Source organism: Micromonospora olivasterospora (assembly GCF_007830265.1).
Classification (GTDB): domain Bacteria; phylum Actinomycetota; class Actinomycetes; order Mycobacteriales; family Micromonosporaceae; genus Micromonospora; species Micromonospora olivasterospora.
On record NZ_VLKE01000001.1, the window covers coordinates 4,868,756 to 5,330,128 of the forward strand.

The 461,373-nt window shown below is 72.9% G+C and carries 360 protein-coding genes, 1 tRNA gene, 3 rRNA genes, 41 pseudogenes and 1 riboswitch (1 of these 406 running past the window's edge); of the genes and pseudogenes, 241 read left to right on the top strand and 164 right to left on the bottom strand.

What is annotated here, in order from left to right; all coding sequences use genetic code 11:
• Positions 1-135 precede the first annotated feature (135 nt).
• Positions 136-372 (bottom strand): annotated as a pseudogene (locus JD77_RS22500) (IS5/IS1182 family transposase); the annotation flags it as partial.
• A 133-nt stretch (positions 373-505) separates the two neighbouring features.
• Between JD77_RS22500 and JD77_RS22505 the strand changes: the two are divergent.
• Both JD77_RS22505 and JD77_RS22510 read left to right on the top strand, forming a co-directional pair.
• Entirely contained in the window at positions 506-6,373 is a 5,868-nt protein-coding gene (locus JD77_RS22505) for a hypothetical protein (protein ID WP_145776059.1), read from the top strand.
• Positions 6,374-6,470: 97 nt separating this feature from the next.
• Positions 6,471-11,510: a hypothetical protein gene (locus tag JD77_RS22510; RefSeq protein ID WP_145776060.1), complete on the top strand. Its 5,040-nt coding sequence runs from the start codon at positions 6,471-6,473 to the stop codon at positions 11,508-11,510.
• Between the two features lie 979 nt (positions 11,511-12,489).
• Here JD77_RS22510 and JD77_RS22515 read toward each other — a convergent pair.
• Entirely contained in the window at positions 12,490-12,822 is a 333-nt protein-coding gene (locus JD77_RS22515) for a hypothetical protein (RefSeq protein WP_145776061.1), read from the bottom strand.
• 134 nt (positions 12,823-12,956) lie between these two features.
• Here JD77_RS22515 and JD77_RS22520 point away from each other — a divergent pair, with 134 nt between their 5' ends.
• The gene (locus tag JD77_RS22520) at positions 12,957-26,912 is read left to right on the top strand and encodes a hypothetical protein (RefSeq protein WP_145776062.1); all 13,956 of its coding nucleotides are present in this window, start codon (positions 12,957-12,959) and stop codon (positions 26,910-26,912) included.
• 112 nt (positions 26,913-27,024) lie between these two features.
• Positions 27,025-27,462: pseudogene (locus tag JD77_RS22525) on the top strand (MATE family efflux transporter); the annotation flags it as partial.
• Positions 27,463-27,591: 129 nt separating this feature from the next.
• Here the strand turns inward: JD77_RS22525 and JD77_RS22530 are convergent.
• Complete coding sequence (locus JD77_RS22530; RefSeq protein ID WP_145776063.1) at positions 27,592-28,773, bottom strand: CaiB/BaiF CoA transferase family protein; 1,182 nt, start codon at positions 28,771-28,773, stop codon at positions 27,592-27,594.
• Between the two features lie 79 nt (positions 28,774-28,852).
• Here JD77_RS22530 and JD77_RS22535 point away from each other — a divergent pair, with 79 nt between their 5' ends.
• From JD77_RS22535 to JD77_RS22565, 7 genes are all read left to right on the top strand, one after another.
• Complete coding sequence (locus JD77_RS22535) at positions 28,853-30,028, top strand: glycosyltransferase family 4 protein (protein WP_145776064.1); 1,176 nt, start codon at positions 28,853-28,855, stop codon at positions 30,026-30,028.
• Positions 30,029-30,031: 3 nt separating this feature from the next.
• Positions 30,032-31,126 (top strand): glycosyltransferase family 9 protein, encoded by a 1,095-nt coding sequence (locus JD77_RS22540; protein WP_211372632.1) that lies wholly within the window; start codon positions 30,032-30,034, stop codon positions 31,124-31,126.
• A 137-nt stretch (positions 31,127-31,263) separates the two neighbouring features.
• Positions 31,264-32,274 (top strand): TerC/Alx family metal homeostasis membrane protein, encoded by a 1,011-nt coding sequence (locus JD77_RS22545; protein ID WP_145776065.1) that lies wholly within the window; start codon positions 31,264-31,266, stop codon positions 32,272-32,274.
• Positions 32,275-32,329: 55 nt separating this feature from the next.
• Positions 32,330-32,929 (top strand): sulfite oxidase-like oxidoreductase, encoded by a 600-nt coding sequence (locus JD77_RS22550; RefSeq protein ID WP_145776066.1) that lies wholly within the window; start codon positions 32,330-32,332, stop codon positions 32,927-32,929.
• 64 nt (positions 32,930-32,993) lie between these two features.
• Positions 32,994-33,728: a ferredoxin reductase gene (locus tag JD77_RS22555; protein WP_145776067.1), complete on the top strand. Its 735-nt coding sequence runs from the start codon at positions 32,994-32,996 to the stop codon at positions 33,726-33,728.
• 10 nt (positions 33,729-33,738) lie between these two features.
• Entirely contained in the window at positions 33,739-34,032 is a 294-nt protein-coding gene (locus tag JD77_RS22560; protein ID WP_145776068.1) for a DUF6510 family protein, read from the top strand.
• A gap of 146 nt (positions 34,033-34,178) precedes the next feature.
• On the top strand, positions 34,179-34,700 hold the full coding sequence (locus JD77_RS22565; protein WP_246140842.1) for a GNAT family N-acetyltransferase: 522 nt from the start codon (positions 34,179-34,181) through the stop codon (positions 34,698-34,700).
• Between the two features lie 346 nt (positions 34,701-35,046).
• On the opposite strand, the gene JD77_RS32935 is transcribed toward JD77_RS22565, so the two are convergent.
• On the bottom strand, positions 35,047-35,253 hold the full coding sequence (locus tag JD77_RS32935) for a nucleotidyl transferase family protein (protein WP_211372633.1): 207 nt from the start codon (positions 35,251-35,253) through the stop codon (positions 35,047-35,049).
• A gap of 301 nt (positions 35,254-35,554) precedes the next feature.
• Between JD77_RS32935 and JD77_RS22580 the strand changes: the two genes are divergently transcribed.
• The 7 genes from JD77_RS22580 to JD77_RS22610 all read left to right on the top strand — a co-directional run bounded on the left by JD77_RS22580 (position 35,555) and on the right by JD77_RS22610 (position 43,029).
• Entirely contained in the window at positions 35,555-36,370 is an 816-nt protein-coding gene (locus JD77_RS22580) for a helix-turn-helix domain-containing protein (RefSeq protein ID WP_145776070.1), read from the top strand.
• The gene (locus tag JD77_RS22585; protein ID WP_145777724.1) at positions 36,367-36,561 is read left to right on the top strand and encodes a DUF397 domain-containing protein; all 195 of its coding nucleotides are present in this window, start codon (positions 36,367-36,369) and stop codon (positions 36,559-36,561) included. The genes JD77_RS22580 and JD77_RS22585 overlap by 4 nt, the downstream gene beginning before the upstream one ends.
• A gap of 149 nt (positions 36,562-36,710) precedes the next feature.
• Complete coding sequence (locus JD77_RS22590) at positions 36,711-37,754, top strand: transposase domain-containing protein (RefSeq protein ID WP_170286513.1); 1,044 nt, start codon at positions 36,711-36,713, stop codon at positions 37,752-37,754.
• A gap of 26 nt (positions 37,755-37,780) precedes the next feature.
• Positions 37,781-38,158 (top strand): hypothetical protein, encoded by a 378-nt coding sequence (locus tag JD77_RS22595; RefSeq protein WP_145776072.1) that lies wholly within the window; start codon positions 37,781-37,783, stop codon positions 38,156-38,158.
• 54 nt (positions 38,159-38,212) lie between these two features.
• Positions 38,213-39,895, top strand: coding sequence for an ISAzo13 family transposase (locus JD77_RS22600; RefSeq protein WP_145774681.1), 1,683 nt, complete (start codon positions 38,213-38,215; stop codon positions 39,893-39,895).
• 541 nt (positions 39,896-40,436) lie between these two features.
• The gene (locus JD77_RS22605) at positions 40,437-41,843 is read left to right on the top strand and encodes an IS4 family transposase (protein WP_145776073.1); all 1,407 of its coding nucleotides are present in this window, start codon (positions 40,437-40,439) and stop codon (positions 41,841-41,843) included.
• Positions 41,844-41,874: 31 nt separating this feature from the next.
• Positions 41,875-43,029, top strand: a complete 1,155-nt coding sequence (locus JD77_RS22610) for an ISAs1 family transposase (protein WP_246140843.1) — start codon at positions 41,875-41,877, stop codon at positions 43,027-43,029.
• Between the two features lie 13 nt (positions 43,030-43,042).
• Here JD77_RS22610 and JD77_RS32940 read toward each other — a convergent pair whose 3' ends face one another.
• On the bottom strand, positions 43,043-43,534 hold the full coding sequence (locus JD77_RS32940) for a hypothetical protein (protein ID WP_211372634.1): 492 nt from the start codon (positions 43,532-43,534) through the stop codon (positions 43,043-43,045).
• Between the two features lie 358 nt (positions 43,535-43,892).
• Here JD77_RS32940 and JD77_RS22620 point away from each other — a divergent pair, with 358 nt between their 5' ends.
• From JD77_RS22620 to JD77_RS22645, 6 genes are all read left to right on the top strand, one after another.
• The gene (locus JD77_RS22620) at positions 43,893-44,372 is read left to right on the top strand and encodes a DUF2975 domain-containing protein (RefSeq protein ID WP_145776075.1); all 480 of its coding nucleotides are present in this window, start codon (positions 43,893-43,895) and stop codon (positions 44,370-44,372) included.
• Positions 44,372-44,605, top strand: a complete 234-nt coding sequence (locus JD77_RS22625; protein ID WP_145776076.1) for a helix-turn-helix domain-containing protein — start codon at positions 44,372-44,374, stop codon at positions 44,603-44,605. The genes JD77_RS22620 and JD77_RS22625 overlap by 1 nt, the downstream gene beginning before the upstream one ends.
• A gap of 96 nt (positions 44,606-44,701) precedes the next feature.
• The gene (locus tag JD77_RS22630) at positions 44,702-45,712 is read left to right on the top strand and encodes a hypothetical protein (RefSeq protein WP_145776077.1); all 1,011 of its coding nucleotides are present in this window, start codon (positions 44,702-44,704) and stop codon (positions 45,710-45,712) included.
• The gene (locus JD77_RS22635) at positions 45,709-46,704 is read left to right on the top strand and encodes an ABC transporter ATP-binding protein (protein WP_246140846.1); all 996 of its coding nucleotides are present in this window, start codon (positions 45,709-45,711) and stop codon (positions 46,702-46,704) included. The genes JD77_RS22630 and JD77_RS22635 overlap by 4 nt, the downstream gene beginning before the upstream one ends.
• A complete protein-coding gene (locus JD77_RS22640; protein WP_145776078.1) occupies positions 46,701-47,549 on the top strand; it encodes an ABC transporter permease in 849 nt (282 codons plus the stop codon). The genes JD77_RS22635 and JD77_RS22640 overlap by 4 nt, the downstream gene beginning before the upstream one ends.
• A gap of 279 nt (positions 47,550-47,828) precedes the next feature.
• Positions 47,829-49,127, top strand: a complete 1,299-nt coding sequence (locus tag JD77_RS22645) for an NAD(P)/FAD-dependent oxidoreductase (protein WP_145776079.1) — start codon at positions 47,829-47,831, stop codon at positions 49,125-49,127.
• Between the two features lie 218 nt (positions 49,128-49,345).
• Here the strand turns inward: JD77_RS22645 and JD77_RS22650 are convergent, their stop codons facing one another.
• From JD77_RS22650 to JD77_RS22665, 4 genes and pseudogenes are all read right to left on the bottom strand, one after another.
• Positions 49,346-50,491, bottom strand: a complete 1,146-nt coding sequence (locus tag JD77_RS22650; RefSeq protein WP_145776080.1) for an AI-2E family transporter — start codon at positions 50,489-50,491, stop codon at positions 49,346-49,348.
• 146 nt (positions 50,492-50,637) lie between these two features.
• Complete coding sequence (locus JD77_RS22655) at positions 50,638-51,444, bottom strand: spermidine synthase (protein WP_145776081.1); 807 nt, start codon at positions 51,442-51,444, stop codon at positions 50,638-50,640.
• Between the two features lie 138 nt (positions 51,445-51,582).
• A complete protein-coding gene (locus JD77_RS22660; RefSeq protein WP_145773015.1) occupies positions 51,583-52,905 on the bottom strand; it encodes an IS110 family RNA-guided transposase in 1,323 nt (440 codons plus the stop codon).
• 325 nt (positions 52,906-53,230) lie between these two features.
• Positions 53,231-53,871 (bottom strand): annotated as a pseudogene (locus JD77_RS22665) (DUF2267 domain-containing protein); the annotation flags it as partial.
• A 234-nt stretch (positions 53,872-54,105) separates the two neighbouring features.
• On the opposite strand from JD77_RS22665, the gene JD77_RS22670 reads away from it, so the two are divergent.
• Positions 54,106-54,423 carry a hypothetical protein gene (locus JD77_RS22670; RefSeq protein WP_145776082.1) on the top strand — a complete coding sequence of 106 codons (318 nt, stop codon included), beginning with the start codon at positions 54,106-54,108 and terminating at the stop codon, positions 54,421-54,423.
• Between the two features lie 138 nt (positions 54,424-54,561).
• Here the strand turns inward: JD77_RS22670 and JD77_RS22675 are convergent, their stop codons facing one another.
• Positions 54,562-54,960, bottom strand: coding sequence for an STAS domain-containing protein (locus JD77_RS22675; RefSeq protein ID WP_246140848.1), 399 nt, complete (start codon positions 54,958-54,960; stop codon positions 54,562-54,564).
• 715 nt (positions 54,961-55,675) lie between these two features.
• Here JD77_RS22675 and JD77_RS22685 point away from each other — a divergent pair.
• From JD77_RS22685 to JD77_RS22695, 3 genes and pseudogenes are all read left to right on the top strand, one after another.
• Positions 55,676-56,023 (top strand): STAS domain-containing protein, encoded by a 348-nt coding sequence (locus JD77_RS22685; protein WP_145776085.1) that lies wholly within the window; start codon positions 55,676-55,678, stop codon positions 56,021-56,023.
• A gap of 69 nt (positions 56,024-56,092) precedes the next feature.
• Positions 56,093-56,539, top strand: coding sequence for a response regulator (locus tag JD77_RS22690; protein ID WP_145776086.1), 447 nt, complete (start codon positions 56,093-56,095; stop codon positions 56,537-56,539).
• 156 nt (positions 56,540-56,695) lie between these two features.
• A pseudogene (locus tag JD77_RS22695) lies at positions 56,696-57,169 on the top strand (ATPase); the annotation flags it as partial.
• 76 nt (positions 57,170-57,245) lie between these two features.
• Here the strand turns inward: JD77_RS22695 and JD77_RS22700 are convergent.
• Entirely contained in the window at positions 57,246-58,094 is an 849-nt protein-coding gene (locus tag JD77_RS22700; RefSeq protein WP_145776087.1) for a hypothetical protein, read from the bottom strand.
• A 362-nt stretch (positions 58,095-58,456) separates the two neighbouring features.
• Between JD77_RS22700 and JD77_RS22705 the strand changes: the two genes are divergently transcribed.
• Positions 58,457-59,401, top strand: a complete 945-nt coding sequence (locus tag JD77_RS22705; RefSeq protein WP_246140851.1) for an endonuclease/exonuclease/phosphatase family protein — start codon at positions 58,457-58,459, stop codon at positions 59,399-59,401.
• Between the two features lie 115 nt (positions 59,402-59,516).
• Here the strand turns inward: JD77_RS22705 and JD77_RS22710 are convergent, their stop codons facing one another.
• A complete protein-coding gene (locus JD77_RS22710; protein ID WP_145776089.1) occupies positions 59,517-59,942 on the bottom strand; it encodes an OsmC family protein in 426 nt (141 codons plus the stop codon).
• 125 nt (positions 59,943-60,067) lie between these two features.
• A complete protein-coding gene (locus JD77_RS22715; RefSeq protein ID WP_145776090.1) occupies positions 60,068-61,027 on the bottom strand; it encodes a serine/threonine-protein kinase in 960 nt (319 codons plus the stop codon).
• A gap of 152 nt (positions 61,028-61,179) precedes the next feature.
• Between JD77_RS22715 and JD77_RS22720 the strand changes: the two genes are divergently transcribed.
• The 4 genes and pseudogenes from JD77_RS22720 to JD77_RS22735 all read left to right on the top strand — a co-directional run bounded on the left by JD77_RS22720 (position 61,180) and on the right by JD77_RS22735 (position 64,384).
• A complete protein-coding gene (locus JD77_RS22720) occupies positions 61,180-61,413 on the top strand; it encodes a hypothetical protein (protein WP_145776091.1) in 234 nt (77 codons plus the stop codon).
• Positions 61,414-61,507: 94 nt separating this feature from the next.
• Positions 61,508-62,248 (top strand): response regulator transcription factor, encoded by a 741-nt coding sequence (locus JD77_RS22725; RefSeq protein ID WP_145777726.1) that lies wholly within the window; start codon positions 61,508-61,510, stop codon positions 62,246-62,248.
• Positions 62,226-63,712: pseudogene (locus JD77_RS22730) on the top strand (sensor histidine kinase). Before JD77_RS22725 ends, JD77_RS22730 begins: the two are co-directional and overlap by 23 nt.
• Positions 63,713-63,943: 231 nt before the next feature.
• On the top strand, positions 63,944-64,384 hold the full coding sequence (locus JD77_RS22735; RefSeq protein ID WP_342799689.1) for a DUF6597 domain-containing transcriptional factor: 441 nt from the start codon (positions 63,944-63,946) through the stop codon (positions 64,382-64,384).
• Between the two features lie 124 nt (positions 64,385-64,508).
• On the opposite strand, the gene JD77_RS22740 is transcribed toward JD77_RS22735, so the two are convergent.
• Positions 64,509-64,907, bottom strand: a complete 399-nt coding sequence (locus JD77_RS22740) for a VOC family protein (protein WP_145776092.1) — start codon at positions 64,905-64,907, stop codon at positions 64,509-64,511.
• A gap of 197 nt (positions 64,908-65,104) precedes the next feature.
• On the opposite strand from JD77_RS22740, the gene JD77_RS32420 reads away from it, so the two are divergent.
• The 4 genes and pseudogenes from JD77_RS32420 to JD77_RS22755 all read left to right on the top strand — a co-directional run bounded on the left by JD77_RS32420 (position 65,105) and on the right by JD77_RS22755 (position 70,246).
• Positions 65,105-65,254 (top strand): hypothetical protein, encoded by a 150-nt coding sequence (locus tag JD77_RS32420; RefSeq protein ID WP_170286514.1) that lies wholly within the window; start codon positions 65,105-65,107, stop codon positions 65,252-65,254.
• Between the two features lie 13 nt (positions 65,255-65,267).
• Positions 65,268-66,698 (top strand): class I SAM-dependent methyltransferase, encoded by a 1,431-nt coding sequence (locus JD77_RS22745; RefSeq protein WP_145776093.1) that lies wholly within the window; start codon positions 65,268-65,270, stop codon positions 66,696-66,698.
• A 54-nt stretch (positions 66,699-66,752) separates the two neighbouring features.
• Positions 66,753-68,729, top strand: a pseudogene (locus JD77_RS22750) (sulfatase-like hydrolase/transferase); the annotation flags it as partial.
• A 233-nt stretch (positions 68,730-68,962) separates the two neighbouring features.
• Positions 68,963-70,246 (top strand): citrate synthase, encoded by a 1,284-nt coding sequence (locus JD77_RS22755; protein WP_145776095.1) that lies wholly within the window; start codon positions 68,963-68,965, stop codon positions 70,244-70,246.
• A gap of 84 nt (positions 70,247-70,330) precedes the next feature.
• On the opposite strand, the gene JD77_RS22760 is transcribed toward JD77_RS22755, so the two are convergent.
• Both JD77_RS22760 and JD77_RS35595 read right to left on the bottom strand, forming a co-directional pair.
• Positions 70,331-71,446, bottom strand: coding sequence for a glycosyltransferase family 4 protein (locus JD77_RS22760; RefSeq protein ID WP_425463596.1), 1,116 nt, complete (start codon positions 71,444-71,446; stop codon positions 70,331-70,333).
• 17 nt (positions 71,447-71,463) lie between these two features.
• A pseudogene (locus tag JD77_RS35595) lies at positions 71,464-71,910 on the bottom strand (glycogen/starch synthase); the annotation flags it as partial.
• Between the two features lie 131 nt (positions 71,911-72,041).
• Here JD77_RS35595 and glgX point away from each other — a divergent pair.
• The 4 genes from glgX to bla all read left to right on the top strand — a co-directional run bounded on the left by glgX (position 72,042) and on the right by bla (position 79,292).
• A complete protein-coding gene (glgX, locus tag JD77_RS22765; RefSeq protein WP_145776096.1) occupies positions 72,042-74,159 on the top strand; it encodes a glycogen debranching protein GlgX in 2,118 nt (705 codons plus the stop codon).
• Between the two features lie 2 nt (positions 74,160-74,161).
• On the top strand, positions 74,162-76,486 hold the full coding sequence (gene treY, locus JD77_RS22770) for a malto-oligosyltrehalose synthase (RefSeq protein WP_145776097.1): 2,325 nt from the start codon (positions 74,162-74,164) through the stop codon (positions 76,484-76,486).
• A complete protein-coding gene (gene treZ / locus JD77_RS22775) occupies positions 76,483-78,216 on the top strand; it encodes a malto-oligosyltrehalose trehalohydrolase (protein WP_145776098.1) in 1,734 nt (577 codons plus the stop codon). Before treY ends, treZ begins: the two co-directional genes overlap by 4 nt.
• Before the next feature lie 125 nt (positions 78,217-78,341).
• Positions 78,342-79,292, top strand: coding sequence for a class A beta-lactamase (gene bla / locus JD77_RS22780; protein ID WP_145776099.1), 951 nt, complete (start codon positions 78,342-78,344; stop codon positions 79,290-79,292).
• Here bla and JD77_RS22785 read toward each other — a convergent pair.
• From JD77_RS22785 to JD77_RS22820, 7 genes and pseudogenes are all read right to left on the bottom strand, one after another.
• A pseudogene (locus JD77_RS22785) lies at positions 79,292-79,944 on the bottom strand (IS630 family transposase); the annotation flags it as partial. The gene bla and the pseudogene JD77_RS22785 overlap by 1 nt on opposite strands.
• A 157-nt stretch (positions 79,945-80,101) precedes the next feature.
• Entirely contained in the window at positions 80,102-80,986 is an 885-nt protein-coding gene (locus JD77_RS22790) for a ribokinase (protein ID WP_145776100.1), read from the bottom strand.
• On the bottom strand, positions 80,983-82,473 hold the full coding sequence (locus tag JD77_RS22795) for a helix-turn-helix domain-containing protein (protein ID WP_484213888.1): 1,491 nt from the start codon (positions 82,471-82,473) through the stop codon (positions 80,983-80,985). The genes JD77_RS22790 and JD77_RS22795 overlap by 4 nt, the downstream gene beginning before the upstream one ends.
• A 582-nt stretch (positions 82,474-83,055) precedes the next feature.
• On the bottom strand, positions 83,056-83,448 hold the full coding sequence (locus JD77_RS22800) for a hypothetical protein (RefSeq protein ID WP_145776102.1): 393 nt from the start codon (positions 83,446-83,448) through the stop codon (positions 83,056-83,058).
• Positions 83,449-83,484: 36 nt separating this feature from the next.
• On the bottom strand, positions 83,485-84,087 hold the full coding sequence (locus tag JD77_RS22805) for a hypothetical protein (protein WP_145776103.1): 603 nt from the start codon (positions 84,085-84,087) through the stop codon (positions 83,485-83,487).
• A 292-nt stretch (positions 84,088-84,379) separates the two neighbouring features.
• Positions 84,380-85,642: an IS701 family transposase gene (locus JD77_RS22815; RefSeq protein WP_246140856.1), complete on the bottom strand. Its 1,263-nt coding sequence runs from the start codon at positions 85,640-85,642 to the stop codon at positions 84,380-84,382.
• Positions 85,643-85,831: 189 nt separating this feature from the next.
• Positions 85,832-87,309, bottom strand: a pseudogene (locus JD77_RS22820) (glutamate-cysteine ligase family protein).
• A 183-nt stretch (positions 87,310-87,492) separates the two neighbouring features.
• On the opposite strand from JD77_RS22820, the gene JD77_RS22825 reads away from it, so the two are divergent.
• Positions 87,493-87,831, top strand: a complete 339-nt coding sequence (locus JD77_RS22825; protein WP_145776104.1) for a DUF3817 domain-containing protein — start codon at positions 87,493-87,495, stop codon at positions 87,829-87,831.
• 2 nt (positions 87,832-87,833) lie between these two features.
• On the opposite strand, the gene JD77_RS22830 is transcribed toward JD77_RS22825, so the two are convergent.
• Both JD77_RS22830 and JD77_RS22835 read right to left on the bottom strand, forming a co-directional pair.
• Entirely contained in the window at positions 87,834-88,694 is an 861-nt protein-coding gene (locus tag JD77_RS22830) for an alpha/beta fold hydrolase (RefSeq protein ID WP_145776105.1), read from the bottom strand.
• A gap of 58 nt (positions 88,695-88,752) precedes the next feature.
• Positions 88,753-89,298 carry a hypothetical protein gene (locus JD77_RS22835; protein WP_387228674.1) on the bottom strand — a complete coding sequence of 182 codons (546 nt, stop codon included), beginning with the start codon at positions 89,296-89,298 and terminating at the stop codon, positions 88,753-88,755.
• Between the two features lie 139 nt (positions 89,299-89,437).
• On the opposite strand from JD77_RS22835, the gene JD77_RS22840 reads away from it, so the two are divergent.
• The 3 genes from JD77_RS22840 to JD77_RS22850 all read left to right on the top strand — a co-directional run bounded on the left by JD77_RS22840 (position 89,438) and on the right by JD77_RS22850 (position 93,345).
• Positions 89,438-90,574 (top strand): baeRF2 domain-containing protein, encoded by a 1,137-nt coding sequence (locus tag JD77_RS22840; RefSeq protein ID WP_145776106.1) that lies wholly within the window; start codon positions 89,438-89,440, stop codon positions 90,572-90,574.
• Positions 90,575-90,788: 214 nt separating this feature from the next.
• On the top strand, positions 90,789-92,192 hold the full coding sequence (locus tag JD77_RS22845; RefSeq protein ID WP_145776107.1) for a hypothetical protein: 1,404 nt from the start codon (positions 90,789-90,791) through the stop codon (positions 92,190-92,192).
• 265 nt (positions 92,193-92,457) lie between these two features.
• Positions 92,458-93,345, top strand: a complete 888-nt coding sequence (locus JD77_RS22850; RefSeq protein ID WP_145776108.1) for a SigB/SigF/SigG family RNA polymerase sigma factor — start codon at positions 92,458-92,460, stop codon at positions 93,343-93,345.
• Between the two features lie 103 nt (positions 93,346-93,448).
• Here JD77_RS22850 and JD77_RS33975 read toward each other — a convergent pair whose 3' ends face one another.
• The 5 genes from JD77_RS33975 to JD77_RS22870 all read right to left on the bottom strand — a co-directional run bounded on the left by JD77_RS33975 (position 93,449) and on the right by JD77_RS22870 (position 97,317).
• Positions 93,449-93,793, bottom strand: coding sequence for an ATP-binding protein (locus JD77_RS33975; RefSeq protein ID WP_246140857.1), 345 nt, complete (start codon positions 93,791-93,793; stop codon positions 93,449-93,451).
• Positions 93,790-94,176 (bottom strand): STAS domain-containing protein, encoded by a 387-nt coding sequence (locus JD77_RS33980; RefSeq protein WP_246140858.1) that lies wholly within the window; start codon positions 94,174-94,176, stop codon positions 93,790-93,792. The genes JD77_RS33975 and JD77_RS33980 overlap by 4 nt, the downstream gene beginning before the upstream one ends.
• A 305-nt stretch (positions 94,177-94,481) precedes the next feature.
• The gene (locus tag JD77_RS22860; RefSeq protein WP_145777730.1) at positions 94,482-94,928 is read right to left on the bottom strand and encodes a DUF4383 domain-containing protein; all 447 of its coding nucleotides are present in this window, start codon (positions 94,926-94,928) and stop codon (positions 94,482-94,484) included.
• A 205-nt stretch (positions 94,929-95,133) separates the two neighbouring features.
• Positions 95,134-96,291: a glycosyltransferase gene (locus tag JD77_RS22865; RefSeq protein WP_145776109.1), complete on the bottom strand. Its 1,158-nt coding sequence runs from the start codon at positions 96,289-96,291 to the stop codon at positions 95,134-95,136.
• Between the two features lie 42 nt (positions 96,292-96,333).
• Positions 96,334-97,317, bottom strand: coding sequence for a glucosyl-3-phosphoglycerate synthase (locus JD77_RS22870; RefSeq protein ID WP_246141333.1), 984 nt, complete (start codon positions 97,315-97,317; stop codon positions 96,334-96,336).
• 219 nt (positions 97,318-97,536) lie between these two features.
• On the opposite strand from JD77_RS22870, the gene JD77_RS22875 reads away from it, so the two are divergent.
• The 6 genes from JD77_RS22875 to JD77_RS22900 all read left to right on the top strand — a co-directional run bounded on the left by JD77_RS22875 (position 97,537) and on the right by JD77_RS22900 (position 104,178).
• Positions 97,537-98,568, top strand: a complete 1,032-nt coding sequence (locus JD77_RS22875; protein WP_145776111.1) for a Gfo/Idh/MocA family protein — start codon at positions 97,537-97,539, stop codon at positions 98,566-98,568.
• Positions 98,561-99,649, top strand: coding sequence for a zinc-binding dehydrogenase (locus tag JD77_RS22880; RefSeq protein ID WP_145776112.1), 1,089 nt, complete (start codon positions 98,561-98,563; stop codon positions 99,647-99,649). Before JD77_RS22875 ends, JD77_RS22880 begins: the two co-directional genes overlap by 8 nt.
• Positions 99,650-99,713: 64 nt before the next feature.
• Positions 99,714-102,008: an accessory Sec system translocase SecA2 gene (secA2, locus tag JD77_RS22885; protein ID WP_145776113.1), complete on the top strand. Its 2,295-nt coding sequence runs from the start codon at positions 99,714-99,716 to the stop codon at positions 102,006-102,008.
• 220 nt (positions 102,009-102,228) lie between these two features.
• Positions 102,229-102,969 (top strand): GAF and ANTAR domain-containing protein, encoded by a 741-nt coding sequence (locus JD77_RS22890; protein WP_246140860.1) that lies wholly within the window; start codon positions 102,229-102,231, stop codon positions 102,967-102,969.
• 118 nt (positions 102,970-103,087) lie between these two features.
• Positions 103,088-103,573 (top strand): DUF2231 domain-containing protein, encoded by a 486-nt coding sequence (locus JD77_RS22895; RefSeq protein WP_145776115.1) that lies wholly within the window; start codon positions 103,088-103,090, stop codon positions 103,571-103,573.
• A complete protein-coding gene (locus tag JD77_RS22900; protein ID WP_246140861.1) occupies positions 103,570-104,178 on the top strand; it encodes a class I SAM-dependent methyltransferase in 609 nt (202 codons plus the stop codon). The genes JD77_RS22895 and JD77_RS22900 overlap by 4 nt, the downstream gene beginning before the upstream one ends.
• Before the next feature lie 20 nt (positions 104,179-104,198).
• Here JD77_RS22900 and JD77_RS22905 read toward each other — a convergent pair whose 3' ends face one another.
• Positions 104,199-105,149, bottom strand: coding sequence for a DUF3500 domain-containing protein (locus JD77_RS22905; RefSeq protein ID WP_170286515.1), 951 nt, complete (start codon positions 105,147-105,149; stop codon positions 104,199-104,201).
• A gap of 95 nt (positions 105,150-105,244) precedes the next feature.
• Between JD77_RS22905 and JD77_RS22910 the strand changes: the two genes are divergently transcribed.
• The 9 genes from JD77_RS22910 to JD77_RS22955 all read left to right on the top strand — a co-directional run bounded on the left by JD77_RS22910 (position 105,245) and on the right by JD77_RS22955 (position 111,336).
• On the top strand, positions 105,245-105,622 hold the full coding sequence (locus JD77_RS22910; RefSeq protein WP_145776116.1) for a cupin domain-containing protein: 378 nt from the start codon (positions 105,245-105,247) through the stop codon (positions 105,620-105,622).
• A 155-nt stretch (positions 105,623-105,777) separates the two neighbouring features.
• Positions 105,778-106,239: a cysteine dioxygenase gene (locus JD77_RS22915; RefSeq protein WP_145776117.1), complete on the top strand. Its 462-nt coding sequence runs from the start codon at positions 105,778-105,780 to the stop codon at positions 106,237-106,239.
• Between the two features lie 65 nt (positions 106,240-106,304).
• On the top strand, positions 106,305-106,802 hold the full coding sequence (locus tag JD77_RS22920) for a rhodanese-like domain-containing protein (protein ID WP_145776118.1): 498 nt from the start codon (positions 106,305-106,307) through the stop codon (positions 106,800-106,802).
• Positions 106,803-106,854: 52 nt separating this feature from the next.
• Positions 106,855-107,547, top strand: coding sequence for a winged helix-turn-helix domain-containing protein (locus tag JD77_RS22925; protein ID WP_145776119.1), 693 nt, complete (start codon positions 106,855-106,857; stop codon positions 107,545-107,547).
• A 310-nt stretch (positions 107,548-107,857) separates the two neighbouring features.
• Positions 107,858-108,448, top strand: a complete 591-nt coding sequence (locus tag JD77_RS22930) for a winged helix-turn-helix domain-containing protein (RefSeq protein WP_145776120.1) — start codon at positions 107,858-107,860, stop codon at positions 108,446-108,448.
• 17 nt (positions 108,449-108,465) lie between these two features.
• Positions 108,466-109,104 (top strand): nucleoside/nucleotide kinase family protein, encoded by a 639-nt coding sequence (locus JD77_RS22935; RefSeq protein ID WP_145776121.1) that lies wholly within the window; start codon positions 108,466-108,468, stop codon positions 109,102-109,104.
• 205 nt (positions 109,105-109,309) lie between these two features.
• Positions 109,310-109,708, top strand: coding sequence for a TraR/DksA family transcriptional regulator (locus JD77_RS22940; RefSeq protein ID WP_145776122.1), 399 nt, complete (start codon positions 109,310-109,312; stop codon positions 109,706-109,708).
• 44 nt (positions 109,709-109,752) lie between these two features.
• Positions 109,753-110,640 carry a DUF72 domain-containing protein gene (locus JD77_RS22945; protein WP_145776123.1) on the top strand — a complete coding sequence of 296 codons (888 nt, stop codon included), beginning with the start codon at positions 109,753-109,755 and terminating at the stop codon, positions 110,638-110,640.
• Positions 110,641-110,907: 267 nt separating this feature from the next.
• Positions 110,908-111,336: a DUF2267 domain-containing protein gene (locus JD77_RS22955; protein WP_145776125.1), complete on the top strand. Its 429-nt coding sequence runs from the start codon at positions 110,908-110,910 to the stop codon at positions 111,334-111,336.
• Between the two features lie 117 nt (positions 111,337-111,453).
• Here JD77_RS22955 and JD77_RS34835 read toward each other — a convergent pair.
• Positions 111,454-111,807, bottom strand: a pseudogene (locus tag JD77_RS34835) (DUF72 domain-containing protein); the annotation flags it as partial.
• A 3-nt stretch (positions 111,808-111,810) separates the two neighbouring features.
• Between JD77_RS34835 and JD77_RS35225 the strand changes: the two are divergent.
• Both JD77_RS35225 and JD77_RS22970 read left to right on the top strand, forming a co-directional pair.
• Positions 111,811-112,099 (top strand): annotated as a pseudogene (locus tag JD77_RS35225) (hypothetical protein).
• Between the two features lie 9 nt (positions 112,100-112,108).
• A complete protein-coding gene (locus tag JD77_RS22970) occupies positions 112,109-113,386 on the top strand; it encodes a cupin domain-containing protein (protein ID WP_145776126.1) in 1,278 nt (425 codons plus the stop codon).
• 13 nt (positions 113,387-113,399) lie between these two features.
• Here JD77_RS22970 and JD77_RS22975 read toward each other — a convergent pair whose 3' ends face one another.
• The 5 genes from JD77_RS22975 to JD77_RS22995 all read right to left on the bottom strand — a co-directional run bounded on the left by JD77_RS22975 (position 113,400) and on the right by JD77_RS22995 (position 118,827).
• Positions 113,400-114,065, bottom strand: coding sequence for a hypothetical protein (locus JD77_RS22975; RefSeq protein ID WP_145776127.1), 666 nt, complete (start codon positions 114,063-114,065; stop codon positions 113,400-113,402).
• Positions 114,062-116,746, bottom strand: a complete 2,685-nt coding sequence (locus JD77_RS22980; RefSeq protein WP_145776128.1) for an FtsK/SpoIIIE domain-containing protein — start codon at positions 116,744-116,746, stop codon at positions 114,062-114,064. Before JD77_RS22980 ends, JD77_RS22975 begins: the two co-directional genes overlap by 4 nt.
• Positions 116,739-117,731: a hypothetical protein gene (locus JD77_RS22985; protein WP_145776129.1), complete on the bottom strand. Its 993-nt coding sequence runs from the start codon at positions 117,729-117,731 to the stop codon at positions 116,739-116,741. The genes JD77_RS22980 and JD77_RS22985 overlap by 8 nt, the downstream gene beginning before the upstream one ends.
• Before the next feature lie 8 nt (positions 117,732-117,739).
• A complete protein-coding gene (locus JD77_RS22990; protein ID WP_145776130.1) occupies positions 117,740-118,000 on the bottom strand; it encodes a hypothetical protein in 261 nt (86 codons plus the stop codon).
• Between the two features lie 443 nt (positions 118,001-118,443).
• Positions 118,444-118,827 carry a hypothetical protein gene (locus JD77_RS22995; protein WP_145776131.1) on the bottom strand — a complete coding sequence of 128 codons (384 nt, stop codon included), beginning with the start codon at positions 118,825-118,827 and terminating at the stop codon, positions 118,444-118,446.
• 416 nt (positions 118,828-119,243) lie between these two features.
• Here JD77_RS22995 and JD77_RS23000 point away from each other — a divergent pair, with 416 nt between their 5' ends.
• From JD77_RS23000 to JD77_RS23005, 3 genes are read left to right on the top strand one after another with little or no spacing between them, the layout of a single operon-like run.
• The gene (locus tag JD77_RS23000; protein WP_145776132.1) at positions 119,244-121,799 is read left to right on the top strand and encodes an ATP-dependent Clp protease ATP-binding subunit; all 2,556 of its coding nucleotides are present in this window, start codon (positions 119,244-119,246) and stop codon (positions 121,797-121,799) included.
• A gap of 17 nt (positions 121,800-121,816) precedes the next feature.
• Positions 121,817-121,993: a hypothetical protein gene (locus tag JD77_RS32425; RefSeq protein ID WP_170286516.1), complete on the top strand. Its 177-nt coding sequence runs from the start codon at positions 121,817-121,819 to the stop codon at positions 121,991-121,993.
• Entirely contained in the window at positions 121,993-122,343 is a 351-nt protein-coding gene (locus JD77_RS23005) for a DUF3140 domain-containing protein (RefSeq protein WP_145776133.1), read from the top strand. The genes JD77_RS32425 and JD77_RS23005 overlap by 1 nt, the downstream gene beginning before the upstream one ends.
• 81 nt (positions 122,344-122,424) lie before the next feature.
• Here JD77_RS23005 and JD77_RS23010 read toward each other — a convergent pair whose 3' ends face one another.
• Positions 122,425-122,661 carry a hypothetical protein gene (locus JD77_RS23010; RefSeq protein ID WP_145776134.1) on the bottom strand — a complete coding sequence of 79 codons (237 nt, stop codon included), beginning with the start codon at positions 122,659-122,661 and terminating at the stop codon, positions 122,425-122,427.
• Between the two features lie 947 nt (positions 122,662-123,608).
• Between JD77_RS23010 and JD77_RS23015 the strand changes: the two genes are divergently transcribed.
• The 3 genes from JD77_RS23015 to JD77_RS23025 are packed head-to-tail and all read left to right on the top strand — an operon-like array spanning position 123,609 to position 127,185.
• Positions 123,609-124,451, top strand: coding sequence for a transposase family protein (locus JD77_RS23015; protein WP_425463574.1), 843 nt, complete (start codon positions 123,609-123,611; stop codon positions 124,449-124,451).
• Positions 124,452-124,474: 23 nt separating this feature from the next.
• Positions 124,475-125,143 carry an ABC transporter ATP-binding protein gene (locus tag JD77_RS23020; protein WP_145776135.1) on the top strand — a complete coding sequence of 223 codons (669 nt, stop codon included), beginning with the start codon at positions 124,475-124,477 and terminating at the stop codon, positions 125,141-125,143.
• Positions 125,140-127,185, top strand: a complete 2,046-nt coding sequence (locus JD77_RS23025; RefSeq protein ID WP_145776136.1) for an FtsX-like permease family protein — start codon at positions 125,140-125,142, stop codon at positions 127,183-127,185. Before JD77_RS23020 ends, JD77_RS23025 begins: the two co-directional genes overlap by 4 nt.
• Here JD77_RS23025 and JD77_RS23030 read toward each other — a convergent pair.
• Positions 127,104-128,357, bottom strand: a complete 1,254-nt coding sequence (locus JD77_RS23030) for an ISL3 family transposase (protein ID WP_145776137.1) — start codon at positions 128,355-128,357, stop codon at positions 127,104-127,106. The genes JD77_RS23025 and JD77_RS23030 overlap by 82 nt on opposite strands.
• A gap of 150 nt (positions 128,358-128,507) precedes the next feature.
• On the opposite strand from JD77_RS23030, the gene JD77_RS23035 reads away from it, so the two are divergent.
• Together JD77_RS23035 and lepB are read left to right on the top strand one after the other, a co-directional pair.
• Complete coding sequence (locus tag JD77_RS23035) at positions 128,508-128,819, top strand: hypothetical protein (protein ID WP_145776138.1); 312 nt, start codon at positions 128,508-128,510, stop codon at positions 128,817-128,819.
• Positions 128,820-128,833: 14 nt separating this feature from the next.
• Positions 128,834-129,526 carry a signal peptidase I gene (lepB, locus tag JD77_RS23040; RefSeq protein WP_170286517.1) on the top strand — a complete coding sequence of 231 codons (693 nt, stop codon included), beginning with the start codon at positions 128,834-128,836 and terminating at the stop codon, positions 129,524-129,526.
• Between the two features lie 82 nt (positions 129,527-129,608).
• Here lepB and JD77_RS23045 read toward each other — a convergent pair.
• From JD77_RS23045 to JD77_RS23055, 3 genes and pseudogenes are all read right to left on the bottom strand, one after another.
• Positions 129,609-130,564, bottom strand: a pseudogene (locus tag JD77_RS23045) (LysR family transcriptional regulator).
• A gap of 90 nt (positions 130,565-130,654) precedes the next feature.
• Complete coding sequence (locus JD77_RS23050; protein WP_145776140.1) at positions 130,655-131,269, bottom strand: hemerythrin domain-containing protein; 615 nt, start codon at positions 131,267-131,269, stop codon at positions 130,655-130,657.
• 177 nt (positions 131,270-131,446) lie between these two features.
• Positions 131,447-132,652, bottom strand: a complete 1,206-nt coding sequence (locus JD77_RS23055) for an RNA-guided endonuclease InsQ/TnpB family protein (protein ID WP_145776141.1) — start codon at positions 132,650-132,652, stop codon at positions 131,447-131,449.
• Between the two features lie 144 nt (positions 132,653-132,796).
• On the opposite strand from JD77_RS23055, the gene JD77_RS23060 reads away from it, so the two are divergent.
• Both JD77_RS23060 and JD77_RS23065 read left to right on the top strand, forming a co-directional pair.
• Entirely contained in the window at positions 132,797-134,125 is a 1,329-nt protein-coding gene (locus JD77_RS23060; protein WP_145776142.1) for a M20/M25/M40 family metallo-hydrolase, read from the top strand.
• 56 nt (positions 134,126-134,181) lie between these two features.
• Positions 134,182-134,850 (top strand): hypothetical protein, encoded by a 669-nt coding sequence (locus JD77_RS23065; RefSeq protein ID WP_145776143.1) that lies wholly within the window; start codon positions 134,182-134,184, stop codon positions 134,848-134,850.
• A 79-nt stretch (positions 134,851-134,929) separates the two neighbouring features.
• Here JD77_RS23065 and JD77_RS23070 read toward each other — a convergent pair whose 3' ends face one another.
• Both JD77_RS23070 and JD77_RS23075 read right to left on the bottom strand, forming a co-directional pair.
• A complete protein-coding gene (locus JD77_RS23070; protein WP_036378156.1) occupies positions 134,930-135,121 on the bottom strand; it encodes a DUF5703 family protein in 192 nt (63 codons plus the stop codon).
• Between the two features lie 81 nt (positions 135,122-135,202).
• Positions 135,203-136,173, bottom strand: a pseudogene (locus JD77_RS23075) (aldo/keto reductase).
• A 198-nt stretch (positions 136,174-136,371) separates the two neighbouring features.
• On the opposite strand from JD77_RS23075, the gene JD77_RS23080 reads away from it, so the two are divergent.
• Together JD77_RS23080 and JD77_RS23085 are read left to right on the top strand one after the other, a co-directional pair.
• Positions 136,372-137,424, top strand: a complete 1,053-nt coding sequence (locus JD77_RS23080; RefSeq protein ID WP_145776144.1) for an LLM class F420-dependent oxidoreductase — start codon at positions 136,372-136,374, stop codon at positions 137,422-137,424.
• A complete protein-coding gene (locus JD77_RS23085; RefSeq protein ID WP_145776145.1) occupies positions 137,421-138,257 on the top strand; it encodes an undecaprenyl-diphosphate phosphatase in 837 nt (278 codons plus the stop codon). The genes JD77_RS23080 and JD77_RS23085 overlap by 4 nt, the downstream gene beginning before the upstream one ends.
• Positions 138,258-138,327: 70 nt before the next feature.
• On the opposite strand, the gene JD77_RS23090 is transcribed toward JD77_RS23085, so the two are convergent.
• Positions 138,328-138,927, bottom strand: coding sequence for a hypothetical protein (locus JD77_RS23090; protein ID WP_145776146.1), 600 nt, complete (start codon positions 138,925-138,927; stop codon positions 138,328-138,330).
• A 537-nt stretch (positions 138,928-139,464) separates the two neighbouring features.
• Here JD77_RS23090 and JD77_RS23095 point away from each other — a divergent pair.
• The 4 genes and pseudogenes from JD77_RS23095 to mshC form a co-directional block, all read left to right on the top strand.
• Positions 139,465-140,166, top strand: a pseudogene (locus JD77_RS23095) (histidine phosphatase family protein); the annotation flags it as partial.
• A gap of 132 nt (positions 140,167-140,298) precedes the next feature.
• A complete protein-coding gene (locus JD77_RS23100; RefSeq protein WP_145777734.1) occupies positions 140,299-140,877 on the top strand; it encodes a DUF3090 domain-containing protein in 579 nt (192 codons plus the stop codon).
• On the top strand, positions 140,874-141,692 hold the full coding sequence (locus JD77_RS23105; RefSeq protein WP_145776147.1) for an SCO1664 family protein: 819 nt from the start codon (positions 140,874-140,876) through the stop codon (positions 141,690-141,692). Before JD77_RS23100 ends, JD77_RS23105 begins: the two co-directional genes overlap by 4 nt.
• Positions 141,693-141,780: 88 nt before the next feature.
• Positions 141,781-143,019: a cysteine--1-D-myo-inosityl 2-amino-2-deoxy-alpha-D-glucopyranoside ligase gene (gene mshC / locus JD77_RS23110; RefSeq protein ID WP_145776148.1), complete on the top strand. Its 1,239-nt coding sequence runs from the start codon at positions 141,781-141,783 to the stop codon at positions 143,017-143,019.
• 35 nt (positions 143,020-143,054) lie between these two features.
• On the opposite strand, the gene JD77_RS23115 is transcribed toward mshC, so the two are convergent.
• Together JD77_RS23115 and JD77_RS23120 are read right to left on the bottom strand one after the other, a co-directional pair.
• Positions 143,055-143,846, bottom strand: coding sequence for a GntR family transcriptional regulator (locus JD77_RS23115; protein WP_145776149.1), 792 nt, complete (start codon positions 143,844-143,846; stop codon positions 143,055-143,057).
• Positions 143,847-143,982: 136 nt separating this feature from the next.
• Positions 143,983-144,852: a PAC2 family protein gene (locus JD77_RS23120; RefSeq protein WP_145776150.1), complete on the bottom strand. Its 870-nt coding sequence runs from the start codon at positions 144,850-144,852 to the stop codon at positions 143,983-143,985.
• 246 nt (positions 144,853-145,098) lie between these two features.
• Between JD77_RS23120 and metH the strand changes: the two genes are divergently transcribed.
• The 4 genes and pseudogenes from metH (at position 145,099) to JD77_RS23145 (ending at position 150,504) form a co-directional block, all read left to right on the top strand.
• Positions 145,099-148,614: a methionine synthase gene (metH, locus tag JD77_RS23125; protein ID WP_145776151.1), complete on the top strand. Its 3,516-nt coding sequence runs from the start codon at positions 145,099-145,101 to the stop codon at positions 148,612-148,614.
• A gap of 82 nt (positions 148,615-148,696) precedes the next feature.
• Positions 148,697-148,960: pseudogene (locus JD77_RS23130) on the top strand (hypothetical protein); the annotation flags it as partial.
• A 136-nt stretch (positions 148,961-149,096) separates the two neighbouring features.
• Positions 149,097-149,717, top strand: a complete 621-nt coding sequence (locus JD77_RS23140; protein WP_211372636.1) for a DUF4291 domain-containing protein — start codon at positions 149,097-149,099, stop codon at positions 149,715-149,717.
• Positions 149,710-150,504, top strand: coding sequence for an aminoglycoside adenylyltransferase family protein (locus tag JD77_RS23145; RefSeq protein ID WP_145776152.1), 795 nt, complete (start codon positions 149,710-149,712; stop codon positions 150,502-150,504). Before JD77_RS23140 ends, JD77_RS23145 begins: the two co-directional genes overlap by 8 nt.
• Before the next feature lie 122 nt (positions 150,505-150,626).
• Here the strand turns inward: JD77_RS23145 and JD77_RS32945 are convergent, their stop codons facing one another.
• Together JD77_RS32945 and JD77_RS35600 are read right to left on the bottom strand one after the other, a co-directional pair.
• Positions 150,627-150,857, bottom strand: coding sequence for a hypothetical protein (locus JD77_RS32945; RefSeq protein WP_211372889.1), 231 nt, complete (start codon positions 150,855-150,857; stop codon positions 150,627-150,629).
• Positions 150,858-150,988: 131 nt separating this feature from the next.
• A pseudogene (locus JD77_RS35600) lies at positions 150,989-151,189 on the bottom strand (galactosyltransferase-related protein); the annotation flags it as partial.
• Between the two features lie 372 nt (positions 151,190-151,561).
• Between JD77_RS35600 and JD77_RS23155 the strand changes: the two are divergent.
• From JD77_RS23155 to JD77_RS23170, 4 genes are all read left to right on the top strand, one after another.
• On the top strand, positions 151,562-152,668 hold the full coding sequence (locus JD77_RS23155) for a calcium:cation antiporter (protein WP_145776153.1): 1,107 nt from the start codon (positions 151,562-151,564) through the stop codon (positions 152,666-152,668).
• Positions 152,669-152,812: 144 nt separating this feature from the next.
• The gene (locus JD77_RS23160) at positions 152,813-153,592 is read left to right on the top strand and encodes a neutral zinc metallopeptidase (RefSeq protein ID WP_145776154.1); all 780 of its coding nucleotides are present in this window, start codon (positions 152,813-152,815) and stop codon (positions 153,590-153,592) included.
• 166 nt (positions 153,593-153,758) lie between these two features.
• Positions 153,759-153,938 carry a hypothetical protein gene (locus JD77_RS23165; RefSeq protein ID WP_145776155.1) on the top strand — a complete coding sequence of 60 codons (180 nt, stop codon included), beginning with the start codon at positions 153,759-153,761 and terminating at the stop codon, positions 153,936-153,938.
• A 147-nt stretch (positions 153,939-154,085) separates the two neighbouring features.
• Positions 154,086-154,733: an HAD family hydrolase gene (locus JD77_RS23170; protein WP_145776156.1), complete on the top strand. Its 648-nt coding sequence runs from the start codon at positions 154,086-154,088 to the stop codon at positions 154,731-154,733.
• 66 nt (positions 154,734-154,799) lie between these two features.
• On the opposite strand, the gene JD77_RS23175 is transcribed toward JD77_RS23170, so the two are convergent.
• From JD77_RS23175 to JD77_RS23195, 5 genes are all read right to left on the bottom strand, one after another.
• On the bottom strand, positions 154,800-157,358 hold the full coding sequence (locus tag JD77_RS23175; RefSeq protein WP_145776157.1) for an ABC transporter permease: 2,559 nt from the start codon (positions 157,356-157,358) through the stop codon (positions 154,800-154,802).
• On the bottom strand, positions 157,358-158,122 hold the full coding sequence (locus JD77_RS23180) for an ABC transporter ATP-binding protein (RefSeq protein WP_145777736.1): 765 nt from the start codon (positions 158,120-158,122) through the stop codon (positions 157,358-157,360). Before JD77_RS23180 ends, JD77_RS23175 begins: the two co-directional genes overlap by 1 nt.
• Before the next feature lie 338 nt (positions 158,123-158,460).
• Positions 158,461-159,147, bottom strand: coding sequence for a response regulator (locus tag JD77_RS23185; protein ID WP_145777737.1), 687 nt, complete (start codon positions 159,145-159,147; stop codon positions 158,461-158,463).
• A gap of 59 nt (positions 159,148-159,206) precedes the next feature.
• Complete coding sequence (locus JD77_RS23190; RefSeq protein ID WP_145776158.1) at positions 159,207-160,403, bottom strand: sensor histidine kinase; 1,197 nt, start codon at positions 160,401-160,403, stop codon at positions 159,207-159,209.
• 76 nt (positions 160,404-160,479) lie between these two features.
• A complete protein-coding gene (locus JD77_RS23195) occupies positions 160,480-161,397 on the bottom strand; it encodes a RecB family exonuclease (RefSeq protein WP_145776159.1) in 918 nt (305 codons plus the stop codon).
• A 154-nt stretch (positions 161,398-161,551) separates the two neighbouring features.
• Here JD77_RS23195 and JD77_RS23200 point away from each other — a divergent pair, with 154 nt between their 5' ends.
• The 4 genes from JD77_RS23200 to JD77_RS23210 all read left to right on the top strand — a co-directional run bounded on the left by JD77_RS23200 (position 161,552) and on the right by JD77_RS23210 (position 164,473).
• Complete coding sequence (locus tag JD77_RS23200; protein WP_387228122.1) at positions 161,552-162,643, top strand: M50 family metallopeptidase; 1,092 nt, start codon at positions 161,552-161,554, stop codon at positions 162,641-162,643.
• Positions 162,644-162,677: 34 nt separating this feature from the next.
• Positions 162,678-163,643: a tRNA (adenine-N1)-methyltransferase gene (locus JD77_RS23205; RefSeq protein WP_145776161.1), complete on the top strand. Its 966-nt coding sequence runs from the start codon at positions 162,678-162,680 to the stop codon at positions 163,641-163,643.
• A 114-nt stretch (positions 163,644-163,757) separates the two neighbouring features.
• On the top strand, positions 163,758-163,901 hold the full coding sequence (locus JD77_RS32430; RefSeq protein ID WP_170286518.1) for a hypothetical protein: 144 nt from the start codon (positions 163,758-163,760) through the stop codon (positions 163,899-163,901).
• Positions 163,898-164,473 carry a hypothetical protein gene (locus JD77_RS23210; RefSeq protein ID WP_145776162.1) on the top strand — a complete coding sequence of 192 codons (576 nt, stop codon included), beginning with the start codon at positions 163,898-163,900 and terminating at the stop codon, positions 164,471-164,473. Before JD77_RS32430 ends, JD77_RS23210 begins: the two co-directional genes overlap by 4 nt.
• 112 nt (positions 164,474-164,585) lie before the next feature.
• On the opposite strand, the gene JD77_RS23215 is transcribed toward JD77_RS23210, so the two are convergent.
• Positions 164,586-164,879 carry a ferredoxin gene (locus tag JD77_RS23215; RefSeq protein WP_145777738.1) on the bottom strand — a complete coding sequence of 98 codons (294 nt, stop codon included), beginning with the start codon at positions 164,877-164,879 and terminating at the stop codon, positions 164,586-164,588.
• A 176-nt stretch (positions 164,880-165,055) separates the two neighbouring features.
• On the opposite strand from JD77_RS23215, the gene arc reads away from it, so the two are divergent.
• The 9 genes and pseudogenes from arc (at position 165,056) to JD77_RS23260 (ending at position 173,746) form a co-directional block, all read left to right on the top strand.
• Complete coding sequence (gene arc, locus JD77_RS23220; RefSeq protein ID WP_145776163.1) at positions 165,056-166,837, top strand: proteasome ATPase; 1,782 nt, start codon at positions 165,056-165,058, stop codon at positions 166,835-166,837.
• A 167-nt stretch (positions 166,838-167,004) separates the two neighbouring features.
• On the top strand, positions 167,005-168,522 hold the full coding sequence (gene dop / locus JD77_RS23225; RefSeq protein ID WP_145776164.1) for a depupylase/deamidase Dop: 1,518 nt from the start codon (positions 167,005-167,007) through the stop codon (positions 168,520-168,522).
• 106 nt (positions 168,523-168,628) lie between these two features.
• Complete coding sequence (locus tag JD77_RS23230) at positions 168,629-168,844, top strand: ubiquitin-like protein Pup (RefSeq protein WP_145776165.1); 216 nt, start codon at positions 168,629-168,631, stop codon at positions 168,842-168,844.
• A 187-nt stretch (positions 168,845-169,031) separates the two neighbouring features.
• Entirely contained in the window at positions 169,032-169,553 is a 522-nt protein-coding gene (locus JD77_RS23235; protein WP_246140864.1) for an endonuclease VII domain-containing protein, read from the top strand.
• The gene (gene prcB, locus JD77_RS23240; protein WP_211372637.1) at positions 169,472-170,311 is read left to right on the top strand and encodes a proteasome subunit beta; all 840 of its coding nucleotides are present in this window, start codon (positions 169,472-169,474) and stop codon (positions 170,309-170,311) included. The genes JD77_RS23235 and prcB overlap by 82 nt, the downstream gene beginning before the upstream one ends.
• 61 nt (positions 170,312-170,372) lie before the next feature.
• Positions 170,373-171,184 (top strand): annotated as a pseudogene (gene prcA, locus JD77_RS23245) (proteasome subunit alpha).
• Positions 171,185-171,389: 205 nt separating this feature from the next.
• The gene (gene pafA, locus JD77_RS23250; protein ID WP_145776168.1) at positions 171,390-172,748 is read left to right on the top strand and encodes a Pup--protein ligase; all 1,359 of its coding nucleotides are present in this window, start codon (positions 171,390-171,392) and stop codon (positions 172,746-172,748) included.
• 66 nt (positions 172,749-172,814) lie between these two features.
• The gene (locus JD77_RS23255) at positions 172,815-173,006 is read left to right on the top strand and encodes a hypothetical protein (protein WP_145776169.1); all 192 of its coding nucleotides are present in this window, start codon (positions 172,815-172,817) and stop codon (positions 173,004-173,006) included.
• A gap of 191 nt (positions 173,007-173,197) precedes the next feature.
• Positions 173,198-173,746: a carboxymuconolactone decarboxylase family protein gene (locus JD77_RS23260; protein WP_145776170.1), complete on the top strand. Its 549-nt coding sequence runs from the start codon at positions 173,198-173,200 to the stop codon at positions 173,744-173,746.
• Between the two features lie 127 nt (positions 173,747-173,873).
• Here the strand turns inward: JD77_RS23260 and JD77_RS23265 are convergent, their stop codons facing one another.
• Positions 173,874-174,959: a DUF3866 family protein gene (locus JD77_RS23265; RefSeq protein WP_145776171.1), complete on the bottom strand. Its 1,086-nt coding sequence runs from the start codon at positions 174,957-174,959 to the stop codon at positions 173,874-173,876.
• Positions 174,960-174,991: 32 nt separating this feature from the next.
• Complete coding sequence (locus JD77_RS23270; RefSeq protein WP_145776172.1) at positions 174,992-175,969, bottom strand: cation diffusion facilitator family transporter; 978 nt, start codon at positions 175,967-175,969, stop codon at positions 174,992-174,994.
• A gap of 167 nt (positions 175,970-176,136) precedes the next feature.
• Between JD77_RS23270 and JD77_RS23275 the strand changes: the two genes are divergently transcribed.
• The 6 genes from JD77_RS23275 to JD77_RS23300 all read left to right on the top strand — a co-directional run bounded on the left by JD77_RS23275 (position 176,137) and on the right by JD77_RS23300 (position 181,026).
• Positions 176,137-177,135 carry a helix-turn-helix transcriptional regulator gene (locus JD77_RS23275; protein WP_145776173.1) on the top strand — a complete coding sequence of 333 codons (999 nt, stop codon included), beginning with the start codon at positions 176,137-176,139 and terminating at the stop codon, positions 177,133-177,135.
• The gene (locus JD77_RS23280; RefSeq protein WP_145776174.1) at positions 177,132-178,190 is read left to right on the top strand and encodes a helix-turn-helix transcriptional regulator; all 1,059 of its coding nucleotides are present in this window, start codon (positions 177,132-177,134) and stop codon (positions 178,188-178,190) included. Before JD77_RS23275 ends, JD77_RS23280 begins: the two co-directional genes overlap by 4 nt.
• Positions 178,191-178,200: 10 nt before the next feature.
• A complete protein-coding gene (locus JD77_RS23285) occupies positions 178,201-178,449 on the top strand; it encodes a hypothetical protein (RefSeq protein ID WP_145776175.1) in 249 nt (82 codons plus the stop codon).
• A gap of 218 nt (positions 178,450-178,667) precedes the next feature.
• Positions 178,668-178,994 carry a Sec-independent protein translocase subunit TatA gene (gene tatA, locus JD77_RS23290; RefSeq protein ID WP_145776176.1) on the top strand — a complete coding sequence of 109 codons (327 nt, stop codon included), beginning with the start codon at positions 178,668-178,670 and terminating at the stop codon, positions 178,992-178,994.
• 18 nt (positions 178,995-179,012) lie between these two features.
• Complete coding sequence (gene tatC, locus JD77_RS23295) at positions 179,013-179,948, top strand: twin-arginine translocase subunit TatC (RefSeq protein WP_145776177.1); 936 nt, start codon at positions 179,013-179,015, stop codon at positions 179,946-179,948.
• A 130-nt stretch (positions 179,949-180,078) separates the two neighbouring features.
• The gene (locus JD77_RS23300) at positions 180,079-181,026 is read left to right on the top strand and encodes a diacylglycerol kinase family protein (RefSeq protein ID WP_145776178.1); all 948 of its coding nucleotides are present in this window, start codon (positions 180,079-180,081) and stop codon (positions 181,024-181,026) included.
• Between the two features lie 239 nt (positions 181,027-181,265).
• On the opposite strand, the gene JD77_RS23305 is transcribed toward JD77_RS23300, so the two are convergent.
• From JD77_RS23305 to JD77_RS34840, 8 genes are all read right to left on the bottom strand, one after another.
• Complete coding sequence (locus JD77_RS23305; RefSeq protein ID WP_145776179.1) at positions 181,266-182,666, bottom strand: GH1 family beta-glucosidase; 1,401 nt, start codon at positions 182,664-182,666, stop codon at positions 181,266-181,268.
• 82 nt (positions 182,667-182,748) lie between these two features.
• Positions 182,749-183,759 carry an ABC transporter ATP-binding protein gene (locus JD77_RS23310; protein WP_145776180.1) on the bottom strand — a complete coding sequence of 337 codons (1,011 nt, stop codon included), beginning with the start codon at positions 183,757-183,759 and terminating at the stop codon, positions 182,749-182,751.
• Positions 183,756-184,862 (bottom strand): ABC transporter permease, encoded by a 1,107-nt coding sequence (locus tag JD77_RS23315; RefSeq protein ID WP_145776181.1) that lies wholly within the window; start codon positions 184,860-184,862, stop codon positions 183,756-183,758. Before JD77_RS23315 ends, JD77_RS23310 begins: the two co-directional genes overlap by 4 nt.
• A gap of 3 nt (positions 184,863-184,865) precedes the next feature.
• Positions 184,866-185,846 carry an ABC transporter permease gene (locus JD77_RS23320; RefSeq protein WP_145776182.1) on the bottom strand — a complete coding sequence of 327 codons (981 nt, stop codon included), beginning with the start codon at positions 185,844-185,846 and terminating at the stop codon, positions 184,866-184,868.
• Complete coding sequence (locus JD77_RS23325) at positions 185,843-186,955, bottom strand: ABC transporter ATP-binding protein (RefSeq protein WP_145776183.1); 1,113 nt, start codon at positions 186,953-186,955, stop codon at positions 185,843-185,845. Before JD77_RS23325 ends, JD77_RS23320 begins: the two co-directional genes overlap by 4 nt.
• Positions 186,956-187,039: 84 nt before the next feature.
• On the bottom strand, positions 187,040-188,722 hold the full coding sequence (locus JD77_RS23330; RefSeq protein WP_145776184.1) for an ABC transporter substrate-binding protein: 1,683 nt from the start codon (positions 188,720-188,722) through the stop codon (positions 187,040-187,042).
• Between the two features lie 78 nt (positions 188,723-188,800).
• Complete coding sequence (locus tag JD77_RS23335; RefSeq protein WP_145776185.1) at positions 188,801-189,052, bottom strand: type 1 periplasmic-binding domain-containing protein; 252 nt, start codon at positions 189,050-189,052, stop codon at positions 188,801-188,803.
• Positions 189,046-189,177, bottom strand: a complete 132-nt coding sequence (locus JD77_RS34840; RefSeq protein ID WP_281292114.1) for a hypothetical protein — start codon at positions 189,175-189,177, stop codon at positions 189,046-189,048. Before JD77_RS34840 ends, JD77_RS23335 begins: the two co-directional genes overlap by 7 nt.
• A 647-nt stretch (positions 189,178-189,824) precedes the next feature.
• Between JD77_RS34840 and JD77_RS23340 the strand changes: the two genes are divergently transcribed.
• The 3 genes from JD77_RS23340 (at position 189,825) to rrf (ending at position 195,022) form a co-directional block, all read left to right on the top strand.
• A 16S ribosomal RNA gene (locus JD77_RS23340) occupies positions 189,825-191,340 on the top strand.
• Between the two features lie 368 nt (positions 191,341-191,708).
• Positions 191,709-194,820, top strand: a 23S ribosomal RNA gene (locus JD77_RS23345).
• 85 nt (positions 194,821-194,905) lie between these two features.
• Positions 194,906-195,022, top strand: a 5S ribosomal RNA gene (gene rrf, locus JD77_RS23350).
• Together the 16S, 23S and 5S rRNA genes form the textbook arrangement of a ribosomal RNA operon.
• A 111-nt stretch (positions 195,023-195,133) precedes the next feature.
• On the opposite strand, the gene JD77_RS23355 is transcribed toward rrf, so the two are convergent.
• Positions 195,134-195,754: an L-threonylcarbamoyladenylate synthase gene (locus JD77_RS23355; protein ID WP_145776186.1), complete on the bottom strand. Its 621-nt coding sequence runs from the start codon at positions 195,752-195,754 to the stop codon at positions 195,134-195,136.
• A gap of 84 nt (positions 195,755-195,838) precedes the next feature.
• Here JD77_RS23355 and JD77_RS23360 point away from each other — a divergent pair, with 84 nt between their 5' ends.
• Positions 195,839-196,234 carry a hypothetical protein gene (locus tag JD77_RS23360; protein ID WP_145776187.1) on the top strand — a complete coding sequence of 132 codons (396 nt, stop codon included), beginning with the start codon at positions 195,839-195,841 and terminating at the stop codon, positions 196,232-196,234.
• Between the two features lie 60 nt (positions 196,235-196,294).
• Here JD77_RS23360 and JD77_RS23365 read toward each other — a convergent pair whose 3' ends face one another.
• Positions 196,295-196,552, bottom strand: coding sequence for a hypothetical protein (locus JD77_RS23365; RefSeq protein WP_145776188.1), 258 nt, complete (start codon positions 196,550-196,552; stop codon positions 196,295-196,297).
• On the opposite strand from JD77_RS23365, the gene JD77_RS23370 reads away from it, so the two are divergent.
• The 4 genes from JD77_RS23370 (at position 196,515) to JD77_RS32435 (ending at position 201,497) form a co-directional block, all read left to right on the top strand.
• Entirely contained in the window at positions 196,515-197,657 is a 1,143-nt protein-coding gene (locus JD77_RS23370; protein WP_145776189.1) for a hypothetical protein, read from the top strand. The genes JD77_RS23365 and JD77_RS23370 overlap by 38 nt on opposite strands.
• A gap of 102 nt (positions 197,658-197,759) precedes the next feature.
• Positions 197,760-198,554, top strand: coding sequence for a serine protease (locus tag JD77_RS23375; RefSeq protein ID WP_145776190.1), 795 nt, complete (start codon positions 197,760-197,762; stop codon positions 198,552-198,554).
• Positions 198,555-198,740: 186 nt separating this feature from the next.
• Positions 198,741-200,279, top strand: coding sequence for a hypothetical protein (locus JD77_RS23380; RefSeq protein ID WP_145776191.1), 1,539 nt, complete (start codon positions 198,741-198,743; stop codon positions 200,277-200,279).
• A gap of 186 nt (positions 200,280-200,465) precedes the next feature.
• Positions 200,466-201,497, top strand: a complete 1,032-nt coding sequence (locus JD77_RS32435) for a hypothetical protein (RefSeq protein ID WP_170286519.1) — start codon at positions 200,466-200,468, stop codon at positions 201,495-201,497.
• Between the two features lie 67 nt (positions 201,498-201,564).
• Here the strand turns inward: JD77_RS32435 and JD77_RS23390 are convergent, their stop codons facing one another.
• The 3 genes from JD77_RS23390 to JD77_RS23400 are packed head-to-tail and all read right to left on the bottom strand — an operon-like array spanning position 201,565 to position 204,008.
• Positions 201,565-202,029 carry a hypothetical protein gene (locus JD77_RS23390; protein ID WP_145776192.1) on the bottom strand — a complete coding sequence of 155 codons (465 nt, stop codon included), beginning with the start codon at positions 202,027-202,029 and terminating at the stop codon, positions 201,565-201,567.
• A complete protein-coding gene (locus tag JD77_RS23395) occupies positions 202,004-202,639 on the bottom strand; it encodes an RNA polymerase sigma factor (RefSeq protein WP_145776193.1) in 636 nt (211 codons plus the stop codon). Before JD77_RS23395 ends, JD77_RS23390 begins: the two co-directional genes overlap by 26 nt.
• Positions 202,640-202,694: 55 nt before the next feature.
• On the bottom strand, positions 202,695-204,008 hold the full coding sequence (locus JD77_RS23400; RefSeq protein ID WP_211372638.1) for a S8/S53 family peptidase: 1,314 nt from the start codon (positions 204,006-204,008) through the stop codon (positions 202,695-202,697).
• Between the two features lie 442 nt (positions 204,009-204,450).
• Between JD77_RS23400 and JD77_RS23405 the strand changes: the two genes are divergently transcribed.
• Positions 204,451-206,808, top strand: a complete 2,358-nt coding sequence (locus tag JD77_RS23405) for a CHAT domain-containing protein (protein WP_145776194.1) — start codon at positions 204,451-204,453, stop codon at positions 206,806-206,808.
• A gap of 84 nt (positions 206,809-206,892) precedes the next feature.
• Here the strand turns inward: JD77_RS23405 and JD77_RS23410 are convergent, their stop codons facing one another.
• On the bottom strand, positions 206,893-207,198 hold the full coding sequence (locus JD77_RS23410) for a TraR/DksA family transcriptional regulator (protein WP_145776195.1): 306 nt from the start codon (positions 207,196-207,198) through the stop codon (positions 206,893-206,895).
• 374 nt (positions 207,199-207,572) lie between these two features.
• Between JD77_RS23410 and JD77_RS23415 the strand changes: the two genes are divergently transcribed.
• Positions 207,573-208,508 (top strand): ion transporter, encoded by a 936-nt coding sequence (locus JD77_RS23415; protein ID WP_145776196.1) that lies wholly within the window; start codon positions 207,573-207,575, stop codon positions 208,506-208,508.
• Between the two features lie 243 nt (positions 208,509-208,751).
• Here JD77_RS23415 and JD77_RS23420 read toward each other — a convergent pair whose 3' ends face one another.
• Both JD77_RS23420 and JD77_RS23425 read right to left on the bottom strand, forming a co-directional pair.
• Positions 208,752-209,303 (bottom strand): RICIN domain-containing protein, encoded by a 552-nt coding sequence (locus JD77_RS23420; protein ID WP_170286520.1) that lies wholly within the window; start codon positions 209,301-209,303, stop codon positions 208,752-208,754.
• Positions 209,304-209,535: 232 nt separating this feature from the next.
• Positions 209,536-210,363 (bottom strand): DUF72 domain-containing protein, encoded by an 828-nt coding sequence (locus tag JD77_RS23425; protein ID WP_211372841.1) that lies wholly within the window; start codon positions 210,361-210,363, stop codon positions 209,536-209,538.
• A 148-nt stretch (positions 210,364-210,511) separates the two neighbouring features.
• Between JD77_RS23425 and JD77_RS23430 the strand changes: the two genes are divergently transcribed.
• On the top strand, positions 210,512-211,033 hold the full coding sequence (locus tag JD77_RS23430; RefSeq protein WP_145776199.1) for a hypothetical protein: 522 nt from the start codon (positions 210,512-210,514) through the stop codon (positions 211,031-211,033).
• Positions 211,034-211,099: 66 nt separating this feature from the next.
• Positions 211,100-212,233, top strand: coding sequence for an IS701 family transposase (locus JD77_RS23435; RefSeq protein WP_145777740.1), 1,134 nt, complete (start codon positions 211,100-211,102; stop codon positions 212,231-212,233).
• A 273-nt stretch (positions 212,234-212,506) separates the two neighbouring features.
• On the opposite strand, the gene JD77_RS32440 is transcribed toward JD77_RS23435, so the two are convergent.
• On the bottom strand, positions 212,507-212,680 hold the full coding sequence (locus JD77_RS32440; protein ID WP_170286314.1) for a hypothetical protein: 174 nt from the start codon (positions 212,678-212,680) through the stop codon (positions 212,507-212,509).
• 644 nt (positions 212,681-213,324) lie between these two features.
• Between JD77_RS32440 and JD77_RS23445 the strand changes: the two genes are divergently transcribed.
• The 5 genes from JD77_RS23445 to JD77_RS23460 are packed head-to-tail and all read left to right on the top strand — an operon-like array spanning position 213,325 to position 225,413.
• Entirely contained in the window at positions 213,325-214,335 is a 1,011-nt protein-coding gene (locus tag JD77_RS23445; RefSeq protein ID WP_145776200.1) for a hypothetical protein, read from the top strand.
• The gene (locus JD77_RS32445; RefSeq protein ID WP_170286521.1) at positions 214,332-224,195 is read left to right on the top strand and encodes a hypothetical protein; all 9,864 of its coding nucleotides are present in this window, start codon (positions 214,332-214,334) and stop codon (positions 224,193-224,195) included. The genes JD77_RS23445 and JD77_RS32445 overlap by 4 nt, the downstream gene beginning before the upstream one ends.
• Positions 224,090-224,746 carry a helix-turn-helix domain-containing protein gene (locus JD77_RS23450; RefSeq protein WP_145776201.1) on the top strand — a complete coding sequence of 219 codons (657 nt, stop codon included), beginning with the start codon at positions 224,090-224,092 and terminating at the stop codon, positions 224,744-224,746. The genes JD77_RS32445 and JD77_RS23450 overlap by 106 nt, the downstream gene beginning before the upstream one ends.
• A 10-nt stretch (positions 224,747-224,756) precedes the next feature.
• Positions 224,757-225,251, top strand: a complete 495-nt coding sequence (locus tag JD77_RS23455; protein WP_145776202.1) for a trypsin-like serine peptidase — start codon at positions 224,757-224,759, stop codon at positions 225,249-225,251.
• Between the two features lie 6 nt (positions 225,252-225,257).
• Positions 225,258-225,413: an RICIN domain-containing protein gene (locus tag JD77_RS23460; RefSeq protein ID WP_145776203.1), complete on the top strand. Its 156-nt coding sequence runs from the start codon at positions 225,258-225,260 to the stop codon at positions 225,411-225,413.
• A gap of 186 nt (positions 225,414-225,599) precedes the next feature.
• Here the strand turns inward: JD77_RS23460 and JD77_RS23465 are convergent, their stop codons facing one another.
• From JD77_RS23465 to JD77_RS33990, 3 genes are all read right to left on the bottom strand, one after another.
• Entirely contained in the window at positions 225,600-226,988 is a 1,389-nt protein-coding gene (locus tag JD77_RS23465; protein WP_145776204.1) for an IS1380 family transposase, read from the bottom strand.
• A gap of 120 nt (positions 226,989-227,108) precedes the next feature.
• Positions 227,109-228,935 (bottom strand): AMP-dependent synthetase/ligase, encoded by a 1,827-nt coding sequence (locus JD77_RS23470; RefSeq protein ID WP_145776205.1) that lies wholly within the window; start codon positions 228,933-228,935, stop codon positions 227,109-227,111.
• A 259-nt stretch (positions 228,936-229,194) separates the two neighbouring features.
• Entirely contained in the window at positions 229,195-230,259 is a 1,065-nt protein-coding gene (locus JD77_RS33990; RefSeq protein ID WP_246140866.1) for a hypothetical protein, read from the bottom strand.
• Between the two features lie 219 nt (positions 230,260-230,478).
• Between JD77_RS33990 and JD77_RS32950 the strand changes: the two genes are divergently transcribed.
• The 3 genes from JD77_RS32950 to JD77_RS32955 all read left to right on the top strand — a co-directional run bounded on the left by JD77_RS32950 (position 230,479) and on the right by JD77_RS32955 (position 231,863).
• Complete coding sequence (locus JD77_RS32950) at positions 230,479-230,811, top strand: hypothetical protein (RefSeq protein WP_211372639.1); 333 nt, start codon at positions 230,479-230,481, stop codon at positions 230,809-230,811.
• Positions 230,792-231,169 (top strand): nuclear transport factor 2 family protein, encoded by a 378-nt coding sequence (locus JD77_RS23485; RefSeq protein WP_145776206.1) that lies wholly within the window; start codon positions 230,792-230,794, stop codon positions 231,167-231,169. Before JD77_RS32950 ends, JD77_RS23485 begins: the two co-directional genes overlap by 20 nt.
• A gap of 547 nt (positions 231,170-231,716) precedes the next feature.
• On the top strand, positions 231,717-231,863 hold the full coding sequence (locus tag JD77_RS32955; protein ID WP_211372640.1) for a hypothetical protein: 147 nt from the start codon (positions 231,717-231,719) through the stop codon (positions 231,861-231,863).
• 94 nt (positions 231,864-231,957) lie between these two features.
• Here the strand turns inward: JD77_RS32955 and JD77_RS23495 are convergent, their stop codons facing one another.
• Together JD77_RS23495 and JD77_RS23500 are read right to left on the bottom strand one after the other, a co-directional pair.
• A complete protein-coding gene (locus JD77_RS23495; protein WP_145776207.1) occupies positions 231,958-232,362 on the bottom strand; it encodes a hypothetical protein in 405 nt (134 codons plus the stop codon).
• A 30-nt stretch (positions 232,363-232,392) separates the two neighbouring features.
• The gene (locus JD77_RS23500) at positions 232,393-232,803 is read right to left on the bottom strand and encodes a hypothetical protein (protein WP_145776208.1); all 411 of its coding nucleotides are present in this window, start codon (positions 232,801-232,803) and stop codon (positions 232,393-232,395) included.
• 444 nt (positions 232,804-233,247) lie between these two features.
• On the opposite strand from JD77_RS23500, the pseudogene JD77_RS23505 reads away from it, so the two are divergent.
• Both JD77_RS23505 and JD77_RS23510 read left to right on the top strand, forming a co-directional pair.
• Positions 233,248-233,493: pseudogene (locus JD77_RS23505) on the top strand (nucleotidyltransferase domain-containing protein); the annotation flags it as partial.
• 518 nt (positions 233,494-234,011) lie between these two features.
• Positions 234,012-237,056 carry an Ig-like domain-containing protein gene (locus JD77_RS23510; RefSeq protein ID WP_246140868.1) on the top strand — a complete coding sequence of 1,015 codons (3,045 nt, stop codon included), beginning with the start codon at positions 234,012-234,014 and terminating at the stop codon, positions 237,054-237,056.
• Positions 237,057-237,130: 74 nt separating this feature from the next.
• Here the strand turns inward: JD77_RS23510 and JD77_RS23515 are convergent, their stop codons facing one another.
• The 3 genes from JD77_RS23515 to JD77_RS23525 form a co-directional block, all read right to left on the bottom strand.
• On the bottom strand, positions 237,131-237,727 hold the full coding sequence (locus JD77_RS23515; RefSeq protein WP_342799661.1) for a M6 family metallopeptidase: 597 nt from the start codon (positions 237,725-237,727) through the stop codon (positions 237,131-237,133).
• A gap of 27 nt (positions 237,728-237,754) precedes the next feature.
• On the bottom strand, positions 237,755-238,090 hold the full coding sequence (locus JD77_RS23520; protein WP_145776210.1) for a hypothetical protein: 336 nt from the start codon (positions 238,088-238,090) through the stop codon (positions 237,755-237,757).
• A gap of 299 nt (positions 238,091-238,389) precedes the next feature.
• The gene (locus JD77_RS23525) at positions 238,390-238,908 is read right to left on the bottom strand and encodes a transposase family protein (RefSeq protein ID WP_145776211.1); all 519 of its coding nucleotides are present in this window, start codon (positions 238,906-238,908) and stop codon (positions 238,390-238,392) included.
• 257 nt (positions 238,909-239,165) lie between these two features.
• Between JD77_RS23525 and JD77_RS23530 the strand changes: the two genes are divergently transcribed.
• The 3 genes from JD77_RS23530 (at position 239,166) to JD77_RS33995 (ending at position 247,594) form a co-directional block, all read left to right on the top strand.
• On the top strand, positions 239,166-246,662 hold the full coding sequence (locus JD77_RS23530) for a helix-turn-helix domain-containing protein (RefSeq protein WP_145776212.1): 7,497 nt from the start codon (positions 239,166-239,168) through the stop codon (positions 246,660-246,662).
• Between the two features lie 121 nt (positions 246,663-246,783).
• The gene (locus JD77_RS23535) at positions 246,784-247,323 is read left to right on the top strand and encodes a transposase family protein (protein ID WP_211372641.1); all 540 of its coding nucleotides are present in this window, start codon (positions 246,784-246,786) and stop codon (positions 247,321-247,323) included.
• Positions 247,211-247,594 carry a transposase gene (locus tag JD77_RS33995; RefSeq protein WP_246141336.1) on the top strand — a complete coding sequence of 128 codons (384 nt, stop codon included), beginning with the start codon at positions 247,211-247,213 and terminating at the stop codon, positions 247,592-247,594. The genes JD77_RS23535 and JD77_RS33995 overlap by 113 nt, the downstream gene beginning before the upstream one ends.
• Here JD77_RS33995 and JD77_RS35605 read toward each other — a convergent pair.
• The 3 genes and pseudogenes from JD77_RS35605 to JD77_RS23555 form a co-directional block, all read right to left on the bottom strand.
• Positions 247,516-247,748, bottom strand: a pseudogene (locus JD77_RS35605) (DUF397 domain-containing protein). The gene JD77_RS33995 and the pseudogene JD77_RS35605 sit on opposite strands and share 79 nt — an antisense overlap.
• A gap of 71 nt (positions 247,749-247,819) precedes the next feature.
• Complete coding sequence (locus tag JD77_RS23550; RefSeq protein ID WP_145776214.1) at positions 247,820-248,020, bottom strand: DUF397 domain-containing protein; 201 nt, start codon at positions 248,018-248,020, stop codon at positions 247,820-247,822.
• A complete protein-coding gene (locus JD77_RS23555) occupies positions 248,011-248,778 on the bottom strand; it encodes a DUF5753 domain-containing protein (RefSeq protein WP_145776215.1) in 768 nt (255 codons plus the stop codon). The genes JD77_RS23550 and JD77_RS23555 overlap by 10 nt, the downstream gene beginning before the upstream one ends.
• A gap of 560 nt (positions 248,779-249,338) precedes the next feature.
• Between JD77_RS23555 and JD77_RS23560 the strand changes: the two genes are divergently transcribed.
• The gene (locus tag JD77_RS23560; protein ID WP_145776216.1) at positions 249,339-249,587 is read left to right on the top strand and encodes a flavin reductase; all 249 of its coding nucleotides are present in this window, start codon (positions 249,339-249,341) and stop codon (positions 249,585-249,587) included.
• 299 nt (positions 249,588-249,886) lie between these two features.
• Here the strand turns inward: JD77_RS23560 and JD77_RS23565 are convergent, their stop codons facing one another.
• Genes JD77_RS23565 through JD77_RS23580 form a run of 4 tightly spaced genes read right to left on the bottom strand, consistent with a single transcriptional unit; the run spans position 249,887 to position 254,418 of the window.
• On the bottom strand, positions 249,887-250,549 hold the full coding sequence (locus tag JD77_RS23565; RefSeq protein ID WP_145776217.1) for a TcmI family type II polyketide cyclase: 663 nt from the start codon (positions 250,547-250,549) through the stop codon (positions 249,887-249,889).
• A 49-nt stretch (positions 250,550-250,598) separates the two neighbouring features.
• A complete protein-coding gene (locus JD77_RS23570; RefSeq protein ID WP_145776218.1) occupies positions 250,599-251,822 on the bottom strand; it encodes a cytochrome P450 family protein in 1,224 nt (407 codons plus the stop codon).
• Positions 251,819-252,133, bottom strand: coding sequence for a putative quinol monooxygenase (locus JD77_RS23575; protein WP_145776219.1), 315 nt, complete (start codon positions 252,131-252,133; stop codon positions 251,819-251,821). Before JD77_RS23575 ends, JD77_RS23570 begins: the two co-directional genes overlap by 4 nt.
• Positions 252,130-254,418, bottom strand: coding sequence for an FAD-dependent oxidoreductase (locus JD77_RS23580; protein WP_145776220.1), 2,289 nt, complete (start codon positions 254,416-254,418; stop codon positions 252,130-252,132). The genes JD77_RS23575 and JD77_RS23580 overlap by 4 nt, the downstream gene beginning before the upstream one ends.
• Before the next feature lie 385 nt (positions 254,419-254,803).
• Here JD77_RS23580 and JD77_RS23585 point away from each other — a divergent pair, with 385 nt between their 5' ends.
• Positions 254,804-255,241: a hypothetical protein gene (locus JD77_RS23585; protein ID WP_246140873.1), complete on the top strand. Its 438-nt coding sequence runs from the start codon at positions 254,804-254,806 to the stop codon at positions 255,239-255,241.
• A 216-nt stretch (positions 255,242-255,457) separates the two neighbouring features.
• The gene (locus JD77_RS23590; RefSeq protein ID WP_246140610.1) at positions 255,458-256,801 is read left to right on the top strand and encodes an IS701 family transposase; all 1,344 of its coding nucleotides are present in this window, start codon (positions 255,458-255,460) and stop codon (positions 256,799-256,801) included.
• A gap of 51 nt (positions 256,802-256,852) precedes the next feature.
• On the opposite strand, the gene JD77_RS23595 is transcribed toward JD77_RS23590, so the two are convergent.
• The 12 genes from JD77_RS23595 to idi form a co-directional block, all read right to left on the bottom strand.
• Positions 256,853-257,767, bottom strand: a complete 915-nt coding sequence (locus tag JD77_RS23595) for an IS982 family transposase (protein ID WP_145775322.1) — start codon at positions 257,765-257,767, stop codon at positions 256,853-256,855.
• A gap of 105 nt (positions 257,768-257,872) precedes the next feature.
• On the bottom strand, positions 257,873-258,469 hold the full coding sequence (locus tag JD77_RS23600) for a pyridoxamine 5'-phosphate oxidase family protein (protein ID WP_145776222.1): 597 nt from the start codon (positions 258,467-258,469) through the stop codon (positions 257,873-257,875).
• Between the two features lie 173 nt (positions 258,470-258,642).
• A complete protein-coding gene (locus tag JD77_RS23605; RefSeq protein WP_145776223.1) occupies positions 258,643-259,944 on the bottom strand; it encodes an FAD-binding oxidoreductase in 1,302 nt (433 codons plus the stop codon).
• Positions 259,944-260,750: a hypothetical protein gene (locus tag JD77_RS23610; RefSeq protein WP_145776224.1), complete on the bottom strand. Its 807-nt coding sequence runs from the start codon at positions 260,748-260,750 to the stop codon at positions 259,944-259,946. The genes JD77_RS23605 and JD77_RS23610 overlap by 1 nt, the downstream gene beginning before the upstream one ends.
• A complete protein-coding gene (locus tag JD77_RS23615) occupies positions 260,737-261,552 on the bottom strand; it encodes a class 1 isoprenoid biosynthesis enzyme (RefSeq protein WP_145776225.1) in 816 nt (271 codons plus the stop codon). Before JD77_RS23615 ends, JD77_RS23610 begins: the two co-directional genes overlap by 14 nt.
• Positions 261,537-262,808 carry a glycosyltransferase family protein gene (locus JD77_RS23620; RefSeq protein WP_145776226.1) on the bottom strand — a complete coding sequence of 424 codons (1,272 nt, stop codon included), beginning with the start codon at positions 262,806-262,808 and terminating at the stop codon, positions 261,537-261,539. The genes JD77_RS23615 and JD77_RS23620 overlap by 16 nt, the downstream gene beginning before the upstream one ends.
• Before the next feature lie 28 nt (positions 262,809-262,836).
• On the bottom strand, positions 262,837-264,972 hold the full coding sequence (locus tag JD77_RS23625) for a geranylgeranylglyceryl/heptaprenylglyceryl phosphate synthase (protein WP_145776227.1): 2,136 nt from the start codon (positions 264,970-264,972) through the stop codon (positions 262,837-262,839).
• Positions 264,942-265,778 (bottom strand): radical SAM/SPASM domain-containing protein, encoded by an 837-nt coding sequence (locus JD77_RS23630; RefSeq protein ID WP_145776228.1) that lies wholly within the window; start codon positions 265,776-265,778, stop codon positions 264,942-264,944. The genes JD77_RS23625 and JD77_RS23630 overlap by 31 nt, the downstream gene beginning before the upstream one ends.
• Positions 265,775-266,971: a glycosyltransferase gene (locus JD77_RS23635; RefSeq protein WP_145776229.1), complete on the bottom strand. Its 1,197-nt coding sequence runs from the start codon at positions 266,969-266,971 to the stop codon at positions 265,775-265,777. The genes JD77_RS23630 and JD77_RS23635 overlap by 4 nt, the downstream gene beginning before the upstream one ends.
• 17 nt (positions 266,972-266,988) lie before the next feature.
• Entirely contained in the window at positions 266,989-268,761 is a 1,773-nt protein-coding gene (locus tag JD77_RS23640) for an ATP-binding cassette domain-containing protein (RefSeq protein ID WP_145776230.1), read from the bottom strand.
• Position 268,762: 1 nt separating this feature from the next.
• Positions 268,763-270,502 (bottom strand): ABC transporter ATP-binding protein, encoded by a 1,740-nt coding sequence (locus tag JD77_RS23645; protein WP_145776231.1) that lies wholly within the window; start codon positions 270,500-270,502, stop codon positions 268,763-268,765.
• Between the two features lie 4 nt (positions 270,503-270,506).
• Positions 270,507-271,094: an isopentenyl-diphosphate Delta-isomerase gene (gene idi, locus JD77_RS23650; RefSeq protein WP_145776232.1), complete on the bottom strand. Its 588-nt coding sequence runs from the start codon at positions 271,092-271,094 to the stop codon at positions 270,507-270,509.
• 323 nt (positions 271,095-271,417) lie between these two features.
• Between idi and JD77_RS23655 the strand changes: the two genes are divergently transcribed.
• Positions 271,418-272,503 carry a polyprenyl synthetase family protein gene (locus tag JD77_RS23655; protein ID WP_145776233.1) on the top strand — a complete coding sequence of 362 codons (1,086 nt, stop codon included), beginning with the start codon at positions 271,418-271,420 and terminating at the stop codon, positions 272,501-272,503.
• A gap of 44 nt (positions 272,504-272,547) precedes the next feature.
• The gene (locus tag JD77_RS23660; RefSeq protein WP_211372642.1) at positions 272,548-273,492 is read left to right on the top strand and encodes an NAD-dependent epimerase/dehydratase family protein; all 945 of its coding nucleotides are present in this window, start codon (positions 272,548-272,550) and stop codon (positions 273,490-273,492) included.
• Positions 273,493-273,760: 268 nt separating this feature from the next.
• On the opposite strand, the gene JD77_RS23665 is transcribed toward JD77_RS23660, so the two are convergent.
• Positions 273,761-274,471: a hypothetical protein gene (locus tag JD77_RS23665; RefSeq protein ID WP_145776234.1), complete on the bottom strand. Its 711-nt coding sequence runs from the start codon at positions 274,469-274,471 to the stop codon at positions 273,761-273,763.
• Positions 274,468-275,148, bottom strand: coding sequence for an ATP-binding cassette domain-containing protein (locus tag JD77_RS23670; RefSeq protein ID WP_145776235.1), 681 nt, complete (start codon positions 275,146-275,148; stop codon positions 274,468-274,470). The genes JD77_RS23665 and JD77_RS23670 overlap by 4 nt, the downstream gene beginning before the upstream one ends.
• Positions 275,149-275,409: 261 nt before the next feature.
• Here JD77_RS23670 and JD77_RS35610 point away from each other — a divergent pair.
• Positions 275,410-275,547, top strand: a pseudogene (locus tag JD77_RS35610) (IS982 family transposase); the annotation flags it as partial.
• Between the two features lie 88 nt (positions 275,548-275,635).
• Here the strand turns inward: JD77_RS35610 and JD77_RS23680 are convergent.
• The 3 genes and pseudogenes from JD77_RS23680 to JD77_RS23690 form a co-directional block, all read right to left on the bottom strand.
• A pseudogene (locus tag JD77_RS23680) lies at positions 275,636-276,232 on the bottom strand (M14 family zinc carboxypeptidase); the annotation flags it as partial.
• A gap of 148 nt (positions 276,233-276,380) precedes the next feature.
• Positions 276,381-277,589 (bottom strand): S8 family peptidase, encoded by a 1,209-nt coding sequence (locus JD77_RS23685; protein ID WP_145776237.1) that lies wholly within the window; start codon positions 277,587-277,589, stop codon positions 276,381-276,383.
• A gap of 70 nt (positions 277,590-277,659) precedes the next feature.
• A complete protein-coding gene (locus JD77_RS23690; protein WP_145776238.1) occupies positions 277,660-278,895 on the bottom strand; it encodes a S8 family peptidase in 1,236 nt (411 codons plus the stop codon).
• Between the two features lie 157 nt (positions 278,896-279,052).
• Between JD77_RS23690 and JD77_RS32450 the strand changes: the two genes are divergently transcribed.
• The 3 genes from JD77_RS32450 to JD77_RS23705 all read left to right on the top strand — a co-directional run bounded on the left by JD77_RS32450 (position 279,053) and on the right by JD77_RS23705 (position 280,827).
• Positions 279,053-279,292 carry an aldo-keto reductase family protein gene (locus tag JD77_RS32450; protein WP_170286522.1) on the top strand — a complete coding sequence of 80 codons (240 nt, stop codon included), beginning with the start codon at positions 279,053-279,055 and terminating at the stop codon, positions 279,290-279,292.
• A gap of 338 nt (positions 279,293-279,630) precedes the next feature.
• Complete coding sequence (locus JD77_RS23700) at positions 279,631-280,290, top strand: TMEM175 family protein (protein ID WP_145776239.1); 660 nt, start codon at positions 279,631-279,633, stop codon at positions 280,288-280,290.
• Between the two features lie 87 nt (positions 280,291-280,377).
• Positions 280,378-280,827: a VOC family protein gene (locus tag JD77_RS23705; protein WP_145776240.1), complete on the top strand. Its 450-nt coding sequence runs from the start codon at positions 280,378-280,380 to the stop codon at positions 280,825-280,827.
• Positions 280,828-281,018: 191 nt separating this feature from the next.
• Here the strand turns inward: JD77_RS23705 and JD77_RS34005 are convergent.
• Positions 281,019-281,297 (bottom strand): annotated as a pseudogene (locus tag JD77_RS34005) (IS21 family transposase); the annotation flags it as partial.
• Between the two features lie 121 nt (positions 281,298-281,418).
• Positions 281,419-281,661 (bottom strand): annotated as a pseudogene (locus JD77_RS35615) (glycosyltransferase 87 family protein); the annotation flags it as partial.
• Positions 281,662-281,693: 32 nt separating this feature from the next.
• Between JD77_RS35615 and JD77_RS23720 the strand changes: the two are divergent.
• Positions 281,694-281,954 carry a hypothetical protein gene (locus tag JD77_RS23720; RefSeq protein WP_145776241.1) on the top strand — a complete coding sequence of 87 codons (261 nt, stop codon included), beginning with the start codon at positions 281,694-281,696 and terminating at the stop codon, positions 281,952-281,954.
• A gap of 7 nt (positions 281,955-281,961) precedes the next feature.
• On the opposite strand, the gene JD77_RS23725 is transcribed toward JD77_RS23720, so the two are convergent.
• The gene (locus tag JD77_RS23725) at positions 281,962-282,429 is read right to left on the bottom strand and encodes an SRPBCC family protein (RefSeq protein ID WP_145776242.1); all 468 of its coding nucleotides are present in this window, start codon (positions 282,427-282,429) and stop codon (positions 281,962-281,964) included.
• A 214-nt stretch (positions 282,430-282,643) separates the two neighbouring features.
• Here JD77_RS23725 and JD77_RS23730 point away from each other — a divergent pair, with 214 nt between their 5' ends.
• The 6 genes from JD77_RS23730 (at position 282,644) to JD77_RS23755 (ending at position 287,642) form a co-directional block, all read left to right on the top strand.
• Positions 282,644-283,090, top strand: coding sequence for a phage holin family protein (locus JD77_RS23730; RefSeq protein ID WP_170286523.1), 447 nt, complete (start codon positions 282,644-282,646; stop codon positions 283,088-283,090).
• A gap of 203 nt (positions 283,091-283,293) precedes the next feature.
• Positions 283,294-284,031, top strand: coding sequence for a hypothetical protein (locus tag JD77_RS23735; RefSeq protein ID WP_145776244.1), 738 nt, complete (start codon positions 283,294-283,296; stop codon positions 284,029-284,031).
• A gap of 93 nt (positions 284,032-284,124) precedes the next feature.
• A complete protein-coding gene (locus tag JD77_RS23740; RefSeq protein ID WP_246140875.1) occupies positions 284,125-284,754 on the top strand; it encodes a GNAT family N-acetyltransferase in 630 nt (209 codons plus the stop codon).
• A gap of 169 nt (positions 284,755-284,923) precedes the next feature.
• On the top strand, positions 284,924-285,688 hold the full coding sequence (locus tag JD77_RS23745; protein WP_145776245.1) for an SIR2 family NAD-dependent protein deacylase: 765 nt from the start codon (positions 284,924-284,926) through the stop codon (positions 285,686-285,688).
• A 224-nt stretch (positions 285,689-285,912) separates the two neighbouring features.
• On the top strand, positions 285,913-286,611 hold the full coding sequence (locus JD77_RS23750; protein WP_170286524.1) for a bacteriorhodopsin: 699 nt from the start codon (positions 285,913-285,915) through the stop codon (positions 286,609-286,611).
• 137 nt (positions 286,612-286,748) lie between these two features.
• Positions 286,749-287,642, top strand: a complete 894-nt coding sequence (locus tag JD77_RS23755; protein ID WP_170286525.1) for a Brp/Blh family beta-carotene 15,15'-dioxygenase — start codon at positions 286,749-286,751, stop codon at positions 287,640-287,642.
• A 221-nt stretch (positions 287,643-287,863) separates the two neighbouring features.
• Here the strand turns inward: JD77_RS23755 and JD77_RS35230 are convergent, their stop codons facing one another.
• Together JD77_RS35230 and JD77_RS23775 are read right to left on the bottom strand one after the other, a co-directional pair.
• Positions 287,864-288,289, bottom strand: coding sequence for a hypothetical protein (locus JD77_RS35230; protein ID WP_387229065.1), 426 nt, complete (start codon positions 288,287-288,289; stop codon positions 287,864-287,866).
• A 264-nt stretch (positions 288,290-288,553) separates the two neighbouring features.
• Entirely contained in the window at positions 288,554-289,243 is a 690-nt protein-coding gene (locus tag JD77_RS23775; RefSeq protein WP_211372644.1) for an ATP-binding cassette domain-containing protein, read from the bottom strand.
• Between the two features lie 235 nt (positions 289,244-289,478).
• Between JD77_RS23775 and JD77_RS23780 the strand changes: the two genes are divergently transcribed.
• From JD77_RS23780 to istA, 6 genes and pseudogenes are all read left to right on the top strand, one after another.
• Complete coding sequence (locus tag JD77_RS23780; protein WP_145777744.1) at positions 289,479-290,831, top strand: IS110 family RNA-guided transposase; 1,353 nt, start codon at positions 289,479-289,481, stop codon at positions 290,829-290,831.
• A gap of 463 nt (positions 290,832-291,294) precedes the next feature.
• Positions 291,295-304,404: a winged helix-turn-helix domain-containing protein gene (locus tag JD77_RS23785; protein WP_145776247.1), complete on the top strand. Its 13,110-nt coding sequence runs from the start codon at positions 291,295-291,297 to the stop codon at positions 304,402-304,404.
• Positions 304,395-306,068 (top strand): helix-turn-helix domain-containing protein, encoded by a 1,674-nt coding sequence (locus JD77_RS32455; protein WP_170286526.1) that lies wholly within the window; start codon positions 304,395-304,397, stop codon positions 306,066-306,068. Before JD77_RS23785 ends, JD77_RS32455 begins: the two co-directional genes overlap by 10 nt.
• 492 nt (positions 306,069-306,560) lie before the next feature.
• Positions 306,561-307,573: pseudogene (locus JD77_RS23795) on the top strand (IS630 family transposase).
• Between the two features lie 269 nt (positions 307,574-307,842).
• Positions 307,843-307,998, top strand: a complete 156-nt coding sequence (locus tag JD77_RS32460; RefSeq protein ID WP_170286527.1) for a hypothetical protein — start codon at positions 307,843-307,845, stop codon at positions 307,996-307,998.
• Positions 307,999-308,101: 103 nt separating this feature from the next.
• Entirely contained in the window at positions 308,102-308,893 is a 792-nt protein-coding gene (gene istA, locus JD77_RS23800; RefSeq protein WP_246140622.1) for an IS21 family transposase, read from the top strand.
• On the opposite strand, the gene JD77_RS23805 is transcribed toward istA, so the two are convergent.
• On the bottom strand, positions 308,882-310,288 hold the full coding sequence (locus JD77_RS23805) for an IS4 family transposase (RefSeq protein ID WP_145773096.1): 1,407 nt from the start codon (positions 310,286-310,288) through the stop codon (positions 308,882-308,884). The two genes, istA and JD77_RS23805, sit on opposite strands and share 12 nt — an antisense overlap.
• Before the next feature lie 113 nt (positions 310,289-310,401).
• On the opposite strand from JD77_RS23805, the gene JD77_RS23810 reads away from it, so the two are divergent.
• From JD77_RS23810 to JD77_RS23820, 3 genes are read left to right on the top strand one after another with little or no spacing between them, the layout of a single operon-like run.
• Positions 310,402-311,067, top strand: a complete 666-nt coding sequence (locus JD77_RS23810) for a Mu transposase domain-containing protein (protein WP_246140623.1) — start codon at positions 310,402-310,404, stop codon at positions 311,065-311,067.
• On the top strand, positions 311,064-311,825 hold the full coding sequence (gene istB / locus JD77_RS23815) for an IS21-like element helper ATPase IstB (RefSeq protein WP_013289162.1): 762 nt from the start codon (positions 311,064-311,066) through the stop codon (positions 311,823-311,825). The genes JD77_RS23810 and istB overlap by 4 nt, the downstream gene beginning before the upstream one ends.
• Positions 311,825-312,085, top strand: coding sequence for a hypothetical protein (locus tag JD77_RS23820; protein WP_145774161.1), 261 nt, complete (start codon positions 311,825-311,827; stop codon positions 312,083-312,085). The genes istB and JD77_RS23820 overlap by 1 nt, the downstream gene beginning before the upstream one ends.
• Before the next feature lie 112 nt (positions 312,086-312,197).
• Here the strand turns inward: JD77_RS23820 and JD77_RS23825 are convergent, their stop codons facing one another.
• Positions 312,198-313,037, bottom strand: a complete 840-nt coding sequence (locus JD77_RS23825; protein WP_145776249.1) for a hypothetical protein — start codon at positions 313,035-313,037, stop codon at positions 312,198-312,200.
• A gap of 147 nt (positions 313,038-313,184) precedes the next feature.
• On the opposite strand from JD77_RS23825, the gene JD77_RS23830 reads away from it, so the two are divergent.
• Entirely contained in the window at positions 313,185-314,291 is a 1,107-nt protein-coding gene (locus JD77_RS23830; RefSeq protein WP_145776250.1) for a PIN domain-containing protein, read from the top strand.
• Between the two features lie 76 nt (positions 314,292-314,367).
• Here JD77_RS23830 and JD77_RS23835 read toward each other — a convergent pair whose 3' ends face one another.
• Positions 314,368-314,979 (bottom strand): helix-turn-helix domain-containing protein, encoded by a 612-nt coding sequence (locus JD77_RS23835; protein WP_145776251.1) that lies wholly within the window; start codon positions 314,977-314,979, stop codon positions 314,368-314,370.
• A 56-nt stretch (positions 314,980-315,035) separates the two neighbouring features.
• Between JD77_RS23835 and JD77_RS23840 the strand changes: the two genes are divergently transcribed.
• From JD77_RS23840 to JD77_RS23860, 5 genes are all read left to right on the top strand, one after another.
• The gene (locus tag JD77_RS23840; RefSeq protein ID WP_387229350.1) at positions 315,036-316,040 is read left to right on the top strand and encodes an NAD(P)/FAD-dependent oxidoreductase; all 1,005 of its coding nucleotides are present in this window, start codon (positions 315,036-315,038) and stop codon (positions 316,038-316,040) included.
• A gap of 93 nt (positions 316,041-316,133) precedes the next feature.
• A complete protein-coding gene (locus tag JD77_RS23845) occupies positions 316,134-316,613 on the top strand; it encodes a cupin domain-containing protein (protein ID WP_145776252.1) in 480 nt (159 codons plus the stop codon).
• Positions 316,614-316,708: 95 nt separating this feature from the next.
• Positions 316,709-316,975, top strand: a complete 267-nt coding sequence (locus JD77_RS23850) for a hypothetical protein (protein WP_145776253.1) — start codon at positions 316,709-316,711, stop codon at positions 316,973-316,975.
• A 20-nt stretch (positions 316,976-316,995) separates the two neighbouring features.
• The gene (locus JD77_RS23855; RefSeq protein WP_145776254.1) at positions 316,996-317,511 is read left to right on the top strand and encodes a hypothetical protein; all 516 of its coding nucleotides are present in this window, start codon (positions 316,996-316,998) and stop codon (positions 317,509-317,511) included.
• Between the two features lie 223 nt (positions 317,512-317,734).
• Positions 317,735-318,409, top strand: a complete 675-nt coding sequence (locus tag JD77_RS23860; protein WP_145776255.1) for a DUF305 domain-containing protein — start codon at positions 317,735-317,737, stop codon at positions 318,407-318,409.
• 81 nt (positions 318,410-318,490) lie between these two features.
• Here the strand turns inward: JD77_RS23860 and JD77_RS23865 are convergent, their stop codons facing one another.
• Positions 318,491-320,257 (bottom strand): LVIVD repeat-containing protein, encoded by a 1,767-nt coding sequence (locus JD77_RS23865; RefSeq protein ID WP_170286528.1) that lies wholly within the window; start codon positions 320,255-320,257, stop codon positions 318,491-318,493.
• A 244-nt stretch (positions 320,258-320,501) separates the two neighbouring features.
• Positions 320,502-321,539: pseudogene (locus JD77_RS23870) on the bottom strand (glutamate synthase-related protein); the annotation flags it as partial.
• Between the two features lie 92 nt (positions 321,540-321,631).
• On the opposite strand from JD77_RS23870, the gene JD77_RS23875 reads away from it, so the two are divergent.
• Positions 321,632-322,849 carry an RNA-guided endonuclease InsQ/TnpB family protein gene (locus JD77_RS23875; protein WP_211372646.1) on the top strand — a complete coding sequence of 406 codons (1,218 nt, stop codon included), beginning with the start codon at positions 321,632-321,634 and terminating at the stop codon, positions 322,847-322,849.
• 97 nt (positions 322,850-322,946) lie between these two features.
• A complete protein-coding gene (locus JD77_RS32970) occupies positions 322,947-323,105 on the top strand; it encodes a hypothetical protein (protein WP_211372647.1) in 159 nt (52 codons plus the stop codon).
• Between the two features lie 486 nt (positions 323,106-323,591).
• Here the strand turns inward: JD77_RS32970 and JD77_RS23885 are convergent, their stop codons facing one another.
• A complete protein-coding gene (locus tag JD77_RS23885) occupies positions 323,592-324,272 on the bottom strand; it encodes a TetR/AcrR family transcriptional regulator (protein ID WP_145776256.1) in 681 nt (226 codons plus the stop codon).
• A 103-nt stretch (positions 324,273-324,375) separates the two neighbouring features.
• Here JD77_RS23885 and JD77_RS23890 point away from each other — a divergent pair, with 103 nt between their 5' ends.
• Entirely contained in the window at positions 324,376-325,338 is a 963-nt protein-coding gene (locus tag JD77_RS23890; protein ID WP_145776257.1) for an NAD(P)-dependent alcohol dehydrogenase, read from the top strand.
• 16 nt (positions 325,339-325,354) lie between these two features.
• On the opposite strand, the pseudogene JD77_RS23895 reads toward JD77_RS23890, so the two are convergent.
• Positions 325,355-326,069, bottom strand: a pseudogene (locus JD77_RS23895) (transposase family protein); the annotation flags it as partial.
• A 481-nt stretch (positions 326,070-326,550) separates the two neighbouring features.
• Here JD77_RS23895 and JD77_RS23900 point away from each other — a divergent pair.
• Both JD77_RS23900 and JD77_RS23905 read left to right on the top strand, forming a co-directional pair.
• A complete protein-coding gene (locus JD77_RS23900) occupies positions 326,551-333,438 on the top strand; it encodes a hypothetical protein (RefSeq protein ID WP_145776258.1) in 6,888 nt (2,295 codons plus the stop codon).
• Positions 333,439-333,619: 181 nt separating this feature from the next.
• Positions 333,620-334,069 carry a hypothetical protein gene (locus tag JD77_RS23905; RefSeq protein ID WP_145776259.1) on the top strand — a complete coding sequence of 150 codons (450 nt, stop codon included), beginning with the start codon at positions 333,620-333,622 and terminating at the stop codon, positions 334,067-334,069.
• Between the two features lie 50 nt (positions 334,070-334,119).
• On the opposite strand, the gene JD77_RS34845 is transcribed toward JD77_RS23905, so the two are convergent.
• The 6 genes from JD77_RS34845 to JD77_RS23935 form a co-directional block, all read right to left on the bottom strand.
• Positions 334,120-334,245 carry a hypothetical protein gene (locus JD77_RS34845; protein ID WP_281292115.1) on the bottom strand — a complete coding sequence of 42 codons (126 nt, stop codon included), beginning with the start codon at positions 334,243-334,245 and terminating at the stop codon, positions 334,120-334,122.
• A gap of 241 nt (positions 334,246-334,486) precedes the next feature.
• Positions 334,487-335,368, bottom strand: a complete 882-nt coding sequence (gene rfbA / locus JD77_RS23915; protein ID WP_145776260.1) for a glucose-1-phosphate thymidylyltransferase RfbA — start codon at positions 335,366-335,368, stop codon at positions 334,487-334,489.
• A 51-nt stretch (positions 335,369-335,419) separates the two neighbouring features.
• Complete coding sequence (locus JD77_RS23920) at positions 335,420-336,997, bottom strand: MFS transporter (RefSeq protein ID WP_145776261.1); 1,578 nt, start codon at positions 336,995-336,997, stop codon at positions 335,420-335,422.
• A 228-nt stretch (positions 336,998-337,225) separates the two neighbouring features.
• Positions 337,226-338,713 carry a S8 family peptidase gene (locus JD77_RS23925; protein ID WP_145776262.1) on the bottom strand — a complete coding sequence of 496 codons (1,488 nt, stop codon included), beginning with the start codon at positions 338,711-338,713 and terminating at the stop codon, positions 337,226-337,228.
• A 144-nt stretch (positions 338,714-338,857) separates the two neighbouring features.
• Positions 338,858-339,727, bottom strand: coding sequence for an NAD(P)H-hydrate dehydratase (locus tag JD77_RS23930; protein WP_145776263.1), 870 nt, complete (start codon positions 339,725-339,727; stop codon positions 338,858-338,860).
• Entirely contained in the window at positions 339,711-340,442 is a 732-nt protein-coding gene (locus JD77_RS23935; RefSeq protein WP_145776264.1) for a histidine phosphatase family protein, read from the bottom strand. The genes JD77_RS23930 and JD77_RS23935 overlap by 17 nt, the downstream gene beginning before the upstream one ends.
• A 176-nt stretch (positions 340,443-340,618) precedes the next feature.
• On the opposite strand from JD77_RS23935, the gene JD77_RS23940 reads away from it, so the two are divergent.
• From JD77_RS23940 to JD77_RS23945, 3 genes are all read left to right on the top strand, one after another.
• The gene (locus tag JD77_RS23940) at positions 340,619-340,849 is read left to right on the top strand and encodes a hypothetical protein (protein WP_145777748.1); all 231 of its coding nucleotides are present in this window, start codon (positions 340,619-340,621) and stop codon (positions 340,847-340,849) included.
• 943 nt (positions 340,850-341,792) lie between these two features.
• The gene (locus JD77_RS32465) at positions 341,793-341,930 is read left to right on the top strand and encodes a hypothetical protein (protein WP_170286529.1); all 138 of its coding nucleotides are present in this window, start codon (positions 341,793-341,795) and stop codon (positions 341,928-341,930) included.
• Between the two features lie 64 nt (positions 341,931-341,994).
• Positions 341,995-342,963: a DNA polymerase domain-containing protein gene (locus JD77_RS23945; protein WP_145776265.1), complete on the top strand. Its 969-nt coding sequence runs from the start codon at positions 341,995-341,997 to the stop codon at positions 342,961-342,963.
• A gap of 18 nt (positions 342,964-342,981) precedes the next feature.
• Here JD77_RS23945 and JD77_RS23950 read toward each other — a convergent pair whose 3' ends face one another.
• Positions 342,982-343,416 carry an Lrp/AsnC family transcriptional regulator gene (locus JD77_RS23950; protein ID WP_211372843.1) on the bottom strand — a complete coding sequence of 145 codons (435 nt, stop codon included), beginning with the start codon at positions 343,414-343,416 and terminating at the stop codon, positions 342,982-342,984.
• A 144-nt stretch (positions 343,417-343,560) separates the two neighbouring features.
• Here JD77_RS23950 and pdhA point away from each other — a divergent pair, with 144 nt between their 5' ends.
• The 6 genes from pdhA to JD77_RS23980 all read left to right on the top strand — a co-directional run bounded on the left by pdhA (position 343,561) and on the right by JD77_RS23980 (position 351,244).
• A complete protein-coding gene (gene pdhA, locus JD77_RS23955; protein WP_170286650.1) occupies positions 343,561-344,787 on the top strand; it encodes a pyruvate dehydrogenase (acetyl-transferring) E1 component subunit alpha in 1,227 nt (408 codons plus the stop codon).
• Positions 344,787-345,791, top strand: coding sequence for an alpha-ketoacid dehydrogenase subunit beta (locus JD77_RS23960; protein WP_145776268.1), 1,005 nt, complete (start codon positions 344,787-344,789; stop codon positions 345,789-345,791). The genes pdhA and JD77_RS23960 overlap by 1 nt, the downstream gene beginning before the upstream one ends.
• Entirely contained in the window at positions 345,788-347,134 is a 1,347-nt protein-coding gene (locus JD77_RS23965; protein ID WP_387228469.1) for a dihydrolipoamide acetyltransferase family protein, read from the top strand. The genes JD77_RS23960 and JD77_RS23965 overlap by 4 nt, the downstream gene beginning before the upstream one ends.
• Positions 347,135-347,472: 338 nt before the next feature.
• On the top strand, positions 347,473-349,152 hold the full coding sequence (locus JD77_RS23970) for a right-handed parallel beta-helix repeat-containing protein (RefSeq protein ID WP_145776269.1): 1,680 nt from the start codon (positions 347,473-347,475) through the stop codon (positions 349,150-349,152).
• Between the two features lie 169 nt (positions 349,153-349,321).
• On the top strand, positions 349,322-350,587 hold the full coding sequence (locus JD77_RS23975) for a L,D-transpeptidase (RefSeq protein ID WP_145776270.1): 1,266 nt from the start codon (positions 349,322-349,324) through the stop codon (positions 350,585-350,587).
• A gap of 192 nt (positions 350,588-350,779) precedes the next feature.
• Entirely contained in the window at positions 350,780-351,244 is a 465-nt protein-coding gene (locus tag JD77_RS23980; RefSeq protein WP_145776271.1) for an STAS domain-containing protein, read from the top strand.
• A gap of 73 nt (positions 351,245-351,317) precedes the next feature.
• On the opposite strand, the gene JD77_RS23985 is transcribed toward JD77_RS23980, so the two are convergent.
• The 3 genes from JD77_RS23985 to JD77_RS23995 all read right to left on the bottom strand — a co-directional run bounded on the left by JD77_RS23985 (position 351,318) and on the right by JD77_RS23995 (position 353,651).
• Entirely contained in the window at positions 351,318-351,686 is a 369-nt protein-coding gene (locus JD77_RS23985) for an FKBP-type peptidyl-prolyl cis-trans isomerase (RefSeq protein ID WP_145776272.1), read from the bottom strand.
• Between the two features lie 101 nt (positions 351,687-351,787).
• The gene (locus tag JD77_RS23990; protein ID WP_145776273.1) at positions 351,788-352,516 is read right to left on the bottom strand and encodes a helical backbone metal receptor; all 729 of its coding nucleotides are present in this window, start codon (positions 352,514-352,516) and stop codon (positions 351,788-351,790) included.
• A gap of 10 nt (positions 352,517-352,526) precedes the next feature.
• The gene (locus JD77_RS23995; RefSeq protein ID WP_145776274.1) at positions 352,527-353,651 is read right to left on the bottom strand and encodes a DICT sensory domain-containing protein; all 1,125 of its coding nucleotides are present in this window, start codon (positions 353,649-353,651) and stop codon (positions 352,527-352,529) included.
• Between the two features lie 142 nt (positions 353,652-353,793).
• Here JD77_RS23995 and JD77_RS24000 point away from each other — a divergent pair, with 142 nt between their 5' ends.
• Positions 353,794-354,684 carry a DUF2726 domain-containing protein gene (locus JD77_RS24000; protein WP_145776275.1) on the top strand — a complete coding sequence of 297 codons (891 nt, stop codon included), beginning with the start codon at positions 353,794-353,796 and terminating at the stop codon, positions 354,682-354,684.
• Between the two features lie 465 nt (positions 354,685-355,149).
• Here JD77_RS24000 and JD77_RS24005 read toward each other — a convergent pair whose 3' ends face one another.
• Positions 355,150-355,497, bottom strand: a complete 348-nt coding sequence (locus tag JD77_RS24005) for a histone-like nucleoid-structuring protein Lsr2 (RefSeq protein WP_145776276.1) — start codon at positions 355,495-355,497, stop codon at positions 355,150-355,152.
• A gap of 268 nt (positions 355,498-355,765) precedes the next feature.
• On the opposite strand from JD77_RS24005, the gene lon reads away from it, so the two are divergent.
• Entirely contained in the window at positions 355,766-358,102 is a 2,337-nt protein-coding gene (gene lon, locus JD77_RS24010; protein WP_145776277.1) for an endopeptidase La, read from the top strand.
• A 95-nt stretch (positions 358,103-358,197) separates the two neighbouring features.
• On the opposite strand, the gene JD77_RS24015 is transcribed toward lon, so the two are convergent.
• Complete coding sequence (locus JD77_RS24015; protein WP_145776278.1) at positions 358,198-359,979, bottom strand: DEAD/DEAH box helicase; 1,782 nt, start codon at positions 359,977-359,979, stop codon at positions 358,198-358,200.
• A gap of 297 nt (positions 359,980-360,276) precedes the next feature.
• Entirely contained in the window at positions 360,277-361,221 is a 945-nt protein-coding gene (locus tag JD77_RS24020) for a DUF1349 domain-containing protein (RefSeq protein WP_246140882.1), read from the bottom strand.
• 490 nt (positions 361,222-361,711) lie between these two features.
• On the opposite strand from JD77_RS24020, the gene JD77_RS24025 reads away from it, so the two are divergent.
• The 8 genes and pseudogenes from JD77_RS24025 (at position 361,712) to JD77_RS24060 (ending at position 370,662) form a co-directional block, all read left to right on the top strand.
• Complete coding sequence (locus tag JD77_RS24025; RefSeq protein ID WP_145776279.1) at positions 361,712-362,677, top strand: hypothetical protein; 966 nt, start codon at positions 361,712-361,714, stop codon at positions 362,675-362,677.
• Between the two features lie 3 nt (positions 362,678-362,680).
• A pseudogene (locus tag JD77_RS24030) lies at positions 362,681-363,429 on the top strand (asparagine synthetase B family protein); the annotation flags it as partial.
• Between the two features lie 136 nt (positions 363,430-363,565).
• Positions 363,566-364,093: a PfkB family carbohydrate kinase gene (locus tag JD77_RS24035; RefSeq protein WP_145776280.1), complete on the top strand. Its 528-nt coding sequence runs from the start codon at positions 363,566-363,568 to the stop codon at positions 364,091-364,093.
• 118 nt (positions 364,094-364,211) lie between these two features.
• Positions 364,212-365,228 (top strand): linear amide C-N hydrolase, encoded by a 1,017-nt coding sequence (locus JD77_RS24040; RefSeq protein ID WP_145776281.1) that lies wholly within the window; start codon positions 364,212-364,214, stop codon positions 365,226-365,228.
• 79 nt (positions 365,229-365,307) lie between these two features.
• Positions 365,308-366,555, top strand: a complete 1,248-nt coding sequence (locus tag JD77_RS24045) for a sensor histidine kinase (protein WP_145776282.1) — start codon at positions 365,308-365,310, stop codon at positions 366,553-366,555.
• A 28-nt stretch (positions 366,556-366,583) separates the two neighbouring features.
• Positions 366,584-367,248, top strand: a pseudogene (locus tag JD77_RS24050) (response regulator).
• A 148-nt stretch (positions 367,249-367,396) separates the two neighbouring features.
• Positions 367,397-368,185, top strand: a complete 789-nt coding sequence (locus JD77_RS24055; RefSeq protein WP_145776283.1) for an ABC transporter ATP-binding protein — start codon at positions 367,397-367,399, stop codon at positions 368,183-368,185.
• Positions 368,182-370,662: an ABC transporter permease gene (locus JD77_RS24060; protein WP_145776284.1), complete on the top strand. Its 2,481-nt coding sequence runs from the start codon at positions 368,182-368,184 to the stop codon at positions 370,660-370,662. Before JD77_RS24055 ends, JD77_RS24060 begins: the two co-directional genes overlap by 4 nt.
• Positions 370,663-370,714: 52 nt before the next feature.
• Here JD77_RS24060 and JD77_RS24065 read toward each other — a convergent pair whose 3' ends face one another.
• Together JD77_RS24065 and JD77_RS24070 are read right to left on the bottom strand one after the other, a co-directional pair.
• Positions 370,715-371,977 (bottom strand): nucleotide sugar dehydrogenase, encoded by a 1,263-nt coding sequence (locus JD77_RS24065; RefSeq protein WP_145776285.1) that lies wholly within the window; start codon positions 371,975-371,977, stop codon positions 370,715-370,717.
• Between the two features lie 97 nt (positions 371,978-372,074).
• On the bottom strand, positions 372,075-373,463 hold the full coding sequence (locus JD77_RS24070) for a serine/threonine-protein kinase (protein WP_211372649.1): 1,389 nt from the start codon (positions 373,461-373,463) through the stop codon (positions 372,075-372,077).
• A gap of 525 nt (positions 373,464-373,988) precedes the next feature.
• On the opposite strand from JD77_RS24070, the gene JD77_RS24075 reads away from it, so the two are divergent.
• Complete coding sequence (locus JD77_RS24075) at positions 373,989-374,621, top strand: RNA polymerase sigma factor (protein WP_145776287.1); 633 nt, start codon at positions 373,989-373,991, stop codon at positions 374,619-374,621.
• Positions 374,622-374,639: 18 nt separating this feature from the next.
• On the opposite strand, the gene JD77_RS24080 is transcribed toward JD77_RS24075, so the two are convergent.
• On the bottom strand, positions 374,640-375,926 hold the full coding sequence (locus JD77_RS24080) for an RNA-guided endonuclease InsQ/TnpB family protein (RefSeq protein ID WP_342799662.1): 1,287 nt from the start codon (positions 375,924-375,926) through the stop codon (positions 374,640-374,642).
• A gap of 574 nt (positions 375,927-376,500) precedes the next feature.
• On the opposite strand from JD77_RS24080, the gene JD77_RS24085 reads away from it, so the two are divergent.
• The 7 genes from JD77_RS24085 (at position 376,501) to JD77_RS24115 (ending at position 382,450) form a co-directional block, all read left to right on the top strand.
• Positions 376,501-376,707: a hypothetical protein gene (locus JD77_RS24085; protein WP_145776289.1), complete on the top strand. Its 207-nt coding sequence runs from the start codon at positions 376,501-376,503 to the stop codon at positions 376,705-376,707.
• A gap of 137 nt (positions 376,708-376,844) precedes the next feature.
• Positions 376,845-378,080, top strand: coding sequence for an ergothioneine biosynthesis glutamate--cysteine ligase EgtA (gene egtA / locus JD77_RS24090; RefSeq protein ID WP_145776290.1), 1,236 nt, complete (start codon positions 376,845-376,847; stop codon positions 378,078-378,080).
• Positions 378,077-379,408, top strand: a complete 1,332-nt coding sequence (gene egtB / locus JD77_RS24095; RefSeq protein ID WP_145776291.1) for an ergothioneine biosynthesis protein EgtB — start codon at positions 378,077-378,079, stop codon at positions 379,406-379,408. The genes egtA and egtB overlap by 4 nt, the downstream gene beginning before the upstream one ends.
• Before the next feature lie 34 nt (positions 379,409-379,442).
• A complete protein-coding gene (gene egtC / locus JD77_RS24100) occupies positions 379,443-380,192 on the top strand; it encodes an ergothioneine biosynthesis protein EgtC (protein ID WP_145776292.1) in 750 nt (249 codons plus the stop codon).
• A 49-nt stretch (positions 380,193-380,241) separates the two neighbouring features.
• Positions 380,242-381,234, top strand: coding sequence for an L-histidine N(alpha)-methyltransferase (egtD, locus tag JD77_RS24105; protein ID WP_145776293.1), 993 nt, complete (start codon positions 380,242-380,244; stop codon positions 381,232-381,234).
• 268 nt (positions 381,235-381,502) lie between these two features.
• Positions 381,503-382,090: a TMEM165/GDT1 family protein gene (locus JD77_RS24110; RefSeq protein ID WP_145776294.1), complete on the top strand. Its 588-nt coding sequence runs from the start codon at positions 381,503-381,505 to the stop codon at positions 382,088-382,090.
• A 147-nt stretch (positions 382,091-382,237) separates the two neighbouring features.
• Positions 382,238-382,450, top strand: coding sequence for a hypothetical protein (locus JD77_RS24115; protein ID WP_145777750.1), 213 nt, complete (start codon positions 382,238-382,240; stop codon positions 382,448-382,450).
• A 58-nt stretch (positions 382,451-382,508) separates the two neighbouring features.
• Here JD77_RS24115 and nhaA read toward each other — a convergent pair whose 3' ends face one another.
• Complete coding sequence (nhaA, locus tag JD77_RS24120) at positions 382,509-383,834, bottom strand: Na+/H+ antiporter NhaA (RefSeq protein ID WP_145776295.1); 1,326 nt, start codon at positions 383,832-383,834, stop codon at positions 382,509-382,511.
• Between the two features lie 370 nt (positions 383,835-384,204).
• Between nhaA and JD77_RS24125 the strand changes: the two genes are divergently transcribed.
• Positions 384,205-385,674, top strand: a complete 1,470-nt coding sequence (locus JD77_RS24125) for a tyrosine-protein kinase domain-containing protein (RefSeq protein ID WP_145776296.1) — start codon at positions 384,205-384,207, stop codon at positions 385,672-385,674.
• On the opposite strand, the gene JD77_RS24130 is transcribed toward JD77_RS24125, so the two are convergent.
• Positions 385,655-386,218: an arsenate reductase/protein-tyrosine-phosphatase family protein gene (locus tag JD77_RS24130; protein ID WP_145776297.1), complete on the bottom strand. Its 564-nt coding sequence runs from the start codon at positions 386,216-386,218 to the stop codon at positions 385,655-385,657. The genes JD77_RS24125 and JD77_RS24130 overlap by 20 nt on opposite strands.
• Before the next feature lie 192 nt (positions 386,219-386,410).
• On the opposite strand from JD77_RS24130, the gene JD77_RS24135 reads away from it, so the two are divergent.
• From JD77_RS24135 to JD77_RS24145, 3 genes are all read left to right on the top strand, one after another.
• The gene (locus JD77_RS24135) at positions 386,411-387,658 is read left to right on the top strand and encodes a glycosyltransferase family 4 protein (RefSeq protein ID WP_145776298.1); all 1,248 of its coding nucleotides are present in this window, start codon (positions 386,411-386,413) and stop codon (positions 387,656-387,658) included.
• Between the two features lie 87 nt (positions 387,659-387,745).
• A complete protein-coding gene (locus JD77_RS24140) occupies positions 387,746-389,527 on the top strand; it encodes a DUF4012 domain-containing protein (protein ID WP_246140886.1) in 1,782 nt (593 codons plus the stop codon).
• A 13-nt stretch (positions 389,528-389,540) separates the two neighbouring features.
• Complete coding sequence (locus JD77_RS24145; RefSeq protein WP_145776300.1) at positions 389,541-390,191, top strand: hypothetical protein; 651 nt, start codon at positions 389,541-389,543, stop codon at positions 390,189-390,191.
• 156 nt (positions 390,192-390,347) lie between these two features.
• Here the strand turns inward: JD77_RS24145 and JD77_RS24150 are convergent, their stop codons facing one another.
• The gene (locus JD77_RS24150) at positions 390,348-391,781 is read right to left on the bottom strand and encodes an MFS transporter (protein ID WP_145776301.1); all 1,434 of its coding nucleotides are present in this window, start codon (positions 391,779-391,781) and stop codon (positions 390,348-390,350) included.
• An 81-nt stretch (positions 391,782-391,862) separates the two neighbouring features.
• Entirely contained in the window at positions 391,863-392,099 is a 237-nt protein-coding gene (locus JD77_RS24155) for a hypothetical protein (RefSeq protein ID WP_145776302.1), read from the bottom strand.
• Positions 392,100-392,225: 126 nt separating this feature from the next.
• Between JD77_RS24155 and JD77_RS24160 the strand changes: the two are divergent.
• The 5 genes and pseudogenes from JD77_RS24160 to JD77_RS24180 form a co-directional block, all read left to right on the top strand.
• Positions 392,226-392,303, top strand: a pseudogene (locus tag JD77_RS24160) (hypothetical protein); the annotation flags it as partial.
• Between the two features lie 13 nt (positions 392,304-392,316).
• Positions 392,317-392,685, top strand: coding sequence for a hypothetical protein (locus JD77_RS24165; protein WP_170286315.1), 369 nt, complete (start codon positions 392,317-392,319; stop codon positions 392,683-392,685).
• A gap of 113 nt (positions 392,686-392,798) precedes the next feature.
• Entirely contained in the window at positions 392,799-393,287 is a 489-nt protein-coding gene (locus tag JD77_RS24170) for a glycine-rich domain-containing protein (RefSeq protein WP_145776304.1), read from the top strand.
• A 20-nt stretch (positions 393,288-393,307) separates the two neighbouring features.
• Positions 393,308-394,075: a phosphotransferase gene (locus JD77_RS24175; protein ID WP_145776305.1), complete on the top strand. Its 768-nt coding sequence runs from the start codon at positions 393,308-393,310 to the stop codon at positions 394,073-394,075.
• A 79-nt stretch (positions 394,076-394,154) separates the two neighbouring features.
• Positions 394,155-394,592: pseudogene (locus JD77_RS24180) on the top strand (geranylgeranyl reductase family protein); the annotation flags it as partial.
• A 64-nt stretch (positions 394,593-394,656) separates the two neighbouring features.
• On the opposite strand, the gene JD77_RS24185 reads toward JD77_RS24180, so the two are convergent.
• The 3 genes from JD77_RS24185 to JD77_RS24195 all read right to left on the bottom strand — a co-directional run bounded on the left by JD77_RS24185 (position 394,657) and on the right by JD77_RS24195 (position 397,614).
• Positions 394,657-396,450 carry a bifunctional metallophosphatase/5'-nucleotidase gene (locus JD77_RS24185; protein WP_145776306.1) on the bottom strand — a complete coding sequence of 598 codons (1,794 nt, stop codon included), beginning with the start codon at positions 396,448-396,450 and terminating at the stop codon, positions 394,657-394,659.
• A gap of 163 nt (positions 396,451-396,613) precedes the next feature.
• Positions 396,614-397,276 carry a nucleotidyl transferase AbiEii/AbiGii toxin family protein gene (locus tag JD77_RS24190; protein ID WP_145776307.1) on the bottom strand — a complete coding sequence of 221 codons (663 nt, stop codon included), beginning with the start codon at positions 397,274-397,276 and terminating at the stop codon, positions 396,614-396,616.
• The gene (locus JD77_RS24195) at positions 397,273-397,614 is read right to left on the bottom strand and encodes a hypothetical protein (protein ID WP_145776308.1); all 342 of its coding nucleotides are present in this window, start codon (positions 397,612-397,614) and stop codon (positions 397,273-397,275) included. The genes JD77_RS24190 and JD77_RS24195 overlap by 4 nt, the downstream gene beginning before the upstream one ends.
• Positions 397,615-397,905: 291 nt before the next feature.
• On the opposite strand from JD77_RS24195, the gene JD77_RS24205 reads away from it, so the two are divergent.
• The 8 genes and pseudogenes from JD77_RS24205 to JD77_RS24240 all read left to right on the top strand — a co-directional run bounded on the left by JD77_RS24205 (position 397,906) and on the right by JD77_RS24240 (position 405,263).
• Positions 397,906-398,328 carry a protein-tyrosine phosphatase family protein gene (locus tag JD77_RS24205; RefSeq protein WP_387227785.1) on the top strand — a complete coding sequence of 141 codons (423 nt, stop codon included), beginning with the start codon at positions 397,906-397,908 and terminating at the stop codon, positions 398,326-398,328.
• Positions 398,329-398,981: 653 nt separating this feature from the next.
• Complete coding sequence (locus JD77_RS24210; protein WP_211372651.1) at positions 398,982-400,070, top strand: D-alanyl-D-alanine carboxypeptidase family protein; 1,089 nt, start codon at positions 398,982-398,984, stop codon at positions 400,068-400,070.
• A gap of 133 nt (positions 400,071-400,203) precedes the next feature.
• Complete coding sequence (locus tag JD77_RS24215; RefSeq protein ID WP_145776311.1) at positions 400,204-401,397, top strand: MGDG synthase family glycosyltransferase; 1,194 nt, start codon at positions 400,204-400,206, stop codon at positions 401,395-401,397.
• 141 nt (positions 401,398-401,538) lie between these two features.
• A complete protein-coding gene (locus tag JD77_RS24220; RefSeq protein ID WP_246140888.1) occupies positions 401,539-402,144 on the top strand; it encodes a polysaccharide deacetylase family protein in 606 nt (201 codons plus the stop codon).
• Between the two features lie 56 nt (positions 402,145-402,200).
• Positions 402,201-402,899, top strand: a pseudogene (locus JD77_RS34015) (DMT family transporter); the annotation flags it as partial.
• Positions 402,900-403,233: 334 nt separating this feature from the next.
• Positions 403,234-403,674 (top strand): annotated as a pseudogene (locus JD77_RS24225) (peptidylprolyl isomerase); the annotation flags it as partial.
• A 140-nt stretch (positions 403,675-403,814) separates the two neighbouring features.
• The gene (locus JD77_RS24235) at positions 403,815-404,642 is read left to right on the top strand and encodes a M15 family metallopeptidase (RefSeq protein WP_145776312.1); all 828 of its coding nucleotides are present in this window, start codon (positions 403,815-403,817) and stop codon (positions 404,640-404,642) included.
• 114 nt (positions 404,643-404,756) lie between these two features.
• Complete coding sequence (locus tag JD77_RS24240; protein ID WP_145776313.1) at positions 404,757-405,263, top strand: DinB family protein; 507 nt, start codon at positions 404,757-404,759, stop codon at positions 405,261-405,263.
• Positions 405,264-405,303: 40 nt separating this feature from the next.
• Here JD77_RS24240 and JD77_RS24245 read toward each other — a convergent pair.
• Positions 405,304-406,013: pseudogene (locus JD77_RS24245) on the bottom strand (alpha/beta hydrolase).
• A 151-nt stretch (positions 406,014-406,164) separates the two neighbouring features.
• Here JD77_RS24245 and JD77_RS24250 point away from each other — a divergent pair.
• The 3 genes from JD77_RS24250 to JD77_RS24260 all read left to right on the top strand — a co-directional run bounded on the left by JD77_RS24250 (position 406,165) and on the right by JD77_RS24260 (position 408,266).
• The gene (locus tag JD77_RS24250) at positions 406,165-406,557 is read left to right on the top strand and encodes a hypothetical protein (RefSeq protein WP_145776314.1); all 393 of its coding nucleotides are present in this window, start codon (positions 406,165-406,167) and stop codon (positions 406,555-406,557) included.
• A 403-nt stretch (positions 406,558-406,960) separates the two neighbouring features.
• Positions 406,961-407,034: transfer RNA gene (locus tag JD77_RS24255), tRNA-Gly, on the top strand.
• Between the two features lie 32 nt (positions 407,035-407,066).
• Positions 407,067-408,266 (top strand): RtcB family protein, encoded by a 1,200-nt coding sequence (locus JD77_RS24260; RefSeq protein ID WP_145776315.1) that lies wholly within the window; start codon positions 407,067-407,069, stop codon positions 408,264-408,266.
• Positions 408,267-408,309: 43 nt separating this feature from the next.
• Here JD77_RS24260 and smpB read toward each other — a convergent pair whose 3' ends face one another.
• Positions 408,310-408,798: an SsrA-binding protein SmpB gene (gene smpB, locus JD77_RS24265; protein WP_145776316.1), complete on the bottom strand. Its 489-nt coding sequence runs from the start codon at positions 408,796-408,798 to the stop codon at positions 408,310-408,312.
• 100 nt (positions 408,799-408,898) lie between these two features.
• On the opposite strand from smpB, the gene JD77_RS24270 reads away from it, so the two are divergent.
• From JD77_RS24270 to JD77_RS34025, 6 genes are all read left to right on the top strand, one after another.
• Complete coding sequence (locus tag JD77_RS24270; RefSeq protein ID WP_145776317.1) at positions 408,899-409,441, top strand: RNA 2'-phosphotransferase; 543 nt, start codon at positions 408,899-408,901, stop codon at positions 409,439-409,441.
• A gap of 319 nt (positions 409,442-409,760) precedes the next feature.
• Positions 409,761-410,174, top strand: a complete 414-nt coding sequence (locus JD77_RS24275) for a type II toxin-antitoxin system Phd/YefM family antitoxin (RefSeq protein WP_145776318.1) — start codon at positions 409,761-409,763, stop codon at positions 410,172-410,174.
• A gap of 128 nt (positions 410,175-410,302) precedes the next feature.
• On the top strand, positions 410,303-412,216 hold the full coding sequence (htpG, locus tag JD77_RS24280; protein ID WP_145776319.1) for a molecular chaperone HtpG: 1,914 nt from the start codon (positions 410,303-410,305) through the stop codon (positions 412,214-412,216).
• 456 nt (positions 412,217-412,672) lie between these two features.
• Positions 412,673-412,844, top strand: a riboswitch (cyclic di-AMP (ydaO/yuaA leader).
• On the top strand, positions 412,842-413,489 hold the full coding sequence (locus JD77_RS24285) for a LysM peptidoglycan-binding domain-containing protein (protein WP_145776320.1): 648 nt from the start codon (positions 412,842-412,844) through the stop codon (positions 413,487-413,489). Its footprint overlaps the riboswitch before it by 3 nt.
• A gap of 130 nt (positions 413,490-413,619) precedes the next feature.
• Positions 413,620-414,057 carry a diacylglycerol/lipid kinase family protein gene (locus JD77_RS34020; protein WP_246140889.1) on the top strand — a complete coding sequence of 146 codons (438 nt, stop codon included), beginning with the start codon at positions 413,620-413,622 and terminating at the stop codon, positions 414,055-414,057.
• Positions 413,985-414,545 (top strand): diacylglycerol/lipid kinase family protein, encoded by a 561-nt coding sequence (locus tag JD77_RS34025; RefSeq protein ID WP_246140892.1) that lies wholly within the window; start codon positions 413,985-413,987, stop codon positions 414,543-414,545. The genes JD77_RS34020 and JD77_RS34025 overlap by 73 nt, the downstream gene beginning before the upstream one ends.
• A 3-nt stretch (positions 414,546-414,548) precedes the next feature.
• Here the strand turns inward: JD77_RS34025 and JD77_RS34030 are convergent.
• Positions 414,549-414,998, bottom strand: a pseudogene (locus tag JD77_RS34030) (AMP-dependent synthetase); the annotation flags it as partial.
• Here JD77_RS34030 and JD77_RS32470 point away from each other — a divergent pair.
• Positions 414,999-415,382, top strand: a pseudogene (locus JD77_RS32470) (ABC transporter permease subunit); the annotation flags it as partial.
• Positions 415,383-415,395: 13 nt separating this feature from the next.
• Positions 415,396-416,013, top strand: a pseudogene (locus JD77_RS32975) (ABC transporter ATP-binding protein); the annotation flags it as partial.
• 12 nt (positions 416,014-416,025) lie between these two features.
• On the opposite strand, the gene JD77_RS24300 reads toward JD77_RS32975, so the two are convergent.
• The 3 genes from JD77_RS24300 to JD77_RS24310 are packed head-to-tail and all read right to left on the bottom strand — an operon-like array spanning position 416,026 to position 417,247.
• Positions 416,026-416,301: a BON domain-containing protein gene (locus tag JD77_RS24300; protein ID WP_387227799.1), complete on the bottom strand. Its 276-nt coding sequence runs from the start codon at positions 416,299-416,301 to the stop codon at positions 416,026-416,028.
• A gap of 53 nt (positions 416,302-416,354) precedes the next feature.
• Complete coding sequence (locus JD77_RS24305; RefSeq protein ID WP_145776322.1) at positions 416,355-416,930, bottom strand: STAS domain-containing protein; 576 nt, start codon at positions 416,928-416,930, stop codon at positions 416,355-416,357.
• Positions 416,927-417,247, bottom strand: a complete 321-nt coding sequence (locus tag JD77_RS24310; protein ID WP_145776323.1) for a GlsB/YeaQ/YmgE family stress response membrane protein — start codon at positions 417,245-417,247, stop codon at positions 416,927-416,929. Before JD77_RS24310 ends, JD77_RS24305 begins: the two co-directional genes overlap by 4 nt.
• Positions 417,248-417,470: 223 nt before the next feature.
• Here JD77_RS24310 and JD77_RS24315 point away from each other — a divergent pair, with 223 nt between their 5' ends.
• The 4 genes and pseudogenes from JD77_RS24315 (at position 417,471) to JD77_RS24330 (ending at position 420,558) form a co-directional block, all read left to right on the top strand.
• Positions 417,471-418,157 (top strand): response regulator transcription factor, encoded by a 687-nt coding sequence (locus tag JD77_RS24315; protein ID WP_145776324.1) that lies wholly within the window; start codon positions 417,471-417,473, stop codon positions 418,155-418,157.
• A 92-nt stretch (positions 418,158-418,249) separates the two neighbouring features.
• A pseudogene (locus JD77_RS24320) lies at positions 418,250-419,535 on the top strand (sensor histidine kinase).
• Positions 419,536-419,609: 74 nt separating this feature from the next.
• Positions 419,610-420,158 (top strand): GerMN domain-containing protein, encoded by a 549-nt coding sequence (locus JD77_RS24325; protein ID WP_145777753.1) that lies wholly within the window; start codon positions 419,610-419,612, stop codon positions 420,156-420,158.
• Between the two features lie 64 nt (positions 420,159-420,222).
• Positions 420,223-420,558 carry a YnfA family protein gene (locus JD77_RS24330; RefSeq protein ID WP_145776325.1) on the top strand — a complete coding sequence of 112 codons (336 nt, stop codon included), beginning with the start codon at positions 420,223-420,225 and terminating at the stop codon, positions 420,556-420,558.
• Positions 420,559-420,571: 13 nt separating this feature from the next.
• Here JD77_RS24330 and kynU read toward each other — a convergent pair whose 3' ends face one another.
• Positions 420,572-421,834: a kynureninase gene (gene kynU / locus JD77_RS24335; RefSeq protein ID WP_145776326.1), complete on the bottom strand. Its 1,263-nt coding sequence runs from the start codon at positions 421,832-421,834 to the stop codon at positions 420,572-420,574.
• A gap of 422 nt (positions 421,835-422,256) precedes the next feature.
• Between kynU and JD77_RS34035 the strand changes: the two genes are divergently transcribed.
• Positions 422,257-422,598 carry a 3-oxoacyl-[acyl-carrier-protein] synthase III C-terminal domain-containing protein gene (locus tag JD77_RS34035; protein WP_145776327.1) on the top strand — a complete coding sequence of 114 codons (342 nt, stop codon included), beginning with the start codon at positions 422,257-422,259 and terminating at the stop codon, positions 422,596-422,598.
• A gap of 328 nt (positions 422,599-422,926) precedes the next feature.
• On the opposite strand, the gene JD77_RS24345 is transcribed toward JD77_RS34035, so the two are convergent.
• Positions 422,927-424,201, bottom strand: a complete 1,275-nt coding sequence (locus JD77_RS24345) for an alpha/beta hydrolase (protein ID WP_145776328.1) — start codon at positions 424,199-424,201, stop codon at positions 422,927-422,929.
• 370 nt (positions 424,202-424,571) lie between these two features.
• Here JD77_RS24345 and JD77_RS32985 point away from each other — a divergent pair, with 370 nt between their 5' ends.
• The 11 genes and pseudogenes from JD77_RS32985 to JD77_RS34050 form a co-directional block, all read left to right on the top strand.
• Positions 424,572-425,351: a helix-turn-helix transcriptional regulator gene (locus JD77_RS32985; protein ID WP_246140893.1), complete on the top strand. Its 780-nt coding sequence runs from the start codon at positions 424,572-424,574 to the stop codon at positions 425,349-425,351.
• Positions 425,351-426,253: a branched-chain amino acid transaminase gene (locus JD77_RS24355; protein ID WP_145776329.1), complete on the top strand. Its 903-nt coding sequence runs from the start codon at positions 425,351-425,353 to the stop codon at positions 426,251-426,253. The genes JD77_RS32985 and JD77_RS24355 overlap by 1 nt, the downstream gene beginning before the upstream one ends.
• Positions 426,250-429,159, top strand: coding sequence for an acyl-CoA dehydrogenase family protein (locus tag JD77_RS24360; RefSeq protein ID WP_170286530.1), 2,910 nt, complete (start codon positions 426,250-426,252; stop codon positions 429,157-429,159). The genes JD77_RS24355 and JD77_RS24360 overlap by 4 nt, the downstream gene beginning before the upstream one ends.
• A gap of 103 nt (positions 429,160-429,262) precedes the next feature.
• Positions 429,263-429,691 carry a hypothetical protein gene (locus JD77_RS24365; protein ID WP_145776331.1) on the top strand — a complete coding sequence of 143 codons (429 nt, stop codon included), beginning with the start codon at positions 429,263-429,265 and terminating at the stop codon, positions 429,689-429,691.
• Positions 429,688-430,176 (top strand): annotated as a pseudogene (locus JD77_RS34040) (acyl-CoA dehydrogenase family protein); the annotation flags it as partial. The gene JD77_RS24365 and the pseudogene JD77_RS34040, both read left to right, overlap by 4 nt.
• 103 nt (positions 430,177-430,279) lie before the next feature.
• Positions 430,280-430,537 (top strand): acyl-CoA dehydrogenase family protein, encoded by a 258-nt coding sequence (locus JD77_RS34045; protein ID WP_246141339.1) that lies wholly within the window; start codon positions 430,280-430,282, stop codon positions 430,535-430,537.
• A 3-nt stretch (positions 430,538-430,540) separates the two neighbouring features.
• On the top strand, positions 430,541-431,275 hold the full coding sequence (locus JD77_RS24375) for a thioesterase II family protein (RefSeq protein WP_145776332.1): 735 nt from the start codon (positions 430,541-430,543) through the stop codon (positions 431,273-431,275).
• A complete protein-coding gene (locus JD77_RS24380) occupies positions 431,275-431,733 on the top strand; it encodes a class I SAM-dependent methyltransferase (protein ID WP_145776333.1) in 459 nt (152 codons plus the stop codon). Before JD77_RS24375 ends, JD77_RS24380 begins: the two co-directional genes overlap by 1 nt.
• A 166-nt stretch (positions 431,734-431,899) precedes the next feature.
• Positions 431,900-432,949, top strand: a complete 1,050-nt coding sequence (locus tag JD77_RS24385) for an FAD-dependent monooxygenase (RefSeq protein WP_145776334.1) — start codon at positions 431,900-431,902, stop codon at positions 432,947-432,949.
• Positions 432,950-433,002: 53 nt separating this feature from the next.
• A pseudogene (locus JD77_RS24390) lies at positions 433,003-433,224 on the top strand (methyltransferase domain-containing protein); the annotation flags it as partial.
• A gap of 148 nt (positions 433,225-433,372) precedes the next feature.
• Positions 433,373-433,780: pseudogene (locus JD77_RS34050) on the top strand (aminotransferase class I/II-fold pyridoxal phosphate-dependent enzyme); the annotation flags it as partial.
• 257 nt (positions 433,781-434,037) lie between these two features.
• Here the strand turns inward: JD77_RS34050 and JD77_RS24400 are convergent.
• Entirely contained in the window at positions 434,038-435,300 is a 1,263-nt protein-coding gene (locus tag JD77_RS24400) for an aminotransferase class I/II-fold pyridoxal phosphate-dependent enzyme (RefSeq protein ID WP_170286531.1), read from the bottom strand.
• Positions 435,301-435,459: 159 nt separating this feature from the next.
• Between JD77_RS24400 and JD77_RS24405 the strand changes: the two genes are divergently transcribed.
• Together JD77_RS24405 and JD77_RS24410 are read left to right on the top strand one after the other, a co-directional pair.
• Complete coding sequence (locus JD77_RS24405; RefSeq protein ID WP_145776338.1) at positions 435,460-435,840, top strand: hypothetical protein; 381 nt, start codon at positions 435,460-435,462, stop codon at positions 435,838-435,840.
• A gap of 15 nt (positions 435,841-435,855) precedes the next feature.
• Entirely contained in the window at positions 435,856-437,259 is a 1,404-nt protein-coding gene (locus JD77_RS24410; protein ID WP_145776339.1) for a hypothetical protein, read from the top strand.
• 14 nt (positions 437,260-437,273) lie between these two features.
• Here the strand turns inward: JD77_RS24410 and JD77_RS24415 are convergent, their stop codons facing one another.
• Both JD77_RS24415 and JD77_RS24420 read right to left on the bottom strand, forming a co-directional pair.
• Complete coding sequence (locus JD77_RS24415; protein WP_170286532.1) at positions 437,274-438,098, bottom strand: STM4011 family radical SAM protein; 825 nt, start codon at positions 438,096-438,098, stop codon at positions 437,274-437,276.
• Between the two features lie 59 nt (positions 438,099-438,157).
• On the bottom strand, positions 438,158-439,510 hold the full coding sequence (locus tag JD77_RS24420) for a coiled-coil domain-containing protein (RefSeq protein WP_170286533.1): 1,353 nt from the start codon (positions 439,508-439,510) through the stop codon (positions 438,158-438,160).
• A gap of 275 nt (positions 439,511-439,785) precedes the next feature.
• Here JD77_RS24420 and JD77_RS24425 point away from each other — a divergent pair, with 275 nt between their 5' ends.
• A complete protein-coding gene (locus JD77_RS24425; protein WP_246140894.1) occupies positions 439,786-440,478 on the top strand; it encodes a M14 family zinc carboxypeptidase in 693 nt (230 codons plus the stop codon).
• Between the two features lie 74 nt (positions 440,479-440,552).
• On the opposite strand, the gene JD77_RS24430 is transcribed toward JD77_RS24425, so the two are convergent.
• The 4 genes and pseudogenes from JD77_RS24430 to JD77_RS35875 form a co-directional block, all read right to left on the bottom strand.
• Complete coding sequence (locus JD77_RS24430) at positions 440,553-441,209, bottom strand: class I SAM-dependent methyltransferase (protein ID WP_145776341.1); 657 nt, start codon at positions 441,207-441,209, stop codon at positions 440,553-440,555.
• Positions 441,210-441,383: 174 nt separating this feature from the next.
• Positions 441,384-443,579 carry a catalase/peroxidase HPI gene (gene katG, locus JD77_RS24435; RefSeq protein WP_145776342.1) on the bottom strand — a complete coding sequence of 732 codons (2,196 nt, stop codon included), beginning with the start codon at positions 443,577-443,579 and terminating at the stop codon, positions 441,384-441,386.
• On the bottom strand, positions 443,572-444,084 hold the full coding sequence (locus JD77_RS24440; protein WP_281292186.1) for a Fur family transcriptional regulator: 513 nt from the start codon (positions 444,082-444,084) through the stop codon (positions 443,572-443,574). Before JD77_RS24440 ends, katG begins: the two co-directional genes overlap by 8 nt.
• A gap of 168 nt (positions 444,085-444,252) precedes the next feature.
• Positions 444,253-445,107 (bottom strand): annotated as a pseudogene (locus JD77_RS35875) (DUF8189 domain-containing protein); the annotation flags it as partial.
• A gap of 165 nt (positions 445,108-445,272) precedes the next feature.
• On the opposite strand from JD77_RS35875, the gene JD77_RS32480 reads away from it, so the two are divergent.
• Positions 445,273-445,437 (top strand): hypothetical protein, encoded by a 165-nt coding sequence (locus tag JD77_RS32480; RefSeq protein WP_211372653.1) that lies wholly within the window; start codon positions 445,273-445,275, stop codon positions 445,435-445,437.
• 43 nt (positions 445,438-445,480) lie between these two features.
• Here JD77_RS32480 and JD77_RS24445 read toward each other — a convergent pair whose 3' ends face one another.
• From JD77_RS24445 to JD77_RS24480, 8 genes are all read right to left on the bottom strand, one after another.
• The gene (locus JD77_RS24445) at positions 445,481-446,308 is read right to left on the bottom strand and encodes an SDR family oxidoreductase (protein ID WP_145776343.1); all 828 of its coding nucleotides are present in this window, start codon (positions 446,306-446,308) and stop codon (positions 445,481-445,483) included.
• A 453-nt stretch (positions 446,309-446,761) separates the two neighbouring features.
• The gene (locus tag JD77_RS24450) at positions 446,762-450,163 is read right to left on the bottom strand and encodes a DUF3892 domain-containing protein (RefSeq protein ID WP_145776344.1); all 3,402 of its coding nucleotides are present in this window, start codon (positions 450,161-450,163) and stop codon (positions 446,762-446,764) included.
• 94 nt (positions 450,164-450,257) lie between these two features.
• Positions 450,258-451,292: a hypothetical protein gene (locus tag JD77_RS24455; RefSeq protein WP_145776345.1), complete on the bottom strand. Its 1,035-nt coding sequence runs from the start codon at positions 451,290-451,292 to the stop codon at positions 450,258-450,260.
• Positions 451,289-452,359, bottom strand: coding sequence for a hypothetical protein (locus JD77_RS24460; protein WP_145776346.1), 1,071 nt, complete (start codon positions 452,357-452,359; stop codon positions 451,289-451,291). The genes JD77_RS24455 and JD77_RS24460 overlap by 4 nt, the downstream gene beginning before the upstream one ends.
• 253 nt (positions 452,360-452,612) lie before the next feature.
• On the bottom strand, positions 452,613-454,061 hold the full coding sequence (locus JD77_RS24465; protein ID WP_145776347.1) for a hypothetical protein: 1,449 nt from the start codon (positions 454,059-454,061) through the stop codon (positions 452,613-452,615).
• The gene (locus tag JD77_RS24470) at positions 454,037-458,470 is read right to left on the bottom strand and encodes a DUF6603 domain-containing protein (protein ID WP_145776348.1); all 4,434 of its coding nucleotides are present in this window, start codon (positions 458,468-458,470) and stop codon (positions 454,037-454,039) included. Before JD77_RS24470 ends, JD77_RS24465 begins: the two co-directional genes overlap by 25 nt.
• Positions 458,428-460,428: an alpha/beta hydrolase family protein gene (locus tag JD77_RS24475; RefSeq protein WP_145776349.1), complete on the bottom strand. Its 2,001-nt coding sequence runs from the start codon at positions 460,426-460,428 to the stop codon at positions 458,428-458,430. The genes JD77_RS24470 and JD77_RS24475 overlap by 43 nt, the downstream gene beginning before the upstream one ends.
• A protein-coding gene (locus tag JD77_RS24480; protein ID WP_145776350.1) for a hypothetical protein crosses the window boundary here: on the bottom strand, positions 460,401-461,373 show its 3' portion. Its footprint extends 170 nt past the window's final position; only the last 973 of its 1,143 coding nucleotides appear in the window; its start codon lies off the right edge, out of view — the gene reads right to left on this strand; the stop codon is at positions 460,401-460,403. Before JD77_RS24480 ends, JD77_RS24475 begins: the two co-directional genes overlap by 28 nt.

Consider the following 461,373-nt stretch of genomic DNA (forward strand, 5'->3'; position numbering starts at 1 on the left):
GCCGAGATGCGTGTCATGAGTGAAGAGGTGCCCTTCAGCGAGGATGCCCTGGCGCAGCGGGTGGAGTTGCTGGGGGCAGCATCGTGCTCGGCATCTTCGGTCAACTGGCTGAGCGGTCGCGCAGGCGGGTGGCCTTCATGGTCGGCGGGTGGGGCGGGTGTCCCACCGGTACAAGAACCATGCCTGACGGATGAGGCTACGGATGGTGACGATGGCATCGGCGAGGTTGAAGTGAGCGTTGGCCACGTCTTCTTTGCGTTCGTGGCAGCGTTGTAGCGGGTTGAGGGCGTTGTGTCGGGCGTTCGTGCGCTCGGTGTGCCACCGCCGGGTGGCCTGGACCGGGGCTTTGACGCCCTTGTGGGCGATCTCGCCGGTCGGCCTGCCGGCGGTGAGCAGGGCCTCCGTCACCGTCGGGGTCGCCACGGAGGAGACCGGCACTGATGTGGTCCCGGATATGAGCGGCGGTCAGCGCGGCTGATCCGGGGCAGGAAGGGAGCGTTGCGCGATGGGCGCCACCGGTCCGACCCTTGAGCTCAGCGAGAGCTGGTTGCAGGCTTTGGAAGCGTTCACCGGGATGAGGATGTCCCGGGCGAAGCTGCCGTTGTTGCGGGATGACATCGGCACGCTGGAAACGCTGGAGCATCGGGTGCGTACGGTGCTGGGTCCGTTGCTGGAGCAGACGATCAGGGCGGTCCGGCAGGCGGGGGAGGGTGAGGCCTTCGACCGGTTCGTGGCGCAGACCGCTCCGTTTGTGAAGAAGATGGCCGAGACGGCCGACCTGATGCTCGCCGTGGTCGATGCGGAGAAGAAGTTCTTCGTGGAGACGGAGGTCGGCAAGCGTACGGCGTTGGCCATGTTCAACTTCATGATTGCCGAGTTCGCTGTCGCCGCGGCGATGTGGTTCTGGAACCCGGTGGGGGCGGCGGCGCACATCGCCCAGACGCGGACGATCATTCAGGCGATCCTGCGTTCGGCGTTGGTGCGGTCGGCGGCGAGCGGCACGGCGATGCAGATGTTGTTCATGCCGGGTTCTGCGCTGCTGGCCGAGGTGTCGATGATGACCGACGGTCTGCAGCCGGGGGTGAACTGGTCGACGGTCGGTAAGCAGGCGGCGTACGCGGGGGCGGTGGCGTTCCTCGGCACGGTGGGCGGGCCGGCGTTGGGCAAGGTCGCTGGCGTCGTCGCCGGCGCGGTCGGCAAGCTCGCCGTGTCGGACACCACCAAGCATCTGCTGACCGATGTGCTGACGCGGCCGGTGACGGAGACCCTCGGGGAGGGGCTCTTCGGTATCGGTGCCAGCTTGATCGTCGATCAGAAGTGGGACCCCACTAATCTTGGTGCGGACCTTCTGTCCGGGGCGATTTCGGGGGCAGGCGGGGCGGCCGCGAGCGGGCTCGGGCTCGTCTTGAGCCGCGCCGTGATGCAGCCCCGGGTGCAGGTGCCTCACCTCGCGTTCACGCCGGACGGTAAGCCGGTCCTGCCGGTGGGGCCGACACCGGTGGGTGGGGACACGTCCACCGGGTACCAGGCTGGCATCGACGACCCGAAGCCTGCGGGTGCCGGCGCCCAGGCCCCGCCGCCCCCGCCCGTGCCGCTGCTGCCGGCTTCGAACCTGCCCACGCCGGCGCTGGACCTGCCCGCGCCGAAGCTGGATCTGTCGGTGCCGTCGTGGGCGGTGTCGAACCTGTCGATGCCGGCTGCGCCGGTGCCGGCGTGGGTCGCGGCAGCGGGTGGGCCGGTGGTGGAGCAGTGGCATGGGTTCCAGCAGGATCTGGCGGACCGCTATGGCGGGTTGTTGGCCGGGACGGGGCAGGCGCGGCAGTTCCTGGCCGGGCTGCCCGTGCCGGTCGAGCGGGTGTTCACCGAGTGGGCCGACGCCCGGCAGGGTGATCCGGCCGTGCCCGTTTTCCTGTCTCAGGTCGGTCTGCCCGCCACCGCCCTGACCGGCCAGTTCCTGTTCGGTGTCCGGGACCGGGCGGTGGCCCGGGTCACGGAAACCCTCGCGGGGTCGATTCCGGCGGGCGGGCAGATCCCGGCGGCGGTACGCCCGGAGCAGGTTGTCGCCGCGCTGCCGGGGGAGTTCGACCGGCAGGCGTTGCGCTCGATCGCGCACCTGGCCGTCCAGCACCACCTCGACCAGTACTTCACCACGGGCGCACCGGCGACCGTCCCCCTGCCAGGCGGCGTCGTCCCGCCAGGGGACGTCGTCCCGCCAGGGGGCGCTGGCGTGCCGGGGGGTCCCGGGGCGCCGCCGCCGTCGGAGGTCGTGCGCGCCGCGGTCGAGCGGGACGTGCGGGCCCACGTGGACCGGAGCCTCGACGCGATCCTCGGCGCCACCCCCCTACCGACCGCACCACTGACGGCACCACTGACCGTGCCGCCCGCCGTGCCGTCGGCTGTGGTGGTCAGGCCCGACGCCGCGCAGGTGAGCGCCGTGGCGGACGTGGTCCGGCAGGCGGTCACCGACCTGCCCGCCCGTGTCACGGCCGCGACCATTCCCGACATCACCGCACCGCACGCCATCCCGTTCCCGGCGGACGCCCCGGCAAACTGGCGTACCGACGCGCCGGCAGTGTCGGTGACTCCCGAGCAGCACACCGTAGCAGCGACCAGGCAGGCAGAAACCCAGTTCACCGCCCTGGCCCGCAAGTACGGCGTCGTCGATCCGGCCAGCCACGACACCCTCGCCGGATCCTTCCAACGGGACTGGGTCGACGGATACCACCAGGTACTCGCCCAGGCCACCGGCAACGCCACGCCCGCCACCCCCAGCGTGCCGGGCACGTCCGGGGCGCCGGCCACGCCCAGCGCGCCGGGTGCGCCGGGCACGTCCAGCGCGCCGGGTGCGCCGGGCACTCCGGATGCGGCCGGTGCCCGTACTACGGTGCCGGGTGGTGTTGCCCCCCGCACCGACGGCACGCCGAACCACGACCACACCAGCGACACCTTTACGGTCAGTGACCTATCCGTCTCCGATGGCGACATTTTCAGCCGCGATGGCAGGCCCGACGACACCTTTACGGTCAGTGACCTCTCCTCACTGGACGAGCCGATCAGCCGCGATGGCAGGTCCGACGACACCTTTACGGTCAGCGACCTGTCCGTCTCCGGTGACGACATGTTCAGCCGCGATGGCAGGCCCGACGACACCTTCACGGTCAGTGACCTCTCCTCACTGGACGAGCCGATCAGTCGCGACCCCGCCAAGCCCGACAGCGGGGACAGGGATCCGTTCAGTGCCGTGTCCTGGTGGGGCGGCTCGGTCGGTGGTGACCCGGCCGGACGCGGCGAGCCGGCCAGCGCGGCACCGGAACCGGCGGTCGCGGCGACCGGGCCGGCCGCGGCGGCCGAGTCCGCGCGGCGGGTCGCCGACTGGATCGATCAGACACCGGTGGGCCCCGACAACAGCCGCGACCCGTGGTGGTGGTGCGTCCAGGCCACTCTCGACGCCTTCAGAGCCGAATACAAACGGCTCGGCAACCGGGCAGTATCCGACGACCGGATCCTCGGACCCGACGGCCGACTCGCACCCACCACGAGCTGGGAACAACTCCTGGACATCCTCGACGCGACACCCGAACGCGTCGCCCACCCCGACGGCTGGCCCGACGGAGTCGCACCGGAAGACGTACTCGCCGCGCTCAGGGCGGCACCGGGCTCGATGGTCGTGGTCAAAGCCGCGCCACCCAACGAGCCACAACACGTGTTCGCCCTCCACAGCCAACCACAACCATCCGGACCACCGACGATCAAGGTGCGCGACGGCCTGGTGCCCGGCGCCGAGGACCGACCCGAACCATCCGATCCGGTACGCGACCCGTGGTTGCGGCACCTGTTCGCATCGAGCACCCGACTCGCCGCGTTCGACAACACCGGACGACCCACCACCATCACCAACCTCCTTCCCGACCGCACCACCGCACACCCGCAGCCCACCACCACGACCAGCATCGACCCCAACGCCATCCTGCTCGCCTCCACCACCCCACCCCGCGCCCCGTCCCAAGCCATGCAGGCAGACACCACCTTCCCCGAGCCGGCCGACTCCCCCTGGCAGCCGTCCGACCGGCCGGCTGGGCCGCCCGAGTCGGGCTTCGGGTCGTCGGACCCGGTCTCCGCGTTCGTGCCGGAAACCCCTGCGGCGGTTGAGCAGTCGGCCGTACCCCCGCAGCAGGTCGCCGTCCCGTATTCGCCTGCGCCGGTGACGCTGCCTGCGCCGTCTGCGTCTCGGTCGCCGGAGGTGGTGTTTTCTGAGCTTGTTGATTTGAAGTCGGAGTTGGCGGCTCTTGATTTTCAGCTCAGTCGTGGGGCGGAGGGGCTTGAGGCTGCTCGTGATGAGGTGCGGGCAGCGTATGAGGAAAACCTGCGTCTGTTGTTGGGTGATGCGGAGTGGGCGCCGCGGGTGCATCACTGGCGTGGGGGTGGGTTCGATGAGGCGGTGCGGGCGAGTGTGGATGGGCTTCGCCGCGAGTTGACGGAGGGGGTTGGCGGTTCGCTGGTTGGGTTGTTGGATGATTCTTGGCTGGCCACGGTGGTTCAGCTGGGGGTGGGCAGGGTCGCGTCGGGGGATGGGTCGAATCGTCTTGACGCGTTTTTGCCGTTGGTTCGTGAGTATGTGGATGGTGGGGTCGAGTCGGTTACCGCTGATCATGTGGCGGTGCTTGACGGTTATGTGGGGCGGTTGAACGCGGCGAAGCGGTCGGTGGATCGTGATGGGTTGTTGTGGGCGGCGGGTTTCCGCACTCTTGGCAGGGTGTTGGGGGAGGACGCCGGTCCGGGGGTGGGTTCTGCGGCGGGGGTGAAGACTCCTGACCAGTTTGTTGACGAGTATGTGTCGGGGTTGCGGGGTCCGGTGGGGGTGGGGGAGGCGCCGTCGTCGTATGTGCCGTGGGCGGAGCGGGTGTTGGAGGTGCGGTGGCTGGCGCGGCAGGCGGGGTTGACGGTTACGGGTTTGGATGATGCGCGGGTTCTGGACACGGTGGTGCAGTTGGCGCACCGGCAGTATCGGAAGGATTTCCGGGGTGCGCGGCCGTTGGGGCCGTTGGGTGTGCCGGCTTTGCGTCGTGTGGTCGAGGTGAAGTTGGGGGTTGGTGATTCGGCGCCGTTGTCGATGGATGTGTTGCGGTTGGTGGCGGACAAGTCGGGGGCGCGGCGGAAGTGGGAGCAGTCGCACGCGTTCCAGGCGTGGGCGCGTCGTCAGGTTCAGCGTTCGTTCGGTAGGTCGGAGTTCGCGGGTGGTGGTGCGCGTTGGCATTGGTTGGATGGTGGTTATCGCCAGGTGGTGACGCTGTTCCAGCGTAGGGCGGAGAAGTGGGAGGGGATGGCGGATTCGCCGGCGGAACGGCGGAGGGAGCAGTCGCGGGTCCGGGAGTTGTTGGACACCACCGGTTCTGGTCGGAAGGTTCCTGACGGGCAGATCGAGAAATTGGTGCGGGTGCGCCGTAAGTATTTCGCGGATTATCGGAACCGGTGGTTCACGGAGGATTCCGGGTTCGCTGATTACCGGTGGATGACGCAGCAGTTCCTGGATGACACCCGGACGGATGCGCGGAACATTGAGCGGTTGGCGGCGATGTTGGCGGCTCCGTCGCCGGAGGTGGTGGGGTGGCGGCCGTCTGCCGATGGTAGGGGGCCGACCAGTTTCCGTGATTTCCTGAACAGTCAGCGGCTGCCGTCGTGGGTGTCTCTGCGCCGGGATGGAAACGGGCGGCTGGGGCCGGAGGCGGAAACATATGTGCGGCCCTGGGTGGAGGGGCTGCGGGATGAGGTGGCCCTCGACGGCTATCTGCACGACGCGGTGACGGTGGCGCAGTTGTCGGGGGGCCTGGTCGATGCGGTGACCGTCCGGAGGTGGTGGCGGGAATCGAGCGCGGGGGTCGGTGCGCCGGTCAAGACCGAGTCGGCGCCTGCGCCGGTCAAGACCGAGTCGGCGCCTGCGCCGGTGGTCGTGGAGGGCTCGCGGCCGGTGTCGTTGGCGGAGTCGGACGGGTACCAGTCTGCGACGCCGGACGGGCGGGGGCGGGAGTCTGAGGCGCCGGCTGTGGAGGCTGACGCGTCGGTCAGGGCTCGGGTGAGGGCTGAGGTGGAGGCGGGTTTCCGGGCGGCGGAGGCTGCGGCGGGTGCGGTCGCCAACGCGGTCGGGGCGCGGCGGGTTCTGCCGCCCGGGCCGTCGGGGGCCCGGCGGGTTCTGCCGCCCGGGGTGTCGGGGTGCGGCGGGTTCGGCTGTCCGGGTGGTCGGTGGTGTGGCGGGTTCGGTGGCCCGGTTGGTCGGGGGCAGGGCGGCTGTCGCCGCTTACAAGGCGGCCCGGGACAGGGTGCACTACGAGCGCACGTTGATCGGGTTGGCGACGGCGGGTTGGAAGTCGCGGGCTGATCATCAGGGGGCGGTGTCGTATCGGCCGTCGTTGCCGGGTCACACGCCGCAGGAGATCGCCGAGCGTAGTCAGTTGATCACGTCGTTCCATAATGTGTTGGATATTTCGTCGTTCGTGCCGGATGTGGCGGGTTGGTTGAATCGGATCACGCCGGCGTCGAAGGGTTCGTTCAGTGCGGGGGTGGTGGAGGCGAAGCTGAAGTCGTCGTTGGGGAAGGCGTTCGATGAGGGGATCGCGCTGGAGACGGCTGATGGTTCGTTTGGTGTCCGGTTGTGGCCGGTGCCGGTGGGTAAGCCGGTCAGCGGTGCGGGGAACTGGGTGAAGCGGGGTAAGGGCGGGAGCACTCTTGCGGCGGGTAAGGCGGAGTTGCGGTGGTTCGCTTACCGGGAGGCGGGTGGCTCTCGGTTTGACGGGAGTTTGTTCCTTGGTGAGGTGTTGGGGGGTTATCAGGCTGGCGTGGGGGTGAAGGGCGAGGTCGGCGGCCAGGTGTTGCACTCGCGTCAGTGGGGTTCCCGGTCGTTCGTGTCGAACAATCCGGCGCGGTACCAGTTCCTGCGGATGAAGGAGGACGGTGGCCGGGTCGAGGTGGATGTGGCGTGGGTGGCCCGGGTGCAGGACCGTGCGACCGGCAGGTGGCGGGACTTCACGTTCACCACCGCCGGGGGGGATGTCCGCCGTGACACGGTGCCGTATCTGGTGGCGCAGGCGTTGTTGCCGCATGACGAGACGCTGCGGAACAATGGCGGCCCGTCGGACCCGGCGGCCACCGGTCCGGATGCGCATCCGCATCTGGTGGACCCGGACTATCTGGTGCCCAAACAGATCAGCGACCGTTCCGAGTTTCCGCTGGAGAAGCTTGACTTCGCGGTCACCAGGTTGGATCTGGTCGCGCGGGTGATGACCGTGTTGCGTCAGCAGTTGTCGCCGGACGATTTCGCCTTCTGGGGGCCGGTCGTGGAGGGCAAGCTGAACAACACTGATCTGGCGATCAAGTTGGACAAGCTGCGGTACTCGGGCGACGACATTCAGCGGATGTTCCGCATCAACGAGGTGCGTGGCGGCCGGAGTCTGAACCTCACGTTGACTGATGCGCAGATCACCTCGGTGGTCAAGCGCAGCGAGGTCGACATGAGTAACGAGCTGCGGTTCGACGACATTCGGGGAAACATCGCGCGGAGTATGGCCGGCGCGGATCGGGGGCGGCGGGCCGGTGGCGGGTTCTTCGGCCAGATCAAGATTCCCCGTGGTCTTCGCTTCGGGTTCGGGGTACGTCATCGGTGGCATCGGGGCCAGGAGGCGGGCCGTAATCACCGGGCTCTGATCACGTCGTCGAAGCGGCTCGGTGGTCTGCTGCAGGCCGTCGGTTTCGATTTCGCCCCGAAGCTCAACGTGGAGGCGACCAGCAACGGTGAGGTGACGTCCAGGATCGACAACGTGGTGGTGGACGGCGGTTCCGCCGACGCGTTGCTGGCCGCCGTGGACGTGTACCACCTGCGCCGCGCCGATGGGCAGCGGTTGTTCGTTGCCAACCCGAAACTGGTCGAGCGTATGCAGGCCGAGGTGGCGAAGCCTGACGCGGGTAGTGAGAAGAAGCGGACCCTCAGCCAGCGGATGGTCGCGTTGCTGGACGCGATGGGCGCGCCCGCGCCGCGCGTCGCGGACGGGGTGGTGGAACCGGCGAAGGATCGCCGCCGCCAGCAGTGGTGGCGTCCCGGCGCGGGTCTGGGCATGGATCACGTCGAGAAGATCGACGGTAACCGGGCGATCTACAACCGGGTCGTTCCGCGCCTGGTGGATTTGGGTTACCTGCCGGCGGCCGCGCGGGGGGAGCAGGGGCAGACCCCGTTCCAGGCGTTGGCGCAGGTGGCGGGCCCTACCGGCGCGGGTATCAACAAACCGGACCAGGCCCACCGGAACTGGGTCCGGTTGGTCGACGAGTTGGCCGACGACAATTTGCTGTCGCGTCGTGTCGACCTGTTCGGCGCGGGTGGGAGCCGGCCCGGTGTGACGATCGAGTTGCCGCATCCGGATGCGCCCACAGACCCCAGCCGGACTCTGCTCGGCGGTCTGTCCGCCGAGGTGACCGGCAGCCGGTTCGTCGAGATGACGCCGTACGAGATCCAGGTCGCGGTGACCGACATGGACATCATCTACGCGCGTAACGTCACCGGTGGCCTGACGAACGTCGACGGCGTCGGCCGGGATCCCGGGGCTCCGAATCCGGTTCCTGCGGGCGCGACGGCGCGTAGGACCACGTACCCGTCGGCGAAGCAGGGCCGGAACCTGTCCAGCTACCTGACCGCCGACACCGACGGGCAGAAGCTGCCGGCGGCGCGGTACAGGGCTGACCTGCGGTTGCACCTGTTCGGGCTCATCGGCGACGGCGAGCCCATGCAGTGGGGCAGCGTCAAGGGCTCGGCGGACGTGCTGCAACCCGACGTCCTGGCCGACCCGCCGCCGGTCGACGGCACGCCGCTGCCACCGCTGCCGGAGACCGACGAGACCGCCCTGCTCGGTGCGCCCGTCTCCCTCCCCGAGGGCACGCCGTCGGTGGCGGATGAGACCGCGCTGGTGGCCGGTCCGCCGCAGGATGGCACGCCGTCGCCGCGGACGCCTTCCGCGCTGGCCACCGAGGGTATTCAGATCTATGCGATCGCTGACCCTACCGGTTTTGCGGAGTTGTCCGCTGGTCTGGTGGCGACGGGCCGGGTGGGGGCGGCCAATGTGTGGAAGGCGTTCACTCCGTCGTTGTTCACGTCGTTGGTGTTGCGGTCGTTGTTCGGCGCGGGCACGTTGCCGGTGGGTCCGGTGACGATCGGGTTGCAGACGAGGTTGCTGGGCAGGCCGCGGGTCGACAAGTTCTGGTTCCCGTACAACCAGCAGGTTCAGGAGGGCCAGGACGGCGCGGAACAGGGCAGGATGGCCCTGGTCTACAACGACGTCATCGTCAGGGGCGGGCTGGGTCTCGACAGTGAGGCGGCCAGGTGGCTTCCGGACCGTGACGGGTGGACCGTCGGCGTCACCGGCACCGGCCGGTTCACCGTCGGCTCCGGCCAGGAGCACTCCCGGGTGGACACGCTCGGTAACTATCGCGCCGGATACCAGGACAACAAGTTCGTGTGGGTCCGCTCCGAGGTGGAGTTCACGGTCCCGGTGCCGGGTGGGCCCCCGGTCGTCCACACCGGTGAGGTTTTCGTCAACGTGCGGGTCACCGACGTGCAGCGGCACCGGGCGAAGTTCGACGACCCGTACCGTCTTGTTCCCGCCGGTGAGCCCGCCGACTCGTCGGCGCCGTTGTGGGGCATGTCGCCGCTGCCTCCGGCCAGCCTGACCGACAACCACAGTTTCTCCACGATGTGGATCGGGCAGCACACCAGCGCGGACAGCGCCTCCGGTCACGGCCCGCTGATCGCCGACCTGACCGCGAAAGCGGCCCAGCTCGGCGGTGACGATCTGGCCAACAAGGTCGCATCGCTGCCCACCTGGACCGAAGCGAGTGTGGCGCAGCTGCGCGACGGCGGTAAGGGCTGGCTGATCGAAAGCGGTGGCCGCCGCTTCTACGTGCTGATCGAGGCCCGGCCGATCGGGAAGGCGGAAAACCCGCAGGACGGCCCCACCGGTTTGAAGGTCTACCGACGCGACAACGAGGCGAACCTGAAGGCCCGCCGGGAGATAGACGGGTTCGGCTACACCGCCGCGGTCGCCGCCGGCGGTCAAGGCGTCGTACCCGACGCGGTGGTCCTGCGCGGGGGAGCCTCCTCCGGGAAATACCAGCGCAACGACGTCATCGACGGCGTGGGCGGCAACGACCTCCGGATGGAAGGAGCCCGACTCAACAAGACCGCCCAGTTCGACCAGGACGTCGTCTTCGAATACATCATCGAGGAAATCAAGTCCGAGCGTGGCGGCACCTTCGGTGCGCTACGCGGCGTCGAGGCGGTCTCCGGCGAGGTCGTGGAGAACAAAGCGGTGGCCGTGCCGCTGGAAACACTACGGCTGCGTAACCAGCCACCCGTCGGCCTCAACATCCCGCTGACCACCCGCCCGCTGGACATGTGGGACCGCGTCGCCGGCGCCTACGGCGTCAAAGCGATCTTCGACGCGGTGGACTCGACCGGCCTGCTGACCAAACAGCACGCCTACCACGTCCACCCGTCCGCCACCCAACTCACCAACGACAAACTGGCCAAGAACATCGGCCCGATGATGACCGAGCACGGGAAACAGTTCACGTCCCTGGTCTCCGGAAACGCCGCCTACGACAACGTCGACATCACCGTCCGCGCGGAACTCAACCCGAGCCTGCAGGTCTCCACCGTCTCGAAGGCCGAGCTGGAGAAATACGACCACGAAACCGTCCTGATGCAGCAGGCGAACCAGGCGATCCAACGGAAAACCCACACCCTCACCGGCGGCGCGAGCATCCCCGCCGACCCCTCCGGTGCCACCCGCGGCAACATCGACGCCACCGGCGCCTACGCGCAAGTCGGGATCACCCGCACCGACGTCACCGCCTCCACCGAGGTCCGTAACTGGAACCGGGGAGACAACCAGGTCTACCTCATCTACATCCCCGTCACCTACGACATCACCGTCCGCAAGGGCGACAAAACCGTAACCGTCACCGCGTACGGCGCGACCGAAATCACCACCACCAAAGACAACGCCCTGAAATTCGGCATCCCCGAAACCGTCCTCACCGACGCCGACAACCACGCCACCCTCCTCCGCGAACTCACCGACCCCGCCCCCAAAGTCCGCGACCGCGCCGACGACCGCGCCCTGAAATGGATCACCCAGCACCTACCCGGCGAACCCACCACCGCCCCCACCGCCCCCACGATTCCCCGCCACGACACCGACACCCCACAGACACGAGCCGGCCGCACCCGGCGACTCCTCGCCCCCACCCTGCCCCCCGGATGGACCACCACCGGACCACTGACCCAACGCCCACCCACCCTGCGACCCGGCACCCGACTGTGGATCGCCCGACCCCTCGGCGCCGCCGCCGCACGCATCGACACCGACGGCACCTACCGGCTCCTGGACCCACTCACCCCGGCCCCACCGAACGCCCCCTCACCCCCGCACAGTTCCACGACGTCCTCGACCACGCCCACGCCATCACCCTGATCGAACCCGACGTACTCACCAGCTGGCTCCTGCACCACGACAACTGGACCGCCGCACAACAATTCACCCAGGACAACCTCACCGCCCTACAGGCCGACACCACCGCGGAACAACTCGCCACCCGGACCAGCTCCACCGACCCGACGGCCCCGCTGCACCGGGCCCTCCTCGACACCATCCGCACCGGCCAACACACCACCGCCTACCAATACCTCCAATCCCCCGACCCGGCAGCCCGCCACCACGTGATCACCCAAGCCGTCGCCGCCGTCAACCCCGACAACCCGGCCACCCCCGCCGGCCTACGCGCACTGGCCGACCTCATCACCGCCGACCCGGGCCCCACACCAGACGCGGACCCGCACACCACCACCGACTCCACCGTCCTGCGCGCCGTGGCCGCCGTCCTCGACCCCGCCACCACCATGCTGGACACCTACCGGGCCATCGCCTCCACCCGGCACACCGACCACCGCCACAACTGGCAGCCCACCCTGCACACCCTCACCAACCGGCTGCCCGACACCACAGCCGCCGACATGCGCGCCCTCACCGACGGCATCAACGCCCGCACCGACCGCCGCCACGTCAACGAACTGCTCGACAACCTCACCGCCGAACAAACCGAAAACCTCCACACCGCGATCACCGCCTCCACCGCCAACTCCGCCGCCGACCTCGCCCGCGCCTGGCAAAACGTCACCACCCCCGACGGACTCATCCCCGCACTACCCAAACCCGCCGGCTCCTGGGCCGGCACCGTCACCACCACAACCACCCCACCCCCGCCCGCGCCCCGCCCGCACACGTCATCCACCACCCCACACCACCCGCCCCCGACACCCTCGACCAGTGGCTGACCATCACCGACCCGACCGAATCCCACCACTACCTCGACACCCACCAACACGACCTCCTCACCGACGACACCTACCGGCGACTCCACACCCGAGAAACCCCCAGCGCACCCCACCACGCCCTACTCACCCTCGCCCAATACGGCCATATCAACGACGCCTATCAATACCTCCACGCCGACACCCCCCACGCCGACACCCCCGCTACCAGCGCCCCCACCAACCGGCAACAACACCTCACCCGCCTGCTCACCCGCCCCGAACTCGCAGACCCCACCGCCGTCAAAGCCCTCGCCGACCTCGCCTACCACCACCCCGACCCCACACCCGGCGCCGACGCCGACGCCGACATCCTCCACCTCACCGCCGGCATCCTCGACGACCAACCTGTCAACATCGACCTCGCCGCGCTCACCGACGCCCACCACAACCTCACCCCCGACCAACGCAAACACTGGGCAGACACCCTCAACACCCTCGCCACCAACACCACCACCCCGCCCACCAAACCGCCCTCCACACCCTCGCCAACCACCTCCGCCCCACGATCGAGATCGACGCGCAGGGGGACAGGGATCCGTTCAGTGCCGTGTCCTCGTCGGCCGGCTCGGTCGGTGGTGACCCGGTCGGACGCGGCGAGCCGGCCAGCGCGGCACCGGAACCGGCGGTCGCGGCGACCGGGCCGGCCGCGGCGGCCGAGTCCGCGCGGCGGGTCGCCGACTGGATCGATCAGACACCGGTGGCCCCCGACAACAGCCGCGACCCGTGGTGGTGGTGCGTCCAGGCCACCCTCGACGCCTTCAGAGCCGAATACAAACGGCTCGGCAACCGGGCAGTATCCGACGACCGGATCCTCGGACCCGACGGCCGACTCGCACCCACCACGAGCTGGGAACAACTCCTGGACATCCTCGACGCGACACCCGAACGCGTCGCCCACCCCGACGGCTGGCCCGACGGAGTCGCACCGGAAGACGTACTCGCCGCGCTCAGGGCGGCACCGGGCTCGATGGTCGTGGTCAAAGCCGCGCCACCCAACGAGCCACAACACGTGTTCGCCCTCCACAGCCAACCACAACCATCCGGACCACCGACGATCAAGGTGCGCGACGGCCTGGTGCCCGGCGCCCAGGACCGACCCGAACCATCCGATCCGGTACGCGACCCGTGGTTGCGGCACCTGTTCGCATCGAGCACCCGACTCGCCGCGTTCGACAACACCGGACGACCCACCACCATCACCAACCTCCTTCCCGACCGCACCACCGCACACCCGCAGCCCACCACCACGACCAGCATCGACCCCAACGCCATCCTGCTCGCCTCCACCACCCCACCCCGCGGCCCGTCCCAAGCCATGCAGGCAGACACCACCTCCCCCGAGCCGGCCGACTCCCCCTGGCAGCCGTTTCTGCCGGAGGAGACTGGCGACGCGGCTGGCACCGGCCCGGCGTTTTTTGATCCGGAATTCCAGGATCTGAACGCCCTGGATCTGAACACACCGGCGAACCCTGTGGACTGGGAGCCGGGGGGTGTCGAACCGGTCGAGTCGGACCTGCTGGCAGGAGGGGATTCACCGACGTCCGACATGGACGGGGAGACCCCAAAGGCTGCCGACCCGGTCGACCCTGCGGATCCGCTGGCGGGGGTGGACTCGCCGGCGTCGGAGTCTGGCGTCGATTGGCTGACGGGTGTCGACCTGAACAACCCCTGGGATCCGGTAGCGGGGTTGTCTGGCGATTGGGGGACGGAATTCGGCCCGTTCGACTTTTGGGATCCGCTGGTGGGGGCGGATTCGCCGGCAGCGGTGTCTGACGTCGATCGGCTCGCGGAAGCCGAACAGGTCGAGTCGGACCTGCTGGCAGGGGTTGATTCACCGACGTCCGAGGACGGTGGGACGCCGGGGGGTGCGGACCCGGTCGACCCCCCGGCTCCGCTGGCGGGGGTGGATTCGCCGGCAGCGGAGTCTGACACCGGCTGGTTGGCGGATGTTGACCTGGACGAGAGCTTGCGGTTGCTGGCAGAGCTAGATTCGGCGTTTGATTTCGGGACTCTGCCGGAGAACCCCGGACCAATCGGGCCGGACCCGGGGTCGAGTGGGGTGCCTGCGGTCGGTGGGTTCGGCGGTACCCGGCAGAAGCGGAAGCGGACGGTGGCTTCGGCGATCGCGCAGTTGTCGGCTGTGGGAACCCGTGGTGAGGCGGATGGAGTCCGCGATGTTGCGGCGGAGTTCGTGGAGTGGACGCGCGGGGTGCTCGGGGTCGATCTCGCGAATCACTCTTCGAAGCCGAACGGCTTCTACGACGCGGTGGTGCTTCGCTTCGGGAAGCAGTTGATGAACGCGGGGGTCGAGCGCAGCAGTTCTGGACTGCGCGCGTGGGCGGCCCGCGAGTTGGCCGCTGACCTCCGTCGGGGTGGCGAGTCGAAGTTCAGCAAGTTGCTTCCCTATCCGGAGGTCATGTCCGAGCAGCGACGGGAGGACCTGCACCGGCAATGGATCAATAAGATCGCGAACAATCAGAGCCGCGATTACGACGTTGCGCATGTGGTTCCGCACATCATCGCTTCGATGTTGTCCCAGTCGATGCGGATCCACCATCCATTCGGTGCCCCGTACGACATCGGCCCGACGCCCGATGATGGTGTCATCCCGTATCCGGTCGCCTTCTACAAGGGCGCTTACTACCTCGGTCAGTTACCTGACCCAGCCGATGTCGAACGCGCTGGCCGTATCGCTGATGGCTTCCCTTGGGCAGTGATATCCGAAGACCGGCAGCAGCAACTCAATCAACTGTTCGACGAAACACGCGTTCTGCTGCGGAAGGGGATCGAGGGGGTGGAGAACAGCCCCTATCCGACCAGCTCCAAGCACTGGCCCATCCTGCGGGAAACCTTCCAACGTCGACTCGCGGCCATCCGTAAAGACCACGACTCTCCTTACAGCAAGAAGGCGCGGGAACTCGCCGAATACGGCCGGTACCTCGCGGCCATCCGTAAAGACCACGACTTTCCTCACAGTAAGAAGGCGCGGGAACTCGCCGAATACGGCCGACACCTCAAGGGCCTCGGTGCGGAGCACCTCTGGGAGGAAAAGACGACGGATTTCGGTGGCCACTTTACGCTCGAGCTCAGTGTCCTTCAGGTAGCAAAGGGGAAGTCGCAGTTGCGCGTGTGGCCGGGCGGCGTCGAGAAGGTTCTCCTCAATGTCGACCGACTGGCCATACTGGGCGATCGGGTTCCTGTTCATTTCGGGGTGACCGGCGAAGAAGGCGTCGGTTTTGCGGAATTCCGGTACACCGACGCGACCAACGGCACCGACAGGATCTTCTACCGGAGATTCCCGCACGATCTCAGTGACCGTAACCTGTTCGACTTGCGGGAGAAAGCAGCCGGCCGCGTGTGGGACCTTCACCACCGGCCGCTGTCGAGCGACTACTACCAGGTCACGTTGCCTCTACGTGAGGGCAAAAGGTTGGCCGGTCTCTTCGGCGACCGCAGCGGCAATAACAGCGCCAGATCGTTCGTGGTCCCGCAGGTCCCGGTGGTCGGCGGACTTCCGCCTGTCCTCCCCGCCGAGCTGAACGGTCGTCTTCTGCTCGGGTATTCCGAGGAGGGTCGACCCACTGCGATCGTGGAAGCGCCGGCCGAGAAGAACGTCAAAGGACTGCCCCTTTACCTGGAAACGGACAAGCCCGTCCTCGTCGTGGACGACATCAAGCGGCTGCGCAAGAAGGCGCTGTGGGAACCGGAGAATCGGTGGGTTCTTTCCGAGCAAGTGTCTTTCGATGTCGTGTTGCAGCCGGGGGCGCGGAGCGGCCGTGGGCCATTGCCGACTCGCGCTGCGGCCGGTCCGCTGTCCATCGAGGTCGGCCGTCGTGGTCCGGGCAGGACGTTGGCCGGGGCGGAGGTGGATCTGTCTCCGGGGACGTCGGTCACCCTGTCGGTAGGGAAGTGGCCGGAGCAGGAGCAGGTCGGGGCGGATGTCGCCGGCAGCGTTCCCGTCGTGGTCGGTGCGCCGTTGGTCGACGGGTCCGGAGTCGTCTACCGGCTCTTTGACACGGGTGTGGACAACGAGCGCTTCGACGACCTGAAACGCGAGATCACCGAGGCGCTGAGAAACCCGGGGTCGGTTGCGGCGATGCCGGCCGGGGGATCCGACGATGCAGCGAAGAACTGGCGGCAGGAAGCGGCCTCGGCGATCGAACAGTTGTCGGCCGCGGGCAACCGCGACGAGCAGAATTTCGTGCGGTGGACGCGCGAGGTGTTCGGCATCGATCTCACGGAGGGTGGAGCGAAGCCGGAAAACTTCTACGACTCGATGTTCCGGACCTTCAGACAGCGGTTCGAGGAGTTGAAGATCGAACGCAAGGAACTGCACGGGTGGATGGCCAGCAGCCTGGCCGCGGACCTCCGTCTGGGTGACGCGTCGGAGTTCAGGAAGTTGCTTCCGTATCCGGAGGTCATGTCCGAGCAGCGACGAGAGGAGCTGCACCAGAACTGGATCGACAAAATCGCGAACAGCCAAAGCGGTGATCACGACGTCGCGCATGTGGTTGTCCATATCCTGGCCCGGACGATGTCCCAGCCGATGCGCATCTACCAACCGTTCGGCGTCCCGAAAAACATCGGCCCGGAGTCCGGGGCCAACAAGCTGCCGATCGTCTCCTACAAGGGCGCCTACTACCTCGGCCGGCCTTCTGTTCGAGGGGATGCCGACATCGCCGCCAGCATCGCCAGGGGTCCCGAGCAGACGTCAACATCGGACGACGAGAAGCAGCGACTGGATCGACTGTTCGACCAGGCGCACGGTCTGCTGCTGGAGCGAATCAGCGAGGCGGAACGGAACCCTCATCCGGGCACCAGACACTGGCCCGCCCTGCGGGAAGCATTCCAGCGTAAGCTCGCGGTCATCCGTGGAACCGACGTCGCCGGGATCTCGGCCGCCGAAGTCCGCCCCGAATCGCCCCAACAGCAGGCCGACATCCTGGCGGAAAGTCGTCGGTACCTCTCGAACATCCTCCGGCCCAGCAGCTGGGAAGACGCGGACCCAAGGCCCCAAGGGGGTTGGTTCACCCAGTACCTCAACGTCAGCTCCGACGGCCAGCAAACGACGGTTTCGGTCGAACTGGGCGGCAAGCGCCTTCGTCTCCAGAGACTCAACAACGTCTCCATCGCGGGCGACCGGATCGCTGTCGATTTCGGGATGGACAGCGAAGAGGGGTTCGCTGTTGCCAGGATCCCGTACACCGCGACCGACGGAAGCGAAAGGTTCGCCTACAGGGAATTCCCTACCAGGCTCACTGCGGCGGATCTGGAAGTTGTGTGGGATAAGGCGGCGGCGGACCGGCGGCGGAAAGTCGACTCGGCGATCGCGCAGTTGTCGGCCCGGGAAACCGGCAGGGAGTTGGCGGCATTCGAGCAGTGGGCTGATGCGGTTTTCCACATCGATCGCGCGGAGGGCGACGCGGGGCCGCTCGACGTCTTCTACGGGACGGTGTTGAAAGCCCATGGGGAGCGGTTGGCGCAGGCGGGCGTCACCACCGTGGCTGAACTGGGCGCGCTGGTGGCCCGCCACCTGGACGCCGACCTCCGCAAGGGCGAGGAGTCGACGTTCAGGGCACTTCTCCCGTATCCGGAGAACATGTCCGAGCAGCGACGGGAGACCCTGCACCAGCACCTGCTCAACAAACTCGTACACCGCCAGCCCGGCTACCCCGACGTCGTGCACGTGGTTCCCCACATCGTGGCCTGGGGGTTGGGTCTGCCGATTGAGATCCACCACCCGTTCGGTGCCCCGTACGTCATCGGTCCGCCGTCCGGTGACGGTGAGATTCCGCAACCAGTCGTCTGGTTGGACGGCGCCTACCACCTCGGCCAGGCCCGTGACCCACACGATGCCCGCATCGCCGAGGGTTTCCCGTCGCCGGCAGCCTATACCGAACTGCGCCGACTGGATGTCGTGTTCGACGAGGCGCTCGACCTGCTGAAAACCGAAGTCGACACGGCGGAACAGAACACGGCGATCCGCCACTGGCCGCTCCTGCGGGACACATTCCACCGGAACCTCGCGGCCATCCGTCAACGCCCCAGCTCCCCCCGCAGGCACGCCGACGTACTCGAAGAACACCGCCGATACGTCGACGCCCTCCGCGAAAAGAGCACGTGGGAAGACGAGAACCGTTGGAACCTGCAGGACCCGTTCACCGTCCCCGGCCGCGCCGAGGACACCCCGGGTCGGCCATCTCTTCTGTCTCTTCGCGCCCGGCGTGACGGCGACGACATGCTCCTCGGATATGTCGATCGAGTCACCATCCCGGGCGACAGGGTCGCTGTCGATTTCGGGATTGCTGACGGCGAAGGTGTCGGCATCGCCAGAATCCCGTACACCGCGCCCGACGGCACCGAGAGGTTCGTCTACAAGGAGATCGCCCGCAGGTTGACCGACAGCGAGCTGGCCGAACTGTGGAGCACGGCAGCCGGCCCGGTGTGGGAGACCGTCGACCGGTGGACGTTCGGCACTCTCTACCACATCACAGCGCCGGTGAGCGAAAGCGGAATATTTGACATCACCTTCGGCGACCAGAGAGTCACGATCCCACCGGTCGAGGTGGCCGACGGACTTCCGCCGGTCATCGCCGCCGAACTGAAGGAGGCGCGTTTCCGGCTCGGGTACGGCATGGATAGTCGCCCCCTGGCGGTCCTGGAAGCACCGGCCGGAAGGAACGGCACCGCAGCGCCCCTGTACCTGGAACTGTCCTCGCCGGCCCCCACCGCCCACGACATCGAGCGGCTGCGCTCGATGGCGCTGTGGGAATCAGCCGAGCCAGGGGCGCTCCTCGACGAAGTATCCATCGATCTCGTCATGCAGCCGGACAGGCGCACGCCCGACCCGCTGCCGCTCACGCTCGGCGGTGACAACCCGGGCCGGACGCTGGACGGGCAGGAGGTGGATCTTTCCCCTGGGACAGAGGTCACCCTGCGGGTCGGCCGATTTCTCCGGCGGGCGGAGTCGACCGTCGTCACGAGCATCTTCGCCGCCGTCAAGGCGCCGTTGGCCGACCGGTCCGGAAACGCCTACCGGCTCATCGACACGAACCTGTCGAACGAGTGGTTCGACGGGTTCAAGACGCAGTGGGAGACGACCGGTAGCAGCAAACGCCCAGCCGCGCCGGAATGGCCGGCGGGGCCACACGAGAAGCGCCCGCGTACCGGGGGCGGGCTGGCTCACGCCGCCGGTTATCGGACCACTGCCGTGGAGTCCGCGGCGGAAGGGCTGCGCCACATTCCCGCCACCATTACTCGGCAGGACGTGGTTGGCTTCCGGCCCGTCAACAACGGTCCCAATCTCCGTGCGTGGTTGGCGGGCAGGAACCTCCCAGCCGGAGTTGACCTGCCCAACGAGGGGAAGCCGGCTAAGGAGACGCTGAGGGAGTGGGTGGACGACTGGGCCAGGTCGCTGAATGGTCAGCGTGACCCCGACGACCACCCCTACCTCGTCTCTTCGGTGGCTCGTTGGTCCGGTGGCCTTATCCCCCTGGCTTCGGTCTGGCGTTTGTGGGGAAAGATGCCGCAGGTGGACGGGGGTGGGTCGCAGCCGGGTCCTGTCCAGTTGACCGAGGACCAGGGGGATCTGTTGAAGAAGATGGTCGACTTCGAGCGCCGCGAGGGCGGCCCAAGCAACCTCCGTGAGTTCCTGGAGAAGGAGAATCTTCCGGCGGGGATTTCCCTGAAGAAAGGTCGCGGCGTCCTGAACGAGCAGACGTTGTACTTGATAGACGTGTGGGCCCGAATGATGAGGGACAAGTTCGTCGCCCGCGACCGCTCCGGTACGCTGGACAAGCTGTACGGCGACATCGCCACGCTGTCCGGCGGCCTCATCAGCAAGAAGAAGGTGCGCCTAGCGTTGAGTGCGACCGCGGGCGGGTCACAGCCGGATGCCGCGGGCATGGGTGGGATCGACGCGTCGGATGCGGCGGTTTCCGAGGGATCAACTGTCGGTGCTGGTGCTGGGGCTCCTGTCGTGGGACCGGACCAGTCGGCACCGGGGACACTATCGACGGAAGAGTTCCAAGTATTGGTCCACCTGGCGGCGGGCCTGACCAATAAGCAAATCACGACGCTGATGGCGCCCCGAAGCGAACCTATGGTAGCCAAAATCGTGCGCAGGCTGCGAAATTCGCTGGGCGTAGGCTCTCGGCAGGAGGCCGTGACCAGGGCTCGCCAGCTCGGACTGCTGGGCGACAGTGCCGTGCGGGGCGGGGCCAGCGCGGCGACTTCCGGGGGGTCAACTGTCGGTGATGGTGCTGGGCCGGCTTCCGTCGTGGTGTCGGGCCAGCCCGCATCTGAGGCGATCCTGGCGCCGACTCAGAGCAGCGCGCTTCATCGCGGGGCGGCGGGCCGGACAACGGACGCCGACGTCGTCGGGCCGGAGACCGGGCGGCTGTCGCAGCCGGCTTCGCCGGGCTCGGCGAGGGCGATCGAGATTGACGCGGAGCTGTGGCGGCGGAGGCGTGGTGTGAATCCGTTCGATGGCATGGGTGGGTCGGGGCGGCTGTTTGGTGAGTTGGTCGCGGTGCGGTTCGCGCTGATTCCGGGGGATGAGAAGTGGGTCATTCAGCGGCGGCTGTATGTGCAGGGCTCGGACGCTGCGGTGCAGCAGGTGCAGGAGGCCACTCTGGCGGGTGTTGCCGCGTTGAACGAGAGCGAGCCGACGTTGCCGGAGGTCGAAAAGCGGCTGTGGTGGGAAGTGGAGTTCGTGGCCAAACCCGAGCTGGCTCATCAGGAGGTCATGGTCGGTGCTCCGGGTAGCGTGACTGACCAGCGCCATTGGGCGGCGGGTGAAGAGCCTGGGGTGTACGTGCATGAGGTGGTGCACGGGGCGGGTGTGCTTGACAGGAAAGATTCGTCGCTGATGGGCCAACACCGGCATGGTGCTGACTGGCGTTTGTCCAACGAAGATCTGCAGGACATCGTGGACATCCTCAAGCCTCATTACGCGGGTGTGGTGGGCAGCTCCGGTCCTGCGGAACGGCCGCAGGGCGCGGCCAGTGCGGCGCAGGGGCCGGCCTCCGTGCAGCAGGTTTGGAGAGATGGTCACGCCGTGCCACCAGGATTCCCCGGTTACGGGTCGGGGGTTTCTGACGCGCCGTTGAATCCCGGCGGTGGTGAGCCACCGATCGGCGCCGGACGGGTTGTTGCGATGGAGGTGGACGCCGAACCGCGGACGCCGGGGCCACCGCCGGTGACGATGGCCCCGGTCCCGCCCGAGATCGTGATCTCCCCGGCGTGGGATGACGTCTTCCAGCAGGTGCTGGAAAGCGCGGGGGGCCAGGTGGCGGAGACGCTCGGTCTGCCGACGGCGGGGATTGATGATGTCCGCCACTATCTGGCCGCCCAGCTTGGCCTGATCGTCCAGCGTACGGATTTCCGGAAGCGTCACGGTTTGCCTGATCTCTCCTTGGAGAGGCTGCAGCAGGCGTTGGATTCCAGGGGGAGCTCTGTGCCCGGCCTGACGCATGTCTTGCCGCACCTGGTCTCGGAGGCGTTCGGGATCAATTTCGCGGTGTCCGGCAGCGAGACCGTCAGGCACGATCAGGGTGTCGGCGCCGGTCGGGGGCTCCCGCACCGGCATGCGGGCTGGGGGCCGGCGGCAGCGCACAGCGGGTCCGACTCCGGTCAGTTCGGCTCCGAGCCGATGGTCCGGGATACAGGTGATCGGGCAGGACTCCCCGCTGAGGTGGCGGACGAGTCGACGGCGGGGGACCCGTCGCAGCTGACCGACGGGTACACCATAACGGTCACGCTCGGCCCAATGGGGCGGCTGCCGGTCGAGGTGGACGGCAAGAGTCCGTCTTTCGGTGTGGAGCTTACGAACAGGAATGCGACGCTCGTGCTCGGTTACCGCGCGGACGGGCCGCATGCGCGTAAACCGGCCGCGTTGATCATGATCGAGGGAGAGTGGGACAGCAACTCGTACTGGCAGTGGCTCGACCCGGCCCCCACCGAGAAGGACCTGGGCAGGCTGCGGAACTACGAGCCCCGGACCGTGGGTGCGGACGGGTGGAGGACGGAACCCCTGCCGCCGCTGGACGGGTACGATAAATGGGTCAGGCTCAGCGATGCCGGGCGGCTGACGTCCGGTCTGAACGACAAGAGGCCGCGCCTCGGTCCGGCCGCTAAGAACAGAAGAGCGAGGCTCCGGGTCGGTTTCGACACGGACCGGCCGGATGAGCGTGAGCTGGTCGCGTTGATCGAGGTCGAGAGCCTGGATGACCGGCCCGGCGGCCCGTTCTGGAAGTGGCTGGCCGTGGTGCCTACCGAGAAGGACCTGGAGAAGCTGAAGCCCGAGGCCGAGCAACGTGGGCCCGATCGGCCGCGCCCTTTGCCGGGCGAGTGGACGCAGGGGGACCCGCCGCAGCCAACCGACGGGCACATCAAAAAGGTCTGGCTCGACTGGCAAGCGAGATTCAGCCTGAACGGCGAAAGGGTGTCTTTCGGTAGGCGCGCCGGGGGCCAGGAGGCGACGCTCTGGCTCGGTAAGTCGCATGACGGTGAGCCGGCCGCGTGGCTCAAGGTCGAGAGGCTAAAGCGCCGAGAGAGTGGCCCGTTCTGGCGGTGGTTGCACCCGGTGCCCACCGAAGCCGACCTGAGGAGGCTGGAGACCTATGAGCCCGGGCCGAACTGGACGGAGGGGAACCCTCCGCAGCTGACCGGCGGGTCCAGCCCCAACCCGGCGGTGGCATCCGTCAAGTTCGATGGGCGAGGGCGGCTGAAGTTCAGTGTGGGCGGCAAGAGGCTGTCTATCGGTAGGGACTTTGCGCACGAGGAGGTGACGCTCGCGCTCGGTTACCGCACGGACGGGCCGCATGCGGGTAAGCCGGCCGCGTGGGTCAAGGTCGAGAGCCTGAAGGGCGGGAAGGGTGGCCCGTTCTGGCGGTGGCTGGACGTGGTGCCCACCGAAGACGACCTCGCCAGCCTGAGGTCCTACGGGCCCCGGCGCCGGCCGGGGTCCTACGGGCCCCGGCTGGCGCCCGTAGGGCCCTGGCAGGCGTGGACGCCGGGGGACCCGTGGGACCCGCCGCAGCTGACCGGCGGGTACAGCAAAACGTTCGAGCTCTCGAGCGGGCGGCTGCCGGTCGAGGTGGGCGGCAAGAGGCAGTATGTCGGTGTGGAGTATCGGAAGGCGACGGTCTGGTTCGGTTACCTCCCGCCCGGGCCGCATGAGGGTGAGCCGGCCGCGTTGGTCGAGGTCGGGAGCCTGGACGACGGGGAGGGCGGCCCCTTCCGGCGGTGGCTGGACCCGGCCCCCACCCAAGAGGACCTGGGCAGGCTGAAGGACTACGAGCCCAGGACTGTGTATGGGGACTTCTGGAGGGATGAGGACCCGCCGCCGGTGACCGGCTGGGACACCAAAACGGTCAAGCTCGGCCCGGAAGGGCGGCTGCCGTTCAAAGTGGACGGCAAGAGGCCAATTTTCAGTGCGGCTGGGGGCCGGGAGATGACGATCAGGTTCGGTCCCCTCCCGCCCGGGCCGCATGAGGGTGAGCCGGCCGCGTTCATCGAGGTCGAGGGCCTGGACGACCGGCACGGCGGCCCGTTCTGGCAGTGGCTGTCAGTGGTCCGCACCCCGGCCGACCTGGAGACGCTGCGGACCTACGAGCCCCGGGGCGTGCATGCGGGCGAGTGGACGGAGGGGAAGCTGCCGCAGCTGACCGGCGGGTACACCATAACGATCAATCTCGGCCGGGACGGGGAGGTGCCGTTCAAGCTGAACGGCAAGAGGGGGGTTTTCGGTGCGGGTACGGCCAATGCGGGCCGGGAGGCGACGGTCTGGTTGGGTCGTACGGACGGGTCGCCTGAGGGTGAGCCGGCCGCGCGGATCGAGGTCGAGAGCCTAGAGGGCTGGGAGGGCGGCCCGTTCTGGCGGTGGCTGAACGTGGCCCCCACCGAGAACGACCTGGTCAGGCTGCGGAAAAAATACAAGAGGCGGACCGTGAATGCGGGCGGGGGGACGGCGGGGGACCCGCCGCTGCTGACCGGTGGGTCCAGCGACAACGCCGCGGCGGTGGCACCCGCGTCAACCGGATCCGTGGGCGTGGCATACCGGGCGGCGCAGGACGACGCGGTAGCTGTCCCCGGCTCCAACACGGACGACGCGATCCCACCGGTCGCCGGGTCGTGGGCCCGTCCGGTGGTCGGGATTCCGTCGCAGGGCCAGCAGCGGCCAGGGGTGGCGAGCGCGCAGGTCGACCGGGGGCAACCGGCAGTGCGGACTCCGATGGCCGCCCCCGCGCCGCAGCCGCAGCCGCTGGAGGGTTGGCCGCAGGCGGCGGCCGGGCAGGCTGGCGCTACGCAGAGACCAGCCAACGCGTTCTGGGATGTGGCGGTGGACAGGTCGTCGTTGGTGTCTGTCCAGCGGCCGGCCGTCGCGTCGGTGGCCGGCCCGGATCCGATGTTGCCGGTGCCGGCTGACGGGTACTGCGTGCTGTACGCCTTCATCGCCACCGATCCGATCTGGGTGCGTGACGTGCTGTACCCGCACCTTTCCGTGGACTTGGTCCAGTTCCTGTCCGATCCCGGTCGGGTGCGTACCAGCGTGGTGGGGCTGGTCGGGTCGGAGGTGCCCCGGGAGTCCCCGCTCGCGCGGGTGAGCGCGCTGTTGCAGGGCCACGTCCGGGGGTACCTGGACAGCAACGCCGGGCGGTTGCCCACCGATGTGACCAGGCAGCGGATCAACTTCCGCGAAGAGCGTGTGCGGCAGGTGGCGGCCCTGAACGACCACCAGCAGGTGCTGGATTGGTTGCGTTACCTTGACAGCCCTTACGTCACCGAAGCCGGCATGCTGCCTGCGGCCGTGATCGCGCACCGGTACCAGGCGGTGCGTGCCGCGGCGATGCTGTCCGGCGGGCCGCTGGGCCTCGGCGAGCCGACGGACGCACCGCAGCGGCAACTGGACTTCCTCACGCAGCACGGCCAGGGCTTCCCGGTGGACGTCCTGGAACCCGGCACGGCCCGTGACTTCTTGGTCGTCGTGTTGAGCGAGTCCGACCGTCAGCTCGACCCCGACGAGTTGGACGTGGTCCGAGCGGCGGTGGACAACTGGAAACAGCAGTGGGGCGCCCCGGTCGGGGAGTTTCTACCCCCCCTGCTGGCCTACGCCACCGGCAGCCGGGTCACCATCTGGCGGGAATCCGGGTGGGGGGCGCCACCGATGATGAGCGACGAGTACGGTCCGGCCGCCGGCCGGCCGGTCGACCTGTACCACGTCGCGGCCGACCCGCACACTCCGACCATCGTCAACCACTACAACGCCGCCGCGGTCCATGACGGTCGACAGGGCGCCGGGGCTTTCCCTGCGACGTCCGCGCCGGTCGACCCCCCGGCGTGGCAGGCGCAGGTCGGTCAGGGGCAGCCGGCAGCGCAGACCCCGTCGCCTCCCCAACTGACGGCCACCCTCGGGTCGGGGCCCGACCCCGACCAACCGGACCCGGAACCGCGCACCACACCACTAGAGCGGCGTCACCTCGATAAGGTACGGACCGAGATTATCTGGGCCACGCCCGAGGAAGTGTCAGCCGAACAAGACGTTGTGCTGATGCGAGAGATCACAGACAGCGTCCAACCAGTCCCGGGAATGGACGACGCCTTTCCCTGGCGTGACGATGACGACCCGCGCGGACGGGTCTATGCGCCCTTCGCCGACGAGAACGGCCAGGTGCACCCCGTCGTCCGCGCCAACGCCGACCGCATCACCGCCAGCATGGACTCGGGCAAACAGACCTTGAAGAACATCGCCAACAACCCGGAAGACCCCCGGCTACCCCGCGTACCGGACGAGGAGTGGGAGCGCCTGTGGCCCCTGCTCGATCAGATGGTCGCAGCGGAGGTGCGCCGACTGGTCCTCGGCGAATCATTGGAAAACCCGCGAGTCAAAGTCCTTCCCATGACCAAAGACCACCTGAAGGATCACGAACGCGGACACGACAAACTCGAAGGCAGGTTGGGATTGGTCCTGGACGACGCCTTCGTGCGGCGGTTCCTCATGGAAATGCTCGGCCCGTACCTCGGCGCCGTATTCGAAGATCAGCAACGAGAAGCAGTCTGGAAACAAACCTACCGGCTGTACCCATCCTATACGATGAACGTCGAAACCTCCCGCCCTCTCGCCGATAGCCGTCGGTCTCGCGGTCGGCGACTTGTGCCTCCACGACATCGCAAGCGCGACATTTTCATGAGCGCCGAAGGCTTCGCAAACTCCATTGCTTTCGCCAACACCGCACTCAAACCCGGCACCATAGAACCCGACATTTACCGCACCAACTCCGTGTACCTGCAATTCACCGTCAGGGTCCCCGACAAAAACAACAGAATCCGCCGACAAGAAATCATGTTCCTATTCGGTATGAACAACCTGTTCGACCTCACTATCAATCCCCATCGTATCGTCATCGCCGACTACGGCCCTTTCTACTCCAGCGCGAAAGACGCGGAGAAGAATTTCCCACCCATCAAACAAGAGCCCGACACCACACCCCCACCGACCTGACAGGGCCCCGGCGTGCAGCCACCACATCGATGATCCGAGTGCGACCGTGATGCGCGGGTAAGTGGCGCAGAATATTGCGATCCTTACGCGTGTCGTGTCGGGATCGGCGGCGATGAGCCAGTCCACCCTCGCCCAGCCCACGGTCGCGCCGCCCCGGCGGATCGCCGCGCTCGCCCTGCCGGCCCTCGTGGTGCTCGCCGCCGAGCCGCTCTACGTCCTGGTCGACACCGCCGTGGTCGGGCACCTGGGCCGGGTGCCGCTGGCCGCACTCGCCGTCGGCGGCACGGTGCTGACCCTCACCGCCTGGCTGGGCGGCGTGCTGGCGTACGGGATCACGGGGCGGGCGGCCCGCCGGTTCGGCTCCGGCGACCGGGCCGCGGCGGTGGCCGAGGGCGTGCAGGCGTCCTGGCTCGCGTTCGGGGTCGGGGTGCTCGCCGCGATCGGCACGCAGGTCGCCGCCGGCCCGCTGGCGGGTACCCTCGGCGGGTCGGGCGAGGTGGCCGGCGCGGCCGCGCAGTGGCTGCGCGTCGCGGCGCTCGGCGTAGCCGGGTGATCCACCAGCAGCTCGTGCTCAGCCGCGACCTGCTCGTCCGGGGCCTCGCCTTCCAGGCCACTGCCGCCACCACCGTGCGCCGGAGGTCGACGGCGGGACCCGGCCCGAAGGGGCGGCGCGGCGAGATCAGGCCACCGCCCCCGCGGCGCGCAGGGCGGCGATCCGGTCGGCCGGGAAGCCCGCCTCGGCCAGCACCTCGTCGGTGTGCTCGCCGGGGTGCGGCGGCGGCCGGCGCAGCGCCGTCGGGGTGCCGGAGAACCGGGGCGCGGGGGCCGGCTGGGTCGCCCCGGCGTGCTCCGCGAACACCCCCCGGGCCGCCAGGTGCGGGTGCCGCGGGGCCTCCGTCCAGTCCAGCACGGGCGCGACGCAGGCGTCCGAGGAGCCGAGCAGCGCCGTCCACTCGTCGCGGGTACGGGTGCGGAACAGTCGCCCCCACGCCTCGCGCAGCGCCGGCCAGTTCGCCGGGTCGTCGCGGTCTGGCGCCTCGTCGCCGGGCAGCGGGAAGCCCGTACGCCGCACCAGTTCGGCGTAGAAGCGGGGCTCCAGCGCGCCGACGGCGAGGTGCCGGCCGTCGGCGCACTCGTACGTGTCGTAGAACGGCGCGCCGCCGTCGAGCAGGTTCACGCCGCGCGGGTCCTGCCACATGCCGGTCCGGCGCAGCGTGTGGATCATCGTGGACAGCACGGCCACACCGTCCACGATGGCCGCGTCGACGACCTGGCCCCGGGCCCCGCCGGCGACGGCGTACAGGGCGGAGACGACGCCCAGGGCGAGCATCATCCCGCCGCCGCCGAAGTCGCCGAGCAGGTTCAGGGGCGGCACCGGGCGCTCCCCGGCGCGGCCGATGCCGTGCAACGCCCCGGTCAGCGCGATGTAGTCGATGTCGTGGCCGGCGTACGGGGCGTTCGGGCCGTCCTGCCCCCAGCCGGTCATCCGCCCGTACACCAGGCGGGGGTTGACCGCCAGGCAGTCGGCGGGGCCCAGGCCGAGCCGCTCGGTGACCCCGGGGCGGAAGCCCTCGACCAGCGCGTCCGCGCCGGCGACCAGGGCCAGCACCACCTCCCGGCCACCCGCCGACTTCAGGTCCACCGCCACCGAGCGGCGGCCCCGGTTCAGCAGGTCGGGGTGCGGCGTGCCGAACACCGTCGGGTCCACGTCGGTCGCCCGGTCGACCCGCACCACGTCGGCGCCCAGGTCCGCCAGCATCATCGCCGCGAACGGGCCGGGCCCGATGCCGGCCAGCTCGACCACCCGTACGCCGGCGAGGGGCCCCACGCCGACGCCCGCCTGGATCTCGCGTTCGCTCATCGGTACACCGTAGGCGGCGCGCGTTTGCCTCGTAAGGCCCCGGGAACCCGCCCGCGACAGCGCGAGGCGAGGGGGTGGCGTGGCCGACGAGCGCCCGATCCGGGTGGCCCTGCTGCACGGCCCCGGCCGGCCCGACGCCGACGGGGTCAGCGACTACGTGGCGCGGCTGGCCCGGGCCCTGGCCGAGGTGGGCGTCGACGCCACCGCCGTCGGCGTGTGCCCGGACGGCGGGACGTCGCCGGCCCGGTGGTGGGCGGCCTGCGGCCGGGCGGCCAGGCAGGCCCGCCGGCTGCGGCCCGACCTGGTGCACGTGCAGTTCGCCCCGGCGGCGTACCGGTTCTCCCGCGTGCCCGGCCTGCTGCCGCTGCGGCTGCCCCGGGGCGTCCCGCTGGTCACCACCCTGCACGAGTACGGCTCGTGGGCGGCCCCCGGCTGGCTGCCCGGCCCCCTGTGGTCGATCGTGGAACGCGGCGGCCGGTGGTGCCGGGAGACCGGCCGCCTCGTGCCGGGCAGCGGCGCCGTCGTCGTCACGAACCCGGCCCACGCCGCCGCCGTACGCGCCCGCGCCGGCCGGGAGCCCGTGCACGTGCCCATCGCCCCGAACGTCACCGACCGGCCCGGGGCGGCCACCGAGGGGCTGCGGCTGCGCGCCGAGCTGGGGCTGGCCGAGGGCGCGCCGCTGCTGGCGTTCTTCGGCTTCGTCCATCCCGTGAAGGGGCTGCGGCACCTGATCGAGGCGCTGCCCGAGCTGCGCCGGACGCACCCCGACCTGCGCCTGCTGGTCGTCGGCGGGTTCACCTCCCAGGCGCTGCCGGAGGCGGAGGCGGCGGCGTACCGGGCCGAGCTGACCGGGCTGGCCCGCCGCTGCGGGGTGGCCGACCGGGTCACCTTCACCGGGCACCTGCCGGCCGAGCGGGTCTCCGCCGCCCTGCACGCCGCCGACGTGGTGGTGCTGCCGTTCACCGCCGGGGTGAACACGAAGAGCGGGGCGCTGCTGGCCGCCCTGGCCCACGGCGTCCCGACCGCGGTGACCGTGCCCGACGGGGACGACGAGCTGGCCGGCAGCGGCGCGGTGGCGGTCATCCGGGCCCGCCGGGACAGCGCCGCGATCGTCGCCGCGCTGCGGCGGCTGCTGGCCGACCCGGTGCTGCGCCGGCGGCTGGCCGAGCGGGGTCGCGCGTTCGCCGCCGCGTACTCCTGGCCGCGCGTGGCCGCCGCGCACCGGGACCTGTACGCGGGGCTGCTGAGGGGGTGACCGGTGGCGCGGACGTACGGCGAGATCCTGGTGGTGGACCTGCTCGGCGGGATCGGCGACCTGCTGATGCTGCTGCCCGCCGTGCACGGACTGGCCCGGCGCAACCCCGGGGCGCGGCTGCGGGTGCTCACCCACGAGCCCGGCGCGGAGCTGGTCCGGGCGGACCCGGCGGTGACGCGCGTCCGCACGCCCCGGCACGGCCGCGCCGGCGCGGAGCGGGAGGCGGTCCTCGACGCCCTCGCCGCCGCCCCGCCGGACCTGGCCGTCACCACCACCCGGTACGACGGCATCCCCGACCTGCTGGAGGCCACCGGTGCGCGCTGCGTCACCGACCTGTGGCGCCGGCCCCCGCCCGACCAGCCGGTGGGGGAGCGCTACCTGGCGATCCTGCACGCCGAGGGGCTGCTCGACGGGGTGGACCTGACCGCCCGGCCGCGCGTGCACCTGCCGGCGGCGGCGCGGGCGGCCGGGGAGCGGGCGGTGGCCCGCCTGGTCGGCGAGCCGCCCGCGCCCCCGGTGGTGCTGGTCACCGACGCGGGGATGGCGGTGAAGCGCTGGCCGGCCGGGCGGTGGCGGGAGTTGGCCGACGCGCTGACCGGGCTCGGCCATCCGGTGCTCGCCGTCGGCGCGGACCCGGTCGACCCGGTGGCGGTGCCGCTGCCCCGGGGCGACCTGCCGACCCTCGCCGGCCAGTTCGCGGCCGTCGCCCGGCGCGGCGGCGTGGTGGTGGGGCCGGACACCGGGCCCGTCCGGCTGGCCGCCGCGGCGGGGGTGCCGACGGTGGGCCTGTTCGGCCCCACCGACGCCCGCCGGTACGGCATGGCGAGGGCTTCCGGCGCTGCCGTGGCCGGCTCGCCGGCCGCCGGCGTCGACCTCCAGGGGCTGGCGGACTGTCCGCACCGGCTGCCCACCGCGATCACCGAGCAGCCCTGCTGGTGGCAGGCTTGCTGCCCGCTGGACCCCTCCGGTCCGGCGTGCCTGGCAGACCTGCGTGTCGCCGACGTCCTCGCGGCGACCCGGGCAGCGGCCGGTCGCGGCACCGCCACCGCCCGTGACGGCCGGGGTGCCGGCTTGGCGGGCCGGTGGCGAGTGTCCTAGCCTTGGCGCACGAGGGGAGTACTTCCCACGAACCATTCCGGTCAGTACGGCGCGCCCGGAGCGTGCCCCGGGTGGTTGCCCACGGGATGCGTGGGTGAAGGAGACCTCGAACATGACACGGTGTTCGAGGGGGCCCCATGACCGAATTGTCGTATCTGTCTGCCGCCGAGCTGTCGTCGGTGGGCACGCCAACTCTCTGGGCAGTGACCATCGCGGGCGTGCTCGCCCTGCTGGTCCTGGACTTCCTGGTGACCCGCCGGCCGCACGAGGTCTCGCTCAGGGAGGCCCTCGGCTGGTCGGCGTTCTACGTGGCGCTGCCGCTGGCCTTCGGCGCCTGGGTGTGGAACCGGTACGGCTCCGCGCAGGGCCTGGAGTACCTGACCGGTTACCTGGTGGAGAAGTCGCTCTCCGTCGACAACCTGTTCGTCTTCATGCTGCTGCTGGCCGCCTTCGCGGTGCCGGCCGTGCTCGCCCAGCGGGTGCTGCTCTACGGCATCGCCGGCGCGCTGGTGCTGCGGGCCGTCTTCATCGCCCTCGGCGCGGCGGCGCTGAAGACGCTCGACTTCGCGTTCCTGCTGTTCGGCCTCATCCTCGTCGCCACCGCGGTCAAGCTGCTCCGCGACGCCGTCTCCGGCCACGAGCAGGAGGTCGACATCAACCGGATGCGGTCGGTGCGCCTGCTGCGCCGGTTCATGCCGGTCGTCGACGAGTACCACAGCACGAGGATGATTGTGCGGCAGGGCGGCCGCCGGGCGCTCACCCCGTTCGCCCTGGTGGTGGTCGCGGTGCTCGCCACCGACGTGGTCTTCGCCGTGGACTCGGTGCCGGCGGTCTACGGCATCACCGAGGACCCGTACCTGGTCTTCGCCACCAACGCGTTCGCCCTGCTGGGCCTGCGCGCGCTCTACTTCGTGCTGCACGCCGCGCTGAGCCGCCTCGTGCACCTCAGCTACGGCCTGGCGATCATCCTCGCGTTCATCGGCGTGAAGCTCGGGCTGCACTGGGCGCACGGCAGCTGGCCGGGCGTGCCGCAGATCCCGACGCTCGCCTCGCTCGGGGTCATCATCGGCGTGCTCGTCGTCGTCACGCTCACCAGCCTGCGCGCCACCCGGGAGGCCGCGGCGCCGGCCACCACCGAAGGCCACTGACGCCCCGTCCGGGGAACCGGGGCGCCGGGCGCGGCCCGGGTGGTACGACTGACGGGTGGGAATCGTCACGCCGGGCTTCCAGGGCCGGCCCCGTTCGGCGGAGCCGGCCCTGCCGCCGGGGCAGTATCTGACCGAGGACTTCCCGGTGCTCTCGGCCGGCCCGACGCCGAAGGTGCCGCTGGACACGTGGGAGTTCGTCATCACCACCGAGACCGGCGAGGAGGTCCGCTGGTCCTGGGCGGAGTTCACCGCCCTGCCGCAGGAGACGCCGACGGTCGACATCCACTGCGTGACCCGCTGGTCGAAGCGGCAGACGGACTGGCAGGGCGTCTCGCTGGACGTCCTGCTCGACGGCGTGGACACCGAGGCGACCTACGCCCTCGCCCACTCGTACGGCGGGTACACCACCAACCTGCCGCTGGCCGACCTGCGCGGCGGGCGGGCGTGGGTGGCCCACCGGTACTCCGGCCGGGACCTGCCGCCGGAGCACGGCGGGCCGGCCCGGCTGCTGGTGCCCCACCTGTACTTCTGGAAGTCCGCGAAGTGGGTGCGCGGCATCCGGCTGAAGACGATGGACGAGCCCGGCTTCTGGGAGACGGCGGGCTACCACGACTACGGTGACCCGTGGCGCGAGCAGCGGTACGCGGGCGACTGACCGCCGGCCGACGCCGGGCGCGCAGCGCGGGGCGCGGGGCGACCGCGCGGCGCGGGGCGGCCGGGTGAGCGCCGCGTTGACCTGGCGGGTGGCCCGGCTCGTCGAGCGCCGGGTGGAGACCCCCACCGCGCAGACGCTGGTCCTCGACGCGCCGGGCTGGCCGGGGCACCTGCCCGGCCAGCACCTCGACGTCCGGCTGACCGCCGAAGACGGTTACCAGGCCGCCCGGTCGTACTCCCTCGCCGCGCCCGCCGAGGGGGACCGGATCGCGCTGACCGTGCAGCGGGTGCCCGACGGCGAGGTGTCGCCGTACCTGATCGACGTGTACGCCCCCGGCGACCCGGTGGAGGTGCGCGGGCCGGTCGGCGGCTGGTTCGTCTGGCGGCCGGAGCAGGACACCCCGGTGCTGCTGGCCGCCGGCGGGTCGGGCGTGGTGCCGCTGATGGCGATGGTCCGGGCCCGCCGCGCGGCCGGCAGCCGGGCGCCGTTCCGGCTGCTGTACTCGGTGCGCACCCCGGACGACGTGTTCTACGCCGAGGAACTGCGCCGCCGCGCCCGCGACGACGAGGGCCTGGACATCGCGTACGTGTACACGCGCCGGGCCCCGCAGGGGTGGGACGGCGAGCCGCACCGGGTCGGCCCGGCGGATGTGACCGCCACCGGCTGGCCACCCGAGAACCAGCCGCTCTGCTACGTCTGCGGGCCGACCGGATTCGTGGAGTCGGTGGCGGACCTGCTGGTCGGCCTCGGCCACCAGCCCGCGCGCGTCCGCACCGAACGATTCGGCCCGACCGGTTGAGGGAGACTCGATGAGCGACATGTCCTACCTGGACGGGAACGTGCTGGACGGCCCCCTGCGGGAGCTGTTCGCCGTCGACCTGAGCGCCGCCACCGGGCGGTGCGAGTCCTGCGGCACCACCGGCCCGATGGCCGGGATGCGGGTCTACCCGCACGCCCCGGGACTGGTCGCCCGCTGCCCGGCCTGCACGAACGTGATGCTGCGGCTCGTCCGCGCCCCCGACCGCGCCTGGCTGGACCTGCGGGGCGCGACGTTCCTCCAGGTCCCGATGCCGGCGGACGAGCCGTACCCGCGCCCACTCTGAACACTCGGCACGCCGCGCGCCCCTCTGCCGGTGCCCTCCCGCGATCTTGCACTTCCGGCCCCGACAAACGTCACAAATCACCCATATCGAGGGCCGAAACTGCAAGATCGCGTATGGGGGGTGGCGTCCACGGTCAGAGTGACCCCGTGAGATGCCTGCGTACGGCCGGTGCGGCGGCCATCCGGCGGCCCCGACCCGCCGACGAGGTCGAGTTCATCGCCGCCGCCCGGCGCAGCCACGACCTGCACCACCCGTGGCTGGCCGCCCCGGACACCCCCGAGGCGTACGCCGCGTACCTGCGCAAGATCCGCCGCCGCGACCACGCCGGCTACCTGATCTGCGACCGGGCCACCGGGGCGATCGCCGGGTACGCCAACATCAGCGGCATCCTGCTCGGCGCGCTGCGCGGCGGGTACCTCGGCTATGCCGCGTTCCTGCCGTACAGCGGCACCGGGCACGCCTCGGCCGGCGTCGGCCTGGTGGTCGAGCACGCGTTCACCGCGCTGGGCCTGCACCGGCTGGAGGCGAACATCCAGCCGGGCAACGAGCCGTCCCGGCGGGTGGCCCGCAAGCTCGGGTTCCGGCTGGAGGGCTACTCGCCCGACTACCTGTTCATCGACGGGGCGTGGCGGGACCACGAGCGCTGGGCGATCACCGCTCCGGCCTGATCACCCGGGTAGGTGAGCGGGGCCCGGTACCGCTGGTCGCCGACGGCAGTGCCGGGGGCTCCGCCCGTTCTCGGGTGGGAGTGGGAAACTCCTTGAGCGGTCGGTCAACGGTGTGCCGGGCCTGGTGGCCCAGCGCGCCGGTGTCGTCGTGACGGTCGCCTCGTTGGACGCCGCGGACGGGCGGGTCACCCCGGATCTGGGCGGTCCGCAAACCGGAAAAGCTCCGGCTGTGGGCGCGGGAGGGCAAGCTACCGGACGCGGAGTGATCCAGGCACCTCAAAGATCATTTCGTCGGGAGTTCTTGGGGCTCCAACGTCAATTGATCTTGACGCGGCGGTCACAAAAGCTATCCAACCGGCGGACCGACGAGGGGTTCGCCAATGTCCGGCAGTCCATGGCTGCGTGGACGAAGGTCACTTCCCAGCGTGCGCACCGCGGTCGAGGACATCGCGGCCAGTTCGGGCTGCGCAGGCAGAAATACCGTGGGGACACCCAGCGACTGGTTCATCGCGGCGAGCCGGTACTCGGTCCGAAGGTCGGTGGTGTTACGCACGCCGCGGACGATCACACCTACCTCCTGGCGACGGCAGTAGGTGGAGGTCAACCCGCTCCAGGTCGCAATTCGCCGGATCGTGGACGTGGGCGGTACGTCACAGCGCCGTGGGTGCGGTGCCGTGGGCCCCGGCGTAGACCCCGCCCAGCTTTCCTCGGCGTGGAGCGGGTCCGCATGCGTGACAGTCTGCTTAGGACGCCGCTACTGTCGGAACGCGCGCGCCGCATCCGTGCAGGTCGGAAGGGCGGATGGGCGCTCCTGAAAGTCTCGCCGGCAACATTGAGCAGGAATTGGGGAATTGATGGCGACCGCCAGCGACTACGTGCTCAACGAACTTCGGCTGCTCCGAGCGTCGCTCGGACTGAGTCAGGAGGAGTTCGGCCGGACCATCGGCTACTCCGGCTCCCACGTGAGCTCGGTGGAGACGGGTGGACGCCCGCCGACGAAGGAGTACATGGAGGCCGTCGACCGGGCGCACGATCCCGCGTACCAGCCGGGCCGGGAGGGCCGGTTCATGCGGATGCTGCGCGACCTGGCCAAGCTGGACGTGGCGCCGACCTGGCTGCGCGAGTGGATCGAGTTGGAGCGCGACGGGACCCTGCTGCGCTGGTACGAGCCGGCGTTCCTGCCGGGCCTGCTGCAGACCGAGGCGTACGCCCGAGCGATCCTGGCGCACAGCCTGCTCCTCCCCGCGGAGGTGGAGCAGCGGGTGGCGTCGCGGCTGGAGCGGCAGCAGATCCTGACCCGGGAGTCTCCCGTGCCGCTGGTCGCCGTGCTCGACGTCATGGTGCTGCGCCGGCCGATCAACGGGCACCCCGGGGTGATGGCCGAGCAGCTCGAGCACCTCGCCAAGATGGCCGAACTGCCGCACGTCCATGTCCTTGTGGTCCCCGAGGACGCAGGAATCTATCTTGGTCTACAGGGAGCCTTCATCCTGGCGACCCTGACCGACGGGGCGGTGGTCGCCCACCTCGACCACCAGGTCAAGGCGCAGGTGGTGGACGGGGTGGACGACCTTGCTACCCTCCAGCGGACGTGGGAAGTGGTCAGAGGTGAAGCCCTCTCGCGCAGGCAGTCACTCGAACTGATCAAGGAAGCGGCGCAGACATGGACATGACCGGTGCCAGGTGGCACAAGTCGACTCGCTCGGGGACCAACGGCGGCTCGTGCGTAGAGGTGGCCGACAACCTGCCCGGCGTCGTGCTCGTGCGCGACACGAAGGACCGGGACGGCGGCACGCTCCGGTTCGACCCGAAGCCGTGGCAGGCGTTCGTCGACCTGGCGAAGCAGATCGGCCCCGTCGGCTGACACCTGCCGGACGCGGCCAAGGCCCAAGGCCGGGTAGTTAGGCGGCGGGCGTGGCTGTCAAGCCGATGGGCCCGGGGGCGGTAAAAGCAACGGAACTCCGGTAGAACTGGCGGTCGACCAAGATCCACCGTTTCTGCCCGGGAGTTCCGTTGCCGGATCATTCTGCCCTGTCCCGCACTGTGGCCGCCATCACCCGCACTGTCCGGGTCGCGGCGGGAGTGTTCGCCCCGGGCCATCTCGGGGAACTCACCTCGATCGTGCCCTTTGAACTCGTCGATGCGGTGCTGGCCGAGACCGGTACGGTGCAGGCAAGACTACGGAACCTGCCGTCCCGGGTCGGGGTGTACTTCGTGCTGGCGATGTGCCTGTTCCCGGAGGTCGGCTACCGGCGGGTCTGGGCCAAGATGATCGCCGGGCTGGTGGGGCTGGTCGTGGTCGTCCCATCGGGTAAAGGGCTACGTGACCTGCGCCGCCGCGTCGGTCCCGCTCCGGTGAAGGCCCTCTTCGAGGTCCTCGCCGGGCCTCTCGCGCAGCCACACACTCCCGGGGTGCGGTTCGGCCGCTATCGCACGGTGTCCTTCGACGGTTGTACCTCCCAACGCACCGCCGACACCGCCCGCAACCGTGCCTGGCTCGGCAAACGCACCGGAAACGGCTACCCGGCGGTGGAGTTGATGACGCTGGTCGAGACCGGCACCCGCGGCATGCTCGGTGCGGTGTTCGGACCGACCGCCGAGGGCGAGACCAGCTACGCCAGCAAACTGCTGCATCTGCTGGATGCCGGCATGCTCGTGCTGTGGGACAAGGGCTTCGACTCCAACATGTTCCTGACCGCGGTCGCCGGCACCGGCGCCCAATTCCTGGGCCGGCTGCGCGGCAACCGCCGCCTGCCGGTCCTGGCCCGCCTCGACGACGGCTCATACCTGAGCGTCCTCAACCACGTCCCCGTCCGGGTCATCGACGCCACCGTCACCGTCACCTGCGCCGACGCCACCACCTACACCGGCGTCTACCGCCTCGTCACCTCCCTGCGCGACCCCCGCCGGCACCCGGCCACCGCCTGGTCGAGCTCTATCACCAGCGCTGGGAACACGAATCGGCGTACTACGCCCTGCGCCACACCATCCTGCACGGACGAATCCTGCGCTCCGGCGACCCGACCGGCATCCAGCAGGAACTGTGGGCACTGCTGACCGTCTACCAGGCGCTGCGCACCGCGATGGTCCACGCCACCGAAACCCGGCCCGGGACCGACCCCGACCGGGCCAGCTTCACCATCGCCCTGCACACCGCCCGGGAACAACTCACCAACGCCGCCGACGTCCTGCCCGAGAACACCGACCTCACCGGCGCTATCGGCCGCGCCGTCCTCGCTGAACTCCTCCCACCACGCCGAGCACGCACCAGCACCCGCCGCGTCAAATCACCACTGTCCCGCTACGCCAAACACCCACCCGGCAGACCCACCACCAACCAGAAGATCACCAACCTCGCCATCACCATCCACGACGACACCACCGAACCACTCCCACCACCCACACCATCCCCACCCCGCAAACCCCGCAAACCCCGCTTGACAGCAGCCGCAACGCCCTAAGGGTCTGCCGAGAAATAAGTAGAGGTTTTCCTGTCCGGCCGTGTTGGATGTGGTATGGCCGTGACGGTGGAAACCGAACAAATGCTGGCGGCGAAGTTCGAAGCGATCTTTCCGCATCTGGATGAGCGGCAGCGTCGCCTGCTGATGGGCGCTGAGGCGCGGGCGTTGGGGCACGGCGGGATCCGGGCGGTGGCCCGGGCTGCCGGGGTCGCCGAGAACACGGTCTCTCGCGGCGTGTCCGACTTGGACGCGGGCGATCCCCCTTTGGGTAGGGCACGCCGCCTGGGCGGAGGCCGCAGAAGCCTGTCCGAGACGGATCCGCGGTTGCGCCCGGCGTTGCTGGCTCTGGTCGAGCCGGACGAGCGGGGCGATCCGATGTCGCCTCTGCGGTGGACGACCAAGTCGACCCGCACCCTCGCCGCGGAGTTGACCCGTCAGGGCCACCCGGTGGGCGCCGACACCGTGGCCGACCTGCTGCGGTCCGACGGGTTCAGCCTGCAGGCCAACGCCAAGACCATCGAGGGTAAGCAGCATCCGGACCGCGACGCGCAGTTCCGCTACATCAACGACCAGGTCAGAGACCATCAGGACACCGGTGACCCGGTCGTCAGCGTGGACACCAAGAAGAAGGAACTGGTCGGCCCGTTCGCCAACGCCGGCCGCCAGTGGCGGCCGGCCGGTGAACCGGTCGCTACCCGCACTCACGACTTCCCCGACAGCGAGCTGGGCAAGGCGGTGCCTTACGGCATCTACGACCTGGCCGCCAACACCGGCTGGGTCAACGTCGGCACCGACCACGACACCGCCGCGTTCGCCGTGGAGTCGATCCGCCGTTGGTGGAACAGCATCGGCTCCAGCGACTATCCGCACGCCAGGCGGCTGCTGATCACCGCGGACGCGGGTGGCTCCAACGGCTACCGCACCCGCGCCTGGAAAGCGGAACTGGCCGCCCTCGCCGTGCAGACAGGGCTGGACATCACCGTGTGCCACTTCCCACCCGGCACCTCAAAGTGGAACAAGGTCGAACACCGGCTGTTCTCCCACATCACCATGAACTGGCGGGGCCGGCCGCTGACCAGCCATGACGTGATCGTGCAGAGCATCGCCGCCACCACGACCCGCACCGGCCTACGCGTACACGCCGCCCTCGACACCAACACCTACGACACCGGCGTACGCCTCAGCGACCGACAACACGACGCGCTACCGCTGAGCCGCCACGACTGGCACGGTGAGTGGAACTACACCCTGCACCCCGAGGAATACGAACAGGTCAACAACGCCCCCGACCCGTTCGACCAGCCCAGCCCCGACCTGGCCTGGCTAGCGCATCCGGCCCTGACCGGACTACCCCCCGACGAGTGGGACGCACTGATCACCACCCTGATGACACTGCACGACCAGCAGCGGGAAACACGCCTGAACAAGCGACGCGGTCACCGTCCCCGACTGACCGCGCCCGGCACCGGCCGCCGCCCCGTCCTCACCCTCGCCGACCGGCTCATCGCCGCCATCCTGCACCACCGACTCGCCCTGTCCCAGGTCGCCGTCGCCGCCCTGTTCAGCGTCCGACCCGAAACAATCAACAGGCGGATACGCGAGACCCGGCAACTCCTGCAACAGGCGGGACACAGCATCCAACCCGGCCCACAGCGACTCGCCACCCTAAACGACCTCTACACCCTCGCCACCACAGAAGGCATCACCACCCCGCCAGAGCCCAAAGCCGCGTGTTGATGATCTGCAGCCCCTAACTACCCGGCCTTGGGCCAAGGCCCCAGCGCGGCGTTCCCCGGCCGCCGGGCACGGTGATGGCGAAGGCCCCCAGCGCGGCGTTCCCCGGCCGCCGGGCGCGGTGATCAAGAGCTTTGCGTCAGAGTCGATCTCTGATCTGACACAAAGCTCTTGATCACCGGTTGGAGTGGTCGGCACCGCCTACCCCACCGGCACGGGCCGTTGTCACCAGTTCCAGATGGTCGGTTCGCCGAGCTGGCCAGGGCCCCGGCAAGGTGGCGGTATGACCGTTGTGGGCGTTTGGGTGCGGACGCTCCGGATCATGGTGGTATAGAGACGGGCGTGGCCTTTCGATGATCATCCAGGTGTCGAGTCTGGGAAGATCAAAGAGGACCACGCCCGTTGAGATCATCATCGCTGATTGACGTCAACGCCGTTGCGTTTGGCGATCGGCGGATGAGTCAAGGGGGACTTTGAAGACGCGAACGGGACTTCTGATAGATCAACTTGTGTCGAGCAAGAAGATCATGCCTCAGGAGTCCCGTTGCAGGAGAAGTCTGTCATCACCCGGTCGATCGAGGTAGCCGGGGGTGTGCACGCGCCCGGACATCTGGGCGAGTTGACCCAGATCATCGACTTCGACCTGGTCGACGCGGTGCTGGAAGAAACCGGGACACGCGAGAAGCGGCTGCGGCTGCTGCCGTCTCGGGTCGTGGTGTACTTCGTCCTCGCACTCGCCCTGCTCGACCGCTGTTCCTACCGAGCGACGTGGGGGAAGCTGACCGCGGCCCTGGCCGGCTTGTGCCTGACGCGGCCGAGTATCTCCTCACTGTCACGCGCTCGCCGCCGGGTCGGAGTAGCGCCGCTACGGCGCCTGTTCGAGACCCTGGCCGGTGCCGTCGGTCTGCTCGGCCAGCCCGGCGTGTTCTACCGGGGCCTGCGTACCGTGGCCATCGACGGCACCCACCTGCACGTGCCCGACGAGGAACGGGTCACCTGGCGCTACCCCAAACGCGTAGGAGACAAGCTGGAGTTCGGCTACCCGCTGCTACGGCTGCTCGTGGTGATCGAGTGTGGGACCCGCGCCCTGCTCGCCGCGGCCTTCGGCCCCGAAACAGAAGGCGAACTGGCTTACGCGCGGCGGCTTCTGGGCGTCCTGGACCGCACGATGCTGCTGCTGGCCGACGCCGGCTTCGACGCCGCGGAATTCCTGCGCGACGTCGGCGCCACCGGCGCGCAGTTCCTGGTCCGCTCATCCGCCCGCCGCTGCCCGACCATCCAGCGTCGCCTACCCGACGGCTCCTACCTGGCCCGCATCGGCTACGGCAGCCTACCCGCTCTCATCCTGGTGCGGGTCATCGAAGCGCAGGTCACCGTCACACTGGCCGACGGCAGCCTGCGGCGCGAGCAGTGGCGGCTGATCACCAGCCTGACAGACCACACCCGCTACCCCGCCCACGAACTCGTGGACCTCTACCACGAACGCTGGCAGGCCGAAACCACGTATTTCTCGATCAAAGCGACCATGCTCGACGGCCGCGTCCTGCGCTCCCGCAGCATCCCCGGGATCGAGCAGGAGGTGTACGCCCTGCTCACCGCCTACCAGGCCCTCATCCGCGCGGCAGCAGACGCCACCTGCACCCAGCCCGGCCTGGACATGGACCGGATCAGCTTCACCATCCTCATCGACGCCGCCGCCGACACGATCACCACCGCCAGCGGAATCCTTCCCGGCAGCTCAACCGACCTCCTCGGCACGATAGGCCACGCCGCGCTGGCCGACCTCCTACCCGCCTGGCGCCGCCCTCGAATCAAGGCCCGCTCCCGCAAGAACCCGACCAGCAAGTACAGCCCGAACGCCGGACAGCACCCCGCAACCACGCAGACCTACACCTTCCACGCCGACATCACAATCTTCGAAAAGGGGCTTGCCTCCCGCTCACGGCGCTAAACGCAACGGTGTTGTGATTGACGTGTTGGCCGTGCACGCGGACCGCCTGGACGAGTCGTTGCCGGCGCAGCGCCGGTCGAGCCTGGTCGCGGCGTTGAGTGCGGTGCCGGACCGGCGAGATCCCCGCGGTGTCGTCCATGCGTTGCCTGGGGTCCTGGCCACGGCGGTCGCGGCGGTGCTGACCGGTGCCCGTTCCGCAGCGGCGGTCGCGGAGTGGGCCGCTGACGCGCCGCAGCAGGTCCTTGCTGAACTGGGCGTGTTCCGGGATCCGTTCACCGGGCTGTATCGGGCTCCGGACGAGTCCACGTTCCGGCGGGTCCTGGCCGGTGTCGATGCTGACGCCCTGGACGACACGGTCGGCCGGTGGGTCCTCGCGTGCCGGCCGGCGGCGGACACCGAGCGGCGGGTGTACAGCGTGGACGGCAAGACCTTGCGAGGCAGCGGCCCGGCCGGCGCCCAGGTGCATCTGCTCGCGGTGCTGGACCAGCACACCGGGACGGTCCTGGGTCAGGTCGACGTCGACGGCAAGACAAACGAGTTGACCCGCTTCCGGCCGCTGCTGGGCCCGCTTGACCTGACCGCGGTGGTCATCACCGCCGACGCCATGCACACCCAACGCGAGCATGCCCGCTGGCTGATCGACGACAAGAAGGCCGCCTACGTCTTCACCGTGAAGAAGAACCAGCCGCGCCTGTATCGCCAGCTCAAGACCCTGCCCTGGGCGAAGGTCCCGATCCAGGACGAGACCAGCACCCGCGGGCACGGTCGCTACGACATCCGCCGCCTGCAGGCAGTCACCTGCACCGGGCCACTCGCCCTGGACTTCCCGCACGCCACCCAAGCACTACGGATCCGTCGCCGACGACTGAGCCTGACCACCGGCCGCTGGTCCACCGTCACCGTCTACGCGATCACCAACCTGAGCGCCGCCCAGGCCGGTCCCGCCGACCTAGCCGACTGGCTGCGTGGGCACTGGGCCATCGAAACTCTGCACCACATCCGCGACACCACCTACGCCGAGGACGCCAGCCGCCTGCGCACCGGCAACTCACCCCGCGTCATGGCCACTTTGCGCAACACCGCGATCAGTCTGCTCCGACTGGCTGGCGTCACCGCCATCGCCGCAGCCCTACGCCACAACAGCCGAAACCCGCACCGGCCACTCCAACTACTCGGGATCACCTGAAACGGTCATATAGCTACCTTGCCCGAGCCCTGCCGAGCTGGCCGAGGGTGGGGCCGAGGCTCGGCGTGGCCTCGGTCCGCAGGATCCGGCCGTCCCTGTCGAGGACGTTCAGCTTGGTGACCTGACGGGGATCCACGCGCACCCCGCTCACCCCGGCCTCCAGGCTTCCACTGGCGATCGCCCGTCCCTTACCGTCGAGCAACTCGGCGCGGGCCGCCGACTCCGGCCCGAGGACCAGCACCCCGCGTGTCTCGCCTGGCACGGAGACGGCTACCAGGTGGGGGCGCCCCGATGGCGGTCTGGTGGTTGACCGATGTCCGGGGACCGTCTGCCGCGGTGGATCGGGAGAGGCGTCGGTCGCGAGTAATGCGGCGCAGCCGCGTCGGGCGAGCAGGAGTTCACCAGGACGGCCACCGGCGTGCCGTGACCCGGTCAGCAGGTACGTCGTCCGCAGTAGATCCCCGTAGCGGAGCTCGACGAACTCGCGGAAGCCGTCATCCGTCACGTACACCCTCCAGCCCCGTCTGGGCATCAATCGACGAGAGGATTGACCCTGGGCGGGCGGAAGGGTTGACCGACGGCGGAAACGACCGGCGGGTCGGTGCGCGGCAGGGGCCGGCCGGTGCTGAGGCGATCAAGAGCTTTGCGTCAGATCGGAGATCGACTCCGACGCAAAGCTCTTGATCACGGGTCGGGGTCGGCGCGCCGGCGCGGGTCGGGGTCGGCGCCCCGGCGCGGGGCGGGGTCGGTCCTCTCTGGACCGCTGGTTCATGGAACGGTGAGTGCCTCCGGCCGGCGGGCCGGCCCCGCGGAAGATCGGTGAACCGATTGACATTCGATAGGTGCCAAGCGATAGTCGATACATGGTCGCAGAGCATCGGGCGGTTGCGCCGCTCAGGGTCTTTCTCGTGTTGCTGTTCGGGGTCCTGGTCGTGTTCCAGACCTTCTCGCTCCCCGGGCAGTTCGCGCACATGGCGAAGGAGTCTCCGGACCTCGCGTACCTGAGGTGGCCGGCGACCGCCGTCTCCGTGTTCTTCGTCCTGTGCGTCCAGGCGGTGATCGTGTGCACCTGGAAGCTGCTCACCCTGGTCAAGGACGACCGCATCTTCACCCAGGCGTCCCTGGGATGGGTGGACGCGATCGTGTGGGCCGTCGCCGCCGCGTGGGTGGTCCTCCTGGGCGTGTTTCTGTACGTCGGCTTCCACGCGGACGACCCCGGGCTGCCGCTCCTGCTGTTCCTGATGTTGGTCGGTGTCGCTGTGCTGGGGCTGTTGATGGTGGTGATGCGGGCGCTGCTGCGGCAGGCCACCACGCTGCGCACCGACATGGAAGCGGTGATCTGATGCCCATCGTCGTCCGCATCGACGTCGAGCTGGCCAAACGCAAGATGAGCGTCGGCGAGTTCGCCGAGCGGGTCGGGCTGACGCCCGCGAACGTCGCGGTGCTGAAGAACGGTCGCGCCAAGGCCGTCCGCTTCAGCACGCTGGAGGCCATGTGCCGGGTGCTCGACTGCCAGCCCGGTGACCTGCTCGAGTGGGTCGAAGGCGAACCTCGCGGTGAGGAGAAACCCGAATGACGTACCTGCTCGCCGCCGCTTCCGAACTCTCCCGGCGGCAGCGTGGGCACCACGTGCGACGCGCCGGGTCCGCCCTGCGTAAGGAGTTGATCCGTCATGCGTCATCCGACTGACGACACGCTGCACCGGCTTCTGGACGAGCCGGCCGGCGTCGCCGACGCCGACCGCGAGCACGTAGCGGGTTGCCAGGTGTGCCTGTCCGGTCTGGCGGCCGCCCAGGAGGACACCAGGGTCGCCGTGGCCGGACCCCGGCGACGGCCCGGCCGCGCGCCCCGGTGGCACGCGGCGCTGCGCAGCCCGCTGGTCGCCGCCCTCGGCGTCGTCGCCCTGCTGAGCGGGGCCAGCGCCGCGGCCGCCGCCGACTGGCTGCAGGTCTTCCGCACCGAGCGGATCGCCCCGGTCACGGTCACCCGGGCCGACCTGGTCGCGTTGCCCGACCTCTCCGCGTACGGCACGATCGAGGTGACCCAGGAGCCCAACGTGCGCGAGGTCGCCGACGCCGCCACCGCGGCGAAGGTCACCGGTCTCACCGTCCCACGGGTGAGCGCGCTGCCCCGCGGCGTGACGGGCGAACCCACCTACCAGGCCGGCGGCGCGGTGAGCGCCGTGTTCACCTTCTCGGCGGAGAAGGCGGCAAAGGCCGCCGCGGCGTCCGGCAAGACCCTGCCCGCCCCGCCTACGGGCCTCGACGGCAGCCAGTTCCGGTTGAGCGCCGGCCCCGGGCTCGCCGCGGTCTGGTCGGAGGCCCGCGGCGTACCGGCCCTGGTCGTGGCCCGGGCGGTCGCGCCCACCGCGTACTCCTCGGGCGTACCGTTCGCGGCGGCGCGCGACTACCTGCTGTCGCTGCCCGGGCTGCCCGAGCACGTCGCGTCGCAGCTGCGCGACTTCTCGGGCGACGGGCGGACGCTGCCCCTGCCCGTGCGGGCGGAGCTGCTGACGAGCGCCCCCGCGGAGGTCGGCGGGGTGCCGGCCACGGTGCTCACCACCCGGGACGGCGCGATGGCCGGCGTGGTCTGGGTGGACGGCGGCGTCGTCACCGCGGTGGCCGGCTCGCTGAGCGCCGACGAGGTGCTGTCGGTGGCCCGCGGACTGCGGTGGGGCCGGTGACCAGCAGCCCCACCGCCCAGCAGGGCGGTTCCTCGCGCGACGCCGCGCAGCGGCTGCTCGCCGAGCTGCCCCCGTCCCCGGCGGTGTGGTGCTCGGGCCTGCGCAAGCGGTACCGGCGGCAGACCGCCGTCGACGAGGTCTCCTTCACCGTCGGCCGGGGCGAGGTGGTGGGCCTGCTCGGCCCGAACGGGGCCGGCAAGACCAGCGTCATCAAGATCCTGCTCGGCCTCGTCCGGCCAGACGAGGGAGAGGTGCTGCTGCTCGGGCGGCCCGCGCGGGATCCCCGCGCCCGGGCCCGCGTCGGCTACCTGCCAGAGCTCTTCCGGTACCAGCCGTGGCTCACCGCGGCCGAGGTGCTGGCCCTGCACGCCCGGCTCGCGGGCGCCGCGGTCCCGGCCGGGGAACGGCGCGAGTGCCTGGCCCTGGTCGGCCTCGCCGACCGGGCCGGGGACAGGGTCGGCGGCTTCTCCAAGGGGATGCAGCAGCGGCTCGGGTTGGCCGTCGCGCTGGTGGCCCGCCCGGAGTTCGTCGTTCTGGACGAGCCGACGAGCGCCCTGGACCCGATCGGCCGGGCCGACGTGCGGGACCTGCTGCTCTCCCTCAAGGAACGGCGGGTCGCCGTCCTGCTCAACTCGCACCTGATCGGCGAGGTCGAGCGGGTCTGCGACCGGGTCGTCATCCTCGACAAGGGCCGGGTCGCCGCCTCCGGCACCCTCCCGGAGCTGCTCGGGCGGCGCGAGCTGCGGCTGCGGCTCGACGGGGTGACGCCGGAGGCGGAGGCCCGACTGGCCGCCGCCGGTCAGTTCACCAGCAGCGGGGACTCGTTCACCGTCGCGCTGCCCGTCGACCCGGACCCGGCCACCGTGCCGGACCTCGTGGCCGACCTGGTCGGCCTCGGGGTGCGCGTACACGCCGTCGAGCCCGGGCGGATCAGCCTCGAGGAACGGCTGCTGGACATCCTGCGTACCGGATCGGAAGGTGACCGGCGATGACCGTCCGGACCGTACTCACCGTCGCCGCGCTCACCCTCCAGGAGGCCGCGCGCCGGCGGGTGCTGCGCGCGCTCGCCGTACTGACGGTCGTGCTGCTGGCGCTCAGCGCCTGGGGTTTCTCCCGGATCGACGCCGAGTTCGGCGGGCTCACCAGCGGCGAGGCCCGCATCGCGTCCGCCACCGTGCTCAACCTCGTGATGTTCGGCCTGAGCCTGATCGCCGCGCTCGGCACGGCGTTCCTCGCCGGCCCCACGGTGGCCGGCGACATCGAGTCCGGGACGGCGCTGGCGATCCTGGCGCGCCCGGTCCGCCGCTGGGCGGTGCTGCTCGGCAAGTGGCTGGGGCTGGTGGCCTTCGGCGGCGGCTTCGTGGCCCTGGCCGGCCTCGCCCAGCTGCTCATCGTCCGGGTGACCGTGGGCTACTGGCCGCCGGCGCCGGCGACCGGCCTGGCGCTGCTCGCGGTGCAGGCCATGGTCCTGCTCACCCTGGGCCTGCTGCTGTCCACCGCCATCTCGCCGATGGCGTCGGGCGTCGTGGCCGTCGGCCTCTTCGGCGCCACCTGGATCGCGGGCGTGGTCGGCTCGGTCGGCGAGGCCCTCGGCAACGAGAGCGTGGCCCGGGTGGGCACGATCTCCCGGATGCTGCTGCCGACGGACGGCCTGTGGCGCGGGGCGATGAACGCGTTCCAGGATCCGGGCCTGCTGGCGCAGCTCGGTCCCGGCTTACAGGCGCACCCGTTCCTGAACCATGCCTCGCTCACCGTCACCTACCTCGCCTGGGCCGCCCTCTGGCTCGCCGTGGTGCTCGGGCTCGCGGCCATGGCGTTCCACCGCCGAGACCTGTGACCCGCCGCCCCGCCGCAGCCACCGTGGCTGCGGCGGGGACAGATTCACGGAAGGGTGCCCTCGATGCACGGACGGGCACCCCTTCCGTGAATCTGCGCGGCGGCGGCGGACGCGGACAGGAAGGAGCGGCGGCTGGACCTGGTGGGCCGCCGCCCGCGCCGTCGTGTGATGCCATCAGGGCATCGTCGCCCCACGCAATGACGCTCATCCATGTAAAGTGTTCCGGTTTCCCCCGGGTCGGTACGTTTGTCCCCGGCGGCGGCGGGAACCGCAGCAGGCATGACGAAACCTCGTGTGGTGATCGTGGGGGCCGGGTTCGCCGGTTACCACGCGGCGAAGACCTTGAGCCGGATCGCCCGGGACCGGGCCGAGATCGTGCTGCTGAACTCGACCGACTACTTCCTCTACCTCCCGCTGCTGCCCGAGGTGGCCGCCGGAGTGGTCGAGCCCGGCCGGATCTCCGTGCCGCTCAGCGGCACCCTGAACGGCATCCGGGTCGTGGTCGGCGAGGCCGACCGGGTGGACCTGCAGAACCGCTGGGTGGGCTACACCAATCCCGAGGGCGACGCCGGCCGGCTCGCGTACGACCGGCTCGTGCTCTCCGTCGGCAGCGTCAACAAGCTGCTGCCCATCCCGGGCGTGACCGAGTACGCCCACGGGTTCCGCGGCCTGCCGGAGGCGCTCTACGTGCACGACCACGTGGTCCGCCAGATGGAGTTGGCCGAGCTGGCCGAGGACCCGGCCGAGCGGCGGGCGCGGACCACGTTCGTGGTGGTCGGCGCGGGCTACACGGGCACCGAGGTGGCCGCGCACGGGCAGTTGTTCACCGACCGGCTGGTCGCCCAGCGCCCCCACCTGGACGTCCGCCCGCGCTGGATGCTGCTCGACGTGGCGCACAGGGTGCTGCCCGAGATGGACCAGCGGATGTCGGACACGGCTGACCGGGTGCTGCGCCGGCGGGGCGTCGACGTGCGGATGGGCACGTCGGTGGCCGAGGCCACCCCGGACGGGGTGAAACTGACCGACGGGGAGTACGTGCCGACGTGCACCCTGGTCTGGTGCGTCGGCGTGCGCCCCGACCCGTTCGTCGCCCAGCTGGGCCTGCGTACCGAGAAGGGGCGCCTGGTGGTCGACGAGTACCTGACCGTCCCCGGCTACCCCGAGGTGTACGCCTGCGGCGACGCCGCCGCGGTGCCCGACCCGAACAATCCGGGGAGGATCTGCGCGATGACGGCGCAGCACGCACAGCGCCAGGGCAAGCTGGCCGCCCACAACATCGCCGCCTCGTACGGGCAGGGCCGGCGCAGGCCGTACCGGCACCGCGAACTGGGCTGGGTGGTCGACCTCGGCGGCAAGGACGCCGCCGCGAACCCGCTGAAGGTGTCGCTGTCCGGGCTGCCCGCCAAGGCCGTCACGCGCGGCTACCACCTGCTCGCCATGCCGTCGAACCGGGCCCGGATCGGCGCGGACTGGCTGCTCGACGCCGCCCTGTCCCGCCCGGCCGTGCAGCTCGGCCTGGTGCCCGCGAACGCCGTACCCCTGGAGAGCTCGTCGCCGGAGGTCGCCCGGTATTCCTGATGCCCGGCGACCTCCGGGGGCGGGCACTTGACGGCCGGGGGTCCCCGTCGCCGCCTCCCCGTCGCCGCCTCCCCGTCGCCGCCTCCCCGTCGGCGCCTTCCCGGCGCCGCCTTCCCGGCGCGGTCGGCGGGCCGCGAACTCGGCCGCCGCCGCCCGGGGCCCCACGTCCGCCGCCGCGCCGGAGCTCGGCGCCGAGTTCGGCCGTCGGCTGCCGCCGGTCAGCGGGATCCTCCGGTCTTCCTCCCGAGCCGGGAGCCCGTCTTCCCCCGGAACGGCAGACGGTCACGGAAGCGCCGTCGCGCGGCGTCGCGCGGCGTCGGGGGCGGCGGCCGACGGTCCGGCGGGAGGAACTCGCGCAGCAGTAGTTGGACGACGCCCGCGGCGGGGACGGCCAGCAGCGCGCCCAGCAGCCCGGCCAGCTCCGCGGCCAGCAGGATGCTCACCACGACGCTCAGCGGGCTGAGCTGGACCGCCCGGGACATGATCACCGGCCCCAGCAGGTGGTTCTCCACCTGCTGGTAGACCGCGAAGAAGACCAGCACGACGATCCCGGCGGTGGGGGAGTGCAGGAAGCCGGCGAGCACCGCGATGACCGCGCCGACGGTCGCCCCGACCAGCGGGATCAGGTCGGTGAGGGCCACCAGCAGGGCGATCACCCCGGCGAACGGCACCCCGGTCAGGGTCAGCACCACGAAGGTCAGCACCCCGACGATCACGCTGATCAGCAGGTTGCCGCCGAGGTAACCCGTGACGACCCGCGACACGCCCCGGCCGATGCGCCGCAACCGCTCCGCGTGCTGGTCGCCGGCCAGGCGCAACCCCGCGGTGGTGATCCGGGGCGCCTGCAACACCATCAGGTACGACACCACGATCACCGTCGCGACCCCGGCCCCGGTCTCCACCGCGCTGCGGAAGAAGCCGTACGCCGGCTCCCCGACCCGCCCGCCGAACTGGCTCAGCTGCGCCGAGTGAGCGGCCACGAACTGACGCAGCCGCAGCCGGTTCAGCAGCTCGCCGATCCGCCCCTGCCCGGTCCGGGCCTCCCGCAGCAGCTCCGGGGCGTGCGCGGCGAACCGGGTCACCTCGCCGACCAGTGGCAGGACGATCCCCGCGAGCGCCGCCGCCAGCAGGACGAACACGACGACGAACACCAGCAGGGTGGCCAGCGCGCGCCGCCGTACCAGCCGGCGCTGCACCGCGTCGACCAACGGCTTCAACGCGACGGCGAAGAACGCCGCGACGATGATCCAGCTCAACACGCGCTGGGTGGCCCAGACCAGGGCGAGCACCACGACGGTTGCCAGCACCACACCGATGACCACTGCCGCCCGGCGGGCCGTGATCCGGTCGTCGGCGTTCCTCATCCGGCGCGGCTACCCGGTGGCAGCCGCCGGAAACCGCCCCGTCGGCGCCGCCTCGCCGCCTCGCCGCTTCGCCGCTCCGTCCCTCCTCGCCTCCTCGCCGCCTCGCCGTCGCGCCGGCGGCGAGACGGGGATGAGAACCGGAGGCGTCAGGAGGGGGCCGTTCCTCGCGCCACGCCGAGGGAGGCGTCGGTGCCGGGCCGGGCGCCGGCGACGAACGCGTCGAGGGCCGCCCCGTGCAGCACCTGACCGGGAACCGGGTCCCGGGCCGCCCGCGCGGCGAGCCGGCCGACCGGCAGCCGGCCCGCCCGGTGGGCGGCGGCGAGCACCACGTTGCCGTAGCGGCGCCCACGCAGCATCCGGCGGTCGGCGACCAGGCAGACCTCGGCGAACATGGCCCGCAGGGTGGCCACCCGGGCGCGGGTGAACACCAGCGGCGGCAGGTCGGTGACGTTGACCAGGGCGATCCCGTCCGGGCGCAGCACCCGGGCCACCTCGGCGGCGAACTCGACGCTGGCGACGTGCCCCGGCATCCGGGCCGCCCGGTAGACGTCGGCCAGGACCAGGTCGTACCCGGCGGGCGGGGCGGCCGTCACCGCGTCCCGCGCGTCGGCGACCTCGACGCGTACGCCGGGCGGCGGCGGGGGCAACTCGCGACGCACCAGGTCGACCACGTCGGCGTCCCGCTCCACCACGAGCTGGGCCGAGCCGGGCCGGGTCGCCCCGACGTACCGGGGCAGCGTCAGCGCGCCCCCGCCGAGGTGCAGGGCGTCCACCGGGGCGCCGGGCGGCGCGGCGAGGTCGACCAGGGCGGCCATCCGGCGGACGTACTCGAAGTGCAGGTGCCGGGGGTCGGCCACGTCGACGTACGACTGGGCGACCCCGTCGGCGAGCAGCGTGCGCCCGCTCGGCCGGCCCGGGTCGCCCACGAGCTCCAACCCGTCGACGGAATGCATGCCGGGCACGCTACCGCGACTCCCCGACCCCACCCCTACCGCGATCTGACCGGTAAATGACCTGTACCACGACGGGTTTTGGGCGCGGTGGGCTGGCCCGGTGTTGATGGCCAGCCCGGGCGGGGTGGGGGTGTGGGGTCAGGTTGTCGGTTGCAGGGTGACGGTGTGGCCGAGGGCTTCGAGTTGCCGGACCAGGCTGTTGATCTTCCGGGTGGTGTTGATACGGCGTTCGTGGAAGTCGGCGCCGAGATCGTGGTAACGGGCGGTTGGGTCGTTGAGCAGGTGCCAGATGATCACGAGGATGGAGCGGGCGACGGCGACCTTGGCCTTGCCTTTGCCTCGACGTGTGACCAGACGCCGGTAGCGTTCGGACAGGAACGTTCCCTTGCCGCGGGCGACGGTGGCTGCGGCCATACCGAGGGCGCCTTTGAGGTACGGATTGCCTTTGCCTGTCTTGCCCGCGGTGAGGCTGGTACCGGACTGGATGGTGCGCGGACACAGCTTCGCCCAGGACACCAGGTGCGCCGCGGTGGGGAACCGTGTCATGTCCAGACCGATCTCGGCGATGATCAGTTGCGCGGACTCGGTGCTGATGCCCGGGATCTCGGCCAGGCGCCGCCGGGCGTCTGGCGCCGGGGTGTCGCCGTCGCCGCCGCCCGGCTGGGAGGGTGGGTCGATGTCGTCGAGTATCTGCCCGATCCGTGTGGTGAGTTTCGCGATCTCGGTGTCGAGGCGGTCGATCTGGTCGAGCAGGATCCGGGCCAACTCGCCGTGATGGTCGTCGAAGCGGCCGGTGAGTGCCTCGATGAGGGCGTTGCGTTTGCGGCGCAGCGCTCCGTGGGCCAGCGAGGCGAGGGTCGCCGGATCACGTTGACCGGCGATCAACGCCTCAACCATGTCCCGCGTCGACACCGTCCGCAGGGTGGAGGCCACCGACGACACCTTGATCAGGGCGTCTTCAAGCAGTTTCTCCAACCTCGACCAGTAGCGGGTCCGGTCCCGGACCAGATCCACCCGCATCCGGGTGTAGTCACGCAACACCCGCACCGGAGCCGCAGGCACGAACGAGGGCCGCAACAGGCCCTTCTCGGTGAGCTTGGCCAACCACACCGCGTCCAGCTTGTCGGTCTTCGGCCGCCCGGGCACGTTCTTGACGTCACGGGCGTTGACCAACTGCACGTCCAACCCGGCTGCCTCGAACAGGTAGAACCAGATCCGCCAGTAGTCCGACGTGCTTTCCACGGTGACCTTCTCCACCCCCGCCGCCACCAGATCGGCGGCAAGGTCACTGACCGCGTTCGTGGTCGCCGTCACCTGCCACACCCGGCTCACCCGCCGCCCACCCGCGGCGGGTAGCCGGGTACACACCATCCCCGACTCCTTGGCCACATCGACCGCACACACCCGCTCCCAGACCTTCTCGCTGTCAGCGTCCGGGATCTCTTCGGGTAACCCGCGCATCCGCCCGCGTCCCTCCTCACCGTGATCGACCAGTGGGTAGGTCGCCCGGGGGCCTCGGTCGGGAACCGAAAATCTGACCGGCGTGCTCGAAGCAACAGTGCGTGACCCACAAGAGTCCGGGCCCCGGCGCCAGACTTGCAGACGGCCTCAACTAGACCAAGATCGATCGGCGTCGGCGGGCGACCTGTCCACCATTTTCACGCCTGCGAGGCGTCCCGAAAAGACCGGGTGACTTGCAGTTTCGGCCCCGACAGATCCGACAAAAGCCGCGAACGAGGGGCGCAAAGTGCAAGATCGCGGGGGCTGGTGGGTCGGGTCAGCCGGCGAGCAGGTCGCGCAAGCCGTCCGGTACGTGCAGCGAGGCGATCAGGTCGCCGTCGCGGTCGGCCAGCGCGGCGAGCGTCGCCGCCGCCTGATACCGGGCCTGCTCCGGGGTACGGCCACAGAGCCGGGCCACCTCGGCGAGGAAGCCGGGCAGGTCCTGGTGGCGCTGGACGCCGTCGGCCGGGACCACGTCGTGGAGCTTGAACGGCACCGCCTCCAGCAGTCGCTGCCGCTCGGCCCGCTCCAGCGCCCAGGCGAGGGTGAGCACCGTGGCCTCGGCCGCCACCTTCGCGGTCCGGAAGTCGACCCCGGCGCGCCGGCCGACGTCGTCGACCAGCCCCCGGTAGCCCGTGTCCACCGTGCCCGGCGCGCCGCCGACCGAGCGGCCCGGGCGTGGCTGGGCCGGGCCGGGCTGCGTCACGGACGGCGTGGGGGGCGGCGGCGGCTTCGGCCCGCCCTCGACGGTGGCCGGCTTGTGCCGTCCGGCCGGCGGGGGCCCGCCCGCTTGCCCCGGTCCAGGTGGGCGAGTTGCTTGGTGGCGCTCAGGCTGGCGCCGGTCTCGCTGGCCCGCAGGCCGCGCTCGCGGGCCTGTCGGGCGAGGGCCCGGCGGCGTTGGTTGTCGCCCTCCATCTGCTTGCGCATCGGCACACCTCTTCCTTCTCCGATCCGCTGTCTCCCGTCGCCTTCCCGCCGCCGGCCGGGCGAAACGGGTGCCGCCCGGGCCGGCGGCGGCCATCGGGCGGATCTCGCCGGGCGGCGGCGACCCTCGGGCGGGGCCGGAGAGTCATCCGGGCGGGGTGAGGGGGCTCACCCCGCCCGGTCCCACGATCGAGCTGGACCGGAAGACTTCCGACGCACGCGGAAGGGAAGGTCGTCATGAAGAGGATCGTCGAGATCGTGCCCGCCCGACCCGGCTGGTACGCCCGCTGGCGGCTCGCGCCCGACGCGACCCGGTGCTACCCGGTGAGCCTCTGGGCGCTGACGGAGGAAGCCGACGGCACCGGCCGCGAGGTGATCGGGGTGGACTGCATCGGGCAGTGGCCCGGAGCGGACGACAACGAGGCGGGTGGAGAGTTCGTTCGTTACCTGTTCCAGACGCCCGATTCCGGACCGCCGGACGACGCCGAACCCCTGCCGGGCGCGGGTGACCTGCGTACCGCCGGTCCCCGCCTGCAACCGGTGACCGCCACCTAGGCCATCCTCCCCGGCCCCCGGCCCCTGGTCCCAGGGTCGGGGGCCACCCCCTCCCGCCGGGGGGCGTCAGGCGATGTCGCGCGCCTGGCGGCGCTGCTCGGCCACGCGGCCAGGTTCCAGCCCCGGCTGACCCGGGCCTCAGGCGGACGCCGTCGGCGGGTGCAGCCGGCGATCCGCCGCGGACGTTGCGTCGGGCAGGGGGCGGGTGATCAGCCGGGCGATGCCGGTCAGCGCGAGGATGCTGTCCAGGAACCGGGGGGTCGAGCGCAGCCGGACGGTGCTGCCGCACCGCTGCCCCTCGCGCCACGCGTGCACGATCATCGACAACCCGGTGCTGTCGATGAAATGCAGGCCGGCGAAGTCGAACACCAGCACCTGCGGGTGTTCCGCGAGCCGCCTGTCCACCTCCTCGCGCAGCGGCGCGGCGGTGGTGAAGGTCAGATCGCCACCGACCCGGATGACGGGCGCGCGCGGCTCGGCCAGGTCGACGGACAGGGTCAGCGGCGCCGCCTCGGGCTTCCTCCAATGAGGTACCACTGTCACGCCTTTCCGCAGGCTGCCGGTCGGGCAGGAGTCGTTCCGGATCGTAGCAACGCCGCCCCCGCTCCACCGGACAGGCGGGCCGGTCGGGACGGCGGAGAGGTGGCGGTGCCGGCGTACCGGCGTAGGGTGGGCGGAGAGACTGGGATCGCATGCGCCCTTCGGGTGGCCCGCGAAGGCGGGCGGGTGTCGACGAGGAGTGGGGCTCAGCTGGTGACTGTTGCCGACGTCGGGGGCTGGGACTACCCGGGCGACGGACGGATCTCCACGCCGAGTGTCGTACGAGCTCCGGCGTGCTCCGCCGACGCGCCCGGGCCCCCCGTGTCGCGGCCGCCGGCGCCCGACCGTGGCCCGTCCGACGTGGACTGGTCGGAGGTGGTCGGGCATTTTCGCGAGGGCCCTGCGACTGGCTCGCCCACGGCGACCACGACGACATCGCCGTGCTCGCGCTTCGCGCGGTTCCGCCGCACGGCCGGCCGCGCCGGCACCTGCACGCGGTGCCGGCGCCGGTCGGCGTCAACGACGGGACGGAGTGGCGGCCATGGGCGTGAGTCGAGGAACCTCCCGGGGCCGCCGGGTTCCTGGCCGAGGGGCACGCGGCGCTCGCCGAGCGGCCGGGTACCCCGCCCCGGCGACCGCGCCCGGTCCGGGCGCCATGTCTATACTTGCTCCACTGCAAGCGTCCGCCTGCGGTGGAGCGGGAGGGACCACGTTGACGTTCACCGTCACGTACGCCCAGCGCGCCGGCGTCGGGGCGTGCCTGCGGCTGGCCGGCGAGCTCGACATGAGCAGCGCTCCCGAGCTGAACGCCGCGCTCGACCGGCTCACCGACGAGGGGGAACGCCACCTGCTGGTCGACCTGAGCGAGCTGACCTTCTGCGACTCGACCGGCATCGCCGCGTTCGTCCGGGGCGACAACCGGGCGACGGCCCGGGGCGGCTGGCTGCGGGTCACCGGTGCCACCGGCCGGGTCGAGCGGGTGCTGCGGATCACCGGCCTGGCCGACGTGCTGGGCTACGAGCCCGACACGGGCCACCCGGCGTCGCAGGCCACCCCCTGATCCGTTAGATTCCCGCCCGGCGGGTGATCGTCAGGTCCCGTCCGCCCCGATCCGAGGTAGGTATTTCCCATGGGTGAAGGCATCCCCGGACCCGTTCGCATCCTCGTGGTGGACGACGACCCCGGCGACGTTCTCATGATCGAGGAGGCCCTCGCGGACTCCGACATCGACAAGGTCATCGACGTGGTCGGCGATGGCCAGGAGGCGATGGAGTTCCTGCGCCGCCGGGGCCGGCACACCGACGCCCAGCGCCCCGACGTGATCCTGCTCGACCTGAACATGCCCCGGATGGACGGCCGGCAGGTGCTCGGCGAGGTCAAGCAGGACGAGGAACTGCGCACCATCCCGATCGTGGTGCTGACCACCTCCAACGCCGACACCGACGTGGTGGGCAGCTACACCCTCCAGGCCAACGCGTACGTGACCAAGCCGATCGACCTGGACGACTTCAACGACGTGGTGCGGCGGATCGACGAGTTCTTCGGTCGCGTCGTGGTGCTGCCCAGGCGGGCCTGACGCCGGCCTCGCGCGCCGCGCCACCCGTCCCGGCGTACCCGGTGCGGGCGCGGCCGCGCGGATGCTGAACATTTTTCCCGAACCGCCTCGGCGGTCGCCGGCGCCGTCGAGGATCGGCGGTGGGGAAGGAAACATCGGCTGCCTGGGGGCGACAGTATGAGGTTCTCCGTCGTTGAGTTCGGCTACGACCGGGGGCAGGTCGACTCCTGCCTCGAGGAGCTGGGAGTCCGGTTGACGAGGCTCGCGGCGCGGGCGGAGAGCCTCGCCGGCGCCGGCCGGGCGTGGGATGAGATCCGGCAGGAGGCGACCCACCTCTGCGACGTGGTCGAGCTCCGGCGCGGCGCGGGCGAGCGGGCGGAGCTGGGCGAGATCGAGCGGGAGGCCGCCGAGATCCTGGCCCAGGCGCGGTTCGAGCTCGAGGCGGCCCGCGAGGAGGCCCGCCAGGTCCGCGAGCGGGTGTACGCCGAGGCGGTGCGGGCCCGCCGGGCCTTCGAGGCCGCCCTCGCGGCCCGCCGGCGCCGGGAGGACCGGGTGGACGAGATCCTCGCCGGGCCGGCGGGCGCGCCGGTGCCCGCCGACACCCCGACCGCCGCGGCGGCCGTACCGCCGGCCGGGTCCCGACGACCCGGGCCGCGGCGGGCGCCGCCGACGCCGAGCCGCCGAGCGAGCGGGGCACCCGGGTCGCCTGAGCCGGCGGGGGGACGGCTCAGGTCAGCGTCTCGACCACCGTGGTCGCCCGGTCCTCGTGCTGGGCGTAGGCGTCCGGGAACGCGGAGATCTGCACGGCCTGGGCCGCCTGGGTGACGCTCATGTCCTCCCAGCCGGGGACCTCGAGCAGCGCCTCGTAGAACACCCGCGCGGCGTACGTCGGGCGCATCAGGTCGCGGACGGTGCCCCAGCCGCTGCTGGGGCGCTGTTGGAACAGCCCGACGGAGTCGTGGTCCCAGCCGACGGCCTGGTGCGGGTAGCCCTGCGACTCGGGCAGCACGCCGCTGGCGTAGTTGAGCAGGGTGCTCTCCTGCATCGCGGTGGCGATCGCCACCACCAGCCCGCGGCGGGGCACCTTCATGCCCACCCCGACGTCCACGATGATCTTGGCGTTGTCCATCTGGAGCTGGTTCAGCCCGGCGACCGGCTTCGGCCGGCTCGGCTTGGGCTTCGGCCTGGGTTTCGGCTTCGGCTTCGCCGTGGCGCTGGGCGTCGCCGTCGGGCTGGGGGAGACGGTCACCGGTGCGGCCGGGGAGCGGTCCAGGGACCGGGAGGCCCGCTGCTCGGCCTCGGCGGCGGCCGCTGCCCGGTCGGCCAGGGCCTCGCGCATCGGCTGCCGGGGCTCGTCGGCCGGCCGCGTGCCGGCGAACGCGGCGACGCCGAGGCAGCAGCACACGCCGGTGGCGAGGGCGGCGCGTACCGGCGTCGACGCGAGCAGCGCCCGGCTGCGGCGGGGTGGATCGGCGCGGTGTCGCCCGGTCCCCCGTACGGCGGAGGTGGCATCGGTCGAACGGTCACCCGGTGTCGTGCCGGTCTGCTTCTGGTCAGCGGAGTCGTCGGGGCGCACCCGGCGAGGCTAGACAACCCTGGGCGACCTGCGGACGGGGTGGTTGGTGGCATGCGCCACATTTTGCGGGGTTCCACCCGGTCATTTCCGTCCCTCGGGCAGCATTGTCCCCTCCTTCGTGGATCCCCTATTCCCGTCATTTCTGTTTCGCCCGGCCAGAACCGGATCATCCGCCCGGTGGCGCTACGGTCGGCGCCCGTCATGATCGATTCATTCGTTCAGATGGTGATCGAATACCGGATCGGATGATGCGGTGTGGGCCGCCGGTCCGGGCGGCGCGACCCCGGCCGGATCACGGCGGCGTCAGCCGCTGCCCCGGATCCCCGGGGTCCACCCGCCGCCGGTCGGTACGATCGGCGGCGGTGACCAAGAGCACGACCGACGAGGCGGCCGGCAGCGCCCGCCTCCGTGGCCGGCGCGGCCTGCTGCTGACCGTGCTCGCGGTCCTGCTCGCCGCCGTGCTGGCCGGGCACCGGGCCGTGCCCAACCTGCGTGGCCTGGGCAGCCTGCTCGACAGCGTCACGCCGCTGCTCGGCCTGGCCGTGCCGGTCCTCGCGGTCGCCGGGCTGCTGCGCCGCTCGCGGCTGGCGCTGCTGGCCGTCCTGCTCCCGGCGACGGTGTGGGCGGTGCTCTACGGCCGGGCCCTGCTCCCGCCGGCCGGCGGCTCCGGCCCGGTCACGCTCCGGGTCGCCAGCCAGAACCTGCGCGCCGGCAACCCGGACCCGGCGGCGACGGTGGACAGCCTCGCGGCCGGGGGCGCCGACCTGATCGCGCTCCAGGAGGTCGACGGCGACGACCGGGTGGCCGGGGCCCTGCGCGAGCGGTACCCGCACCACGCCGCGGTCACCACCGTCGCGCTGTGGAGCCGGTACCCCGTGCGGGAGTACGCGGGCGTGGACACCGGGCTGGGCTGGACGCGTGCCCTCCGGGCCGTCGTCGCCACGCCCGACGGCGACCTGGTGGTCTACGTGGCGCACCTGGGGTCGGCCCGGGCCGGGCACACCGCCACCCGGGACGAGACGGTGCGGGAGCTCGCCGCGGCCGTACGGGCGGACGCCGCCCCGCGCCTGGTGGTGCTCGGCGACCTCAACACCGCCACCACCGACCGGGTCTTCGCGCCGCTGGCCCGGCTACTGCGCGACGCCCAGGCCGACGCCGGGCAGGGCTTCGGCTTCACCTGGCCGGCCGGGCTGCCGGTGACCCGCCCCGACCACGTGCTCTACCGGGGGCTCACCCCGACCTCGGCCGGGGTGGTACGCACCCCGGCCAGCGACCACCGGGCCGTGGTGGCGAGCTTCCGCTGGTGAGCGCCGCCCCGGCCGGCTCGGGCCGGCGCCGGCGGGGCCACGGGGCGCAGCGGCGACAGGCGGCGGCCCGGCCGTACGGTGCCGGGCGGCACGCGGCGGACCGCGGCCCCCGCGGTCAGCGGCGACCCACCTCGGCCGGCGTGACCGTGAGCCGGTGCCGGGTGTTGTCGCCGCTGGAGAACGGCCAGAGGCGGTCGGCGTGCTCGACCAGCTCCGCGAGCTGCTGCCGGGTCAGCCCGGCCGAGGAGATGGAGGCGTGCACGTCGGCCCGGTAGCGGCCGTCGTCGTCGCGGCCCAGCCGGGCCTCGGCCCGGACCTGGACGGTGTGCGCCTCGTCCGTGATCTCCCCGGCCGCCTCCACCGCCGCGTGGTGCAGGCAGGACGCGAACGCCGCGGCCAGCAGCTGCTCGGGCGTCAGGCCCGTGCAGTGCGGCGCCAGCGGGGACGCCAGGGCGGTCGACAGCCCCCCGTCGTCGGTACGGACGTGACCGCCCTCGGCCGTCGCGGTGGCCTCGTGCAGCCAGGAACTCGGATCCGGCATCGCGTTCCCCCCTCAGTCACCCGCCCGGCTACCCGACCCGGAGCCGGCGAAACCGCGGCCGTCCGGGGCCGGCCGGGAGGCGATCGGCCGGGTCCGCCACGCGGTCGGGCGGGGTGCCGGCGGCGTCAGGACGCCCGCCGCCGAGCCGGGTCGGCCGGGGCCTCGCCGGGCGCCGCCGCCTGCGTCGCCTCGGCCGCCGCCTGCGCGGTCCACGGGGACACCCGCTCGCGGCGTTGCCGGGGCGGCGCCACGGCCAGCATCGGCACGTACACCCGGGCGTCCACCGCCTCGGCCAGCAGCAGGGCGGCCATCAGGCTGGCGGGCCGGCGCGCCGGGTCGTCGGCCATCAGCTGCCGGCACAGCTGCGCGACCTCCGGCGGCAGGCCGTCGATGGTGGGCAGCGGCTCCGGCGGCTGCCGGCGGCGCGCCCCGAGCAGTTGGGTCGTGCTGTCCGCCGGGTACGGCAGCCGGCCGACCAGGCAGTAGTAGAGCAGCACGCCGAGGGCGTACATGTCGGCGGCCGGGGTCGCCGGCCGCCGCTCGAACTGCTCCGGAGCCAGGTACGCCGGGGTGCCCACCACCATGCCGTCCGGCATCCCGTCGTCGGCGCCGGCCGGGGTGGCGATGCCGAAGTCCAGCACCTTCACCCCGGTCGGGGTGAGCATCACGTTGGCCGGCTTCACGTCGCGGTGCACGATGCCGTGGGCGTGCGCGGCGGCCAGGGCCGCGGCGACCTCGGCGCACACCCGCACCGCGATCCGCCAGTCCAGCGGCCCGGAGCGCAGGTGCACGGCCAGCGTCTCGCCCTCGGCCAGCTCCATCACGATGAACGGCACCGCCTGCCCGGGCAGCGCCGCGGCGGTGCCGAAGTCGTGCACGCTGGCCACGTTCGGGTGCACCAGGCGGGCCGCCGAGCGGGCCTCGGCCCGGATCCGCTCCACCGAGCCGTCCTCGTCGCGGCCGGGGGTGATGAGCTTCACGGCGACGGGCCGGTCCAGCACCGTGTCGTGGGCCCGCCAGACCTCCGACGTCCCACCGACCCCGACGCGCTGTTCGAGCTCGTACCGCCCGTCCAGCGTCCTCATCGACCGCTCCTCGCCTCGCCTGCCGCCTTCCGCCCCGTACCCGGCCCCTCAACAGGGCAAACCGACCCGGTCCGCGCCCCCCGCCGGCCCGGCCCGTGCGGTAGCGTCCGTCGGAAGGGGGCGATCCCGGCCGACGGCGGGACGGAGGGGCGATGGCCGAGGTGACCGTACGCTTCGTCGGCGGACCGGCCCACGACCTGGTGCGGGAGGTGCCGGCCGGGCCGGACGGGGCGCCGCCGTCGCGGTGGGTGCTGCGCCACCCGGCCGGCTCCGCGGCGCCGGCCGGCGCCCAGGCCGACCATCTCTACGAGCGTGACCGGCGGGACGCCAGCGGCACCTGGACGATGCGCTTCCTCCGCACCGATCCGCTCGGCATGACCGAGTGACCCGCCCGGCCGGGCCCGACCCCGCGCGCACAGCTGGTACACAGGGTCTGCCGAGGTGGCGCACAGGCCGCCGTCCCACGATGGGGGCATGGTCATGGAGGGACAGGCCGCGCAGGGCCGCATCGAGCTGCGGCGACCGGACGGCGAGCCGGTCCGGGTGCTGGTGGTCGACGACGAGCCGACGCTGGCCGACCTGCTCTCGATGGCCCTGCGCTACGAGGGCTGGCAGGTCCGCACGGCGGGCACCGGGACGACGGCCCTCAACACCGCCCGGCAGTTCCAGCCCGACGCCGTGGTGCTCGACGTGATGCTGCCCGACCTGGACGGCTTCCAGGTGCTGCGCCGGCTGCGCGAGCACAGCCCCACCGTGCCCGTGCTCTTCCTCACCGCCCGTGACGCGGTGGAGGAGCGGATCGCCGGGCTCACCGTGGGCGGCGACGACTACGTCACCAAGCCGTTCAGCCTGGAGGAGGTCATCGCCCGGCTGCGGGCGCTGCTGCGCCGCTCCGGGTTCGCGGTCGCCGCCCGCGAGGAGGCGGTGCTTACGGTCGGTGACCTCCGCCTGGACGAGGACAGCCACGAGGTGCGCCGGGGCGGGCAGTCGATCACCCTCACCGCGACCGAGTTCGAGCTGCTGCGCTACCTGATGCGCAATCCCCGGCGGGTGCTGAGCAAGGCCCAGATCCTCGACCACGTCTGGAACTACGACTTCGGCGGGCAGGCCAACGTCGTCGAGCTGTACATCTCGTACCTGCGCAAGAAGATCGACGTGGGGCGGCCGCCGATGATCCACACGTTGCGGGGCGCGGGGTATGTCCTCAAGCCGGCGGACTGACCGGCTGCGTCGCTGGCTGGCCGGCCGCTCGCTGCGTACCCGGCTGGTGGCCGCCGTGGTGGCGCTGCTCGCGCTGGTCACCGTCGCGATCGGCGGGCTGACCACCGTGGCCCTGCGGCACTTCCTGGTCGGCCGGGTCGACGCACAGCTCACCGCCGGCGACCGGCTCGATCGCTGGCGCGGCGACCGGCCGCGCGGCGCGCCCCTGCCGTCCCGCGACATCGAGCCGCCGCCCGGATACCCGCCCGGGTCGATCGCCGTGCGGCTGGTCGACGGCCGGGTCGACGAGGCGCGGATCCGCACCTCGACCGGCCCGACCGAGGCCCTCGCGACCGACACCGCCGCCCCGCTGGCCCGGCTGCCCGCGGACGGCCAGCCCCGCACGGTGGACCTCGACGCGCAGGGCGACTACCGGGCCGTGGCCCGTCCGGCGGCCGACGGCGCGGTGCTGGTCTTCGCGCTGCCGCTGAACGAGGTGGAGGAGACCCTCTGGGCGGTGGTGCTCGCCCAGGCCGGGGTCGCCGGCGCCGGCCTGCTCGTCGCCGGCGCCCTGGGCGCGCTGATCATCCAGGCCACGCTGCGCCCGCTGCGCCGCGTCGCCGCCACCGCCACCCGGGTCACCGAGCTGCCCCTGGACCGGGGCGAGGTGGCCCTGTCGGTGCGGGTGCCGGCCGCCGACACCGACCCGCGCACCGAGGTCGGCCAGGTCGGCGGCGCGCTCAACCGGATGCTCGGGCACGTCGCCGCCGCGCTCGCCGCCCGCCAGGCCAGCGAGACCCGGGTACGCCAGTTCGTCGCCGACGCCAGCCACGAGCTGCGTACGCCGCTGGCCGCGATCCGCGGGTACGCCGAGGTGGCCCGGCGCGGCCGCGACCGGGTCCCGCCCGACGTGGCGCACGCGCTGCGCCGGGTGGAGTCGGAGAGCACCCGGATGACCAGCCTCGTCGACGACCTGCTGCTGCTCGCCCGGCTGGACTCCGGCCGCCCCCTCGCCGTGGAGCCGGTGGACCTGACCGCCCTCGTCGTCGACGCGGTCAGCGACGCGCACGTCGCCGGCCCCGAGCACCGCTGGCAGCTCGACCTGCCCGAGGCGGAACTGGTCGTGCCGGGCGACGCCGCCCGGCTGCACCAGGTGGTGGCGAACCTGCTGGCCAACGCGCGGGTGCACACCCCGCCGGGGACGACGGTCACCACCCGGCTCGCGGCCGTGCCCGGCGGGGTCGCGCTCAGCGTCGCCGACGGCGGCCCCGGCATCCCCGCCGAGCTGCAGGGCGAGGTCTTCGAGCGGTTCGCCCGCGGGGACAGCTCCCGCTCGCGGGCGCACGGCAGTACGGGCCTCGGGCTGGCCATCGTGGCGGCCGTGGTGGAGGCGCACCACGGCCGGGTCGAGGTGACGAGCCGGCCGGCCGGACGGTGTTCACGGTGCGGCTGCCGGCGGCCACGGAGCCCACAGGTACCCGGTGATCATGGGGTTGGCGGCGGTACCGCGCCTCGCGGCGGCCGTCAACTCCATGATCGTCGGGGGCGCCGCGTTCGGGGGCGCCGCGTTCGGGGCGCCGCGTTCGGGGCCGCGGGGGCAGGGGGCGCCGAGCTCGGGGCGGGGCAGGGTGGGGCCGTGTACCGGGAGTGGGCCAGCCGCGCGGTCGGCGGGCGGTCGGGTGGGAGAGCGTCAGCGCCGGCGCCGGGCCCGTCCGGGTGCTGCCCGACGGGTGCGTCGACCTGCTCTGGTCGAGCCGGCATGGGCTGCTCGTCGCTGGCCCGGACCGCACGGCGCACCTGTCGACGAGCGTGCCGGGCGAGCGCTGGGTGGGCCTGCGGCTGCCGCCCGGCACCGGGCCGGCCGTGCTCGGGGTGCCCGCGCACGAGCTGCGCGACCTGCGGGTACCGCTGGCCGACCTGTGGGGGCCGGCGGCCGCCGCGCCGGCCGAGCGGATCGGCGACGGCCGGGTCGCCGACGTCCTGGAGTCGCTGGCGCGGGACCGGCTGCGCGCGGTCGGCGGAGCCGACCCGCTCGGCGCGCGTGTGACCGCCCGGCTGGCGGCCGGGGCGCCGGTCGGCCCCTGCCCCGCCCGGCCCGGAGTGCCCCCTGGGGGCGGTCGATCAAGAGCTTTCTGTCTGCCGGGCGCCCGATCCTGACGCAAACCTCTTGATCGACGGCGTCGGCGGCCGGGCGGGGCGGGGCGCGGGCGGGGCGGGGCGCGGGCGGGGGCGGGGTGGGCGCGGGGATGGGGACGGGGCGGGGCGGGGGCGGGGCGGGCGGTCAGGTGGCGGGTAGCGGGGCGAACAGGTCCACGCCGTTGCCCTCCGGATCGTGCAGGACCGCGTACCGCTGGCCCCAGAACGCGTCCCACGGCGCGCGGTGGCCGTGGAACCCGGCATCTGTGAGCTCGGCCCAGCGGCGGTCCACCTCCGCCGGATCGGCGCAGCGGAAGGCCAGGTTGACCCGGGGGCTGCCGGTGGGCGGGGCCCAGCCCGGGTCGAAGGTGCGGACCGTTTCGACCGTGTCCCAGGCCAGTCGTACGCCCCCGTCGAGGGTGACCTCCACGTGCTGTTCGGCCTCGGCGCCCGCTGGGATGTCCAGGCCGAGCCGCCGGTAGCAGTCGAGGGTGCGGGCCAGGTCGACGACCGCCATGCCGATCAGGTCGAAGCGAGGTGTCATGCCCGGACCGTACGGCGGGGCCCGCCGGGGCGTCTTGAACGAAACGGACGCGGACCGGGTGATCCGTGTGGCCCACGCGGGAGGGCCGGGCGGCGTACGGTGGCAAAGAGACAAGTCCGGCGTTCCTGTGCGAAACGCCCCAGCGTGACGCGCCCGGGTGGCCGGTCCCACACGACGGCGAGGGGAAGGAAACGGCCGTGATGCACCTGGCCTACCTGGACGCGGGATCCGGCAGCCTGATCGTGCAGGCGGTGGTCGGCGGGGCGGCCGGCGCGGCGGTGGCCGCCAAGCTCTACTGGCGCCGGCTGACGGCCCGGTTCCGCCGGCAGCCCACCGACCGGCCCTGACCGGGCGCGCCGGATGACCGTCCCCGACATTGACGTCCGGGTCGAACCGGGCTCGTTCCGCGACCCCGACAACCGGGTCTTCTACACCGATGGCGAGGTGCTGCGGGGCCTGCGCGCCCGGGCGGCCGAGCAGTGGCAGGCGTTGGCCGCCAGCGCCTTCTTCCCGCCCCTGCTCGCCACGGGTAAGGTGTGCGGCACCGAGCCGGTCGAGCCGGCCGCGTTTCCCGCCCCGGACGGCACGCTGTGGGCGGCCGTGCTGCGCCACGAACGTATCCCGTTCGTCTCCCACCCGTACGAGTGGTCGTTCGGCATGCTGCGGGACGCGGCGCTGCTGCACCTGGAGATCCTGCGCGCGGCGCTGCCGGCCGGCTTCACCACCAAGGACGGGTCGGCCTACAACCTGCAGTGGCGCGGCGCCCGGCCGGTGTTCATCGACGTCGGCTCGTTCGAGCCCGCCCGCGACGGCGAGCCGTGGGCCGGGTACCGGCAGTTCTGCCAGACGATGCTCTATCCGCTGCTGCTCACCGCGCACCTGGGCGTGGACTTCCAGCCCCTGCTGCGTGCCCAGGTCGACGGCATCCCGCCCGAGCAGATGCGCCGGCTGTTCGGCGGTGCCCGCCGGCTGCTGCCCGGTGTGCCCACCCACGTGCACCTGCACGGGGCGATGCAGCGGCGGCACGCCGCCGCGACCGCCAGCGACGTCCGGGCCCAGTTGCGCACGGCCGGGTACTCCCGGGAGCTGACCCTGGCCGCCGTGCGCCGCATCGAGCGGCTGGTCCGTCGGCTGCGGCCCCGCGCCGCCCGCACCCACTGGGCCGACTACCAGCGCACCTGCACCTACTCCGGCCGCGACCGGGCGACCAAGGAACGGTTCGTCGAGGCGGCGCTGACCGCCGGCCCGCGTCCCGGCCTGGTGCTCGACCTCGGCGCCAACGACGGCTGGTACGCCCGGATGGCCGCCCGGCACGCCCGCTACGTCGTCGCCGTCGAGCAGGACCCGGCCGTGGTCGACGAGTTGTACGCGACGCTTCGCGGCACGCACGAGCGGCGGGTGTTGCCACTGGTGATGGACCTGGCCGACCCGTCGCCCGGCGGCGGCTGGCGCGGGGTCGAGCGGGCCGGCTTCGCCGCCCGGGCGCGCGCCGACCTGGTGCTGGCCCTGGCGGTGGTCCACCACCTGGCGATCGGGCGCAACGTGCCGCTGGCCGAGGTGGTCGACCAGTTCGCCACCGCCTGCGCGCCGGGCGGCCGGCTGGTGGTCGAGTTCGTCCACCCCGACGATCCGATGGCCCAGCGCCTGCTGGCCAACAAGCCGGCCGGTCTCTTCGGCGACTACCGCCCGGAGGAGTTCGCGCGGCTGCTCGCCGCCCGGTGCCGGATCGAGCGGCGGGTCGAGCTGCCCTGCGGCACCCGGACGCTGTACCAGGCGGTGGTGGGTGGCTGAGCTGACCCTCGCGCCCCCGGCGCCGCCGGCCGCCGGGTCCGCCCCGGCCCGCCCTGGTGGCGGGCCGAGCTGCCCCGGCTGCTGGAGATCGTCGCGCTGGTCGGGCTGGTCGTCACCCAGCCGGTGCTCGACGTGCTCGGCCGCAGCCCCGACTTCTTCCTGTTCCACCGGGCCACCCAGGCCGAGATCCTGGCGCTGGTGGCGCTGGTCGCCCTGGCGCCGACCCTGCCGCTCGCCCTGCTCGGCGCGGCGAGTCGGCTGGCCGGGCGGGTCGTCCGGGCGGCGGTGCACACCGGGTTGGTGGGCCTGCTGTTCGCCGCCCTCGCCGTCCAGGCGGGGCGCCAGGCGACGCCGCTGCGGGGCGTACCGCTGCTGGTGGCGGCGGGGGTGGTCGGGGCGGTCGGCGCGGCGGCGCATCGTCGGTGGCGCGGGCCGGGCCGGGTGCTGCGGGTGGCCGCGGCCGGGCCGCTGGTCTTCGTGGCGTTGTTCCTGTTCGCCTCCCCGGCATCGGCGGTGGTGCTGCCGCGCGGGGACGCCGGCGCGGGCGGGGTGGCGGGGCCGGGGGAGCACCCGCCGGTGGTCATGCTGATCCTCGACGAGCTGCCGCTGGTCTCCCTCCTCGGCCCGGACGGCCGGATCGACGCGACCCGTTACCCGCACTTCGCGGAGCTGGCCGCGGGCTCCACCTGGTACCGCAACGCGACCGGGGTCAGCGGCTGGACGCCGTACGCGCTGCCGGCCATGCTCACCGGCCGGTACCCCGCGCGGCCCGTCGCGCCGCACTACTCGCAGTACCCCGACAACCTGTTCACCGCCCTCGGCGGCCTGTACGACGTCCACGCCGAGGAGAGCATCACCCGGCTCTGCCCGCCCAGCCGCTGCGACCAGCCGGCCAGTCCGGCGCAGGGGCTCGGCACCCTGGTCCGGGAGAGCGGCAGGCTGCTGCGCCAGCTCGCCGCCCCGGTGGACAGCCGGATCGACCCGGAGGAGTCCTACCGCGAGCTGACCGCCGCCGAGGCCGGCCTGGACGCCGCCGAGCCGACGCCGGCCGACCCGAAGTTCCGCTGGGCCAACCTGAACGACAACCAGCCGGCCCGGTTCACCACGTTCCTCGCCGGGCTGCGCCCGAGCGACCGGCCCGCCCTGCACTTCCTGCACCTGCTGATGCCGCACCCGCCGTGGGCGTACCTGCCGTCCGGGGCCCGGTACGACGCCCCGCAGGACCTGCCGAACGACGGGGACGGCTGGGTGGAGCTGGCCCGGCAGCGGCACCTGGCGCAGCTCGCCTACACCGACCGGCTGATCGGCGAGACGCTGCGCACCATGCGCGCCACCGGCCTGTACGACAGGGCCCTGCTGGTGGTCACCGCCGACCACGGGGTCAGCTTCGCCAAGGGCTTCCAGGGTCGGGGGATGGACGCCATCCGGGCGGCGGCCGGGGAGGTGGCCTGGGTGCCGATGTTCGTCAAGGAACCGGGCCAACGGGCCGGCCGGGTCGACGACCGCAACTGGGAGCACGTCGACCTGCTGCCCACCGTCGCCGACGCCGCCGGGGTGCGCATTCCCTGGCACGTCGACGGGCGCTCCGCCCGGCAGCCCCCGCGTGAGCGCGCCGACAAGCGGTTCTACGACCGCCCCGGCGAGCCGGTCGCCTTCCCGGGCGGGGTGCCCGCCCCGCCGCCGGCGCCGCGGCCGCCCGCGCTGGTCGGCGCGGCCGTGGGGGAGCGGCCGGGCGGCGGCACCGCCCGGGTGGCCGACCTCGCCGCGTTCCGCGCCGTCGATCCGGCGAGCGGCGAGCTGCCCGCCCTGGTCTGGGGCACGGTCCCGCCGGACGTCCCCGACGGCACGCTGCTCGCCGTGGCGGTCAACGGCCGGGTCGGGGCCGTCGTGCCGGTGGTGCCGCGCGACCCCGGCGGCCGCCGCTTCGCCGCGCTGCTGACCGACGACTCCCTGTTCCGTGCCGGTGACAACCGGCTGGACGTCTACCGGGTCGCCGCCGGCGGCGAGCTGCGCCACCTGAGTCTTTCCTGAGAGTTTCGGCTGGTGGTGGGCTGCTGACGCCTCGTACGCGACCCGGAACCCTTTGTAGTGGTTCGCCCCGTTTCCTCGCCTCGTCCGGCCGGCGTGGTTTCCCCAGGTGCTGGTCGGGAATCGGGTGACGCATACCTCACCGCCGAACCACGGCGGGCGGTGTCCCCGCAACCGTGTTTACGGTGAAGCGAAGGCAATTTCAAAGTAGATCTGCCGGCGAAGCGAGGAACCACATGACGGAAGTCAAGCTCGATCACCCCGGTGGGCAGCTTTCGATGCCGGTGCAGGCGGCGGTCGAGGGCCCCGGCGGGATCGTGGTGGGCAAGCTGCTGAAGGAAACCGGGATGACCACGTACGACCCCGGTTTCGTCAACACCGCGGCCTGCTCGTCCGGGATCACCTACATCGACGGTGACGCGGGCATCCTGCGGTACCGGGGTTACCCGATCGAGCAACTGGCGGAGAAGTCCTCCTTCCTGGAGGTCTCCTACCTGCTGATCTACGGCGAGCTGCCGAGCCAGCAGCAGCTGACCGAGTTCAGCGAGCGGATCCGGCGGCACTCGCTGCTGCACGAGGAGATGCGCCGCTTCTTCGACGGCTTCCCCCGCGACGCCCACCCGATGGCCGTGCTCTCCTCGGCCGTCAGCGCCATCTCCACCTTCTACCAGGACAGCCTGGACCCGTTCGACTCGGAGCACGTCGAGATGTCGACGGTCCGCCTCATGGCGAAGGTGCCGACCATCGCGTCGTACGCCTACAAGAAGTCGATCGGCCAGCCGCTGCTGTACCCGGACAACTCCCTCGGGTACGTCGAGAACTTCCTGCGGATGACGTTCGGCGTGCCGGCGGAGCCGTACGAGGTCGACCCGGTGATGGCCCGGGTGCTGGACATGCTGTTCATCCTGCACGCCGACCACGAGCAGAACTGCTCCACGTCCACCGTGCGGCTGGTCGGCTCCAGCAACGCCAACCTCTTCGCCTCGGTGTCGGCCGGCGTCAACGCGCTGTTCGGGCCGCTGCACGGCGGCGCCAACCAGGCCGTGCTGGAGATGCTGGAGCGCATCCAGGCCGACGGCGGCGACGTCCGCGCCTTCGTCCAGAAGGTGAAGGACCGGCAGGAGGGCGTGAAGCTGATGGGCTTCGGCCACCGGGTCTACAAGAACTACGACCCGCGCGCCGCCATCGTCAAGCAGGCCGCCCAGGACGTGCTCGGCCGGATGGCCAAGCCCGACCCGCTGCTGGACCTCGCGACGCAGCTCGAGGAGATCGCCCTGGCGGACGACTTCTTCGTCTCCCGCCGGCTCTACCCGAACGTGGACTTCTACACCGGCCTGATCTACAAGGCCATGGGCTTCCCGACGAAGATGTTCACCGTGCTCTTCGCCCTCGGCCGGTTGCCCGGCTGGATCGCCCAGTGGCGCGAGATGCTCAACGACCCGGAGACCAAGATCGGCCGCCCGCGGCAGGTCTACACCGGGTCCCCCGAGCGGGCGTACGTTCCGGCCGCCGAGCGCTGACCGCAGCTTCCACGACGACGGCGGGCCGCCCACCCCGTGCGGGGTGGGCGGCCCGTTCGCGTGTCCCGCCCGGTCGGCCCTTCCTCACCGCAGGCCCGCGGCGGCCAGCAGGTTGCCCTCGGCGATCCGCGGCGCGGCGTGGCCGTCGGCCATCCGCCGGGCGGCCCGCTCGGCGGTGAACGCCGGCGTCGTCGCGATCGCCGCCGCGTACCCCGCTGCGGTGCGCTGCGCGATCGACGCCCAGCCGTACCGCTGGTGCACCAGCGCGCGGGCCCGCCGGGCCAGCGCGCGGGCGCGGTCGGTGTCCGACAGCAGCGCGTGCACCGCCTCGGCCAGCCCGTCCGGGTCCTGCGGCGCGAACGTCATCCCGGTGACGCCCGGCTCCACGATCTCGGCGAGCCCGCCGGTGGCGGCGACGGCCAGGGGCGCGCCGGCCGCCGCGCCCTCCAGGGCCACCATGCCGAACGGCTCGTAGATGCTCGGCACCGCGAAGCAGTCCGAGGCGGCCATCACCGCGGGCAGGTCGGTGCCGCCGAGGAAACCCGGCATGCTGACCGCGCCGCCGAGGCCGAGCCGGCGCACGTCGGCCTCCAGCTCCGGCTTGTACGGCCCGTCGCCGACGATCACCGCGCGCAGCCCCGGGTGCCGCTCGCGCAGCCGGGGCAGCCCGGCGAGCAGGTGCTGCACCCCCTTCTCGTAGACCAGCCGGCCGGCGAACGTGACGAGGGGACCGTCGCCGGCGAACCGGGCCCGGGCGGAGGTCACCGCCGCGGCCGGGACGCGCCAGCGTTGCGACTCCACGCCGTTGGGCACCACGTCGACCCGTGCCGTCGGCACGCCGAACAGCGCCGTCACCTCGTCGCGCATGTAGCCGGAGCAGACGATCACCCGGTTGGACTCGGTGCTGAGCCAGTGTTCGACGCCGTGGATGGTGCGGTTCATCTCGTCGGGGAGCCAGCCCTGGTGTCGGCCGGCTTCGGTGGCGTGGATGGTGGTGACGAGGGGGAGGTCGAGGTGGTCGCGCAGGGTGATGGCGGTGTGGGCGACGAGCCAGTCGTGGGCGTGGATGACGTCGTAGGTGTCGGCTTCGGTGGCGCGGAGGGCGGTGCGGGTGAGGGTGTGGTTGAAGGCCATGGTCCAGGCGAGGAGGCTGGGGGTGGCGAGGGGGAAGGCGACGGGGTCTTCGGGGGCGCGGAGGATGCGGACGCCGTCGGCGTATTCCTCGAGGGGTGCGCCGGGGCGTGGCGGGTGATGACGGTGACGTGGTGGCCGGCGGCGGCGAGGGCGACGGAGAGGGCGTGGACGTGGCGGCCGAGGCCGCCGACGAGCACCGGCGGGTACTCCCAGGACAGCATCAGGATGCGCTGGGGCCCCGGCGCCGGGCCGGAGCCGGCGGGCTGCGGGATCGAGGGCCGCGAGGTGGGTACCGGCCGGCAGGCCCGGTCGGTGGCGGTGGCGGTGGGCTCGCCGGACCGCGGGGTGCTCACATCAAACTCCGTCCATGCAGGGTGGGGCGCGCCGACAGCAGCGGCGGCGGTAACGGGAAACGGTGGGGACGACCGAGGGCCGGGTGGGCCGGGCGCGGACGCCCGCATCAAGGAAAGGGCATCCGGGGCGGAAACGCATCTCGAGGGAGCCGCCCGTGGCCGAAGACACCCGAACATCCGATCGGGGTCAGGTGGGCGGATCTGGTGATGGTCCGAACGGGTGGATTGGGCCGACGGTCGGCTGGGCAATAGCGGCGTGCGCGCCGGCGGCCCCCGTCCGGGCGCTCCTCATCGCGCGAAGGAGCAACATGCAGGTCTGGCCGGGCGAGCGGTATCCCCTCGGGGCGACCTACGACGGGATGGGCACCAACTTCGCGATCTTCTCACAGGTGGCCGAGCGGGTCGAGCTGTGCCTGTTCGACGGCGGGGACGCCGCCGCCGAGCGCCGGATCGAGCTGCGCGAGGTCGACGCCTACGTCTGGCACGCGTACCTGCCGGGCGTCGAGCCGGGGCAGCGGTACGGCTACCGCGTGCACGGCCCGTACGCCCCGGCCGAGGGGCTGCGCTGCAACCCGCACAAGCTGCTGCTCGACCCGTACGCGAAGGCGGTCGACGGGGACGTCGAGTGGCATCCGGCCGTCTACGACTACGACCTGGGCGACCCGGACCGGATGTCGGAGATCGACTCGGCCCCGTACGTGCCGAGGTCCGTCGTGGTGAACCCGTACTTCGACTGGGGCAACGACCGGCCGCCGCGCACCCCGTACCACCACTCGGTGATCTACGAGGCGCACGTGCGCGGCCTGACCATGCGCCACCCCGGCATCCCCGAGGAGTTGCGCGGCACGTACGCGGCCATCGCCTCGCCGCCGATGATCGAGCACCTGACCCGGCTCGGGGTCACCGCGATCGAGCTGATGCCGGTGCACCAGTTCGTGCACGACCACCGGCTGGCCGACCTGGGGCTGCGCAACTACTGGGGCTACAACTCGATCGGCTTCTTCGCCCCGCACCACGGCTACTCCGCCACCGGCCGCCTCGGCCAGCAGGTGCAGGAGTTCCGCGGCATGGTACGGGCGCTGCACGCCGCCGGCATCGAGGTCATCCTCGACGTGGTCTACAACCACACCGCCGAGGGCAACCACCTCGGCCCGACGCTCAGCTTCAAGGGGGTCGACAACCCCAGCTACTACCGGCTCTCCGAGGACGACCGGCGCTGCTTCGTCGACTACACCGGCACCGGCAACAGCCTCAACGTGCGCAGCCCGCACTCGCTTCAGCTGATCATGGACTCGCTGCGCTACTGGGTGCAGGAGATGCACGTCGACGGGTTCCGCTTCGACCTCGCCGCGACCCTGGCCCGCGAGTTCTACGAGGTCGACCGCCTCTCCACGTTCTTCGAGGTGGTCCAGCAGGACCCGGTGGTCAGCCAGGTGAAGCTGATCGCCGAGCCGTGGGACGTCGGGCCCGGCGGCTACCAGGTGGGCAACTTCCCGCCGATGTGGACCGAGTGGAACGGCAAGTACCGCGACACCGTGCGGGACTTCTGGCGCGGCGAGCCCGCCACCCTCGCCGAGTTCGCCTCCCGGATCTCCGGCTCCGCCGACCTCTACCAGGACGACGGCCGCCGCCCCTTCCACAGCATCAACTTCGTCACCTGCCACGACGGCTTCACGCTGACCGACCTGGTGTCGTACGACGACAAGCACAACGAGGCCAACGGCGAGGAGAACCGGGACGGCGAGAGCCACAACCGGTCGTGGAACTGCGGCGTCGAGGGGGAGACCGACGACCCCGGCGTGCTGGCCCTGCGGGCGCGGCAGCGGCGCAACTTCCTGGCCACCCTGCTGCTGTCCCAGGGCGTGCCGATGATCGGCCACGGCGACGAGTTGGGCCGCACCCAGCGCGGCAACAACAACGCCTACTGCCAGGACAGCGAGCTGGCCTGGGTCGACTGGGCGCGGACCGACGAGTCGCTGCTGGAGTTCGTCCGGCGGCTGGTCGCGTTCCGCAGCCGGCACCAGGTGTTCCGCCGCCGCCGGTTCTTCACCGGCCTGCCGGTGGGCGGCCGGGCGGCCGGCTCGGGCCTGCCCGACCTGGCCTGGTACACCCCGGACGGCCGGGAGATGACCGGCGAGGACTGGGGCAACGACTTCGGCCGTTCGGTGGCGCTGTTCGTCAACGGCGACGGCATCCGCGAGCGCGGCCCGTACGGCCAGCGCCACCGGGACGACTCGTTCCTGCTCTGCTTCAACGCCCACGACGCGGCGCTGGAGTTCACCCTGCCCGGGGAGGAGTTCGGCCGGCGGTGGGAGCTGGTGATCAGCACCGCCGATCCCGACCCGGAGAAACCGACCCTCGTCGAGGCGGGCGGCAGCATCCACGTCCCGGACCGCTCCCTGGTGGTCCTGGAGAGGACGGCCTGACCATGCCCTCCGGCGCCCGCCCCGCCGAGCCGGCCCCGCCGGTCGGCGCCACGTACCGCGTGCAGGTCCGCCCCGGGTTCGACCTGGCCGCCTCCGCCGACCTGGCCGGCTACCTCGCCGACCTCGGCGTCACCCACCTCTACAGCGCGCCGCTGCTCACCGCCGCCCCCGGCTCCGAGCACGGCTACGACGTGGTCGACCACCGGGCGGTCAACCCCGAGCTGGGCGGCGAGCCCGGCCGCCGCCGGCTGGTCGCCGCGCTGCGCGCCGCCGGCCTCGGCCTGGTCGTCGACATCGTGCCCAACCACGCCGGCGTCGCCCGGCCGGCCGCCAACCCCGCCTGGTGGGACGTGCTGCGCCGGGGCCGCGCCTCGGCGCACGCGGGCTGGTTCGACATCGACTGGGACCGGGGCCGGCTGCTGCTGCCCGTGCTCGCCGACACCCCGGACGCCCTCGACGACCTCACGATCGTCGACGGGGAGCTGCGCTACCACGAGCACCGCTTCCCGATCGCCGACGGCACCGGCGACGGCGGCCCCCGCGAGGTGCACGACCGGCAGCACTACGAGCTGGTCTCCTGGCGGCGCGGCGACCGCGAGCTGACGTACCGCCGGTTCTTCGCCATCTCCGACCTGGCCGGGCTGCGGGTGGAGGACCCGCAGGTCTTCGCCGCCACCCACGCGGAGGTGCTGCGCTGGGCGGCGGCCGGCGAGGTCGACGGCATCCGCGTCGACCACCCCGACGGGCTGCGCGACCCCGCCGGCTACCTGGCCCGGCTGCGCGCGGCCGCCCCCGGCGCCTGGCTCGTCGTCGAGAAGATCCTGGAGTACGGCGAGGACCTACCGGACTGGCCGGTGGACGGCACCACCGGCTACGAGGCCCTCGCCGCGGTGAGCGGGCTCTTCGTCGACCCCAACGCGGAGGCGGACTTCACCGCGCTGGACGCGACGCTGACCGGGCGGCGCACCTCCTGGCCGGACCTCACCCACGACACCAAGCTGGCGGCGGCCACCCGGCTGCTCGCCGCCGAGCTGACCCGGCTGGCCGCCCTCGCCCCCGAGGTGGACCCGGCCGCGGCCCGCGCCGCGCTCGCCGAGCTGGCCGCCTGCTTCCCCGTCTACCGGAGCTACCCGCCGCACGAGGACGGTCACCTCGCCGCCGCCCGCGCCGAGGCCGGCCGGCGCCGCCCCGACCTGGCCGCCGCCCTCGACGCCCTCACCCGGCGGCTGCGCGACCCGCGCGACGAGCTGGCCTGGCGGTTTCCGCAGCTGTCCGGCGCGGTGATGGCCAAGGGCGTCGAGGACACCGCCTACTACCGGTGGAGCCGGTTCGTGGCGCTCAACGAGGTCGGCGGCAGCCCCGCCCACTTCGGCACCCCGCCGGCCGAGTTCCACCGGTTCGCCGCCACCCGGGCGGCCCGCTGGCCGGCGGCGATGACCACCCTGTCCACCCACGACACCAAGCGCGGCGAGGACGTGCGGGCCCGGCTCGCCGTCCTGGCCGAGCTGCCGCGGCGTTGGGCGGAGCTGGTGGCCCGGTGGACGGCGGCGGCGCCGCTGCCCGACCCGGCCTTCGCCCACCTGCTCTGGCAGACCGCCGTCGGCGCCTGGCCGATCGAACGCGAGCGGCTGCACGCGTACGTCGAGAAGGCCGCCCGCGAGGCGTCCGTTGCCACGAGCTGGGTCGACCCCGACCCCGGCTTCGAGGGGGCGCTGCACGCCGTGGTCGACCGCCTGTACGACGACGCCGCGCTGCACGCCGAGCTGACCGCGTTCGCCGCCGAGATCACCCCGCCCGGCTGGTCCAACTCCCTCAGCCAGAAGCTCGTCCAGCTCGCCATGCCCGGGGTGCCCGACACCTACCAGGGCACCGAGCTGTGGGACAACTCCCTGGTCGACCCGGACAACCGCCGCCCGGTCGACTTCGCCGTACGCCGGGACCTGCTGGCCCGGCTCGACGCCGGCTGGCGGCCGTCGGTGGACGCCACGGGCGCGGCGAAGCTGCTCGTGGTCTCCCGCACCCTGCGGCTGCGGCGGACCCGCCCGGAGCTGTTCGCCGGCTACCGGCCGGTGCCGGCGCGGGGGCCGGCCGCCCCGCACGCCGTCGCCTTCGACCGGGGCGGGGCGCTCGCCGTGGCCACCCGGCTGCCGCTGGGGCTGGCCCGCGCCGGCGGCTGGCGCGACACCGTCCTGTCACTTCCCGGCAACGAGGTTGCTGACGTGTTCACCGGACGGGTCTACAGTGGCGGTGAGCTGCTGCTTTCCGACCTCCTGGCCACCTTCCCCGTCGCGCTGCTGGCGCCCGCCGAGTCCGTGGAGGCACGATGACCGAGTTCACGGTGTGGGCGCCCGAAGCCGCCCGCGTCCGGCTGCGCCTGCCCGGCGGGCGCGACCGCGAGATGATCTCCGTGCCGGGCGGCTGGTGGCGGGCGGAGGTGCCCGGCGCGGGCCCCGGCACCGACTACGCCTTCGTCCTCGACGACTCCGACCGGGCGCTGCCCGATCCCCGTTCGGCCTGGCAGCCGGCGGGGGTGCACGGCCCGAGCCGGCTCTACGACCACGGCGCCTTCGACTGGACCGACGCCGCCTGGACCGGCCGCCAGCTGCCCGGCAGCGTCCTGTACGAGCTGCACGTCGGCACGTTCACCCCGGAGGGCACCTTCGACGCGGCGATCGACCGCCTCGACCACCTCGTCGACCTCGGCGTCGACATGGTCGAGCTGCTGCCGGTCAACGCCTTCAACGGCGAGCACAACTGGGGCTACGACGGCGTCTGCTGGTACGCCCCGCACGAGCCGTACGGCGGGCCCGACGGGCTGAAGCGCCTCGTCGACGCGGCCCACGCCAAGGGCCTGGGGGTGATCCTCGACGTCGTCTACAACCATTTCGGGCCCTCCGGGGCCTACGCGCCGACGTTCGGCCCCTACCTCAGCGAGCGGAGCAACCCCTGGGGCCGGGCGGTCAACCTCGACGGCCCGCAGTCGGACGAGGTGCGCCGCTACGTCGTCGACAGCGTGCGGATGTGGCTGCGCGACTACCACGTCGACGGCCTGCGGCTGGACGCCGTCCACGCGATGCCGGACACTCGGGCCACCCACCTGCTGGAGGAGCTGGCGATCGAGGTGGAGTCGCTGTCGACCCACCTGGGCCGGCCGCTGTCGCTGATCGCCGAGTCCGACCTCAACGACCCCCGGCTGATCACCCCCCGCGAGGCCGGCGGGTACGGCCTGCACGCCCAGTGGAACGACGACGCCCACCACGCCCTGCACACCCTGCTCACCGGGGAGCGGCAGGGCTACTACGGCGACTTCGGCTCGCTGGAGAGCCTGGCCGACGTGCTCACCGGCGGCTACTTCCACGCCGGCACCTGGTCCAGCTTCCGCAACCGCAGCCACGGCCGCCCGGTCGACCGGCAGCGGGTGCCGGGGCACCGCTTCGTGGCGTACCTGCAGAACCACGACCAGGTCGGCAACCGGGCCGCCGGCGACCGGCTCTCCGCCACGCTGTCCCCGGGGCTGCTGCGGGTGGGGGCGACGCTGCTGCTCACCGCCCCGTTCACGCCGATGCTGTTCATGGGCGAGGAGTGGGCGGCCAGCACCCCCTGGCAGTTCTTCACCAGCCACCCCGAGCCGGAGCTGGCGACGGCGGTGGCCGCCGGCCGGCGGCGTGAGTTCGCCGCCCACGGCTGGCCGGCGGGGAAGGTGCCGGACCCGCAGGACCGGCAGACGTTCCTGCGTTCCCGGCTCGACTGGGCCGAGCTGGACAAGCCCGAACACCGCCGGACGTACGACTTCTACCGGCGGCTGATCGCGCTGCGCAAGAGCCGGCCGGACCTGTCCGACCCCCGGCTGCACGCCGTCGACGTCCGCCACGGCGACCAGTTCCTGCTCGTGCGGCGGGGCGAGTGCCTCGTGGTGGCGAACCTCGCCGGCAAGCCCCAGCGGGTCAACCTGCCCGGGGTGGTGCGCAGCGTGCTGCTGACCACCGGCACCGGGGTCACGGTGATGCGCGACGGACTGGAGTTGCCGGCGGAGACGGCCGCCGTCGTCGCCCTCTGACGGGGGCGGCGTCCCCCCCGTCCGCCTGTTCGGGGTCATCCGCCCCGTGGTGTCGCCGGTGTGCGCGTACGGTGACCCTGTCGACACGCTTCCGCTGGGAGCGTTTCACGGAGGGAACCACGGGGATGACGTTCTCTGTCCGGCGCCGCGCCGCCTCGGCCTGCGCCGCCCTGGCGCTCGCCGCGCCCGCCGCCTGCACGTCCACCGACACCCCGACCCCGTCGGCTCCCGCGCCACCGGCCTCCACCGCCGACGCGTCCGGGGGCCCGGCCGCGACGGGCTCGCCGGACCCGGGCTTCGGCCGCCTGGAGGCCCGCTTCGGCGCCCGGCTCGGCGTGTACGCCGTGGACACGGGATCGGGCCGCACCGTCGCGTACCGCCCCGACGAGCGCTTCGCCTACGCCTCCACGATCAAGGCCCTCGCCGCCGCGGCCGTGCTGGACGAGACGTCGTCGGCGCAGCTCGACGAGGTCGTGCGCTACAAGATGAGCGACCTGGTGCCGTACTCGCCGGTCACCGGCAAGCACGTCGCGGACGGCATGACGCTGCGCGCGCTGGCCGACGCGGCGGTGCGGTACAGCGACAACACCGCCGGCAACCTGCTGCTGGCCCGGCTCGGCGGGCCGGAGGGGCTGGAGCGGGCGCTGCGCGGCATCGGCGACCGGGTCACCGAGGTCGCGCGTGTCGAGCCCGACCTCAACGCGGCCACCCCGGGCGACGTCCGGGACACCAGCACGGCGCGGGCCCTGGCGACGGACCTGCGGGCGTACGCGCTCGGCGACGCCCTCTCCGCGGAGGACCGCGCCGTGCTGGTGGACTGGCTCAAGGGCAACGCGACCGGGGCGACGTTGATCCGGGCCGGGGTGCCCGCCGGGTGGGAGGTCGCCGACAAGAGCGGCACCGGGGGGTACGGCACCCGCAACGACATCGCCGTCGTGTGGCCGACCGGCGGCGACCCGATCGTGCTCGCCGTGCTGTCCCGGCGGGACGACAAGGACGCCTCGTACGACGACGCGCTGATCGCGCAGGCGGCGAAGGTGGCGGTCGCCGAGTTGCGCGGCGAGCGGGTCTCCTAGCTAGTGGTGCCGTGGCGGACGTAGTCGTGGGTCACCCGGCCCGGGACACCGGGCATCATCGGCAGCATCGGCGCGGTCCGATCCGGGGCCTGGATCTGCGACTTCTCGTCCACGGCGAGGACCATGGCGGCCTCCGGCGGGTCCAGGTACAACCCGACGATGTCGCGGACCTTGTCGATGAACAGCGGGTCGGTCGACTGCTTCCAACTCTGAACCTGGTGCGGTTTGAGGCCGAACGCCCGCCAGATCCGCGACACCGCGGTCTGGTTCAGCCCCACCGCCGCGGCCATCGACCGGGTCGACCAATGACTGTCCTGATTGGGTGGCGGCTCTTCGAGGGTCTTCGTGATCACCGCCTCGACCTGGGCGTCGCCGATCTTCCGTGGCGCGCGCCCGGACGCGGTTCGTCGCGCAGCCCGTCCACCCGATCGGCCACGAACCGCTTACGCCACTTGCCGACCGTCGGTAGCGACACAGCAAGCCGACGCGACACCTCGCTGTTGGACAGGCCCTCCGCGCAGGCGAGAACGATCCGCGCCCGCACCGCCAACGCCTGCGCCGTCTTCGGCCGCCGCGCCAGCCCCCGTAGCGCCTCCCGTTCCTCGGCGGTCAACTCCAGCGGCGCCAGCTTCGGACCACGGCCATCATCCATACTTACAATCTGATCGGCATCGCCGTGATCATGTACACGCCGCGGCAATAATCGCATTTTTCGGCATGGGCGCCGGTCGGCGTGCTCCCGCCGCGGGCCATGCTGACAGCGCTGGCACGGCCCGCTCACGTGCGCTTCGACGGGCTAGCTCTTTGGCTTACGAGGCCTGAGCGCCAGCGTGCCGTACAGCTTGGGCCCCGACGTGGACGGCGGTGGTAACGACGTCAGGCAGTGGGATGCCTCGTGCCAGGTCGAGGGCGAGGGAGCCGAGGAAGGCGTCACCGGCTCCGGTGGTGTCGACCACCGATACGGCCGGTGCCGGCACTGACCCGGCCCCGTGGGAGTCGATGTAGGCGGCGCCGTGCCCTCCGGCGGTGACCACGACGGTACTGGGTCCGAGTTGCCGTAGCTCGGCGGCTGCGGTGAGCGGGTCGTCGGTGGTTGTGTTTAGGATGGCAGCGGCCTCGTGTTGGTTGACCACCAGAACGTCGAGGTGCCGCAGCAGGGCGTTGTCGAGCTCCCGGTGGGGTACGAGGTTGCCGATGATGATCGGGGCGGGCCGTCGGTTTAGCAGCGCGGTGACCGGTTGGGGTGGCAGGTCGAGCTGAACAACTACGGCTTGTGCATCGAGGCCGTCGGTGGCGCGCCGGATGTCGTCGGTGGTGAGTTCCGTCGCGGGTGATAGGGCAAGCGTGATGTAGCTTTCGCCGTCGGGCGTGACTTCGATGATCGCCGCCCCGGTGGTCGTCTGTGGGAGGAGCGTGACGTGGCGGGTGTCGACGCCCGCGCCGGTCAGCGCCGCCGCGACCTGGTGACCCCAGCTGTCGTCGCCGACGTTGGCGATGAGACAGGAGCGTCCTCCGCGGCGGGCTGCGGCGATGGCTTGGTTGAGGCTCTTGCCGCCGGGACTGGCCGTTAAGGACGAGGCGAAGCTAGTGCGTCCCGGGCTGGCTCGACGGGGGACTTGGACGGTCAGGTCGATGTTGGCCCGCCCGACGAAGGCGACGTCAACGACGCCGTTGGGATCTCTCTGGTTGGTCATGTTGGCTGCGGGGACGCGGCGAGCGCGGCGCGCAGGTCCGCCACGCCGGACTCCGTGGGGAACACGGCCGTGAGCTGGCTGCCGACGGCAGTGACTTCACGCGTAGTGCGCGCCGACCGGGTGAGGCGGCCCAGTTCGAGAGCTGCGAGGGCAGCGGCAGCGGCGCGCCCGGGCTCACCAGCAGCGGCGTACGCGGCAGCAGTTCGTGCCAGGTACAAGCCCCGCTCCCGCCGGTAGGAATCCGGCCACGCGTCGAGAGCCCGGTTGAAGCACCCGACAGCGGCGCGTGGGCGCCCCAGCCGGTGCCACCCGTCGCCTTCCTGCGCCCATACGTATGCAGTGGTGCAGAAAGAGCCGAGGCTGCCGCCGTCATCGACGGCACCCGCGACAAGGTGATGCGCGTCGTCGACCGCAGCTTGGAATCCGGCGGTGTTACCCGCGATGGCGTGGCCGTGCGCGCTTTGCAGCGCCACGAACGCCCGGACCTGGCCCCGGCCGTTGCCGCTGCACCCGGCCGCGCGGGCGAGTCCGAGCACCCGGTCCCGGTCGGTGGCCTCGGCCGCGCGTTGCGCCATACGGGCGAACACGTAAGTGGTGAACTCCGCGTCGCCAGCTTCCTGCGCCATGGTCAGCGCCTGCGCGAGCCACCAGTCACCAGCGACGCGGTCACCCAGGTCGTCGCTGAGCCAGCCAGCGAACTCTGCCCACCGTTCCTCGGTGCGCAGGAACGCGTCGTGCAGGTCGCCCCGGGCGGCTGCACGGAAACCAGCGATGTGGCCGATTTGCTGCCGAGCCGTCGGCAGGATCGCCGCAGCGCCAACACGGTTGTCAGATTCGACGAGAACGGACCGCAGCATCGCAAAGTGCTCGACGAGCGCAGGATCGACGTAAGCCGTGTCCGCCCCGAGCGCAGCATCCACACCAACAAACGGCGCCACCAGGCTGCCAGACACCGCCTGCAATAGCGCGCGGCGGCCGAGCCGAACCTGCCGCGCTCGTCCCTCGATCACCACCGTCACGATAGTCGTGTCGTCAGCTGCGGCTTCAGGCAACCAAGCAGCCCGGTCATGGGCCACGTCGCTTGACGTAGCCCCCCGCCCCGAAACTAACGCATGGTCAGCTGAGTCTGCCGGTGCATGCGACAGCGTTTCGCTTTCCGCCACCGAGGTGAGAGCACCGTTCCGTCGGGGGCTGTAGAGGCCGAGCCTTTCATCGCTTTCGACGCCGAAGACCCTACGTAAGGCAGCTCGGCGCTGCGCACTCGGCCAGCGGTGTTCCCCTCGTTCCAGCTTGCCCACCCACCGGAAGTCAACGTAATGCGCAGCGACGTCGCGGCCAGGGAAGGCTCGCGCCAACTCGGCGTTGACCGCATCTGCCAGCTCGGCGCGGGACAAGGACTGCCCCGGCCTGTTAGGCGACGGCGTGCGAGCGCGGGCATTTCTCAGCTGGGCGTTCGGCGTGATCACCGTTTCCGCGTGGCGAGCCACGCAATCCTCCTCTTTGCAAGAATGCCATCACATGTTGGGTTGCGATCTGTAGGTTGTGCGTTCAGCATGGCCTTGACGCTGGCAAGCCGCCACCCTTCTTTTGGTTGCCGGAGCGGCTGGACATCGCATAGCTGTACCCGACCCGAGCGGCGGGTGAGGCAGCAGCGCGGTAGGTCCGAGCCGACGGCGAAGCATTGTTGGTGGCCGTTGCTCACGATGTCTCCTGGCGGTAGGTGAGGCCAGAATCCTGATGCTCTACGAGCTGGCGCGATTACTGTGGGCTCGCGACACTTCGGGGGAGGGCGCTCGGTGGTGGAACTTCGCGTCGAGCCGGCGGTGCTGGCCAGGGCAGCACGGTTGCCAATGAACTGCGCGACGAGCTGCGAAAGAGTGCGGCCGACCTGGTAGGCGAGACCGATGCCGCAGCGGCGGAACTTGGTGGATGGCAGACGCGGTCGGCGCTCGAGCAGTTTCGATGGTCATGGTCGGAAGGCCTGGCGGGGTGGACGGGCCGTGCGTGTCGTGTAGCGGATGTGTGACGACGGCGACCCCGCCCGTTCGGGGTCGCCGTCTGGTCACCGCCTACCCGGGGGACTGGGTGAGGTCGATGGTCCGGGTCAGGTCGAGCGGACGGGCGGTGACGGTCAGCGGGGCGGCCGGGTCGGTCCGGACCGGGCCGCCGTGGCGTTGGAAGCTGGCCGTCCACCGCTGGAAGCCCCGACCGCCGGACCGCATGACGTCCTTCGCCGGCACCGGCTCGCCGTCGCGGCCGGTGGCGGTGATGACCACCGTGTCGATGCCGGGGTCCTTCCATGCCCCTTCCTGGAGGGCCCCGGTCTGCTCTTCGTCGATCACCTCGACCACCAGCGACAGCCCATTCGGCCCGTCGACCACACCCCAGTGCAGCAGGGCGATGCCGGCGACCCGGCCGAGCAGGGCCGGCGGGGCGAGCAGCCGCGGTGTGGGAATCTGCATGGCGGTCACCCTATCCATCCACCGGCCCTGGCCTGGTCACATCGAGCAGGACAGCACCGGCTCGTAGGTGCCCACCGCCCCGCCGATGTAGACGCCTCGGGCGTAGACGTCGACGGTGTTGCGGTACTTACGGCGGTCAAGGTTGTCGCAGCCGAGACCGCCGTAGGCCGACGCCACCCGTTGGCTGCGCCAACCGGAGTCGATGGACCCCTCCTCCTGGAAGACGACGCACCACCAGTCGGAGCAGGTCGACTCCAGCGTGACGATGATCCGATGCGGCCAGTCCCGGTAGTTGTCGCAGGTCTGCTCGCCGCCGAAGTCCAGCGTCCAGGTCGAGATCATGCGCGGCCCGGTGAAGTTGCCGGTGCAGTACGAGATCGGGTAGGCCAAGGTGCCGGCCCCGCCGGGCTTCTGGGCCTGCTGTACCTGCCAGCGGCCGTCCTCGTTGACGATCAGTTTCAGGCCGGCCTTCTGCGCCTCCGGGCTGGTAGTGGCCGTGTAGGTCACCTTCGGCTGGGTGCCCTGGTCGGCGGGGACGGCGGGTTCGGGCGTGGCGGCCTGCGCGGGGGCCGCGACGACGAGGCTGGCGCCGGCCAGGACGACGGCTGCGGCGAGCCGGAGGAGAAGCGGGGTGCGCACGTGTGGTGCCTCCTTCTTCAGGGATGGGTTGGCTCTCGAGCGGCCGGGTGTGCCGTACGAAGCCTCACCGAGTACGCCTTACACGCTCACTTATCGTGAACAAGGGAGGAATACCGACTTGCGGTCCGACTTCGCTGTCGCCCCGTGTCGCATCCCGCCACGGATGCCTGGCAGGTGGATGATCTAGTAGTGCTTTGTTAGGTTGTGTCGTCGAATGGGCGGTTGCAGGTGTGGCAAGCGCCGGCCATGACGACGAGCAGTTGTTGTAGCTCGCGTACTACGGCGTAGAGGGTCAGGCCGGCGCATCCGCTTCTGGGTCCAGGCGTAGCAGGGTGCAGAAGGCTTGGGCGAGCACGGTGAGGGTGACGTGGCGATGCCAGCCGGTGAAGCTGCGGCCTTCGAAGTGGTCGATGCCCAGGCCTGCCTTGAGTTCGCGGTAGTCGTGTTCGACCCGCCAGCGGATCTTTCCGAGTCGGACCAGTGTCTTGAGTGATGTGCGTGGCTGCATGTTGGACAGCCAGTACTTGACTGGCTCGTCGGCGCCGGGTGGCCATTCGGCGATCAACCAGTATTCGGGCAGGCTGCCGTCGCCGCCGCGGGGGATGTCCCGGTTCGCGGGGCGGATGCGTAGCCGTAGGAAGTGCGAACGCATCGCCGCGGTCGGGTTCGTTGTGCTGCGCCGGCTGCCGCGCCGCCAGGTGACCTGCCGTGCGGTGCCGCGGCCCGCGGCCAGGACCAGGTCCTTGAGGGTGACCGGCGGGTCGGGGTAGGCCGGGCGGGGTGGGCGGCCCCGTCCGGAGTAGGCCGCGGTGACCGGGACCGCGTCGGCGGGGTGGGCGGTGGCGGTCGGGTCGACCTGGACCACGTAGCGCAGGCCACGTTCGGCCAGGCCGAGCCGGAACAGGGTGCAGTCGCCGTAGCCGGAGTCCGCGGCCACCGGCAGTCTCGGCAGCCCCCACAGGTCGATCATCTGGTCGAGCATGTCCAGCGCGAGGCGCCATTTCTCCCGGTGCCGCACATCGTCGGGCAGGCGGGCCCGGCCCCGCCGAGCCCGCACCGCCGCGGCCCGGTCGGGATCGGCGACCATGGTGTCGTCCCACGATCGCGGACAGAACAACCGCCAGTTCGCGGCCACCGACGCGGTGTCGGTGACCGCCTGGACGCTTACCCCGATCTGACAGTTGCCGGTCTTGCCCAGGGTGCCCGAGTACTGGCGGGCCACACACGGCGAGGCGGTGCCGTCCTTCGGGAAGCCCGAGTCGTCGATCACGTACGCGGCCGGGTCGATCGCGTCGACCGCCCACCGTGCCACGTTCGCCCGCACCGCCGTGTAGTCCCACGTCGAGGACGTGATGAACTGCTGCAACTGCTGATGATCGACGCCGAGGCGTTCCGCCATCGGCTGCATCGACTTCCGCGCCCCATCGGTGAGCAGGCCACGCATGTACAACTCGCCCTTGACCCGCTGATCCGAACGCCGAACCGCACCATCCAACATCGCCGCGGTGAACTCGACCAGCCGCGGACGCACCTTCTCGACCTGCTCCGGAGTCACACCACCAAGCCAAACACCAACCACAATCGGCAGCTACGCGACACGCCGCGAACGTAACAAAGCACTACTAGGAACGCTTTTGGAGTGCGTCTATGGGCTGGTGGACATGCACCCTTCGTTCGCCTGTCTGTGGAGATGCCCCGCCTGCGCGCTTCCTGCCTGGTTGACCCGGACCGTCGGCTGTGCCCGTCAGGGGATCGGCCACTCGTGCACGGGGCGGTTGCTGTGCATGAGGGCGACGTAGTGCCGCACCACCTCGCGCAGCGCCTCGGGCCGGTCCAGGTGGTCGGCCGACTCCAGCCGGTGCAGGGTCTCCACCTGCCAGGTCGCGCCGTTGCGGCCGGTCAGGCAGCGGTGCTCGACGATGCCGAGCAGTCGGTCCCGCTCGGCCGGGTCCAGGCCCCAACGGTCCAGTCCGTGGTGGGCCAGCGGCAGCAGCCGGCGCAGCACCAGTTCGGTGACCGGCAGGTATCCCAGGCCCGGCCAGAACACCTGGGCGTCGATGCCGTACCGGGCGCAGCTGGTGAAGTTCTCCTCGGCGGCGCTGAACGACATCTGCGACCACAGCGGCCGGTCCGACTCGGCCAGGGCCCGGACCAGCCCGAAGTAGAAGGCGCCGTTGGCGATCGTGTCGAGCACCGTCGGGCCGGCGGGCAGCACCCGGTTCTCCACCCGCAGGTGCGGGCGGCCCTCAGCACGTCGTACACCGGGCGGTTCCAGCGGTAGACGGTGCCGTTGTGCAGCCGCAGCTCGGCGAGCTTCGGCACGTCCCCGCGGGCCAGGGCCTCCGCCGGGTCCTCCGGGTCGCAGACCGGCAGCAGCGCCGGGAAGTACCGGACGTTCTCCTCGAACAGGTCGAACACGGTGGTGATCCACCGCTCCCCGAACCAGACCCGGGGGCGTACGCCCTGGGCCTTGATCTCCTCCGGCCGGGTGTCGGTGGCCTGCTGGAACAGCGGTATCCGCGTCTCCCGCCACAGCTCGCGGCCGAAGAACAGCGGCGAGTTGGCGCCCAGGGCGACCTGGACGCCGGCGATCGCCTGGGCGGCGTTCCAGTAGTCGGCGAACTGGGCGGGACTGACCTGGAGGTGGAACTGCGTGCTGGTGCAGGCCGCCTCCGGGGTGATGGTGTCGGCGGTGACGGCCAGCCGCTCGACGCCGCTGATCGAGATTCGCAGGTCCTCGCCCCGGGCGGCGAAGATCTGCTCGTTGAGCAGCTCGTAGCGGGGGTTGGCCGACAGGGCGGCGGCGGTCAGGTGCTCCGGGCGCAGGGTCGGCAGGATGCCGATCATCACCATGTGCGCGCCGACGTCCTGGGCCTTCGCCTCCGCGGCGTTCAGGCTGGCCCGGACGTGCTCCTCGAACTCGGCCGTGCCGGTGCCGGCCAGCCGGCGCGGCGTTACGTTGATCTCGACGTTGAACTGCCCCAGCTCGGTCTGGAAGCTCGGGTCGGCGATCGCGGTCAGCACGTCGGCGTTGCGCATCGCCGGCATCGAGTCCTCGTCGACGAGGTTCAGCTCGATCTCCAGCCCGGTCATCGGGCGTTCGACGTCGAAGCGGGACTCCCGCAGCATCTCGGCGAAGACGTCCAGGCACCGTCGAACCTTCTCCCGGTACCGGGCCCGATCCTCGCGACTGAAGGTCCGCACGCCGACGTCCTGGCCCATGGTCACCACCCTGTCACCGTTGGTATCTCTAACCTCGCACGCCGGGGCTGGTCAAGGAAGACCCGAAGACGTCTCTACGTACCCGGATACGGCCCAGGTGATCCCTGTCGCGGCCCCGTCCGTACGCGCCCGGCGTGCCGGACCCGGCGGATAGCATGGCCGGGCGACCGGTGGGGGAGTGGCATGCGGGAAAAGTTGACCAAGCTGTTCGTCGCGGCGGCGATCGCCGAGGCGGGATCGTGGCTGGCGCTGCTGGCCGGCATGGCGGTCAAGTACGGCCCGCCGGCCAACGAGATCGGCGTGAAGATCTTCGGGCCGATCCACGGCGGGCTGTTCGTCGCGTACGTCGCCCTGGTGCTCGTGGTCGCCCGGCTGCACCGGTGGCGCCCGCTGCCCGTGCTCGGGGCGCTGGTCTGCGCCGTCCCGCCGTTCGCCACCCTGTTCTTCGAGCGCTGGGCCCGGCGCCGGGGGATGCTGCGGACGGCGCCGGAGCCGGCCCGCCCGCTGACCCCGGTGGGCTGAGCTCAGGCGGCCAGGAACGCCGCCAGCACGGCGGCGAGCTGCTCCGGGGCCTCCTCGGCCATGTGGTGCCCGGAGTCGATCGACGCGGTCCGCACGTCGTCGGCCCAGTCCCGCCAGATCGCCGCCGGGTCGCCGTACAAGTCGACCATGTCGTCCCGCTCCGACCAGCAGAACAGCACCGGGCAGCCGATCCGCCGCCCCGCGGCCCGGTCGGCGTCGTCCGCCGCCCGGTCCGGGCCCAGCCCGGCGCGGTAGTCCTCGCACATCGCGTGCACGGTGGCCGGGTCGTGGATCGCCCGGCGGTAGTCGGCGTACGCCTCCTCGCCCATCCCGGCCGGCGACCCGCCGTACCAGGCGTCGGGATCGACGTTGATCACCCGCTCCGCGGGCTTGTCGGACTGGCCGAGGAAGAACCAGTGCCACCAGCGCGCGGCGAACCGGGCGTCGGCGCGGGCCAGGGCCTCGCCGATCGGCACCCCGTCGAGCACCCCGAGCCGGCTCACCCGGTCCGGGTGGTCCAGCGCCGTCCGCATCGCCGCGTAGCAGCCCCGGTCGTGGCCGACCACCGCCGCCCGGTCGTGCCCCAGCGCGTCGAGCAGGCCGACCGCGTCGCGGGCCATCGCCCGTTTCGCGTACGTGGTGTGCCCGGGGTCGCCCGGCGGCTTCGACGAGCCGCCGTAGCCGCGCAGGTCGGGGCAGATGACCGTGTGCTCCCGCGCCAGCAGTGGCGCGACCCGGTGCCAGGTCGCGTGGGTACGCGGGTGCCCGTGCAGCAGCACCACCGGCGGCCCGGACCCGCCGTGGCGTACCCGCAGCCGGACCTCGCCGACGTCGATCTCCTCCAGCGCGAACCCGTCGAACACGCCTCCCACGATGCCCGCCGCCGCCGCGTCGGAAACCCCGCCGCCCGCCGACGGGGAGTCAGGCGAGCACGATCAGCGCGGCGGCCGCGAGGGTCAGCAGCGCGCCCAGCGTGGCCTGGATGAGCAGGGGCGGGCCGAGGTGGCTCCACAGGGTGATGTGGCGCGGCCGCAGCAGCTGCCCGGTGGTCAGGTTGACGATCCGCTCGACGCGGGGCGGCAGGTCCGGGTCCTGCGGCCGGAGCGTGACCTGCACCCAGTCGGACGGGTGCAGCGCACTCTGCGGCAGGTGCCCGTGCAGCTCGACCTCGCAGAGCCGGTTGTCGGAGTCGCGCAGCCGCATCGGCGTCACCAGGAACTCGGGCCCCTTGCGCAGCTCCTTCCAGCTGCGCCGGGCACCGGCCCCGCCGGTGGGCAGCAGGGCGCGCGCCGCCAGCAGCAGCAGCCCCATCACGGCGGCCGCGGTCACCACGGCCACCAGCACCGGCTGGCCGATCCGCAGCTCGCGCGGGTAGCCGTCGAGGAGCCGGACCACCCGGCCGGTGACGATCCGCTGCGTCGGGTGGGCGATCCACCGGTAGTCGAGGTCGCCGTCCATGTTCACCACCAGAGTCCGGTTCCGTGCACCGATGAGAGCCGCACCGACGATTGAACCACATAAATGAAATCCCGTCACGTTCGCGGCCCGCCAGGTGACAAGCCCCCGGCGCGGGTAAGCGGGGGGCCGAGCTGGAAAGGGGTCGAGCATGCAGCTGTCCTTCCTGCGCCCGCTCTACGACCGTCCCGGGCCGTGGTGCTCGGTCTACCTCGACGCGTCCCGGGACACCCAGGACTCCCGACCGGGAGTGGACCTACGCTGGCGGGCACTCAAGGGCGACCTGCTCAACCAGGGCGCCGACGCGGCGACCGTGGACGCCGTCGAGCAGGTCGTCCGACGGCACGACCCGCTGCCGGGCGACTACGGCATCGCCGTCTTCGCCACCCGGGGCCGGCCCGTGTTCACCGAGTACCTGTCGGCGCCGCCGCTGCGCGACCTGGCGTCCTGGTCCGAGCTGCCGCACACGATGCCGCTGCTCGCCCAGCGCGGCGAGCAGGTCGCCTGGGTGCGCGTCCTGGCCGACCGGAGCGGCGCCGACGCCGTCGCGGTCAGCGCCGGCGGCGTGCCCCGCAAGGCGCACGTCAAGGGCCGGGAGGACTTCCAGCTGCGCCGGGTCAACCCGGGCGGCTGGTCGCAGTCGCGCTACCAGCGGGCCGCCATGGAGGCGTGGCACCACAACGCGGGCGACGCCGCGGCGGCCACCGTCGAACTGGCCGAGCAGGTCGGCGCGGAGGTGCTGGTGGTGGCCGGCGACGTCCGGGCCACCGGGATGATCGCCGCCCAGCTTCCCGAGCGCTGGCAGGACGTGGTGGTCCGCACCGACGCCGGGTCGCGAACCGACGGCGCCGACCCGATGCGGATGGACGACGTCACCGTGCAGACCATCGCCGAGGTGGCCGACCAGCGGATCAACAGCGCGCTGGACCGCTTCGGGATGCAGGAGGACGTCGGCGCGGGGCTGGACGCCGTCGTCTCGGCGCTGCGGCGCAACCAGGTCGACACGATGCTCATCGTCGACGACCCGTCCTCGACGGAGCAGCTGTGGATCGGGCCGGAGCCGACCCACATCGCCACCGACCCCGCCCAGCTGGCCGCGATGTCGGTGCTCGACCCGCACCGGGTGCGCGCCGACGCCGCCCTGGTCCGGGCGCTGGTCGGCACCCACGCGGAGCTGGCCGTGCTGGGACCCGACGAGGCCCCGGACCTGACCGACGGGGTGGGCGCCGTGCTGCGCTACGTCGACGCCTCCACCCCCGGCCGGGGCCACGACACCCGCGACGCCTGACTCCGCCCGTCCCGATCCTGCGCGCGATCTTGCACTTGCGGCCCCTGCTTTGGGTGTTTCACACCCTTTGCCGGGGCCGCAAGTGCAAGATCGACGATTGTGGGGCGGCGGGGAATGCTCCCCGGGGGTGGCGGATGCCCCGTTTAGACCCCATCGGGACGGGAAGCCGGGCCGCGTGGTGAGCGAACGAGGTTGGCGGGGACCGGCGCACACGGTGCGCGGGGAGCGCGCGGCGGACCGGGGCGGGCTGGCCGGCGACCGCGTGGTGGCCCCGGGCAGCATCGCCCGGGTGCTGGTCGCCGCCGCGGCCCGGGCGCTGCGCGGCGAGGACTGCGCCGACCTCGGGCACCCCGGCACGCTGGCCCGGTTCGCCGGCGCGCCCGAGCCCGTCCGCCGGGCCGCCGCCGCGCGGGCCGCCGGGAGGCTGGCGCTCAACCCCGACCAGGCGAGCGAGCTCGACGCGGCCGGGGTGGCCCGGTGGCTCGTCGACCAGTACCCGCGCCGCCGCTACCCGGGCGCCGTGCTGGGCTCCCCGCACGGCGCGGCCATGCACCTGGCGGTGGCCCTCGGCGTGCCCTGGCTGCCCGCCGCGTTCGAGACGATCATGCACTGGGTCCGGGGAACGGTGGATCGCCCCGCGGCCGCCCTGGAGCACGGCGCCGCGCTGGCCCCCCGGCTGCTTGCCGGCAACCCGGACGTGCACGTCCGCCAGGTGCACTGCCCGGCCAGCCGCGGCGCACTGGCCGGCGCCACCGTCTCGCTCGCGGTGCGCTGGCGGTCGCTGCCGGCGGCGTACGCCCGGTTCCTCGCCGAGCGGCTCGACCCGGGCGCCCCGGTGCTGCTGCTGCGCGACGCCCGCACCTGGCCGGTGTACGACGCCGCCCCGGGGTACAGCTTCCAGGCCGGCTCCCCGGCCAGCGGCCTCGACCCGGTGGACTTCCACCCCGACTCGCACGCCCTGCGCCAGGTGCTCCGCTCCGCCGGCGGGGACGGCGCCCGGTGGGAACCGCCGCGCGTCTCCGGACCGCAGGACCACGCCGAGCACGCCGTGGAGCCCGGCTTCGAGACCTCCCTGCGGGACTGGGCCGTCCGGCGCGGGCACCCGCTGCACCGGGTGCTGTTTCCCCGGCCGGAGTCGCTCAGCGCCGTGATCGCCGACCTGTACCGGGGCTGGCTGCGCCGGGCCGGCAAGAGCGGGGACCGGCTGGTGGTCGAGTGCGGCCGGCTGCTGGACCCGTGGCAGGTGGTGCGGGCGGGGCTGGTGCCGTACTGGTGCGAGAACGCCACCCGGCGCTGCGTCGACGCCGTCGAGTGGTGGCTCGCCGGCAGCGAGCCGTTCAGCTCCGTGGACGTGCTGCCGGAGTCGCCGGGGCTGCGCTCGCCCGCCCTGGCGGGGCTGCCGCAGTGGCTGGCCGTGGCCGCGTTCGGCCGCCGCCGCCGGGCGGTGGACCGCGCGGCCGCCCGGGGCTACCCGGTGGCGTCCGTGCCCACCCGCCGGGCCACCGAGGTGCTCCGGTCCCAGCCATACGACCTGCCGGCCCCGCCGCCGCTGCCCACCGCGACCGCCGTGGCGGCGCTGCGGGCCGGTGCCGCCCACCAGGGACTCGTGGTGTGCTGAGCGCCTGACCCGCGCGGCCCGGTACGCCGCGCCGCGGCCGGCGCCACCAGCCGGCCGAAACATCCTCGCGAACCCGTGGTCGCGTGATTGAGTACCTACGGAGCGGGAACACCGCTGGCTCGACGGCCCGGCCAGGCCGCGCGGCCCGCGGTAGCCGCCCGTTGACGTTCCCGTCACCACCCACCTTTCCGGCCCGGTGCGTGGCTCGACCACGCGCACGACCGGTTTCCGAACCGGGCGGGGGACCTTCCTGAGGGAGGCGCGGATGTTCGGACAGACCACCACGACCACACCACCACCCACCGACCGGGGCCTGGAGGACCTCGACGCGGCGGCGCTGGCGTACGCGGCGCGGATCGAGGGCCTGCCCCCGGAACGGCGGCAGGAGGCGCGCGACGACCTGGTGCGCTTCGCGCTGCCGTTCGCCGGCCGGCTCGCCCGCCGGTACCGGGGGCGGGGTGAGCCGTTGGAGGATCTGGAGCAGGTGGCCCGCCTCGGCCTGGTCAACGCCGTCGACCGGTACGACCCGGAACGCGGCTCGTTCACCGCGTACGCGGCCATCACCATCGTCGGGGAGATCAAGCGGCACTTCCGCGACCGGACCTGGGGCGTGCACGTGCCCCGCCGGCTGCGCGACCTGATCCTGGAGGTCGGGCAGGCCACCGCGGCGCTGACCAGCGAGCTGTCCCGGGCCCCCACGGTCGCCGAGTTGGCCGAGCGGCTGGAGACGCCGGAGGAGGAGATCCTCGCGGCGCTGGAGTCCGCCGCCGGGTACAGCCCGGCGTCGCTGAACGCGCCGGTCGGCGGGGAGAGCTCGGCGGAGTTCGGCGACCTGGTCGGGGAGTCCGACAACGCCCTGGAGTCGGTCGACGACCGGGTGACCGTCAGCGGGCTGCTGCACCGGCTGCCCTGGCGGGAGCGGCGCATCCTGGCGATGCGCTTCTACGGCAACCAGACGCAGGCGGAGATAGCCGCCCGCTTCGGCATCTCCCAGATGCACGTCTCCCGGCTGCTGTCCCGGGCGTTGACCTGGCTGCGCCAGGCGATGCTGGCCGACGCCCCGCCGCCGTGGCAGAACGGCGCCGCCGAGGGAGAGCCGACGAGGACGCGAACGCGCCGGCGGCCGAGCCGGTCCGCCGCGACTGAGGTGTGAGGAAGGGCCCCTGGTAACGCCTGAGGTGGAGAAGGGTTCCCCTCTCACCTCGCCCGGCGTGACGAGGGGCCTCGTCGCGGCCTCGCGGGGTGGCCGGGCCGCCTCACGCCGCCGGCAGCAGGGCCCACACGACCTTCCCGTCGCCCAGCGGGGCAATGCCCCAGCGGCGGGCCAACTCCCGTACCAGCAGCAGTCCCCGGCCGCCCTCGGCGCGCACATCGGGCGCCGGCACGGGCCGGATGTCCCGCCGGCTGCCGTCGGTGACGGCCACCTGCAGGTACGGCCGGCGCAGCGTGAGGGTCACCTGCATCGGCGTCCCGGCGTGCCGGACGACGTTGCCGACCAGTTCGGTGAGCACGACCGAGGCCGGGGCGACCAACTCCGGCAGGTGCCACCGCGCACAGGCGTCGGAGACCAGCTCGCGGGCCCGCCGGCAGGCGCCGGTCACGGGCTCCAGCCGGGCCCGTAGGCGGGGCGCGGCGGCGCCCCGGCCGTGCGGGCGGCCTCGGCGACGTCGCGCCGGACGGGCACCGCACGGCCGGCGGTTGACTCGGCCAGCCAACTCGCCGCCTCCGGCGGCGGGGCGCAGAGCACGAACGGCACGGCCGGCCAGCCGGCCGCCCGGCGGGCGGCCGCGGCGAACACCGACAGCGCCAGCCGATCCCGGACCGTGACGTCGCCCAGGTCGACCACCAGCGCGTCCGGCTGGGCGACGAGGCACCGGTCCAGGGCGCGGTGCACCGACCGCATGCTGCTCAGGTCGAGGCCGCCGTGCAGCCGTACGACGGTCACGGGCGAGCCCTCGCGGACCTCGCACGTCATCCGGCTCATGCCGGTACCTCGCTCCGCTCGGCGCCATCATGACCGGTGGCACCGAGCGGGCTGGTTCGCTCGCTGTGCTCGCCCATTGCCTGGTCCTCGTCTCCTCCTCCGGGTGACCCGGAGGTACCCGGCGGACCGCGGGGCGAAACGGAGCGGCCCGCGGCCGCGGGGCGAAACGGAGCGGCCGGCCGCCGCGGGGCGAAACGGAGGGCCGGCCGCCGCGGGGCGAAACGGAGGGGCCGGCCGCCGCGGGGCGAAACAGAGGGGCCGGCCGCCGCGGGGCGAAACGGAGGGGCCGGCGGGCCGGGCACGGCTCAGCGGCGGCCGCGGGTGGTGGCCACCCCGAGGGCGATCATCCCGACGCCGAGGCCGAGGTGCAGCCAGTTGTCGGCGCTGTTGACCGGGATGAAGTTGGCCGCCGTCTTGTGGTCGATGGCCAGGCCGTAGAGCCACAGCACGAGGTAGATCGCGCCGCCGCCGACGAGGAACGTCCGGGCGCCGTGCACGGTGCGCGACAGCACCAGGCCGGCGACGCCGAAGGCCAGGTGCACGATGTTGTGCAGGATCGAGACCTGGAACACCCCGAGCAGCTTCGCCTCGGAGGTGTGCCCGGCGAAGTACAGGTCGTCGTACCGGGTGGTGATGCCGGGGATGAAGCCGAGGATCCCGACCACCAGGAACACCACGCCGACGACGGCGGCGGTCCGCTGCACGAGGGCGCGGCCGTCCGCGGGGTTGCGGCGGGCCCGGGAGTGGGCCATCGATCCGGTCACCTCGATCTCCTCACTGTGCGGGCGAAGCTCCGACGGCGGCGGCTACCCGCCCCCGGCCCGTCGAAACCCGCGCCGGCAGGCAGGTTGCGGTTCGCCGGCATCGTCGCCCCGCCGCCGGCCGGGCGGATGTTCGCCCGGACCCACCCGCCGCGGGGCGGCCCTGCCCACGCCGGCCGGGGCGGTCCTGCCCGCGTCAGGCGGCCTGCGGGTGGCGGGCGGCGGCGAGCCGGCGGACCGCGTCGTACAGGCCGACGTAGTGCTCGGCCATCACCGCCGGGGTGAACCGCGCCGCGGCCTCGCGCCGGCACTCGGCGGCGTCCAGCAGGCCGGCGGCCAGCACCAGGTCGGCCAGCTCCTCCTCGGCGTCGGCGAGCAGCCCGGTGCGGCCGTGCTCGACCAGCTCCGGCAGGCAGCCCCGGGCGGTGGCCACCACCGGGGTGCCCAGGGCCAGCGCCTCCACCACGGCCGTGCCGCCGGGTTCCTCCCAGCGCAGCGGGAACAGCGCGGCGCGGGCGCCCGCCACCAGGTCGTCGCGCTCCCGCCCGGCGACCGTGCCGACCCAGCGCACCAGGTCGCCGTCGATGTGCGGGGCCACCTCGTCGTAGAAGAACCGCACGTCCGGGTTCTGCCGGGCCTCCTCGCCCGCCGCGGCCAGGTCCTCCGGCCGGTGGTACGGCCCGACCGGCCCGGCGAGCACCAGCGGCACGCCGACCGTCCGGGCGATGCGGGCGGCCAGGTCCTGGCCCTTGCCGGGATAGATCCGGCCGAGCGTCACGAGGTGGTCGCCCTTGCCCACCGGGCGGCGGCCGGCCGCCCCGACCGCCAGCGGGGTGGCCAGGTACACGTGGCCGACCGAGTGCTCGCGCAGCGCCCGCGGGGCACGCGCCAGCTGGGCGGCGGACACCCCGTTGACCCGGAGCCGGTCGCCGCCGTCGAGGTTGCCGTACAGCTCGGGGTGCTTGGCCAGGTCCCAGTGCAGGGTGTGCAGCACCGGCGGGGCGTCCGGGCCCATGGCGGCGAGGGTGGCCAGGCCGACGGCCTCGACGTGGTCGTGCACCAGGTCGATGTCGTCGCGGGTACGCAGCAGCCGCGCCACCCCGCCGAGGTGCGCCTGGGAGACGCCGCAGACCTGGTTGTACGGCCGTTGCAGGGCGGGGAACTGCCCGTCGTCGAAGACGTGGAAGCGCTCGTCCGCCGGCAGGGTGCTGGCGGCCACCGAGGCGAGCACCACCCGTACGCCGAGCCGCCGCAGCTCCGGCACGAGGGTGGCGATGACGTTCTCGATCCCGCCGTAGCCGGGCGGCGGCACGGACAGCCACGGGCCGGCGTTCATCAGCACGGTCAGGCTCATGCCTGGCTCCCCTCTCTCGGCGGGCCCCGGCGGGCACGCGCCTCACGCCGCGGCGACCCGCCGGCGGGGTATCCGGTGGCGCAGCTGCGCCAGCGGCGGACGCTCCTCCACGGAGACGTCGCTGACCACGATCTCCCGCTCCAGGGCGGGCAGCGCGTCGGAGCCGCCCCGCCGGAACTGGGTGAGCAGGGCCGCCGGCGCGGTGCCCGGACTGGCCCACCCGCGCCGCTGCAACCGCGACCACGCGGTCAGCATGATCTGCGCCGACATCCGGCCCAGCGCGGCGGTGTCCTGGTGGCGGTGCGTGCGCTCGCCGAGATCCACCTGGGCCAACGCGTCCAGGCCGACCAGGTCGAGCAGGTCGATCAGCATCGCCGTCTCCACCCCGTACCCGGAGACGAACGGGACCTGTTCCAGCACGTCACGCCGGCCCGCGTACTCGCCGGCGAGGGGCTGGACGAACCCGGCCAGCTCCGGCCAGAACAGGTTGAGCAGCGGGCGGGCCATCAGCTCGGTCACCCGCCCGCCGCCGTCGGCCTCCACGCTGGCCGCGCCGACCAGCGGCCGGTGGTAGAAGCCCTTCACGAAGTCCACCGAGGGGTCGGTCAGCAGCGGCCCGAGCAGGCCCACCACGAAGTGCGACCGGAAGTCGCGCAGGTCGGCGTCGACGAACGCGACCACGTCCCCCTCGGCCGCCGCCAGGCCCGCCCACAGCGCGTCGCCCTTGCCGGTCAGCCGGGGCAGCCCACTGGTCATCTCGTCCTGGCTGACCACCTCCGCGCCGGCCGCCCGGGCCACCCGCGCCGTCTGGTCGGTCGACCGCGAGTCCACCACGATCAGCTCGTCGACCAGGGCCACCCGGTCCATCAGGTGCTGGCGGATCGTCGACACGATCGCCCCGACCGTCGCCTCCTCGTTGCGGGCCGGCAGCACCACGCTGACCCGGCTGTCACCCTTGGCGCGCAGCAGCCGACCCGGCGCCCAATCGGCCGCCGAGCTGGTCCGGTACGTCGCCCATGCCTCCACCACCGGAGTCACGCCCGCCTCTGTCTTCCGCACTGAGACACCCCCAGATCGTGGCGGAAACCGGGACCGTGTTTCCCCGGCCCCCACCGCACGCTAACCCGATCATCCCCAACAGCCTGATCACGAGCCCGGTGCCGCCCCGTTCGCGCCGCGACGTTTGGCCGTCCCCACGACGGGGAGTGGTCGTGGGTCGGCGACCGCGACGGAGAGGTCTGGTTCATGCGCGCGTGCCGGGTGGGACTGGTGGGGGCCGGCGGGGTGGCGCAGCGCCACGCCCGGGTGTTGGACGGCTTCGCCGACGTGGAGATCCTCGGCGTCACCGACGTGACGCGGGACGCGGCGGCCGAGCTGGCCGACGCGTACGGTGCGCGGGCCTTCCTCGACGTGGACGAGCTGCTGGCGGCCGGGCCCGACGCCGTCTACGTGTGCGTGCCGCCGTTCGCGCACGGGCCGGTGGAGGAGGCGGTGGTGGCCGCCGGGGTGCCGATGTTCGTGGAGAAGCCGGTCGCGCTGGACCTGGACACCGCCGAGCGGATCGCCGACCTGGTGGCCCGGCGCGGGCTGCTCACCGGCGTCGGGCACCACTGGCGGTACCTGCACGTGGTGGAGCAGGCCCGGGAACTGCTCGCCGACCGGCCGGTGCGCATGGTCGGCGGCTCCTGGCTGGACCGGGTGCCCCCGGTGGCCTGGTGGGCCCGGCGGGACCGCTCCGGCGGCCCGGTGGTCGAGCAGGCCGCGCACGTGCTGGACCTGATGCGCCTGCTGGTCGGCGAGGTGGCCGAGGTCAGCGCGTACGGCGACGGCACCCCGCCGCCGGTCGAGGGAGCCGACGTCGACTCGGTCACCACCGCCGCGCTGCGCTTCGCCGAGGGGGCGGTGGGCACCCTCGCCGCGGCCTGCGTGCTCGGCTGGAAGCACCGGGCGGGCCTGGAGATCGTGGCCGACGGGCTGGCCCTGTCGCTGGCCGAGGACGGGCTGACAATCTGCGCCGAGGACGGCGAGCGGTACCTGCCCGCCGACCCCGACGGCGCCCGGGTGGCCGTCGACCGGGCCTTCGTCGACGCGGTCCGCGGGGTGGGCGACGACGTCCGTGTCCCGTACGCCGAGGCGCTCGGCACCCAGCGGCTGGCCCTCGCGGTGGCCGAGTCGGCCCGCACCGGCCGCCCCGTGTCGCTGCCCACCGGGCCGGCGGGGTTGCCGCGGGTCGCCGTCACCGGGCCGGCGCCGTCCGGGGTGGGCTTCGATGCGTGACCGGGTCGTGGTGGTCGGCGGCCCGGGGCGGGTGGAGGTGGTCGAGCAGGACGCCGACGAGCTGCGCGACGGCACGTTCCGGGTGGAGACGCTGCACAGCGGGGTCTCCAGCGGCACCGAGCTGAGCTACGTCAAGGGCACCAACCCGTACCTCGCCGCCGCCTGGGACGCCGACCTGGGGCTGTTCCAGCCGGGTCCGGCCAGCAGCCCGTACCCGGTGACCCGGCTCGGCTACATGCAGGTCGGCCGGGTCGTGGAGAGCCGCAGCCCCGCCGTCGCCGTCGGTACCGTCGCGGCCATGGCCTACGGCCACCGCACCGGGTACGTCGCCGACCCCGTCGCCGAGCGGTTCGTCCCGCTCCCCGCAGACCTGGACCCGCTGCTCGGCGTCTACGTCGCGCACATGGGCCCGATCTGCGCCAACGGGCTGCTGCACGCCGCCGCCGACCTGTGCGGCACGGACGTCCGGTCGCTGGGCGACGGGGTGCGCGGCCGGCGGGTGGCCGTCGTCGGCTCCGGGGTGGTGGCTCTGCTCACCGCCCTGTTCGCCCAGCGGCACGGCGCCGCGTCGGTGGTGGTGCTCGACCCCACGCCGCGGCGCCGGGCGGTCGCCGAGGCGCTCGGCCTGGAGACCCTCGACCCGGGCGCCGACGACGCGGCCGTGGTGCTGAAGACCCGGTGGAACCACGCCGCGGGCGACCGGGGCGCCGACGTCGTCTTCCAGTGCCGGGGGCAGGCGTGGGCGCTCCACCTGGCGCTGCGCCTGCTGCGACCCCAGGGCACCGTGATCGACCTGGCCTTCTACCAGGCGGGCGCGGACGAGGTCCGGTTCGGCGAGGAGTTCCACCACAACGGGCTGTCGCTGCGCTGCGCCCAGATCGGGCGCGTCCCGCGGGGGCTCGCCCCGATCTGGGACCGGGAGCGGCTGTCGGCCGAGACGATCGAGCTGCTGCGGGCGCACGGCGGGGCGATCCGGAAGCACCTGGTGTCCGCCGTCGTACCGTTCGAGCAGGCCCCGGCCCTGCTGACCGATCTGGCCGCGCGTCGCCGCCAGGAGCTCCAGGTGGTGTTGACGGCCTGAGCCGGCCCGCCGCGGCCGGCCGGGGGGAGCAAAAGTCGGCCCGAGTCGCGTACCGTTGCGGCTCATGGGTGTGTCGCAACGGTTGAAGAGCAGGTTCCGGCGGTTCCTCCAGCGGCCCGGCACCACGGTCGACCTGGCCCCGCTGGAGAAGCTGCTGCCGGCCATCGAGGCGCGCGAGGAGGAGCTGTCGGCGCTGACCGACGCCGAGCTCACCGAGGCCGCCGGCGCAGCCTCGGGATACGAGGAGATCTGCGCCCTCGGCCGGGAGGCCGCCCGTCGCGGGCTGGACCAGCGGCCGTACGACGTGCAGCTGCTCGGCGCCATGTCCCTGCTGTCGGGCAAGGTCGCCGAGATGGCCACCGGTGAGGGCAAGACCCTGACCGCCACGATCGCCGCGTACGGGCACGTCCGGCTGGGCAACGGGCCGGTGCACGTGCTCACCGTCAACGACTACCTGGCCCGCCGGGACGCCCAGTGGATGGAGCCGATCTACACCCTGCTGGGGCTGACCGTCGGCTGGGTCAACGAGGCGTCCACGCCGCAGGAGCGGCGCGAGGCGTACGCCTGCGACGTCACCTACGTCTCCGTCAGCGAGGCCGGCTTCGACTACCTGCGCGACCAGCTCGTCACCGACCTCGCCGACCGGGTCCAGCCAAAGCTGAAGACCGCGATCGTCGACGAGGCCGACTCGATCCTCATCGACGAGGCCCGGGTGCCGATGGTGCTCGCGGGCGCGATCTCCGACGAGCAGGACCCGGTGCACGCCGCCGCCGCGCTGGTCCGCGGCCTGCGCAAGGGCAAGCACTACACGGTGGCCGAGGACGGCCGCAGCGTCGCGTTCACCTCCGCCGGCCTGGCTGCCGTCGAGGCCAAGCTCGGCGGCATCGACCTGTACGACGAGGAGCACGTCGGGCAGCTCTCCGCGGTCAACGTGGCGCTGCACGCGCACGCCCTGCTGCACCGCGACGTCGACTACATCGTCCGCGACGACAGCGTGGAGCTGATCGACGAGATGCGCGGCCGGGTGGCCCAGCGCCGCCGCTGGCCCGACGGCCTCCAGGCGGCCGTCGAGGCCAAGGAGGGGCTGGACGCCACCGCCGAGGGCGAGGTGCTCGGCACCATCGCCGTGCAGGCGTACATCGCCCTGTACCCGACGGTCTGCGGCATGACCGCGACCGCCGTGCTGGTCGGCGACCAGCTGCGCGAGTTCTTCGGCCTCGAGGTCGCGGTGATCCCGCCGAACACCCCCTGCGTCCGGGAGGACGAGCCGGACCGGATCTACGCCACCCGCGCCGAGAAGGACGAGGCGCTGGTCGACGAGATCCGGCGCTGCCACTCCGCGGGCCGCCCCGTGCTGGTCGGCACCCTCGACGTCAAGGAGTCCGAGCAGCTCGCCACCGGCCTGAACGCCGCCGGGGTGCCCTGCGTGGTGCTCAACGCCAAGAACGACGACGAGGAGGCGGCGATCATCGCCGAGGCCGGCAAGTTCGGCGCGGTGACCGTCTCCACCCAGATGGCCGGCCGGGGCGTCGACATCCGGCTCGGCGGCAGCGACCAGACCGACCGGGACCGGGTCGCCGAACTGGGCGGCCTGTACGTCATCGGCAGCGGCCGGCACGACAGCCGCCGCGTCGACGACCAGCTGCGCGGCCGGGCCGGGCGGCAGGGCGACCCGGGCGGCTCGGTGTTCTTCGTCAGCCTGGAGGACGACCTGGTGGTCCGGCACGCCGGCGACGCCGTCCCCGCGTCGCCGCGGATGAACGCCGACGGCCTGGTCACGGACCCGCAGGTGGACTACGCGGTGGAGCACGCCCAGCGGGTCGCCGAGGGCGTCAACCACGAGATCCACCGCAACACCTGGCGCTACAGCGTGGTGATCGAGCAGCAGCGCAAGGCGCTCGCCGAGCGGCGGGAGCGGCTGCTGACCAGCGACGTCGCCGCGATCATGCTGTTGGAGCGGGTGCCGGACAAGGCCGGCGAGATGGACGAGGACCTGCTCGCGCGGGTCGCCCGGTCGATCGCCCTGTACCACCTCGACCGGCTCTGGGCCGCGCACCTGGCCGAGCTGTCCGAGGTGCGCGAGGGCGTGCACCTGCGGGCGCTGGGGCGCCTCGACCCGCTCGACGAGTTCCACCGGGCGGCCGTGCCGGCGTTCAACGCGCTGGTCCCCGAGATCGAGACGCGCACCATCGACACGTTCACGGAGACCGAATTCGACGAGGACTGGGAGCCGGACGCCTCGAAGCTGGTGCGGCCCAGCGCCACCTGGACGTACCTGGTGCACGACAACCCGTTCGGCTCCGAGCTGGACCGCCTGATCGCCTCGGTCGGCCGCCGGCTCAGCTCCGCCTCGCGCTGACCGCGGGCGCCGGCCGCGACATGCCGCGGCCGGCGCCCGCGCGACCCGCCCTTTCTGGCCGCTGACCAGGAACGCCAGGCTGTTTTCGGTCGTTTCGACCCTTGTTGGCCGGGGTAGTAGGCCGGGGCCGATGAACCGGGAGAGAACTGACGATGAGACACCCGAAGGCCGGCGCGTCGCCGTGCGCGCCGGCCTCTGCGACGGCGGGGGCAGTGGCCCGGTGAACCTGGAGACGCAGGCGCCCGGCACCGGGACCCTGAGTGTGCTGGAGACCGCGGCGCTGCTGCGGGAGCTGACCGCCGGCCTGATCGCCGTGACCGATTTCGACGAGGCGCTGGTCCACCTGGTGCGGATCGCCCGGGAGGCCGTGGCCGGCGTCGCGTGGTGCGGCTTCACCGCCCTGCGGGCCGGGGAACCGGCCGGGGCGGCCGCGTCCGACCCCGCCCTCGCGGGCCTGGACGACCTGAGCCACGGTCCCGACTCGCCGGCGATGAGCGCGATCCACCGCCGGGAGATGGTTCTCTCGGAGGACCTGCGGCGGGAGGAGCGCTGGCCGGCCTGGACGGCCCGGGCCCGCGAGCTGGGGGTGCGGGGGGTGATCTCCGCGCCGGTGGACGTCGACGAGCAGGTCATCGGGGCGATCAACCTGTACGCCTCGGCGGCCGAGCCGTTGACCACCCGGCACCAGCTCACCGCGATGCTGCTCGCCGAGCACGCCGGGCTGCTGCTCGCCGCCGTGCGGGGACGGGAGCGGCAGGCGGCCCGGGCCGACGAGCTGGACGCGGCGCTGCTCGGCGAGGGGGTGGTGGGTCAGGCCATCGGCGTGATCATGACCCAGCGCGGCTGCCCGGCGCCCGAGGCGCTGCAGGTGCTGCGCAGCGCCGCCGCGTCGCTGGACATCCCGCTGCGCGAGGTGGCCGAGCGGCTGGTCGTGACCGTGTCCCGTCCCCGGGACAGCTGATCCCTGCGCGACGGGCGGTGTCCGATGTCCGTCGCCTCCCGTTCGGCCCGTCGTTTCCCATCCGGTACCCGCGGGTAGCACCCTGGACTGGGAAGCTGACGCGAGCAGGGGAGGCGCCATGGAGAGCCGGCTGCGGGTGCAGGGGCAACCGATCCAACCGATGCTGGTGACGTTCCCGTACGGGCTCTTCGTCTGCGCCACGATCTTCGACCTGGCCGACGTCGTCGGCGGGCCGGCCTTCCTCGGCGAGGTCGGCTACTGGACGTGCGTCGCCGCCCTGGTGGCGGCGGGGCTGTCCACGGTGGCCGGCATGGTCGACCTGTGGGACGCCACGGGCGGCCGGACGCGGCGCACGAAGATCACGTTCAACCTGGTCAACGCCGCGATGGCCGGGCTGTTCCTGCTGACCTGCCTGGGCCGGGCACAGTCGCCGCAGCGCGGCGCGTCCGGCATCGTGCTCGCGATCGAGCTGGTCGCCCTCGGCGTCGGCGGGGTCGGCGTGTGGCTGGGCTCCCGGCTGTTGCGCCAGTTCGAGGCGGGTCGCGCCGACGCGAGCAGCATCGGGGCGCTGGCCGACGTCGCCGGCTCCACCCGGGCGGGTTGATCCACACCCGTGTCGCCGACATGGGGGTGTCCGAGCCGGGCGGATGCCGCCATGTCGGCGACATGGCGCACGCCACCGAGGCGTGGCCGCCCAACGTCGAGGTGGCCCGGCGGACGCTGCGCCCGCTGGGCGCGACCGTGCTGTGGGTCGCCGAGAACGCGGCCCTGCCGCTGCGGGACGCCTCGCTCGACCTCGTCGTCAGCCGCCATCCCGTGCACACCCCGTGGGACGAGATCGCCCGGGTGCTGCGGCCGGGCGGCACGTACCTGTCCCAGCAGATCCGCGGCGGCACCGTACGGGAGCTGAGCGAGGCCCTGCTCGGCCCCCTGCCGCCGCCCACCCGGCAACTGCCCGAGCAGGCCGCGGCCGCCGCGCGGGCGGCCGGCCTGACGGTGGTCGACCTGCGCGAGGCCACGCTGCGCACCGTCTTCCACGACATCGCCGCGGTGGTCTACTTCCTCCGCAAGGTGGTGTGGACCGTCCCCGGTTTCACCGTCGAGCGGTACCGCCCACAGCTCGCCCGCCTGCACGCCCGGATGGTCGCCGAGGGCCCGTTCGTCGCCCACGCCCGGCGGTTTTTGATCGAGGCGGTCAAGCCGGCCTGAGGCGGGCCGCGCCGGGCAGGTCAGCCGTGCGCGTCGGCGTGGTGCTCGGCCAGCACGTCCGCGCCGAAGTCGCTGGCCGGCCGGCGCAGCACGGTGTGCGCGTGGTTGCCGTCGTCGGTGGTGTTGTCGTACTCGATCAGCAGGTCGTCGCCCTGCACCCGGTAGTAGTGGCGCTGGCCCGGCCGGGTCGGGCCAGCCCAGGCGAAGTGCAGCGGCCCGCCGGCGACCCGGCGGGCCTCGCGCGCGGCCAGCTCCGGCGGGAGCCGGTCGAGGTAGAGCGCGACGAGCTGGTCCAGCAGCGCCCGGCCGGTGGGGCCGAGGCGGTCGCCCGGCACCCCGAGCGGCGCGATCGGCCCGGGCACCCGGGCCCGGGTGGCGCTGACGATGTCCCCCGGTGCCTCGTCCGCGACGATCGCGGCAGCGCGGCCGGCCTGCCCCATCGCGTCCAGCAGCGCCCGGGCCAGGTCCTCCTCGGGGCCGAGCGGTCGGGACACCGGATGGCCGGCGTGCCGCACGGTGGCCGGGTTGGCGCCGAGGAAGATCGGCGCGGGGGAGACCTGGTCGTCGACGACGGTCATGCTCACCGACAGGTGGTGGCCCTCGAACCGCCAGGCCCACCGGTCGTCGCGGCCCGGGTCGCCGAAGACGGCCACCCAGTAGTCGCCGCTGTGCCGGCCCCGGTGCCAGCCCTCGGCCCGGTCCAGCACCTCCTCCAGCGCGACGACCGCCATGGCCTGGGCGTACGCCGCCGGGCTGAGCGCCGTGGCCAGCAGCCGGTGCGCGGCCTTGCGGCCGGCCCGGTCCAGGTCGGCCAGGCAGGCGCCGGGTCGGGGGCGCGGCCGGTACTCCAGCCACCGCCGGGCCGCGTCGTCGTCGAACGGGTACGCCGCGCGGGCCCGCGCCGGCTCGTCGAGCGCGCCCAGCAGCGCGGTGGCCGCCGCGCGCATCTGCTCCGGTAGGGGATCCTCCACCGCCCCTGTATACCGTGGCCCCGCCCCGGACGGGGTCAACCCTCGGCTGGCGGCACCGGCTGGTAGCTTGCCGAGCCGGTGCGCGGGGAGGGGCGATGGACGACAGCGTGTACGTGGGCAAGGCCGGGCCGGACGGTGCGGCCGAGGGCGGCTGGCTGCTCGGGCACTTCCGGCTGCCCGGCGACCCCCGGCACAGCACGGACGTCGAGGTGAAGTGGGGCGTGCACCCGCCGGGGGAGGCCCGCTCGCGGTGGGCGACCGGCGAGCGGCGTACGGCGCTGCTGGTGCTGGTCAGCGGCAGGTTCCGCGTCGAGTTGCCGGACCGCACGGTGGTGCTGTCCGAGCCGGGCGACTACGTGGTGTGGGGCCGGGACGTGGACCACTCCTGGTACGCCGAGCGCGAGTCCGTGGTGCTGACCGTGCGCTGGCCGTCGGTGCCCGGCTACCGGGTGGCGCCGCCGGTCCGCCGCTGAGCCGGGCCGGCGCCACGTCCGGTGCCGCCCCCGGCCGGACCCGACACCCGGGGGAACGGGGCCCGTCCCAGCATCTGGTATTACCTACTAAACCTATAGGCTTTCCCTCCTATAGTGGTGGTGCCCGCGCCGCCCGATCCCCGCGAGGTCCGCCGATGCACACCAGCCGCCGCCCCGAGGCCGACCTGCTCGCCGTCGCCGCCCGGTACGCCGCCGACCCCACCGGCTGGCCGGTGCCGGTGCGCTTCGACCCCGAGCAGCGGTGGTACGCGCGCCTGGCCACCGGCCCCGACCACGAGGTGTGGGCGCTGAGCTGGCTGCCCGGCCAGGGCACCGACCTGCACGACCACGGCGGCGCCTCCGGGGCGTTCCTGGTCGTCGCAGGCGTCCTCACCGAGGAGACGGTCGGCGGCGGCCGGCTGCGCCCGCGCCGGCTCGTCACCGGTGCCGGCCGGCGGTTCGGCCCCGCCCACGTGCACGTGGTGACCAACCGCGACGACCAGCCCGCGGTCAGCGTGCACGTCTACCGGCCCGCCCTGCGCCGGATGACCCGCTACCAGCTCGAGGACGGGCTGCTGCGGGCCGCCGAGGTGGCCGAGGCCGGCGTCGCCTGGTGACACGAAGAACCGACCCCGCCCGGGCGGGCACGACCGCCCGGGCGTTCCCGGAAGGACACCGAGAAATGCCGCACCTTTCCGCTCCCACCCAGGCGTGTCCCGCGCCGGTGCCGCCGCCCGGCTCCCGCGGGATCGACGAGATCCTCGCCGCGGCCCGGTCCCGGCTGCGCCGGCTCGATCCGGAGGAGGCGCACCTGGCGTACCGCGGCGGCGCGCTGCTGGTCGACATCCGGCCGGCCGCGCAGCGTGCCGCGCACGGCACGGTGCCCGGCGCCCTCGCCGTCGAGCGCAACGTGCTGGAGTGGCGGTTCGACCCGCGCTGCCCGTCCCGCCTCCCGGAGGCCGTCGACTACGACCTGCGGGTGGTGATCCTCTGCCAGGAGGGCTACACCTCCTCCCTCGCCGCCGCGGCGCTACAGGACCTCGGGCTGCACCACGCCACCGACGTGGTCGGCGGCTTCGCCGCCTGGCGCATCACCGGCCTGCCCACCCTCGGCCCCACGCCCCCGCTGCGACCCTCGCCTGTCGCGCCGCCGGTGACCGCCGGCTCGGCGCGCCACTGACCGCCGCGCCCCGCCAAACGCGGCGGGCGGCACCGCCATCCCAGGAGGCACCATGTCCGTCGTCGCCATCTCTCCCCGTCCCGAGCCGGCAGGCCGGGCCGAGCGTTCCCCGCAGGGCCGCCCCGACCGCGCGCCGGTGTGCCGCGCCGACCGCGTCCCGCCGCGTCACCCCCGGTCCGCGCCGACGCTGACCGTCACCGTCGAGCTCACGCCCGGCGCTCTGACACCCCGGCTCGCCCGGCTCGTCGAGCTGCTGCGGGAACTCGCCGAGTCGGGGGAGGGTCGGCTGCTGACCGGCCCGGCGGAACCGCAGAGCCCGGGTGGGTCGTGGCCCGGCCCCGCCGAGGGGCCGCCGGGCGCGGCGGTAGGGGTGGTCGGGTCGCCCGTCGGGGCGGCTCCGGCAGCGCCCCGGCCCCTCGCCGTCGTCCCGCCGCCGGAGGACCCGAGCGAGGTACGCATCCTGGCCGCGTCCCGGGTGGTCCGGCAGGGCCGCCGCGTGATCCCGCTGACCCGCATCGAGTTCGACCTGCTGCTCTTCCTGGCGCAGCACCCCCGGCGGGTGTTCACCCGGGTCCAACTGCTCTCCAACGTGTGGGGCTACGAGCACGCGGTGGCCCGCACCGTGGACGTACACGTGCGCCGGCTGCGGGCCAAGCTCGACGCCACGCCGGTGGTCACCACCGTGTACGGCATCGGCTACCGGCTCGCCGACGAGGCCCGGATCAGCGTGGACCCGGACCGCTGAGCCCGTCCTGCGGCGACCGCGCGGCGCACCCCACCCCGGGGTGCGCCGCGCGCGCGTACCGGGGGCCGCCCGGCGGGCCGGGCCGGACAATGCGCTCCGCCCGGGTACGTACCCCCCCGTATCCGGCCGGCCCGGCGGCTCTGCTGTAATCATCAAACGTCGTACGCAGAGCGAGCATGCGGCTCCGATGTGTTCGCCAAGTGTCACGTGCAGGCAACGCTGCCGCCCCTTGACCCTCCTCAGGGCCGCCGGGACGCGTCGACCAGCGGCGTCCCGGGCCGTGGGGGAACCGGACCAACCAAGGAGGACCATGTCGGTCAGCCCCGCCTCGTCGCGCGCCGGATGGCATACGTCCCAGCCTTCGGTCCCCGGTCGTCCCCCGGGTGGCCAGCGCCGCCCCACCAACAGCCCGGCCCCCGTGCTCACCGTGACGCTCACCATCCCGTTGGCCGGCGAGGAGCCGTTGACACCCGCCGCGCGCCGGCTGCTCGACGCGGCCCGGGAGATGCTGGAGCGGGGCGAGGGCGAGGGCGTCGTGTCGACCGGCACGCAGGTGCCCGCCGGGCGCACCCCGCCCCGGCCGGTGGCCCCGCCGGTGCCCACGCTGCACATCCTCGCGTCGTCCCGGTCGGTGCTGCGCGACGGCGAGCCGCTGCCGCTGACCCGGCTGGAGTTCGACCTCCTGCTGCACCTCGTCGCCCACCCCCGGCGGGTGTTCACCCGGCTGCAACTGCTCAACGCCGTCTGGGGGTACGAGCACGCCGGGGTGCGCACCGTCGACGTGCACGTACGCCGGCTGCGCGGCAAGGTCGGGGTGGAGGTCCCCCTGGTCACCACGGTGTACGGCGTCGGCTACCGGCTCGCCGACGAAGCCCGGGTGACCATCGACCGCAGCGGCTGACCGGGCACCATGGTCGGGTGCGCGTACGACCCATCTCGCCCGACCGACTCGTCACCGAACTGGCCGACCGGCTGGCCGTCACCCGCACCCCGGGGCGGCTGCGGGTGGCGGTCGACGGCGCGCCCGCCGCCGCCCCCGACGCGCTGGCCGACGCGCTGGTCGCCCCGCTGCGGGCGCTGGGCCGGCCCGTGCTGCACGTGCGGGCCGAGGACTTCCTGCGGCCGGCATCGGTCCGCCTGGAGCGCGGCCGGACCAACCCCGACGCCTACTACGAGGGCTGGGTCGACGAGCCGGGACTGCGCCGGGAGGTGCTCGACCCGGCCGGGCCGGGCGGCTCGGGGCGGCTGCTGCCGACCCTGTGGGACGCGCGCACCGACCGGGCCAGCCGGGCGGAGTACGTCACCCTCCCGCCCGAGGGCGTCGTGCTCGTCAGCGGGCCGCTGCTGCTCGGCGCCGGGCTGCCCTTCGACGTCGCCGTGCACCTGGACCTCTCCGCGGCCGCCCTGGCCCGGCGCACCGACCCCGGCCTGCGCTGGACCCTGCCGGCCTTCGCCCGGTACGCCGACGAGGTGGCCCCCGCGGCCTTCGCCGACGTCGTGGTACGCGCCGACGACCCGCGCCACCCGGCGCTGGTGGAGCCGGACGGCCCGGGCTGAGCGCCGAGCCGGCGACCGGCCCCCGCGGGACCGGGAGGCCGGCGGCGCATCGACGGAGCGCCCGGTGATTTCGCCGGTTTGACGCGCACGGGCGCCGGGTAATCGCCCGGCTCACAGAGCGCGGGTGAGATCACCCGCGCGCGTCTCATCGTCCGGAACCGGGGCCCGCCCCCGGCGTTACCAGGCCCACGAAAGGCAGGCAGCGATGCTCGTCCACGACACGGTTGACACCGGCCGATCGCAGGCGGAGACCGACCAGATCCGGTCGGCCCTGCGGGCGCGCTACGACGAGCTCACCGCGGAGTACGAGCAGGCGGTGCTGCAGAGCCAGGTGCTGCGGCTGGTCGAGGTCGGCGACACCGCCGGCGACGACCAGGCAGACAGCGGCACCAAGACCGCCGAGCGGGACACCGCGCAGTCCCTGCTGCGCACCATCCTCGACCGCCGGGCCCAGTTCGAGCACGCCCTGACCCGGCTGGAGGAGGGCACCTACGGCTACTGCGAGGGCTGCTCGGGGCCGATCCCGGTGGAGCGGCTGGAGATCTTTCCATCCGCCACGTCCTGTGTGTCCTGCAAGCAGAACCGGGAGCGGCGGGCGGCCTGAGACGTACGGATCGTCGGTCGGGCGGGACGCGGTGGACGCCAGTCATGGGTGAGATCAAGGTGGGCACCGCGTCCTGGACCGACCGGACCCTGCTGGACTCCGGCTGGTATCCGCCGACCGCGGACACGCCGGAGCAGCGACTGTCCTGGTACGCCCGGCAGTTCCCGCTGGTCGAGGTGGACGCCACCTACTACTCGCCGCCCGCCGAGCGCACCGCCCGGCTGTGGGTGGACCGCACACCGCCCGGATTCACCTTCAACGTCAAGGCGTTCAGCCTGCTCACCGGCCACCCCACGCGGGTGGCCGCGCTGTACAAGGACCTGCGGCCGGACACCGACAAGCGCAACGTCTACCCCGACGACCTACCCGCGCAGGCGTACGAGGAGGTGTGGACGCGTTTCCTCTCGGCGCTGGACCCGCTGGTCGAGGCGGGCCGGCTCGGCGCCCTGCTGTTCCAGTTCCCGCCCTGGTTCACCATCCGGCGCGACAACAAGCAGTACCTGCTCGAGGTCGCCGGGCGCTGCGCGCCGCTGCGGCCGGCCTTCGAGTTCCGGCACGCCTCCTGGTTCGACGGGGCCAACCGGGAGGAGACCCTGGACTTCCTGCGCCGCCACGAACTGGCGTACGTCTGCGTGGACATGCCCCAGGGCCATCGCTCGTCCGTGCCGCCCGTGCTGGAGGCCACCGCCGACCTCGCGGTGGTCCGCTTCCACGGGCACAGCGACAGGTGGACGAGCCGGGACATCCACGAGAAGTTCGGCTACGACTACTCGGAGCGGGAGCTGGCCGACTGGGCGCCGAAGCTGCGCGAGCTGGCCGACCGGGCCGGCCGGACCCACGTCCTCATGAACAACTGCTACCGCGACTACGCCCAGCGCAACGGGCAGCGCCTCCAGTCCCTCCTCGGTGAGGAAGTCACCCGCACCGGGTGAGGCCCGCTCACCCCGGCGCCGCGCAGCATGGGCGTGTGCGTGGTCCGCCGTGGCCGCGACGCCGACAGTCAGGGGGTGCGCAGATGACGGTTCGGGACGTACCGGATCGCCGGCGCGGCAGGGTGCTGCACGTCGTCGGATCGGCCGGCGCCCGCCGCGGGGCGCGGCCCGGCCGGGTCAGCCCGACCCGGCAGTGGCGGGGCCCGGCGGGGCCGCCGCCGCGCGACGACGACCGACGGTGGCATACCGACCTACGGGGGTGGGCAGATGGCTGAGCAGCTGGAATCCGCGGTGGAGTCCTCGATCCAGAAGACGAACCTGATCCTCAAGGACATCGAGGCCGCCTACGGCTGGCCCAAGTCGCAACGCAACCAGTCCTACTGCGCGCTGCGCACGGTGCTGCACCTGCTGCGGGACCGGATGCCGGTGCAGGAGAGCGTGGAGTTCGCCGCGCAGCTGCCGGTGCTGGTGCGGGGGATCTACTTCGACGGCTGGCAGCCGATGGACGTGCCGGTCAAGCTGAACCGGGACGACTTCCTGTTCGAGGTGCGGCAGCGCTTTCCGTACGACGTCGAGGGTGGCACCGAGCGCGTCGTGCAGGTGGTGCTGGACGCCCTGAGCCGGCACGTCACCCCGGGCCAGATGAACGACGTGAAGGACAACATGCCCCGGGACCTGGCGAAGATCTTTCCCTGACCGCAGACCCGACCGGCCCGCCCACGACCCGTGGAGCGGGCCGTCCGCGTCAGCCGCGCGCCGGTTCACCCGGCGTACGGCTGACCGGCCGTCCCGCCCGGCGGGCCAGGTCGCCGTCCGCCACAGCGGGGCGATCGGGCGGCTGCCCCGGTCGGCCCAGACCAGCGCGGCCCGGCGCCGCTCCAGCACCCGCCGGGTGGCGTCGGTCCACCAGCTCGGGTGCCGGGGCTCGACCGCGACCCGCACGCCCGGCGGAAAGAGCCGCAGCGTCGCGTCGAGCGCCTCGGCGTCGGCCGGCAGGTTCGGGGGCAGCTGCACCAGAACCGGACCGAGCCGGTCGCCCGTGGGGAACCGGCCGTATGGTCCGGTCCGGGCGTCTACCGTGTGGTTAGAGAAGATCGTGCGTGGGGTACCACCCGCTCCACGACGAACCCCCGCCGCCCGGTCGGGCGGCACGTGGCGAGGGAGCACCGGATGGCACTCAACGACGACGACATGCAGACGACCGGCGGCGCGAGCGCGGAGGGACCGGCCGACGGCGGTGCCACCGTCGGCCAGCGCGACGGTGGCGCCGACGGCGGCGCGGACCGCGGCGCGGAGCGCGGGGCCGACCGCGGGCCGACCAGGGCGCCGAGGCCCGGCCGACGGCGGCGCGACCCCGGGCCAGCACGACGGCGGCGCGGACGGCAGCGCGGAGGGCCCGGCCGACGGCGGCGCCAGCCCCGGGCAGCGCGACGGCGGCGCCGACGGCAACGCCCGCTGACCGAGCGCCGTGACGAGCACCCAGCCGCCGGGCGGCCCCGTCCGCCCGGCGGTGTCGTCCGCCGCCACGGAGGCCCTCGCACGCTGCGTCGCGGTCGAGCCCGCGAAGTTCGCCGCCGCCCACTGGGGACGCACCCCGCTGCTGTCCCGCGCCGCGGAACTGCCCAACCCCGCCGGCTTCACCGACCTGTTCAGCCCCGCCGACGCCGACGAGCTGCTCAGCCGCCGCGGCCTGCGTACCCCGTTCCTGCGGGTGGCCCAGGACGGCCAGCTCGTGCCGGCGGCGCGGTACACCGGCGGTGGCGGTGCCGGCGCCGAGATCGCCGACCAGGTCCTCGACGAGCGGGTCCTGGAGCTGTACGCCTCCGGCGCCACCCTCGTGCTGCAGGGACTGCACCGCACCTGGCCCGCCCTGGTCGACCTCGCCCGGGACCTCGGCGCCGCCCTCGCGCAGCCCGTTCAGGTCAACGCCTACCTGACCCCGGCCGGCAACCAGGGCTTCGCCACCCACTACGACACCCACGACGTCTTCGTGCTCCAGGTCGACGGCCGCAAGCACTGGCGCATCCACCCCCCGGTGCTGCCCGACCCCCTGGAACGGCAGCCCTGGGGCGGGCTGGCCGACGAGGTCTCCGCCACCGCCGACGGACCGGCCGCGCTCGACGTCGTCCTCGAACCGGGCGACGCCCTCTACCTGCCGCGGGGCTGGCTGCACAGCGCCCAGGCCCAGGAGTCCAGCTCGCTGCACCTGACCGTCGGCGTCCGCGCGCTGACCCGGTACGCCATCGTCGAGGAACTGCTGGCCCTCGCCGCCGGGGACCCGCGGCTGCGCGCCGGGCTGCCGTTCGGCACCGACGTCGCCGACCCCGACGCGATCGAGCCGGAGCTGACCGAAACCGTGGAGGCGCTGCGTGACTGGCTGCTGCGCGCCGACCCCGCCGCGGTCGCCGCGCGGCTGCGGGCCCGGGCCTGGCCGGCGGCCCGGCCCGCGCCGATCCGGCCCCTCGCGCAGGCCGCCGCCCTGTCCACCCTCGACGTCGACACCCGGCTCACCGCCCGCCCCGGGCTGCGCTGGCGGCTCGAACCGCAGGGGCCCGACCGGGTCGCGCTGCGCCTGTTCGACCGTACGATCACCCTGCCCACCCGGTGCGGGCCGGCGGTACGCGCGCTGCTGACCGGCGCGGTCACCCGGGTCGGCGACCTGCCCGGCCTCGACGACGACGCCGACCGGGTGGTGCTGGCCCGCCGCCTGCTCCGCGAGGCCGTCGCCGTTCCCGCCGAGGGCTAGGCGGTCGCGCCGGTCAGCGGGCGACGACCAGCAGCAGCACGGTGGTGACCAGGCCCGCCGCCAGCACGACCGTGACCGGGCGGGGCGCCAGCACCGCATGCTGGCGGTCGGCCAGCCGCTTGGCCAGGGCCAGCCCGATCAGCGGGCCGAGCAGCGTCACGACCAGCGCCAGCACGGGCAGCCCCACCGCCAGGTCGCCGCCGTAGCGGGCGCCGGCCGCCCGGGCGCCCGCGCCGACGGCGAACATCACCGCCGCGCCCACGATCCCGCAGAGCGCCAGGAGCGGATTGGCGGACGCCGGCAGCTCGCCCGGCTGCTTCGCCCGGTCCAGCAGCCCGCGTACCCCGTGCAGCAGCAGCAGGGGGTCGCCGGCGCCGTCCCGTCCCGGGCCGGGCGGGTTGCCCAGCCGGCGGGCGCCGGAGCCCAGCCGTGCCCGCAACTGCTGCCACAGGTGGGCCGCCTCGGCGTCCACCCGCTCCACCAGCTCGCGCGCCGCCACGACCTCCTGCTCGGCGTACCGGAGGTGCTCCTCGGCCTCGGCCACCGCCCGGTCGGCGGCCGCGCACTGCTGCGCGTGCCAGGTGTGGGCCTCGGCGCGCTGGACGCGCACCTGCTCGGTCAGCTCCGCCAACCGGCGCAGCTGCGCCGCGTACGTCTCGCTGGTCACCGGCTCGTTCACCGCGTCGATCCGTAGGGGATGATCACCTGGCCGGTGCGGTGCACCGCCCGGTCGAAGAAGAGCCCGCGCCACGGGCGTGGGTACCAGTCCGGGCCGCCCGTGCCCGGGTAGAGCGACGAGCCCAGCTCGGCGCCCTGCACGTCCAGCGCCACCCACGCCCCGATCTGGTCGGTGCGGGCGGCCGGCCCGCCGAGGTCCACGCGCATCCGGGCCACGCCCCGCCACCAGGCCAGCACGTGCGTACGCCGCTCCGGCCCGTCGTGCAGGATCCGCCGCAGGTGCTCCAGCCCGGTACGCGCACCGGCGCGCGCCGCCAGCCGGCCGGCCGCCGCGTCGACGGCGTACAGCAGCAGGTAGTGCGGGACGCCCGAGGCGCCGGGGCGGTCCAGTCCCGCCGCGGTCTCGGCCATCAGCTCGCCGACCGTCTCCTCGTCGTACCACGCCGCGTCGTCGGCGAGGTCGGCGTAGAGCTCCCGGGCGGCCGGATCGGCGTCCGGGTCGAGGCAGGCGAGGGAGAACCGGGCGGTGCCGGGCGGGTGCTGGCGGGCCAGGGACCGGGCGGCGGCGTCCAGCACGGCGCACGCCTCGTCGACGCGGGTGCCGAGCACGGCCAGGTTCCGCCCGGGCGCCCGGGGCAGCCGCAGCGCCGCCGAGCGGGCCTGCACGTCGATGATCTCCCCGAGCAGCGCCACCGGGCTGCGCGGCGGCCCGCCGCCGTCGGGCGGGGTCAGCGCCCGGAAATCCGGGGCGTCGGCCAGCCGGGGGATGGCGTCGCCGTCGAAGAGGCGGGCCGGCTTCGCGTCCTGCGGGCGCATCCGCCACAGCCGGTGCTGCAGCTCGCTCCAGGCCTCCCAGTCGCTGGCCGACGGAATCCGGGCCACCTGGTTGCCCTCGACGAGGCCGGACTCGGCGTTGACCACCGCGTGGTGGCGCGGCAGCGACTGGGCCGCGTCGTTGCGCTCGGCGAGGATGCGCAGCGCCTTGGGCAGCGCGATCCGCAGGGTGAACTGGGCGACCAGGGCGGGCCGCCCCCACAGCGCCTCGATGCCGCGGACGTCCTGCGACGCCAGCACCAGGTGGATGCCCTGCGAGCGGCCCCGCCGCGCCAGGTCCTCCAGCAGGTCGGCGGCCTCCCGGGCCACCACGTCCCGGCCCGCCAGCAGGGCCTGGAACTCGTCCACCACGGCGACGATCCGCGGCCAGTGCCCGGTCGGGTCGACCGCCCGCAGCTCGGCGAGCTTGGTCACCTCGTGCTTCTTCGCCGCGTCGGCCCGTCGGCGCAGCTCCTCGGCGAGGAAGCGCAGCAGGGCCAGGCCGAACTCCCGGTCGGTGTTGACGTTGATGCCGACCAGCCGCATGTGCGGCAGCCAGCTCGGGTCCCGCCGGCCCTGCGCGAACCGGGCGAAGGAGACCCCCTCCTTGAAGTCGAGCAGGTAGAACTCCAGCTCCGCCGGGGAGTAGCGGGAGGCCAGCGCGCCGATCCAGGCGAAGATCAGGTTGGTCTTGCCGGTGCCGGACGGGCCGCCGATCAGCGCGTGCGGCGGGTAGTCGCCCAGGGTGAGCAGGACGGGCCGGCCGTGCGGGCCCTCGCCGATCGGCGCGGTCAGGCCGCCGGACGAGTCCTCCCGCCACATCAGCTCCGGCGGGGGGAGCAGATCCGTGAACGGTGCCGGCGGAGGTCCGGCGTTGACCCGGGCGGCGAGCTGCCGGCACGTCTCGGTGACCAGCGCGGGCGGGGGCGGCGGGTCCAGGGCCACCGGCAGGCCGGACGGGCCGCCGACACGGGCCCCGTCGGGCTCCACCGCGATCCGGGTCACCGTCGGGTCGTCGGGCACGGGCACGCCGCGTACGACCAGGTGCACGCCGCACGCCGCGCCCGTGCGTACCACCCGGTCGAGTTGGCCGCGTTCGTGGCGGGACAGCTCGTCGCCGCCGAGCAGCACGGCCACCCGCCACGGCTCGGGGCGGCGGCCCGTGGCGGCGGCCAGTTCCCGCAGGGAGCGGTACTCGCCGGCGAGGACCGTCTCGTTGATCCGGCGGATCTGCTCCACCAGGTCGTCCAGCAGCCGGCCCAGCCCGCCCGGCCCCACGAAGGTCAGCAGCCCGGCCGTGCCGAGCGGCGCGAACCCGGCCAGCCCGCCGCCGAGGTGCTCCGGGTCGTACCCGAACAGCCGCACGGTGCCCGCGTCGGCCCGGCCGAGGCTGCGCAGCAGCAGGGCCGGCACCAGCGCGGCGCCGCCGTCGGCCTCGGCCCCGGACAGGTGCACGTGGCCGGCGTCGAGCAGGGGCACGAGCGCCGGCACCGGCTCCGCGCCGGGAACGCGGACCATGCCGACCCGTACGGCTCCGGGCGGCTCGCCCCGACCGGCCGGCGCGGCCCGCCACTCCGCCCAGTCCGCCGACGCCGCGCCGGGCGCCTCCCGGCGGGCCGCCTCGACGGCCCGGCGGGCCAGCTCGGCGATCCGGCTGGCGTGCCGGGCGTCGATCTCGGCCAGCCGCCGGTCCCGCTCGGCCCCCACCCGCTCCGGTACGGCCGCCGCCGCCCGGCGGACGCGGGCCAGCCGGTCCCGTGCGGCGGCCGACTCGGCCTCGGCGTCGGCCAGCCGGCTCCGGGTGGCGCCCATCGCGTCGGAGAGCATTCCCCGCACCCGGGTCACCAGTTGGGCGCGCCGGTCAGCCATCGGAACCCCGGCGCGTGGAGCCGTGGGGAGCGGGCCGGCCGCCCGTCGGCGCGGCCGACCCGCCGCCGTCGCCCACAGGACGGTCCGTGCCGGGGCGACCGCCGTCGGCGGGGGGCTTCCCGGCGGCGGGCTCCTCGGTGTCGCGGGGCAGATTCCTGCCGAGCCGGGCCAGCAGCACGCCGGTCACCACGCCGGCGGTCACCGCCGGATCGGCGGCGTGCGGCTGCTCCCCGGAGCGCTGCGGCGGGGGCATCCGGCACACCCTGGTCAGCAGAGTGTCCAGCACCGGCGCGGGCAGGCCGGGCAGCAGGTCCCGGACCCGGCCGTCCAGCTCCCGCCGGAGCCGGGCCAGATCGTCGGCGCGGGGCGGGTGGCCGAGCAGCTCCCCGGCCAGCTCGCGCAGCAGCGGCGGCGCGATCGCGGCCAGCCCCAGACCGACGTCGGCGTGCGCGGCGCGCAGCTCGCGGTGCAGCCGGTCCCGGTCGCCGGCGCGGACCCCGTCGGCCACCCGGCGCAGCAGCTCCCGGGAGTCGCCGACCTGCTCGTCCGGCTCGTCCGGGCCGCCCTCCCGGCCGCCGGTCAGCTCCGCCACCCGGACCGCCCACCAGCGGCGCAGCACCGGGTTGTCGTCCCCGGCGGCCGGCGGCGGCGCGGCGCCGGGCGGGGCGTCGCGGGGCGCGTCGTGCGCCGGCCGCCGGTCGCCGGACGGCCGCGGGGCGGGCGCGCCGTCGGGGGCCAGCCCGATCGCGGCCAGGTACGCCGACAGCTGCTCCTGGGCGACCCGCAGCGCGTGCCCAGCGGACTCGGCGTGCTCGGTCGCGGCGGACAGCTCGGGCACCCCCAGCGGGTTCGCCGACTCCTGTCGCACCCAGCGCAGCCGCTCGGTGGCCTGGCCGAACTTCTCCAGCGCCAGGGCGAGCTGGGCCAGCGGCAGTTCCTCGGACGCGGCCCGCAGCCGTGCCCCGATGTCCTCGACGATGGACATGCGCGCCCCTACAGCGTGGAGATGTAGAGCTGCGCCTGCTCCACCGCGACCAGGGTGGCCGCGAGGCACTCCTCCAACTCCTGGCTGGCCTGTGTCAGCGCGGCCTGCGCCGCCTCGACCGTCTCGTGGCCGCTGCCCTCCAGCGCCCCGGCCAGGGTCTGCTGTGCCTCGGCCAGCTTCTCGCCGGCCGCCTGTACGGCTGTCTGTCCCTCGCCGATCTGTTGGAGGGCGACATCGATGGCTGCCTTCAGCTCGGCGACGCTCGCCACTGGACCTCCTGGGGGCGGGGAGATCTCCATTACAACCCATCCCCGTCGGGGAGAGAACATCCGCCCTGTGGGTCTTGCTGCCCCGGTGTCCGGTTGCGGCCCTGACGTGCGCGAAGTCTGTTCCCGGGCGCGGGGGCGGTCTCGTCGAGGGGCCACCCGGTTTCGTCGGCGGGACCCGATCCCGGCGCCGACCCCGCCATGCCGCCGACATCGCGGGGGGTCGGTTGGGTTGGGTCGGGTTGATCCCGCCATGTCGCCGGCATGGTGGGGTCTGGTTGGTGTTGACTCCGCTATGTCGCCGATACTGCGGGATCTGGTTGGCGTCGGCTCCGCCGGTCACCCGGCATGGCAGGCGGTTCGGTTGGCGTTGACTCCGCCGTGTCGCCGGCATCGCTCGGTCGGTGATCCCCGCCGTGTCGGCGATACCGGGCCGGGCCCGTGCCTTACGCCTCGCCCCGCAGCCAACGGGGGCCGTACACCTCGGCGCCCAGCGCGCCTACCCGCTCGCGCAGCTCCCGGTCGGCCGTGACCACCAGCCGGCGACGATCCGGTGCCGCCTCGACCAACTCGACCACGGTGTCGTCGCCGGATCCCCGCGCGGCCACCACCCGCACGCCCGGCGCACCTGGCACACTCCGGGCGGCCCCCTCGACGACGAGCACGACCTCGGTGGGTCCGGTCAGCCGCGGCGGCACCCCGTGTTCGGCCACCGGCGCGAGGGCGTCGCGGAGCCGGGCCGCCGCCCCGGCCCGGTCCCGCCACCAGCCGTCGGGGCGGGAACCGACGACGTTGGCGGCGTCCACGATCAGCAGCGGCCTCGGGTCCATGCCCTCAGCCTGCCACCTGGGCCCCGACGCGCCGTGTACCCGCCCCCCGCCCCGTGCCCGCGTGTCCGCCCGTACCCCGCGCCCATGTGCCCCGGTCTCCGCCTGCCCCCGTGTCCGCCTGGCGTCCCGGGCCCGCGTGCGCGCCTGGCGTCCCGGGCCCGCGTGCGCGCCTGGCGTCCCGGGCCCGCGTGCGCGCCTGGCGTCCCGGGCCCGCGTGCGCGCCTGGCGTCCCGGGCCTGCCTGCCCGCGCGCTCCCGTGCCCGCCCGGCGCCCCGTGCCCGTGCGCCCCCGCCGCGTCCGGCGGCGGGGCGGCGGCGGTGGGCGGGCGTTTGTCGCTCCCACCGTCGGGTAGCCACGGCCGACCGTGCCGGCCCGACGGTACGGCGAGCGCGCCGACCCGACCGCGGAGGGCAGAGATGATGGGACCCGGTGACTTCGGCTCCGACCCGTGGGACGAATTCCTGGCCCGGTACTTCGGCCGGGGCGAGGGTGGACGCCGGCCGGCGCACCGGGTCGACATCACCCGGCTGATGACGGCCGACGCGCGGGAGATGCTCGCCGACGCCGCCCGCCGGGCGGCGCAGCGGCGCAGCAACGATCTGGACACCGACCACCTGCTGTGGGCGGCGCTGCAGCGGGAGCCGCTGCGCGACCTGATCCGCCGGGCCGGTGCGGACCCGGACGCCCTGCTCAACGCGCTCGGCGGGCGCGGCGACGGCGCGCCGCGCGGCGAGGTGCCGCCGAACCTGTCGCTCACCCCGGCGGCGAAGCGGGCGCTGCTCGACGCCCACCAGTTGTCCCGGGCCATGGGCGCCAACTACATCGGTCCCGAGCACATTCTCATGGCCCTGCCGCTGAACCCGGAGTCGCCGGCCGGCCGGATGCTCGCCGCCGGCCGGATCCAGCCCGAGTCGTTGCAGGCGGCCAGCGCCGAGCGGGGCCCGATGACCGGCCCGCGGCCCGACCGGGGGACGCCCACCCTCGACCAGTACGGCCAGGATCTCACCGACCTCGCCCGCAACGACCAGATCGATCCGGTGATCGGGCGGGCGGACGAGATCGAGCAGGCCGTGGAGATCCTCTCCCGGCGGACCAAGAACAACCCGGTGCTGATCGGCGAGGCGGGCGTCGGCAAGACCGCCATCGTGGAGGGGCTCGCCGAGCGGATCTGCGACGGCGACGTGCCGGAAACCCTGCTCGGCAAGCGGGTGGTGCAGCTCGACCTGGCCGGCCTGGTCGCCGGGACCCGCTACCGGGGCGACTTCGAGGAGCGGCTGAAGAAGGTCATCGACGAGATCCGCGCCCACCGGGACGAGCTGATCATCTTCCTCGACGAGATCCACACCCTGGTCGGCGCCGGCGGGGCGGGCAGCGAGGGTGGCATGGACGCGTCCAACATGCTCAAGCCGGCGCTGGCCCGCGGCGAGCTGCGGGTGATCGGCGCGACCACCCTGGACGAGCACCGCCGCAGCATCGAGAAGGACGCCGCGCTGGCCCGTCGGTTCCAGCCGGTGCTGGTGCCCGAGCCCAGCGTCGACGACACCGTCGCCATCCTGCGCGGCCTGCGCGACCGCTACGAGGCGCACCACCAGGTGCGGTTCACCGACGAGGCGCTGGTCGCGGCCGCCGAGCTGTCCGACCGCTACATCACCGACCGGTACCTGCCGGACAAGGCCATCGACCTGATCGACCAGGCCGGCGCCCGGGTTCGGTTGCGCACCCGCACCCCCGCCGCCGACGTGCGGGACCTGGAGCGCCAGCTCGACGAGATGCGCCGGGACAAGGAGCAGGCCGTCGCCGACGAGCAGTACGAGCGGGCCTCCGCCCTGCGGGACCGGCTCGGCGAACTGGAGGAGCAGGTACGCCGGGCCCGCGGCGAGGAGGACGGCGAGACCCGGGTGCCCTCGGTCGGGCCGCACGAGATCGCCGAGGTGGTCTCCCGGGCGACCGGCATTCCCGTCGCGCAGCTCACCGAGGAGGAGCGGGACCGGTTGCTGCGCCTGGAGGGGTACCTGCACGAGCGGGTGATCGGCCAGGACGACGCGGTCGGCGCGGTGGCCGAGGCGGTGCGGCGGTCCCGGACGGGACTGGCCGACCCGAACCGCCCGATGGGCAGCTTTCTCTTCCTCGGCCCGACCGGCGTCGGCAAGACGGAGCTGGCCCGGGCCCTCGCGGAGGCGCTGTTCGGCGAGTCGGACCGGATGATCCGGCTGGACATGAGCGAGTTCCAGGAGCGTCACACCGTCGCCCGGCTCGTCGGCGCGCCGCCCGGCTACGTCGGGTACGAGGAGGCCGGCCAGCTCACCGAGGCGGTGCGCCGCCGCCCGTACGCGGTGGTGCTGCTCGACGAGATCGAGAAGGCCCATCCCGACGTGTTCAACATCCTGCTCCAGGTGCTGGACGACGGCCGGCTCACCGACAGCCAGGGCCGGACGGTGAACTTCAAGAACACCGTCCTGATCATGACCAGCAACCTGGGCTCGGAACTGATCAGCGGCAGCCAGCGGACGGTCGGGTTCGCCGGCGGTGCCCCGGGCACCCAGCAGGAGAGCGACGAGCTGCGCGAGCGGTTGAACCGCCGGCTCCAGGAGAACTTCCGGCCCGAGTTCCTCAACCGCATCGACGAGGTGATCATCTTCCGGCGGCTGGAACAGCAGCAGTTGCGCCAGATCACCGAGCTGCTGCTGGAGGAGACCCGCCGGCGGCTGCACGCCCAGGACATCGAGGTGGACTTCACGGCGGCCAGCATCGACTGGATCGCCGAGCACGGCTACCAGCCGGAGTTCGGTGCCCGGCCGCTGCGCCGCGTGATCCAGCGCGAGGTCGACAACCGGCTGTCCCGGATGCTGCTGGAACACGGGATCTCGCCGGGGCAGAGGATCACGGTGGACGCCCGCGACGGCAACCTGGCCTTCGACGTGGCCGCCGGCGGCCGGGCACACACCCCCGCCGCCACGTCCCACCCGCGATGAGCGAGCGGAGGGCGGAGATGACCGAGCCCGAGGAGAGCCGCGAGGAGACCGAACCCGAGTCGGAACGATCCGCGCCCATCGTGACGCCGCCGACGGCCAACCCAGGCCGGGTGCGGGTGCCGCCGGAGGGCGTGGGTCCCCAGCACGGCGGCGAGCCGGAGCGACCCGGCCCGCCGTCCGGAGAGGAGGCGTGATGGCACGAGAGCAGCGGATCGACCCGGAGGTCGACGTGCTCTGGGACGACTTCCACGCCGAGGTGAACGTCCCCTCGGAGCAACTGCGGCGCTGGCTGCTCACCCGCGGCTCCGGAGAGGAGGCGTTCGGGCCGGACCCGGACCTGGGCCTGCCCGAACCGGGCCGGCAGATCCTGCACGTGCTGGGCAAGCGCAAGGTCGACCTGACCCGGGAGGACGTCGAGGTGATGCGGGAGACGGTCGACCGCATCCGGGCCCTGACGGCCGAGCGGCCCGAGCGCGGCAACGCCGACGACGAGTGGCGGCGCGCCCTGCTCGACCTCGGCCACGACGTGCTCATCGAGCGCTGAACACGTCCTCAGTGACGCCGAGCCGGGCCTGGACCGGCGGCACCCGGGCCGCGTCCCGGGTGCCGGCCGCGTTGCCGGCAGCTATTCGGACTCCCTACTGGGCAGTTGCAGCCCGGCCGCGTCGGCGGCGGCCTGCCGGTCGGCGCGGGCCAGCTCCTCCCGGCTGAGCAGGTTGGCGTACTCGGTGATGTCGGCCGGGTTGGGCACCTCCGGCAGCCGGCGCAGAAAGGTCTCCACGTCGTCGGAGGCGGCGGTATGCGCGGCGGCTGCCTGACGTAGCAGCTCGCGCTCGTCCGCGGCGGGGTGCAGATCAGTCATGTCGCCCGGATACCCGCACTCGGACGATCTGCACCTGACTGCCGGATTGCGGATCCCCCGAGGAGGACAAGCGTCGGTGCGCTGCTGGGTGATATGTCAGCCTTTGTGGTCTTATGGCGTGGCGGTCCACCCGATCAAGGGTCGCCGTGCTAACTTCTTGTCGTTGTCCAACGGGGTGTAGTGAGGAAGGGTAACCGTCCACTCCCTTCGGGCCTCGATTCGGTCGTGGCTGGGAGTGGCTTTCATCTTTTTGGCACCTCTCGGCTTGATTCTCGATCGGCTCTCTGTGTCTGGCTGTTGACTAAGAAACGACATTGACAACCATCAATATATTGCATAGAGTTTCCTTGGCTCCCAAAAGTGGAGACCGAGGAGAGGGGCTATTTTGGAGAAAAAGAGAGCGGCTGGCGTGACGGCCCTGATGGTCGCCCTGTTCGTCGGGGGTATGGCCAGTGCCGCCTACGCCCGCAGTGGCAGCGGACCCATTTAGGTCGGTAACACCTATGCCCACATCGACGGCAATGTCTACTGGTACCCGAACGGCAACAACCACGGCGGGATGCGGGTCTACGGTAACCTGTACGACGACGAGGCCGACAGCAACAGCGTCAAGGTGAACGGCAGGGTCGCTGGATACAGCTACACCACGTTGTGGACCAACAGTAACGGCAACGGGAGTTACGTATACGGCGCAAGGTCGTATACGACCCGCAGGCGACCATCGTTTATAGCGGCGACGTCCAGACCTGCCGCTATAACAGCCTTGGCGCCGACCAGTGCACCTCCGAGTACATGTCAAGGTGAGAGTGAGCTGATCTCAGCGACGCGAATGTGTTGATTGGTGCGACACGGATGAAGGCACTCAGGCCGGACAGTGCTGGAAGTGGACGTGAGGTCCTCGGTAGGTAGTTCTCACCACAAGATCACCCACACGGTGAGGACCCCACGTGATCGCATATCGTGCCATGGTCGACGTCCCGAGGGAACTCGTGCGGTACCTCAGCCGGCTGCTTGCCGCGGAACGCCGAGCCAAGGGGACACGGCGCGGCACCCGCGCGTTGACCTGCTTCTACCAGGCACTGCTGGTGCTGGTCTGGTTCCGCAAGGCCGAGGACGTGACCCTGCTCGGCGCCGGGTTCGGCATCTCCCGGGCGACCGCGTACCGCTACCGCGACGAGGGCATCGCCGTGCTCGCCGCGCAGGCGCAGGATCTGCACACCGCGCTGCGCCGAGTCGCCGACGACGGCTGGTCCCACGTGATCCTCGACGGCAAGCTGTTCGACTGCGACCGGCTCACCGAGACCACCCTGTCGGTCAAGGGCGAGATCATCGACGCCTGGTACTCCGGAAAGCACCGCGACTTCGGCGCGAACATCCAAGCGATCATCCGCCCGGACGGACTGCCGATCTGGACATCGGCGGCGATGCCCGGGCACCTGCACGACACCAGCTGCGCCCGCGAACTCGGGGTGACCGCCGCGCTGAACTGGTCCGCCGCCGAACTGGACCTACCCGCACTGGCCGACTCCGGCTACGAAAGCGCAGGCCACGGCATCAAGACCCCAGTCAAGCAGCCTACTGACGGCAGCCGGCTCGCACCCGACAACCGCGCCTACAACCGGCTGCTGCGCGGGCTGCGCTGGCAAGGCGAACGCGGCTTCGCCATCCTGATCGGACGCTGGAAAACGCTACGCCATACCACCGCCAGCCCACGCCGGATCGGCGACGTCGTCGCCGCCGCGCTGCATCTGACTCATTTCGAGTACAAGTACCTACCCGAATCTTGTTGAGATCACTTCAGTGACCCGAACTTATGCTGAACGCGATTGACGTCCGGTATTCGTTCGGTCAGACGGTGGCGCTCGCTGACGCGAGCGCCACCGTCGCGCCGGGCGAAAAAGTCGCCCTGGTTGGGCCCAGCGGATCCGGTAAGACCACTTTCCTCTATTGTCTCGCCGGATTACTCAGGCCCGGCCGCGGGCAGGTGCTATTCAATGGCAAGGACTTGGCGAAAATGTCGGACGAGGAGCGGTCGGACCTTCGACTTCGCTCTTTCGGGTTCGTCTTCCAGTTTGCGGAACTTGTGCCGGAACTGACGATTCGCGAGAATGTCGCGCTTCCGTTGGACCTCGCCGGCGTTGATCGCGCGGAACGGGCCGAGCGGGTCGCACTGTTGCTCGACCGGCTTGGCCTCACCAGTGAGGCGGGTCGGCGGCCCGCGCAGGTCTCCGGCGGGCAGGCGCAGCGTGCGGCGGTTGCGCGGGCGATCGTGCACCGGCCGTCCGTCGTCTTCGCCGACGAACCGACCGGATCGCTGGACACCGCCAACGGCGAGGCGGTCATCGACCTGCTGTTCGGCCTGTCCGAAGAACAGGGATCCGCGGTGGTTCTGGTCACCCACGACCCGAAGATCGCCTGCCGCGCAGACCGCGTGCTGGAGCTGCGAGACGGTCGCCTGCTGGCGGAGGTACCGTCCCCGTGACCAACGATCTGCGCCTTGCGGTACGGCTGATTCGGGGCGGCGGCGCCGGCGGCTATGTCCGACTTGCTCTCATGGCCATCGGCTACGGCCTTGGCGCTGTGGTGGTGCTGCTGTTGGCGGCCCTGCCCGCAGTGCTTCGCGAGCGGGGTGACATCACGGCAGCCAGGCAGCCGATATCCGCGGAGGACTCGGTCTCCTTCCGGTCGAACTTCAACTTCGGCTCCTGGCGCGGGGTTCGGTTCACCCGGGTGCTCATCGCGGATGCGGCGCCGAACGCTCCGCTGCCTGCCGGTGTCGCCGCGCTGCCAGAGCCGGGCGAGACCGTGCTGTCGCCAGCAGCGGCCCGGCTCGCTCGCCACGACGCCAACTTCGGGGCTCTGCTCCCGGGGCGTCAAGTGGGGCGCATCGACGAGTCCGGGCTACTCGGACCAGACGAGCTCTACGCGTATGTGGGCGTCACCATCGATGAGATGCCCAGCGGTTCGCCGAGCCGCGGTTGGGGTGGATTCGCCACCGACGAGGAGATGCGCGACCAGTTCTCCACAGTGCCGCTGCAACTGTTGCTCATCGTCTCCGCGCCGGCGGTGCTTTACTTCGCGGTCTGTTCCCGCCTCTCCGCCGCGAGTAGACGGCGCCGGTACGCCGCGCTCCGATTGGTCGGCATGAACAGGCGGAGGGTTTTGCGGCTGGCTGCAATCGAGGCGGCTGCGGCCGGGCTGGCCGGCGGCCTGCTGGGGCTCGCGGCCTACGCCGCGCTCAACCGGGTGATCGGCCCCTCCGGCATTCTCGGATTCACCTGGTACCCCGAGGCCTCCGCGTTCTCGCTCGTCGGGGGTGTGGCGATGGTGCTGGTCCTCGGCCTCCTAGCGGGGGCGGTCGGCGGCGCCAGCAGCGCCCGTGCGCTGTTTCGGCCCGTCGAGGCGCGCTTCGACGCGGCCGACCGCCCGCCTCGGTGGTGGCAGGTCGCACCCCTGGTCTTCGGTTTGGGTCTGATCGTCTATCCGCTGCTCCTGGACAACCGTCCGCCAGGCCAGGCAATGGACCAGACGAGCGGCATTCTGCTGCTGCTCGGCGTGGTCCTGTCTGCGCTGGGTCTGCTCATCTCACTGCGGACCGTCCTGGTGGCGATCGCCCGCACCGTTGCCAACAACCGCGCGCCGCTGGTTCTCCGCCTGGCTGCTCGCCGGGTAGAGTACGAGTCGGTCGGGACGGCCCGGCACCTGGCCGGGTTGTGCAGCCTTGTTCTGGTCGCGACCGTCGGTGCGGGAGTGCTGCGCCAGACGGAACTCTCCGCGACCCCGGTTGCCGAACGGTTGATCGTCAAGGTCAACGGCCAGGACGTGCCGGTGGCCGCGCGGGAACGGATGGCGGAACTTCCGGCCCAGGGCCACTGGGTCCAGCAGCGTAGCGTCACGTCGCCCCCACCACTGGGCGCGATGCCCTCCACACCGGAGGACTTCATACGCTTTCAGGGCGTGGAACTCGTCGTCGCCACCTGTCAGTCGCTCCGACGCAACACTCGGCAGCCTCTCGAGGGATGCCGGGACGGCGCCGCCTACCGCATCCAGCAGGGCGGTCCGTCAGCGCTGTCGCTGTCGCCGGGACTCGACGTGACGTTCCAGAATGCCCAGAAGCAGCCGGTGACCATCAAGACGCCTGAGCAGACGATCGACCTTGGCGCGGGGGAGGGACTTCCCCGCGGGATGGCTATCCTTGTCACGGGCGACTCGTCTCCGCTCGGCCTGACCGAGGAGAGCTTTCTCTTCTACCAACTCTCGGCCGAGGTGGCAGAGGTCGATCGCTTCGTAACTGGTATTGGCACGGCCGCGCCAGCGGCCACCCTGACCGTGTTCGGCCTGGACCTGCCGGCACTGGAGACATACCGTGTGCATCGGGGTGTCGTGGGTGTGGGCCTTCTGCTGGCCTTTTTGGGGTCTACTGCCGTTCTCGTGGGTCGGGTTCATGATCGTCCGGGTAGTGGTGGGCAGAGGCCGCCGCGGCGGAGGTTGGCCATGGTGATCAACGCTTTGGCGCTGTGGTAGCCGTAGGCCTGGCGGGTCAGCACGCGCAGGTGGACGTTGTTGGCCTCGATGCGGGCGTTGGACAGTCCGCTGTCGAGCATGTTGTGGATCGCGGGCAGGTGACGGCGGATCGTCTTGGCCAGCTTGACGAACGGGGCCAGCTTCGACCGGCTCGCCCAGCGTAGCCACGCCTGTAGCAGGAGCCTGCCGTCGGCGCCCTTGACCGCGATGATCTCCCGGAACTGTTCCTTGAGTAGGTACGCCCGGTACAGCGGCCGGTTGGTGGCCTGGATCGTGGCCAGGGTCGCCTTCTGCTTGTCGGTCAGGTTCGGCGGGTTCTTCCACAGCGCCCACCGGGCGTCTTTGAGGGTCTTGGACGCCTCGGTGCGGCCGCCTTTGCCGCCACGGGCGGTGTTCCACACCGCCCGGCGTACCTCGTCGAGGGCGTCGGTGACCCAGGCGACCAGGTGATAGGGGTCAAGGCAGCGGACCGCCTGCGGCGCCCGCTCGGCCACCACGTCACCGATCCAGGCGGCGGCGTCGGCCGACACGTGGGTCAGCGCCGCGGCCCGCTGCGCGCCCAGCTCGTCGAAGAACGCGGCGACGGTGGCCTTGTCCCGCCCGTCGGCGGCCCACACCAGGCGGCCGGTGTCGTGATCGACGACCAGGGTCAGGTAGCGCTGGCCCTTGCGGTAGGCGACCTCGTCGATACCGATCCGTTTGAGTCCGGCCAGTCGATCGGTGCCGGCGGCGGCAGCGTCGACGACCCGGCCGACGATAGCGACCACGCTGCGCCAGGCGATGCGCAGCAGCCCGGTCACCGCCGACGCGGACGTGCGCGCGGCCAGCCACGCCGCGGTGTCCTCGAACGCCGTGGTGAACCGGGCACCGTGACGCGCCCACGGCACCGCGATCACCGTCGGCCCGTGCTCGGCACAGTCGACCCGAGGCACGGCGGCCTCGATGACCACCCGCAGCGTGCCGAAGTCCAGGTGCCGCCACCGCCGCCTGCCCCAGCCGCGGTCGTACCACGGCGCGCGAGCCCGGCAGCGCCCGCAGCGACGCGCCGCGCCCTTGCGCGGCCGGGCAGAGATCACCAAGACCTCACCGTCGGTGTCGTCATCGAGGCGCACGCCCTCGACGACGGCCCGTTCCAGCCCTGCCTGTCGATGCAATACCCTGGTCAAACGCACGCCGTTTCCCGATCTTCAGTTTCTGACCTTCGACAAGCCAGAAACCTAGACGGGACACGGCGTGCCCTGTCGATCAGGGCGTCAACCCACCCACGAGAACATCACAAGAGCCCCTTTTTGCTCGGAATCGGTGCGTTTCTCATCAGCTCGGTGGTCCGGGTCGTGGACCGGCGGCGTGACGTGGTCGCTCTGGTGGTCGTCGGGGCGCGGCGGCGAACACTGCGACTGGTCCAGCTCGCACAGACGCTCGGCCCACTGTCGATTGCCCTGACGGTCTCCATGGTCGTCGGTCATCTGGGAGGAAACGCTCTGCTCCGACTGCAGGGCAAGCAGGTGGGTTGGTACGACGGGACGCTGCAGGCCGCGTGGCCGATGGTCTTGGTTGCCGTCCTGGCCGCGTGCGCGGTGGGTGTGATCGTGGTGGGTCTCCGGCCCAAAACAGAGGATCTTCGACGACAATGAGGTCAGGAGCGAGCATGCCGGTGACTGGCGTTACCAGCACGAGGCGGTCGAACCGTTACGTTTGGATCTTAGGACTGATCGCCTTGGCGGCGGGTCTGGGTGTCCTGATCCCCCAGTACAGCACCCACGTCGTCGGCACGCCGGTGATGGGACCGGCCATCCATGCGGGTGAGCGAGTCGTGCTGCGAGACGGGGGCGAGGTCCGCCGGAATTCGATCGTGGCGATTCGGGCCTGGGACGACCTCACCTTCACGGTGCGGGTCGTCGCGGTGGGCGGCGACGAGGTGGTGTGTTGCGGAGATAGCGGCAGGCTGCAGGTCAACGGTAAGGAGGTCGTCGAACCGTACGCGCATGGGAATACGGCCGCTTTCGGGGCCTTCTCTGTGCAGGTGCCGCCGGGCCGGGTCTTCGTCCTGGGTGACTCGCGCGACGTTTCCGTGGACTCTCGCTCCCACCTGAACGACAACGGCGGGACGTTGCCGGCGGACCAGATTCAAGGTGCCGCAGTGGCGGTCTCCTCACCCCCGTGGCGCGCCCGGTTGCTTACCGGCGTCTCCGAGGCGCCATTACTGATTCTCGGTCTCGTGCTGACCGGTGCCGGGCTGGTGGCACTGGTGGTGATCGGGCGGCCGGTGCTGTTCCGGGCGGTTGCTGGGCTCCGGCGCAGGGGGAAGCCCTCTCTCGAGGTCGACGAACAGTTGGTGTGACGAGCTGCCGCACCGGCACAGTCCCGCGCAGGGGCGTCCCCAGCATGTCCCGGCGCGGGAACGCCGTATTGTCACTTGTTGATCACTGTACGCCGAAGTCCGGGTTGTGCAGCAGCCAGGCCAGGTAGTCCGGGTGCGCGGCCAGCGAGTCCCGGTACCCCGCTACCGCCGCCTCCAGCACCCCGTCGGCGAAGTCCGCCCCGACCGAGTCCGGGTGCCAGCCGAGCAGCAGCCGCCAGCGCAGAGGCGCCCCGGCCAGGCGGCGGGTGACCAGCCCGGGCACCGGGCGGAACGTGGCCTGGCACAGCCCCACCGCCACGCCCGCGTCCACCAGGTCCACGCAGCCGCGTACGTCGGCCTCGTACATCTTCCGGGGGGTGAAGCCGGCGCGGGCGCACGCGGCGGCGAAGCAGTCGCCGAAGCAACCGTCGCCCGGGGCGACGGCCCACTGCTCCCGGCGCAGGTCCGCCAGCCGCACCTCGACCCGGTCGGCCAGCGGATGTCGCTCCGGCAGCAGCACCTGCACCGGTTCGAGGGCCACCTCCTGCCAGGTCAGTCCGTACCCGGCCGGGGGGACCGCGTCGCCGCACACGCCGATCAGCGCGTAGTCCAGCCGGCCCCCGCCGACCTGCTGCGCCAGTTCGTCGGCCGACCAGGAGGCGTACGTGGTGATCTGGGCCTGGGGGTGCTCGGCGGCGAGCCGGCGCACCAGCGGGCCCAGGATCGGGCTGTTCACCCCGCCGAAGCGGTACCGGGCGGGCGTGGGCCAGCGCCGGCCAGCCGGGCCGCCTCGTCCTGCAGTCCCTGCATGGCCGGCAGCAGCACCCGGGCCCGGGCCAGCACCAGCTCGCCGAGGGCGGTGGGTCGGGCACCCCGCCGGTCCCGCTCGAACAGCGGGCCGCCCAGCGCCCGCTCGATGCGTTGGAGCTGGGCCGTGAGCGCCGGCTGGGCCAGGCCGAGCGTGGACGCCGCCTTGGTCACGCTCCCCGTCTCCGCGATGGCGCAGACCGCCCGCAGGTGTCGCAGCTCCAGATTCATACGGTGACCGTAGGGCCACGCGGGGATCCATGGAAGGGTCGAAATTGATCGGGCTCGACCGATATCTCTGGCTGTCCGGCCGGTGCCGCCTCAGGCCGGGGGCTGCTCCAGGTCCGACAGGTAGGTCGGCCGGCCCGTCACCGCGTCGCGGACCTTGTCCACCACGCCCACCGCCGGTTCGACGATCCGGTTCCACGGAGGGGTGGCCGGCGTGCCCGGGTGCGGCCGGGTGGGCGCGGCCTCCTCGGCGATCTCCCACCGGTTGCCCAGCCGGATCAGCTCGGCCTCGGTGGCCACCCCGCGCAGCGCCGCGAGCACGGCGGCGGTGCCGTCGACGTGCCGGCGTACCCGGTCGGCGACCTCGGCCAGCGCGGGGTCGGCGGGGCCGCTGAGGGCCTTGAGGGCGGTCAGCAGGCCGGCGTCCGCGCCGATCTCCCGGTTCACCTGGTCCGCCCACTCGGGCAGCGCCGCCCGGGCGGCGGGGAACAGGTACTGCTCCTCCGCAGACAGGTGCCGGGACAGCGCGGCGATCAGCACCTCGACCGCCTCGCGCAGCCGCTCCGGTGCGATCCCCGGGTCGGTGACCCGGTACGACAGCTCGCGCAGCTGCCGGTGTTCGCGCTCGACGATGTCGACGAGACTGCGTCCGCCGGGCCGGTAGCCCTCCTCGGGCACGGGCGGCAGCGGGGGCAGGGGGACGGTCATGTGCCCTCCTCGGCTGGCGGGCGGGGCGCCCGGGAACGGGGGAGCGGGGGCGCCCGGCGGGGGTGTCGGACGGCAGCGGCGGTACCCGCCGCGCGCCCGCGCGAAACGGGGGCGCCGGCCGGGCGACCTGCCGGGGCCTCCCGGCTGGTATGAAGAACCGTTGACATCCTCCCCGTCCTAATGGGCGAGGGTTCCCGTGGTCGCCCTTGGGTTTTCCTGCTTCATCGCCGGTCGCCCCGTCCGGGAGGACTCCCGTCGAGGTCTTACACCAGCTCCACAGGCAGACACCGCCAGCCCGGCGGCCAAAATGTTGCGGGCCGCATTGACGTCGCGGTCGTGGGCGGCGCCGCACCGGCACGTCCACGACCTTACGTTCAGCGGCAGCTTCTCGGCCAGCTTCCCGCAGGCCGAGCACAGCTTGGAGGACGGAAACCAGCGGTCGACGGTGATCAGGTCGCGTCCGTACCAGTTGGTTTTGTACTCCAGCATGGTGCGGAACTGCCGCCACGCCGCATCCGAGATGGCACGGGCCAACGTATGGTTGGTGACCATGTTGCGGACGGTCAGGTCTTCGATCACGATCGTTTGGTTGTCACGAACGAGTCGAGTGGTCAGCTTGTGCAGGTGATCCCGGCGCCGGTCAGTGATCCGGGCGTAGACGCGGGCGACCTTCAGCCGCGCCTTGGCCCGGTTGTGGGAGTCCTTCTCCTTACGAGCCAGCGCCCGCTGGGCGCGGGCCAGCCGCGCCCGGTCGGCGCGTTCATACCGCGGGTTGACGACCTTCTCCCCGGTGGAGAGGGTGAGCAGGCTGTCGAGCCCGACGTCGATCCCGACCGCGCCGGACGTGGGGGCAACGTTGACCCGGTCGTCGCACAGGAGGGACACGAACCAGCGTCCGGCCGAATCCTGCGACACGGTCACCGTCGACGGTGTCGCCCCGTCGGGCAGCGGCCGGGACCACACGATGTCCAACGGTGCGGTCATCTTCGCCAACGTCAATCGGCCGTCACGGTAGCGGAACGCGCTGGTGGTGTACTCCGCCGACTTCCGGGATTTCTTCCGGCTCTTGAACCGGGGGTAGCGGGCCCGGCCGGCGAAGAAACTCGTGAACCCCGTCTGGAGGTGCCGCAGCGCCTGCTGCAGCGGTACCGACGACACGTCGTTGAGGAACGCCAGTTCGTCGGTCTTCTTCCATTCGGTCAGCATCGCCGAGGTGGTGTTGTAGTTGATCCGCTCCTGGCGCAACGTCCACGCCTCGGTGCGGGCGGCCAGCGCCAGGTTGTAGACCTTTCGGACGCAGCCGAACGTGCGCACCAGCTCAGCGGCCTGCCCGCCGGTCGGGTAGAAGCGGTACTCGAACGCCCGCTTCACGGCCTTGATCACGCCTCACAAACTAGCAAGCCAACCAGTGAACGTAACGTTGGCGCGCCGGTCCGCCTGGGCGGCGCATCGGCTGCCCCTGCCCTGCTCCGCAGGGTTCGGTTTCCTTCCCGGCCTGAAGGTCGGGTATCCACGGAAGGTGATCTGATGACGAGCGACGCCGCCCCCGCCCGACCCGATCCCACCGACGAGGTCGTCGACCTCTGCCGCGACCTGCTGCGCATCGACACCACGAACACCGGGGACAACGACACCAGCGCCGGGGAACGCGCCGCGGCCGAGTACGTCGCGGAGAGGCTGGCCGAGGTCGGCGTCGACGCGCAGCTCATCGAGTCCGCCCCGGGCCGGGCCAACCTCGTCGCCCGCATCCCCGGCACCGACCCGGGCCGGGACGCGCTGCTGGTCCACGGCCACCTCGACGTGGTGCCCGCCGACGCCGACGAGTGGTCCGTGCACCCGTTCTCCGGGGAGATCCGCGACGGCTACCTGTGGGGCCGGGGCGCGATCGACATGAAGGACTTCGACGCCATGGTGCTGGCCGTGGTGCGGCACTGGCAGCGCGCCGGCGTCCGCCCGGCCCGCGACATCGTGCTGGCCTTCACCGCGGACGAGGAGGCCGGCAGCGACTACGGGGCGCACTTCCTCGTCCAGCGCCACCGCGGCCTGTTCGACGGCTGCACCGAGGCGGTCGGCGAGGTCGGCGGCTTCTCGTACTCGATCGACCAGCAGCAGCGGCTCTACCTGATCGAGACGGCCGAGAAGGGCATCGACTGGCTGCGGCTGCACGCCAAGGGCCGGCCCGGCCACGGCTCGTTCGTCCACGACGACAACGCCGTGACCGCGCTCGCCGAGGCGGTCGCCCGTATCGGCCGGCACCGCTTCCCGGTCACCGTCACCCCGACCGTGCGGGCCTTCCTCGAGGAGGTCTCCGAGGCGCTCGGCGTGGAGGTGGACCCGAACGACCCGGAGACCGCGATCGCCAAACTCGGCCCGATCGCCAACATCATCGGCGCGACCATCCGCAGCACCGCCAACCCGACCCGCCTCGCCGCCGGCTACAAGGACAACGTCATCCCCGGCCGGGCCACCGCCACCATCGACTGCCGCAGCCTGCCCGGGCAGTCGGAGATGCTGGAGGCGCAGCTGCGCGAGCTGGTCGGCCCCGACATCGACATCGAGTACATCCAGCGCCAGCCCGCCCTGGAGACCACCTTCGACGGCGCGCTCGTCGAGGCCATGTCGGCGGCGCTGCGGGCGGAGGACCCGGGCGCCCGGCCCGTGCCGTACATGCTCTCCGGCGGCACCGACGCCAAGGCCTTCGCGCAGCTGGGCATCCGCTGCTTCGGGTTCGCGCCGCTGCGGCTGCCCCCGGACCTCAACTTCTCCGGCCTGTTCCATGGCATCGACGAGCGGGTTCCGGTGGACGGACTACAGTTCGGCGTGCGAGTTCTCGACCGGTTCCTCCGGTCCTGCTGACCGTGTCCGCCGCCCGGCCGCCCGGCGCGGATCATCCCCCATCGAAGGGAACGCACATGACCGACCAGCACGGAGAGCTGGACGCTGCCCTGGAGCGGGTGATCGACGCCGCCCGCCGCCACCTGGCCGCCGTCCGGGCCGCCGAGGGGCGCATCGACGACGACGCCGTCTGGCAGGCGTACGTCGCCCTGAACAACGCCTCGTTCGCGTACGACGAGCTGCTGCTCGACGCGTTCGGCGAGGTCACACCCTGGGACGTGGAGTCCATCGACCCCGACGAGATCGACGAGCGCCTCGCCGGGGGGCCGGAGGGCGTCGAGCCGACCGACCCGCACCCGCGGGTCATCTCGGTGCGCCAGCGCCGCGACTACCGGGTCCCCAGCGTCGCCGCGCTGCTGCGCGTCGCCGAGGCGGCCCGCCGCGAGGGCACCCCCGAGGAGGAGGAGCCCGCGCCCGTGGAGGGCGTCGGCGAGGCCGTGCTGGAGCTGCTGCAGAGCGGTGACGGTTCGCTCAGCGCGCTGGACGTCCCGGAGTTGGAGCCGCTCGACGGGGTGGTGATGGTCAGCGAGGTCGCCAGCCCGGTCGACCTGGAGTCGTTCGACGACGACGACCCGGTGGGCCCGTTCCAGCCGGGCGCCGACGACCGGCTCGTCGGCCGCCTCGACGAGCACCCCTTCCTCGGCCTCGGCGACGAGGAGCACGACCACGCGGGGCACCGCCACTAGGCCGCGAACGCCCCGGCGCCCGACCACCGGCCGGGCGCCGGGGCCTCCCCGCGCGCCGGCCGCCCGGGGCGATCCGACCTCAGTACGACAGGCCGGGCTGGGGCTGGTTGACCCGGCGACGACGCAGCACCACCTGCCGCGTGCCGTCCCGGTACAGCCGGACCCGGGCCAGCTCCCATCCGGAGAACTCCGCCTGGATCGCCAACTGCGCCGCGGCGGTCAACCGGTCGACGTTCGAGGGCAACCGCAGCGGCGCGTATTCGTAGTCCATGGGTTCCATGCTGCCCAAGCCGGGTGGCCCTCCGCCACCCCCGCCGCCGGTCGGCGACAGCCGCCGCGCGCGCCGCCCGGATCAGCCGTCCCGTTCCGGGTAGCCGACCGGCACCGCCGACACGTCGTCCAGCGCCACGATGATCTCCTCGGGCAGGGTCATCCGCTCCACCTGCAGCGCCCCGAGCAGCTGCCCGACCGTCCGGGCGCCCAGGATCGGCGCGGTCACCCCCGGCCGGTCCCGGATCCAGGCCAGCGCCACCTCGAGCGGCGACACCCCCAGCCCGCCGGCCGCCGTGGCCACCGCCTCCACGATGCTCGAGCAGCGCGGCTCCAGGTACGTCGCCACGAACCGCTCGAAGTGCGGCGACGCCGCCCGCGAGTCGGCCGGCCGGCCGTGCCGGTACTTGCCGGTGAGCACCCCCCGGCCGAGCGGCGACCAGGGCAGCACGCCGAGGCCCAGCGCGGCGCAGGCGGGCAGGACCTCCCGCTCCACCCCCGCTCCAGCAGCGAGTACTCCACCTGGGCGGCCACCACGGGGGCCCGCCCCGGCCAGGCGGCCTGCCACGCCGCCGCCCGCGCGGTCTGCCAGCCCGAGAAGTTGGACACCCCCACGTAGCGGACCCGGCCGCTGGCCACCGCATGGTCCAGCGCCGCCAGGGTCTCCTCCAGCGGGGTGTCCGGGTCGTACCCGTGGACCTGCCACAGGTCGACGTGGTCCGTGCCGAGGCGGCGCAGCGAGGCGTCCAGCGTACGCAGCAGGTGGCCCCGGGAGTTGTCCCGGCGCCGGCCGCTGCCGGGCCGCAGCCCCGCCTTGGTGGCGATGAGCACCTCGTCGCGGGGGACCAGGCTGCCCAGCAGCGACCCGATCACCGACTCCGCGTCCCCGTCGCCGTACACGTCGGCGGTGTCCACCAGGTTGCCGCCCGCGTCGAGGTAACTCTTCAGCTGGGCGGCTGCGTCGTCGGCGTCGGTGTCCCGGCCCCAGGTCATGGTGCCGAGCGCGAGCCGGGAAACCGCCAGCCCGCTTCGGCCGAGCGGTCGCTGTTGCATGGTTGAACCTTATTCCGAACCCGCCGCCACCGAATATCCTCGCCTCCGTCGAGTTCCTGCTCGCCCTACCGGCTGGGGCCGTTGCCCGGTCGGTTCCGGCCCGTCCCCGGTGCGGACGTTCGGGGTGAGCCGGTGATCGGCTCCGCCGTCGGCATTGCGTAACCTGGTGCGACCTGTGGTGCGGGATGGGGAGGACCAGTGCGACTCGGGCTCAGCCTCGGATATCAGACAGCGTGGAGCACACCGGCCGACCACCTGGCGCTCGCCCAGGAGGCGGACCGGCTCGGCTACTCGGTGGTGTGGGCGGCGGAGGCCTACGGCTCGGACTCGCCCAGCATGCTGGCCTGGATCGCGGGCCAGACCGAGCGGATCGACGTGGGCAGCGCCGTGATGCAGATACCCGCCCGCACGCCGGCGACGACCGCGATGACGGCCGCGACGATCGACACGCTCTCCGGCGGCCGGTTCCGGCTCGGCCTGGGCGTCTCCGGCCCCCAGGTCTCCGAGGGCTGGCACGGGGTGCGGTTCGCCAAGCCCCTCGCACGCACGCGCGAGTACGTCGACGTCGTCCGGCTCGCCATGGCGCGCAAGGAGGTCGCGTACGACGGCGAGTTCCACACGCTGCCGCTGCCCGACGGCCCGGGCAAGGCGCTGCGGCTGGGCTTCCACCCGACGCGCGAGCGGATCCCGATCTACCTCGCCGCCGTCGGCCCGAGGAACCTCGAACTGGCCGGCGAGATCGCCGACGGCTGGCTGGCGGTCTTCTACGCCCCCGACTTCGCCGACGAGCAGCTCGCGGCCGTCCGCGCCGGACGGGCGAAGGCCGGCAAGGAACTGGCCGGCTTCGACGTGGTGCCGTCGGTGCCGGTGGTGGTCGGCGACGACGTCGCCTCCTGCGCGGAGCTGGTCCGCTGGTACGCCGCGCTCTACGTGGGCGGCATGGGCAGCCGGCAGCAGAACTTCTACAACCAGCTCGCCACCCGGATGGGCTACGGCGACGCGGCCCGCGAGGTCCAGGACCTCTACCTGGCCAAGCGGCAGCGCGACGCGGCCGCCGCGGTGCCGCTGGAGTTCATCGACCGCACCTCGCTGCTCGGGCCCAGGGAGCGCATCGCCGAGCGGATGCGGGAGTACGCCGACGCCGGGGTCACCACCCTGTCGGTGACCCTCTTCGTCGCCGACCGGGACAGCGGCGTGCAGACCCTGCGTACGGTCGCCGAGGCGCTCGACCTCTCCGGGGTGGGCGAGTGACCTGGGTAGAGGCAATCGTCCTGGGCGTCGTCCAGGGCCTGACCGAGTTCCTGCCGGTCAGCTCGTCGGGGCACCTGCGGATCACCTCCGCCCTCTTCTTCGACCGTGACGCCGGGGCGTCCTTCACGGCGGTCACCCAGCTCGGCACCGAGGCCGCCGTGCTGATCTACTTCGCCAAGGACATCTGGCGTATTGCCCGTACCTGGCTGGTCGGCATCGTCGACCGCTCGGTCCGCAGCAGCCTCGACTACCGGATGGGCTGGTACGTCATCATCGGCTCCATCCCGATCGGTCTGTTCGGTTTCCTGTTCAAGGACGCGATCCGGGAGACGGCGCGCAACCTGTGGGTGGTGGCCACCACCTTGATCGTCTTCGCGTTCGTGCTGGCCTTCGCGGAGTACTGGGGCCGGCAGTCCCGCACCCTGGAGCACTTCCGGATGCGCGACGGCGTGGTCATGGGCTTCGCCCAGGCGATGGCCCTGGTCCCCGGCGTGTCCCGCTCCGGCGGCACCCTGACGGCCGGCCTGCTGCTCAACCTCACCCGCGAGGCGGCGGCCCGGTACTCGTTCCTGCTCGCCATCCCGGCCGTGGTGATGTCCGGCGTGTTCAGCATTCCCGACGTGTTCGAGCCGGCCGCGACCGGCACGGCCGCGCCGAGCGGGGCGCAGATGGTGGTGGCGACCCTGATCGCCTTCGTCATCGGCTACGCCGCCATCGCCTGGCTGCTGCGCTACGTCGCGCATCACACCCTGTACGTCTTCGTGCTGTACCGGGTCGCGCTGGGCACCCTGGTCCTCGCCCTCCTGATGACCGGCACCATCGCCGCCACCTGACCCGATACGCCGCTGGCCGGCACCCCGTGGTGTGGGGTGCCGGCCAGCGGCTGTTCGTTGTGTGCGGGTGTCAGCTGTTCCAGTGCTGGGCGACCAGGTCGGCGGCCTGCTGCTCCCACTGGGCGTACGCGTCCGGGTAGGCCGACACCTGCACCGTCTGCGCGGCCTGGGTCAGGGGCATGTCCTGCCACCCGTCGACCTGCCGCAGACCCTTCAGGAACGCGGTCGTCGAGTACTCGGGGTCGGTGATCTGCTCCGGGGTGCCCCAACCCGAGGACGGGCGCTGCTGGAACAGGCCCAGCGAGTCGTGGTCGTTGGCGTCGCCCAGGTGCCCCAGGTTCTCCAGCTTCGACTCCTGCAGGCTGGTGGCGATCGAGATCACCGCGGCCCGCTCGGGCAGACCGGCCTTCTTCGTCGCCGCGATGATCGCCTTCGCGTTGGCCGTCTGCTCGTCGTTCAGGTCGATGTGCGACTGCTGGCCCTGCACACCGTGCGGGATCAGCTTGGTGTTGTCGGGCTTGTCGGCCTGCACCGTCACCGCGACCGGCTTGCCCTGCACCGGGGTCTCGGCGTGGGCGGCGGTGGCGTGCAGCGGACCAGCGGCCAGGCCACCGGCGAACGCCAGACCAGCGATACCGAGAACGCTCTTACGCAGCAGCATCGTGTTCATCAGAGAAGCTCCATTCGGGGGTCGGCGCACACCAAAGGGGGGACGGCGTGCGCAAGCACCGTCAGGCGCTCGAAAGCTCGAAGGGGGAAGTCTTCTGCCCGGTGCGACCGCGGGGCAGGGATGCCTCGTCGCGGCGGGGTGCCTCGTCGGGGCGGGGGCCTCGTCGCGGCGTCGGGAACCATGTCCAACGACCGGCGGCCCACCATCATTCCGGGCCCAGCCACCCCGCCTCACCCGAGCGGGCGGCCCTCCTCCGGTCGCGCACCGGTGTTCAACGCCCCCACCCCGCCCCCGATTCCGCCTCCACGATGCCGCCGGTCACACCCCAGCACCCGGCCAGACCGGACATTCGGCGCACGACGCGCCACCGGGGCGGACTGATCCACCCCCATGTCGCCGACATGGCGGCATCCCGCAGGCTCGGACACCCCCATGTCGCCGACATCGAGTCGGATGACGCAGGCGGCGCATCCGGGCGGTGTCGGGGCGCGACGGACTCACCCCGGGAGAAACCATCCACAGGGGGAACCACCTAGGGTGGGCAGGGTGGCGACACTTCTCCTGCTGCGACACGGCCGTACCACCGCCAACGCCGACGGCGGCCTCGCCGGCCGGCAGCCCGTGGAGCTGGACGACACCGGCCGGGCCCAGGCCGCGGCGGTGGGCGAGCGGCTGCGCGGCCTGCCGCTCGCGGCGGTGGTGAGCAGCCCGCTGGTCCGCTGCCGGCAGACCCTGGAGCTGGCGCTGCCCCAGGCCACGCCGGTCCTCGACGAGGGCCTGATCGAGTGCGGGTACGGCAGTTGGGAGGGGCAGCCGCTGAAGAAGCTGGCGAAGGAGCCGCTCTGGCCCGTCGTGCAGCAGCACCCGAGCGCCGCCGTCTTTCCCGAGGGCGAGTCGATGGCCGCGATGTCGGCTCGCGCGGTGGCGGCGGTACGCACCTGGGACGCCCGGGTCACCGCCGAGCACGGCTCGGAGGCGGTGTGGCTGGCGTGCAGCCACGGCGATGTGATCAAGGCCATCGTGGCGGACGCGCTGGGCGTACACCTCGATCTCTTCCAGCGCATCGTGGCGGACCCGGCGTCGGTGACGGCGATCCGGTACACGCCGCTGCGGCCGTTCGTGCTCCGGCTCAACGACACCGGCGGCGACCTGGCCGCGCTCGTGCCCCCGCCCCGCAAGCGGCGCCGCCGGCCGGCGAAGCCGGCGGACTCCGACGCCGCGGTCGGCGGGGAGCGGGGCGGGGCGGTGAGGCCCCCTGGCGCGCGCGACCACGCCGGCCCGGGGCGGCGGGTACGACGGGCGCGGCCCGTGGGCGCGATTCGGTGTCGGTGGGGTGCGCGACGGTGTGACGGGCCGGATAGGGTCGTGGGTATGACCCACCAGGTGCACGCCTTCGAGCCGCCGGAGCGGTTCGTCGCCGGGACCGTCGGGCCGCCGGGGGAGCGCACGTTCTTCCTCCAGGCGCGCGGCGGCGGCCGGCTGGTCAGCGTCGCGCTGGAGAAGGTCCAGGTGGCGTTGCTCGCGGAGAAGCTGGAGGAGTTGCTCACCGAGGCCCAGCGCCGCTTCGGGGTGCAGCTGCCCGAGGCGCCGACCGCGGTGGGCGACAACGACCCGCTGGACACCCCGGTCGACGAGGAGTTCCGGGTCGGCACCCTCGGGTTGGCCTTCGACGTGGACTCGGCGACGGTGGTGATCGAGGCGATCGCGGCCGGCGAGACGGAGGCCGAGGTCGAGCTGGGCGACGACGCCGACGACGAGGACTCCGAGGACGAGGAGCCGGACGACGACCTCGACCGGCTGCGCGTCCGGCTGACCCCGGAGGCGACCCGCGAGTTCATCGAACGGGCCCGCCGTGTCGTCAACGCCGGTCGTCCGCCCTGCCCGCTCTGCGGCCAGCCGCTGGACCCCGCCGGGCACCTCTGCCCGCGGCACAACGGTTACCATCGGTGACCTCGTCGGAGTTGCGACCCCTGCACGACGGCGCGGCGGCGCTGCGGCTGCTGCGCGACGGTGAGCTGTCCGTCGAGGGGCGGCTGGTGGACGCCTCCAACACCACGCTGCTCGGCACGCTCACCCTGGGCGGGGCCAGCGCCCGCTGCGTCTACAAGCCGGTGCGGGGCGAGCGGCCGCTCTGGGACTTCCCGGACGGGACGCTCGCCGGCCGGGAGGTGTCGGCGTACCTGGTCTCCCGGGCCACGGACTGGGACCTGATCCCGCCGACGGTGCTGCGGGACGGCCCGTTCGGGCCCGGTTCCTGCCAGTTGTGGATCGAGGAGCCGGCCGACGCCGAGCCGCTGGTCGGGTTCGTGCCGGCCGCCGAGCTGCCGCCGCGCTGGTTCCCGATCGCCGCGGCCCGTGACGACGACGGCACGCCGTACGCCCTCGCCCACGCCGACGACCCCCGGCTGGCCCGGCTCGCCGTCCTCGACGCGGTGATCAACAACGCCGACCGCAAGGGCGGCCACGTGCTCGTCGGCCCGGACGACCGGATCTACGGCGTCGACCACGGGGTGAGCTTCCACGTCGAGGTGAAGCTGCGTACGGTCCTGTGGGGCTGGGCGGGCCGGGAGCTGCCGCCGGACGCGCTCGAGATGCTCGCCGGCCTCGCCGGCCGGCTCGGCGGGGCGCTGGGCGAGGAGCTGGCCGAGCACCTGACGATCGGCGAGCTGGCGGCGCTGGCCGCCAGGGTGGACCGGCTGCGCGAGACGGGCCGGTTCCCGCAGCCGTCGGAGGACTGGCCCGCGGTGCCCTGGCCGCCCATGTGACCCGATCGGGCCCGACGGGCGCGCGGTGTCGTGTTGATCACTACGGGGCCGGCTCCGGGGCCTGGGGCGGCTGGTTAGGCTGGCGGTCATGGAGTCTTGGCTGGGGCACGAGGTGCCGCGGCTGCCCGGCAGGGGCGGCCCGCTGACGTTGTTCGACTCGGCGCGGCGCGGTGTCCATCCCAGTTCACCCGACGGCACGGCGACCATGTACGTCTGCGGCATCACCCCGTACGACGCCACCCACCTCGGCCACGCCGCCACCATGATCAGTTTTGATCTCGTCCAGCGGATGTGGCGGGACGCCGGGCTGGGCGTCCGGTACGTGCAGAACGTCACCGACATCGACGACCCGCTGCTGGAGCGGGCCGAACGCGACGGTGAGGACTGGAAGGTCCTGGCGATGCGGGAGACCGCGCTGTTCCGCGAGGACATGGAGGCGCTGCGGATCATCCCGCCGGAGCACTACGTCGGCGCGGTGGAGTCGATCCCGGACATCGCCGAGAAGGTCCTGGTCCTGCTCAAGGACGGCGCCGCGTACCGGCTCGACGACGGCAGCGGCGACGTGTACTTCGACATCAGCGCCGCGCCGGCGTTCGGCTACGAGTCGAACCTGTCGCGCGCGGAGATGCTGGAAATCTTCCCGGAGCGCGGCGGCGACCCGGACCGCGCCGGCAAGCGTGACCCGCTGGACCCGCTGCTGTGGCGGGGCGCCCGGGCGGGCGAGCCGTCGTGGCCCGGCGGCGACCTCGGCCCTGGCCGGCCCGGCTGGCACATCGAGTGCGCCGTGATCGCGCTGAACCTGCTCGGCGAGACGATCGACGTGCAGGGCGGCGGGAACGACCTGCTCTTCCCGCACCACGAGTGCTCCGCGGCGCACGCCGAGCGGCTCACCGGGCGGGCGCCGTTCGCCAGCCACTACATGCACGCGGGCATGATCGGCCTGGACGGCGAGAAGATGTCGAAGTCCAAGGGGAACCTGGTCTTCGTCTCCCGGCTGCGCGCCGACCGGGTCGACCCGATGGCCGTCCGGCTCGGGCTGATGGCCGGCCACTACCGCGCCGACCGCACCTGGACCGATGACGTGCTGACCGCGGCGCAGGACCGGCTGGCCCGCTGGCGCCGGGCGGTCGCGGCCCCGGCGGGGCCGTCGGGGGCCGAGCTGCTGGCCGCGGTACGCGATCGCCTCGCCGACGACCTCGACACCCCGGGCGCCCTCGCGGCCGTGGACGACTGGGCCGCGCGGGCCGTCGCGGGCACCGGGGACGACGCCGGCGCCCCGGCCGTCGTCGCCGACACCGTCGACGCCCTCCTCGGCGTCCGCCTCTGACGGGGGCGGGCGCGGTCGTCCCGGCCGGGCCGGGTTCAGCCCAGGACGAGGCCCGGGTCGGGGTCCGGCTCCGGCGCCGGGGCGGGGACCCGGTACTCCTCGGTGAGCGTGGTGACCGGCCCGGGCCAGGTGGCCTGGGCCACCTCGATCGGCTTGCGCTGGGCGTCGTACGCGACGTGCAGCAGGTGCAGCACGGGGGTGTCGGGCCGGATCTGGAGGGTCTCCGCCTCCTCCCGGCTGGGCTGCCGCGCGGTGATGGTGTCGGTCGCGGTGACGTACCGCCGGCCGGTGGCCTCCTCGGCCTCCTGGTACAGCGGCCGGCCGAACGCCTCGGCCCGCTCCAGCGACGTGCCGGCGGTGTCCGCCGGGAGGAACCAGGAGGCGCCGACCTCGACCGGGGAGTCCTCGGTGCGGACGAGGTGCCGCCGGCACAGCAGCTCGGTGCCGTCGGCGACGCCGAACGCGTCGGCCACCTCCGGCGGGGCGGGGGCCCGCCCGACGGAGACGAGCTGCTGCCGGTACCGGGCGGCCAGGTCGGTGTGGTAGCCGCGGAAGCCGCCGTACCGGCCGCGCGAGAGGCGGTTGAGCCGCCGCCGGGTGCCCCGCACGTACGTACCGGAACCGGGCTTGGTGATCAGGATGCCCTCGACCCGTAGCTGGTCGACGGCGCGCTGCACGGTCTGCTTCGCCACGCCGAACATCTCGGCGATGGCGGGGATGGACGGCAGGCGCTCGCCCGGCCCCCAGTCGCCGCGGCGTACCTGCGCCTTGAGCTGCGCGGCGATCTGCCGGTGGGGGAACTCGGCCGCGCCCGGGTTGATCTGCATGCCCGACCTCCTGGCTGGCAGCTAGGTTCCTAGGATGCCCCAGCCGGGGTGATCGCGCCACCCCGGCACGCGAAAAGGGCCCCGGACATCCCGGGGCCCTCCGCGCGGGCGGCCCGACCGCCCGGGCGGCGACCGCCTACCAGGAACCGGCGGTGGGGCCGGCCGAGCCGCCGCGCCGGCGCAGGTACTTCTCGAACTCCTGGGCGATCTCGTCACCGGTCAGCGGGGTGATGCCCGCGTCGCCGACGCGCTCCTCCAGCTCGCGGACGTACTCGCCCAGCTCGGCGTCCTGCTCGGCGGCGCTGCGGACCCGCCGCTCCCACTCGGCGGCCTCCTCGGCCAGGTCGGCCATCGGCACCGGCAGGTCCAGCACCTCCTCCACCCGGTGCAGCAGCGCCAGGGTGGCCTTGGGGCAGGGCGGGTTGTTGGCGTAGTGCGGCACGTGCACCCAGAACGACACGGCGTCGACCTCGGCCCGGGCGCAGGCGTCGTGCAGCACCCCGACGATGCCCGTCGGGCCGTCGTACCGGGTCGGGGTGAGCTGGTAGCGCTTGGCCGCGTCGGCGTCCGAGGCGCTGCCGCTGATCGGCAGCGGCCGGGTGTACGGCACGTCGGCGAGCAGCGCGCCGAGCAGCACCACCCGCTCCACCTCCAGGCTGTGGCAGATCTCCAGCACCTGCTCACAGAAGGTGCGCCAGCGCATGCTCGGCTCGATGCCCCGGATCAGCACGACGTCCCGCTCGGTGCCAGCCGGGCTGGCCACCATGAACCGGGTGGTGGGCCACTCGACCCGCCGGGTCTCGCCGTCGGCCATCGTGATCGTGGGCCGGCTGACCTGGAAGTCGTAGAAGTCCTCCGGGTCCAGTTCCGTCACCTGCCTCGCCTCCCAGACCTGCTCCAGGTGCTCGACGGCCGCGGTCGAGGCGTCCGCGGCGTCGTTCCAGCCCTCGAAGGCGGCGATGGCCACGGGGGACCGCAGCACCGGCAGTCCGTCGAACTCGGTCACGCCGTCACCTCACCCTGCTCGTCCGGGGCGGTCCCGGGCCCCGGCCCGGCCGTCCGCCCGCCGTGCACGGTGGCGTCCCTGTTGTCCTTCACGTCCGCCAGCCTACGTGCCGGGGCCGGACCCGGCCCGTCGGCCGCGCCGGTCCGGCCCATGGTACGGCCGGCTGCGGTCGTCATCCGGGTGGCACAATGTGGGAGGGCCAACTGGGGTCATCCGCCGGGCCCGGGCGCGCACTACCCTGAATCCGTGCGGACTTCGTTTCTGGATGTGCTGTCAGACCGGATTCTCGTCGCCGACGGCGCGATGGGGACGATGCTCCAGGCTGCCGACCTGACATTGGACGACTTCGACGGGCACGAGGGCTGCAACGAGGTCCTCAACGCCACCCGCCCGGACGTGGTCCGTGGGGTGCACGACGCGTACCTGGCCGCCGGAGCGGACTGCGTCGAGACGAACACGTTCGGGGCGAATCTGCCGAACCTCGCCGAGTACGGCATCGCGGCCCGGATCCGTGAGCTCTCCGAGGCGGGGGCCCGGCTGGCTCGCGAGGCTGCGGACGCGTACGCCACGCCCGAGCAGCCCCGCTACGTCCTTGGCTCGATGGGGCCGGGCACGAAGCTGCCCACGCTGGGGCACGCGGCGTACGCGTCGCTGCGGGACGCGTACCTGCAGAACGCCGCCGGCCTGATCGAGGGCGGGGCGGACGCGCTGATCATCGAGACCTGTCAGGACCTGCTCCAGGTCAAGGCCGCGGTCGTCGGGTCGAAGCGGGCGATGGCCGAGCTGGGGCGGGACGTGCCGATCATCTGCCACGTCGCCGTCGAGACCACCGGCACCATGCTCCTGGGCAGTGAGATCGGGGCGGCGCTGACCGCGATCGAGCCGCTCGGGGTCGACCTGATCGGCCTGAACTGCTCGACCGGCCCGGCGGAGATGGGCGAGCACCTGCGCTACCTGTCGCAGTACTCCCGGATCCCGCTGTCCGTGATGCCGAACGCGGGGCTGCCCGTGCTGACCGCGGACGGGGCGTACTTCCCGCTGACCCCGGAGGAGATGGCCGACGCCCTGGACCGGTTCGTCACCGAGTACGGCGTCTCGCTGGTGGGCGGCTGCTGCGGCAGCACCCCCGAGCACATCCGGGTGCTCGTGCAGCGCCTGCGGGGCCGGACGCCGGTCGCCCGGGAGCCGCGTTCCGAGGCGGGCGTCGCCTCGATCTACCACCACGTCCCGTTCGCGCAGGAGGCGAGCGTGCTGATGGTGGGCGAGCGCACCAACGCCAACGGGTCCAAGGCGTTCCGGGACGCCATGCTCGCCGCCGACTGGCAGGCCTGTGTGGACATCGCCCGTGGTCAGGCCCGTGACGGTTCGCACCTGCTGGACCTGTGCGTCGACTACGTCGGGCGGGACGGCACGGTCGACATGCGGGAGCTGGCCGGGCGCTTCGCCACCGCCAGCACGCTGCCGATCATGCTGGACTCCACGGAGCCGGCGGTGATCGAGGCCGGGCTGGAGATGCTCGGCGGGCGCTGCGTGGTCAACTCGGTCAACTTCGAGGACGGCGACGGCCCGGACTCCCGCTACGCCCGGGTGATGCCGGTCGTCAAGGAGCACGGCGCGGCGGTGGTGGCGCTGCTCATCGACGAGGAGGGGCAGGCCCGCACGAAGGACTGGAAGGTGCGGGTCGCGGCCCGGCTGATCGAGGACCTGACCGGCAGGTGGGGGCTGCGCCGGGAGGACATCCTGATCGACGCGCTGACCTTCCCGATCGCCACCGGGCAGGAGGAGACGCGCCGCGACGGCATCGAGACCATCGAGGCGATCCGGGAGATCACCCGCCGCTACCCGGGGGTGAACTTCACCCTCGGCATCTCGAACGTGTCGTTCGGCCTCAACCCCGCGGCGCGGCAGGTGCTCAACTCGGTGTTCCTGCACGAGTGCGGGCAGGCCGGGTTGACCTCGGCGATCGTGCACGCGAGCAAGATCCTGCCGATGGCGAAGATCCCCGAGGAGCAGCGCGAGGTCGCCCTGGACCTGGTCTACGACCGGCGCCGCGAGGGGTACGACCCGGTGCAGCGGTTCATCGAGATCTTCGAGGGCGTGGACGCGGCGTCGGCGCGGGCCTCCCGGGCCGAGGAGTTGGCGGCGCTGCCGCTGGACGAGCGGCTCAGGCGGCGGATCGTCGACGGCGAGCGCAAGGGCCTGGAGGCCGACCTGGACGCGGCGATGGCCGGTGGCCGGTCCGCGCTGTCGATCATCAACGACCTGCTGCTGGACGGCATGAAGGTGGTCGGTGAGCTGTTCGGCTCGGGCCAGATGCAGCTGCCGTTCGTGCTCCAGTCGGCCGAGGTGATGAAGACCGCGGTGGCCTACCTGGAGCCGCACATGGAGAAGACCGACGACGACGGCAAGGGCCGGATCGTGCTGGCGACCGTGAAGGGCGACGTGCACGACATCGGCAAGAACCTGGTGGACATCATCCTGTCCAACAACGGCTACGAGGTCGTCAACATCGGCATCAAGCAGCCGATCAACGCGATCCTGGAGGCGGCCGAGGAGCACCGGGCCGACGCCATCGGGATGTCCGGGCTGCTGGTCAAGAGCACGGTCATCATGAAGGAGAACCTGGCCGAGATGGCCGCGCGGGGCGTCGCCGAGCGCTGGCCGGTGCTGCTCGGCGGGGCGGCGCTGACCCGCGCGTACGTGGAGGACGACCTGCGGGCGCTGTTCCCCGGTCAGGTGCACTACGCGCGGGACGCGTTCGAGGGGCTGACCCTGATGGACCGGGTGATGGTGGCCAAGCGGGGTGGGGCCCCGGTGGTGGACCCGGAGCGGGAGGCGGCCCTGGCGGCGCGGCGGGAGCGCCGGGAGCGGCAGCGGGCGGTCGTCCGGGAGGCGCTGCCGGAGCTGGACGACGCGTCGGTGCGCTCGGACGTGGCCGTCGATGTGGAGGTGCCCACTCCGCCGTTCTTCGGCACCCGGGTGGTGAAGGGCGTGCCGTTGGCGGAGTACGCGGCGCTGCTGGACGAGCGGGCGACGTTCCTGGGCCAGTGGGGGCTGCGCGGGGCGCGGGGCGGCAAGGGCCCGTCGTACGAGGAGCTGGTGGAGACGGAGGGGCGGCCTCGGCTGCGGTACTGGCTGGACCGGCTGACCGCCGACAAGGTGCTCGAGGCGGCGGTGGTCTACGGATACTTCCCGGCGTACTCGGAGGGCAACGACCTGGTGGTGCTGGACGAGAACGGGAGCGCGGAGCGGGCCCGGTTCTCGTTCCCGCGGCAGCGGCAGGAGCGGCGGCTGTGCCTGGCCGACTACTTCCGGCCGCGGGGTGACGCGCTGGACGTGGTGGCGTTGCAGCTGGTCACGGTCGGGCAGCCGATCAGCGAGTACACGGCGAAGATGTTCGCCGGCAACGAGTACCGCGACTACCTGGAGGTGCATGGCCTGTCGGTGCAGCTCACGGAGGCCCTGGCGGAGTACTGGCACCGGCGGATCCGGTCGGAGCTGACGCTGCCGGGCGACCGTACGGTGGCCGACGAAGACCCGGCGGACGTGGCGGGTCTGCTGCGTACGGACTACCGGGGCTGCCGGTACGCGTTCGGCTACCCGGCGTGCCCCGACCTGGAGGACCGGGCGAAGATCGTGGGGCTGCTGGGCGCGGAGCGGATCGGGGTGCAGCTGTCGGAGGAGTTCCAGCTGGTGCCGGAGCAGGCCACGGACGCGATCGTGGTGCACCACCCGGAGGCGAACTACTTCAACGCCAGGTGACGCCGCCACCCTTCTTGACCGGTGGTGGGCCGGCAGCCGGCCGGGCTGCGCGGCCACGAGCCCGCGCGGCGTAGGGAAGCGTGTGCTGCTCGTCGGCCTGGGCCTCAACAGCCTGTTCGGCTGGTCATGGGCCGATCCGCTGGCCGCGCTGGTCATCGCCGCCGTGGCGATCAGAGAGGGCCGAGAGGCATGGCGCGGCGACACCTGCTGCGCAGTACCCGTCAGCGGTGCCAACCCACTGACCGTCCAGGTTGAGGATGCCGACGCCTGCGGATGCAAGCCCGGCTGCTCCTGCTGCACAAGCCCGGAACGCCTGGGCGCTCTACCAGCGGAACGGCTTCCGTGACACGGGTGAACTCGGCGACCTCATGCCCGACGGGGTGCGCCGCGAGCACATCATGACCAAGAGTCTCGTGGCCTAGTGCGGTGTGGCGGTCCGAAATGGGTGGCTGCGGGACGGCAACCGGGCGATGATCGCGGTCGTGTCAGTCCCGCAGCGGCAGATCCGCGCCGTGTACACCGCCGAGACGATCACCGTGTACCAGGCGTACGCGCCGGAGATCGCGCTGCCGGCGCTGGCCGCCGGCCGGTTCGTCGCGCCGTTCAGGCGGGAACGGATGACGTGGATCAAGCCGTCGTTCCGGTGGATGATGTACCGCTGCGGCTGGGGCACCAAGCCCGGCCAGGAGCGCGTGCTGGCGATCGAGATCACCCGCGCCGGGTTCGAGTGGGCCCTCCTGCGCGCGTGCCTGAGCCACTATGACGCGCACCACCACGCGAGCCGGCAGGCCTGGAGCGCGCAGTTGAGGGCCAGCCCGGTCCGGGTGCAGTGGGACCCGGAACGCTCCCTGCGCCTGCGGCCGTTGTCCCACCGGTCGCTACAGGTGGGGCTGAGCAGCGAGGCCGTCGACCGGTACGTCGACGACTGGACGGTCCGCATCACCGACGTCACCCCGACCGCGCGCGCCATCAGCGCCCTGCTGCGCGACGGGGACGACGGCGCGGCCGCCGCGATGCTGCCGCCGGAGCGGCCCTACCCGCTGCCGGAGCAGGTCGCGGCCGTCGTCGGCGCCGGCATCGGGCGGGTCGACGCCGATGAGTGATTCCGGCCGGGCGGCCGACACGGGCGCGACGGATCAGCTCCGGGGGATCGTGGGGCTGGTCGGCGACGTGCTGGGCGAGGCGGTGGTCGGCGCGTACCTCCACGGTTCCGCCGTGCTCGGCGGGCTCAGGCCGGCCAGCGATGTGGACGTCCTCGTCGTGTCGCGCCGGAGCATGGACGACACCGAGCGGCGGGCGCTCCTCGACGGGCTGTACCGGGTCTCCGGCTCCCGGGTCGGGGCCCGCCCGGTCGAGCTCACCGTGGTGGTGCGGTCCGAGGTGCGCCCGTGGCGGTTCCCGCCGACCGGCGACTTCCTGTACGGCGAGTGGCTGCGCGCCGAGTTCGAGGCCGGCGTGACGCCTCGGCCGGAGCCGATGCCGGACCTGGCGCTGCTGGTCACGATGGTGCTGGCCGGTGACCGCCCCCTGGCCGGCCCGCCGCCTGCCCGGGTGCTGGCCGCCGTCCCGCGCGCGGATCTGCTCCGGGCGAGTGTGGCGGGGATCCCCGGCCTGCTCGGCGACCTCGACGGCGACACCCGCAACGTCCTGCTGACGCTCGCCCGCGTCTGGTCGACCCTCGCGACCGGCGAGATCAGGCCCAAGGACGCCGCCGCCGACTGGGTCCTCGCCCGGCTGCCGCCGGAGCACCGCCCGGTCCTGCGGCACGCGCGGGAGCTGTATCTGACCCGCGGGTACGCCGACGAGACGTGGAGCGACGAGTTGACGGCCCGGGTGCGGCCGCACGTGGACCGGGTGCTGGCCGAGATCGGCCGGCTGTCGCAGCGCTGAGGCGGGGGGACGTACCGGACTCGGGGTGGCACGAGGCGCCCGGTCCGGCGCGGCGGCGGAGGCGACCGCCGCGGTGCCGCCGGGGGACCGTTCCGGCGGCACCGCAGCGGGCTGCCGAGGGCTCAGCCGGGCGCGGCGCCGGCCTCCAGCAGCGGCCCGCGTACCGATCGGCCGATGCGGCGGGCCTCGGCGAGGATGTGGGCGCGCCAGCGGCGCCACAGCGGGGCCAGCCGGGAGGTGACCAGTACGACGTCGACGGCGTCGGCGGGCAGGACGGTGCGGATGCCGACGGCGTGGTGCGTCGGGTACGCCGGGTCGGCGGGCAGCCGCCGCAGCAGGTCGTCGTCCCCCACAGCACCTCCAGCACCGGCTCCGGGTGCTTGTGCAGGAACGTCAGGACGTTGCTGCGGTTGTCGCCGGGGTCCGGGGTCGAACTGCGCGGGTGCGGGGTGTCGACCGCCCAGCCGTCCCGGGTGGCCTCGAACTCCAGGCGGTGCCGGAACAGGCGGAATCCCAGTTCCGTGTCCTCACTGCCCCAGGCTCGGAAGTCCTCGTCGAATCCGCCGACGGCCCAGAATTCCTTCGCCGGGACGGAACAGTTGCACGACCAGAACAACTGCCAGGGCAGCGCCGTCTGCCGGGTGTCGTCGGTGGAGCCGTCGTCGGCGACGACGACCTCGAACATGTCCGCCGGTGTCCGTTGCCGCCAGCGCTGTCAGTGTGCCGCGCAGCAGGCGTGACCGGTTGTAGGTGGGGATGATGACGGAGACGAGTGGCGTTGCGGCGCCAGGATTCATCGTGGTGACTCCGGTGGTCGGGTATGACAACCTATCCGCCACCGGAGTCGCGGCTACGACTTTCCGAGGTCCATTCGTCTTTCTTCGCGCGATGCGGGAAGGCACTGTCCGACCGCCCCGGACGCTCTCCTCCCATCGTCCGGCGTGATTGGCGCAGGGGCACGTGCCCGCATCGCCGGCTCATCCGGGCGGAGCCGGCATCGGGGTCCGGCCGTCCCAGATCGTGGGCGATGATCGCGATTTCTGGCAGGGTTGACGGCATGGCTGCCCTGCTCCGCTCCCGCGTGACCGACTGGACCGTCGTCGTACCCCTGCTCGCCGTGCTGGTGTTGGCACTGACGTGGGGTCGGGAACTGCCCCCGGTGCTCGTGGCGGTCGTGGCGGCGTTCCTCGCGGGGGCGGTGCTGGCGGCGGTCCACCACGCGGAGGTGGTCGCCCACAAGGTGGGCGAGCCGTTCGGGTCGCTGGTGCTGGCCGTCGCGGTGACGGTGATCGAGGTCGCCCTGATCGTCACCCTCATGATCAGCGGCGGGGACAAGGCGCAGGCGCTGGCCCGGGACACCGTCTTCGCCGCGGTGATGATCACCTGCAACGGCATCCTCGGGCTGTCCCTGCTGCTGGGCGCGCTGCGCCGCCGGGTGGCCGTGTTCAACCCGGAGGGCACCGGCGGGGCCCTGGCCACCGTCACCACCCTGGCCACCCTCAGCCTCGTGGTGCCGACCTTCACCACCAGCCGGCCCGGGCCGCAGTTCACCCCGGCCCAGCTCGCCTTCGCCGCCGTCGCCTCCCTGGCCCTGTACGGGCTGTTCGTGCTGGTGCAGACCGGCCGGCACCGGGACTACTTCCTCCCGGTGACCGCCGACGGGACGGTGGTCGACGCCGACGGCGACGGGCACGCCGACCCGCCGTCCACCAAGGCGGCCCTGGCCAGCCTGGCGTTGCTGCTGGTCGCGCTGGTCGCCGTGGTCGGCGACGCGAAGTCGGTGTCCCCGGCGATCGAGGCCGGGGTGTCCGCCGCGAACCTGCCGCAGGCGTTCGTCGGCGTGGTCATCGCCCTGCTGGTGCTGCTGCCCGAGACCCTGGCCGCGGCGCGCGCCGCCCGCCGGGACCGGGTGCAGATCAGCCTCAACCTGGCCCTCGGCTCGGCGATGGCCAGCATCGGGCTGACGATCCCCGCGATCGCCCTGGCGTCGATCTGGCTCGACGGGCCGCTGCTGCTCGGCCTCGGCGGCACCCAGCTGGCCCTGCTGGCGCTGACCGTCGTCACCGGGGTGCTGACCGTGGTGCCGGGCCGGGCCACCCTGCTGCAGGGCGGCGTGCACCTGGTGCTGCTCGCCGCGTTCGTCTTCCTCGCCGCGAGCCCCTGACCCGCGCCCGTCCACCCGCCTGCCCGCCGGTCGCCGGCGGCGGACGACCGGGCCGATCGGACGCTCGCCCGCGACGCCCGCGACGGGCATGATCGACCCGAGGCCGGGGTACCGCACCGGCAGGAACGATCCGTGGAGGCAACCGTGACGGCACGCTGCGTTCAGCCGGGACGAGTCGTCGGCGCGGCGGAACGTCGGCCCTGGGCCTCGCTGGCCGGCCTGCTGGCCGCGCTCGTGCTGACCGGCGGGTGCGTCGTCGGCGGGGCGGACCAGGACCAGCCGGGGCAGTCCCGCCCCGAGCGGCCCCGGCAGAGCGCCCCGTCCGGCGCCGACGGCACCCGCGCCGACGGCAGCACCAGCGTCGCCGAGTTCACCAAGGACTTCGAGGTCGCGGTGGACAAGGCGGAGCTGTACTGGACCGCCCAGTTCCGGGCCTCGGGCCGGCGGTTCCAGCCGATCCGGCGGATCGTCCCGTACCAGCGCGAGGGCGAGGTCGCGTGCGGCGGGCAGGCGCTGCCCCGCAACAACGCGGTCTACTGCTCGGACGGCGACTTCATCGCGTACGACGTCAGGTGGTCGGTGGCGGCGTTCCGGCAGGTCGGCGACGCGTTCCTGTACTACCTGCTCGGCCACGAGTACGCCCACGGCGTGCAGGTGCGCCTCGGCATCCGCTACGACTTCACCATCCAGCAGGAGTTGCAGGCCGACTGCATGGCCGGGGCGTACCTGGGCGGCTCGATCCAGGCCCGGCAGTTGGAGCTGGAGGACGGCGACCTCGACGAGTTCCGGGAGGGCCTCCTCGCCGTCGGCGACGACCCCGACCAGCCGTGGTTCGCCGAGGGCGCGCACGGCACCGCCGAGCAGCGCACCGACTACTTCTTCCGGGGGTACGAGTCCGGCCTGTCCGCCTGCGGCCTGAGCTGAGCCCGACGGCGGGCGGGGCCGGCCTGCCCGGGCCGCCGCCGGCGGCGGTGTCGAGAGGCCGGCCGTGGGTAAGCGCCCGGCATGGAGCGCCCGGACATCGGGTTCACCCGAGACGCGGGGCGCGGGGACGCCCCGGCGTGGCCGGGGCGGGACGGGAGGAACGACGATGGCCGACGACGCGCCAGTCAGGGTCCCGCGGGCCACGACCACGATCGTCGGCGTGCCCGCCGACCCCGCTCCCGTGGAGCCGCCGAGCAGCCTGGACCTGTGGGCGCGGGGGCAGGAGCTGCACCGCTGCTTCGGCGACGACGACGGCGAGCCGCACATCCTGCGCGGCCTCGACTGAGGCGGGGCCGGGCCCGGCCGCTGGGCCCGCCGATGCCGTAGGTCACCCTCGCCGGGCACGGCTGACGGCCGCCGGGAGGAGGCTGGAAGGATCGGCGGGTACGCCCACCGGAGGAGGCCCGCCCTGAGCAGCAAGCACCCCGCCGCCGTGCTCTTCGACATGGACGGCACCCTGGTCGACAGCGAGAAGCTGTGGGACGTCGCGTTGCAGGAGCTGGCGGCGGTGTACGGGGGCACGCTGTCCGGCGCCGCGCGCAAGGCGATGATCGGGACCAGCATGGCCGACTCGATGCGGTTGCTGCACGAGGACCTGGGCCAGCCGCACCGGGACCCGCGGGCCAGCGCCGACTGGATCCACGAGCGGATCATGGACCTGTTCCGCAGCGGTCTGCGGTGGCGGCCCGGCGCGCTGGCCCTACTGGGGGCGGTCCGCGCGGCCGGCGTCCCGACCGCCCTGGTCACCTCCAGCGTCCGGCCGCTGGTCGAGGTCGCACTGGACACCCTGGGGCGGGACAGCTTCGACGTCGTGGTGTGCGGCGACGAGGTCGACGAGGCCAAGCCGCACCCCGAGCCGTACCTGACGGCCGCCCGGCTGCTCGGGGTGCCGATCGCCCGCTGCGTGGCGATCGAGGACTCCCCGGCGGGGGTGGCCAGCGCGCTCGCCGCCGGCGCGGCGGTGCTGGCCGTGCCGGTGGAGGTGCCGATCGCGCCGGCCGACGGCGTACGCCAGCTGGAGAGCCTGACCGGCGCGGACCTGGAGCTGCTCTGCGCGCTGCTCGGCGAGCCGCCGGCCTGACGGGCCGGGGTGTCGACCGGGCCCCCTGCCACGCCGTGGGCGCGGACAGGGGGCCCTCCGTGCACCTCAGTCGTGGGCGATCGCGCCCAGGACGTTGATCCGCGCCGCGCGGATCGCCGGCAGCGCCGCGGCGACGACCCCGACCAGCGCGGCCAGCCCGAGGAAGAGGCCCATCTGGTTCCAGGGCAGCACCAGGTCGGTGATTCCCTCGTCCTTGAGCGCCTCGACCACGGCGGCGCCGAGACCCGTGCCGACCGCGACGCCGAGCAGCGCGCCGAAGACCGAGATCACCACGGCCTCCACGGTGATCATCCGCATGGTCTGCGCCCGGCGCAGCCCGATCGCCCGCAGCAGGCCCAGCTCCCGGGTACGCTCCAGCACGGACAGCGCCAGGGTGTTGACGATGCCGAGGACGGCGATCACGATCGCCAGCGCCAGCAGGATCTGAATCATCGTGAGCAGCGTGTCGAAGCCGCTGGTCTGCTGCTCGATGTAGCTGGCGCGGTCGACCACCGACACCTCGGGGCTGTCGGCGACCAGCGCCTCCAGCTGCGGCTGCACCTGCGACACCGGGGTGCCCGGGGTCAGCTGCACCAGCGCCGAGAACGGCTGCGGGTTGGTGAAGGCGACGGCGGCCTCCTTCGGCAGCAGGATCGACCCGATCGTCCGGTCGTCCGGCAGGATCGCCGTCACCGTGTACGCCTGCTGCCCCTCCCCGCGGGCGAACTGGACGGTCAGCCGGTCACCCACGGACTTGCGCAGCTTCTCGGCGCCGGAGACGCTCAGCGCCACCTGGTCCGGGCGCAGGGGCGCCACCGTTCCGGACTGCGGGGTGGTGTGGTAGATCTTCGCCATCGCCGCCAGGTCGGTCACCGCGTTGACGTACGTCAGGTCGCCGTCGACGTACGCCAGGTCGTTGTAGGCGCCCACCGCCGCGTTCACGCCGGGCAGCGCGGCGGCCCGGTCGACCACGGCCGGGTCGAACGTCGGCAGCCGCGGCCCCGTCTGCGCCCCGGAGACCACCAGCTGCGCGTCGACGGTGTCCTCCGCCTGGGCGGCGATGCTGGACTTGGCGGAGCCGAGGATCACCGTCACTCCGGTGACGAGGGCGATGCCGACCATCAGGGCGGCGGCGGTGATCGCCGTGCGGCGCGGGTTGCGCCCGGAGTTGAGCCGACCCAGCCTGCCCGGCACCGACCAGGCGAACAGGGCGCCCAGCAGGGACACCACCGGACGGCTGATCAGCGGGGTCAGCAGCGCCATGCCGACGAACGACAGCAGCACCCCGCCGAGGATCACCGACAGCGCGTTGCCGCCCGCGTTGCCGGTCAGGCCGAGGGCCAGCAGCCCACCGCCGGCGGCGGTGACCACCGCGCCGGACACGGTGATCTTGGTCAGCGGGCGGTCGGGGGCGGCCACGTCCTGCATGGCGGCGATCGGCGGGATGCGGGCGGCCCGCAGCGCCGGCAGCAGCGCGGCCACCACCGTGATCACCATGCCGACGGCGAACGCGCTGACGACCGCGACCGGCGGCACGCCGACGCCGGCCAGGGGCAGCCCACCGGCGAACCTGCCGAAGAGGAACGCCAGCAGCGCGCCCACCCCGACGCCCGCGCCGAGGCCGAGGACCGCGGCGACCAGTCCGACGGCGAGCGCCTCCAACACCACCGAGCCGATGATCTGCCGCCCGCTGGCCCCGATCGCCCGCATCAGCGCCAACTCCCGGGTCCGCTGCGCCACGATGATCGAGAAGGTGTTGAGGATCAGGAAGGTGCCGACGAGCAGCGCCACGGCGGCGAAGCCGAGCAGGATCTTGTTGAAGAAGGCCAGGCCCTCCTTCAGGCCGGCCGACGAGTCGGCGGACAGCTGCTCGCCGGTCTTGACCTCGTACTCGGGGCCGAGCGCGCCGGCCACCTGGTCGCGCAGCGCCTCCGGCCGGACCCCGTCGGCGGCGCGCACGACGACGCTGTTGAAGGTGTCGGGCTTGTCGAGCATCAGCCGCTGCGCCGCCGGGGTGGTGAACATGATCTCGTTCGCCCCGCCCATGGAGTCCCGGTCGCCGCTGTAACCGAAGACGCCGACCAGGGTGAAGTCGCGGCGCTTGGACTCGAACGCGGTCAGCGCCCCGACCCGGTCGCCCACCTTCACCTTGGCGGCCTCGGCCAGCGCCACGTTGACGACGATCTCGTCGTCGGCCCGCGGCGCGCGGCCCTGCCGCAGCTCCAGCAGCTCGCTCTCGCCGGTCCAGTTCTCCCCGAGCTGGGGCGGCCCGAACGAGGTGATCGCCTTGCCGTTGCTGCCGATGAGCCGGGCGCCGTCGGCGGCGATCACACCGGTGGCACTGGCCACCCCGGGAACGGCGCGGACCCGATCCACCACCGAGGCGGGGAAGGCGGGTGCCACCTGCTCGCCCTCGGCCTCGTTCACCGCGATCTTCGGCTTCCCGGCGACGTTCACGTCGACCTCGGCGTACGCGTCGGCGAACACCGCGTCGAAGGAGCGGCCGAGGGTGTCGGTGAGCACGAAGGCGCCGGAGACGAACATGACGCCGAGCACGACGGCGAGGCCGGAGAGGATCAGGCGCACCTTGCGCGCCAGCAGGCTCTTGAGGGTCGCCCGGAACATCAGTTGCCCACCTCGGTGGGCGTGTCGAGCTTCTTCATCGTGTCCAGCACCGTGTCGGCGGTCGGCTCGATCAGCTCGGAGACGATCTGCCCGTCGGCGAGGAAGACCACCCGGTCGGCGTACGCGGCGGCGGTCGGGTCGTGGGTGACCATGACGATGGTCTGGCCGTGCTCGCGGACGGAGTTGCGCAGGAAGTTCAGCACCTCGGCGCCGGAGCGGGAGTCGAGGTTGCCGGTCGGCTCGTCGGCGAAGATCACCTCGGGGCGGGCGACCAGCGCCCGGGCGCACGCGACCCGCTGCTGCTGGCCACCGGACAGCTGCGCCGGCCGGTGGTCCAGCCGGTCGCGCAGCCCGACCGTGTCGATCACCGTGTCGTACCAGGCCGGGTCCGGCCTGCGGCCGGCGATCGACATCGGCAGCAGGATGTTCTCCTTCGCGGTGAGCGTGGGCAGCAGGTTGAACTGCTGGAAGATGAAGCCCACCTGGTCCCGGCGCAGCTTCGTCAGCCCGGAGTCGCCCAGCCCCGTCACGGTGGTGTCGCCGATCGACACCGTGCCCCGGGTGACCGAGTCCAGCCCGGCCAGGCAGTGCATCAGGGTCGACTTGCCCGACCCGGACGGGCCCATGATCGCGGTGAACCGCCCCCGCTCGAACTCGGCGCTCACCCCCCGCAGCGCGACGACCTGCGCCTCGCCGCTGCCGTACACCTTCCACACGTCGCTCGCCCGGGCCGCGTGCGCCTGCCGGCCTACCGTCGCGGTCAAAGTCATCTACCTCTTCCGTCTGGCTGATCGCGCGCACCGGCCCCCGCTGGCCCGGTGCGCCATGTCCTCATCCTCGACGCCGCGGGGGCCCGATCCGTCCGACTCCGGGCGGAGCGGGCGCGGATTTCCCGCTGAGGGTGGCCCCCCACGCCGGCTCAGGGTTGCCCCTGACCGCTACGGCGGCGCCGCCGTGCGCGGGGGACGGTAGGACGTGACGCCACGCCAGGGTCAAACCGCGTCCGACCGCCGTTGGTCACGGCAGGTGACGACGGGGTCGCGGGCGCGGCCCGCCGGCGGCCCCCGCCGTACGCGCGGCGCGGCAGCCCCGCCGGGGGCGGCTACGCCTTCGGGCGCACCAGGCCCGACTCGTACGCCAGCACGACGGCCTGCACCCGGTCGCGCAGCCCCAGCTTCGTCAGCACGTGCCCGACGTGGGTCTTGATGGTGGTCTCGCTGACCGACAGCGCCTGGGCGATCTCGGCGTTGGACAACCCCCGGGCCACCTGGACGAGGACCTCCCGCTCGCGCTCGGTGAGCGCGCCGAGCGCCTTCGGCGGGGTGGCCGCCGGGTCGGGCAGCACGTCGGCGAAGCGGTCCAGCAGCCGCTTCAGGATCCGCGGGGCGACCACGGCCTCGCCGGCGGCGACCGTGCGGATCGCGGTGACCAGGTCCTCCGCCGGCACGTCCTTGGCCAGGAAGCCGCTGGCCCCGGCGCGCAGCGCGCCCACCACGTACTCGTCGAGGTCGAAGGTGGTCAGGATCAGCACCCGCACCGGCAGCCGGGCGTCGACGATCGCCCGGGTCGCCGCCACCCCGTCCATGCGGGGCATGCGGATGTCCATCAACACCACGTCGGGCAGCAGCCGGCGGGACAGCTCCACCGCCTCCAGCCCGTCCCCGGCCTCGGCGACGATGTCCAGGTCGTCCTCCGAGCCCAGCACCATCCGGAAGCCGGTACGCAGCAGCGGCTGGTCGTCGGCGAGCAGGATCCGCACCGGCCGCGCCGTTTTCGCGTCCTCGGTCAACGCCTGTCCTCCCGTCGCGTCCGCCCCGCCCGGGGCCGGCTGGTCGTGGCGCGGGCCGGTCACGCCGGCACCGCCCCGAGCTGCTCCACCGGGATCCTCGCGTACACGCGGTAGCCGCCGCCCGGGCGGGCCCCGGTGCGCAGCGTCCCGCCGTAGAGGCCGACCCGCTCGCGCATGCCCACCAGGCCGTGCCCGATCCGGTCCCGGCCCGGCACCGGCCCCCGGCCCGTGTCGGTGACCTCCACGGCGAGGAACGCCGCGCCGAAGCTGAGCCGGACGACGGCGGTGGCCGCCCCGGCGTGCTTGAGCGCGTTGGTCAGCGCCTCCTGCACGATCCGGTAGACCGTCAACGCCACGCCCTCCTCCAGCGGCCCGGGCCCGCCCTCGACGGTCAGGGTCACCGGCAGGCCCGCCTCGCGCACCTGCTCGACGAGGGTCTCGATGGCGGCCAGGCCGGGCTGCGGGGCGAGCTCCGCGGCCGGTTCCGCCTCGGTGCGCAGCACGTCGAGCAGCCGGCGCATCTCCCGCAGGGTGGCGCGACTGGTGTCCTCGATCGTGGCGATCGCCTCGTCGGCGGCGTCCGGGTCCCGGCGCAGCACCCGCCGGGCGCCGGTCGCGAGGACCCCCATCACGCTCACGTGGTGGGCCACCACGTCGTGCAGCTCCCGGGCGATGCGCCGCCGCTCGTCCGCCACCGCCCGCTCGGCCAGGGAGCGCTGGCTCTGCTCCGCCACCCGGGCCCGCTCGCGCAACGCCTCGGTGGTGGCGCGGCGGGCGTGCACCGCCCGACCCACCGCGTACGCGACCACGGCGGTGAGCAGGTTGTTCAACACCAGGTACGCCGGGCTGACCGACAGGAACTCGTTCTCGATCGGGGCGACGACGTTGACCGCCGCGACCGGCGTCCACAGCAGCGCCGCGGCCAGCGCCGCCGGCCGGACCGGCCGGTGCGCGGCCATCGTGTAGGTCAGCACCACGAAGGCGAGGCTCTGCGTGGCCGGGCCGTGGTCCAGTAGCGCCGGCAGCGCCAGCGTGGCGACGGCCGCGGCCACCGCCACCCAGGGCGCGAACCGGCGCAGCGCCACGGGGGCGGCGCACAGCACGCTCCAGCCGAGCGCGGCGGGCAGCGGGCCGGGCCGGAACTCCTCGGGGGTGAGCAGGACGAAAACGATCTCCAGTAACACGAGGGCGGCGGCGAAGAGCGCGTCGGAGGCGAGCGGGTGTCGGCGCAGCAGCTGCCTCGGGCCTCCGGTCATGCTCAAACGCTAGCCGCCGCCCGGGGCGACCCGTCGTCGCCGACGGTGAACACCGTCTCCTCCTCAGGGAGGAGGCTCACTCGTCCGCCCCGGGGGCCGCGGGCCGTGACCGGGCGTCGACCAGCGGGTCCGCCGCGCCCGCGTCGGCGGGGAACGGCGGCGGTGTGCCGCCGAAGCTGGGGCACAGCGCCCGGTGGTTGCACCAGTCGCAGAGCCGGCTCGGGCGGGGCCGGAAGTCCTGCCGCCGCGTGGCCGCCTCGATCGCCTGCCACAGCGCCACCACCGTGCGCTCGAAGCGCCGCAACTCCTCGGCGTCCGGGGTGTAGTCGCACACCTCGGCGTCCTTCAGGTAGAGCAGCCGCAGCACCCGGGGCACCACCCCGCGGGTGCGCCACAGCACCAGCGCGTAGAACTTCAGCTGGAACAGCGCGCGGGCCTCGAACGCCTCCCGGGGCGCGCCGCCGGTCTTGTAGTCGACCACCCGCAGCGCGCCGTCCGGGGCCACGTCGAGGCGGTCCAGGTAGCCGCGGATCAGCAGCTCGTCGTCGACCACGGCGGAGATCAGCGCCTCCCGTTCCGCCGGCTCCAGCCGGCGCGGGTCCTCCACCGTGAAGTAGCCCCGCAGCAGCCCGGCCGCCGAGCGCAGGAACTCCGCGGCGCCCGCGGCGTCATCGGCGTCGAACAGGCCGGCCAGCTCCGGCTGCTCGGCGACCAGCCGGTCCCACTGCGGGGCGACCAGGTCGCCGGCCGCCTCGGGCGTGCGGGCGGTGGCCGGCAGGTCGAACAGCCGCTCCAGCACGGCGTGCACCAGCGTGCCCCGGGCCTGCTCCACGCTGGGCCGCTCCGGCAGCCGGTCGATGCTGCGGAACCGGTAGAGCAGCGGGCAGGTCTTGAAGTCCGCCGCCCGCGACGGCGACAGCGACGCCCGGACCGTCGCCGGCACCTCCGCCGTGGCCCGCGCCTGCTGCTGGTCGATCACCGGTTCCGCCGTCATGCCCGGAAGGTTAGGCCACCGGTCCGACACCGGCCGCCCCGCCGCTCCGACCGGCGGCGCCCGCCGGGCGGTCCGTAGCATCGGGGCGATGGAGCAGCAGACGACCCGGCCGTCGCGCCGACCCCAGCGGCGCCTCGGGCTCACGGTCGGCCGGGTGTTCGGGGTGCCGCTGCACCTCGACGCCTCCACGCTGCTGCTGACCCTGCTGGTCAGCGTCCTGTACGCCGGGTTCGCCCGCCGCCAGCTCGAGCTGTCCCAGCTCGGCGGCTACCTGATCGGCCTCGGGTTCGTCGTCGCGCTGCTCGGCTCGGTGCTGCTGCACGAGCTCGGTCACGCGCTCACCGCCCGCCGGTTCGGCATCGGTGTGCGCGGGATCACCCTGGAGCTGCTCGGCGGGTACACGGAGATGGACCGGGACGCCCCCACCCCCCGGGTGGACCTGCTGGTCTCACTGGCCGGGCCGGCGGTGTCGGCGGTGCTCGGCGCGGCCGCGGTCGCCGCGACCCTGGCCCTGCCCGACCGCACCGTGGCCGACCAGTTGGCCTTCCAACTCGCGGCGAGCAACGTCATCGTCGCGGCGTTCAACATCCTGCCCGGGCTGCCGCTCGACGGCGGCCGGGCGCTGCGCGCGGCCGTGTGGGCGCTCACCCGCGACCGGCACGCCGGCACCGAGGTGGCCGGTTGGATCGGCCGGGTCGTCGCGCTCGGCACGGCCGCCGGCGTCGTCGTCCTCACCGTCGAGCGGGTGCTGGCGCCGCTGGCGCTGCCGCTGATGCTGCTGGTCGCGGTGACCCTGTGGCGCGGCGCCGGGCAGTCCATCCGGTTCGCCCGGATCAGCCGCCGGTTCCCGCTGATCGACCTGGCCCGGCTGGCCCGCCCGCTGCTGCCGGTGCCCACCGGCACGCCGCTGGCCGAGGCGCAGCGCCGGCGCGCCGAGAGCGGGCGGCCCGACGCGGCGCTCGCCGTCGCCGACGGTTCCGGGCGGCCGGTCGCCCTGGTCGACCCGGCCGCCGCCGACGCCGTACCCACGGCTCGCCGGCCCTGGATCGCGGTGGACGCGGTGGCCCGCTCCCTGGCCGGCCTGCCCGCCCTGCCGGTCGGCCTCGACGGCGAGCGGGTGATGGAGGCCGTGCAGACCCACCCGGGCGCACAGTACGTCGTGACGGCAGGCGAAGATGTCGTCGGCGTTCTGCACATCGCGGACCTGGCGCAGCTCCTGGAACCCAGACGGAAGATGAACACGTGACCGCACATCCCCCGCCCTCCCGGCCGACCCCGGCATCCCGGCGCCCGCCGACACCCCGGCGCCGCCGCCGGTGCGTCGCGGGCCGTTCCGCCCCGGCGACCGGGTGCAGCTGACCGACCCGAAGGGGAGGATGCACACGATCACCCTGGAGCCGGGCAAGGCGTTTCACACCCACCGGGGCATCCTGGAGCACGAGGCGCTGATCGGGCAGCCCGACGGCAGTGTCGTCACCACCTCCGGGGGCGGCACGGCGTTCCTCGCGCTGCGTCCGCTGCTGGCCGACTACGTGCTGTCCATGCCGCGCGGCGCGCAGGTGATCTACCCGAAGGACTCGGCGCAGATCGTGGCCATGGGCGACATCTTCCCCGGCGCGAAGGTGCTGGAGGCCGGCGCCGGCTCCGGCGCGCTGAGCTGTTCCCTGCTGCGGGCCGTCGGCACCAGCGGCGAGCTGCACTCGTACGAGCTGCGCGAGGACTTCGCGCACATCGCCCGGCGCAACGTCGAGGCGTTCTTCGACGGGCCCCACCCGGCGTGGCGGCTGCACGTCGGCGACGTGGCCGACTGCCGCGAGACCGGCTTCGACCGGATCATCCTGGACATGCTCACCCCTTGGGAGATGCTCGACATGGTCGAGCGGGCGCTGCTGCCCGGCGGGGTGCTCATCGGGTACGTCGCCACCACCCCGCAGCTGTCCGAGCTGGTCGAGGCGCTGCGCGAGCACGGCGGCTGGACCGAGCCGCGGGCCTGGGAGTCGCTGGTGCGCGACTGGCACGCCGAGGGCCTGGCGGTGCGTCCCGACCACCGGATGATCGCGCACACCGCGTTCCTCGTCTCGGCCCGCAAGCTCGCCCCCGGGGTCACCGCCCCGCCGCGGCGGCGCAAGCCGAGCAAGGGCGCCGAGGCGTACGCGCAGCGACGGCAGGCGTGGCGGGAGGCCGAGGCGGCCCGGCAGGCGGCCGGCGGGGCACCGTCGGAGACGGAGCCGCGGGAGGCACCGTGAGCGCGAGGAGCGAGCCGGGTCTGCGGGTCCCGCGGCCGCGAACCGGGGCCGCGCCGTGCGCGTGAGAAGTGAGTGCGGGGTGGAAGCCCCGCGGTCGCGAAGCGAGGAGACACCGTGATCGGCAAGCTCAGTGCCACAGCTCATGACGGCGCCGGGCGCAGCGAGGTGACGGCAGTGAGCGAGCGCAGCGAGCGAATCGTCGGGCACAGTGCCGTGGTGGCTCATGCCGGCACCGGGCGCGGCGAGGTGCCGGCATGAGTAGCCAGCCGGGCTACGGCGGCCAGGACGTGCCGGCGGTGTTTCCGGACTGGTCGCCGTACCAGGACCTGGAGTCGGCGGCGCGGGCCTACCTGCGGGACCCGGACATCGCGCTGGAGGCCCTCGGCGGAGTGCTGCGCGGCGCGTCGGTGCTGGGCTTCACCCTGGAACGCTTCGTCAACGAGGTCAACGGGGTGTGGCAGGAGGTGGTGGTCTGCGACGGCAGCCGCCTCGTGCTCTGGCACGGCGAGGACGTGCCGCCGGGGGAGGGGCCACCGGGGTCGATGACGTCGTCGCTGCGGGTGGTGCCCGTCTCCACCGTGACCGAGGTCGGCTGCCGGCGGCGGCTCACCCGGGCCGACGACGGCGGGATCCGCGTCGACAGCATCGACGTGTACCTGCTGCTGACGTCGCTGGACGAGGCGCCGCCGGGCGACGAGGCCGTCGACGCGCCCCGGCATGACGCGCTGCGCTTCGGCAAGACGCTCGACGACGGCGGGGCGGGACAGATCGCCCGGCTGGAGGAGTTCGCCCGGCTGGTCGCCTCGGTGGTCGGCCGGCCCGTGCTCTGACGGGCGCCGCCCTGACGCGGGTCGCCCCCGCCGCCTCGGGGGCGGCGGGGGCGACTGGCGCGTCCTCGGCGGCGCCGGTGTGGCTCTGCCGGCGGCCCGGTGCGGCCCGGGATCAGTCCTCGGCGGCCGGGCCGGCCACCTCGACGCCGTCGCTGGCGCGCACGACGTGGATGCACTCGCCCGGGCACTCCCGCGCCGAGTCGACGACCTCGAGGCGCAGGTGCTCGGGCACGTCGACCCGGCTGCCGGGGGCCAGCCGCAGCTCGCCGTCGGGGCCCTTGACGTAGGCCAGGCCGTCGACGTCGAACTCGAAGACCTCCGGCGCGTACTGCACGCACAGTCCGTCGCCCGTGCACAGGTCCTGATCCACCCAGACCTGCAGCTCGTCCGTCGCGACCTCGGCCACCGGCGCACCCCCCATGTTCTCCCGTCCCACGCCCTGACGGTACCCGAACGCCCGGACCAGGCCCTCCGGCCACCCTGGCGATCAAGGTTCCGCGACGAGGGCGTTGCGTGGGACCGAATCGGCCTCACAGCGGCTAGTGTTAGGGCAGAACGTTCAAGCCCCCGGGGAGGTGGGACGTGGCACGCAGCGACGACGCGGACTCGCGCGCCGCACGGTGGGAGAAGGAGGCCCACGATCTCTCCACGCAGGTCGCGTTCCTGCAAGAGGAACTCGCTCTGGTGCGGCGCAAGTTGACCGAAAGCCCCCGACACGTCCGGCAGCTCGAGGAGCGGCTGGCGGCCACCCAGGCACAGTTGGCGCGGCTGACCGAGAACAACGAACGGCTCGTGAGCACCCTCAAGGAGGCGCGGGCGCAGATCGTGACGCTCAAGGAGGAGATCGACCGCCTCGCGCAACCGCCGAGCGGCTACGGGGTCTTCCTGGCGCGGCACGACGACGGCACGGTGGACATCTTCACCGGCGGCCGCAAGTTGCGCGTGGCCGTCTCGCCCTCACTCGACGCGACCGAGCTGAAGCGTGGGCAGGAGGTCCTGCTCAACGACGCGCTCAACATCGTCGACGCGTTCGGCTACGAACGGGTCGGCGAGGTCGTGATGCTCAAGGAGGTGCTCGCCGGCCCCGGCGGCGCTCCGGGTGACCGGGCGCTCGTGGTGTCCCACTCCGACGAGGAGCGGATCGTGCACCTCGCCGACTCCCTGATCGGCTCGCCGATCAGGGCGGGCGACTCGCTCATGATCGAGCCCCGCTCGGCGTACGCGTACGAGCGGATCCCCAAGAGCGAGGTCGAGGAGCTGGTCCTGGAGGAGGTGCCCGACGTCGACTACACCGACATCGGCGGCCTCCACGCGCAGATCGAGCAGATCCGCGACGCGGTGGAACTGCCCTTCCTGCACGCCGACCTGTTCCGCGAGCACCAGCTCCGGCCGCCCAAGGGCATCCTGCTCTACGGGCCGCCCGGCTGCGGCAAGACCCTGATCGCCAAGGCGGTGGCCAACTCCCTGGCCAAGAAGATCGCCGAGAAGCGGGGCGAGGAGAAGCACACCAGCTTCTTCCTCAACATCAAGGGCCCCGAGCTGCTCAACAAGTACGTCGGCGAGACCGAGCGGCACATTCGGTTGATCTTCCAACGGGCCCGGGAGAAGGCCGGCGAGGGCACGCCGGTCATCGTGTTCTTCGACGAGATGGACTCGGTGTTCCGCACCCGCGGCTCCGGTGTCTCCTCCGACGTGGAGAACACGATCGTCCCGCAGCTGCTCAGCGAGATCGACGGCGTGGAGGGGTTGGAGAACGTCATCGTCATCGGCGCCTCCAACCGGGAGGACATGATCGACCCGGCCATCCTGCGCCCGGGGCGGCTCGACGTGAAGATCAAGATCGAGCGGCCGGACGCCGAGGCGGCCAAGGACATCTTCTCCAAGTACATCCTGTCCGGCCTGCCGCTGCACGCGGACGACCTGGCCGAACACGGCGGTGACCCCAACGCCACCGTCGCCGCCATGATCGACGCCGTGGTGCTGCGGATGTACTCCGAAACCGAGGAGAACCGCTTCCTCGAGGTCACCTACGCCAACGGCGACAAGGAAGTCCTCTACTTCAAGGACTTCAACTCCGGCGCCATGATCCAGAACATCGTGGACCGGGGCAAGAAGATGGCCATCAAGGAGTTCCTCACCTCCGGCCGCAAGGGGCTGCGCCTGCAGCACCTGCTCGACGCCTGCGTCGACGAGTTCCGCGAGAACGAGGACCTGCCCAACACCACCAACCCCGACGACTGGGCCCGCATCTCCGGCAAGAAGGGCGAGCGGATCGTCTACATCCGCACGCTCGTCTCCGGTGGCAAGGGCGCCGAGGCCGGCCGGTCGATCGAGACCGCCAGCAACACCGGCCAGTACCTGTAGGACAGCGCCACGCCCGGGGCCCGCGACCACCCGTCGCGGGCCCCGTCGCGTCTCCGCCCGCCGGCGACACCCGATCGCCGGCATGCCCGCCGTGCCCCCACACCGCGTGGCGCCGACTACGCTCGACGTGACGGGGGACCGGGTCGGGCGAGTGGAGCGGTAGGTCGATGAGCGTTAGACGGATCATGGGCACCGAGGTCGAGTACGGCATCTCCGTGCCCGGCCAGGCCGGGGCCAACCCGATGGTCACCTCCTCGCAGGTGGTCAACGCGTACGGGGCGCGCCCCGAACTCAACCGCGGCGGCCGGGCCCGCTGGGACTACGAGGAGGAGTCGCCGCTGCGCGACGCCCGCGGCTTCACCTACTCCGGCGCCGCGTACGACCCGGCCGAGGCCCTCGCCGACGAGGACCTGGGCCTGGCCAACGTCATACTCACCAACGGCGCCCGGCTCTACGTCGACCACGCCCACCCCGAGTACTCCACCCCCGAGGTCACCAACCCCCTCGACGTGGTGCGGTGGGACAAGGCGGGCGAGCGGGTGATGGCCGAGGCGGCCCGGCGGGCGGCCACCATCCCGGGCACCCAGCCCATCCACCTCTACAAGAACAACACCGACAACAAGGGCGCCAGCTACGGCGCGCACGAGAACTACCTGATGCGCCGGCAGACGCCGTTCGCCGACATCGTGGCGTACCTGACGCCGTTCTTCGTCACCCGGCAGATCGTCGCCGGCGCGGGCCGGGTCGGCATCGGCCAGGACGGCGGCCAGAGCGGCTTCCAGATCTCCCAGCGCGCCGACTTCTTCGAGGTCGAGGTGGGGCTGGAGACCACCCTCAAGCGGCCCATCATCAACACCCGCGACGAGCCGCACGCCGACGCCGACAAGTACCGGCGGCTGCACGTGATCATCGGCGACGCCAACCTGTCGGAGATCTCCACGTACCTGAAGGTCGGCACCACCGCGCTGATCCTCACCATGATCGAGGAGAAGGCGCTCGGGCCGGACCTCGGCATCGCCGACCCGGTCTCGGAGCTGCGCGCGGTCAGCCACGACCCGTCGCTGAAGCACCTGATGCGCCTGCGCGACGGGCGCCGCCTGACGGCCCTGGACGTGCAGTGGGCGTACTTCGAACGGGCGAAGTCCTTCGTGGACGACCGGTACGGCGCCGACGCCGACGAGCAGACGGTGGACGTGCTCGCCCGCTGGGAGAGCGTGCTGGACCGGCTCGGCCGCGACGCCTTCCTGTGCGCCGACGAGCTGGACTGGGTGGCGAAGCTGCGGCTGCTGGAGGGCTACCGAAAGCGGGAGAAGCTGGGCTGGGGCGCGTACAAGCTCCAACTGGTCGACCTGCAGTACTCCGACGTCCGGCCGGAGAAGGGGCTCTACCACCGGCTGGTGTCCCGGGGGGCGATGAAGACGCTGCTGGCCGACGAGCAGACCCGGACCGCGATGACGGAGCCGCCGGAGGACACCCGGGCCTACTTCCGGGGCCGCTGCCTGGCGCAGTACGCCTCGGAGGTGGTCGCCGCGAGCTGGGATTCGGTCATCTTCGACGTGGGCCGGGAGTCGCTGGTGCGGGTGCCGATGATGGAACCCGAGCGGGGCACCCGCAGGCACGTCGGCGCGCTGTTCGACCGGTGCGTCAGCGCCAAGGACCTGCTGGAGACGCTGACGGGCGGCTGAGCCGTCGCCGACGCGGGCCCGCCGCGCGCCGGAAGCCGGCGCGGGGCGGGCTTTTCGTCGTCTCCGCGAGGTAAGTTCATCGGAGACGATCGTGGAGGAGGCAGCAATGGCCACTCGTGACAGCGGCGGGCAGTCGCAGTCGGGCAGGTCCCGGCAGGGCGAGGAGATCGAGGACGTCACCACCGAGGCGAACCCGGAGGTCGCCGAGCGGCACGCCGAGATCACCGAGGACGTCGACGACATGATCGACGAGATCGACTCCGTCCTGGAGGAAAACGCAGAAGAATTTGTCCGCGGATACGTGCAAAAAGGGGGTGAGTAGGGCATGTAAATATAAATCGGACATGGCTCGCTCTTTGGATGATGCCGACGGAAAGCGGCGGTGCCGTGACTGTGGCGAGTGGAAGCCGTTAGACGCGTTTTGCTCCAACAGCAGGCGCCCTGACGGTCGCGGCAGCTATTGCAAACCGTGCTTCAACACGCGGTCAAAAGCCAGTTACGCCAAACGGGTGAAAGAGCAGCAGGGTCGGGAAGTTCGGCCGACCCTGTCTGTGTCGGATGGCCACCGGCGCTGCCCGGCGTGCGGTGAGACGAAGGTGCTGGAGAACTTTCCGCGTAACCGCTCTGGCCGGTCGGGCCACGGCCGGTACTGCAAGCCCTGTCATAACGAGAAGGGCAAGGAGAGCAAGCTCCGCTTGCATGGCGGGTTCCGCGAGTACCACCTGCGGCGGCGCTACGGGATCGGGGAGAAGGAGGTCCAGGAACTCCTCGCCGAGCAGGGCGGCGTCTGCGCGGTCTGCGGCGACCCCGATCCGGAACATGTGGACCACGATCATCGCACCGGCTGGGTGCGCGGGATACTCTGCTTCAACTGCAACGGTGGTCTTGGCCAGTTCCGTGACAGTCCTACGAGGCTGGCCAGGGCGATCACGTACCTGAGAGGAACCACGTGGCAGCGGGTTTTGATCCATCCGGGCGTCTACCAGATGTGTTCACCAACGCGGGGACGTCCTCCTTCACAGCGTTCCTGAGCAAGGTGGCCCCCGAGATGCTGCCCGGCCGCCGGCCGCTGCCGCCGGGCATGGCCGCCGACCTGGCGCCGCACGCGACCACCATCGTGGCCATCTCGGCCGCCGGGGGCGTGGTGATGGCCGGCGACCGCCGGGCCACCATGGGCAACCTGATCGCCCAGCGGGACATCGAGAAGGTGCACCCGGCGGACGCGTACTCGCTGGTCGGCATCGCCGGCACGGCGGGCATCGGCATCGAGCTGATGCGACTGTTCCAGGTGGAGCTGGAGCACTACGAGAAGATCGAGGGCGCGATGCTCTCGCTCGACGGCAAGGCCAACCGGCTGGCCTCGATGATCCGCGGCAATCTCGGCGCGGCGATGCAGGGCCTCGCGGTCGTCCCGCTCTTCGCCGGCTTCGACCTGGCCGCCAGCGACCCGGCGAAGGCCGGCCGGATCTTCAGCTTCGACGTCACCGGCGGCCCGTACGAGGAGACCGGCTACGACGCGGTCGGCTCCGGCTCGCTGTTCGCCAAGTCGGCGCTGAAGAAGCGGTTCCGCGCCGGGCTGTCGGTCGACGACGCGGCGCGGCTCGCGGTCGAGGCGCTCTACGACGCGGCCGACGACGACACGGCGACCGGTGGCCCGGACCTGATCCGCCGGATCTACCCGGTGGTCATGACGGCGACGGCGGAGGGCACCCACCGACTCACCGACGCCGAGACGGCCGCGATCGCCGAGGCCGTGGTCTCCGGCCGGACGGAGAACCCGGGCGGCTGAGCCGTCCCGCACGCACCCTGTCAGCAGTCGTCAGCACAGCTCCCTAAGGAGAACCGCCGCCGTGGCCATGCAGTTCTACGCCTCGCCGAGCAGATCATGCGCGACCGCTCCGAGCTGGCCCGCAAGGGCATCGCCCGGGGGCGCAGCGCGGTGGTCCTGAGCTACGAGGGCGGGGTGCTCTTCGTCGCGGAGAACCTGTCCAGCACCCTGCACAAGGTCAGCGAGATCTACGACCGGATCGGCTTCGCGGCCGTCGGCCGGTACAACGAGTTCGAGAACATGCGCCGCGCCGGCGTCCGGATGGCCGACCTGAACGGCCTGAGCTACGACCGGCGGGACGTCACCGGCCTGGCGCTGGCAAACGCGTACGCGCAGACCCTCGGCGCGATCTTCACCGAGCAGTCGAAGCCGTTCGAGGTGGAGATCTGTGTGGCCGAGGTGGGCGCGACGCCGGAGCAGGACGCGCTGTACCGGCTGACGTACGACGGGTCGGTCAACGACGAGCCGGGCCGGATGGCGATGGGTGGGCAGGCCGACGCGATTTCCGGGGTGCTCAAGTCGGAGCACCGGGCGGACATGTCGCTCGGCGAGGCGGTCAAGGTGGCCGTCAAGGCGCTGAGCAGCGTCGGCGGCGAGGGCGGCGCGGCCCGCACCATCGCCGCGAACCAGCTCGAGGTGGCGGTCCTGGACCGGCGCCGGGTGGGGCGCACGTTCCGGCGGATCACCGGGGCGGCGCTGGCCGCGCTGCTGGACGGCGACTCCGCGCCGGAGGCGGCGCAGGAGCGCCCGGAGGCCCCGTCGACGCCGACGGAGGAGGCGAAGAAGCCGACCACCTCGGCCGGCTCGGCGGATCTGGAGGGCCAGGCCGAGTAGCGACCGCGTCGCCCTGGTCGGGCACGATCCGCCCCTTGACCGTCTGACGGGTGGGGAGGGCACGTCGCGGCGTGCCCTCCCCACCTCAGGCGATCAGGGGGCGCCGTCTTTCCGTCACGCGGATCGGCCCGGCCCGTGACGGGCGGTTGTCGCACGGTGTGGTCAGCGCTGCCCAACTGGGGCCTCGGAGGGCTAATGTCACATCATGGAGCGGCGAATCTTCGGCCTCGAGACCGAGTACGGCGTCACCTGTACCTACCGCGGGCAGCGGCGGCTGTCCCCTGACGAGGTTGCCCGGTACCTGTTCCGCCGCGTGGTGTCGTGGGGCCGGTCGAGCAACGTGTTCCTGCGCAACGGCGCCCGGCTCTACCTGGACGTCGGCTCGCATCCGGAGTACGCGACGCCGGAGTGCGACTCGGTGGTCGACCTGGTGGCGCACGACCGGGCGGGGGAGCGGATCCTGGAGGGGCTGCTCGTCGACGCGGAGAAGCGGCTGCACGACGAGGGCATTGCCGGAGATATCTACCTGTTCAAGAACAACACCGACTCGGCCGGCAACTCGTACGGCTGCCACGAGAACTACCTGGTCTCCCGGCACGGGGAGTTCGGCCGGCTGGCCGACGTGCTGATCCCGTTCCTGGTCACCCGCCAGTTGATCTGTGGGGCGGGCAAGGTGCTGCAGACCCCGCGTGGGGCGGTGTACTGCCTGTCGCAGCGGGCCGAGCACATCTGGGAGGGCGTGTCGTCGGCGACCACCCGGAGCCGGCCGATCATCAACACCCGGGACGAGCCGCACGCGGACGCGGAGCGGTACCGGCGGCTGCACGTCATCGTCGGCGACTCGAACATGAACGAGGTCACCACGCTGCTGAAGGTCGGCTCCGCCGACATCGTGCTGCGGATGATCGAGGCCGGGGTGGTGATGCGGGACCTGACGCTGGAGAATCCGATCCGGGCGATCCGCGAGGTGTCGCACGACATCACGGGCCGGCGCAAGGTGCGGCTGGCCTCCGGCAAGGAGGTCAACGCCCTGGAGATCCAGCAGGAATACCTGGCCAAGGCGACGGAGTTCGTGGAGCGCCGCGGCGGCGACCAGACCGCCAAGCGGGTGGTGGAGTTGTGGGGCCGGGTGCTGCGCGCGGTGGAGACCGGTGACCTGGAGCCGGTGGGCCGGGAGATCGACTGGGTGAGCAAGCTGCGGCTGATCGAGCGGTACCAGCGCAAGCACGACCTGCCGCTGTCGCACCCGCGGGTGGCGCAGATGGACCTGGCGTACCACGACCTGCGGCGCGGCCGGGGCCTGTACGGGCTGCTGGAGCGGCGCGGCGAGGTGGACCGGGTGGCGACCGATCCGGAGATCTTCGAGGCCAAGGAGACGCCGCCGCAGACGACGCGGGCCCGGCTGCGCGGCGAGTTCATCCGGCACGCGCAGGAGAAGCGGCGCGACTTCACGGTGGACTGGGTGCACCTGAAGCTCAACGACCAGGCGCAGCGCACCGTGCTGTGCAAGGACCCGTTCCGGGCGTACGACGAGCGGGTGGAGCGGTTGATCGCGAGTATGTGACCGTGCGCCCCCGCCCGCCGTGCTGGGCGCGGCGGGCGGGGGCCGCCCGGGTACGCTGGCGCTGCCATGACGACGCCTGAACATCCCGGCCGCGACCGGAACACCGAGAAGCTGAGCTGGGTCGAGCGCCGCCGTGAGAAGATCCGTGCCGAGGTCGAGCGGAACCGGCGCGGCGAGTACACGGTGCCGACCTGGGTGCTGGCGGTCGCGCTGGTGCTGATCGTCGGTGCCTGGCTGGCGTTGATCTTCCTGGTCTGACGGCCCGCGCCGCCTCGCCGGCGGCCCTGCGCCGGCGTCCGCCGGGCGCCGACCTACGTGGCCCTCCGCGCGGCGCGGATTGCGCAATCTCGAAGTGGCGCCCGGCGGCAGCCGCTGGCAGGGTTGCCCAGGACGGACGCTGACCGGCGCGCCGCCGGGCTGGCGGCGGGTCCCGGCGAAAGGGTGACCGCATGGCGCACATCGATCTCGGCCTGGACGAGAAGGCGCATCCGGGCATCAACGGCCCGATGCGCTACCGTCCGGAGACGGCGAAGCCCCTCAACGAGCTGGCCGAGGCGCTGCTGCGCGCCCCGCACCCGACGCTGTCGCCGGGGGAGCGGGAGCTGATCGCCGCGTACGTGTCGGGGCTGAACGAGTGCCGGTTCTGCTGCGCCTCGCACTCGGCGTTCGCGGCGGCGCAGTTGCCCGCCGGGACGGCGCTGGTGGACCAGGTCCACGCGGACCCGGCCGGCGCGCCGATCTCGGGGAAGCTGCGGGCTTTGCTGCGGGTCGCCGCCGCCGTGCGGGAGGACGGCCGGAAGGTGACAGGGGAGCTGGTGGAGGCGGCCCGCGCCGAGGGTGCGACGGACCTGGAGCTGCACGACACGGTGCTGATCGCCGCCGCGTTCTGCATGTACAACCGGTACGTCGACGGGCTGGCGACGTTCGCCCCGGACGACCCGCAGGGGTACGCGCTGGCGGCGGAGCGCATCGTGCGCCACGGCTACGGGGCGAGCTGACCCCCGCCGGCCCGGCCCGCCGATCCGCGGCGGCCGCCCGCCCGCAGGGTCGCCGGCCCGGCGCCGATCAGGTCGTCAGGCGGTCAGCCGATCAGGGCGGCGGCGTGCCGGTCAGGTCGTCAGGCGGTCAGCCGATCAGGGCGGCGGCGTGCCGGCCGGCGGCGGCGGCGGCCAGGAAGTAGGCGTGGTCGGCGTCGAGCCCCCGGCCCATGGTGGACAGCGGCACGGCGCTGGCGCGCAGCGCGGCGTCGAGCCCGTCCGTGGGCACCCGGACGAGCCGGTGCCGGGCGGCGAGCGGGGCGAGGGCGGCGTCCACGTCGCGGGCCAGCGCCGGGTCCAGTCCGTCGGGCACCACGAGGTCCGCCGGGGCGAGGGCCACCCGGCCGTACGCGGTCAGGCTGTGGTGGGACACGCCGCGGTGCCGGGGGCGGGGGTCGGCGGCGGAGATGCGCAGCGAGCCGACGGGCCGGCCGCCGAGGGTGGCGACGGCGTTGACGGCCTCGCCGACGGCGACGCCGGAGTATCCCCAGCGGGTGCCGGTGCCGAGGTTGCCGGGGCCCTGGGCGAGGATCACCACGTCGGCGGCGAGCACGTGCCGGGCGGCCAGCAGGCCGCTGTGCACGGTGGTGGCCTCCAGGTCCCCGCCGAACGCCTGCCCGACGCTGACGGTGCCGACGAGCTGGTCGCGCAGCCCGGCGAGGGTGCGGGAGAACCAGGCGGGCAGGGCCCCGCCGTCGGTGAGCAGGTACGCGACCCGGGCGTCGGGGGCGTCGGCGCGGATCCCGGCGAGGACGGCGGGGAGGGCGGAGTGCAGGTCGGCGGTGACCACGGGCAGGCCGGCGAGATCCTCGGCGGCGGCGAGGACGTCCCGGTGCGGGCTGGCCTCCTCGTCGACGCCGAGCAGGATCGGCTGCAACGGGGTGTAGCGGGCCTTGACGAGGTGCCCGGCGTCGCGGGTGTCGCCGGCCTGCGGCGGGTCGGGGGGCAGCCGGTCGGGCAGCGCCACGACGAGGGCGTACCCGCCGGTGCCGAGGCCCATCAGCAGCGCGCCGGCGTTGAGCAGGACGCGGTCGCCGGGCTCGGGCGAGCCGACCAGCTCCGGGTACGCCAGGGCCCGCATCGTCGCGCCGTCGGCGAGCCGGACGTCCAGCTCGACCGCCCCGGTCCACGCCCGCCGCAGGGCCGTCACGGTTCCGGACCGCCATCGCACCATGCCCGGCACGGTAGCTGTCGGCGGGCGGCGGGTCAGGCGGAGGGGTCCTCCTGGGTGTGGCGGGTGTGGCGGGCTCGGGTGCCGGGGCGCGACGGGGTGGGGTCGAGGAAGACGTACGCGATCTCGGGGTAGCGCTCGGTGAGGCGGCGCTCGGCCTCGTCGGCGGCGGTCTCGATGTCCGCGCCGGTGACGTCGTCGTGGAAGTCGACCTTGGCGGCGACGAGGATGTCCTCGGGGCCGAGCTGCATGGTGAGCAGGGTGTCGATGCGGTCGACGGTGGGTAGCGCGGCGAGTTCCTGCTCGACCTCGTGGCGCAGCCGTTCGGGGATCGACCGGCCGACCAGCAGCGAGATGTTGGCCTTGGCCAGGACGATCGCCAGGACCAGCAGCAGCAGGCCGATCGCGATGGAGGCGAGGCCGTCGTAGAGCTCGTCGCCGGTGAGCTGGGACAGGGCCACGCCGATCCCGGCCAGCAGGATGCCGATCAGGGCGGCGGTGTCCTCCAGGAAGACGGCCTTGACGGTGGTGTCGGGGGTGAGCCGCAGGAAGCGGCGGGCGGTGGTGCGCCAGCGGCGGGCCTCGCGGCGGATCTGGCGTACCGCCCTGCCGAGGGAGACCGTCTCGATCAGGAAGGAGACGGCCAGCACGACGTAGGAGACGAAATAGTGACCGCTGTGCTGGTGCACGAGGATGGTGGTCACGCCGTGGGTGATGGCGAAGCCGGCCCCGGCGACGAAGGTGAACAGGGCGGCGAGGAATGCCCAGACGTAGCTCTCCTTGCCGTACCCGAAGGGGTGGCGCACGTCGGCGGGCCGCGCGCCGCGGCGCAGCGCGAGGTAGAGCAGGACCTCGGTGGTGGTGTCGGCGACGGAGTGCGCGGCCTCGGAGAGCATCGCCGCGGAGCCGGAGATCAGCCCGGCGACCAGCTTGGCCAGGGCGATGGCGAGGTTCGCCGCGCCGGCCACCATGACGGTGCCGACGCTCTCGGACCTGGCTTCCGCTTCCGACATGGGGCCACCATATGGCCGTGCGGGGGCCGCCGCCGGGCGAGCGGTCGGTTCCGCCGTGTGCGCCCGTGGGCGGCGGCCGGCCGCGCGGAATCGGCCGTTCGGGTGCGTTCGCGCGCCGCGCCCGCGTGGGTGCACGCGTGGCCCGCGTGGGCTGCTAGCGTGCAGACGTGTCGCGGACCCGTACCGAACGCCTGGTCAACCTGGTGATCTGCCTGTTGTCGACGCGACGGTTCCTGACCGCCGCGCAGATCGCCGCGACCGTGCCCGGCTACGAGCACGATCCGGACGACACGAAGGACCACGAGGCGTTCCAACGCAAGTTCGAGCGGGACAAGGCCGAGCTGCGGGAGCTGGGGGTGCCGCTGGAGACGGGGACGGCCAGCGTCTTCGACGCCGAGCCCGGCTACCGGATCGCCCCTCGGGAGTACGCGCTGCCGGACATCCCCCTCGAGCCGGACGAGGCCGCCGCGGTCGGCATCGCGGCGCGGCTGTGGCAGCACGCCGGGCTCGCCGCCGCGGCGTCGTCGGGGCTGGCGAAACTGCGCGCCGCCGGGGTGGACGTGGACCCGCAGGCCACGCTCGGTCTGGAGCCGATGGTGACGGTCGACCCGGCGTTCGCGCCGCTGACGGCCGCCGCGCGGGACCGCCGGGAGGTGAGCTTCGACTACCGGGTGCCCGACCGGGACGCCCCGGGCCGCCGCCGCCTGCAGCCGTGGGGGGTGGTGTGCTGGCGTGGCCGGTGGTATGTGGTGGGCCACGACCTCGACCGGGAGGCCGCGCGGTGCTTCCGGCTGTCGCGGGTGGTGGGCGCGGTGCGGGTCACCGGCGAGCCGGGCGGCTACGAGCCGCCGGCGGGGGTGGATCTGATCAGCCACGTCGCCCGCTGGTCGGGGCCGGTGGAGCGGACGGGGCGGGCCACCGTCCTGGTCGCGCCAGGCCGGGCGGCCGGGCTGCGCCGCTGGGCGGTGGGCGCCACGCCGGGGCCGGACGGGGACCGGCTGGTCCTGCCGTACGCGGACCCGGAGGTTCTCGCCGGCCAGCTGGTGGGGTACGGCCCGGACGTGCGGGTGCTGGGCCCGCCGGAGGTGCGCGAGGCCGTCATCCAGCGGCTGAAGGAGATCGCCGCGCGGCACGAGGAGCTGACCGTGACCGGAGGTGCCCGATGACCCGCCCGGCCAACCGTCCGGCGGCCCGGTCGAGCGGGCCGCGCGGCACGGGCTCCGGCACCGGCCGCGCGTCGGCGGACCGGCTGGCCCGGTTGCTGAACCTGGTGCCGTACCTGCTGGCCCGGCCCGGGATCGAGATCGCCGAGGCGGCCGGCGACCTGGGCGTCACCGAGCGGCAGCTGCGGGAGGATCTGGAGCTGCTCTGGGTGTGCGGGCTGCCCGGTTACGGCCCGGGCGACCTGATCGACATGGCGTTCGACGGCGACCGGGTGACGATCACCTACGACGCGGGCATCGACCGGCCGTTGCGGCTCACGCCCGACGAGGCGCTCGCGCTGGTCGTGGCGCTGAGGATGCTCGCCGAGACGCCGGGGGTGGCCAACCGGGAGGCGGTGGAGCGGGCCCTCGCGAAGATCGAGAGCGCGGCGGGCGACCTGGTCGCCGCCCCGGTGGAGGTGCGCATCCCGGCGGACGGCCGGCGGGTGGAGCAGCTGAGCGCCGCGGTCGAACGGGGCCGGGCGCTGCGGATCACCTACTACACGGCGGCGCGGGACGAGACCACCGAGCGCACGATCGACCCGCTGCGGATGCTGATGGTCGCCGGCCGGGCGTACGTGGAGGCGTGGTGCCGCCGCGCGGAGGCGGTCCGGCTGTTCCGGGCCGACCGGATCGACGCGGTGACCGAGCTGGACGAGCCGGCGGTGGTGCCGCCGCAGGCCCGCCCGTACGACCTCACCGAGGGCGTGTTCCGCCCCTCGGCGGACCTGCCGCTGATCACGCTGCGGGTCGGCCGGGGCGAGCGGTGGATCACCGAGTACTACCCGTGCGAGCACGTCGGGGCCGGTGACGGCGACCAGTGGCTGGTGTCGCTGCGGGTGACGGACCTGGGCTGGGCGCGCCGGTTCGTGCTCGGGCTGGGCCCGGACGTGACGGTGGTCGCCCCGGCGGAGCTGGCCGAGCAGGTCCGCGGCGCGGCGGTGGCGGCGCTGGAGGCGTACGCCACGCCCGACGACGCTACGTCGGCCGATCCGGCGGTGCCCGCGCTGCGCCGGTAGGCTGGCCGCCGTGGTGACGTGGATCGTGGTCGCGGTGGTGCTGTTGGCGCTCGTGGTGCTGGCCCTGGCCGTGCGGCCGGTGGTGGCGCGGCTGCCGCAGCTGCGCCGGGCGGCCGTGCGTCTGCAACACCGCCAGACCGAGGCGGAGGCGCTGCGGGTCACGGCGGAGGCGCTGCAGGAGCGGGCCGAGGCCCTCCAGACCCGGGTCGAGGTCACCCAGCGGCGGCTCGCCGTGATCAAGGCGAAGCGCGGCCGGTGATCGACCCCGGTCGGTGCCGTGCGTGGAAGCTGCGCGTTCCGGGGCCGTAGCGCGCAGGATCGATCCGCCGCAGGTGGTTGACGGGACGCGCGGCGTTGGTCAAGACTTCACCGGCCGGCCGCGATCACCAGCGGCACGGCGGGTGGCAACGGCCCGTTACGCACGTACGATGGGCTGCGGTACACCCCTCACACGTAACAGATCGACGGGAGCTTCCCATGGGTGCCCTGAAGCCCTGGCACATCGCCGTACTCGTGGTCGTGCTGATCCTGCTCTTCGGCGCGAAGCGGCTCCCCGACGCGGCCCGCTCGCTCGGCCGGTCGCTGCGGATCATCAAGGCCGAGACCAAGAGCCTGCACGACGACGACCGTGACCTGGCCGAGAAGGCGGACGCGCAGACGGGCTACCAGCCGCTGCCGCCGAACGCCGCGCAGCAGCCCCAGCAGCCCCAGCAGCCGTACGCGCCGCAGCAGCAGCCGTACGCCCCGCCGCAGGCTCCGCAGCAGCCGGTCGTCGACCCGGTGCAGCGCGCCCGCGACAACTGACCGAGGGGCCCGATCACCGTGGCCTTCGCTCTCCGCAAGCGCGGCCCGAGCAATTTCGACCGGGCCGCCGACGGCTCGATGACGCTCATGGAGCACATCCGTGAGCTGCGCAACCGATTGTTCCGGGCGTCCCTGGCGATCGTGGCCGGCCTGATCGCCGGCATCTGGTTGGCCCAGCCGGCGTTCGATCTGCTGAAGCAGCCCTACTGCCGGCTCCCGGAGGCGACCGACGCGCTCGGGAAGTGCCAGCAGTTCCTGCAGCTGTCGCCGGCGGACGGCTTCATCCTCAAGCTGAAGCTGGCGCTGTGGATCGGCCTGATCATCGGGGCGCCCGTCTGGCTCTACCAGCTGTGGGCGTTCATCGCCCCCGGCCTGCACCGGCACGAGCGCAAGTGGGCGTACGTGTTCGTCTCCATCGCCGCGCCCCTGTTCGCCGCCGGCGCCGTGCTGGCGTACCTGGTGGTGGACAAGGGTCTGGCGTTCCTGATGGAGTCGGGCGTCACCGGCCTGTCCACGCAGTTGGAGGTCACCCGCTACATCTCCTTCGTCACCAACATGATCCTGCTGTTCGGGGTGGCGTTCGAGTTCCCGCTGGTCCTGCTGATGCTCAACTTCACCGGGGTGGCCACCGGGAGGCGGCTGCTGAGCTGGTGGCGCGTGGTGATCTTTATTTCGTTCGCGTTCGCCGCGGTGGCCACGCCGGATCCGGGTCCGTTCGGGATGACTCTGCTGGCCGCGGCGCTCTCCCTGCTCTATTTCATCGCGGTGGCCGTCGCGTTCGTCAACGACAGGCGGCGCGGGCGCGGCAAGGAGGTCTACGCCGGGGTCGCCGACGACGAGGTGTCGCCGCTGGAGTTGGACACCGAGCCGGTGGAGCCGGCGCAGCGGATCGAGGCGAGCACGCCGGTCGCCGCCCCGGCGCCGATCGACCGCCGCTACGACGACATGACCTGACCGGTCGACCCGTACGCCGAACGCGCCGTCCCCGACCCGGGGCGGCGCGTTCGTCCTCCGTGCGGACCGCCACCGGCATCGGCCGGCAGGACGATGATCGCGGCGGCGGCGGGGCGGTACCGTGCTCGCCGTGACCGCCGCCGATCACCCCGCCCCGGGTCCTGACCGCCCCGCGCCGCGGCCCGACGGGCCCGTGGCGGTGCTCGCGAACCCGACCGCCGGCCGGGGGCGGCACCGGGGGCTGCTGCCGCGCCTGCTCGACCGGCTCGCCGAGAGTGGCCGGCCGGTGCGGCTGCTGGAGGCGGGGACGGCCGCCGAGGCGGAGGTGGTCTGCCATCAGGCGGTGGCCGACGGCATCGCCGCGCTGGTGACCGTCGGCGGCGACGGCACCGTGCACCGGGGGTTGCAGGCGGTGGCCGGGACGGCGGTGCGGTTCGGCCCGGTCCCGGCCGGTACGGGCAACGACTTCGCCGCCGACACCGGCTTCCCCGCCGACCCGCTCGCCGCCGTCGAGGTGATCGCCGCGGCGCTTCGGGACGGGCGGAGCCGCCCGGTGGACCTGGCCCGCCTGACCGGTCCGGACGGTGCCACCCGGTGGTACGGGGCGGTGCTGGCCGCCGGGTTCGACGCGATCGTCAACGAGCGGGCCAACCGGATGCGCTTCCCGCGCGGCCCCCGCCGCTACGACCTGGCGATCCTGGTCGAGCTGGCCCGGCTGCGTCCCCGCCGGTACGCGCTGCGCCTCGACGGGCGGCCCCTGGACGTCGACGCGGCGCTCGTGGCGGTGGGCAACACGGCCAGCTACGGCGGGGGGATGCGGGTCTGCCCGGACGCCGACCCGACCGACGGACTGCTGGACGTGGTGATCGGGGGCCGGTTCGACCGGCGGACCCTGATCCGGGTGAAGCCGCGCATCTACCAGGGCGCCCACGTACGGCACCCGCTGGTGAGCACGCATCGGGCGCGGACGGTCGAGCTGAGCGCCGAGGGCATCACCACGTACGCCGACGGGGAGCGGGCGCTGGCCCTGCCGGTGACGGTGACCGCCGTCCCGGGCGCGGTCCGGCTGCTGCGCTGAGCGATCCGGCCCAGCCCGCTTCGGCTGGCGGCGCCACGGGACTGCGCGGCCCCCCGATCTTGGACAGTTGTCGTTCGGCCTGAACGGCAACTGTCCAAGAATCGGGGACGCCCGCGTCGTCGCGGCGCGGCTCAGGCCGCGCGCGATCATGGACGCTCAGGCGAGCGCGCCGCGGTGGGCGCGGATCAGCTCCGCGTAGCGGTGGCCGCTGGCCTTGGGCCTGGCGAGGGGAGCTCTCCTCAATGCCGCCGCACCCGCCGGACGGTGTCGCGGTACCACAGCGCGCTGCGCTTCGGGATGCGCCGCTGCGTGTCGTAGTCGACCCGGACGAGGCCGAACCGCTTGTCGTAGCCGTACGCCCACTCGAAGTTGTCGAGCAGCGACCAGGCGAAGTAGCCGCGCACGTCAGCCCCGGCCAGCCGGGCCCGGGCCGCCGCGCGCACGTGCTCGGCCAGGTACGCCACCCGGTCGTCGTCGGCCACGAAGCCGTCGGCGTCCGGCCGGTCCTCGAACGCCGCGCCGTTCTCGGTGACCACCATTGGCACCCCCGGGTAGTCCCGGCCGAGGCGCACCAGCAGCTCGGTCAGGCCCTCCGGGCGGATCTCCCAGCCCATCGCGGTCGTCGGCAGCCCTTGCGGCACCACCCGCCGCACCGGCCGGCCGTCCTCGTCGCGCTCCCGGCCGTCCTCGTCCACCCCCGAGAAGAGCTGGCCGAAGTAGTAGTTCACCCCGAGCACGTCGACCGGCGCCGAGATGACCTCCAGGTCGCCCGGCCGCACGGGGACGCGCACCCCCTCGGCGGCAAGGTCGGCCAGCACGTCCTCCGGGTACGCGCCGCGCAACAGCGGGTCCAGGTACAGCCGAGCGCCCTGGCCGTCGGCGGCCCGGGCCGCGTCGCGGTCCGCCGCGCTGTCGGTCGCCGGGGCCGCCGTGGACAGGTTGAGCGTGATCCCCAGCTCGACCGGGCCGGTCGCCGCCGCCCGCATCCGCCCGGTGGCCAGCCCGTGCCCGAGCAGCAGGTGGTGCGTGGCGGCGATCGCGTCGCCGAGGTCCTGTCGGCCCGGCGCGTGTTGGCCGTGGTAGTAGCCCAGCATCGCCGAGCACCACGGCTCGTTCAGCGTCGTCCACGTCCGCACCCGGTCGCCGAGGGCGTCGAAGACCAGCATCGCGTAGTCGGCGAACCGGTACGCCGTGTCGCGCGCCGGCCAGCCGCCGGCGTCCTCCAGCTCCTGCGGCAGGTCCCAGTGGTACAGCGTGACCCACGGGTCGACCCCGTGGCCGAGCAGTTCGTCGACCAGCCGGTCGTAGAAGGCCAGCCCCGCCGGGTTGGCCGGCCCCCTCCCGCCCGGCTGCACCCGGGGCCAGGCCACCGAGAACCGGTACGCGTCGACGCCCAGGCCGGCGATCAGCGCCACGTCCTGCGGCATCCGGTGGTAGTGGTCGCAGGCCACGTCCCCGGTGTCGCCGTCCGTCACCGCCCCCGGCACTCGGCAGAACGTGTCCCAGATGGACGGTGTCCGGCCGCCCTCGGCGACCGCGCCCTCGATCTGGTAGGACGAGGTGGCCACCCCCCACCGGAACGACGCCGGCAGGGTGTCGATCGGGTCGTCGGTGGCGGTCGTGGCGGCGCTGGGCTTCATGTCTCTCCTCGGGACGGGTCGAACGGGTCTGACAGGCCGGACGGGCGCGGACGGGGCGAACTGCTCCAGGTGCCGGCGCCGGTCACCGCCCGGCGCCCTCGGCCACCGGGTGCCGCCAGCAGGCGACCGCGCGCCGCCCGCCGGGCGGGTCCGCGGGCGGGCCCAGCGGCGGCAGCCGGGTGGCGCAGGGCTCGACGACCCGCGGGCAGCGCGGGTGGAAGGCGCACCCGGCCGGCATCGCCCGCAGGTCCGGCGGGGAGCCGGGGATCCCGGTCAGCTCGCGGCGCGGCCCGCGCAGCGCGGGGAAGGAGTGCAGCAGCCCGTCGGTGTACGGGTGCAGCGGCGCGGCGTACAGCTCGGCCGCCGGCGCCTGCTCGACGATCCGCCCGCCGTACATGATCGCGATGCGGTCGGAGAACTCCACCAGCAGCGACAGGTCGTGGGTGATGAACAGCACCGCGAAGCCCAGCCGCTCCCGCAGCTCGGCGAGCTGGGCCAGGATCTGTCGCTGCATCACCACGTCCAGGGCGGTGGTCGGCTCGTCCATGATGACCACCTGCGGCTCCAGCGCCAGCGCCATGCCGATCATCACCCGCTGCCGCATGCCCCCGGAGAGCTGGTGCGGGTAGGCGTCCAGCCGGTCGGCGGAGATGCCGACCAGGCGCAGCAGCTCCGCCGCACGGGCCCGCCGCGCCGGGGCGCTCATCCCCGGCTCGTGGGCCCTGATCACGTCGAGCAGCTGGGTGGAGATCCGGTGCACCGGGTTGAGCGAGTTCATCGCGCCCTGGAACACGATCGACGTCTCCGCCCACCGGTACGCGCGCAGCCGCGCGGGCGACAGCGACAGCACGTCGACCGGCGGCCCGTCGACGGGGTGGTGGATCACCTCGCCGCCGCTGACCACGCCCGGCGGCGGGAGCAGCCGGGTCAGCCCGTACGCGAGGGTGGACTTGCCGCTGCCGCTTTCCCCGGCCAGGCCCAGCACCTCGCCCCGGTGCAGGGTGAGGTCCACCTCCCGGACGGCGTGCACCGCCTCGTCGCCGAGCCCGTAGTCGACGCTCAGCTTCCGGATCTCCAGCACGGGTTCGCTCATCGTCCGCCGTCCTTCCTGCGCGGAGCGGCCGGCTCGGGCGGCCGCCGGGACGCCGGTGGGGCGGACGGCCCGGACGCCTCGGAGGCGGGTCGCGCGGCCGGCGGCGGGGCCGGTCGGAGCGCCAGCACCGGGGTGAACCCGACCCGCATCCGCACGGTCCGCCCGTCGGCGGTGCGGACCCGTCCCCGGCCGCCGGAACGCAGCCGGGGGCTGACGAACTCGTCGATGCCGAAGTTGATCAGCGCGAGGGCGGTGCCGAGCAGCGCGATGGCCAGCCCGGCCGGGACGAACCACCACCAGGCGCCCTGTGCGAGGGCCTGCTGGCTCTGCGCCCAGAACAGGATCGTGCCCCAGTTCCACGAGGACACCGACGAGATGCCGATGAAGGCCAGGGTGATCTCCGACAGCACCGCGAAGATGACCGTGCCGACGAAGCCGGAGGCGATGACGGCGGTGAGGTTCGGCAGGATCTCGAACACGATGATCCGCCAGGTGTGCTCGCCGGTGGCCCGGGCCGCCTCCACGTAGTCCCGCCGGCGCAGCGACAGCGTCTGCGCCCGCAGCACCCGCGCGCCCCACGCCCACGAGGTCAGGCCGATGACGACGGCGACGACCAGGTCACCGGCGTCGGTGATGGTGGAGGTGACGATGATGACCAGCGGCAGGGCGGGGATCACCAGGAACACGTTGGACAGCGCGGACAGCCCGTCGTCCCACAGGTCGCCCAGGTAGCCGGCGGTCACCCCGACCAGCACCGACAGCACGGTGGCCACCACCCCGGCGGCCAGGCCGACCAGCATCACCCCGCGGGTGCCGACCAGGACCTGGCTGAACACGTCCTGCCCGAGGTGGGTGGTGCCGAACCAGTGCCGCGCCGACGGCGGCTGGAGCAGGCCGGCGCTGCGCGCGTCCGGGTCGTACGGGGCGATCCACGGCCCGATCACCGCGAGCACGGCGTACCCGGCGACCACGGCCAGCCCGGTGGCGGCCTTGCCGTTGGCGACGAACCGGAACCGCCGCCGCAGGCCGGGCCGCGTGGCGGGCTGGGCCGTCGCGCCCTGCCCGGGCATGACCTGTTCGACGCTGGAGGTGGGGATGCTCATGCCTCAGCCCTCCCTGCGGGTGCGCGGGTCGAGAACCAGGTACGCCAGGTCGGCGAGCAGGTTGGCCACCAGCACCGACAGCGTGATGACCAGGAAGATGCCCTGCATCAGCGGGTAGTCCTTGGCGCTGACCGCCCGGAACAGCAGGAAACCGAGGCCGGGATAGGAGAAGACGATCTCCACGAGCAGCGTGCCGCCGACGATGAAGCCCAGCGACAGCGCGAACCCGGCGACGTTGGGCAGCAGCGCGTTGCGGGCCGCGTAGCTCATCGCCACCCGCCGTTCGGGCAGCCCCTTGGCGTGCGCCACCGTGATGTAGTCCTCGGCGGCGACGGTGACCATCATGTTGCGCATGCTGAGGATCCAGCCGCTCATCGAGGAGATCAGGATGGTCGCCGCCGGCAGCAGGCTGTGCCGCACCGCGCTGCCCAGGAAGATGGTGTCCCACGCGGGGACCAGGCCCGGCTCGTAGCCGCCCGAGGACGGGAAGAAGCTGCCGGGGCCGGCCAGCACGGCGATCGCCACCAAACCGAGCCAGAAGTACGGCACCGAGGACAGGAACGTGGTGACCGGCAGCAGGCCGTCGACCCACGACCCGCGCCGCCAGCCGGCCAGCACGCCCAGCCCGGTGCCGAGGGCGAAGCTGACCAGCGTGGTGATGCCGACCAGGGCCAGCGTCCAGGGCAGGGCGTCGCCGATCACCTCCGACACGGGCGCCGGGAAGGCCGTGAACGACAGCCCCAGGTCGCCGCGCAGCAGTTGCTGCCAGTAGTCGACGTACTGGGTCCAGATGCTGTCGTCCGAGTCGATGCCGAACAGCACGTACAGCGAGTTGATCGCGTCGGTGCTGAGCTGCCCCTGGTAGCGGGAGATCAGCGCCTTGACCGGGTCGCCGGGGATCATCCGGGGGATGAAGAAGTTGAGGGTCAGCGCGGCCCACGCGGTGAACAGGTAGAACGCGAGCCGCCGCAGCAGGAAGGTCACCGCGTGGCCTCCCGTCCGTCGTCGCCGACCAGCGCCAGTGCGGTCGGGCCGGCCTGCGCGTCGCGGGTCGCCGGGTCGTGCAGCCAGCAGGCCGCCCAGTGCCCGGGCCGGTCGCCCACCTGCAGCGGCGGCGGCAGATCCGCGCCGCAGCGGGGCATCGCGTACGGGCAGCGGGGGTGGAACCGGCAGCCGGGCGGGGGCCGCAGCAGGCTCGGCGGCTCCCCGTCGCCCCGCTCCGCCACGGCCGCCCGGCCGGCCCCGGTGATCCGGTCCGGGTCGGGCGCCGAGTCGATCAACAGCCGGGTGTACGGGTGCGCGGGGCGCTGGGTGACCGTCTCGCTGTCGCCACCCTCGACCAGCCGCCCGGCGTACATGACCAGGGTCTCGTCGGCGAAGTACCGGGCCGAGGCGATGTCGTGGGTGATGTAGAGGACGGCGAGCCGGAGCCGCTCCTTCAGGTCGCGCAGCAGGTTGAGCACGCCCAGCCGGATCGACACGTCGAGCATCGACACCGGCTCGTCGGCGAGCAGCACCTCCGGGTCGGCGCCCAGCGCGCGGGCGATGGCCACCCGCTGCCGCTGCCCGCCGGACAGCTCGTGCGGGAACTTGTCCAGGTAGCGATCCGGAGGGGTGAGCGTGACCCGCTCCAGCAGCGCGCGCAGCGCCGCGTCGAGGTCGGCGGCGGTGCGGCCGGCGTTGCCGTGCACCCGCAGCGCCCGGGTCAGGTGGTAGCGCACCGTGTGCACCGGGTTCAGCGAGGCGAACGGATCCTGGAAGATCATCTGCACGCGTCGGGCGTACGCCCGGAACGGCCGCCCACCGCGGACGGTGACCGGTTCGCCGTGCAGGCGGATCGTGCCCGCCGTGCGCGGGTACAGCTGGGCCAGCAGCCGTGCCACGGTCGACTTGCCGGAGCCGGACTCGCCGACGAGGGCGGTGACCCGGCCGCGGCGCAGGGTCAGCGTCACGTCGTCGACGGCGTGCACGCGCGGGGTGGCGCGGGAGAGGAGGTCACGCAGCCGCCCGCGGACGGGGAAGTGCTTGGTCAGGCCGATCGCCTCCAGCACCTCCTCGCGGACGGCCGGCGCGTCGGTGTCGGGCGACGTCATGCCGGATTCCTGTCTGCTCGGGGTGGTCGCGGCGCCGCCGGCCGGCGGCCCGGGCACGACGCCCCGGGCCGCCGGCGCGGCGGGTCAGGAGTTCGCCGGCCGCAGCCGCCGCACGACGTCCGCGGCGTTCGGCTGGGTGGGCTGCGCCGCGCCGTACGCGTCCGCCTCGTCCGGCCAGCCGACCCAGTTCCTCGTGCTGTAGGCCGCGCCGATGTTGTCCGCGCCCACCGGCACCATCGGCACCTGCTCCACGAAGATCTTCTGCAGCGTCGCCAGCGCCGCCGTCCGCGCGGCGTCGTCGGTGGCGTTCGCGTACGCGGTGAGCGCCGCGGTCGCCTCCGCGTTGTCGAACCGGCCGAAGTTGCCGGCGGGCGAGGCCTTGCCGACCGGCTTGAGCAGCCGCCCGTCCATCACCGTCTGGTAGATGTCGTACGGGGTGGCGCCGCCGTTGGTCCACCGGAAGGTCGCGTCGAACCGGCCCTCCTCCACGTTGCGGAACCACGCGTCCTGGTTCGCCTTCTCCACGGTGGCGGAGATGCCGATCTTCGACAGGTTGTCCTTCACGATCTCCAGGCTGGTCTGGTAGTCCGACCAGCCGGCCGGGTCGGTCAGGGTGAGGGTGACGGGCTTGCCGGACGGGTCCCGCAGGGTGCTGCCCGCGTACGTGAAGCCGGCGTCGGTCAGCACCTTCTTCGCCCCGTCGACGTCGACCTTCTGGTCCTGCCCCCGGTACTCCGGGGCGATGTACGCGTCGCCGGCCGGGCTGGGCAGCCCCGTCACGCTCTTCACCACCGGGTGGAAGTAGCCCGCCGAGGCCTGCTGGAAGATGTCCTCCCGGTTGATCACCATGCTCATGGCGCGGCGCAGCGCCGGGTTGTCGAACGGCTTCTTCGTGGTGTTGATGTACAGGCCGTGGATGCCGAGCACCGGCGGCGCCCACACCTTGTGGTGCGCGGGGTCCTTGGCGACGAAGACCGTCTGGACGTTCGGGATGAACACGAAGCTCCACTCCGACTCGCCGTTGGCGAGGGCCGTGGTCTGCGCGTTGTTGTCGGTGTACGACGTGTAGCGCAGCTCCTTGACCTTCGGCAGTTCCTGCCAGTAGCCGCTGGTGCGCACGGTCAGCGTGGTGGTCTGCGGCGTGAACGACTTCAGCGTGTACGCGCCGCTGCCCACCGGGTTCGGGTTGGTGCTCGTGGCCGGATCCTTGACGGCCGACCAGACGTGCTCCGGCACGATCGGCACCTGCGCGATGATCTTCTGCTGGTTGACGAACTGCGGGGACGCGAACGTCAGGGTGACCTGGTTGCCGTTCGCGGTCACCGACGCGTACGGGATGGCGTTGATGTTCAGCGCCTCGTTGTTCTTGAGCAGGTTGTAGGTGAAGGCGACGTCGGCGGCGGTGACCGGCTTGCCGTCCGACCAGGTGGCGTTGTCGCGGACGGTGACGGTGACGGACCGGTAGTCGGCGGTCCACTCGGCCTTCGTGGCCAGCCACGGTTTGAACGGCTCGGCGGGCCTGACGGGGTTCCACATCATCAGGGGCTCGTAGATCTGCCACCGGTACCCGAGCGACGCGGCCGAGGACGTGGTGAGGAAGGGGTTGTGGTTCTCCGTCTGCGGGCCGTTGGGCATCCCCACGTTGAGGACGGTGGCCGCGCCGCCTTTGCCCTCCCTGGCCCTGGTGTTCGCGGTCTCGCCGCAGGCGCCGGTGGTGGCGGCCACCGCGCCGGCCAGCGCGATGGCGACGAACTGCCGTCTTCTCATGGTGGTCTCCCTCGGTGCTCCCGCTGCCCGGGAGCGGGGTCGGTGGGCGGATGTGGGGTGTTGCGGCAGCGCGGCCGGTCAGCGGGTGCTGGTTGCGGCGCGCACGGTGAACGAGGTCGGTATGACGGTCGGCGGGGCGGCCAGGGGAATCCCGGCGCGACGGGACGGCCGGGCGCGGTCGCGCCCGCCCATCTCCCGCAGCGGCCGGCGCACCGAGGTCAGCGGCGGCTGGGTGCGCGCGGTGAGCGGGAGGAGGTCGAAGCTCCGCTCCTCGCCCGCGGAACGGTCGCGCGTCGCGGGCCGGTTCAACTCGCCGGTGCCGTTCAGCATCCGGGAGACCGGCCCGCCCGGCGTACGCCCGCACCGCGTTCGACGCCGGCGACGGTGAGCGGCACGAGCGGGGACTGGGAGCCGCCCCGGAACCGGTTACGGAAGCGGGTTTTTCGGATGCCCACGAGAACTCCTCGGTAACGCGGCCTAGAGAGCGCTCTCCGAGTGTCCGGTCGTTTGCCGACGCGTGTCAATGGATCGCTGCGGACAGCGCCCTTGTCGGGGGCGTCGCTCTGATGCCGCGACGCCCTGTTGGCGGGATCGGGAATGGGGGCGGAGGGACGCCGCTCGTGCTGGCTCGGGAGCCTGTGCCGAGTGGGGTCCAGAATCCGCCGGGGGTGGATTTGGCGGGGCGGAGCCGACCGGGTATGGTTCATCCCCGGCAGGGAAACGGGCGCCAAGCGGGAGACCGCAGCGGTCGGCCTGCCGAAACTCCACGAAGCGTGCGGCGGTTTCCGCGCGATGAGTGGTGCCCGTGATTCGGGTGGAAGCGGGTCAGATCGGGAGGTTCCGGTTTGACAGGGCGGAAACCGGCGGGTAACGTAGTAAAAGTGCCCGGCGCGGGAGCGGCGGGTGCGGGACGAGATGCCCCGGCTGGTGGTCCTCCTGATGGGGGGTTGTTGGTTGGTGTGTGGTTGTTCTTTGAGAACTCAACAGGGTGCTTGATAAGCCAGTGCCAATTATGATTTACCCCCGCGCTGGTCGAGCTTTGGTTCGGCTGGTGTGGATTCCTTTGGCAACATTTTTGTTGTCAGGATGATTTTCCAAGTTTTTGTTGGAGAGTTTGATCCTGGCTCAGGACGAACGCTGGCGGCGTGCTTAACACATGCAAGTCGAGCGGAAAGGCCCTTCGGGGTACTCGAGCGGCGAACGGGTGAGTAACACGTGAGCAACCTGCCCTAGGCTTTGGGATAACCCTCGGAAACGGGGGCTAATACCGAATATTACTGCTGGCCGCATGGCTGGTGGTGGAAAGTTTTTCGGCCTGGGATGGGCTCGCGGCCTATCAGCTTGTTGGTGGGGTGATGGCCTACCAAGGCGACGACGGGTAGCCGGCCTGAGAGGGCGACCGGCCACACTGGGACTGAGACACGGCCCAGACTCCTACGGGAGGCAGCAGTGGGGAATATTGCACAATGGGCGGAAGCCTGATGCAGCGACGCCGCGTGAGGGATGACGGCCTTCGGGTTGTAAACCTCTTTCAGCAGGGACGAAGCGCAAGTGACGGTACCTGCAGAAGAAGCGCCGGCCAACTACGTGCCAGCAGCCGCGGTAAGACGTAGGGCGCGAGCGTTGTCCGGATTTATTGGGCGTAAAGAGCTCGTAGGCGGCTTGTCGCGTCGACTGTGAAAACCCGCGGCTCAACTGCGGGCCTGCAGTCGATACGGGCAGGCTAGAGTTCGGTAGGGGAGACTGGAATTCCTGGTGTAGCGGTGAAATGCGCAGATATCAGGAGGAACACCGGTGGCGAAGGCGGGTCTCTGGGCCGATACTGACGCTGAGGAGCGAAAGCGTGGGGAGCGAACAGGATTAGATACCCTGGTAGTCCACGCTGTAAACGTTGGGCGCTAGGTGTGGGGGGCCTCTCCGGTTCCCTGTGCCGCAGCTAACGCATTAAGCGCCCCGCCTGGGGAGTACGGCCGCAAGGCTAAAACTCAAAGGAATTGACGGGGGCCCGCACAAGCGGCGGAGCATGCGGATTAATTCGATGCAACGCGAAGAACCTTACCTGGGTTTGACATCGCCGGAAATCCTCCAGAGATGGGGGGTCCTTCGGGGCCGGTGACAGGTGGTGCATGGCTGTCGTCAGCTCGTGTCGTGAGATGTTGGGTTAAGTCCCGCAACGAGCGCAACCCTCGTTCGATGTTGCCAGCGCGTTATGGCGGGGACTCATCGAAGACTGCCGGGGTCAACTCGGAGGAAGGTGGGGATGACGTCAAGTCATCATGCCCCTTATGTCCAGGGCTTCACGCATGCTACAATGGCCGGTACAATGGGCTGCGATACCGTGAGGTGGAGCGAATCCCAAAAAGCCGGTCTCAGTTCGGATCGGGGTCTGCAACTCGACCCCGTGAAGTCGGAGTCGCTAGTAATCGCAGATCAGCAACGCTGCGGTGAATACGTTCCCGGGCCTTGTACACACCGCCCGTCACGTCACGAAAGTCGGCAACACCCGAAGCCGGTGGCCCAACCCGTAAGGGAGGGAGCCGTCGAAGGTGGGGCTGGCGATTGGGACGAAGTCGTAACAAGGTAGCCGTACCGGAAGGTGCGGCTGGATCACCTCCTTTCTAAGGAGCACCATCCGTCGAAGGACGGTATGGAGCCCGCGACCTGCGAATGTCGGGTCGGGGTGCTCGATGGCGGAGACACTGGTGAGTTCGATCCTGGCAACGGCTACGACGCCTGGTACGGCCACTTCGGTGGTGTGGAACGGTTGGTTGTGGTGCGGCTGGGGAGGATGGATAGCACCCTGTTGGGTCCTGAAGGAACAACCGTGGGTTGTTTCTTTCGGAGCCTTGGCCAGGACGTGAGTTCTGGGGGCTGCCAGGCATGGCCTGGTCTCGCATACCGTCGACGTGTGTCGGGCTGGTGTGGGGCTGTGGGTTGTGGGTTGGTCGTTTGTTGAGAATTGCACAGTGGACGCGAGCATCTTTGTGGTCAAGTTGTCAAGGGCGAACGGTGGATGCCTTGGCACCAGGAGCCGATGAAGGACGTGGGAGGCCGCGATAGGCCTGGGGGAGCTGTCAACCGAGCTGTGATCCCAGGGTGTCCGAATGGGGAAACCTGGCATCAGTCATGTGATGTCACCTGCACCTGAACACATAGGGTGTATGGGGGGAACGCGGGGAAGTGAAACATCTCAGTACCCGTAGGAAGAGAAAACAACATGTGATTCCGTGAGTAGTGGCGAGCGAAAGCGGATGTAGGCTAAACCGGTTGCGTGTGATACCTGTCAGGGGTTGCGTGGTCGGGGTTGTGGGACCCTGCGAGGTGGGCTGACAACCACCTGAGGAGTTACAAAGCCAGTTGCTAGCCGAACAGTCTGGGAAGGCTGACCGTAGGCGGTGAGAGTCCGGTAGGTGAAAGTGGCTGGTCTTCTGTGGGTGTTCCCGAGTAGCGGCGGACTCCTGTAATCTGCCGTGAATCTGCCAGGACCACCTGGTAAGCCTAAATACTTCCTGGTGACCGATAGCGGACGAGTACCGTGAGGGAATGGTGAAAAGTACCCCGGGAGGGGAGTGAAATAGTACCTGAAACCGTTCGCCTACAATCCGTCGGAGCCTTGCGGGGTGACGGCGTGCCTTTTGAAGAATGAGCCTGCGAGTTAGTGGCATGTGGCGAGGTTAACCCGTGTGGGGGAGCCGTAGCGAAAGCGAGTCTGAATAGGGCGTTTGAGTCGCATGCTCTAGACCCGAAGCGGAGTGATCTAGCCATGGGCAGGCTGAAGCGCGGGTAAGACCGCGTGGAGGGCCGAACCCACCAACGTTGAAAAGTTGGGGGATGACCTGTGGTTAGGGGTGAAAGGCCAATCAAACTCCGTGATAGCTGGTTCTCCCCGAAATGCATTTAGGTGCAGCGTCGCGTGTTTCTTGCCGGAGGTAGAGCACTGGATGGTCTAGGGGGCCCACAAGCTTACCGAAATCAGCCAAACTCCGAATGCCGGTAAGTGAGAGCGCGGCAGTGAGACTGCGGGGGATAAGCTTCGTAGTCGAGAGGGAAACAGCCCAGATCACCAGCTAAGGCCCCTAAGCGTGTGCTAAGTGGAAAAGGATGTGGGGTCGCATAGACAACCAGGAGGTTGGCTTAGAAGCAGCCACCCTTTAAAGAGTGCGTAATAGCTCACTGGTCAAGTGGTTCCGCGCCGACAATGTAGCGGGGCTCAAGCACACCGCCGAAGCTGTGGCATTCACATTTTTACTTCGCCAGGTCTTGATATCTGGTGCAGGTGTGTGGATGGGTAGGGGAGCGTCGTGCCGGGGGTGAAGCGACGGGGTGACCTAGTCGTGGACGCGGCACGAGTGAGAATGCAGGCATGAGTAGCGAATGAAGGGTGAGAAACCCTTCCGCCGGATGACCAAGGGTTCCAGGGCCAGGCTAATCCGCCCTGGGTGAGTCGGGACCTAAGGCGAGGCCGAGAGGCGTAGTCGATGGACAACGGGTTGATATTCCCGTACCCGCGAAAGAGCGTCCCTGATGAACCTTGCTGTGCTAACCACCCAAGCCATCCAAGACCTTCGGGTTGAGGGTGGGGAGCGTGGGATCCTGGTGGGTAGTAGTCAAGCGATGGGGTGACGCAGGAAGGTAGCTGAGCCCGGCCGGTGGTTGTGCCGGGGTAAGCGTGTAGGCCGTGCTGTAGGCAAATCCGCAGCACATGTGGGCTGAGACGTGATGCCGAGCCGATTCAGGTGAAGTCAGTGATCCTATGCTGCCGAGAAAAGCCTCTAGCGAGTTCTGAGCGGCCCGTACCCCAAACCGACACAGGTGGTCAGGTAGAGAATACCGAGGCGATCGGGCGAACTGTGGTTAAGGAACTCGGCAAATTGCCCCCGTAACTTAGGGAGAAGGGGGGCCGGAGACGTGAAGCCCCTTGCGGGTGGAGCGTTGTATGGCCGCAGAGAGCAGGGGGAAGCGACTGTTTACTAAAAACACAGGTCCATGCGAAGAAGTAATTCGATGTATATGGACTGACGCCTGCCCGGTGCTGGAACGTTAAGGGGACCTGTTAGCTCCTTTGGGGGCGAAGCGGAGAACTTAAGCGCCAGTAAACGGCGGTGGTAACTATAACCATCCTAAGGTAGCGAAATTCCTTGTCGGGTAAGTTCCGACCTGCACGAATGGCGTAACGACTTCCCCACTGTCTCAACCACAGGCCCGGCGAAATTGCATTACGAGTAAAGATGCTCGTTACGCGCGGCAGGACGGAAAGACCCCGGGACCTTTACTATAGCTTGACATTGGTATCTGAATTAGCTTGTGTAGGATAGGTGGGAGCCGGTGAAGTCCATACGCCAGTATGGGTGGAGGCATTGTTGAAATACCACTCTGGTTGATTTGGGTATCTAACTTCGGACCGTTATCCGGTTCAGGGACAGTGTCTGGTGGGTAGTTTAACTGGGGCGGTTGCCTCCTAAAGGGTAACGGAGGCGCCCAAAGGTTCCCTCAGCCTGGTTGGCAATCAGGTGTTGAGTGCAAGTGCACAAGGGAGCTTGACTGTGAGACTGACGGGTCGAGCAGGGACGAAAGTCGGGACTAGTGATCCGGCACTGGCATGTGGAAGCGGTGTCGCTCAACGGATAAAAGGTACCCCGGGGATAACAGGCTGATCTTCCCCAAGAGTCCATATCGACGGGATGGTTTGGCACCTCGATGTCGGCTCGTCGCATCCTGGGGCTGTAGCAGGTCCCAAGGGTTGGGCTGTTCGCCCATTAAAGCGGTACGCGAGCTGGGTTTAGAACGTCGTGAGACAGTTCGGTCCCTATCCGCCGTGCGCGTAGGATACTTGAGAAGGGCTGTCCCTAGTACGAGAGGACCGGGACGGACGAACCTCTGGTGTGCCAGTTGTCCCGCCAGGGGCACGGCTGGTTGGCTACGTTCGGAAGGGATAACCGCTGAAAGCATCTAAGCGGGAAGCCTGCTTCAAGATGAGGTATCCCACCCCTCTTTGAGGGGGTAAGGCCCCCAGCTAGACGACTGGGTTGATAGGCCGGAGATGTAAGCTCGGTAACGGGTTGAGTTGACCGGTACTAATAGGCCGAGGACTTGATTATCAAAGGTGCTACGCGTCCACTGTGTGATTCCCGACAAGCGAACAGCAGACCATGTTTTTGGTGTTGTTTGATATGTCGATAGTGTTACGGCGGTCATGGCGGAGGGGAAACGCCCGGTTACATTCCGAACCCGGAAGCTAAGCCCTCCAGCGCCGATGGTACTGCACTCGGGAGGGTGTGGGAGAGTAGGACACCGCCGGACATTCTTTCGTTCAGGGCCACCCCATCCGGGGTGGCCCTGAACGCATTTCCACCCCATTTTCGGAGAGCGGAACGGGGCCGCCCGCCGCGGCGGCGGACGGCACCGGCTCGGTCAGGCGAAGCGGGACGGGTCGCCGGCGCCGACCCGGACGATCTCCGGCTCGCCCTCGGAGAAGTCGACCACGGTGGTCGGCTCGGTGCCACACTCGCCCGAGTCGACCACAGCGTCGATCGCGTGGTCGAGCCGTTCCTTGATCTCCCAGCCCTGCGTCATCGGTTCCTCGTCGCCCGGCAGGAGCAGGGTGCTCGACAGCAGTGGCTCGCCCAGCTCGGTGAGGATGGCCTGCGCGACAGGGTGCTCCGGGATGCGGACGCCGACCGTCTTCTTTTTGGGGTGCAGCAGCCGGCGGGGCACCTCCTTCGTCGCCGGCAGGATGAACGTGTAGCTGCCGGGGGTGGCGGCCTTGACGGCGCGGAACACGGCGTTGCTCAGTTGGACGAACTGACCGAGCTGCGCGAAGTCCCGGCACACGACGGTGAAGTGGTGGCCGCTGTCGAGGTTCCGGATCTCCCGGATCCGGTCCATGCCCTCCTTGTTCCCGAGGCGGCAGCCCAGGGCGAAGCACGAGTCGGTGGGGTATGCGATCAACCCGTCGCGGCGGATCAGGTCGACCACCTGACTGATGGTGCGGTGTTGCGGGTTGTCCGGGTGAACGTCGAGGTACTTCGCCATAGGCCGAAGCTTAGGCCGCCCCGCACTGTCGCGTTCCTGACACTGCCCCGGCCGCCGCAGGGGTCGACGCTCATCGTTGTCTTCATGGTCGGTCGGGATGGCGGTGGGTACGGTGCGGTCGTCCGGCATCCCCCGATGCCCGGGCCCGTGCTGCTCACGGCGGTCGTCTTCGTGGTCCTGGCGGTGCTCTTCGCCCTCGCAACCCTGCACCGGCTGGTGGACGACGACGGGTCGATCGGCGCGGCCGTGTTCTTCGCCGCCATGGCGGTCGCCTGCGCGGCGCCGGCGCTCGGGCTGTCCGGGCGTCGGCCGTGGGCTCCCGTCGCGGCGTACGTGCCGTCCGGGCTGCTCGCCACAGCCTCCCTCGGCACGTTCGGCGCGATCACGCTCGTCGGGCTCGGCCTGCTGGCCTGGGTGCTGTGGGCGCTGAACGCGCGGGCGTCTCGGGACTGGCTGGCCGGGCCGCGGCGGCCGCGCTGACGGGTGGTGACCGGTGGGCGGGGCGGCGGGGGGAGAGTCGCCGCCCCGCCCGGTCTCCGGTCAGCCCCGGGCGGGCGCCGGCCCCTCGACCGGCTCCGGCACCTCGTCCGGACGGGCGGCGGCCAGCAACGCCACCAGGTCGTCGAGGGTGTCCAGGGGACCGCCGGGGCCGTTCAGCTCCACCTCGACGCCGTACTCCAGTTCGATCGCGTCGACCAGGCGCAGCGCCTTCTCCTGGACGGCCGGGCTGAACCAGGCGTCCTGGCACCTGCTGACCCACGTGGTCGACGAGCCGGGCGGCGTCGGCGTCACGCTCACCGTCGACACCCGGCACGTCGCGTCCGACACGGTCGAGCCGTTCCTGCGGGGGCTGGAGGAGCTGCTGGTGGAGGCCGCCTTCGGCGACGTCCCGTGGCCGTGGTCGCCGCCCGGCGGCGCGCCCGCCCCCGTGGCGCCGGGCGCCGGGGAGGTGGCGTACGCGGAGTTCCACGGCGGGCGGGACGCCACCGGGCCGCTCACCTGGGGGCAGTGGGCGATGTGGCGGTCCGTCGAGGAGTTCACGTCCCCCGCCGCGTACCGGGTGCTGACCCTGCCCCGTACCCTGGCCGTCTCCGCGCGGGCGGACGTGACGGTGCCGCGGGCGCTGCGGGCGGTCGGCGGGCTGGTCGCCCGGCACGAGTCGCTGCGCACCCGGGTCCGGTGCCGGGACGGGGAACTGCGTCAGGAGGCCGCGGCGTCGGGGCGGCTGCCCGTCCTCGTCCACGCCGTGCCCCCGGCCGGCGGACGACCCGGACGGCCGGTCCGCGGCGGCGGACCTGGCCGCGCGGCTCGCCGGGCCGCGCTTCGACCACGCCGCCGAGTGGCCGGTGCGGGCCGCGCTGGTCACCGTCGAGGACCGGGTACGGCAGGTCGTGGTGGTGTTCAGTCACTGTCCCGGGCCAGGCGGGCGGCGCTGGACGCCTACCGGCACGCCTACTACGACCCGGCCGCGTTCGAGCGCGCCTTCACCGAGCTGGGTCACGACCACCGGAGCGTGCTGGCCCCGCTCTGCTACCTCAACGACGTCCGGCTGTCGCCGGACGTCGAGGCCGGCGGGGCGGGCCCGGACGAGGCCGCCCTGCGGGCGATGGCAGCCCACGGTGCGTTCCGCTGGCTGGACGGGTTGGACGGGTTCGCCTGGCGCTGCCGGATCCAGCTGCTCGACGCCCCCCGGGGCGGTCGAGCCGGTGGTCACGGCCGACACCCGGTACCTGCCGCCGGAGCGGGCCGAGCGGTTGCTGCGCGCCGTCGAGGCGCTGCTGGTCGAGGCGGCCTTCCGGGACGTGCCCTGGCCGTGGTCGCCGGCCCCGTCCGCGACGACCCCGGCCGAGGCCCCGGCTCCCGACCGTTCGCGGGTCGCGCGTCCATAGCGCCGGCGGTATGACCCAGAGGGGATGGCCATCAAATCCATCGATATCAATATAATGGCCGCAATCCTGAATCAGGTGCGCTCATGCGGCGCGCCGGTCGTGATGCGGAGGAACACATGGTTCGCTGGCGCAGACTCTCCGGCCTCCTGGCCGCCGCGCTGGCCGCGGTGACCGCGGGCAGCCTCACTCTCGCGGCGCCCGCTGCCGCGGCCGACGACTCCTTCACGCCGAACGTCGTCGGCGGCACCCGCGCCGCCCAGGGCGAGTTCCCCTGGATGGTGCGCCTCTCCATGGGCTGCGGCGGGGCGCTCTACAGCTCGCGCCTCGTGCTCACCGCCGCGCACTGCGTCGGCGCCACCGGCACCAACACCAGCATCACCGCGACGCTCGGCGTGGTGGACCTCCAGTCCGCCAGCCGCATCACCGTCAGGTCGAACTACGTCTACCGCGCCCCGGGCTACAACGGCGCGGGCAAGGACTGGGCGCTGATCCGGCTGGCCACCCCGGTCACCACCCTGCCCACCCTGAAGATCGCCAACACCACCGCGTACGACAACGGCACCTTCACCGTCGCCGGCTGGGGCGCGCCGTACGAGGGCGGGCCGCAGCAGCGGTACCTGCTCAAGGCCAACGTGCCGTTCGTCGACGACAACACCTGCAACGCCAGCTACAGCGGCGACCTCATCCCCGCCGAGGAGATCTGCGCCGGCTACACCAGTGGCGGCGTGGACACCTGCCAGGGCGACTCGGGCGGCCCGATGTTCCGCCGCGACGCCGCCGGCGCCTGGATCCAGGTCGGCATCGTCAGCTGGGGCTACGGCTGCGCCCGGCCCAACTTCCCGGGCGTCTACACCCAGGTGAGCTACTTCGCCTCGGCCATCGCCTCGGCCGCGGCGAGCCTCGGCGGCTGACCGTACGACCGATCGGGCGGCCCGGCTGGTCACCAGCCGGGCCGCCTCCACGTGCCTGCCCGCCCCCGCTCGCGGGCCGGTGCCGAGGCCGGTCGGAGCCGTTCGCGGCGCCGGACGGCCGGCGCGGCGGGAGAGGCTTGCCCGGTCCGAATAGGATCGGGTCCTGCCGTCACTTGGAGGTGTCGCATGGGTCGGGCGCTGCGGGTGGTTATTCCGGTCCTGCTCCTCCTGCTCGGCGTCGCCTGGTACGCCTCGTACGCCACCACCATCGCGGTGTGGGAGTTGCGCAAGCTCCTGCCCTGGCTGGTGGCGCCGGCCCTGGTGGCCGTGCTCGCCGGGGCGCCGGCGGCGGCGCGACTGCTCACCCGCCGGCTTCGCGGCCGTGGGGCCAGGCCGCCGGCGACCGGCGCCACCGTCGTCCTCGGCTGGCTGGGCGCCGCCGTCGGGCTGGCGCTCGGCGCGTTCTGGCTGGTCTACGGCGAGTACCTCCAGGACCGGGCGTACGCGACCACCATGCGGGTGGTGACCGACCCCGTGCCGGAGCTGACCCCACGCGCGCCGTACCTGGTCGGCAAGGCGCAGGCCGCGCCCAACCTGGGCGACGTCACCGGCGAGATCACCGACGTGAGCTACCTGCCCGACTCCGACCGGTTCGCCGTCCTGGTGGAGCGGCGCGGCTGGCTGACCGGCTACGAGGTCGGCCTGGTGCAGGAGGTGCCCCTCGGCGGCCACAGCCGGGCGCAACAGCGGTGCGCGTTCGACATGTCCGCCGCCGACGCGCGGATCGGGGGTTGGTTCACGCACAACCTGGGTCGGCAGATCTCCGCCGAGCGGCGCTGGGTCCGGTTCTCCGCCGACGACGCGTACGTCTACTGCCAGGGCGACACCCCTGTTGTGGTGGTGCCGCTCAAGCGCCAGACCGGCGTCCTGGTGGTGACCGAGCGGCCGGCCGGCGTGGCGCTGTACGACGGCCGGACCGGGAAGGTCACGATCGTCGACGACACGACGGAGGTGCCCGGACCGTCCTATCCGATCAGTCTGGCCGGCCGGGAGCGGGAGGGCACCGCCGCCGTCGGCGGGTTCGCCGACTGGTGGTTCGAGCGCAGCGGCTGGGACGCCTCCGAGGACGGCGCCAACGAGGGCAACGAGTCGGAGTTCACCCTGCGCTACCGCGACGGCGGTGGAGGCAGCGTGTACGTCACCCCGCTCACCCCGCAGGGCGAGGCCAGCTCCGTGGTGGCCGTGTCGACCGTGCCGACCCGGCACTCCGGCCGGGGGCTCGCCCCGCTGACCGTGCACCGGCTCAGCCCGACGTGGTCGTCGCCGCAGGCGATCGTCGCCCTGATCAAGGCGGAGTACCGGGACGTCTGCTGCTGGAACGACGACCAGGTGTTCGAGGTGGTGCCGACCGGGGGCAGCACGTGGACCGCCACGCTCGGCAGCGAGCAGAGCATCCGGTACCGGGTGGAGGGCCGGGGCCAGATCAACGGCCGGGAGGCGACCTGTCTGAAGAACGCCGACGGCAGCCTGGTCCGGTGCGCGTACGCCGCCCCCGGCTCGCCGGAGGAGCAGGAGCTGCGCCGCCGGGAGGAGCAGAAGCGGCAGGAGGAGGCGGCGAACGGCGGCGCGGTCCGGGGCGACCTGGCCGCGTACACCGACGAGCAGTTGGCCGAGCTGAACCGGCGCCTCACCGAGGAGGTCAACCGCCGCCTCAAGGAGCGGTAGGGCTCGCGGCCGTCCCGCGCGTCACCGATGTTTGTCTCTTTCGTCGGTCCTGGCTCCATCTGACGGTGACCGACCCCGCCGGCGGTATCTACGGCGCGGCGACGCACTCCTGAACATCGTCATCGCGTCGACCCGGTCCGCACTCGCGCCGGGTCGGCGGTCCCCCGTCGATGGGAGAAGCCTGTCATGGGCAACGTAGGGAGACGCGTCCGCCGCTCGGCGCTGGCCGTGCTCACGGGCGCGGCGCTGGCCGCCGTGCTGACGGTCACCGCGGCCGGCGCCGCGCCCGTCGTGGCGCAGCCGGACAAGGCCGCCCCGGCCGCCCGCACCGACGTCTACATCCGGGACGTCGCCGCCGACGTCGGCCTCCAGCCCCACGGGTTCAACCCGCTGTGGGCCAGCCCCGACATCAAGGTCTGCTGGACCACCATCGAGTGCGCCGTCAGCCAGAACCCCCGCGTCGGATTCACGAACTACATCTTCGTGAAGCTGCGCAACCCCGGCCCGTACGGCTCGGGCACCGACAGCGGCGTGCTGCGGGTCTACCGGACGACGCCGGGCGGCGGCGCCGTCTGGCCGACGCACTGGACCCAGATCGGCGCGGTCAACGTGGTCGTCCCCGCAGGTGTCACGACGGTGACGATCCCGTGGAACGGGGTGCCGGGGCCGGGGCACTTCTGCCTGCTGGCCCGGTGGGTGTCGCAGACCGACCCGATGAACTTCGAGGGCCCGGACATCAGCATCAACACCCGCTACAACAACAACATCGCCTGGCGCAACGTCGACTCGGTGCGGGTCATCCTGGGCGGCCCGGTGATCGTGCGGCCGTTCGCCATCGGCAACGCGCTGACCGTGCCGGCCAAGAGCGACCTGGTCTTCGCCCAGCCGGGCGTGCCGCTGCAGGAGGTGGGCGGCAGGGTTGTCGCCGACCTCGGCCAGACCCTGTTCGAGCGCTGGCGGGCCGGCGGCATGGTGGGCACGGGCGTGCGCCCGATCGGCGGCACCCAGGTGGAGATCGTGGACCCGGCCAAGGCCACCATCGGCAACCTGCTGCTGGAGCCCGGTGAGCGGGTCGAGTTCTCGCTCAACTTCACCGCCGCCGTCGCCTCCGACAAGGAGTTCGTGCTCGACGTGACCCAGTTCGGGCCGGACACGAGCGGCGCCGAGCGGGCCGACCTCGGTGGCGTGGAGTACCTGATCAGCGTCGGGGACAAGTAACCTCGCCGCCACCGCGGGGGCGCGGGCCGTCCGGCCCGCGCCCCCGTCGCCGTGCGCGCCCGCCGGATCAGCGCAGACAGACCCAGGTGGTGGCCACCGCGTACCCGTCGGTGCGGGCGCGCAACTGCACCGGGCCGGGCGGGGGAGCGCCCAGCGAGAAGAAGCCGACCGCGTCGACCGGCGCCTCGTCGTACGTGCCGGACGCCGTCTGCGCCCTGACCCGGCCGCCGCGCGGCGGGGAGAGCTGGCCGACGATCCCGGCGTCGCTCACCTCGATCTCCAGCACGACCGGCCCGCTGCGGAACGACAGCGTCCGCGTCGAGCCGGCCGACCGGGTCAGCCCCGCCGGCTCGGCGTCGCACGCCGAGTCGAACGTCAGCTCGGCCAGCACCAGTTCCGCGTCCACGTTCCGCCAGGTGAACGCCGCCCGCGCCGCCGTCAGGAACTCCTCCGGGACCGGTCCGGCGTCCCACAGCGCCGCGCCCAGCTCCGCGGTCAGGGCGTCGTCATCGACCGGCGGCCACTGCTCCATCGCGTTCACCCCCGTTCGTGCGGGTCGAAGCCGCCCCGAGGTACGGGGCGAGTGCCGGGCAGTCGCGCAGCCGGCGCAGGCAGCGGGCCTGGGTGGGCCCGATGCTGCCGACGGGCACGCCCAGCCGCTCGGCGATCTCCCGGTAGCTGGGCGGCGGGTCCGCCGTCAGCAGCGCCAGCAGCGCCTGGCAGCGCGGCGGCAGCTGCGCGAAGCCCTCCCGCAGCGCCTGCCGCCGCTCCGCGCGCAGCAGCTCCTCGTCCGGCGCGGCCACGTCCGCTTGGCGGGAGAAGCCGTGGTACGCGTCGAGCGCGTCGTCGTACGGGTCGAACGGCTGGGTGCGCCGGCCCAGGCGGGACAGCCGATAGCACTCCCGCCGCGCCGTGGTGGCCAGCCAGGCGGCCAGCGCCTCCGGATCCCGCACCCGGCCCAGGTGCTCGACCAGGCGCAGCCAGACCGTCTGGTTGACGTCCGCCGCGTCGGCGCGGCTCAGGTCGTACGACCGGACCACCGAGTACACCAGCGGGGTGTACCGGCGGACCAGCTCGTCCCACGCCGACTCGTCCCCGCCGGCGGCGGCGGAGACCAGGCTGCTCGCGCTGCGGTCGGTCACGACGGCACCCGCTCGCTCATCGCGCTGCGCCGAGGGTTCGCTCGCTGACCCTCGCTCACGGGACGAGCGCGCCGTAGTCGGGGTGCCAGCGGGGAGCCGCGAGCAGCGCCAGCCGTGCCGCGTCGGCGCTCAGGCCGCCGGCGGTCATCATGGCCGCGAGCCGGCCTGAGACGTACGCGGTGGCGAACGAGGTGCCCGCCCAGGCGGCGAAGCCGTGGAAGACCCGGGTCGGCAGGCCGGGCAGCGGCAGCTGCCCCTCGACGTACGTGCTGTCGCGCTCGCCGATCGCGCAGGCGTCGACCCAGGCCCCGAATCCGCTGTAGGCCGCCGGCACGAGGCCGCCGGAGGCCTGCGTGACGGCGGCGACCCCGACGACGCGGGACAGGGCCGCCGGCCAGATCGGCCGGCCGGTGCCGGCGTTGCCCGCCGCGGCGACCACGGCGCTCGTCGCGGGCAGCGCGGCCACGGCGTTGGCCAGGGGCAGCGAGGGCTGGTCGTCCTGGGTGAAGCCGCCCAGGGACAGGTTGATGATGGACACCTCCGGCACGAGCCGGCCCATGGCGGCCACCACGCTCGCCTCGTCGCCGACGCCGGTGGCGTTCAGCGCCTGCTCCGGGTCGACGCGTACGCCCGGCGCGGCCTGCCGGACCACCCCGGCGACGAAGGTGCCGTGCCCGCCCTGCGGGGCGAGCACGTCCGTGTGCACGTACAGCGGGTCCTCGTCGTCGGCCTGCGGCACGTACGCCCCGCCCAGCCACAGCGGGTGGAAGCCGCCGGCCTGCTGCCAGATGCCGGTGTCGCAGATCCCGACCGTGACGCCGGCGCCCTCGCCGAGCCGGCCGCTGTCCGGCGGCGGCAGCGCGGCGGCGGCCTGGGGCGGGCTGCCGGGGTTGCCCATGATGTTGCCCAGGCCCAGCAGCACGTGATGCGGCTGGACCTTCGGCACCGACTGGCCGGGCCACTGCTGGGGATCGCGCAGCCTGGCCACCACCCCGGGGACGTCGGTCTCCCGGTCGAACAGCAGCCGGGTGACGCCCGCGAAGCCGGCTCCCACGGTCACGACGTATCCGCGGGCGCGCAGCCAGGCGACGACCCGCTGGACGTCGGCGTTCGCGGCGAGCAGTTGCCGGGGCCGGTAGAGGAACTCCCGACCCGGCGTGGTGTACCGGCGGACGTTCTTGTCGGCGGCCAGCGCCTCGTCGAACACCCGCTGGTAGGCGAGGTCGTCCGCGCCGTCGGCCAGCGCGGGGACCGGGCGCGTCCCGGCGCCGAGCGGTACCGCGGCCGCGGCGAGCGCGGACGCCGCCAGCAGCCGGCGTCGGGACAGCCCGCCGGCAGGGCGCGGCGGGTTGGGGTGGTCAGGCGGCACGGGTCCTCCATGCGGTCGACAGGAGCGCCCGCCGGTGGCCGGCGCGGCCGAATTCCCCGGGGCATCGCCGATTCTTCCAAAGCATAGTCCAAAGTCAATGAGGTGATTCGGGGGCGCGGATTTCCGACAATTCCGCGCCGGTACCCGACATTGACGGCCCGCCGTCCGTCGTGGACGCTTTGGGGCATGCCCGACAGCACCGGTTCCGGTGCCGGGGCGGCCCAGGCGGCGCTCGACGCCGTCCAGCGCTATCCGCGCGAGGCGATCGCGATCGCCCAGCGGGTGCTCGCCGCCGGCCCGCCGTCGGCGACGACGAGCGCTCCACCGCCGAACGGGCCATCGGCCTGGCCCTGCGGGAGCTCAACGACCTGCCCGGCGCGCTCCATCACCTGCGGCGGGCGGTGCGGGCCGCCGGCACGCCCCGGGCCGGGCGCTGGCCCGGATGAGCCTGGGCTTCCTGTTGGCCAACGCCGGCCGCACCGGCGCGGCGCTGCGCGCCGTGACCGCCGCGCTGCCCCAGCTCACCGGCGCCGACGCGGGGCGGGCCCGGATGCAGCGGGGCGTGGTGCTGCACTACCGCGGACGCTACGACGAGGCGGTGCGTGACTACGGCCTGGCCATCGACATCGCTCAGCGTGAGGGCGACCTGCTGCTGGAGGCGCGGGCACGCAACAACCGCGGACTGCTCAACGCCCTCTGGGGCGCCGCTGGCGGCACGGAGGACGACCTCGCCCGGGCGGCGGCCATCTTCGGCCGGCTCGGGCTGGACCTGGCGGCGGCCGATGCCCGCTGGAACGGCGGGATCGCGGCCGGCCAGCGCGGCGACATCGCCGGCGCGCTGCGCTGCTTCGCCGCCGTGGAGGAGGAGTACCGGCGGCTCGCCGTGCCCCGGCCGGCGCTGCTGCTGGACCGGTTCGAGCTGCTGCTGTGGGTGCCGCTGGTCGACGAGGCGGTCGAGGTCGCGGCGGCGGCCGTGTGGGAACTGCGGCGCCGGGGCATGGCCTCCGACCTCGCCGAGGCGCTGCTGGCGCAGGCCCGGGCCGCGCTGCTCGCCGGTGACCTGGACACCGCGACCGGGGCCGCCGCCGCGGCCCGGGCCCGGTTCCGCCGCCAGGGCCGCCGCACCTGGGCCGCCTTCGCGCGCCACGTCGAGTTGCGCGCCGAGTACCGCCGGGGCACCCGCTCGACCGCGCTGCTCACCGCGATGCTGCGTACCGCCGAGCAGCTCGACGCCACCGGGTGGCCGGGCCCGGCCCTGGCCACCCGGATCGAGGCCGGCCGGCTGGCCGCCGCGCTCGGGCGACCGGGCCGGGCCCGGGACCTGCTGGCGGTGGCCGCCCGGGCCCGGCGCCGCGGCACCGCCGACCGGCGGGCGCAGGGCTGGTACGCCCAGGCGCTGGCGCGGCGGCTCGCCGGGGACGATTCCGGCGCGGCTCTGGCGCTGCGCCGGGGGCTGGCCGTCCTCGACCGGCACCGCGCGTCCCTCGGGGCCACGGAGCTGCGGGCCCACAGCGGGACGTACGGGCAGGAGCTGGCGGCCGAGGGCCTGGACATCGCGGTCCGGGCCGGCTCCCCGGCCGGGGTCCTGACGTGGGCGGAGCGGTGGCGGGCCAACTCGCTGCGGATGCGCGCGGCGCTGCCCCCCGACGACCCCGACCTCGTCGCGGCGCTCGCCGAGCTCCGGCTCGTCAGCGGGCTGATCGAGGACGAGGTGCTCGCCGGCCGCCCGGCGCAGGCCCTGCGCGGCCGGCAGGCCCGGCTGGAGCAGCGCATCCGGGACCTGGCCCGGCGGGTGCCCGGCGGCGGCGACGTGGTGACCCCGCCCGGCGTCGGCGCGCTGGCCGAACGGCTCGGCTCCCGGGTGCTGGTCGAGCTGGTGGCACACGGCGACCGGCTGCGGGCGGTGCTGATCCGCGACGGCCGGGCCGGCCTGCACGACCTCGGCCCGCTCGGCGAGGCGGTGGACCTGGCCCGGCGGCACCGGTTCGGCCTGCGCAGGCTGGTCACCACCGGGGACTCGGCCGCCGCCCGGGCGGGGGCCGCGCACGCCGCGGCGGCCCTGGACCGCCAACTGTTCGACCCGGTGCGGCGGCGCCTGGCCGACCGGGACCTGGTGATCGTCCCGGTCGGGGCGTTGCACGCGGTGCCCTGGTCGGCGCTGCCGTCGTGCGCCGGGCGCGCCGTGACGGTCGCCCCGTCGGCCACGGTGTGGCTCGGGGCGGACCGTCGGGAGCCCCCGGCGGGGCCGCCGGTCCTGGCCGCCGGCCCGCGCCTGCCGGCCGCGCACACCGAGGTACGCCGGCTCGCGGAGGTGCTGCCGGGGGCGCGGACGCTCGCCGGGGCCGACGCCACCGCCGCCGCGCTGACCGCGGCGCTGGACGGGGCCGGGCTGGTGCACATCGCCGCCCACGGCACGTTCCGCGCCGACAACCCGCAGTTCTCCACCGTGGAACTGGCCGACGGGCCGCTGTTCGCGTACGAGTGGGAGCGGGTGGCCCGCCCGCCCGGCTGCGTGGTGCTGTCCGCGTGCGACTCCGGCCTGACCGGGGTGCGCCCGGGCGACGAGGTCATGGGGTTCACCGCGGTGCTGCTGGCCCTCGGCGCCCGGTGCCTGGTCGCCACCGTGCTGCCGGTACCGGCCGACCCCACCACCGCCCTGATGCTCGACCTGCACCGGCGGATGCGGGCGGGCGCCGGCCCGGCGCAGGCCCTCGCCGACGCGCAGCGGGCGTTCGTCGCGGCCGGCGACGCGTCCGCCCGGGCGACCGCGGCGGCCTTCGTCTGCTTCGGGGCCGGCTGACCGGAGCCGAGGCTGGTCCGCCCCCTGGGCAGGGGGCGGACCTCGCGGCTGGCCCGCTCAGTGCTTGCGCTGGCAGGGGCCCACTCAGTGCTTGCGCTGACAGGGCACGCAGAACCGGGCGTGCGGCAGGATCTCCAGGCGCTCGGCCGGGATCGTGCTGCCGCACCGCTCGCACGCGCCGTAGGTGTCTTCGGTGATCCGCCGCAGCGCGTCGGTGATCTGCTCGAGGCTCTGCCGGACCGTCGCGATCAGCGCGGCCTGGGTGTGCGGGTCCGAGGGGTCGCCGGTGTCCGCGGTCAGTTGGGTCAGCCTGGCCGTGTGCGCCTCGAACTCGCTGGTCAACGTGGCGCGCAGCGCGTCGATGCGGGCGCTGTCGGTGGGCGTGGTCATCGTTGTCACCTTCCGGAAAAAGAAAAAGGGTCGAAGCGGTTTCCGCTTCGCCCTGTGGCCGTTCCTCGTGAGACGAACGGGTCCGGAGGGCTCCGGCCGGCCGGGACGGGGCTCGGCAGCCCGTAGGTCGGCGCGACCGCGCGCGGGGCCGACGGCCGGAGGGTGGGCACGGGCTGACCGGCGGCGGGCGGGCAGGCGGCACCGGTCGGCGTCACCGGGGTGACGCCGACCCGGGACGGCGCGCCGACCGTGGTCATCCGCTCACCATAGGCGCACGCGTCGAGGAGTCAACCCCGTTTCGCCGACTGTGGCGTGTCGGTCGGCCCACTTCCGCGCCGGGTCCCCGAAAGAGTGTCCTCGTTAGGCTGTGGCCCATGCCTGCCGTACTCAGGCGGCCGGCCGCCGCCCCGTCCGAACCGCCGGGCGTCACCGACCGGTTCGCCCGGGTCGTCCGGTCGCGCCCGTTCGAGATCGCCATCGTCGTCGTCATCATGGCCAACGGGGTGGTGCTCGGCCTGGAGACGTACGCGCACCTCGGCGGGTTCCGGCCGGCCCTGCGCTGGCTGGAGTGGTCCTTCCGGGTGATCTTCGTGGCGGAGATCGCCGCGCGGGTGCTGGCGTACGGCCGTCGGCCGCAGGACTTCTTCCGGCAGGGCTGGAACGTCTTCGACTTCGTGGTGGTGGCGGCGATCTTCCTGCCCGGCCTGCACGGCGACTCGGCGCTGCTGCGGGTGCTCCGGGTCGCCCGGGTGCTGCGGCTGGTGCGGTTCTCCCCGGGCCTGCGGACGATCGTCGCGGCCCTGCTGCGCAGCCTCCCAGGCGTCGGTGGCTTCCTCGCGTTGGCCGTGGTCACCCTGTACGTCTACGGCATGGCCGGCTGGTTGATCTTCGGCGGCACCTACCCCGAGCAGTACGGCGACATCGGCCGCGCCCTGCTGACCCTGTTCGTGCTGCTGTCGCTGGAGACGCTGCCGGACCTCATCGAGCAGGGCCTGGCGGTGTCGCCGTGGACGCTGCTCTACTACGTCAGCTTCGTCGTCATCACCGTCAACCTGCTGCTCAACATCCTGATCGCGGTCATCGTCAACTCGATGGAGGAGGCCCGCCGGCTGGAGATGACCGAGCGGCTCGCGCCCGGGTACGACGAGGACGGCGACGGCGTGCCCGACGAGGTGGACCGCATCGCGCTGACCCAGCGGCTGGACGACCTGCGCGCCGTCATCGCCGAGCTGGAGCGGGAGCTGCGCATCGACCGCGACGACCTGGCCGGACGGGCGCACCGCGACGGCGAACGCCGGGCCGGCCGCTGACCACGCGCCCGACCTGTCCGGTGTGCCCGGCGTCCTGCTGGCGCGGGGCGTGCAGGACGGGGATGCGGTCAGCGACGGCTGCCGTCGAATCACCCGACGGTCAGTCGCGCGTCGGACGACCAGTTCGTCCCACGACCAACCGCCGCCGGTGTCAGCGGCCTGGAAACGCCGCGCGGGGCGGCCGGACGCGTCCGCCGCCCCGCGCGGTCGCGCCCGCCCGGTTCCCTCTTCGACCGACGGGTGTCAGCCGATCGGAGGCGCATTGAGGGTGTTGATGGTCCACACCTGGTTCCAGCGGTTCCATTCCGTGCCCGAGACGATGCAGTCCCACTGCTGCAGGATCGCCTGCTGACCGGGCTGGCCGGTTCCGGAGGCCGCGTCCAGGCACCTTCCGGTCGAGCGGTTCCTGATGATCATGTACGTGGCGGGGAAGCAGTAGCACGGGGGCTGCGGCGGGGTGATGTACTGCCGGTACCACTCGGCCCGGCGGTACCCGGCGTCGCAGTACGGGTCCTGGATGATCGGCGTGCCGTTCTGGGTGCCCACCCGCCAGTCGAGCATCAGGCACTGACCGGAGTGGCGTGCCTTGAGGCGGAAGAATCCTCCTCCGCTGTCGAGCATCTCGAACTCCTGCGAGGGGCTGGAGTTGTTCGGCCACAGGAAGACACCCGTGAGCGGGCTGGTGGAGGCCCACATGACATCGGCGCGTAGCCCGCTGTTGTAGTTCACGATCTCCACGATGGGGGTGGCCGCGTACGCAGGCGTGGGCGCGATCACCGTGAGGGACGCGGCCACCAGTGCCACCGCCGTGGCAAGGGCGCCGAATACCCTCTTCATCGGGCGGCGCTTGCCCGCGCGCCCTGGAATGGTTGGTGTCCTGCCCTCTTCGCGCGCCAAGTGGCGCTTTCCGCTTCTTCCGACCACGACTGCTCCTCAACTCGTCGGGTAGCCGAACGGCGGCGACCGGTACCGCCAGCGTGCGGGGCGGCCGTGCTGTCCGGTGGATTCCCGGACGGGCATCGGGGCGTCAGAAGAGGGTCAGGGGCCCGGCCGGGATCGGCTCGGGCAGCGGCTCGACTCCGGGTACGCGGGCCCGTACCTCGTCGTGGAAGCGGCGGGCGAGCACCGGCGCGTCGGCGTTGTCCGGGGTGTGGACGAACACGGTCGGCGAGCGTCCCTCGCGCAGCCACCCGGCGACGACGTCGACCCAGTGCTGCCAGCCCTCGACGGTCAGCGCGGTGTCGTCGCGGCCGAGGTACCGGACGATCGGCCGGTCGGTCAGCGCGTCGGAGCGCCGCGGCACGCGCGGCTTCTTGATCCAGGCGTCGCGTTCCGCGTCGCTGGTCGGCGGGCTTCGGAAGAACGCGGTGGTGTCGAACGGTATCCACTCGGCGGCCGCGGCGGAGAGCACGCCCTCCAGGAGTCGCGCCGAGCGGGGGTCGTCGAAGAATGCGGGATGACGAACCTCCACGGCGTACCGGTGGGACTCCGGGAGCCGGCGCAGGAAGCGGGCCAGTGTGGGAACGTCGGAGGGGGCGAACGATCCCGGCAGTTGGATCCACAGGGCGTCGGCCCGCGGGCCGAGGGGCTCGATCGCGTCCAGGAAGACGCGCAGCGGCTCGTCGACGTCGGTGAGGCGGCGTTCGTGCGTGACGTGCTTCGGCAGCTTGATCACGAACCGGAAGTCGGGGTCGGTCTGCTGCGCCCACGACGCCACGGTCTCCCTGGGCGGAGTGGCGTAGAAGGTGGTGTTGCCCTCGACCGCGTTGCACCAGCCGGCGTAGTGCCGCAGGCGCTCGTGAGCGGGGAGCGGGTGCGCCAGCAGGCGGCCCTGCCAGGACTTGTGCGCCCACATCGGGCATCCCACATGAAGACGCATGACTCCGACCTCTCCACGAGCGAGCCGCGCCTGGGGCGGCAGCGAGTTCGCCCCCCCTGGTCGTCGACCGCACCGAATGGTACGCATGTTCCGAAAACTGCCACGCGGTCTGACCGTCGTCGCGATGGCCGCCGTGGTCACCCTCGCCGCCCCGGGCCCGGTGCAGGCCAGCCCCGCACCGGGCGACGGCTCGGCCGTGAGTGGCGTGGCCGAACTCAGCCCCGAGGTTGCCCGTACCCTGACCGGCGCCGGTGCCGAGGCCCGACAGCGGGCCCTGATGGAGTACTGGACGCCGGCCCGGATGCGGGCGGCCAAGCCCGAGAGTGAGATTCCCGCGGTGCAGGCGGCGCGCGCGGCTCGGCAGCCCGGGCAGCGCGCCATCCAGCCGCAGGGTCCGGCGGGCGCGATCGCCCCCGCCGCGCCGGCGACCGAGCCCAGGGCTGCCAGCACCGCCGAGTCCCCGGGCGTCTCGCCCGCGTTCTACTACCCCAACTACCCGACCGGACATCCGGTTGCTCGCACCGTGGGGATGGTGTTCTTCACGCTGAACGGCGTCAACTACCTCTGCTCCGGGGCCATCGTGAACACCGAGGGCAGGTCCTCGGTGTGGACCGCGGCCCACTGCCTCACCGGCGGCGGGAGTTAATACTGCAACGGCGGGTCGTGGCTTCGGCTGCTGATCGTTCGTTGACTGGTTGTGGTGGATGCGCAGTTGGTCGGGTCGTGGGATGCCGGGTTGGAGGAGTTGTTCTTCCGGTTCTCGCATCGGTTTACTCGAGTGGAGCCGCGGCGGCGGGCGTGGGCGTATGTGCGGGGGTTGCTGGCGCCGTTGGAGCGGCGCAACGGCTGGACCCTCGCGGAGCAGGCTGGGCATGTCTCGCCGGACGGGTTGCAGGGCATGTTGTGCAGCGCGGCGTGGGACCGGGACGCGGTCCGCGATGACGTACGCGACTACGTCGTGGAGCAGATCGGCGATGCGGCCGGGGTGCTCGTCGCCGACGAGACCGGGTTCGTCAAGAAGGGCCGCGCCTCGGCGGGGGTCCAACGGCAGTATTCAGGCACGGCGGGCAAGACGGAGAACTGCCAGATCGGCACGTTCCTGTGCTATGCCACGAGTCGGGGCCGGGCGTTGATCGACCGGGAGTTGTACCTGCCCAAGTCGTGGACCGGCGACCGGGACCGGTGCCGAGCGGCGGCGATCCCGGATGAGGTCGAGTTCGCCACGAAGCCGCAGCAGGCTCGGGCCATGCTGGAGCGGGCGATCACCGCCGGGGTGCCGTTTTCGTGGTTCACCGCCGACGAGGCCTACGGGCAGAACCCCGGCCTGCGGGGCTGGCTGGAGGAGCAGGACATCGCGTATGTGATGGCCACCCGATGCGACGACGAGGTGCCCTCCGGGTTGCATACCACCACCCGCGTCGATGAGCTGATCGCCAGAGTACGTGCGGGCGCGTGGCAGCGGCTGTCGTGCGGCGATGGCGCGCACGGACCACGCCGCTACGACTGGGCCCGGGTGCCGATCCGCCGCACCTTCGCCCACGGCCGCCGCGGCTGGGTCCTGGCCCGACGCTCGATCAGCGACCCTAGCGACATCGCCTACTACGTCTGCTTCGGCCCCCGCGGCACCCGACTGCGGGAACTCGTGCGGGTCGCCGGTAGCCGTTGGTCGGTGGAGGAATCGTTCCAGACCGCGAAGAACGAGGTCGGCCTGGACCAGTACCAGGTCCGCCGCTACGACGCCTGGTACGGCCACATCACCCTGGCCATGGCCGCTGCCGCGTTCCTCGTCGTCACCCGCGCCCGCGAAGCCGCAAAGGGGGCACCACCGGCAGCGAGGGCGCCCTGATCCCGCTGAGCAGCAACGAGATCCGCCACCTGTTCGCCCACCTCGTCCTGACCATCCGCCACCACGCCAGCCACATCCTGCACTGGTCCAACTTCCGCCGCCTACGCCAGGAACAAGCCCGAGCCGCCCACTACCGCAAACGACTCGAACCGCCATAAGTCACGACCCGCCGTTGCAGTATTAATACTCCAACGTCACTTGGCTTCGCTGTGGGCGTGGCGTGGGCATGAGGACGGCCACCGCGCCCGGCATGCCCGGGCGGCGCACCCACGACTACGCCCGCAACGGCATCACCAGCCTGTTCGCCGCGTTCAGCATCGCCGACGGCACCGTGATCAGCCAACTGCACCGCCGCACCTCCCGGTGCTCGTTCACCCCCGGGCGGCCCGGCGACCGCATCGCCGGCCAGCCGGTCACCGCCGTCACCCAGCCCGATGGCCTACCCATGCGCACACCCCTTGATCGAGGTGTTGCGACGAACACTGGAATCCGCCTTACCAGCCCGGGCCCGTTGCCGTCCTGGTTCCGCCCCGGCCGTGTGAGGAGCGAGGCGCCTGAGCTTGCGGAACCACCATCCCTGGCGGCCGCCCTACCCGTGGCTCTGGGGCGTGGCACCGACCACCAGGTGAGGTGGGCGGCGCGGGTGAGCGCGCCGGTTTCGCGGAGGGCTGGCATGACCGGCCCCGACGCCTCGAAGTACCGCTGCGGGTTGGCTCGGGTCGGGGGTCAGGCCCCCGTCCGGGGCCCGGCGTGGGGTGTGGGTGTGGGGTGGCGCACGTGTGGGCGGGGATGGCTGGTGTCGCCGGTGTCGACTACCGTCACTTTACGGTGAGGGTGCGTGGCTCTCGGCGATCAACACTGCCGGTGGGGGTGGTGGGCGTCGGTCGCATCGCGGGGCGAGGTGTGGGGGTTTTGGCCGCCGGGTGGGCGACGGGGTGGTGAGGTTGTCGCCGGCGAGGTGGTCGGGGCTGGGGTGGGCGGTCCGCGGGGCTGGCTGATCCGTACTGGGTGTCCTTGGTTCGGGAGCGGGGAAGGAGCGTTGCGCGTTGGTCGCCGCTGCTTTTTCGACTGTTGAGCTCAGTGAGAGTTCGTTGCGGGTTTTGGAAGGGTTCACCGGGGTGCGGGTGTCCCGGGCGAAGTTGCCGTTGTTGTGGGATGACATCGGCACGCTGGAGATGCTGGCGGGTCGGGTGCGTACGGTGCTGGGTCCGTTGCTGGAGCAGACGATCAGGGCGGTCCGGCAGGCGGGGGAGGGTGAGGCCTTCGACCGGTTCGTGGCGCAGACCGTTCCGTTCGTGGGGAAGATGGCCGAGACGGCCGATCTGATGCTCGCCGTGGTGGAGGCGGAGAAGAAGTTCTTCCTGGAGACGGAGGCCGGCAAGCGTACGGCGTTGGCCATGTTCTCCTTCATGCAGGCCGAGTTCGCCGCCGCGGCCGCGATGTGGTGGTGGAATCCGGTGGGGGCGGCGGCGCACGTCGCCGAGGCGCGGACGGTCATCCAGGTGGTCCTGCGGTCGGCGTTGGTGCGGTCGGCGGCGAGTAGCACGGCGATGCAGATGTTGTTCATGCCGGGTTCTGCGCTGCTGGCCGAGGTGTCGATGATGACCGATGGTTTGCAGTCGGGGGTGAACTGGTCGGCGGTCGGTAAGCAGGCGGCGTTCGCGGGGGCGGTGGCGTTCCTGGGCACGGTGGGCGGGCCGGCGTTGGGCAAGGTCGCTGGTGCGGTCGCGGGCGCGGTCGGCAAACTCGGCCTGTCGGACAGCACCAGGATGCTGTTGACCGATCTGTTGACGCGGCCGGTGTTGGAGACCGGCACGGAGGGGCTGTTCGGTATCGGTGCCAGCTTGATGGTCGATGGGTACTACGACACCGGCAATCTCGGTGCCGATCTTCTGTCCGGGGCGCTGTCGGGGGCGGGCGGGTCGGCCGCGAGCGGGCTCGGGCTCGTCGTGAGTCGCGCCGTGAACCTGCCCGGGTGCAGATGCCTCGCCCCGACTTCACGCCCGACGGAAGGCCGGTCCTGCCGGTGGCGCCGCCACTGGTTGGTGGAGACACGTCCACGGGGTACCGGGCTGGGGCCGATGATCCGAAGCCTGCGGTGACCGGCGGGCAGGCCCCGCTGCCGCTGCCGCTGCCGCTGCCGCTGCCGGCATCGAACCTGCCCGCGCCGAGTCTGGACCTGTCGGTGCCGTCGTGGTCGGTGCCGAGCCTGTCGGTGCCGGCCGTGCCGGTGCCGGCGTGGGTTGTGGCAGCGGGTGGGCCGGTGGTGGAGCGGTGGTATCGGTTCCAGCAGGATCTGGTGGATCGTTACGGTGGGTTGCTGGCCGGGGTGGCTCGGGCGGGCGAGAGCATGGCCGCGCTCGCCGTGCCGGTCGAGGGGGTTTTCGCCGGGTGGGTCGACGCCCGGCGGGGTGATCGGGTTGTTGCGGCTTTCCTGTCCGCGGTCGGTCTGCCCGCTGCCGCGCTGACCGAGGGGTATCTGACGGGTGTCCGGCAGCGGGCGGTGGCCCGGATGGCCGAGGCGTTGGCGTCCGCGGGTGGGCAGGTCCCGGCCGGGGTGTGGTCGGAGCAGGTCGCCGGGCTGCCGGCGGAGTTCGACCGGCAGGCGTTGCGCTCGATCGCGCACCTGGCCGTCCAACACCACATCGACCAGCACCTCACCGCCGGCACGCCGACAGGCCCCGGCACGCCGACCGGCGCTGGCACGTCGTCGGCCGCGGGCGTGCCGGCAGGCGCCGGGGCGGGGGTGCCGTCCGCCGCCGCGGTCGAGGTGGTCGAGAGGGAAACGCGGAACTGGGTGGACCGAAGCCTCGATGCGATCCTCGGCACCTCCGCGCTGCCCGCAGTGCTGCCCGCTGTGCTGCCCGCTGTGGTGGCCGGTCCCAACGCCGCGCAGGTCAGTGCCGTGGCGAACGTGGTCCGGCAGGCGGTCACCGACCTGCCCGCCCGTTTCTCGGCCGCGACCATTCCCGACATCACCGCACCGCACGCCATCCCGTTCCCGGCGGACACCCCGGCAAACTGGCGTACCGGCGCGCCGGCAGTGTCGGTGACTGTCGAGCAGCACACCGCAGCCGCGGCCAGCCTGGCAGAAAAGCAGTTCACCGCCCTGGCCCACCGCTACGGTGTCGACCCGGCCGGTCACGCGGCGCTGGTCACCTCGTTCCAGCGGGAGTGGGTGGACGGGTACCACACGGTGCTCGCCTCGGCCGGCGGCAGCGCGACGCCCGGGACCCCGGAGGTCGCCGGGGCCCTCGGTACGGTGCCGGGTGGTGCCGGCTCCCGTGTCGGTGGCATGTCGATCGTCGACGTCGTCAGCGTCGGTGATACGGCGTCGGTCAGTGACGTGTCCGTGGCAAGCGGTGCGGTGTTCAGCCCCGATCTCGGCTCCAGGGACACGGATTCGACCGGTTTCGGGGATACGGGTTCGATCGGTGACGTGTCGGTGCTGGACGAACCGGTCGGTGCCGGCTCTGGCGGTCTCGGCGAGCCGGCCGTCGCGGCTACCGGGTCGGCCGGGCAACGAATCCACGACCTCGCCAGCGGCGGCCACGGCCGTGCCAGCGACGCTCAGCTGCGCCGCCTCGCCGCGGACATCGGTATCCAGGCGGCGTCGCCGGACGGGGTCCTGCCCCGACTGTTCGAGGTTTCCAGGGACATCGTCATGGCGGACACGTTCAGCGGGGTGTACTTCGCAGACCCGGCGGCGGCGGATCCGGACGCGGCGGCGGCGGACCGCACGGCGGCGCGGGCGCTGCCGCGGGTGCGGGGATGGTTCACCATCGCCGGGCACCGGAACCTGGCCGAGCGGCTGGCTGACGATCCGGTGCGTCAGGCCTTGTTCCTCCGGATGCTCACCGCCTCGCCCGCCTGGCGACACGCCGTCGCGCAGGCGCGGCAGCGCGGCGGCGACGCACCCGACATCTTGCTGGTCTGGTGCGACGCGGCATGGCAGGGACCGGGACAGGTCACCTCCTTCGGTGAATGGCTGCGTACCCGGCTGCGCGCCCGGCGGCTGATGTCGTCCACGCACGAGGTGGACCAGATGCCCGGCGAGTTGCGGCCACACGTGGACGAGCCGGTGCGGTCGGTGTTGTTCTCGGACGCCTCGGTGGAGTTGTTCGGACCGGATCTCGTGGAGGCGGTACGGACCGCGGACATCATCGACAACGGCCAGGAACCCGGCGTCCGCTGGCCGGACCAGGAGGACTTCGCCGCCGCTGGCGGCCGGCACCGGTGGGCCGGCAACACCTCCCACGGCCAGTCGCCCGATCCAGCGCAAGACGGCCACCCGTCTGCTCCTGGCCCGGCGTCCGCGGCCCAGTGGATGTGGGGCCCGTCGCGGGATCCAAAGGCGGAATTGCCGGTGCCGGGCCCTGCCCTCGGACCGGACCACCCGCAGGGTGAGGACCTGTCCTGGCTGGACGACTGGGATATGTTGCCGATGCCCGGGCTGGCACCTGCCCCGCCGGCAGGCACGGGGCTGCCCTGGCTGCCCTGGCTGCCCGGGCCGCTGGACGCCCCGGACGCCCCCAGCGCGTCGGCCTGGCAGGCGGGGCCGGCCGCGCCGGCCTGGACGGCGGGGTGGACGGAACCGGGGTGGCCGGTTTCCGACATTGATGTGACCACCCACGGTGCTGGGATGTCCACCGACCCCGGCCAGCCGCGCGATCAGGCCGGCGACGGCGGGGATCTCGGCGACTGGGCCACCTGGCAGGGGCCGGACATGGACTGGCAACCATCCCTCGCGCCCTCCCCGGCGGTGACCCGCACCGACGCCGGCACTGTCCACGCCGGCGACACCCCCCATCACCCGGCCGACGAGCCACCCACCACCCCCGCCTCGCTGCACCCCGACCAACCCCAACCCACTGCGGGCAGCCAGTGGGTGCGCAACCGGAATGATGCCCGGACGCTGTTCGACCAGCACGCCGACCGCATCGCCACCACAACACAGCAGCGGGAACAGCTGCGGCAGTTGTGGAACGTCCTGATCAACCATATGGGCGCCGACGGGATCATCACCGTCAGCGAGTCAGCCCTCGCCGCGGCGACATCCACACCGCGGCCGACGGTGCATGACCGGATCGTGGTATTGCGCGGCCGTGGTCTGCTGCAGCTGGTCCAGGAAGCACGCCCTGGTGTGGCGGCGCGGTACGGGGTGACCGATCCGGGTCAGCCCCGGCAAGCACCATTGCCGGACCTTCCCGAAGGCAGCCAGTGGGTACGCAACCGGAATGATGCCCAGACGCTGTTCGACCAGCACGCCGACCACATCGCCACCACAACACAGCAGCAGGAACAGCTGCCGCAGTTGTGGAACGCCCTGATCAACCATATGGGCGCCGACGGGATCATCACCGCCAGCGTGCCAGACCTCGCCGCGGCGACATCCACACCGCAGTCGACGGTGCATAAGCGGATCGGGGTATTGCGCGGCCGTGGTCTGCTGCAGCTGGTCCAGGAAGCACACGGTGGCGTGGCGGCGCGGTACAGGGTGACCGATCCGGGCCAGCCCCGGCAAGCACCGGTGCCGGACCTTCCCGAGGGCAGCCAGTGGGTGCGCGACCCGGGCGAGGCCCGGGTCCTGTTCGACCAGCACGCCGGCCACTTCGCCACCACAACACAGCAGCGGGAACAGCTGCCGCAGTTGTGGAACGCCCTGATCAACCATATGGGCGCCGACGGGATCATCACCGCCAGCGAGCCAGCCCTCGCCGCAGCGACATCCACACCGCAGCCGACGGTGCATGACCGGATCGTGGCATTACGCGGCCGTGGTCTGCTGCAGCTGGTCCAGGAAGCACGCCCTGGTGTGGCGGCGCGGTACGGGGTGACCGATCCGGGTCAGCCCCGGCAAGCACCGTTGTCGGACCTTCCCGAGGGCAGCCAGTGGGTACGCAACCGGAATGATGCCCGGACGCTGTTCGACCAGCACGCCGGCCACATCGCCACCACAACACGGCAGCGGGAACCGCTGCGGCAGTTGTGGAATGCCTTGATCGACCGGATGGGCGCCGACGGGATCATCACCGCCAGCGAGCCAGCCCTCGCCGCAGCGACATCCACATCGCAGCCGACGGTGCATCGCCGGATCGTGGCATTACGCGGCCGTGGTCTGCTGCAGCTGGTCCAGGAAACACACAGTCGCGTGGCGGCGCGGTACGCGGTGACCGATCCGGGTCAGCCCCGGCAAGCACCGGTGCCGGGCCCTGCCCCCGAACCGGACCGCCCGCAGGGTAGTGAGGATCTGTCCCGGCTGAACCACGGGGATACGTCACCGAGGCCCGGGCCGGCACCTGCCCCGTCGGCGGGCACGGGTCTGCCCGGGCTCTCAGGGCCGCCCGGGTCGCTGGACGACCCGGACGCCCCCACCGCGTCGTCCTGGCCGGCGGGGTGGGCGGAACCGGGGTGGCCGGTTCCCGGCATTGATGTGACCGCCCACGGTGCTGCGATGTCCACCGACTTCGGCCAGCCGGGCATCGACGATCAGGCCGGCGAGGGCAGCGGGAACCTCGGCGACTGGGCCGGCGATGGCGGGAACCTCGGCGACTGGGCCACCTACGAGGTGGGCCCAGCCGGTTCGCTCGATGTGGACCCGGCCGATCTGCTCTATCTGCTTGAGGCCGTGGGCACGGAACCCGACCCCGGGCCGCAACCGATGGATCCGTCCCGGCCGCAGGCCCCGCTCGGCCCGACATCGTGGTCGCAGCCCAGCGGCGACCAGCCCAGCCAGTCCCCAGGGACTCAGTCGTTCCCGCCCGGACCGGGTATGCAGGATCCGGCACCTCAGTCGCCGATGCCCGGGCCGGCACCTGCCCCGCCGGCGGGCACGGGCCTGCCTGGGCTGCCAGGGCTGCCCGGGCCGCTGGACGCCCCGGACGCCCCCACCGCGTCGTCCTGGCCGGCGGGGTGGGCGGAACCGGCGGGGCCGGTTCCCGGCATTGATGTGACCGCCCACGGTGCTGCGATGTCCACCGACTTCGGCCAGCCGCGCATCGACGATCAGGCCCGCGAGGGCAGCGGGAACCTCGGCGACTGGGCCGGCGAGGGCGGGAACCTCGGCGACTGGGCCACCTACCAGGGGCCGGACATGGACTGGCAGCCATCCCTCGCGCCCTCTCCACCGGTGGCCCGCACCGACGCCGGCACTGTCCACGCCGGCGACACCCTCCATCACCCGGCCGACCAGCCACCCACCACGCCCGCCTCGCCGCACCCCGACCAACCCCAACCCCAACCCCAACCCACTGCGGACAGCCGGCGGGTGCGCGACCCGGGCGAGGCCCGGAGGCTGTTCGACCAGCACGCCGGCCACATCGCCACCACAACATGGCAGCGGGAACCGCTGCGGCAGTTGTGGAACGCCCTGATCGACCGGATGGACGGCGACGGGATCATCACCGCCAGCGAGTCAGACCTCGCCGAGGCGACATCCACACCGCAGCCGACGGTGCATCGCCGGATCGGGGTATTGCGCGACCGTGGTCTGCTGCAGCGGGTCCAGGAAGGTCGCGGTCGCGGGGTGGCGCGGTACGGGGTGAGCGATCCGGGTCAGCCCCGGCAAGCACCGCTGCCGGACCTTCCCGAGGGCAGCCAGTGGGTGCGCGACCCGGGCGAGGCCCAGGCGCTGTTCGACCAGCACGCCGGCCACATCGCCACCACAACATCGCAGCGAAGACAGCTGCCGAAGTTGTGGAACGCCCTGATCGACCGGATGGGCGCCGACGGGATCATCACCGCCAGCGAGCCAGACCTCGCCGAGGCGACATCCACACCGCAGCAGAGGGTGCATGACCGGATCGGGGTATTGCGCGACAGTGGTCTGCTGCAGCTGGTCCGAAAAGGTCACGGTGGCGTGGCGGCGCGGTACGGGGTGAGCGATCCGGGTCAGCCCCGGCAAGCACCGCTACCGGGCCCTGCCCTCGGACCGGACCGCCCGCAGGGTGAGGACCTGTCCTGGCTGGACCACGGGGGGACGTCGCCGATGCCCGGGCCGGCACCTGCCCCGCCGGCGGGCACGGGTCTGCCAGGGCTGCCCGGGCCGTTGGACGACCCGGACGCCCCCACCGCGTCGTCCTGGCCGGCGGGGTGGGCGGAACCGGGGTGGCCGGTACCCGGCATGGGCGTGACCGACGGGCACGGTGCTGCGATGTCCACCGACTTCGGCCAGCCGGGCATCGACGATCAGGCCGGCGAGGGCAGCGGGAACCTCGGCGACTGGGCCGGCGACGGCGGGAACCTCGGCGACTGGGCCACCTATGAGGTGGGCCCAGCCGGTTCGCTCGATGTGGACCCGGCCGATCTGCTCTATCTGCTTGAGGCCGTGGGCACGGAACCCGACCCCGGGCCGCAACCGATGGATCCGCCCCGGCCGCAGGCCCCGCCCGGCTCGACATCGTGGTCGCAGCCCAGCGGCGACCAGCCCAGCCAGTCCCCAGGGACTCAGTCGTTCCCGCCCGGACCGGGTATGCAGGATCCGGCACCTCAGTCGCCGACGCCCGGGCCGGCGACTGCCCCGCCGGCGGGCACGGGCCTGCCTGGGCTGCCCTGGCTGCCCGGGCCGTTGGACGCCCCGGACGTCCCCACCGCGTCGTCCTGGCCGGCGGGGTGGGCGGAACCGGGGTGGCCGGTTCCCGGCATTGATGTGACCGCCCACGGTGCTGCGATGTCCACCGACTTCGGCCAGCCGGGCATCGACGATCAGGCCGGCGAGGGCAGCGGGAACCTCGGCGACTGGGCCGGCGACGGCGGGAACCTCGGCGACTGGGCCACCTACCAGGGGCCGGACATGGACTGGCAGCCATCCCTCGCGCCCTCTCCAGCGGTGACCCGCACCGACGCCGGCACTGTCCACGCCGGCGACACCCCCCATCACCTGGCCGACCAGCCACCCACCACGCCCGCCTCGCCGCACCCCGACCAACCCCAACCCCAACCCACTGCGGACAGCCGGCGGGTGCGCGACCCGGGCGAGGCCCGGAGGCTGTTCGACCAGCACGCCGGCCACATCGCCACCACAACATGGCAGCGGGAACCGCTGCGGCAGTTGTGGAACGCCCTGATCGACCGGATGGACGGCGACGGGATCATCACCGCCAGCGAGCCAGACCTCGCCGAGGCGACATCCACACCGCAGACGACGGTGCATGACCGGATCGGGGTATTGCGCGACACTGGTCTGCTGCAGCGGGTCCAGGGAGGTCGCGGTCGCGTGGCGGCGCGGTACGGGGTGAGCGATCCGGGTCAGCCCCGGCAAGCACCGGTGCCGGCCCCTCCCGAGGGCAGCCAGTGGGTGCGCGACCCGGGCGAGGCCCAGGCGCTGTTCGACCAGCACGCCGGCCACATCGCCACCACAACACGGCGGCGGGAACCGCTGCGGAAATTGTGGAACGCCCTGATCGACCGGATGGACGACAACGGGATCATCACCGCCAGCGAGTCAGACCTCGCCGAGGCGACATCCACACCGCGGCGGACGGTGCGTGACCGGATCGGGGTATTGCGCGACAGTGGTCTGCTGCAGCTGGTCCAGGAAAGGCACGGTCGCGTGGCGGCGCGGTACGGGGTGAGCGATCCGGGTCAGCCCCGGCAAGCACCGCTGCCGGGCCCTGCCCTCGGACCGGACCGCCCGCAGGGTGAGGACCTGTCCTGGCTGGACCACGGGGGGACGTCGCCGATGCCCGGGCCGGCACCTGCCCCGCCGGCGGGCACGGGCCTGCCAGCGCTGCCCGGGCCGCTGGACGACCCGGACGCCCCCACGGCATCGTCCTGGCCGGCGGGGCCGGCCGCGTCGTCCTGGCCGGCGGGGTGGGCGGAACCGGCGGGGCCGGTTCCCGGCATTGATGTGACCGCCCACGGTGCTGCGAACTCCATCGACTTCGGCCAGCCGGGCATCGACGATCAGGCCGGCGAGGGCAGCGGGAACCTCGGCGACTGGGCCGGCGACGGCGGGAACCTCGGCGACTGGGCCACCTACGAGGTGGGCCCAGCCGGTTCGCTCGATGTGGACCCGGCCGATCTGCTCTATCTGCTTGAGGCCGTGGGCACGGAACCCGACCCCGCGCCGCAACCGATGGATCCGCCCCGGCCGCAGGCCCCGCCCGGCCCGACATCGTGGTCGCAGCCCAGCGGCGACCAGCCCAGCCAGTCCCCAGGGACTCAGTCGTTCCCGCCCGGACCGGGTATGCAGGATCCGGCACCTCAGTCGCCGATGCCCGGGCCGGCACCTGCCCCGCCGGCGGACACGGGCCTGCCTGGGCTGCCAGGGCTGCCCGGGCCGCTGGACGCCCCGGACGCCCCCACCGCGTCGTCCTGGCCGGCGGGGTGGGCGGAACCGGCGGGGCCGGTTCCCGGCATTGATGTGACCGACGGGCACGGTGCTGCGATGTCCACCGACTTCGGCCAGCCGCGCATCGACGATCAGGCCGGCGAGGGCAGCGGGAACCTCGGCGACTGGGCCGGCGAGGGCGGGAACCTCGGCGACTGGGCCACCTACCAGGGGCCGGACATGGACTGGCAGCCATCCCTCGCGCCCTCTCCACCGGTGGCCCGCACCGACGCCGGCACTGTCCACGCCGGCGACACCCTCCATCACCCGGCCGACCAGCCACCCACCACGCCCGCCTCGCCGCACCCCGACCAACCCCAACCCCAACCCACTGCGGACAGCCGGCGGGTGCGCGACCCGGGCGAGGCCCAGGCGCTGTTCGACCAGCACGCCGGCCACATCGCCACCACAACATCGCAGCGAAGACAGCTGCCGAAGTTGTGGAACGCCCTGATCGACCGGATGGACGACAACGGGATCATCACCGCCAGCGAGTCAGACCTCGCCGAGGCGACATCCACACCGCAGCCGACGGTGCATTACCGGATCGTGGCATTGCGCGACAGTGGTCTGCTGCAGCTGGTCCAGGAAGGTCGCGGTCACGGGGCGGCGCGGTACAGGGTGAGCGATCCGGGTCAGCCCCGGCAAGCATCGTTGCCGGCCCCTCCCGAAGGCAGCCAGTGGCTGCGCGACCCGGGCGAGGCCCGGATGCTGTTCGACCAGCACGCCGACCACATCGCCACCACAACACGGCAGCGGGAACCGCTGCGGAAATTGTGGAACGCCCTGATCGGCCGGATGGACGACAACGGGATCATCACCGTCGGCGAGTCAGACCTCGCCGAGGCGACATCCACACCGCAGCGGACGGTGCATGCCCGGATCGGGGTATTGCGCGACCGTGGTCTGCTGCAGCGGGTCCAGGGAGGTCGCGGTCGCGGGGCGGCGCGGTACGGGGTGAGCGATCCGGGTCAGCCCCGGCAAGCACCGGTGCCGGGCCCTGCCCTCGGACCGGACCGCCCGCAGGGTGAGGACCTGTCCTGGCTGGACCACGGGGGGACGTCGCCGATGCCCGGGCCGGCGCCTGCCCCGCCGGCGGGCACGGGCCTGCCTGGGCTGCCCTGGCTGCCCGGGCCGCTGGACGCCCCGGACGTCCCCACCGCGTCGTCCTGGCCGGCGGGGTGGGCGGAACCGGGGTGGCCGGTTCCCGGCATTGATGTGACCGCCCACGGTGCTGCGATGTCCACCGACTTCGGCCAGCCGGGCATCGACGATCAGGCCGGCGAGGGCAGCGGGAACCTCGGCGACTGGGCCGGCGACGGCGGGAACCTCGGCGACTGGGCCACCTACCAGGGGCCGGACATGGACTGGCAGCCATCCCTCGCGCCCTCTCCAGCGGTGACCCGCACCGACGCCGGCACTGTCCACGCCGGCGACACCCTCCATCACCCGGCCGACCAGCCACCCACCACCGCCCCACTGCACCCCGACCACCCCAACCCCAACTCGCTGCGGGCAGCCGGCGGGTGCGCGACCCGGGCGAGGCCCGGAGGCTGTTCGACCAGCACGCCGGCCACATCGCCACCACAACACGGCAGCGGGAACCGCTGCGGAAAATGTGGAACGCCCTGATCGACCGGATGGACGGCGACGGGATCATCACCGCCAGCGAGCCAGACCTCGCCGAGGCGACATCCACACCGCAGACGACGGTGCATGACCGGATCGGGGTATTGCGCGACACTGGTCTGCTGCAGCGGGTCCAGGGAGGTCGCGGTCGCGTGGCGGCGCGGTACGGGGTGAGCGATCCGGGTCAGCCCCGGCAAGCACCGGTGCCGGCCCCTCCCGAGGGCAGCCAGTGGGTGCGCGACCCGGGCGAGGCCCGGGCGCTGTTCGACCAGCACGCCGGCCACATCGCCACCACAACATCGCAGCGAAGACAGCTGCCGAAGTTGTGGAACGCCCTGATCGACCGGATGGGCGCCGACGGGATCATCACCGCCAGCGAGCCAGACCTCGCCGAGGCGACATCCACACCGCAGTCGACGGTGCATCGCCAGATCGGGGCATTGCTGCGCGGCAGTGCTCTGCTGCAGCTGGTCCGAAAAGGTCACGGTGGCGTGGCGGCGCGGTACGGGGTGAGCGATCCGGGTCAGCCCCGGCGGAACGTGTCAAGGGATTGAGGCCAGCGGGGTGTTCGCCAGCAACTGGGTCTTCGTCCCGAACTACAACAACGGCGCGGCCCCCTACGGCCAGTGGCCCGCCATCCAGCTCTGGTCCACCACGGCCTTCTTCAACAACAACAACGACTTCGCCAACGACGTCGGGTCGGCCGTGGTCGGCCGCGTCAACGGCTGGCGGATCTGCGACTACCTGGGCGGCCAGGGAATCGGCTGGAACTTCGCGATCGGCCAGTACCTGTACGCCTTCGGATACGACGGCACGGGGAGGCTCGTCGCCGAAAACGGCCCCACGTACGGCGGTGGGGGCGGCACCATCTACATGGTCAACTACATGACCGGCTTCTCGTCCGGCGGTCCCTGGCTGATGCAGTTCGACGGCAACTGGGGCTACATCAACGGACACAACGACTTCAAGTACAACAACCTCCCGCAGTACATGTTCTCGCCGTACTACGGCAACCAGGTGGCGAGCCTGTACAACACCGTACGGAACCTCTCCAGCTGACGGCCGATGTCGACGGGGGCCGAGTCGGGCCCGGCGTCCGTCCACATCGCGCACAACGCCAACCGCTGCGTCGACGTACGGGACTGGGTCTCCGGCAACGGCGGCAGACTCCAGCTGTGGGACTGCACGGGCAGCGCGAACCAGAAGTGGTCTCGCTACTGACCCTCAGCCTCGATCCACCGACGCAGTTGATGTCGTTCGCCGGTTGATCATGTTTGGTATTGGGTGATTCGGTGGGCGTGTGGGAGTCGCCGATCACGTGGTCGGCTTGCTCCGGGTGCGGGTTGTTGGGTGGGGGTGGAGTTGTGGCCTGTGGTCGGGCCGCCGGGGTTCTGCTGGTGGGTGTGGTCAGCCGGGTGTGGTGTGGACGGCGGTGAACAGGTTGTCGAACGCTGGCTGCCAGGGCCAGTGGTCGGGTAGGTGCAGGTGGATGGTGCGTGCCCGGTGTGCGAGGCGTGCGGCGACGTTGATGATCCTGGTCCGGATTGTTGCTGGCCGGGCGGTGGCGTAGGCGCCGGCGGCGAGGTGGCCTGCGGTGCGGGTGAGGTTGTGGGCGATCGCGGCGCAGGTCAGCCAGGCGTCGTTGGCGTTGAAGCGGCCGGAGGGCAGGTGGGCGAGGGGTCCGGCGATCAGGTCGGCGTTGACCTGTTCGATGATCGCGTGGCCGCGGTGCTGGGCTTCGGCCTGGACCAGGGTGTACGGGCTGTCGGTGAACACCGCGTGATACCGGTACTGGGGCACGAGTTCTTCTTGGCCGGGGATCTGTTGCGGGTCGTCGCGGCGGATGCGGCGCACGATCAGCCGGGCGGTCACCGCGTGTCGGGTGCCGGCGAACGCGGTGTAGGTGGTTTCGGCGATCTGCGCGTCGGAGATCCACCGTTGCTCGTCTTCGTCCCAGACGGCCTGCGGGTACTTGATGTCGACCCACTGCTGTTCGGTGATGCTGTCGCACGCGGCGCGGATCTTGCCGTCGATCCGGGTGGTGACCGAGAAGCGGACACCACGGCGCCGGCAGGCGCTGATCACGGTCTTGGCGTAGAACGCCGAGTCGGACCGCACGACGATCTCCCCGGTCGCGCCGCAGGATCGGGCGGTGGTGATCGCTTCGGCGATCATGCTCGCCGCACCTCGGGCGGAGCCGGCGTTACCCGCCCGCAGCCGGGTGGCCGCGATCACCGGCGCCGACAGCGGTGTGGACAGTGTGGCGAGCAGGGGGTTGTAGCCCCGCAGGTAGACGTTGTAGCCGCCGACCTTGGTGTGGCCGAAGCCTATGCCCTGCTTCTGCTTGCCGTAGACACGGCGCAGCATCGAGTCGATGTCGAGGAAACACAGCACGTCGGCGCCGGTCAGGATCGGGGCCCGGCCGGCCAGGCCGATCAGGGTGTCCCGGGCGACGGCCTGCAGTTGCCGTACGTGTCCGTGGGTGAACGTGCGCAGGAACGACCCGAGCGTCGACGGCGCGTACACGCTCGTGAACAACGACCCCATCCCACCGTGGCGGGCGATGTCGAGGTCGTCGATGCTGTCCGCGCCGCTGAGCATCCCCGCCACGATCGTGGCGACCTTCCCGGCAGGGTTGGCGCCCTTGTCCGTCGGCAGCCGCACCCGGTCGCTGACCGCGTCGCACAGACCGGCCTGCTCGGCCAGGCGCATCACCGGAACGAGGCCGGCACACGACACCAGATTCGGATCATCGAACGTCGCGCGCACCACCGGCGCGTCATGGCGTAATCTCACCTGCGAGGTGCCCTCTCGAACCGGCGGAATAGAAGCGTCAGAACTCCTATCCTTCCAGCTCAGAGGGCACTTTCTATCTCCGGGGTACCACCGCCCCGACACTCATCGGTGGATCGAGGCTCAGTGGCCGCGGTAGAGGGTGGCGATGTCGGCGGCGCGATGCCGCTGCACCACCTCGCGTCTGATCTTCAACGTGGGGGTGAGCTCACCGTTGGCCTCGGTGAAGTCGTCGGGCAGGATCCGGAACGTCTTGATCGCCTCGGCGTGGGAGACCGAGTGGTTCGCCTGGTCGATCGCGGTCTGGATCTCGTCGCGCAGGGCGGGGTCGTCGCGCAACTCCGCCACGGAGGCGCGCGGATGACCGTGCGCGTCGCGCCATCGGGACCAGGCCTGCGGGTCGATGGTGACCAGGGCGGCGACGTAGGGCTTCCCGTCGCCGATCAGCATGGACTGACTGATCAGCGGGTGTGCGCGGATCCGGTCCTCGACCGGGGCGGGCGTGATGTTCTTTCCCTCCGCGGTCACCATGATCTCCTTTGTGCGTCCGGTGATCCGCAGATAGCCGTCGTCGTCGAGGCTGCCGAGGTCGCCGGTGCGGAGCCAGCCGTCGGCGGTGAACGTCTCGCTCGTAGCCGCCGGGTTGTTCCAGTAGCCACGGAACACGACGGCGCTGCGGACGAGGATCTCCCCGCCGTCGGCGACGGCCAACTCCACGCCGGGCAGCGGCCGGCCGACGGTGCCGACCCGCATCGCGGAGGGCCGGTTCACCGCCAGCGCCGGGGACGTTTCCGTCAAGCCGTACCCCTCGAGGATCGTGAGGCCGGCGCCACGGAAGAAGTGGCCGAGTCGTTCACCGAGGTGAGCCCCGCCGACGACGGCGACCCGGCAGCGGCCCCCGAACGCGGCCCGCAGCTTCCGGTAGACCAGCACGTCGAGGAGGCTCCGCAGCAGCCGGAGGCCCGTCCCGGGACCGGGCGGCATGTCGAGGGCCCGGCTGTACCGCACCGCCACCTGGTCCGCGACGTCGAACAGCCACCCCCGGTGCCGCGCGGCGGCCTGCTGCCGCGCCGTGTTGTACGCCCGCTCGAAGACCCGTGGCACCGCGAGAACGAACGTCGGCCGGTACTGGCGCAGCTGCTTCAGCACCCCCCGGGCGCTGGGGCTGTGCACCATCGTCGCCCGGGTCTGCACCATCCCCACCTGGATCATCCTGGCGAAAGCGTGCGCCAGCGGCAGGAAGAGGACCGTCGACGCCGTCCGGTTGAACAGTTCGGGCAGCTCCTCGACCGCGTTGCCGACGTCGAGGTGGATGTTCCGGTGGGTCAGTACGCATCCCTTGGGCCGGCCCGTGGTTCCGCTGGTGTAGACGATCGTGGCCAGGTCAGTGCCGGACACCGCGGCACGCCGGCGTTCGACCGCCTCGTCGTCAACGGCCCGGCCCTGTTCAGCCAGTCGAATCAGGTCGCCGGAGTCGATCTGCCACACCTGGCGCAGCTCGGGCAGCCCGTGGCGTACGTCGGCCAGCAGCGCGGCGTGGTCGGCCAGCTCCACCACGCACGCCACCGCGCCCGAGTCGGCGAGGATCCAGGCCAACTGCTCGGCGCTCGACGTGTCATACACCGGAACGGTCACCGCGCCGATCGTCCACACCGCGTAGTCGACCAGGGTCCACTCGTACCGGGTGCGGCTCATCAGTGCGACCCGGGAACCCGGGGTCAAGCCTGCCGCGACGAGCCCGCGCGCGACGGCCAGCACGTCGTCGCGAAACCGTCGGCAGGTCACCACGGACGGGTCACCGGACGGGTGCGGCCACGACCGGGCGTCCGGGTCGGGGCGCCGGAACTGCACCGCGTCCGGGGCCCGCCGCGCGTTGTCCCACACCACGTCGGCCAGCCCCACCGACTCCCCGCCGGTGATCTTCGGCTCCACCCTGACGTTGCGCCGCATCGCGCTCCTCGGCTCTCCAGTGCGACGTCTCGCTCGTGTCGGCCCGTACCAAGGCCGCCGCGCCCGACGGCAAGCCCGTACCCGTGGCGCGGGAGGTAACCTCCGGCGCGCCCCCGGACCCGGTCGACAACGCGGTCGGCCCCGTGCTATCGGCCGATCACGTCGTCGCAGCTCTTCCAGTCCTGTTTGCCCATCAGGCGCTCGATGTCGGTGACGTCGTAGTCCTTCCGCATCGCCTGGCTGTCCGGGTCGTGGATCTTCATCGCCGGCTCCTGCCCGTGTGACGGTCGTCTGCCGCGCGATTGCCCGAGGCGACCGGCGGCAAACGGCCCGCGACATGATCCGCGGCGCCCGTGTTCCCGGCCACCGGGTGGCCTGGTGGATGCCGGGGCCGACCAGCACGACCCGGACCGGACCGTACCGTTTTCGGACGATCCGACCGATGTCGGTCCATCCGGCGCCGGTCATGCCGGGGGAGGGGAGGTGCGGCGGGTGGGATCGCCGAGGCGTGCCGAAGCCGCGCTTGTCGTGCCCGCGGACCCGCCGCCCCGGTGCTGCCCGGGGTGGGCGCGCACATCGAGCCGGCCGGCGCCTCCCCGGCGCCGGCCGGTCCCGACGTGCCCTCCGCCCCCAGGCGGGCGGTGCGAGGGTCAGGACGGCCCGCGGTGGTTCGCCCGACCGCCCGGCGGTAGGTCGCTCGCCGCTGTGGCGAGGGCCGTCCCAAACCCGTGCGGGCCGGCACGGCGTCCGGGTTGAAGCCCTCGAACGCCTGCGCGGACCGGGCGCCGATCGCCCAGAACAGGCGCAGCGCGAGCAGCGGGATCAGCGACAGCAGGGCCAGGCGGGGGCCCATGGGCAGGGTGGCGAGCCAGGACAGCCACGGGCGGTCGGCGCGGCACTGGACATACGGCACGCACTGCCAGCCGACGAGGTTCATCGTGACGCCGACGATCCCGAGCACGAAGGAGACGGTGAGGCTGCCGGCGAGCACGCGGCACAGCGCGCCCAGGAGCCCGAACCGGTCGGCCGGCGTCGGGCGCAGCCAGACCGCGAGGTTGCCGAGCATGAACGGCAACAGCAGCAGCATGGAGGCCGTGCGGACGGCCGCCCCCGCCGTCAGGGCACCCCAGCGGTACGCCTCGACGGCGACTCCCGGGACGGCGCCGCCGGCCGCGCCGGTCCCCGCGCGGGGGCGGTAGAAGCCGGCGTGCCGGTCGCCGGCGACCCGCACCACGATCGGGTGGTCGAGGATCTTGTCGGCCGACGCGCCGGACACCCCGTGCACGCGCAGTTCGACGGCTTCACCCTCTGGTGCTCTGCCCACGCGGTCAGGGTCACAGATAAGCAGGCCTTCCGCTGCCGATCGGGCAGAAACGGACGCGCCGACCGCGCCTCGGGGCGTCGGTGGGCGGCGGCGCGCGCCCGCGGGAGCAGCCATGATCCGCCGGCCCGGGCGGCGCGCGTGTCGACCCGGACGACAGGCCGATCACTGTGGACTGTGGTGGTAAGAAGGAGCCGAATCAAGGCCCCTCAGGAGATCATCGTGAATCGTCCCCATCTTTCGCGCCGGTCGCTGCTGGCGACCGGTGGCGCCGCCGTCGTCGCTCTCGGCGCGGGCGTCGCCGCCCGCCCGGCCGTCGCCGCCGGGGCCGAGCCGCCCGCGGTCACCCCGGCCGAGGCGCTGCGCCGCCTGCTGCACGGCAACCACCGGCCGCGGCCGGCGGCCCGCCCGGGCAGTGCCGGGCGGGCCGCCGGCCGCCTCGGCGGGGGCTCGTCGGGTGAACGGGCGCGATGTGACAGCATCGGGGCCGGCGACGCGACAGACTGGCCCGTCGACGCGGGATCTGGAGGATGGGATGCCCGACAGCGAACGTGAGGCCGAACTTCTCCTCATGGAACGTCGGCTGCAGGCGGCGCAACGGGCCGGGGACGTGGCCGCGCTGGACCGGCTGCTCGACGACCACCTCATCGCGATCGGTCCCGACGGCGCGAGGTTCGGCAAGCAGGACGACCTGACCGCCTACCGCACCGGGAGTTCGATCATCGACAGCCTCGTCGAGGAGGACCTGGAGCTGATCGTCGAGGGGACGACCGGCGTGACGTTCTTCCTCGGCCGGGTGGAGGGACGGTTCGGCGGCTCGCCGTTCGGGGCGAGGCTGCGGTACACGCGGACGTGGATCCACGACGACGAGCGCGGCTGGCGCGTACTCGCGGCGCAGATCAGCGTGGCCTGATCCGCCGGGTGCGGCGCGAGCGCACGCCGCGGGCGCCCGAGGGTGCGAGGATGCCGGGCGGGCCGTCGTGGTCCGGCATCGGAGCCCGCGTTCAGCCCGCCCGGCAGTTTATGGACGAGGGTCGATATCACGGATACTCTGCTCCGTCACCTGGACTGCAAGATATGCGTCTGTGTTTCGCAGGTGGCTGTGTCCAAGACTCATGCCCGGGGACGGGCCGGTGCGGTGGCGCTGGCCGCGGCGTTCGTCCTGGCCGTTCCCGCGATCGCCGCCGCGGTGCACTTCGCGCTGCGGCAGAACAACGCGTACGTGGCGATGCACGGCCACAACCTCGGCAAGTGGGTCATCATGCCGGGCGGCGGCACCTACCAGGGGTACGCGCTGCACGGCTCCACGCAGGTCAACGTCGGCGGGGCGCTGTACAACCACGGGGCGGTCGGGCTGAACCAGGCCGTCATCGACTCCAACGGCGGCGGTTCGGTCAACCGGCGCACCGGCCCCGGGCACGGGCTACGCGGTCGCCGGCTCGGTCGCCGACGGCGCCACCGTGACGGTCGCCTGCTCGGCCAACGGCACCACGCACACCGGCCGGTGGGGCACCACCTCGCTGTGGAACCGGCTGACCGACGGCACCTGGGTCACCGACGCCTACACGTGGACCGGCGCCTCGGGCCCGATCAACGGCTGGTGCTGACAACCGTGCGGGCCGGCTTCCGGCCCGACCGTCGACCGGCCGGCGCGGGCCGCACCCGCGCCAGCCGGTCCGGCGGGCCGGCGGGCTGCCCCGATCAGGACGGTCCGGGGCTCGGCGGCCGGGGCAGCCGCCATGTCCCGACCAGGGCATCGCCGGCGACGCCGTTGTCCGACACCGCCGGCGCGGCGGCCACGCCGAGTCCCTGCAGGACCGCCAGCACGATCAGGATCCACTCGTTGGTGTCGAGCCCGCCGAGGATCACCGTGGCGAGGACCTGGAGCGCGGCCAGCAGCGCGGCCACGGCCGACTTGGCCCACGGATACTCCGGGGCGAGCGGCACCAGGTACACGCCGACGGCGCTGACCGCGGCGATCGCGACGGCCACCCACTCCTCGGGGTCGAGGTGGTTGTCGCCGGAGAGCTTGGCGTACAGGACGGTGAGGACGAAGAACACGGCCGACGCGATGGCCTTGCCGTACCTCGTGGCGAACGGCTTCATGGCTGCCTCCCAGTGCGGGGATGTCGGGGTCTACGGGGAGTCGGGGTGGTGGGTGGGCGCGCGCTCGTCCTCCTCGGCGACCGCCAGCCGGATCCGGTGCACCGTCGCGTGTGGCGCCAGGATGACGCCGCGCCACCGTTCCAGCGTTCGCGTCAGTTCCCAGACCGTGGCGCGTAGCTGCTGGATCTCGCGTTGGGACGCGGCCATTCGCTCCCTGACCTCCAGGGCCTCGGCCTCCAGTTCGGACACCCGGGAGCGCAGCGGCTGCACCAGCGTCAGCGCCACCTCGGTCAGCGCGCCGGCGGCGTCCGTCCGGAGCTTGCGCCGTTGCACGAGAACGGTGGCGAGCACGCTCAACCCCCCGGCGCCGCCGAGCAGGCCGAGCGCGGAGATCAGGATCTGCGCCCACTGCGGAGAGCCGGGCGCCTGTTCGGTGATCATGGTCGTGGCGCGGGCCGGATCGGTGGGAGGCAGTGCGCCGGGCCGGCGGCGGGGGCCGTTCGCCCGCGGCCACGGCTCCCCTCCCTGGTGCTCCCCATGGCGCTCTCCCCTCTGTCGCCATGCGGTGCGGGCGTCGACCGGCGACGGCCCTGTCGCGACCGCCGACCGTCGCGGCGGCGGCAGGGACGCCGCTCGGCAGGCCTGCGGGGGCCGGCCCGCTGGTTCAAACATATACCCATGTCAAAGGGGTTTCGGCCGGCCGAAGGGCGGGCGCGCCCGGCGCGCGGTCGGTTTGCTTGTCGCGTTCGCGACAGAACGGCGTCCCCCGGCCGTGACCGGTTTCGTCGGCGGCAATCCCGCACGCGGGTGACTGCCCGGCCCGGGGGTTCGTGACAGGCTTGGGCGCATGGTGACGGAGGAACGATCACAGGAAGCGCGTTCGGTGCGCGGTGGGGGCCGCTCCGGGAGATCCGGGTGCGTCGCCCCTCCGGATTCGAGGTCGAGCTGGGTGTCGTGCCGGTGAGCTGGGCGGACATCGACCCGGTCGACCCGGGCACCCGCCGGGTCGTCAGTGACGGGCACCGCGTCGTGCACGACCCGGCAGGTGTGCTGGCCGCGCTGTCCGCGGCGTGCCGCACGGTGAACGAGGCACCCGCGGGACGCGGGACACCGGGAGACGCACGCTGGTGACGCCGGTCCGCGCGGGCTTTCCCCGGGCGGAGCGCGGCTACTGCCGCGCCCGGGCGAGCTTGGGCGCGCTCGTCGCGTACTCCCAGAACGCGGTCAGCTGCTGAGCCTGTCGCGACCGGGGCCGAAAGGCGGGGCAGCGGCCGCCCTTCGGCCCCTTCCCGCCCCGGCCGGCGACCCGATGGATGATCTTGCCTCGATCCGATCGGCGGGACGGGGTTGGATGCCAAGGTGACGCGGCCCACCGGGGGGACCGGATTCCGTGTCGTTCAGTCGGTTTCTGGCACTGGACTATCCACAGAGAGAGGCGGTTCCCTACGGTGACCTCCGGCACGCCGGCGGGTGACGTTGCCGGGGTCGACCCGGCACGCGATGCGGGCGTTTTACAGGGGGTTGACTAGATGCGTTATCGGAGCCGCGCCGCCGCGGGTCTGGTTGCCGCGGCTGTCATGTTGACAGGCCAACCGGCGGCCGCAGCCACGGTGGCGGGCACGTCCGCCAGCACTACCGCGCGCCTCGTCGTGGCGGCCCAGGCCGTCCCGGGGCACAGCGGGCTGGTTTCCAGCACGCCGCGCAACGACGTACCGAGGATCACCGACGGTGAGATCACGGACATCGAGGTGATCGGCAGCCGGGTCTTCGTCGCTGGCTCCTTCACGTCGATCGCCAACGTCGGCGAGACGCCGCTCGCGCAGCCGTCACTGGCCTCGTACAACATCGACACCGGCAGGATCGACACGAGCTTCCGGCCGACGTTCGACGGCTCCGTCGAGGCCGTCGAGGCCTCGCCGGACGGCTCGGCCCTGTACGTCGCGGGCTCGTTCAACACCGTCGGCGGTCTCACGAAGCGCAAGGTCGCCCGGCTCGACCCGGTCACCGGCGCGCCGAGCGCGGCGTTCACCGCCCAGGGCAACGGCCGCGGGACCGCGCTGGCCGTGAGCAACACCGCGGTGTACGTGGGCGGCCAGTTCACGAAGATCAACGGCGTGAACCGCCCCGCCCTGGCCGCGCTCAACCCGACCACGGGCGCGGTGGACAGCGGATTCAACCTGCCCCTGTCCGGCGGCATCGGCGTCGGCGGCATGCTCACCGTGCAGCAGCTCAAGCTGACCCACGACGGCAGCAAGCTGCTGGTCGTCCACACCGGTCGGCAGATCGCCGGCCAGGACCGGTACGGCGTCGGTCTCGTCGACACCGCCACGAAGGCCCTCCTGCCGTGGCGCACGCGCCTGTGGGAGGACAACCTCTCCTTCGTCGGCGGGATCCAGCGGGTCTTTGCCGGTGACATCGCCCCGGACGACTCGTACTTCGTCGTCACCAGCGGCTCGGGCGGCGACCGTCCGCCGATCAACGACACGGCGATGGCCTTCCCGGTGGCCGGCGGCGACCACGTCGAGCCGATCTGGGTGTCGCGCCACTTCGACAGCGTCTACTCCGTCGCCATCACGGAGGCCGCGGTGTACGTCGGCGGCCACTTCAGCTGGCAGGAGTCGCCGACCTCCAACGTCCCGTGGCCGGGGCTCGACAACGTCGGGTACGGCACGGGCCAGGGGCTGAGCGGCTACGGCCTCGGCGACCAGGTGGTCCGCCGTGACCACATCGGCGCGCTCGACCCGGCGACGGGCACGGCGCTGGAGTGGAACCCGGGCTCCAGCTCGTACGAGGGGGACAAGGCCATGCTGGCCACCCCGCGGGGCCTCCTCGTCGGCGGCGACGGCAACACCAAGGGCGGCCTGTCGGTCGGCCGGGTCGGGTTCTTCGGGCTCGCCCCGGCGACGCCCTCGCCGGTCGACACGGCGATCGTCACGCCCATCGAGGGGACGGTCAAGCAGGCCAACGCGCCGTTCACGATCGAGGGCCAGGCGACCTCCCCGGCCGGCGTCAAGAAGGTCGGCATCGAGATCCAGGACCGCAACTCCCGGAAGTGGCTGCAGGACGACCTCGTGACGTGGGGCTCCGCCAAGAGCATCAACGTCACGGTCGACACCGTGAACGCGACCTCGACCTCCTGGTCGCTCACCCTGTCGTTGCCCGTCGGCGAGTACCAGCTCCAGGCCAAGACCTTCGGCCGGGACGGCGTCGACGACACCACGAAGGCCATCAAGAAGATCGAGACCTTCAGCTTCGACGACCTGCCGCCGGCCACGAAGATCACCTCGCCGGGCACGGGCCTGGTCGCCGCCCTGAGCTTCGTCGCCACCGGCACCGCCAGCGACGACAAGGGCGTCACCGCGATGACGTACTCGTTCCGCCGGTCCGACAACCAGTACCTGCAGGACGACGGGACGGTCGCCCCGGTCTACAACACGTTCCGCGGCGAGCCGGACGTCATCGGCGCGACGTCGACCACCTGGCAGTACCAGGTGACCCTGCCCACCGAGGGCGACTGGAAGATGACCGCCACCGCCATCGACAACGCCGGTCAGAGCGACCTGCGCGGCGACAGCCGGGACTGGATCGTCTCGGCGACCGGCGTCCCGCCCACGGTGGCCATCAGCACCCCGGTGCCGATGACCCCGCCCGCCCTCCCCGCGACCCTCACCGTCGCGCCCGGCGGCACGCTCACCTTCTCCGGCACCGCCAGCGACGACGGCACCCTCAAGTCGGTCGAGGTCTACCTGCGCAACAACAGCACCCGCGAGGCGCTGGCCGCCGACGGCACGTGGGGCGTCGACGCGGTCGCGGCCCTCTACCGGATCTCGCCGGTGAACCTCAACGCGCCGTCGTACAACTGGTCCTACACGACCGTGCCGCTCACGCCCGGTGTGTACGACTTCGCGGTACGGGCCACCGACAACCTGGGCCTGAGCACGTCGACGGCCAACATGGGTCGGCTCGTCGTCACCGCCCAGGTGCCCGGCGACGCCTTCCCGAACGGCCTGCTGAACTTCACCGGCGTCGACCAGAACATCGACCAGCTGCACCTCGACCTGGCCGGCACCGCGACCGACGACAAGGGCGTGCAGGCCGTGAGGGTGGCGCTGCGCGACCTGGACACCGGCCGGTACGTGCAGCCCAACGGCACCATGGCGGCGAACTTCGCCACGGTGAACGCGACGCTCGCCTCGCCCGGCGCGACGAGCACCACGTTCACCCTCTCGATCGACCTGCCGACCAAGGGCGAGTACAGCGTCGAGGCGTGGGCGGTCGACACGGCCGGCCAGCAGGACGGCTCGACCGTCGGCGCCACCGCCAAGTACCTCGTGTACCCGGGCGACCTCGACCCGCGGCAGGAGCTGAGCCTCCTCGTGCCCAAGAACGGCGACGTCTACACCGAGTCGAGGATCGTGGTCAGCGGCCGGGCCGTGGACGACGTCGGGATGGCCAAGGTGGAGATCCAGATCATCGACAGCACGGGTAAGGGGATGAACGCCTCCGGTGCGTTCGTCTCGGGCACCGTGCCGTGGATCCCGACCTTCCTCACCAGCCCGGGCTCGCCGGGGTCGAACTTCGCGTACACGTCACCGGTGGTCCCGGCGGGTGCCTACACCGTCGTGATCCGGGCGGTCGACAACTACGGGCAGCTGCAACAGCCGCCGACGACGGTTTCCGTGACCGTCAGCTAGACCGAAAGTACGGCGGCCCCCGCCCGGTCCGAAATGGCTTCGGACCGAGCGGGGGCCGCTTCATTCAGCGCGGATCAGGACACGTTGAGCGCGGTGTCGTCGATGACGAACGAGGTCTGCAGCGAGGAGTCCTCCACGCCGTACCAGCGCAGCCGGATCGTCTGCCCGGCGTACGCGGCCAGGCTGAACGACTTCTGGCTGTAGCCCGTCGCCTTGTTCAGGTTCGAGTAGGTGGCCAGGGTGCCCAGCACGGTCGAGCCGGTCGAGTTGAGCACCTCGACCCGCAGCGTGTCGTACGCGGTGGTCGTGGTGGACTCGGCGCTGTCGACGTGCAGCCAGAAGCTGAACGTGTAGCTGCTGCACCCGGAGGGCAGCGTCACGTTCTGGTACAGGTAGTCGGTGTGGCTGACGCCGTACCCGTTCAGCCAGGCGTTCCAGGTGCCGCTACGCGTCGGCTGGCCGCTGGCGCCGTGCTGGCCGATCACCCCGGAGGTCTGCGTCCAGCCGGTGGCGCCGGACTCGAAGCCCGGGTTGGTGAGCTTCTGGCCGGGGCTGCCACACGAGCCGCCGGAGCCGACGGTCAGGGTGTACGTCGCGGTGCGGGTCACCGAGCCGGTGCCGGTGACGGTGACGGTGTAGGTGCCCGCCGGGGTGGACGCGGACTCCGCCATCACCGGGGACGATAGCCGGCGGGCGCACTACTGCTGCCAACCAGCCGTCCCGAGCATCATGTTGATGGTCTGTGCCAGCGCGAAGAACAGCCAGAGGAAGGACCAGTACTGCACCGGGATCGAGAAAAAGGTGTGCGTGTTGTGATACTTGTCGGGGCCGTCGGAACTCCGGTTCATGAGGCGTCCGACATACCAGGTCGCGATGCCTGCCACGACGAAACCAAACGGCACCCCGGGATAGCCCAGAAGTTGGTAGCCCACGGCGACTGCGATGGCGGGAAACACGAGAGCCACAATTCCGCCGCCGGTCCACCACACAGCGCACCCCCCCCGTAACGCGGCAAAAGTCTGATTGGTCACCATAGCTTCCGCCTCTGCGCTGGGGTAGTCAACGTCAACCCAGGCTGATCATGTGCCTGTGAGACACGGTCAGTGCGGGTAGTGAGCCAGGATGTCGACGACCGGCAGGAGCGTGGAACGGTGCGTCAGCGAGGCGGAGCGCCCGCGTCCCCAGCAACCAGGAACGCCGTAGATCCCCGACGTCCGCCGAGGACCCGTCGATTGTGGACGGGAGTCAGCCGGCCGGCTCGATCTCCTTCGCCAGGTCTATGAAGCCTTGCCAGCTCGATGGGGTGAAGGTCAGCGGTGATCGACGACCAGGGTCAGGTAGCGTGGCCCTTGCCGTAGGCAACCTCGTCGATGCCGATCCGTTTGAGTCCGGCCAGTCGATCGGCGCCGGCGGCGGCGTCGACGGCCCGGCCGACGATAGCGACCACGCTGCGCCAGGCGATGCGCAGCAGCCCGGTCACCGCCGACGCGGACGTGCGCGCGGCCAGCCACGCCGCGGTGTCCTCGAACGCCGTGGTGAACCGGGCACCGTGACGCGCCCACGGCACCGCGATCACCGTCGGCCCGTGCTCGGCACAGTCGACCCGAGGCACGGCGGCCTCGATGACCACCCGCAGCGTGCCGAAGTCCAGGTGCCGCCACCACCGCCTGCCCCAGCCGCGGTCGTACCACGGCGCGCGAGCCCGGCAGCGCCCGCAGCGACGCGCCGCGCCCTTGCGCGGCCGGGCAGAGATCACCAAGACCTCACCGTCGGTGTCGTCATCGAGGCGCACACCCTCGACGGCGGCCCGTTCCAGCCCTGCCTGTCGATGCAATACTCTGGTCAAACGCACGCCGTTTCCTGATCTTCAGTTCCTGACCTTCGACAAGCCAGAAACCTGGACGGGACACGGCGTGCCCTGTCGATCAGGGCGTCAACCCACCCACGAGAACATCACAAGAGCCCAAAATACCGGATCTGTCTTGCCGACGCCGAAAGCGGAAGTCCGCTCCGGGGCGGGGAAGGAGCGTTGCGCTGTTGGCTGCCGCCGCTTTTTCGACTGTTGAGCTCAGTGAGAGTTCGTTGCGGGCTTTGGAAGCGTTCACTGGGATGAGGGTGTCCCGGGCGAGGTTGCCGTTGTTGTGGGATGACATCGGCACGCTGGAGATGCTGGCGTATCGGGTGCGTACGGTGCTGGGTCCGTTGCTGGAGCAGACGGTCAGGGCGGTCCGGGCGGCGGGGGAGGGTGAGGCCTTCGACCGGTTCGTGGCGCAGACCGTTCCGTTCGTGGGGAAGATGGCCGAGACGGCCGATCTGATGCTCGCCGTGGTGGAGGCGGAGAAGAAGTTCTTCCTGGAGACGGAGACCGGCAAGCGTACGACGGTGGCGATGTTCTCCTTCATGCAGGCCGAGTTCGCCGCCGCCGCCGCGATGTGGTTCTGGAATCCCGTGGGGGCGATGGCGCACCTGGCGGAGGCGCGGACGGTCATCCAGGTGGTCCTGCGTTCGGCGTTGGTGCGGTCGGCGGCGAGTGGCACGGCGATGCAGATGTTGTTCATGCCGGGTTCTGCCTTGTTGGCGCAGGTGTCGATGATGACCGATGGTTTGCAGTCGGGGGTGAACTGGTCGGCGGTCGGTAAGCAGGCGGCGTACGCGGGGGCGGTGGCGTTGCTGAGCACGGTGGGCGGGCCGGCGTTGGGCAAGGCCGCTGGCGCGGTCGCCGCCGCGGTCGGCAAACTCGGCCTGTCGGACAGCACCAGGATGCTGTTGACCGATCTGTTGACGCGGCCGGTGTTGGAGACCGGCACGGAGGGGCTGTTCGGTATCGGTGCCAGCCTGATGGTCGATGGGTACTACGACACCGGCAATCTCGGTGCCGATCTTCTGTCCGGGGCGCTGTCGGGGGCGGGCGGGGCGGCCGCGAGCGGCCTCGGGCTCGTCGTGAGGCGCGCCATGAATGGGCCCCGGGTTCAGATGCCTCGTATCGACCTCACGCCCGACGGGAAGCCGGTCATGCCGGTGGCGCCGCCACCGGTTGGTGGAGACACATTCACGGGGTACCGGGCTGGGGTCGATGATCCGAAGGCTGTGGGTGCCGGCGGGCAGGCCCCGCCGTCCACCCCGCCGCCGCCGCTGCCGGGGTTGAACCTGCCCGCGCCGAAGCTGCTGCACCTGCCCGCGCCGCGCCTGGACCTGTCGGTGCCGTCGTGGTCGGTGCCGTCGTGGTCGGTGCCGAGCCTGTCGGTGCCGGCTGCGCCGGTGCCGGCGTGGGTTGTGGCAGCGGGTGGGCCGGTGGTGGAGCGGTGGTATCGGTTCCAGCAGGATCTGGTGGATCGTTACGGTGGGTTGCTGGCCGGGGTGGCTCGGGCGGGCGAGAGCATGGCCGCGCTCGCCGTGCCGGTCGAGGGGGTTTTCGCCGGGTGGGTCGAGGCCCGGCGGGGTGATCGGGTTGTTGCGGGTTTCCTGTCCGCGGTCGGTCTGCCCGCTGCCGCGCTGACCGAGGGATTTTTGACGGGTGTTCGGCAGCGGGCGGTGGCCCGGATGGCCGAGGCGTTGGCGTTCCCGGGTGGGCAGGTCCCGGCCGAGGTACGGGCGCAGCAGATCGTCGCCGGGCTGCCGGCGGAGTTCGACCGGCAGGCGCTGCGCGCGATTGCGCACCTGGCCGTTCAACACCACATCGACCGGTACCTCGCCGCCGGCCTACCCACAGGCCCCGGCACGCCGGCAGGCGCTGGCACGTCGTCGGGCGCGGGCGTGCCGTCCGCCGCCGCGGTCGAGGTGGTCGAGAGGGAAACGCGGAACTGGGTGGACCGAAGCCTCGATGCGATCCTCGGCACCTCCGCGCTGCCCGCAGTGCTGCCCGCAGTGCTGCCCGCTGTGCTGCCCGCTGTGGTGGCCGGTCCCGACGCCGCGCGGGTCAGTGCCGTGGCGGACGTGGTCCGGCAGGTGGTCACCGACCTGCCCGCCCGTTTCTCGGCTGCGACCATTGCCGATATCACCGCACCGCACGTCAGCCCGTTCCCGGCGGACGCCCCGGTAAGCTGGCGTACCGGCGCGCCGGCAGTGTCGGTGACTGTCGAGCAGCACACCGCAGCCGCGGCCAGCCTGGCAGAAAAGCAGTTCACCGCCCTGGCCCACCGCTACGGTGTCGACCCGGCCGGTCACGACACCCTCGCCGAACTGTTCCGAGGGGACTGGGTGGATGGATACCATCAGGTGCTCACGCAGGCCGACGGCAGCACGCCCGGCATGCCGGGCACTCCGGACACGGCCAGCGCCCGCAGTACGGAGCCGGGCGGCGCTGCCTTCCGCGTTGACGCCACGCCGATCTACGCCAGCGACACGACCCCGGTCAGTGACGTGTCTGCCGCAAGCGATGGGGTGTTCGGCCCCGATCTCGGCTCCAGGGACACGGATTCGACCGGTTTCGGGGACTCGGGTTCGATCAGTGGTGTGTCGGTGCTGGACGAACCGGTCGGTGCCGGCTCTGGCGGTCTCGGCGAGCCGGCCGTCGCGGCTACCGGGTCGGCCGGGCAACGAATCCACGAGCTCGCCAGCGGCGGCTACGGCCGTGCCAGCGACGCTCAGCTGCGCCGCCTCGCCGCGGACCTCGGTATCCAGACGGCGTCGCCGGACGGGGTCCTGCCCCGACTGTTCGAGGTGTCCAGGGACATCGTCATGGCGGACACGTTCAGCGGGGTGTACTTCGCAGACCCGGCGGCGGCGGATCCGGACGCGGCGGCGGCGGACCGCACGGCGGCGCGGGCGCTGCCGCGGGTGCGGGGATGGTTCACCATCGCCGGGCACCGGAACCTGGCCGAGCGGCTGGCCGACGATCCGGTGCGCCAGGCCTTGTTCCTCCGGATGCTCACCGCCTCGCCCGCCTGGCGACACGCCGTCGCGCAGGCGCGGCAGCGCGGCGGCGACGCACCCGACATCATGCTGGTCTGGTGCGACGCGGCATGGCAGGCACCGGGACAGGCCACCTCCTTCGGTGAATGGCTGCGTACCCGGCTGCGCGCCCGGCGGCTGATGTCGTCCACGCACGAGGTGGACCAGATACCCGGCGAGTTGCGGCCACACGTGGACGAGCCGGTGCGGTCGGTGTTGTTCTCGGACGCCTCGGTGGAGTTGTTCGGACCGGATCTCGTGGAGGCGGTACGGACCGCGGACATCATCGACAACGGCCAGGAACCCGGCGTCCGCTGGCCGGACCAGGAGGACTTCGCCGCCGCTGGCGGCCGGCACCGGTGGGCCGGCAACACCTCCCACGGGCAGTCACCCGATCCAGCGCAAGACGGCCACCCGTCTGCTCCTGGCCCGGCGTCCGCGGCCCAGTGGATGCGGGGCCCGTCGCGGGATCCAAAGGCGGAATTGCCGGTGCCGGGCCCTGCCCTCGGACCGGACCACCCGCAGGGTGAGGACCTGTCCTGGCTGGACGACTGGGATACGCTGCCGATGTCCGGGCTGGCACCTGCCTCGCCGGCGGACACGGGGCTGCCCGGGCCGCTGGACGACTGGGATGCGCTGCCGATGTCCGGGCTGGCACCTGCCTCGCCGGCGGACACGGGGCTGCCCTGGCTGCCCTGGCCGCTGGACGACCCGGACGCCCCCAGCGCGTCGGCCTGGACGGCAGGGCCGGCCGCGTCGGCCTGGACGGCGGGGTGGACGGAACCGGGGTGGCCGGATCCCGACATTGATGTGACCACCCACGGTGCTGCGATGTCCACCGACCCCAGCCAGCCGCGCGATCAGGCCGGCGACGGCAGCGGGAACCTCGGCGACTGGGCCACCTGGCAGGGGCCGGACATGGACTGGCAACCATCCCCCGCGCCCTCCCCGGCGGTGACCCGCACCGACGCCGGCACTGTCCACGCCGGCGACACCCCCCATCACCCGGCCGACGAGCCACCCACCACCCCCGCCTCGCTGCACCCCGACCAACCCCAACCCACTGCGGGCAGCCAGTGGGTGCGCAACCAGGATGATGCCCAGACGCTGTTCAACCAGCACGCCGACCACATCGCCACCACAACACAGCAGCAGGAACAGCTGCCGAAGCTGTGGAACGCCCTGATCAACCATATGGGCGCCGACGGGATCATCACCGTCACCGAGTCAGCCCTCGCCGCAGCGACATCCACACCGCGGCAGACGGTGCATTACCGGATCGGGGTATTACGCGACAGTGGTCTGCTGCAGCTGGTCCACGAAGCACGCCGTGGTGTGGCGGCGCGGTACAGGGTGAGCGATCCGGGTCAGCCGCCTCGGCCGGCGGGAGCGCCCCGGCCACGGCCCCGGCAAGCACCGTTGCCGGCCCTTCCCGCGGGCAGCCAGTGGGTGCGCAACCGGGATGAGGCCGAGAGGCTGTTCGACCAGCACGCCGACCACATCGCCACCACAACGCAGCAGCGGGTGGATCAGCTGCTGAAGTTGTGGAACGCCCTGATCGACCGGATGGACGACAACGGGATCATCACCGCCAGCGAGCCAGCCCTCGCCGCGGAGACATCCACACTGCAGCCGACGGTGCATCGCCGGATCGTGGCATTGCGCGACCGTGGTCTGCTGCAGCTGGTCCAGGAAAGTCGCGGTCACGGGGCGGCGCGGTACAGGGTGAGCGATCCGGGTCAGCCCCGGCAAGCATCGTTGCCGGCCCCTCCCGAGGGCAGCCAGTGGGTGCGCGACCCGGACGGGGCCCGGAGGCTGTTCGACCAGCACGCCGACCACATCGCCACCACAACACGGCAGCGGGTGGATCAGCTGCTGAAGTTGTGGAACGTCCTGATCGACCGCATGGACGGCGACGGGATCATCACCGCCACCGAGCGAGCCCTCGCCGCGGAGACATCCACACCGCGGCAGACGGTGCATAACCGGATCGGGGCATTGCACGACCGTGGTCTGCTGCAGCTGGTCCAGGAAGCACACGGTGGCGGGGCGGCGCGGTACAGGGTGAGCGATCCGGGTCGGCCTGGGCAAGCATCGGTGCCGGGCCCTGCCCCCGAACCGGACCGCCGCCCGCAGGGTAGTGAGGACCTGTCCTGGCTGGACCACGGGGATACGTCGCCGATGTCCGGGCTGGTACCTGCCCCGCTGGCGGGCACGAGCCTGCCCGGGCTGCTGGGCGACCCGGACGCCCCCACCGCGTCGTCCTGGCAGGCGGGGCGGACGGAACCGGGGTGGCCGGATCTCGGCATTGATGTGACCGCCCACGGTGCTGGGATGTCCACCGATCCCGGCCAGTCGCGCGATCAGGCCGGCGACGGCAGCGGGAACCTCGGCGACTGGGCCACCTGGCAGGGGGACCCAGCCCTCGATCCGTTTGATCCGCTCCATCCGGCGTGGGTCGGCCCGCCCACGGCCATGGACACGGAACCCGGCCCCGGGCCGCAACCGATGGATCCGACCTGGCCGCAGGCCCCGACCGACCCGACATCGTGGTCGCCGCCCAGCGGCGACCAGCCCAGCCAGTCCCCAGGGCCTCAGTCGATCCCGCCCGGACCGGGCGTACAGGATCCGGCACCTCAGTCGCCGATGTCCGGGCTGGTACCTGCCCCGCTGGCGGGCACGGGGCTGCCCGGGCTGCCCGGGCTGCTGGGCGACCCGGACGCCCCCACCGCGTCGTCCTGGCAGGCGGGGTGGACGGAACCGGGGTGGCCGGATCTCGGCATTGATGTGACCGCCCACGGTGCTGGGATGTCCACCGATGCCGGCCAGCCGCGCATCGACGATCAGGCCGGCGAGGGCAGCGGGAACCCCAGCGACTGGGCCACCTTGCAGGGGCCGGACATGGACTGGCAACCATCCCCAGCGGTGACCCGCACCGACGCCGGCACTCTCCACGCCGGCGACACCCCCCATCACCCGGCCGACGAGCCACCCACCACCGCCCCACTGCACCCCGACCAACCCCAACCCCAACCCACCGCGGACAGCCAGTGGGTGCGCACCCCGGATGATGCCCGGGCGCTGTTCGACCAGCACGCCGACATCGCCACCACAACGCAGCAGCGGGAACAGCTGCCGAAGTTGTGGGACGCCCTGATCGACCGGATGGACGGCGACGGGATCATCACCGCCAGCGAGCCAGCCCTCGCCAAGGCGACAGTCATACCGCAGCGGACGGTGCATAAACGGATCGTGGCATTGCGCGACCGTGGTCTGCTGCAGCTGGTCCAGGAAGCATACGGTGGCGGGGCGGCGCGGTACAGGGTGAGCGATCCGGGTCAGCCCCGGCAAGCATCGTTGCCGGCCCCTCCCGAGGGCAGCCAGTGGGTACGCGACCGGGATGAGGCCGAGAGGCTGTTCGACCAGCACGCCGACCACATCGCCACCACAACACGGCAGCGGGTGGATCAGCTGCCGAAGTTGTGGAACGCCCTGATCGACCGGATGGACGGCGACGGGATCATCACCGCCAGCGAGCCAGCCATCGCCGCGGCGACATCCATACCGGCGTCGACGGTGCATAACCGGATCGTGGCATTGCGCGACTATGGTCTGCTGCAACTGGTCCAGGAAGCATACGGTGGCGGGGCGGCGCGGTACAGGGTGAGCGATCCGGGTCAGCCTGGGCAAGCATCGGTGCCGAGCCCTGCCCCCGAACCGGACCGCCGCCCGCAGGGTAGTGAGGACCTCACTGCGGGCAGCCGGTGGGTGCGCGACCGGGATGAGGCCGAGAGGCTGTTCGAGCAGCACGTCGGCCACATCGCCACCACAACGCAGCAACGGGAACAGCTGCCGAAGTTGTGGAACGCCCTGATCGACCGTATGGACGACGACGGGATCATCACCGCCAGCGAGCCAGCCATCGCCGCGGCGACATCCATACCGCGGACGACAGTGCATGACCGGATCGGGGCATTGCGCGACCGTGGTCTGCTGCAGTTGGTCCAGGAAGGTGACGGTGGCGGGGCGGCGCGGTACGGGGTGAGCGATCCGGGTGAGCCCCGGCAAGCATCGTTGCCGGCCCTTCCCGAGGGCAGCCAGTGGGTACGCAACCGGAATGATGCCCAGACGCTGTTCGACCAGCACGTCGGCCACATCGCCACCAGAAAACGGCAGCGGGATCAGCTGCCGAAGTTGTGGGACGCCCTGATCGACCGGATGGACGGCGACGGGATCATCACCGCCAGCGAGCCAGCCATCGCCGCGGCGACATCCATACCGCCGTCGACGGTGCATAACCGGATCGTGGCATTGCGCGACCGTGGTCTGCTGCAGCTGGTCCAGGAAGCACACGGTGGCGGGGCGGCGCGGTACAGGGTGACCGATCCGGGTCGGCCTGGGCAAGCATTGGTGCCGGGCCCTGCCCCCGAACCGGACCGCCGCCCGCAGGGTAGTGAGGACCTGTCCTGGCTGGACCACGGGGATACGTTGGCACCTGCCCCGCTGGCGGGCACGAGCCTGCCCGGGCTACCCGGGCCGCTGGACGCCCCGGACGCCCCACCGGGTCGTCCTGGCAGGCGGGGTGGACGGACGGACCCGGGGTGGCCCGATCCCGACATTGACCCCGGCCAGTCGCGCATCGACGATCAGGCCGGCGACGGCGGGAACCCCGGGGCCTGGGCCACCTGGCAGGGGCCGGACATGAGGTTTTCCTAACGCTCATGCACCGGGGATCATTGACGATTTGGTGCGCGATAGCTGACCGACCCCGCCTTGATCACGGAAAGGGCCGTGCGGGACGATCGTGATTGTGACGTCAGGATGGGCCCGCACGGCCTTGTCTCATCGTATCTGCACGGGGATTCCTCGCCGACGGCTGGCCAAGCTGATCGTCGAGTTGGCCGACCCATGGACCACGCAGCAGGAGTCAAGGCTGCGCGAACGCCGTGGTCGTGACCGCATCCGCGCTGCCGGCGCCGGCCCCGACCACGACCTGACCTTCACCGACCGGGTCATCGCCACCCTGGTCGTGCTGCGCTTCCAACTCCCGCACGCCGCCCTGGCCCTGTTCTACAACGTCGACCGCGCCACCATCACCCGAGCGGTGGACGAGATCCGTCCACTGCCGGCCGCTCGTGGGTTCGCGGTGCCCGGCATGCCCGGCGTACGGCTGCGCACCCTGGCCGACGTGTTCGCCTACGCCGCCGCGCAGGGCGTCGAGTTGCAAAGGCGCGCGGTGGGCGCTGCGCAAGAACCCGGGTCGGCTGTCCGACACGCAGAAGGCGACCCTCGCCTCGATCCAGGCCACCAACCGGCCCCTGTACAGGGCGTATCTGCTCAAGGAACAGTTCCGCGAACTTATCAAGATCAAGGGTGAGGACGGCAAGCTGCTACTGGCCGCCTGGTTGCGATGGGCCGCCCGGTCGAAGATCCCCGCAATGGCGAAGGTCGCGAAGAAGATCCGCCGCCACCTACCCGAGCTACACAACACCCTCGACAGCGGACTGTCCAACGCGCGGGTCGAGGCGACCAACACCCACCTGCGCGTCCTGACCCGACGCGCCTACGGCTACCACAGCCCCGACGCGCTCATCGCCATCGCCGACCTCACCCGAGGCGGCCTATGCCCACCCCTACCCGGCCGATGATCAACCACCGCCACCCACAGAACTAGCAGGAGAGCCCGATTTTTGGAGTCGCGGACGAGGACGACGCCGGGCAGGTTGTCGGCCACCTCGACGCAGTCACCCCGTTGTTGCCGCCTTTTGTGCTCTTGCGCCACTGCGCGTCACTCAGGTCTATGACCGTGCCATCCTCCCGTCAGGTCCAGACCCGTGGGCCCTCCGTTGATTGGGGGCTATGGATTTAAGGGTTCAGCCGAGCGGGCCGATCTTCTTCGCCAGGTCGACGAAGCCGCGCCAGCTCGCGGGGGTGAAGGTCAGCGCTCCGCCGTCTCGGTTCTTGGAGTCGCGGACGAGGACGACGCCGGGCAGGTTGTCGGCCACCTCGACGCAGTCGCCCTGGTTGTTCCCGCTTTTCGTGCTCTTGCGCCACCGGGCGTCACTCAGGTCCATGATCGTGCCGCTTCTTTCAGAAGGTCCAGGGAGCGCCCTCGGGGGAGGGACTCGCCGCGGATGCGTTCCCAGCGTCGCTCTAGGGTAGCAATGCCGGCCGGCTGCTCGAAGATCTGCGCCGTCATCTGACTGTCCACGTACGCTACGCGCGCCCCGTCGGGCATCTCCGCGATGGTGAACGGCCCGCCGAGGCCCGGGTACATGCCGACATCGGACGGCACGATGTGTATCTGAACGGCGGGGAGCTGCGCACACTCGACGAGAAAGTCGAGTTGCTCAGCCATGAGGGCCCGGTTACCGTACGCGCTCCGGCGCAAAACCCCTTCATCGATCACTGCGATGTAAAGGGGCCCGCCCTGGCGGCGCAGAATGGCATGCCTGGCGTTGCGAGCTGACGCCACTTCGTCGACGCGTTCCGGTGACAGGCCTTCACCTTCGACCGTCGCCCGCGCATACGCCTCGGTCTGGAGGATGCCCGGCACCCACGCGAGTTGGAAGGCCCGCAGGCTGACGGCCTCGCGTTCGATCTCCATCCACGGGCGGAACCAGCCGGGCTCGCGTCGCTTCAGCAGGTCCGGCCAGAGGTCGGAGATTTCACGTTCGAGGAGCGCTGCGACCTTCGCCCGGTGCCGAGACTGCGGGACGTGTCCCGGATTTGCCCAGCGGGCAGCCGTTTTGGGGTCTACCCCTACCTGCTCTGCAAGACTCTCGGCGGTGTGGCCGGTGGCGACCATGGCTTCGGCGACAGCTCGGTTCATCCCGAATCTCCTGTGGAATGTCCAACTTGGCTGACTCTCAAACTGCTACGCGGTGTGTTTGTATCACAACCCTCGGCAAAGTGGGTCCCCAGGACGGCGTGGCCGGTGGAGGAGGCATCATCCCGGCGGTCGCGTCCTGTCACCGGGGGCCGCCGTGGTTTTCCCGCCGATGGCACGGCGGCCCCTCTCCAATCGACAGGGAGGGGAACCAATGGGAGGGCGTCACCGCTTCCGGCGTGGCCGGCACTGTGCGCCGCGCGACGTACGCCGGGACGAGCGCAGGCCGACACCGAAGCCCGAGCGCCCGCCGGCCCACGATGACCCACCGCCCTCCGGCCCGATGATCCCGGCACCACGGGTACCCCGCTACGACGTCGCGACCCAGGTCCTCTGGCACCTGGCCGGTGAGCTGCGCACCCCCGCCCAGACCATGCGCGGATACGGCGATGCCCGGTGACGGCGTACGCGATCAGGGCGGGCGAAGTCCTGCATCTCACCCGCGCCGCCAGCCCGCAGTTCGTACGCCCGATCGCCAACGTGAACCGGGTCCGGGTGCCGGGGTGAGGGGCCGTCGGGAGCACCTGCCGACCCGTCCCACCTGGCGCTGTCTGGCGTGCGGGATCGCCTGGCCCTGCTCGCCCGCGAAGCTGCGCCTCCTCGGCGAGTACCGGGGCAACCGTGCCGCCCTCGGCATCTACCTCGCCGGCCTGATGATCGAGGCCGTCGAGCAACTGGCCGAACTGGACCCGGCTGCGCCTCCGGCGGACCTGACGGACCGCTTCCTCGGCTGGCTCCGCCCGCGCGGGTGACCCGAACCCCGCGCGGGCCGCCCCGCGCCGTTCAGCTCCTGAACGGCGCGGGGCGGTTTCCTCACCGACGCGGACGCGGACCGACGACCACCCCGGGTACGGGGAAGTCGCCGGCCGCGCGCAACGCCGTCAGCTCGTCACCGGAGGGGGGCCGAGGGCTTCCTGCCGGTGCCCATGGGTCCTGTGGTGGTTGTGGCGGGAAGGCGGCGATAGCACAGACGGGGCAGCTCCACAGGAACCGCACAGACAGCTGACCACCCGTCCCCGACGCGCCGGGCATCGCCACCGTCGACGGCCCGTCAGTCCTCGGCGCGCCAGCGGTAGAACTCCTTCGCCAGCGAGTCCTGGTGCCCGCGCCAGGTCTCCGGCCGGTACGGGCTGATGTACGGGCTCAGCTCCTCCATGACCTTGGCGAACGCCGGCTTGTGATGGTTGTGCCGTTGGGCCTCGGCGACGGAGGTGTCCTGCTCCAGCAGGTGGACGTACACGTCGTCGATCGAGTACAGCCAGCGCCCGCTCACGCCCAGCTCCCTCGGCAGCGACCCGGCGTCGGACTCGGCGAAGACGCGCGCCACGTCGGACTCCGCGCCCGGCTTGATCCGGCCCACGATCACGGTCAGCTTCGTGTCGGCGGGCTCCGGCCCGTCCGGCGCCCAGTGGTAGAACTCCTTCGCCACCGAGTCCGACGGGTTCTTCCAGTACCTCGGGTACGGGGTCACGTACGGCGCGATCTCCTCGGCGATCTTCTGGAACGCGGGCAGCCCGCGGGTCTGGCCCGAGATCTTGGGGTCCTGCAGGCGCTCGATGACGTGGATGTAGAGGTCGTTGTGCGACAGCAGGCGCCGCCCGATGACGCCCAGGTCCTGCGGCCGGGTGGCCTTGTCGTAGTGCCCGAAGACCGGGCCGACCTTGTCCTCACTGCCGGGGACCATGCGGCAGACGATCACGTTGCGGAAGACCATGACGACTCCTTGACTGGGATGGGATGCGGGACGGGTCGGGCGTACGGGATCAGGCGGTGAACCGGACGGGAAGCTCCAGCAGGCCGCGGAACGGCGACGCCGCCGGCAGCCGGCGCAGCTCCTCGGCCGGCACCGCCAGCCGCAGGTCGGGCAGCCGGTGCAGCAGCGCCGAGATGGCGATCTGCGCCTCCATCCGGGCCAGGGAGACCCCGAGGCAGTAGTGGACGCCGTGGCCGAAGCCGATGTGCGGGCCGCGCTCGCGGGTGAGGTCAAGCCGGTCCGGGTCGGCGAAGTGCGCGGGGTCGTGGTTCGCCGCGTTGATCACCACGCCGACGACCGAGCCGCGCGGGATGCGTACGCCCTGGTACTCGACGTCCTCGGCGGCGATCCGGGGGCTGGCCACCGGCAGCGGGCCGTCGAACCGGAGCAGCTCCTCGATCGCGGCGGGCAGCAGCTCCGGGTCGGCGCGCAGCAGGGCGAGCTGCTCGGGGTTGGTCAGCAGGGCCACGGTCGCGTTGCCGAGGAAGTCCGCGGTGGTCTGGTGCCCGGCGAACAGCAGCAGGAACGTGGTGGTGACCAGTTCGGACTCCGACAGCGTCCCCTGCCGGTCGCAGGCGGCGATCAGGTCGCTGACGATGTCGTCGGCGGGCCGCGCGCGCTTGGCCTGTACGAAGTCTGCGAGGTAGTGGTGCAGCCGCAGCTGTGCCTCCTGCACGGCCGCCCGGTCCCGCTCGGGGTTCTTCGACGACCCGGACGTGCGGATCACCTGCGTCCAGTCGAGGACCTGGTCGTGGTCGGCCTTCGGGATCCCGATCAGCTCGGAGATCACCTTCATCGGCAGCGGGATCGCGAAGTCGTGCATCAGCTCGGCCTCGCCCCGCGGCGCGACCTTGTCGAGCAGCTCGTCCACGATCTGGGCCACGCGCGGGCGCAGCGCCTCGATGCGGCGCGGGGCGAACGCCTGCGACACGATCCGCCGCAGCCGGCTGTGCTCCGGCGGGTCCGAGTTGAGCATGTTCCGGTTCAGCGCCTCGGAGTTCGGCCCGAAGATCCGCAGGTAGTGCTGGCCGGGCCCGTACAGGTCCTTGGACAGCCTCGGGTCGGTCAGCGCGGCCTTCGCGTCGTCGAACCTGCTGATCAGGTACGAGTCGAACCGCGGCCCCTTGACCAGGCAGACGGGCGCGTTCTCCCGCAGCTCGGCGAAGGTGGGGTAGGGGTCGACTGCGAACTCGTCGGTGTAGTACTCGGACGCGGGTACGACGGGCTCGGTCATGACGACTCCTCGCTGCGTACGCTGTGCAGGACCTGGTAGGTGTTGCGCTGGGCGGACTCGCGCAGGTCGCGGATCACCCGCAGCAGGTGGTCGCGGTGCTCGCTGCGGCCGAAGGCGTCGAGCCGTTCGCGGTCGGCCCAGTCGCTGATGATCAGGTAGCTGCGCGGGTCCTCGGCGTCGCGAACCAGGTCCTGGCGCAGGCAGCCGTCCAGGTCGCGGATCTTCTCCGCCGCCGACAGCCACTCCGCCTCGAACTGCTGCTCGCAGCCCTCCCGGGCGCGCATCGCGAGCACGGTGCGCACGGTGGTCACCGGGCACCCCCGAACACCAGGTGCAGGTTCTTGCGCAGGGCGTCGGCGTCGACCGGCTGGCTGCGGAACCCGACGTGTCCGTCGGGGCGGATCAGGTACAGGGCGCTGCCGGCGACGCCGTACCGCGCGCGGAACTCGCCCGCGGCGTCCCGTACGACCGGCGGGTTGAGCATCGCCGGCACGTGCGCGTCGGGGCTGGCCAGCAGGTACGCCTCGATCTCCCCGCACGCCAGTCGGCGGACGTCGGCGCACAGCTTCTCCACGGCGGCCACCTCCGCTTCCGCGGCCGAGCGGTCCGCGTACACCAGCAGGGTGTGCCGGGTGCCGCGGGTCAGGTCGCGCAGCCGCAGCGGGTGTCCGACGCCCCGCCGGTGCAGGCCGCCCACGTCGGGGGCCAGGTCGCCGGGCGCGGGGCCGTCGCGCAGGGCGTCGGGGGCGGACAGTGACTCGCCGACCAACGGGCTGCGCGAGTAGCTGAGCAGCATGCCCATCTCCTGGAGGAACTGCCGCTTCAGGTCGTCGCGGTCCAGTTCCTCGGTGAAGGCCATCCGCACGGCCCGCCCGACGATTTCCTCGCCCTCCGGGCGGCGCTCGGTCTCGTAGCTGGCCAGCAGGCCCGGCGCGGCGACACCCCGGACGGCGAGGGCGAGCTTCCACGCGAGGTTCCAGACGTCCTGGATGCCGGTGTTCATGCCCTGGCCGCCCGCGGGCGGGTGCAGGTGCGCCGCGTCGCCGGCCACGAACACCCGGCCCTCGCCGTACCGGTCCACGATGCCGTGACTGATCCGGAACACCGACGACCAGCGCAGGTTCGACGCGCGGGTGCCGGGCGGGGCGAGGTGGTCCAGCGCGGCCTGCACGTCGGCGAGGGTCGGCGCGGCGAGTTCCTCGCTGAACCCGGGCGGGGCGTCCCGCCCGCCGGTCTGCGCGAAGAACCGGGGCGGGGCCAGGGTGGCGATGCGGTACCGGGACTCGCCGCGCAGCGGTACGCACACCAGCATGCCGTCCATCCGGCCGTCGGTCTCGTGCAGGAACCGCAGCAGGTGGCCCTCGGGCATGTCCCAGTCCACGTCGACGTCGCCCAGCATGAACAGCTGCGGGAACCGGCCCAGCCCGCCGGTGAACGTCAGCCCCAGCAGCTCGCGGACCCTGCTGTGCGCGCCGTCGCAGCCGACGAGGTACTTCGCGCGTACGGTCTCGGTGCCGCCGCCGGCCAGCGTGAGCGTGGCCAGCACGCCGTCGCCGTCCTGGGTGAACGTGGTCAGCTCGGCGCCCCGCCGCGGGCGCACCCCGAGCGTGGCCAGCCGCTCGGTGAGCAGCCGCTCGGTCTCGTACTGGGGAAGGCCCAGGTGCGCGTACGGCAGCTCCGGCAGCTCCCAGCTCATCCGGTGGGTCTCCACGCCGTTGACGAACACCATGTTGCCGGTCAGCCAGATCCCGGTGTTCATCGCCTCCCGCACGATGCCCTGGTCCTCCCAGATCTCCATCGTGCGGCAGTGGATGCCGATCGCCTTGTCGGCCTGCCCGGACGGCATGGCCAGCCTCTCCACCACCCGGCAGTCGACGCCGCGCCGGGCCAGCTCGACGGCGGCGGTCAACCCGGTGGGCCCCGCGCCGACGATGAGTACGTCCGTTGTCGTGTGCACGTCGATCTCCTTGCCCGTCGTACTGGGTTCCCGCCTGTCGTCGGGGTGGGCCGCCGGATGGAACAGGCGGCGCCGGAAGTCCTTGAGGAGGAACGGCGCGATCGGTCCCGCCTCCTCCTGCGCGTGCGCCGGGTTGCCGATCCAGCGGTAGAACTCGGCCTCGCTGCGCCACTCGGCGAAGATGTGGTGGGTGTCGGAGCCGGGGGAGCGCAGCAGTTCCTCCCGCAGGTACCCGGGCACCCCGGCCATCCGCTCGGTGACCTCGGCGTAGCCGCGGTCGAACTCCGCCCGCCGGGCGGCCGGGACGGTGATCTCGACGTCGACGAAGACCATCGCCGGGGTCGTGCCGTCCGGGTCGCGCATCGCGCGGTAGTCGCCCGGCGCGGGCGCCTCGCACAGCGGGCGTAGGGCGTCGGCGAGGCGCGCGGCGACCGGCCCGTTCTCGAAGTCGCGCAGCGCGGACTCGTCGGCCCACTCGGTGACGACGACGAACGCCCGCGGATCGGCCGCGTCCGCCAGCAGTTCCCGCCGGAGGTTGCCGGCCAGGGACCCGCTCTGCCCGGCGACCGCCCGCCACGCGGATTCCACGCCGCGCTCGCACCCCGGGCGAGCGCGCATCCGGACCATTGTCCTGATCATCAAGTCCCCTTCGACGGCCTGCGCGAGACGATCGAGCGGGTGACCCGCCGGAGCCGGTTGACGGGGTTTGAGCTGCACGAACACCGCTCGCCTCAGCAGCGAGTCTGCGGGAGGGGCGTCACCCGGGCGTCACCGCTCACGGACGGTCCGTAAGCGCCACGGTGACAGTCCACGCCCCCGGCCGGGTCCGGAGCCCGCGATGTCGGCGACCCACCCTCGCCTTCCGGGAATCGGCCGGACAGCGCGGCCGGCGGGCACGCTGGTCACCGTAGGTGAGCGTGCGGGGGCGCTCCGTCCGACGGAAGGAGACCAGGGTGAGGAAGAGATGGGCGGCGGTGGTCCTCGCCGCCGTCGTGGCCGTACGACGGCACCTCCGGCCGGGCCGGTGGCCGCCGCGCCGGATCCCGACCGGATCGTCAGCACCGACGCGCGTGCTACCGACGCGCGTGCTACCGACGCGCCGTCCTCGGCCGTCGGCGCGGGTTCCGGGGTCGGCACCGACGCGATCTTCGGCGGCGACGAGCGGATGCCGGTGAACCCGACCACCACGTTCCCGGCCAGCGGCACCGTCCTGACCGCGAACCTCGTCTACGTCCAACACGACGCCACCGGCGGGCAGGACGGCAGCCCCATCTTCTACCGGCCCGACCCGGAGGACCTGTGCCCCCTGCCGCCGAGGCCGCCGTGGCCGTGGCCGTGGGCGCTGCGGACGGTGCTGGGGATCCTGTCCAGCGGACCATCCGGCGGAGGGCCCGGCGCCGTGAACAACATCGGCACCCGGATCACCCGGGCGGCGTACAACAACCTGATGCTGTGGCGCTGAGCGGCACACGAGGGGCTTCCGGGGCGGGCCACCCGGAAGCCCTTCGCACGGCATCGAGGAGCATTGACACTAGTACGGCAGCCGCCATTGGTGGTCTGACCTCGCGGGACGCGGTGGGGGCGTGCAACGTGGACGCAGCCGCCTGTCGATCATGTGTTTGTGAGGACTACAAGATCGAAGGCGGCTGCGGTTGCCAGGGTAGCGGCTGGGCGCGCGGTGCGGGAACGGGCCGGGCTGTTGCAGCGGCTGCGGTCGTGCTTCGCCCGAACGCAGACGTGGCAGCACGCGGGAAGATACATATCGGCGCTGGTCAGCCAGGTGCCGAAGCGCAACGGGTGGACCATCGCCGAGCAGGTCGGGGACGCCACGCCGGACCGCACGCAGCGGCTGCTGAACCGGGCGGTGTGGGACACGACGGCCGCGATGAGCCAGGTCCGGCGGTTCGCCGCTGCGGGTCTGGACGAGGCGGCGCGCCGTCGGCGGCGGCGTGGCCTGGTCGTCGGCGCGTTGGACGAGACGGGCCAGCCCAAGCAGGGCAAGGCGACGTGCGGGGTGAAGCGGCAGTACATGGGGTGCGCGGGCCGGGTCGCGAACGGGATCAACACGGTGCACCTGTCCTACGTTCGGGAGAAGACGGGGCACGCGTTGATCGGGGCGCGTCAGTGGATCCCGGCCGAGCACATCACCGACCCCCGGGCCTCGGCCGGTATGGGACTGCCGCCGGAGGTGGAGTTCCGCACCAAGGGCCAGCTGGCCATCGATATCTGTGCTGATGCGTTCGCCGACGGCCTGGTATTCGACTTCGCCTGCGGCGACGAGGTGTACGGCAACTGCACACAACTACGGGAGTTCTTCGAGCAGCACGGGCAGGCGTACGTGCTGCGGGTCGCTGCCACCTTCATGATCGACCTGCCCTCCGAAGCGAAACTGACCTGCGCACAGGCCGTCACGCTGCTGGTCAAGGACAAGCGTCGGTGGGAGGTCCGCTCGGCCGGTACCGGGTCGAAGGGACAGCGCTGGTATGCCTGGGCGTGGATCGCCACCGCCTCGCCCCGCCATCATCTGCTCATCCGCCGTCACCTGCGCAGCGGTGAACTGGCCTTCCACTACTGCCATGTGCCCGAGGGGCAGATCCTGACCAAGACGAGGCTGATCCGCGCTGCCGGGCTGCGCTGGCCGGTCGAGGAAGATTTCGAGTTCAGCAAGGACCACTTCGGCCTGGACCAGTGCCAAGCGAGGCTCTACACCGCGATCCAGCGGCACACCGTGCTGGTCATGGCCGCCCTCGCGGTCTGCGCGGTCACCGCCGCCCACCTCGCCGACCGCACCGACACCCAGGCACCGCCGCCAAGCACACCGGACCAGCCGCCGCCACCCGAGCCCGGAATGATCCCGCTGACCGTCCCCGAGGTCAAACGACTACTCGCCAACGCCCTCCAGCATCCGAAACCACCCGGCCACGCCACGCACTGGCTCAACTGGCGACGCCGTCACCAGGCCCGCGCCCGCTGGTTCCACCAACGCACACGGCTGAACCGGGACTACACCCTGGTCAGCTAGCAACTGGCGGCTGCCGTACTAGACGACTGATAACCGGAGTTTGCTGCGCGTTCAGTGGTCGTAGGCGATGAGGCTGCGGGTGACGGGCTGGCCGGTCTTGTGGTTGTGCCAGATGGCGGCGGTCAGGGCGAGCAGGCGTTGAGCAACGCGGGTCGCGATGCCTTCGAAGGTACGGCCGCCGTGTAGTTCCAGGTCGAGTTGGCCCTTGAGCGTGTCGTTGACCGACTCGATCAGTTGGCGGACGGCCTTCAGGAGGCCCTGGCCGGGGCGTTGCTTCTCCTTCTTGCGGTTGGGTCGTAGCAGGGTGACACCGCGGTCGGCCAGGTCCTGCTCGAAGCGTTTCGCGGCGAAGCCCTTGTCGGTGATCAGTAGCAGTCCGGGCCGGCCGGCGAGCAGGGCGGGCTCGCGGTCGAGCATGTACTCCACGACCTCGCGTTCGCCGATCTTCGCATCAGCCAGGGCCCACATGATGGGCAGGCCGGTCGGGGTGCAGATCAGGTACAGGCGCAGTCCCCAGAAGAACCGTGAGTGTGACGCGCAGTAGCCGTAGGTGGCCCAGCCGGCGGCGTCCGAGCGTTGCACGGTGGGCCTCGACCGGCCGCACTCGACCGGGGTGGAGTCCAGGATCCAGTGGTTGTCGAACCAGAAATCGGTGTCGAAGGCCAACGCTCGGATGAAGTGCTGGATCAGCGGCAGGGCGGCCCGCAGTCGCTTGTTGTAGCCGGGCTGGGACAGCTGGACCGGGAACAACGCGCGTAGGTTCTTCGCCAGGTAGCGGACCCACCGGCGTTCGGAGCGGATGTTCAGCAGCGACTGCATGACCGCCATGGTGATCAGTTCGGCGTCCGACAGCACTGGGGTGAACCCGGTCACCGGGCGGGCCGGACGTAGATCAGGGCGGGCTTTCAACTCGTCATCGATCTTCACGTACAGTGCGGTAGCGAGGGTCTCCAGATCGACGTGCACATGGCCTCCATGGTCATAGTTGCGTAGCAACGTCGATCATGGAGGCCCTCGTCCGTTCACCGCACCTGTGTCCCATCCACACAGGCCACCGTGGTTATCACTCGTCTAGGGCAGCGTCGGCGGCGTCGGGGGCAGCGGCAGGGGCAGGCCGGGCAGGCCGTCGATGCTGGTCGCGACGTGTTCCTTCCCGGCGAAGTAGTCGCTGAGCGACTCGTCGGTCTCCCGCGCGAACCGCCTCGCGTGCAGGTCCCGGTCCTCGTCGTAGGTCATCAGGGGCACGGCGTAGCCGCAGGTGTCCCGGATCAGCTCCGCACGGACCACGATGATCGCCCGCAGCCCGTGCGAGCTGGTGTCGGCGGCGGGGAAGTGGCTGACCAGTTCAGGCCACCGGGGGTCGTCGCGGAACACCGGCTCGCCGCGCCCGTGCACCCGCACGATGTTCGGCGGCCCCTGGAAGGCGCACCACATCAGGGTGATCCGGCCGTTCTCGCGCAGGTGAGCGATGGTCTCGGCGTTGCTGCCGGCGAAGTCGAGGTACGCCACGGTGAGCTCGTCCAGGACGGCCCAGGAGCCCGCCAGTCCCTTGGGCGAGAGGTTGATCGTCCCGGTGGCGGCGAGCGGCGCGGTCGCCGTGAAGAACATCGGCTGCGCCTCGACGAAGTCGCGCAGCCGCCCGGTGATGTGTTCGTACGTCTTTCCCACGGTGCTCTACCGCCTCTCCGCGTCCCGGACTCGCGCCGTTGCCGCGTCTCCGATCGTCCCAGGACCCGGCGGCAGGCGGACGAGCCAGTTCCCGGTGCGTGGACGTAAGGAGGACCGCGGGACACACGAGTTCCGCGGCCGGGCGGTGTGCCCCACCCGGGCCGCGCGGCGGCTCAGATCGGGAGCTGCGGGCCGAGCACAGTGCCGGGGTCATAGCGGCGCTTCACCCGCCGCCACCGATCGACGGTGGGCACACCGAACTGTGCGCGGTAGAAATCCCGCTCCACCCGGTGATAGCCGTGCAGATACTGCCGGCCGCCGAGTTCGTGACAGAGTGCCCCGGCAGCGTCGAAATGCTCCCGGTACTCGTCGACCCGATCTGGCGGCACGATGCAGTAGAAGCCGAACGTGCGTACCCGGTCGGCGTCGGGCAGCGGACTCAGTGGCGGCCGGGGCCGGTCCCCGGTGCGCAGAAAGGCGCCGTTGACCACGGGGACCACGGTTGGGTCGGCAAACCGCTCGCGGACCGCAGCGAAGAAGGCGTCAGCTTTCTCCATCGGCAGGAAGAAGTCGCTCCACAGCCGGCGTGCCTCGGTCTCGTCCGCCAGCAGGCCGGCGGCGACCTGGCCGCGGGCGATGCCGACGGAGAACCCCGCCTCCGCCTCGAACAGGCGCTGGTGATAGTCGGCGACCAGGGTCTCGTCCGGCTCGGCCGCCACGTTCCGCGCCGACCGGCCGACTTCGACCTTCCACCGGCGGGCGGCGGTGGAGTACACCGCACGGCACAGGCGTAGCCGCTCGTCGCGCCACACCTGTTCCGCCACCGTGGCGAGGTCGCCGCCGTCGAGCCGACGGATCAGGACGGCCGGCTGCGCCGGGACCACCCGGAGCTCGGCTCGGACGATCAGACCCACCTGGCCGAGGCCACAGAGGGCGTACCAGAACAGATCCTGGTGCGGGCCGTCGGCGGTCGCGTGCACGAGCGCGGCGTCACCCGTGACGACATCCAGGGCCACCACCTGATCAACGACCGCGCCGAGGAAGGGCGACGTCGGTCCGAAGCCGCCGACCGACAGCGTGCCGCCGACCGAAGCGTGCTCGTTGCTGGTGACGACCGGCAGGGCGAGGCCGTGCTCGTGCAGCCAGCGGTGCAGCGTTCCCCATCGCACCCCGGCCTCGACCCGCACGACCGCCGCCCCGGTCAGCTCCATCCGGTCCAGCGCGGCGGTGTCCAGCAGCAGACCGTCGGTGAGGGCCTGCCCGTTGCTGCTGCACCCGTTGCCCCGCGCGACGACCGGCAGGCCGTGGGCGGATGCGTACCGCACCGTCTCCTGGACGTCGGCGGCCCCGGCGGCGAACACGACCGCCTGCGGCTCCTGGCAGCGGATCCGGCCGAAGTCCCGGTGCCACTCACCGGGCACCGGGCCGAGCAGCTTGCCGGCCAGCAGCCTGGCCAGCGATCGATGCGACGTCATCACGCGGTCGTAGCCGGCCGGCTGATCAGGCCCTTGAGCTTCGCTGCGAAGTGGTCGAAGAACGGCACCATGTGGCAGACCGGGTCGCCCTGCCGGACCGCCGCGACGGCACGATCGCGCCACTCGTCGATCGCGGCGGCGACGTCGGCCAGGTCGACCGCACCCGAGGCGACCAGGTGGGCGAGGTTGCCGTCGCGCTCATCAATGTCGTCGAAGTCGACCGCGTCGTCGCCGATCATGTACAGCACGCCCAGCGCCTCGCCGAACTCGCGGGCGGGCGTCACCATCTCGGGGACCCCGCCGGCCAGGCAGTTGACGGCGGCGTAGTTGGCGAGCATCACCCCGGCCTTGATCCGGGCCGCCGCGATCCAGGACTCGACCGTCGTCGGTCGGGGCGCGCTGACCTCGACGATCTCCTGCCGCCAGATGTCGCGGTAGTCGTCCTCGAGCGTCCTGAGCACCTCGACCGGCCGTTCCCGGCCGGCCAGCAGCGTCGTACCGACCGACAGCAACTGGACCCCGAAGATCTGGTCGCGGGGCGAAAGCGGCTGGTCGTCGTCGATGAGGTCGTCGATCAACTTCACGCCGACCGCGTGGATCGAGACCCCTGCGCCGAGGTCGGCCCGCGCCCTCGGGTCGCGCACCCACAGTGTCGTGTAGTACGGCGTACGCGGGTAGCCCTGCAGGTCGCGGACGAAGGCCAGCCCCTGCGGAGACATGCCCAGGCTGGTCAGCTCGGCGAGGCACCGCTGGACCACCCGCGCCTGGCTGTCGTCCATTTCGGCCTTGAACTCAGGAAACGTCAACACGGTCGTCCTCCAGGAGAAAGGTGATCAGGCGGTCGGCGAAGTCGGCCATGAAGCCGGCGATCGGGAACTCCGGCGGGAACTCGTCCAGGGCGCGCAGCGCCTCGGCCCGCCACCAGCGGGTCGCCGCGACGGCCGCGTCACGGCTCACCCGCCCGGTGCCGATGAGGTGGCACAGGTTGCCGCCCGCCTCGCCGAGGTCGCGATGGTCGCGGATGTCGTCCCCGATCATGAACAGGACACCGAATGCCTCGCAGAAGGCGCGCGCGGCCGGCAGGCGCTCCACGACATCGGCCGCGAGGCAGGCGGCGGAGGCGTAGCACATCATCATCCGGCCCGACTTGATGCGGGCATAGTGAATCCAGCTGTCGAGGTCGTGGGCCGGGCGTTCCGCCTCGTTGATCTGCTCCCGCCAGATCACCTCGTAATCCTCGTCGAAGACGCGCAGCACCTCGGCCGGCCGGTGGTAGGCGCCGAACGTCGCCGTGCTGCTCTGGGTGAGGAACATGCCGAGGATCTGGTCCCAGGGCCGGATCGGCTGGTCGCGGTCCATCAGGTCGTCGACCAACTTGATGCCCATCGCGTGGGTGCAGATCGCGATCCCCAGCTCCTGGCGCTGCACGGGATCCGGCACCCAGAGCGAGGCGAAGTACGGGATCCGGGGGTAGCCCTTCATCTGGCGGACGTACTCCAGCCCGGTCGGGGTCATGCCGACCCCGGCCAGGCGGTCGGTGATCCGCTCCAGCAGGGCGCGCTGCGCGACCGCCCACTCCTCGTCGAGGCCGCTCACTCTGGAGAGCACGGCTCCCCCTCCTTCTCGTCGATCGGTAGCGGCGCACCGTCGAGCACCGCGGCCACGGCGGCCACGGTCCGCCGGCGGGCCCGGTCCGGGTCGAGCAGCGTACGGGCGAGCGCCGCCGCCCGGCTGCGGCGTCGGGGCAGCTCGTCGGGGTCGCCCACCCAGCGGACGGCGACCTCGACCAGCTCCTCCATCCGGTCGAAGCCCTGGCCGACGCCGTGTTCGGCGAGGAACGGGCCGACCCATTCCTCCATTGGCAGGCCGGAGCGCACCAGCAGTTGCGGAATACCGAAGTAGAGTCCCTCCAACATGGAGTTCGGCCCGGTCTTGGAGATGAACAGCGGCGCGTCCGCCGCGTTGAGCCAGGAGAGGTACCGCAGGTAGTCCCCCTGCGCCAGCCGGTCGAAGGTCTGCCAGGCCGGCACCTTCAGCTCAATCAGCAGCTCGGCCGCCTCGGCGGCCAGCGCCGGATTGTCGTACGCGACGAAGACCAGCGCCGCGTCGGGGTGCGCGCGGGCGATCCGTTCGAGGGCGGCGAGATACTCCCGGCCGCCCCGGTTGGACAGGATCAGTATGCGGGTGCTGGTCGCGGTCAACGCCGGATCGAGGGCGCCGACGGCGTCGCCGCTATCGACGGCACCGGCGGCGCCTTCGAAGACCTGGGCGGCCTGGGCCTGCGCGAGCAACCGGCCGACCGGCACGACCCGCCCGGGCCGGTAGCCGTGCTCGCGGATGAGATAGTCCCTGGCCCGGTCGAACTGCACCAGGTGTACCGGCAGGTGGGGCGCCCGGTGCACCGGCAGCCGGAGCAGCCCTTCGTTGGTCACGTAGTTGACCACCGGCGCCGTCAGATCCGCGACCCGCAGCGCGGCGTGACTCAGCCGGGAGATCACCCCCTTGGTGCCGATCACCAGGTCCGGCTTCGTCCGGGTGAAGTGCTCGACGACGGGTGCCAGCCGCTCGGCGGTCGCCGCCGGCACCGGGTCGTCGTCCAGGTCCGCCGGCAACCGGCCGGTGAAGTCGGCCATGAGGCGCAGGTATCCTGCCCGGACCTCGTCGGCGGGCAGCCGCGCCGCCACCAGCTCGCGAATGGCGGCGCCAGCCTCGGCGAACTGCGGAAAGATCGTCTCTGCCTCGACGACGGTGACGTCCGCCTTCTCCAGACCGGCAGCCAGGGTCGCGGCGAGCGTCCGGCCGGCGAGGAGATTCCCCAGCTCTCCCCAGGTGCGCATCGAGATGACCTGCACGCTGCGGGTCATGCCCACTCCCTCCGTCGCGTTCGCGGTGTCATGCCAGCAGTCCCGGGTTGAACAGGCCGTGCGGGTCCAGTTCCCGGCGCAGCCGGCGCAGGGCGACGAGGTCGGCCCCGTACATCGACTGCAGGTCCGCCTCGTCCAGGTCGTACCAGCCGGCCAGGTACGGCCGACCGCCCAGCGCGAGGCACTCGGCCAGCACCCGGCGGTGCATGCCCTGCACCCGCTCGACGCCGGCCCGGTCGCCGCGCGGAACGCTGAAGTACAGCCCGAAGCCGAGGGCGAGGCCCCGCAGACCGGCTGCCGGGGTGAACGGCACACTCGGGCGCTGCTCCGGGCGGTGCACGCCCAGCATGAGCAGCCGGCCTCCGCCCTCGCGGTAACCGGGCGTCGCCAGGATCTCCGCTTCGAGGAAGCGGGCGAACTCGACCGCGGCCGGCGACGACAGGCAGTAGTCGGCCCAGATGAAGTGCACCGACGGGTCGGCCGGGTTGCGCCGGGACTCCCGCATGGACCGCAGCGGCCAGTCGGCCTCGACGCGGATGTCGGCCCGGCCGGGCAGCCGTCGCGGCAGCGGAGTGCCCATCGTCCCGTACGTCGTGACGAAGCCGCCCTCGTAGTGTTGGGCGGAGAAGAGGTCGACCGGCGACCGCTGCTCCTCGGCCAGCCACCCGACGTGCTCGACCAGGGCGGGCAGTGACGGGTGCTGCTGCGTCGCGATGGTGGTGAACCGCTGGTAGGCGACCGTGCGCAGCACCACCCGGTCCAGTACGCCCAACTGGCCGAGCGACCCGATGCCGTACCGGAACAGCTCCGGCGACTCGTCGGGCGAGCACCACCGGGCCTGCCCGTCGGGCAGGATCAGCCGGAACCGCTCGACCAGGTCGACCTGGCCGCCGTGCGCGATCGTGCCCTCGCCGTAGCCGCCCACCGACAGGGTGCCGCCGATCGAGACCGTCAGGTGGTTGGTCAGCACCGGGATGCTGCGTCCCAGCGCGTTCAGGGCCGTCTCGGCGGCGTGCCAGGGAGCCCGGGCGCACACCTCTGCGGTGCCGTCGTCGTGCAGCCGGACCTCGGGATCCCCCGGCTCGCCGACGATCAGCACCCCGCCGTCGGACAGGCCCTGCAGGCCGAAGGAGTGCCCGCTGCCGCGCACCGCGACGGGCATCCCGGCCGCGCGGGTGGTCCGCAGGACGTGCGCGACCTCCTCCGCCGAGGTCACCGGAGCGACGACGGCGGGCAGCAGGTCGTGCAGGCGGCCCACGTTCGTGGCGTACGCCCGCCGACCGACCGGATCGGACCGTGCCGGCCGGCGCAGCCCGCGCTGCAACTCGGCAACGAGCGCCCGGCGGGCGGCGGGGTGACCGGTGCCGCCGGGCCGGCCGCCCGGGCGGCCGGACAACTCGCGCAGGGTCTCCCGCCAGCCGGCGGTCTCCAGGCCGTTGCCGACGACGACCCAGTCGGCGCCGCAGTCGTGATAATGGCGGACCTGGCCGTACGAGCGCACGCCGCCGCCGACGAACAGCAGCTGCTGCGGCGCCAGACCGCGCCGGTAGGCACGGAGCACCGCCTCGGGGACTCGGCCGTGCCGGTAGAGCAGGTACGCGAGGTCGAAGTCGCCGGTGGCGACCGCCGCCACCAGCCGGGGCAGTTCGGCACCGGCCTCGGCCGTCGGTGGCGCCCCGACCGCCTCGTGGGTCTTGCCGTCGCTGCCGAACGCGAACGACGCCGACTGCAGCAGTTCGGGTGCCCCGTCCCCGAGCGCCGCCGCGGCGACGGCGGTCTCGGCCGCGCCGCCGGAGACGAAGAAAGACCGCAGCGAGTTCGGAACCGCATGCACCAGGACCGCGTCGGCGCCTGGGCAGAGCGGAGCGCCCCGGCCGGGTATCGACGGGAAGTGCAGGACGATCGGCAGGTCCGTCCGCTCGCGCAGGTCGGCGACGTAGGGTGCCACCTGCCGGTCGAACGCGGCGTTGTCGGTGCTGCCGACGAGCAGCACGGGATGGCCGAGGTCGGCCACCGCCCGCGACTTCTCCACCGCCTCGGCGAGCGGCACCTTGTACGGGTCGACGACGTGCAGCAGCCCGGGGGCCTGCGCCCGCAACGCCGTCAGCACCGGCGCGGCCACCGGGACCGTGCTCAGATTCCCGGGAAGTCGCACTTCGCGCATAGATCGGTCCGTTCCTTTCGCAGCAGGCTGGCGCGGCGGGCCGTGTACTTCTCGTTGTTCCAGATCTCCGCGATGGTGTTGTCGTTGACGTTGCCCATGACCTCCTGCACGCTCCAGTCCTGGCAGCACAGGACGACCCGGCCGTCGTGGGTGATGTAGAACTCGTTGAACGGCCGCACGCAGAACTGGTTGAGCAGCACGGTCGGGCGGCCCGGCACGTTGCCGGCGCGGTTGGTGAGGATGGCGTTCGGATTGCGGTCCACCAGCACCAGTTCGGGCCGGGCCGGATACTGGCGGACCCTGGCCAGGACCGAGAGGTCCGTGGTGTAGTCGTTGACGACGACGGTGGCGTACCTGGTCAGCTTTTCGGCCAACTCCTCGGTCAGCTTGGAGCCGTTGGTCTGGATGGAGATCGACGCCTTGGTCCGTTCCTTGGCCATCCGCACCATCTCGGGCAGCCGCCGGTCCAGCAGCGGCTCGTTGAACAGGTAGGGGTGGATGACTCCGGTGAAGTCGGCGAGCTGGTCGAGTAGCGACTCGTAGAGCTCCATCGACATCCGGCCGGACGGCATCTTGATGGTGCCGATCGGACAGAACGAGCAGCGGTAGTTGCAGCCGCTCATCGTCTCGATCGCGATCATGCCGAACTCCGGCGACGTACGGCTGGACTTCTGCTTGAGCCAGGCGGCGTCGCTGAGCGCCTTGGTTCCGGCACCGTGGAAGTAGGTGCGGGACACTCCGCTGAGCACGTTGAGGACGCCTTTGCCCTGCGCGCGCTGCTTGATGTACTTCGCGATGTCCGTCATGCGGGTTCCCCTCGGGAGATCGTGGGAGACACCGGTAGCGGCGAGGCCGCGGGTTTGGTGTGCCGGGTGTACGCCGACCAGGGGATCTCACGCCGTGGCCGCCCGACGATCCCGCGAGCCGCGAGCCCCAGCGCGACGTGGCAGAACCAGACGAAGTGGATCGACTTGAGCAGCCACTTCTTCGCGGCGAAGCGGAGGCCGTGGCCGCGGGCCGCGGGCGCCAGCGGCCACAGTCCGTAGAAGTACATGCGCCAGTACCGGCCGGCGACCTCGGCGGGGAAGTCGGACATCAGCACGGCCGCGGTCAGCAGCGAGCGGTTGACGCGGTGCCTGATCTCGCCCGCCGGGCCGCCGGTCAGGTGGTAGCAGGCGGCGTCCGCGACGATGTGCGTGCGGTGCAGCGGGTTCTCGTGCCGCGGATCGAGTAGCGCGAAGCAGAAGTAGTCGTCCTCGCAGGTGTAGCGGTCCGGGATGCCGCGGGCCACGAGTTCGGCGTCGACGACCATGCAGCAGCCGTGCGGGTAGCCGAACTTCGGCGTCTTGGTGATGTGCTTGCCCCGGTGCAGCAACCGGGCCGCCGCGTACGGGTTGGGCCGGGGCACCTTGCTTGCCCCGGCCGAGCCCCGGGCGCCCCGTTCGAGGAAGTCCTCGAGCAGCCGTCCGATGCAGCCGGTGCTGAATGTCACGTCGTCGTCGACCCAGGCCACGCCGGTCAGGCCGAGGCCGGTGGCCAGTTCGAATGCGGCGTTGAGCATGCGGCTCTTTCCGGCCTGCGGCATCGCGATCCCGACGAATGTCGGCCCGCCCCCGGAAGCGGTGATCTCGCCCAGCCGCTCCAGCCGCTCGATCGCCTCGTCGTGCTGGTCGTCGCGCCACTGCATGCCGACGACCAGCACGCGTGGGCGGGCGGCCACCGTCGGCGGCAGATCCGCGAGCTGGGCGAGGAGCTCACCGACGGTCTCGCGGTGGCTGGACAGCGGTGCCCGAGCCACGTATGTCGGCAGGACCAGGGCGAACCCACCGCCGAAGCCGACGCCGAGCTCCCCGGCGACGGCCGAGACCGGCAGTCCGGACCGGCTACCGGATGCTCCGGGACGGACCACCACACACTCCGTCGGCGGGGGATCACCGGCGGCGGGCTGATAGCCCCGCCGGATCGCCCAGCGCACGGGCCGGGTCATAACCTCGATCATCGGTACCTCCGCATTCGTCAGTCACTGGCGACGGCGGACCAGAGCCGGCGCAACTCGTCGGAGCTGTCGAGCAGGTCGTCCAGGGCGCCGACCGCCTCCAGCCGGCCGTCGCGCAGGACCACGACGAGGGCGGCCCGGCGCAGCACCTCAGGCCGATGGGACACCGCCAGGACCGTGCTCCCACCGTCGCGCAGGATTCCGTCCCACAGGGCGTCGCTGGTCGCGGGATCGAGTGCGCTGGAGACGTCGTCGCACAACAGCAGCGGGGTACGCCGGACGAGCATCCGCGCCACGGCCACCCGCTGCGCCTGGCCACCGGACAGGCGCAGCCCACGCGGCCCGATCACGGTGTCGAGGCCCTCGGCCAGCACGGCCAGGTCTGCGTCGAGCGCCGACCGGGACACCGCCTCGGCCAGCCGGTCGTCCGGCAGCCCCAGCAGGATGTTCTCCCGGATCGTCCCGGTGAACAGCCGTGGCACCTGCGGCGTGTAGGCACACCGCGGCGGCACCAGCACCGACCGGCGGTCCGCAGGCAACGGGACGTCGTCCCAGCGCACCTCGCCGGTGGCGCCAGGCACCTGGCCGAGTAGGGTGCGCAACAGCGTGGTCTTGCCCGAGCCGACCTGGCCCACCACGACCGTCAGCCGACCGGCGGGCATCGTGAACCCGATGGCGGACACCCCGTGGCCGGCATCGTCGTGCCGAGCGGTGAGGCCCGCGATCGTGATAGTCGGCGGGCCGCTGGTCGGTGGCGGAGGTGAGGATCCCGGCGGAGTGCCGACCATCGCACCGGGCCGGGAGTGATCGAGATCCATGCCGTGCCGGGGGTGCAGCCGACCGCCGGTGATCGCGGTCATCCGGCGTAGCGCGACGAGCACGCGCTGCAACTGGACGGTGAGCACGCCGAGCGAGGCGAGCGTGTCGACGAGCAGCTGCAGGTAGAACGTGAACAGCACCATGTCGCCGATGGACAGCCGGTTGCCGCTGATGGCCGGTGCCGCGATCAGCAACACGATGCCGGTGCCGAGCGGCGCGGCGTTCAGCAGGGTGCTGCGCTGCACGGCGACCGCGAGCTCCTCAGAGATGGCGACCCTGGCCCGGACGGCGTTGAGCGCATCCAGGCTCCGGGTGACCGCGTCCTCGGCACGCGCGGCCTGCACGCCCAACGGCACACTCATCACCTCGCGCAGTGCCTCGCTGACCAGGGCGGTCTGGGCGCGGCTCTGCTCGCGGTAGGACATCATCCGGCGGTGCACCAGACGCATCACCGCGACCATCACCACGAACAGCCCGAGGATGCTCAGCGTGATGAGCACGTCGATGCGGAGCATGATGGTGATCGCGGCGACGGCGAACAGCCAGCGGGCGATGTTGATCGGTGACCACACGACGAAGAAGCCGGCGTCCGCGGCATCAGCGCCGACGGTCGTGACCGCCTCGCCCGCGCCGATGTGCCCGGCCTCCGGCGGCGGTTCGAGCAGCGACTCGAAGAGCGACAACCGCAACGCGCCGACCGTGTGGTATTGCATCCGCGGTTCGAGCCACGGCACGACCGTGCTGAACTGTAGGGAGATGCGCGCGGCCTCGATGCCGGCGACGAGCGCGACGAGGCTCCACAGGTTCAGGCCGAGAGTCGACTCGCCGCTGAGGGAGTCGAAGGCCATCTGCATCAACAGGCCCAGGGCCAACATGCCCAGCCGCAGCACCGCCCACACGGCGGCGAGCACGGCGTAACGCCGGCCACGGCCGGCAAGCAGCAGGCGTACCCGGTCGCCTTTCGTCTCGGTCACGTCAGGACCGCCCCACGGGGAACAGCCGGTCGGCCGTCTCGTCGTCGCTGCCCGTGAAGTCGGCCCGGGGCGCCAGGCGTGCCACCCGGCCGTCCTCGACCACCATCACGTCGTCCACGATGGTGAGCGTCTCGGGCCGGTGGGCGATGATGAGCGCCGTACGACCCTCGATGAACTTCTCGATCGTCCGGCGCAGCCGCCGCTCCGCGTGCGGGTCCAGCCGGGCCGACGGCTCGTCCAGCAGCACGATGTCGGGATCGGTCAGCAGTGCGCGGGCCAGCGCGAGCAACTGTTCCTCGCCGGCCGACAACCCCGCTCCGCCCGGTCCGATCCGCGTGTCGAGGCCCTCGGGCAGCGCGGCGTACCAGGTGTCCAGGCCGACCTCCTCGACCGCCCGGCGCAGCTGCTCGTCGGGCCACCGGTCGTCGAAGAACGTGAGGTTGTCCCGCAGCGTGGCGGCGATGACGTGCACCTCCTGGGTGACGAGCGTGATGCGGGAGCGCAGCGCTGCGACGTCCAGCTGCCGGACGTCCGTGCCGCCGATCGAGACCACGCCGGCCTGCGGGTCGTACTGGCGGAACAGCATCCGCAGGATGGTCGACTTGCCGCTGCCGCTGCGCCCGATCAGGGCCACCCGGCGGCCCGGCGCGATCGTGAACGACACGTCCGACAGCACCGCGCGTTCGTCGTAAGCGAAGGTGACGCCGGTGAAGCTCACCGCGCCGCGCCCCGGCGGGAGGGTGCCGTCGCCGTCGGGAACGATGTGGGCCTCGCCGAACAGCTCCTCGATGCGGCGGACGCTGCCCAGGACGTCTTCCATGTCCTGAAAGCGGGAGGTGATGCTGACCAGGGGCATCCGCAGCAGGATCGCGTACGACAGGCCCGCGAAGACGGTGCCGACGCTGGCGCCCCGGTGCTGACTGAGCCACACCCCGGTGGCCAGCGCCGCACAGAGGTTGACGGCGGTGAGCACCTGGACCGCCGCCGGCCAGGTGACCGTGGCCCGCGCGGCCCGTCGGGCCAGTCGGTAGTGGTGCAGGATCCGTTGCCAGGCGCCCTCCAGGGCGTGCGCCGTCCCGCCGTTGGCCTTGAGGTCCTCCCGCCCGGTCAGGCTTTCCTCGAGATGGCCGAGCAGGCTCGCCTCGGCCCGCTGTCGGTCGGCGATGAGCGGCACCGCGCGGCCGAGCAGGCGCCGTAGCAGGAGCAGCATCACCGCCGCAAGCGGGGTGAAGAGCACGCCGTAGCGCCAGTCGAGCAGGAAGAGCGCCACGACGATGCCAATGATCAGCAGCAGTTGGGCCGCGATGTCGAGCACCAGCTCGGACAGGAGCTTGGCCAGCCGCGTGACGTCGCCGTCCATCCGGTCGACCAGCTCCCCCGGCGAGTGCCGCAGGAAGAACTTCGGGCCCTGTCGCAGCACGTGAGCGAGCAGGTCGTGGCGCACCTCGTTGGTGGTGCGCCACGCGACCCGGCCAGAGACCCAGCCGGTGCCGGCCGACAGCGCCTGCCGCACGGCTGCCAGCACCACGAAGACGGCAGCGTAGCCGGCCAGTTCGCCCTGCGACCGGCCGGCCACCGCCGCATCGAGGAACCGACGTACGACCTGTGGTGCCACCAGTTGGGTGCCGACGTCGAGCGGTATCAGCGCGGCCAGCAGCAGAAAACTGCGCCGATGGCGGCAGACGTAGCCCCGATAGCGGGCCCAGTTCGTCTCGACCGCCCGTTGCTCCTGTGAGGCCATCTGGTCAGCCGCGCCCGGCGACCGCGGCCCGGGCGGCGGGGGGCAGTTCGGCGGCGTCGCCGACGGGCCAGCGACCCGGTACAGGTCCGATTTCGGGCAGCTCGTCGATCTGGAGCCGGCACCACGGCGACAGCGTCTCGTCGGTGCGGGTCCGTTCCCGGAACGAGTCCCAGCCGACCCACTCGACCTGATCGACCTCGTCCGGGTTCGGCACCGGGTCGCCGGCTGCCTGGGCCACGTAGACCGGACACATCTCGTTCTCGACCACACCGTCGAGTTCGGCGCGGTAACGGAAGCGGGGCAGCACCAGGTGAAGGTCGCTCAGGGTGAGTCCCAGCTCGGCCTGTGCCCGCCGGTGCACGGCGTCGGTCACCGGCTCACCTGGGCCGGGATGGCCGCAGAAGCTGTTGGTCCAGATACCTGGCCATGTCCTTTTTCGCAGCGAACGCCGCGACATTAGGAACCGCCCGCTACTGCTGAAGACGTAACAAGAAAACGCGAGATGTAGTGGTGTGTCATCGGTGTGAACGGTGCGTTTGTCCTGCTCGCCGACGGCCCTACCGTCGTGATCGAGTAGCACGACGAGCTCCATACCACTCCTCCGCCAGCCGGATCGGTCGATTTCGCTCGCACAACAATCCACGGGAAATTGACTCTCGTCAACCCGGAGCGCAAATCGGTCAACACGGAAAATCGAGGATGAACGAAGTTCCGGGCCCCGGACGGCGCTCGGATCCGCTACAGTCGATGCCTGACCGGTCGCGGCTGGTTACGCCAAAGAGGGCCACTTCACCCCCGATATTGACAGAAAGTAATCGTGTTTCGGCGACATCCGGCTAGGTCCTGTCGCTCCAGCCCGCGTGATCGGACACCGGTCACCTGCCGTCGACTTCGCCTCGATCGGACGGAGAACACATGACCTCCACCAGCAAGACCGACCGAGTCGTGCCCGGCCTCAACGTGCCCGCCCTCAGGGTCGAGGTGGAGAACACGATCGACAGCTTTCTGACAGCCCGGCGGGACATGAACGCCAGCCCGGAGTGGCGCGACGGGGTCGACGCCCTACGCGCCCTGGCACTCGCCGGGGGCAAGCGCACCCGACCGACGTTCTGCTGCCTGGGCTGGCGCGCGTTCGGCGGCGGTGACCACCCCGGCATCGTCGCGGCCGCCGCCGCGCTGGAACTGTTCCACCTCTTCGCCCTGGTGCACGACGACGTCATGGACGACAGCGACATCCGGCGCGGAAAACCGACACTGCACGTGACGATGGCCGAGGCACACCGGCAGCTCGGCTGGCGCGGCAACCCGGAGCACTACGGCCGCAACGCGGCGATCCTCTGGGGTGACCTCTGCCTGACCTGGTCCGACGAGGCGTTCCACGGCTGCGGCCTGCCGCCGGAGCGGGTGTCGGCGGCGGCGGAGCTGCTCAACCTGATGCGCGTCGAGGTGCTGCTTGGACAATATCTCGACATCCGCGGCGAGGCCGTCCCGGCGGACCTGGCCGACTGCCTCACGATCCTGCTCTACAAGTCGGCGAAGTACACCGTGGAACGCCCACTGCAGATCGGCGCGATGCTGGCCGGCGCGGCCCGACCCGACGTGGAACGGCTTTCCCGCTTCGGCATCCCGATCGGCGAGGCGTTCCAGCTGCGCGACGACATCCTCGGCGTCTTCGGCGACGACGCGGTCACCGGCAAGTCGGTCCTGACCGACCTGCGTAGCGGAAAGTCCACCGTGCTCATGGCGCTGACCGGGGACCGGGCGGACGCAGCCCAGGCAGCCGAGATCGCCCAGTGGCACGGCAATCCAAGCCTCGGCGAGCGGGAAGCACAACGGCTACGGCACATCGTGCGGGAGACCGGCGCGTTGCGGACGGTCGAGGAGATGATCCGCACCCGTACCGACGAAGCGGTAGCGGCGCTCGACTCCCTGCCCATCGTCGGGGAGGCACGGGAGGCGCTGGCAGATCTGGCTCGAACGCTGTCGGTCCGGCGCAACTGACAGTCCGCCTTTCCACGCACGTCTCATGACCGGGAGGGACGGGAATGACCGTTCACGACACCCAGCGCACGGTGCTGGTGACCGGGGCCGCCGGTTTCATCGGGCGACACCTCGTCGAGCACCTGAGCAGCCAGGGTCGGCCGGTGATCGGCGTCGACCTGCGCGAGGCCCCGGCCTGGCCGGCGGATGCGGCTCCCGTCCGGCACATCGTCGCCGACCTGCGCACCACGAACATCCGTCCGCTGCTCGCCGGGGTCTCCTCGGTGGTTCATCTCGCCGCGTTGCCCGGCGTCCGGCCGTCGTGGGACCGCTTCGACGAGTACGTCGAATCCAACGTGCTCGCCACCCGCCGTCTCCTCGAGGCAGCCACGGAGACCGGCCTACGACGGCTGGCGATCGCCTCCTCGTCCAGCGTCTACGGCAACCAGGACGGGGCGATGACCGAAGACCAACCGCCCGCCCCCATCTCCCCCTACGCGGTCACCAAACTGGCCGCAGAGCATCTCGCCCTGGCCTACGCGGCTCGCCCCGGCTCCGTACTGACCACCATGGCCCTGCGCTTCTTCACGGTATACGGGCCACGGCAGCGGCCCGACATGCTGATCTCGCGGATCATCTCGGCGATCCAAGAGGGCCGGGAGATCCGGGTGTTTGGCGACGGTTCGCAGCGCCGCGACTTTGTCTTCGTCAAGGACGCGGTGCGCGCGGTGACGGCAGCTCTCGACGCGCCCGGCCCGAGCCGCGTGTGCAACGTCGGCACCGGCGAGCAGATCTCGGTCGTCGAGATCATCGCCCTGATCAGTGAGCTGATGGGCCGCCCGGCGACAGTCCGGGCCGAACCCCACCGGGCCGGCGACGTGGTGTCCACGCGCGCCGACACCACCCGCACCGCCAGGGCACTCGGATTCCGCGCGTCGGTCTCCCTTCGAAAGGGACTCCAGGAGCACATCAACGCGGCGCGGAGCGACCCGATGCCCGTCGGCGCCTGATGGACCGCCGCCCCGCGCTGACCGTGGTCGTGCCGCACTTCCGCGGCGCCACGTACCTGCCGGAGTCGGTCACCTCCATACCCGGCAGACGTATCGGGACCTGCGGCTCGTGGTCGCGGACGATCACTCGCCGGATGACGACTCAATCACCGTGCTAGCACCGTGGAAGGGCGGGCCGCGCAGCTCGCCCCCCCCCTGCGGGCGTCGCGCAACGTGGGGCCGCTGCGGCCGAGGAACGCCGTGATCCGGTCGGTGTCCACGCCGCGCGTCAGGCTCGCTGGTACGGCGTGGCCGCCCGGACCCGCATGTGCTTGCGCCGCCGTAGCCGCACGCTGGCCAGCACCGCCGTGACCAGGACCAAGCCAGCGCAGTACAGGGCGCCGTGCAGCAGACCCTCGCGCAGGTACTCCGGGTCGCCGTCGCCGAGGCCGTAGGCCCCCACCTGCTGAGTCGACCAGAACGGCAGGGCCTTGGCGAGCTTCTGCCCCGGGTCGACGAGGAACTGCAACCCGGTGATCGAGATCAGGACGAGCGTGCCCTCCAGATCGTGCGGAGCCGCGGCGCTGATCAGTAGGCCCAGCGGAGCGGCGACCACGACCGTAAGCCCGAGCTCGATGGCGACGGCGCCCGGCCGCTGCAAATTGTTCTGGTCGACAAAGATGAGCACCCAGTACACCGCAGCGAGCGCGGCACCCAGGGTCAGTAGCGCGGTGAGCGTGCCGAGGTAGAGGTGCGCCGGCTGATAGCCGAGTTGGCGTAGGCGCCGTTCCACCGCCTTTGTGGTGTTGCTCAGGAACAACCCGGCCGTGCTCACGGCCCAGGCCAGGCCCAGACCGGCGAAGCGAATCGCCTTCTCCGGATTGCCGTCGTGGCGGGCCATGTAGAACAGCAGTGGAACGAACGCGAGCAGCGCGAGGGCGACCCGCCGCCGGGCGAGGTCCCGGCCCATCATCTCCGCAATGGTGAAAAGCTTGGTCATGACTCGGCCTCCGCCTTCGCTCCGAGGTCGAGCACGGCGTCGACCCGATCGAGTGAATTCAACATGTGCGTGATGACAAGCGTCGACTTTCCGGCGTCACGGCGCTGTAGCACCCAGTCCCAGAAGTCGATGTAGCTGCCCCGGTCGAAACCTTGATAGGGCTCGTCGAGCAGCAGGATATCGGGGTCAGGCAGCGCGGAGAGAATGAGGTTGAGCTTCTGCTGGGTGCCGCCGGACAGGTGCCGGGCCTGTGTCGCCATGCCGCCGTCCCAGGCCAGGCTCTTCGCGAGCCGTCGGCCGGTCGCCTGGGCTTCATCCCGGCTCATCCCATGCCCGGCGCCGAACATCGCGAAGTGCTCGTCGGCGGTGAGAAAACCCATCAGCCCTGCCTGCTGGGGGCAGTAGGCCATGCTCTTGTCGACTTCGACCACGCCGCTGGACGGGCTGACCAGACCCGCGCAGATCTTCATGAGCGTCGACTTGCCGCAGCCGTTGGCGCCGATGATGGCGACCACCTCGCCGGCGTGCACGATGAGCTCGACGCCCTTCAGGACGTGATTCTTGCCGTACCGCTTGTGAATGTTCGAGGCATGGAGTCGAATTGGTGTCGACGAGTTGCCCGCCGCTGGACCGGGCCTGGTGGCGGTCACTTCCGAGGCGCTGTCACTCAAATCCATAGGTGCACCCTAGTGCACCATCACGGCCCGCAGGGGGACGATCACTGGATCAACGTGTCGTTCCCCGCAGCGTCACTTCGCGCTGGCTGGCCGGTCCTGCAGATCAGGTCGAGGCAAGCAGCGACCTTGCGCTTCTACGATTGGCCCGCCAAGGGTTGCTTATGTCGTTATTCCGACCTGGACGAGTGATTCCTAACTGATGTTGGGCGGCGTGTCGGGTTGAGAGTGATAAGACAGGAGGGTATCGGTGGTCGCTCGTGACTGGACCTCGACACCCTCTTGACCGCACTGTACGTGCTGATCGACGACCACGTCATCCCGGCAGGCCGGCGTCGACCAGGGCGACCGAAGTGGCTCTCGGACGCCGAGTTGGTGTGCCTGGCCGTGGCGCAGGTGCTGGCAACGCCCTCGGGCAGCCGGGCCTTGGCCAATCGTTCTGCCGGCGGCTGGCGTCGCGGCCGTCCGGGTTCTGGGTCGGCACGATGATGGTGACCAGGTTGTCGTTGCGCTGCCGCACGTCGCAGGACAGGCCGGCGGCCAGCTCGTACAGGGTCTTGAGGGCGGCGTCGGTGCCGCTCTTCTCGCCACCGTGGACGTTGGCCGCGACCCAGGCGATGGCCGCGGTGTCGGCCGCGATCCGGTCGGCCTCCTTCGGCTTGGTGCGACGCGGGTCCCGCAGGTCGCGGATGTCGTCGGCGATCTTCCGCAGCGCCTCCGGGCGCACATGGCGCGAGTCGGACACGACGGCGTACGGCAGCGGCTGGCCGAGCACGCTGGTGCTCATGACGCCGGTGACCACCCGGTCGGAGGCAACGTCCACGGCGTCCAGGTAGCCGCGCACCTCGGCGTTGGTGACCACGCGCTGCTGGCCGGTGCCGAGGGGGAAACCGAGGAACGTCTCGGGGCTCGGCACGGTTGCCAGCCGGGCCGTCGGGTCGGTGTCGCACGCCGCCGCGTCGGGCGTTTCGGCGCTTGCCGGGGTGGCGGCGAGCACCCCCGCGGTGCCGAGCAACAGGACGGTAGCGGCGGTGCTCGCCAGCCGCCGCGCGGGCGCCGCCCGCAACGGGTACGTCGATGGTCGCATGTGCCGGTTTCCCGTCCGGGATATCGATCGAGGCGAATCGGAGCCTGTGGGCTGCGGTTTCGCCGGGCAAGGCTCGGTTTCCGCAGGTCCTCGTACGGCGTGACGCCCCGGTGCCGCGGGAGGCGGCACCGGGGCGTCACGGCGGGCGTCAGACGGTGCCGCAGTAGAGCAGCCGGTTGGGCGAGCCGGTGCCCGGGTTGCCGACCACGCCGGTGGTGGCGTTGGCGACGAGGTGGGCGATCACCTGGCTGGGCGTCCAGGTCGGATGCGCCGAGAGCACCATCGCGACGCAGCCGGCGACGTGGGCGGCGGCCATCGACGTGCCGCTGATCGTGTTGGTGGCGGTGTCGCTCGTGTGCCAGGTCGAGGTGATGCCCTGGCCCGGGGCAAACAGGTCCAGGCAGGTGCCGTAGTTGCCGGAGCCCATCCGGGCGTCGGTCGACGTGGTGCCGGCCACGGTGACCGCGGCCGGAACCCGTGCGGGGGAGAAGTTGCAGGCGTTGCTGTTCGAGCTGCCCGCGACGACGACCCAGGTGATGCCGGAGTTGATCGAGTTGGTGATCGCCGCGTCGAGCGTCGCGCTGGCGCCGCCGCCGACGCCCGTGAGGGCCACCGCCGGCTTGACCGCGTTCCGGGTCACCCAGTCCACCCCGGCGATGACCTGGGCGTAGCTGCCGCTGCCGAGGCAGTCGAGCACCCGCACCGGGACGAGCCGGACGTCCTTGGCCACGCCGTGGAGGTGACCGCCGACGGTGCCGGCGAGGTGGGTGCCGTGGCCGTTGCAGTCGGCGGCGGGCAGGGCGCCGTCGACGGCGTCGTACCCCCCGCTGACCGAGCCCTGGAAGTCGGTGTGGGTGGCCCGGATGCCGGTGTCGACGACGTACGCGCGCACGTCGGGCGCGGTGTTGGGGTACGCGTACCGCTGGTCCAGCGGCAGGAAGCGCTGGTCGATGCGGTCCAGGCCCCAGGACGGCGGGTCGAGCTGCACGCCGGCGGCCAGCGGCGCCAGGTGGTTCTGCTCGACGTACGCCACGGCGGGGTCGGCGGCCAGCCGCCGGGCGGCCGGCTCGGGCAGCCGGGCCTCGAAGCCCCGGATGGCGGCGTCGTAGACGTGGCCGCGGGTGCCGCCGAACCTGCCGGTGAGGCGGTCGGCCGCGGCGGCCACCGAGGCGGCCGTCGGGCCGTCGCGCAGCACCACGATGTAGCTGCCCGGCACGGCGGTGGGGCCGCCGGCGTGCCGGATCTGACCCGACGCGGCGGCCGGGAGCGGGCCGGTTGCCAGGCCGACGCCGACGGTCAGGGCGGCGCCGAGGACGAGCGCCAGCGTCCGCCGGCGCCGGATACCAGGAGCGAGCATGTTCCGGTCCTTTCCAACGGGACCGGCCCCGGGGGCGAGAGCGCCCCGGGGCCGGCCGGTCGTCATCGGATCAGAGTGCGGGGGAGCGGTACAGCAGGCGGTTCGGCGAGCCGGCGCCGGGGTTGGTCACCAGGTTCAGGGTGGCGGTGCTGGTCAGGTGGGAGGCCACCGTGGCCGGGCTCCAGGACGGGTTGCTCTGGAGCACGCGGGCGATCACCCCGGCCACGTGCGGGGACGCCATCGAGGTGCCGCTGATGGTGTTGCTGGCGGTGTCGCTGGTGTACCAGGCCGACAGGACGTTCACGCCGGGGGCGAAGATGTCCAGGCAGGTGCCGTAGTTCGACCAGCTGGCCCGGGCGTCGACGCTGTCCGTCGCGCCGACGGTGACCGCCGTCGCGACGGAGGCCGGCGAGTAGTTGCATGCGTTCGCGCCGGAGTTGCCGGCGGCGATCGCGTAGCTGACGCCGTCGGCGATCGAGTTGGCCACAGCGGCGTTCACGGAGGCGTCGAAGCCGCCGCCGAGGCTCATGTTCGCCACCGCCGGCACGCCGGCCGCGTGGTGGGACGTCACCCAGTTGACGCCGGCGATGACGCCCGCGTAGGTGCCGCTACCGTTGCAGTCGAGCACGCGCACGGCGATCAGCCGGACACCCTTGGCGACGCCGTACGTCGAGCCGCCGACGGTGCCGGCGACGTGGGTGCCGTGCCCGTTGCAGTCGGCGGCCGGCAGGGCGCCGTCGACCGCGTCGTAGCCGTCGACGGCCCGGCCGCCGAACTGGCTGTGCGTGGTGCGGATGCCGGTGTCGATGATGTACGCGGTGACGCCGCTGCCCGTGGTCGTGTAGTTGTAGGTGGCCGACAGCGGTCGGTTCGGTTGGTCGATCCGGTCCAGGCCCCACGGCGGGTTGGTCTGGGTCGCGGTCGCCTGCACGGTCTGGTTCTGCGCGACGTAGGCCACGGACGGGTCGGCGGCGAGCCGCTTGGCCGCCCGCTCCGGCAGCCGCGCCTCGAAGCCGTTGAGCGCCGCGCCGTACACGTGGCCGAGGGTGGCGCCGTAGCGGCCGGCGAGGCTCCTGGCCGAGCTGGCCACGGCGGCCTCCTGGGTGCCCGCCCGACCGCCGACGGCGCTGTCCTTGAGCACCACGATGTAGCTGCCCTGGACCGCGGTGGCGCTGTTCGCGTTCAGGATCCCACCGGTGGCCGGGGCCGCGCTGGCCGGGCCGCCGACCATGGCGGCGGCCATGGCCGAGGCGGTGAAGACGCCGAAGGCGGCAAGCCGGCGGCGGTTGGTGTGGGGGAGTGTCATCTCCCGGTCCTCCCTTGCTCTGGCCGCTCCCGCGGGGTTGCGGTCCCTTGGGGAGACGGTCCGAACCATTGCGACGGAGCCTACAAGTTGCATCCATGGCGATGGATATATCAAAGGATCCATAACACGGCGCTATGGCCGGTCGCCCCGACGGCGGTTGACCTGGAGTCCACTCCAGCTCCTAGCGCCCGTCGACCTGACCAGCGGCCGGCCCGCGCTGACGCCAGCCCGCTTCGACCCGGCGATCCCCGGCAACGCCGCCAAGCTCGACGCCGTCGAGCGGCTGCTCGACGTCGCCGGGCAGGTCGGCTGCACGCTGCCGGAGCTCGCGCTCGCGTTCACCACCGCGCACCCGGCCGTCACCTCAACGATCATCGGCCCGCGCACCATGGAGTAGCTGGAGGTCCTGCTCGCGGGCGCGGTCAGCCTGGACGACGCCGCTCCCGACCAGATCGACGAGATCGTGCCGCCCGGCACCAACCTCTACCCCCCGGACGCCGAGTGACGCCCGCCCGCCCTCGCGTCCGCCACCCGCCGGCGCCGGGCGGTCGACGACCGGGCCGCCGCCTGAGCGGCGCCGGCTCGGGTCGTTCCCCGTCCGTTCGCCGCCGCAGCTCACCTACGCCGCCGGGCGGGGAAACCGTGTCGTACGGGCAGTGCAGGTGCGGGGGCGCCGTCCGGGGTAGGATTCTCCGGTCGGCCCGGCGGAGCCCGCCCGCTCGCCACAATCAGGGCATGGACACCGAGTCGGCCGACACCGGCGCGCGGCGGCGCCCCGACGGCGACCGGCGCCGGGACCGGACGTTGCAGCGGACCATCAACTTCACCGACGCCGCGGTGGCGATCGCCCTGACCGCGCTGGTGCTTCCGCTGGTCGACTTCGCCGACGCCAGCAGCGCCCGGCAGTCGGTGGCCGATCTGGTCGTCCAGCACCTGGGCGACATTCTCTCCTTCGCGGTGTCGTTCCTGGCCATCGCGCTGTTCTGGCGTACCCACCGGCAGTTGCACGAGCGGCTCGCCGACTACGACGAGCCGCTGCTGCTGCTGAACACCGTGTGGCTGCTGGCGGTGGTCTTCCTGCCGTTCCCGACCGCGCGGCTGTTCGTCGAGACCCGGCTGCGCGCCGACTCCGCCGTCTTCTACCTCGGCAACATGTTCGCCATCAGCCTGGTCGCGCTCGCCCAGGCCTGGTGGGTCCGCCGCCGCCCCGAGCTGCGCGTGTCGAGGGACCCGCGGGCGTCCCCGGCGCTGCTGCCGCCGGCGGCCCTGTCGGCGGCGTTGGCCGTCGCGGCCCTGATCGCGGTCGCCTCGCCGGGTGGTGGACTGCTGCTGCTCGCCCTCGTGCCGGTGGTGCACTTCGCGGTCGCCCGCGTCGGCAGGCCGGCCCGGCGGTGAGCGACAACTCCCGCCCGGCGGCGGTGGCGGACGAGGTGTGCCGCCGGCAGCGGCGGGTACCCGGCGGGCCGGAACGGGGAGGGGCGTATGACGCACGAGGCACCGGACTACTTCCGGCCCGAGGGTGGCTTCGTGCTCACCCACCTGCTGATCGTCAGGGACGTGGACCGGTCCCGCGAGTTCTACCGGACCGTGCTGGGCGCCGCGGTGCTGCGCGAGCGCCAGCCGGCGATCCTGCGGTTCCACAACAGCTACATCGTGATCAACACCGAGGGTGGTCCCACCGACGACAAACCGACCGTACGGGCTCAGGCCCCGTCGGATCCGGACACGCTCAGCTGCGCGATGAACATTCGGGTCAGCGACGTGCGGGCCGTCTACGAGCAGTGGCGCTCCCGCGGCGGGCAGTTCCTGACCGAGCCGAAGGACCACGGCGTCGAGATCCGCTGCTACCTGCGGGACCCGGACGGCTACCTGATAGAGCTCGGTCAGGGGACGGGCATCCTCGCCGAGATGGGGCCCGCCGCCCCCGGCTGACCGGCCGGCCCACCAGCCGCCAATACATAGAGCATCATCAACGTTTAGTGTGTCCGCTCATCCGAGACCTGGTGAGGGACATATGCCTCGACTGTCGAAGCGCCTGGCCGCCGCGCTCGCCGCCGGGGGGCTCCTGGCCCCGCTGGCCGGCAACCGCCGCCCAGGCCGGCCCGGTGGTGCCCCGGCACGCCATCCCGGGTGCCTTCGGCTTCGCCGTGCGCGGTGCGGGCGGCGGCCCAGAACGCGTCGTGCACCGCCGTGAACGACCCCTCGGCGCGGGCCTGCGCCAGCGCCGTGGATCCGGCCGGTGCGCCGGGTTTGACCAGCAGGATTTCCAGGTAGTGGTCCAGGTCGTCGCGGTAGTCGTAGCGGCGCGACAGCCGCGGATGGCGGGCGACGACCTGCCGGCCGTCGAACACGAGGATCTCGTTGGCGCGCAGGCTGACCCGGACCTTGCGGTCGATGAACCGTGGAAGCGCACGTCGTCGCCGCGGAGCAGCAGGACGACCCAGCCGGTGCTGGCGACGAGGCCGAGCCAGAGCAGGCCGGCGGTGACCAGCCCGGCCCGGTGCCGCAGGTCAGCACCCCGAGCAGTTCGTCGCCGGCCCGGCTGGCCCAGGCCGCCAGGGCGAGGCCGGCGACGCCCACGAGCGCCGCCAGGAGCAGCCAGAGCACCCGGGACGGGGTGGCGGTGTCGCCGAGCCTGGCCAGCGCGCCGTGCAGCGACTGGTTGAACACCCACCGGGGGTCGGCGTTGATCCGTCCGGTCTCGACGGCCGCGCCGGACCAGAACCGCGCCGAGTCGGCGGGGTGCCACGCGTACCCGGCGGCGATGGTGGCGCCCGGCCGTCGCCCAGTTCGGCGAGTTGGGCGACCCGTACCGGGAGGCGGTCAGCCTGACCTGGCTGGGCGACACGCACCGCGCGGCGGGGGAGCCGGACGCGGCGCGGCTGGCCTGGCGGCGGGCGCTACCCGCGCTGGACCGGCTCGACCCCTCCCGGGCCGAACAGGTGCGGGCCCGGTTGCGCGGGCTGGAGAGCAGGGAACTGGTGGCGGTGGGCGGCGGGCCGCCGTGTCCCGCGGGCGGCGGCTGGCCCGGCGCACCCGCCGAGGGCGACCAGGGGTGACCGTCTGCTACCGGTGGGGCTCCGCCTCGACGAGCCGGGCGAGGTTCGCCAGGGCCATCCGGGTGCCCGTCTCGTTGTCGGCGGCGGGGATGGCGTCGGGGACGCCCTTGTGCACGATGAGCACGTCGGTGCCGCCGCCGGCGTCGGTCAGGGTGGTGGTCATGGTCATCACGGTGCGCAGGGCGGGGTCGTCGGTCTCGAACTCCAGCTCCTCGACCACCTGCTCGTCCGGCACCAGCTTCAGGAACCGGCCGTGGTAGGTGTCGGTGTGCGCTGTCGACTTGCCGGTGCCGTCCGGCGTGTCGTAGGTGAGGGAGACCCGGAACGAGCCGCCCTCGCGGGGGTCGAACTCGTGCACCCGGCCGCTCATGCCGGCCGGCGTCCGCCACCGGGCGATCGCGTCGGCGTCGAGCAGCGCCCGGTAGACCAGGCGGCGGGGAGCGCGGACGTGGCGGAAGACCTGCGTCGAGTACATGCGCAGACGCTACTCCGCCCGCCGCTCTCTTCGACTCCGCCCGCCGCTCTCTTCGACGATCAAGAGAAATGTGTCGGAGTCGATCTCGCGGAGGACGCAAACCTCTTGGTCACCGAGGAGCGGCGGCGGGCGGCGCCGCGTGCCGGGCCTCGTGGACATGGTCGGGGGATTTCGGGGTACGCAGCGGCGCCGACACGAGCCGAGGGGAGGCGCGATGGGCGACGCCGCCGCACAGCAGCCCGGTGCTCCCGGGAGACCGGGCAGTCCCACCGACCGGCTGGCGCAGGACGTGGCCGCGGTGGTGCGCGAGGAGGTGCGTGCGGTGCGCGCGCAGCTGACCGACGCCGCGCGCCCCGCCGGGCTCGCCTTCCTGCTCCTGGCCGCCGCCGGCGGGTGCGCGGTGCTGGGCGTCGGGGCGGCCTCGACGACCGTGCTCCGCGGGCTGGAGGCGTTCCTGCCGAGGCGGCTGGCCGCGGCGGGACTGACCGCCGGGTACGTCGCCGCCGCCGTGTTCCTCGGCGGCATGGGCCTGGACCGGCTGCGCGCCGCGGGAGGAAGCTCGGCCCGGCTGGCCGACCAGGTCAGCGCCGCGGTCTCCGACACCGCGAACCGGGTGCTTCCCGCCGGCTCGGCCGCGGCCCGCGACGCGCTGAGGCGCTGATCCACGTCCGCGACGGCCACCTCGCCGTCCCGCGGGAACGCCACGTCCCTGGGGTGCTCAGGGCCCGCCGCCGACATCGGGATCCGAACATGGGCTTTGGCTTCGGCCTGGCGATCCTTGCCGCGTTGTGCAGTGCCACCGCCGCCATTCTGCAGTCCATCGGTGCGCGTCGGATCGCGGCGACCAGACACGTGGACCCCAGGATGTTCGTGCGGTTGGTGCGGAACGTCCCGTACGCCGCTGGGCTGGCGCTGGACGGCGTGACCTCCGTCCTCACCTTCACCGCGCTGCGGACCCTGCCGGTCTTCGTCGTGCAGGCGGTGGTGGCGGCGAACCTGAGCATCGTCGCGCTCGTCGCCATGGTGGCGCTGCGCGTCCGTCTGGACGCCCGGGACTGGGTGGCGATCGGCGGGGTCGTCGCCGGCCTGGTGCTGCTGTTGCTGTCCGCCGCCGCCGGGCCGCCGGTCGCGGTGCCGGCCGCGGCCGGTTGGGGGCTGCTCGGTGAGGTGCTCGCGCTCGCCTTCGTGGCGTACCTGGCAAGCCCCCGGATGCGTCGCGCCGGCGTGCCGGGGGTGCTGGCCGGGCTGTCGTTCGGTTCCGCGGCCCTCGGCGCCCGGCTCATCGGCCGGGCGGACTCGTTGAGCGCCGTGACCACGAGTCCGGCCACCCACGCGATCGTGCTGGCCGGCTTCGTCGGACTGCTGCTCTACGCCGCCGCGCTGCAACGCGGGACGGTCACCGTCGCCTCCGCGTCGTCCACGGTCGGACAGACCGTGGTGCCGGCGGCGGTCGGCTGGCTGCTGCTCGGCGACCGCGTGCGGCCCGGCTTCGCGCCGGTGGCGGTGCTGGGCTTCCTGCTCGCCGTCGCCGGCGCGGTGGCGCTCGCCCGGCACGCCCAGCCGCACACCCACCCGACCGCGTGCGCCCAGGAGCGCGGATAACGTACGCGCCGCAGCGACAGCAGGGTCGAACGGTCGCGGACCGGCACGAGGAGCCTCGGTGTGCCGGACGAGGCGACGTAGGGATCGTCGCCGGTGGCGGAGTCCCGCGGCCGGACGCCGAGCGCCGCGAGGATGCCACCGAGCCCTGCGGAGCGCTCCGACGAGCTCGCCTGGTCGATCCTCGAACCGCTCACCGGGCGCCGCCGGGAACGGCTCGTCGCGGCGATGGCGGAGGTCGAGCGGCTGCTGATGGCGTCGATGGTGCTCATCGCCCCGTGCCCGCCCGGCGACCCGCGGGCCCGGGCGTGCGTCCGCGCCTACGCACGGGACGTCGCCCGGCGCTTCGACGGCGGGTTCGACCCGGCCCTGAGCAGGCCGGTGCGCGACGAGGAACTCGTCCCGCCCGCAGGGGTGTTCCTGCTCGCCACCCTCAACGCCGCCCCCGTCGGCTGCGGCGCGGTAAAGCTTCACCCGGGCGCACCCGCCGAGATCAAGCGTGTCTGGGTGTCCGACACGGTACGCGGGCTCGGGATCGGCCGGCGGATGCTGGCCGAGCTGGAGCGGCACGCGGCCGAGCGCGGCTGGAGTGCCGTCCGGTTGGACACCAACCGCAACCTCACGGAGGCGATCGCGCTGTACCGGTCGGCCGGCTACCGAGAGATCGAGCCGTACAACAGCGAGCACTACGCCCAGCACTGGTTCGAGAAGCGCCTGACGCCGTGACCGCAGGCTCCGGCGACTTCCGGAAGGCATCCGGCCGGCGGGTCGATCCGGCGTGCCGGCCGGGGGCGACCGGGCCGGGTGCCGAAATTGCTGTGGCGGACAGCACCGAGGGGCTGTGAGACTCGTCCCGGCGCCGGGGCCCGCCCGCGTCGCGGGGAAAGGGACCGGCATGGGAGTCCTCGTACCGTCCGAGACGGCGACGTTGCTGCGACAGGCCGAGCGGGTGGTGATCTTCACCGGCGCGGGCATCTCGGCCGAGAGCGGCGTGCCGACCTTCCGCGACGCCCTCACCGGCCTGTGGGAACGCTTCGACGCCGCGGCGCTCGCCACGCCGGAGGCGTTCCAGGACGACCCCGCCCTGGTCTGGGGCTGGTACGAGTGGCGACGCAGCGCGGTCCAGCGGGTCCGGCCGAACGCGGGGCACGAGGCCGTGGCCGCGATCGAGGCTCGGGTCCCGAGCAGCGTCGTCGTCACCCAGAACGTCGACGACCTGCACGAACGCGCCGGATCTCCCGCGCCGCTGCATTTGCACGGCAGCCTGTTCGCGCCCCGCTGCTCGGCCTGCGCCCATCCGGCTCCCCTGCCCGACGGGCCGGCGGAGGAGCCGGCCGACGGCCGGCGGGTGCCGCCGCCGGGGTGCGCGCGCTGCTCGGCTCCCCTGCGGCCGGGCGTGGTGTGGTTCGGCGAGGCGTTGCCGGAGGCGGTGTTCGAGTCCGCCGTCGAGGCCGCGTCCTCCTGTGACCTGCTGCTGACGGTCGGCACCTCCGGCCTGGTGTACCCCGCCGCGGAGATCCCGCGCGTGGCCGCCCGCTTCGGAGCCGCGGTCATCCAGGTCAACCCGCAGGAGACGCCGCTCGATCCGGTCGCCGACGTGAACCTGCGCGGGCCCGCCGCCCAGGTCCTGCCCGCCCTCGTCGAGGCCGCCTGGCGCTGACATTCGCCCCGCACGCTGTCGTCCCGCCCGGCCGCGCGAATGCGGCCTAACGGCTGATAATGACCATAAATCGGATAAGGTCGTCGATGTGGAGTCGCCCAGCTTGCGGGGATGTCGGCGTATCCGCTGGTAGCGGCCTGCCGGCAGCGAACACATGCGGGTCGGCGGTGTCTGACCGCCAGATGCCGCCGTCGTCGCATGTGCGCAGAGGTCGAGGAGCATACGTGGCCGAGTGGTGGCTGTGGTCGTACGTCATCCTGTGCGCCGCCGCCCTGCTGCTGTTCGTGCGATGGAGCCGCAACCCGAAGGGAATTCCCCAGTCCGAGTACCTGGTGGTGTTCGTCGTCCTGGGGTGGTCGGCGATCTGGCACGTCGTCGCGGCGCTCGACGCCGGCCGGACGAGGGCCGCAGACCCCATCATGGAATGGGCGCACTACGCCGACTGGATCGTCACCGCGCCGCTGCTGGCGTTCTCTCTCGTTCTCACGGCCACGCACGCCATCGCCGAGAAGCGGATAGGCCTGGTGACGGCGCTCATCGTGCCAACCATCCCGATGATCCTCGCGGGACCGGTCGCCGAGGCCATGAGGAGCCCTACGGCCCGGTTCGCCAGCTACGGAATCGGGATGGTCGCGCTCGGGCTCGTCCTGGGCCTGATCTGGGGGCCGCTACGGGCCGACGCCGAACGGCAGCCCGCCCCGATGGCCGCCCACTTCATCGTCGTGGCACTGCTGCTGTCCCTGCTCTGGCTCGCCTTCCCGCTGGTCTGGATCCTGGGGCCGCCCGGAGTCGAGATCCTCGACGAGGACACCAGTGCGATCCTCTTCGTCGTCCTGTCGGCCCTCATGAAGGTCGGCTGGAGCATCGTCGACGTGGGCCGGCTCCGCGCGATGTCCGACCGTGGCCAACTCGCGGTGGCGTGAACAGCCAGCCCATCGCACGGGGCGGGCTTCGGCTCGGCCCCCGGCAACAGCGGGCGACCCCGCCCGTTCGGCCGACCCGACGTCGCCCTGAGCGCCCCGCAGACCCGCGCCGGGCCGTGCTGCTCCGCGCCGATACCGTGGGCATCCTTGCGCTACTCGCCGTACTCGTCCCGTACCTGCTCACCCAGGCCGAGGCGGCGGCGTCCACGCCGATCCCGGCGCTGCTGGGGCTGGTGCTGGGGCTTCCACACGGCGCCGTCGACCACCTGGTTCCCGCCTGGCTCTCGACGGAGGCGCGGCGGTGGGGCCGACGCCTGAGCCTGCTACTCGGCTATGCCGCCATGGCCGGCACCGGGCTGCTGGCCTACCACGCCGCACCGGCCGCCGTCCTGCTGGGCTTCCTGGTCCTCGCCATCGCGCACTTCGGCGCCGGCGACGAGGCGTTCCGGGCCGAGCGGGACGGCCGGCGGAAGCGCCTACGCCCGCACGGCGTCCTCGCCTACGGCGCACCGCCGGTGGTCTTTCCCCTGGTGCTGTCGCGCGACCAGGTGGACGAACTGCTGGAGCGCGTCGCCGCCGGGTCCACCACGCCGCTCACCAGCGAGGTCCGCGCCGCCGCCCTGGTCCTCACGGTGTCGGCGATGGCCCTCACCGCCGTACAGCACGCGCGCGGTCGACGGGTACGCGACCTCGTCGAACTCGGGCTCCTCGCCGCCGTGTTCGCGATCGTCCCGCCCGCGCTGGCGTTCGGGGTCTACTTCGCGGCGTGGCATTCGCTCCGGCACATCGCGCGACTGCTCTGCGCCGACCCGGCGAACACCGCCTATCTGCGGGCCGGTCGGCTGGGCCCACCGCTACGACGATTCGCCCTGCACGCCGCGGCCCCCACCGCGGCCGTACTGGTCTCCTTCGCCCTGCTCGCCCACCACACCGGGACCGCGGGAGTCCTGCCCGCGGCATTCGCCCTCCTCGCCGCGCTCACCGTGCCGCACACCGTGGTCGTCGCCTGGCTGGACCGACGCGCCCGATGACGGGCCGAAGCGCAGCCAGCCCAGGAAGCGGCGGTGCAGGGTGCCGGCGTGGGCCCAGGTCAGGTCCTCGGCGGCCCTGGCGAACTGCGCCCCCATGTACAGGGCGAGGGAGATCGGCGCGTCCGCGAACTCCGCTTGCAGTTCCTGCCGTCTGGTCCGGCAGGGCCAGGGCGCGCCGCAGCCGCCGCAGCTCCAGACCGGCAGCACCGGGCCGTGGGTGGTCACGCCCGCACCCCCAGGTAGCGCGCCATGATCGTCCGCGCCTGCCGACTGGTTGCCCAGTCGACCTGCCAGCACGGGTACGGCACCAGCCGCGACCACCACGCCCGGCAGCCGACGCACATCCCGTCGAGCCCTCGGAGATGTACGGCGAGGATCGCCTGCTCCTGGTCGTCGTTCACCTGGCCTCCCCGTCCGGCCAGTGGCCGCGGTTGATCGGGATCCGGTGCCGGGCACGGCAGGGCAGGTCGGCGCCGCACCGGCAGATACGCCGCCACTTCCGCCAGCACCAGACCGGCCGGTGCCGTCGAGCGAGGGTCAGAGCGACCGCCAGGACGTACTCGTCGTAGGAGACGCGCCCGGCCGCCTCGCCGTTCTGGCCTGGGGCGAGGGCTCGTCGTTCTGCCCGAGTCGAACGGGGCACGGATTCCTCCTCGTGCCGCAGCTACCTGGAACGTGGATGCCCGGACGCGGGGGATGCGCCCGGGCATCCACGCTGGCGAGGACGGCCCACAGCGCCAACCGGGGGAAAATGACTGAGACACTGCCCGGCGTGGGCGTTTTCGTCGCCGAGTAGGTCACTCCTCGTCGCAGGCCGGTTGCTGTCACGTTGCTGTCGACAGTTTCCTGCTCAGACGTCCCACCGCAGGGCCTTCATAAACCTGACCTCGCCAGCGTCGTTGCTGGCCCGTTTAGAGTCCGACCATGGACCGCCGACGGACAAGCCGAAACCTTCTGCGGGTGATCTCGACGCTCGGTCTGATCATTGCGATCCGCTGGTCGGCGTGCGTGGTGAGGGCGAGTTGGTCGAGCACCTCGTCGATGCGCTGGTCCCGTTCGGCGGGGGTCACGTCGGCGCCGAAGCGCAGTCCGGCCGCAGAGCGGATCGCCCGGCGTACGGTCAGCTGGTGGTGCGGGATGTCGTCCTGCGGCACCAGGCCGATGCGGTGCCGCAGGTCGGCGTACTCGGCGTAGAGGTCGCGGTCCTGGTAACGGACCGTGCCTGCCTGCGCCGGGTGGTTGCCGGTCAGCGCCTCCAGCAGCGTGGACTTGCCGGTGCCGCTCGGCCCGACCACTGCGAGCAGACTGCACTCTTCGAGCGCGAACGAGAGGTCCGGGAGCAGGTTCCGCGCGCCGGCCGTGACCCGCAGCCCCTCGGCGCGCAGCGACACCCGGCCGGTGTCGACGTAGTCGTGCGGGGCGATGTCGTCGAACACCATCTGGTGGTGCCCGAACGAGAGGAGGTCGCCGTCGGAGAGCGCCGCCTGCTCGACCTGCTGCCCGTTGACGTACGTGCCGTTCGAGGAGGCCGCCAGGGCCGACGAGACTCTGTCGGGGTTGGCCCGCTCGACCAGCTGCTGCGGGAACTTCGTCTCAGTCACCCTGACCCCCTGGGGACGCCACGATGGCGTGAAAAATGGGGCCGGGTTGCCCGTCGACGCCGACGCATCCTTGGTCGTTGAGGCCGTGTCTCAGTCTGGCGCCGGGGCTTTGACCAGAAGGGTCACACACTGTTGCTTCGAGCACGCCGAACAGAATTTCGGCTTCCCTACCGAGGCCCCCGGGCAGCCCACCCACCCTATCGGCAAGTTCAGTGAAGGAGCGCGTGTGCCGGTGATGGGAGTCCCCGAGCAGATCGAGGACGAGGAGCATGAGCAGCGACTGGAACGGGTCGCCGCGATCGATGTGGCCAAGGCATCCGGGAAGGTGTGCACCCGCGTGCCGCATGAGTCGAAGGCCGGCAGCCGGGTCACCCTGGTGTGGGATGTGGCGGCCACTACCAACGCGATCTGCGAGTTGGCCGCGCACCTGGTCGAGCAGCGCATCGAGCGGGTCGTCCTGGAGTCGACGTCGGATTATTGGCGGCCGTTCTTCTACCTGTTGGAGGCCGCCGGGCTGTGCGTGTGGCTGGTCAACGCCAGCGACGTCAAGCAGGTCTCCGGCCGGCCGAAAACGGACAAGCTGGACGCGGTGTGGCTGGCGAAGCTCAACGAGCGGGGCATGCTGCGCCCCTCGTTCGTGCCCCCGGCGGACATCCGTCGGCTGCGGGACTACACCCGGCTGCGGCTGGACCTGACCCGCGACCGGACCCGCAACAAGCAGCGCATGGAAAAACTCCTGGAGGACGCGCTGATCAAACTGTCGACGGTGGCCACCGACATCTTCGGCAAGTCGGGCCGGGACATGATCGAGGCGTTGATCGCCGGGAACAACGACCCGAAGCAGTTGGCCGCGCTGGCCCGGGGCCGGATGCGGGTCAAACACGCAGCTCTGGTCCAGGCCTTGGACGGCCGCTTCGACGCCCACCACGCCGACCTGGCCCGGATCCTGCTCGACCAGGTCGACAGGCTCGACACCCAGATCCAGCGGCTGACCACCACCATCGATGAACTGATCGCGGCGATGCCCACCGCCGCAGCAAGCGACCAGGCACCCACCGACACCGGCGGTGGCGGATCCGAGCAGCAGCCCACCACCACCCTGCCGGTGATCGCGCGGCTGGACGAGGTACCCGGCATCGCCAAGCACACCGCCCAGGTCATCATCGCCGAACTCGGCCTGGACATGGCCCAGTTCCCCACCGCGGGGCACCTGGTGTCCTGGGCAAAACTGTCCCCGCGCACGATCCAGTCCGGGGCCAGACAGCGCGGCGGGAAGACCGGCAAGGGCAATCCGTATCTCAAAGGAATCCTCGGGGAGGCCGCCGCCGCGGCCGCGAAAACCGACACATTCCTCGGTGAGCGGTACCGGCGCCTGGTCAAACGCCGAGGAAAACTCAAAGCCCTGGTCGCCGTCGCCAGATCCATCCTGGTCATCGTCTGGCACCTGCTGGCCGACCCCACCATCCGGTTCCGTGACCTGGGCCCGGACTTCCACACCCGCCGCGTCAACACCGACCGCAAAATCCGAAGCCTGGTCCACCAACTCGAAATCCTCGGCCACACCGTCAGCCTGCAACCCGCCGCCTGACCTCAAGGACCAACGCCCACAGCCCGGACCGATGACAGGGTCCCGGGTCGATGCCGCGCGGCCCTCACCCGACGTGGTCACCGTTTGTTTTCCGAACAGGTCAGACAGGGAAATCTAGGCAGTCCCCCGGTGAACCCACTGCCGGGATTCAGTCGTGGGGTAACAGGGGGGGGGGGGGGGGGGGGGGGGGGGGGGGTGATGGAGTGGTCGCGTTGGGTGATGGTGGGGGTTGTTGGTCGAGGTGTGTGTGGTCGTGGATGTCGGGGCGAGGTGGTGGGCGTTTGTGGCGGTGGCCGGGGTGGGCATGGTCGCCGCTGGTACCGCGGGTTGGTTGCGGGCATGAGCGGTGGTGTGTGGGGCTGGTCCGGGTGGGTGGGGTGGTCGGGGGTGGGGTGGTGGTCTGAGGTTGTGGGGTGGTTCGTGGTGAGTGCCCCTGGTGGGGGTGGGGAGGGGGCGTTGCGCGATGGGTGAGGCTCCCGTTCCTTCCGTTGGTCTCAGTGAGTCGTCGAAGCGGGCCCTGGAGGCGTTCACCGGGATGCGGTTGCACCGGGCGGATCTGCCGGTGTTGGCGTATGACCTGAACGCGTTGGAGGTGTTGGCGGATCGGGTGCGGACCTTGTTGGTTCCGGAGCTGGTCCAGGCGATCAGGGCGGTTCGGGCGGCGGGGGAGGGTGAGGTCTATGACCGGTTCGTGGCGCAGACGGCTCCGTTCGTGGAATTGCTGGACCGGGTTGCCGATCTGGAGGTGAACCTGGCGCAGGCGATGCGGGGCTTCCTGAACCAGATGGAGCTGACGGATCGTCAGGCGCTGGTCATGTTCGTGTTCATGATGACGGAGTTGGCGGTCGCGTTCGCGATGGCGTTCTTCCTGCCGGTGGAGGCGGCGGCGCACATCGTGAAGGTGCGGACGATCATTCAGACGATCCTGCGGTCGTCGATGGTGCGGGCGGCGGCGAGTAGCACGGCGATTCAGATGTTGTTCGTGCCGGGGTCGTCGTTGTTGGCGCAGATCAGCATGTTGGCTGATGGTCTGATGTCGGGGGTCGACTGGGGGCAGGTTGGTAAGCAGGCGTTGTACGGGTTGGCGGTGGCGGGTGTCAGCACGGCGGCCGGGCCGGCGTTGGCGCGGTTCGCCGGTGCGGTGGGTGGTGGTTTGTCGCATCTCGGGGTGTCGGGTTCCACGCGGGATCTGTTGACCAGCCTGTCGATGGTGCCGGTGTCGGAGGTCGGCGTGGAGGTGGTCGGCGGTATCGCCGCCAGCTACCTCGTTGACGGGCATTACGACACGGGCAGTCTCGGGCCGGATGCGCTTTCTGGGGCGTTGTCGGGGTCGGGTGAGTTGGCCGCGACCGGGGCCGGGATGGGTGCGCGTCGTGGCGCGGTGGGTCTGGGGTTCAACCCGACCCGGCCCCGGTGGCGGATGCCGGATGGTGTCGGTTTCACCGCCGACGGTAGGCCGGTCGCGCCGCTGCCGCCGCCCCCGCCGGTCACTGCGGACCCGTCGGCGTATCTGCCGGAGGTCGGCGATCCGGCGGGCTCCGGCGGGCAGGCCCTGGTGCCTGTCCCGCCGCTGCCGGCACCGGCGCTGCCGGCGCCGGCGCCGGCGTCGGGGGTGTCTGAACCGGTGCCGCCGGTACCGGTGTGGTCGGCGCCGGCCCTGTCCGTGCCGTCGTGGTCGATGCCGGAGCTGCCGGTGCCGTCGTGGTCCGTGCCGAACTTCTCGGTGCCGGCGGTGCCGGCGGTGCCGGCGGTGCCGGCGGTGCCGGTGGTGCCGGTGGTGCCGGTGCCGGAGTGGGTGGCGGTCGCTGGTGCGCTGGTGGTGGAGCAGTGGCAGCGGTTCCAGCGGGAACTGGTGGACCACTATGGTGGGTTGCTTGCCGGGACGGGGCAGGCGCGGCGGTTCCTGGCCGCGCTTGCCGTGCCGGTGGAGCAGGTCTTCACCGAGTGGGTCGACGCCCGGCAGAACGACCCGACCGTCCCGGTTTTCCTGTCCCGGATCGGCCTGCCGGCCGCCGCGCTCACCGAGCGGTACCTGTTCGGTGTCCGGGACCAGGCCGTGGCCCGGATCACCGAGACTCTCGCGCGGTCGGTCACCACCGGCGGGCAGATCCCGGCGGCGGTACGGCCGGAGCAGGTGATCGCCGCGCTGCCGGCGGAGTTCGACCGGCAGGCGTTGCGTTCGGCCGCGCACCTGGCCGCCCAACACCACATCGACCAGTACCTCACCACCGGCCTACCCACAGACACAGGCATCCCGACGGACACACACACCCGGGCAGATACACACCCGCCGGCAGGCGCGGGCACGCCGGCGGGTGTGGGTGTGTCGGGGGTGTGGTCGGCTGGCGTGTTCGGGGCGGTCGAGGGCGGTGTGTGGAGTCAGGTGGAGCGGGGGGTCGATGCGGTCCTTGGTGTCTCTGCCGTGCTGCCGGCTGTGGTGGCTGGTCCGGACGCTGGGCAGGTCAGTGCGGTGGCGAGGGTGGTCCGGCAGGTGGTTGCCGATCTGCCCGCTCGTTTCTCGGCGGCGGCTGTTCCTGGTGTCACCGCAGTGGCTGCTGGTGTGGTTACCGTCGATGGTGGAGCAGGCGGGGGTGTCGGCGGGTCGATGGTGCCGGTGATGTCCGAGCGGCACACCTCGGTGGCGGCCGGTCTGGCGCAGGCTCAGTTCACCGTGTTGGCCCGCCGTTACGGTGTCGACCCGGCCGGTCATGCGGCGCTGGTCGCCTCGTTTCAGCGGGAGTGGCTGCACGGGTATCACCAGGTGCTCGCGTCGGCCGGTGGCAGCGCGATGTCCGGGACGGTGGATGTGGTCGGGGCCCGCGGTCCGCTGCCGGGCGGCGCCGGTTCCCGTGTCGGTGGCATGTCGATCGTCGGCGTCGTCAGCGCCGGTGACCCGACGCCGGTCAGTGACGTGTCTGCCGCGAGCGGTGCGGTGTTCAGCCCCGATCCCGGCTCCAGGAACACGGATTCCAGCGGTTTCAGGGACACGGGTTCGATCAGTGGGGTGTCGGTGCTGGACGAACCGGTCGGTGCCGGCTCTGGGGGTCTCGGCGAGCCGGCCGTCGCGGCCACCGGGCCGGCCGCGCACCGAATTCATGATCTCGCCAGCGGCGGCCACGGCCGTGCCAGCGAGGTTCAGCTGCACCGGCTCGCCGCGGACATCGGTATCCAGACGGCGTCGCCGGACGGGGTCCTGCCCCGACTGTTCGAGGTGTCCAGGGACATCGTCATGGCGGACACGTTCAGCGGCGTGTACTTCGCAGACCCGGCGGCGGCGGATCCGGACGCGGCGGCGGCGGACCGCACGGCGGCGCGGGCGCTGCCGCGGGTGCGGGGATGGTTCACCATCGCCGGGCACCGGAACCTGGCCGAGCGGCTGGCCGACGATCCCGTGCGTCAGGCCTTGTTCCTCCGGATGCTCACCGCCTCGCCCGCCTGGCGACACGCCGTCGCGCAGGCGCGGCAGCGCGGCGGCGACACACCCGACATCATGCTGGTCTGGTGCGACGCGGCATGGCAGGCACCGGGACAGGCCACCTCCTTCGGTGAATGGCTGCGCACCCGGCTACGCGCCCGACGCCTGATGTCCTCCACACACCAGGTGGACCAGATACCCGGCGAGCTGCGGCCACACGTCAACGAGCCGGCGCGGTCGGTGTTGTTCTCGGACGCCTCGGTGGAGTTGTTCGGGCCGGACCTGGTGGAGGCGGTACGAACCGCGGACATCGTGCAGAACGGTCAGGAACCCGGCGTGCGCTGGCCGGATCAACAAGACTTCGCCGCCGCTGGCGGCCGGCACCGGTGGGCCGGCAACACCTCACACGGGCAGTCCCCGGACCCAGCGGAAGGCCCCGACCCGTCCAGCCCCGCCCCGGTGTCCGCTACCCAGTGGATGTGGGACCCGACACGGAACCCAGCAGCCCAGTCGCCGCTGCCACACCCTGCCCTGGAAGCGGACCACCCACCCGGTGAGGACCTGTCCTGGCTGAACGACGGGAACACGTCACCGATACCCGGGCCGGCACCCGCCTCGCCGACGGGCACGAGCCTGCCACAACTGCCCGGGCCGTGGGACGACCCGGACGCCCCCACCACGCCGGCCTGGCCGACAGGGCGGGCAGAGTGGGCGGAACCAGCAGGGTGGGCGGAACCGGGGTGGCCGGTTCCCGGCACGGCTGCGACCGACGAGCACGGTGCGGCGATGTCCACCGACTTCGGCCAGCCCAGCATCGACGATCAGGCCGACGACGGCAGCAGGAACCTCGACGACTGGGCCGGCGACGGCGGAATCCTCGGCGACTGGGCTATCGGGCAGGGGCCGGACATGGACTGGCAACCATCCCTCACGCCACCCCCAGCGGTGACCCACACCGACGCCGGCACCATCCACACCGGCGACACCCTCCACCACCCCACCGACGAGCCACCCGCCACACCCGCCCCACTGCATCCCGACGAACACCAACCCGCCGCCGGCAGCCGACAGGTACGCCACCCGGACGAGGCCCGGGCCCTGTTCGACCTGCACGCCGACCACATCGCCACCACCACAGCGCAGCGAGACCAGCTGCGGCAGTTGTGGCACGCCCTGATCAACCACATGGACGACAACGGAACCATCACCGCCAGCGAGTCAGACCTCGCCAAGGCGACATCCGCACCGCAGCCGACGGTGCATCGCCGGATAAGGGTATTGCGCGGCCGTGGTCTGCTGCAGCGGGTCCAGGAAGCACGCCGTGGCGGGGCGGCGCGGTACGGGGTGAGCGACCCGGGCCGGCCCCGGCAAGCACCGCTGCCCGCCCCTCCCGAGGGCAGCCGGTGGGTGCACAACCCGGACGAGGCCCGGGCCCTGTTCGACCTGCACGCCAACCACATCGCCACCACCACAGCGCAGCGGGAACCGCTGCGGCAGTTGTGGCACGCCCTGATCGACCGGATGGACGACAACGGAACCATCACCGCCACCGAGTCAGACCTCGCCACGGCGACCTCCACACTGCAGCAGACGGTGCATCGCCGGATGGGGGTATTGCGCGACCGTGGTCTGCTGCAGCGGGTCCAAGAAGCACACCGTGGCGGGGCGGCACGGTACGGGGTGAGCGACCCGGGCCGGCCCCGGCAAGCACCGCTGCCCGCCCCTCCCGAGGGCAGCCGGCGGATGCACAACCCGGACGAGGCCCGAGCCCTGTTCGACCAACACGCCAACCACATCGCCACCACCACACCGCGGCGAGACCAGCTGCGGCAGTTGTGGCACGCCCTGATCGACCGGATGGACGACAACGGAACCATCACCGCCAGCGAGCCAGACCTCGCCACGGCGACATCCACACTGCAGCCGACGGTGCATGACCGGATGGGGGTATTGCGCGACCGTGGTCTGCTGCAGCGGGTCCAGGAAGCACACGGTCGCGGGGCGGCGCGGTACGGGGTGAGCGACCCGGGCCGGCCCCGGCAAGCACCGGTGCCCGGCACTGCCCTCGGACCGCACCGCCCACAAGGTGAAAATCTGTCCTGGCTGGACCACGGAGCTACGGCGCCGATACCCGGGCCGGCACCCGCCTCGCCGACGGGCACGGACCTGCCACAGCTGCCCGGGCCGTGGGACGACCCGGACGCCCCCACCACCTCGCCCCACGATCCGACCGACGCCTCGACGCCGGCCTGGCCGACAGGGTGGGCAGAACCGGCGGAGCCGATGGAGTGGACGGAACCGGGATGGCTGGTTCCCGGCACGGCTGCGACCGACGAGCACGGTGCGGCGATGTCCACCGACTTCGGCCAGCCCAGCATCGACGATCAGGCCGACGACGGCGGGAACCCCGGCGACTGGGCCATCGGGCAGGGGCCGGACATGGACTGGCAACCACCCCTCACGGTGACCCGCACCGACGCCGGCACCATCCACACCGGCGACACCCCCCACCACCCCACCGACGAGCCACCCACCACACCCGCCCCACTGCACCCCGACCAACCCCAACCCACCGCCAGCAGCCGACAGGTACGCCACCCGGACGAGGCCCGGGCCCTGTTCGACCAACACGCCGACCACATCGCCACCACCACAGCGCAGCGAGACCAACTGCGGCAGTTGTGGCACGCCCTGATCAACCACATGGACGACAACGGAACCATCACCGCCACCGAGTCAGACCTCGCCAAGGCGACATCCACACTGCAGTCGACGGTGCATCGCCGGATCGGGGTATTGCGCGGCCGTGGTCTGCTGCAGCGGGTCCAGGAAGCACACGGTCACGGGGCGGCGCGGTACGGGGTGAATGATCCCGGTCAGCTCCGGCAAGCACCGCTGCCGGCCCCTCCCGAGGGCAGCCGGTGGGTGTGCGACCCGGACGAGGCTCGGGCCCTGTTCGACCTGCACGCCGGCCACATCGCCGCCACCACAGCGCAGCGGGACGGGCTGCGGCAGTTGTGGCACGCCCTGATCGACCGGATGGACGACAACGGAACCATCACCGCCAGCGAGTCAGACCTCGCCAAGGCGACATCCACACCGCCGCCGACGGTGCATGACCGGATGGGGGTATTGCGCGGCCGTGGTCTGCTGCAGCGGGTCCAGGAAGCACACGGTCACGGGGCGGCGCGGTACGGGGTGAATGATCCCGGTCAGCCCCGGCAAGCACCGCTGCCCGCCCCTCCCGAGGGCAGCCGGTGGGTGCGCGACCCGGACGAGGCTCGGGCCCTGTTCGACCAGCACGCCGACCACATCGCCACCACAGCGCAGCGGGAACCGCTGCGGCAGTTGTGGCACGCCCTGATCGACCGGATGGACGACAACGGAACCATCACCGCCAGCGAGCCAGACCTCGCCAAGGCGACAGCCACACTGCAGCCGACGGTGCATCGCTGGATGGGGGTATTGCGCGACCGTGGTCTGCTGCAGCGGGTCCAGGAAGCACACGGTCGCGTGGCGGCGCGGTACGGGGTGAGCGACCCGGGCCGGCCCCGGCAAGCACCGGTGCCCGGCCCTGCCCTCGGACCGCACCGCCCACAAGGTGAAAATCTGTCCTGGCTGGACCACGGAGCTACGGCGCCGATACCCGGGCCGGCACCCGCCTCGCCGACGGGCACGGACCTGCCACAACTGCCCGGGCCGTGGGACGACCCGGACGCCCCCACCACGCCGGCCTGGCCGACAGGGTGGGCAGAACCGGCGGAGCCGATGGGGTGGGCGGAACCGGGGTGGCTGGTTCCCGGCACGGGTGTGACCCACGAGCACGGTGCGGCGATGTCCACCGACTTCGGCCAGCCCAGCATCGACGATCAGGCCGGCGACGGCGGGAACCTCGGCGACTGGGCTATCGGGCAGGGGCCGGACATGGACTGGCAACCATCCCTCACGCCACCCCCAGCGGTGACCCACACCGACGCCGGCACCATCCACACCGGCGACACCCTCCACCACCCCACCGACGAGCCACCCACCACACCCGCCCCACTGCACCCCGACCAACATCAACCCACCGCCGGCAGCCGACAGGTACGCCACCCGGACGAGGCCCGGGCCCTGTTCGACCAACACGCCAACCACATCGCCGCCACCACAGCGCAGCGGGAACCGCTGCGGCAGTTGTGGCACGCCCTGATCAACCACATGGACGACAACGGAACCATCACCGCCAGCGAGTCAGACCTCGCCAAGGCGACATCCGCAAAGCAGTCGACGGTGCAGCGCCGGATGGGGGTATTGCGCGGCCGTGGTCTGCTGCAGCGGGTCCAGGAAGCACGCGGTCGCGGGGCGGCGCGGTACGGGGTGAATGATCCCGGTCGGCCCCGGCAAGCACCGCTGCCCGCCCCTCCCGAGGGCAGCCGGTGGGTGTGCGACCCGGACGAGGCTCGGGCCCTGTTCGACCTGCACGCCGACCACATCGCCACCACCACGGCGCAGCGGGAACCGCTGCGGCAGTTGTGGCACGCCCTGATCGACCGGATGGACGACAACGGAACCATCACCGCCAGCGAGTCAGACCTCGCCAAGGCGACAGCCACACCGCCGAGGACGGTGCGTTTCCGGATCGGGGTATTGCGCGGCCGTGGTCTGCTGCAGCGGGTCCAGGAAGCACACGGTCACGGGGCGGCACGGTACGGGGTGAGCGACCCGGGTCGGCCCCGGCAAGCACCGCTGCCCGCCCCTCCCGAGGGCAGCCGGTGGGTGTGCGACCCGGACGAGGCTCGGGCCCTGTTCGACCTGCACGCCAACCACATCGCCACCACCACACCGCGGCGAGACCAACTGCGGCAGTTGTGGCACGCCCTGATCGACCGGATGGACGACAACGGAACCATCACCGCCACCGAGTCAGACCTCGCCAAGGCGACAGCCACACCGCCGAGGACGGTGCGTGACCGGATGGGGGTATTGCGCGATCGTGGTCTGCTGCAGCGGGTCCAGGAAGCACACGGTCGTGTGGCGGCGCGGTACGGGGTGAGCGACCCGGGCCGGCCCCGGCAAGCACCGGTGCCCGGCCCTGCCCTCGGACCGCACCGCCCACAAGGTGAAAATCTGTCCTGGCTGGACCACGGAGCTACGGCGCCGATACCCGGGCCGGCACCCGCCTCGCCGACGGGCACGGACCTGCCACAGCTGCCCGGGCCGTGGGACGACCCGGACGCCCCCACCACGCCGGCCCGGCCGACGGAGTGGGCAGAACCGGCGGAGCCGATGGAGTGGACGGAACCGGGATGGCCGGTTCCCGGCACGGGTGTGACCCACGAGATGGACCCAGCCGTTTTACTCGATGTGGACCCGGCCGATCTGCTCTACCTGCTTGAGGCCGTGGGCACGGAACCCGATCCCGAACGGCAACCGATGCATCCGCCCCGGCCGCAGACCCCGCCCCGCCCGACATCGTGGCCGCAGCCCAGCGGCGACCAGCCCAGCCAGTCCCCCGGGACTCAGTCGATCCCGCCCGGACCAGGCATGCAGAATCCGGCACCTCAATCGCCGACGCCCGAGCCGGTTCCCGGCATGGATGTGACCCACGAGCACGGTGCGGCGATCTCCACCGACTTCGGCCAGCCCAGCATCGACGATCAGGCCGACGACGGCAGCAGGAACTTCGACGACTGGGCCGACGACGGCGGGAACTTCGACGACTGGGCCGGCGACGGCGGGAACCTCGGCGACTGGGCCATCGGGCAGGGGCCGGACATGGACTGGCAACCATCCCTCACGCCACCCCCAGCGGTGACCCGCACCGACACCCCCCACCACCCCACCGACGAGCCACCCACCACACCCGCCCCACTGCACCCCCACCAACCCCAACCCACCGCCGGCAGCCGACAGGTACGCCACCCGGACGAGGCCCGGGCCCTGTTCGACCTGCACGCCGACCACATCGCCACCACCACAGCGCCGCGAGACCAACTGCGGCAGTTGTGGCACGCCCTGATCGACCGGATGGACGACAACGGAACCATCACCGCCAGCGGGTCAGACCTCGCCAAGGCGACATCCACATTGCCGCAGACGGTGCATTACCGGATCGGGGTATTGCGCGGCCGTGGTCTGCTGCAGCGGGTCCAGGAAGCACACGGTCGCGGGGGGGCGCGGTACGGGGTGAGCGACCCGGGTCGGCCCCGGCAAGCACCGCTGCCCGCCCCTCCCGAGGGCAGCCGGTGGATGTGTGACCCGGACGAGGCTCGGGCCCTGTTCGACCTGCACGCCGACCACATCGCCACCACCACAGCGCGGCGAGACCAGCTGCGGCAGTTGTGGCACGCCCTGATCGACCGGATGGACGACAACGGAACCATCACCGCCAGCGAGTCAGACCTCGCCAAGGCGACATCCACATTGCCGCAGACGGTGCATTACCGGATCGGGGTATTGCGCGGCCGTGGTCTGCTGCAGCGGGTCCAGGAAGCACACGGTCGCGGGGGGGCGCGGTACGGGGTGAGCGACCCGGGCCGGCCCCGGCAAGCACCGGTGCCCGGCCCTGCCCTCGGACCGCACCGCCCACAAGGTGAAAATCTGTCCTGGCTGGACCACGGAGCTACGGCGCCGATACCCGGGCCGGCACCCGCCTCGCCGACGGACACGGACCTGCCACAGCTGTCCGGGCCGTGGGACGACCCGGACGCCCCCACCACGCCGGCCTGGCCGACAGGGCGGGCAGAGTGGGCGGAACCAGCAGGGTGGGCGGAACCGGGGTGGCCGGTTCCCGGCACGGCTGCGACCGACGAGCACGGTGCGGCGATGTCCACCGACTTCGGCCAGCCCAGCATCGACGATCAGGCCGACTACGGCAGCAGGAACTTCGACGACTGGGCCGGCGACGGCGGAGTCCTCGGCGACTGGGCCATCGGGCAGGGGCCGGACATGGACTGGCAACCATCCCTCACGCCACCCCCAGCGGTGACCCACACCGACACCCCCCACCACCCCACCGACGAGCCACCCACCACACCCGCCCCACTGCATCCCGACCAACCCCAACCCGCCGCCGGCAGCCGACAGGTACGCCACCCGGACGAGGCCCGGGCCTTGTTCGACCTGCACGCCGACCACATCGCCACCACCACAGCGCAGCGAGGCCAGCTGCGGCAGTTGTGGCACGCCCTGATCGACCGGATGGACGACAACGGAACCATCACCGCCAGCCTGTCAGACCTCGCCGAGGCGACATCCACACCGCGGCCGACGGTGCAGGCCCGGATCAGGGTATTGCGCGACCGTGGTCTGCTGCAGCTGGTCCAGGAAGCACACGGTCACGGGGCGGCGCGGTACGGGGTGAGCGACCCGGGCCGGCCCCGGCAAGCACCGCTGCCCGCCCCTCCCGAGGGCAGCCAGTGGCTGCGCGACCCGGACGAGGCCCGGGCCCTGTTCGACCAGCACGCCGGCCACATCGCCACCACAACACGGCAGCGGGAACCGCTGCGGCAGTTGTGGCACGCCCTGATCGACCGGATGGACGACAACGGAACCATCACCGCCACCGAGTCAGACCTCGCCAAGGCGACAGCCGCACCGCCGCAGACGGTGCATGACCGGATGGGGGTATTGCGCGACCGTGGTCTGCTGCAGCGGGTCCAGGAAGCACACGGTCGTGTGGCGGCGCGGTACGGGGTGAGCGACCCGGGCCGGCCCCGGCAAGCACCGGTGCCCGGCCCTGCCCTCGGACCGCACCGCCCACAAGGTGGTGAAGACCTGTCCTGGCTGGACCACGGAGCTACGGCGCCGATACCCGGGCCGGCACCCGCCTCGCCGACGGGCACGGACCTGCCACAGCTGCCCGGGCCGTGGGACGACCCGGACGCCCCCACCACGCCGGCCCGGCCGACGGAGTGGGCAGAACCGGCGGAGCCGATGGAGTGGACGGAACCGGGATGGCCGGTTCCCGGCACGGGTGTGACCCACGAGATGGACCCAGCCGTTTTACTCGATGTGGACCCGGCCGATCTGCTCTACCTGCTTGAGGCCGTGGGCACGGAACCCGATCCCGAACGGCAACCGATGCATCCGCCCCGGCCGCAGACCCCGCCCCGCCCGACATCGTGGCCGCAGCCCAGCGGCGACCAGCCCAGCCAGTCCCCCGGGACTCAGTCGATCCCGCCCGGACCAGGCATGCAGAATCCGGCACCTCAATCGCCGACGCCCGAGCCGGTTCCCGGCATGGATGTGACCCACGAGCACGGTGCGGCGATGTCCACCGACTTCGGCCAGCCCAGCATCGACGATCAGGCCGACTACGGCAGCAGGAACCTCGACGACTGGGCCGGCGACGGCGGAATCCTCGGCGACTGGGCCATCGGGCAGGGGCCGGACATGGACTGGCAACCATCCCTCACGCCACCCCCAGCGGTGACCCACACCGACGCCGGCACCATCCACACCGGCGATACCCCCCACCACCCCACCGACGAGCCACCCACCACACCCGCCCCACTGCACCCCGACCAACCCCAACCCACCGCCAGCAGCCGACAGGTACGCCACCCGGACGAGGCCCGGGCCCTGTTCGACCAACACGCCGACCACATCGCCACCACCACAGCGCAGCGAGGCCAGCTGCGGCAGTTGTGGCACGCCCTGATCGACCGGATGGACGACAACGGAACCATCACCGCCAGCCTGTCAGACCTCGCCGAGGCGACATCCACACCGCGGCCGACGGTGCAGGCCCGGATCAGGGTATTGCGCGACCGTGGTCTGCTGCAGCTGGTCCAGGAAGCACACGGTCACGGGGCGGCGCGGTACGGGGTGAGCGACCCGGGCCGGCCCCGGCAAGCACCGCTGCCCGCCCCTCCCGAGGGCAGCCAGTGGCTGCGCGACCCGGACGAGGCCCGGGCCCTGTTCGACCAGCACGCCGGCCACATCGCCACCACAACACGGCAGCGGGAACCGCTGCGGCAGTTGTGGCACGCCCTGATCGACCGGATGGACGACAACGGAACCATCACCGCCACCGAGTCAGACCTCGCCAAGGCGACAGCCGCACCGCCGCAGACGGTGCATGACCGGATGGGGGTATTGCGCGACCGTGGTCTGCTGCAGCGGGTCCAGGAAGCACACGGTCGTGTGGCGGCGCGGTACGGGGTGAGCGACCCGGGCCGGCCCCGGCAAGCACCGGTGCCCGGCCCTGCCCTCGGACCGCACCGCCCACAAGGTGGTGAAGACCTGTCCTGGCTGGACCACGGAGCTACGGCGCCGATACCCGGCCCGGCACCCGCCTCGCCGACGGACACGGACCTGCCACAACTGCCCGGGCCGTGGGACGACCCGGACGCCCCCACCACGCCGGCCCGGCCGACGGAGTGGGCAGAACCGGCGGAGCCGATGGAGTGGACGGAACCGGGATGGCCGGTTCCCGGCACGGGTGTGACCCACGAGATGGACCCAGCCGTTTTACTCGATGTGGACCCGGCCGATCTGCTCTACCTGCTTGAGGCCGTGGGCACGGAACCCGATCCCGAACGGCAACCGATGCATCCGCCCCGGCCGCAGACCCCGCCCCGCCCGACATCGTGGCCGCAGCCCAGCGGCGACCAGCCCAGCCAGTCCCCCGGGACTCAGTCGATCCCGCCCGGACCAGGCATGCAGAATCCGGCACCTCAATCGCCGACGCCCGAGCCGGTTCCCGGCATGGATGTGACCCACGAGCACGGTGCGGCGATGTCCACCGACTTCGGCCAGCCCAGCATCGACGATCAGGCCGACTACGGCAGCAGGAACCTCGACGACTGGGCCGACGACGGCGGGAACCTCGACGACTGGGCCGGCGACGGCGGGAACCTCGGCGACTGGGCCATCGGGCAGGGGCCGGACATGGACTGGCAACCATCCCTCACGCCACCCCCAGCGGTGACCCACACCGACGCCGGCACCATCCACACCGGCGACACCCCCACCACCCCACCGACGAGCCACCCACCACACCCGCCCCACTGCATCCCGACCAACCCCAACCCACCGCCGGCAGCCGACAGGTACGCCACCCGGACGAGGCCCGGGCCCTGTTCGACCAACACGCCGACCACATCGCCACCACAACGTCCCGGCCGACGGGGCGGGCAGAACCGGCGGAGCCGGATCCCGGCATGGATGTGACCGACGAGCACGGTGCGGCGATCTCCACCCACCCCGGCCAGCCCAGCATCGACGATCAGGCCGACGACGGCGGCGGGAACCTCGGCGACTGGGCCATCGGGCAGGGGCCGGACATGGACTGGCAACCATCCCTCACGCCACCCCCAGCGGTGACCCACACCGACGCCGGCACCATCCACACCGGCGACACCCCCCACCACCCCACCGACGAGCCACCCACCACACCCGCCCCACTGCACCCCGACCAACCCCAACCCACCGCCACCAGCCGACAGGTACGCCACCCGGACGAGGCCCGGGCCCTGTTCGACCAACACGCCAACCACATCGCCACCACAACGTCCCGGCCGACGGGGCGGGCAGAACCGGCGGAGCCGGATCCCGGCACGGATGTGACCGACGAGCACGGTGCGGCGATCTCCACCCACCCCGGCCAGCCCAACATCGACGATCAGGCCGACGACGGCGGCGGGAACCTCGGCGACTGGGCCATCGGGCAGGGGCCGGACATGGACTGGCAACCACCCCTCACGCCACCCCCAGCGGTGACCCACACCGACGCCGGCACCATCCACACCGGCGATGCCCCCCACCACCCCACCGACGAGCCACCCACCACACCCACCCCACTGCACCCCGACCAACACCAACCCGCCGCCACCAGCCGACAGGTACGCCACCCGGACGAGGCCCGGGCCCTGATCGACCAACACGCCGACCACATCGCCGCCACCACAGCGCAGCGAGACCAACTGCGGCAGTTGTGGCACGCCCTGATCAACCACATGGACGACAACGGAACCATCACCGCCAGCGAGTCAGACCTCGCCAAGGCGACATCCACACCGCAGCCGACGGTGCATGACCGGATCGGGGTATTGCGCGACCGTGGTCTGCTGCAGCGGGTCCAAGAAGCACACGGTCGCGGGGCGGCACGGTACGGGGTGAGCGACCCGGGCCGGCCCCGGCAAGCACCGCTGCCCGCCCCTCCCGAGGGCAGCCGGTGGGTGCACAACCCGGACGAGGCCCGAGCCCTGATCGACCTGCACGCCGACCACATCGCCACCACCACAGCGCAGCGGGACCAGCTGCGGCAGTTGTGGCACGCCCTGATCGACCGGATGGACGACAACGGAACCATCACCGCCAGCGAGTCAGACCTCACCGCGGCGACATCCATATGGCAGCAGAGGGTGCGTACCCGGATCGGGGTACTGCGCGACCGTGGTCTGCTGCAGCTGGTCCAGGAAGGCCATGGTCGTGTGGGGGCGCGGTACGGAGTGACCGACCCGGGTCGGCCCCGGCAAGCACCGCTGCCCGCCCCTCCCGAGGGCAGCCGGTGGGTGTGCGACCCGGACGAGGCCCGGGCCCTGTTCGACCAACACGCCGACCACATCGCCACCACCACACCGCAGCGGGACCAGCTGCGGCAGTTGTGGCACGCCCTGATCGACCGCATGGACGACAACGGAACCATCACCGCCAGCGAGCCAGACCTCGCCAGGGCGACATCCGCAAAGCAGTCGACGGTGCATCGCCGCATCGCGGCATTACTGCGCGGCAGAGCTCTGCTGCAGCTGATCCAGAAAGGTCACGGCAGCGTGGCGGCGCGGTACCGGGTGAGCGATCCGGGTCAGCCCCGGCGGACCGTGTCAAGGGACTGAGGCCAGTGGGAGTCAAGCCTCGATCCGTGGACGAGCCCTCGGGTTGATCCCGCTTGCGAATTGGTGGATCTTGCTGATGAGGTGTGCTGATCCGATGCCCAGCGTGCTCGGTCCCGCTCGTTGGCAGGTGTGGATGCCGGGGTTGGCGGAGATTCGTGCCCTGTCGTTGTCGGTTAGGTCGCGTAGACGGCTTTCCGGCAGGTGAGCCAGGCTTCGGCTCTTGGCCAACGGGTGGGTAGGTTGTCAATCCCCTGGATCATGGAGAACTCCGTCATGCGGCTCGGGTTGCGTCCACTGGAGTGGCGTGGGTACGACTTGTTCCGTGATGGGCGTGTCGCGTAGATGGGAGACGGCCACCGCGTGATCCATCGAGACGACCCAAGTCATGAAGGAGAGGAACCCGGCCGAGAGAGTGGGACACCAAAGGATGTCTCGTACTAAGGAGTTCGTAAGTTTCTGGACTGTCCATGCTGGACGTGGCAAAATGGTCGAATGGCGAAGAAGGGCCGCAGATCGACGCACGAGGAACGTATCCGTGCGGTCCAGTTGATGGAGAACGGGTGGCGGGCTGAGGATGTCGCCGAGGCGCTGGGGGTCAGCCGCGGGTCGGTGTTCGCTTGGCAGAAAACCTTCCGCGAAGGCGGGCTGGAGGCGTTGTCGACCAAGTTCGCCTCGGGTCGGCCGACGGCGCTCAGCGATGAGCAAATGATGCAGGTATACACGTGGATTGTGGGATCGGATCCGCGGGCGCATACGTTCGGATTCGCCTTGTGGACCCGTCAGTTGGTGCGGGACCTGATCAAGCGTCATTTCCGGGTGCGGTTGTCGCTGCCGACTGTGGGCCGGATCTTGAAAAAGCTCGGCCTGTCGCCGCAGCGGCCGTTATACCGGGCCTATCAGCAGGACCCGGACAAGGTGCGGGCATGGAAGCAGGAGACCTTCCCGGCGATCAAGGCGGAGGCTGCCGCGGTCGGCGCGGAGGTCTTCTTTGCTGATGAGGCCGGCATCCGCACGGACCACCACGCCGGTACCACGTGGGGACGGATCGGGCAGACCCGGTCGTTGTCGCCACCGGCGAACGCAAGTCGATCAATATGATCTCGGCGGTCAACGCCAAGGGGCTGTTGCGGTTCCAGGTGTTCGAGGGCACGTTGAACGCCGGCCGGTTCATCGAGTTCTGCAAGCGGCTCGTGGCTGATGCAAGCGGCCCGGTGTTCTTGATCGTGGACGGGCACCCCGCCCACAGGGCAAAGGAGACCACGCAGTATGTGGAGTCCACCAACGGGCGGCTGAAGCTGTTCTTCCTTCCCGGCTACTCCCCGGAACTCAACCCGGACGAGTGGGTGTGGAAGAACGTGAAGCACGACCGGATCAAACGCGCCGTCCCCATGAGCCAGACGGAGATGAAACGCCTCGCTATCGGCGCCCTGCGGCGCCTCCAGAAGATGCCTCAGATCGTGCGCGGGTTCTTCGCCGACCCGCACCTTGCGTACATCGGTGCATAACGCCGAAATCACCATCAACGGTCAAGAAACTAACGCTCGTCTTGGTAACTCGGCGCCAGGTCCATGGTGGATCATGTCGGGGTGCAGGTGATCTCAGCGGCTCTCTCAAGCGCCGTGGTGACCACTCGGCCGCTGACGGAACTGCTGTACTCGCTGGTGTGCGCAAGCAGGAAGGCCACCTCCCGAATCCGGGAAGTGGCCTTTGACCTGCGCGGGCGGTACTGGGATCGAACCTCTTCGGTGTGAACTAGGCGCAGGTGCCGCCGACGGTGAACCAGCAGGCCGTGGTCGGGGAGTTCTTGAAGAAGCGGAGCAGCAGGGTCCCCACCTTCTGGCGTCCGCTGTCGGACGGATGTGTGCCGTCGGAGCCGAAGTCCGACCGGGTGTCGGGGTACGGCCTGGAGTGCAGAGCTAAGTACAGCTGATCTTGCAGAGGTGCGCACTGTTTGTCCGTCGTCAGCGGGTGACTGAGGGTGAGGCTGCTCGGGTCGTGATCGGGCAGACGTGGGGCGGCTGGCGATGGGAGCGATGGATGAGCAGCGGTGGCTGGATGTGCGCCGGTTCCGGGCGTTGCACGAGGCTGGTGCGAGTGTCTCGGAGATCGCTCGTGAGACGGGCCTGAACTGGCGGACGGTGAAGAAGTACCTGGCTGCTGGTAGCGGCGAGGTGGTGCCGCCGGTTCGGGCGCGGCCGGCTCGGGGGCAGTTGATCGACGTGTTCGCGCACGTGGTCGATGCGTGGCTGCGGGCGGAGTTGCTGCTCAAGGGCACGGTGATCCATGAACGCCTTGTCGAGCAGTACGGGTTCACCGGCAACTATCAGCGGGTGAAGCTGTATCTGCAGCAGGCCCGGCCGCGGATCGCTGCGGAGTTGGGGATCAGTCCGGATCAGCTGGCCGGGCTGCACCGCCGGTTCGAGGTCGTTCCGGGCGCCCAGGCGCAGGTGGACTGGGGCGACGAAGGCGGCATCCTGGCCCATGTCGGGATCCCGAAGGTGTACTCGTTTCACATGGTGCTGTCGTACTCGCGGGACCCGTTCTGCTGTTTCACCACCAGCCGGGACCTGGCCGCGTTCTGGGAGTGTCACCGGCGGGCGTTCGCGCACTTCGGCGGGGTTCCCGGGGCGATCGTCTACGACCGGACCAAGACCGTGGTCCGCCGGCATGTCGCCCCGGGCCAGGCGGTGCCGCTGCACCCGGAAGCGGTCGCGTTCGCCGGGCACTACGACTTCGACATCGATGTGCTGGCCGCCTATCGGCCGACCGGCAAAGGGCGGGTCGAACGGCAGGTCACCACAACACCGTTGCGTTTAGCGCCGTGAGCGGGAGGCAAGCCCCTTTTCGAAGATTGTGATGTCGGCGTGGAAGGTGTAGGTCTGCGTGGTTGCGGGGTGCTGTCCGGCGTTCGGGCTGTACTTGCTGGTCGGGTTCTTGCGGGAGCGGGCCTTGATTCGAGGGCGGCGCCAGGCGGGTAGGAGGTCGGCCAGCGCGGCGTGGCCTATCGTGCCGAGGAGGTCGGTTGAGCTGCCGGGAAGGATTCCGCTGGCGGTGGTGATCGTGTCGGCGGCGGCGTCGATGAGGACGGTGAAGCTGATCCGGTCCATGTCCAGGCCGGGCTGGGTGCAGGTGGCGTCTGCTGCCGCGCGGATGAGGGCCTGGTAGGCGGTGAGCAGGGCGTACACCTCCTGCTCGATCCCGGGGATGCTGCGGGAGCGCAGGACGCGGCCGTCGAGCATGGTCGCTTTGATCGAGAAATACGTGGTTTCGGCCTGCCAGCGTTCGTGGTAGAGGTCCACGAGTTCGTGGGCGGGGTAGCGGGTGTGGTCTGTCAGGCTGGTGATCAGCCGCCACTGCTCGCGCCGCAGGCTGCCGTCGGCCAGTGTGACGGTGACCTGCGCTTCGATGACCCGCACCAGGATGAGAGCGGGTAGGCTGCCGTAGCCGATGCGGGCCAGGTAGGAGCCGTCGGGTAGGCGACGCTGGATGGTCGGGCAGCGGCGGGCGGATGAGCGGACCAGGAACTGCGCGCCGGTGGCGCCGACGTCGCGCAGGAATTCCGCGGCGTCGAAGCCGGCGTCGGCCAGCAGCAGCATCGTGCGGTCCAGGACGCCCAGAAGCCGCCGCGCGTAAGCCAGTTCGCCTTCTGTTTCGGGGCCGAAGGCCGCGGCGAGCAGGGCGCGGGTCCCACACTCGATCACCACGAGCAGCCGTAGCAGCGGGTAGCCGAACTCCAGCTTGTCTCCTACGCGTTTGGGGTAGCGCCAGGTGACCCGTTCCTCGTCGGGCACGTGCAGGTGGGTGCCGTCGATGGCCACGGTACGCAGGCCCCGGTAGAACACGCCGGGCTGGCCGAGCAGACCGACGGCACCGGCCAGGGTCTCGAACAGGCGCCGTAGCGGCGCTACTCCGACCCGGCGGCGAGCGCGTGACAGTGAGGAGATACTCGGCCGCGTCAGGCACAAGCCGGCCAGGGCCGCGGTCAGCTTCCCCCACGTCGCTCGGTAGGAACAGCGGTCGAGCAGGGCGAGTGCGAGGACGAAGTACACCACGACCCGAGACGGCAGCAGCCGCAGCCGCTTCTCGCGTGTCCCGGTTTCTTCCAGCACCGCGTCGACCAGGTCGAAGTCGATGATCTGGGTCAACTCGCCCAGATGTCCGGGCGCGTGCACACCCCCGGCTACCTCGATCGACCGGGTGATGACAGACTTCTCCTGCAACGGGACTCCTGAGGCATGATCTTCTTGCTCGACACAAGTTGATCTATCAGAAGTCCCGTTCGCGTCTTCAAAGTCCCCCTTGACTCATCCGCCGATCGCCAAACGCAACGGCGTTGCAGGTCACCATCATCCGCGATCATGTCCTGGCCGGGCGGGCGTTCTCGTCGCTGGCCGAACTCGACGCCACGTTCATGGCCTGGGTGCCACAGCGGCGGGCCGTAAGGCATCGCACCCACGGCGAGATCATCGGCGTGCGGGCGGTCCGCGACCACGCCGCGCTGCGACCGATCCCCGCCCGGCCGTATGTGGTCGCCGACCGGCATCTGCGGCACGTCGGCAAGGACTGCCTGGTCGCCTACGCCGGCAACCTCTACTCCGTGCCGGCCCGACGGGTCCGCCACCGCCAACTCGTGGAGATTCGGGCGACCGCCGCCACGATCACTATTCACGCCATCGTGCCCGGTCTGGACGGCACCACGCTGCTGGCCACGCACCAGCGGGCCGTGGGCCGCGGCGCCCGCGTGGTCGACGAGAGCCACTGGGACGGTCTGCCCGACGGACACACCCGGGCCGTCACCATCGGCGACCCCGACAGCGGGCAGTCGACCGCACGCCGACCGGCCCGTCACGACGGCGGCCAGGGGCCGCTGCAAGCCCTGCTCAACCGGGCCGCCGCCGCCCAGATCGCCGTCGAGGCCCGGCCGCTGTCGGTCTATGAGCAGATCGCTGCGGCCAGCCCGTTCACCAACCGCCCACACCTGAAGGACGTCTCGAAGTGAGTGAGCTGGTCACCAACCGCATCCACGCCAGCGCCACCAAACTCGGCCTGCCTCACCTGGCCAAGACGCTGCGGGAACTCACCGGCCGGGCCGACACCGAAGCCATGGGCTACCTGGAGTTCCTCGACCTCGTCCTGGAAGAGGAACTCGCCGTCCGCGACGAACGCCGCTTCCGCGCCGGGCTACGCCTGTCGAAGCTGCCGCACCACAAGACCCTCGACGACTACGACTTCAGCTTCCAACCCGACCTGGACCCCCGCAAGGTCCGTGACCTCGCGACCCTCGCATTCGTGCAGGCCAAGGCCAACGTCGCTCTCCTCGGCCCACCCGGCGTCGGCAAGACCCACATCGCCGTGTCCCTCGCGGTCGCCGCCTGCCGAGCCGGATTCACCGTCTACTTCACCACCCTCGACGACATGGTCCGCCACCTCACCGCCGCCGACGCGATCGGCCGCCTGGCCCGCAAGCTGCAAACCTACCTACGCCCCACCGTCCTGGTCATCGACGAAGTGGGCTACCAACCCCTCGAACGACCCGAGGCCAACCTCGTCTTCCAAGTGATCTCGAAACGCTACGAGAAGGGCTCCACCCTGCTGACCTCGAACAAAGGCTTCGGCGAATGGGGCCAAGTCTTCGGCGACGAGGTCCTGGCCACCGCCATCCTCGACCGGCTCCTGCACCACTGCGACGTCGTCCCCATCAACGGCCCCAGCTACCGACTCAAGAACCGCCTCACCGCCATCGAGAACGTCGCCTGATGCCCACCCCGGCCACCCCGGACGACCCCGCAGCCACCAGCGACACCAACCGCGGCGACCTGCTGCAACTCCTGCTCCAGATCTGCGAGGACTTCCTCGCCCGCACCACTCCGGCGACCCACCACGAGGTCGACACCCTCCTACGCGCCCGCGGCATCACCGGCGGACCCGGATGGCTGATCGACATGCTCGGCCTCACCCGCCTGCGCCTGCAAGACGCAACCCACCGTGACGAACAAGGCGCCCACCGCGACACCTGACCTCTGCAAGATCAGCCGTACTCACCTCTGCACTCCAACGAGTACCCCGACACCGGGCCCAGGTGAGCCCGTCGGAGCGGGGCTGGAGGCCGTTTGCCCACAGGTGCGGGCCTCAGGCCGCCCACGCCACGGTGCCGTTGTAGTCCAGGTTGCCGGCCCGGGGGTCGGTGCCGCCGCCCGACATCTGGGTGAGCTGGGCCTGGATCAACCATTTGACACCGAAGCCGGTCTCGTACGCGTACGGCTCGGGGTTGAGGGTCGTCGTGGCGTAGCCGCCGTAGATCCGGCTGGAGACGAAGACCTGCTGCAGGTTGGGGTAGCGCTTCTTGAGCGCCCGCATGATGTTGCCCTGCTGGGTCACGAGCTGGTACGCGTCGGCGTTGGCCGCGGGCAGGGACACCGACGGCTGGGCGTTGGCGACCTTGACCCAGGCGATCTGGACCTGTCGTTCCGTCAGGCCGAGGGGCGCGAGTCGGGTGTCGCGCACGCGGTCGTAGTTGGCGTCGGTGGGGGAGTCCCACGTGTCCGCGGTCTGGCCGCCCGCCGCGCCGTCGACGATGGCGAGCTCGTCGTGGTTGACCTGCGGGTCCGCCGCGGCCTGGCCGATGAAGGAGAACGGCGCGCACTGGCCGCCGGTCCCGCCGGAGCAGAACTCCTGGGTGGTGTTGGACATGCCGATGGACAGCAGGACGTACCTGCCGTTGGCGCTCGGGTTGCCGGCGGTGTCGACCGGGCGTACCCGCAGGGCCCGGTTGACACCCACGGTGCGGTGGGCGCCGGGCATGGCGTTGCTGCCGGCGGGATACAGGCCGCCCTGGAAGCCGAGGTAGGTGCCGCTGCCGAGGTCGTTGATGGGTACGGGGCCCGCGGCGACCGCATCGGGCATGCCGACGACGGCGACCGCCGCGAAGGCGGTCAGCGCCGCCAACGCCCGGCGAACATTGATAATCATGGCGCCGAAGGTAGGGGCAAGAGTGAAGCACGTCAATGCCGCGGAAGTCGCCTCTGCGCGACCCCGATGTGGGCTGCCCGTGGTTTCCGGACGCCGGCCCGCTCGCCTACGACCCCGTGGCCCGGGCCCCGGCGTACGCTGGTCCGCGTGGATCAAGAAGACCGGATCGCCCTGTTCCTCGACTACGAGAACCTCGCGCTGGGGGCACGCGACCACCATGGCGGGATGGCGTTCGACTTCCGCCCGATCGCCGACGCCCTCGCCGAGCGGGGACGGGTGGTGGTGCGCCGGGCGTACGCGGACTGGTCGTACTTCGACGAGGACCGCCGGATGCTCACCCGGTCGCACGTCGAACTCATCGAGATACCGCAGCGCATGGGCGCCTCGCGCAAGAACGCCGCCGACATCAAGATGGCCGTCGACGCCGTGGAGCTCGCCTTCGAGCGCGCGTACATCTCGACGTTCGTGATCTGCACCGGCGACAGCGACTTCACCCCGCTCGTCCACAAGCTCCGCGAGCTCAACAAGCGCGTCATCGGGGTCGGCATCGAGAAGTCCACCTCGGCGCTGCTGCCGCCCGCGTGCGACGAGTTCCTCTACTACGACCGCCTCGAGGGAGTCGACATCCCTACGACGCGCGCCCGGCGCGGCCGCCCCGGCCGGGTGCCGAGTCCGGAGCCGCAGCCGGTCGAGCCGCAGCCGGTCGAGCCGCAGCCGGGGGAGCAGGAGCCCGAGCCGCAGCGGGTCGTCGAGGAACCCACCCGCGACGTCGACGCCCTGGCGGTCCTCGTGGCACAGACCGTGGCAGGCCTCCAGGGCAGCTCCAGCGGGCAGGTGACCGCCTCCGGGCTCAAGCGCACCCTGCTGCGGAAGGATCCGACGTTCAGCGAATCCGACTACGGGTTCCGCGCCTTCGGCGAACTCCTGCGCCACCTTGCCGGGCACAACGTGATCGAGCTGGCCGAGGGCCCGGCCAAGGGCGACCCGGAGGTGTCGCTGCCGGAGCACGGCGACCGGGAGGTGGCGTTCGGCCTGCTCCGCTCCGTCGTCCTCGACCTGGCTGGCGACGAGGGCTCGGTGGCCCTGTCCGGCCTGAAGAACCAGCTGCAGCGGGCCAGGCCCGACTTCAGCGAGAAGAAGCTGGGCTACCGAAGCTTCCTCCAGTTCTGCAAGGCGGCCGCCACCAGCGGCATGATCGACCTGCGATGGAGCCCGGACGTCGACGACTACCTCCTCGACGCGACGCCTTCGTGATCGTCAGGTCTTCCTGGCGCCCGTGTTCCCCGCCGAGCGGCGCTGAGCCGTCCGGGCTTCGCCGCCGACCTCGGCACTAACCCCGGTCAGCCGGTCCCGGCTGGCTGTTGCGCCGCGGGGCGGCCCGGAGGTGCGCGCGTTCGCCCTGGCTGCCGAACAGGCTGAGGAACTCGACCGACTCGGTGCCGACGGCGCCGAACCAGTGCGGTACGCGGGTGTCGAACTCGGCCGCCTCGCCGGGGGAGAGCACCAGGTCGTGCTCGCCGAGGACGAGTCGCAACCGGCCGTTGAGGACGTAGAGCCACTCGTACCCCTCGTGGCTGCGAGGGTCGGGCTCGGCCCGGCGGCTGCCGGCCTGGATCACGAGCTTGTACGCCTGGATGCCGCCGGCGCGGCGGGTCAGGGGCAGCATGGTCATGCCGTGGCGGGTGATCGGGCGCAGGTGGATGCGCGGGTCGCCGGTGGGCGGGGCGCCGACGAGTTCGTCGAGCGTGACGCCGTGGGCTCGGGCCAGGGGGAGCAACAGTTCGAGTGTCGGCCGGCGGGCGCCGGACTCCAGCCGGGACAGGGTGCTCACCGAGATGCCGGTCGCCTCCGACAGGTCGGCCAGCGTGGTTTCGCGCTGACGGCGCAGGGCGCGTAGCCGCGGCCCCACCACGCCGAGGGTCTGGTCGAGGTCCTGGTCCATGGTCCGTACTTTGCCATAACGGCAACAGAGTTTGCAGGCGCTGCCCGCGGCTCGGCATGGTCGTCGTGGAGGTGGTCACGGTGACAAATCGACTGAGGGACGGCTACGACGTGGTGGTGGTCGGCGGTGGCGCGGCGGGGCTGAGCGGCGCGTTGACGCTCGCCCGGGCACGGCGGTCCGTGCTGGTGATCGACGGTGGTGCCCCGCGCAACGCCCCCGCGTCCGGCGTGCACGGGCTGCTGGCCCGCGACGGGATCCGCCCGGCGGACCTGCTGGAGCGCGGCCGGGCGGAGGTCCGTGGCTACGGCGGCCAGGTGGTGCCCGGCGAGGTCGACGGCGCGCGCCGCGAGGACGGCGGGTTCGTCGTACGGCTGGCCGACGGCCGGACGGTCCGTGCGCGCCGGCTGCTGGCGGCCACCGGGCTGGTGGACCAGCTGCCGGACATCCCCGGAGTGCGCGAGCGCTGGGGCCGGGATGTGCTGCACTGCCCGTACTGCCACGGCCGGGAGGTCCGGGACCGGGCCATCGGCGTGCTGGCCAGCGGGCCCCTGGCGGTGCACCAGGCGCTGCTGTTCCGGCAGTGGAGCCCCGACGTCACGCTCTTCGCCCATGCCACTGCGCCCCCTGCCGGAGAGGAGGCGGAGCAGTTGGCCGCCCGCGGCGTCACCGTGGTGGCCGGGGAGGTGGCCTCCCTGGAAGTCGCCGAGGACCGGCTCGTCGGCGTACGGCTGCGCGACGGCACAGTCGTCCGCCGCGAGGCGGTGGTGGTCTCGACGCGGATGGTGGCGCGGTCCGGCTTCCTGGCGGCGCTCGGATTGCGGCCGGTGGAAGATCCGCGCGGCGTCGGGGAGTACGTCCCCGCCGACCCGACCGGCCGTACGGAGGTGCCCGGCGTGTGGGTCGCTGGCAACGTCGCGGACCTGGTCGCCCAGGTCGGCGCCGCGGCGGCCGGCGGCGCGGCGGCGGCAGCGGCGATCAACGCCGACCTGGTCGCCGAGGAGACCCGCCACGCGGTCGCCGCCCACCGCGACTCCACCGTGCCGGCCCGCACGCGTCCCTGACGGCCAGGCTCGGCTCGGGCATGATGATGACGCGCCGGCGGGCTCGGAGCAGAGCCGGTGCCGGCCCAGAGCCAGCGGTCCAGGGAGAAGAGCATGACGTACCCGCCACCTCGGTACCTCGGCACGGACGGCGAGACCAGTGCCACCTACCGCCCCGCCGACGCCGGGCCGGAACTGCGGTACGCCAACGGTGGCTCGGCGCACTACCTGGCGACCGGCGCCACGACGAACGGCCAGTTCGGCCTCTACCGCTGGGACATGGGCCCGACGCCGAGCGGCCCCGCCCCGCACTTCCACCGCTCCATCTCCGAGTCCTTCTTCATCCTCGCCGGCTCCGTACGGATCTACGACGGCACCCGGTGGATCGATACCGTCCCGGGTGACTTCGTCCATGTGCCGGAAGGCGGGGTGCACGCGTTCCGGAACGAGTCCGGCGAGCCCGCGTCGATGCTGCTGCACTTCTCGCCCGGTGCCCAGCGGGAGGGCTACTTCGAAGGGCTGCCCGGGCTGGCGGAGCTGAGCGAGGAGGAACGCGCCGAGTTCTTCCTCCGCCACGACACCTACTGGCTCTGACGGGCCGGCACCGGGCGCCGCGCCGACCAGGAGCGATCGGCAAGCATAGGGAAACGCCCGATTACCCGCCGCGCGTTGCCGCCTAGCCTCGGGTCATGACCGCACACCTGTTCGCACTGGAGCAGTACGACTGCTCGCCCGGCGCGGACGGGCCGAGGCCGGCGTTCGGCACCCCGGACTGCCGTTTGGTCGCCGTCGTCCAGCTACCCACCGACGACGTGGTGATCGCGCTCGTCAAGGGGCCCGACGCCGACGTGGTGGCCGCCGCCGCCGAGGCCGCGGCCTGGCGGGTCGACCGCCTCGTCCCGGCCCGGTGGATCCATCCACCCGGAACCGAATCCCCAGATCCGAAGCTTTCCTGACTTCCGAAAGGAGCACGACCATGCGCCGTCTGATCGCACCCATGTCGTGCTCGTTCCTGATCCTGCCGCTCGTCGCCTGCGGCGCCGAGGACGTCGGTGACGCCGACCCGGCCGCCGAGGCAGGCGTCGAGGCGGACACCGGCGGCGAGACGGCGGACACACCGGCGCCCCGGTGCCCGTTCACCGTCAGCCAGCTGTCCGAGATCGTCGGCCAGCCCATGGTCTACCAGGGCAGCTGCTCGTTCGGCGACGGCAACGGCGTCGCGCTGCTCACCGTCACCACCGCCAGCCGGCTCGCCGGCGAGACCACCTACGGCTACGAGCGGGACCAGGCCGGGAAGGTGTACCGCGAGGTGAAGGACGTCGACAAGGGCGACAAGGCGTACCTCGCGGTCAAGGACATCGGGGCGGAGGCCGTCGTGGTCAGCGGCGCCGGCAGCTACACGGTGACCCTGAGCAGCTTCCAGCGCCTCGGCGCCAGCCCCGACGGGTACGAGCGGACGCTGCGCGCCCTTCTCGACGCCCTCCCTCTGTGACACGACCTTTACGACAGGACTCGCGGGCCTACCTGTCCAGCGCGTTCGGCAGCGCGCCCCGGTAGTCGGCCGGCCGGGGCGCCGGGCCACTCCCGGCCGGGCGCCCCGGCCGTCACGGCCGGGCCGAGGACGCCGTACGCGGGCCGTGGACCATCCGCAAGCCAGGGACGTGGCACTATGGCCTTCACCCCCGCGGAGCCCGAGCTCGGATAGGTACGTGAGAATGCCGCTGTCTCGTCGCCTGATCATCTCAGCCGTCGTCGCCACGGCCGCCGTGGGCGCGGGGATCACCATCGCCCTCCTGGTCGACGGCGACGATCCGCCGTACCGCGCGCCGAGCTCGCACGTGGTCCAGCCCGGCGCCCCGGGCCAACCCGGCAGGACGCTGTCGGGCGAGGACCTGTCCCGGATCCCACCGCCCCGGTTCACCGCGGCCGACACCCTGTTCATCCAGGGGATGATTCCGCACCATGCGCAGGCACTGGCGATGACCGCGCTCGTGCCGAGCCGTACCACCAACCCCGACCTGGCGTTGCTCGCCAAGCGGATCGACGCGTCGCAGCGCGAGGAGATCACGCGAATGCAGCGGTGGCTGGAGGAGCGGGACGTGCCGAGTGCGGGGCCGCAGGCGGGCCACGCGGGGCACGACAAGCTCATGCCCGGGATGCTCACCGACGAGCAGCTCGGCCAGCTCAGGCAGGCGAGGGGAGCGGAGTTCGACCGGCTCTTCCTGACCCTCATGATCCGCCACCACCAGGGGGCGCTGGCGATGGTGCGGGAACTCTACGCGACGGGGGGCGGGCTGGAGCCGGCCAGCGACCAGTTCGCCCGGGAGGTCGACGCCGACCAGAGCATCGAGATCCAGCGGATGCAGGAGCTGCTGGCCAGGCTGGGCTGACGCCCGCACGGTCGACGGCAAAGGCGGAGGGCGCCCCGGCTCGACGGGTGTCGAGCCGGGGCGCCCCCGGTCAGGAACGGGTCAGAGCGAGTTCGCCAGGTCCAGGACCGCCCGCTTCAGCGCCTGGTGCCGGGCGGCGTCCAGCTGGTTGGAGATGGCCCGCAACTGCGCGGCCGCCGCGGCCCGCTGACCGTTGGCCGCGAACGTCTCGGCGCGCTCCAGGAACTTGTCGACCTGGGACCGCAGCGGGTGGCCGAGGGCGTCGGCACGTACCAGCTGGTCGTAGTACGCGCGCGCGACGGCGAAGCTCGGCGTCCAGGCGACCTTCGGCTGGTGCTGGGCGTTGAACTGGTCGAGCCGCACCTGCTCGGCCGCCTCGATCTCCGCCTGCGACAGGTGCTCGCTGGGCAGCAGCCTGAACACGTCGAGCCCGCGGGAGATCTCGTTGCCGTAGAGGTTGCCGTTGTACCAGTACGCCGACCAGAACCCACCGAACCGGGCCGTGTTCGCGTCCATGGGACCGCGGTCGAAGAACGCGATCTCGCGCGGGTTGGCGGAGTCGGTGAAGTCGAGCACCGAGATGCCGCCCTGGTACCAGGCCTGCATCATGATGTCGCGGTCGGGCACCGGGATCAGCGACCCGTTGTGCGCGACGCAGTTCTCCAGCGCCGTCTGCGGGACCGGCAGCTTGTAGTAGCTGGCGAACTCCAGCTTCCGGTCGACGATGTCGAAGATCGCGTTGGCGCCCCACTGCGGCTGGTCCGTCTCGCGGCAGCGTGCGGCGCCGCCGCCGCCCCACTCGTCGGTGAAGACCACCTTGGTGCCGTCGTTGTTGAACGTCGCCGAGTGCCAGTACGCGAAGTTCGGATCGGCGACCTCGTCGATGCGGCGGGGGTTCGCCGGGTCGGAGATGTCGATCAGGATCCCGTTGCCCTGGCACGCGCCGGCTGCCAGCCCGATCTCCGGGTACGCGGTGATGTCGTGGCAGGCGTGCGTCCTGGGCGTGGGCGACCAGGTGGTGCCCGACGGGTGCAGGGGCGTCGGCGGGTCGTTCTGCAGGCCGTCGATCCGGCCCGTCTCCGGGTCGGTGAAGAGCCTCGGCTGGTTCACGACCGCGGCCTGCTGGGGCGCCGACAGGGGCACCTTGATGACGTCGATCCGCCACCGCACCGGGTTCTCGCCCGTCGCGGGGTTGTCGTTGCAGCCCTCCATGGTGGTGGCCGGCCGCGGCGTGGTCGTACCCGACACGTAGACGTAGACGTTGGCGGCGTCGTCCGGGTCGGTCACCACCGTGTGGGTGTGCGAGCCGCGGCAGAGCTGGACGGCCGAGACCTGCACCGGGTTGCGTACGTCGCTGATGTCGAAGATCCGGACGCCCTGGAACCGGGTGCCCGCGTTGGGGTCCGTGCCGCAGTCGACCCGCCCGCGGGTCTCCTCGACGGACATGAACAGCAGATTGCCGTGCACGGAGATGTCGCCCTGCCCGCCGGGGCACACGACGCTGGTGACGAGCGTCGGGTCGGTGGGGTCGGCGACGTCGACGATGTTGAACCCGTGGTAGTTGCCCTGGAATACGTACCTGCCGCCGAAGGCGAGGTCCGAGTTGGCGTACCGGCTGGTGCCCGGGTTCGTCGGGTCGAAGAACCCGGCCGGCTTGTCGCGGTGCGCGACGTGTTCGAGGTTGCTGATCGCGGACTGCGCGTCCAGCCAGCCGGCGCCGAGCCCGATCCGTGGGTCGGGCTCGGCTGCCGAGGCGGTGCCGGGAAGCGCGCCGGCCAGGAGTAGGCCCGCGGCCGCCAGGGCGAGCGCCCGCCGGCCTCTTGGCGATCGTCTCAATTGAGCGGTCATCTGCCGCCTTCCGTTCGAAGGACCTGGTGCGACGTGCGGTCGGGGGAGGCGCGTCGTTCAGGTAAGGACCGTAACGTCGATGGATGGTTGATCAAAGGGGCTTACGAGATATCGACATATTTGTGGGTGCCGACGGCGCCGCGCGGCCGGCTGCGGTGCGTACCGTGCCGGTTTGACCACGTAGGGTGGCCGAATGTTTCGTGGTGTGCCCGGCGGGGCGCCGGTACGCCGGCGCCGGACGTGCTCAACCCGCGGCGGTCGGGGAGGGAGCCGCGCTGCCCCCCTGCGGCGCCTCGGCCGTCATCAACCGGATGATCTCGGACCGGTCGGCGGCGGAGGGCAGGCCCCACCCGGGCCGGTATCCGTACACCTCGTCCAACGGCGTGGAGGCGGTACGGCCGTGGAGAACCTCGACCGCGCCGGTGTCGATCAGGCCGGGGTGCTCGACGCCGCACGCCTCGGCGACCCTGAGCAGGTCGCGCCGCAGCGTCCGGACGTAGTTGGCCGCCCGCACCGACTTGCGGGCCGGGTCGAGGCCGCGCGCCAGCCACGGGTTCTGGGTGGCGACCCCGGTGGGGCAGGTGTCCGTGTGGCACTTCTGGGCCTGGATGCAGCCGATCGCCAGCATCGCCTCCCGGCCGACGTTCACCATGTCGGCGCCGAGGGCGAACGCCACCACGGCGTTGTCCGGCAGCCCGAGCTTGCCGGAGCCGACGAAGACCACCCGCTTGTGCAGGTCCCGTTCGGCGAAGACCCGGTAGACGCGGGAGAAGCCCTGCTGGAACGGCAGCGACACCGAGTCGGTGAAGATCAGCGGGGCGGCTCCGGTGCCTCCCTCGCCGCCGTCCACGGTCACGAAGTCCACCCCGCGGCCGGTGTCGCGCATCAGCGTGGCCAGTTCCACCCAGAAGTCCAGGTCGCCGACGGCGGACTTGATGCCGACCGGCAGGCCGGTCTCGGCGGCGAGCAGTTCCACCCAGTCCAGCAGGCTGTCGCAGTCGGAGAACTCGGCGTGCCGCGAGGGGCTGACGCAGTCGCGTCCCGGCGGGACCCCCCGGGCCGCGGCGATCTCGGCGGACACCTTCGCCGCCGGCAGCAGGCCGCCGAGGCTGGGCTTCGCGCCCTGACTCAGCTTGATCTCCAGCGCCCGGACCGGTGCTCCCGCAACGAGGTCCTTGAGCCGGTCGAGACTGAACCGGCCCCGCTCGTCCCGGCAGCCGAAGTACGCCGTGCCGATCTGGAAGACCAGGTCGCCGCCCCTGCGGTGGTACGGCGACAGCCCGCCCTCACCGGATCACCGCCAGGATGCCCCGTCCTTCAGGGCGGGGAGGAATGGCGGACGCGCCGTCAACCATGACTGTCCTTTCTGGTTGGATGGGTTCTGTGCGGACGGCGTACAGGTGTCGGGCGTATCCGACCCCGGAACAGGTGGTGGTGCTGAGCCGCACGTTCGGTTGCGTCCGGGTGGTGTGGAACCGCACTCTCGCCGCCCGTCGTGCTCGTTACCGCGCTGAGGGCAGGTCGACCTCGTACGCGGAGACGGATCGGGCGCTGACCGAGATGAAAAAGCAGCCCGACCTGGCGTTTCTGGGTGAGGTGTCGTCGGTGCCGTTGCAGCAGACGCTGCGGCACCAGCACACCGCCATGACCGCCTTCTTTCAGAAGCGGGCCCGGTATCCGCGCTACAAGTCCCGGCACGGCCGCCAGTCCGCGAGCTTCACCCGGTCGGCGTTGCGGATGCGTGGCGGGAACCTGACGTTGGGGAAGACACCGGGTGTGCTGCGGTTCGTGTGGTCGTGGCCCGGCGTGGACGTGGCCGGGTTGGATCCGACGACGGTGACGGTGTCCCGTGACCCGGACGGCCGTTGGTTCGTGACGTTCGCCGTCGACGTCGAGGCACCCGTCGCACCCGAAGCCACCGGTCAGGTGGTGGGTGTGGACCTCGGGTTGACCGACTTCGCGGTGCTGTCCACCGGCGAGCGCATCCCGCATCCGAAGCACATGGAGCGTCGGGAGCGCCGACTCAAGCGGTACCAGCGGATGATGGCCCGCCGGCAGAAGGGCTCCGCCAACCGCGCCAAAGCCAAGCGGAAGGTCGCCCGTGCGTATTCGCGGGTACGCGACGCCCGCCGGGACTTCCTCCACCAACAGTCCACCACCCTGGTACGCCGGTTCGACGCCATCGCTGTGGAGGACCTGGCCGTGGCGAACATGGTCCGCAACCGGTCCCTGGCCAGATCGATCTCCCGTACCGGCTGGGCGGAGTTCCGTACCCTGCTCACCTACAAGGCCCATCGCGACGGCCGCACCCTCGCCGTGGTGGACCGCTGGTACCCGTCGTCGAAGACCTGCTCGGCGTGCGGGCATCTGCTCGCCACACTCTCCCTCGGCACGCGCCACTGGCGGTGTCCGGGTTGCGGCACCCGGCATGACCGGGACGTCAACGCCGCTCAGAACATCGCCGTCGCGGCCGGGCTGGTCGAGACGAAAAACGCCTGCGGAGTGGACGTCAGACACGAAGGATCTCCTTCCGTGCGGTCTGCGGTGAACCAGGAACCCCAACCTGCGAGGGTGGGAATCCCCCGCGTTTAGGCGGGGGAGGATGTCAACGGTGTTGTGCAGGCAGCCGGCGAGGGCGGCGCCCCGGTTGAGCGCCTCCACCGCGTTCCCGGAGAGGGAGCCGAAGCTCATGCCGGAGATGTTGACCACCGACTCCGGGCGGAAGGCGCGGACCCGCCCCCGGGCGGCGCCGAGCACCTTCGCGCACGGCAGCGCGACGTCGTGCCCGGCCGTGGGGGACGACGGCGGCACCGCCCGGCCGAACGTGCGGTGCTTGATGATCGGATAGCCGGGCGTGTACTCGATGTCGTTGTCGGTCCCGAATCCGAAGTAGTTGTTCTGCTGCTTCGCCGACGCGTACACCCAGCGCCGCTGGTCGCGGGTGAACGGCCGCTCCTCGTTGTTGCCGGCCACGATGTACTGGCGCAGCTCGGGCCCGATGGACTCCAGCAGGTACCGGGCACGGCCGAGGACGGGGAAGTTGCGCAGCAGCGCGCGGTCGCGCTGGAGCAGGTCGTGTGCGGCGAGGGCCGCGGCGGCGACGGCGGCGGCGGGTACGGCTCTACGGGCCCAGCTCATGCCGGCAATCTTTCCGGGATCAGGGTCGGCCAAACGGCCCGGTACGACGAGCGCCCGTCTCTGTCACCCGACGACCGGCACGGGACCGGGGTGACCCTCTACCCGTCGGCTCCCCGGGATCCGTCCAACGTAGGGCCTGTTACGAAAGTGGAGTTGCCGTCCGAAGGGCGTGCCATGCGGCAGGCGCCGCTCTGCGTCAGGCTCTGGAGGGCCGCTGTCTCGGGGAGCTGTCGGCCGCGAGCGGGAGACTGCGCAGCGACAGAGTGCTCGGCGGAGGTAGGGCCCCGTGAGCCGCCTCAGCGCGGAACGACTGGAGCAGGTACGCCACCAGGCGCCGGGACGCAGCACTGTCACGCGGCAGCGCGGTGACCAGACCGCAGTGGGACAACAGGGCCACGGCGAGGTCAGAAGGGTGGAAGTCGGCCCGCAACGCGCCCGCTGCCTGGGCTCTGCGGACCAGGGTCAGGAGGTCCCGCTCGGCCCGTTCTCGGGCCTGCGCGTGTTCCGCCGTGCTGTCCGGGAAGGCCGCGACGAACGCGGCCGGAAACCCCTGTTCCTCCCGCTGAAGCTCGCAGGCCGTCTCGACCAGGCGCTGGAAGCCCCGCCAGGGGTCGGGGTCGGCCAGCGCCTCGGTGAGCGCTCGGGCGCAGGTCTCCATCTGCTGCGCGAACGCGGCCCGCACCAGGGCATCCCGGGTCGGAAAACGCCGGTACAGCGTCGCTACGCCGACCCCGGCCCGTCGGGCCACGGTCGCCATGGGCGCGTCGACCCCGTGCTCGGCGAAGACCGCGCGGGCGGAGACGAGGATGCGCTCCTGGTTGCGCCGGGCGTCGGCCCGCAGCCTGGCCGGGCCCGCGATCCGAGAGGATTTCTCCACCACTGTTTCTCACCTCCGGTCCAACCGGACGATCTCGTCCATTTATTAGCCTACGCTCGGGGCCAGGTCCCCCGCACGGCCACTGGTGGCGAAGGTGAGAACGATGGACGACCGCATGATGAGAGCAGTACTTTTCGACCGCTTCGGCGGCCCCGAGGTGCTGTACGTGGGCCGGGTACCACGCCCCGAACCGGCGCCCGGCGAGGTACTCGTGCGGGTACGCGCGTTCAGCATCAACGGCAGCGAACTGGCGGCCCGTTCCGGCAGCCTCCGTCTCTTCACCGGACGGAAGTTCCCGCAGCGCGTCGGGTTGGACCTCACCGGCGAGGTCGCCGCACTCGGCGCCGGCGTGACGGACTTCGCGGTCGGCGACCGTGTGTGGGGCATCGTGGGCCGTACCGGATTCGGCAGCGCCGCCGAGTACGTGACAGTCCGCGCCGAGCGGCTCGGCCGGGTCCCGGACGGACTGGATCTGGCGGCAGCCGCCGCACTGCCGGTGGCAACCACGGCCATCACGGCGCTGCGCGACAAGGCCAGGCTGCGCCCCGGCGAACGACTGCTCGTACGCGGCGCTGCGGGCGGCGTCGGCAACGCCGCCGTCCAGCTCGGACAGGCATATGGTGCCGAGGTGACGGCCCTGGCCCGCGCCGCCAACCTTGACTTCGTCCGCACGCTCGGCGCCCACCACGCCATCGACCACCGGACCGTCCCGCCGAGGGAACTTGGCCTGTTCGACGTGGTCCTCGACACCGCGGGCACCGACCTGCGGGCCTTCCGGCGTCTGCTGGCACCCGGCGGACGCATGGTCACTATCGCCTTCGACCCGGCACGGCCCGCCGCCTCACTCGGCTACATCGCCGCCAGCGCCGTACACGGAGGCGGCCGGGTGCGCTTCTTCAGCGGCAACCCCACGCGGGCACTCTTCGACGACCTCGCCCGCCAGGTGGCGGAGGGTGGACTGCGCCCTGTGGTGGACAGGTGCTTCTCGTTGGAGGAGACAGCGGCGGCACACCGGGCGCTGGAGGCGGGCGGGGTGCGGGGCAAGTACGTGGTCAGGGTCGACTAAGGTCTGTTGCACTGTGCTGGTCGAGCAGGCGGTGGACCTGGTGCCAGCGTTGCAGGGTCGTCCGCGCGCGGGCCCGTCATACAGGGGCGCGTCCAGTACGGGGGCCCAGCAGGTGCTGTGTGCCTTCACCTCGCTCAGGGCGGCTTCGCACAGGTTTGTGCCACAGGTGCCATCTGTCCGCGACCTGCACCGCGTCGGGCAGGGCGCGGCGGACGGCCTCGGCATAGGTGGCGGAGCCGTCACGGCACACGACCTGCACGCCCGGATGTTCGCGTAGCCACGTTCCGAGGGTGTGGGCGGTGCGGTCGGGCAGCACGACGGGACAGGCCCATGGCGAGTACCGCCAGCAGACGGGCTCCCGCCCGGCCCGCTAACTCCTTGACCACGGCCTTGACGTGCCGGGACAGGCGGGCCGTGCGTCGCTGGTATCGCTCCAGCACCCCGGGAACCTGTTCGCGGAGAGTGTGGCGGCAGCCGCGCGTGGGGCACACCAGACGCCGCACCCGCACACGGACCACCACCCGACGCCCGTCGACCGGAACGTCGGCCACCGTCCGCCAGTGATAGCCGTGGACCCGTCCCGACGAGGCCCCGCACATCGGGCAGACCGCGGTGTCCTGCGGCGTCCGGGCCCGCACCACGATCCGCTCGCCCTCGTCGGCCACGTCCGCTACGACCAGCGGAGAAAGACCCGAAAACACCGTCCGCGCAAGCTCATCGACATCCTTCACGCCAGTGTCAACGACCCCCACGACTCTCCGTCACCACCGAATGTGAGACAGGGCCGAAATCCTACGCAGTCCCCGGTGGTGAACCCACTGCCAGGATTCAGTCGTGGGGTAACGGGGGGGAGATGGGATGAGCGCGTTGAGTGATGAGGAGCTGTTGGTCGAGGTGTGTGCGGCCCTGGATTTCAGGGCGAGGCGGTGGGCCTCTGTCGTTGTGTCGGGGTGAACACCGAGGCCATCGGTACCGAGCTGGTTGCGGACATGAGTGGCGGTGCGCGGGGCTGCTCCGCGTGGGAACGAGATGGCCGAGGGCCGAGGCGTTGGTGCGCTGCTGGGTGATTGGCATTGAGTGCCCCTGATCGGGGTGGGGAGGGGGCGTTGCGCGATGGGTGAGGCTCCCGTTCCTTCCGTTGGTCTCAGTGAGTCGTCGAAGCGGGCCCTGGAAAATTTCACCGGGATGCGGTTGCACCGGTCGAATCTGCCGGTGTTGGCGTATGACCTGAACGCGTTGGAGGTGTTGGCGGATCGGGTGCGGACCCTGTTGGTTCCGGAGCTGGTCCAGGCGATCAGGGCGGTTCGGGCGGCGGGGGAGGGTGAGGTCTACGACCGGTTCGTGGCGCAGACCGCTCCGTTCGTGGAAATGCTGGACCGGGTCGCCGATCTGAAGGTGAACCTGGCGCAGGCGATGCGGGGCTTCCTGAACCAGATGGAGCTGACGGATCGTCAGGCGCTGGTCATGTTCGTGTTCATGATGACGGAGTTGGCGGTCGCGTTCGCGATGGCGTTCTTCCTGCCGGTGGAGGCGGCGGCGCACATCGTGAAGGTGCGGACGATCATTCAGACGATCCTGCGGTCGTCGATGGTGCGGGCGGCGGCGAGTAGCACGGCGATTCAGATGTTGTTCGTGCCGGGGTCGTCGTTGTTGGCGCAGATCAGCATGTTGGCTGATGGTCTGATGTCGGGGGTCGACTGGGGGCAGGTTGGTAAGCAGGCGTTGTACGGGTTGGCGGTGGCGGGTGTCAGCACGGCGGCCGGGCCGGCGTTGGCGCGGTTCGCCGGTGCGGTGGGTGGTGGTTTGTCGCATCTCGGGGTGTCGGGTTCCACGCGGGATCTGTTGACCAGCCTGTCGATGGTGCCGGTGTCGGAGGTCGGCGTGGAGGTGGTCGGCGGTATCGCCGCCAGCTACCTCGTTGACGGGCATTACGACACGGGCAGTCTCGGGCCGGATGCGCTTTCTGGGGCGTTGTCGGGGTCGGGTGAGTTGGCCGCGACCGGGGCCGGGATGGGTGCGCGTCGTGGCGCGGTGGGTCTGGGGTTCAACCCGACCCGGCCCCGGTGGCGGATGCCGGATGGTGTCGGTTTCACCGCCGACGGTAGGCCGGTCGCGCCGCTACCGCCGCCCCCGCCGGTCACTGCGGACCCGTCCGCGTATCTGCCGGAGGTCGGCGATCCGGCGGGTGCGGGCTCCGGCGGGCAGGCCCTGGTGCCTGTCCCGCCGGTGCCGGTACCGGCCCTGTCGGCACCGGACCTGTCCGCGCCGGCGTGGTCGGTGCCGGACCTGCCGGCGCCGTCGTGGTCCGTGCCGAGCTTCTCGGTGCCGCTGGTGCCGGTGCCGGAGTGGGTAGCGGCCGCTGGTGCGCTGGTGGTGGAGCAGTGGCAGCGGTTCCAGCGGGAACTGGTGGACCACTATGGTGGACTGCTGGCCGGGATGGGGCAGGCGCGGCAGTTCCTGGCCGCGCTTCCCGTGTCGGTTGAGCGGCTGTTCGCCGGGTGGGTCGACGCCCGGCGGGGTGATCGGGCTGTTGCGGCTTTCCTATCCGCTGTCGCGCTTCCTGTGCCGGGCGAGCGGGTGTTCGCCGGGTGGGTCGACGCCCGGCGGGGTGATCGGGCTGTTGCGGCTTTCCTATCCGCTGCCGCGTTGACCGAGGGGTATCTGACGGGTGTCCGGCAGCGGGCGGTGGCCCGGATGGTCGAGGCGTTGGCGTTCTCCGGTGGGCGGATCCCGGCCGAGGTGCGGGCGCGGCAGGTGATCGCCGGGCTGCCGGCGGAGTTCGACCGGCAGGCGCTGCGCTCGCTCGCGCACCTGGCCGTTCAACACCACATCGACCAGTACCTCGCCGCCGGCCTACCGACAGGCCCCGGCACGCCGACAGGCGCTGGCGTGTCGGGGGGCGCTGGGGCGGTGGTGCCGTCCGCTGGCGTGCTCAGGGCGGTCGAGGGCGGCGTGTGGAGCCAGGTGGACCGAGGGGTCGATGTGATCCTCGGTGCCCCCGCCGTGCTGCCGGGTGTGGTGGCCGGTCCCGACGCCGGGCAGGTCAGTGCCGTGGCGAGCGTGGTCCGGCAGGTGGTCGTCGACCTGCCCGCCCGTTTCTCGGCCGCGGCCGTCCCCGGCGTCACCGCAGCGGCCGCCGGTGTGGCTACCGTCGATGTCGAGGAAGGCGGGCGTGTCGGCGGGCCGACGGTGCCGGTGATGTCCGAGCGGCACATCGCGGCGGCGGCTGGTCTGGCGCGGGCCCAGTTCACCGCGTTGGCCCGCCGCTACGGTGTCGATCTGGCCGGTCATGCGGCGCTGGTCGCCTCGTTCCAGCGGGAGTGGGTGGACGGGTACCACAGGGTGCTCGTGTCGGCCGGCGGGAGCGTGACGCCCGGGACGGCGGAGGTGGTCGGGGCCCTCGGTACGGTGCCGGGTGGTGCCGGCTCCCGTGTCGGTGGCATGTCGATCGTCGACGTCGTCAGCGTCGGTGATACGGCGTCGGTCAGTGACGTGTCTGTGGCAAGCGGTGCGGTGTTCAGCCCCGATCTCGGCTCCAGGGACACGGATTCGGCCGGTTTCGGGGATACGGGTTCGATCGGTGATGTGTCGGTGTTGGACGAACCGGTCGGTGCCGGCGCTGCCGGTTTCGGCGAGCCGGCCGTCGCGGCTACCGGGTCGGCCGGGCAACGAATCCACGAGCTCGCCAGCGGTGGCTACGGCCGTGCCAGCGACGCTCAGCTGCGCCGCCTCGCCGCGGACATCGGTATCCAGGCGGCGTCGCCGGACGGGGTCCTGCCCCGACTGTTCGAGGTTTCCAGGGACATCGTCATGGCGGACACGTTCAGCGGTGTGTACTTCGCAGACCCGGCGGCGGCGGATCCGGACGCGGCGGCGGCGGATCGCACGGCGGCGCGGGCGCTGCCGTGGGTGCGGGGATGGTTCACCATCGCCGGGCACCGGAACCTGGCCGAGCGGCTGGCCGACGATCCGGTGCGTCAGGCCTTGTTCCTCCGGATGCTCACCGCCTCGCCCGCCTGGCGACACGCCGTCGCGCAGGCGCGGCAGCGCGGCGGCGACGCACCCGACATCATGCTGGTCTGGTGCGACGCGGCATGGCAGGCACCGGGACAGGCCACCTCCTTCGGTGAATGGCTGCGCACCCGGCTGCGCGCCCGGCGGCTGATGTCGTCCACGCACGAGGTGGACCAGATACCCGGCGAGTTGCGGCCGCACGTGGACGAGCCGGTGCGGTCGGTGTTGTTCTCGGACGCTTCGGTGGAGTTGTTCGGGCCGGATCTGGTGGAGGCGGTACGGACCGCGGACATCGTGCAGAACGATCAGGAACCCGGCGTGCGCTGGCCGGACCAGGAGGACTTCGCCGCCGCTGGCGGCCGGCACCGGTGGGCCGGCAACACCTCACACGGGCAGTCGCCCGATCCAGCGGAAGACGGCGACCCGTCTGGTCCTGGCCCGGCGTCCGCGGCCCAGTGGATGTGGGGCCCGTCGCGGGATCCAGGGGCGGAATTGCCGGTGCCGGGCCCTGCCCTGGAGCCGGACCGCCCGCAGGGTGAGGATCTGTCCTGGCTGGACGACTGGGATGCGCTGCCGATGCCGGGGATGGCACCTGCCCCGCCGGCAGGCACGGGTCTGCCCTGGCTGCCCTGGCTGCCCTGGCCGCTGGACGACCCGGACGCCCCCACCGCGTCGTCCTGGCCGGCGGGGTGGGCGGAACCGGGGTGGCCGGTACCCGGCATGGGCGTGACCGACGGGCACGGTGCTGCGATCTCCACCGACTTCGGCCAGCCGCGCATCGACGATCAGGCCGGCGAGGGCAGCGGGAACCTCGGCGACTGGGCCGGCGAGGGCAGCGGGATCCTCGGCGACTGGGCCGGCGAGGGCAGCGGGAACCTCGGCGACTGGGCCGGCGAGGGCGGGAACCTCGGCGACTGGGCCACCTACCAGGGGCCGGACATGGACTGGCAGCCATCCCTCGCGTCCTGGCCAGCGGTGGCCCGCACCGACGCCGGCACTGTCCACGTCGGCGACATCCTCCATCACCCGGCCGACGAGCCACCCACCACGCCCGCCGCGCCGCACCCCGACCAACCCCAACCCCAACCCGCTGCGGGCAGCCGGCGGGTGCGCGACCCGGGCGAGGCCCGGAGGCTGTTCGACCAGCACGCCGGCCACATCGCCACCACAACGCGGCAGCGGGAACCGCTGCGGCAGTTGTGGAACGCCCTGATCGACCGGATGGACGACAACGGGATCATCACCGCCGGCGAGCCAGACCTCGCCGAGGCGACATCCACACCGCAGCCGACGGTGCATCGCCGGATCGGGGTATTGCGCGACCGTGGTCTGCTGCAGCTGGTCCAGGAAGCACACGGTCGCGGGGTGGCGCGGTACGGGGTGAGCGATCCGGGTCAGCCCCGGCAAGCACCGCTGCCGGCCCCTCCCGAGGGCACCCGGTGGCTGCGCGACCCGGGCGGGGCCCGGGCGCTGTTCGACCAGCACGCCGGCCACATCGCCACCACAACACCGCAGCGGGACCGGCTGCGGCAGTTGTGGAACGCCCTGATCGACCGGATGGACGACAACGGGATCATCACCGCCAGCGTGTCAGACCTCGTCGAGGCGACATCCACACCGCGGCCGACGGTGCAGGCCCGGATCGGGGTATTGCGCGACCGTGGTCTGCTGCAGCTGGTGCAGGAAGGTCGCGGTGGCGGGGTGGCGCGGTACGGGGTGAGCGATCCGGGTCCGCCCCGGCAAGCACCGCTGCCGGCCCCTCCCGAGGGCAGCCAGTGGCTGCGCGACCCGGGCGGGGCCCTGGCGCTGTTCGACCAGCACGCCGGCCACATCGCCACCACAACACCGCAGCCGGAACCGCTGCGGCAGTTGTGGAACGCCCTGATCGACCGGATGGACGACAACGGGATCATCACCGCCAGCCTGTCAGACCTCGCCGAGGCGACATCCACACCGCAGCCGACGGTGCGTCACCGGATCGGGGCATTGCGCGACCGTGGTCTGCTGCAGCTGGTCCAGGAAGCACACGGTGGCGGGGCGGCGCGGTACGGGGTGAGCGATCCGGGTCCGCCCCGGCAAGCACCACTGCCGGCCCCTCCCGAGGGCAGCCAGTGGGTGCGCGACCCGGACGGGGCCCGGGGGCTGTTCGACCAGCACGTCGGCCACATCGCCACCACAACACGGCAGCGGGAACCGCTGCGGCAGTTGTGGCACGCCCTGATCGACCGGATGGACGACAACGGGATCATCACCGCCAGCCTGTCAGACCTCGCCGAGGCGACATCCACACCGCAGCCGACGGTGCGTCACCGGATCGGGGTATTGCGCGACCGTGGTCTGCTGCAGCTGGTCCAGGAAGCACACGGTCGTGTGGCGGCGCGGTACGGGGTGAGCGATCCGGGTCAGCCCCGGCAAGCACCACCGCCGGGCCCTGCCCTCGGACCGGACCGCCCGCAGGGTGAGGACCTGTCCTGGCTGGACCACGGGGCTACGGTGCCGATGCCCGGGCCGGTACCTGCCCCGCCGGCGGGCACGGGTCTGCCTGGGCTGCCAGGGCCGTTGGACGACCCGGACGCCCCCACCGCGTCGTCCTGGCCGGCGGGGTGGGCGGAACCGGGGTGGCCGGTACCCGGCATGGGCGTGACCGACGGGCACGGTGCTGCGATCTCCATCGACTTCGGCCAGCCGGGCATCGACGATCAGGCCGGCGAGGGCAGCGGGAACCTCGGCGACTGGGCCGGCGAGGGCGGGAACCTCGGCGACTGGGCCACCTACGAGGTGGGCCCAGCCGGTTCGCTCGATGTGGACCCGGCCGATCTGCTCTATCTGCTTGAGGCCGTGGGCACGGAACCCGACCCCGGGCCGCAACCGATGGATCCGCCCCGGCCGCAGGCCCCGCCCGGCCCGACATCGTGGTCGCAGCCCAGCGGCGACCAGCCCAGCCAGTCCCCAGGGACTCAGTCGTTCCCGCCCGGACCGGGTATGCAGGATCCGGCACCTCAGTCGCCGATGCCCGGGCCTGCGCCTGCCCCGCCGGCGGACACGGGCCTGCCAGGGCTGCCCGGGCCGTTGGACGACCCGGACGCCCCCACCGCGTCGTCCTGGCCGGCGGGGTGGGCGGAACCGGGGTGGCCGGTACCCGGCATGGGCGTGACCGACGGGCACGGTGCTACGATCTCCACCGACTTCGACCAGCCGGGCATCGACGATCAAGCCAGCGACGGCGGGAACCTCGGCGACTGGGCCACCTACCAGGGGCCGGACATGGACTGGCAGCCATCCCTCGCGCCCTCTCCAGCGGTGACCCGCACCGACGCCGGCACTGTCCACGTCGGCGACATCCTCCATCACCCGGCCGACGAGCCACCCACCACGCCCGCCTCGCCGCACCCCGACCAACCCCAACCCCAACCCGCTGCGGACAGCCGGCGGGTGCGCGACCCGGGCGAGGCCCGGGCGCTGTTCGACCAGCACGCCGGCCACATCGCCACCACAACACGGCAGCGGGAACCGCTGCGGAAATTGTGGAACGCCCTGATCGACCGGATGGACGACAACGGGATCATCACCGCCAGCGAGCCAGCCCTCGCCGCGGCGACATCCACACTGCGGCAGACGGTGCATCGCCGGATCGGGGTATTGCGCGACCGTGGTCTGCTGCAGCGGGTCCAGGAAGGTCGCGGTCGCGGGGTGGCGCGGTACGGGGTGAGCGATCCGGGTCCGCCCCGGCAAGCACCGCTGCCGGCCCCTCCCGAGGGCAGCCAGTGGCTGCGCGACCCGGGCGAGGCCCGGAGGCTGTTCGACCAGCACGCCGGCCACATCGCCACCACAACACCGCAGCGGGAACAGCTGCGGCAGTTGTGGCACGCCCTGATCGACCGGATGGACGACAACGGGATCATCACCGCCAGCGAGTCAGACCTCGCCGCGGCGACATCCACACCGCAGCCGACGGTGCATGACCGGATCGGGGTATTGCGCGACCGTGGTCTGCTGCAGCGGGTCCAGGAAGGTCGCGGTGGCGGGGCGGCGCGGTACGGGGTGAGCGATCCGGGTCAGCCCCGGCGGAACGTGTCAAGGGATTGAGGCCAGCGGGAGTTGATACTCCAACGTCACTTGGCTTCGCTGTGGGCGTGGCGTGGGCATGAGGACGGCCACCGCGCTGATCATCGATGGTTTGTGAGGACAACCGAAGATCGCGCGATGGCCGTGGGCCACAGCCTAGCTAGCTAGCTAGATTGGTGCGTACCGACCGAGGAGGACCACGATGCGGACCTGGACGCCGCGCCGTCTGGTCGCGGCGGTGCTCGGCGCCGCCGGGACCGCGGCGGTGATCTCCGTGCCGACCGACCTGATCGACACCCCGCTGTTCACCCGCAGCGTCCCGGTGACGTGGTGGGCCTGGCCCGCGTTGGCCGTCACCGCGGTGCTGGCCGGCCTGCTGCTCGCCACCTACGTGCAGCCTGCGGACGCCGTGCCCCCGGCGACGGAGAAGCGGCTGGGCACCGTCGGCGGGGTGCTGTCACTGCTGGCGGTCGGCTGCCCCGTCTGCAACAAGCTGGTGCTGCTCGCGCTCGGCGCGAGCGGCGCCATGACCTGGTTCGCGCCGGCGCAGCCGTTGCTCGCCGTCGCCTCGATCGTCCTGCTCGGCTGGGCCCTCGGCCGGCGCCTGCGCGGCGAGCGCAGGTGCCCGGTGCCCACTCCGGCGGACGGATAGGTCAGGCGGTCAACCGGCCCGGCGCCGCACGCCCGCCCGCGTCCGGCAGGTCAAGCCTCGAAGCCGGCGGGGTGGGCGTCGCCGACGGCGGTCAGCACCGCGCCGTGCTCCAGCAGCGCCTTGCAGGCGCACAGCACCATCGTGAACCCGCCCATGGAGTCGATCGCCCTGGCCACGCACTCGTCACCGCTGCCGCGGAAACCAGTCTCGGTGATCCGGACCAGGGTGACGTCCCCCTCGCCGGGCAGGAAACGCCATTCGAGCTGGGTGGGCGACTCCGGGTCCCACTCCGCCAGGATGCGGCTTGGTCAAGCGGTCACTGGCCACGGACGCGGTGTTCCTTCCTCGTGCTGCTTGTGCCCGGCGGACAACGAGGTGGGAAGGGTGCTGGGGTGATCGTACGTGCCCGCCGACGCTCTACGGGGGCGCCGCCGCCCTCCATTCGAGCAGCCGGAGCAGGTAGTCGCCGTAGCCGCTCCGCGTCAACGGTTCCGCGAGGGCCCGTAGCTCGTGGTCGTCGAGGAAGCCGGCCCGCCACGCCGCCTCCTCCACACATCCGATCTTGAACCCCTGCCGCTCCTCGATCACCCGCACGTACTCGCCGGCCTGGACCAGTCCGGTGAACGTGCCGGTGTCCAGCCATGCCGTGCCCCGGTCGAGCAGGGTCAGGCTCAGCGCGCCCCGGCGCAGGTACTCCCTGTTGACGGCGGTGATCTCCAGCTCGCCGCGGTCGCTCGGCTTCAACCGGTCCGCGATGTCGACGACGTCGCCGTCGTAGAAGTAGAGGCCCGGCACGACGTACCGTGACCTCGGCTCGGCCGGCTTCTCCTCGAGGGACAGCACCCGTCCCGACTCGTCGAACTCCACCACTCCGTACGACGACGGGTCGGCGACCGGGTAGCCGAAGATCTGCGCGCCCGACGGATCGGTGTGGCCACGCAGTTTCCGGCCGAGCCCCACGCCGTGGAAGATGTTGTCGCCCAGGATGAGCGCGACCGGTCCACCGGCCAGGAAGTCCCGTGCGATGACGACGGCCTGCGCTATGCCCTCGGGTCGGGGCTGCACCCCGTACGTGAGGGAGAGCCCCCACTGCCTCCCGTCACCGAGCAGCCGGTGGAACTGCGGCTGGTCCTCCTCGGTGGTGATCACCATGATCTCGTTGACCCCGGCCATCACCAACGTGGACAGCGGATAGTAGACCATGGGCTTGTCGAACACCGGCAGGAGTTGTTTCGACACCGCCCGCGTGATCGGCCACAATCGCGATCCGGTTCCGCCTGCCAGCAGAATTCCTCGCACCGGTGCAGGGTAACAACGCGGTCGCGGCTGGCGATTGTCGATGCCGAGGCGCTACCCGCCCTGCGGGGGCGAGACGAAGTCCTTCGAGCGGATCAGGGCGAACGCCAGTATCCCGGCGGCGATCGTGACGATCGCCGCCAGCAGCAGGATCTCGTTCAGGCCGCTGGCGAAACTGCCGCGCGCGATCTCGTCGAGCAGGTCGCGCTGCTGCGGCGGGACGGTCGCGAAGAGCCGGTTGACGCTGCCGTTGCGCAGGGCCCTGGCGATGTCGTCGCCGTGCGCGGCCAGCGGGGTTCCGGCGGTCCGGCTCTGCACCACGGTGGTCAGCCGGTTGGCGAGCAGGGTGCCCAACAGCGCCACACCGGTGGCGATGCCGACCTGCCGGAAGGTCAGGTTGATTCCCGACGCCATGCCCGATCGCCTCGGTGGCACGACCCCGACCGCGGTGGACGCCAGCGGCGGGTTCACGAAACCGATGCCGACGCCGGCCACGATCAGGCCCGGGACCAGGTGCGTCCACGACGACGCCGCGGTCAGGCCGCGCATGAGCAGCAACCCGACGCCGACCAGAGCCAGCCCCGGACCGACGAGCGCCCGGATCGGCACCTTCGCGCTCAGCCGTCCCGCCACGGCACTGGCGACCAGGACGGCGCCGGAGAGCAGGAGCAGCCGTACGCCGGTCTGCAGTGCGCTGTAGCCGAGCACGTTCTGCAGGTAGAGGACCAGGTACAGCAGCATGGAGAAGATGCTGAAGGAGACGCCGAACGCGGCGATGTCGCCGCCGACGAACGTGGGCACCCGGAACAGCCGTAGGTCGAACATCGGGTGCGTGCTGCGGGCCTCAATCAGGAGGAAGGCGGTGAGCAGCACCGCGGCCGCGGCGAAGCAGGCGACGACCACGCCGGCGGTGAAACTGCTGCGCCCCGCTTCGATCAGGGCGTAGACCAGGCAGGCCAGTGCCGCCGAGAAGACCACGAAGCCCGGCCAGTCCGGGCGGGTGGCCTGCTCGTCGCGCGACTCGACGACCTTCAGCCTGGTCAGGGCCAGCGCGACGACACCGATGGGCAGGTTGACGAAGAAGATCCACCGCCAGGACAGGCCCGAGACCAGTGCGCCTCCGATGATGGGTCCGATGGCCACAGCGACCCCGACCAGGCTGCCCCAGATGCCGAAGGCCACGCCGCGCTCCGCGCCGCGAAAGGCGCTGGCCACCAGGGCCAGCGAGACGGAGAACATGATCGCCCCACCGACGCCCTGCAGGCCGCGGGACAGTTCGAGCATGAACGGGGACTGCGCGAAGCCGCACAGCGCCGACGCCGCGGTGAAGACGACCAGGCCGATCAGGTAGAGGCGGCGCCGGCCGAACAGGTCGGCCAGCGACCCGGCGGTCAGCAGGAGCGCCGCGAGGGTCAGCGAGTACGCGTCGACGACCCACTGCACGTCGGAGAAGGACGCCCCCAGCGAGGCCTGGATGTCCGGCAACGCGACGTTCACGATCGTCAGGTCGAGCAGCAACATGAACGTGCCCAGGCAGACTGCCGTGAGCGTCCACCACTTCGGGTCGACTCCCGGACGCGACGGCCCCCGCGCACCTGAGCTGGCGGCGCCGATCCGGCTCGGCTCGGTCATAGGCGGGATGGTACCGGCGGTGTGTGCAGGTTTATCCGGATTTTGGCGGATAGCGGGCATGGGTACGGTCCGCGGGCCGCCGGTGCGGCGGTCCTGCCGGATGCCGGTTGCGGTCAGCCTGCGGGGAGGGGGTCAAGGTCGGCCGGGTGGAACCCTGAAGATCTGACGAAGAACGACGGGTGGGGCCCGGCGCGTGCGCCGGGCCCCACCACTGTCGCCGTCAGGCGGTCACTTCACCACGTTGTACGCGTTGACCATGCCCGCGCCGTAGAAGCCGTTGCGGGTCCCGCCGGAGCAGGTCGCGTCGTACAGGTGCGGGTTGGTGGCGCTGATCAGCGGCACCGGGTTGTACACGCCCGCCGGGCACGACTGCGCCACGGCGGTCCGCTCCAGGAACGACGCCAGCTGGCCCGGGGTCAGGCCCGGGTGGGCCGACAGCGCCAGGGCGGCGACACCGGTCGCGTGCGGACCGGACATCGAGGTGCCCTGCTTGTAACCCCAGCCGTTGGTCCGGGTCACCGTGTTGAAGGTGGTGGACAGGATCGAGTCGGCGCTGGTCGACCGGACGCCCTGCGTACGGAACCGGGTGTCGCCACCAGGGGCCGTGACGTCGACGACGCCCTGGCCGTACGAGGAGTAGTAGCTCTTCGCCCCGGTCGGGCCGACCGCCGACACCGTCACCACGCCCGGCGCCTCGGCCGGCAGGTCGAGGCAGGCGTTGGTGAGGTTCTCGCGCACCTCGGGCGTCCCGTTGTTCGGGCTGCCGTCGTCGGTGATCTTGTGCGCGAGGTCGAAGTTGGAGTTACCCGCGGACGCGATGTTCAGCACGCCCTTGCTCTGCGAGTAACGGATGGCACGCTGGACCGCCTGCCACACCGGACGCTGGCGCGCGTCGTTGCGGCAGTTCAGCTCCCACGGGTCGATGTAGTAGCTGTTGTTGGTCAGCTGCATGCCGTGCTCGGCGGCCCACACGAACCCGCAGACCGCGGCCTCCGGGAAGATGTAGCCGTCGTTGTTCACGACCTTGACCGCCGCGACCTTGACGCCCGGGGCGACACCGGTCACGCCGACGCCGTTGACGGCGGCGGCGATGGTGCCGGCCACGTGGGTGCCGTGGTCGGAGTTGGTCGGGTTCCAGGACGCCTCGGTGGTGTCGACGACACCACCCAGGCAGGACGCGCTCTTGTCCTTGGCGATCTGGCTGGCCAGGTCGGGGTGGCTGCTGGAGATGCCGCTGTCCAGCACGCCGACGACGACGTTCGAGCTGCCCGCGTTCACCGCGTGGGCCTGCGGAACGCCGATCATCGGCATGTCCCACTGCAGGCCGAACATCGGCTCCTTGGTCGGGTCGGCCGTGGCGTTGGCGACGTCGGCCGCCGACACCTCCACGGTCTCGCCCTCGTCGAGCGCGGTGCCGAGGCCGGCGGTGGAGGCCACCGACTCGACGCCCGCGCCCTGCACCTCGGTGGTGAAGGACGGGTTGGTCGACCGGACGACGAGCACACCGATCTTGTCGTAGCTCGCCACCACCGTGCCGTTGGCGGCGGCCACCCGGGCGGCCGCCTTGCCGGTGCCGTTGCCCTGCGGGGCGAGGACCAGGTAAGTGGTGTCCGGGCCGGTGGCCGCGGCCGGGGCCAGTCCGCCGGTGACGGCGAGACCGACACCGAGCGTCACTGTGGACGCTGCGGCCAGGGTCTTGCGACGAAGGTTCTTCACACAGACTCCCAGGGGCTGTTCCAGCCGGCCCACGCCCCTGTGGAGGCTGGGCCGGCGGGAGACGGACAGGACGCCCGCCTTCGAACGACCAGCGTAGGAGCCGAGTGTCGCGTTACACACGGCCGTTTGGTCAGTCCCAGGCTGTCAGACAGTGGCCAGCGTGTGGGGGATCTCGTCGAGCAGTTCGCGGGCCAGGAAGCCGATGCGGCCGAACCGGGGCACCAGCCGCTGCCCGCTCACCGCGTGCGCGAACGCCGCCCAGCAGGCGGCCTGCGCCGGCTCCGCGCCGCGGGAGAGCAGCCCGGCCAGCAGCCCGGCCCGCACGTCGCCGCTGCCGGACGTGCCCAGCCCGGCGTCGCCGCTCTCCTCCCGCCAGCCCCGCCCGTCGGGCGTGGCGATGTGGCCGTACAGGGAGACCACCGCGTCGTACCGGCGGGCCAGCTCGGCGGCCTCGGCGTCCAGGTCGTCGCCGGGGTCGCGGCCGAGCAGGTGCCGGGCCTCGGTCAGGTTGGGGGTGAGCACCGCCGGCCGGCCGGAGCCGACCAGCAGGTCCGGCGCGTGGCTGAGCGCCCCGAGGGCGTACGCGTCGATCACCAGCGGGGTGTCGGTGGGCGCCGCGTCGAGGACCAGGCGCAGCAGCACGCCGGTCTCCTCGACCTCCGTGAGCCCGGGGCCGACGGCCACCACGTCGGCGCCCGCCACCAGCTCGGCGAGCCTGTCGCCGGGACGGCCGCCGACCGCGCCGTCGGGGGTCTCCGGCAGGCCCACCACCAGCGCCTCGGGCACCTGGATGCTCAGCGCGGCGGCGGTGGACTCGGCGGCGGCCAGCCGCAGTACGCCGGCGCCGGCCCGCAGCGCGGCCACCCCGGCCAGCAGCACCGCGCCGGGGGTGAAGCGGGAGCCGCCGACGACCAGCACGCTGCCGCGGCTCTCCTTGCCCCCGCCCGGTACGGGCAGCGCCCAGTCCCGCAGCAGACCGGGGGTGATCACGGCGGTGTCAGACCGGTTCGGCATCGACCTCGTCCTCCCGGGTCGGCCGGGCGCCCTGCCGGTGCAGGTGGCGCACGTCGTTGAAAATGTCGGGGCGCAGCCGGCCGTCAGCGCCGGCCGACCAGCCCGTGACGGAGCAGTTGGCGATGGAGTGCTGCCGGGTCAGCGCCATCAGCTCCGCCTCGGTCAGCCCTTCGACCAGGTAGCGCAGCACGAAGACCAGGGCGTCGTGGCCGAACAGCAGCACCCGCCGGCCGGCGTGGTCGCGGCGCAGGTCGGCGAGCAGGGTACGCAGCCGCAGCGCCACGTCCGTCCACGACTCGCCGCCCGGCGGGCGGTAGTAGAACTTGCCCAGCCGGGTCCGCCGCTCGGCCTCCTCGGGGAACCGCCGGGCGACGCCGCGTTCGGTCAGTCCGTCCAGGATGCCCAGCTCGCGGTCCCGCAGCCGCTCGTCCCGGCTGATCTCGACGCCGGTGCCGGCCAGGGCCAGCTCGGCGGTCCGCACCGCCCGCACGTACGGCGACGTGAGCGCCACATCCGGGCGACGCTGCTCCGGCAGCCCGGCCAGCCAGCGGCCGGTGGCCCGGGCCTGCTCCTCCCCGGTCGGGGACAGCGGCACGTCCGGGTCACGGTGGTTCAGCCCGATCAGCTCCCCGCCGGCGGCCTCGGCCGCCGTCGCGGCGACGTTCGCCGCGCTCTCGCCGTGCCGGACGATCCACAGCGCTGCCAGTTCCGCCATGCGGCCACCCGTACCCGGCGCCCCTGACGGTTAACCGTGTCCGTGTCCGTGTCCGGTCGAGCCCGCGCCCGCCGTCCGGCCCTGTCGCGCCGGCCGGCGGTGCGTGAGAAAGCGGCGCTGCCGGGTAATCGCGCGCTGCACCGAGACGCGACAGGGGGAGGTATCCGGTGGCAACGATGGTCAGGGAAGAGATCAGCCCGGTCAGGGACAAGAACTACGACCTCATCCACACGCTGCAGATGTCGCTGGAGCAGGTGTACCGGATGGAGACGTACATCTCCGACGCCGACTCGCGCGGCGACAGCGAGCTCGCGACCTGGTTCCGGAAGATCCAGGACAACAACCGTAAGGCGGGCGAGCAGGCCAAGCAGATGCTGATGGACCGCATCCAGAAGGAGAAGCGCTGAGTCACGACTCGGGCCGGCCGGGGTGGACGCCTGCTGCGCCCACCCGGCCGGCCCGCGTCCGGTGGGATCAGGGCACCCGGACGGCGTACACGCCCCGGCCGAAGGTGCCCGCGACGAGGCGGTGGTTGTCGCCGTCGTACTCGATGTCGTCGACCGAGACGAGCGGCAGGCCCCTGCCCTGCCGCAGCCACCCCCCACCGCCGGACGGGCTGACGAAGACGCCCTGGTCGGTGGTGGCGTAGAGGGCCGCGCCCCGGCCGATGGCCAGGTCGTTGACGGGCGCGTCGGGCAGTGTGCCGCTGAGGTCGGTGAAGTGCCGGCCGCCACGGCGGCGAGGGGCAGGGGGAGGAGTCGTCGTCGTGCCACGGAGGTCCCTTCGCCGGTGGAGGGGAAGACGGCGGATCCCGGCAAACGTTACGAAGACCGCTGTCGATGGTCAACCCCGGGCGGGTGTGGTACGGCGGAGGTCGGTGTGGAGGGTAGCCAGGGTGGACATCGATGGGGTGCAATGGCGGGAGCTGTCGTGCCGTCGGAAGGACACCGATGTCGCCCGCCGTACCGCGCGCCCTGGCCGCGTCCGCCCTGACCGCGCTCCTGGTCGCCGCCGCCCCGCCGGCGACCGCCGCTCCGACCGTCGGCCCACCACACGTCGCCGGCGACCGGACGGTGCCGGTCTACTCCTATCCCGACGTCCAGGGTGGCCCGGGGCTCGTCCATGATCCCGTTGGGCAGGCCCTGGAGCCAGTGGTCGAACCAGCGGTGCAGCGTGTCGACCCACTCGGCGCGGCGCACGTCGAACGGGTCTGCCGGTGGCGGGCCCGGTCGGGCTGCCCGCGGTCACCGGGGCGCCCCGGGCCGAGGCCGCGCCGGCCGTACCGTCGGCGGAGCGCACCGCTCCCCGTGACCGCCGGCAGTTGCCGGCGGGACGCTGACGACGCTCGGGATGTTGGGCGCCCGGGCCACCTTCGGCCTCGCCCCGGAGCGCGAGGACGCCGGCGGCGGCCGGGTGCTCACGGGGGTGGGCATCTTCCTGTTCGTGTCGCTGCCGCTGACGGCCGTCGGGGTGGCGCTGTTGTCCTGACCGCCCCCACGGGGCGCGCGGCGATCGGCTGTGCCGGTCGGTCGGGCGTCGTACGGTGTGAGGCGTGGCGGGCGCCGAGGAGATCCGGGTCGGGGAGCGGGTGGTGCGTGTCTCCAACCCGGACAAGCCGTACTTCCCCGAGCGCGGGCTGACGAAGCGCGACGTGGTGCGCTATTTCCTCGCCGTCGGCGACGGGATCCTGCGCGCGCTGCGCGACCGCCCCACCATGCTGGAGCGCTGGCCCCGGGGGGTCTTCCCCGGTGCGAAGATCGCCACCCGGCAGGACAACCGGGGCGACGCGTTCTACCAGAAGCGGCTGCCCGCCGGTGCGCCCGACTGGGTCCGCACGGCGCACATCACCTTCCCGAGCGGGCGCACGGCCGACGAGGTCGCGCCGAGCGAGCTGGCCGTGGTGGCCTGGGCCGCCAACCTGGGCACGCTGCGCTTCCACCCGTGGCCGGTGACGGCCGCCGACGTGGATCGTCCCGACCAGCTGCGCATCGACCTCGACCCGCTGCCCGGGGTCGACTTCGCGCAGGTGGTGCCGGTCGCGCACGAGGTCCGGGCGTTCCTCGCCGAGCTGGGCATGACCGGCTACCCGAAGACCACGGGCGGGCGGGGCCTGCACGTGTACCTGTCGATCGAGCCGCGGTGGAGCTTCGGCGACTGCCGCCGGGCGGTGCTGGCGCTGGGCCGCGAGATGCGGCGCCGGCTGCCGGAGCTGGTCACCACCACCTGGTGGCGGGAGCAGCGGGACCGCCCGGTCTTCGTCGACTACAACCAGATGTCCCGGGACCACACCATGGCGTCGGCGTACTCGATCCGGCCCACCCCGGCGGCCCTGGTGTCCGCGCCGCTGGACTGGTCGGAGCTGGACGACGCCCGGCCGGAGGACTTCGACGTGGCGAGCATGCCTGCCCGGTTCGCCGAGCGCGGCGACCCGCACGCCGGCCTCGACGGGCCGCGCTTCTCCCTGGAACCGCTGCTGGAGCTGGCCGAGCGCGAGGGCCTGGAGGCCCCACCGGAGCGCTGAGGCGCAGCCGCCGCCGGGTCACTGCCACGGGCTCTCCGCGCCGTCGAACTCCCGGAAGACCAACCACGTCCGGGTGGAGAGCACGCCGGCGATGGCCTGCACCCGCTCCAGCACCACGTCCCGCAACGTGGCGTTGTCCGGCGCCCGGACCAGGGCCAGCACGTCGTGCTCGCCGCCGAGCAGCGCGACGTGTTCGACGTAGCGCACCTGGGCCAGCTCCGCCGACACCTCCCGCCAGGTGTTCTGCTCGATGGTCAGCGCGATGTACGCTGACGTGCCCAGCCCGGCCGGCTCGGGCGCCACCTGCGCCCGGAATCCGGTGACCACGCCGTCGCGTAGCAGCCGCTCCACCCGGGCGTACGCGTTGGTGCGGGAGACGTGCACCCGCTCGGCCAGCGTACGCACGGACATCCGCCCGTCCCGGACCAGCTCGTCCAGGATGCGCCGGTCCACCTCGTCGAGCGGCCCGGCCGAACGTCCCGCCCCGCCCGTTTCGCCCGGCCCGGCGGTGGCCCTCTGGCTCACGTCAACCTCTTTCGGATGCCATTCGTCCCACGTTCATCGCGTATGTTGAGTCAATCATCCAACGGCAGGAGCATAGGGCCACCACACGTCCAGGAGGTCCCCGTCGTGACGACCACACCCCAGGCGGTCCGCAGGGCATCCACCCGCACCCGTACGCCGGCCAAGAAGTCCACGAAGGCGTCGGCCGCCCGGGAGGCGGCGACCGACCCGTCCGCCGCCCTGCTGCCGCAGGCCGAGCCCGTCCGGCTGCTGGAGCCCGACGGCACCCCGCTGCCGGCCCCCGCCGACTATCCCGAGCCGCCCGTCGAGGCGCTGCGCGAGATGTACCGCCGGATGGTGGTCGGTCGCCGCTTCGACACCCAGGCCACCGCCCTGACCAAGCAGGGTCGCCTCGCGGTCTACCCGTCCGCGCATGGCCAGGAGGCCTGCCAGGTGGGCGCGGGGCTCGCCGTACGCGACACCGACTGGGTCTTCCCGACCTACCGCGAGTCGATGGCCCTGGTCGCCCGGGGCATCGACCCCGTCGAGGTGCTCACGCTGCTGCGCGGCGACTGGCACTGCGGGTACGACCCCGCCGCCCGGCACACCGCCCCCCAGTGCACCCCCCTCGGGACGCAGTGCGTGCACGCCGCCGGGCTCGCGTACGGCGAGGCCCACCAGGGACGGGACACCGTGGCGCTGGCGTTCGTCGGCGACGGCGCCACCAGCGAGGGCGACTTCCACGAGGGCGTGAACTTCGCCGCCGTGTTCAGGGCCCCGGTCGTCTACTTCGTGCAGAACAACAAGTACGCCATCAGCGTGCCGCTGTCCCAGCAGACCGCCGCCCCCAGCCTGGCGTACAAGGGGATCGGCTACGGGGTGCCCAGCGAGCAGGTCGACGGCAACGACCCCGCCGCCGTGCTCGCCGTGCTCGCCCGCGCGGTCGAGCACGCCCGCTCCGGTCAGGGCCCGTTCCTCGTCGAGGCGCACACGTACCGGATGGAGCCGCACACCAACGCCGACGACGCCACCCGCTACCGCGACGGCGCCGAGGTGGACGCCTGGCGCGACCGCGACCCGGTCGCCCGGCTGGAGACGTACCTGCGGGCGCGGGGCGTGCTCGACGACGCCGCCGTCGCGGCGATCGCCGAAGAGGCCGAGGCGTACGCGGCCGACCTGCGCCGGCGCCTGCACGACAAGCCCCAGGTCGACCCGCTCAGCCTCTTCGACCACGTCTACGCCGAGCCGACCCCCCAGCTCGTCGAGCAGCGCGACCTGGTCCGCGCCGAGCTGGCCGCAGCCGAGGAGGGGGACGCCTGATGGCCGCCACCACCCTGGCGAAGGCGCTCAACGCCGCGCTCGCCGACGCGCTGGCCGACGACGACCGCGTGCTCGTCTTCGGCGAGGACGTCGGGAGGCTCGGCGGTGTCTTCCGGATCACCGACGGGCTCCAGGCCCGCTTCGGGGACAAGCGCTGCTTCGACACCCCGCTCGCCGAGGCCGGCATCGTCGGCTTCGCCGTCGGCCTGGCCATGTCCGGGCTGCGGCCGGTCGTGGAGATGCAGTTCGACGCGTTCGCGTACCCGGCGTTCGAGCAGATCGCCTCGCACGTGGCGAAGCTGCGCAACCGCACCCGCGGCGCGCTGAGCGTGCCCATGGTCATCCGCGTCCCGTACGCCGGCGGCATCGGCGGCGTGGAGCACCACTGCGACTCGTCCGAGGCGTACTACGCGCACACCCCGGGCCTGAAGGTGGTCACCCCGGCGACCGTCGCCGACGCGTACTCGCTGCTGCGCGAGGCGATCGCCGACCCCGACCCGGTCGTGTTCATGGAGCCGAAGAAGCTCTACTTCTCCAGCGCCGAGGCGGAGCTGCCCGCCCGCACCGAGCCGTTCGGGCGCGCCGTCGTCCGCCGGCCGGGCCGCGACGCCACCCTCGTCGCGTACGGGCCGGCCGTGCCGGTCGCGCTGGAGGCCGCCGAGGCCGCCCGCGAGGAGGGCTGGGACCTGGAGGTGGTGGACGTGCGCACCATCGTCCCGTTCGACGATGCCACCGTCGCGGGGTCCGTCCGGAAGACCGGCCGGTGCGTGGTGGTGCAGGAGGCGCAGGGCTTCGCCGGTGTCGGCGCGGAGATCGCCGCCCGGGTGCAGGAGCGCTGCTTCCACGCCCTGCACGCCCCGGTGCTGCGGGTCGCCGGGCTGGACATCCCGTACCCGGCGCCGATGCTGGAGCACACCCACCTGCCCGGTGTGGACCGGGTGCTCGACGCGGTGGCCCGGCTCCAGTGGGACGACCAGCCCGATCCGCGCTGGGTGGCGGCATGACCGCCACCACCGGGAACCGGGACTTCCTCCTGCCCGACCTCGGGGAAGGGCTCAGCGAGGCCGAGATCGTCGAGTGGCGGGTCGCCGTCGGCGACGAGGTCACGGTGGACCAGACCGTCGTCGAGGTGGAGACCGCCAAGGCCGTCGTCGACGTGCCCTGCCCGTACGCCGGGCGGGTGGTGGCCCTGCACGGCGCGGCGGGCGAGACGCGCCCCGTCGGCCAGCCGCTGATCACCATCGCGCCGCTCGACGGCGCCGCCGGCGACGAGCCCGCCGCGCACGCCACGTACCGGGAGGAGGAGCGCGCCGGCTCCGGCAACGTCCTCATCGGGTACGGCACTGGGCACGGCGGGACGGGCCGGCGGCGGCGCCGCCCGCGCCTCGCGGTCGTCCCGGGACCCGCGCCCAGGGTCCCCGAGCCGTGGCCGGCGGCCCCCGCTCCCACCCCGGCGCCCGCCGCCCGCCCCGCGCTGGTCATCTCGCCGATCGTCCGGCGGCTGGCCCGCGAGCACGGCATCGACCCGGCCACCCTGCGCGGCACCGGGCCCGGCGGGGTGGTCCGCCGCGCCGACGTCGAGGCCGCCCTCGCGGCCGCCGACGCCGCCCCCGTCCTCGTGCCGGCCGCCCGGTCGGCACCGGAGCCGACCGGCGAGGACCTGGTCGTCCCGCTCACCGGCATCCGCCGGGCGATCGCGGACAAGCTCTCGCGCAGCCGCCGGGAGATTCCCGAGGTGACCGTCTGGGTCGACGTGGACGCCACGGCGCTGGTGGAGACCCGCCGGGCCATCAACGCCGCGACCCCGGACGAGCCGGTGAGCATCCTGGCCCTGCTGGCCCGGATCTGCCTCAGCGGGCTGCGCCGGTTCCCGCAGCTCAACGCGCGGGTCGACACCGAGGGGCAGCGGATCATCCAGTCGCGGGGGGTGCACCTGGGCATCGCGGCGCAGACCGACCGGGGCCTGGTCGTCCCGGTGCTGCGCGACGCCCAGCGGCTCACCACCCGGGAGTTGGCCGCGGCGCTGGCGGAGACCACCGCCGCGGCCCGGGCCGGTACCCTGCCGGCCGGCCGCCTCACCGGCGGCACCTTCACGCTCAACAACTACGGCGTGTTCGGCGTCGACGGCTCCACCCCGATCATCAACCACCCCGAGGCGGCGCTGCTCGGGGTGGGCCGGATCGTGGACAAGCCGTGGGTCGTCGACGGCCAGCTCGCCGTGCGCAAGGTGACGCAGCTCAGCCTCACCTTCGACCACCGGGTGTGCGACGGCGGGGTGGCCGGGGGGTTCCTGCGCCACGTCGCCGACTGCGTCGAGCAGCCCGCCCTGCTGGTGGCGAACGTGTGACCCGGTGTCCGGTCCTGGCGCACCCCGGGACCGGACACCGGCCCTCCACCCGCCGCAAAACGGGCGCCGGTCGCCGGCGCGGCCGTTCCGGCCAGCACTGCCGCGGCACTTCCGATCGGGGACGGTCCGGCATTTCCCGGCGCAATTCCGCCCGCGCCGGGGAGCGGAGCCGAGGGCCGCAATTCCGGGCGCGCCGGAAAAGGAGCCGAGCGGGTGGTTCCGGCCGGCCCGGCCCGCGTTTTCCACTCCGCCCGCCGGGAAAACGGCGCCGTCGACGAAGCGCCGTCGACGGCCGCCCGGGCGGGCCCGGCGGCCCCCACCGCCGAGGGGAGAGCCGAGTGCCGTTCGTGGGGCTGCCCGCCGCCGTCCGGTACCGTCGCCCGGCCGTCGCCGGGGCGCCGCTGCACTGCGACGCCACCGACTACGGGCTGCGCGGCGACGGGGTGACCAACGACCAGCCGGCGCTGGCCGCGCTGGTGGACCGCCTCGGCGACGGCTACGCCGCCGACGGGCGCGCCCGGGTGATCTACTGCCCGCCGGGCATCTACTCCATCCGGGACGCGGGCACGGTCTGGCGCAGCGGGGTGTCCCTGATCGGCGCCGGGCCGGGCGCCACCCGGTTCCTGCTGAGCAACGAGGGCAACCGCGCCGACCCGACCCCGCTGGCGTACTGGACCGCCGTCCAGCACGGCGCCGGCCGGGACCGGCACCTCGCGGACTGCACCTTCGCCGACTTCGAGATCGACGGCTCCGGTGTCGCCATGGCCGAGTACAACTACCTCGCCAAGGGCCTCGGCCTCCAGTACGTGGTGCGCGGCTTGTTCCGCAACCTCTACGTCCACCACACCGCCGCGACGGGCCTGGGCTGCGACTTCCTCCAGGACACGGTGATCGAGTCGGTGCTGGCGGTCGGCTGTGGCCGGCTGGACAACGGCGAGGAGATGGGCGGCGCGGGCATCGGCGTCGGCATCGGCGGCTGGGGAACGATGGAACGGCTGACCATCGCCAACTGCACCACCGTCGGCAACGGCACCAACGGCATCTTCCTGGAGCTGCAGAAGTGCCGGTGGCCGCCGCCGCGTGGCTACCGCATCATCGGCTGCCACAGCGAGGGCAACCGGTTCGGCATCTCCGACTGGGGCGCCGACGGGCTGATCGTCTCGGGCTGCACCCTCACCGGCAACCTGGAGGCCGGCTTCGACGTCTCCGCCAAGGGGACCTCCGGGATCGCCGGGCGGGGCGGCCTGCTGACCGACTGCGTCATCGACGGCAACGTCCGCGACGGGATCAGCATGGGCAACACCCCCGGCCCGTACACGATCCGGGGCAACCGGATCAGCGGCAACGGCGCGTACGGCTACCACGAGCACAACCTGGGGCGCGGCTACGAGGGCCCGGCGCGGGACGTGGTCGTCGAGAGCAACGACGTCTGGGGCAACGGCCTGGACGGCGTCCGGATCGACCGGCCGATGGCCGACGCGGTGCTGCTGAACAACCGCGTCCGCAACAACGGCCGGCAGTACGCCGGCGCCTGCGCCGGGGGCGGCGACTCGGTGCGCTACAACGACAAGACGCTGGTCGACCGGACGGCGGACTGGCCGGACGACGGGCACCGGGGCAAGGTGCTGCGGGTCGGCGAGCGCGTCGCGGTGGTGGCCGCGAACGACGCCACCGAGCTGACCCTCGCCCCGGTCCGCCCGGACGCCTTCGCCGCCTGGAGCGGGGACACCCCGCCGCCCGGCTGCCCGTACGAGCTGCCGGCGGCACCGGACCGCCGGGCCGGCATCACCGTCAACGCGGCGGTCGACTCGGCCACCATCCGGGGCAACCGGATCTGGGACAACCAGCACGACCGGACGCAGACCCACGGGCTGTGGATCACCGAGCTGGGCAGCTGCGTCGGCTGTCGGGTGGAGGACAACGACCTGGCCGGCAACGGTGTGGCCGCGACCCGCCTGGACACCCCGCCGCTCGGCGGGCGGTGGGAACGCAACCACGGCGACCAGGACTGGGACTGAGCGGACGGTCGGGTATCCGCGGTGCGTACGGCGCGCCCGGCCGGTATTCGTCCCGGTTCCGGCGAAACCGCCGGCCATTTGTTCCGCCGGCTTTCGCTGAACCGCGCCGGAGGGTGAGCCGAGCCGTACAGAATGTGGCCAAAGGGGGAGTGGAAATGGGGGGCGGAATATGGACCTGAGGCGACGAGTCACGCTATTCGCGGTAACCATCGCTGCCACGCCACTGGTCATCGGCGGATGCACCGCCGACCGGAAGGCGGAGTCGGCGCGGGAGGCCAAGCCACCCACGGTCACCCTGTCGCCCGCCGACAAGGCCAGGGACATCCCGGTCAGCGCCGAGATCGGCACCACCGTGGCCCACGGCAAGGTCACCGGCGTGCGGCTGAAGGACGACAAGGGGGCCGAGGTCCGGGGCGAGCCCCGTGAGGACGGGTCCACCTGGGTGCCGAGCGAGCCGCTGGCGAACGGCCGGACGTACACCGCGGAGGTGACGGCGACCGGCGACCGGGGGAAGACCACCACGAGTACGACGACGTTCACCACGATGCGGAGGCCGAGCACGCCGCCGATCACCAGCACCCTCTACTTTGCCGGCAACCAGACGTACGGCACGGCGATGCCGGTGACCGTCGCCTTCGAGCCGGGCGTGCCGAAGGAGGCCCGGGCGGAGGTGCAGAAGCGGCTGTTCGTCAAGACCGACCCGCCGCAGCCGGGCACCTGGTCGTGGCTGGAGGACGGCACCCAGGTGTACTACCGCGCCCCGGACTTTTGGAAGCCCGGCACGCAGATCAGCGTCCGGGCCGGGTTGCAGGGGCTGCCCATCGGCAAGGACCTCATCGGCGACGCCGACCGGAAGGCCACCTCGAAGATCGGCCGCCAGGTCTCCCTCGACATCGACAACGCCACCAAGCAGATGTCGGTGTTCCAGGACGGCAAGCTGCTGCGGCGCATCCCGGTCAGCCTCGGCAAGCCGAGCACGCCGAGTTCCAGCGGCAAGATGGTGATCATGGAAAAGCACGAGCGGACGACGTTCGACACCCGCGGCGAGCCCGACGGCGGCTACGTCGTGGACGTCGACGACGCCCAGCGGCTGACCTGGGGCGGCGAGTTCATCCACTCGGCGCCGTGGTCGGAGGGGGACCAGGGCTACACCAACGTCTCCCACGGTTGCGCCAACGTCTCCGCCACCGCGGCCGACTGGCTGATGGGCATCACCCAGGTCGGCGACCTGGTCACCGTCAAGGGCACGGAGGTGCAGTTGCAGGCGGGCAACGGCTGGACGGCCTGGAACGTCAGCTGGGACGAGTTCACCAAGGGCAGCGCCCTGCCGGTCCCGGCCGGCCTGCGCCCCGCCCCGACCACCACGGCGCCGCACCCGGGGGCGGTCGCCGGGGGCAACGCACCCGCGCCGGTGCCCTCGGCGAGCGGCGGCTGACCAGGGGAGGAACGACCGCCGGGCCGGCCCGTCACCCACGCGGTGGCGGGCCGGCCGCCGTCGCGCGGGTGGCGCCTGGGGGCGGTGCCCGGTGCCGGACGTCGGGGGCGGCTCAGGGGCAGACCCTGGATGTACCCGGAGTCACTCCTGAGGAGGACGGAAATGTCGGTGGGGGCGGCTAGATTCTTGGCCATGCAGGAGCGCAACGACCGGTTCCACGTGCAGGTCAGCGTGGGGGACCACGCGGTGGAGGTGCGGGCGACCGGCGAGGTCGACATCGCCACCGTCGGTGTGCTCCGCTCGGCGCTGTGGGCCGCGCCGTCGCGGCCGCTGCTCCGGCTCGACCTCTCCGGCGTCCGGCTGCTCTCCGCCGCCGGGGTCCGGGCCCTGCTCGCCGCGCACCGTCGGATCCGCGCCCGCGGCGGGGTGCTGGTGCTGGTCGACCCGGCGCCCACGGTCGCCCGTGTGCTGCGCGTGACGGGCCTGCACCGCGTCATCCCGGTCTGGCCGGCCGCCCCGGCCGGGGCGCTCCCCGCGCGTCCGCTGTCGCTCGTCCCGCCGGCCGAGGTGCCGGTCGCGGCGTCGCTCGCCGGCCCGCTCGGGGCGCTCGTGCCGATCGCGCAGCCGACCGCCGCGCCGGTGCTGGCCTGCGCCTGACACCGTCGTGGGCGCCGGTGGGCCGGGCGCCGGTGACGGGGCCGCCGGCACGTGCCCGGCGACCCCGTCCGGCCTAGCGGACGCCGAGCAGGTCGACGACGAAGACGAGCGTCTCGCCCGGCTTGATGACGCCGCCCGCGCCTCGGCTGCCGTACCCGAGGTGCGGCGGGATGGTGAGCTTGCGCCGGCCGCCGACCCGCATGCCCACGACGCCCTGGTCCCAGCCGGCGATGACGCGACCGCCGCCGAGCGGGAACTCGAAGGGCTCGCCCCGGTTCCAGGAGGCGTCGAACTCCCGGCCGGTCGAGTGGGCCACCCCGACGTAGTGGACGGTGGTTCGCTGGCCGGGCTGGGCCTCCGGGCCCTCGCCGACGGTGATGTCCTCGATGACGAGATCGGCGGGCGGCGCGCCCTCGATCGGGCCTACCTCGGGCTTGTCCATGCCGTACGCCTCCTGCTCGGTGATGCCTCTGATGTGGTCTCCGTCGATCCTGCCGGATCGTGGTTCGTCGATCCCCGGCGGTCCCGCCAGGCCGCCGGCGTTCAGGCGGCCGGGTGGACCACGGGCCGGGCCAGCTGCGCGGCGAGCAGCGCGGGCGCCTCGGCCAGCGACGGGCCGTACCAGGTGAGATGGCGGCCGGAGATCAGCGCGCACGGGATGCCGGGGAACGCCTCGGGACCGTCGTCGACGGTGAACCGGTAGGGCTCGTCCGGCAGCACCACCAGCTCCGGCGCCGCCGCGCGCAGCTCGGCCACGGCGGGTCGGGGGTAGCGCTCGGCGTGCCCGGCGTAGGCGTTCGCGACGCCGAGCCGGCTCAGCACGTCGCCGGCGAAGGTGTCCGCGCCGAGCACCACCCACGGGCGGCGCCACACCGGCACGACCGCCCGTCGGCCCTCCGCCGGGGTCGGCCCCGTCCACGCCCGCCGGGCCGCCCGCAGCCAGCCCGGTTCGCCGGGTACGCCGAGCGCGGCGAGCAGCCCGGCCAACTCCCGGAGCGCCTGCGGCACCGTACGGGGATACGTGACGAGCACCCGCACCCCGGCCGCGCGCAGCGCGTCCGCGTCCTCCCGGCGGTTCTCCTCGACGTTGAGCAGCACGAGGTCGGGTCGCAGCTCGCGTACCCGGTCGAGGTCGGGGTACTTGCTGCCGCCGACCCTCGGCACGTCCAGCCCCGCCGGGTGGGTGCACCAGTCCGTCGCGCCGACCAGCACCCGCGGCACGGTCACCGCCACGGCCTCGGTCAGCGACGGCACGAGGGACACCACCCGCACGCCGTCCCCCCTACCGCCCGGCCGGCGCCTCGGCCGCCTCCGGGGCCAGCCGGGCGACCGGCACGCCCTCCCGGGCGGCCCACCCGACGGCGTGCCGGACGTCGGCCACGGGCAGCGGCCGGCGGGTGGTCACCGTGACCGCCGCGTGCACCGCGAAGGCCACGAACGGGTACGACTGGGCCAGCGCGGTGACCGCCTCGTGGACCTGGCCGGCCACCGCCACCGCCTGCTCCTCGGTCAGCGACGGCAGGATCAGCAGGTACTCCTGGTCCGTCAGGCGCACCGCCCGGTCGACCGGGCGCAGCGGGGCGGTGACCGCCCGGATCACTGCCTGCGCCTCCCGGCCGGTGGTGCGCCGCCCGAAGCGTTCCGGCACGCCGGCCGGCTCGTCCACCCGCACGCCCACCAGCGCGACCGGGAGCGTGCCCGAGGCGGTCACCCCGTCCGCGCCCGTCCAACGCCGCATCCCCGGCTCGTCCAGCGGCCCCGGGCCGCCCTCGGCGGGTGCCGGAGCGCCGGCGCCGGAGCCAGGGGACCGCCGCGCCCGGGCGGCCCGCTCGGCGTGGGAGAACATCAGCCGCAGCGCCGCCTCGCCGCGCGCCTCGCCGGGGGTCGAGGGCAGGTCGCTTACCCGGGCGAGGACCCCGTCCACGGCGGCCCGGACCGACGCGGGCAGCCGCTCGGCCAGCCGGTCGCGCAGCCGGAGCGCCTCGTGCAGCGCCTCGTCCCGGCGGAACCCCCACCATCCCTCGAAGATCCGGCCGGACTCCAGCGTGGCGGCGGGCTCGACCTCCGCCCGGTCGTACGCGACCAGGGCCGCGCCGAACCGGGGGGTCAGCGCGACGACCGTCCACTCCCGGGCCAGGTCCTCCGCCTCGTCCAGGACCACCCCGCACAGCCCCGCCGGCAGCGCCTCGGGGCACTGCCCCGCCACGCCCACCACGGTCGCCGCGGCCGTCTCCGCGATCCGGGCGTAGACCGGAAGTTCCCGCTCGAGGTACGGCAGCCGCTGGAACAGCGCCATCACCAGCAGCGGGCCGTCCTCGGCGGTGGCCAGCGCGGCCTGCTCGACGGCGTGGGAGACAGCGACGAGGCTGCGCTTGGTCAACAGTTCCGGAGGCCCTCCACTGTGCACGGGCTGAGCCTAGAGAACCCGGTCGGCGACCGCGCGCGGCGGTCCCGTGCCCCGTGCCGCGACGCGGGCGGCCCGCGTCGGCGGGGCGACTTCGGGGCGGCCTAGACTCTGGCCGTCGACGGCGACGGATGGGTACGGGCGGATGACGAGCACCGGCAGTGACGACGGCTCCCTACTGCGCCCGCTCGTGGCGTCGACCGGCCGCGGGCCGGTCCTCGTCCGCGGCGGCCACCTGGTGTACGCCGCCCGGCGGCTCGCGGAACTGCTGCACGGCCGTCCGCCCGGGGTCACCGGTCACCAGTGGAACTCGGCCGGCCGGGAGTCCTTCGACTACGTGGTCTGCGCCGGCGACACCGGGCGCCCGCTGTTCGCCGTCGAGTTCGGGGCCCCGACGGCGGCCGACCCCGCGGCCGAGCGCGGCGAGCGGATGAAGAACGCCGTGTGCGCGGCGGTCGGTCTGGAGGTGCTGCGGATCGCCTCGCCCACCCTGCGCGCGGCCGACCACGGCCGCCGGGTCGTGGAGTACGTCATCGACGCGCGCGGCTACGCCGCGGCCGTCGGGCCCGAGCCGGAGCACGTCGATCCGGTGGAGGCCGCCCCGGTCGCGTTCCGCGACATCGTCGGCCGGCTGCCGGACGGGCGCAGCGGGCACGTCAACGATCTCGGCGCGCTCGCCCGGGCCGCGGCGGTGGAGGCGTACGTGGCCCGGCGGTTGGCCGACCCGATCGTCCGGGGCCTGCACGTGTGCTGGACGGACGGACCGGCCGAGGGCTGGAGCTGGGTCGAGGTGTTCCCCGGCCGCTGCCTGGTGGAGCGGGTGGAGGTGTGGGAGCACCGCTTCTCCTGCGGCGTGGACCCGGGCCGGCTCGCCGAGGACCTGGCGGCCGCGGCCGTGGGCGAGCGGCTGCGCGCCCTGGACGCCGCCGGGCCCGACCTGATGGCCCGGGAGCGGCTCGACCGCGACATCCGGCGGCTGCGGGAACGCGGCGGCGAAATGCGGGACGGCTTCGGCTTCGCACATCTCTGCGCCTGAGTCCTATTCGGACCGGCGCCGATTCCCGCCGCCGGGTCGAGCCTTCCCGGCGCCGCCGTACTCCAGCCGGCACCGGACAGGATCTTCCCCACCGACCGTCCGGCGTGGACGACCGGGCGGAAATGTCATCGTCGGTCGTCGACCTACGGGCCGCCCCTCCGTGCTGGTCATCGTCGATGCGTCCCATCGGGGTTCCGCCCGTCCCCCGGCTCACGCCGCAATCCACCGACGGAGCGGGCCGACCAAAACGCCGGCCTTCGACGTGGTGGGCATCCGGGTGGGCTGAGCCGGCGGCGCGGTCGCGAGGACGAAAGCGGGGCCGCCCGGGTCAACCCGACCGGCCCCGCGCCGTTTCCCAAGCCCGCCGGCCCGCACCTGCCGTGGAATTTGCGTCGGGCGAAAAACCCGGGTCAGCTGGTCCCCCAGCGTGACCCTGGCGTGCCCGATGCTGATCCGCTCGGCGGATCAGCGGTTCTTGTAGGCCTCCACGACCGAGACCGGGATCCGCCCACGGTCGGAAATCTCGTACCCCTTCTTCGCGGCCCATTCCCGGATGGCGCGGTTCTGCTCGCGGTCCATTCCCGAGACGGCGGGCCGACCCGCGCGGCGGGTCGCGCGGCCGGTGTCCACCGGCCCTCGACCGATGCGCCGGCCAGCGTTGATGTAGGGGTCGAGCGCCTTGCGCAGGGTGCCGGCGTTCTCGTCGGAGACATCGATGGTGTACGCCACGCCATCGAGGCTGAACTCGACGGTCCGATCCGCCTTACCGCCGTCGAGGTCGTCCGTCAGAACGGTGATTACTTTCCGGGCCATCGCCAATTACTCCTTGTGTGGGGCGGGGTGTGCTAAGAGTTTGACCTATCCCATGGCAAATCCGCAAGAATATGCCCCGTTTCCAATCGGCGCGTCGAGTTAACGGCCGCCGATTCCCGCGCCCATGGTGGAATTGCCAGTGTCGCGCGCGCCCTTCGGCCGGTCGCACCCGGCCGCCGCCGAGTGCCGTGGATCACATCCGGGAAGAAGGGGGGTGCCGCGTGACTTGAGCCTGACACGCTCAACTCAACGCGATAGCAGGTGTTCGATGGCTACCCTTCCGGTACTTCCACTGACCGACGCCGTCCTGCTGCCCGGCATGGTCATCCCGGTGACCCTCGACCCGACCACCCAGGCCGCGGTCGACGCGGCCCGCGCCACCGGCGACAAGAAGCTGCTCGCCGTGCCCCGCATCGACGGCGACTACGGCCCCGTCGGGGCCGTCGCCATGATCGAGAAGGTGGGCCGGCTGCCCAGCGGCGAGCCCGCCGCCGTCATCCGCGGCCTGTCCCGGGCCCGGATCGGCTCCGGTGTGCCCGGCCCCGGCGCCGCCCTCTGGGTCGAGGCGACCGAACTGCACGAACCCGCCCCCGCCGGCCGGGCCCGGGAGCTCGCCCGCGAGTACCGCGCCCTGATGACCTCCGTGCTGCAACAGCGCGGCGCCTGGCAGGTCATCGACGCCATGGAGCGGATGACCGACCTGTCCGAGCTGGCCGACGCCGCCGGCTACGCGCCCTGGCTCAGCCTCGCGCAGAAGACCGAACTGCTCGCCGCGCCCGACGTCACCGCCCGGCTGGAGCTGCTGGTCGGCTGGGTGAAGGACCACCTGGCCGAGCAGGAGGTCACCGAGCGGATCAACACCGACGTCCGGGAGGGGCTGGAGAAGTCGCAGCGCGAGTTCCTGCTCCGCCAGCAGCTCGCCGCCATCCGCAAGGAACTCGGCGAGGACGAGCCGGACGGCTCCGCCGACTACCGGGCCCGGGTCGAGGCCGCCGAGCTGCCGGAGAAGGTTCGCGAGGCGGCGCTGCGCGAGGTCGGCAAGCTGGAGCGGGCCAGCGACGCCTCCCCGGAGGCGGGCTGGATCCGCACCTGGCTCGACACGGTGCTGGAGATGCCGTGGACGACGCGTACCGAGGACAACACCGACCTCGACGCGGCCCGCGCGGTGCTCGACGCCGACCACGCCGGCCTGGCCGACGTGAAGGACCGCATCCTGGAGTACCTCGCGGTGCGCGGCCGCCGCGCCGAGCGCAACCTCGGCGTGGTCGGCGGGCGCGGCTCCGGTGCGGTGCTCGCCCTCGCCGGCCCGCCCGGCGTCGGCAAGACCAGCCTCGGCGAGTCGATCGCCCGGGCGCTCGGGCGCAACTTCGTCCGGGTCTCGCTCGGCGGCGTACGCGACGAGGCGGAGATCCGCGGCCACCGGCGCACGTACGTCGGCGCGTTGCCCGGCCGGATCGTCCGGGCGCTGCGCGAGGCCGGCTCGATGAACCCGGTCGTGCTCCTCGACGAGGTGGACAAGCTGGCCGTCGGCTACGCCGGCGACCCGGCCGCCGCCCTGCTGGAGGTGCTCGACCCGGCGCAGAACCACACCTTCCGGGACCACTACCTTGAGGTCGATCTCGACCTGTCCGACGTGCTGTTCCTGGCCACCGCCAACGTCGTCGAGACCGTCCCCGGCCCGCTGCTGGACCGGATGGAGCTGGTCACCCTCGATGGCTACACCGAGGACGAGAAGGTCGCCATCGCCCGGGACCACCTGCTGCCCCGGCAGCGGGAGCGCGCCGGGCTGACCGCCGACGAGGTGACGGTCGCCGACGAGGCGCTGGCCCGGATCGCGGGGGAGCACACCCGGGAGGCCGGCGTCCGGCAGCTCGAGCGGGCCCTGGCGAAGATCATGCGCAAGGTCGCGGTGGCGCTGGCCGCAGACCCGGCCCCGGCACGCGTCGACGCCGAGAACCTGACCCGCTACCTGGGCCGGCCCAGGTTCACCCCGGAGTCGGCCGAGCGGACCGCCGTGCCCGGCGTGGCCACCGGCCTCGCGGTCACGGGCGCCGGCGGCGACGTGCTGTTCATCGAGGCGACCAGCATGGAGGGCGAGCCGGGGCTGACCCTGACCGGTCAGCTCGGCGACGTGATGAAGGAGTCGGCGCACATCGCCCTGTCGTACCTGCGCTCCAACGGGCGGCGGCTCGGGCTCGATCCGAACGCCCTCGCCGGGCGGCGGATCCACCTGCACGTCCCGGCGGGTGCGGTGCCCAAGGACGGCCCCAGCGCGGGCATCACCATGGTCACCGCGCTGGCGTCGCTGGCCAGCGGCCGACCGGTACGCCCCGAGTTCGGGATGACCGGCGAGGTGACCCTCTCCGGCCGGGTGCTGCCCATCGGCGGCGTGAAGCAGAAGCTGCTCGCCGCCCACCGCGCCGGCCTGACCGAGGTGATCATCCCGGCGCGCAACGAGCCGGACCTGGACGACCTGCCGGCCGAGGTGCGGGCGGCGCTGACCGTGCACACCCTCGCCGACGTCGCCGACGTGCTCGCCCTGGCGCTGCGCCCGGCCGACCTCGACGCCGGCTCGCTCGAGTCGCCCGCCCTGGCCGCGTCCTGACAGGCGCACTCCGACGCGGAGCGCCCGCCCCGGGTGGGGCGGGCGCTCCGCCTGGTCGGAGGCCGGCCTGCTCCACGGGCCGGCCGTGCACCGCCTCAGCGCTGATCGCGTCGCCGGTCGCCGCCGTCCGAGCGTCGTTCCCGGCCCCCGGTACGGCGGTCGCCGAGGTCGCCCTCCCCGTCACGGTCGCGGCGGACGGTCGCCTTGCGCCCCTTGATGGTGCTGCCCCGCAGCCCGGCGATGACCTCCTCGGCCAGCGCGTACGGGACCTCCACCAGGGAGAACCGGTCGGCGATCTCGATGGAGCCGATGTCCCGCCCGCTGACCCCGGTCTCCCCGGTGATCGCCCCGACCAGATCCTGCGGGCGTACGCCGGCGCGCCGGCCCAGGCCGACGAACACCTGGGTCGTACCCCCGCCGTGGCCCCGGACCGGGCGCCGCTCGCGCCCCGTCGCCCCGGTGCGGGGCTCCCGGGGCGGGCGCACCGCGACCTGCGGGATCTCCTCTTCCTCCTCGGCGGCGCCGGGCAGGGTGGTTTCGTGCGCCAGCTTCACCGCCGCGAGCGCGACCTCCATCAGGTCGAACTCGTCCGACAGCGACTCGACGATCACCCGGTACGGCTCCAGGTCGTCCTCCAGCAGGCTCTCGCGCAGCGCCGCCTGGGTGAGCTCCAGCCGCCTGGTCCGCAGGTCGGCCACGGTGGGGATCTTGTCGACCGTGATCCGCTGCCCGGTCACCCGCTCGATGGTCTTGAGCATCCGGTGCTCGCGCGGCTCGGCGAGGGTGATCGCCACCCCCTCGCGCCCGGCCCGGCCCACCCGGCCGATCCGGTGCACGTACGACTCGGGGGCCGACGGCACGTCGTAGTTGACCACGTGGGTGAGCTGCTCCACGTCCAGCCCCCGGGCGGCCACGTCGGTGGCCACCAGCAGGTCGGCGGTGCCGGCGCGCAGCCGCCCCATCACCCGGTCCCGCTGCTCCTGGCTCATCCCGCCGTGCAGGGCCTCCGCCCGGTACCCGCGCCCGTTCATCGTCTCGGTGAGCCGGTCCACCTCCTCCCGGCTGCGGCAGAAGACGATCGCCGCGGTGGGGGACTCCACGTCCAGGACCCGGCCCAGCGCCGCCGGCTTGTGCGCCCGCGTGACGATGTACGCGCTCTGCCGCACCCGCGGCGCCTCGCCGGCCACCGGCCGTTCGCGCTCGATCTGGATGCGCACCGGGTCGGTCAGGTGCTGCCGGGCCATCCCGTCGATCCGCGACGGCATCGTCGCCGAGAACAGCACCGTCTGCCGCTGCTGCGGGGCGTGCTCCAGGATTGCCTCGATGTCCTCGGCGAAGCCCATGTCGAGCATCTCGTCGGCCTCGTCGAGCACCACCGTGGCCAGCTCGCCCAGCCGCAGCGTGCCCCGGGCGATGTGGTCCAGCGCGCGCCCCGGGGTGGCCACCACCACGTCGACCCCGGCGTCCAGGGCGCGTAGCTGCCGGCCGATCGGCTGGCCGCCGTAGATCGGCAGCACCCGGGCGCCCAGGTCCTTGCCGTACCGGTGGAACGCCTCCGAGACCTGCACCGCGAGCTCCCGGGTCGGCACCAGCACCAGCGCCACCGGGTCACCGCCGGCCCGGCCGTCCGGCATCCGCTGCAGCAGCGGCAGCGCGAACGCCGCCGTCTTGCCCGTGCCCGTGGCCGCCTGACCCAGCAGGTCCCGGCCGGCCAGCAGGGGAGGGATCGCCTCGCGCTGGATCGGCGTCGGCTCCTCGTAGCCGAGCGCGGAGAGGGCGTGCAGCAGCTCGGCGCGCAGGCCGAGGTCGACGAATGCGCCCCCGTCGTCGGGGCCGCCGAAGGCGGTGGGGTCGGTCGGTGTTGGTGCGGAACTCATGCCACAAGCCTTTCATCACCGCCCCGGCGCCGTTCCGGCGACCGGCCCCCAACCGTCCGGGAAACCGCGCCCCCCCGGCGGCCCGGACACCGGCCGGGGCGCTCGTGGCGGCGTCCGGCTACGGCGGCACTACCCGAACGGCCAGGCCGACTGGCCGGATGAGGACGGTTCCCACGACCGGGGGCTGCGGGATCGGCCCGGTTCCGTGAGACTGGGGGCAAGGGCCTCTTCCGACCGGAATCGAGGCCCGGGCGGACGGCCGGGGTGCCGCACCCACCCCGGCCGTCCAGCTCTTCATCAGGTGCCGGCGTAGAAGCGCACGTAGTCGAACTCCGCCGTCACCGCCGGCTGGGCGCCGCCGTGCGCGACCAGGCCGATCCGGGGCGTGGTGTCCGCCGGGAACGTCCACACCCCGCCCCAGGTCCAGGTCCGGCCGTCCCGGCTGGAGCCGGCCCGGAACTCGTGCTCCCCGGTGACCGGGTCGACCCGGTGGGCCAGCCGCAGCCAGGTGGTGGTCGCCGGGGCGCCGACGATGTTGCCCCCGTACACCGGCTGGCCGGCGAAGGGCAGCTCGTAGCCGTACTCCACCTGACGGGTGTTCCAGATGGCCACCTGCGCCAGCCGGGCGAACCGGTCGTCGTCGACGTACGCGACGAGGCCGGCCTGCTGGTAGTTGCGGACGGTCTCCTCGCCGAGGTCGAGGGTCACCCTCGTCTCGACCACGTAGTCGCCGGCGGGCGCGTCGCGCAGCAGCACCCCGGCGGTGTTGCCGGTGCCGACCAGGTCGCCCCCCTGCACCGGCCAGCGCAGCGCGCCGCCGGAGACGGTGGCCGACGCGTCGGGCCGTACCCACCGCCACGCCGGGTCGAGGCCGCCGTCGAACTCGTCGGACGCACCCGGCAGGGGCGCGCCGGCCCGCGGCGGGGCGACCGCCAGGCGCGCCGCGCGGTGCAGCCGGGCCGCGCTGACGTTGTCGAACTCCGCGTCCCCGCCGGTGGCGGCCAGGGTGAGCGGGCCGGTCGCCGGCCGGGACAGCCGCAGCGACACCACGGCCTCCTGGTCGCCGAGCCGGGCCGGGCTCAGCTCGACCACCAGGTCGCGCCCGCGTACCTCGACGGCCAGGTTGTGGCGGTCGGCGGCGGCGAATCCGGCGGGCAGCGCGGCGGTGACCACCCGGTCGCCGTCCCGGGCGACCAGCCGGCCGCCGGTGCCGATCCAGCGGTTGCCGTTCTGGGCGAGCACCGGGGTGCCGCCGGCCCGGGAGGCGTCCAGCCGCAGGCCGTCCCGGTCGACGAACGGGCCGCGCGGGCCGCGGGCGCGGCCGACGTGGACGGAGTAGCCGGTCGCCGGGCCGGCGCAGCAGTTCGCGGTCGAGGCGAACAGGAGGCGCTCCCGTCGTTTCTACAACGTTATATTCAACGTTGTAGAAGTCGGCTGTTCGGCGCCCCGCGCCGATCGCCCATCCGCCCCGCCCCGCCCTGCCCTGCCCCGCGCTCGCCGTCTGTCGACGCCGTGGCGGCCCGGCGACGCCGCGGCCGGGGCGGCTGCGCCGTCGTACGCCGAGGTGCAGGGGCCTGGGCGGGCGGTGGTTCGTCCCCGGCCGCGTGCGGAGGGCCACTCGACGCCCTTCCGGGGGTCGATAGGAGGATTATTCGTACTCTCCCCCCTCGTGCCGATTACGGTGAGTTTCGGGTCGCCCACACCGAGTTGTACCGGGAGAGAGGACCAGACGATGCGAGTGCCCAGCCGAAGTCCTGGCCAGCCCCCCGGTACGCCCCTCGCCGCCGCACCGGCCCACCGGCTGCCCGCGGAGGGCGCCCGGCAGCCGGTGCCCGCCGCCACCCCCGACCTCGACGCCTACCGGGCCGCCGTGGCGGACCTGCTGGTCGAGGTCACCGCCCTGGCCGACCCGGCGTCGACGACGGCCCGGCAGGTGCTGCTCGACGAGCGGCTGCGGGAGCCGGCGATCGCCGCGGTGCTCGACGCCACGCCGCAGGGCCCGATCGGGGCCCGGGAGACGCTGCTGCTGGAGATGGCCCGCTACCGGCCGAACCCGCGCAGCTCCGCCGCGGACCTGACCGCGCTGGTCCGGATCTACCTCCTCTCCCGCATCGACGTGATGTGGTGGCGCGACGCCCCCGCCTTCCGCACCGACGCCCAGGTCCAGGCCAGCCCGGACCTGGTCGACCTGGAGTGGCTGCGCCGCCGCGACCTGCTCCGGTTCCGCTACCAGGAGCAGCCCGTGACCCTGCTGGGGCGCGGCGTGCGCGCGGCGCGCCGGCAGCTGCTGCCGGACGCCCGGCCGCGCACCGCCGGGCTGCGGTTCCGGCGCGCCCGGCGGGAGGTGATCGCCCTGCTCAACGACATCGGCCGCGAGTTCGCCCGGCTCGCCCCGCCCGCCACCCCGCCGCTGTGGGTGACCAGCCTGGTCCGCAGCGCCGAGTACCAGTACCAGTTGCGCCGCCTCGGGTACTCGGCGATGGTGCCCAGCGGCCACTGCCTCGGCTACGCCGTCGACGTGGAGCTGGCCTGGTTCGCGCGGTTCGGCGTCCGGGACGCATTGGCCCACCTGCTGCTGGCCCGCCAGCGCGCGGGCGAGGTCAACGTGGTCGACGAGGGCCAGACCTGGCACCTGTGCCTGTCGCCCGCCGCCCGGCCGCGGTTCCGCCGGGCCTACGAAGCCGAGATGGGGGCCTGACCGGTGTGCGGCATCGCCCTGAGCGTCGGCCCCGAGGCCGACCCCGCCACCTTCCGGCGGATGCTGGCAGCCCTCGCCCCGCGCGGCGAGATGACCGAGACCCGCCAGGAGGCCGGGCTGCTGGCCGGCACCCGCCGGCCGCGCGTCGTCGACCCGGACCGGGCCGTGCAGCCCTGGGTCTCCGCCGACGCGCGGTTCGTGCTCTGCTACGACGGCGAGGTCTTCAACCACCGGGACCTGCGCGCCGAGCTGGCCCGCCTCGGCCACGCGTTCCGCAGCGAGAGCGACGCCGAGGTCGTGCTCGCGGCGTTCCTGGCGTGGGGCGAGGACGCGGTGACCCGGCTGCGCGGCGAGTACGCCTTCGCCGTGGTCGAGCGGGCCACCGGGCGGACCTACCTCGCCCGCGATCCGCTCGGGGTCAGGGCGCTGTACTGGTCCCGCGTGCCCGGCTGCCTCCACCTGGCCACCGAGGTCAAGGCGCTGGTCGGGTTCCGGTCGCCGATCGGCGAGGTGCCGCGGGGGCACCACGGCTGGGCCGAGCCGGGCGGCCGGTCCTGGCCGCACCCGTACGTCGACCTGCTCACCCCCGGCGAGGGGCTGCCCGCGGTGGGCGACCCGGACGAGTCCGCCGTGCTCGTCCGCGCGGCCCTGCGGGACAGCACGCGGGTGTGGCTGGACACCACCTCACCGTCGGTGTGGCGCTCTCCGGCGGGCTCGACAGCGCACCCGCCCTGCTGCCCGCACGCGAGCTGCCCGCGCACCGGCCACCGCACCCCGGTGGGGTGACCGGCGACTGGAGAGGGGTGCCGCTCTCTACCGCAGGCCCTGACACGGGTCCTCCCATCCAGCAATGGCGTGGCACGGCCCGGGCGGGGTACAGAGCGCCGCATGGCGGAACTGGACGCGATGGTGGTCGGGCAGGTGGCACGGGACCTGGTCCTGCTCGTGGACGAGGTGCCGGGGCCCGCCGGCACGGCGCCCGCGCGCCGGCGGCGGGAACTGCCCGGCGGCAAGGGCGCCAACCAGGCGGTCGGCCTCGCCCAGCTCGGCGCGCGTCCCGGCCTGCTCGGGGTGGTCGGCGACGACGACATCGCCGAGCGGCTGCTGGCCCGGGCCCGCGCCGACGGCGTCGACGTGCGGGCGGTGCTGCGCCGGGCCGGCACCCCGACCGGGCTGATCCTCGACCTCGTGGACGCCGGCGGCCGGTGGCGGTACGTCGAGGACCTGCCCGAGCCGACCCTGCTGACCGAGGCGGACGTGACCGGCGCGGCCGACGCGCTGCGCGCCGCCCGGGCGGTGCTCGTGCAGCTCCAGCAGCCGCCGGCCGCGGCGATCGCGGCGGCCCGGATCGGCCGGGCGGCCGGCCGGCGGCGGCGGGGGCCACCGTCGGCCACCCCGGCGGCCGGCCCGCCCTGACCCGCGAGGCGATCGAGGAGCAACTGGCCCGCATCCCGGCGCGCTGACCCGGGCCGTCTGTTCGGACGTCCCCGACGTGGTGGACAACGTTCGATGCCTGCCCTACCGTTCAGGCATCATGCGTAGGACGTTCCTGGGCGCCGGCCTGGCGGTGCTGCTCGCCCTCACCGCCTGCTCCGAGTCCGCGCCGACTGTCAACGGGGCGACGCCCGCCGGCGCACCGACCGCCGCCGGCACGCCGACCGCGTCGCGGCAGAGCGCCGCCGAGGCCGAGCAGACCCTGGCCAGCCTGCGCCGGGTCGACGACCTGCCGATGTACGAGATGACCTTCGTCGGCGACTACGACCCGACCGTCGGCACCGACGCCGCGCCGCCCAGCCCGTTCGGGTGCTCGCTCTTCGTCGCCCGGGGCGACCGTGACCGGCCCCTGTTCGCCCGCAACTTCGACTGGGACGCCAACCCGGCGATGGTGCTGCGCACCGACCCGCCGGACGGGTACGCCTCGATCTCGCTGGTCGACATCTCGTACCTGGGGGTGGGCGACGACCCGACCGGTGACCGGCGGCTGCTCAACGCGCCGCTGCTGCCGTTCGACGGGATGAACGAGCGTGGGCTGGCCGTGGGCCTGGCCGCCGACGACGGGGCGAGCGCCCGGCCCGAGCCGGGCAGGTCGACCGTCGGCTCGGTGCGCATCCTGCGGCTGGTGCTCGACCAGGCCGCCACGGTCGACGAGGCGGTGACCGTCTTCGGGCGGCACAACCTCGACTTCGAGGGCGGGCCGCCGCTGCACTATCTGCTCGCCGACGCCACCGGCGCGTCGGCGGTGGTGGAGTTCGTCGAGGGCGGGATGCGGGTCGAGAAGGGCCAGGGCAACTGGCAGGCGCTGACCAATGTGCCGGTGGTGGGCGTGCCGGAGGGGAAACGCCGCAGCGACCACCGGTACGGGGTGCTCGCGGCCGCGCTGTCCGCGGCCGGCGGGGTGGTCGACCACCCGGCCGGGCTGGAGCTGCTCAACGACGTCCGGCAGTCGCACACCCGCTGGTCCGTCGCGTACGGCCTGCGCACGGGTGAGGTGCACGTCCGCACGGCGGGGGGGACCCTGCGCCGGTACTCGCTGCCGCTGACCCTGCCCTGACGTGCGCTGCCGTCCGCACCGGCCAACTGTCGCTGGGGCGGCGCCCAGTTCGTCCAGGAGCGCCCGGCCCGTACGCTGGGTGACCGTGAACCGGGAAATCTTCGGCCGTCCGTTGCGCAGCGTGGCCTTCGACGTGGCGGTCGCCGGCTTCGTGGTGCTGTTCGGCCTCGCCGGGGCCGCCAACCAGCCGGGCGGCTGGTGGGCCACCCTGGTCGGGGCGGGGATGGCCGTGACGCTGCTGTTCCGGCGTACCCATCCGTCGGCGGTGGCGGCGGCCGTCGCCGCGCTCGCCCTGGTCCAGGTGGCCTTCGGCTGGGGGCCGCTGGCCTTCGACGTCGGCGTGCTGATCGCCCTGTACAGCGTGGTGAAGTACGCCGAGAAGCTGCGCGACGGCGTCCTCGCCGGCATCGTGGCCGCGGTCGGGGTGGTGCTGGGGGCCCTCCAGACCCGGGGCGAGGTCGCCTGGTGGGCCTCGGCCATCTGGCTCGCCCTGATCACCGGCGCCGTCTGGCTGATGGGGCTCAACGTGCGCACCCGCCGGCTGTACGTGCTCAGCCTGGAGGAGCGGGCCGCCACGCTGGAACGCGAGCGGGAGGCCGAGGCGCGGGCGGCGGTGGCCGAGGAGCGCACCCGGATCGCCCGCGAGCTGCACGACGTGGTGGCGCACAGCATGGCCGTCATGATCGTGCAGGCCGACGGGGCGCGGTACCTGTTCGACCGGGACCCGGAGACCGCCCGGGAGGCGGTCCGGGTGGTCGCCGACACCGGCCGGCAGGCCCTCGAAGAGATGCGGCGGCTGGTGGGCGTACTGCGGGAGCCGAGCCCGGCCGAGCCGCCGGGCGTCCCCGCCGCGACGCCCGCGACCGACGGCGGCGGGACCCCGGGCCTGTCGGCGGAGCCGGCGCACCGGCGCCCGGCGCTGGTGGAACTGCCCGACCTGCTGGACCGGTTCCGCGCAGCCGGGCTGCGCATCGACTGGGCCGTCACCGGCGAGGCGCCGTCGCTGCCCCCCGGCCTGGAGCTGACCGTGTACCGGGTGGTGCAGGAGGCGCTGACCAACGCGCTCAAGCACGCCGGGGTCGGCGCGACCGTCACCCTGAGCCTCGACCACACCGGCGAGGCCGTCGAGGTCCGGGCCGTCGACGACGGGCGTGGCCGGCCGCCGGTGCGGCCCGCGCCGTCCGGCGGGCACGGCCTGGTCGGCATGCGCGAGCGGGTGATGGTGTACGACGGCAGCCTCACCGCCGGGCCCCGCCTGGCCGGCGGCTGGCAGGTCGAGGTGCGGCTGCCGCTACCGTCGACGACCGGGACGGAGGTGGCAGCGTGAGGCAGTCGCGAGCAGAAGGTAGGACGGCATGACGGTCCGCGTGGTGATCGTGGACGACCAGGCGCTGGTCAGGGCGGGATTCCGGATGGTGCTGGACTCCCAGCCCGACCTGGCCGTGGTCGGCGAGGCGATCGACGGTGCCGACGCGCTGCGGGTGCTCGACCGGGTCGAGGCGGACGTGGTGGTGATGGACATCCGGATGCCGACCATGGACGGGGTGGAGGCCACCCGGCGGATCTGCGCCGGCCGCACCGGCGACCGGCCCGGGTGCTGGCGCTGACGACCTTCGACACCGAGGCCGACGCGTTCGCCGCCCTCCAGGCCGGGGCGAGCGGGTTCCTGCTGAAGAACGTGCCGCCGGAGGAGCTGCTGACGGCGATCCGGGTGGTGGCCGAGGGCGACTCGGTGGTCGCCCCGTCGATCACCCGTCGACTGCTGGACCGGTTCGCCGGCCAGCTCGGCCCCGGCCCCGCCGAGGACCCGCGGCTGGCCCAGCTCACCGAGCGGGAGCGGCAGGTGCTGCTGCTGGTCGCCCAGGGCCTGTCCAACGCGGAGATCGCCGCGCGGGTACACGTCGCCGAGGCGACCGTGAAGACCCACGTCGGGCGGATCCTGGCCAAGCTCCAGCTCCGCGACCGGGTGCAGGCGGTGGTGCTGGCGTACGAGAGCGGCCTGGTCACCCCCGGCGGCTGAGCCCGCGTACGACCCAGGTCGTACGCGGGGGCACCGGCGGGGCCCCCGCGGGCGCACGGAGGTCGGGCGCGCGGGTGGACGCGGGTGGGGCGCCGCCGCTCATAGCGTCGGAGACGTCCCAGTCACCGTCTTCCACGGGGAGCACCACGTGTCCGTCGCACCTCCCGCGTTCGCCGCCGCCGGCGTCGCGGTCACCGCCCGCGGCCTGCGCAAGGAGTACGGCTCCGGCCAGGCGAGGGTCGTCGCCCTGCACGGCGTCGACGTCGACTTCGCCGCCGGCCGGTTCACCGCCATCATGGGCTCGTCCGGGTCGGGCAAGTCCACCCTGATGCACTGCCTGGCCGGCCTGGACCAGCCCACGGCCGGTTCCGTGCGCATCGGCGACGCCGACACCGGCCGCCTCGACGACAAGCGGCTCACCCTGCTGCGCCGGGACCGGATCGGCTTCGTCTTCCAGAAGTTCAACCTGCTGCCCGCGTTGAGCGCCGAGGAGAACATCGTGCTGCCGCTGGCCATCGCCGGCCGCCGGCCGGACCCGGCCTGGCTGCGGCAGGTGGTCGCCGCCGTGGGCCTGGCCGACCGGCTCCGGCACCGGCCGGCCGAGCTCTCCGGCGGCCAGCAGCAGCGCGTCGCGGTCGCCCGGGCGCTGATCACCAAGCCGTGGGTCGTCTTCGCCGACGAGCCCACCGGCAACCTCGACTCCCGCTCCGGGGCGGAGGTGCTGCGGCTGCTCCGCGAGGCCGTCGACACCCTCGGCCAGACCGTGGTGATGGTGACCCACGACCCGGTCGCCGCGGGCCACGCCGACCGGGTGGTCTTCCTCGCCGACGGCCGGCTGGTCCGCGACCTGGCGGCGCCGAGCGCGGAGGCGGTCCTCGACGCGCTCGCCCACCTCGAGCCGGCCCCGGCCCGCGCGGCGGGGGTGACCGGCCGATGATCCGCCTGACCCTGCGGACGATGCGCGCCGACGCGGTGCGGCTGCTGCTGTCCACCCTCGCCATCGTGCTCGGCGTCGCCTTCATCGCCGGCACGTTGATCTTCACCGACGGGATGAAGGCCGGCGCGTACGCTCGCGCGGGCGCCTTCGACCGGCACACCGACCTCGCCGTGTACGCCGAGAAGACCCCGATCCCGCCCGCGCTGGTCGAGAAGGTGCGCGCGGTCGACGGGGTGCGCGCCGCCGACGGCGAACTGACCGGCACGGCCGGCGTGGTCGGCTCCGACGGGCGACCCGTGCTCGGCTTCGCCGTGCTCGCCGCGATCCCCACCGACCCGGCCCTGCAGTCGTACGACGTGGTAGCCGGCCGGCTGCCGCAGCGCACCGGTGAGCTGGTGCTGGACGCGCCCACGGTGGCCGAGGAGGGCTTCGTCCTCGGTGCTCCGGTGAGCGTCGGCGGCAGCGGAGGAGCGGCCCGCCCGTACACCCTGGTCGGCACGGTCGACGTGGCCGGCACGACCCGGGACGTCGGCGGCCCGTTCATCGGCCTGGCCGGCCCGGACGCGCTGGCCGTCGGCGCCGACAAGGGCTACGGCCGGATCGTGGTGGCCGCCGCGCCCGGCGTGTCCACGGCGGAACTGGCCGACCGGGTGGCGGCGGTGGCCGGTCCCGGCGTGACCGTGAAGATTCGTCAGGCGATCCTCGACGATGCGGTCGACGATGCGGTCCGCGACCTGAAGCAGTTCAACCTGTTCCTGCTCACCTTCGCCGCGGTCGCCGTGCTGGTGGCCGGGTTCGTCATCGCCAACACCTTCGCCATCGTGCTCGCCCAGCGCACCCGGCGCACGGCGCTGCTGCGGCTGGTCGGCGCGACCCGGGGTCAGGTGTTCCGGGCGACCCTGCTGGAGGCGGCGGCGACGGGGTTCGCGGCGTCGGCGCTGGGCGTGCTCACCGGTGTCGGCCTGGCGGTCGGACTGAACGCCCTGATGGCCGCGGTCGACCTGCCCCTCGCCGCCGGCCTCACGGTCACGGCGCCGACCGTGCTGCTGTCCCTGCTGCTCGGCACGGGCATCACCGTCGGGGCCGCGGCCGCCCCGGCGTGGCGGGGCACCCGGGTCGCGCCGGTGGCCGCGCTCACCGACGCGGCGGTCCAGTCCACCCGCCGGGCCGGACGGGTCCGGCTGGCGGTCGGCGCGCTGGTCTTCGCCGCCGGCGTGGCCGCCCTGATGGGGGCAGGCGTGGTCGGCCAGGTGTTCCTGGTGGCGGCCGGCGGGGTGTTCACCTTCTTCGGCATCGTGTTGTTCGGCCCGGTGCTGGTGCCGGCGCTCGTGCGTGTCCTCGGCTGGCCGGCCCGCCGGCTGTTCGGGGCGACCGCCGGGCTGGCCGTGGCCAACGCCGTGCGCAACCCGCGCCGCATCGCCGCCACCGCCACCGCACTGGTCATCGGCATCGGCCTGGTCTCCGCGTTCGTGGTCGGCGCGCGCAGCGTCAAGTCCGGCATCGAGCAGGCGGTCGACCAGCAGATCGGGGTGGACTTCCTGGTCACCGGCATCGGCGGGGACCTGCCGCCGACCCTCCCCGCCGAGCTGGCCGCCCGCGACGAGCTGGGCCTGGTGCACGAGCAGCGCGACCGCGTCGCGGACGGCATCGAGCTGCGCTCCGCCCATCCCGCGCTGGTCGGGCGCACGCTCACGGCCGTGGACTCCGGCGACGTCGGCCGGCTCGCGCCGGGCCGGGTGCTGGTGCACCGGGAACTGGCGCGGGCGAAGGGCTGGGCGGTGGGCGACACGATCACCCTGGCCGGGCAGCCGTTCACGGTGGCCGCCGTGGTCGCCGCCGACGGGCCGGCGCTGGCCGGCAGCCCCGTGCCCGCCGGGCACCAGGTCGAGGTGGTCGACGCCGACTTCGCCCGGCTCTTCCCGACCGAGCGGGGCTACCTGGCGCAGGTCGACCCGGCCGACGGCGTGTCGGCGGAGCGGGCGCGGAAGGCGATCGAGTCGGTGCTGAGCCGGTACCCGACGGTGAACCTGATGGACCAGGCGGCGTACAAGAGGATGCTCACCGGCACGGTGGACATGCTGCTGGCGTTCGTCACCGCGCTGCTCGGCCTGGCCGTGGTGATCGCGCTGGTCGGCGTGGCGAACACGCTGAGCCTGTCGGTGGTGGAGCGGACCCGGGAGAACGCCGTGCTGCGGGCCGTCGGGCTCACCAGGGGCCGGATGCGGGCCATGCTCGCCGTCGAGGCGGTGCTGATGGCCCTGGTCGGGGCAGTGCTCGGGGTGGGCCTCGGCACCGGCGTCAGCGCCGGCGCGATGGCGGTGTTCGCCCGCATCGGCGGCGACTTCACCCTGGTGCTGCCGTGGGACCAGCTCGGGCTGATCCTCGGGGTGGCGGTGCTGGCCGCGCTGGCCGCGTCGGTGCTCCCGGCCCGCCGCGCCCTGGCCCGCCCGGTCGTGGAGTCCCTCGGCGCCGAGTGACCCGGAAGCCCCCTGTCACATCGTCCGAATGTGACAGGGGGCCTCCGGTCTGTCAGAGACGCTCGACGACCGGACCCCGGCAGCGGTTACGGGTGTCGAAGACGTACCGGGCGTGGCGTACGACCAGGTCGTAGTCGAGGCAGTCGTGGTCGGTGACCACCACCACCGCGTCGGCCTCGCGGACCTCGCGCTCGGTCAGCTCGACCACCGTCACGCCGCCGGGAATGTGGTGCGGCTCGGCGTACGGCTCCACCGCCCGCACCTCCGCGCCCAGGGCCCGCAGCCGGCGGGCGACGTCGACGGCGGGGGAGTCGCGCATGTCGCCGGTGTTCTTCTTGTACGCCAGCCCGAGCAGCAGCAGCCGCGCCCCGCTGACCGCCCGGCCGGCCCGGTTCAACCCGCCCATGATCCGCTGGGCGACGTGCTCCGGCATCTCGTGGTTGACGTCGTTGGCCAGCTCGATGAACCGGAACTGCCGGCCCAGCCGCCGCTTCACCTGCCAGGACAGGTAGCACGGGTCGATCGGCAGGCAGTGCCCACCCACGCCGGGGCCGGGGCGGAACGACATGAACCCGAACGGCTTGGTCTCGGCCGCCTCGATCGCCTGCCAGACGTCGATGTCCAGGTGGTGGCTGAGCACCGTCAGCTCGTTGATCAGCGCGATGTTGACCTGGCGGAACGTGTTCTCGATGAGCTTGGTCAACTCGGCGACCCGGGTCGAGTCGACGGGCACCGTCCGCTCGACCAGCCGTCGGTAGAACGCGTCGACCCGCCGCCGGGACGCCTCGTCCACCCCGGAGACCACCTTCGGGGTGTTCTCCAGACGCCAGGTGGGGTTGCCCGGGTCGATCCGCTCGGGGCTGTAGCCGAGGTGGAAGTCGCCGGGGCTGGTGAGCCCGCTGGCCGACTCCAGCAGCGGCCGCAGCAGCTCCTCCGTGGTGCCGGGGTAGGTGGTGGACTCCAGGATGACCACGCATCCGGGCCGCACGTACGGGCCGATGCCCACGCCGGCCTGCTCCACGAAACTCAGGTCGGGGGTGCCGTCGCGCAACGGGGTGGGCACGGTGATCACGCAGCTGTCGAAGCCCTCGGCGTCGGCGTACTCGCTGGTCGGGCGGTACCGTCCGCTGCGCAGCGCCCGGCTGAGCCGGTGGGTCGGGATGTCCTCGACGAACGACTCGCCGGCGGCGAGTCGCTTGACCCGGTCGGCGTCGACGTCGAGGCCGACCACGTCCATGCCCGCCTCGACGGCCCGCACGGCCAGCGGCAGGCCCACGTATCCCTGGCCGATGACGACCAACTTCTCAGCGCTCACCCGTGCTCCCGTAGCAGACGATGGAACGTGCCGCTCGTCAGCCTAGGAGACTATCTGCGCATTTAGTCCGATTTGGTGATTCTGGGGCGTGTGGGGGTCAGGCGTTGCCCGCCAGTGGCCCCTGCTCCGTGTCCGCGGTCGTCGGCGGCGTCGCGGTCGGACCGGTCGGTTCCTCGCTCGGCGGCGGGCCGGCCGGGTCCTCCGTTGCGGGCGGCGGGTCCGGCGACTCGGACGGATCCGGCGTCGCGGACGGCTCGGGCTCGGCCGTCGCGCTCGCCCCGGCGCTGGGCGTCGCCTTCGACGAGCCCGAGGGGCGCCCCCGGCCGGTCGGCCGGTCCGTCCGGTCGCCGTCGGGCTCCTCGGTCGCCGCCGCGTCGTCGACGCTCCCGCTCGGCACCGCCGCCGGCGTGGTCGGCCTGAGGTTGGTGGCGGGAGAGTCCGCGTTCTTGGCCGCGCCGAGGGCCGCCCCGAGCGCGGCCAGCGCCACCAGCACCGCGGCGAGCGCGCCGACGAGCGTGCCGCGGCGTGCGCCCCGGCGGGGCGGCTCGCCGCCGGACAGGGCCGCGACGCCCGCCGGCGACAGGTCGTCGCGGGTGGTGCCGCCGGCCCCGGCCGCCCCACGCAGCGTCACCGGGACGGTGGCGGTGGGGGCGGAGCCGTCCGCGATCGTGGCGCGGGCGGCCTCGGCCATCGCCGCGCCCGTGGGGAAGCGGTCCGCCGGGTCCTTCGCCAGGGCCCGGGCCACCAGCTCGCGCACCGCCGCCGGGATCTCGCCCGGCAGCTCCGGCGGCTCGTCGTCCAGGTGCCGGACGGCCACCTGGAGCGGGTTGTCGCCGGTGAACGGCGGCTCGCCGGTCAGGCAGCAGTACGCCACCGCGCCCAGGGCGTAGATGTCGGTGGCCCCGGACACCGGACGCCCGGCCGCCTGCTCCGGCGCCATGTAGAGCGCCGTGCCCGGCACCGCGTTGGTGCTGGTGATGCTGGTGACGTTGGTCGAGCGGGCGACGCCGAAGTCGACCAGCACGACGCTGCCGTCCTCCTGCACCAGCAGGTTGCTCGGCTTCACGTCGCGGTGCACGATCCCGCCGGCGTGGGCGGCGTGCAGCGCCTGCGCCGCCTGGGCGACGATCGACATGGTCTCGGCCACCTCGAGGTGACCGGACGCCTCGATCCGCCGGGACAGGGGCTCGCCCTCGACGAACTCCATGACCAGGTAGTCGGCCCGCCCGCCGTCGGACAGGTCGTCCTGCCCGACGTCGTAGACCTGGACGATGCCGGGGTGCCGCAGGGCGGCCATGATCCGCGCCTCGGCGCGGAACCGGGCGATGAAGTCGGGGTCGGAGACCAGCGCCGGCAGCAGGACCTTGACCGCGACCTGCCGGCCGAGGATCTGGTCTGTGCCCCGCCAGACATCGCCCATGCCGCCGGTGGCGACACGGTCGTCCAGGCGGTACCGACCGCTGAGTACGACTCCCGAAGACAACACCGCACTACCGTACCCAGAGCGGGCGCGGCCCACGCGCCCCGCTCCGGTCAGCCGGGGACGGAGACGCGGGACCGGAGGGACGGCGCGCCGCCGGGCAAATTCTGTGACCCGTTCCTGACTGTGGGTCGCGATCGGCGGGCGGGCGTGCCACGGTACCCGCGCCGGCGGGCGGCGAGAGCGTCCCATCTTCCCGGCGGCGGGCGTCCTTTCGGCCTCCCGTGTTACATCGACCCGCCGGCCGGGCGGGTTGATTATTCTCACTCTTCTCTCGACGGGCGTCGACTTGTCGGTCCGGCCCTCCGCTCCTAGCGTTAGCGCGACTCGGGCCGCCCCGCCGCACGTCCAACGGCGGCCGTACCTCGTGGTGAGTCCAGACAAACCCCGCCCGAGGCATACGGTGTCGGGCGTGATCAAGGTCGGCGGGGGGCTGATGGCAGGGGAGGAGGTCCGGCCGCCGGACCGGGGCGTCGCGGTGCCCGCCGCCGGCGTGCGCGCCGGGGCCCGGACGACGGAATCGGCGTGTCCATGAGCGACGAGTTGAGCGAGGCGGTCGGCGCGGCGCAGGCCGGCGACGAAAACGCCTTCCGCTTCCTCTACCGGCGCCTCCAGCCCGGCCTGCTGCGCTACCTCACCGCGCTGGTCGGTGCCGACGCGGAGGACGTCGCCTCCGAGACGTGGCTGCAGATCTCCCGCGACCTGCCCCGCTTCGCCGGCGGGGAGTTCCGGGCCTGGACCGTCACCATCGCCCGCAATCGGGCCATGGACCACCTGCGCCGGCAGCGCCGCCGGCCCGCGCTGCCGGTGCCCGTACAGGCACTCACCGACCTCGCCGGCGACGCCGACACCGCCGAGCGGGCCGGCGAGACCATCGGCACGGAGGCCGCGCTCGCGCTGATCGCCACCCTGCCACCCCGCGAGGCCGAGGCCGTGCTGCTGCGCGCGGTGATCGGCCTGGACGCCGAGAGCGCCGGCCGGGTGCTGGGCCGCCGCGCCGGCGCGGTGCGTACGGCCGCCCACCGCGGGCTGCGGCGGCTCGCCGCGATGATGCAACGCCAAGACTCGCCCCCGGCCGCCGCGCCGCGCGCCACGGCGCCCCGACCCCGTGCGGGACGGGGCCGGCCGGCGTCGGGCTCGCCCGTCGAGCGGGCGGACGGATGACTTGACATCCTCCCCCGCCTAAACGTGGGGGATTCCCACCCTCGCAGGTTGGGGTTCCTGGTTCACCGCAGACCGCACGGAAGGAGATCCTTCGTGTCTGACGTCCGCTCCGCAGGCGTTTTTCGTCTCGACCAGCCCGGCCGCGACGGCGATGTTCTGAGCGGCGTTGACGTCCCGGTCATGCCGGGTGCCGCAACCCGGACACCGCCGGTGGCGCGTGCCGAGGGAGAGTGTGGCGAGCAGATGCCCGCACGCCGAGCAGGTCTTCGACGACGGGTACCAGCGGTCCACCACGGCGAGGGTGCGGCCGTCGCGATGGGCCTTGTAGGTGAGCAGGGTACGGAACTCCGCCCAGCCGGTACGGGAGATCGATCTGGCCAGGGACCGGTTGCGGACCATGTTCGCCACGGCCAGGTCCTCCACAGCGATGGCGTCGAACCGGCGTACCAGGGTGGTGGACTGTTGGTGGAGGAAGTCCCGGCGGGCGTGGCGTACCCGCGAATACGCACGGGCGACCTTCCGCTTGGCTTTGGCGCGGTTGGCGGAGCCCTTCTGCCGGCGGGCCATCATCCGCTGGTACCGCTTGAGTCGGCGCTCCCGACGCTCCATGTGCTTCGGATGCGGGATGCGCTCGCCGGTGGACAGCACCGCGAAGTCGGTCAACCCGAGGTCCACACCCACCACCTGACCGGTGGCTTCGGGTGCGACGGGTGCCTCGATGTCGACGGCGAAGGTCACGAACCAGCGGCCGTCCGGGTCACGGGACACCGTCACCGTCGTCGGATCCAACCCGGCCACGTCCACGCCGGGCCACGACCACACGAACCGCAGCACACCCGGTGTCTTCCCCAACGTCAGGTTCCCGCCACGCATCCGCAACGCCGACCGGGTGAAGCTCGCGGACTGGCGGCCGTGCCGGGACTTGTAGCGCGGATACCGGGCCCGCTTCTGAAAGAAGGCGGTCATGGCGGTGTGCTGGTGCCGCAGTGTCTGCTGCAACGGCACCGACGACACCTCACCCAGAAACGCCAGGTCGGGCTGCTTTTTCATCTCGGTCAGCGCCCGATCCGTCTCCGCGTACGAGGTCGACCTGCCCTCAGCGCGGTAACGAGCACGACGGGCGGCGAGAGTGCGGTTCCACACCACCCGGACGCAACCGAACGTGCGGCTCAGCACCACCACCTGTTCCGGGGTCGGATACGCCCGACACCTGTACGCCGTCCGCACAGAACCCAGCCAACCAGAAAGGACAGTCATGGTTGACGGCGCGTCCGCCGTTCCTCCCCGCCCTGAAGGACGGGGCATCCTGGCGGTGATCCGGTGAAGGGAAACCGATGAGCCTCCGACGCCCCGACGGGGCGGACCGGCCCGCCGACCGGTCGGAGTCCGAACGACTCCTCGACGCGGCGCGCGCCGGCCGGCCGGCCGACGATCCGCTGGCCCGCCTGCTCGCCGCCGCCGCGGCCCCGGCCCGTGCTGGCGAACTCGCCGGCGAGGAGGCCGCACTGGCCGTGTTCCGGGACGCCCGGTCCGGCCCCGCGCCAGCTCCGGGCCGGGGCCCCGGCCGGCGTCGCCTCACCGTCGGCGCCTTCGCCTGGATCGGCGCGGTGGCCGCGACGGCCACCGCCGGGGTCGCCGTCGCCGCGGTCACCCTGGACCGCGGTGAGCGACCGTCGCCGCCGCCCGCCCCGACGGTCGCTCCGCCGCCCTCGCCGGACCCGGACCCCGCGGGGCCCCGTCGACCAGCCCGACCCCGGCCGGCGCCGGCCCGAGCGCCCCGGGGCAGCCCGGCAGGTCCGCCGGTCCGGCGGGCCCCGCCGGACCGGGCCGCTCCGAGACCGACGCCCGGCTGCCCGGCCTGTGCCGCGCCTACCTGGCCATGCCGGCGGCCAGGAGGGAGCGGGCGCTCGACGCCCCGGGCTTCGGGCCCCTGCTCGCCGCGGCCGGCGGGGCGGGGCAGGTCGAGCCCTTCTGTCAGGACCTGGTGCCCGACGCCGATCCGGACGGGAAGCCGGAGACCGACCCCGCCCGGCCGAGCTCCGGCACCGGCGACGACGGCGGCCGCAACCCCGGCCGGGGCGGCTGAGCCCGAAACATCTGTTACGGACAGGCGAGCGGAATTCTCTGTTACACAGATGATGGCGGGCGGGAGCCGTCGCAGATCTCGGCCGCCGGTGTCCCGCCGACCGTGGACCGTCAGCGCAGCGCGGAGGTGAGCGTCTCGTGGTAGCATCGCCCGAGCTGGATCGGAGCAGCCCGCTGCGGCAGGCGGCCGACGCAGCCCGGCACATCGCCCGGATCTGCTTCAAGACCGGCCCGCCGAGGCGCCTCGGCGTCGAACTGGAATGGACCGTGCACGACGTCGCCGACCCCGCACTCCGGCTCGACCGCGAGCGGCTGCGGGCGGCGCTGGGGCCGTACAGCCCCACCACCATTGACAGCTCCAGCCCGGCCGCCCCGCTGCGGCACGGGAGCGCCGTGACCGTGGAGCCCGGCGGTCAACTGGAGATCTCCACCGCGCCGCGAGCCTCGCTCGCCGCGCTGATCGAGGCCACCGACGCCGACATCGCCCAGGTCACCGACCTGCTCCGGGCCGCCGGCCTGGTGCTCGGGCGCACCGGCATCGACCCGTGGCGCACTCCGCGAGCGGTCGTCGAGACGCCGCGCTACCGCGCTATGCGATGCGTGTTCGACCGGCAGGGCCAGGCCGGGCGGACCATGATGTACAGCACCGCGGGCCTGCAGATCTGCCTGGACGCGGGCGAGCCTGACCAGGCGGCGGCCCGCTGGGCCGCCGCGCACGCCGTCGGTCCGCCGCTGCTGGCCGCGTTCGCCACCGCCGGCCGACACGCCGGCCGGCCGACCGGGTGGGTGTCGGCCCGGATGGCGGCGTGGCTGGCCATCGACCCGGCCCGCACCAGGCCCGTCTGGTCGCCGGCCCGCCCGGACGCGGACCCGGTCGCCGCCTGGACCGCGTACGCCCTGGCCGCGCCGCTGCTCTGCCTGCGCACCGACGGCGCGGACTGGACCCCTCCGGCCGGGGTCACCTTCGGCGACTGGATCGCCGGGGCCCTGCCCCGCCCGCCCACCACCGACGACCTGGACTATCACTTGAGTACGCTCTTCCCGGTCGTGCGGCCCCGCGGCTACCTGGAGATCCGCTACCTGGACGCCCAGCCGGGCCGGGACTGGAAACTTCCGCTGGCCGTGCTGGCCGCGCTGTTCGCCGACCCCGGCACGGTCGCCCGGGCCACCGCGCTCGCCGCCCCGGTGGCCGACCGGTGGCGTGCGGCGGCCCGGTACGGGCTGGCCGACCCGGCGCTGGCGCGGGCCGCCGCCGGCCTGCTGGACCTGGCCCTGGCGGCCCTGCCGCGGCTCGACCTGCCCGGGCCGCTGCACGAGGAGACGACCCGAGCGATACGGCGGCGGCGGGCCGCCGCGGAGGGGGGACCCCGGTGACGACAATCCACGAGGCCGGCACGGAACGGCTGCGCGGCCGGATCGCCGCCGAGCTCGAGCGGACGCGCGCGCGGACCGCCCTGCTGACCGATGCGGTCGACGACGCCGACCTGATGCGCCAGCACTCGCCGCTGATGTCCCCGCTGGTCTGGGACCTCGCCCACGTCGGCAACCAGGAGGAACTCTGGCTGGTCCGGGACGTCGGCGGCCGCGAGCCGGTGCGTCGCGACATCGACGACCTGTACGACGCGTTCAAGCAGCCCCGCAGGGACCGCCCCGCGCTGCCCCTGCTGCCGCCCGCCGAGGCCCGCGCGTACGTCGCGACCGTCCGGGACAAGGTGTACGACCTGCTCGACCGGGCCGCGTTCACCGACCGTCCGCTGGTCGCCGACGGGTTCGCCTTCGGCATGATCGTGCAGCACGAGCAGCAGCACGACGAGACCATGCTCGCCACCCACCAGTTGCGCTCCGGGCCACCGGCGCTGCACGCGCCGGCCCCGCCCGAGCCGCGTGCCCGGGTCACCGGCGAGGTGCTGGTCCCGGCCGGCCCGTTCACCATGGGCACCTCCACCGACCCGTGGGCGCTGGACAACGAGCGCCCGGCGCACACCGTCCACCTGCCCGCCTACGTCATCGACGCCGCCCCGGTCACCAACGGCCGGTACGCCGAGTTCATCGCCGACGGCGGGTACGACGACCCGCGCTGGTGGAGCGAGGCGGGCTGGCGGCACCGCACCGAGGCCGGGCTGAGCGCCCCGATGCACTGGCGACGCGACGGCGGCGGGTGGGCGTACCGGCGGTTCGGCCGCTGGTCGGCGGTCCGCCCGGACGAGCCGGTGGTGCACGTCTGCTACCACGAGGCGCAGGCGTACGCCGCCTGGGCGGGCAGGCGACTGCCCACCGAGGCCGAGTGGGAGAAGGCGGCCCGCTGGGACCCGGCGACCGGCCGGTCCCGCCGCTACCCGTGGGGCGACGAGGACCCGACCGCCGAGCACGCCAACCTGGGGCAGCGGCACCTGTGGCCGGCGCCGGTGGGCGCGTACCCGGCGGGCGCGTCGCCGCTCGGGGTGCACCAGCTCGTCGGCGACGTCTGGGAGTGGACCTCCACCACCTTCCGCGGCCATCCCGGCTTCGCCGCCTTCCCGTACCGGGAGTACTCGGAGGTGTTCTTCGGCGCGGACTACCAGGTGCTGCGGGGCGGCTCGTTCGGCACCGACCGGGCCGCCTGCCGGGGCACGTTCCGCAACTGGGACTACCCGATCCGGCGGCAGATCTTCAGCGGCTTCCGCTGCGCCCGTGACGCCCGGCCGGAGGAAGCGCGCCCGTGACGCCGTACCGGACCGCCGGCGGCGGGGTCTTCTGATGTGCCGCCACCTGGCGTATCTCGGGCCGCCGGTGCCCCTGGGCGCCCTGCTGCTCGACCCGCCGCACTCGCTGCTGCGGCAGTCCTGGGCCCCGCGCGACATGCGCGGCGGCGGGACGGTCAACGCCGACGGCTTCGGCGTCGGCTGGTACCCGCCCGACGGCGGGCCGCCGGTCCGGTACCGGCGCGGCACGCCGATCTGGAGCGACGCGACCCTGCCGGAGCTGGCCGCCGCGACCACCAGCGGCGGGGTGCTGGCCGCCGTCCGGTCGGCCACCGTGGGCATGCCGGTGCTCGACACCGCCGCCGCCCCGTTCGCCGAGGGGCCGTGGCTGTTCAGCCACAACGGGGTGATCCGCGGCTGGCCCGACTCGGTGGCCGGGCTGGCCGGGCGGCTGCCGGTGCGGGACCTGCTCACCCTCGACGCGCCGACCGACTCCGCGCTGCTCTGGGCGCTGGTGCGGCACCGGCTGCGCGCCGGGGCCGAGCCGGCCCGGGCGGTCGCCGAGACGGTGGCGGCGGTCGCGGCGGCGGCCCCGGGGTCCCGGCTGAACCTGCTGCTCACCGACGGGCAGACGGTCGTGGCCAGCGTCGCCGGGCACGCGCTCTCGGTCCGGCGGCGCCCGGGGGCGGTGCTGCTGGCCTCCGAGCCGTACGACGACGACCCCGGCTGGCAGGCGGTGCCGGACGGGCGGCTGGTGGTGGCCACGGCGGCCGGGGTGCGGACCGACGCCCTGGCGGCCGGGTGAGCTGGGGCCGGCCGGCAGGAAACTCACACTCACGAACGAGGGGAAGGCCATGAGCGCCGAACCACTGGAGATCCACCTGGAGGGGTGGGACCTGGACCGCAGGCTGCGGGAGGACGTCGAGGCCGGGCTGACGGCGCGGCCGAAGTGGCTGCCGCCCAGGTGGTTCTACGACGCCCGGGGCAGCGAGCTGTTCGAGGAGATCACCCGACTGCCCGAGTACTACCCGACCCGCGCCGAACGGTCGATCCTGACGGAGCGGGCCGGCGAGATCGCCGAGCTGACCGGCGCGAAGACCCTGATCGAGCTGGGCTCCGGCTCGTCGGAGAAGACCCGGCTGCTGCTGGACGCCTTCACCCGGCGGGGCGGGCTGGGCACCTTCGTGCCGCTGGACGTCTCGGTGAGCGCGCTGCGGCAGTCCACCGAGCAGATCGCCGCGGACTATCCCGGCCTGCGCGTACGTGGAATCGTCGGGGACTTCACGCACCACCTGGACCGGCTGCCCGCCGGCGGGGGCCGGCTCGTGGTGTTCCTCGGCGGGACGATCGGCAACCTGCTGCCCGCCGAGCGGGTCCGGTTCCTCGCCGCCACGCGCGCGGCCCTGGAACCCGGCGACTGGCTGCTCCTCGGCACCGACCTGGTCAAGGACCCGGCGGTGATCGTCCCCGCCTACGACGACGCGGCCGGCGTGACCGCCGAGTTCAACCGCAACGTGCTGCGGATGATCAACCGCGAGCTGGGCGCCGACTTCGAACCGGAGGCGTTCGCCCACGTCGCGCTCTGGGACCCGGAGCGGGAGTGGATCGAGATGCGGCTGCGCGCCGAGCGCCCGATGCGGGTCCGGGTGCTCGACCTCGACGTCGAGTTCGGCGCGGGGGAGGACCTGCGCACCGAGGTGTCGGCGAAGTTCCGCCCGGAGGGGATCGCCGAGGAGTTGGCCGCCGCCGGCTTCGCCGGCCACGCCTTCTGGACCGACGCCGACGGCCTGTTCGGCGTCACCCTGGCCCGCGCCGACGAGCGGCTGCGGCCTCCGACCGCCGACTGAGCCCGCCCACCCATCCGCGCCGGCCCCGACCGCCGACTGAGCCCGGCCACCCGACCCGCCCCGGCCGGGCCGGTCGGGGTCGGCTATGGTTGGCGCAGCGAAGGGGAGTAGCCCCCAATGTCGTGGTCGACACACTGGCGCGTTCCGCGCCCGGCCACGCGGCCCCGCCGTAAGGCGGGGCGGGCGAGACCTTCGACCCAGGCTGTGCGCAACAGCCGGGTCGAGGGCGCCCCAAACACCCCGGCCCGGCCTGATCGGGAAGGGTGTCATGGAAGGTTTCCTCGTCGCGCTGGTGATCAGCTTCGGCGTGATCTTCGTCGCGGAGCTCGGCGACAAGTCGCAGCTGATGGCGCTGACGTTCGCCACACGATTCAGACCGGTTCCGGTGCTGATCGGCATCACGATCGCCACCGCGATCGTCCACCTGGCCTCGGTGGCCATCGGCTACGGGCTGGGCGCCACCCTGCCCACCGCGTGGATCTCGATGCTCGCCGGCCTGGCGTTCCTGGGCTTCGGCGCCTGGACGCTGCGCGGCGACAAACTCACCGAGGAGGAGAAGCGCAAGGCGGAGCGGAGCAGCAAGTCCGCCGTCATCGCGGTCGGCGTCGCGTTCTTCCTCGCCGAGCTGGGCGACAAGACGATGCTGGCCACGATCACCCTGGCCACCAAGTACGGCTGGTTCGGCACCTGGCTCGGCTCGACCCTCGGCATGGTCGCCGCGGACGCGCTGGCGATCCTCGTCGGCCGGCTGCTCGGCCGGCACCTGCCCGAGCGCGCCATCCGCTACGGCGCCGCGGTGCTCTTCGCCATCTGCGGCCTGTGGCTGATCTTCGAGGCGATCGCCGAGCTCACCTGAGCCGGTGCTCCCCGGGCTCACCTGAGCCGGTGCCCGGGCGGACCCGCCGGTCCGTCCGGGCACGACGGCCCGTACGCGCTGCGGCCGAGACGATCACGGCTTACGGTGGGCGACGAGAGGCAGTGCGACCAGCGGGAGGACAACGGTATGAGCCGGCACGACGAGCCCAACGAGTACGGCTACTCCGGCGGCGCCACCGCGCCCGAGCCCCCGCCCGGCGGCCGCCCCGACGAGCAGGACCTGGCCGAGGAGGTGGCGGTGCCGGCCGACGACCTCACCGACCCGTACGCCGACGCGCTGGCGGAGGAGACCGACCAGGCCGAGGAGGAGGGGGACCACCCGGCCGACCGCCACCGGTGACCGTCACCGGCGGGGGTCGCTCGGGTAGCGGCCCTCACCGGCCCGGCGCCCCGGCCGGTCAGTCGCGGTCGGGGCGCCGCTGGTACACGTCCGGCACGCCGTCGCCGTCGGCGTCGACCGCCTCCCGCTCGGCGATGCGCCGGTAGGCCGCGTTGCGGCGCCGCAGCACCACCGACGCCGACGCGGCGGCGACCAGCGAGGCGGTCAGCACGGCCACCTTCACCCGGTCGTCGGCCGTGCTCCCGGCGCCGAACGCGAGTTCGCCGATCAGCAGCGAGACGGTGAAGCCGATCCCGGCCAGCATCGCGACCCCGAGCAGGTCCGGCCACGTGATGTCCTCGTCCAGCTCGGCGCGGGTGAACCGGGCCAGCAGGTACGTGGAACCGAAGACCCCGACCGCCTTGCCGAGCACCAGGCCGGCGCCGACCCCGACCACCACCGGATCGGTGAAGACCGCGCCCAGGTCGGCGTCCCGCAGCGACACCCCCGCGGCGAAGAACGCGAAGACCGGCACCGCGAAGCCGGCAGACAACGGCCGCCAACGGTGTTCCAGCCGCTCGGCCAGCCCGGGCGCGCCGTCGCGGCTCGCCCGTACCGGCACGGTGAAGCCGAGCAGCACCCCGGCGACGGTGGCGTGCACGCCGGAGGCGTGCACCAGCGCCCACGCCGCCGCGGCCAGCGGCAGCAGCGCCCACCACCAGGTGCGGCGGCGGTGCACCAGCGCGGCGAACGCGGCGATCGGCAGCAGCGCGGCGAGCAGCGGCACGGGGTGGAAGCCCGCGGTGTAGAAGACCGCGATGACGACGATCGCGAACAGGTCGTCCACGACGGCGAGGGTCAGCAGGAACGCCCGCAGGCCCTGCGGCAGGTGCGAGCCGACCACCGCCAGGACCGCCAGGGCGAACGCGATGTCCGTGGCGGTCGGGATGGCCCAGCCGCGCAGGCCCGCGCCGCCGGCGGCCAGCACCACGGTGGTGAAGACCAACGCGGGCAGCAGCATGCCGCCCAGGGCGGCGACCACGGGCAGTGCCGCCCGGCGCGGGTCGCGCAGGTCACCGGCGACGAACTCGCGCTTGAGTTCGAGCCCGACCACGAAGAAGAAGACCGCGAGCAGCCCGTCCGCGGCCCACGTCGCCAGGTCCAGGTCGAGGTGCAGCGGCGTGCCGCCGGGCCAGGGCACCCAGTCGCCGAGCGCGGCGTAGGACCGCCGCCAGGGGGAGTTGGCCCAGAGCAGGGCCACCGCCGCGCCGAGCAGCAGGAGCACGCCGCCCACCGACTCGGTGCGCAGCACGTCGGCGAGGAACCGGGCCTCCGGCCACGAGGTACGGGTGAACAGCCGGCGCGCGGCGCGGGGACGGTCGGTGCGGGGCGTGCGGTCGCGCATGGGCGTGTTCCACCTCGGCGGGTCGCGGGCAGGGCAGGGCTCGACGCCGACCAGACTTCCCGGCACACCGCGTCCGACCCTATCCGGCGTCGTCCGGCGCGGCCACCGGGGCGCCCGGGGGCGGACGCACGTCACTTCACCGGCCCTCGCGGAGTTGTTCCGTTCGCATCCGGTGAAACATCGCCGCATTCACAGCCATGTTTCACCTTGTGTGCCGATTGCCACTTATATCCGCTTAAATCCTCTACAGTCGGTGGCACGGCGTATGCGCCGGGTGGGGCTGTCGGAGCTGACATCGCCCCTTGATCGCTGAGGGAGCTTTCGTGGTTTACATGTCGACCGAACGGACCGGACGGGGGCTGCCCGGCTGATGGACGTTCGCGATTACCTCCGGGCCGTTCGCCGCGGCTGGTGGCTGGTCCTGCTCGCCGTGCTGGTGAGCCTCGGCGTGGCCGGCCTGGTCACCGTCCGTACCCAGCCCAAGTACGTGGCCTCCGTGACCTTCTTCGTCACCACCCCCAACCAGGGGGTCAGCGAGGCGTACCAGGGCAGCATCTTCATGCAGCAGCGCGTCAAGTCGTACGCCGACCTCCTGCAGAGCGACCGCCTGGCGCAGAGCGTGGTGGCGAAGAGCCCTCTCGGCCTTACCGCCGAGGAGGTGCAGTCCCGGATCACCGCCGCCACCATCCCCGACACCGTCATGCTGCGCGGCACGGTCACCGACACGGACGCGACCCGGGCGCTGCGGCTGACCGAGGCGATCGCCGCCCGGTTCGTCGAGCTGGTCCGCGCGGTGGAGACCCCCGCCGAGGGGCGGGCCGCCGCGATCAAGGTGGAGGTGGTCAGCGGGCCACGCGTCTCGTCCACCCCCGTGTCGCCCCAGCCCCTGCGCAACTTCCTCCTCGGCGCGCTCGCCGGGCTGCTCGTCGGCGTCGCCCTCGCCGTGCTCCGGGCGCGGCTGGACACCCGGTTGCGCGACGCCGTCGCGCTGCAGCGCGTCACCGGCAGCCCGCTGCTCGGCGAGATCCCGTTCGACCCCGCGGCCCGCACCGCCCCGCTGATCGTGGGGGAGGCGGCCACCTCGGCGCGGGCCGAGGCGATCCGCAAGCTGCGGACGAACCTGCGCTTCGTGGACGTGAACGAGCCGGCCCGGGTGATCGCCGTGACCAGCGCGTTGCAGGGCGAGGGGAAGACCACCCTCTCCTGCAACCTGGCCATCGCGTTGGCCGAGGCCGGCTGGCGGGTCGCACTGGTCGACGCCGACCTGCGCCGGCCGAAGGTCGCCGAGTACCTGGGCCTGGAGGCCAGCGTCGGGCTGACCGACGTGCTGCTCGGCGACGTCAACGTGGGCGACGTCGTGCAGCGGTGGGGGGACAAGTCGCTGCTGGTGCTGCCCAGCGGATCGTCCCCGCCCAACCCCAGCGAGCTGCTCGGGTCCAAGGCCATGGCGGACCTGCTGCTCGTGCTGCGCGAGTCGGCGGACATCGTCGTCATCGACACCGCCCCGCTGCGCAACGTCACCGACGGGGTGGTCGTCGCCGTCCAGGCCGACGGCGCGCTGCTGGTGAGCGCCCACGGTCGGACCGACCGGGGGCAGGTCACCGCCGCGGCGCAGGCGCTCCAGTCGGTCTCCGTCCGGCTGCTCGGCTGCGTGCTGAACATGGCGAAGCTCGGCCGCGCCGAGACGTACCAGTACGAGAGCTACCGCGTCATCGTGCCGCCGGCCCCGCCCGCCGTGCCCATGGACCGGGCCAGCGCCGCGGCGGCCCGGGGCGCCGGGTACCGGGGCCGGGAGCAGGCCGGGGCCCCGACGCAGGAACTCACCCGGCTGCCTCGATGAGTGCCGCGACCGGGGTCAGCGACCGCTCGATCTCCGACGCGCAGCGCCGGAAGTCCATCGGCGTGCCGCCGATCGGGTCGGGCAGGTCGTCGTCGGCGGGGGCGGCTGGCTGCAGCCGCCCCCGGACCACGGCCGCGGCCCGCACCGCCGCCCGCAGGGCCCCGGCGTCCGCCACCTCCGTCTTGTCCGGGGGTTCGGCCAGCGCGGCGAGCCGCGCGAACTGGCGCAGCGTGAAGGCGCGGTGCAGGGTGGCGGGGACGAGCGAGACGCAGGCGGCCCGCTGGCGCCGGGTCGCGGTCAGCACCAGCGCCGCCTCGGCCAGGTGGGCGGGAGCCAGCAGGCGGCTGCGGAACTCCGCCGGGTCCCGCCCCGTGGCGGCGGCGATCGGCGCCGCGTACGGGTGCATGGGCCGGCCTTCCAGCGCCGCGACCCCGGCGCTGGCCGTCTCGATGGGCAGCTTCGCCATCAGCCAGCCCGCCAGGTACTCCGCCATCGGCGAGCGGCACATGTTGGCGTGGCAGACGAACAGGATCCGGTCGGCCATCGGAGACTCCCCCAGCGTTCTGGTCGTACGTCGGCCCGGCGGGCGGGCAGGGGGCCGGCCCGGCGGCGCGCCGGTCGACGGCGGGCTGCGGGCATCCTATGCGGGTACGACGACGGTCGGTGGTGACGCCGCGCCGAAGGGTGACACCGGCCGGCCCTGGTCCCGTCCGGCGCTCCGGGGCGGAGGACGGCGATGAAGATCGGCATCCTGTCGTACCACTTCCCGCCGGAGCCGGCGTTCATCCCCGGCACCCTCGCCGAGGAACTGGCCGCCCGCGGGCACGAGGTGCGGGTGCTGACGGGTTTCCCCGACTACCCGGGGGGCCACGTCTACCCGGGCTGGCGGCAGCGGTGGCGGCACGAGACGCGCAGCGAGCGGATCACCGTCCGGCGGGTACCGCGCTGGAGCGGCGGGGACGGCTCGGCACGCGCCCGGATGGCGACCTGGCTGTCCTTCGCCGGTAGCGCGGGGCTGATCGGGCGGGGTCACCTGGCGGGCGTGGACGCGCTCTACGTCCACCAGTTGCCGCCGACGACATTCGCCGCGCTCGGGCTGCTGCGCCTGCTGGGCTCGGTGCCGTCGCTGTTGCACGTGCAGGACGTCCGCCCGGAGCTGGTCGGCCCGACCGCGATGACCGGCCCCTGGGCGGCCCGGATCGCCGCCGCCACCCGTCGGCTCTACCGGGCGACCGACCTGGTCGCCGTCACCGCGCCGGGCATGCGCGACCTGGTGGTGGCCGACGGCGCCGACCCGGCCCGGGTGCGGCTGGTGCTCAACTGGACCGACGAGCGGATCTTCCATCCGGCCGAGCCGACCCGCGAGGCCCGCCGCCTCGTCCGGGGCGACGGCCGTTGCGTGGTGATGCACGCGGGCACCATCGGTCCCCGGCAGGGCCTGGAGACCGCCGTCCGCGCCGCCGCGCCGTTGCAGGGCACGATGGACCTGGTCCTGGTGGGGTCGGGCGCCGACGAGCCGGCGGTCCGCGGGCTCGCCAGCGAGCTGGGCGCCGGCAACGTCCGCTTCGTTCCGCGCCGGTCGGCGCTGGACATGGCCGATCTGTACGCCGCCGCCGACTACCAGCTGGTGATGCTGCGCGACCTGCCCGAGCTGCGGGCGGCGGTCCCCGGCAAGTTGCAGGCGGCGCTCAGCTCTGCCGCTCCGGTGGTCGCCTCGGCCGGCGGCGACACCGTCGAGCTGGTCGAGCGGACGAGGGCCGGGCTGTCCTGCCCGCCCGAGGACTGGGCCCTCCTGGCCGACCGTTTCTGGCTGGCCGCGACCATCCCGACCACGGCGCGCGTGGAGATGGGCCGGCGCGGCCGGGAGGCGTACCTGCGGGAGATGTCGCTGCGCGGCGGGGTGGACCGGGTGGAGCGGCTGCTTTACGAGATCGCCGCCCGCCGGGGCGACAAGCAGGGGTCGGGCCTGGACTCGGAGGCCTGAAACCACTGGCAGGGCCAGTTGCTCAGCCCATATTCGTGCTAGAAATCACCTGATCATCCGATTTGTCCTTTATTGAGCGGAGTGGGTGTGAGCGACAGTGAGCGGCGCCGACGTGGCGGGCGCAGATCCCGGCGGACCCGGGCGCGCGTACGCCGGGTCCTGCTCGTCGGCCTCCTCGTCGGCACGCTGGTTCTGCTGACCGGCGGCTGGGTGGGTTTCCGCGGCTGGCAGGCCCGCGCGCACCTGCTCAACGCGGCCGGGCTGGCGCGGGAGCTCAGCGGCGACGTGGTCGGCGCGGACGCCGCGCGGGCGCAACGCACGCTCTCGGCCCTGCAGGAGCAGGCCGGCGCCGCCCGGGCCGCGACCGGCGACCCGGGCTGGTGGCTCGGCCGGCACGTCCCGTACGCCGGGGACGACCTGTCGGCCGTACGCCAGATCGCGGTGGCGATCGACGACCTCGCCCGGGGAGCGTTCCCGGCCCTGCTGCGTACCGACCTGTCGACCCTGCTCCCCGGCAGGGGACAGTTGGACGTGAACCGGCTGCGCGCCGTCGCGTCGGAGCTCTCCGAGACCGACGCGGTCGTGCAGCGGACCCGTGCCCGCCTCGCCGCCGTGCCCACCGGGAACCTGGTCGCCCAGGTCCGCCGGGCCGTCACCGACCTGCGCGCCGAGATCGACCGGCTGGCCGGGCTGACCCGCGCCGCCGACCGGGCCGCGCGGCTGCTGCCGACCCTGCTCGGCGCGGACGGCCCGCGCAGCTATCTGATGGTGTCGCAGAACCCGGCGGAGCTGCGCGCCACCGGCGGCATGTTCGGCGCGTACGCCCTGATCAAAGCCGAGAACGGCAGGCTGCGGATGGCCGGGCAGGGCACCAGTGCCAGCCTGGGGCGGTTCACCCCGCCGCTGAAGCTGAGCCGGGACGTCCGGGCGCTGTACGCCGACCTGCCCGGAATCTATCCGGCGGACGTCAACCTCACGCCGGACTTCCCGACGGCCGCAGCGCTGTACCGGGAGATGTACCGCAAGCGCAGCGGCACGACCGTGGACGGCGTCCTCGCCGTCGATCCGGTGGTCCTGTCCTACCTGCTCCAGGCCACCGGGCCGGTGCCCGTGCCGGGCCGGCCCGCGCTCGTCGCCGAGAAGGTGGTGCAGACCCTGCTGTCGGACACGTACCAGCGGCTCAAGCCGGCCGAGCAGGACGAGTACTTCGCGGCCTCCTCGGCGGCCGTCTTCACCGCGTTCTTCTCGCGTGACGTCAACCCCCGGGCGTTTTTGTCCGGTATCGACCGGGCAATCACCGAACGTCGCATATTGTTCTGGAGTGCCCGACCAGAGGAGCAGCGGATCATCGGCGAGAACCGGCTGGCCGGATCGCTCCCGGAGCAGGAGACCGTGCCGACGGTCGGCGTGTTCCTCAACGACGGCAGCGGCGCGAAGCTCGGCTACTACCTGCGGCCGGCGGCCACGTTGACCGTGGGGGAGTGCCGGCCGGACGGCCGCCGGCAACTCCGGTTGCGGTTCACGCTCCACTCGACCGCCCCGGCGAGCGGGCTGAGCGCCTCCGTGCTCGGCCTGGGCCTGGCCGGCGACCCGTACACCGCCCGCACGCTGGTCTCCGTCCACAGCCCCGCCGGCGGCGCGGTGCTCGGCAGCCGGCTCGACGGCCACGACGCCCGCGCCGGCAGCGGATACGAGCGGCGCCGGCAGGTGGCGGTCGCCACCGTCGAGGTACGCCCCGGCGCCACCCGGACGCTCGAGGTCGACCTGCTGACCGGCGCGACCGGTAGCGGCGACGGCGAGCTGTGGCTCACCCCCACCGCCACCCCATGGACCACCCAAGTTGTTTCCGCACCGCACTGCGATCAGTAGAAGGGAACCAACCATGCGGCTATCCCGCATCATCATGGCGCTCACGATCGGCCTGGCCGTCGTGTCCGCGCCGACCGCGGCGGGGGCGGCGCAGCCGCAGCCGGCACCGACGCAGACCGTCACCGATCCGCCGCAGCCACCGCCGTACCCGCCGCAGGCGCCGCGGCTCAGGGTGGTTCCGACCACCATCTTCCTCGGTGAGACGGTGCGCGTCGTCGGCACCGGGTTCGGCCCGCGCGAGACCATCGACGTGGACATCGCGAGGTCGCCGCTCGCGGCGGGCCTCCCGGGCGAGAGCCGCCGCGGCGACGGCAGCACGGTGGCGATGGCACCGGTGGCGTACCAGGCCGCGGCGCCGCTGCACTTCACCGTGCGCACCGACGGGAACGGCGACTTCTCCCGCGAGTACCGGCCGAGCACGACCGGCCGGCTGACCTTCACCGCCACCGGTCGCACCACGGACAGGACGGCCAGCGCGACGCTCACCGTGCTGCGCGTTGCCCAGCCGGCGCCGACCCGTCCGGGCGGGCTGCCGGTGACCGGTGACAGCCTGGGCACCCCGCTCGCGATCGGCGGCGGACTGGTCGGTGCCGGTGTGGTGCTGACGCTCGCCGGTCTGCTCTGGCGTCGTCGCGGTCGGTTCGGGGTCGGGCCGACGCACTGAGGTCTGCCAACCGGGCGGTGCCCCTGGGTGACGGTGCCCGCCGGCGTGATCCGGCGGGCACCGTCGCGGCTTCGGGGTGTCGTGATCGACTCCATGGCGGCGACATGGGGGTGTCCGAGCTCTCCGGATACCGCCATGTCGGCGACACGGAGTGGATCATCCGCCCGGTCCGCGGCCGCGCTGGATGTCCACCAGGGCGGCCAGCAGCGCGAGCCCGACGATGCCGGTGGCCAGCAGCAGCGAGTGCCGGAACGCCGCGGCCCAGTCCCCGTGCGTGGCGCCCAGCGAGGAGAAGAAGAGCGCCCCCACGGCCGCGATGCCGGCGGCCGAGCCGATCCGCTGGCCGGTCTGGAGCATGCCGGCGCCGCTGCCCGCGTGGCGTACCGGCACCTCGGCGAGGGTGAGGGCCTGGTTGGGCGCGATGACCAGGCCGCTGCCCAACCCGGCGACCAGCAGCGGCACCGCCGTACGCAGGGGTACGTGGTGCGGCTCGCCGCGCAGCACGAACACCACCGCGCACAGGCCGAGTAACACGGCGACCAGCCCGACGGCGACCAGCGGCCGGCCGTACCGGTTGACGATCCGGCCGCCCAGCGCCGACGCCGCGGCAGAGCCCAGGGCGAACGGCGTGATGGCCAGGCCGGCGGCCAGGGCGCTGTAGCCGAGGCCGATCTGCAGGTACAGGGTGAAGATGAAGAAGATCGCGGTGAAGCCCCCGAAGTAGAGCAGCGCGATCAACGCCCCCAGCGTGTACGACCGGAACCGGAACAGCCGAAGGTCGAACAGCGGCGCCTGTCGCCGTGCGTACCGGTGCTCCCAGAGCGCGAAGGCGGCGAGCACCACGAGTCCGGCGGGGATCAGCAGCCACTTCCACGGAGTCTGCCACTGTCGCTCCTGTACGAGGGGCAGCAGGACGAGCACCACACCCGCGCCGAGCAGCAGCACGCCGACAGGGTCGAGCCGGTTGCGGTCGGCCGTGCCGGCCGGCCGCGTCGGCAGCAGCCGCCAACCGAGGACGACCGCGACGGCGCCCACGGGAACGTTGACGAAGAACACCCACCGCCAGCCGTTCTGCACCCCGCCGAGTTGGATCAGCAGCCCGCCGAGCAGCGGCCCGATCGCGGTGGAGATGCCGATGGTCGCGCCGAGCAGGCCGAACGGCCGACCCCGCTCCGGGCCCCGGAACAGTTGCTGGATGAGGCCGGTGACCTGCGGGTTGACGATGCCGGCGGCGGCGCCCTGCAGCAGTCGCGCACCGACCAGCCATTCGGGCGAGCGGGCCAGCCCGGCCAGGGCGCTGGTGACGGTGAACAGGGCGATCCCGAGGACGAACGCGTTGCGTCGCCCGCGGGCGTCGCCGAACCGGCCGGACGGCACGAGCGCCAGGCCGAAGGTGAGCGCGTACCCGGACAGGACCCACTGCAGGTCGCTCGGGGTGGCCTGGAGCGCCCGGTCGATCGACGGCACCGCGACGTTGACGATGCTCACGTCGAGCAGCGTCATGAAGGCGGCGACCAGCCCGACCCCGAGCGCCTGCCACCGTCGCCGGTCGTCGCCAGGGTCCCCCGGCCGGTCCTCGGCGCTCGTCACGGTGCCTCCCGTCGCCCGGCGGTCAACTGCCAGTGACCGCTACCCGGGCCCAACGGGGGCAAACCGCGACCGGTCGCGGGCTCACGCCATCTGGCGGGCGCACCAGCGGGGGCCGAAGTCCAGGCCCGCCATCGGGGAGTCCTCCCGGTGCAGGAGGTTCTTCTCGGTCAGCATGTGCAGCGGCGCATGGACCTCCTCCGCGGACAGCCCCGACTCCTCGGCGATCATGTCGGGGTACGGGACCTGTCCCCGGGCCTCCAGCGCCGCCACCGCCTGGTACACCCGCTCCTCGACGTCCGACAGACGTACCTGCTGCATCGCTCTCCTCCTCGGCGTGACCGCCCGCGAGGGGCGGATCTGCGCTGCGCGGTTACCCGCCGCCCCGGCGTTGATGCCCGCCCGATCGGGCGCTTCCGGCCCACGGCCGTGCCATAGGCTGCATCCGTGATCAACTGGGATCTGGTCGTCGTCGGCGGTGGACCCGCCGGGCTCTCCGCCGCCCACGTCGCGGCCTCCGCCGGGCTGCGCACCCGACATGACTGCCGCCACGATCACCAAATTCGTCAGCCCCCGCAGCGTCGCCGCCCACTACTTCCGCCCCGGCGAGTTCGTCAACGCCTTCGCCGTGGTCCTCAAGCCCCGAGAGGTCCTGCCGACCGGCGCTGACGGCAAGTCCGAGGTGCTGTGCTCGGCCATCATCTTCGGCACCGAGGACGCCCTCGAAGCCGGCCGCCCGACGCACGTGCTCGCCGACACCATCGTCAACACCAGCGTCGTCTACAAGCAGCTCGTCCGCACCTACGACCAGGGCGGCGTGCTCGCCGGCCGCGTCGGCCAGCTCGGCCGGATCAATCCCGAGATCAACCTGCGAGACAGGTTCCTCACCTGGGCCAGGGCTCGGTGAGCCGCGACCACGCCCCGAGGGCGAGGGGGCCGCCCTCTCTGCCCCCTTCCCAACCCTCCCAGGCACTCCAGCAGGACAGATAGCGGACGCAGCGACAGCACGAAGGAGAAGTCATGACCATCACCCTTGACCGATTGGTCACTCCCGCAGCAAACCCTCGGACCCTCGTCGACCCCACCACGTTCGGCAAGCTCGTCGAGCACTTCGCCGCCGACCAGCAGGTCACCCGTGCCTACGCGGAGCGCGCGGTCGAGCAGTGGCTCATCTTCCTCAAGGCGCACGCCGACAACGTCGACAACTCCGACTTCGGTATGCCGCTGCCGGACGGGTCCATCGGCCGGGTCGTGCCCACCCTGCCCATCGACGCGGTGTGGCACTCCGCGCTGAAGCACACGGTGCCGTACCTCGCCGCCTGCGAACAGATCGCCGGCAGCTTCATCCACCACATCCCGATCCTGACCGAGGGGATGATGGACGGCACCGCGAAGACCTTCACCCTCGCGGCGCTGCACCGCACCGGGTACCGGGTCGACATGGAATTCTGGACGGGCGAGGCGGAGTCCTGCTGCCCGCCGAACCCGCCGCAGCCGGGTATCGCTTAGCAGGAGAGGAAAGATAACTGATGCGCAGTGACTGGACCGCCCTACCCGAGGCCGTGACAGCGGAGATTGCCGAACGAGTCGGCGGGGCCTTCGAGGTGGCTCCGGCCGCGAGTGGCGATCACGCGGAGATCGCCTCGACCGTCACCGGGCCGGACGCGAGGGTCTTCGTCAAGGCAGCTTCCGCTGGGCCGGGCGCCCAGTCACTGCGCTACGAGCTGTCGGCGACCAGGGCTGTCGACCGGCACCCGCCGGCAGTCCTGTGGCACTTCGAGCGCGACGGCTGGCTGGTGGTGGGGACCGAGCACCTTGACGGTCCCCACCCCGACCTCTCCCCGGGCAGCCCGGATCTCGAACTGCTCGCCGTGACGCTGAAGGAACTCCAGGAGACTCCGGCACAGGGTGGGCCGTGGTTCACCCCGGAGGGCCGGGTCGGATTCGGGCACCCGGCGATGGACGGGCGGATGCTCGTCCACTCCGACCTCAACCCGACCAACCTGATCGTGACCCAGGCCGCCCTGCGGATCGTTGACTGGGCGTGGGCGACTAAGGCCGCGTCGTGGGTCGAGCTGGCGCTGCTCGTCCAGTGGTTGATCGGCAGTGGCCACACCCCCGAGCAGGCGGAGAGGTGGTTGGCGCAGTTCCCCGCGTGGGACGCGGTTGGCCGGGAAGTCCTGGATGACTTTGCCGCGAAGAATGCAGCGAAATGGCTAGCCAAGTCCCGGCAGAGCACCGAGGCGTGGGTGCACGATCTCGCGGCGTGGGCGGGCGAGTGGGCGGCCCACCGTTAGGCGAGCCCCGGCTCGCTCTGTTGGAGTCGGGCCTTCCTGCATCCAGGCCCTGAACAGGCAAAACTCTCTTCGACAGGGTGGGTGCATTTTGGGGTTGTTATCGAAGGGCGACAGGGTCACGGTGGGGGTGATCGCCGCCCGGGGCGAGGGGGAGCGGACCCGCGAGTACCTGCGTCGGTTCGTCGACCGGCTCGGCCTGTCCGGGGTGCGCTCCGGCGCGCTGGCGGGGGCGGCCGTCGTCGACGGCGACCTGGACGGCTACCGGCGATCGGTGGAGCGGAACCTGGTGCCCTCGATGCGGGCCGGGTACCGGCTGCTGGAGGTGTTCTCCCGGCGGCCCGACGTCTTCCACGCGCTGCTGGCCACCCCGCCCGGCTGGCGGATGTTCGTGCGCTTCTGCCAGGGTCGGGCGAGCTTCGAGGAGACGCTGACGCGGGCGCCGGTGCGGGCGGGCCTGGCACTGCTGGACCGGCTCCCGCCGGCGCGGCAGGTCCGCCGGCGGGTCGCCGTGGGCTGAGCGTCCCCACGTACGCGCACGGGCCGCGGGTGTCGCCACCCACGGCCCGCCGGACGGCGTCGCGTCAGAAGACCGGCACGCCCGCGCGCACCAGCTTCCAGTTGGGGACGTAGAAGTCGGCCGGGTCGATGACGCCCTTGGCCTGCGCCCAGTCGATCAGCAACTGGCGGATCTCCTGCTGCTGGTTGTAGACCTGGGTCTTGACGATGCCCGGGAAGTTGCCGCCGCCGCTGCGCCGGTAGTTGTTCACCGCGATCACGAACTGCGCGTCGTCGGCCACCGGGGTGTCGGTGCCCGGCAGGACCAGGCGGGTGATCCGCTGGCCGACCGGCCTGCTGATGTCGATGTCGTAGTCGAGCCCGGAGATGGTGTCGTTGTTGTAGTCCGGCACGGCCGGGTCGCTGATCGTCGCCGGGTCGACCGGGGCGCCCACCGCCAGGGTGGTGAAGTACTTCGCCGAGTACTCCAGGTACGCCCGCACCTCGGCGCCGGTGAGCACCACGGCCTCGAGGGTGTTGTCGAAGACGTAGAGCCCGGCCACGTCGCGGATGCGCACGTCACCGGCGGGGAAGACGGCCGTGCGGCTGAACGGCGCCGCGATCGACAGCACCGGCAGGCCCGCGTACGCCGTGCCGGCCAGCGCCTCGGTGACCACCTCGGTCTGGACGTGGTTGATGAAGTCCAGGATCGGGGTGTCCCTGTACCGGGACTCGGCGGCCGACAGCTCCACGCTCGACTGGGCGACGACCTGGTTGACGTACGCGACGGTCTTGCCGTGCTGGCCGCGCACTGCCGCGAGCACCGCCGGGTCCTCGACCACGGTGTTGGTGTTCAGCATGCTGGCGCCCTTGCTGGCGACCTTCCAGCTGCCCCGCTCGCGGACGAGGGTGAAGTCCATCCGGGTCAGCCGCTGGCCCCACTTCGAGGGCTCGGACATCAGCACCTGGGCGCCGGTCCGCGTGTTGGTCACGAACTTCTCGACGACCTCGTTGTGCGCGTGGCCGAAGAGGATCGCGTCGATGCCGGGCACCTGCTCGGCGATCATCGTGCACGGGTTCTCGTTCGGCAGCTCCGGGCCGTAGCTGGAGGTGCCGCTGTCGCCGCCGTGCGCGGAGACGATGACGAGGTCGGCACCGCGCTCGCGCATGACCGGCACCCACTTGGCGGCGGTCTCGACCATGTCGGCGAAGATCAGCTTGCCCTCGACGTTGCCCTTGTCCCAGATCGCCACGCCGGGGTTGGTCAGGCCCAGGATGCCGACCTTGAGCTTCGGCGCGCCCGGCCCGCCGAGGTCGACCTCCTTGATGACGTACGGCAGGTACGCCGGCTTGCCGGTGGCCTCGTTGATCGCGTTCGCGGCGAGGGCCGGGAAGCCGAGCTGGCCGATCCACCTGGCCAGCAGCGGCAGGCCGTAGTTGAACTCGTGGTTGCCCAGCGTGACGGCGTCGTACTTCAGCACGTTCATCGCGTTGGCCATCGGGTGCGTCTCACCGGTGACGGTGATCGGCTCCTGCTTGGCGTAGTACGTGGCCAGCGGCGTGCCCTGGATGGTGTCGCCGGCGTCGAGGACCAGGGTCGCCCTGCCCTTCCGCTCGGCGCGGATCTGGTTGACCAGGGTGGCCAGCTTCGCGACGCCGATGTCGTTGTGCCTGCTGTCGTCGTACTCGGCGTCCTTGTAGTAGTCCCAGTTGTAGACGTTGCCGTGGGTGTCCGAGGTGCCCAGGATCGTCAGGTCCCAGGTCTTCGGGCCCTTCGACGCGGCCGCCCGGGCGGGCGCGCCGGCGATCAGGGGGGCCGTCGCGGCGGCGGCCGTGACGGCCAGCACCTGGCGGCGCGAGGCGCCGGAGGAGGAGGTCATGAGGAGCCTTTCCATGGGGGTATACGCGCCTCGTGGGCGCCGAGCGCACCATAACCAGCCGTGGTAACAGGTGCCACAGTGGCCCGCGGTGTTCCCCGCCGCGACCCGAGGTGTTCCCCGCCACGAGCGCCGGAGGACATCCGGGCGCAACTCCCCGTCCTGGTCAGCGGGGCCAGGCGGCGAGGCGGGCGCGGAGGCGGGCGACCTGGGACGGGTCCAGGCCGTACCGGGCGAAGCGACGGTCCGGCAGGCGGTCCAGGTAGCGGCCCGCGGCCCGGACGTCCTCCGGGTCGAGCGCCGGGTCCACCTGCCGGGCCAGGTCGAGCAGTTCCGCCACCGGGTAGTGCTCGAGGGCCGCCGCCACGTCGATGAAGTCGCGCACCTCGCGCCGGTTGACCAGCGCGGCCGTCTTGTTCGCCACCAGGTCGCGCAGGTCCATCACCGGTCCGAGGTCCATCACCACCGGGCTGCGCCGCCGGTCGAGCCGGGCCAGGCTCAGCCGGATCTGCCGCGGCCCACGGCTGACCACGAAGTCCTTCATGTCCCGGTCGAACCCGGCGAACAGCTCGCCCAGGTCGCTGTCCGGGTCGGCGTCGGTCACCTGGAAGCCGGCGGCCTCCAGGGCCGCCCGGACACCCGTCGCCGCCGCCGCTGCCGCCCCCTCGACGTCCGCGAAGAGGTCCACGTCCTCGGTCGGGCGGAAGGTCAGCCCGTGCGCGGCCCAGGCGACCCCGCCGCCCAGCACGAACCGGTGCCGCCCCGCGACCGACAGGGCGACCCGGGCCACCTCGCGGTAGAAGTCGTCCGGCGGCGCGGCGCCGGTCACGCCGTACGCAGCTCGTCGTGCCGAAGCTCCCACGCCTCGCGGACCCCGCGGGGCAGGTTGAGCAGGCACCACACCTGGCGCAGCAGGTGACCGTTGATCAGCTCGCGCAGGTCGTCCACGCGGGTCGTCTCGCGCAGTACGTTCTCGTACATCCAGAGCAGGTCGTCCGGGTCGGCCAGGTCGAAGGTGCGCTCCGCGTTCCACATCAGGCGTACGGGCAGTTCGACGATCCCCCGGGTCGGACCGGTCAGCTCGGTCAGGCTGGGGCTGACGACGGCGGGGCGGCCCGGGCGGGCCAGGAAGGCCACACCGGTCGAGGTGGGGGATACGCCCTGCATCCTGTCAGGGTAACGCCTGGTCGGGGCCGCGGGTGGTTGCGGCCGGGTGGGGTGCTCGATCGACTTCATGTCGGCGACATCGGGGCGTCCGAGCCGCCGGATGGCCCCATGGCGGCGACATGGAGTGGATCACCTGCTCCGGATGCGCCGATTCACACTGAATGTCCGGTTCGCAGGCGGTGATCTCGATTGCTACCAGCCTGCAGGAGTCGAAGCTGGAGAACCTGGGCACCTGGGTGACGCGAACGACCACGACTCGTTGGGCCTGTTCCAGCAGCGCAGAATGAGGGCGTGGGCGCGGTGGGGGAATGGTGGGAGCGGACCGGGGTGGTCGTGCTCCCCGGCGGGGCGTCGGTACGCGGCCGACGGATCGGCGATCCGGCCACGCCGGCCGACTTCGCCCTGCTGCTGGCGCCCGGGCCTGAGCCGGCGTGGGCGCACCGGCGCGTGCGCTGGCCGGACTTCCTGCTGCCGCTGGACCGGGCCGACGCCCTGGACGCCCTCGGCGAGGCGCTGCGCCGGGCGTACGCCGGAGAGCGGGTGGAGGTGGCCTGCCGCGGCGGTGTCGGCCGCACCGGAACCGCCCTCGCGGCGCTCGCCGTGCTCGACGGGCTGCCAGCCGAGCGGGCGGTCGGATGGGTGCGCGAGCACTACCACCCGCGCGCGGTGGAGACCCCGTGGCAGCGGCGCTGGCTACGGCGGCTGCCGCGCTGACCGCTGCCCCGACACTCCGGGCCCGCGGCGACCGCCGCCCGATGCTGCGCCCGTCAGCGGGCGACGTACTCCCGCAGGTGGATGGCGGTGAGGGTGTCGCCGTGCGCGACGAGGTCGGCCGGGGTGCCGGTGAAGACGACCCGGCCGCCGTCGTGGCCCGCGCCGGGGCTGCTGACGCCGATCGCCCTCCTGGCGCTCCTGGCCGGGCGGCGACTGGCGGTCCGGGGCCGGCGTCGGCCGCGGTGAGCCCCGGCGGTCGGTGCCGGTCCGCGCCGTTCATGCCCGTTAGGGTGCTGCCCATGAGGGTTCCGCTGCTGGCCGCAACCGCCGCCGTCGTACTCGCCGCCGGGACGGCCGTTCCGGCCGCCGCCGCTTCGCGCGGCGGTCCGACCCCGACCGCGGCCGTCCCGGCGGGCGTCCTTCCGGTCGCGGCCGCACCCGGCGGCCCGGCGCCCACGGCTTCCGGCGCGACCGGACCCGGCGGCCCGGCGCTCACGGCTTCCGGCGCGACCGGACCCGGCGGCCCGGCGCTCACGGCTTCCGGCGCGACCGGACCCGGCGGCCCGGCGCCCACGGCTTCCGGCGCGACCGGACCCGGCGCCCCGGCGGCCGGCGCAGCGACGGTTCCCTGCCCGAAGGCCAAGGCGCCGCAGGTGCGGCGCTCCCCGCGGCCGACGCCGCCGCCGTCGGCGCCCGAGCAGCAGGCCGTGGGCGGCGCCGCGCTGGCCACCCCGGGCCTGGTCGTGCCGGCCGGCGTGCCCGCCCCGCCAGCGGTCACCGCGACCTCCTGGCTGGTGGCCGACCTGGACACCGGCACGGTGCTCGGTGGTTGCGGCCCGCACGAGTACGCCACGCCGGCCAGCGTGCAGAAGCTGCTGCTGACCGCCACCGCGCTGCCGAAGCTGGACCCGAAGCAGGTGGTGACGGTGACCCGTGACGATCTGAAGATCGCTCCGGGCAGCTCCGCCGTCGGCCTCGTCGAGGGCGGCCGGTACACCGTCGAGACCGTCTTCCTGGGGCTGCTGCTGCAGTCCGGCAACGAGGCGGCCAACGCCCTGGCCCGGCTCGTCGGCGGTCCCGGCGGGGCGGCGGACGGGGTCCGGGCGATGAACGAGCAGGCCCGGCACCTCGGCGCCCTGCAGACCCACGCGGTGACCCCGTCCGGGCTGGATGCGCCGGGCCAGTTCACCAGCGCGTACGACCTGGCGCTGATCGCCCGGGCCTGCTTCGCGAACCCGACCTTCCGCCGGTACGCGCTCACCGAGCGGGCGCAGATCCCCGCCCAGCCGGCCCTGCGGCAGAAGGGCTTCCAGATCCAGAACGAGAACCAGCTCATCTACCGCTACCCGGGCGCCCTCGGCGGCAAGACCGGCTTCACCGACTACGCCCGGCACACGTACGTCGGCGCCGCCCAGCGGGACGGCCGGCGGCTGGTGGTCACCCTGCTCGGCGCCGAGCCGCGGCCGATGCGCGGCTGGGAGCAGGGGGCGGCACTGCTGGACTGGGGCTTCTCGCTGCCCCGGGACGCCTCGGTGGGGCGGCTCGTCGAGCCGGGCGAGACGGCGGCGGACGGGGCGCCGGCGTCGGCGTCGGCCGCCGCCCGGGAGCCCCGGGCCGTGGCCGCCCACCGTGCCCCCGCGACCGGTTTGCCCGGCGCCTGGCCGCTGGTCGCGGTCGGGGTGGCCGCCGTGGCGGCGGTCGCGCTGGTGGCCCTGCTGCGGCGGCGTCAGCGCCGGGCCTGACGGGCCGGGCGGCACGGCGTCGGCGCGTTCGGCCCTTCCGACCCGTTACCGCCACGCCGGCCGGCGCCCGCCGTCAGGGCACCAGGCAGGGCCGGGGCGGCGTCAAGTCGTCCCTGGCGGGTATGCGCGCCCGGTGAGGGCGGAGCACAGGGGGCGCATCGTCGTGGTGTCGGCCGACGTCGGCGCGGGCCACGAGTCGGCCGCCGCCGAGCTGACCCGCCGCCTGCGCGAGCGCGGTTTTCTCGTGGACCGGCTGAACTTCCTGGACGTCGTGCCGGCCCCCGCCCGGTGGGGGTTCCGGGACGCGTACCGGGGCGTGCTGCGCTGGGCGCCGTGGTGGTACGAGGCGATGTTCAAAGTCACCGGGCGGTCCAGGCGCGCCGCCACCGTGCTGCGGGCGCTGCTCGCCCCGCTGCGGCGGCGCATGTGGCGGCGCATCCCGCCGGACACCCGGGCGGTGGTCACCACGTACCCGTTCGCCAACCAGTTGCTCGGGCCGCTGCGCCGGCGCGGGCTCAGCGCGCCACTGCTCACGTACGTCACGGACTTCGTCGTCCATCCCAGCTGGGTCTCGCCCGGCGTCGACCTTTACTGCGCGCTGCCGTACGCCCGGCCCCACTCCGCCCGGCTCCCCGCCGACCTCGACGTCCGCACGGTGCAGCCGCTGGTGTCCGCCGACTTCGCGGAGGCGCTGGGGACGAGCAAGAGCGAGGCGCGCCGGCGGTTCGGGCTGCCCGCGGACGAGCGCCTGGCCCTCGTCGTCGCCGGGGCGTGGGGGGTGGGCGAGGTCGAGACCACCGTCACCGAGGTGGGCGCCGGCGGAGGCGTCCGCACCGTGGTCGTCTGCGGCCGCAACGACGCGCTGCGGGAGCGCCTCGCGCCGGTCGCCGGCCACGTGTTCGGGTGGGTGGACGACATGCCCACGCTGATGCGCGCCGTCGACCTGGTGGTGGAGAACGCGGGCGGGTTGACCTGTCAGGAGGCGCTGGCCTGCGGCCTGCCGGTGGTCACCTACCGGCCGATACCCGGCCACGGCCGGGCCAACGCGCGGATCCTGGCCGCGGCCGGGCTGACCCGGTGGGCGCCGTCCCGCGACCACCTGCAGCGCGAGCTGGCCAGGTGGCCCGCCCCCGGCGCGCACCCGCCAGGACGGGAGATGGGGTCCTGGCCGGACCCGGCGGGCCTGGTCGCCGAGGTGGCCGCGCGGCCGTCGACCGTCGGCTGGTCCGGCGCGTACCGGAGGCGGCCGGTCGCCGACGTGGTGGGCGACACTCTGGCGGTGCTCGCCACGGTGCTGCCGAACGCCGGCCGGGCGGACCGGCGGTGAGCTCCGGCCGACGCCGGGAGCCGGCCGGCGCGGTGTCTTCCTCGCCCGCTGGGCCGTCGTCGGGCTCGCCGCCGTCCAGGTGGGCCCGGTGGTGACGGCCGCGCCGCCCGTGCGGGCCGGTTCCTGCCCCGGCTGTCCGGCGTGGGCCGCCCCGACCGGGTGGCGTTGACCTTCGACGACGGGCCGGACCCCGACTCCACCCCCCGGTTCCTGGAGGTCCTGGCGCGGCACCGGGCGCGGGCCACCTTCTTCCTGCTGGGCGCCCGGGTGGCCCGGTACCCCGCGCTGGTCGGCGAGATCGTCGCCGAGGGGCACGAGGTGGCCGTGCACGGCTGGGAGCACCGGAACCTGCTGCGCCGGGGGCCGCTGGCCACCTACCGGGACCTGGCCCGGGCCCGCGCGGCGATCACCACCGCCGCCGGCCGGCCCCCTCGGTTCTTCCGCCCCCCGTACGGGGTGCTGACCGGCCCGGCGCTGCTGGCGGGCGTCCGGCTGGGGCTGGAACCGGTGCTGTGGACCTGCTGGGGCCGGGACTGGACGGCGCGGGCGACGCCGGAGTCCGTCTTCCGCGCGGTCACCCGCGGGCTCGCCGGGGGCGGCACCGTCCTGCTGCACGACTCGGACTACGCCGCCGCCCCGGGCGCCTGGCGGGCCGGCCTCGCCGCCCTGCCCCGGGTGCTGGCCGAGTGCGACGGGCGGGGGTGGACCGTCGGTCCGCTCGGCCCCCACCTGGAGCCGGCGCGGTGATCCTGGCGGTCGCGTGCGCCCTCGCCGGGGCCTTCTGCCTGGCTGTCGCCACGACGATGCAGCAGCGGGCGGCGAAGCGGCAACACCGGGTCGGGCCGCTGGACCCGCGGCTGCTGCTGCGGCTCCTGCGTACCCGCCTCTGGCAGTTCGGCTGGCTGCCCGACGCGGCCGGCATCGGCCTCCAGGCGCTGGCCCTGCGGTTCGGGCCGCTGGCGCTGGTCCAGCCGCTGATGGCCAGCGGGCTGTTCATGGCGATCCTCGTCGAGGCGGTCTGGACCCGCCGGCGGCCCGCCCGCCGGGACCTGCTCGCCTCGGTGGTGGGCGTCGGGGGGCTGGGGGTCTTCCTGACCGTCGGCGATCCCCGGCCCGGCCTGGCGACCCCGCCCGCCACGGCCTGGTGGGGGGTGGCGCTGGGCGCGGGCGCCGTCGTCGCGGTCGCGGTGCTGCTGTCCGCGGCGGTGGGCGAGGCGACCCGGGGAGCGCTGCTGGGCCTCGCCGCCGGTGTCCTGTACGGGGTGACCGCCGCGCTGGTCAAGGCGCTCACCTCGATGTTGCACGGCGGCCCGGGCGGCCTCGGCCGGCTCCTCACGGACCCGCTCCTGGCCGCCCTGGTCGTGGTGGGCCTGCTCGGTCTGGTGCTCAACCAGGCCGCGTTCCAGCGCGGCCGGATCGCCGCTCCGCTGACCGCGCTCACCCTGGCGGAGCCGGTCGTCAGCGTGGCGGTCGGGGTGACGGCGTTCCGGGAGACGCTCGCGCTCGGCGGGGCCCGGGCCGCCGTACTGACCGCCTCGGCCGTCGCCATCGCGGTGGGCGTCTGGCTCGCCGGCACGGCGCGGGGCGGCGGGCGTGGCGACGGCGGGCGACACGGGGCCGGCACCGGCGGCACCGAGGGGGAGGCGGCGCGGGACACGGGCCGGCACCGGCGCGCCGGGCATCGACAAGGGACGGCGGCGTCCATAGACTGCGCTCTTTCTGGCACTTCAGCCCAGGGAGGACGTACGTGTCGAGGTCACCCCGCCGGGAACCGGCAGCACCGCCGTCAGCGCAGCGCCGCGGGGCGCGCATCCCCGTCCGGGCCGCGAGCGTGGCGTTCACCTGGCCCGGCACGGGTTCTACGATCGCACCTCGTGCCACCGGCTGACCGCGTACCCCACGCTCAGCGTGCTCCAGTGCGGCGACCCGTCCGGCACCGGCGCGGGCGGGCCCGGGTACCGCTACCGCGACGAGCTGCCCACCGACCTGCCGCCGGCGCCGACCGACCCGACGGGGGTGCGCAAGGTGTACGCCAGGGGCGTCCTCGCCATGGCCAACGCCGGTCCGGACACCAACGGCAGCCAGTTCTTCCTCGTCTACGCCAACTCGGCGCTGCGCCCCAACTACACGATCTTCGGTGAGGTCGACTCCGCCGGCCTGGACACCCTCGACCGGATCGCCGCCGGGGGCATCGCCCCCACGGCCGAGGACCCCGCCCCGGTCGACGGCGCGCCCGCGCTGCCCGTGGAGATCGTCAAGGCCGACCGTCGGCACTGACCGCCGTCCCACCGCCCGGCCCTCGCCCGGCTGCCGCGCGGGTCTGCTGGTGATTCCGGCGGCGCTGACGTCGGGTGCGCGCCGGACCCGGGTGGGCCGGGTCCGGCGCGCACCGGGACGCACCCTGATAGACAGGGCGGATGGGACAGCGACGGGGGCCGGGCCGGGCCGGACGGTCCGCCGCCCTGGCCGCGGTCGCCGTCGTGCTGCTGACGGCCTGCCCCGGGCCGCACCGGCCCGCACCGGCGCCGCCCTCGGCGTCCGTGCCGTCGCGGGCACCGGCAAACTTCGTCGTCCTCGCCGACGTGGACCCGACGATCGTCACCGACGTCCGGTACGCGACGGCGCACAACTTCGTCGGCCGGCCGATCGCCGGGTACGCCGAGCCACTGTGCGTGCTCACCCGGCCCGCCGCCGAGGCGCTGAGCCGGGTCCAGCGGGCCGCCCGGGCCGCCGGGCACCGGCTCAAGGTGTACGACTGCTACCGCCCCCAGCGGGCCGTGGCCGACTTCGTGGCCTGGGCGCGGCAGCCCGACGAGCAGCGGATGAAGGCCGAGTTCTATCCGCGCGTCGCCAAGGCGAAGCTGTTCGAGGACGGGTACGTCGGGACGCCCACCGCGCACAGCCGGGGCAGCACCCTGGACCTGACCCTGGTCCCCGACCCGCCGCCGTCCCAACGCCCGTACGCCCCGGGCGAACGCCTGGTCGCCTGCACCGCGCCGGCCGGGCAGCGCTTCCCGGACAACAGCGTCGACATGGGCACCGGCTTCGACTGCTTCGACCCGCTCGCGCACACCGCCGACCCGCGGGTCACCGGGGCCGCCCGGGGCAACCGGGAACTGCTGAAGCGGCTGATGACCGCCGGCGGCTTCAGCAACTACCCGCGCGAGTGGTGGCACTACCGGTACGATGCCGAGCCCTATCCCGACACGTACTTCGACTTCCCCGTGGCGCGCTCCGCGCTGTGAACCCCGGCGGCGCGCTCCGGGCTGTCAACCCGACGGCGGAACTCCGTGGCGCGTTCCGCAGCGGGACCCAGGCGGCGGCGAACGGTGGCGGACACCGCACTAGGCTCCCCCGCCATGACCACGGAACGCCCCGCGCCGCCCCTGATCGCCGACGAGCGCGAGATGCTGCGCGCCTTCCTCGACTTCCATCGCGCCACCCTGGCCATGAAGTGCGAGGGCCTCACCGACGACGAACTGCGCCGCCGGTCGTCGCCGCCGTCGGCGCTGAGCCTGCTCGCCCTCGTCCGGCACATGGCCGAGGTGGAGCGGGCCTGGTTCCGGCGGGCGATCAACCGGGAGGACGTCCCGCTGGTCTGGTCGGACAGCGGCGACTTCCAGCAGGCGTACGACGTGTCGTCGGCCAGCGCCGCCGAGGCGTTCGAGGCGTGGCGGCGCGAGGTCGAGCACGCCCGGCGCATCGAGCGGGAGGCCGAGTCGCTGGACGTCCTCGGGCACCAGGCCCGCTGGGGCGAGGACGTCTCGCTGCGCTTCGTGATGCTGCACATGATCCACGAGTACGCCCGGCACAACGGCCACGCCGACTTCCTCCGAGAGGCCACCGACGGCACGGTCGGCGCCTGAGACCGTGCCCGGCCGGCGGGGCGGTCCGCCGGCAGGCCCGTCACGCTGGGGCGGACGCCTCGTCGCGGCCGCGCAGCGGCAGCCACGCCAGCACGTCGCGGATCTTCGCGTCCCAGTACGCCCAGTCGTGCGTCCCGGGGGAGAAGTCCACGGTCAGCGGCACCCCGCGCCGGCGCGCTCCAGCAGCGCCACGGTGTCGTCGTCGCTGCCCGGCACCTGCCGGTCGCCGAACGCCGTGCGCCACACCGCCGGGTCCACGGGGCTGGTCGGGTGGTCCCGCCGCCGGGCGACGTCCAGCGCCCCGGACAGGCTCGCCGCCGCCGCGAACCGGCCCGGGTCCCGCAGTGCCCACTTCACCGCCCCGTACCCGCCCATGGACAGCCCCGCCACGAAGGTGTCCTCGCGCCGCTGCGAGAGCCGGAAGAACGACCGGCACACCTCGGGCAGTTCGGCGCTGAGGAAGGTCCAGTACCGGTTGCCGTTCGCCTCGTCGGCGTAGAAACTCCGCCCGGCCTGCGGCATCACCACGGCCAGCCCCAACGGCGCGACGTACCGCTCGATCGAGGTGCGCCGGGGCCAGATCGTGTCGTCGTCGCTGAGGCCGTGCAGCAGGTACAGCATGGGCGGGTCGCCGGCGGGCACGCTGCCGGTCAGGCCGATCGTGGAGTCGGCCCGCTCGGGCAGGAGCACGGTCATCGCGGTGCCCATGCCCAGGGCCTCGGAGTGGAAGTCGCAGCGGATCAACGCCACGGGCGCCGATGCTACGCGGACGGCCCCGGCCCCGCCGCCGTCCCGGCGGCCGGAGGAACTTCGACCGGGACGTCCAAGAGGGTAGATCAACGGTTTACCAGCCTGTAACGTCCAGACTGCTGGAACTGTCACAGAGAAGTGGGAGTCAGTGGTGAGCGACGTGTCGACGGCGCTGGGTGTGCGCCTCTACCCCGACCTGGTCGAGCTGGGCGGGCTCGCGTCCGCGCTGGCCCTGACGGCCACCCGGCTCGAGCTCGACGCGGGCCGGGTCAGCGCCCCCGAGCAGGGGCGCAGCCGCTTCACCTGCGCCAGGCTGAGCTCCGAGCGCGGCACGGTCACGGTCAGGCTGGGCTCCCAGGCCCGGTACTTCATGGTCGACCTCGCGACGGACGGCGGGACCCGGGCCTGCGGCGACACCATCGACCTGGACCAGGTCGTGCGGGTGGCCGCCGCGTGGCGTGAGGGCATCTCCCTGGCCGACCTCACCGCGCGGTTCCGCTTCATCGACCACGTCAGCGCCGACCCGGTCGCCGAAACGGCCTGACGGTACGTTCCCACCCGGGCCCGCCCGCGCGGTGGGCCCGTCGCGCGCGCCGCCGTGCCTGAGCGGCTCGGGCGATTCCCGCCGGCCGCACCCGCCGCCAATATCGAATTGTGGCCCCCGCGACCCCGGCCTTCCGTGAACGGGCAACGCCGAACGCACGAGTCAGAGGGAGTCGCCGTGGCGCAGCGCACCCGCACCCAGGCCCAGCGGCCCACGCCGCGCGGCGGTGCCCAGCTGCGCGCCGGAGAACCAGCCTGGGGCCGGCGGCGGCGACCGGGGTGGCGGCGCGGATAGCGCCCGCGCGACCCACGCAGCCGCCCGCCCCGACCGGGGCCGGGCGGCTTTCTCGTCCACCGGCTCCCGGCGGTGGCACCCCTCACCCGCGTCCCACAGGGACGCTCCCGCGGTTGTAGCGCAGCTCTGGCAGCGCGTCACCCCGCCATGGCGAGGTCGCCGGTGCGAATCCGGCCAACCGCTTCGCAGACGAAAGACCGACCAAGGAGACGACGATGGCATTCACCCCCCTGCCGGGCACCCGCGCGCCCGTTCGGGTCTGGACCGACCCGTACGGCATCGAGCCGCAGGCGGCCCAGCAGCTGCGTAACATCGGCGCACTGCCGTGGGTCGAGGGTGTGGCCGTCATGCCCGACGTCCACTTCGGCAAGGGCGCCACGGTCGGTTCGGTGATCGCGATGCGGCAGGCGGTCTCCCCGGCGGCCGTCGGCGTGGACATCGGCTGCGGGATGTCGGCCGTGCGCACCTCGCTCACCGCGGACGACCTGCCCGACGACCTCGCCCCGCTGCGCGCCGCGATCGAGGCGGCGATCCCGGTCGGCTTCGCCAAGCACGACGACGCGGTCGACCCGCGCCGGGTGCGGGGGCTGGAGCAGCGCGGCTGGGACGACTTCTGGCGGCGCTTCGGCACGCTCGACAAGCGGGTCGCCCAGCTGGAGACGCGCGCCCAGCAGCAGCTGGGCACCCTCGGCGGCGGCAACCACTTCATCGAGGTCTGCCTGGAGCAGGGCGGCCCCGACGCCGGGCGGGTCTGGCTGATGCTGCACTCCGGGTCGCGCAACATCGGCAAGGAGCTGGCCGAGCGGCACATCGACATCGCCCGGCGGCTGCCGCACAACGTCGACCTGCCCGACCGGGATCTCGCGGTGTTTTTCGCCGGCACGCCGGAGATGGACGCGTACCGCCGGGACCTCTGGTGGGCGCAGGAGTACGCGCGCCGCAACCGCGCGGTGATGCTCGCGCTGCTCTGCGGCGTGGTCCGGGACCGGTTTCCGTCGGTCGGCTTCGACGAGCCGATCAGCTGCCACCACAACTACGTGGCGGAGGAGACGTACGGCGGGGTGGACGTGCTGGTCACCCGCAAGGGCGCGATCCGGGCGGGCGCCGGCGACCTGGGCATCATCCCGGGCTCCATGGGTACGGGCTCGTACGTCGTGCGCGGCCGGGGGAACCCGGACGCGTACTGCTCGGCCTCGCACGGGGCCGGCCGGCGGATGTCGCGCGGGCAGGCCAAGCGGACGTTCAGCACCGAGGACCTGGCGCGGCAGACGGCCGGGGTGGAGTGCCGCAAGGACGCCGGGGTGGTCGACGAGATCCCCGGCGCGTACAAGGACATCACGGAGGTGATGGCCCAGCAGGAGGACCTGGTGGAGGTGGTCGCCCACCTCAAGCAGGTGGTCTGCGTGAAGGGCTGAGCGACCGGCCGGCGCCGCACACGGGGCGCCGGCCGGCCCAGGGTCAGGGCCGGCGCGGGCGGGCGCCCTTGAGGCGGCGGCCCAGCTCCCGGGCGATCTCCCGGTTGGCGTCGCGCTCGGCGATCGCCTGGCGCTTGTCGTACGACTTGCGGCCCTTGGCCAGGCCCAGCTCGACCTTGGCCCACCCGTTGGCGAAGTACATCGACAGCGGCACGAGGGTCAGCCCGCCCTCGCGCATCCGGTCGAGGATCCGGTCGATCTCGACCCGGCGCAGCAGCAGCTTGCGGGTGCGCCGGGGCTGGTGGTTGGTCCAGCTGCCGAAGCCGTACTCGGCGATGTGCAGCCCGTACAGCAGCAGCTCACCGTCGCGCTCCTGGGCGAAGGCGTCCACCAGCGAGACCCGGCCGGCGCGCAGCGACTTCACCTCCGTGCCGGCGAGCACCAGCCCCGCCTCGTACGTCTTCAGGATGGTGTAGTCGTGGCGGGCCTTGCGGTTCGACGCGACGAGGGTGCGTCCGGTCTCCCTGGGCACGATCGGCCTCCCCCTGATGGCGCGTCGGTCGCGGTCGGGACGCGGCGCCGTGAAGCGTAACGCGGGTGCGGCGCAAGGCGACGGCGGCCACAATGCCGGGATGGATCACCGAACGATGGTCCGCCTGAGCAAGCGGATGTCCCGGGCGCTGCGGCACGAGCCGTACCGGATCGGGCTGGCCCCGGACGACGCCGGCTGGGTCCGGGTGGACGACCTCCTCGCGGCGATGAGGATCGACCGGGCCGACCTCGACGCGGTGGTGGCCGGCAACGACAAGCAGCGCTTCGCGGTGCGGTGCGGCCCCGACGGGGTCGAACGGATCCGGGCCACTCAGGGGCACTCCATTCCCGTGGACCTCGGCCTGGCCCCGCAGTCCCCGCCCGAGCGGCTGTACCACGGCACCGCCGCCGCCGTGCTGGACTCGATCCGGGCCACCGGCCTGAACCGGGGCGGGCGGCACCACGTCCACCTGTCGCCGGACGTGGACACCGCCCGCCGGGTCGGCGCCCGCCGGGGCGGCCCGGTCGTGGTCCTCACCGTCGACGCGGCGGCGATGGCCCGCGACGGCCACGTCTTCTACCGCAGCGACAACGGCGTGTGGCTCACCGAGGCGGTGCCCGCCGCCTACCTCACCGCGGGGTAGTGGCAGGCGCGGATTCGCGTCACCGGCATTGAAAAGCCGGCCCCGGGCCGGCGGGATCGGCGGTCCGGCCCGGCCGTCGCGGCGCTGCTGCACGCCTGGCGGGCCCTGGACGCCCCACCCGTCCTCGCCGGGGCCGAGGACGCCGAGGCGCTGCGCCGCCTGCCGCTGGCCGGCCGGGTGCTCCCCGTGGCCGACCTGGCGACGGCCGCCGGAGCCGGACGCCGACCCGGCCCGCAGTGACCTGGGGTTTTCCCTCGACCGGGACCGTTGGGTCCCCGAGAGCGCAGTTATTGTCGTACCCGGCGTCCAGCATGGACGCATGGCTGTCCCCGCACTGGCCCACGAGCCCACCCCGCCGCGTGCCCTGCCGCTGCGCGAGGCCCGCACCCGGCTGACCCAGCTCGTCGCGATGGCCGAGCTGACCGACACGGTCACGCTGGTCACCCGCGACGGCGACCCCCGCCCGATCGCCGCGATCGTGCCCGCTACCGCCGCCCGGACGGCGGCCCAGGCCCGCGCCGACGCCGACCGTCTCGCCACGGTCACCGCCGGCTGGGCTCGCCGCCTCGACGAGCTGCACCGGCAGAGCAGCCGGCGGCACGCCGCCGAGCTGCGGGCGGTGACCGCGGCGCTCGCCGAGGTCTGGGCCGAGCTCGACCGCCGGGTCGCCCCCGGCAGCGACCCGGCCCTGGCCCGGCTCCGCGCCGCCCACGCCGACCTGCTGCGCGACTGACCCGTCCCGGTCGGCCGGTGAATTCCGGCCGGCCGCTGACGTCCGACCCCCGGGCGGCTGGCGCGACGGCCAGCGACGGCTCGTATCCTGTGCGCGAAGGCTCGATAAGTTCCCAGAAGGGGGTCGGTGTGAGCAACCGGATCGAGACGCTGGAGTTCCAGGCGGAGGCGCGCCAGCTGCTTCAGCTGATGGTCCATTCGATCTACTCGAACAAGGACGTCTTCCTGCGCGAGCTGATCTCCAACGCGTCCGACGCACTGGACAAGCTGCGCCTGGAGTCCCTGGTCGACAAGGATCTCGCAGCCGACGTCTCCGACCTGCACATCGAGATCGAGGTCGACCGCGACGCCCGCACGCTCACCGTCCGGGACAACGGCATCGGCATGTCCCGCGACGACGTGGTCCGGCTGATCGGCACCATCGCCAAGTCGGGCACCGCCGAGCTGCTGGCCAAGCTGCGCGAGTCCAAGGACTCGGCCGCGTCCGCCGACCTGATCGGGCAGTTCGGTGTCGGCTTCTACGCCACGTTCATGGTCGCCGACCGGGTCACGCTGCTGACCCGCCGCGCCGGGCAGAGCGAGGGCACCCGGTGGGAGTCCACCGGCGAGGGCACGTACAGCGTGGAGACCGTCGACGGCGCCCCGCAGGGCACCGCCGTCACGGTGCACCTGAAGCCCGAGGACAGCGACGACCACCTGTACGACTACACGGCCGAGTGGAAGATCCGCGAGATCGTCAAGCGGTACTCCGATTTCATCGCCTGGCCGATCCGGATGACCGTGGAGCGCAAGGGCGCCGACGACGAGGTCACCCGCGACGTGCAGACGCTGAACTCGATGAAGGCGCTGTGGGCCCGGCCGCGCAGCGAGGTCGACGAGGCCGAGTACAAGGAGTTCTACAAGCACGTCAGCCACGACTGGGCCGACCCCCTCGAGACCATCCACATGAGGGGCGAGGGGACCTTCGAGTACGAGGCGCTGCTGTTCCTGCCGTCGCACGCCCCGGTCGACCTGTTCGCCCCGCAGGCCCGTCGCGGCGTGCAGCTCTACGTCAAGCGCGTGTTCATCATGGACGACTGCGACGCGCTGATGCCCAACTACCTGCGCTTCGTCAAGGGCGTCGTCGACGCGCACGACCTGTCGCTCAACATCTCCCGCGAGATCCTCCAGCAGGACCGCCAGATCAAGGCGGTCCGCCGCCGGCTGGTGAAGAAGATCCTCGCCACGGTCAAGGAGATGAAGGCCGAGCACGCCGAGCGCTACCGCACCTTCTGGTCGGAGTTCGGCCCCGCGCTCAAGGAGGGCCTGCTCGACGACCCGGACAACACCGAGGCGATTCTCGACGTCGTCTCCGTGGCCTCCACTGACGACCCGGAGCAGCTGACCGGCCTGCGCGACTACGTGGAGCGGATGAAGGACGGCCAGACCGACATCTACTACATGACCGGCGAGTCCCGGTCGATGATCGAGAACTCGCCGCACATGGAGGCGTTCCGGGCCAAGGGTTACGAGGTGCTGATCCTCACCGACCCGGTGGACGAGGTCTGGGTCGACCGCGTCGGCCAGTTCGACGGCAAGCCGCTGCGCTCGATCGCCAAGGGCCAGGTCGACCTGGACACCGAGGAGGAGAAGAAGGAGGCGGAGTCCGCGCGTGAGCAGCAGCGCCAGGAGTACGCCGACCTGCTGTCGTGGATGACGGAGAAGCTGCGCGACAACGTCAAGGAGGTTCGGCTCTCCACCCGGCTGACCACCTCGCCGGCCTGCGTGGTCGGCGACGCCCACGACATCACCCCGACGCTGGAGAAGATGTACCGGGCGATGGGGCACGAGGTGCCGCAGGTCAAGCGGATCCTGGAGCTGAACCCGGGCCACCCGCTGGTGGAGGGGCTGCGCAAGGCCCACGAGCAGGGCGCCGAGTCCGACGCGGTCGCCGAGACCGCGGAGCTGCTGTACGGCATGGCGCTGCTGGCCGAGGGCGGCGAGCTGGCCGACCCGTCCCGGTTCACCCGCGTCCTCGCCGACCGGCTGGCTCGCACCCTGTAGGGCCGCGGCGGGCAGGTACGAACCGGCCGGCGCCAGGGAGGCGCCGGCCGGTCCTGCCGCTCGTGCCCGCCCCGTGCCGCCTTCGCGATCGCCGGTTCCGAGACCGCCAGGATCCACCACGCCGGGTGGGTACTTCCTGTGGAGCTGATGTCGTGGACGAATCGGCGGAGCGCCGGGCGATGTCGTGGCCGACTGGGCCAGCGACCGCCACACTGACCTGTGTGGGGGGTGACTCACGTTCGCGATGTGCGGGATCGGACGGACACTACGCTGCGTCACCGTCCGGCCCGGGGGCGGCCTGGTCCGAGTCGGTCCGTCGGGCGTCATGCACGGTCTGCGCGGCTGCGGAACTCGACTGTGGAGCCCGTCGCCCGAGCGGGTGAAGAAGGTAACAATAGGTGGGCGACCGTCGCGGAGGGTGCCTAACGTCGGTCGGGTCCGCGAACGTGGACACCACGGTCGGTAACGCCTAATCCTGCCGCCGGCCGTCGGCACCTTGTCCTCAGGCAGGAGCGGGGGACCCAACGTTCCTCGGTGCACCGTCACCTCGGGGTGAAGCCGCCACCGGCGGCCGGGCTCCTCGGCCCGAACCCGACAGCTCACCTCGTCGGCGTGGAGGATCACCATGGCAACTGGATACATCGCCCGCCACCGTCGGGTGACCGCTCGCCGTGCCGCCGTCGGGACCGTCGCGGCGGGCGCCGTCGCCGGCGCCGTCGCCCTGTTCGGGCCGGCCGCCCCGGCCCAGGCCGCGGTCAACTGGGACGCCATCGCCCAGTGCGAGTCCGGCAACAACTGGCACATCAACACCGGCAACGGCTACTACGGGGGCCTGCAGTTCTCGCAGAGCACCTGGGCCGGCTACGGCGGCAAGAAGTACGCCGCGCGCGCCGACCTGGCGACCCGCAGCGAGCAGATCCGCATCGCCGAGAAGGTGCTCCGGGGCCAGGGCATCGGGGCGTGGCCGACCTGCGGCAAGAAGGGCGGCTCGACCAAGAAGTACAGCCCGAAGTCGGAGACGAAGGCCGCCCCGAAGAAGGAGCGGTCCTCGCGTACCGAGAAGCCGGCGTCGCGGAGCAAGCGGGACACCACGAAGAGCACCCCGTCCACCGGCGGCGGCCGGACGTACGTGGTGCGGTCGGGGGACACCCTGTCGGAGATCGCGCAGGCCAAGGGCGTCGGGGGCGGCTGGCACGCGCTGTGGGAGAAGAACAGGCGGGTCCTGGGCGACCGGCCCAACCTGATCTTCCCCGGCCAGCGGCTCAGCCTCTGACACCCGCTCACCGGGCCGGTTCGGGCCGGTGACCCGCACCGAAGCGCCCGGCCGGTACTCCGGCCGGGCGCTTCCGGGTCCCGAGGCCGGTACGCGTGGACTCCGGGCCGGCTGGGTAACACGGGCGAGCATGAGCACCAGCACGCTGACCAGGCCCGACGAGGCCGCTCCGGACCGCGTCGGCATCGTCGCCGTCGTCGCCCACCGGAAGAAGACCCTCGGCGGCGGCCTCGACGAGCTGCGCGCCACGCTGGTCGACGCCGGCGTCGACGACCTGCTCTGGTACGAGGTGCCCAAGAGCCGCAAGGCGCCGAAGAAGGTCCGCAAGGCGCTGGAGAGGGGCGCCGGGCTGGTCTTCGTGTGGGGCGGCGACGGCATGGTGCAGCGCTGCGCCGACGCCCTCGCCGGCAGCGGCGTGCCGATGGCGATCCTGCCCGCCGGGACGGCGAACCTCTTCGCCACCAACCTCGGCGTCCCGGCCGACCTGCCGGGGCGGTGCGGGTGGGCCTGGGCGGGCGGCGGCGCCGGCTCGACCTGGGCCGGCTCAACGGCGAGCACTTCGCGGTGATGGCCGGTGCCGGCTTCGACGGCGAGCTGATCGGCGAGGCCGACCGCCGGCTCAAGGGCCGGCTGGGCCGCCTCGCGTACGTGTGGACGGGGCTGCGGCACGTCCGCGGCGAGCTGGTCCGCACCCGGATCCGGGTGGACGGGTCCGACTGGTTCGACGGCGAGGCGAGCTGCGTGCTGTTCGGCAACGTCGGCACGATCACCGGGGGCATCCCCGCGTTCGACGACGCCCGCCCCGACGACGGCGCGCTGGAGGTGGGGGTGGCCACGGCGGCCGGCGCGGTGGACTGGGCGCGGACGCTGGGCCGGATGGCCGCCGGCCGCTCCGACGAGTCGCCGTTCGTGCGGATCACCCGGGGCCGGAAGATCAAGGTACGGTTCGCCGCGCCGCGGACGTACGAGCTGGACGGCGGGGCGCGGGCGGAGACGAAGCGGCTGAAGGTCAGGGTGGCGCCCGGGGCGCTGACCGTCTGCTGCCCCGACGACTGAGGGTCAGCGCGGGGCCGCCCGCGCGGCCAGCGGGCGGGCCCGGCGTAGCACCGCCGGCAGCCGCCGGGACGCCAGCCGGGCGAGCGCCGCGCAGCCGATCCCGACGGCCAGGGACGCGACCAGTGCCGCCCACCGCGACCACGGGGCGACCAGCGGCCATACCTGCCAGTGCGTGAGGTGGACGTACAGCGAACCGCCGGCCAGCAGCGCCGCCGCCCGGTTGACCGCCCGCCGGCTCGGCAGCGCCGGCACCCAGACCAGCAGCGCGAACCCGGCCACGACCAGCGCCTCCCGCGCCGGCTCGCCGAAGAACCCGGGCACCGTGAGCACGGCGCCGGCGGTCACCGCGAGGCGCCGTCCGGTGGTGTCGGCCCGGGCCGCGGCCCAGCCGGCGAGCGGCAGCGCGAACGGCAGCCGCCGCTCCAGCCGGTCCACCGCCGGCACGGCCAGCACTGGCTGCTGGCGCTGGCGTACGCGACGCTGTTCCTGCCGCTGGCCGTCGGCGCGGTCGCGTCCGCCGCCGCGCAGAGCCCGACCGCCGTGGAGGAGGCCGCCCGGTCGCTGGGCCGGGGACCGTTCGCGGTGTTCCGCACGGTCACCCTGCCGCTGACCCTGCCCGGCATCGGCGCCGGCGCGGCGCTGACGTTCCTCACCTGCATGAAGGAACTCCCGGCCACGCTGCTGCTGCGGCCCACCGGAATGGACACCCTGGCCACCGAGCTGTGGACGCACACCTCGACCGCCGCGTACGCCGCCGCGGCCCCGTACGCGGCCATCCTCGTCGCGCTCGCCGCCGTGCCCACCTGGCTGCTCGCGGCCCGCACCGGACTCACCGACCCCGGAGGCACCCGGCGCGATCACGGTCGCCGGCCGGCCGGTGCTCGGGACCGCGTGCACGTCCCGGCGCACCGCCGCCGCGTCGCCGTCGTGCCGCAGGAGGGGGCGCTGTTCCCGCACCTGTCCGTCGCGGACAACGTCGGCTACGGCCTGGACCGGGCCGCCCGCCGCTCCGGCCGGGTCGAGGAGGTGCTCGACCTGGTCGGCCTCGCCGGGTACGGCGCGCGGATGCCGCACCAGCTCTCCGGCGGCCAGCAGCAGCGGGTCGCGGTGGCCCGGGCGCTGGCGCCCCGGCCGCCGCTGGTGCTGCTGGACGAGCCGTTCAGCGCCCTGGACGCGAAGCTGCGCGCCGAGCTGCGGGCCGACGTGCGGCAGGCGCTGCGCGCCGACGGCGCCACCGGCGTGCTGGTCACCCACGACCAGGGCGAGGCGCTGTCCGCTCGCCCCGTCCGGCGGGGCACCCGCGACCGTGGTCCGGCAGGACTTCCACGGGCGCGACGCGCTGACCACGCTGCGCCTCGACGACGGCACCGTGCTGACCGCCCGGACCCTCGACGAGGGCACCGGCCTGGCCGCCGGCGCCCAGGTCGCGGTCGCGGTGCGGGGGCAGGTCCGGGCGTACGCCGGATAGCCGCCAGGGCCCCTACCGGCGCGGGCCGGCCAGCCGGAGCGCGTTGCAGACGTCGACGACGTCGGGCACGCTCCACGCCAGCTCCCCGGCGGCCCGGCGGGTCTGCGGGTCGGCGACGACGCCGGAGAGGATGACCACGCGGTTCTGCACGGCGATGCAGACGTGCCGGTGCCGGCTGGTCCAGCCGTCGCCGAACCGCCGGGCCACCGCGGCGGCGATCCGGGCGTCGTCGTCCGTCGGCCCGGGCTCGTCCGGCCAGGAGCGGTCGTCGGGGTACGGCCAGGGCATGACCACGGAAGGTGCCTCTCTGGACTGGTCGGGCCGGCGACGCCGGGCGGCGGTCAGGTATGGGCGCAGGGGACGGCGGGGAGCGGCCCGGCCGGGGCCGGTGAGAGTCGGGCGAGCGCCGCGGCGGGACTGTCGAACAGCGGGAACGCCCCGGTCAGGCGCATGGTGTGCAGGACGGCGCGGACGAACCGCGACGGCGCGGCCAGGCACAGCGCCCTGCCCCGCTCGCGGGCGTCGCGCTGGGCGCGGACGAGCAGGCCCAGACCGTCGGAGTCGACGGTCCGCACCCCGCTCAAGTCGACCACGACGTACGCCCCGACCTCGACCGCGTCGCGCAGCGCGCACCGTAGGGCGTCGCCGTCGTCGAGGTCGGCGGCCACCACGCCCGGCAGGTCGACGCCGAGGGTGGTGTCGCGGTCCGCGCGGCGCGGGCGGGTCCCGGGCGGCAGCGGGCTGCACCGCGGGCAGCGGTGCGGGCCGGTGGCGAACGGGGACCCACTCCAGCCGTACTCGGCGAGCAGGGTCCAGACGACCTCGGCGTCCGGCAGCACGCACGCCGTGCCGGTGTCCGTGTCGCCGCAGGTGTCGCAGATCAGGGTCATCCGCTGGTCGTCCGGTACGACCGTCATCCGTGCTCCTCTCCCGGGCCGCGGTCGGTGCCGGACGGGGTCTGCCGCGCCCAGGCCGAGTCGGCGCGGCCGGCGGTGGCCGCGACGAGGGCGACGCCGACGCCGGCCAGCCCGGCCGGCGCCAGCAGGTCCAGCAGCCGGAGGCGCGCGCCGTCCACGCCGGCCAGGCGGACGAGGACGGCGCCGAGCAGGGCCGCGGCGACACCGGCGACGAGGGTGAGCCAGCGCGGCGCCACCGGCGCGGGAACCATCAGCCCGCCGAGCGCCCCGACGACGAGCCCCACGGCGAGGGCGCTGACGAGGGCGACCCCGGTCACGCCCGCTCCCGTGCGGGATGCGGGGCCGGCGGCGGGACGGTGCATCTCGCGCGTGCCAGCGGCGTGGTCACGACGTTCCCCCTCTCCTCGCGGATGCCGACGGCCACCACGGTGCCCGCCCCGGTTGGCGGGCTTGGCGCGGGCGCATGACAGTTGCGTGACAAATCCGCCGCCGGGCCGGCGCGACTGGTCGGCCGGCGGGGGGCTTGGGAATGATGCCGGTATGACGGCGGTACTGGTGATCGAGGACGACGACCGGATCCGGCTGGCGCTGCAACTGGCGCTGGAGGACGAGGGATACGACGCCTGGGGCGCGGCCACCGCCGAGGAGGGGCTGCGCGCGCAGCGCCGCGACCCGGCCGACTACGTCCTGGTCGACCTGATGCTGCCCGGCATGGACGGCTTCGAGTGCATCCGCGCGCTGCGCCGCGACGACGACGTGCCGATCGTGGTGGTCAGCGCCCGCGACGACACCCACGACATCGTGGCCGCGCTGGAGGCCGGTGCCGACGACTACGTGGTCAAGCCGGTCGCCATCAAGGAGCTGACGGCCCGGCTGCGTGCCCTGCGCCGCCGCGCCCGCGCCGCCGTGCCGGCGGCCTCCGGGCCGGTGCCGGTGCTGTCCTTCGGCGAGTTGGAGGTCAGCCCGGAGGCGGGCGAGGTCCGCCGCGCGGGGCGGACCGTCGCGGTCACCCGCACCGAGTTTCGACTGCTGTGTGAGCTGGCCGAGCACGCCGGCCGGGTGCTGTCGCGCCAGCAGCTGCTGAGCCGGGTGTGGGGGTACGACACCGGCGACGAGCGGCTGGTCGACGTCCACGTCGGACGGCTGCGGCAGAAGATCGAGGCGGATCCGGCCAACCCGAGGCACCTGGTGACCCTGCGCGGCCTCGGCTACAAGCTGCAGCGGTGAACCGCGTCCGCCGCCGGTCGTGCCGCCGCCTCGGCCTGCGCGCCCGGGTCACCGCCGCGTTCGCCGCCGGCGCGCTGCTGCTGGCCGCGTCGATGGCGCTGGTGTCGTACGAGCTGACCCGCCGCTCGCTGCTCGACGAGCGGGAGCGCACCGCGGTCCGGGCCGCGTACTTCGACGCCGCCGTGGTGCGCAGCGGGCTGGACGCCGAGGCCCCGGACGTGGCAGAGGTGCTGCGGTCGCTGGACACGGGGAGCAGCCGGCGGGCCCTGCTGCACCGCGACGGCCAGTGGTACGGCCTCATCGCCGACGAGGGCCTCACCGCCGCCATCCCCGAGGACCTGCAACGCCTCGTCCGCTCCGGCGAGCCGGCCGTGCAGCGGGTCCGGGTCGACGGGCAGGCGGCGCTGCTGGTCGGGGTGCCGCTGTCCGGCTCGGCGACGTACTACGAGGTCAACTCGCTGGGGGAGTTGGAGCGCACGTTCCGGGCCCTGGCGCTGACGCTGACCGCGGTGGCCATCATGGTGGCCGGCTCCGGTGCGGCGCTGGGCTGGTACGCGACCCGGCACAGCCTGCGTCCCCTCACCGCGGTCGCCGACGCCGCGGAGCGGATCGCCGCCGGCGACGTCACCGCCCGCCTCGACCCGGCCACCGATCCCGACCTGACCCGGCTGTCGACGTCGTTCAACCACATGGTCGACCAGCTCGCCCGCCGGATCGAGCGGGACCGCCGGTTCGCCGCCGACGTCAGCCACGAACTGCGCTCGCCGTTGCAGACCCTGGCCGCCGCCGCGAGCGTCCTGCAGCGGCGGCGCGCCCACCACGACGGGCGCACGGCCACCGCCGCCGGCCTGGTCGCCGACGAGATCGACCGCTTCCAGCGGCTGGTCAACGACCTGATCGACCTGGCCCGCAGCGACGAGACCGCCCGCCGGGCCGCCGTCGACGTGGCGGCCCTGGCCCGCGCCGCCTGCGCGGACCGGGACCTGCCGCCGGCGCTGGTGGCCCTCGGGGCGGACACGCCGGCCACCTGGCGGGTGGAGCGGCGCCGCGTCGCGCAGGTGCTGGCGAACCTGCTCGACAACGCCGTGCGGTACGGCGCCGGCCCGGTCGCGGTGCGGCTGTCCCGCGCCGGCGACGCCGGGGTGATCGAGGTCGACGACCACGGCCCGGGCGTCCCCGCGGAGGACCGCGAGACCATCTTCGACCGGTTCGTGCGCGGTCGGGCCGCCCACGACCGCGGCGCCGGCGACGGTACGGGCCTCGGCCTGGCGCTGGTCGCGCAGCACGCCGCGGCGCACGGCGGGCGGCCGAGGTCGCGGACCGCCCTGGCGGCGGCGGGGCCCGCTTCCGGGTGACCCTGCCGGGGAGCCTGTCGTGACCCGCGGTTCGTGCGGTGCCGGCGCCCGGCGGGTCGTCCGCGCCGCGCGCGGCGCCCGCCGGGGCGTCGTCCCGGTGGCGCTGGCCGCGCTGCTGACGGCGGTCGCCGCCTGCGGGGTCGGCACGGAGGCCGCGCCCCGGGTGGTCGAGGCCCCGCCCGGCCCGTTCCCCTCGCCGACCACCGTCGACCTGCCGCCGGCGGCCGGCCGGGTCACCGAGACGCTCTGCTTCGTCCGGGACGACCGGCTGGTGCCGGTGGCCCGCCGCGTCGTTGCCGCGCCCACCGCCGACGCCCAGCTCCGGCACCTGCTCGCCGGGCCCACCGCCGGCGAGCGGGCGGCCGGCCTCACCAGCGCCCTGGCCGGGGTGACGGGTGCCGGCGTCACGGGCGTGGTCGCCGGCGAGGCCCGGGTCACCGTGGCCGGCGCCGGCGATGACAACGCCCGCAGCGACGAACTGATCGCGTTCGGGCAGATCGTCTGCACGCTGACCGCCCGCGACGACGTCACCGCCGTGTCGTTCCTGCGCGGCGGCCGGCCCCTCGGGGTGCCCAGGGCGGACGGCGCGCTGTCGCCCCGGCCCCTGACCGCCGACGACTACACCGCCCTGCTCGCCGGCCGTTGATCCGCCCGCCGTGGCCCGGTCACGGCGGGCGGCGTCGTCCGCCCGGTGCGGTACGGTGCCGCGGGTGACCGTCCTTCGTTCGCTGCTGCTGTTCGCGCTCGCCGCGCTCGCCGAGATCGGCGGGGCCTGGCTGGTCTGGCAGGGTTGGCGCGAACACCGCGGCCTGTGGTGGATCGCCGCCGGCGTCATCGCCCTCGGCGCGTACGGCTTCGTCGCCACCTTCCAGCCCGACCCGAACTTCGGCCGGATCCTCGCGGCCTACGGCGGCGTGTTCGTCGCCGGCTCGCTCGCCTGGGGCGTCGTCGTCGACGGCTTCCGCCCCGACCGCTGGGACGTCGTGGGTGCCGTGATCTGCCTCGTCGGCGTCGCGGTGATCATGTACGCGCCGCGCGGCGCCTGACGTCCGGTCCCGCTCAGGTGACCCGGGACGGCTCGCCCGGCACGTGCTCCCAGGCGCGCCGCTCGGCGAGGTCGCGCAGCCGGTCCATGGCGTCCCAGACGTCCACGTACCGGGTGTACAGGGGCGCCGGGCCGAGGCGCAGCCGGTCGGGGGTGCGGTAGTCGCCCACCACCCGCGCCTGCGTGGCCAGCGCCCGGGAGATCCGCAGCGCCTCGGGGTGGTGCAGCGAGACGTGGCCGCCGCGCCGGTCCGGGTCGCGCGGCGAGGCCACCCGGAAGCCGTGCGGGGTGAGCCAGGCGTCGGTCAGCGCCACGATCAGCTCGCCGAGGCGGCGGCCCTTGGCGCGTATCCGGGCGACGCCGGCCTCGGCGAGGACGTCCAGGGCCGGGTCGAGCGCGGCCAGCGAGAGGATCGGCGGGGTGCCGACCAGGAACCGGTCCACGCCGGGGGCGGGGTCGTAGTCGGCCCCCATGAGGAACTGGTCGCGCTGGCCGAACCAGCCCTGGATCGGCTGGCGCAGCCGGGACTGCAGCTCCCGGCGCACGTACAGGAAGGCCGGGGCGCCGGGGCCGCCGTTGAGGTACTTGTAGGTGCAGCCGACGGCGAGCTCGGCGCCGCTGGCCTCCAGCTCGACCGGCACCGCCCCCACGGCGTGGCAGAGGTCCCACAGCACGACCGCACCGACCTCGCGGGCGGCGGCGTTCACGGCCGCCATGTCCAGCAGCGCCCCGGACCGGTAGGAGACCGCGGAGAGCACCACCAGCGCCACGTCGGTGTCCAGCGCGGCCCGCAGCTCGTGCAGCCGCAGCCCCTCGTCGAGGTCGGAGGGGAGCATCCGCAGGGTCAGCCCGCGGGCCTGCGCCAGCCCCTGCAGGACGTACCGGTCGGTGGGGAAGTCCTCGGCGTCGACGAGGATCGTACGGCGCCCGCCCGCGGCGTCCAGCGCGGCGGCGGCGAGCTTGTACAGGTTGACCGAGGTCGAGTCGGAGACCACGACCTCGCCGGGGCGGGCGCCGAGCGCGTGCGCGGCGAGCCGGTCGCCGAGGCGCCGGCCCCACTCGATCCACGTCGGCCAGGAGCGGACGAGTTGGTCCCCCCACCCCTGGCGGACCAGCCGGTCCAGGTGGGCCGGGGTGGCCGCCGGCAGCCGCCCCAGCGAGTTGCCGTCGAGGTAGATGAGGTCGTCGTCGCCGATCACGAACCGGTCGCGCAGGTCCGCCAGCGGGTCGGCGGCGTCCAGCTCCTTGGCCAGGTACCGCGGGAAGTCGTCGCGCATCTGCCGCTCCCTTCACCCGAGGTCTACCGCGGCGACGGGCGGCCCACCGTAGCCGTTCGGCCCCGCCGACCGGCCCGGGCGCGTACGCCGGTCCCGACCAGCGGGAGCGCGACCCGGGCGGAGGCCGGACGGGGATGGCCACTCGGGGTGCCCGATCGGCGTGCCAGGGCGCCTTCGAACGTTCCTACAGTCGCCGAGGACCCGCGCGGACGACGCCGCGTCATCCGTTCGGCTCCGGCCGAGCGCGACGTGGGCCGTGTGCCGCGCCGAACCGGCCCTGGGGCCACCGACGTGGAGGCGACGCCGACATGCGGAAGCAGCCTGGCGGTGCTGGTCGCCATGGCCGGCCGCACCCGCTCGCCGGGGAGGCTGCGTACGGGCGACCCGCGGACGGGTGCCGGGTCGAGAGGCGGAAGGGGCTGATGGACGTGCCGCTGGACGGGGCGCCGCACGCGGCGATCGTGGGGATCGGCGGGTACCTGCCCGAGCGGGTGGTGACCAACCGGGAGGTGTGTGCCGGCATCGACTCGACCGAGGAGTGGATCCAACGCCGCTCCGGCATCCGGCTCCGTCGCTTCGCGGGCCCCGAGGAGACCCTCGCGGTGATGGGGCACGCGGACCTGGGCAACGCCGCCGCCGCGTCGGTGCCCATGGCGCTGGACCGACTGGTCAGCCGTGCCCCGGAGGTCCGCGGCGGCCTCGCGCTGCTGCTCGGGTTCGGCGCCGGTCTGCTGTACGCTGGTCAGGTGGTGCGGCTGCCCTGAACGTCCGTTTACCTCGCAGGGCGAACATTTGCGGACGGGCGCTACCGCCGCGTCCCAATATACTTGTCGACTCAATAATTCCCTGCCGGTTGGCGCATGGCGGGTAATCGCGCGCTGGGAGCGGTCCCGATATTGGTCGCCGAGCTTTCCGGCAGGGTGCGAAAGGTTTACCGGTCCGGTAACCCGCGAATGCTACGGAGAGTAGTAGTCGCCCCGGCAGGAGGCTCTCTCGGCAGCCAATCGACAAGCCGAGGGCGGGTAACCTTGGCTGCAATTTGCAACGTTGTCGACCGGTGGCCGCCCTGGCCCGCGTCGATGCCTGGCCCGCTCAGCGGGCGCCCTGGTAGTTCGGCGGCGGCTCGGCGTCCGACCAGGGCGGCAGCGGGCTCGGGGCGTCGGCCAGGAAGGCGCGGACCACCGCCAGGAACTCGGCCTCCTGCTCCAGGTGGATCTGGTGACCGGAGCGGTCGAAGAAGATCAGCCGGCTGCCCGGCACGCTGCCCTGGTAGTCGGCGGCGAACGACCACGGCAGGTAGTCGCAGGCGCCCTTGAGGATCAGCGCGGGCACCCGCAGCCCGGCCAGGGCCGGGCGGATGTCGTCCGCCTGTCGGGTGCTGGCGAGGGGCACCTGGTTGGCGTAGAACCCGGGTCGGGCGGGGGCCGGCGGGGCGGGGCTGTCGGCGCAGACCAGGCCCGGCGCGGCCTGCCGGTACAGGGTGGCGAAGCGGGCGTCCATCTCCGCGTCGCCGGAGAACGCGTGCGCCGCCCGCGGATTGGCCCTGACCAGGCTCCAGGTCAGCATGGCCCGCGGGGACAGCGTGCTGCCGAGCACGGCCAGCCGCTGCCGGGTGTCGAGCCGGCCGAGCATGCCGTTGCCGCTGACGTCGCCCACCTGCGGCACCAGGCGCCCGGGCGAGTAGAAGACCACCCGGGAGACCCGCTCCGGGTGCCGGGCCAGGTAGTTGGCGGCGAGAGTCGCCCCGTACGAGTGCCCGATCAACACCATCCGGTCGGTGCCGATCCGGCGGCGGACCTCCTCCAGGTCGGCGACGTCCCGTTCGAGTGAGTAGCCGGCCGGGTCGGCCAGCCGGCTGGAGCGGCCCGCCCCGCGCTGGTCGTAGAGCCAGACGTCCCGGCCGCTGCCGGCGAGCCGGCCCAGCACCGGCGCGTCGTGGTCCATGTCCGCCACCCCGGGGTCGCCGTGCAGGAAGACGATCGGATCGCCGGTCGCCCGGGGCCGGGCCGGCACCAGCAGCGCGGCGAGCCGGGCGCCGTCGGGCAGCGCCCAGTGCCGCAGGCCGGCCGGGTCCCGCGTGGCGTGCGGGGCGTTCGGCGCCAGCAGCGCCCACGCCGCGGGGAGCAGGACCAGGATCGCCGCCACGGCGGCCCCCACCGCCCGGGCCCGGCTGGCCGTGCCGTCCGGCAGCCGCTGGGTGAGCAGCCAACCGCCCGCCGCCAGTACGGCCGCGTAGGCCGCCAGGCCGGCCGCGAGGAACACGGCGGGGCGGTCGCTGACCCGGGCCACCCCGAACACGGCGGACCAGGCGACTCCGATTGCGACAACGAGGATTGCTAATGCACCGGCAATACGCAGAACGGTCATCGCGGTCCGTCTTGCCCGGGGGAATGTCGTCACGCCGGCATCGTTTCACGCCGGGTCGCCGGGGCAAAGCCACAATGGTCCGGGGCGGCGGGACTCGCATTTGACGACGTCAACGCGGGTCGGCGCCTCCCGGCCGCGTGGCCTACTCTTCGTAGTCACTCTGGTTTTGTGGTGTCGAGAGCCATGGACCGTTAACATTCCCGTCAGGAATGATCGACCAGCTCGGATATCTGCTTATCCGGCTGGTCGAGCCGCAAGCTCATGTTCCATTTCCAACGGGCGGCGAGGCCCCCGGCCGCACCGGCCGTCGGCGCCGCGCCGCCCGGATGTGTGCAGGGGGCCGTGCGAGGCCCCGGGGGAGGAAGAGAACATGCAAGAGGTGAGCGTCAGCCCACGCCCGTCAACGGCCACCGCCGGGCTCGCGGTCCTGGTGGCCATCGAGAACGAGCTGACCCGCTGCGGACTCAGTCAGATGCTGGCGGACCTGCCGATGGTGACCACCGTGCAGCCCGGCGGCGACCCGCTCGCCACCATCCGACTGCTGGAGACGGGCGAGTACCAGATCCTGATCGTCTCCGCCGACGGCCCGCCCGGCGGCACCGACGCGGTCCTCGCCGCCGCCGTGCGTACCGGCACGTCCTCGCTGTTCCTGCTCCGGCAGCCGGAGGACGCCCTGCTGCCGGAGGTCGCCACGCTGTCGGTCGACGGGTTCCTGCTGGAGCCGGGGCTGAACCGCACGGTCCTGGCCGACAGCCTGCACAAGCTGCGCCACGGCGAGATGCCCATCCCGGGGTCCCTGGCGCGGCGCATTCTCGATGAGCTACGTACCGCTGGCAAGCCCCGTTCGGACCCGCCTTTCATGCTCACGCCGCGGGAACGGCAGGCTCTTAAGCTCTTGGCCGAAGGGCTCAGCAACAAGCAGATCGCCCGACGGCTCGGCATCTCCGAGCACGGCGCGAAGCGGCACGTCGGCAACGTCCTGGCCAAACTGAACTGTCCCAACCGGACGGTGGCGGTGACCGTCGCCCTGAGCCACGGTCTGCTGGCCGAGGAGACGGTACAACCACCGGACCCGGCCGTGGTCAACCTCCGCCGCCGCATCGCGTCCGTGCCGGAGCAGCAGCAGTGGGGCAACGGAGGGAGAGCGTGATGACCGACGCCAAGGTGTGGCTGGACGGGGCCCTGGTTGACTGGGACGACGCGCACGTGCACGTCAGCTCGCACGGCCTGCACTACGGGATCGGCTTCTTCGAGGGTATCCGGTGCCACGACACCCCGCAGGGCCCGGCCATCTTCCGCCTCACCGACCACCTGCGCCGGCTGGCCCGCTCCGCGGCCACCTACCTGGTCCGCCTGCCGTACACCGTCGAGGACCTCGCCGAGGCGTGCCGGGCGGTGGTGCGGGCCAACGGCCTCACCGAGGCGTACCTGCGGCCGATCGTCTTCCTCGGCGCCGGGCCGAACCCGCTCACCGCCCCCTACCGGGTGGCGATCATCGCCGGCACCGACGGCCCGCTCGTCGGCGGCGCCAAGGAGCAGGGTGTAAAGGCCAAGGTGTCCAGCTACCAGCGGATGCCCTCGCACGTGCTGCCCCCGGCGGCGAAGGCCACCGGCCAGTACCTGAACTCCTACCTGGCCCAGGTGGAGGCGCTGACCAGCGGATACGACGAGGCCATCATGCTCAACACCGAGGGCCACGTCACCGACGGCTACGCGCACAACATCTTCGTCGTGCGCGACGGTGAGCTGCGCACCCCCACCCTCGCCTCCGGTGCCCTGGAGGGCGTGGTTCGCGACACCGTTCTCACCCTCGCCAGGGAGGACGACATCCCGACCCGCGTCGACGTGCTCGTCCGCACCGACCTTTACCACGCCGACGAGTGCTTCCTCACCGGCACGGCGGCCGGCATCGTGCCGGTGCTGAACGTGGACGGCCGGCCCGTGGGCAGCGGCAAGGTGGGGCCGGTGACGCAGCAGCTCGCCGCCCGGTACGCCGACCTGAACACCGGGCGCAACACCGCCCACCCCGAATGGCGGGAGCTGGTGGGATGACCGTGCCGGAGACGGCCACGGAGCTCGACTACCGGGGGCTGGTCCGCGGCGCGCTCGCGGGCGTCGACCCGGACCGGCGGCGTGGCTGGGCGGCCGACGGGCACCTCCACCGGGAGGTGCTCGCGGCCCTCGCCGCGCACGGCGTCTTCCGCGAGCGGTGGACGCCCGGGGCGACCGGCGGGCTGCCCCGGCTGGTCGCCATGGCCGAGGAACTCGCCGAGTTCGACAGCGGGCTGGCGCTGGCCGCGATGGGGCACAGCGAGGTGTTCGTCGGCGCGCTGACGTGGCTGGCCGCCGACGCCGCCCAGCGGGACCTGCTCGACGACGCGCTCGCCGGCCGGGCCGTCGGCTGCTTCGGCGCCACCGAGCCGCGGGGCGGCTCCGACCTCGCCGGTATCCGCAGCACCGCCACCCGGGAGCCGGAGGGCTGGCGGCTGGTCGGCCGCAAGCGGTACGTGTCGAACCTCGGCGCGGCGACGCACCTGCTGGCCGTGGCCCGGGTGGCCGGCGGCGGCCCGCGCGACCTGGCGCTGTTCCTGGTCCCCCTGGACACTCCGGGCGTCCGCGTCGAGGGCTTTTTCGACACCGCCGGCCTGCGTTCCTGCGACGTCGGCGAGGTCGCCTTCGACACGCTGCTGCCGCCGTACGCGCTGCTCGGCGCCCCCGGCATGGGCCTGGCGTACGCCAGCCGGCTGCTGCAGTTCGAGCGCCTCTCCATCTGCGCGCAGCTGCTCACCGCCGGCCGGATGGCGCTGGGACTGGCCGCCGCGCACGCCCGCCGGCGGATCGTCGGTGACGGACCACTGCTGGACGAGCAGGCCGTCCGGCACCGGCTGGCCCACGCCCACGCCCGGCTCGGCGTCGCCGGCGCCGCGCTGCGCGACACCGTGGCCCGGGGCGCGGCCGGCGAGGGCTTCGCGCACGAGGCCGCCGCCCTCAAGCTGGTCGTCTGCGACATCGTGGAACGCGTGACCGACGACTGCCTCCAGGTCTTCGGAGCCCGCGGCTACACCACGAACTTCCCGCTCGAGGGCTGGTGGCGGGACGTGCGGCTGGCCCGCATCGGCGGCGGCGCCGACGAGGTGCTCACCGAGCTGGTCGCGCGTCGGCTGCTGCGGCCGGACCCCCCGGTTCGACGCCGAGCTGGAGCGGCTGACGGCCGCCGACACCCCCCATCCCTGAGCCCGGCCGGGGCGCGACCACCAAGTCCACCCCCACCCCCACCCCCACCCCCACCCCCACCCCGCCGCCCGGCCCCGTGCCCTGCACGCCGCCGGGCCCGCCGGGCCGCCGGGCCGCCGGGCGGCTATCGGATCGAGCTGGGCGAGATCGAGGCCGCCCTGGCCCGCCACCCCGGCGTCGCCGCGGCCGTGGCCGCCGCCCCGGGCGACCGGCACCACCGGCGGCTGGTCGCGTACGTGGTGCCCACCGACCCGGACGCCGACCGGGACGCCCTCGTCGAGGCGGTCCGCGAGGACGCCGCCCGGACGCTGCCCGCGTACCTGGTGCCGCAGTTCGTGCTGGCCCTGGACCGGCTGCCGCTGTCGGCCAACGGCAAGGTCGACCGGGCGGCCCTGCCCGACCCGGCCCGGCTGGCCGGCGAGCAGGCCCCGACCGGGGAGGCGAGCCCGACGGCGCTGCTGCTGGCCCGGCTGATCGGCGAGGTGCTCAACCAGCCCGAGGTGGGGCCGTTCGACAACTTTTTCGCCGTCGGCGGCGACTCCATCACCGGCATCCAGATCGTCGGCCGGGCCACCGCCGAGGGCATCGAGATCACCCCCGCCGACCTGTTCGCCCACCAGGTCGTCGCCGAACTGGCGGCGGTCGCCGACGCCCGCGCCACCGCCGCCGGGCGGGACGCCACGGGCGGCACCTTCCCGCTCACCCCGTGGCAGGCGGCGCTCGTCGGCCCGGACGGGCCGGCCCGGCCGCTGGGCGTGCAGGTGCTCGACCTGCCGGTGCCCGCCGGGGTCGACTCCGACGCCGCCGGCCGCGTGCTGGCCGCCCTGCTCGCCGCGCACCCCGCGCTGCGGCTGCGGCTGGTGCCCGGCACGGACGGCTGGCGGCAGCGCGTCGGCGTCGAGGACGAGCCGTACGTGCCGCTGATCGACCTGGCGCCGCTGCCCGAGGCGCGCCGGGAGGCGGCCCGCGCCCAGATGGTCGCGGACATCCGGGACGAACTGGACGCGGTCGACGGGCCGCTGACCCGGGCCGCCCTGTTCGACCTCGGCGACGGGCAGCGCCGCCTCGTCTGGCTGGTCGCCGACCTCGCCGTCGACGCCCGCTCCTGGCCGCCGCTCTACGCCGACCTGCGCCGCGCCCTGGACACCGCCGCCAGCGGCGCCGGCCCGGAGCTGCCCGCGGCGCCGGTGCCGCTGGGCCACTGGGCCGAACGCCTGGCCGCCGCGGTCGCCGGTCCGGCTGCGACCGCCGGTCCGGCTGCGACCGCCGGTCCGCGACCGCCGGTCCGGCTGCGACCGCCGGTCCGGCTGCGACCGCCGATCCGGCCGCCGACGCCGAGTCCGGCGGCCCGGCCGCCGGAAGCGCGAACGGGCAGCTCCACAGGACACCGACGCGGGCACCCGCGGCGGCGACGGCGACAGCTCGCCCCTGCCACTCGGGCCGGCCGAGCCGGGCGCGCCCGCGTACCGGCGGGAGGTGCGGGTGCCGGCCGCGCGGGCGGCGGCGCTGCTCGACGCGGCGTCCCGGGCGTACCGGCTGGCCGCCGACGAGGTGGTGCTCGTCGCGCTCGCCGCCGCGCTGCGTGCCACCGGCGCCGACCGGGCCACCGTGGACGTCGAGCACGACCTGCGCGCCGACGGGGTCGGCGACCTCGACGTCACCGGCGCGGTCGGCCCGTACGCCACGGTCGCCCCGCTGACCCTGGACCTCCCCCCGGACCCTGATCCAGACGGTCAAGGACCACCACCGCGCCACCACCCCCGCCCCGGCGATCTTGCACTTTCGGCCCTCGGTTCGCGGCATTCGTCCGGTTCGCCGGGGCGCGAAGTGCAAGATCGCGGGCACCTGCGCCGGCGGGCGCAGGTGCTGGTGCGGCATCTCGGGGACCTCAACGGGGCACCGGGGGCGGCCGGGGAGGCCGCGGCGGCGCCGCGGGCGTACGACGGGACGGGGCACCGGCTGCTGGTCACCGGGCACCTCGCCGCCGGCGACCTCGTGGTCGAGCTGTCCGCCGTCGCGGGACCCGCCGACGCCGCCACGCTGGACGGTCTGGCCGAGGCGCTGACCGCCGCGCTGGACGAGCTGGCCGAGCACTGCGCCCGGCCGGGCGCCGGCACGGTCAGCCCGAGCGACTTCCCGCTCGCCGGGCTCGGCCGCGACGACCTCGCGGCCTTCCTCACCGCCGTGACCCGGTCCACCAGCGCCGACGCCGCCGGCCGGGACTCCGACGCCGACACCGAGGGGACGCCACGATGACCGTCGCCACCGAACCGGGGGTGCCGCAGCCGGTGACCTGGCTGCCGCCGGAGGACGCCAAGTGGCGCGACACCGTCCGCGGGTTCGCCGCCGAGGCCGTCGCGCCCCGCGTCCGCGCCATGGACGAGGCCGCCCGGATCGACCCCGACCTGGTCCGGGAGCTGTTCGCCGCCGGGCTGATGGGGGTGGAGATCCCCGAGCTGTACGGCGGCGCCGGGCGGGACCTGTTCGCCACCGTGCTCACCATCGAGGAGATCGCCCGGGTCGACCCGTCCGTGGCCGTCCTCGTCGACGTGCAGAACGCCCTGGTGGCCAGCGCGCTGCTGCACCACGGCGACGGCGACGCCCGCCGCCGGCACCTGCCCCGGCTGGCCAACGGCACCGTCGGCGCGTACGCCATCAGCGAGCCGGAGGCCGGCAGCGACGCCTTCGCCAGCCGCACCACGGCCGTCGCAGACGGCGGCGGGTACGTCCTCAACGGGGCGAAGCGGTGGATCAGCAGCGCAGCCGAGGCCGGCCTGTTCATCGTCTTCGCCCGTCGCCGCCGAGCTGCAGGCCGCACGGGCCCTGCTCTACGACACCACCCGGCTGCTCCAGCACGGGGGCACACCCGCGCAACGGCTGCGCGCCACCGCGATGGCCAAGTACGTCGCCTCCGACGTCGCCGAGCGGGCGGCCGCGCTGGCGGTGGAGACGCTCGGCGCCAACGGCTTCGTCCCCGAGCACGGGGTGGAGAAGTTCTACCGGGACGCCAAAGTCGGCAAGATCTACGAGGGGACCTCCAACATGCAGTTCCGCACGATAGCCGCCACCCACGGCCGCGCCGGCGGCCCGACGGAGGGCTGAGCGATGGCCAGGACGCTGCTCTTCTGCCTGCCGTACGCCGGCGGCTCCGCGATGCGCATCTACGGCCGCTGGCACCGGGAGCTGCCCGACTCGATCGAGGTGGTGCCGGTCGAGTACGCCGGCCGGGGGGCCCGGATCGCCGACACTCCGCTGACCAGCGTCGACGCCATCACCGCGGACATCATCGGCGTCCTGCTGGGCCGCATCGACCGGCCGTACGCCATCTTCGGCCACAGCCTCGGCGCGCTGGTCGCGTTCGAGCTGGCCCGCCGGCTGGAGCACCTGCACGGCCGGCCCGCCACCCACCTGTTCGTCTCCGGGCAGCGCGCCCCGCAGCTGCCCCACCCCATGGCCCAGTACGACTACCAGCTGCCCGAGCCCGAGTTCAAGGAGCGGCTGCGCGAGCTGGCCGGCACGCCGGAGGAGGTGCTCGCCAACGAGGAGCTGCTGAACCTGGTGACTCCCGTCCTGCGCGCCGACTTCGAGGCCGCCGACACGTACCAGTACCGGCCCGGCCCCCGGATGAGCTGCCCGCTGACCGTCTACGGCGGCGCCGACGACCCCGAGGCGCCGCCGGACACCCTGCCGGACTGGTCGGCGCTGACGTCCGGCCCCTGCGACGTGCGGGTCCTCCCGGGTCAGCACTTCTTCCTCAACGACGAGCAGGCGACGGTGCTCAAGGGGATCGTCGCGGACCTGGAGCCGGCGGCGCCGGTGGAGAACGGAAGGACGTCCTGATGCGGCTGCGCCCCTGGTTCTACAACATCCTGTACCGGTTGAACGCCGCACCCTGGGACAAGGAGGTGCGCCCGCAGCTCACCGAGCTGGTCGAGTCCGGCCGGCTCACCCCGACCGAGCTGCCACGCGCCCTGGACTTCGGCTGCGGCACCGGCGCGGAGGCCGTCTACCTGGCCACCAAGGGTTTCGGCCCGGTCGTCGGCGTCGACTTCTCGCCGGTCGCGCTGCGCCGCGCCCGCGCCCGCGCCCGCGCCGCGTCGGCGGGCGTCGCCGACCGGTGCACGTTCACCCAGGCCGACATCACCGCCGGCCCGATCCCCGGCCTGGCCGACGAGTACGACCTGATCTGCGACTTCGGCGCGCTCAACGACACCGAGGGCGAGCAGCGCCTCGCGGTGGCCCGGGCCATCCACCGGCTCAGCCGCACCGGCGGCAAGGTCGTGCTGTTCTGCTTTTAGGGCGACAAGACGCAGCTCAAGGGCGGGCAGAAGATGGCGCCGATGATCGCCCCGGGCGAGGAGAAGGAACTCTTCGGCGACGCGTTCGAACTGGAGTACCTGCCCAGCCGGCCGCGCACCGTGACGCTGCTGATGACCCGCCGCTGACCACCCGAGGAGCGAACTGATGAACCTGACCCGCCCCATCCTGGTCACCGGCGCGGGCGTGGGCGGCCTCACCGCCGCGCTGGCCCTGGCCCGCCACGGCTTCGCCGTGCAGGTGTACGAGCGGCGCGAGCTGGAGGAGATCACGGCCAACGCCGGCTTCGGGCACACCATCTGGAGCAACGCCACCACCAGCCTGCGCACCATCGGGGTGGGGGAGCGGCTGCTGGCGCGCGCCGAGCCGATGCTCGGCTTCGAGAGCCGCAACTCCCGCCAGCAGGTGATGTTCCGGACCAACACCGCCGACAGCATCTGGCCCGGTTGCGCCCCGACCGTCGGCATCGGCCGGGGCGACCTGATCGGCGCCGACGGTATCCGCTCGACCATCCTGGAGCAGCTGCACGGCCGTATCCCCGCCGTCTACACCGGACGGTCGACGTACCGAGGCATCGCGCCCGGCGCCTGCGGCCTCAAGCGCGGCACCGTGCACCTCTTCTCCGACCCGGACAGCCGCTTCGGTGGCGGGGCGTGGCTGATCGGCGGCGACCGGGTGGTCTGGACGCTGTCCTGCGAGCGCACTCCCGGCACCGAGGACCCGCAGGGCATCCCGGCTTGGGCCCGCGAGATCGCCGACGTGCTCCGCGGCCCCGCCCCGACGTTCGTCCGAAACACGTCGCAGGAGACGATCAGCCGGATCGACGTCTATTATCACGAGTGGCTCGACCGCTGGGGTGAGGGCCCCGTGACGCTGCTCGGCGACGCCGCCCACGCGCTGCCGACCGACCTGGGCCAGGGCGCCTGCATGGCCATCGAGGACGGCGTGGTGCTGGCGGACTGCCTGGCCACCGCCGTCGACGTCCACTCCGGCCTGCGCGAGTACGAACGCCGCCGCCGCGAGCGGGTGCACTGGGTCCGGGAGCACGTGCTGCGGGTCAACAGGTTCAAGCCGATCCGCAACAAGGCGCTGCGCTGGGTCGTCGGCAAGATCGCCAAGGTGGTGGTGGCGTCCAGCGCCCCGAAGATGTGGCGGGAGGTGCAACGCCCCCCGGAGTTGACCGCCGAGCGCTCGTGAGCTGACCGGACCGCCTCTGGAGAGCGGCCGGGCGCCCGGCGGCCGGTAGGGGCTTCGGCCCGGTCGTCGGCGTGGACTTCTCCCCGGTGGCCCTGCGCCGGGCCCGCGCCCGCGCGCGGGCCGCCGGGGTGACCGACCGGTGCGCGTTCGTCCAGGCCGACGTCACCGCCGTCCAGGCCGACAAGGCGCAGCTCAAGGGCGGCCAGAAGATGGCGCCGATGCTCGCCCCGGGGGAGGAGCGGGAGCTGTTCGGCGAGGCGTTCGACCTGGAGTAGCGTCGATGTCGAGTCACTCAGCGGCCGACCGAGCTCGCCGGCACCGCGTCGGCGGGCACGGGGGAGTCGGGCGGCGTACGCGGCTCGCGGATCAGCAGCGCGACGACCGCGCCGACCAGCGCGGCGACTCCGGCCGCCCACGGGCGCCGCCATCCGGCAGGACGAGCTGGACCGCTTCCTCGCCCGGGTGCCCCGGCGGGTGTTCGTCGTCCTCGACGAGGTGTACCGGGGCTACGCCACCGACCCGGCCACGGCCGACGGCCTGCGCACCCTGCCCGCGCACCCCAACCTGGTGGTGCTGCGCAGCTTCTCCAAGGCGTACGGGCTGGCCGGCCTGCGGGTCGGCTACGCCGTCGGGCACCCCGGCCCGATCGCCGGTCTGCGCGCGGTGACCATGCCGTTCCTGGTGCCCGAGGTGGCCCAGGCGGCGGCGATCGCGGCGCTGGCCGCCGAGCCGGAGTACGCGGCCCGCCGCCGGGAGATCGCCGCCGAACGCGACCGCGTCCTGCGGGCGCTGCGGGAGTCCGGCGTCGACGCGCCGCCCAGCGAGGGGAACTTCGTCTGGCTGCCCTGGGCGAGCGCACCGCCGGCTTCGAGGCCGCCTGCCGCGCCGAGGGGCTGCTGGTGCACGCGTTCCCCGGCGAGGGCGCCCGGGTCACCATCGGGCTGCCCGAGAGCAACGACCTGCTCCTCAAGGTCGCCACCGCGGCCGCCTCGTCCCGGACCTGAGCCGTCCTCCTGCGCCGCGGACGCTCCGCCGTCTTCCGTCGCCGCCCGGGCGGCGGGCCGGGCCGCGATGCCCGCCCCGCCGCCTCAGGCCCGACTGGTGGCCAGGTCCGCCGGGAGTTCCGGCGCCAGCTTGCGGGCGACCACCGTGAACGCGTCGACCACCCGCTCCAGGTGCTCCTCGGTGTGCGTGGCCATCACGCTGACCCGAAGCTGAGCCTGTCCCTTCGGCACCGCCGGGTGCAGCGCCACGTTGACGTAGACCCCCTGGTCGTACAGGAGCCGCCACATCCGGGCGGCGGTCAGGTCGTCCGGGGCGGGCACCCGCAGGATCGGGGTCTGCACCTCCACCTCGTTGGCCGAGACCGGCACCGGCCCGACCCCGAAGCCCAGCTCGGCGAGCGCGGCCCGCAGCCGGGCCGTGTTGGCCGCCAGCCGCACCCGCCGCTCCTCGCCCTCCGCCGCCCGGGCGATCTCCATCCCGGCCAGCGCCGCGCCGATCGCCCCGGGCGGGGCCGCCGCGGTGAACATGAACGCCCGCGACTGCACCCGCAGGAAGTCGATGACGTCGGCCGGCCCGGTGACGAAGCCGCCCCCGCCGCCCAGTGCCTTGGAGAACGTGCCCATCCGCAGGTCCACCGCGTCGGCCAGGCAGGCCAGCGCGGCCACCCCCTGCCCGTCCGGTCCGAGCACACCCACGGCGTGCGCCTCGTCGACGAGCAGGCGGGCGCCGTACCGGCGGGACAGGCCGGTGACGCCGACGATGTCGGACAGGTCGCCCTGCATCGAGTAGACGGTGTCGACGACCACCAGGATCCCGCCGTCGGCCTGGGCGGCCCGGCGCAGCAGCGCCTCCACGCGGTCCATCCGGTTGTGCCGGAACGGCAGCAGCCGGCCCCGGGCCAGGGCCGCGCCGTCGAGGATGGACGCGTGGTCGCCGGCGTCGCAGACGGCCACGTCGCCCTCGCCGACCAGCGCGCCGATCACCCCGAGGTTCGTGGTGTAGCCGCTGCCGAAGACGAGGGCGTCCTCCTCGCCGAACCAGTCCGCCACCGCCGCCTCGACCCGCAGGTGCAGCTCCGTGGTGCCGTTCATCAGGCGGGAACCGTTGACCGAGGTGCCGTACCGCTGGGCGGCCAGGTTGGCCGCCTCGGTGAGCCTCGGGTCCCCGGACAGCCCCAGGTAGTTGCTGGAGCCCAGGTTCACCCGGGGCGCACCGTCCATCATCGGCACCGCCGCCGGGGGGCCCTGCAGGGTCCGGAAGTAGGGCAGCAGGTCCCGCATTTCCAGCTCCCGGCGAAACGCGTACGAGTCGTACCCTCGTACTTTGGCGAAGAGGTCTCCACTCATACCGCCCATGGCACACCGGGAAGGGCGGCTTTTCGATCCCCGGTCAACCCGACAGTTGGCCACCCCAACCGTGCACCTGCCCGCGCGCTGGCACCCCGGCCCGGGCGTCCATGGTGTGGAATGGAGAGCGGGGAGCGATCCGGGAATGGGGAGGTCGGGATGTCCGGTGTGGAGCTGCTCGTCGCGGCGCTGATGGGAGGGCTCACGGCGGGGGTGGGCGACGCGACCAGCGGCCTGGTGCGGGACGGCTTCGTCAGGCTGCGGGACCTGGTGCGGCCCCGGCTGACGGCCCGGGGCGAGGAGGCGCTGCGGGCGTTGGAGGCCGAGGAGTCCGACCAGGGCGTGTGGCAGGTCCGGCTCACCGAGGAGCTGATCCGCTCCGGCGCCGACCGGGACGCGCGGATCCTCGCCGCCGCCCGGGAGCTGCTGGCCCAGGTGGAGGCGGCGGGCGGCCGGACCGAGGTGGGGCACGTCGACCTGCGCGAGGCGCGGGGCGTCCAGCTCGGCAGCCACAACACCCAGCACAACACTTTCAACTGATCGGGGCGGAGCGCGATGGCCGGCGACGATCGGGACCAGGGCGGTCGGCGGGTGCCGCCCTCAGTCGACGCGCGCCACGCCCGGGGCGTGCAGTTCGGCGACCACAACGTCCAGCACAACCACTTCGCGCCGCCGGTGCGCTCCGCGTACCTGGAGCACGTCCGGCGGCTCGCCCCGCAGACGCTGCTGGACCGGGACGCCGAGCTGGCGCGGCTCGCGGCGTTCTGCGCCGGGGACCAGTCGGGCGCGTACCTGTGGTGGGAGGCCCGCCCCGGCGACGGCCGGACGGCGCTGCTGTCCTGGTTCGTGCTCCACCCACCAGCCGGCGTGCGGGCGGTGTCGTTCTTCGTGAACGGGCGTCGCACCGCCCGGCGCAACCGGGACGCGTTCATCGACGTCGTGCTGGAGCAGCTGGTCGAGCTGACGGACGGGTCGATGCCCGGGCACCTCACCGAGTCGACCCGGGAAGCGCACCTGCTGAGGCGGTACGCGGAGGCGGCCGAGGCGTGCCGGCGGCGCGGCGAGCGACTGGTGCTGGTGGTCGACGGGCTGGGCGAGGACGACGGGACGGACGCCCGGGGGGCCAGCATCGCCGCGCTGCTGCCGGCCGACGGGCCGCCCGTCGTCGTGACGAGCGCGGTCGGCTGGCGGATCCCCGCCGACGTACCGCCCGACCACCCACTGCGCAGGTGGCGCGCCCGGTGGCTGCCCCGCCACGTCGGGCCGGAGGAGCGCCGGCGCGCCGCCGAGGAGGCCGCCCGCCGGGAGCTGCGGCTCCGCCAGGCAGAGCGGGAACGGCGGGAGGCGGAACAGCGGGCCCGGCAGGAGCAGGCCGCCGAGTCCGAACGGACCAGCCGGGCGGCGCGGGCGGAGGCTGCGCGCCGGGCGTCGACCCTGGTGGGCGGGTGGATCCTCGCCCTCGTCGTCACCGCCTGGTTCGCCTGGGGCTGGAACGATCCGGGGATCGCCCGCATCCTCACCGGCCAGCTGCTGCTGGGCGGCCTGGGAGCCGTGGCCGGCCTGGTCGTCCCCGCCGTGCGGCTCGGCGCGGCGTACCGGCCGGCGCTGCGCTCGCCCGCAGCGTGGTTGCCGTCGCCCCGGGCCGCGCTCGCCCGCGGCGCCGCGGTGCTGGCGTTCCTGGTGCTGGGCGGCGCGCTCGCGCACGACTACCGCCTCGCGCGCCACGAGCGCCTGATCGAGGAGCTCGTCCGGCGGGAGCAGCAGCTGCCGGGCTTCGGCGAGGTGCTGACGCTGGTGTTCCTGCTGCTCGTGGGCGCCGGTGCGGTCGTCGCCGGGCTCCTGGTCGGGCAGTCGGCCGTCGCGCCATGGCAGCAGCGACACCGGGAGGCGCGGCGGTCGGGCCTGCCGGCCACTCGACCCGGCCACCCCACCGAGCGTCCGGGCGGCGCGGCCGGCTGAGCCGCGCCGAGGGCTCAGCCGACCGGCCAGGCCGCCGGGATGCGTTCCAGCACCCCGCCGGCGAACACGTCGCGCAGCCCCAGCGGCTTGAGGTGGACGTACCCGATGTGGCAGTCGCAGACGGCGTTGCCGCACGGCCGGGGCCGCAGCGCGGCCCGCCACGACCCGTCGTACAGGTTGCCGATGGGCTCGGGGATGAAGTGGCAGCGGCGCACGGTGCCGTCCCCGAGGACGGAGATCGCGGTTTCCCCGGCGTGGCAGGGCCGGCCCAGCGACAGGTGCGGGCGGACGCTGTGGCCGAACAGCGGGTCCAGTTCCGTCCACGTCGCCTCCTCGGCGGCGGCGTAGCGGCGGCCCTCGGCGGCGTTGACCCACAGGTACACGTGCGGAGGCAGCGCCGCGCGCAGGGCCCGCGCCTCGGCCAGGTGCTCCGGCAGCCCGACCACGCCGACGGAGAACCGGACGCCCAGCTCCGTCAGGCGGGCGCAGCGCGCCAGGAACCGGTCCCGGTCGACCTGCCCGGGGTGGTACGTCGTCCACAGCGCGGCCCGCGCCGCGTCGGCGTCGGCCAGCCAGTCCACCCGGGCGGCCAGGTTGGTCTGGATGACCACCCGCTCGACGTGCGGCAGGTGCGACAGCGACACCATCGCCTCCCGGTACCAGCGGCGGGTCAGCCCCTCGCCCCACGGGGTGAACAGCACCGACAGCCGTACGTCGGTGGTGGCCGCCACCCAGCCGGCGAACCGCTCCAGCGCGGCCCGGTCGGCGCGCAGCAGCTCCGGCGGGGCGGAGGTCAGCCACGGGCCGACCGCGTCGGAGCGGGCCAGCCCGACAGCCACTGGAACGGCTACAAGGTCGACATTGCCAAGAACTCCTGCGTAGGCCGGCCCCGACCCGGCTACGCGCCGGTCACGGTCACGTCGGCGGCCGGTTCCGGCTGGGCGGCCACCGCGGCCGGGGGCCCCGCCTCCGGGCGGGCCTGCACTGTCGGGTACTCGGCCGTCGCGCCGCCGCCCGCCGCGGCGGCCATCACCGCCGCCGCCGCCAGGTCGGCCACCCGCTTCGCCTCCCGCTGCACCCGGGCCCGGACGTCCTTCGCGTGCCGCTCGGCCTCCTCGGCCGCCCTGCGCGCCTCGTCCAGCCGGCCCGTCTCCACCGTCAGCTCCTGCCGGACCGCGGCGAGGCGCTGCTGCAACCGGCCGATCTCGTGCTCGAACGCGGCCCCCTCCTCGCGGGCCTGCGCCAACTGCTGCTGCGCCGTGTCCAGCTCGGCGTGTATCTGGACCAGCGCCTGCCGCTGGCCGCCGATCTCCTGCTGCAGGGCGGTCAGCTGCTCCTGGTGCACGGTCGCCTGCTCGTCGGCCCGCTTGCGGACCTCCGTCGAGTACTGCTGCGCCTCCGCGATCAGGTTGGCGATCTTCTGCTCCGCGGCGGTCAGTTGGGCGGCCACGTCCCGCTCGGCCGCCGCGCGGTACTCGGCCAGCTCCTGCTCGGCAGCCGTCCGCCGCTCGCTGATCTCCCGCTCCACGTTGACCCGCCACTGCGCCAGCTCCTGCTGGCTCTGCGCGCGCGCCGCCTGCACCTCCTGCTGGATCTGCGTACGGGCCGCCTTGGTCAGCGCGTCGGCGGCGGCCTGGGCCTGCTCGACCTGCTGGGTGGTCAGCTCGTTGATCCGCTTCGCCTCCTGCTGGGCGTGCTCGTGCGCGGCCTCGCCGTCGACCCGCAGCTGCTCCACCAGCTCCTGGATGTCCGCGAGCTGAGCCTCCGCCGCCGCCCGGCGCTCCTCGTACGCCTTCTCCTGCTCCGCCCGGCGCGCCGACAGCCGCGTCTCCAGCTCCTGCACCGCCTGGGCGGCGTGCTCCCGCGCCTCGACGACCACCCGCTCCGCCTCCGCCTGCAGCTCACCGGCCTGCTGCGCGGCGCTCTCGGTGATCACGCCGGCCTGCTTCTCCGCCAGCGCCAGGATCTGGTCGACCATCGGCCCCAGGTCGCGGAACGAGGCCCGGTCCACCTGCGCGGGGCGCTGGCGCAGCTCGGCCACCTCCGCCTGCAGCTGCTGGTACTGGATGGTCAGGCCCCGCAGCTGGTGCTGCGCCCGGTCCCGCTCGGCCATCAGCGCCGCGGCGGTGGCGTCGGCCTGCTCGACGTACCGGTCGACCTGCCGCTTGTCGTAGCCGCGCAACGCCTGCTCGAAGCTCGGCCGCCCGCTCGCCTCCGTGCGTACCGGAAACGGCTCCCCGCCGTTGGACATGCGCAACCCTCCGTAGACGTCAGACCCGGCGCGTGACCGCACCGCGGGGCGTGGTGTCGCGCAACGCTACCGCCGCCGCCCGATGCCGAACACCCCACCCCGGACCCGCCGCCCGGCGGCGGGACCACCCATCCGGACCTGGGTCGGGTCCTACGGGGTTCCCGACGATCCCGGAACCTCAAATCATCCTCAAGATCCTGGCCCCGGCCCCCTTTGGACGATCATGATGGCCCGCATGCACTCCCTGCTCAATCCCCCTTCGGAGTCGCATGCGAATGAGACGATCCACCGTCATCGTCCTCTCCACAGTCCTCGCCGCCACGCTCGGCACCGTCACCGCGCCGGCGGTGGCGCTCGGTCAGCCGGCCCCGGCCGGCGCGGCCGCGGCGGAGCCCAACCAGGTCACCAATCTCACCGTCCGGCAGGGCGACGGGTACGCCACGCTGGCCTGGACGCCGGTGGACGGCGCCACGGACTACCAGATCGAACGCACCCCGGTCGACGCCGGCGGCGCCGCCGCGGGCCCGTCTGTGGTGGTCGGCGTGTGGCGGCCCAACCGACAGGTCAACAACGGGTCGCCGACGTTCGCCGACGCCGGGTTCAACCCGGGTGACCGGTTCCAGTGGCGGGTGCGCGCCATGCTCGTCATCGGCTACCCGACCCCGCCGGCCACCCCGGAGGCGGTCGCCGCAACCTCGCCGCTGGCGATCAACTGCAACGTGCACGGCAACGAGCCGGGCGACCGCGAGGCCTGCCTGATCATGGCCCGCCAGCTCGCCTTCGGCACCGACGCCCGCACGATCGACCTGCTGTCGCACAGCACCGTTCTGATCGTCCCGACCATCAACGGCGACGGCCGGGCGGCGAACACCCGGGGCAACTCCACCGGGCAGGACCTGAACCGCGACTACTCGCTGATCCGCCAGCCGGAGACCGCGGCGTACGTCAACATGCTCCGCGAGTACTGACCCGACCCGCCCGCGGCGTCATGGGGCCCCGGCGGCCCCGGCGGCCCCGCGACGGTGTGACGGGGCGGGGCCGCTCAGCGGCGTCGGGCCAGGACGACATGGTCGACGAGGGTGCCCGTCTCGCCGTCCGGGCCGGTGCCCGTGCGGTGCGCGGCCCCGAGGCGTTCGGTGTGCCAGCCGTCCGGGGCGAGGTCGAGGGCGGCCAGGATCTCCTCCGGGCTGGCGAACCGGGCGTGCGGGTGGCTCTCGCGGGCCCACGGCGGGGGCGCGCCGTGCTCGACGACCAGGAGCCGGCCGCCGGGCGCGACGGCCCGCGCCGCCGCGCGCAGCACCGCCTCCCGGGGCAGCTCCAGCGGGGACTGGAGGAACTGCGCCGAGACCAGGTCGTACCGGCCGGCGGGGAAGGTCCGGGTCAGGTCGTGCCGGGCCACGGTGATCCGGGACGCCACGCCGGCCCGGGTCGCCTCGGCGGTCAGCCGGTCCAGGGCGGTGGTGGAGACGTCCACGGCGGTGACCCGCCAGCCCCGGCCGGCCAACCAGATCGCGTCGCCGCCCTCACCGCAGCCCAGATCGAGCGCGGCGCCGGGTGGCAGCGGCTCCACGACCTCGGCCAGGACGGCGTTCGCCCGGCCGCTCCACACCCGGTCGCGCCGCTGGTACAGCTCCTCCCAGAAACCGGCGGTGTCCGCGTCCACCGCCGGGTCCACCGGGTACGCCCTGGGCTCGGTCATCGTGTCCCCCTCCGCGCCGGGCGGACGGCCGCCGCCCCGACCCGGCGATGGTCCGCCACCGGCGCACCGGACGGCAAGCGTCTTTGCCGGTTCGGCAAACGGCGTGGTTCGCGCGAACCCGGAGGTACCCCGAGCCCCGGTCGGTTCGCCCGCCGACCGGGGCCCGGGGGCGCGTCAGGCGAGGTCGTACCGGTCCAGGTTCATGACCTTGACCCACGCCCTGATGAAGTCGTGGACGAACTTCTCCTGCGCGTCGCGGCTGCCGTAGACCTCCGCGATGCCTCGGAGCTGCGAGTTTGCGCCGAAGACGAGGTCGACGGCGGTGGCCGTCCACCTGACCTCCCCGGTGGCCCGGTCCCGGCCCTCGAACACGTGCTCGGCCGAGCTCGACGCCTTCCACTCCGTGCCGATGTCGAGCAGGTTCACGAAGAAGTCGTTCGTCAACGTCCCGGGCCGATCGGTGAGCACGCCGTGTCCTGCCTGCCCCGCGTTGGCGCCCAGCGCCCGCATGCCGCCGATCAGGACCGTCATCTCGGGGGCGGTCAGCGTCAGCAGGTTGGCCCGGTCCAGCAGCAGGGTCTCCGGCGACAACTTCTGCTCGGCGCGCAGGTAGTTGCGGAACCCGTCCGCCCTCGGCTCGAGCACGGCGAACGACGCCACGTCCGTCTGCTCCTGGGAGGCGTCCGTGCGCCCGGGTGCGAACGGCACCGTGACGTCGTGCCCGGCGTCCCTGGCCGCCTGCTCGACCGCGGCGCACCCGCCCAGCACGATCAGGTCGGCGAGGGAGACCTTCTTGCCGCCGGACCGCGCCTTGTTGAACTCCAGCTGGACGCCCTCCAGCGTCCGCAGCACCGTGGCCAGCTCGGCCGGGTCGTTGACCTCCCAGTTGCGTTGCGGTTCGAGGCGGATCCGCGCCCCGTTCGCCCCGCCACGCATGTCGGTGCCCCGGAAGGTCGCCGCCGAGGCCCACGCCGTCCGGGCCAGTTGGGAGACGGACAGCCCCGACGCGAGGAGCGCGTCCTTGAGGGCCGCGACATCCTCGTCCGCGATCAGTTCGTGGTCGACCGCCGGCACGGGGTCCTGCCACAGCTGCGGCTCCGGGACCCACGGGCCGAGGTAGCGCGAAACGGGTCCCATGTCACGGTGCAGCAGCTTGTACCACGCCCTGGCGAACGCGTCCGCGAGCTGGTCCGGGTGCTCCAGGAAACGCCGCGAGATCTTCTCGTAGGCCGGGTCGACGCGCAGCGCGAGGTCGGTCGTCGCCATCATCGGGGCGTGCCTGACCGAGGGGTCGTGGGCGTCGGGCACGGTGTCCGCGCCGGCGCCGCCCTTCGGCTTCCACTGCTTGGCGCCGGCCGGGCTCTCGGTGAGTTCCCACTCGTATCCGAAGAGGGTCTCGAAGAAGCTGTTGTCCCACGTGATCGGGGTGGGCGTCCACGCGCCCTCGAGCCCGCTGGTGATCGTGTCCCGGCCCTTGCCGCTGCCGAAGGTGTTCTTCCAGCCGAGGCCCTGGCTCTCCAGGGGAGCGCCCTCGGGCTCGGGGCCGACGTACTCGGCCGGGGCGGCGCCGTGGGTCTTGCCGAAGGTGTGACCGCCGGCGATCAGCGCGACCGTCTCCTCGTCGTCCATCGCCATCCGGCGGAAGGTCTCCCGGATGTCCCGGCCGGCCGCCAGCGGGTCCGGGTTGCCGTTGGGGCCCTCCGGATTCACGTAGATGAGGCCCATCTGCACGGCACCGAGAGGACCGGCGAGCTCCCGGTCGCCGCTGTAGCGCTCGTCGCCGAGCCAGGTGTCCTCGGGCCCCCAGAAGATCTCCTCGGGCTCCCAGACGTCCTCCCGCCCGAAGCCGAAACCGAAGGTCCTGAAGCCCATCGACTCCAGGGCGACGTTGCCGGTGAAGACCAGGAGGTCGGCCCAGGAGATCTTCCGGCCGTACTTCTGCTTGACCGGCCACAGCAGTCGCCGGGCCTTGTCGAGGTTCGCGTTGTCCGGCCAACTGTTGAGGGGGGCGAAGCGCTGGGCGCCGTCGCCGGCACCGCCGCGGCCGTCCTCGATCCGGTACGTGCCGGCGGCGTGCCAGCTCATCCGGATGAACAGCGGCCCGTAGTGGCCGTAGTCGGCGGGCCACCAGTCCTGCGACGTCGTCATCACGTCGAGGATGTCGCGCCTGAGCGCCTCCACGTCGAGGGTCCTGAACTCCTCGGCGTAGTCGAAGTCCTCGCCCATCGGATTGGCGCGCGGCGAGTGCTGGTGCAGCACCTGCAGGTTCAGCTGATTCGGCCACCAGTCCTGGTTCGTCCTGGGCCGGTGCGGGGCCGGAGTGGGGGATGGGATTGCCGGGTTCTCACTCTCGCTGCCGCGATCAGACACGTCGGTCGCTCTCCTGTCTCGTGTTCTCGTTCCGTCCACTGGTTGCCGGTGCCGAGACGCACCCGGGACAGACTCCCCAGTAGGTGACCTCGGCCTCGTCGATCGAGAAGCCCCGGTCGTCGGACGCGGTCAGGCACGGGCTCTCGCCGGCCGCGCAGTCGACGTCGGCGATGGCGCCGCACGACCGGCACACGACGTGGTGGTGGTTGTCCCCGACCCGGGACTCGTAGCGGGCCACCGAGCCGGAGGGCTCGATGCGCCGCAGCAGCCCCGCGGCGGTCAGCGCGCGCAGCACGTCGTACACGGCCTGGTGGGACACCTCGGGCAGCTCCCGGCGTACGGCGCCGAAGATCGAGAGGGTGTCGGCGTGCGGATGCGCGTGCACCGCGGCCAGCACGGCGAGCCGCGGACGGGTCACGCGGAGCGCGGCACCGCGCAGCAGGCGCTCGAAGTCCGAAATCGTGGCCACGGTGCGCAGTATGCTCCACTTTCTTCTTGAATGCATCAAATGGCGCGCGCACCTCGGGGATGGGTGAACGAGGACGGGACGCGGGCTACAGCCCGATGCGGGCCTGGTAGACGCGGTGCTGGGCGCCCCGGAGGAACAGCCGCAGCTCGCCGCCGTAGACGGTGGCCGCCGGTGCCGCCTTCGCGCCCGCGGGCCCGCCAGGGTCGTCCACCCGGACCAGGCTCCCGTCGTCGCCGACAGCGAGTTGCTCCGGACCTGGCCGTCGTCGCCGCGGGCGAACAGGCGCAGTTCGCCGCCGTAGACGGTCGCCGCGGGGGCGGACCGCGCGCCCGCCGCCCCGGGGACGGTGGTCCAGCCGGACCAGGTGCCGGTGGTGGAGTAGCGGTTGGTGCGGAGCCGGCCGGTGACGGTGGTGGTGAACAGGTGCAGTTCGCCGCCGTAGACGGCGGCGGCGGGGGCGGTGACCGAGTTCGTGGCGCCGGGGATGCCGGTCCAGCCCGACCAGGCGCCCGTCGGGGCAGACAGTCGGTTGGTGCGCACCTGGCCGCCGGCGGCACGGGCGAACAGGTGCAGTTCGCCGCCGTAGACGGCGGCGGCGGGGGCGGTGGCCGCGTTGGCGATGCCGGGGACGGTGGTCCAGCCGGACCAGGTGCCGGTGGTGGAGTAGCGGTTGGTGCGGAGCCGGCCGGTGACGGTGGTGGTGAACAGGTGCAGTTCGCCGCCGTAGACGGCGGCGGCGGGGGCGGTGACCGAGTTCGTGGCGCCGGGGACGGCGGTCCAGCCCGACCACGCGTCGGCCGTGAGCGAGTACCGGTTCGACCGCACCTCGCCGCCCGGGCCCCGAACGAACAGGAACAGGTCGCCCGCGTACGGCACCGCGGCCGGCCCGGAGCGAGCCCGGGCCGGGTCGGGCACGGGAGCCCAGCCGGACGCCGACGAGGGCTGGGGCTGACCGGAGCCGCCCGCCTCGGCCGCGCCGGCCGGCGCGAGCAGCAGGGCCGCACCGAGGACGACGACGGACAGGCGCCGCAGCGGCCCGCCCACCTTGATCGCGCGCATTTGTCACTCCCTTGTGGACGGTCGGTGCCAGGTGGCCGCCAGGTCGACGGGGCTCAGGGACATCATCCCCGCCGTCAGTCGCGTCGTACAGCCGTACGGTCGCAAACCCGATCTCGGTGGCTCGGGCGCGCTGCCACGTTGACATCCCTCGCATCCCGCCGGAGAGTGAGATCCGGACCGGTCGATCGAGAGGAGCCGGCCGGCGGGCAGGGCGATTACCAGTACGTGTGGGTCGCCTCGCTGCTCGTGACGCTGCCCGTGCTGCTGCTGTTCAGCTTCGGTCTGCGTTACTTCATCGAGGGTGTGGCCACCCAGGGCCGCAAGGGCTGACGGGGTACGGGGGTGACGCCCCCGTACCCCGTCGCCAGAGCGCTCAGGCGCGGGTGTGCTGACCCGCCTTCACGACCTGGTCGTACTCGCTGCGTCGGGCGTCGTAGGCGGCCTCCAGGAACGCCTCTGAGTCTGGTCCCACCGGCAGCCGCAGCGGCGGCGACTCCAGCTGGCCGAGCCGCCAGACCACGTCGGCGAAGAGTTCGGGGGAGTTGACCTCCATGCTGGCGTTCATGCCGCGCAACGCGCCGAGCATGCCGTCGCTGACCGGCGTGTAGTCCGGGATCCGGCGCTCCGGCATGGCCAGGTTGGTGCTGTATCCGGTGGCGAAGCCGCCCGGCTGCAGGATGGTCACCTTCACCCCGAGGTGCGCGGCCTCGGTGGCCAGCGACTCGGCCGCCCCCTCCACCGCGAACTTGCTCGCGGTGTACGCGGCGAGCCCCGGGAAGGGGACTGTGCCGGCGACCGAGCTGACGAAGACGGCGTGCCCGCTGCGCTGCTTCCGCCACACCGGCAGCACCGCCCGGGTGAGCCGCCACGGCCCGAACACGTTGGTGTCGAACTGCGCGGCCAGCTCGGCGTCGGAGACCTCCTCGAAGGTGCCGAACTGGCCGTAGGCCGCGTTGTTGACCAGGACGTCGACGCCGCCGAACGCGTCCACCGCCCGCCCGACCGCCGCCGCGCACTGCGCCGGATCCCGTACGTCCAGGGCTGCGGCCACCACGGTGTCCGGGTGTCGTGCCACCAGCCAGTCGAGGGTCTCCGGCCGCCGGGCCGTCGCCACCACCCGCTCTCCCTCGCTGGCGAGCCGGGCCGCGAGGGCCCGACCGAGTCCGCTCGAACACCCCGTGACCAACCACCGCTTCGTCATCGCCGTCGACCCGTTCCATCCGCTGGGGCACCTGTCGATGGGAGGTTGGCAGAGCGGGCCGGGCAGGTGAAGGGGTACGGGCTGTCGCCAATCGGATTCGTCGGCTATCCGGCTTGTTCGATGGCTCTGGCAGGCCGGCGTCCGGGCCGGCGGACCTCCCGAGGCAGGGGCCGAGAGGCAACCCACTGCCACTCGACGACCTTCCCCTGCTGGACGACCCGGTCCTACCGTCCCTTCCCCCACTGCCGGGGCCGCTCGACGTCGACCCCGAGCTGCCCGACCTGGGGCACCTACCTTCTCTCGGCTCCCTGCCGAAGCCGCCACCGATCCCGAGGCTGCCCGGGGCGGTGGTTCCCACGGCGGTGGTGTCGCCCTGACCGTGCGCCCCCGACCGCAGCGCGGACGGGGGCGGCGCCGGTGGTGGCGGGAGGCCACCACCGGCGCCGGGCGCCGTCAGTGCCGGCACTCCGGCATCGAGTCCAGGTTGTTCGGCGAGCTGCCGTCGGCCACCGTCCGCAGGTAGGGCCGGCCGTTCTTCGGGCGCACCACCCGGATCTCGGTACGTTTGGCGCCGGGCTGCTCGATGTAGAACGCGAACCGGCCGGTGGTGATGAAGTCGATGGCCTCGGCCACCGGGATGAGGAAGTGGCTGCCGTCGGCGTTCGTGCCACCGAGCGCGGTCACCGTCCGGTTGCTCGACGAGCCGCCGGTGCTGCGGATGCAGGTGATCCGCACCGGCACGGCGCTGTCGAAGTAGGCGGTGTCCGGCGCGAGCGCCACCTGGAGCCAGCCCTCGCTGGTGACCGCCGGCTCGTCCGGCAGGCGGGCGTCCACCGTGGCGGCGACGACCTCGTCGGTGGCCCAGGCCCCCGGGCCGGGCCGGCGGTGCCAGGTCCACACCCCCCGCACGTCCTGCGGCAACGGCAGCCGGGTCTCGGTGGCCTCGCGCAGCACGGGGCCGTAGCGCAGGGCCGGCGACAGCCGGGACAGTGCCCGGCCCGTCCACTCCCGCAGCAGGCCGACGCCCTTCTGCGGCACCAGCCCGGTGGTGATGTGCACGTCCGACCCGGGTGCCATCAGCAGGGTCACCGGCACCGGCACCCCCGGCGTCACGGTGAACGTCCCCGAGGTCTCCAGGTAGGGCGAGCGCAGCGGATCGAGCCCGGGCGAGGCGGCGGCGCCGGAGCCGTCCGGCAACCCCGGCGCCAGCAGCGCGACCGCCGGGTCGACCAGGTGGCAGCGGTCCATCTCGTCGCCCACGCAGTACGCCAGCAGCCCGTCCTGGCTGCGCGCGAGGTCGCCCAGTCGCACCGGCACGGCGGTGGTGGCGTTCTCCGCCGGCTGGCGGGGGTCCTCCACCTCCACCTTCACGTACGCCCGTACCACCGCCACCGGGCGGCCCAGCAGCAGCGCGAGGTGCTCGTCGCCGGAGCGGCCCGTCAGGTCCACCGTCCACCGGGTCGTGTCCAACGCCCGCAGCAACGCCTCCAGCGCGCTCTGCCCGACGCCGGCCGCGCGTCCGTCGCGCCGGGCGGCGGCGAGCGCGTTGTCGGCCGCCAGCAGCCCGTCGGCGAACCGGCCCAGGTACGTGTTGGGCAGGAACCGGCTCGGCGCCGCGCCCAGCGTGGCCGGGCGCCCCGGGTCCTCCTCCCACGCGGTCACCCGCTCGGGGTCGGGGCGCAGCCGGCCGTACGCGGTCCCGGCCGCGTCGAAGAACTCCAGCGTGCGGTCCGTCGGCGACGGCACGAGGTAGCCGCAGACGGGACTGACCCCGGCGCTGGCGTCGCGCAGCGCCCCGGTGGCGTCGGCGAAGCGCAGCAGCGCCCGGGCCGGCGCGGTGAACCGGGGCCGCAGCGCCGCCAGGTCCGGCTGCCCGGGCACCTTCAGGGTCGCTCCGGTGCGTACCTGTGCCGGAGCCGGCGCGGCCGCGCCCAGCAGCTCCAGGTACCGGCCGAAGCCGTCGACCAGCCGGGCCCGGTCCAGCCGCAGGAAGCCGGCGCGCAGGGCGACGAAGTCCGCGGGCCGCGGCGTGGGCGCCGGGGTCGCCGAGTCCGGGGCGTCCGGGGCGTCGACCACGGCGCCGGTCGGGTCGCCGCGTAGCTCGGCGGCGATGCCGGTCAGCTCGCCGCCGAGCAGGTCGCGCTCGTCGGCCCCGGCGCCCGCGGGGTCCAGCAGCGTCCCGGCGGCGGGGGAGAGCATGACGCGCCCCCGGAGCACCCGCGCCCGGTTCTCCGCCGGCCGCCGCACCGGTCCCGGCAGCACGAAGTCGGTGTCGTCCAGCCGCCAGTCGTGCGCGCCCCGGGGTGAGGGCAGGTAGCTCGCCTCCCACTCCAGCAGCAGGGGGTTCCATGGCCGGCTCGGCGGCGTCACCCCCACCGGGCTGGGCAGCGTCCCCTCGACCGTGGCCCCCGGCGGGGGCAGGGTCGGGTCGTCGTGGTCGGGGTCGAACGCCACCCACCAGGCCGCCCGCGCCGCCGCCACGGGCGCCGGCGCGGTGTCGGTGCCCTGGGCCAGGTCCGGTGCCGAGCCGGGGTCGAGGCAGGCCAGCTCCACCAGCAGCTCGGCGGCGGCGGCCGGCACCCCGTACGCGGCGGGCAGCCCGGCCAGCGGCGCCGCGGGCAGCACGTCGGCGCCCCGGCCCGGGTCACCGGCGGCGACCCCGAAGGCGCGCACCGCCTGCCCCTCGAGCCGGCACAGCAGGGTGCCGATGTCGGAGTAGCGGCCGTCCGCGCCGTGTTTCGGGCTGCGCCCGCCGCCGGAGACCACCAGCGCGGGCTCCAGCGCGTGCCACACCCGCGGCGCCGTCCGCTCCACCTGGACGAACGAGCCGCCCTCGGTCGCGTCGCCGGCCGGCTGCCAGATGTACTCGTTGCCGGCGGCGGCGGGCGCCGAACCGAACCGGGCCTGGTGCAGGTCGGCGTCCAGGCGGGCGTCGGCGTCCGTGCCGTCGGCGTCGGCCAGCGCGCCGAGCAGCAGGCCCTCCACGAGCCGGGCGGCGGCGAACTGGTCCTCCGGCTCGGCGGCCACGGCGGCCAGCGACTCGGCCAGCGTCTCGCCGACGGCCAGGGTGACGTCCCGTGCCGCCGGCCGGTAGTCCACCTCCCGGCCGAGCAACCCGCCGTCGCCCGGCCAGCCGGGCGTGGGCCAGCCGATCGCGACGGCCGCCGCGTGGTAGACGGACCGGTCCGGCACGGGCTGCCCGACCGGGCGCGGCGGGTGGATCTCCCAGCCGAGCTCCTCCATCCGTCGGGTGTGCTCCACCTCGCCGGTGACCCGCAGCGGGTCCTGCGCCGGGCTGGTGTACCAGCCCAGCACCAGGTACGCCACGGGGCCGGTGACGCCGGCGAGGTCGTCGTGCAGCGCGAACCGGTGGGTGACGTTGTCGTAGTAGCCGGCCCAGCCGAGGTCGCCGTGCCCGAGGGCGGTCAGCGGCGACTTCGGCGCGGGGCCGGGCGCGGGCAGGGTCGGCCCGGCCAGCGCGTTGTCGACGCGGACCGGGTCGACCGCGCCCGCGTACGGCAGCAGCCACGCGTGCACCGCGCGGCGCTGCTGCCCGCCGGTGGGCCCGGAGAGCCGGACGACCAGCCACCGGTCCGGCACGGGCCGGAACGACGTGGCGCCGGTGTCGTCGGCCACGCCCCGGGTCAGCCCGTCGGGCAGTCCCCAGTGCAGGTGGGCCCCGGCGGGGCGGGCCTGCGCGCGAGGGGTGAACGGGGCCGGCAGCAGGTCTTCGTGCACCCGGCCGCTGGCCGGCGGGGTGGGCCGGCCCAGGGCCGTGTGGGCCCAGTCGGCCGGCGCGGTGGGTTCCCGGACGACCAGGACGTCGAGGGCCACGGGTACGAGGACGGCGGTCACGGGGAGAACTCCTCAGCGGTGCGGCGGTACGGGGCGGGCGCGGCGGCCGGGCGGCCCGCGCGGGCGGGGCCGGCGGCCGCGGCGTGGGCGGCGCTCACCGCGCCGTGCCGGCGGCGAAGCGCTGCCGCGACGGCGCCTGGAGCAGGGACAGCGCGACTCCCGCGCCGCGGTTCGGCGGAGACCCTGACACGGCGGCGTCGAGGGCCCCGGCCAGCGTCGCGACATCGACCACGCCGGCCACCGGACCGGGCCGCATCGGCACCGGCACCGATGTCACCTCCTGCCCGCCGGCCGACCGGACCGGCACCCGCCAGCCCGTGCCGGAGGGCTCCAGCCCGAACTGGACGCTCTGCGGCGGCTCCTGCAACCAGATCAGGCGCGGCGCGCCGTGGAACAGCGCCAGCAGCACGGCCGGGGACAGCCGCTGCAGCCGCAGCAGCGGCACCACCAGGTCGGGCCGCCGGCCGGCCAGCTCGTCCGGGTCGACGCCCGGCGGCACGTCGGCGGGCAGGTCGCTGGCCCAGGCGCGGATCTGCATCGCCGGCCAGCCCGACACCAGCGCCGAGCGGAGCAGGAACCCGGTCACCGGCACGGCGGCCCCGGCCAGCCTGACGGCGTCCGTACCGGCGGCGAGGGCGACGGACTCGGCGCGCTCCTCGGCCACCACCTCGGCGGCGACCGGGATGCTGATCCGGCCCCGCTGCACCTCCCGGACCAGCGGCAGGTGCTCGGCCGCGGCGCCGTCGGCACGCGGCAGCAGGGCCGCCGTCGCGGCGCGCTCCCGGCTGCCGTCACCGCCGCCCACCGCGAGCGCCCCCGCGCGCAGCCGGTCGAGCCACCCCCGGTCCAGCCGGAAGAAGCGGATCGACTCGGGGGGCAGCAGCCGCGCGTCCGGGACCAGGTACCGGAACGGCACGTCGTGCAGCAGGTCCCAGCGGGCCAGCACGTGCGCCACGTAGTCCGGCAGCGGCGGCTCGCCCGCCCCGGCCTTCGCGGCGGCAGGCGTTGCCGACCCGGCCCGGCCGGCGGGCGCTACCAGCCCGTCACCGCCGGCCGCGGGCGGGTCGCCGAGCACGGCGGCGAGCCGTTGGGCCAGCAGCCGGCCCCCGGCCGACATCGTCTGCGTCATGACCGTTCCCCCTCCTCGGAGCTGATGGTGCGGGCGGCCTCCGCCGCCTGCGGCGGGGCCTGCCACAGGTCGGCCTGGCCGGTGCGGGCGAACAGCCGGTCGGCCAGCGCCTGGGCCAGCAGCGGCTGCGGCTGCCGCCCGTCGGTCTCCGGCACGTCGGCCGGCGCGTACCCGAGGGTCTCCGCGGTCTCGCCCGCCAGGGCCGCCCGCCGTGCCTGCGCCCGCGCGCCGCCGGCCAGGTAGTCGCGGACCACCGTGGCCCGGCGGGCCGCCGTGTCCGCCGACCGGGCCGTGGCCTCGGCGGCGCGGTGCCAGCCGACCACCTCGCGGATGAACCGCCCGTCCGCCGCGGCGAGCAACCGGCCCAGCTCGTACGCGGCCGCGTCGGTGACGTCGTCGGTGGCGCCGGTGCCGGGGCCCAGCAGCGGGGGGCGGTAGCCGACGGCGGTGGGGCCGCCGTCGCGGGCGGTGCCGGCCAGCGGCACCACCCCGTCGGGGCGTAGCACCGGGGCGGCGCCGGCTGCCGGCTCCCCGAAGGCCGCCACGTCGAGGTCGGCGGCCAGCCGTTCGAAGGTGCCGCCGGTCGAGCTGGTGACGAACTTCCACGACGCGAGCACCACCAGCGTCGGCGGCGTCCCCGTGGTCGTCGACCAGGCGTCCTCGCGCGCCTCCAGGGAGACCAGGCACGCCGTCCAGGAGGTGGGCCCGCTCCCGGCCAGGGGCAGCCGGTTGGCGGTGACGACGGAGAACCAGCCGTCGTCGTCGGCGCCGGCCAGGGCGGTGTCGGCGAGGTTGACCCGGCGTACGTGGGTCAGCAGGGCGACGTCGGCGCGGCCGGGCAGCAGCGCCCGGAACGTGGCCAGATCCTTGATCTGCAGGCCGCGCACCGGCCGGTTCGGGTCCACCGGCTGGTTGGCGGCCAGCGCCGCGACCACGCCGCTGCCGACGAGCCCCTGCAGCGTACCGTCGACGATCTTGCCCTCGTCGGCGCGGACGACCAGCAGCGCCAGCCACGGTGTGCCGTCGGCCAGCCGGCGTTCCCAGGGCAGGGTGCGCCGCCCGAGCACGACGTGCGGCAGGCGGTCGCCGAACGTCCCGACGGCGTCCGCCGGGGGTGCTGCGCGGCGACCTCGGCGGCGTCCAGGGCGAACCGGGGCGCGTCGAGCTGCACGTGGGTGGCGTGGGTGGGCGGCGACGCGAGCTGGCCGCCAGCCGTGGTCCGCACGTCGAGGGTGGAGCTGACCCGGTAGAGGCCCGCCCGCAGGGTCGGCTCCACCCGGTCGTACAGGCGCACGGAGCCGGGCGCCACAGGTGTCTCGGTCATCTCATCTCTTCCGTCGTTGCCGGGCCGGCCTGCGCCGGGCCGGGCTCGAAACCCACGAGGGTCGCCGGGGCGGGGGCCGCGGCGGCACGCAGGCCGGCCGCGCGCATCGGGCGGTCCGTGGCGATGACGTCGGCGAAAACGCCGGCCAGGCGCGCCCGGGCGGGACCGTCGTCGGGGTCGATGGAGTCGTCGCCGTCGCCGACCACCCCGCCGAGCCGCCACCGGTCGCCGGTGCGGACCAGCACACTGATCGTGCGGGCGGACTCCTCGGCCTCGACGCTGAGCACGATCCGCTGCCGCGGTCCGGCCTCGGGCGTGGCGTGCCGGCTGCTGACCCGTACGCCGTCGACGTCGACCACCACGTCGTCGAGGTCGGCGCCCGCGGCGACCGCCTCCACCGTGACGACGATCCGGCGGACCGTGGCGGGCAGGTCGGTGACCAGCCCGTCGACCTCACCGGCCAGCAGGGCGGCGGGCACCGGCACGTGCTCGCCGGCGCGGCGGTAGCGGGCCGGCGGCCGCCACGGGTGCGGCAGCCGGACGGTGGCGCCGGGCGCGACCAGCACGCCCTCGGTCACCGGCACCAACGGGGTGTCCGCGACCCAGCCGGCCGTGCCGTCGGCCGGGGCCGCGGTGACCACGGCCGTGGCCGCGCCGTCCGGCAGCGGCGCGCCGGAGCGGGCCGGCCCGTCGACGAGCGGCGCGCCGGTGCTGGTGAACGCCGCCAGCCGCAGCGCCCCCGACGGCGACGGTCCGGCCGGCCCCGCGTCCGCCAGCCGCAACCGGAAGCCGGCGGCGTCGGCGACGTCCCAGACCTGGACGTGCCCGGCGGGCAGCGTGGCCGTGCCGGCCCGGGCGGCGAGTGGCGCCGGGTCGGCGCGGCGGCCGCGTCGGCGGTCGGGCGAGACGGTGGCGCGCAGGCGCGGCGGGACCGGGGTGAGTGGCCGGGGCTCGGCGTGCGTCGCGGCGCGGCGCGCCGTGACCCGGGCGGCGATCCGGGCGGCGGTGCGGCTCGTGGCCGCGCCGGGCGCGGCGGCCCGGGCGAGGGCCGCCTCGGCGGGCAGCGGCAGCGGACGCGGCAGCTCCTCCTCGATCAGCGTCGACAGCGGCACGTCCCGGACCGCCCCGGCGGACTCGCTGACGGTGACCGGGGCGGCGAGGGTGACCGACGACAGGGCGCGGACCACGGGGTCCGGCCGGCCCCGGCCCGCCGCCGCGCCGTCCCAGACCGCGGCGGGGAAGCCGGTCGACGCCGTGGCGGGGCGCAGGCCGGCCAGCTCGGCGGGAGTCAGGGCCGCCCAGCCGGTGCCGCTGGCCCGCTCCACGGTGACCGCCATGACCGCCCGGACCCGCCCGACCGCGTGCCCGGCGGGCACCACGTCGACCTCCCGGCCGCCGGCGCCGCCCTGACCGGAGCCGGTCAGCGACCAGCCGGCCAGCGGCATCGCCGAGTCGACGCGTACGGCGAACTCGGGCGCGGTCGACCACGGGCGCTGGGGGTCCCGTCGGGCCGCGACCCGGGCGCGGGCGGCAGGGTGCCGGCGGTGACGGTCGTGGCGGTGGCGGGCCGGGCGGCGTCGCCGTTGCCGAGGTACTTGGTGACGACCTGCGACCACGTCAGGTACGGCTGCGCCTGCGCCTTGCCGAACCGCACGGTCACCGAGGCGATGGCCAGGTCGACGGTGACGGTGCCGCGCAGCGGCGGCCCCTCCAGGTGCACCCGGGCGCCGAGCGAGACGCTGACGTTGATCCGGGCGCAGGCGAAGAAGCAGACCTTGATGGTGAACCGGGCGCCGACGGAGACCGACACGTCGGCCAGGTACGTCAGCGGGTCCCAGGTCACCATCACGTCGAGGGCGGCGGCGAACCACACCCGCACCGGCGACCTGTCGTACGACGCCTCGAGTCGGCCGCCGACCATCACCGTCGACGGGGTGAGGGTGAAGTACGACTGGCCCTTGACCACCACGCCGCTGCCGACGGACCAGTTGAACCCGACCCGGGGCACCTCCGGGTAGTGGGCCGGGCGGGCGAAGGCCGGGTGGTAGCCGCCGATGGACAGCAGCACATCGGAGCGGTCCATCCACACCACGAGGGCGAACCCGCCGGTGAGCCGGCAGTCCCGGCTCAGCAGCCAGGAGTTGCGGGTCAGCGCGGCGCGCACCGACAGCACCCGGTCCAGGGTGCTGTACCGGGCCGCCAGCGCAAGCTCGACGTTCACGATCGCCGACTCGGCCGAGGGCAGCGCCATGCGCATCAGGCCCAGCACGCCCACCTCGACGGCGCGGTCCACCGCCAGGTACGCCACGGCGGTCGTGTTGAGCAGCCCGAAGGTGGAGAACTTCACGCCGGCGGCGAGCCAGAAGCCGCCCCGGGCCGGCGGGATGTCCGCCGACATGCGCGCCAGCGCCGCCGTCGGTCCGCCGTCGCCGGCGAAGCCACCGTCGGCGATCGCCTTGACCAGTGGGAACGCCGGCACCGACTGCGGGTCGCTGGGCACCAGCAGCCGCCGGTTGTAGCCGGCGCCGCCGCCGAGGCCGAGGACGAACAGGTACGGCGGCCCGCCCAGCGGCGTGGCGACGGAGAGGAACACGAACAGCGAGGTGTACTCGCCGAGGCTGTCCTTCGGCCGGGCGTACGAGCCGACGGCGGTCAGTCCCCGGCCGGCCAGGTCCACCGAGAGCATGCCGTCGTACTGGATCGTCCCGCCCGCGCCGACGACCTTGCGCAGGCCGCCGGCGATGGACACCTCCGGGGAGCTGAACGCGACCGACAGCCCGGCCAGGTCGAGCTGCCAGGTGCGCAGGTCGGTCGGGGTGCGCAGCGGCACCAGCAGCGACAGGTCGTCGACGTTCAGGGTGAGCCCGGAGATGGCCACCCCGCCGTCGACGGCCAGGCCGATCTTGCCCGGTCCCGTGGCGGCCTGCTGGTACAGCAGGGCGATCTCGGCGATGTGCAGCGGCCCGAAGCTGCGCTGGATGGCGAAGCGGGCCTCCGCGCGGCCGCCGAAGAGCACCTGCCAGCGGCTGCCGGCGCGGGCGACGGTCAGGTCCAGCGGCGGGTTGACCGGGGTCGGGTCCCCGCTGCCGCCGCCGCTCTGCAGCAGCGACGCGGCGACGGGGTTGCCGCCGGCTCCGGAGGCCATCGGGAAGCCGATCCCCTCCAGCACCAGCGCCCCGTCGAGCACCGCCGGGCGGCGTAGCGCGGCCGCGCCGGCCAGCGGGATGTCGGCGCGTACGTGCCCGGCGGCGGCGCCGAGCCGGAACCCGCCCGTGTCGACCAGGGCCTTCCCGGAGGCGGCGGAGGCCACCCGCAGGCCCAGGCCGCCCAGCCGCAGCACCGGCGCGAGCGCCGGAGCGGCCGGGTTGCTCAGGTCCAGCAGCAGCAGCCCGGTGCCCCGCCCGGTCTCGCCCCAACCGGGGTCGAGCCCGTCGGGCAGGGCGAAGCGCAGCACCACCGCCACGTCGCCGACGGTCACCGGCAGGTCGCCGCGGACGGCGAGCCCGTAGCGGCCCCCGTCGGCGACCACCCGCAGGGCCAGGTCGCCCGGCAGCGGCACGTCGACGCCGGCGACGGCGTCGAGCAGCCCGCGCAGTAGCGCCAGCGGGGCGGGCAGGGCGGCGGCCATGCGCAGCCCGTCCGGGTGCTCCTGCGCGACGCCGACGGCGGTGAGCAGCTGCGTCGTGGTGCGTCCGCCGGGCCACAGCGGCCGGTCGAGCCAGGGCCGGCTGGCCCGCAGGGCGAGGGTGCCGGCAAGCGGCACCGCCGTCTGCTCGACGATGCGGCGCAGCTCGGCCTCGCCGGGCAGGACGACGGCCGGCGCCAGCCGCACCGTCACCTCCCCGGTGCCGGCGGCGTCGCCGCCGAGGAGCCCGAGCTGCACGCCGACCCCGGCGGGGCCGGCGGCGACGGTGAGCCGTCCGCGCAGCAGGATGCCGAGCCCGGTGTCGACGGCCGCGCCGGCGGTCAGGGTGGCGGTGACGGCGGGGTGGGCGTAGCCGACGACGACGTCGCCGGTCAGCGCCCCGGCGGTGAGGCCGGCGGCGCGCAGCTCCACCGTCGGCCGGTCGGCCCCGAGGTCCACCCGCAGCGCCAGGTCGGCGCCGAGCGGCCCGGCGGCGCGGACCACCACCAGCCCGGGCCGGGTCGGGTCCTGGGCGGGCACCCGGTCCGGGCCGAGGATCCGGCGCAGCAGCGTGACCAGCGCCGGACCGGCGTGCTTGCCCACGTCGGCGAGGTCGCCGGAGGCGAGGTCCGCGGCGAGGTCGGCCAGCGCGCCGGCCCTCGCGGCGAAGCCGTGCGGCGCGGCGCCCGGCTCGTACACCCCGAGGGCCGCGAGGGCCGCCAGCGCGTCGTCGAGGACGGCCGGCCGGGGGGTACGCGCGCCGAGGCCGGTCACGAGCTGGTCGAGCACCTCCGGCAGCAGCCGCTGCGCGGCGGCGCTGACCAGCTCGTCCATCCCGGACACGGCGGGCAGCAGCGTGACCGTGGCGCCCAGCGCGGCCGGGGCCACCGACAGGGCCAGGCCGGACGGGTCGGCGCCCAGGCGCACGTCCACGGCGTCCCAGTCGCCGGGCAGCGGCACGTGCAGCGTGAGGTCCCCGGCGGGGCGCACCTGCCGGGTCCCGTCCACGTCCAGCCGCAGCCCGACGTCGAGGGTGGCCGGACGCCCTTCGGCGTGCCACAGCGCGACCGGGGCGGCGGTGGCGACGCGTACCCGCAGCCGCCGGTCGGCGCCGCTGCCGGCGTCCTCCAGGTCGACGGTGAGGCCGCCGGGCAGGCGCAGGGTGTGCGCCGGGTCGTCGGCCAGCCCGAGCGGACCGGCGGCCAGGCGCAGGACGTCGGCCAGCGGCTGGGCCCGGGGCGGCTGGCCCGGTGCGGGGGCGAACGTGTCGGACAGCCAGCCGCCGGGGTCGGTCAGCAGCCGGCTGAGGCTGCGGACCTGCACGCCGGGGCCGGCGAGCTGTTCCAGCAGCACCCCGAGGGCGGAGTCGACGAGCAGCCGGGGCACCAGCGGGGCGAGCCGCGCCGCCAGGCCCGCCGGGGCCGGCAGCAGCGGCACCGGGCCGTCCAGCCAGGACGTGTCCAGCGTCAGCCGGCCGGCCTCGGCGGCCACGCGCAGCCCGCCGACGCGCAGCGCGGCCCACCCGGTCGGCCGCGGGTCGCCCAGGGGCACGGTCGTCGCGCCGGTGAGCCGGGCGGTGTGGGCCAGCCGCAGCCCGTCGCCGACGGTGCGGGCGGTCAGCCGCCAGGGCCGCGACTCCAGCACCAGCTCGACGGGCAGGTTCGGCAGCCGGCGCCGCCACGGCCCGCTCCCGTCGGTCGCGCCGGGGTCGCGGACCAGCCCGGCCAGGCCGGCGGCGCGGTCGACGAGCCCGGGCAGCCGGGCGGCGAGGAACGCCGCGGGGTCGCCGGTCAGCCCGGCGACGGCGTCGGCGAGCACGGCGGCGGGCTGACCGGCAGCGGCGCGCCGGACGACGCCGAGGGCGGCCAGCTCGTCGAGCAGCCGCGCGAGTCGCCCGCCGGCCCTGGCGACCCGGTCCAGCTCCCGGACGAGGGCGTCGAGCAGCGGCGGGGTGCGCGGGTCGGCCAGGTCGACCACGGCGGCGGCCTCGCCGCGGACGGCGACGTCGTGCAGCAGCACCGCCACGGTCGTGCCCGTCCCGGTGACGGTGGCCCGCACCGACAGGGCCCGCACCCGGGCGTCCAGGGGCCGGCCGTCGCCGGGGCCGCCGAGCAGCCAGCCGTCCGGGCGGCTCAGCCGCAGCCGCACCTGCAGCGCGGGGGGCGCACCGGCGCCGGGGTCGGCGGTCAGGGCCACCCGGCCGAGGTCGAGGCGCACGTCGGCGTCCACCTGCGGGTCGCCGGCTGGGCGGGGCCGAGGTCCAGGGCGACGCGCACCGCGCCCGCGGCGGCGGTGGGCAGGTCCAGCGGGTCCGCGGCGGCGTACGTGCGCCAGGTCAGCGCGTTGGCCAGCAGCTCGCGCAGGCCGCCGCGCAGCCGCCCGTGCACGGCCAGCGTCGGCACGGCGGGCGGAGCGACCGGCGGCGTCCACCGGGCGAACGCGGCCGACGGCAGGGGCAGGGCGGTGGGCGCCTGCCCGTCCGTGGCCGCGTACCCGTCGAGCAGCCGCCCGAGCAGGTCCAGGGCGGCGTCGGTGGCCGTGTCCTCCGGCATGCCCTCGGGGGAGAGCAGCCGGGCCAGCCGCACCCCCTCGGCGACGGCGGGGGCGTCGACGGGCAGGACGGTGTTGTCCGCGGGGGTGCCGATGGTGGCCAGCCCGAGGACCTGGTCGGGTACGGCGGCGGCGAGCTGCCGGGCGACCTGCCCGAGGTAGGAGTGCCCGACGAGCACGGTGCGCGTGCCGGGGCGTACGGTCCGCACGGCGTCGTGCACGCGGCGCAGCGCGGCCAGCGCGGTCGCGGCGGGCAGGGTCCCGTCGTCGGCGAGGTCCACCACGTACCAGCGGGCGGCGGGCAGCGCGCCGAGGTCCACCCGGTCCGGCGCGGTGCCGGGCACCCGCAGGTCGACCCGGTGCACGTCGCCGGCCGGCACGTCGGCCAGCAACGGCTCCCACGGCCGCGGCCCGGCCAGCGGCGGGGCCATCAGCAGCACGGCCCAGCCGTCGCCGGCCGGGGCGGTGTACCCGGCGACGGCCTCGCGCAGCTGCGCGACGGTCGCCGGTGCGGCCGGCAGCTCGTGGTGGGCCGCGTCGACAAGGTCGCCGACGCGGATCCCGGCCGCCGCCGCGGAGGCGTCGGCGGGCACCAGCCCGTCGCCGTCGGCGAGCAGGTCGGCCAGGGAGTCCACGGCGAACGCGGCCGCCGCGGGGTCGAGCAGCGGCAGCACCTCGGCCAGGTCGGGCCGGTACGCCGCGGCGAGCCGGCCGGCCGCGAGCACGGCGGCCCCGGTGAGCGGCTCCCGCACCGGCTCGTCGCCGTCGGCGTCGGCCCGGGCTGGTTCCTCGTCGCCCTCCGGGCCCTCGGCGGTGCCGGTGAGGTAGCGGTCGAGCAGCGGTTCCACCGCCCACGCGCCGGGCGGACCGGCCGGCTCCAGCCAGGTCAGCAGCTCCACGGCGTCGTCGCCGGCGCGGTGGATCGGCACCCGCCACGGCACCTCGGGCGTGCCGGAGCCGTCGACCGGCAGGTCCGGGCCCGGCAGCGGCTGGCCGGGCAGCGCCGGCAGCCGGTCGGTGAGCAGGGCCTGCACCAGTTCCAGCAGGTGGCGCAGCGGCGGCCCGGCCGGGGTGGTGCCGGCGGCGGCGTCCCGGGCGAGCGCCGCCAGCCAGGCGCGGACCGCCTCGGCGGGGTCGGCCAGCAGGCTGGCCAGGTCGTCCGGGTCGGGCGGCAGGAGCGCCGGCACGCGGTCGCCGCCGGTGCTGTCGGGGCCGGCGACGCCGACGAGCGCCAGCAGGTCGCGGGCGGCCGGGCCGCCCCAGGAGTACGCGACGCGGGACAGCAGCGCGCGCAGCGCCGCCCACAGCGGGCCGGCGGCCAGGCCGAGGCCCAGGTCGGGTCGGGTCGCGTCGACCGGTCCGGCGGTGGGCAGCCGCAGGTCCCCCAGCGGGTACGGGGTGCCGTCGACGAGGACGGTCAGGCCCCGGATCGCCGCGGTGGCGGTCACCGGGGCGCCCAGCGCCCAGTCGGCGGCGACACGCACCCCGTCGGTGCGGACGGCCACCCCGGCCGCGGCCGGCGTGACGGCGGCGAAGTCGGCGGTGACGGTCGCCGAGGGGAGCCACGTAGCGGTCCCGCCGTCGGGGGCGAGCGGGACGGCGACCAGGGTCAGCCGCGCGTCGGCCCGCCACGGCACGGCGGGGTCGAGCGGGGCCCGGCGGCCAGGCCGAGGCCGAGGGTGAACACCGGCGCGGCGGGCGTACCGGAGTCCCAGAGGGACAGCCGCACGGCCAGGGACGTACCGGCGAAGGCCGGCAGGTCGACCGCCCAGGGGTCGGCGGCGGTGCCGGCGCCGGCCACCGCCGGGGCGTCGACGCCGGCCAGCCGGGCCAGGTCGGCCAGCACGGGCGCCCAGCCGGCACCGCCGGCCCGCAGCGCCCGGTAGTGGGCGGCGATCGCGGCGCCCGGCGCGGTGGCCAGCAGCGCGAGGTCGACGCCGGGCGTCGTGCCGAGGCCGACGAGGCGGCGCAGCGCGGCGACCGGCCCGGCGGCCGGCCCGAGGCCGGCGTCGATGGCCTCGTCGAGCAGCGACTGGGCGGCGGCGGTCAGCGAGCGGGCGTCGGTGAGGTCGACCAGCGGCAGCTCGGTCGGCGTGCCGTCGAGGTCGACCCGGACGTCGCGCAGCTCCAGCAGCGGGCGGACGGCGCGGTCGGCGGCGGTGTAGCGGACGCCGGCGCGCAGCCCGCCGACGCGGAGTGCGCCGGTGGGCTCGCCGTCCGCCGGGTAGAGCCTGCCGCCGCCGGCGGGGGCGGTGACGACGAGGTCGAGCCGCTCGAAGAGGGTGACCGGGGCCGGGTCGCCGAGCGGCATCACGAGCAGGACGGCGTCACCGTCGACCCGGGCGTCCACGCCGGCGCCGGTGAAGCTGATCCGGGCGCCCCACACCAGCGCGGTGGCCCCGGTGGCCGGGTCCGTGCGCACGCCCACGGTCAGCGCCACGGCGGGGTCGTCGACCAGGGCGAAGACGATCGGGTCGGCCTCGGTGGGCAGCGTGGTGCGGCCGGAGGCGGGCCGGCCCAGCAGCTGACCGACCGAGTCGAGCCAGGTCACCAGGCCCGGGACGCTGGCGTCGGTGCGGGAG

Excerpts from the sequence above, each read along its gene's own strand:
- JD77_RS22505 (WP_145776059.1), top strand. The coding sequence starts at position 506 with ATGGGCGCCACCGGTCCGACCCTTGAGCTCAGCGAGAGCTGGTTGCAG.
- JD77_RS22530 (WP_145776063.1), bottom strand. The coding sequence starts at position 28,773 with ATGAGCGAACGCGAGATCCAGGCGGGCGTCGGCGTGGGGCCCCTCGCC.
- JD77_RS22545 (WP_145776065.1), top strand. The coding sequence starts at position 31,264 with ATGACCGAATTGTCGTATCTGTCTGCCGCCGAGCTGTCGTCGGTGGGC.
- JD77_RS22560 (WP_145776068.1), top strand. The coding sequence starts at position 33,739 with ATGAGCGACATGTCCTACCTGGACGGGAACGTGCTGGACGGCCCCCTG.
- JD77_RS22580 (WP_145776070.1), top strand. The coding sequence starts at position 35,555 with ATGGCGACCGCCAGCGACTACGTGCTCAACGAACTTCGGCTGCTCCGA.
- JD77_RS22585 (WP_145777724.1), top strand. The coding sequence starts at position 36,367 with ATGACCGGTGCCAGGTGGCACAAGTCGACTCGCTCGGGGACCAACGGC.
- JD77_RS22595 (WP_145776072.1), top strand. The coding sequence starts at position 37,781 with ATGGTCCACGCCACCGAAACCCGGCCCGGGACCGACCCCGACCGGGCC.
- JD77_RS22600 (WP_145774681.1), top strand. The coding sequence starts at position 38,213 with ATGGCCGTGACGGTGGAAACCGAACAAATGCTGGCGGCGAAGTTCGAA.
- JD77_RS22620 (WP_145776075.1), top strand. The coding sequence starts at position 43,893 with ATGGTCGCAGAGCATCGGGCGGTTGCGCCGCTCAGGGTCTTTCTCGTG.
- JD77_RS22625 (WP_145776076.1), top strand. The coding sequence starts at position 44,372 with ATGCCCATCGTCGTCCGCATCGACGTCGAGCTGGCCAAACGCAAGATG.
- JD77_RS22630 (WP_145776077.1), top strand. The coding sequence starts at position 44,702 with ATGCGTCATCCGACTGACGACACGCTGCACCGGCTTCTGGACGAGCCG.
- JD77_RS22640 (WP_145776078.1), top strand. The coding sequence starts at position 46,701 with ATGACCGTCCGGACCGTACTCACCGTCGCCGCGCTCACCCTCCAGGAG.
- JD77_RS22645 (WP_145776079.1), top strand. The coding sequence starts at position 47,829 with ATGACGAAACCTCGTGTGGTGATCGTGGGGGCCGGGTTCGCCGGTTAC.
- JD77_RS22650 (WP_145776080.1), bottom strand. The coding sequence starts at position 50,491 with ATGAGGAACGCCGACGACCGGATCACGGCCCGCCGGGCGGCAGTGGTC.
- JD77_RS22655 (WP_145776081.1), bottom strand. The coding sequence starts at position 51,444 with ATGCATTCCGTCGACGGGTTGGAGCTCGTGGGCGACCCGGGCCGGCCG.
- JD77_RS22660 (WP_145773015.1), bottom strand. The coding sequence starts at position 52,905 with ATGCGCGGGTTACCCGAAGAGATCCCGGACGCTGACAGCGAGAAGGTC.
- JD77_RS22670 (WP_145776082.1), top strand. The coding sequence starts at position 54,106 with ATGAAGAGGATCGTCGAGATCGTGCCCGCCCGACCCGGCTGGTACGCC.
- JD77_RS22690 (WP_145776086.1), top strand. The coding sequence starts at position 56,093 with ATGGGTGAAGGCATCCCCGGACCCGTTCGCATCCTCGTGGTGGACGAC.
- JD77_RS22710 (WP_145776089.1), bottom strand. The coding sequence starts at position 59,942 with ATGCCGGATCCGAGTTCCTGGCTGCACGAGGCCACCGCGACGGCCGAG.
- JD77_RS22715 (WP_145776090.1), bottom strand. The coding sequence starts at position 61,027 with ATGAGGACGCTGGACGGGCGGTACGAGCTCGAACAGCGCGTCGGGGTC.
- JD77_RS22720 (WP_145776091.1), top strand. The coding sequence starts at position 61,180 with ATGGCCGAGGTGACCGTACGCTTCGTCGGCGGACCGGCCCACGACCTG.
- JD77_RS22725 (WP_145777726.1), top strand. The coding sequence starts at position 61,508 with ATGGAGGGACAGGCCGCGCAGGGCCGCATCGAGCTGCGGCGACCGGAC.
- JD77_RS22740 (WP_145776092.1), bottom strand. The coding sequence starts at position 64,907 with ATGACACCTCGCTTCGACCTGATCGGCATGGCGGTCGTCGACCTGGCC.
- JD77_RS22745 (WP_145776093.1), top strand. The coding sequence starts at position 65,268 with ATGACCGTCCCCGACATTGACGTCCGGGTCGAACCGGGCTCGTTCCGC.
- JD77_RS22755 (WP_145776095.1), top strand. The coding sequence starts at position 68,963 with ATGACGGAAGTCAAGCTCGATCACCCCGGTGGGCAGCTTTCGATGCCG.
- glgX (WP_145776096.1), top strand. The coding sequence starts at position 72,042 with ATGCAGGTCTGGCCGGGCGAGCGGTATCCCCTCGGGGCGACCTACGAC.
- treY (WP_145776097.1), top strand. The coding sequence starts at position 74,162 with ATGCCCTCCGGCGCCCGCCCCGCCGAGCCGGCCCCGCCGGTCGGCGCC.
- treZ (WP_145776098.1), top strand. The coding sequence starts at position 76,483 with ATGACCGAGTTCACGGTGTGGGCGCCCGAAGCCGCCCGCGTCCGGCTG.
- bla (WP_145776099.1), top strand. The coding sequence starts at position 78,342 with ATGACGTTCTCTGTCCGGCGCCGCGCCGCCTCGGCCTGCGCCGCCCTG.
- JD77_RS22790 (WP_145776100.1), bottom strand. The coding sequence starts at position 80,986 with ATGACCAACCAGAGAGATCCCAACGGCGTCGTTGACGTCGCCTTCGTC.
- JD77_RS22800 (WP_145776102.1), bottom strand. The coding sequence starts at position 83,448 with ATGCAGATTCCCACACCGCGGCTGCTCGCCCCGCCGGCCCTGCTCGGC.
- JD77_RS22825 (WP_145776104.1), top strand. The coding sequence starts at position 87,493 with ATGCGGGAAAAGTTGACCAAGCTGTTCGTCGCGGCGGCGATCGCCGAG.
- JD77_RS22840 (WP_145776106.1), top strand. The coding sequence starts at position 89,438 with ATGCAGCTGTCCTTCCTGCGCCCGCTCTACGACCGTCCCGGGCCGTGG.
- JD77_RS22850 (WP_145776108.1), top strand. The coding sequence starts at position 92,458 with ATGTTCGGACAGACCACCACGACCACACCACCACCCACCGACCGGGGC.
- JD77_RS33980 (WP_246140858.1), bottom strand. The coding sequence starts at position 94,176 with ATGAGCCGGATGACGTGCGAGGTCCGCGAGGGCTCGCCCGTGACCGTC.
- JD77_RS22860 (WP_145777730.1), bottom strand. The coding sequence starts at position 94,928 with ATGGCCCACTCCCGGGCCCGCCGCAACCCCGCGGACGGCCGCGCCCTC.
- JD77_RS22865 (WP_145776109.1), bottom strand. The coding sequence starts at position 96,291 with ATGAGCCTGACCGTGCTGATGAACGCCGGCCCGTGGCTGTCCGTGCCG.
- JD77_RS22875 (WP_145776111.1), top strand. The coding sequence starts at position 97,537 with ATGCGCGCGTGCCGGGTGGGACTGGTGGGGGCCGGCGGGGTGGCGCAG.
- JD77_RS22880 (WP_145776112.1), top strand. The coding sequence starts at position 98,561 with ATGCGTGACCGGGTCGTGGTGGTCGGCGGCCCGGGGCGGGTGGAGGTG.
- secA2 (WP_145776113.1), top strand. The coding sequence starts at position 99,714 with ATGGGTGTGTCGCAACGGTTGAAGAGCAGGTTCCGGCGGTTCCTCCAG.
- JD77_RS22895 (WP_145776115.1), top strand. The coding sequence starts at position 103,088 with ATGGAGAGCCGGCTGCGGGTGCAGGGGCAACCGATCCAACCGATGCTG.
- JD77_RS22910 (WP_145776116.1), top strand. The coding sequence starts at position 105,245 with ATGGACGACAGCGTGTACGTGGGCAAGGCCGGGCCGGACGGTGCGGCC.
- JD77_RS22915 (WP_145776117.1), top strand. The coding sequence starts at position 105,778 with ATGCACACCAGCCGCCGCCCCGAGGCCGACCTGCTCGCCGTCGCCGCC.
- JD77_RS22920 (WP_145776118.1), top strand. The coding sequence starts at position 106,305 with ATGCCGCACCTTTCCGCTCCCACCCAGGCGTGTCCCGCGCCGGTGCCG.
- JD77_RS22925 (WP_145776119.1), top strand. The coding sequence starts at position 106,855 with ATGTCCGTCGTCGCCATCTCTCCCCGTCCCGAGCCGGCAGGCCGGGCC.
- JD77_RS22930 (WP_145776120.1), top strand. The coding sequence starts at position 107,858 with ATGTCGGTCAGCCCCGCCTCGTCGCGCGCCGGATGGCATACGTCCCAG.
- JD77_RS22940 (WP_145776122.1), top strand. The coding sequence starts at position 109,310 with ATGCTCGTCCACGACACGGTTGACACCGGCCGATCGCAGGCGGAGACC.
- JD77_RS22945 (WP_145776123.1), top strand. The coding sequence starts at position 109,753 with ATGGGTGAGATCAAGGTGGGCACCGCGTCCTGGACCGACCGGACCCTG.
- JD77_RS22955 (WP_145776125.1), top strand. The coding sequence starts at position 110,908 with ATGGCTGAGCAGCTGGAATCCGCGGTGGAGTCCTCGATCCAGAAGACG.
- JD77_RS22980 (WP_145776128.1), bottom strand. The coding sequence starts at position 116,746 with ATGGCTGACCGGCGCGCCCAACTGGTGACCCGGGTGCGGGGAATGCTC.
- JD77_RS22985 (WP_145776129.1), bottom strand. The coding sequence starts at position 117,731 with ATGTCCATCGTCGAGGACATCGGGGCACGGCTGCGGGCCGCGTCCGAG.
- JD77_RS22995 (WP_145776131.1), bottom strand. The coding sequence starts at position 118,827 with ATGGACCCGAGGCCGCTGCTGATCGTGGACGCCGCCAACGTCGTCGGT.
- JD77_RS23000 (WP_145776132.1), top strand. The coding sequence starts at position 119,244 with ATGATGGGACCCGGTGACTTCGGCTCCGACCCGTGGGACGAATTCCTG.
- JD77_RS32425 (WP_170286516.1), top strand. The coding sequence starts at position 121,817 with ATGACCGAGCCCGAGGAGAGCCGCGAGGAGACCGAACCCGAGTCGGAA.
- JD77_RS23005 (WP_145776133.1), top strand. The coding sequence starts at position 121,993 with ATGGCACGAGAGCAGCGGATCGACCCGGAGGTCGACGTGCTCTGGGAC.
- JD77_RS23010 (WP_145776134.1), bottom strand. The coding sequence starts at position 122,661 with ATGACTGATCTGCACCCCGCCGCGGACGAGCGCGAGCTGCTACGTCAG.
- JD77_RS23020 (WP_145776135.1), top strand. The coding sequence starts at position 124,475 with ATGCTGAACGCGATTGACGTCCGGTATTCGTTCGGTCAGACGGTGGCG.
- lepB (WP_170286517.1), top strand. The coding sequence starts at position 128,834 with ATGCCGGTGACTGGCGTTACCAGCACGAGGCGGTCGAACCGTTACGTT.
- JD77_RS23050 (WP_145776140.1), bottom strand. The coding sequence starts at position 131,269 with ATGACCGTCCCCCTGCCCCCGCTGCCGCCCGTGCCCGAGGAGGGCTAC.
- JD77_RS23060 (WP_145776142.1), top strand. The coding sequence starts at position 132,797 with ATGACGAGCGACGCCGCCCCCGCCCGACCCGATCCCACCGACGAGGTC.
- JD77_RS23065 (WP_145776143.1), top strand. The coding sequence starts at position 134,182 with ATGACCGACCAGCACGGAGAGCTGGACGCTGCCCTGGAGCGGGTGATC.
- JD77_RS23070 (WP_036378156.1), bottom strand. The coding sequence starts at position 135,121 with ATGGACTACGAATACGCGCCGCTGCGGTTGCCCTCGAACGTCGACCGG.
- JD77_RS23090 (WP_145776146.1), bottom strand. The coding sequence starts at position 138,927 with ATGAACACGATGCTGCTGCGTAAGAGCGTTCTCGGTATCGCTGGTCTG.
- JD77_RS23100 (WP_145777734.1), top strand. The coding sequence starts at position 140,299 with ATGACCCACCAGGTGCACGCCTTCGAGCCGCCGGAGCGGTTCGTCGCC.
- mshC (WP_145776148.1), top strand. The coding sequence starts at position 141,781 with ATGGAGTCTTGGCTGGGGCACGAGGTGCCGCGGCTGCCCGGCAGGGGC.
- JD77_RS23115 (WP_145776149.1), bottom strand. The coding sequence starts at position 143,846 with ATGCAGATCAACCCGGGCGCGGCCGAGTTCCCCCACCGGCAGATCGCC.
- JD77_RS23145 (WP_145776152.1), top strand. The coding sequence starts at position 149,710 with ATGAGTGATTCCGGCCGGGCGGCCGACACGGGCGCGACGGATCAGCTC.
- JD77_RS23155 (WP_145776153.1), top strand. The coding sequence starts at position 151,562 with ATGGCTGCCCTGCTCCGCTCCCGCGTGACCGACTGGACCGTCGTCGTA.
- JD77_RS23165 (WP_145776155.1), top strand. The coding sequence starts at position 153,759 with ATGGCCGACGACGCGCCAGTCAGGGTCCCGCGGGCCACGACCACGATC.
- JD77_RS23175 (WP_145776157.1), bottom strand. The coding sequence starts at position 157,358 with ATGTTCCGGGCGACCCTCAAGAGCCTGCTGGCGCGCAAGGTGCGCCTG.
- JD77_RS23190 (WP_145776158.1), bottom strand. The coding sequence starts at position 160,403 with ATGACCGGAGGCCCGAGGCAGCTGCTGCGCCGACACCCGCTCGCCTCC.
- JD77_RS23195 (WP_145776159.1), bottom strand. The coding sequence starts at position 161,397 with ATGACGGCGGAACCGGTGATCGACCAGCAGCAGGCGCGGGCCACGGCG.
- JD77_RS23210 (WP_145776162.1), top strand. The coding sequence starts at position 163,898 with ATGAGTAGCCAGCCGGGCTACGGCGGCCAGGACGTGCCGGCGGTGTTT.
- dop (WP_145776164.1), top strand. The coding sequence starts at position 167,005 with ATGAGCGTTAGACGGATCATGGGCACCGAGGTCGAGTACGGCATCTCC.
- JD77_RS23230 (WP_145776165.1), top strand. The coding sequence starts at position 168,629 with ATGGCCACTCGTGACAGCGGCGGGCAGTCGCAGTCGGGCAGGTCCCGG.
- pafA (WP_145776168.1), top strand. The coding sequence starts at position 171,390 with ATGGAGCGGCGAATCTTCGGCCTCGAGACCGAGTACGGCGTCACCTGT.
- JD77_RS23255 (WP_145776169.1), top strand. The coding sequence starts at position 172,815 with ATGACGACGCCTGAACATCCCGGCCGCGACCGGAACACCGAGAAGCTG.
- JD77_RS23260 (WP_145776170.1), top strand. The coding sequence starts at position 173,198 with ATGGCGCACATCGATCTCGGCCTGGACGAGAAGGCGCATCCGGGCATC.
- JD77_RS23265 (WP_145776171.1), bottom strand. The coding sequence starts at position 174,959 with ATGGTGCGATGGCGGTCCGGAACCGTGACGGCCCTGCGGCGGGCGTGG.
- JD77_RS23270 (WP_145776172.1), bottom strand. The coding sequence starts at position 175,969 with ATGTCGGAAGCGGAAGCCAGGTCCGAGAGCGTCGGCACCGTCATGGTG.
- JD77_RS23280 (WP_145776174.1), top strand. The coding sequence starts at position 177,132 with ATGACCCGCCCGGCCAACCGTCCGGCGGCCCGGTCGAGCGGGCCGCGC.
- tatA (WP_145776176.1), top strand. The coding sequence starts at position 178,668 with ATGGGTGCCCTGAAGCCCTGGCACATCGCCGTACTCGTGGTCGTGCTG.
- JD77_RS23305 (WP_145776179.1), bottom strand. The coding sequence starts at position 182,666 with ATGAAGCCCAGCGCCGCCACGACCGCCACCGACGACCCGATCGACACC.
- JD77_RS23310 (WP_145776180.1), bottom strand. The coding sequence starts at position 183,759 with ATGAGCGAACCCGTGCTGGAGATCCGGAAGCTGAGCGTCGACTACGGG.
- JD77_RS23315 (WP_145776181.1), bottom strand. The coding sequence starts at position 184,862 with ATGAGCATCCCCACCTCCAGCGTCGAACAGGTCATGCCCGGGCAGGGC.
- JD77_RS23325 (WP_145776183.1), bottom strand. The coding sequence starts at position 186,955 with ATGACGTCGCCCGACACCGACGCGCCGGCCGTCCGCGAGGAGGTGCTG.
- JD77_RS23330 (WP_145776184.1), bottom strand. The coding sequence starts at position 188,722 with ATGAGAAGACGGCAGTTCGTCGCCATCGCGCTGGCCGGCGCGGTGGCC.
- JD77_RS23335 (WP_145776185.1), bottom strand. The coding sequence starts at position 189,052 with ATGCTGAACGGCACCGGCGAGTTGAACCGGCCCGCGACGCGCGACCGT.
- JD77_RS23355 (WP_145776186.1), bottom strand. The coding sequence starts at position 195,754 with ATGGCGAAGTACCTCGACGTTCACCCGGACAACCCGCAACACCGCACC.
- JD77_RS23360 (WP_145776187.1), top strand. The coding sequence starts at position 195,839 with ATGGTCGGTCGGGATGGCGGTGGGTACGGTGCGGTCGTCCGGCATCCC.
- JD77_RS23375 (WP_145776190.1), top strand. The coding sequence starts at position 197,760 with ATGGTTCGCTGGCGCAGACTCTCCGGCCTCCTGGCCGCCGCGCTGGCC.
- JD77_RS23380 (WP_145776191.1), top strand. The coding sequence starts at position 198,741 with ATGGGTCGGGCGCTGCGGGTGGTTATTCCGGTCCTGCTCCTCCTGCTC.
- JD77_RS32435 (WP_170286519.1), top strand. The coding sequence starts at position 200,466 with ATGGGCAACGTAGGGAGACGCGTCCGCCGCTCGGCGCTGGCCGTGCTC.
- JD77_RS23390 (WP_145776192.1), bottom strand. The coding sequence starts at position 202,029 with ATGGAGCAGTGGCCGCCGGTCGATGACGACGCCCTGACCGCGGAGCTG.
- JD77_RS23405 (WP_145776194.1), top strand. The coding sequence starts at position 204,451 with ATGAGCCTGGGCTTCCTGTTGGCCAACGCCGGCCGCACCGGCGCGGCG.
- JD77_RS23410 (WP_145776195.1), bottom strand. The coding sequence starts at position 207,198 with ATGACCACGCCCACCGACAGCGCCCGCATCGACGCGCTGCGCGCCACG.
- JD77_RS23415 (WP_145776196.1), top strand. The coding sequence starts at position 207,573 with ATGCCTGCCGTACTCAGGCGGCCGGCCGCCGCCCCGTCCGAACCGCCG.
- JD77_RS23425 (WP_211372841.1), bottom strand. The coding sequence starts at position 210,363 with ATGTGGGCGCACAAGTCCTGGCAGGGCCGCCTGCTGGCGCACCCGCTC.
- JD77_RS23430 (WP_145776199.1), top strand. The coding sequence starts at position 210,512 with ATGGCCGCCGTGGTCACCCTCGCCGCCCCGGGCCCGGTGCAGGCCAGC.
- JD77_RS32440 (WP_170286314.1), bottom strand. The coding sequence starts at position 212,680 with ATGGGTAGGCCATCGGGCTGGGTGACGGCGGTGACCGGCTGGCCGGCG.
- JD77_RS23460 (WP_145776203.1), top strand. The coding sequence starts at position 225,258 with ATGTCGACGGGGGCCGAGTCGGGCCCGGCGTCCGTCCACATCGCGCAC.
- JD77_RS23470 (WP_145776205.1), bottom strand. The coding sequence starts at position 228,935 with ATGCGGCGCAACGTCAGGGTGGAGCCGAAGATCACCGGCGGGGAGTCG.
- JD77_RS23485 (WP_145776206.1), top strand. The coding sequence starts at position 230,792 with ATGCCCGACAGCGAACGTGAGGCCGAACTTCTCCTCATGGAACGTCGG.
- JD77_RS23495 (WP_145776207.1), bottom strand. The coding sequence starts at position 232,362 with ATGAAGCCGTTCGCCACGAGGTACGGCAAGGCCATCGCGTCGGCCGTG.
- JD77_RS23500 (WP_145776208.1), bottom strand. The coding sequence starts at position 232,803 with ATGATCACCGAACAGGCGCCCGGCTCTCCGCAGTGGGCGCAGATCCTG.
- JD77_RS23515 (WP_342799661.1), bottom strand. The coding sequence starts at position 237,727 with ATGGCGGAGTCCGCGTCCACCCCGGCGGGCACCTACACCGTCACCGTC.
- JD77_RS23520 (WP_145776210.1), bottom strand. The coding sequence starts at position 238,090 with ATGGTGACCAATCAGACTTTTGCCGCGTTACGGGGGGGGTGCGCTGTG.
- JD77_RS23530 (WP_145776212.1), top strand. The coding sequence starts at position 239,166 with ATGAGGGTGTCCCGGGCGAGGTTGCCGTTGTTGTGGGATGACATCGGC.
- JD77_RS23550 (WP_145776214.1), bottom strand. The coding sequence starts at position 248,020 with ATGGACCTGAGTGACGCCCGGTGGCGCAAGAGCACGAAAAGCGGGAAC.
- JD77_RS23555 (WP_145776215.1), bottom strand. The coding sequence starts at position 248,778 with ATGAACCGAGCTGTCGCCGAAGCCATGGTCGCCACCGGCCACACCGCC.
- JD77_RS23565 (WP_145776217.1), bottom strand. The coding sequence starts at position 250,549 with ATGGTCTTCCGCAACGTGATCGTCTGCCGCATGGTCCCCGGCAGTGAG.
- JD77_RS23570 (WP_145776218.1), bottom strand. The coding sequence starts at position 251,822 with ATGACCGAGCCCGTCGTACCCGCGTCCGAGTACTACACCGACGAGTTC.
- JD77_RS23580 (WP_145776220.1), bottom strand. The coding sequence starts at position 254,418 with ATGATCAGGACAATGGTCCGGATGCGCGCTCGCCCGGGGTGCGAGCGC.
- JD77_RS23605 (WP_145776223.1), bottom strand. The coding sequence starts at position 259,944 with ATGACGTCGCATCGATCGCTGGCCAGGCTGCTGGCCGGCAAGCTGCTC.
- JD77_RS23620 (WP_145776226.1), bottom strand. The coding sequence starts at position 262,808 with ATGACCCGCAGCGTGCAGGTCATCTCGATGCGCACCTGGGGAGAGCTG.
- JD77_RS23625 (WP_145776227.1), bottom strand. The coding sequence starts at position 264,972 with ATGCGCGAAGTGCGACTTCCCGGGAATCTGAGCACGGTCCCGGTGGCC.
- JD77_RS23630 (WP_145776228.1), bottom strand. The coding sequence starts at position 265,778 with ATGACGGACATCGCGAAGTACATCAAGCAGCGCGCGCAGGGCAAAGGC.
- JD77_RS23635 (WP_145776229.1), bottom strand. The coding sequence starts at position 266,971 with ATGATCGAGGTTATGACCCGGCCCGTGCGCTGGGCGATCCGGCGGGGC.
- JD77_RS23645 (WP_145776231.1), bottom strand. The coding sequence starts at position 270,502 with ATGGCCTCACAGGAGCAACGGGCGGTCGAGACGAACTGGGCCCGCTAT.
- idi (WP_145776232.1), bottom strand. The coding sequence starts at position 271,094 with ATGGAGCTCGTCGTGCTACTCGATCACGACGGTAGGGCCGTCGGCGAG.
- JD77_RS23655 (WP_145776233.1), top strand. The coding sequence starts at position 271,418 with ATGACCTCCACCAGCAAGACCGACCGAGTCGTGCCCGGCCTCAACGTG.
- JD77_RS23660 (WP_211372642.1), top strand. The coding sequence starts at position 272,548 with ATGACCGTTCACGACACCCAGCGCACGGTGCTGGTGACCGGGGCCGCC.
- JD77_RS23665 (WP_145776234.1), bottom strand. The coding sequence starts at position 274,471 with ATGACCAAGCTTTTCACCATTGCGGAGATGATGGGCCGGGACCTCGCC.
- JD77_RS23670 (WP_145776235.1), bottom strand. The coding sequence starts at position 275,148 with ATGGATTTGAGTGACAGCGCCTCGGAAGTGACCGCCACCAGGCCCGGT.
- JD77_RS23685 (WP_145776237.1), bottom strand. The coding sequence starts at position 277,589 with ATGCTCGCTCCTGGTATCCGGCGCCGGCGGACGCTGGCGCTCGTCCTC.
- JD77_RS23690 (WP_145776238.1), bottom strand. The coding sequence starts at position 278,895 with ATGACACTCCCCCACACCAACCGCCGCCGGCTTGCCGCCTTCGGCGTC.
- JD77_RS23700 (WP_145776239.1), top strand. The coding sequence starts at position 279,631 with ATGGACACCGAGTCGGCCGACACCGGCGCGCGGCGGCGCCCCGACGGC.
- JD77_RS23705 (WP_145776240.1), top strand. The coding sequence starts at position 280,378 with ATGACGCACGAGGCACCGGACTACTTCCGGCCCGAGGGTGGCTTCGTG.
- JD77_RS23725 (WP_145776242.1), bottom strand. The coding sequence starts at position 282,429 with ATGTACTCGACGCAGGTCTTCCGCCACGTCCGCGCTCCCCGCCGCCTG.
- JD77_RS23730 (WP_170286523.1), top strand. The coding sequence starts at position 282,644 with ATGGGCGACGCCGCCGCACAGCAGCCCGGTGCTCCCGGGAGACCGGGC.
- JD77_RS23735 (WP_145776244.1), top strand. The coding sequence starts at position 283,294 with ATGTTCGTGCGGTTGGTGCGGAACGTCCCGTACGCCGCTGGGCTGGCG.
- JD77_RS23745 (WP_145776245.1), top strand. The coding sequence starts at position 284,924 with ATGGGAGTCCTCGTACCGTCCGAGACGGCGACGTTGCTGCGACAGGCC.
- JD77_RS23780 (WP_145777744.1), top strand. The coding sequence starts at position 289,479 with ATGGGAGTCCCCGAGCAGATCGAGGACGAGGAGCATGAGCAGCGACTG.
- JD77_RS23785 (WP_145776247.1), top strand. The coding sequence starts at position 291,295 with ATGGGTGAGGCTCCCGTTCCTTCCGTTGGTCTCAGTGAGTCGTCGAAG.
- JD77_RS32455 (WP_170286526.1), top strand. The coding sequence starts at position 304,395 with ATGGATGTGACCGACGAGCACGGTGCGGCGATCTCCACCCACCCCGGC.
- istA (WP_246140622.1), top strand. The coding sequence starts at position 308,102 with ATGGATGAGCAGCGGTGGCTGGATGTGCGCCGGTTCCGGGCGTTGCAC.
- JD77_RS23820 (WP_145774161.1), top strand. The coding sequence starts at position 311,825 with ATGCCCACCCCGGCCACCCCGGACGACCCCGCAGCCACCAGCGACACC.
- JD77_RS23825 (WP_145776249.1), bottom strand. The coding sequence starts at position 313,037 with ATGATTATCAATGTTCGCCGGGCGTTGGCGGCGCTGACCGCCTTCGCG.
- JD77_RS23835 (WP_145776251.1), bottom strand. The coding sequence starts at position 314,979 with ATGGACCAGGACCTCGACCAGACCCTCGGCGTGGTGGGGCCGCGGCTA.
- JD77_RS23840 (WP_387229350.1), top strand. The coding sequence starts at position 315,036 with ATGGTCGTCGTGGAGGTGGTCACGGTGACAAATCGACTGAGGGACGGC.
- JD77_RS23845 (WP_145776252.1), top strand. The coding sequence starts at position 316,134 with ATGACGTACCCGCCACCTCGGTACCTCGGCACGGACGGCGAGACCAGT.
- JD77_RS23850 (WP_145776253.1), top strand. The coding sequence starts at position 316,709 with ATGACCGCACACCTGTTCGCACTGGAGCAGTACGACTGCTCGCCCGGC.
- JD77_RS23855 (WP_145776254.1), top strand. The coding sequence starts at position 316,996 with ATGCGCCGTCTGATCGCACCCATGTCGTGCTCGTTCCTGATCCTGCCG.
- JD77_RS23860 (WP_145776255.1), top strand. The coding sequence starts at position 317,735 with ATGCCGCTGTCTCGTCGCCTGATCATCTCAGCCGTCGTCGCCACGGCC.
- JD77_RS23865 (WP_170286528.1), bottom strand. The coding sequence starts at position 320,257 with ATGACCGCTCAATTGAGACGATCGCCAAGAGGCCGGCGGGCGCTCGCC.
- JD77_RS23875 (WP_211372646.1), top strand. The coding sequence starts at position 321,632 with ATGGGTTCTGTGCGGACGGCGTACAGGTGTCGGGCGTATCCGACCCCG.
- JD77_RS32970 (WP_211372647.1), top strand. The coding sequence starts at position 322,947 with ATGCCGGAGATGTTGACCACCGACTCCGGGCGGAAGGCGCGGACCCGC.
- JD77_RS23890 (WP_145776257.1), top strand. The coding sequence starts at position 324,376 with ATGGACGACCGCATGATGAGAGCAGTACTTTTCGACCGCTTCGGCGGC.
- JD77_RS23905 (WP_145776259.1), top strand. The coding sequence starts at position 333,620 with ATGCGGACCTGGACGCCGCGCCGTCTGGTCGCGGCGGTGCTCGGCGCC.
- JD77_RS23920 (WP_145776261.1), bottom strand. The coding sequence starts at position 336,997 with ATGACCGAGCCGAGCCGGATCGGCGCCGCCAGCTCAGGTGCGCGGGGG.
- JD77_RS23930 (WP_145776263.1), bottom strand. The coding sequence starts at position 339,727 with ATGCCGAACCGGTCTGACACCGCCGTGATCACCCCCGGTCTGCTGCGG.
- JD77_RS23935 (WP_145776264.1), bottom strand. The coding sequence starts at position 340,442 with ATGGCGGAACTGGCAGCGCTGTGGATCGTCCGGCACGGCGAGAGCGCG.
- JD77_RS23940 (WP_145777748.1), top strand. The coding sequence starts at position 340,619 with ATGGTCAGGGAAGAGATCAGCCCGGTCAGGGACAAGAACTACGACCTC.
- JD77_RS32465 (WP_170286529.1), top strand. The coding sequence starts at position 341,793 with ATGTTGGGCGCCCGGGCCACCTTCGGCCTCGCCCCGGAGCGCGAGGAC.
- JD77_RS23960 (WP_145776268.1), top strand. The coding sequence starts at position 344,787 with ATGGCCGCCACCACCCTGGCGAAGGCGCTCAACGCCGCGCTCGCCGAC.
- JD77_RS23965 (WP_387228469.1), top strand. The coding sequence starts at position 345,788 with ATGACCGCCACCACCGGGAACCGGGACTTCCTCCTGCCCGACCTCGGG.
- JD77_RS23975 (WP_145776270.1), top strand. The coding sequence starts at position 349,322 with ATGGACCTGAGGCGACGAGTCACGCTATTCGCGGTAACCATCGCTGCC.
- JD77_RS23980 (WP_145776271.1), top strand. The coding sequence starts at position 350,780 with ATGCAGGAGCGCAACGACCGGTTCCACGTGCAGGTCAGCGTGGGGGAC.
- JD77_RS23985 (WP_145776272.1), bottom strand. The coding sequence starts at position 351,686 with ATGGACAAGCCCGAGGTAGGCCCGATCGAGGGCGCGCCGCCCGCCGAT.
- JD77_RS24000 (WP_145776275.1), top strand. The coding sequence starts at position 353,794 with ATGACGAGCACCGGCAGTGACGACGGCTCCCTACTGCGCCCGCTCGTG.
- JD77_RS24005 (WP_145776276.1), bottom strand. The coding sequence starts at position 355,497 with ATGGCCCGGAAAGTAATCACCGTTCTGACGGACGACCTCGACGGCGGT.
- lon (WP_145776277.1), top strand. The coding sequence starts at position 355,766 with ATGGCTACCCTTCCGGTACTTCCACTGACCGACGCCGTCCTGCTGCCC.
- JD77_RS24015 (WP_145776278.1), bottom strand. The coding sequence starts at position 359,979 with ATGAGTTCCGCACCAACACCGACCGACCCCACCGCCTTCGGCGGCCCC.
- JD77_RS24025 (WP_145776279.1), top strand. The coding sequence starts at position 361,712 with ATGCGAGTGCCCAGCCGAAGTCCTGGCCAGCCCCCCGGTACGCCCCTC.
- JD77_RS24035 (WP_145776280.1), top strand. The coding sequence starts at position 363,566 with ATGGCGGAACTGGACGCGATGGTGGTCGGGCAGGTGGCACGGGACCTG.
- JD77_RS24040 (WP_145776281.1), top strand. The coding sequence starts at position 364,212 with ATGCGTAGGACGTTCCTGGGCGCCGGCCTGGCGGTGCTGCTCGCCCTC.
- JD77_RS24060 (WP_145776284.1), top strand. The coding sequence starts at position 368,182 with ATGATCCGCCTGACCCTGCGGACGATGCGCGCCGACGCGGTGCGGCTG.
- JD77_RS24075 (WP_145776287.1), top strand. The coding sequence starts at position 373,989 with ATGAGCGACGAGTTGAGCGAGGCGGTCGGCGCGGCGCAGGCCGGCGAC.
- JD77_RS24080 (WP_342799662.1), bottom strand. The coding sequence starts at position 375,926 with ATGCCCCGTCCTTCAGGGCGGGGAGGAACGGCGGACGCGCCGTCAACC.
- JD77_RS24085 (WP_145776289.1), top strand. The coding sequence starts at position 376,501 with ATGCCGGCGGCCAGGAGGGAGCGGGCGCTCGACGCCCCGGGCTTCGGG.
- egtC (WP_145776292.1), top strand. The coding sequence starts at position 379,443 with ATGTGCCGCCACCTGGCGTATCTCGGGCCGCCGGTGCCCCTGGGCGCC.
- egtD (WP_145776293.1), top strand. The coding sequence starts at position 380,242 with ATGAGCGCCGAACCACTGGAGATCCACCTGGAGGGGTGGGACCTGGAC.
- JD77_RS24110 (WP_145776294.1), top strand. The coding sequence starts at position 381,503 with ATGGAAGGTTTCCTCGTCGCGCTGGTGATCAGCTTCGGCGTGATCTTC.
- JD77_RS24115 (WP_145777750.1), top strand. The coding sequence starts at position 382,238 with ATGAGCCGGCACGACGAGCCCAACGAGTACGGCTACTCCGGCGGCGCC.
- nhaA (WP_145776295.1), bottom strand. The coding sequence starts at position 383,834 with ATGCGCGACCGCACGCCCCGCACCGACCGTCCCCGCGCCGCGCGCCGG.
- JD77_RS24125 (WP_145776296.1), top strand. The coding sequence starts at position 384,205 with ATGGACGTTCGCGATTACCTCCGGGCCGTTCGCCGCGGCTGGTGGCTG.
- JD77_RS24130 (WP_145776297.1), bottom strand. The coding sequence starts at position 386,218 with ATGGCCGACCGGATCCTGTTCGTCTGCCACGCCAACATGTGCCGCTCG.
- JD77_RS24135 (WP_145776298.1), top strand. The coding sequence starts at position 386,411 with ATGAAGATCGGCATCCTGTCGTACCACTTCCCGCCGGAGCCGGCGTTC.
- JD77_RS24145 (WP_145776300.1), top strand. The coding sequence starts at position 389,541 with ATGCGGCTATCCCGCATCATCATGGCGCTCACGATCGGCCTGGCCGTC.
- JD77_RS24155 (WP_145776302.1), bottom strand. The coding sequence starts at position 392,099 with ATGCAGCAGGTACGTCTGTCGGACGTCGAGGAGCGGGTGTACCAGGCG.
- JD77_RS24165 (WP_170286315.1), top strand. The coding sequence starts at position 392,317 with ATGACTGCCGCCACGATCACCAAATTCGTCAGCCCCCGCAGCGTCGCC.
- JD77_RS24170 (WP_145776304.1), top strand. The coding sequence starts at position 392,799 with ATGACCATCACCCTTGACCGATTGGTCACTCCCGCAGCAAACCCTCGG.
- JD77_RS24175 (WP_145776305.1), top strand. The coding sequence starts at position 393,308 with ATGCGCAGTGACTGGACCGCCCTACCCGAGGCCGTGACAGCGGAGATT.
- JD77_RS24185 (WP_145776306.1), bottom strand. The coding sequence starts at position 396,450 with ATGACCTCCTCCTCCGGCGCCTCGCGCCGCCAGGTGCTGGCCGTCACG.
- JD77_RS24195 (WP_145776308.1), bottom strand. The coding sequence starts at position 397,614 with ATGCAGGGCGTATCCCCCACCTCGACCGGTGTGGCCTTCCTGGCCCGC.
- JD77_RS24235 (WP_145776312.1), top strand. The coding sequence starts at position 403,815 with ATGGGACAGCGACGGGGGCCGGGCCGGGCCGGACGGTCCGCCGCCCTG.
- JD77_RS24240 (WP_145776313.1), top strand. The coding sequence starts at position 404,757 with ATGACCACGGAACGCCCCGCGCCGCCCCTGATCGCCGACGAGCGCGAG.
- JD77_RS24260 (WP_145776315.1), top strand. The coding sequence starts at position 407,067 with ATGGCATTCACCCCCCTGCCGGGCACCCGCGCGCCCGTTCGGGTCTGG.
- JD77_RS24270 (WP_145776317.1), top strand. The coding sequence starts at position 408,899 with ATGGATCACCGAACGATGGTCCGCCTGAGCAAGCGGATGTCCCGGGCG.
- JD77_RS24275 (WP_145776318.1), top strand. The coding sequence starts at position 409,761 with ATGGCTGTCCCCGCACTGGCCCACGAGCCCACCCCGCCGCGTGCCCTG.
- JD77_RS24285 (WP_145776320.1), top strand. The coding sequence starts at position 412,842 with ATGGCAACTGGATACATCGCCCGCCACCGTCGGGTGACCGCTCGCCGT.
- JD77_RS34020 (WP_246140889.1), top strand. The coding sequence starts at position 413,620 with ATGAGCACCAGCACGCTGACCAGGCCCGACGAGGCCGCTCCGGACCGC.
- JD77_RS24300 (WP_387227799.1), bottom strand. The coding sequence starts at position 416,301 with ATGCCCTGGCCGTACCCCGACGACCGCTCCTGGCCGGACGAGCCCGGG.
- JD77_RS24305 (WP_145776322.1), bottom strand. The coding sequence starts at position 416,930 with ATGACGGTCGTACCGGACGACCAGCGGATGACCCTGATCTGCGACACC.
- JD77_RS24315 (WP_145776324.1), top strand. The coding sequence starts at position 417,471 with ATGACGGCGGTACTGGTGATCGAGGACGACGACCGGATCCGGCTGGCG.
- kynU (WP_145776326.1), bottom strand. The coding sequence starts at position 421,834 with ATGCGCGACGACTTCCCGCGGTACCTGGCCAAGGAGCTGGACGCCGCC.
- JD77_RS34035 (WP_145776327.1), top strand. The coding sequence starts at position 422,257 with ATGGACGTGCCGCTGGACGGGGCGCCGCACGCGGCGATCGTGGGGATC.
- JD77_RS24345 (WP_145776328.1), bottom strand. The coding sequence starts at position 424,201 with ATGACCGTTCTGCGTATTGCCGGTGCATTAGCAATCCTCGTTGTCGCA.
- JD77_RS32985 (WP_246140893.1), top strand. The coding sequence starts at position 424,572 with ATGCAAGAGGTGAGCGTCAGCCCACGCCCGTCAACGGCCACCGCCGGG.
- JD77_RS24355 (WP_145776329.1), top strand. The coding sequence starts at position 425,351 with ATGACCGACGCCAAGGTGTGGCTGGACGGGGCCCTGGTTGACTGGGAC.
- JD77_RS24360 (WP_170286530.1), top strand. The coding sequence starts at position 426,250 with ATGACCGTGCCGGAGACGGCCACGGAGCTCGACTACCGGGGGCTGGTC.
- JD77_RS24375 (WP_145776332.1), top strand. The coding sequence starts at position 430,541 with ATGGCCAGGACGCTGCTCTTCTGCCTGCCGTACGCCGGCGGCTCCGCG.
- JD77_RS24380 (WP_145776333.1), top strand. The coding sequence starts at position 431,275 with ATGCGGCTGCGCCCCTGGTTCTACAACATCCTGTACCGGTTGAACGCC.
- JD77_RS24385 (WP_145776334.1), top strand. The coding sequence starts at position 431,900 with ATGAACCTGACCCGCCCCATCCTGGTCACCGGCGCGGGCGTGGGCGGC.
- JD77_RS24400 (WP_170286531.1), bottom strand. The coding sequence starts at position 435,300 with ATGAGTGGAGACCTCTTCGCCAAAGTACGAGGGTACGACTCGTACGCG.
- JD77_RS24405 (WP_145776338.1), top strand. The coding sequence starts at position 435,460 with ATGTCCGGTGTGGAGCTGCTCGTCGCGGCGCTGATGGGAGGGCTCACG.
- JD77_RS24410 (WP_145776339.1), top strand. The coding sequence starts at position 435,856 with ATGGCCGGCGACGATCGGGACCAGGGCGGTCGGCGGGTGCCGCCCTCA.
- JD77_RS24420 (WP_170286533.1), bottom strand. The coding sequence starts at position 439,510 with ATGTCCAACGGCGGGGAGCCGTTTCCGGTACGCACGGAGGCGAGCGGG.
- JD77_RS24425 (WP_246140894.1), top strand. The coding sequence starts at position 439,786 with ATGAGACGATCCACCGTCATCGTCCTCTCCACAGTCCTCGCCGCCACG.
- JD77_RS24430 (WP_145776341.1), bottom strand. The coding sequence starts at position 441,209 with ATGACCGAGCCCAGGGCGTACCCGGTGGACCCGGCGGTGGACGCGGAC.
- JD77_RS24440 (WP_281292186.1), bottom strand. The coding sequence starts at position 444,084 with ATGCATTCAAGAAGAAAGTGGAGCATACTGCGCACCGTGGCCACGATT.
- JD77_RS24445 (WP_145776343.1), bottom strand. The coding sequence starts at position 446,308 with ATGACGAAGCGGTGGTTGGTCACGGGGTGTTCGAGCGGACTCGGTCGG.
- JD77_RS24455 (WP_145776345.1), bottom strand. The coding sequence starts at position 451,292 with ATGACGCAGACGATGTCGGCCGGGGGCCGGCTGCTGGCCCAACGGCTC.
- JD77_RS24465 (WP_145776347.1), bottom strand. The coding sequence starts at position 454,061 with ATGCCGCTGGCCGGCTGGTCGCTGACCGGCTCCGGTCAGGGCGGCGCC.